The 461,373-nt window shown below is 69.9% G+C and carries 336 protein-coding genes, 33 pseudogenes and 1 other annotated feature (2 of these 370 only partly in view); of the genes and pseudogenes, 176 read left to right on the forward strand and 193 right to left on the reverse strand.

From position 1 onward, the window contains the following. A protein-coding gene (locus tag RV983_RS00755; protein ID WP_475983798.1) for a family 78 glycoside hydrolase catalytic domain crosses the window boundary here: on the reverse strand, positions 1-243 show its 5' end (the start). The gene continues 4,407 nt to the left of window position 1, outside the view; 243 of the gene's 4,650 nt are visible here — the first part of the coding sequence; the start codon lies at positions 241-243; its stop codon lies beyond the left edge, outside the window. 596 nt (positions 244-839) lie between these two features. On the opposite strand from RV983_RS00755, the gene RV983_RS00760 reads away from it, so the two are divergent. Together RV983_RS00760 and RV983_RS00765 are read left to right on the forward strand one after the other, a co-directional pair. Continuing rightward, positions 840-1,007 (forward strand): DUF5670 family protein, encoded by a 168-nt coding sequence (locus RV983_RS00760; RefSeq protein WP_475983799.1) that lies wholly within the window; start codon positions 840-842, stop codon positions 1,005-1,007. 175 nt (positions 1,008-1,182) lie between these two features. Then, positions 1,183-1,320 (forward strand): annotated as a pseudogene (locus tag RV983_RS00765) (IS630 family transposase); the annotation flags it as partial. 42 nt (positions 1,321-1,362) lie between these two features. On the opposite strand, the gene RV983_RS00770 reads toward RV983_RS00765, so the two are convergent. Continuing rightward, on the reverse strand, positions 1,363-1,824 hold the full coding sequence (locus RV983_RS00770) for a GNAT family N-acetyltransferase (RefSeq protein WP_475983800.1): 462 nt from the start codon (positions 1,822-1,824) through the stop codon (positions 1,363-1,365). A gap of 455 nt (positions 1,825-2,279) precedes the next feature. Between RV983_RS00770 and RV983_RS00775 the strand changes: the two genes are divergently transcribed. After that, entirely contained in the window at positions 2,280-3,029 is a 750-nt protein-coding gene (locus RV983_RS00775) for a glucose 1-dehydrogenase (protein ID WP_475983801.1), read from the forward strand. Between the two features lie 100 nt (positions 3,030-3,129). Here RV983_RS00775 and RV983_RS00780 read toward each other — a convergent pair. Further along, positions 3,130-3,893, reverse strand: a pseudogene (locus tag RV983_RS00780) (FAD-dependent monooxygenase); the annotation flags it as partial. 103 nt (positions 3,894-3,996) lie between these two features. On the opposite strand from RV983_RS00780, the gene RV983_RS00785 reads away from it, so the two are divergent. Both RV983_RS00785 and RV983_RS00790 read left to right on the forward strand, forming a co-directional pair. Then, positions 3,997-4,182, forward strand: coding sequence for a hypothetical protein (locus tag RV983_RS00785; protein WP_475983802.1), 186 nt, complete (start codon positions 3,997-3,999; stop codon positions 4,180-4,182). Next, positions 4,176-4,388 (forward strand): annotated as a pseudogene (locus RV983_RS00790) (IS3 family transposase); the annotation flags it as partial. The gene RV983_RS00785 and the pseudogene RV983_RS00790, both read left to right, overlap by 7 nt. Beyond that, positions 4,223-4,351, forward strand: a sequence feature (AL1L pseudoknot). (Overlaps the previous pseudogene by 129 nt.) A 24-nt stretch (positions 4,389-4,412) precedes the next feature. On the opposite strand, the gene RV983_RS00795 reads toward RV983_RS00790, so the two are convergent. Together RV983_RS00795 and RV983_RS00800 are read right to left on the reverse strand one after the other, a co-directional pair. Then, on the reverse strand, positions 4,413-4,748 hold the full coding sequence (locus RV983_RS00795) for a LacI family DNA-binding transcriptional regulator (RefSeq protein WP_475983803.1): 336 nt from the start codon (positions 4,746-4,748) through the stop codon (positions 4,413-4,415). Positions 4,749-5,069: 321 nt separating this feature from the next. After that, positions 5,070-7,760: an RICIN domain-containing protein gene (locus tag RV983_RS00800; RefSeq protein WP_475983804.1), complete on the reverse strand. Its 2,691-nt coding sequence runs from the start codon at positions 7,758-7,760 to the stop codon at positions 5,070-5,072. A 496-nt stretch (positions 7,761-8,256) separates the two neighbouring features. On the opposite strand from RV983_RS00800, the pseudogene RV983_RS00805 reads away from it, so the two are divergent. From RV983_RS00805 to RV983_RS00815, 3 genes and pseudogenes are all read left to right on the forward strand, one after another. Continuing rightward, a pseudogene (locus tag RV983_RS00805) lies at positions 8,257-8,915 on the forward strand (LacI family DNA-binding transcriptional regulator); the annotation flags it as partial. Positions 8,916-9,045: 130 nt separating this feature from the next. Further along, complete coding sequence (locus RV983_RS00810; protein ID WP_475983805.1) at positions 9,046-10,578, forward strand: ISL3 family transposase; 1,533 nt, start codon at positions 9,046-9,048, stop codon at positions 10,576-10,578. A gap of 369 nt (positions 10,579-10,947) precedes the next feature. Beyond that, a complete protein-coding gene (locus RV983_RS00815; RefSeq protein ID WP_475990182.1) occupies positions 10,948-11,298 on the forward strand; it encodes a DUF6281 family protein in 351 nt (116 codons plus the stop codon). Between the two features lie 74 nt (positions 11,299-11,372). On the opposite strand, the pseudogene RV983_RS00820 reads toward RV983_RS00815, so the two are convergent. The 4 genes and pseudogenes from RV983_RS00820 to RV983_RS00835 form a co-directional block, all read right to left on the reverse strand. Then, positions 11,373-11,612, reverse strand: a pseudogene (locus tag RV983_RS00820) (NAD(P)/FAD-dependent oxidoreductase); the annotation flags it as partial. A gap of 352 nt (positions 11,613-11,964) precedes the next feature. Continuing rightward, the gene (locus RV983_RS00825; protein WP_475983806.1) at positions 11,965-13,227 is read right to left on the reverse strand and encodes a hypothetical protein; all 1,263 of its coding nucleotides are present in this window, start codon (positions 13,225-13,227) and stop codon (positions 11,965-11,967) included. Beyond that, the gene (locus tag RV983_RS00830) at positions 13,220-14,761 is read right to left on the reverse strand and encodes an alkaline phosphatase D family protein (protein WP_475983807.1); all 1,542 of its coding nucleotides are present in this window, start codon (positions 14,759-14,761) and stop codon (positions 13,220-13,222) included. Before RV983_RS00830 ends, RV983_RS00825 begins: the two co-directional genes overlap by 8 nt. Before the next feature lie 578 nt (positions 14,762-15,339). Then, positions 15,340-15,591 carry a type B 50S ribosomal protein L31 gene (locus RV983_RS00835; RefSeq protein WP_475983808.1) on the reverse strand — a complete coding sequence of 84 codons (252 nt, stop codon included), beginning with the start codon at positions 15,589-15,591 and terminating at the stop codon, positions 15,340-15,342. A 512-nt stretch (positions 15,592-16,103) separates the two neighbouring features. Between RV983_RS00835 and RV983_RS00840 the strand changes: the two genes are divergently transcribed. Beyond that, entirely contained in the window at positions 16,104-16,631 is a 528-nt protein-coding gene (locus tag RV983_RS00840) for a hypothetical protein (RefSeq protein WP_475983809.1), read from the forward strand. A 281-nt stretch (positions 16,632-16,912) separates the two neighbouring features. Here RV983_RS00840 and larE read toward each other — a convergent pair whose 3' ends face one another. From larE to RV983_RS00880, 8 genes are read right to left on the reverse strand one after another with little or no spacing between them, the layout of a single operon-like run. Beyond that, positions 16,913-17,737 carry an ATP-dependent sacrificial sulfur transferase LarE gene (gene larE / locus RV983_RS00845; RefSeq protein ID WP_475983810.1) on the reverse strand — a complete coding sequence of 275 codons (825 nt, stop codon included), beginning with the start codon at positions 17,735-17,737 and terminating at the stop codon, positions 16,913-16,915. Continuing rightward, entirely contained in the window at positions 17,727-18,908 is a 1,182-nt protein-coding gene (larC, locus tag RV983_RS00850; protein WP_475983811.1) for a nickel pincer cofactor biosynthesis protein LarC, read from the reverse strand. The genes larE and larC overlap by 11 nt, the downstream gene beginning before the upstream one ends. Then, complete coding sequence (larB, locus tag RV983_RS00855) at positions 18,905-19,594, reverse strand: nickel pincer cofactor biosynthesis protein LarB (protein ID WP_475983812.1); 690 nt, start codon at positions 19,592-19,594, stop codon at positions 18,905-18,907. The genes larC and larB overlap by 4 nt, the downstream gene beginning before the upstream one ends. Continuing rightward, positions 19,591-20,871: a nickel-dependent lactate racemase gene (gene larA, locus RV983_RS00860; RefSeq protein WP_475983813.1), complete on the reverse strand. Its 1,281-nt coding sequence runs from the start codon at positions 20,869-20,871 to the stop codon at positions 19,591-19,593. The genes larB and larA overlap by 4 nt, the downstream gene beginning before the upstream one ends. Beyond that, positions 20,868-21,815: an amidohydrolase family protein gene (locus tag RV983_RS00865; protein ID WP_475983814.1), complete on the reverse strand. Its 948-nt coding sequence runs from the start codon at positions 21,813-21,815 to the stop codon at positions 20,868-20,870. The genes larA and RV983_RS00865 overlap by 4 nt, the downstream gene beginning before the upstream one ends. After that, positions 21,812-22,810, reverse strand: coding sequence for an aldo/keto reductase (locus tag RV983_RS00870; protein ID WP_475983815.1), 999 nt, complete (start codon positions 22,808-22,810; stop codon positions 21,812-21,814). The genes RV983_RS00865 and RV983_RS00870 overlap by 4 nt, the downstream gene beginning before the upstream one ends. Continuing rightward, a complete protein-coding gene (locus tag RV983_RS00875; protein ID WP_475983816.1) occupies positions 22,810-22,983 on the reverse strand; it encodes a hypothetical protein in 174 nt (57 codons plus the stop codon). The genes RV983_RS00870 and RV983_RS00875 overlap by 1 nt, the downstream gene beginning before the upstream one ends. Beyond that, on the reverse strand, positions 22,980-23,699 hold the full coding sequence (locus tag RV983_RS00880; protein ID WP_475983817.1) for a FadR/GntR family transcriptional regulator: 720 nt from the start codon (positions 23,697-23,699) through the stop codon (positions 22,980-22,982). The genes RV983_RS00875 and RV983_RS00880 overlap by 4 nt, the downstream gene beginning before the upstream one ends. Before the next feature lie 304 nt (positions 23,700-24,003). On the opposite strand from RV983_RS00880, the gene RV983_RS00885 reads away from it, so the two are divergent. The 7 genes from RV983_RS00885 to RV983_RS00915 all read left to right on the forward strand — a co-directional run bounded on the left by RV983_RS00885 (position 24,004) and on the right by RV983_RS00915 (position 32,535). Beyond that, entirely contained in the window at positions 24,004-25,311 is a 1,308-nt protein-coding gene (locus RV983_RS00885; RefSeq protein WP_475983818.1) for an enolase C-terminal domain-like protein, read from the forward strand. Beyond that, positions 25,308-25,697, forward strand: a complete 390-nt coding sequence (locus RV983_RS00890; RefSeq protein WP_475983819.1) for a hypothetical protein — start codon at positions 25,308-25,310, stop codon at positions 25,695-25,697. Before RV983_RS00885 ends, RV983_RS00890 begins: the two co-directional genes overlap by 4 nt. 90 nt (positions 25,698-25,787) lie before the next feature. Continuing rightward, positions 25,788-26,858 carry a sugar ABC transporter substrate-binding protein gene (locus RV983_RS00895; protein ID WP_475983820.1) on the forward strand — a complete coding sequence of 357 codons (1,071 nt, stop codon included), beginning with the start codon at positions 25,788-25,790 and terminating at the stop codon, positions 26,856-26,858. A 20-nt stretch (positions 26,859-26,878) separates the two neighbouring features. Then, complete coding sequence (locus RV983_RS00900; RefSeq protein WP_475983821.1) at positions 26,879-28,387, forward strand: sugar ABC transporter ATP-binding protein; 1,509 nt, start codon at positions 26,879-26,881, stop codon at positions 28,385-28,387. Beyond that, positions 28,380-29,441 (forward strand): ABC transporter permease, encoded by a 1,062-nt coding sequence (locus tag RV983_RS00905; protein WP_475983822.1) that lies wholly within the window; start codon positions 28,380-28,382, stop codon positions 29,439-29,441. The genes RV983_RS00900 and RV983_RS00905 overlap by 8 nt, the downstream gene beginning before the upstream one ends. A gap of 122 nt (positions 29,442-29,563) precedes the next feature. After that, positions 29,564-32,002 carry a glycoside hydrolase family 95 protein gene (locus tag RV983_RS00910; protein WP_475983823.1) on the forward strand — a complete coding sequence of 813 codons (2,439 nt, stop codon included), beginning with the start codon at positions 29,564-29,566 and terminating at the stop codon, positions 32,000-32,002. 188 nt (positions 32,003-32,190) lie between these two features. After that, complete coding sequence (locus tag RV983_RS00915; RefSeq protein WP_475983824.1) at positions 32,191-32,535, forward strand: hypothetical protein; 345 nt, start codon at positions 32,191-32,193, stop codon at positions 32,533-32,535. Positions 32,536-32,548: 13 nt separating this feature from the next. On the opposite strand, the gene RV983_RS00920 is transcribed toward RV983_RS00915, so the two are convergent. Together RV983_RS00920 and RV983_RS00925 are read right to left on the reverse strand one after the other, a co-directional pair. Then, a complete protein-coding gene (locus RV983_RS00920; protein ID WP_475983825.1) occupies positions 32,549-32,947 on the reverse strand; it encodes a YunG family protein in 399 nt (132 codons plus the stop codon). Positions 32,948-33,395: 448 nt separating this feature from the next. Beyond that, complete coding sequence (locus RV983_RS00925) at positions 33,396-34,043, reverse strand: TetR/AcrR family transcriptional regulator (RefSeq protein ID WP_475983826.1); 648 nt, start codon at positions 34,041-34,043, stop codon at positions 33,396-33,398. A 65-nt stretch (positions 34,044-34,108) separates the two neighbouring features. On the opposite strand from RV983_RS00925, the gene RV983_RS00930 reads away from it, so the two are divergent. Next, the gene (locus RV983_RS00930) at positions 34,109-35,764 is read left to right on the forward strand and encodes an FAD-binding oxidoreductase (RefSeq protein WP_475983827.1); all 1,656 of its coding nucleotides are present in this window, start codon (positions 34,109-34,111) and stop codon (positions 35,762-35,764) included. Between the two features lie 205 nt (positions 35,765-35,969). On the opposite strand, the gene RV983_RS00935 is transcribed toward RV983_RS00930, so the two are convergent. After that, complete coding sequence (locus RV983_RS00935) at positions 35,970-36,896, reverse strand: DMT family transporter (protein WP_475983828.1); 927 nt, start codon at positions 36,894-36,896, stop codon at positions 35,970-35,972. Between the two features lie 21 nt (positions 36,897-36,917). On the opposite strand from RV983_RS00935, the gene pdxR reads away from it, so the two are divergent. Further along, a complete protein-coding gene (gene pdxR, locus RV983_RS00940) occupies positions 36,918-38,486 on the forward strand; it encodes a MocR-like pyridoxine biosynthesis transcription factor PdxR (protein WP_475983829.1) in 1,569 nt (522 codons plus the stop codon). Positions 38,487-39,144: 658 nt separating this feature from the next. On the opposite strand, the gene RV983_RS00945 is transcribed toward pdxR, so the two are convergent. Together RV983_RS00945 and RV983_RS00950 are read right to left on the reverse strand one after the other, a co-directional pair. Next, positions 39,145-39,828 carry a hemerythrin domain-containing protein gene (locus RV983_RS00945; protein WP_475983830.1) on the reverse strand — a complete coding sequence of 228 codons (684 nt, stop codon included), beginning with the start codon at positions 39,826-39,828 and terminating at the stop codon, positions 39,145-39,147. Positions 39,829-40,289: 461 nt separating this feature from the next. After that, the gene (locus tag RV983_RS00950) at positions 40,290-43,262 is read right to left on the reverse strand and encodes an ATP-binding protein (protein WP_475983831.1); all 2,973 of its coding nucleotides are present in this window, start codon (positions 43,260-43,262) and stop codon (positions 40,290-40,292) included. A 446-nt stretch (positions 43,263-43,708) separates the two neighbouring features. Between RV983_RS00950 and RV983_RS00955 the strand changes: the two are divergent. Beyond that, positions 43,709-44,168, forward strand: a pseudogene (locus RV983_RS00955) (IS481 family transposase); the annotation flags it as partial. 7 nt (positions 44,169-44,175) lie between these two features. On the opposite strand, the gene RV983_RS00960 reads toward RV983_RS00955, so the two are convergent. Both RV983_RS00960 and RV983_RS00965 read right to left on the reverse strand, forming a co-directional pair. After that, entirely contained in the window at positions 44,176-44,835 is a 660-nt protein-coding gene (locus RV983_RS00960; protein WP_475983832.1) for a response regulator transcription factor, read from the reverse strand. Continuing rightward, positions 44,832-46,016 (reverse strand): sensor histidine kinase, encoded by a 1,185-nt coding sequence (locus RV983_RS00965; protein ID WP_475983833.1) that lies wholly within the window; start codon positions 46,014-46,016, stop codon positions 44,832-44,834. The genes RV983_RS00960 and RV983_RS00965 overlap by 4 nt, the downstream gene beginning before the upstream one ends. A gap of 209 nt (positions 46,017-46,225) precedes the next feature. Between RV983_RS00965 and RV983_RS00970 the strand changes: the two genes are divergently transcribed. From RV983_RS00970 to RV983_RS00980, 3 genes are all read left to right on the forward strand, one after another. Beyond that, the gene (locus RV983_RS00970; RefSeq protein ID WP_475983834.1) at positions 46,226-46,828 is read left to right on the forward strand and encodes a DUF308 domain-containing protein; all 603 of its coding nucleotides are present in this window, start codon (positions 46,226-46,228) and stop codon (positions 46,826-46,828) included. A gap of 373 nt (positions 46,829-47,201) precedes the next feature. Further along, complete coding sequence (locus RV983_RS00975; protein ID WP_475983835.1) at positions 47,202-47,636, forward strand: VOC family protein; 435 nt, start codon at positions 47,202-47,204, stop codon at positions 47,634-47,636. 45 nt (positions 47,637-47,681) lie between these two features. After that, complete coding sequence (locus RV983_RS00980; RefSeq protein ID WP_475983836.1) at positions 47,682-47,966, forward strand: carboxylesterase family protein; 285 nt, start codon at positions 47,682-47,684, stop codon at positions 47,964-47,966. Here the strand turns inward: RV983_RS00980 and RV983_RS00985 are convergent. Both RV983_RS00985 and RV983_RS00990 read right to left on the reverse strand, forming a co-directional pair. Continuing rightward, positions 47,908-48,807: a universal stress protein gene (locus tag RV983_RS00985; protein ID WP_475983837.1), complete on the reverse strand. Its 900-nt coding sequence runs from the start codon at positions 48,805-48,807 to the stop codon at positions 47,908-47,910. The two genes, RV983_RS00980 and RV983_RS00985, sit on opposite strands and share 59 nt — an antisense overlap. A 244-nt stretch (positions 48,808-49,051) precedes the next feature. Beyond that, on the reverse strand, positions 49,052-49,672 hold the full coding sequence (locus RV983_RS00990; RefSeq protein WP_475983838.1) for a hypothetical protein: 621 nt from the start codon (positions 49,670-49,672) through the stop codon (positions 49,052-49,054). A 142-nt stretch (positions 49,673-49,814) separates the two neighbouring features. Here RV983_RS00990 and RV983_RS00995 point away from each other — a divergent pair. Both RV983_RS00995 and RV983_RS01000 read left to right on the forward strand, forming a co-directional pair. After that, positions 49,815-50,300, forward strand: a pseudogene (locus RV983_RS00995) (STAS domain-containing protein); the annotation flags it as partial. Between the two features lie 220 nt (positions 50,301-50,520). Further along, positions 50,521-52,230, forward strand: a complete 1,710-nt coding sequence (locus RV983_RS01000; protein WP_475990183.1) for a sensor histidine kinase — start codon at positions 50,521-50,523, stop codon at positions 52,228-52,230. Here RV983_RS01000 and RV983_RS01005 read toward each other — a convergent pair whose 3' ends face one another. Continuing rightward, the gene (locus RV983_RS01005) at positions 52,231-53,211 is read right to left on the reverse strand and encodes an Acg family FMN-binding oxidoreductase (RefSeq protein ID WP_475983839.1); all 981 of its coding nucleotides are present in this window, start codon (positions 53,209-53,211) and stop codon (positions 52,231-52,233) included. Positions 53,212-53,312: 101 nt separating this feature from the next. Next, on the reverse strand, positions 53,313-54,014 hold the full coding sequence (locus tag RV983_RS01010) for a response regulator (RefSeq protein ID WP_475983840.1): 702 nt from the start codon (positions 54,012-54,014) through the stop codon (positions 53,313-53,315). A 202-nt stretch (positions 54,015-54,216) separates the two neighbouring features. On the opposite strand from RV983_RS01010, the gene RV983_RS01015 reads away from it, so the two are divergent. Further along, positions 54,217-54,780: an Rv1733c family protein gene (locus RV983_RS01015; RefSeq protein WP_475990184.1), complete on the forward strand. Its 564-nt coding sequence runs from the start codon at positions 54,217-54,219 to the stop codon at positions 54,778-54,780. 44 nt (positions 54,781-54,824) lie between these two features. Here RV983_RS01015 and RV983_RS01020 read toward each other — a convergent pair whose 3' ends face one another. Beyond that, the gene (locus RV983_RS01020; RefSeq protein ID WP_475983841.1) at positions 54,825-55,745 is read right to left on the reverse strand and encodes a universal stress protein; all 921 of its coding nucleotides are present in this window, start codon (positions 55,743-55,745) and stop codon (positions 54,825-54,827) included. 73 nt (positions 55,746-55,818) lie between these two features. Next, on the reverse strand, positions 55,819-56,481 hold the full coding sequence (locus RV983_RS01025; protein ID WP_475983842.1) for a helix-turn-helix domain-containing protein: 663 nt from the start codon (positions 56,479-56,481) through the stop codon (positions 55,819-55,821). 184 nt (positions 56,482-56,665) lie between these two features. Here RV983_RS01025 and RV983_RS01030 point away from each other — a divergent pair, with 184 nt between their 5' ends. Continuing rightward, positions 56,666-57,082 carry a cation transporting ATPase C-terminal domain-containing protein gene (locus RV983_RS01030; protein WP_475983843.1) on the forward strand — a complete coding sequence of 139 codons (417 nt, stop codon included), beginning with the start codon at positions 56,666-56,668 and terminating at the stop codon, positions 57,080-57,082. Positions 57,083-57,144: 62 nt separating this feature from the next. Here RV983_RS01030 and RV983_RS01035 read toward each other — a convergent pair whose 3' ends face one another. From RV983_RS01035 to RV983_RS01045, 3 genes are read right to left on the reverse strand one after another with little or no spacing between them, the layout of a single operon-like run. Continuing rightward, positions 57,145-57,912, reverse strand: a complete 768-nt coding sequence (locus RV983_RS01035) for an FAD:protein FMN transferase (RefSeq protein WP_475983844.1) — start codon at positions 57,910-57,912, stop codon at positions 57,145-57,147. Continuing rightward, a complete protein-coding gene (locus tag RV983_RS01040; RefSeq protein ID WP_475983845.1) occupies positions 57,905-58,351 on the reverse strand; it encodes an FMN-binding protein in 447 nt (148 codons plus the stop codon). Before RV983_RS01040 ends, RV983_RS01035 begins: the two co-directional genes overlap by 8 nt. Before the next feature lie 11 nt (positions 58,352-58,362). After that, the gene (locus tag RV983_RS01045) at positions 58,363-59,727 is read right to left on the reverse strand and encodes a ferredoxin reductase family protein (protein ID WP_475983846.1); all 1,365 of its coding nucleotides are present in this window, start codon (positions 59,725-59,727) and stop codon (positions 58,363-58,365) included. A gap of 157 nt (positions 59,728-59,884) precedes the next feature. Here RV983_RS01045 and RV983_RS01050 point away from each other — a divergent pair, with 157 nt between their 5' ends. Both RV983_RS01050 and RV983_RS01055 read left to right on the forward strand, forming a co-directional pair. Next, positions 59,885-60,625, forward strand: a complete 741-nt coding sequence (locus RV983_RS01050; protein WP_475983847.1) for a response regulator transcription factor — start codon at positions 59,885-59,887, stop codon at positions 60,623-60,625. Next, entirely contained in the window at positions 60,622-62,046 is a 1,425-nt protein-coding gene (locus tag RV983_RS01055; RefSeq protein WP_475983848.1) for a HAMP domain-containing sensor histidine kinase, read from the forward strand. The genes RV983_RS01050 and RV983_RS01055 overlap by 4 nt, the downstream gene beginning before the upstream one ends. Before the next feature lie 36 nt (positions 62,047-62,082). Here the strand turns inward: RV983_RS01055 and RV983_RS01060 are convergent, their stop codons facing one another. The 3 genes from RV983_RS01060 to RV983_RS01070 all read right to left on the reverse strand — a co-directional run bounded on the left by RV983_RS01060 (position 62,083) and on the right by RV983_RS01070 (position 63,760). Beyond that, the gene (locus RV983_RS01060) at positions 62,083-62,421 is read right to left on the reverse strand and encodes a TrkA C-terminal domain-containing protein (protein ID WP_475983849.1); all 339 of its coding nucleotides are present in this window, start codon (positions 62,419-62,421) and stop codon (positions 62,083-62,085) included. Further along, positions 62,310-62,603, reverse strand: coding sequence for a P-type ATPase actuator domain-containing protein (locus tag RV983_RS01065; RefSeq protein ID WP_475983850.1), 294 nt, complete (start codon positions 62,601-62,603; stop codon positions 62,310-62,312). The genes RV983_RS01060 and RV983_RS01065 overlap by 112 nt, the downstream gene beginning before the upstream one ends. A gap of 281 nt (positions 62,604-62,884) precedes the next feature. Further along, on the reverse strand, positions 62,885-63,760 hold the full coding sequence (locus RV983_RS01070) for a universal stress protein (protein WP_475983851.1): 876 nt from the start codon (positions 63,758-63,760) through the stop codon (positions 62,885-62,887). Positions 63,761-63,946: 186 nt separating this feature from the next. Between RV983_RS01070 and RV983_RS01075 the strand changes: the two genes are divergently transcribed. The 5 genes and pseudogenes from RV983_RS01075 (at position 63,947) to ppk2 (ending at position 67,611) form a co-directional block, all read left to right on the forward strand. Then, positions 63,947-64,633: a CBS domain-containing protein gene (locus RV983_RS01075; RefSeq protein ID WP_475983852.1), complete on the forward strand. Its 687-nt coding sequence runs from the start codon at positions 63,947-63,949 to the stop codon at positions 64,631-64,633. A 68-nt stretch (positions 64,634-64,701) separates the two neighbouring features. After that, on the forward strand, positions 64,702-65,364 hold the full coding sequence (locus RV983_RS01080) for a helix-turn-helix domain-containing protein (RefSeq protein WP_475983853.1): 663 nt from the start codon (positions 64,702-64,704) through the stop codon (positions 65,362-65,364). Positions 65,365-65,525: 161 nt separating this feature from the next. Next, positions 65,526-65,991: pseudogene (locus tag RV983_RS01085) on the forward strand (Crp/Fnr family transcriptional regulator). Between the two features lie 37 nt (positions 65,992-66,028). Next, entirely contained in the window at positions 66,029-66,661 is a 633-nt protein-coding gene (locus RV983_RS01090; RefSeq protein ID WP_475983854.1) for a CBS domain-containing protein, read from the forward strand. 137 nt (positions 66,662-66,798) lie between these two features. Next, positions 66,799-67,611 carry a polyphosphate kinase 2 gene (gene ppk2, locus RV983_RS01095; RefSeq protein ID WP_475983855.1) on the forward strand — a complete coding sequence of 271 codons (813 nt, stop codon included), beginning with the start codon at positions 66,799-66,801 and terminating at the stop codon, positions 67,609-67,611. A 273-nt stretch (positions 67,612-67,884) separates the two neighbouring features. Here ppk2 and RV983_RS01100 read toward each other — a convergent pair whose 3' ends face one another. From RV983_RS01100 to RV983_RS01115, 4 genes and pseudogenes are all read right to left on the reverse strand, one after another. Then, positions 67,885-68,397: a universal stress protein gene (locus RV983_RS01100; protein ID WP_475983856.1), complete on the reverse strand. Its 513-nt coding sequence runs from the start codon at positions 68,395-68,397 to the stop codon at positions 67,885-67,887. 61 nt (positions 68,398-68,458) lie between these two features. Further along, positions 68,459-69,352: a universal stress protein gene (locus RV983_RS01105; RefSeq protein ID WP_475990185.1), complete on the reverse strand. Its 894-nt coding sequence runs from the start codon at positions 69,350-69,352 to the stop codon at positions 68,459-68,461. Positions 69,353-69,632: 280 nt separating this feature from the next. Continuing rightward, entirely contained in the window at positions 69,633-70,064 is a 432-nt protein-coding gene (locus RV983_RS01110; RefSeq protein WP_475990186.1) for a universal stress protein, read from the reverse strand. Between the two features lie 38 nt (positions 70,065-70,102). Next, positions 70,103-70,555: pseudogene (locus RV983_RS01115) on the reverse strand (universal stress protein); the annotation flags it as partial. A 482-nt stretch (positions 70,556-71,037) separates the two neighbouring features. On the opposite strand from RV983_RS01115, the gene RV983_RS01120 reads away from it, so the two are divergent. From RV983_RS01120 to RV983_RS01150, 7 genes are all read left to right on the forward strand, one after another. Next, on the forward strand, positions 71,038-71,724 hold the full coding sequence (locus tag RV983_RS01120; protein ID WP_475983857.1) for a helix-turn-helix domain-containing protein: 687 nt from the start codon (positions 71,038-71,040) through the stop codon (positions 71,722-71,724). 283 nt (positions 71,725-72,007) lie between these two features. Then, positions 72,008-72,241 carry a hypothetical protein gene (locus RV983_RS01125; RefSeq protein WP_475983858.1) on the forward strand — a complete coding sequence of 78 codons (234 nt, stop codon included), beginning with the start codon at positions 72,008-72,010 and terminating at the stop codon, positions 72,239-72,241. A 177-nt stretch (positions 72,242-72,418) separates the two neighbouring features. Next, positions 72,419-72,787, forward strand: coding sequence for an ArsR/SmtB family transcription factor (locus RV983_RS01130; RefSeq protein WP_475983859.1), 369 nt, complete (start codon positions 72,419-72,421; stop codon positions 72,785-72,787). Continuing rightward, complete coding sequence (locus tag RV983_RS01135; protein ID WP_475983860.1) at positions 72,784-73,017, forward strand: DUF6126 family protein; 234 nt, start codon at positions 72,784-72,786, stop codon at positions 73,015-73,017. Before RV983_RS01130 ends, RV983_RS01135 begins: the two co-directional genes overlap by 4 nt. A gap of 473 nt (positions 73,018-73,490) precedes the next feature. Beyond that, positions 73,491-75,023 carry an ISL3 family transposase gene (locus tag RV983_RS01140; protein WP_475983861.1) on the forward strand — a complete coding sequence of 511 codons (1,533 nt, stop codon included), beginning with the start codon at positions 73,491-73,493 and terminating at the stop codon, positions 75,021-75,023. A gap of 352 nt (positions 75,024-75,375) precedes the next feature. Then, the gene (locus tag RV983_RS01145) at positions 75,376-76,038 is read left to right on the forward strand and encodes an alpha/beta hydrolase (RefSeq protein ID WP_475983862.1); all 663 of its coding nucleotides are present in this window, start codon (positions 75,376-75,378) and stop codon (positions 76,036-76,038) included. Between the two features lie 748 nt (positions 76,039-76,786). Continuing rightward, entirely contained in the window at positions 76,787-77,029 is a 243-nt protein-coding gene (locus tag RV983_RS01150; protein ID WP_475983863.1) for a DUF5302 domain-containing protein, read from the forward strand. A gap of 46 nt (positions 77,030-77,075) precedes the next feature. Here the strand turns inward: RV983_RS01150 and RV983_RS01155 are convergent, their stop codons facing one another. Then, a complete protein-coding gene (locus RV983_RS01155; RefSeq protein WP_475983864.1) occupies positions 77,076-77,825 on the reverse strand; it encodes a transposase family protein in 750 nt (249 codons plus the stop codon). 225 nt (positions 77,826-78,050) lie between these two features. Here RV983_RS01155 and RV983_RS01160 point away from each other — a divergent pair. Beyond that, positions 78,051-79,242, forward strand: a pseudogene (locus RV983_RS01160) (transposase); the annotation flags it as partial. A gap of 94 nt (positions 79,243-79,336) precedes the next feature. Further along, positions 79,337-79,495, forward strand: a pseudogene (locus RV983_RS01165) (ISL3 family transposase); the annotation flags it as partial. Between the two features lie 135 nt (positions 79,496-79,630). On the opposite strand, the gene RV983_RS01170 reads toward RV983_RS01165, so the two are convergent. Both RV983_RS01170 and RV983_RS01175 read right to left on the reverse strand, forming a co-directional pair. Then, positions 79,631-79,996, reverse strand: coding sequence for a DUF1330 domain-containing protein (locus RV983_RS01170; protein ID WP_475983865.1), 366 nt, complete (start codon positions 79,994-79,996; stop codon positions 79,631-79,633). 396 nt (positions 79,997-80,392) lie between these two features. Beyond that, a complete protein-coding gene (locus RV983_RS01175) occupies positions 80,393-82,861 on the reverse strand; it encodes an ATP-binding protein (protein ID WP_475983866.1) in 2,469 nt (822 codons plus the stop codon). Positions 82,862-83,285: 424 nt separating this feature from the next. Between RV983_RS01175 and RV983_RS01180 the strand changes: the two genes are divergently transcribed. Beyond that, positions 83,286-83,576, forward strand: coding sequence for a hypothetical protein (locus tag RV983_RS01180; protein ID WP_475983867.1), 291 nt, complete (start codon positions 83,286-83,288; stop codon positions 83,574-83,576). Positions 83,577-83,708: 132 nt separating this feature from the next. Here RV983_RS01180 and RV983_RS01185 read toward each other — a convergent pair whose 3' ends face one another. After that, on the reverse strand, positions 83,709-87,623 hold the full coding sequence (locus tag RV983_RS01185) for an ABC transporter ATP-binding protein (RefSeq protein WP_475983868.1): 3,915 nt from the start codon (positions 87,621-87,623) through the stop codon (positions 83,709-83,711). Positions 87,624-88,213: 590 nt separating this feature from the next. Here RV983_RS01185 and RV983_RS01190 point away from each other — a divergent pair. From RV983_RS01190 to RV983_RS01230, 9 genes are all read left to right on the forward strand, one after another. Next, positions 88,214-89,392, forward strand: a complete 1,179-nt coding sequence (locus RV983_RS01190) for an aminotransferase-like domain-containing protein (protein WP_475983869.1) — start codon at positions 88,214-88,216, stop codon at positions 89,390-89,392. Positions 89,393-89,490: 98 nt separating this feature from the next. After that, positions 89,491-90,630 (forward strand): 3,5-dihydroxyphenylacetyl-CoA synthase DpgA, encoded by a 1,140-nt coding sequence (dpgA, locus tag RV983_RS01195; protein ID WP_475983870.1) that lies wholly within the window; start codon positions 89,491-89,493, stop codon positions 90,628-90,630. Positions 90,631-90,661: 31 nt separating this feature from the next. Then, complete coding sequence (dpgB, locus tag RV983_RS01200; RefSeq protein ID WP_475983871.1) at positions 90,662-91,336, forward strand: enoyl-CoA-hydratase DpgB; 675 nt, start codon at positions 90,662-90,664, stop codon at positions 91,334-91,336. A 74-nt stretch (positions 91,337-91,410) separates the two neighbouring features. Further along, a complete protein-coding gene (gene dpgC, locus RV983_RS01205; protein ID WP_475990187.1) occupies positions 91,411-92,670 on the forward strand; it encodes a (3,5-dihydroxyphenyl)acetyl-CoA 1,2-dioxygenase DpgC in 1,260 nt (419 codons plus the stop codon). Further along, positions 92,667-93,485: an enoyl-CoA-hydratase DpgD gene (gene dpgD, locus RV983_RS01210; protein ID WP_475983872.1), complete on the forward strand. Its 819-nt coding sequence runs from the start codon at positions 92,667-92,669 to the stop codon at positions 93,483-93,485. Before dpgC ends, dpgD begins: the two co-directional genes overlap by 4 nt. Positions 93,486-93,682: 197 nt before the next feature. After that, positions 93,683-93,886: an MbtH family protein gene (locus tag RV983_RS01215; RefSeq protein ID WP_475983873.1), complete on the forward strand. Its 204-nt coding sequence runs from the start codon at positions 93,683-93,685 to the stop codon at positions 93,884-93,886. A gap of 404 nt (positions 93,887-94,290) precedes the next feature. Further along, a complete protein-coding gene (locus RV983_RS01220; protein ID WP_475983874.1) occupies positions 94,291-106,848 on the forward strand; it encodes an amino acid adenylation domain-containing protein in 12,558 nt (4,185 codons plus the stop codon). Then, complete coding sequence (locus tag RV983_RS01225) at positions 106,845-117,128, forward strand: amino acid adenylation domain-containing protein (RefSeq protein ID WP_475983875.1); 10,284 nt, start codon at positions 106,845-106,847, stop codon at positions 117,126-117,128. The genes RV983_RS01220 and RV983_RS01225 overlap by 4 nt, the downstream gene beginning before the upstream one ends. Before the next feature lie 130 nt (positions 117,129-117,258). After that, positions 117,259-118,056: a carbon-nitrogen family hydrolase gene (locus RV983_RS01230; RefSeq protein ID WP_475990188.1), complete on the forward strand. Its 798-nt coding sequence runs from the start codon at positions 117,259-117,261 to the stop codon at positions 118,054-118,056. Between the two features lie 222 nt (positions 118,057-118,278). Here RV983_RS01230 and RV983_RS01235 read toward each other — a convergent pair whose 3' ends face one another. The 4 genes from RV983_RS01235 to RV983_RS01250 all read right to left on the reverse strand — a co-directional run bounded on the left by RV983_RS01235 (position 118,279) and on the right by RV983_RS01250 (position 126,519). After that, on the reverse strand, positions 118,279-118,503 hold the full coding sequence (locus RV983_RS01235; protein ID WP_475983876.1) for a response regulator transcription factor: 225 nt from the start codon (positions 118,501-118,503) through the stop codon (positions 118,279-118,281). A 65-nt stretch (positions 118,504-118,568) separates the two neighbouring features. Further along, positions 118,569-118,772: a hypothetical protein gene (locus tag RV983_RS01240; RefSeq protein WP_475983877.1), complete on the reverse strand. Its 204-nt coding sequence runs from the start codon at positions 118,770-118,772 to the stop codon at positions 118,569-118,571. Between the two features lie 1,312 nt (positions 118,773-120,084). After that, a complete protein-coding gene (locus RV983_RS01245) occupies positions 120,085-121,284 on the reverse strand; it encodes a helix-turn-helix transcriptional regulator (RefSeq protein ID WP_475983878.1) in 1,200 nt (399 codons plus the stop codon). Between the two features lie 1,524 nt (positions 121,285-122,808). Further along, the gene (locus tag RV983_RS01250; RefSeq protein ID WP_475983879.1) at positions 122,809-126,519 is read right to left on the reverse strand and encodes a S8 family peptidase; all 3,711 of its coding nucleotides are present in this window, start codon (positions 126,517-126,519) and stop codon (positions 122,809-122,811) included. 1,266 nt (positions 126,520-127,785) lie between these two features. Here RV983_RS01250 and RV983_RS01255 point away from each other — a divergent pair. Together RV983_RS01255 and RV983_RS01260 are read left to right on the forward strand one after the other, a co-directional pair. Further along, a pseudogene (locus RV983_RS01255) lies at positions 127,786-127,917 on the forward strand (IS5 family transposase); the annotation flags it as partial. 258 nt (positions 127,918-128,175) lie between these two features. Then, positions 128,176-128,688 carry a winged helix-turn-helix transcriptional regulator gene (locus RV983_RS01260; protein ID WP_475983880.1) on the forward strand — a complete coding sequence of 171 codons (513 nt, stop codon included), beginning with the start codon at positions 128,176-128,178 and terminating at the stop codon, positions 128,686-128,688. Positions 128,689-129,464: 776 nt separating this feature from the next. On the opposite strand, the gene RV983_RS01265 is transcribed toward RV983_RS01260, so the two are convergent. Further along, a complete protein-coding gene (locus RV983_RS01265; RefSeq protein ID WP_475983881.1) occupies positions 129,465-130,037 on the reverse strand; it encodes a TetR/AcrR family transcriptional regulator in 573 nt (190 codons plus the stop codon). Between the two features lie 825 nt (positions 130,038-130,862). Here RV983_RS01265 and RV983_RS01270 point away from each other — a divergent pair. The 3 genes and pseudogenes from RV983_RS01270 to RV983_RS01280 all read left to right on the forward strand — a co-directional run. Beyond that, complete coding sequence (locus RV983_RS01270) at positions 130,863-131,936, forward strand: PP2C family protein-serine/threonine phosphatase (RefSeq protein WP_475983882.1); 1,074 nt, start codon at positions 130,863-130,865, stop codon at positions 131,934-131,936. Between the two features lie 62 nt (positions 131,937-131,998). Then, positions 131,999-133,597 (forward strand): SpoIIE family protein phosphatase, encoded by a 1,599-nt coding sequence (locus RV983_RS01275; protein WP_475983883.1) that lies wholly within the window; start codon positions 131,999-132,001, stop codon positions 133,595-133,597. A 330-nt stretch (positions 133,598-133,927) separates the two neighbouring features. After that, positions 133,928-134,119 (forward strand): annotated as a pseudogene (locus RV983_RS01280) (hypothetical protein); the annotation flags it as partial. A 170-nt stretch (positions 134,120-134,289) separates the two neighbouring features. Here the strand turns inward: RV983_RS01280 and RV983_RS01285 are convergent. After that, positions 134,290-136,338: a SpoIIE family protein phosphatase gene (locus RV983_RS01285; protein WP_475983884.1), complete on the reverse strand. Its 2,049-nt coding sequence runs from the start codon at positions 136,336-136,338 to the stop codon at positions 134,290-134,292. Positions 136,339-136,574: 236 nt separating this feature from the next. Here RV983_RS01285 and RV983_RS01290 point away from each other — a divergent pair, with 236 nt between their 5' ends. Next, complete coding sequence (locus RV983_RS01290; protein WP_475983885.1) at positions 136,575-136,802, forward strand: hypothetical protein; 228 nt, start codon at positions 136,575-136,577, stop codon at positions 136,800-136,802. Positions 136,803-136,835: 33 nt separating this feature from the next. On the opposite strand, the gene RV983_RS01295 is transcribed toward RV983_RS01290, so the two are convergent. After that, positions 136,836-137,747, reverse strand: coding sequence for a LysR family transcriptional regulator (locus RV983_RS01295; RefSeq protein WP_475983886.1), 912 nt, complete (start codon positions 137,745-137,747; stop codon positions 136,836-136,838). A gap of 116 nt (positions 137,748-137,863) precedes the next feature. Here RV983_RS01295 and RV983_RS01300 point away from each other — a divergent pair, with 116 nt between their 5' ends. The 3 genes and pseudogenes from RV983_RS01300 to RV983_RS01310 all read left to right on the forward strand — a co-directional run. Next, positions 137,864-138,676 carry an inositol monophosphatase family protein gene (locus tag RV983_RS01300; protein ID WP_475983887.1) on the forward strand — a complete coding sequence of 271 codons (813 nt, stop codon included), beginning with the start codon at positions 137,864-137,866 and terminating at the stop codon, positions 138,674-138,676. Beyond that, the gene (locus RV983_RS01305; protein ID WP_475990189.1) at positions 138,576-139,367 is read left to right on the forward strand and encodes an NADPH-dependent F420 reductase; all 792 of its coding nucleotides are present in this window, start codon (positions 138,576-138,578) and stop codon (positions 139,365-139,367) included. Before RV983_RS01300 ends, RV983_RS01305 begins: the two co-directional genes overlap by 101 nt. 28 nt (positions 139,368-139,395) lie before the next feature. Continuing rightward, a pseudogene (locus RV983_RS01310) lies at positions 139,396-139,794 on the forward strand (transposase); the annotation flags it as partial. 117 nt (positions 139,795-139,911) lie between these two features. Here the strand turns inward: RV983_RS01310 and RV983_RS01315 are convergent. Then, on the reverse strand, positions 139,912-140,358 hold the full coding sequence (locus RV983_RS01315) for a hypothetical protein (RefSeq protein WP_475983888.1): 447 nt from the start codon (positions 140,356-140,358) through the stop codon (positions 139,912-139,914). Between the two features lie 68 nt (positions 140,359-140,426). Then, positions 140,427-142,049, reverse strand: coding sequence for an ISAzo13 family transposase (locus tag RV983_RS01320; protein WP_475990190.1), 1,623 nt, complete (start codon positions 142,047-142,049; stop codon positions 140,427-140,429). A gap of 145 nt (positions 142,050-142,194) precedes the next feature. Here RV983_RS01320 and RV983_RS01325 point away from each other — a divergent pair. The 3 genes and pseudogenes from RV983_RS01325 to RV983_RS01335 form a co-directional block, all read left to right on the forward strand. Further along, positions 142,195-142,467 (forward strand): annotated as a pseudogene (locus tag RV983_RS01325) (hypothetical protein); the annotation flags it as partial. A 188-nt stretch (positions 142,468-142,655) separates the two neighbouring features. Further along, positions 142,656-143,606, forward strand: a complete 951-nt coding sequence (locus RV983_RS01330) for a hypothetical protein (protein WP_475983889.1) — start codon at positions 142,656-142,658, stop codon at positions 143,604-143,606. A 1,066-nt stretch (positions 143,607-144,672) separates the two neighbouring features. Then, complete coding sequence (locus RV983_RS01335) at positions 144,673-148,362, forward strand: S8 family peptidase (RefSeq protein WP_475983890.1); 3,690 nt, start codon at positions 144,673-144,675, stop codon at positions 148,360-148,362. A gap of 272 nt (positions 148,363-148,634) precedes the next feature. On the opposite strand, the gene RV983_RS01340 is transcribed toward RV983_RS01335, so the two are convergent. The 3 genes from RV983_RS01340 to RV983_RS01350 all read right to left on the reverse strand — a co-directional run bounded on the left by RV983_RS01340 (position 148,635) and on the right by RV983_RS01350 (position 152,119). Then, a complete protein-coding gene (locus tag RV983_RS01340; RefSeq protein WP_475983891.1) occupies positions 148,635-150,704 on the reverse strand; it encodes a SpoIIE family protein phosphatase in 2,070 nt (689 codons plus the stop codon). Positions 150,705-150,824: 120 nt separating this feature from the next. Further along, entirely contained in the window at positions 150,825-151,382 is a 558-nt protein-coding gene (ssuE, locus tag RV983_RS01345) for an NADPH-dependent FMN reductase (protein ID WP_475983892.1), read from the reverse strand. 155 nt (positions 151,383-151,537) lie between these two features. Then, the gene (locus RV983_RS01350) at positions 151,538-152,119 is read right to left on the reverse strand and encodes a TetR/AcrR family transcriptional regulator (RefSeq protein ID WP_475983893.1); all 582 of its coding nucleotides are present in this window, start codon (positions 152,117-152,119) and stop codon (positions 151,538-151,540) included. A 230-nt stretch (positions 152,120-152,349) separates the two neighbouring features. Between RV983_RS01350 and RV983_RS01355 the strand changes: the two genes are divergently transcribed. The 4 genes from RV983_RS01355 to RV983_RS01370 all read left to right on the forward strand — a co-directional run bounded on the left by RV983_RS01355 (position 152,350) and on the right by RV983_RS01370 (position 157,223). Continuing rightward, positions 152,350-153,108, forward strand: coding sequence for an SDR family NAD(P)-dependent oxidoreductase (locus tag RV983_RS01355; RefSeq protein ID WP_475983894.1), 759 nt, complete (start codon positions 152,350-152,352; stop codon positions 153,106-153,108). 63 nt (positions 153,109-153,171) lie between these two features. Next, positions 153,172-154,683 carry an MFS transporter gene (locus RV983_RS01360; RefSeq protein ID WP_475983895.1) on the forward strand — a complete coding sequence of 504 codons (1,512 nt, stop codon included), beginning with the start codon at positions 153,172-153,174 and terminating at the stop codon, positions 154,681-154,683. Positions 154,684-155,659: 976 nt separating this feature from the next. After that, positions 155,660-156,565 carry a helix-turn-helix transcriptional regulator gene (locus tag RV983_RS01365; protein WP_475983896.1) on the forward strand — a complete coding sequence of 302 codons (906 nt, stop codon included), beginning with the start codon at positions 155,660-155,662 and terminating at the stop codon, positions 156,563-156,565. A gap of 94 nt (positions 156,566-156,659) precedes the next feature. Further along, positions 156,660-157,223 carry a GNAT family N-acetyltransferase gene (locus tag RV983_RS01370; RefSeq protein WP_475983897.1) on the forward strand — a complete coding sequence of 188 codons (564 nt, stop codon included), beginning with the start codon at positions 156,660-156,662 and terminating at the stop codon, positions 157,221-157,223. A 398-nt stretch (positions 157,224-157,621) separates the two neighbouring features. Here RV983_RS01370 and RV983_RS01375 read toward each other — a convergent pair whose 3' ends face one another. The 10 genes from RV983_RS01375 to RV983_RS01420 form a co-directional block, all read right to left on the reverse strand. After that, on the reverse strand, positions 157,622-158,827 hold the full coding sequence (locus RV983_RS01375; protein ID WP_475983898.1) for an acyl-CoA dehydrogenase family protein: 1,206 nt from the start codon (positions 158,825-158,827) through the stop codon (positions 157,622-157,624). Between the two features lie 86 nt (positions 158,828-158,913). Beyond that, entirely contained in the window at positions 158,914-159,603 is a 690-nt protein-coding gene (locus RV983_RS01380) for a hemerythrin domain-containing protein (RefSeq protein WP_475983899.1), read from the reverse strand. 389 nt (positions 159,604-159,992) lie between these two features. Continuing rightward, the gene (locus RV983_RS01385) at positions 159,993-162,992 is read right to left on the reverse strand and encodes a helix-turn-helix transcriptional regulator (protein ID WP_475983900.1); all 3,000 of its coding nucleotides are present in this window, start codon (positions 162,990-162,992) and stop codon (positions 159,993-159,995) included. A 311-nt stretch (positions 162,993-163,303) separates the two neighbouring features. Continuing rightward, positions 163,304-165,076: an ATP-binding SpoIIE family protein phosphatase gene (locus RV983_RS01390; RefSeq protein WP_475983901.1), complete on the reverse strand. Its 1,773-nt coding sequence runs from the start codon at positions 165,074-165,076 to the stop codon at positions 163,304-163,306. 521 nt (positions 165,077-165,597) lie between these two features. Then, a complete protein-coding gene (locus tag RV983_RS01395) occupies positions 165,598-166,815 on the reverse strand; it encodes an ATP-grasp domain-containing protein (protein WP_475983902.1) in 1,218 nt (405 codons plus the stop codon). Between the two features lie 2 nt (positions 166,816-166,817). After that, complete coding sequence (locus RV983_RS01400; RefSeq protein WP_475990191.1) at positions 166,818-168,095, reverse strand: MDR family MFS transporter; 1,278 nt, start codon at positions 168,093-168,095, stop codon at positions 166,818-166,820. Positions 168,096-168,303: 208 nt separating this feature from the next. Then, the gene (locus RV983_RS01405; RefSeq protein ID WP_475983903.1) at positions 168,304-169,497 is read right to left on the reverse strand and encodes an ISAs1 family transposase; all 1,194 of its coding nucleotides are present in this window, start codon (positions 169,495-169,497) and stop codon (positions 168,304-168,306) included. Positions 169,498-170,137: 640 nt separating this feature from the next. After that, positions 170,138-171,010, reverse strand: coding sequence for an NADP-dependent oxidoreductase (locus RV983_RS01410; protein ID WP_475983904.1), 873 nt, complete (start codon positions 171,008-171,010; stop codon positions 170,138-170,140). Positions 171,011-171,179: 169 nt separating this feature from the next. Continuing rightward, positions 171,180-172,283: a Gfo/Idh/MocA family protein gene (locus tag RV983_RS01415; RefSeq protein WP_475983905.1), complete on the reverse strand. Its 1,104-nt coding sequence runs from the start codon at positions 172,281-172,283 to the stop codon at positions 171,180-171,182. A 71-nt stretch (positions 172,284-172,354) separates the two neighbouring features. Then, a complete protein-coding gene (locus tag RV983_RS01420; protein WP_475983906.1) occupies positions 172,355-172,969 on the reverse strand; it encodes a nuclear transport factor 2 family protein in 615 nt (204 codons plus the stop codon). A 190-nt stretch (positions 172,970-173,159) separates the two neighbouring features. Between RV983_RS01420 and RV983_RS01425 the strand changes: the two genes are divergently transcribed. Further along, positions 173,160-173,294 (forward strand): hypothetical protein, encoded by a 135-nt coding sequence (locus RV983_RS01425; RefSeq protein ID WP_475983907.1) that lies wholly within the window; start codon positions 173,160-173,162, stop codon positions 173,292-173,294. Positions 173,295-173,334: 40 nt separating this feature from the next. Next, positions 173,335-173,568 carry a hypothetical protein gene (locus tag RV983_RS01430; RefSeq protein ID WP_475983908.1) on the forward strand — a complete coding sequence of 78 codons (234 nt, stop codon included), beginning with the start codon at positions 173,335-173,337 and terminating at the stop codon, positions 173,566-173,568. A 50-nt stretch (positions 173,569-173,618) separates the two neighbouring features. Here the strand turns inward: RV983_RS01430 and RV983_RS01435 are convergent, their stop codons facing one another. The 6 genes from RV983_RS01435 to RV983_RS01460 form a co-directional block, all read right to left on the reverse strand. Next, a complete protein-coding gene (locus tag RV983_RS01435; protein ID WP_475983909.1) occupies positions 173,619-174,455 on the reverse strand; it encodes a GNAT family N-acetyltransferase in 837 nt (278 codons plus the stop codon). Positions 174,456-174,564: 109 nt separating this feature from the next. Beyond that, the gene (locus RV983_RS01440) at positions 174,565-175,407 is read right to left on the reverse strand and encodes a GNAT family N-acetyltransferase (protein WP_475983910.1); all 843 of its coding nucleotides are present in this window, start codon (positions 175,405-175,407) and stop codon (positions 174,565-174,567) included. 208 nt (positions 175,408-175,615) lie between these two features. Then, a complete protein-coding gene (locus RV983_RS01445) occupies positions 175,616-176,890 on the reverse strand; it encodes an FAD-binding oxidoreductase (protein ID WP_475983911.1) in 1,275 nt (424 codons plus the stop codon). Positions 176,891-177,160: 270 nt separating this feature from the next. Then, positions 177,161-177,802, reverse strand: a complete 642-nt coding sequence (locus RV983_RS01450) for an NADPH-dependent FMN reductase (RefSeq protein WP_475983912.1) — start codon at positions 177,800-177,802, stop codon at positions 177,161-177,163. Positions 177,803-178,316: 514 nt separating this feature from the next. Then, a complete protein-coding gene (locus RV983_RS01455) occupies positions 178,317-179,420 on the reverse strand; it encodes a Gfo/Idh/MocA family protein (protein WP_475983913.1) in 1,104 nt (367 codons plus the stop codon). A 333-nt stretch (positions 179,421-179,753) separates the two neighbouring features. Next, positions 179,754-180,953, reverse strand: a complete 1,200-nt coding sequence (locus RV983_RS01460; protein ID WP_475983914.1) for a cysteine desulfurase-like protein — start codon at positions 180,951-180,953, stop codon at positions 179,754-179,756. 97 nt (positions 180,954-181,050) lie between these two features. Here RV983_RS01460 and RV983_RS01465 point away from each other — a divergent pair. The 5 genes and pseudogenes from RV983_RS01465 to RV983_RS01485 all read left to right on the forward strand — a co-directional run. After that, positions 181,051-181,371, forward strand: a pseudogene (locus tag RV983_RS01465) (glycoside hydrolase family 3 C-terminal domain-containing protein); the annotation flags it as partial. An 88-nt stretch (positions 181,372-181,459) separates the two neighbouring features. Beyond that, positions 181,460-181,672, forward strand: coding sequence for an MbtH family protein (locus RV983_RS01470; RefSeq protein WP_475983915.1), 213 nt, complete (start codon positions 181,460-181,462; stop codon positions 181,670-181,672). Positions 181,673-182,107: 435 nt separating this feature from the next. Then, a complete protein-coding gene (locus RV983_RS01475; RefSeq protein WP_475983916.1) occupies positions 182,108-198,100 on the forward strand; it encodes a non-ribosomal peptide synthase/polyketide synthase in 15,993 nt (5,330 codons plus the stop codon). Positions 198,101-198,162: 62 nt separating this feature from the next. Further along, positions 198,163-203,490: pseudogene (locus RV983_RS01480) on the forward strand (amino acid adenylation domain-containing protein); the annotation flags it as partial. A gap of 116 nt (positions 203,491-203,606) precedes the next feature. Then, positions 203,607-221,342 (forward strand): non-ribosomal peptide synthase/polyketide synthase, encoded by a 17,736-nt coding sequence (locus RV983_RS01485; RefSeq protein WP_475990192.1) that lies wholly within the window; start codon positions 203,607-203,609, stop codon positions 221,340-221,342. Between the two features lie 290 nt (positions 221,343-221,632). Here the strand turns inward: RV983_RS01485 and RV983_RS01490 are convergent, their stop codons facing one another. Continuing rightward, positions 221,633-222,937 (reverse strand): MFS transporter, encoded by a 1,305-nt coding sequence (locus tag RV983_RS01490; protein WP_475983917.1) that lies wholly within the window; start codon positions 222,935-222,937, stop codon positions 221,633-221,635. Between the two features lie 149 nt (positions 222,938-223,086). Next, on the reverse strand, positions 223,087-223,299 hold the full coding sequence (locus RV983_RS01495; protein WP_475983918.1) for an MbtH family protein: 213 nt from the start codon (positions 223,297-223,299) through the stop codon (positions 223,087-223,089). A 930-nt stretch (positions 223,300-224,229) separates the two neighbouring features. Between RV983_RS01495 and RV983_RS01500 the strand changes: the two genes are divergently transcribed. Both RV983_RS01500 and RV983_RS01505 read left to right on the forward strand, forming a co-directional pair. Beyond that, on the forward strand, positions 224,230-225,018 hold the full coding sequence (locus RV983_RS01500; RefSeq protein ID WP_475983919.1) for a thioesterase II family protein: 789 nt from the start codon (positions 224,230-224,232) through the stop codon (positions 225,016-225,018). 1,242 nt (positions 225,019-226,260) lie between these two features. Then, positions 226,261-227,259, forward strand: a complete 999-nt coding sequence (locus tag RV983_RS01505; protein WP_475983920.1) for an AraC-like ligand-binding domain-containing protein — start codon at positions 226,261-226,263, stop codon at positions 227,257-227,259. On the opposite strand, the gene RV983_RS01510 is transcribed toward RV983_RS01505, so the two are convergent. The 4 genes from RV983_RS01510 to RV983_RS01525 form a co-directional block, all read right to left on the reverse strand. Next, on the reverse strand, positions 227,260-228,792 hold the full coding sequence (locus tag RV983_RS01510; RefSeq protein WP_475983921.1) for an ISKra4 family transposase: 1,533 nt from the start codon (positions 228,790-228,792) through the stop codon (positions 227,260-227,262). A 70-nt stretch (positions 228,793-228,862) separates the two neighbouring features. Continuing rightward, positions 228,863-229,405, reverse strand: a complete 543-nt coding sequence (locus tag RV983_RS01515; protein ID WP_467851131.1) for a hypothetical protein — start codon at positions 229,403-229,405, stop codon at positions 228,863-228,865. A gap of 74 nt (positions 229,406-229,479) precedes the next feature. Then, positions 229,480-229,995, reverse strand: coding sequence for a hypothetical protein (locus RV983_RS01520; protein ID WP_475983922.1), 516 nt, complete (start codon positions 229,993-229,995; stop codon positions 229,480-229,482). A gap of 817 nt (positions 229,996-230,812) precedes the next feature. Continuing rightward, the gene (locus RV983_RS01525) at positions 230,813-231,505 is read right to left on the reverse strand and encodes a TetR/AcrR family transcriptional regulator (RefSeq protein WP_475983923.1); all 693 of its coding nucleotides are present in this window, start codon (positions 231,503-231,505) and stop codon (positions 230,813-230,815) included. Between the two features lie 54 nt (positions 231,506-231,559). Between RV983_RS01525 and RV983_RS01530 the strand changes: the two genes are divergently transcribed. Next, the gene (locus RV983_RS01530; RefSeq protein WP_475983924.1) at positions 231,560-232,678 is read left to right on the forward strand and encodes an FAD-dependent oxidoreductase; all 1,119 of its coding nucleotides are present in this window, start codon (positions 231,560-231,562) and stop codon (positions 232,676-232,678) included. Between the two features lie 226 nt (positions 232,679-232,904). On the opposite strand, the gene RV983_RS01535 is transcribed toward RV983_RS01530, so the two are convergent. The 8 genes and pseudogenes from RV983_RS01535 to RV983_RS01570 form a co-directional block, all read right to left on the reverse strand. Next, complete coding sequence (locus RV983_RS01535) at positions 232,905-233,222, reverse strand: type II toxin-antitoxin system PemK/MazF family toxin (protein WP_475983925.1); 318 nt, start codon at positions 233,220-233,222, stop codon at positions 232,905-232,907. Next, positions 233,219-233,428 carry a hypothetical protein gene (locus RV983_RS01540; protein ID WP_475983926.1) on the reverse strand — a complete coding sequence of 70 codons (210 nt, stop codon included), beginning with the start codon at positions 233,426-233,428 and terminating at the stop codon, positions 233,219-233,221. Before RV983_RS01540 ends, RV983_RS01535 begins: the two co-directional genes overlap by 4 nt. Before the next feature lie 225 nt (positions 233,429-233,653). Continuing rightward, on the reverse strand, positions 233,654-234,166 hold the full coding sequence (locus tag RV983_RS01545) for a winged helix-turn-helix transcriptional regulator (RefSeq protein WP_475983927.1): 513 nt from the start codon (positions 234,164-234,166) through the stop codon (positions 233,654-233,656). Between the two features lie 701 nt (positions 234,167-234,867). Next, the gene (locus tag RV983_RS01550; protein ID WP_475983928.1) at positions 234,868-235,893 is read right to left on the reverse strand and encodes a zinc-binding alcohol dehydrogenase family protein; all 1,026 of its coding nucleotides are present in this window, start codon (positions 235,891-235,893) and stop codon (positions 234,868-234,870) included. A gap of 66 nt (positions 235,894-235,959) precedes the next feature. Next, a complete protein-coding gene (locus RV983_RS01555) occupies positions 235,960-236,328 on the reverse strand; it encodes a glycine betaine ABC transporter substrate-binding protein (protein WP_475990193.1) in 369 nt (122 codons plus the stop codon). Beyond that, complete coding sequence (locus RV983_RS01560; protein WP_475983929.1) at positions 236,238-236,753, reverse strand: glycine betaine ABC transporter substrate-binding protein; 516 nt, start codon at positions 236,751-236,753, stop codon at positions 236,238-236,240. Before RV983_RS01560 ends, RV983_RS01555 begins: the two co-directional genes overlap by 91 nt. Before the next feature lie 287 nt (positions 236,754-237,040). Continuing rightward, positions 237,041-237,278 (reverse strand): annotated as a pseudogene (locus tag RV983_RS01565) (helix-turn-helix transcriptional regulator); the annotation flags it as partial. Between the two features lie 128 nt (positions 237,279-237,406). Then, entirely contained in the window at positions 237,407-238,312 is a 906-nt protein-coding gene (locus RV983_RS01570) for a helix-turn-helix domain-containing protein (protein ID WP_475983930.1), read from the reverse strand. Positions 238,313-238,465: 153 nt separating this feature from the next. Here RV983_RS01570 and RV983_RS01575 point away from each other — a divergent pair, with 153 nt between their 5' ends. The 4 genes from RV983_RS01575 (at position 238,466) to RV983_RS01590 (ending at position 241,072) form a co-directional block, all read left to right on the forward strand. After that, entirely contained in the window at positions 238,466-239,206 is a 741-nt protein-coding gene (locus tag RV983_RS01575; RefSeq protein ID WP_475983931.1) for an SDR family oxidoreductase, read from the forward strand. A 69-nt stretch (positions 239,207-239,275) separates the two neighbouring features. Then, complete coding sequence (locus RV983_RS01580) at positions 239,276-240,103, forward strand: alpha/beta fold hydrolase (RefSeq protein ID WP_475983932.1); 828 nt, start codon at positions 239,276-239,278, stop codon at positions 240,101-240,103. Next, positions 240,096-240,707: a TetR/AcrR family transcriptional regulator gene (locus RV983_RS01585; protein ID WP_475983933.1), complete on the forward strand. Its 612-nt coding sequence runs from the start codon at positions 240,096-240,098 to the stop codon at positions 240,705-240,707. The genes RV983_RS01580 and RV983_RS01585 overlap by 8 nt, the downstream gene beginning before the upstream one ends. Then, a complete protein-coding gene (locus RV983_RS01590; protein ID WP_475983934.1) occupies positions 240,704-241,072 on the forward strand; it encodes a hypothetical protein in 369 nt (122 codons plus the stop codon). Before RV983_RS01585 ends, RV983_RS01590 begins: the two co-directional genes overlap by 4 nt. A 152-nt stretch (positions 241,073-241,224) precedes the next feature. Here RV983_RS01590 and RV983_RS01595 read toward each other — a convergent pair whose 3' ends face one another. From RV983_RS01595 to RV983_RS01630, 8 genes are all read right to left on the reverse strand, one after another. Next, the gene (locus RV983_RS01595) at positions 241,225-241,644 is read right to left on the reverse strand and encodes a DUF6368 family protein (protein WP_475983935.1); all 420 of its coding nucleotides are present in this window, start codon (positions 241,642-241,644) and stop codon (positions 241,225-241,227) included. Between the two features lie 408 nt (positions 241,645-242,052). Continuing rightward, positions 242,053-242,580: a YbhB/YbcL family Raf kinase inhibitor-like protein gene (locus RV983_RS01600; RefSeq protein ID WP_475983936.1), complete on the reverse strand. Its 528-nt coding sequence runs from the start codon at positions 242,578-242,580 to the stop codon at positions 242,053-242,055. Positions 242,581-243,555: 975 nt separating this feature from the next. Then, positions 243,556-244,722 carry an ROK family transcriptional regulator gene (locus RV983_RS01605; protein ID WP_475983937.1) on the reverse strand — a complete coding sequence of 389 codons (1,167 nt, stop codon included), beginning with the start codon at positions 244,720-244,722 and terminating at the stop codon, positions 243,556-243,558. Between the two features lie 280 nt (positions 244,723-245,002). Then, the gene (locus RV983_RS01610; RefSeq protein ID WP_475983938.1) at positions 245,003-248,299 is read right to left on the reverse strand and encodes a PQQ-dependent sugar dehydrogenase; all 3,297 of its coding nucleotides are present in this window, start codon (positions 248,297-248,299) and stop codon (positions 245,003-245,005) included. Between the two features lie 140 nt (positions 248,300-248,439). Further along, entirely contained in the window at positions 248,440-249,408 is a 969-nt protein-coding gene (locus tag RV983_RS01615; RefSeq protein WP_475983939.1) for a sugar phosphate isomerase/epimerase family protein, read from the reverse strand. Between the two features lie 87 nt (positions 249,409-249,495). Beyond that, positions 249,496-250,446, reverse strand: coding sequence for a hypothetical protein (locus tag RV983_RS01620; RefSeq protein ID WP_475983940.1), 951 nt, complete (start codon positions 250,444-250,446; stop codon positions 249,496-249,498). Positions 250,447-251,700: 1,254 nt separating this feature from the next. Beyond that, positions 251,701-251,871 (reverse strand): glycoside hydrolase family 78 protein, encoded by a 171-nt coding sequence (locus RV983_RS01625; RefSeq protein ID WP_475983941.1) that lies wholly within the window; start codon positions 251,869-251,871, stop codon positions 251,701-251,703. After that, a complete protein-coding gene (locus tag RV983_RS01630; RefSeq protein WP_475990194.1) occupies positions 251,868-252,215 on the reverse strand; it encodes a carbohydrate ABC transporter permease in 348 nt (115 codons plus the stop codon). The genes RV983_RS01625 and RV983_RS01630 overlap by 4 nt, the downstream gene beginning before the upstream one ends. Before the next feature lie 110 nt (positions 252,216-252,325). On the opposite strand from RV983_RS01630, the pseudogene RV983_RS01635 reads away from it, so the two are divergent. Beyond that, positions 252,326-252,808, forward strand: a pseudogene (locus tag RV983_RS01635) (IS5 family transposase); the annotation flags it as partial. Between the two features lie 30 nt (positions 252,809-252,838). Here RV983_RS01635 and RV983_RS01640 read toward each other — a convergent pair. After that, on the reverse strand, positions 252,839-253,282 hold the full coding sequence (locus tag RV983_RS01640) for a GNAT family N-acetyltransferase (protein WP_475983942.1): 444 nt from the start codon (positions 253,280-253,282) through the stop codon (positions 252,839-252,841). A 251-nt stretch (positions 253,283-253,533) separates the two neighbouring features. After that, a pseudogene (locus RV983_RS01645) lies at positions 253,534-254,144 on the reverse strand (ABATE domain-containing protein). Positions 254,145-254,239: 95 nt separating this feature from the next. On the opposite strand from RV983_RS01645, the gene RV983_RS01650 reads away from it, so the two are divergent. Both RV983_RS01650 and RV983_RS01655 read left to right on the forward strand, forming a co-directional pair. Next, positions 254,240-255,037, forward strand: a complete 798-nt coding sequence (locus RV983_RS01650) for an MBL fold metallo-hydrolase (RefSeq protein ID WP_475983943.1) — start codon at positions 254,240-254,242, stop codon at positions 255,035-255,037. Positions 255,038-255,583: 546 nt separating this feature from the next. After that, entirely contained in the window at positions 255,584-256,054 is a 471-nt protein-coding gene (locus RV983_RS01655; RefSeq protein WP_475983944.1) for a DUF2690 domain-containing protein, read from the forward strand. 553 nt (positions 256,055-256,607) lie between these two features. On the opposite strand, the gene mdlC is transcribed toward RV983_RS01655, so the two are convergent. Continuing rightward, complete coding sequence (gene mdlC, locus RV983_RS01660; protein ID WP_475983945.1) at positions 256,608-258,227, reverse strand: benzoylformate decarboxylase; 1,620 nt, start codon at positions 258,225-258,227, stop codon at positions 256,608-256,610. Between the two features lie 735 nt (positions 258,228-258,962). Here mdlC and RV983_RS01665 point away from each other — a divergent pair. Next, entirely contained in the window at positions 258,963-259,253 is a 291-nt protein-coding gene (locus tag RV983_RS01665) for a hypothetical protein (RefSeq protein WP_475983946.1), read from the forward strand. Positions 259,254-259,285: 32 nt separating this feature from the next. Here the strand turns inward: RV983_RS01665 and RV983_RS01670 are convergent, their stop codons facing one another. The 3 genes from RV983_RS01670 to RV983_RS01680 form a co-directional block, all read right to left on the reverse strand. Further along, entirely contained in the window at positions 259,286-260,008 is a 723-nt protein-coding gene (locus tag RV983_RS01670; RefSeq protein ID WP_475983947.1) for a hypothetical protein, read from the reverse strand. A gap of 285 nt (positions 260,009-260,293) precedes the next feature. Next, complete coding sequence (locus tag RV983_RS01675; RefSeq protein ID WP_475983948.1) at positions 260,294-261,061, reverse strand: SDR family NAD(P)-dependent oxidoreductase; 768 nt, start codon at positions 261,059-261,061, stop codon at positions 260,294-260,296. Positions 261,062-261,208: 147 nt separating this feature from the next. Further along, positions 261,209-261,823, reverse strand: a complete 615-nt coding sequence (locus RV983_RS01680) for an ester cyclase (protein ID WP_475983949.1) — start codon at positions 261,821-261,823, stop codon at positions 261,209-261,211. A gap of 342 nt (positions 261,824-262,165) precedes the next feature. Between RV983_RS01680 and RV983_RS01685 the strand changes: the two genes are divergently transcribed. After that, positions 262,166-262,846, forward strand: a complete 681-nt coding sequence (locus RV983_RS01685) for a TetR/AcrR family transcriptional regulator (protein WP_475983950.1) — start codon at positions 262,166-262,168, stop codon at positions 262,844-262,846. A 105-nt stretch (positions 262,847-262,951) separates the two neighbouring features. Here the strand turns inward: RV983_RS01685 and RV983_RS01690 are convergent, their stop codons facing one another. The 4 genes from RV983_RS01690 to RV983_RS01705 all read right to left on the reverse strand — a co-directional run bounded on the left by RV983_RS01690 (position 262,952) and on the right by RV983_RS01705 (position 266,355). After that, positions 262,952-263,320, reverse strand: coding sequence for a DoxX family protein (locus tag RV983_RS01690; RefSeq protein WP_475983951.1), 369 nt, complete (start codon positions 263,318-263,320; stop codon positions 262,952-262,954). 589 nt (positions 263,321-263,909) lie between these two features. After that, positions 263,910-264,497: an SDR family oxidoreductase gene (locus tag RV983_RS01695; protein ID WP_475990195.1), complete on the reverse strand. Its 588-nt coding sequence runs from the start codon at positions 264,495-264,497 to the stop codon at positions 263,910-263,912. A 61-nt stretch (positions 264,498-264,558) separates the two neighbouring features. Then, on the reverse strand, positions 264,559-264,984 hold the full coding sequence (locus tag RV983_RS01700) for an alpha/beta fold hydrolase (RefSeq protein WP_475983952.1): 426 nt from the start codon (positions 264,982-264,984) through the stop codon (positions 264,559-264,561). A gap of 699 nt (positions 264,985-265,683) precedes the next feature. After that, the gene (locus RV983_RS01705; RefSeq protein WP_475983953.1) at positions 265,684-266,355 is read right to left on the reverse strand and encodes an HAD family hydrolase; all 672 of its coding nucleotides are present in this window, start codon (positions 266,353-266,355) and stop codon (positions 265,684-265,686) included. A gap of 290 nt (positions 266,356-266,645) precedes the next feature. Here RV983_RS01705 and RV983_RS01710 point away from each other — a divergent pair, with 290 nt between their 5' ends. After that, the gene (locus RV983_RS01710; RefSeq protein ID WP_475983954.1) at positions 266,646-267,545 is read left to right on the forward strand and encodes a Rieske (2Fe-2S) protein; all 900 of its coding nucleotides are present in this window, start codon (positions 266,646-266,648) and stop codon (positions 267,543-267,545) included. Between the two features lie 264 nt (positions 267,546-267,809). Continuing rightward, positions 267,810-268,085, forward strand: a complete 276-nt coding sequence (locus tag RV983_RS01715) for a hypothetical protein (protein WP_475983955.1) — start codon at positions 267,810-267,812, stop codon at positions 268,083-268,085. A 51-nt stretch (positions 268,086-268,136) separates the two neighbouring features. Here the strand turns inward: RV983_RS01715 and RV983_RS01720 are convergent, their stop codons facing one another. Beyond that, entirely contained in the window at positions 268,137-268,514 is a 378-nt protein-coding gene (locus RV983_RS01720) for a hypothetical protein (protein WP_475983956.1), read from the reverse strand. Between the two features lie 185 nt (positions 268,515-268,699). On the opposite strand from RV983_RS01720, the pseudogene RV983_RS01725 reads away from it, so the two are divergent. Further along, a pseudogene (locus RV983_RS01725) lies at positions 268,700-268,997 on the forward strand (plasmid stabilization protein). 164 nt (positions 268,998-269,161) lie between these two features. On the opposite strand, the gene RV983_RS01730 reads toward RV983_RS01725, so the two are convergent. Beyond that, on the reverse strand, positions 269,162-270,352 hold the full coding sequence (locus tag RV983_RS01730) for a zinc-dependent alcohol dehydrogenase (RefSeq protein WP_475983957.1): 1,191 nt from the start codon (positions 270,350-270,352) through the stop codon (positions 269,162-269,164). A 312-nt stretch (positions 270,353-270,664) separates the two neighbouring features. On the opposite strand from RV983_RS01730, the pseudogene RV983_RS01735 reads away from it, so the two are divergent. Further along, a pseudogene (locus RV983_RS01735) lies at positions 270,665-271,063 on the forward strand (thiamine pyrophosphate-dependent enzyme); the annotation flags it as partial. A 134-nt stretch (positions 271,064-271,197) separates the two neighbouring features. Here the strand turns inward: RV983_RS01735 and RV983_RS01740 are convergent. The 3 genes from RV983_RS01740 to RV983_RS01750 form a co-directional block, all read right to left on the reverse strand. After that, a complete protein-coding gene (locus tag RV983_RS01740; protein WP_475983958.1) occupies positions 271,198-271,647 on the reverse strand; it encodes a Tn3 family transposase in 450 nt (149 codons plus the stop codon). 269 nt (positions 271,648-271,916) lie between these two features. Next, positions 271,917-272,243 (reverse strand): hypothetical protein, encoded by a 327-nt coding sequence (locus tag RV983_RS01745; RefSeq protein ID WP_475983959.1) that lies wholly within the window; start codon positions 272,241-272,243, stop codon positions 271,917-271,919. A gap of 485 nt (positions 272,244-272,728) precedes the next feature. After that, the gene (locus tag RV983_RS01750; protein ID WP_475983960.1) at positions 272,729-273,166 is read right to left on the reverse strand and encodes a glutaredoxin domain-containing protein; all 438 of its coding nucleotides are present in this window, start codon (positions 273,164-273,166) and stop codon (positions 272,729-272,731) included. 108 nt (positions 273,167-273,274) lie between these two features. Here RV983_RS01750 and RV983_RS01755 point away from each other — a divergent pair, with 108 nt between their 5' ends. Next, complete coding sequence (locus RV983_RS01755; protein ID WP_475983961.1) at positions 273,275-273,853, forward strand: transposase; 579 nt, start codon at positions 273,275-273,277, stop codon at positions 273,851-273,853. On the opposite strand, the pseudogene RV983_RS01760 reads toward RV983_RS01755, so the two are convergent. Both RV983_RS01760 and RV983_RS01765 read right to left on the reverse strand, forming a co-directional pair. Next, positions 273,796-274,164 (reverse strand): annotated as a pseudogene (locus RV983_RS01760) (ABC transporter permease); the annotation flags it as partial. The gene RV983_RS01755 and the pseudogene RV983_RS01760 sit on opposite strands and share 58 nt — an antisense overlap. 669 nt (positions 274,165-274,833) lie before the next feature. Next, positions 274,834-275,349 carry a DinB family protein gene (locus RV983_RS01765; protein WP_475983962.1) on the reverse strand — a complete coding sequence of 172 codons (516 nt, stop codon included), beginning with the start codon at positions 275,347-275,349 and terminating at the stop codon, positions 274,834-274,836. Positions 275,350-275,551: 202 nt separating this feature from the next. Here RV983_RS01765 and RV983_RS01770 point away from each other — a divergent pair, with 202 nt between their 5' ends. Continuing rightward, positions 275,552-279,082 carry a phosphodiester glycosidase family protein gene (locus RV983_RS01770; RefSeq protein ID WP_475983963.1) on the forward strand — a complete coding sequence of 1,177 codons (3,531 nt, stop codon included), beginning with the start codon at positions 275,552-275,554 and terminating at the stop codon, positions 279,080-279,082. Between the two features lie 500 nt (positions 279,083-279,582). On the opposite strand, the gene RV983_RS01775 is transcribed toward RV983_RS01770, so the two are convergent. The 4 genes from RV983_RS01775 to RV983_RS01790 all read right to left on the reverse strand — a co-directional run bounded on the left by RV983_RS01775 (position 279,583) and on the right by RV983_RS01790 (position 283,846). Beyond that, on the reverse strand, positions 279,583-280,257 hold the full coding sequence (locus RV983_RS01775; protein ID WP_475990196.1) for a flavodoxin family protein: 675 nt from the start codon (positions 280,255-280,257) through the stop codon (positions 279,583-279,585). Positions 280,258-280,525: 268 nt separating this feature from the next. After that, positions 280,526-281,179: an RraA family protein gene (locus tag RV983_RS01780; RefSeq protein WP_475983964.1), complete on the reverse strand. Its 654-nt coding sequence runs from the start codon at positions 281,177-281,179 to the stop codon at positions 280,526-280,528. Positions 281,180-282,023: 844 nt separating this feature from the next. Continuing rightward, a complete protein-coding gene (locus RV983_RS01785) occupies positions 282,024-283,310 on the reverse strand; it encodes an MFS transporter (RefSeq protein ID WP_475983965.1) in 1,287 nt (428 codons plus the stop codon). Beyond that, the gene (locus RV983_RS01790) at positions 283,307-283,846 is read right to left on the reverse strand and encodes an ArsR/SmtB family transcription factor (protein ID WP_475983966.1); all 540 of its coding nucleotides are present in this window, start codon (positions 283,844-283,846) and stop codon (positions 283,307-283,309) included. The genes RV983_RS01785 and RV983_RS01790 overlap by 4 nt, the downstream gene beginning before the upstream one ends. Positions 283,847-284,213: 367 nt before the next feature. On the opposite strand from RV983_RS01790, the gene RV983_RS01795 reads away from it, so the two are divergent. The 4 genes from RV983_RS01795 to crcB (RV983_RS01810) all read left to right on the forward strand — a co-directional run bounded on the left by RV983_RS01795 (position 284,214) and on the right by crcB (RV983_RS01810) (position 286,354). Next, positions 284,214-284,639, forward strand: coding sequence for a VOC family protein (locus tag RV983_RS01795; protein WP_475983967.1), 426 nt, complete (start codon positions 284,214-284,216; stop codon positions 284,637-284,639). Between the two features lie 511 nt (positions 284,640-285,150). Continuing rightward, positions 285,151-285,639 carry a fluoride efflux transporter CrcB gene (crcB, locus tag RV983_RS01800; RefSeq protein WP_475983968.1) on the forward strand — a complete coding sequence of 163 codons (489 nt, stop codon included), beginning with the start codon at positions 285,151-285,153 and terminating at the stop codon, positions 285,637-285,639. Further along, on the forward strand, positions 285,636-285,983 hold the full coding sequence (locus RV983_RS01805) for a DUF190 domain-containing protein (protein WP_475983969.1): 348 nt from the start codon (positions 285,636-285,638) through the stop codon (positions 285,981-285,983). The genes crcB (RV983_RS01800) and RV983_RS01805 overlap by 4 nt, the downstream gene beginning before the upstream one ends. Further along, complete coding sequence (gene crcB / locus RV983_RS01810; protein WP_475983970.1) at positions 285,980-286,354, forward strand: fluoride efflux transporter CrcB; 375 nt, start codon at positions 285,980-285,982, stop codon at positions 286,352-286,354. The genes RV983_RS01805 and crcB (RV983_RS01810) overlap by 4 nt, the downstream gene beginning before the upstream one ends. A gap of 110 nt (positions 286,355-286,464) precedes the next feature. Here crcB (RV983_RS01810) and RV983_RS01815 read toward each other — a convergent pair whose 3' ends face one another. Further along, the gene (locus tag RV983_RS01815; RefSeq protein WP_475983971.1) at positions 286,465-287,712 is read right to left on the reverse strand and encodes a COG4705 family protein; all 1,248 of its coding nucleotides are present in this window, start codon (positions 287,710-287,712) and stop codon (positions 286,465-286,467) included. A gap of 223 nt (positions 287,713-287,935) precedes the next feature. Here RV983_RS01815 and RV983_RS01820 point away from each other — a divergent pair, with 223 nt between their 5' ends. From RV983_RS01820 to RV983_RS01830, 3 genes are all read left to right on the forward strand, one after another. Next, positions 287,936-288,661, forward strand: coding sequence for a COG4705 family protein (locus tag RV983_RS01820; RefSeq protein WP_475983972.1), 726 nt, complete (start codon positions 287,936-287,938; stop codon positions 288,659-288,661). 746 nt (positions 288,662-289,407) lie between these two features. Further along, a complete protein-coding gene (locus tag RV983_RS01825) occupies positions 289,408-289,791 on the forward strand; it encodes a BlaI/MecI/CopY family transcriptional regulator (RefSeq protein WP_475983973.1) in 384 nt (127 codons plus the stop codon). Positions 289,792-289,803: 12 nt separating this feature from the next. After that, on the forward strand, positions 289,804-290,739 hold the full coding sequence (locus tag RV983_RS01830; protein WP_475983974.1) for a M56 family metallopeptidase: 936 nt from the start codon (positions 289,804-289,806) through the stop codon (positions 290,737-290,739). Between the two features lie 67 nt (positions 290,740-290,806). Here the strand turns inward: RV983_RS01830 and RV983_RS01835 are convergent, their stop codons facing one another. From RV983_RS01835 to RV983_RS01845, 3 genes and pseudogenes are all read right to left on the reverse strand, one after another. Then, the gene (locus RV983_RS01835) at positions 290,807-291,694 is read right to left on the reverse strand and encodes a COG4705 family protein (RefSeq protein WP_475983975.1); all 888 of its coding nucleotides are present in this window, start codon (positions 291,692-291,694) and stop codon (positions 290,807-290,809) included. Positions 291,695-292,397: 703 nt separating this feature from the next. Beyond that, a pseudogene (locus RV983_RS01840) lies at positions 292,398-292,514 on the reverse strand (IS5/IS1182 family transposase); the annotation flags it as partial. A gap of 189 nt (positions 292,515-292,703) precedes the next feature. Beyond that, entirely contained in the window at positions 292,704-293,144 is a 441-nt protein-coding gene (locus RV983_RS01845) for a BlaI/MecI/CopY family transcriptional regulator (RefSeq protein ID WP_475983976.1), read from the reverse strand. A 245-nt stretch (positions 293,145-293,389) separates the two neighbouring features. On the opposite strand from RV983_RS01845, the gene RV983_RS01850 reads away from it, so the two are divergent. The 4 genes from RV983_RS01850 to RV983_RS01865 all read left to right on the forward strand — a co-directional run bounded on the left by RV983_RS01850 (position 293,390) and on the right by RV983_RS01865 (position 296,882). Then, a complete protein-coding gene (locus RV983_RS01850; protein WP_475983977.1) occupies positions 293,390-294,724 on the forward strand; it encodes an MGDG synthase family glycosyltransferase in 1,335 nt (444 codons plus the stop codon). Then, positions 294,721-295,479: a polysaccharide deacetylase family protein gene (locus tag RV983_RS01855; RefSeq protein ID WP_475983978.1), complete on the forward strand. Its 759-nt coding sequence runs from the start codon at positions 294,721-294,723 to the stop codon at positions 295,477-295,479. The genes RV983_RS01850 and RV983_RS01855 overlap by 4 nt, the downstream gene beginning before the upstream one ends. A gap of 334 nt (positions 295,480-295,813) precedes the next feature. Continuing rightward, positions 295,814-296,284 carry an amidase family protein gene (locus RV983_RS01860; RefSeq protein WP_475983979.1) on the forward strand — a complete coding sequence of 157 codons (471 nt, stop codon included), beginning with the start codon at positions 295,814-295,816 and terminating at the stop codon, positions 296,282-296,284. 55 nt (positions 296,285-296,339) lie between these two features. After that, complete coding sequence (locus tag RV983_RS01865) at positions 296,340-296,882, forward strand: hypothetical protein (RefSeq protein WP_475983980.1); 543 nt, start codon at positions 296,340-296,342, stop codon at positions 296,880-296,882. 149 nt (positions 296,883-297,031) lie between these two features. On the opposite strand, the gene RV983_RS01870 is transcribed toward RV983_RS01865, so the two are convergent. Next, positions 297,032-297,274, reverse strand: coding sequence for a hypothetical protein (locus tag RV983_RS01870; protein WP_475983981.1), 243 nt, complete (start codon positions 297,272-297,274; stop codon positions 297,032-297,034). A 493-nt stretch (positions 297,275-297,767) separates the two neighbouring features. Between RV983_RS01870 and RV983_RS01875 the strand changes: the two genes are divergently transcribed. From RV983_RS01875 to RV983_RS01895, 5 genes are all read left to right on the forward strand, one after another. Further along, entirely contained in the window at positions 297,768-298,508 is a 741-nt protein-coding gene (locus RV983_RS01875) for an IPT/TIG domain-containing protein (protein ID WP_475983982.1), read from the forward strand. A 124-nt stretch (positions 298,509-298,632) separates the two neighbouring features. Then, on the forward strand, positions 298,633-299,751 hold the full coding sequence (locus RV983_RS01880) for an IPT/TIG domain-containing protein (RefSeq protein ID WP_475983983.1): 1,119 nt from the start codon (positions 298,633-298,635) through the stop codon (positions 299,749-299,751). Between the two features lie 59 nt (positions 299,752-299,810). Further along, the gene (locus RV983_RS01885; RefSeq protein ID WP_475983984.1) at positions 299,811-300,326 is read left to right on the forward strand and encodes an Ig-like domain-containing protein; all 516 of its coding nucleotides are present in this window, start codon (positions 299,811-299,813) and stop codon (positions 300,324-300,326) included. 83 nt (positions 300,327-300,409) lie between these two features. Then, on the forward strand, positions 300,410-300,802 hold the full coding sequence (locus tag RV983_RS01890; RefSeq protein WP_475983985.1) for a helix-turn-helix domain-containing protein: 393 nt from the start codon (positions 300,410-300,412) through the stop codon (positions 300,800-300,802). Between the two features lie 68 nt (positions 300,803-300,870). Continuing rightward, a complete protein-coding gene (locus RV983_RS01895) occupies positions 300,871-301,281 on the forward strand; it encodes a VOC family protein (RefSeq protein WP_475983986.1) in 411 nt (136 codons plus the stop codon). Between the two features lie 35 nt (positions 301,282-301,316). On the opposite strand, the gene RV983_RS01900 is transcribed toward RV983_RS01895, so the two are convergent. The 12 genes and pseudogenes from RV983_RS01900 to RV983_RS01955 form a co-directional block, all read right to left on the reverse strand. Then, positions 301,317-301,838 (reverse strand): DUF5959 family protein, encoded by a 522-nt coding sequence (locus tag RV983_RS01900; protein WP_475983987.1) that lies wholly within the window; start codon positions 301,836-301,838, stop codon positions 301,317-301,319. Between the two features lie 51 nt (positions 301,839-301,889). Next, a complete protein-coding gene (locus RV983_RS01905; protein ID WP_475983988.1) occupies positions 301,890-302,501 on the reverse strand; it encodes a hypothetical protein in 612 nt (203 codons plus the stop codon). Next, positions 302,498-303,076, reverse strand: coding sequence for an RNA polymerase sigma factor (locus tag RV983_RS01910; protein WP_475983989.1), 579 nt, complete (start codon positions 303,074-303,076; stop codon positions 302,498-302,500). Before RV983_RS01910 ends, RV983_RS01905 begins: the two co-directional genes overlap by 4 nt. Before the next feature lie 1,072 nt (positions 303,077-304,148). After that, positions 304,149-305,420: an MDR family MFS transporter gene (locus RV983_RS01915; protein ID WP_475983990.1), complete on the reverse strand. Its 1,272-nt coding sequence runs from the start codon at positions 305,418-305,420 to the stop codon at positions 304,149-304,151. Continuing rightward, positions 305,417-306,568 (reverse strand): PLP-dependent cysteine synthase family protein, encoded by a 1,152-nt coding sequence (locus tag RV983_RS01920; RefSeq protein WP_475983991.1) that lies wholly within the window; start codon positions 306,566-306,568, stop codon positions 305,417-305,419. Before RV983_RS01920 ends, RV983_RS01915 begins: the two co-directional genes overlap by 4 nt. 868 nt (positions 306,569-307,436) lie before the next feature. Next, the gene (locus RV983_RS01925; protein WP_475983992.1) at positions 307,437-307,631 is read right to left on the reverse strand and encodes a hypothetical protein; all 195 of its coding nucleotides are present in this window, start codon (positions 307,629-307,631) and stop codon (positions 307,437-307,439) included. Positions 307,632-307,980: 349 nt separating this feature from the next. Beyond that, a complete protein-coding gene (locus RV983_RS01930) occupies positions 307,981-308,850 on the reverse strand; it encodes a D-alanyl-D-alanine carboxypeptidase family protein (RefSeq protein WP_475983993.1) in 870 nt (289 codons plus the stop codon). Between the two features lie 615 nt (positions 308,851-309,465). Next, positions 309,466-311,190, reverse strand: coding sequence for a serine/threonine-protein kinase (locus RV983_RS01935; RefSeq protein ID WP_475983994.1), 1,725 nt, complete (start codon positions 311,188-311,190; stop codon positions 309,466-309,468). 325 nt (positions 311,191-311,515) lie between these two features. Further along, positions 311,516-311,690: pseudogene (locus tag RV983_RS01940) on the reverse strand (IS5/IS1182 family transposase); the annotation flags it as partial. Positions 311,691-312,055: 365 nt separating this feature from the next. Next, the gene (locus RV983_RS01945) at positions 312,056-312,754 is read right to left on the reverse strand and encodes an SDR family NAD(P)-dependent oxidoreductase (RefSeq protein WP_475983995.1); all 699 of its coding nucleotides are present in this window, start codon (positions 312,752-312,754) and stop codon (positions 312,056-312,058) included. Positions 312,755-313,040: 286 nt separating this feature from the next. Then, positions 313,041-314,156 carry a hypothetical protein gene (locus tag RV983_RS01950; protein ID WP_475983996.1) on the reverse strand — a complete coding sequence of 372 codons (1,116 nt, stop codon included), beginning with the start codon at positions 314,154-314,156 and terminating at the stop codon, positions 313,041-313,043. Positions 314,157-314,572: 416 nt separating this feature from the next. Beyond that, on the reverse strand, positions 314,573-315,502 hold the full coding sequence (locus RV983_RS01955; protein WP_475983997.1) for a hypothetical protein: 930 nt from the start codon (positions 315,500-315,502) through the stop codon (positions 314,573-314,575). A gap of 211 nt (positions 315,503-315,713) precedes the next feature. Here RV983_RS01955 and RV983_RS01960 point away from each other — a divergent pair, with 211 nt between their 5' ends. The 6 genes from RV983_RS01960 to RV983_RS01985 all read left to right on the forward strand — a co-directional run bounded on the left by RV983_RS01960 (position 315,714) and on the right by RV983_RS01985 (position 324,307). After that, positions 315,714-316,727: a D-cysteine desulfhydrase family protein gene (locus RV983_RS01960; protein ID WP_475983998.1), complete on the forward strand. Its 1,014-nt coding sequence runs from the start codon at positions 315,714-315,716 to the stop codon at positions 316,725-316,727. A 346-nt stretch (positions 316,728-317,073) separates the two neighbouring features. Further along, positions 317,074-317,487, forward strand: a complete 414-nt coding sequence (locus RV983_RS01965; protein ID WP_475983999.1) for a hypothetical protein — start codon at positions 317,074-317,076, stop codon at positions 317,485-317,487. 801 nt (positions 317,488-318,288) lie between these two features. Beyond that, positions 318,289-319,011, forward strand: coding sequence for a dienelactone hydrolase family protein (locus tag RV983_RS01970; protein ID WP_475984000.1), 723 nt, complete (start codon positions 318,289-318,291; stop codon positions 319,009-319,011). A 502-nt stretch (positions 319,012-319,513) separates the two neighbouring features. Further along, positions 319,514-321,067, forward strand: coding sequence for a peptidoglycan-binding protein (locus RV983_RS01975; RefSeq protein WP_475984001.1), 1,554 nt, complete (start codon positions 319,514-319,516; stop codon positions 321,065-321,067). Between the two features lie 735 nt (positions 321,068-321,802). Further along, positions 321,803-322,921, forward strand: a complete 1,119-nt coding sequence (locus RV983_RS01980; RefSeq protein WP_475984002.1) for an IS630 family transposase — start codon at positions 321,803-321,805, stop codon at positions 322,919-322,921. Positions 322,922-323,104: 183 nt separating this feature from the next. Beyond that, on the forward strand, positions 323,105-324,307 hold the full coding sequence (locus RV983_RS01985) for a PP2C family protein-serine/threonine phosphatase (protein ID WP_475984003.1): 1,203 nt from the start codon (positions 323,105-323,107) through the stop codon (positions 324,305-324,307). Positions 324,308-324,808: 501 nt separating this feature from the next. Here RV983_RS01985 and RV983_RS01990 read toward each other — a convergent pair. Next, positions 324,809-325,222, reverse strand: a pseudogene (locus RV983_RS01990) (helix-turn-helix domain-containing protein); the annotation flags it as partial. Next, positions 325,185-325,595 carry a hypothetical protein gene (locus RV983_RS01995; protein ID WP_475984004.1) on the reverse strand — a complete coding sequence of 137 codons (411 nt, stop codon included), beginning with the start codon at positions 325,593-325,595 and terminating at the stop codon, positions 325,185-325,187. The gene RV983_RS01995 and the pseudogene RV983_RS01990, both read right to left, overlap by 38 nt. 603 nt (positions 325,596-326,198) lie before the next feature. Between RV983_RS01995 and RV983_RS02000 the strand changes: the two genes are divergently transcribed. Further along, positions 326,199-327,221: an LLM class flavin-dependent oxidoreductase gene (locus RV983_RS02000; RefSeq protein WP_475990197.1), complete on the forward strand. Its 1,023-nt coding sequence runs from the start codon at positions 326,199-326,201 to the stop codon at positions 327,219-327,221. A 204-nt stretch (positions 327,222-327,425) separates the two neighbouring features. On the opposite strand, the gene RV983_RS02005 is transcribed toward RV983_RS02000, so the two are convergent. Continuing rightward, complete coding sequence (locus tag RV983_RS02005) at positions 327,426-328,298, reverse strand: tetratricopeptide repeat protein (protein WP_475984005.1); 873 nt, start codon at positions 328,296-328,298, stop codon at positions 327,426-327,428. Positions 328,299-328,670: 372 nt separating this feature from the next. On the opposite strand from RV983_RS02005, the gene RV983_RS02010 reads away from it, so the two are divergent. Together RV983_RS02010 and RV983_RS02015 are read left to right on the forward strand one after the other, a co-directional pair. After that, positions 328,671-329,732, forward strand: a complete 1,062-nt coding sequence (locus tag RV983_RS02010; protein WP_475984006.1) for an ATP-binding protein — start codon at positions 328,671-328,673, stop codon at positions 329,730-329,732. Beyond that, positions 329,729-331,564 carry a vWA domain-containing protein gene (locus RV983_RS02015; RefSeq protein ID WP_475984007.1) on the forward strand — a complete coding sequence of 612 codons (1,836 nt, stop codon included), beginning with the start codon at positions 329,729-329,731 and terminating at the stop codon, positions 331,562-331,564. Before RV983_RS02010 ends, RV983_RS02015 begins: the two co-directional genes overlap by 4 nt. A gap of 248 nt (positions 331,565-331,812) precedes the next feature. Here the strand turns inward: RV983_RS02015 and RV983_RS02020 are convergent, their stop codons facing one another. After that, entirely contained in the window at positions 331,813-332,808 is a 996-nt protein-coding gene (locus tag RV983_RS02020) for an aldo/keto reductase (RefSeq protein WP_475984008.1), read from the reverse strand. A 109-nt stretch (positions 332,809-332,917) separates the two neighbouring features. Beyond that, positions 332,918-333,625 (reverse strand): type 1 glutamine amidotransferase domain-containing protein, encoded by a 708-nt coding sequence (locus tag RV983_RS02025; RefSeq protein ID WP_475984009.1) that lies wholly within the window; start codon positions 333,623-333,625, stop codon positions 332,918-332,920. 144 nt (positions 333,626-333,769) lie between these two features. Here RV983_RS02025 and RV983_RS02030 point away from each other — a divergent pair, with 144 nt between their 5' ends. After that, positions 333,770-334,363, forward strand: coding sequence for a CGNR zinc finger domain-containing protein (locus tag RV983_RS02030; RefSeq protein WP_475984010.1), 594 nt, complete (start codon positions 333,770-333,772; stop codon positions 334,361-334,363). A 114-nt stretch (positions 334,364-334,477) separates the two neighbouring features. On the opposite strand, the gene RV983_RS02035 is transcribed toward RV983_RS02030, so the two are convergent. Further along, positions 334,478-335,482, reverse strand: coding sequence for a zinc-dependent alcohol dehydrogenase family protein (locus RV983_RS02035; protein ID WP_475984011.1), 1,005 nt, complete (start codon positions 335,480-335,482; stop codon positions 334,478-334,480). A gap of 404 nt (positions 335,483-335,886) precedes the next feature. Between RV983_RS02035 and RV983_RS02040 the strand changes: the two genes are divergently transcribed. From RV983_RS02040 to RV983_RS02060, 5 genes and pseudogenes are all read left to right on the forward strand, one after another. Continuing rightward, complete coding sequence (locus RV983_RS02040; protein ID WP_475984012.1) at positions 335,887-336,351, forward strand: hypothetical protein; 465 nt, start codon at positions 335,887-335,889, stop codon at positions 336,349-336,351. A gap of 26 nt (positions 336,352-336,377) precedes the next feature. Next, complete coding sequence (locus tag RV983_RS02045) at positions 336,378-337,091, forward strand: SDR family oxidoreductase (RefSeq protein WP_475984013.1); 714 nt, start codon at positions 336,378-336,380, stop codon at positions 337,089-337,091. A gap of 772 nt (positions 337,092-337,863) precedes the next feature. Further along, positions 337,864-338,109: pseudogene (locus RV983_RS02050) on the forward strand (hypothetical protein); the annotation flags it as partial. Positions 338,110-338,125: 16 nt separating this feature from the next. Then, entirely contained in the window at positions 338,126-338,302 is a 177-nt protein-coding gene (locus RV983_RS02055; protein WP_475984014.1) for an SRPBCC family protein, read from the forward strand. A 324-nt stretch (positions 338,303-338,626) separates the two neighbouring features. Further along, positions 338,627-339,517, forward strand: a complete 891-nt coding sequence (locus RV983_RS02060; protein WP_475984015.1) for an LLM class F420-dependent oxidoreductase — start codon at positions 338,627-338,629, stop codon at positions 339,515-339,517. 179 nt (positions 339,518-339,696) lie between these two features. Here the strand turns inward: RV983_RS02060 and RV983_RS02065 are convergent, their stop codons facing one another. Further along, complete coding sequence (locus tag RV983_RS02065; RefSeq protein ID WP_475984016.1) at positions 339,697-340,383, reverse strand: DUF2238 domain-containing protein; 687 nt, start codon at positions 340,381-340,383, stop codon at positions 339,697-339,699. 188 nt (positions 340,384-340,571) lie between these two features. Then, positions 340,572-341,030 carry a winged helix-turn-helix transcriptional regulator gene (locus RV983_RS02070; protein ID WP_475984017.1) on the reverse strand — a complete coding sequence of 153 codons (459 nt, stop codon included), beginning with the start codon at positions 341,028-341,030 and terminating at the stop codon, positions 340,572-340,574. A 131-nt stretch (positions 341,031-341,161) separates the two neighbouring features. Here RV983_RS02070 and RV983_RS02075 point away from each other — a divergent pair, with 131 nt between their 5' ends. Beyond that, entirely contained in the window at positions 341,162-341,578 is a 417-nt protein-coding gene (locus RV983_RS02075; protein ID WP_475984018.1) for a VOC family protein, read from the forward strand. 257 nt (positions 341,579-341,835) lie between these two features. Here the strand turns inward: RV983_RS02075 and RV983_RS02080 are convergent, their stop codons facing one another. Next, positions 341,836-343,290, reverse strand: a complete 1,455-nt coding sequence (locus RV983_RS02080; protein ID WP_475984019.1) for an MFS transporter — start codon at positions 343,288-343,290, stop codon at positions 341,836-341,838. A gap of 301 nt (positions 343,291-343,591) precedes the next feature. Here RV983_RS02080 and RV983_RS02085 point away from each other — a divergent pair, with 301 nt between their 5' ends. Then, positions 343,592-344,497, forward strand: coding sequence for a PIG-L deacetylase family protein (locus tag RV983_RS02085; protein WP_475984020.1), 906 nt, complete (start codon positions 343,592-343,594; stop codon positions 344,495-344,497). Here RV983_RS02085 and RV983_RS02090 read toward each other — a convergent pair. After that, positions 344,476-345,351 (reverse strand): NmrA family NAD(P)-binding protein, encoded by an 876-nt coding sequence (locus tag RV983_RS02090; RefSeq protein ID WP_475984021.1) that lies wholly within the window; start codon positions 345,349-345,351, stop codon positions 344,476-344,478. The two genes, RV983_RS02085 and RV983_RS02090, sit on opposite strands and share 22 nt — an antisense overlap. Before the next feature lie 169 nt (positions 345,352-345,520). Then, complete coding sequence (locus RV983_RS02095) at positions 345,521-346,186, reverse strand: winged helix-turn-helix transcriptional regulator (protein ID WP_475984022.1); 666 nt, start codon at positions 346,184-346,186, stop codon at positions 345,521-345,523. Positions 346,187-346,791: 605 nt separating this feature from the next. On the opposite strand from RV983_RS02095, the gene RV983_RS02100 reads away from it, so the two are divergent. Next, a complete protein-coding gene (locus RV983_RS02100; protein WP_475984023.1) occupies positions 346,792-347,826 on the forward strand; it encodes an endonuclease/exonuclease/phosphatase family protein in 1,035 nt (344 codons plus the stop codon). Between the two features lie 234 nt (positions 347,827-348,060). Here RV983_RS02100 and RV983_RS02105 read toward each other — a convergent pair whose 3' ends face one another. The 3 genes from RV983_RS02105 to RV983_RS02115 all read right to left on the reverse strand — a co-directional run bounded on the left by RV983_RS02105 (position 348,061) and on the right by RV983_RS02115 (position 350,994). Further along, entirely contained in the window at positions 348,061-348,759 is a 699-nt protein-coding gene (locus RV983_RS02105) for a CE1759 family FMN reductase (protein ID WP_475984024.1), read from the reverse strand. A 3-nt stretch (positions 348,760-348,762) separates the two neighbouring features. Continuing rightward, positions 348,763-349,947, reverse strand: a complete 1,185-nt coding sequence (locus RV983_RS02110; protein WP_475984025.1) for a CE1758 family FMN-dependent luciferase-like monooxygenase — start codon at positions 349,945-349,947, stop codon at positions 348,763-348,765. Positions 349,948-350,283: 336 nt separating this feature from the next. Further along, entirely contained in the window at positions 350,284-350,994 is a 711-nt protein-coding gene (locus tag RV983_RS02115) for a class I SAM-dependent DNA methyltransferase (protein ID WP_475984026.1), read from the reverse strand. Positions 350,995-351,050: 56 nt separating this feature from the next. Here RV983_RS02115 and RV983_RS02120 point away from each other — a divergent pair, with 56 nt between their 5' ends. From RV983_RS02120 to RV983_RS02170, 11 genes are all read left to right on the forward strand, one after another. Then, a complete protein-coding gene (locus RV983_RS02120) occupies positions 351,051-351,194 on the forward strand; it encodes a hypothetical protein (RefSeq protein ID WP_475984027.1) in 144 nt (47 codons plus the stop codon). A gap of 152 nt (positions 351,195-351,346) precedes the next feature. Next, a complete protein-coding gene (locus tag RV983_RS02125) occupies positions 351,347-351,472 on the forward strand; it encodes a hypothetical protein (RefSeq protein WP_475984028.1) in 126 nt (41 codons plus the stop codon). A gap of 562 nt (positions 351,473-352,034) precedes the next feature. Then, positions 352,035-354,962 carry a helix-turn-helix transcriptional regulator gene (locus RV983_RS02130; protein ID WP_475984029.1) on the forward strand — a complete coding sequence of 976 codons (2,928 nt, stop codon included), beginning with the start codon at positions 352,035-352,037 and terminating at the stop codon, positions 354,960-354,962. Positions 354,963-355,421: 459 nt separating this feature from the next. After that, entirely contained in the window at positions 355,422-359,084 is a 3,663-nt protein-coding gene (locus RV983_RS02135; protein ID WP_475984030.1) for a S8 family peptidase, read from the forward strand. 32 nt (positions 359,085-359,116) lie between these two features. Beyond that, positions 359,117-359,725, forward strand: coding sequence for a hypothetical protein (locus tag RV983_RS02140; protein ID WP_475984031.1), 609 nt, complete (start codon positions 359,117-359,119; stop codon positions 359,723-359,725). 272 nt (positions 359,726-359,997) lie between these two features. Further along, a complete protein-coding gene (locus RV983_RS02145) occupies positions 359,998-361,446 on the forward strand; it encodes a hypothetical protein (protein WP_475984032.1) in 1,449 nt (482 codons plus the stop codon). A gap of 902 nt (positions 361,447-362,348) precedes the next feature. Then, positions 362,349-363,269: a carbohydrate ABC transporter permease gene (locus RV983_RS02150; RefSeq protein WP_475984033.1), complete on the forward strand. Its 921-nt coding sequence runs from the start codon at positions 362,349-362,351 to the stop codon at positions 363,267-363,269. 2 nt (positions 363,270-363,271) lie between these two features. After that, on the forward strand, positions 363,272-364,210 hold the full coding sequence (locus RV983_RS02155) for a carbohydrate ABC transporter permease (RefSeq protein WP_475984034.1): 939 nt from the start codon (positions 363,272-363,274) through the stop codon (positions 364,208-364,210). Between the two features lie 112 nt (positions 364,211-364,322). Continuing rightward, a complete protein-coding gene (locus RV983_RS02160) occupies positions 364,323-365,666 on the forward strand; it encodes an ABC transporter substrate-binding protein (RefSeq protein WP_475984035.1) in 1,344 nt (447 codons plus the stop codon). 219 nt (positions 365,667-365,885) lie between these two features. Beyond that, positions 365,886-366,884 (forward strand): LacI family DNA-binding transcriptional regulator, encoded by a 999-nt coding sequence (locus RV983_RS02165; protein ID WP_475990198.1) that lies wholly within the window; start codon positions 365,886-365,888, stop codon positions 366,882-366,884. Between the two features lie 161 nt (positions 366,885-367,045). After that, the gene (locus RV983_RS02170; RefSeq protein ID WP_475984036.1) at positions 367,046-368,794 is read left to right on the forward strand and encodes a glycoside hydrolase family 35 protein; all 1,749 of its coding nucleotides are present in this window, start codon (positions 367,046-367,048) and stop codon (positions 368,792-368,794) included. A 101-nt stretch (positions 368,795-368,895) separates the two neighbouring features. Here RV983_RS02170 and RV983_RS02175 read toward each other — a convergent pair. Both RV983_RS02175 and RV983_RS02180 read right to left on the reverse strand, forming a co-directional pair. Next, a pseudogene (locus RV983_RS02175) lies at positions 368,896-369,567 on the reverse strand (sirohydrochlorin chelatase); the annotation flags it as partial. After that, positions 369,564-370,001: a winged helix-turn-helix domain-containing protein gene (locus tag RV983_RS02180; RefSeq protein WP_475984037.1), complete on the reverse strand. Its 438-nt coding sequence runs from the start codon at positions 369,999-370,001 to the stop codon at positions 369,564-369,566. The pseudogene RV983_RS02175 and the gene RV983_RS02180, both read right to left, overlap by 4 nt. Before the next feature lie 18 nt (positions 370,002-370,019). Here RV983_RS02180 and RV983_RS02185 point away from each other — a divergent pair, with 18 nt between their 5' ends. From RV983_RS02185 to RV983_RS02210, 6 genes are all read left to right on the forward strand, one after another. Beyond that, the gene (locus tag RV983_RS02185; protein WP_475984038.1) at positions 370,020-371,207 is read left to right on the forward strand and encodes an MFS transporter; all 1,188 of its coding nucleotides are present in this window, start codon (positions 370,020-370,022) and stop codon (positions 371,205-371,207) included. Between the two features lie 255 nt (positions 371,208-371,462). After that, on the forward strand, positions 371,463-372,374 hold the full coding sequence (locus tag RV983_RS02190) for a patatin-like phospholipase family protein (protein WP_475984039.1): 912 nt from the start codon (positions 371,463-371,465) through the stop codon (positions 372,372-372,374). A gap of 101 nt (positions 372,375-372,475) precedes the next feature. Then, positions 372,476-373,093, forward strand: a complete 618-nt coding sequence (locus RV983_RS02195; RefSeq protein ID WP_475984040.1) for a hypothetical protein — start codon at positions 372,476-372,478, stop codon at positions 373,091-373,093. Between the two features lie 37 nt (positions 373,094-373,130). Further along, positions 373,131-374,219, forward strand: coding sequence for a lysylphosphatidylglycerol synthase transmembrane domain-containing protein (locus tag RV983_RS02200; RefSeq protein ID WP_475984041.1), 1,089 nt, complete (start codon positions 373,131-373,133; stop codon positions 374,217-374,219). Between the two features lie 160 nt (positions 374,220-374,379). After that, positions 374,380-375,618: an ABC transporter permease gene (locus RV983_RS02205; RefSeq protein ID WP_475984042.1), complete on the forward strand. Its 1,239-nt coding sequence runs from the start codon at positions 374,380-374,382 to the stop codon at positions 375,616-375,618. Between the two features lie 467 nt (positions 375,619-376,085). Continuing rightward, complete coding sequence (locus RV983_RS02210; RefSeq protein WP_475984043.1) at positions 376,086-376,784, forward strand: sigma-70 family RNA polymerase sigma factor; 699 nt, start codon at positions 376,086-376,088, stop codon at positions 376,782-376,784. Between the two features lie 32 nt (positions 376,785-376,816). Here RV983_RS02210 and RV983_RS02215 read toward each other — a convergent pair whose 3' ends face one another. From RV983_RS02215 to RV983_RS02230, 4 genes are all read right to left on the reverse strand, one after another. Next, positions 376,817-377,038 (reverse strand): hypothetical protein, encoded by a 222-nt coding sequence (locus tag RV983_RS02215; protein WP_475984044.1) that lies wholly within the window; start codon positions 377,036-377,038, stop codon positions 376,817-376,819. Then, positions 376,998-377,882, reverse strand: coding sequence for an IS630 family transposase (locus tag RV983_RS02220; RefSeq protein ID WP_475984045.1), 885 nt, complete (start codon positions 377,880-377,882; stop codon positions 376,998-377,000). Before RV983_RS02220 ends, RV983_RS02215 begins: the two co-directional genes overlap by 41 nt. A gap of 212 nt (positions 377,883-378,094) precedes the next feature. Beyond that, on the reverse strand, positions 378,095-378,307 hold the full coding sequence (locus RV983_RS02225) for a DUF4287 domain-containing protein (protein ID WP_475984046.1): 213 nt from the start codon (positions 378,305-378,307) through the stop codon (positions 378,095-378,097). 73 nt (positions 378,308-378,380) lie between these two features. After that, positions 378,381-379,055 (reverse strand): DUF998 domain-containing protein, encoded by a 675-nt coding sequence (locus RV983_RS02230; RefSeq protein ID WP_475984047.1) that lies wholly within the window; start codon positions 379,053-379,055, stop codon positions 378,381-378,383. 102 nt (positions 379,056-379,157) lie between these two features. Between RV983_RS02230 and RV983_RS02235 the strand changes: the two genes are divergently transcribed. Beyond that, a complete protein-coding gene (locus tag RV983_RS02235; RefSeq protein ID WP_475984048.1) occupies positions 379,158-379,778 on the forward strand; it encodes a TetR/AcrR family transcriptional regulator in 621 nt (206 codons plus the stop codon). 282 nt (positions 379,779-380,060) lie between these two features. Here the strand turns inward: RV983_RS02235 and RV983_RS02240 are convergent, their stop codons facing one another. Then, positions 380,061-380,669 carry a TetR/AcrR family transcriptional regulator gene (locus tag RV983_RS02240; RefSeq protein ID WP_475984049.1) on the reverse strand — a complete coding sequence of 203 codons (609 nt, stop codon included), beginning with the start codon at positions 380,667-380,669 and terminating at the stop codon, positions 380,061-380,063. Positions 380,670-381,017: 348 nt separating this feature from the next. On the opposite strand from RV983_RS02240, the gene RV983_RS02245 reads away from it, so the two are divergent. Next, positions 381,018-381,761 carry a nitroreductase gene (locus RV983_RS02245; protein WP_475984050.1) on the forward strand — a complete coding sequence of 248 codons (744 nt, stop codon included), beginning with the start codon at positions 381,018-381,020 and terminating at the stop codon, positions 381,759-381,761. Positions 381,762-381,819: 58 nt separating this feature from the next. On the opposite strand, the gene RV983_RS02250 is transcribed toward RV983_RS02245, so the two are convergent. The 6 genes from RV983_RS02250 to RV983_RS02275 all read right to left on the reverse strand — a co-directional run bounded on the left by RV983_RS02250 (position 381,820) and on the right by RV983_RS02275 (position 387,047). Beyond that, positions 381,820-382,029 carry a hypothetical protein gene (locus RV983_RS02250; protein ID WP_475984051.1) on the reverse strand — a complete coding sequence of 70 codons (210 nt, stop codon included), beginning with the start codon at positions 382,027-382,029 and terminating at the stop codon, positions 381,820-381,822. Positions 382,030-382,134: 105 nt separating this feature from the next. After that, entirely contained in the window at positions 382,135-382,599 is a 465-nt protein-coding gene (locus tag RV983_RS02255; protein ID WP_475984052.1) for a GNAT family N-acetyltransferase, read from the reverse strand. A gap of 239 nt (positions 382,600-382,838) precedes the next feature. Then, entirely contained in the window at positions 382,839-384,065 is a 1,227-nt protein-coding gene (locus RV983_RS02260; protein ID WP_475984053.1) for a L,D-transpeptidase, read from the reverse strand. A gap of 26 nt (positions 384,066-384,091) precedes the next feature. After that, on the reverse strand, positions 384,092-384,892 hold the full coding sequence (locus tag RV983_RS02265) for a L,D-transpeptidase family protein (protein WP_475990199.1): 801 nt from the start codon (positions 384,890-384,892) through the stop codon (positions 384,092-384,094). 362 nt (positions 384,893-385,254) lie between these two features. Continuing rightward, positions 385,255-386,487 carry a CU044_5270 family protein gene (locus RV983_RS02270; protein ID WP_475984054.1) on the reverse strand — a complete coding sequence of 411 codons (1,233 nt, stop codon included), beginning with the start codon at positions 386,485-386,487 and terminating at the stop codon, positions 385,255-385,257. Next, positions 386,484-387,047 carry an RNA polymerase sigma factor gene (locus tag RV983_RS02275; protein WP_475984055.1) on the reverse strand — a complete coding sequence of 188 codons (564 nt, stop codon included), beginning with the start codon at positions 387,045-387,047 and terminating at the stop codon, positions 386,484-386,486. Before RV983_RS02275 ends, RV983_RS02270 begins: the two co-directional genes overlap by 4 nt. Here RV983_RS02275 and RV983_RS02280 point away from each other — a divergent pair. Both RV983_RS02280 and RV983_RS02285 read left to right on the forward strand, forming a co-directional pair. Further along, positions 387,039-387,437 carry an FAD-binding protein gene (locus RV983_RS02280; protein WP_475984056.1) on the forward strand — a complete coding sequence of 133 codons (399 nt, stop codon included), beginning with the start codon at positions 387,039-387,041 and terminating at the stop codon, positions 387,435-387,437. The two genes, RV983_RS02275 and RV983_RS02280, sit on opposite strands and share 9 nt — an antisense overlap. 238 nt (positions 387,438-387,675) lie before the next feature. Next, entirely contained in the window at positions 387,676-387,849 is a 174-nt protein-coding gene (locus RV983_RS02285; protein ID WP_475984057.1) for a hypothetical protein, read from the forward strand. 347 nt (positions 387,850-388,196) lie between these two features. Here the strand turns inward: RV983_RS02285 and RV983_RS02290 are convergent, their stop codons facing one another. Further along, positions 388,197-388,952, reverse strand: coding sequence for a helix-turn-helix domain-containing protein (locus RV983_RS02290; protein WP_475984058.1), 756 nt, complete (start codon positions 388,950-388,952; stop codon positions 388,197-388,199). A 238-nt stretch (positions 388,953-389,190) separates the two neighbouring features. Here RV983_RS02290 and RV983_RS02295 point away from each other — a divergent pair, with 238 nt between their 5' ends. The 4 genes from RV983_RS02295 (at position 389,191) to RV983_RS02310 (ending at position 394,316) form a co-directional block, all read left to right on the forward strand. Further along, positions 389,191-389,853: a DUF4097 family beta strand repeat-containing protein gene (locus tag RV983_RS02295; RefSeq protein ID WP_475984059.1), complete on the forward strand. Its 663-nt coding sequence runs from the start codon at positions 389,191-389,193 to the stop codon at positions 389,851-389,853. A gap of 159 nt (positions 389,854-390,012) precedes the next feature. Next, entirely contained in the window at positions 390,013-390,828 is an 816-nt protein-coding gene (locus RV983_RS02300) for an alpha/beta fold hydrolase (protein WP_475984060.1), read from the forward strand. Positions 390,829-391,109: 281 nt separating this feature from the next. Beyond that, positions 391,110-392,618 (forward strand): CoA-acylating methylmalonate-semialdehyde dehydrogenase, encoded by a 1,509-nt coding sequence (locus tag RV983_RS02305; RefSeq protein WP_475984061.1) that lies wholly within the window; start codon positions 391,110-391,112, stop codon positions 392,616-392,618. Positions 392,619-392,789: 171 nt separating this feature from the next. After that, positions 392,790-394,316, forward strand: a complete 1,527-nt coding sequence (locus RV983_RS02310; RefSeq protein WP_475984062.1) for an FAD-dependent monooxygenase — start codon at positions 392,790-392,792, stop codon at positions 394,314-394,316. Positions 394,317-394,405: 89 nt separating this feature from the next. Here the strand turns inward: RV983_RS02310 and RV983_RS02315 are convergent, their stop codons facing one another. The 5 genes from RV983_RS02315 to RV983_RS02335 form a co-directional block, all read right to left on the reverse strand. Further along, a complete protein-coding gene (locus RV983_RS02315) occupies positions 394,406-396,397 on the reverse strand; it encodes a PA domain-containing protein (RefSeq protein WP_475984063.1) in 1,992 nt (663 codons plus the stop codon). 523 nt (positions 396,398-396,920) lie between these two features. After that, positions 396,921-397,322: a tautomerase family protein gene (locus tag RV983_RS02320; RefSeq protein ID WP_475984064.1), complete on the reverse strand. Its 402-nt coding sequence runs from the start codon at positions 397,320-397,322 to the stop codon at positions 396,921-396,923. A 75-nt stretch (positions 397,323-397,397) separates the two neighbouring features. Continuing rightward, complete coding sequence (locus tag RV983_RS02325) at positions 397,398-398,111, reverse strand: flavin reductase family protein (protein WP_475984065.1); 714 nt, start codon at positions 398,109-398,111, stop codon at positions 397,398-397,400. Further along, positions 398,108-398,902, reverse strand: a complete 795-nt coding sequence (locus RV983_RS02330; protein ID WP_475984066.1) for an alpha/beta fold hydrolase — start codon at positions 398,900-398,902, stop codon at positions 398,108-398,110. The genes RV983_RS02325 and RV983_RS02330 overlap by 4 nt, the downstream gene beginning before the upstream one ends. Before the next feature lie 58 nt (positions 398,903-398,960). Continuing rightward, the gene (locus tag RV983_RS02335; RefSeq protein WP_475984067.1) at positions 398,961-399,386 is read right to left on the reverse strand and encodes a nuclear transport factor 2 family protein; all 426 of its coding nucleotides are present in this window, start codon (positions 399,384-399,386) and stop codon (positions 398,961-398,963) included. Between the two features lie 259 nt (positions 399,387-399,645). Between RV983_RS02335 and RV983_RS02340 the strand changes: the two genes are divergently transcribed. Further along, positions 399,646-400,113, forward strand: a complete 468-nt coding sequence (locus RV983_RS02340; RefSeq protein ID WP_475984068.1) for a winged helix-turn-helix transcriptional regulator — start codon at positions 399,646-399,648, stop codon at positions 400,111-400,113. 54 nt (positions 400,114-400,167) lie between these two features. Here RV983_RS02340 and RV983_RS02345 read toward each other — a convergent pair whose 3' ends face one another. Together RV983_RS02345 and RV983_RS02350 are read right to left on the reverse strand one after the other, a co-directional pair. Continuing rightward, a complete protein-coding gene (locus RV983_RS02345; RefSeq protein WP_475984069.1) occupies positions 400,168-400,947 on the reverse strand; it encodes an SDR family NAD(P)-dependent oxidoreductase in 780 nt (259 codons plus the stop codon). A 52-nt stretch (positions 400,948-400,999) separates the two neighbouring features. After that, positions 401,000-402,202, reverse strand: coding sequence for an alpha/beta hydrolase family protein (locus tag RV983_RS02350; RefSeq protein WP_475984070.1), 1,203 nt, complete (start codon positions 402,200-402,202; stop codon positions 401,000-401,002). A 209-nt stretch (positions 402,203-402,411) separates the two neighbouring features. On the opposite strand from RV983_RS02350, the gene RV983_RS02355 reads away from it, so the two are divergent. Beyond that, complete coding sequence (locus RV983_RS02355) at positions 402,412-403,110, forward strand: isochorismatase family protein (protein WP_475984071.1); 699 nt, start codon at positions 402,412-402,414, stop codon at positions 403,108-403,110. Here the strand turns inward: RV983_RS02355 and RV983_RS02360 are convergent. The 3 genes from RV983_RS02360 to RV983_RS02370 all read right to left on the reverse strand — a co-directional run bounded on the left by RV983_RS02360 (position 403,097) and on the right by RV983_RS02370 (position 404,610). Further along, positions 403,097-403,567 (reverse strand): MarR family winged helix-turn-helix transcriptional regulator, encoded by a 471-nt coding sequence (locus RV983_RS02360; protein WP_475984072.1) that lies wholly within the window; start codon positions 403,565-403,567, stop codon positions 403,097-403,099. The two genes, RV983_RS02355 and RV983_RS02360, sit on opposite strands and share 14 nt — an antisense overlap. A gap of 208 nt (positions 403,568-403,775) precedes the next feature. After that, complete coding sequence (locus RV983_RS02365) at positions 403,776-404,153, reverse strand: DUF488 domain-containing protein (RefSeq protein ID WP_475984073.1); 378 nt, start codon at positions 404,151-404,153, stop codon at positions 403,776-403,778. A 220-nt stretch (positions 404,154-404,373) separates the two neighbouring features. Continuing rightward, on the reverse strand, positions 404,374-404,610 hold the full coding sequence (locus RV983_RS02370; RefSeq protein WP_475984074.1) for a hypothetical protein: 237 nt from the start codon (positions 404,608-404,610) through the stop codon (positions 404,374-404,376). Positions 404,611-404,848: 238 nt separating this feature from the next. Here RV983_RS02370 and RV983_RS02375 point away from each other — a divergent pair. The 3 genes and pseudogenes from RV983_RS02375 to RV983_RS02385 all read left to right on the forward strand — a co-directional run. Beyond that, positions 404,849-405,196: pseudogene (locus tag RV983_RS02375) on the forward strand (class I SAM-dependent methyltransferase); the annotation flags it as partial. Between the two features lie 399 nt (positions 405,197-405,595). Next, a complete protein-coding gene (locus RV983_RS02380; RefSeq protein WP_475984075.1) occupies positions 405,596-406,009 on the forward strand; it encodes a cupin domain-containing protein in 414 nt (137 codons plus the stop codon). A 348-nt stretch (positions 406,010-406,357) separates the two neighbouring features. Then, complete coding sequence (locus RV983_RS02385; protein ID WP_475984076.1) at positions 406,358-407,203, forward strand: alpha/beta fold hydrolase; 846 nt, start codon at positions 406,358-406,360, stop codon at positions 407,201-407,203. A gap of 97 nt (positions 407,204-407,300) precedes the next feature. On the opposite strand, the pseudogene RV983_RS02390 reads toward RV983_RS02385, so the two are convergent. Beyond that, positions 407,301-407,506: pseudogene (locus tag RV983_RS02390) on the reverse strand (IS5/IS1182 family transposase); the annotation flags it as partial. A gap of 4 nt (positions 407,507-407,510) precedes the next feature. Continuing rightward, positions 407,511-407,734 (reverse strand): annotated as a pseudogene (locus tag RV983_RS02395) (RNA-guided endonuclease TnpB family protein); the annotation flags it as partial. A 528-nt stretch (positions 407,735-408,262) separates the two neighbouring features. Between RV983_RS02395 and RV983_RS02400 the strand changes: the two are divergent. The 3 genes from RV983_RS02400 to RV983_RS02410 all read left to right on the forward strand — a co-directional run bounded on the left by RV983_RS02400 (position 408,263) and on the right by RV983_RS02410 (position 411,882). Next, complete coding sequence (locus tag RV983_RS02400) at positions 408,263-409,879, forward strand: purple acid phosphatase family protein (RefSeq protein WP_475984077.1); 1,617 nt, start codon at positions 408,263-408,265, stop codon at positions 409,877-409,879. Positions 409,880-410,389: 510 nt separating this feature from the next. Further along, on the forward strand, positions 410,390-411,382 hold the full coding sequence (locus RV983_RS02405) for an IS630 family transposase (protein WP_475984078.1): 993 nt from the start codon (positions 410,390-410,392) through the stop codon (positions 411,380-411,382). Positions 411,383-411,444: 62 nt separating this feature from the next. Then, on the forward strand, positions 411,445-411,882 hold the full coding sequence (locus RV983_RS02410) for a sensor domain-containing protein (protein WP_475984079.1): 438 nt from the start codon (positions 411,445-411,447) through the stop codon (positions 411,880-411,882). 124 nt (positions 411,883-412,006) lie between these two features. Here the strand turns inward: RV983_RS02410 and RV983_RS02415 are convergent. Next, positions 412,007-413,001: pseudogene (locus RV983_RS02415) on the reverse strand (IS630 family transposase). Between the two features lie 233 nt (positions 413,002-413,234). Between RV983_RS02415 and RV983_RS02420 the strand changes: the two are divergent. The 7 genes from RV983_RS02420 to RV983_RS02450 all read left to right on the forward strand — a co-directional run bounded on the left by RV983_RS02420 (position 413,235) and on the right by RV983_RS02450 (position 420,001). Then, the gene (locus tag RV983_RS02420) at positions 413,235-414,596 is read left to right on the forward strand and encodes an FAD-dependent oxidoreductase (protein WP_475984080.1); all 1,362 of its coding nucleotides are present in this window, start codon (positions 413,235-413,237) and stop codon (positions 414,594-414,596) included. 114 nt (positions 414,597-414,710) lie between these two features. Beyond that, positions 414,711-414,896: a hypothetical protein gene (locus RV983_RS02425; protein WP_475984081.1), complete on the forward strand. Its 186-nt coding sequence runs from the start codon at positions 414,711-414,713 to the stop codon at positions 414,894-414,896. Between the two features lie 726 nt (positions 414,897-415,622). Further along, entirely contained in the window at positions 415,623-416,801 is a 1,179-nt protein-coding gene (alr, locus tag RV983_RS02430; protein WP_475984082.1) for an alanine racemase, read from the forward strand. Continuing rightward, entirely contained in the window at positions 416,798-417,832 is a 1,035-nt protein-coding gene (locus RV983_RS02435) for a D-alanine--D-alanine ligase family protein (RefSeq protein WP_475984083.1), read from the forward strand. The genes alr and RV983_RS02435 overlap by 4 nt, the downstream gene beginning before the upstream one ends. Before the next feature lie 68 nt (positions 417,833-417,900). Continuing rightward, positions 417,901-418,122 (forward strand): hypothetical protein, encoded by a 222-nt coding sequence (locus RV983_RS02440; protein WP_475984084.1) that lies wholly within the window; start codon positions 417,901-417,903, stop codon positions 418,120-418,122. 77 nt (positions 418,123-418,199) lie between these two features. Continuing rightward, complete coding sequence (locus RV983_RS02445) at positions 418,200-419,363, forward strand: sensor histidine kinase (RefSeq protein ID WP_475984085.1); 1,164 nt, start codon at positions 418,200-418,202, stop codon at positions 419,361-419,363. After that, positions 419,360-420,001: a response regulator gene (locus RV983_RS02450; protein WP_475984086.1), complete on the forward strand. Its 642-nt coding sequence runs from the start codon at positions 419,360-419,362 to the stop codon at positions 419,999-420,001. The genes RV983_RS02445 and RV983_RS02450 overlap by 4 nt, the downstream gene beginning before the upstream one ends. Before the next feature lie 757 nt (positions 420,002-420,758). On the opposite strand, the gene RV983_RS02455 is transcribed toward RV983_RS02450, so the two are convergent. Continuing rightward, a complete protein-coding gene (locus RV983_RS02455; RefSeq protein WP_475984087.1) occupies positions 420,759-423,182 on the reverse strand; it encodes a SpoIIE family protein phosphatase in 2,424 nt (807 codons plus the stop codon). Positions 423,183-423,388: 206 nt separating this feature from the next. Here RV983_RS02455 and RV983_RS02460 point away from each other — a divergent pair, with 206 nt between their 5' ends. After that, on the forward strand, positions 423,389-423,604 hold the full coding sequence (locus RV983_RS02460; RefSeq protein ID WP_475984088.1) for a hypothetical protein: 216 nt from the start codon (positions 423,389-423,391) through the stop codon (positions 423,602-423,604). A gap of 541 nt (positions 423,605-424,145) precedes the next feature. Continuing rightward, a complete protein-coding gene (locus tag RV983_RS02465; protein ID WP_475984089.1) occupies positions 424,146-424,775 on the forward strand; it encodes a hypothetical protein in 630 nt (209 codons plus the stop codon). On the opposite strand, the gene RV983_RS02470 is transcribed toward RV983_RS02465, so the two are convergent. The 5 genes from RV983_RS02470 to RV983_RS02490 all read right to left on the reverse strand — a co-directional run bounded on the left by RV983_RS02470 (position 424,772) and on the right by RV983_RS02490 (position 429,664). Next, positions 424,772-425,113, reverse strand: coding sequence for a MarR family winged helix-turn-helix transcriptional regulator (locus RV983_RS02470; protein ID WP_475984090.1), 342 nt, complete (start codon positions 425,111-425,113; stop codon positions 424,772-424,774). The genes RV983_RS02465 and RV983_RS02470 overlap by 4 nt on opposite strands. 135 nt (positions 425,114-425,248) lie before the next feature. Then, a complete protein-coding gene (locus RV983_RS02475) occupies positions 425,249-426,238 on the reverse strand; it encodes an NAD(P)H-dependent flavin oxidoreductase (protein WP_475984091.1) in 990 nt (329 codons plus the stop codon). Between the two features lie 34 nt (positions 426,239-426,272). After that, positions 426,273-427,193 (reverse strand): RNA polymerase sigma-70 factor, encoded by a 921-nt coding sequence (locus RV983_RS02480; RefSeq protein ID WP_475984092.1) that lies wholly within the window; start codon positions 427,191-427,193, stop codon positions 426,273-426,275. Then, positions 427,190-428,395, reverse strand: a complete 1,206-nt coding sequence (locus RV983_RS02485; protein ID WP_475984093.1) for an NAD(P)/FAD-dependent oxidoreductase — start codon at positions 428,393-428,395, stop codon at positions 427,190-427,192. Before RV983_RS02485 ends, RV983_RS02480 begins: the two co-directional genes overlap by 4 nt. Before the next feature lie 129 nt (positions 428,396-428,524). Further along, entirely contained in the window at positions 428,525-429,664 is a 1,140-nt protein-coding gene (locus RV983_RS02490; protein WP_475990200.1) for a TDT family transporter, read from the reverse strand. Between the two features lie 605 nt (positions 429,665-430,269). Here RV983_RS02490 and RV983_RS02495 point away from each other — a divergent pair. After that, a complete protein-coding gene (locus tag RV983_RS02495) occupies positions 430,270-433,011 on the forward strand; it encodes a multifunctional oxoglutarate decarboxylase/oxoglutarate dehydrogenase thiamine pyrophosphate-binding subunit/dihydrolipoyllysine-residue succinyltransferase subunit (RefSeq protein WP_475984094.1) in 2,742 nt (913 codons plus the stop codon). A gap of 160 nt (positions 433,012-433,171) precedes the next feature. Here the strand turns inward: RV983_RS02495 and RV983_RS02500 are convergent, their stop codons facing one another. The 3 genes from RV983_RS02500 to RV983_RS02510 form a co-directional block, all read right to left on the reverse strand. Next, on the reverse strand, positions 433,172-433,690 hold the full coding sequence (locus tag RV983_RS02500) for an NUDIX hydrolase (protein WP_475984095.1): 519 nt from the start codon (positions 433,688-433,690) through the stop codon (positions 433,172-433,174). A 95-nt stretch (positions 433,691-433,785) separates the two neighbouring features. Next, positions 433,786-435,249, reverse strand: a complete 1,464-nt coding sequence (locus RV983_RS02505; RefSeq protein WP_475984096.1) for an MFS transporter — start codon at positions 435,247-435,249, stop codon at positions 433,786-433,788. Between the two features lie 431 nt (positions 435,250-435,680). Then, positions 435,681-436,676: a GlxA family transcriptional regulator gene (locus tag RV983_RS02510; protein WP_475984097.1), complete on the reverse strand. Its 996-nt coding sequence runs from the start codon at positions 436,674-436,676 to the stop codon at positions 435,681-435,683. Between the two features lie 593 nt (positions 436,677-437,269). Between RV983_RS02510 and RV983_RS02515 the strand changes: the two genes are divergently transcribed. Further along, complete coding sequence (locus RV983_RS02515) at positions 437,270-439,918, forward strand: alpha-L-rhamnosidase-related protein (protein WP_475984098.1); 2,649 nt, start codon at positions 437,270-437,272, stop codon at positions 439,916-439,918. A gap of 161 nt (positions 439,919-440,079) precedes the next feature. Here RV983_RS02515 and RV983_RS02520 read toward each other — a convergent pair whose 3' ends face one another. From RV983_RS02520 to RV983_RS02540, 5 genes are all read right to left on the reverse strand, one after another. Continuing rightward, positions 440,080-440,883: an Lrp/AsnC family transcriptional regulator gene (locus tag RV983_RS02520; RefSeq protein WP_475984099.1), complete on the reverse strand. Its 804-nt coding sequence runs from the start codon at positions 440,881-440,883 to the stop codon at positions 440,080-440,082. Positions 440,884-440,947: 64 nt separating this feature from the next. Then, entirely contained in the window at positions 440,948-442,918 is a 1,971-nt protein-coding gene (locus tag RV983_RS02525) for a glycoside hydrolase family 99 protein (RefSeq protein WP_475984100.1), read from the reverse strand. A gap of 870 nt (positions 442,919-443,788) precedes the next feature. Further along, the gene (locus RV983_RS02530) at positions 443,789-444,625 is read right to left on the reverse strand and encodes an undecaprenyl-diphosphate phosphatase (RefSeq protein WP_475984101.1); all 837 of its coding nucleotides are present in this window, start codon (positions 444,623-444,625) and stop codon (positions 443,789-443,791) included. A 94-nt stretch (positions 444,626-444,719) separates the two neighbouring features. Further along, positions 444,720-445,370 (reverse strand): DedA family protein, encoded by a 651-nt coding sequence (locus RV983_RS02535; protein ID WP_475984102.1) that lies wholly within the window; start codon positions 445,368-445,370, stop codon positions 444,720-444,722. A 1,589-nt stretch (positions 445,371-446,959) separates the two neighbouring features. Next, positions 446,960-447,133 (reverse strand): hypothetical protein, encoded by a 174-nt coding sequence (locus tag RV983_RS02540; protein WP_475984103.1) that lies wholly within the window; start codon positions 447,131-447,133, stop codon positions 446,960-446,962. A 465-nt stretch (positions 447,134-447,598) separates the two neighbouring features. Between RV983_RS02540 and RV983_RS02545 the strand changes: the two genes are divergently transcribed. Next, positions 447,599-447,964 carry a hypothetical protein gene (locus RV983_RS02545; protein ID WP_475984104.1) on the forward strand — a complete coding sequence of 122 codons (366 nt, stop codon included), beginning with the start codon at positions 447,599-447,601 and terminating at the stop codon, positions 447,962-447,964. A gap of 105 nt (positions 447,965-448,069) precedes the next feature. Here the strand turns inward: RV983_RS02545 and RV983_RS02550 are convergent, their stop codons facing one another. After that, positions 448,070-449,521 carry an MFS transporter gene (locus tag RV983_RS02550; RefSeq protein ID WP_475984105.1) on the reverse strand — a complete coding sequence of 484 codons (1,452 nt, stop codon included), beginning with the start codon at positions 449,519-449,521 and terminating at the stop codon, positions 448,070-448,072. Between the two features lie 160 nt (positions 449,522-449,681). Between RV983_RS02550 and RV983_RS02555 the strand changes: the two genes are divergently transcribed. Beyond that, positions 449,682-450,122, forward strand: a complete 441-nt coding sequence (locus RV983_RS02555) for a MarR family winged helix-turn-helix transcriptional regulator (protein WP_475984106.1) — start codon at positions 449,682-449,684, stop codon at positions 450,120-450,122. Between the two features lie 361 nt (positions 450,123-450,483). Further along, positions 450,484-451,050, forward strand: coding sequence for a TetR/AcrR family transcriptional regulator (locus RV983_RS02560; RefSeq protein ID WP_475984107.1), 567 nt, complete (start codon positions 450,484-450,486; stop codon positions 451,048-451,050). A gap of 30 nt (positions 451,051-451,080) precedes the next feature. Here the strand turns inward: RV983_RS02560 and RV983_RS02565 are convergent. From RV983_RS02565 to RV983_RS02580, 4 genes and pseudogenes are all read right to left on the reverse strand, one after another. Further along, positions 451,081-451,194, reverse strand: a pseudogene (locus RV983_RS02565) (nitroreductase/quinone reductase family protein); the annotation flags it as partial. Between the two features lie 76 nt (positions 451,195-451,270). Further along, entirely contained in the window at positions 451,271-452,506 is a 1,236-nt protein-coding gene (locus RV983_RS02570) for an acyltransferase family protein (protein WP_475984108.1), read from the reverse strand. Continuing rightward, on the reverse strand, positions 452,503-454,671 hold the full coding sequence (locus tag RV983_RS02575; RefSeq protein WP_475984109.1) for a bifunctional polysaccharide deacetylase/glycosyltransferase family 2 protein: 2,169 nt from the start codon (positions 454,669-454,671) through the stop codon (positions 452,503-452,505). Before RV983_RS02575 ends, RV983_RS02570 begins: the two co-directional genes overlap by 4 nt. Positions 454,672-454,714: 43 nt before the next feature. Continuing rightward, positions 454,715-455,041: a hypothetical protein gene (locus RV983_RS02580; RefSeq protein WP_475984110.1), complete on the reverse strand. Its 327-nt coding sequence runs from the start codon at positions 455,039-455,041 to the stop codon at positions 454,715-454,717. Positions 455,042-455,260: 219 nt separating this feature from the next. On the opposite strand from RV983_RS02580, the gene RV983_RS02585 reads away from it, so the two are divergent. Together RV983_RS02585 and RV983_RS02590 are read left to right on the forward strand one after the other, a co-directional pair. Beyond that, complete coding sequence (locus tag RV983_RS02585) at positions 455,261-456,259, forward strand: glycoside hydrolase family 26 protein (RefSeq protein ID WP_475984111.1); 999 nt, start codon at positions 455,261-455,263, stop codon at positions 456,257-456,259. A 108-nt stretch (positions 456,260-456,367) separates the two neighbouring features. Further along, the gene (locus RV983_RS02590) at positions 456,368-458,002 is read left to right on the forward strand and encodes an outer membrane protein assembly factor BamB family protein (protein ID WP_475984112.1); all 1,635 of its coding nucleotides are present in this window, start codon (positions 456,368-456,370) and stop codon (positions 458,000-458,002) included. 82 nt (positions 458,003-458,084) lie between these two features. Here the strand turns inward: RV983_RS02590 and RV983_RS02595 are convergent, their stop codons facing one another. Next, a protein-coding gene (locus RV983_RS02595) for a S8 family peptidase (RefSeq protein WP_475984113.1) crosses the window boundary here: on the reverse strand, positions 458,085-461,373 show its 3' portion. It continues 41 nt past the right edge of the window; 3,289 of the gene's 3,330 nt are visible here — the last part of the coding sequence; its start codon lies off the right edge, out of view — the gene reads right to left on this strand; its stop codon occupies positions 458,085-458,087.

Here is a 461,373-nt window from a genome sequence, read left to right on the forward strand (position 1 = left end):
GTGTATCTCGTAGGCCCGCTGCGTGACGCCGCGGCGCTCGGAGTCGAGTTGCCAGCCGAGGGTGGGCGCCGTCAACGGGATACCGAGCGGGTCGTCAAGGGCGTTGACCGTCAAATCGCCGACGCTCGTTGCTGCGGCGGCGGGGGCGGCTGGGGCGGCTGGTGGACTCGCTGCCGTCGCCGTCGTGGGTGCCACCACGACGAGGACTGATGCAGCGACCACCGCGGCGATCTGCTGGCGCACGGGCGCTCCTCAAGAAGGGGTACTGAAACGCTTCAATGCCACCCTGGCGGTGATCACCCCTCCATGGCAACGAGTTGGACAGATTTGATGGAACAGATTCGAGAGATCAATGAAACGGTTTAAGTCGACGGGACCATCACATCCACGGGACAACGAGCCGACCCGGTGGCCCGGCCCAGGAGCCCATCGCCCACGCCGGGGCGGGTCCACGAAAGCGGGCGTTGAGCCCCGCTCGCGCCGGCTCGCGCCACATCTCCGCAGCGGTCTGCCGCGCGAGCCAAGCGGACCCTGGGATCCCGGCGCACGCTCACCACCGCGCAGCGTCATCTCGTGTGCAGGCAATGGCTGGTGCCGGCGCTGACCGCCGGGCTCGTCGTCGTCAGCGCCCTGAACGGGGAACAGCAGCGCCCCACCCAGCAGGTCCACGGCATGCGGCAGCGCGCCCGCTCCCCCGCCCAGCACACCGCCGCACTGCCCACTCACCTCACCGAACTCACGGACCGCGACCCGCGGCCGAGTCCACCCCGCCCCGCCCCGCCCCGTTCACGCGTAGTACCCGGCCTGCGGGGCAGACGCGACGTCAGGAGGTTGATGACATGGTTCCTTTGCTGCTTGTCCTGCTGCTCGCCCTGATCCTGTTCGGCGCGGGGTTCGCCCTCAAGGCACTGTGGTGGATCGCCATCATCGTGCTGGTGGTGTGGGCCCTCGGCTTCGTCTTCCGCGCGGCCGAAGGCGGCGGACGCCGCCGCTGGTACCGATGGTGACCTGACACAACCCACTCGACGGGTGGGGTTCGCGCAGCCGACAGGCCGCGAACCCCACCCTTCGCGCTTCCCCACCCCGTACGGGGGCAGACGCATCCAAGGCGGCTCGCCGGCATCGCGCCCCTGGAACCAGCGCGAACCTCCCCGGCGAGCCGCCCCTCACCGTCGGGCCGGCACCTGGGCCAACCCGATCGAGGCGCGCTTCGGGCCGCTGCGGCAGTTCACCCTCGCCAACTCGGACCATCCGAACCACACTGTCCGGACCCGGGCCCTGCACGCCTGCCCGGCCTGGCGCAACACCGACACCCGACACCCCGTGCGGACGGCCGCGTGACCGAACGTCTCGGCGGGTGTCCTACTCGTCAGGCTGCCAGGTGTAGCGGACGTCCGGCTCATGTTCCTCGTTGCGCAGTCCGTCAGTGTGCTCGACTGCGATGAAGCCGTGCCGCTCGTAGAACCGTTGGGCTGATCCGTTGACCTGGAACGTCCACAGCCCCAGTCCATCGGGCCGCTGCTGCTTGGCCAAGCCCATGAACCGGTCGCCTACACCCCGGCCGCGCCAGGACGGGTCGAGGTAAAGCTGTTCGAGTTCCTTTCCATCGAGTACCAGAAGTCCGATCACGGAGCCCTCGGCGACGGCTACCCAGGTCTCACACTGCGGCACGACCACGAAGGAAAACCAGCTCCGCACCTCGTCGTCGCCGTGCACGCGGCGCACGGTCGGCAGCGCAGCGGTGAATGAACGCAGCCACACGTCGGCAATGTCGGCCGCATCAGAGGCATCCGCACGCCGAAAAACCAGCTCAGTACTGTTCACAGCGCGCGACTATCGCAGATGAGTGATCTTGACGCATCCGGATTTCGAGAGCGCTGTCCTCCCGGCGAACCTATACGGTCAGAGCACTGGGCTTTCGCGCTGCAGCCCACTTTCCCTGATCGCCTCAGGGCACATGCCCGATTCGCCAAGGCTGCGGCATCGCCGGTCAAGGCACTTGATCATCCACGTCAGCGCCGCGACTCCACCGCTCCGACGCTGCGCAGGCCGGACGCATACCGCCGGTCCGTCCCGGCAGCGCCCCTCCTTCGCGGCACTTGGTGCGCGATCCCGACGTCGGTGAGGTGGGGCGAGTGGGCTAGGTCATAGTTTTTGACCGATCCGTCCAGCATCGAGTTTTTTACCGTACCGTCCATAACAGGCCCCGCGCGCTGGATGCGGGCCTGACACGTAGGAGCCGCGGAGGGGCAGACCTCCGCCGAACAGGAGCCTTGATCATGGGACAGCTCGACGGTAAAACAGCCATCGTCACTGGGGGTAACAGCGGAATCGGGCTGGCAGCCGCCAAGCGATTCGCGGCCGAGGGCGCACATGTGTTCATCACAGGCCGGCGACAGGAGGCGCTCGACGCCGCGCTGGCCGAGATCGGCCCGAACGCCACTGCCGTCCGGGGCGACGTCTCCGATCTTGACGACATCGACCGCCTCTATGCCGCCGTTTCCCAGCAGGGCCGTCGCGTCGACGTGCTGTTTGCCAACGCCGGCGGCGGCGAGTTCTCCGCCTTGGAAGACGTCACCGAGAAGCACTTCGACTCGACCTTCGGGATCAATGTGAGGGGCACGCTCTTCACGGTCCAAAAGGCGCTTCCTCTGCTGAACGAGGGCGCTTCGGTCATCCTCACCGGATCCACCGCCGCGAATTCCGGCGGCGAGGCCTTCGGCGTCTACGCCGCCTCCAAGGCCGCCATCCGCTCCTTCTCCCGCACGTGGGCCAACGAACTCAAGAACCGGAAAATCCGAGTGAACACCCTCGTCCCGGGCCCGATCGAGACCCCCGGCAACTCCGGGCTCGCTCCCAATGCGGCAGAGGCCGCCAAACTCTGGGACTTCTTCGCCACCCAGGTGCCTCTGGGGCGAATGGGTCGCCCTGAGGAGGCCGCCGCGGCGGCACTCTTCCTCGCCAGCGACCAGAGCAGCTTCATCACCGGAACCGAGCTCTTCGTCGACGGCGGCCTCAACCAGGTCTGACCGCCGCAAGGACTACCGACGCATCCCCCTTGCATGGCCGCGGCAGCCTTGCGCGGCCGCGGCAGCCGGACCCGCGGGCGGTATCCCTGCGACAAGCGCCTCAGCCACTCGCCTGCGGAAGGGAGGCCGCAGAACGGCCTGTGCCCTCACCACAGTGACGGGCCAGTGCCTGCCTGATCTCGTCGGCTCGCCGGTGTGCGGCCTGACCGGAGGAGACCCACGCGATGTAGGCGTCCGGTCTGACCAGTACGGACTTGCTGGTCAGACCGGATGGGGTGGTGACGCACTCCACCGCGTCGGCCCAGCCTTCGGTCACCGAAGCAGCAATCGGCGCGTCCGCCGGTGTGACCAGCACGAACCTCCGGCCGCGCAGCACCTCGTACAGACGTCGACCATCGGCAAGGCGGACATCCGGTGCCCGCTTGCCCGTGAGCGGGTGAGCGCCGGCCGGGCTCGATAGGCGATGTCGATTCCGGACATCGCCCGCCCCAGCCGCAAGGCGACCGGTGGGAGACGCAGGACGGTCCGGGCGGCGAAGTCTCGGACGCCGCGAAGCGCCCGCGGGGTGGTCAGGACACCACGCAGCAGCGCGCCACTCATGCGCAGTACTCTGCGCCCCACCGGGCGCCTCTCGGCCTCGTAGGTATCGAGCAGGGCTTCGGGGGCACGGTCGCGCAGGACGGCGGCAAGTTTCCAGCCCAAGTTGGCAGAATCCTGGATACTGGTGTTCATGCCCATGCCGCTGGCGGGGGAATGCACGTGCGCCGCGTCACCGACGAGAAAGACCCTGCCTACGCGGTAGCGCGGTGACTGCCGCTCATCGCTGTGGAACCGTGAGATCCAGCGCGGATCGTGCATGCCGAAGTGTCAAGCCCCGGGTTTGATGGAGACATCGAAGACCCGGAAGGATGCCGATCATGGCTGCTCCCCGTAAGACCCCGACGAACTGCGCGAACGTGCGACGCGGTTGGCGATCGAGGCCCGCAAGGACCCGGCCGGCCGTTCCGGTGCGATCAAGTGGATCGCCGACCAGCTCGACGTGCACCCCGAGGCCCTGCGCGGCTGGGTCAAGCGGGCCGAGACCGACGAGGGCATCGTGTCCGGCACCACCAGCACCGACGCTGCACGGATCGCGGAGTGGAGCGGGAGGTGAAGGAACTGCGGCAGGCGAACGCGATATTGAAGTCCGCCTCGGCTTTCTTCGCCGCGGAGCTGGACCGTCCACTGCGATGAAGGTCGCCTACATCGACCAGTACAAGAAGACGTTCGGCGTCCAGCCGATCTGCGACGTCCTCGCCGAGACGGACGCGCCGATCGCGCCGAGCACCTACTACGCCGCCCGAACCCGACCGCCCTCGGCCCGCAGCCTGCGAGACGAGGAGATCACCAAGGAGATCCGCCGGATCCACGAGGCCGACTACGGCGTTCGACGCCCCGGATGATCTCCACGGCCCACATGCTCTCCAGCTCGCGGAAGACCAGTTCGAGGACATTGTTGCGGTTGCACCCGGAGACCTTGCGGTGGCCGTAGCGGTCGATCAGTTCCTCGACCCGGGCGCGGGTCTCCGCCGACACCCCCGACTTGCCATTGAGCACCATCGAGACGGTCCGGACCGAGACGCCCGCCGATTCGGCGATGTACGCGATCGTGACCGGCCGGGAGGGATCGCCGCCCGGGGGACTCCCGTCCGCCGGACCTTCCGCCGCGTAGTCAGCCACAGCCGCCTTCCCCGATTGCTCAGGCCCTCGTTCCCGAAGGCCGGCAGCGGGTCCTCGGCGTCGCTCTCCCCGGGACCCCGAGCGTCGTCACCGTTCCGGCGGCCGGCCGCACGTATCCGCGGCCTTCGGCTCACCGCCATGACAGCCGTCTCCCCGCACGCGGCGGATCTCCCCCGCGCGGGGCCGGGGGCCGTCATCCGGGCCGGAGCCGGGTGACGGACGACGCAGTGGCGTCCCCTGTGTGCGCCCCCGGGGTGGCCGCAGCCCCCGGATGTGCCGCCACGGGGAGGTGGCGGCACATCCGGCAGGCGGGCCGCCGGCTCAGGACGGTGTCAGTTGCCATTGCTGGTTGGTGCCGTTGTTGGCGGTCCACTGCACGACTTGGGCACCGTCGCTGGTCGACTGGCCGTACACATCGGCCGCCAGGCCGCTGTCGTGGCTGACGATGGTGAAGTACCCGTCGCCGGTGGGCCGCAGGTACCACTGCTGGTTGGTGCCGCCGGTGGCGGTCCACTGCTGGAGCTGGAGACCTGCGGTCGAGGAGAAGCCGTTGACGTCGAGTAGCTTGCCGGTGGGGTTGTAGCGCAGGGTGAAGGCGCTGCCCGAGGCGCTGAGGGTCCAGGTCCCGCCGCCGGTCTGCTGGACGGCCTTGGCGCCGTCGGCGGTGGAGTTGCCGGCGATGGCCAGCGGCTTGCCGCTGTTGCGGTTGACGATCCGGTAGGTGCCCGGCGCGGGGCTCGTGGAGCTGCCCAGGGTGAAGTACTCGACCGCGTCGCTGAACACGGTCGTCCCGGCTTTGCTGGTGGACAAGACGAGGTAGACCCGAGAGCCGCTGGACGGCGCGGTGAACGACACGGTCTGTGTCGCCTTCGAGCCGAGCGGGACGGTGAGGGTGGTGTTCCCGGAGGCGATCACCGGGCCGGTGGCGCTGTCGAGGTGGGCGCTCCAGGCGAAGCCCACGGCAGTGCCGGTGAAGTCGTCGTTGAACACCGAGATCGTGCGGTTCACGGTGCTGTTGGCGGCGTATCCGGGGACCGCTTGCGGGAGCGGGAAGGTGCCGTTGGAGTCCGACACACCGGAGGCCGACCAGTAGGGCAGGTCGATCGCGGCCACGGGGTTGAACGCGGCTTGGATGCGCTGGATCTGCGGATTGCTCCACGGGTCGGAGAGGTTGTCGGCGCCGTAGACGGGATGGCCGCCCTCTTCGGGGGTGAAGTCGGTGGAGCGGACGCCGGGTATGACGCCCGCCCAGGCGGACAGCAGGGTGTAGGGGCGCAAGTCGCTGGCGTCCTTGGCGCGCTTGGCCACCATCGTGGTGGCGAACCACTCGAAGCCCTGCTTGGTGTTGCACTTCGGCCAGATGTACTCGCCCTCGCCGTCGGGCCGGCCGGCCACCGACACGACCTTCTCGCCGTAGGTGCCGAAACCGTCCAAGTAGTGCCCGAAGACATCGAAGTTGGCGTACGTCATGTTGGGGTAGGGGTTGGCCGGAGCGCCGACCCACGCGTCGACGCTGACCGGCCGGGTGCCGTCGTTGCCATTCATCGCCGCGTACAGGTCCTTCTCGAACTGCTCCGAGTCCATACCGCTGCTGCCGGGCTCGTTGCTCTGGCTCCATCGGATGATCGCCGGGTGGTTGCGGTCGCGCAGGGTCAGCGCGCGGGCGTGGTCGACCATGTTGTCGTGCCCGGCGACGAAGTCCTGAAGGCTGTTGGAGCCCCGGATGCCGGTCTCGTCGATGATCATCAGGCCCATCTCGTCAGCCACGTCGAGCATGTAGGGGCTGGCCGGCTCCTGATGAATGCGGACCACGTTGTAGTTCAGCCGCTGGTAGTTGTCGACCGCCTGCGGCCAGCCGCCGTTGCCCGAGGAGGGCGCGAGGAAGCCGGGCAGGGTGTCGTAGGCGTCGCCCTTGCCGCCGTTGTTGACGCGGTCGAAGTCCGCGCCCTGGAGGTTGTCGCCGCGGAAGTTCACCCGCACGCCGTTGAGGTAGTAGTACTCGCCGTTCTGGCTGCTCTCCCGGAATCCGAAGCGGTAGGTCGCGTCGCTGGTGCGGCCGTCGTCGGTCGCCGCGTGGACGGTCAGGCGGTGCAGTTGGGCGCGATACCCCTGCCGGTAGGGGACGTTGGGCCACCAGTACGAGGAGGAGCCCAGGTTCCACGCCACCGGCCCGACCGTCACCTTGACGGTCGAGTGGGCAGCTACGGTAACCGTCCTGCTCGGCAGCGCAGGGTAGGTGAACGACGTGGCGTTGTCCGAGGCGAGCGAGCCGGTCAGGGTCACCGTCCGCGCGGCGCCCGAGGTGTTGGTCACCGACGCGTCGTAGGTGAGGGTCTGGTTCGCCACCGACGTACGGACGAACGTGTCGCTGACGTACACCGCCGGATACACGCGCAGGAACGCCGAACGGAAGATGCCCTGCGGTACGGCCTCGGCCCAGTCGGCCGCGTCGGGCACCAGATACCTGCCGTTCGCGGGGTTCTTCAGGGCGCCCCTGCCCTTCACATCGACCGTGATGGTGTGCGTGGTACCCGGTGCCGCGTACGCGCTGATGTCGAAGTTCGACGGCGTGAAGGCGGTGGTCCTGGTCGCCACCGTCCGCCCGTCGACCGACAGGGTGGCCTGGTGGTTCACCGCGCCGAACTCGATCCACGTGGACTGCGGCTGCCCGGAGTCCGGCACGGTGATCGTGCGGGAGTACACCGCCTCGTTCACATCGGTGAAGCCCTGCTTGTACCAGCCGCCGCCCGGCACGGTGATCGACGTCGCCGACCGGCCCACCGGGGTGAACCCCCACGTGCCGGCCAGGTCGACCGAGGCGATCGCGGCGTTGCCCGCGGTGACGCCGTCGGTGCCGGAGGCCGGCGAGGCAACGGCCGCCGTAGACGCCGTGGGTCGCGGACCTGCCGCCGTGGCCGGGTGCATGCCCACTACAGCGGTGAGCAGCACCGCGGCGGCCGCTGTCACCGGTCTGAAGCGTCGACGGCTCCGCAGCCGAATGTGTTGTCGCATGACGCGAGCTCCTTCGTTGAAGGGTGGGGGGACCACGCTGCATTCTTCGTGCTGTTCGCGGTGCGACCTGGCCGAGGTGCGCGCCCGAGGTCGATGAGAGTGTTGTCGGAGTCCGGGACGTCGCACGGCTCGGGGCAGGCGGTCGGGGTCGAGCATTCAGGGAACCTTGACCCGCCAGGTGACCCGACCACGGGGGTGACCTGATGGCCACCGGAAGGAACGTGGTCGGCGATGGCGTTGTGCCGGCCGGGGAGCAGGGTCCGGCCGGATTCATCGAACCGGTTCGCAGGAAACTAGCACCGAGGAAATCTCGCAGCAATGCCTCTGACACAAGCGATGTCAGCGGAGCCCGTGGAGTGTTGGGGTTGTTGTGCTTTTTCGCGAGGTGTCGTTCCGGGTGTTGACAGCCGTCCGGCTTGTTCCTAACTTCGCTTCACGCGAACCGGTTCGACGACCGGGCTGGTTCGCTCGGACCGGTTCGAAGAAGGAGCTCTTCGTGAACATCGGTGAGATCGCCCGGCGGGCCGGTGTCTCACGGAGCACCGTGTCCTACGCGCTGAGTGGCAAGCGCCCGGTCTCGGACGACACCCGCCGGAAGATCCAGCAGGTCATCGACGAGTTGGGCTACCGCCCGAACGCCAGTGCCCGCGCCCTGGCGAACGGCCGGACCAGCACGATCGGCCTGGTCTTCCCGCCGGCCGGCAACCACTACACCGGCATGCAGCTGGACTTCATCGGCAGCGTGGTCGAGGCCGCCGCGGCCTACGACTACGACGTGCTGCTGTCTCCCAGCGGCGTGGACAGCGACCGTTCTTCCAGCGGCTGCTGGGGGAACGGCGCGTCGACGGCACCATCCTCATGGAGATCAGGCTCGCGGACGACCGGGCCGACCACCTGGCCGAGCTGGGCTTCCCCTCCGTCTCCATCGGCCGCACCGCCAACCCGGAGGGCGGCTGGTGGGTGGGCCTGGACCACACCGCGCTGGTGGAGGCGTGCGTCCACCACCTGGCGGACCTCGGCCACCGCAGGGTCGCCTTCGTCAACCGTCCCGAGCAACTGCTGCGGGCCGGATACGAGTCCGCACACCGTGACCTGGACGGCTTCACCAAGGCCGCGGCCGAACGCGGGCTGACCGTGCGGACGTACAACTGCGGGGTTAGGGCGCGTATTCGATTGTGATCAATGGGCGGTCCGCGTGAGGTCCTTGATCGGGAGTGTTCAATAAACGGCCCTGTCTCACATTCGGTGGTGACGGAGAGTTGTGAGGCTCGTTGACCTTCATGTGATGGATGTCAACGAGCTTGTGCAGTTGGTGTTTTCGGGTCTGTCTCCGCTGGTCATGGACGATGTGGCCGACGAGGGTGAGCGGATCGTGGTGCGGGCCCGGACGCCGCTGGACACCGCGGTCTGCCAGGTGTGCGGGGCCTCGTCGGGACGGGTGCACGGCTATCACTGGCGGACGGTCGCCGACGTTCCGGTCGACGGGCGACGGGTGGTGGTCCGCGTGCGGGTGCGGCGTCTGGTGTGTCCCACGCGAGGCTGCCGCCACACCTTCCGCGAACAGGTGCCCGGGGTGCTGGAGCGATACCAGCGACGCACCGCCCGGCTGACCGCGCAGGTCAAGGCCGTGGTCAAAGAGTTAGCGGGCCGGGCGGGATCACGCCTGCTGGCGATACTCGCGGTGGGCCTGTCCCGTCACACGGCCCTGCGCACCCTGCTGCGCATCCCGTTGCCCACCGGGCGGACGCCTCGTGTGATCGGCATCGACGATTTCGCCCTGCGCCGGCGGCACCGCTACGCCACCGTGGTGATCGACGCCGAGACCCATGAGCGGATCGACGTACTCCCGGACCGCACGGCCGACACGCTGGAAGCGTGGCTGCGCGAACATCCGGGCATCGAGGTCGTCTGCCGCGACGGCTCAGCCACCTACGCCGAGGCCATCCGCCGCGCACTGCCCGACGCGGTCCAAGTCGCCGACAGGTGGCATCTGTGGCACAACCTGTGCGAAGCCGCCCTCAGCGAGGTCAAGGCGCACAGCACCTGCTGGGCCACCGTACTGGACGCACCCATCTACGACGGGCCCCGCGCCCGCACCACCCTGGAACGCTGGCACCAGGTCCATGACCTGCTCAATCAGGGCGTTGGCCTGCTCGAATGCGCCCGCCGACTGCAACTGGCCCTGAACACCATCAAACGCTACGCACGAGCCGACCGGCCCGAGCGGATGCTCCGCGTCCCCAAATACCGCGCAAGCCTCGTCGACCCCTACCGCGAGCACCTGCGCAAACGCCGGGCCGAGGACCCCGCCGCCCCCGTCAAGCACCTCTTCGAAGAGATCAAGGCCCTCGGCTACACCGGCTGCCTCAACCTCCTGCACAAGTACATCAACCAAGGCCGCGCGGACGCCGACCGCAGCCACATCTCCCCGCGCTCGCTCGCCCGGATGCTCCTGACCAGGCCCGACAACCTCAAGACCGAACATCAGGACCTCCTGACACGCCTCACCGCAGCCTGCCCCGAAATGACCCAACTGGCCGCCCGTATTGCGGACTTCGCCCAGCTCCTGACACCCCGCGAAGGAAACGCCGACGGGCTCTCTCGCTGGATCGTGCAGGTCCGCACGACCGATCTGCCCCATCTGCACTCCTTCGCCCGAGGCCTGGACCGGGACCGGGACGCCGTGATTGCCGCGCTCACGCTTCCGTACAGCAACGGCCCCACCGAGGGCGTCAACACCAAAACCAAGCGGATCGCGCGCCAGATGCACGGACGAGCAGGCTTCACCCTACTTCGCCACCGCATCCTCCTCGGGTAGCAGCACACTCCGTCACCACCGAATGTGAGACAGGGCCGTTAATTTGACACACCCTGTTCTCCAACTACCTGCTGTTGATGATGCGGACGCGTGCCCCGATTCCTGCCGGATGGCTGATCGCCCAGGCCGTGCAGCTGGGTGGTCGGGACGCAAGAACGCGCAGCAAGGGAACCTGATCCAAGTTGCCTACGTCGAACCGCGGAACACGAGGGCCTCACCATGGGCACGGTCTCATTCCCGTGCTGAGCGATGGCGAGGTCACACTCGGCAAAGAGGAGGCACTCCTCTTCTTTGCAGCATCTGCCGAGGGGGACACGTATGAGCTGGACCAGGCGATCCGCTGGCTTGTTGGTGGCGGCGGCCATGGTGATGTCGGTAGCCGCGTGCACGGCCAGCGGCGGTGGCGGCGAGGGTGGGGCGGCCTCCTGCGCCAATCTGTACACCTACCAGGACCAATCGTATCTAGACGCGGCGAATGTGGAATTCACAGTCGGGAAGAAGCTCGGTGTCGCCACCCAGTCAACCTGCGACGACACCGGCGGGGCGGGCGAGAACAAGGAGCCGGTCGTGACGGAGACCGAGACTGCCTACGAAGTGGACGGCATCTCTCCCGAGGTCGCCATCGCCATCGGGGACACACCGAAGACGGCCACGCTCTTCACCGTTCGCTCCGGCAAAGAGCTCCCGCCCGAGGTGCAGAAACTGATCGACGGCTCCTGATCCGAAACGCGGGGTTCGGTGTGGTTCCAAAGCTGACGCCACACCGAAATCCGCGCACCCGACTGGGCAGTTACACGTACCCCGGAGCCGGTGGCGACGATCACCGTCCTCGCGCGGTGCACGATGCCGACGGAGTCGGTGAGCAGCTTGGTGTCACCGGTGAGGTCGACAAAGACAATGTCGTCGTCGATCATCTCGGCGCCGAACTGCTCGGCCTGGGCGCGCATGTTCTCCATCAGGGCTGGGCCGTCGGCCCCCTCGGGGAAGCCGGGGAAGTTCTCGGCCTCGGTAGTGGTCGTGAGTGATCCGCCGAACAGCAGGGGCTCGCGCCGCTCAGACACCGTATCCGGTCCCGCGGCCGGGCGGGACGGGCAGAGACGCTGCTGCGGAAGCCGTCGGTGACCGCGTCCGCATCTGGACGGAGATGCACTTGCGGTTCGCGGGCGTCTCGCGGCAATCCCTCGGAGCCTCGGGCCACTCCTCGATCACGTCTGGATTTCCGACGTCTTCTGCGCGTTCTCGCGGGGGCACGGCCGATTCCGGGCCGCCCCGCGGAGGTGATCCGACAGCGGTGCCGGAGGGCCGCGTTCCTGCGCGGTTCCGGAACCGACTGCCGGATCTCCCCACCCGGGGTGGCCCGGTGGACGTCCGCGGATCAACAGGACGTCACCAGTCCGAGTTGGTCGCCCCCAGACTCAGCAGGACCTGGTCGAAGGTGTTGCCGTCGTTGTCGTCGGTGTACGACATGGAGAGTGTGCCGAACGGGGAGGAAGCCAGCGAGAGCTGCTCCTGCCGACCGGTGGTGACCTGGCTGACGGACTGGGCCGGCAACCGGCCGGCGAAGGTGCCGTCGGGGTTGAGGCCCCGGGCCCAGACCGCTGGATCGGTGCCGGCGACGCTCCAGCCGACCACAGCGTCGCGCTGGTCGTCGATGCCGACGGTGGGGTTGCCCGCTCCGGCTCCGCTGGAGACCTCGACCTCGGCCGAGCCGGCGGTGCCGGTCGCGCTGAACGATCGGGCCCAGACGCCACGGGTCCCGGTGTGATCGGACTCCCACGCCACGGCGAAGTCGCCGTTGAAGTCGGCGGCCACGGCCGGGCGCTGCTGCTGCCCGTCGCCGAGGCTGTTGGCACTGCGGCGGCTGAGTGTGACCGCCCCGTTCGCCTTGGCCAGCTTCACCAGACCGATCTGATAGGCGCCGTTGTTGTCGGTGTCCTCGTCCCAGACGACGACGGCGTCGCCCGAAGCGGAGGTCGCGACGTCGGGGTTGTGGTGCGCGCCGCCGGCCGCGTTGACCGTCACCTCGTAGGCCTTGGTCGTGGTCCCGGTGAACCCGGCTGCCTTCACCGTCGCCGCCGCTGTGCCTTGGATGTCCTCCCACACCACGGAGAACGCGACCGCCGTGGTGCTGTTGGGCGCGCCGTCCGGATCGACCGCGACGCGCGGATGGATCTGCTGGCCGTCGGCGCTCGCGTTGGCTTCGCCGGAGCCGAGGAGCGCGCCGGCCGGGGAGAGCACACGGTAGGTGATGTTGTAGAACCCGTTGCCGTCCGGGTCCTCCGCCCACACGACGACGGCGTTGCCCCGGTCGTCGAGTCCCACGTCGGGCTGGAGATGCCGCCAGGCCACGCCCGCGGTCCCGCCGGCCGAGAGCTTCTTCTCGTAGGCCGAGACGCCGTTGCGGTACATCCGCACCCACACGTCGCTGTGCGCGTTGTCGCCCGGGTTGGTCGAGTCGCGGTCGTCCTCCCACACCGCCGCGACGTCGCCGAGGCGGTTGGCCGCGATCGAGGCGGTGTCCTGGTCACCGGCGGAGTCGCTGTTCGCGGTCGCCCAGGACGAGGGACCCGCCGCCGAGGCCGGGGCGACCATGGCGAGGGCGGCGACCAGGCCGGCGACGGCTGCGCCGAGTACGGAGAGCTTACGCATCGGCCAACCCCGGCTTTCCGTCGTGGATGACAAAGGTCCGGGCGGTGGTCGCCGGCGCGCCGTGTTCGGTCACCGTCGCCACCGACCGGAAGTCGGCTGTGAGCTGCGACGGCGTGATGTGCGTGCGGACGTAGCCGCGCCGGTCGGAGTAGAAGCGCAGATGCGGGTTGAGCGATCCGTTGGGGATCGCCGTGGTGGCGCTTCCGTTGCCGGTGCTGGTGATGGAGGTGCAGACGAGCTCGGAGCCGATCGTCGCCGACGACGGATTGGCATAGTCGGCCTTGAGGTCGTTGCCCCACGACGCGTGCACGTCACCGGTGAGGACGACCGGGTTGCGTACACCGCGGTCGATGATGCCCTGCTGGATCCGCGCCCGGCTGGCCCGGTACCCGTCCCAGGCATCCATGCTCATCGCACCCGCCGAGTTGACGTTGCGGGCGAAGAAGACCTGCTGGCCTATGAGGTCCCAGGTGCTCAGGTGCTGGCCCAGTCCGTCGAGCAACCATGCCTCCTGGTTCGCGCCGGTGAGTGAGCGGGCCGGCAGATCGGCGTCGGCGCAGACCTTCGTCCCGTCGCCGCAGGCCTGGTCGTCGCGGAACTGGCGGGTGTCGAGCATGTGGAACGTGGCGAGGGTGCCCCAGCGGACCCGGCGGTAGAGCTGGATGCTGTTGCCGGAGGGGGTCGCGGCGGCCCGCAGCGGCATGTTCTCGAAGTAGGCCTGGTACGCGGCGGTGCGACGCGCGGTCCACTGGGCCGCCGTGAGTGCGGGGCTGCTGTCGGCGCGGACCATGTTGGCGTAGTTGTTCTCCACCTCGTGGTCGTCCGGCACGACCAGCCACGGCGCGATCGCGTGCGCGGCCTGCAGGTCGGGGTCGCTGCGGTAGAGGGCGTAGCGGCGGCGGTAGTCGGCCAGCGACACGATCTCGCTACCGAGGTGCTGGCGCACGGCGCCGGCGGTGGCGCCGCCCTCGTAGATGTAGTCGCCCAGGTGCAGGATCAGGTCGGGGCGGTCGTCGGCCATGCGTCGGTAGGCGGTGTAGTAACCCTGCTCGTAGTGGGCGCACGAGGCAAAGGCCATGGTGAAGTCTCGCCCGACCGTGTTCGGGGCCGGCGCGGTGCGGGTCCGGCCCACCGGGGAGATGAATCCCTGGGCCCGGAACCGGTAGTAGTACTCCGAGTCCGGGGCGAGTCCACCGGCCAGCACGTGCACCGCGTGGGCCTGTGCGTAGCGCGCTGTGGACGTACCGGAGCTGACGAGGGTGGTGAAGTTCTGGTTGGTCGACACCTGCCAGTCGACGGCGACGTCGGCATTGGGCATGCCGCCCTGACCGTCCGCGTTGGTCGGTGTGGGAGCCAGACGCGTCCAGAGAACCACGCTGTTGTCGTCCGGTTCGCCGGAGGCGACACCGAGCGTGAAGGGGAAGGGAGTGGAGGCGGCGGCCGACGGCTGTGCCATCGCCCCGAGTTGGAGCGCTGCGACGCTCGCGGTGGTGAGCCCGCCTAGGATGAAGATGCGGCGACTGAGGTTGCTCATGGCCGCAGATGCTCGCGAACGCAGGTGAACTTCCCGCCCTGCGATGGGGACGGTCAAGTGACATGATCGAACGGCCGGTTGGTGGGTTTTTGTACGGCTGTCGCGGGTGCTGGAGCTGGAACTCAGCCGCTGATCAGGCGTTGCGGTTCAGCCGCACTGTTCACATCCTCGGCGTCCGTTTACCGCCCGTCCAATGACGGCCCTGACACGCAATCCGTCCTTCATCCGCTGACATGTTTCGACTAACGAGCAACCTGTCCAGACGAACCGTCATGTCGTACAACGGGGAGCCCCGGCAGGTCCCACCGATGCCTCCCGGAACGCGCGACGGCATCGTGCAGGCCGGGTCGCTCGCAGCGTCCGGCGGGAGCGCCGCCGGTACCGAAGTACCACGCGCCATCGGTGCCCACGGCGGCGCTCAGAGCCGCCGTCGGCACATGTCAGTTCGCTCACGGGGCGCTGGAGCGCATCCACTACCACCGCACCCGGGGCGTCGAGCAGTTCCTCCACCACCGCCTTGCGGGCCTGCTCGTGCAGCCCGGCGACCAGCACGACGGGCAGCCGGGGGCCGTGGGTGTTCATGGTGATCCTTTTCCGTAGCGTCGTTCGAACCGCTGAACGCGGCCCGCGGTGTCCAGGACGCGGGCGGTTCCGATGCAGAAGGGATGGCTCGCGGAGGAGACCTCCACATCGATCACCGGGTAGGTGCGGCCGCCCTCCCACGGGATGGTCCGGTCACTGGTGGCCGTCGACCGGGTCAGGAAGCCGAATCCCGGAGCGCGATCACGGAAGACGACGTGCCGGTACACGGGGTGGATGCCGGGCTTCACGGGGGTCAGCGCTCCTCTCGGAACTCGACGTGGCGACCCGCGCGTGGCGCGACGAAGAGGAGGCCCGACCGAAGACCCCACGCGACGGGGCAGATCAGGCCTCCGGCGCACGGAGGCGAGCTGTGCCTGTGCCGCGACGGCGGCCACCGAGGCGGAGTCGGGGACATCCGAGGGCAGTGCGACGGTGCCGGTGTGAGTGAAGGTGCTGGGTCGCGGACGGTGGCGTGGACCTTCTTGGCACCCCCGGACGTACAGGGACTCGGCCATGGCCCGGCCGATACCTCGGCCGCCTCCGGACGCTTCACCGTCAACGACCCACGGGCGGCGGGAGCCAGCAGTGTCCTGGCAGACCTCCAGGACACGGCGCAGGTGGTCCGGCAGGTGCGAGAACTGTAGGGGTGACCTGCGCGGGGCCCTTCGGCACAAGGAAATGGCACAGGGATCGTAGATTGCCATGGCAACGAACGGATCACGGACCGCTGAAGTGAGCGTCTGGACCGACTCCGTCCCAGATGATGATGATCATGATGTCGAGAGTGCTGATGAGCCCCGCTGTCCACAGGTGCAGGATAGGCGCCGCCCTAACTGCCGCCGCGCTGCTCGCGGTGACCGGATGCAGCAACGGCAATACCGAGAAGCCGGCCTCTACCCCGACTGCGTCATCAACACCCAAGCCTGATGTCAGCCGGGACAATCGAGCCACGCGGGAAGAGATGGCCGCGCTGGAGCGGGCGGTACGCGTCTACACCACTGCGTACTTCGCACCCGACGTCGACTCCGGATACGCGATGTGGTCAACCCGGTGCCGGGTGCCGGGCAGCAAAAGTCAACTTGCTGGGCTCATGGAACGAGCGGAGTCGATGAACTTCGATCACGTTCGGTACAGCGTCAAGCGGTTCTCCGTGGACCGCGTGTCCGGTGCGCACGCAGTCGTAACGTACGGGGTGGGCGACGACCCGAGGTTCGACCTGACCGAGCAATGGGTCCGCGAGGATGGCGGGTGGCGCTATGACCATTGCGAACCCCTCGACGACTACTGACGTTCAACTCACGATGCCGTCAATGGTCGATGCGCTGATGATCGTGCCATGCCGGTCGCAAGCCGACCTCTTTTGGCTCTCGTCGTCTCCGGCGGCACTCCTCGTACGCTCCGGCCATGTACATGAACATCTTTCTGCGGTGACCTGGGATGCCTGGGATGTCTCGCACCGCCCATTGATACGCGAGCCCAGGGAGCGGCGCCGGTGCAGGCCCGCTGTCCGCGGTGGCGGATCGCCGCGCGGGCGGCGTGCAGGATGCGGGGGCCGAGGGCCGGGGCGGGTCAGACCTCGGAGTTGAGCCGACCGGAGCGAAACGGTTCGACCTGGTGGGGCAGGTCGGCGAAGCCTGCTTCTGCGAGCGCTCGGGCGAGTCCCGGCAATGCCGCGATGCGGGCGACGAGGAGCGGGTCGACCTCTATGCGGGCGCGGTCCCCGAGGTCGCGGACGCGGAGGTCCCGCACGTCCACCCCGGCCTCGGTCGTCAGCACCCGAACGGCCCTCTCCGCGCGATCGATGCGGGCCAGGCGGTGAGAGGTGACCTCGATGCCGTAGCGGACACGGCTGGCGAGGCAGGGGGTCGCGGCTTTGTCCCAGGTGGGCAGTGACCAGTGTTTGCTGAGGCGGCGTACGTCCGCCTTCGTCAGGCCGGCGTCGAGGAGCGGTGTCCGGATGCCGCGTTCCCGCCCGGCGCGGATGCCCGGACGGTGGGGATCGGATGCGTCGTCGGCGTTGGTGCCGGTGGCCACGACGTCGACGCCGCGCTCGTGTGCGAGCGCGGTGATGGTGTCCAGCACCTCGGACTTGCAGAAGTAGCAGCGGTCGGGCCCGTTGGCCCGGTATCCGGGCCGGGTCAACTCGTGGGTGCGCGGCGCGAGATGGATGATCCCGAGGTCTTCGGCGAGTCGCCGCGCGCGGGACAGCTCGCCGTCGGCGAGGCTCTCCGAGACGGCGGTGACGGCCAGGACGCGCTCCGGCCCGAGCGCCCGTGCCGCCGCGGCCAGGACCAGGGCGGAGTCGGCGCCGCCCGAGTAGGCGACGGCGAGGGAACCGCCGAGCGCGCGCACGCCGTTCAGCAGCCGGCGTCCAAGGGTGTCGTCACTGTGCACTGTGTTCCTCCTGGCTCGTCACCGTCGCCTCTCCTCGGCTCAGGCGCAGTGCGCGCGCGGCGACGGCGCGCAGGGGCAGACCCAGCGCCGCGGCTGCGGCCACCAGGTCGTCGTGCTCGGGTTTGGCCGCGTACGGACCGTGTTTGACCCGGATGGCGTGTCCGTCGACGTCGACGGTCTCGAAGGCGCGCGGCAGCGCGGTGCGGGTCGCGCTGATCCGCCGGATGCCGAGGGCGCCGGTCTCGGCCAGGACCATGTCGCGCAGCCGTCCTTCGTGGTGCGCGGTGGTGAGGAGGTGCAGGACCTGCGCGGGCCTGCCCTTCTTCATCACCGCGGCGGTCGTCCAGGCGTCAAGGGCACCGGCGTCCAGAAGGCGGGTGATGAGGTGCCCGAGGAGTTCTCCGGTGACGTCGTCGAGGTTGGTCTCCAGGACGACGACTTCCTCGTTCGCCGTGGTCGGGACGGGGTCGCCGAGGGTGACAGAGACGAGGTTGGGCCGGTCGGGCAGGCGGCGCGACCCCACTCCGTAGCCCGTGGCGCCCAGTGTCATGGGGGGCGGCGGGCCGTAGCGGGCGCGGACGGCGCGCAGGATTGCGGCGCCCGTGGGTGTCACCGTCTCCCCGGGAAGGCCGCAGCCCCTGACGGCCGCTCCGGTCAGCAGTGCGAGGGTGGCCGGCGCCGGGCAGGGCAGGACGCCGTGCGCCGAGTTCACCTCGCCGCGGCCGAGCGGCAGGGGCGAGCTGATGACGTCCGTGACGCCGAAGGCGTGCAGGGCCGCGGCGCTGCCGACGATGTCCACGAGGGTGTCGTGCCCGCCGAGTTCGTGCAGATGGACGGTGGCGGGGTCGGCGTCGTGCAGTCTCCCCTCCACCTCGGCGATGGCTGTGAGCGCGGCGACGGCGAGGGTCGCGACGGGCCGGGGAGCGGCCCGGGAGGCCATCTCGATCACCTCGGCGGCGCGCCGCTCGGTGCACGGATCGGTGACCTCCACGCGTACGCGAGTGGCGGCCAGTCCGTGGTCGGTGACGCGTTCGGCCGTCAGGTCCCAGCCGGTCAGCCCGGTGGCGGAGACGGCGGACCGGATCCGGTCGAGCGGTGCCCCCGCGTCGATCAGGGCGCCCAGCAGCATGTCTCCGGCCAGTCCGGTGAACGGGTTGATCCAGCAGATCACTTGACGCCTCCGGGTTCCGCTGTGCCGCGGGACCGGGCGATGCGGTGGACCGCCATGGCTGCCGAGAACCCGGAGTCGATGTTGACCACGGTCACGCCGGCGGCGCAGGAGGCGTGCATGGCGAGCAGTGCGGTCACCCCGTCCAGTGAGGCGCCGTACCCGGTGGAGACCGGCACCGCCACGACGGGGGCGGCCACCAGACCGCCGACGACGCTGGCGAGGGCGCCCTCCATGCCCGCCACGACGATCACCGCGTCCGCGGACCGCAGCAGACCGCGGACCTGCAGCACGCGTTCGAGTCCCGCGACTCCCACGTCGTGCACGGCCGTCGTGTCCAGCCCGACGGCCGTGGCCACAGCGGTGGCTTCGGCGGCCACCGGCCGGTCGGACGTCCCGGCGGCGGCCACCACGAGGGAGAAGCCCGATGCGGCGGCCGGTCGCCAGAGCAGCAGCCGGGCCTCCTCGTCGTACGCCCCGGAGTCCACCCGCCCCAGGACGGCCGCCGCGGTGTCCGGGGCGACGCGGGTGACCAGGACGGGCCCGGTGTTGTGCTCCAGGAGGCCGGTGACGATGCCGCCGATCTGCTCCACGGTCTTGCCGGGGCCGTAGACGACCTCGGGCAGTCCTTGCCGTGCCTCGCGACCGATGTCGACTCGTGCGTATCCCAGGTCCAGTACTTCGTTCACGGCCGGCTCCCCTCGACGTACGGGATGGTCTGCGGACCTTCCGGCAGGACGCACAGGCGGGCCTGCGGGCCCGCGGCGGCCAGCGCTTCGGCGACGGTCGCGGAGACGTCCCGGGTCTGCCGCAGGTGGGCCGCCGCCAGCTCGTCGTCACTGAGGAAGGAGGTGTGCACGATGACCTGACTACCCGACTGGATGCGGGCCTGGATCTGCACCTGCCACTGGTCCGGAATCGTCTCGGTGCGCGCGGAGATCTCGTTCAGGAGCGCCTGCGGGGACGGAGCCGAGGCCAGGACCCGGCGGTAGGAGCCGTGGTCGGGGAAGCCGTCACGGCACTCGGCCGCGCACACGATCGTCCCTCCGGGGCGGACCACCTGGTAGGCCGCCGACATCCCCTTGACCGCCTGGTACAGGTTCTGGTCCAGCGGGAAGCCGGAGTTGGTGGTGACGACCACGTCGAACGGTGCCGGGACCGGGCGCATCGCCACGCGCGCGGCCGCGGCCGTCGCGGCGGCGTGCATCGGCAGCAGATCGCCGCCGAACGCCGCGACGACGTCCTTGTCGCGATTGAGCACCACGTCGAACGCGAAGGTGACGCCCGCGGCCTCCGCGATGGCGCGCACGTCGTCGTGAACCGGGTTTCCGCGGGTGATGCCCCAGGTGGCGCGTGGATCGCCGATCCGGGCCGCGTCGTGCAGGACGAGCACGGTCTCCAGACCCGCCAGGCCGGGGGCCACGAGCTTCGGGCCACCGGAGAACCCGGCGAAGAAGTGGGGTTCGACGAAGCCGGTGGTGATCCGGACGTCCGCCTGCACCCACTCCCGGTTGAGCCACACCGGTACGCCGTCGCCGTGCCTGCCCATCCACGTCAGCTGGGCGGCGTCGCGGGCGTCGTGGTTGACGATCCTCACCGTGTCCGCGATCTCGTCGCCGAACATCGTCCGGAGCTCGGACGCGTCGTTGCCGCGATGGGTGCCCGTCGCCACGAGGATCACGACGTCCTCCCTGCGGACGATGCCGTCCAGCTCGTCCAGCACGGCCGGGATCATCAGGTGCCGGGGCTGCGGCCGGGTGCCGTCGCAGGCCGAGATGGCCACCGTCTGCCCCGGGCGCACCCTCTCGGCCAACGGGGGCCCGGCGACCGGCTCGCGCAGGGCCTTGCGCAGGACGGCCGCCTGGTTCCCGGCCGCCGTGTGGTGGACGGGCTCCACGACGGTGGTCCTGTGCGGATCGACGTCGATGTCGAGCCCTGACTGCCCGTAGGCGAGGCGTACCTTCACCGGGCCTCCTCCACGGCCTCTCCGTCCTGGGCCCGCCCTCGACGGTGCCGCTCGTCCAGGCGGTAGGCGCGTTCCGCCGTCGCGCAGAAGACGTGGGAACGCTCGCCCTCGGTGAGGCCGTCGGTCAGTGCCTCCGCCACGCCGACGACCTCCTCGTACGAGGCAGCCAGCAGGCACACCGGCCAGTCCGAGCCGAACATCACCCGCTCGGGGCCGAAGGCGTCGAGCACCACGTCGGCGTAGGGACGCAGGGCTGCCACGCTCCCATGGTGCCGGCCGGCCTCGGTGACCATGCCCGACAGCTTGCAGAACACGTTGGGAAAGGAGGCCAGTTCGCGGACCAGCGAGGTCCAGGGCTGCAGTTCACCGGCGTCCATGGGGGGTTTTCCCAGATGGTCGAGCACAAAGGTGAGTTCCGGAAGTTCCCGGACAGCTTCGATGGCCGAAGGCAGTTGATGCGGACGGACAAGCAGGTCATAGGCGAGGTCCGCCTGCGCGACCAGGCGCAGACCCCGCTGTACGTCGGGCCGGCTCAGCCAGCGGGGGTCCCGCTCGTCCTGCACGAGGTGCCTGGTGCCCACGAGGAGCTCGCCGCCGGGCGCCGCCCGCAGGGCGTTCAGCGTGCGCGGGAGGCAGTCCGAGGTGAGGTCGACCCAGCCCACGACCCCGGCGACGGTCCCGGCCGTGGAGGCCAGGGTCAGGAAGTCCTCGGTCTCGTCGGCGTCGGGCAGTACCTGGACCAGGATCGTGCGGTCGACGCCCGCTGCCTGGGCCGGCGGCGCCAGGTCCTCCAAGGTGAAGTCCCGCCGCACCGGGGCCATGCCGGGTTCGTCGAGCCACGCGTGCACACGGCGCTGCGGACCGGGACCGGGACCGGGGCCGTGCGTGGGGGACGGGGACGGTGCAGGCCGCCAGACGTGGTGGTGCGCGTCGATCCTGCTCATCGTTCCTCCGCTTCCAGGACGTCGAGCTCCGGCCACAGTTCCTCGGGGATCGTCATCGAGGCGAGCGCGGCGCTCACGGTGATCTCCTGTGCGCTGCGCGCCCCGACGACGACACCGGTGACGGCCGGGTGGCGCAGCGGGAACCGCAGCGCGGCTGCCGCAAGCGGGACACCGTACTCGGCGCAGCGCTCACCGAGGGCCCGGGCGTGACGGAGGACCGCTTCCTGAACCGGCGCGTCGTCGTACACGGCGTCCGGGGCGTCCGGGGCGAGGTTTGCGAGGATGCCGCTGTTGAAGACACCACCGACCAGGACGCCCACGGCGCGTTCGGCGCACGCGGGCAGCAGTTCGTCGGCCGCGCTGCGGTCCAGCAGCGAGTAGCGGCCGGCCACGAGCACGCAATCGAGGTCGGCCTCGGTCACGAAGCGGGTGAGCATCGACGTCTGGTTCATACCCGCGCCTATCGCCCGGACGGCTCCCTCGTCGCGAAGCCGGGCCAGCGCCGGGTAGGCACCGCTCACGGCCTGCTCCCAGCAGTCGTCCGGGTCGTGGATGAAGACGATGTCGAAGGCGTCGAGACCGGAGCGCTCCAGGCTTTCGGCGAGTGAGCGGTAGACGCCGTCGGCACTGTAGTCGCGGACCGTGACGGGCCCGGGTGCGCCGTGGAGGGCCTCGTCTCCCGGGGCCGGCTCCCCCGGTACGGTCAGCCGGCCGACCTTGGTGGACACCGTGGTCTCCGCGCGCGGGTGCCCGGCCCCGGTGAGGAACGCGCCGAGCCGCTGCTCGGCGAGCCCGGCGCCATCGTGCGGGGCGGTGTCGAAGTACCGGATCCCGGCGGCCCAGGCGGCCTTCAGCGTCTCGGTGGCCTGCCGGCCGCCGACGGCCGAGGCGAGGCCGCCCAGCGGCGCGGTGCCGAGCCCGACGCGGCTGACGCTCACGCCGGAGCGTCCCAGAGGCACCCGTTCGGCGTACCAGGGCCGGATCGCGGAGGTCATCACGCCCGCCCGAGGACGTGCCGCTGACCGCTGAGCCGGTCGGTCTCCGCCCTGACGACGTCGCCGGCGCGCAGGAATCCCATCGGGCTGCTCCTCGTCGATGTCACATGCCCGCCGGTGGGCGGCGGGTCCTTGGGCCGGGTCACGGAGCGGACGACGCCGTGCCGGGTCACCGCCGGCCCACCGAGACGTCGCCCGTGGCGCCGGAGTTGGGTTCGAGATGCTCGCGCAGCCACTGTTCGGTGTTGCTGACGTGCAAGAGGGCGGCCGCCTGGGCCAGGGGGGCGTCACCGGCGGCCAGCGCCCGGTGGATCGCCTCGTGTTCGGCGACCGTCCGTGCCGCGGCGTCGTCATCGACCAGGCCACGCCAGACACGGGCTCGCAGTGTCCGCCCGGAGATCCCCTCCAGCAAGGTGGCGAGGGTGGCGTTGCCGGTGGCCGCGACGACGGCACGGTGGAAGGCGGCGTCGTGCTCGTTGAGGCGCTCCACGTCGTCAAGGGCCGCCCGCATCGCCTCCAGATGCCGTTCGACCTCCCGCAGCCCCGCGGCCGAGATCCGCGTGGCGGCGAGACCCGTGGCGATCGGTTCGAACAGCCGGCGCACTTCGGTGAGCTCCAGCAGAGTGTCGCCCCGCAGCAGCTCCACCGCCGAACCGATGCTGCTCAGCAGCACCTCCGGTTCCAGGCTGGTCACATACGTCCCGTCGCCCCGGCGGATCTCCAGCACCCGTGTGACGACCAGCGCTTTCACCGCTTCCCGCATGAGGTTGCGGGACAGGCCCAGCTCCGCTGCCAGTTGCTGCTCGGGCGGCAGTTTGGCGCCGGGCCGCAGCTCGCCCGAGAGGATGAGGTCCCTGATGCGGTCGATCGCCTTGTCGGTCAAAGACATCCGTCTGCTCCCTGCTCGTCGCCCAGGCGGCGGCAGCGTAGCAATACATCCCATCACTGTGGAATACATGGGATGACCCGGACCTCGCGGCCGACGTGAGCCTGTCACGTCATCACAGGTCAGCGGCGTCTCGGAATCCTTTGCCTGCCGGGGGTATGGACATCCGTGCGAGCCGACCCTATAAATCCATCCAATGTCCAACGCTGGTCGCAACGAAGAGAACGTCTCGTTGACACATGAGGACGGGTGGTTGCCATGAAGCGGGGAGTGCGCCGGAGCCTCCGAGCCGGAGGCGCAGGAAGCGATGACTGAGCTGATCACCGCGGTCGAGGCGGTCGACGTGCGGTTCCCCACGTCGCGGGAACTCGACGGTTCCGACGCCATGAATCCCGAACCCGACTACTCGGCCGCCTACGTGACGGTCCGTACGAGTGCCGGGGCGGAGGGATACGGACTCGCCTTCACCGTGGGCCGCGGCAACGAGGTGGAGGTCGCCGCCGTACGGGCCCTGGCCCCGCTGGTCGTCGGACTGCCCGTCGAGGAGGTGCTGGCCGATCTGGGAGGCTTCTCGCGTCGGCTGACCGGCGACAGCCAACTGCGCTGGCTGGGCCCCGAGAAGGGGGCCATTCACATGGCCGCCGCGGCCGTCGTCAACGCCGTCTGGGACCTGTACGGCCGCCGTACCGGCAAGCCGGTCTGGCGGCTGCTCGCCGAGCTCTCCCCGGAGCAGTTGGTCGACCTCGTCGACTTCCGCTACCTCCAGGACGCCCTCACCCGTGACGAGGCGCTGGAGATCCTGCGACGCGCCGAGCCCGGCCGCGCCGGGCGCACCGCGCATCTGCTGGAGCACGGCTACCCGGCGTACACCACGACCCCGGGATGGCTCGGGTACGACGACGAGAAGCTGGTGCGACTGTCCAAGGAAGCGGTCGCCGAGGGCTTCGGGCAGATCAAGCTGAAGGTCGGCGCCGATCGCGAGGCGGACGTACGCCGCATGCGGCTGACGCGCGAGGCGGTCGGCCCGGACGTCAGGATCGCCGTCGACGCAAACCAGGCGTGGGGCGTGCAGCAGGCGATCGACTGGATGGCGGCGCTCACGCCGTACGACCCGTACTGGATCGAGGAGCCCACTTCCCCGGACGACATCCTCGGCCACGCCGCCATCCGCAGGGCGCTGGCGCCGGTCAAGGTCGCCACCGGCGAACACACCCACAACCAGGTGATGTTCAAGCAGCTGCTCCAAGCGGGCGCGCTCGACGTGCTGCAGCTCGACGCCAGCCGCACCGCCGGAGTCACCGAGAACGTCGCCGTACTGCTGCTGGCCGCCAAGTTCGGCGTCCCGGTGTGCCCGCACGCCGGCGGGGTCGGGCTGTGCGAGATGGTGCAGCATCTGGCGATGTTCGACTACGTGGCCGTCAGCGGCACCACCGAGGACCGGGTCATCGAGTACGTCGACCATCTGCACGGGCACTTCACCGACCCGGTCCGCATCCGCGACGGCCGCTACCTGGCGCCCGCCGCTCCCGGTATCGGCGCCGAGCTGCACCCGCGGTCCCTGGAGGACCACCGCTACCCGGACGGCCCCGTGTGGGCCGGGGAGGCCGGCGGATGAGCGCCCCCACGTCCGCGGACCTGAAGGCGCTCGTGACCGGCGGCACCTGCGGCATCGGGCCGGCCGCGGCTCGTCCGCCGGCGTTCCGCGGGGCCAGGGCCGCCTGCCTCGGCCTCACCCCGAACGATGTCCCCGAACCCCTCACCGGCATCCGCGCGGATGTCGCCGCCACGCCGTGGATCGGCCGCCCTCTCGATCGCGCGCCCGACCCCGAAGCCGAACGCACTGCGCTCCGCGCCCGCCGGCCCATGCGCCGCCTCGTCTGTGCGGACGAGGTCGCCACCAACGTCGTCCACCGTCCGAGCCCGTTGTCCGGCTCGGCCACCGGCACGGCCCTCGCCGTCGACGGAGGCACGAAAGGCCTGCGTATCCGCCCGCGCGCCTGATCCCGGCCCTTCCCGGACTCCGGCACGCCCCTCCCACATCCGCCGGCGTACAACCCCGCCCCTGCGACCCACCGGCAAGGAGAACGAGCAATGAAGCTCAGATTCACCCGGCACGCATGCATAGGCGGCCTCGCCGCCCTGACCGCCTTCGCACTCACCGCCTGCGGCGACCCTGGACCCGCGTCGGGCACGGGCGGCGGTTCGGCGGTGATCGGGGTCGACTACCCGCGCTCCGACACCGACTTCTGGAACTCGTACATCAAGTACACCCCCGAGTTCGCCAAGGAACTCGGGCTGGACCTGAAGACCACCAACTCGCAGAACGACGTCGCCAAGCTCACCGCCAACGCGCAGACCTTCATCAGCCAGGGCGTCAAGGGTGTCGCGATGGCGCCTCAGGACACCGCGGCCATCGCGCCGACCCTGGCGCAGATGGAGGCCAAGAAGATCCCGGTCGTCACGGTGGACACCAGGCCCGACACCGGCAACGTCTACATGGTGGTCCGCGCCGACAACCGCGCCTACGGCGAGAAGGCCTGCCAGTTCCTCGGCACGAAGCTGAAGGGCAAAGGCACGGTCGTCATGCTCCAGGGCGACCTCGCCTCGATCAACGGCCGGGACCGCACCGAAGCCTTCAACGAGTGCATGAAGAAGAACTACCCCGCCATCAAGGTCCTCGGTGAAGCCACCAACTGGGACGGGGCGGTCGCGGCGCAGAAGCTCCAGACCGACCTGACCGCGCACCCCGACATCAGGGGTGTCTACATGCAGTCCAGCTTCGCGCTCGCCGGCACCCTTCAGGTGCTCAAGCAGAAGAACCTGCTGGTCGGCCCCGATGACGAGAAGCACGTCTTCATCGTCTCCAACGACGGAATCCCCGAGGAGCTCAAGGACATCACCGCTGGGAAGATCGATGCCACGGTCTCCCAGCCCGCCGACCTGTACGCCAAGTACGCCCTCTCCTACCTCAAGGCGGCGATCGAGGGCAAGAAATTCCAGCCCGGCAAGACCGACCACGACAGCACGATCATCCAGGTCCGCGACGGTCTGCTGGAGGATCAGCTCTCCGCCCCGCTCGTGACCGCGGACGGGGGCACCTTCGGCGGGGTTCCCAGCCTCAAGAGCGACGACCCGTCCCTGTGGGGCAACAACCTCAGCTGACCGGAAGGACGGTACACACCATGGTCACGGCTCACCCCGTCGTCCAGGCGGCAGGGCTGACGAAGCGGTTCGGTTCCACGGTCGCGCTGCACGACGCCGCGATCACGATCAAGCCCGGGGAGACGCACGCGCTCGTGGGCCGCAACGGGGCGGGCAAGTCCACGCTCGTCTCCGTCCTCACCGGCCTGCAGGCACCGGACGAGGGGACGGTGGCCTTCGACGGCGCGCCGGCTCCCCGGCTCGCCGACCGGGATGCCTGGCGCAGGCGGGTGGCATGCGTCTACCAGAAGTCCACCGTCATCCCCCAGCTCACGGTCGCGGAGAACCTCTTCCTGAACCGGCACCGCCGGGGACGGGGTGGCCTGATCAGCTGGCGCACGGTCCGTGACAGGGCACGCGAGGTCCTGCAGACCTGGTCGGTCGACGTGGACGTGCGCACCCCTGCCGGGGAACTGAGCATGGAGCAGCGGCAGTTCGTGGAGATCGCCCGGGCGCTGTCGTTCGGCGCACGCTTCATCATCCTCGACGAGCCCACCGCGCAACTGGACGGATCCGCCATCAACCGGCTGTTCGCGCGGATCCGGGACCTCCAGCGCCAGGGCATCACCTTCCTCTTCATCAGCCACCACTTGCAGGAGGTCTACGAGATCTGCGACATGGTCACGGTGCTTCGCGACGCCCGGCACATCCTCACCGCCCCCGTGGCGGAGCTGCCCCGTGCCGAACTCGTGGCCGCCATGACGGGCGACAGCGCGGACAGGGGCGGTGAAAGGCACCGCCGGCCCGTCGACACCGACTCCCCGGCCGTGCTCGCGGTGGAAGGCGCGGCTGTGCGGGGAACGTACCGCGACGTGTCCTTCCTGATCCGGGGCGGGGAGATCGTCGGTCTCGCCGGCGCTGCCGGCAGCGGCCGTACCGAGGTCGCGGAGACGGTCGTCGGACTCCGGGCCGCCGAAACGGGAACGGTCCGGATCGCGGGGGTCCGGCCGCGGCCGGGCAGCGTCCCCGCCGCGCTGGCCGCGGGTGTGGGGTTCGTCCCGCAGGACCGTCACCACCAGGGACTCGTACCGGAGATGTCCATCGCGGACAACGGGACCCTGACCATCCCTGAACGGCTCGGCCCAGGGGGCCTCATCGACAACCGCCGCCGCGACGCCTACGCCCGCTCCATGATCGACAAGCTGGAGATCAAGACACCGGGGCCGCAGCTGCCCGTCTCCGGACTCTCGGGAGGCAACCAGCAGAAGGTCGTCATGGCCCGGGCCCTGGCCAACGATCCGAAAGTTCTGGTGCTGATCAATCCGACCGCCGGCGTGGACGTGCGGTCCAAGGAGTTCCTCCTCGGCAAGGTCGAGGCGATCGCCGCGTCCGGCACCGGGGTGCTCATCGCCTCCGACGAACTCGACGACCTGCGCACGTGCGACCGGGTCCTGGTGATGTTCCGGGGCCGAGTCGTGGCCGAGAGGGCCGGAGGCTGGCACGACCACGAGCTCGTTGCCGCGATGGAAGGAGTGGACCTCGATGTCTGAGAGTACGGCCGCGGCTGCCGCGAAGGGCCCGGACGGCGGGTCGCCCGACGCCACGGGCGTGCGGCCGGCCGCGGCGACCAGGAGCGGTCACCGGATCGCTCTCGCACGACTGCGCGACCTGGCGCTCGTTCCCGCGATCATCGTGATGGCGATCGTCGGCCAGCTCGTCAACCCGGTATTCCTCCAGGCGGACAACCTGATCAACGTCCTTCAGACGATGTCCGAGACCGCCCTGCTGGTCCTGGCCCAGACCCTGGTGCTGATCGTCAAGAAGATGGACCTCTCCCTGGAGTCCACGATGGGGATCGCACCCGGGGTCGCCGCCTGGCTCACCGTCCCGGCGGGCGCGACGCACGGAATCGGCGTGCTGCCCGGCGGCTGGGCCGTGCCGGTCACCTTGGCGGTGGGTCTGCTGATCGGTGTGGTCAACGCCCTGTTCATCATCCGGTTCGGTCTCAACGGCTTCATCGTCACGCTCGGCATGCTGATCGTGCTGCGCGGTGTCCTGACCGGCATCTCCGGTGGCCAGACGTTCTTCCAGCTGCCGCCGTCGATGCTCTACCTCGGCACCGCCCAGTGGGCGGGCACGCCCGCCTCGGTGTGGATCTGTCTGCTCCTGTTCGCCGCCGGCATCGTGGTGCTCGGTTTCACCAGCTTCGGCCGCTCCCTGTACGCGATCGGCGGCAACGTCGACGCGGCGAAAGCGGCGGGCATCCGTACCGACCGTGTGCTGTGGACCGTCATCGTCGCGGCGAGCGTGCTGGCGGCACTGAGCGGCCTGCTGCTGTCCGGACGCCTCGCCTCGGTGGCCTCCGCCCAGGGCAACGGCTACATCTTCACCGTCTTCGCGGCGGCGGTCATCGGCGGCATCAGCCTCAACGGCGGCAAGGGCACCATGTTCGGAGCCTTCACGGGCATCCTGCTCCTGTTCATGATCCAGAACGTCCTCACCCTCGGTGGCGTCCCCGCGCAGTGGATCGGCGCCCTCAACGGCACGATCATCCTCATCGCCCTGGCGCTGTCCCGCATCACAGGCGGCAGGGCCCAGGAATAGGAACCCTCCGACCGGGCCGAGCCGGGCGACGGCCACCCGCGCGTGCGGACCGCGCCCGCGGTCCCGGGGTGCACTCCTCGGAACCGGCCCGGACACCCGCGACCGAAAGGCATGGCAATCCCATGGAACGAAGAGACTTTCTCGTCGCCTCCGCGGCTGCTACAGCCGCGCTGAGCGCCGGACTCCCGGCCGCCGAGGCCACCGCGGCACCGCATCCCGGTCCGGGAACCGAGCCGCACCCGGCGCCCAAGCCGTCTCCCCTTTCCCTGTGGTACGACAAGCCCGCAGCGCAATGGCTGGAGGCCCTGCCGCTCGGCAACGGCCGTCTCGGCGCGATGGTGTTCGGTGGCGTGAACACCGAGCAACTCCAGCTCAACGAGGACACGCTGTGGGCGGGAGGCCCCTACGAGCCCGCGAACCCCCAGGGCCTGGCCAACCTCGCGGAGATCCGGCGCAGGGTCTTCGCCGGGCAATGGAACTCCGCCCAGAGCCTGATCGACTCGTCCTTCATGGGCAGACCGGTAGGCGAGCTGATGTACCAGACCGTCGGAAACCTGCGCCTGACCATCGCGGGCACCGGCGACGTCACCGACTACCGACGGGAACTGGACCTCGACAGGGGCGTCGCGACCGTGACGTACAACCGCGGCGGGGTCGCGTACCGGCGCGAGGTCTTCGCCAGCCACCCCGATCAGGTGATCGTGGTCCGGCTCACCGCCGGCGGCCCCGGAGGCCCGGGCGGCGCCGGCGGGCTGTCCTTCAGCGCGGCCTTCGACACTCCCCAGCAGGCCGCGACGGACTCTCCGGACCCGCTGACGGCCGCACTGGAAGGCATCGGGCAGACCCGCGAGGGAGTCACCGGACAGGTCCGCTTCCGTGCCCTCGTCCGGGCCCACGCCGACGGCGGCACCGTGCGCAGCGAGAACGGCACGCTCACGGTGACCGGCGCCGATTCGGCGACCCTGCTGGTGTCCGTGGGCACCGGTTACCTCGACTACACGGACGCCTCGGGCGACCACCGTGCCCGCGCCGAGGGCCCGTTGAACGCCGCTGCCTCCGTCCCGTACAAGGAGCTGCGCGCACGGCACGAACGAGACCACCGCGCGCTCTTCGGCCGCGTCCGGCTCGACCTCGGTACCACCGACGCCGCCGGCGCGCCGACCGACCAGCGGGTGGCCGCCTTCGCCGGGGCGGACGACCCGCAATTGATCGCGCTGCACTACCAGTACGGCCGCTACCTGCTCATCGCCTCCTCCCGCCCGGGCACCCAGCCCGCCAACCTTCAGGGCATCTGGAACGACCAGCTCTCGCCGCCCTGGGATTCCAAGTACACGATCAACATCAATACGGAGATGAACTACTGGCCCGCTCCCACCACCAACCTCCTGGAGTGCTGGGAACCGATCTTCGCGCTCCTCGACGACCTGTCCCAGGCCGGGCAGCGGACCGCGCGGGTGCAGTACGGCGCGGACGGCTGGGTGGCGCACCACAACACGGACGCCTGGCGCGGGACCGCGCCCGTCGACGGCGCTTTCTGGGGAATGTGGCCCACCGGCGGCGCCTGGCTGGCGACTTCCGTCTGGGAGCACTACCGCTTCACCGGCGACCGCGACGCCCTGCGCCGCCGCCTGCCCGTGGTCGAGGGGGCGGTCCGCTTCTTCCTCGACTCACTCGTTCCCGACCCCGGTACGGGACACCTCGTCACCTGTCCGTCCGTGTCACCGGAGAACGCCCACCACAACGGTGTGTCGGCGTGCGCCGGGCCGACCATGGACAACCAGATCCTGCGTGACCTCTTCGACGGCTACCTGGCGGCCTGTGACACCCTCGGTGCCGCAAGCCCCTACGTGGAGCGGGTGCGTGCGGCCCGTGACCAGTTGCCTCCCATGAGAATCGGCGCGTTGGGGCAGTTGCAGGAATGGCAGGACGACTGGGACGCCGGCGCCCCGGAGCGGCAGCACCGTCATGTCTCCCACCTGTACGGCCTGCACCCCAGCAACCAGATCACCAAGCGCGGTACGCCGGACCTCTTCCAGGCCGCCCTGAAGACACTGGAGATGCGCGGCGACGCCGGCACGGGCTGGTCCCTCGCCTGGAAGATCAACTTCTGGGCGCGGGCGGAGGACGGCGCCCGCTCCTACAAACTGCTCACCGACCTCCTCACGCCGGCCCGCACCGCGCCGAACCTGTTCGACCTCCACCCGCCGTTCCAGATAGACGGCAACTTCGGTGCCACGGCGGGCGTGACCGAATGGCTGCTCCAGTCGCACACCGACGAGGTCCATCTGCTGCCCGCGCTGCCTCCCCAGCTTCCGGACGGACGCGTCACCGGCTTGCTCGCCCGCGGAGGCCTCACCGTCGATCTCGACTGGCGCGGCGGAGCGCTGTCCCACGCCCGCCTGGCGGCGCGACACGACGGCACCGTCCGGCTGCGCACCGCCGTCCCGGTCGACGTGGACGCCCCCGGTCGCCCGCCCCGCCTCCCTGTGGACCGTCCGGAGGACACCGTCGCGGTGTTCGAGGTCACGGGAGGCCGCGATTACATGATCAAGCCGCACTGACACCACGGGCCGCCGCCCGGGTCGCGGTCACGGCAACCTCGGGTACGGGTGTACTGACGTGTCCCTTGCAGGGGGTTCGGCAGCCGCGCGCACTCGAGTCGCCGTGCCGACCCGGCCGATGCGAGGGGCTCCCGGCCGCTGCGCCGGGGGCCCTCCGAGGTGCACCGCGCCGGCACGACATCCGACATGTGGCCGGGCGGTGGCCGTATTCGACGGCGAGCGGTGAGGGCATCGGCTCCGGCAAGGACGGTGCGGGCGTGGCGGAGCCGCTGCGCGGGCGCGAAAGCGCGGGCGCGATGGTGGCGGCGTACAGCGGCCGGCGAGGCGGCCGACAGGTGCGGGGTACGGTCATCGGCATGCCGCCCATCGGGCACGCCGCCGCGGAGGCGTTGTACCGCGTGATCGATGCCGCCTACGAGCGCCGGTCCGTGATCGTGACCTCGAACCTCCATCCCTCAGGATTCGATTCGATCATGCCGAAGACGCTGGCCACCAGCGGTCAGGGCGTCGTCCCGCCGGACCGGCCGGGCTGACCCCGGCCCTCCATCAGACGGGCTCCGGCAGATGACCGAGGTGCTTGATGACGCGCTCACGCAGAAGGAGGTACTCCTCCCAGCGGCGCGGCAGAGGACCCGGCGGGCGCTCGACGACACGCGCAGCGATGACGGTCTGTCCGAGCTGGAACTGCTCGCGCGTCAGGTCGAGTTCGACACCGCTGGGCAGCCGGTTCCACCAGTGGAAGCCGTGCTGGGTCCCGTCGAGGTGCACCTCACCGACTATGAGATCACCGCCGAAGACGTCGTTGACGACCAAGGCCGTGATGTCACAGTGCCCCCAGGCCGGGTTGCCAGGCTGCCAGTCGGCCTGGTCATCGGGGGAACATGTGTCGGCGGCCCAACTGGCACGCAGGGCTCCGTCGAGATCGAGCAGGTTCCAAGGGATCATGCCGCCAGGATCACAGCCACCACTGACATCGCAGATGGCACAGGAGCCGCGAGCCCCCGACGGGACAGAACTCGCGCAAGCCGCCGATCGGGCGACAAATAGTCACACCGGACAGGCAGATCAACGGTCCGCCGGCAAGGACTTGAGTCGTCCGCCCACCCGGATGTCGCACTGTCCGTGGACATCCCGTGTACCCATCCTGCGCGATAGGGGCGAGACGACGATCAAGGTGCCCAGTCCTGTCACGCAGGGCGCTATCACGGCGAGCTTCGTGAACCCCTGTCACCAGGCGACGCCAAGCCGACGGAGGCCCCTGCGACGAGCACCGTGAGACCTCGCCGCGGGATGCCGCCCCTTGGAGCTCATGTCGCGGTCATCGCCGAAGTGCTCACAGGCGCGGTTCCGCGGCCCGTTCTTCAGCTCGGCCGGGCGGACGCTTTGCCCTTGTTCAAGGCCGCCCCGCCGTGGCCGGTGCTGCGGTCTGCGGATACAGCACCGCGAAGATCCGTTCGAAGCGCGCCGTCATGTCGTCGGCGCTCTGCTCGGGGTGGTGGCGCCACCAGGCGACCGCGGCGCTCACGGTCCCGTACCACAGGTGGGTGGCGAGGTCGGTGTCGAGCGGCTCGCCCGCTTTCGGAGAGCCGAGGAACTCGGCTACGCCGACCGCGCCGAGACGGTTCAGCTCCTGACGATAGACGACAGCCGCCGCGTGGAGGGGTCCGTCGGCCGGCAGTGTCGCGTCATAGACGAGAGCCCAGTCATCGACACGGGACTCCAGCCTCCGGAAGATGGCCTCAAGGGTGCGAGCGGCACGCGTGATGTCGGACGGCCCCTCCTGCGCCGCGGCGACGGCTTCAACGAGGTGGGATCCGGCGTCCTCCAGGCACGTCAGGTAGAGGCCGTCCTTGGAACCGAAGTACTCGTAGATCATGGGCTTGCTGATTCCGGCATGCGCTGCCACCGCGGCGGTCGACCCGCGTGCGTAGCCCTTGGCGCCGAACTCGTGTGCCGCCGCGTCCAGGATCAGCCTCTCCCGGTCCGCGCGGGGCATGCCCTTGGTCCCGACCGTGCGGACGGCCTTCTCCTGCTTGTTCATGGTCCCATCCTATGCCAAAGTGACCGGCAGGTAATTTACCCAGCATTCAGATCGGTGGTGCGGCATTGGGCAGTAACACGCGATCGTGGTGGGGATGGGGAAACGTCGAGGACGCGGTGACGGGCGCGGAGCGTGCGGAGATCACCCGGCGTACCGCGGAGATGCTGCCGGGCGCCGACCTGACGGTGCACCAGGCCCCGCCGATCGCATCGTTCGGAGTGGGGGCGAGCCGCGTCCAGGCGCCGCCGGCCCTGGCCTCGATCGCGTCCGCCGATGTACGCGACCGGCTCGTGCACAGCCACGGGCAGGCGTTCCGCGATGTCGTGAGGGCGCTGCTGGGGCGCCTGCCCCACGTGCCCGACCTCGTGGTGCGCCCGACCTCCGAGGCACAGGTCGTCGATCTCCTGGACTGGTGCAGTGACGCCAACATCGCGGCCATTCCCTTCGGCGGTGGTTCCTCGGTGGTGGGAGGCGTCGAACCAAGGGTGGGCGACGCCTACGCCGGGGTGGTCAGCTTGGACATGGGCGCGATGGACCAGGTTTTGGAGATCGACCGCACCAGCCGGGCCGCCCTCGTCCAGGCAGGGGTCTTCGGCCCTCACCTGGAGGACCAGCTGCGGCCCCAGGGCTACAGCTTGAGGTTCTTCCCCCAGTCGTTCGAGTTCTCCACCCTCGGCGGCTGGCTGGCCACCCGCGCCGGCGGCCACTTCGCAACGAACCTCACCCACATCGACGACCTGACCGAATCGATGCGGGTCATCGCTCCCAGCGGGATCCTCGAGTCCCGCCGTCTCCCGGGCTCAGGGGCCGGGCCGTCCCCCGACCGGATGTTCCTCGGCTCGGAGGGATCGCTCGGCGTCATCACCCAAGCCTGGGTCCGCCTCCAGGACCGGCCACGGTGGCGTGCGGGAGCTTCGGCGGGCTTCGCCGACTACGACGCGGGCGTACGCGCGGTGCGTGCCCTGTCGCAGTCCGGCCTGAACCCCGCCAACTGCCGCCTCCTGGACCCCATGGAGGCGTTCATCAACGCCGGCGCCCCGAGCGCCGTCCTGGTACTCGGCTTCGAATCCGCCGACCACCCCGTCGACGCCTCGATGGGACGCGCGCTGGAGCTGTGCAGGGACCACGGGGGCACCCTGACCGAGGAACCGCGCTACGCCGACACCGCGGAGCAGGACGTACGGACCGGGGCCGCCGGCAGCTGGCGCAACTCCTTCTTGCGCATGCCCTACCAGCGGGACGCTCTCGCCGCTCAGGGCATGATCGTGGAGACGTTCGAGACGGCCTGCACCTGGGACCGGTTCGACACCCTGCGCGCCGCCGTCAACGCCGCTGCCCAGGACGCCATGCGCCAGGTCGGCGCGGAAGGCGTCGTGACCTGCCGCTTCACCCACGTCTACCCCGATGGTCCGGCCCCGTACTTCGGTATCTACGCCGCGGGGAAGTGGGGTAGGACGGTTGAGCAGTGGGACGAGATCAAGCAGGCGGTCTCTGAGGCACTGATCAGCGGCGGGGCGACCATCACCCATCATCACGCGGTGGGGCGCGACCACCGCCCGTGGTACGACCGCCAGCGCCCCGACCTGTTCGCCGCCGCCCTGCAGGCCGGCAAGACGGTCCTGGACCCGGCCGGAATCCTCAACCCCGGCGTTGTCATCGATCCATCGGGTTCCAGCCGCGATTCACACGGCCGACGTGTCGACAACGCGCCCGGCGGATGACCGTCGCGACGCCGCCGGTTCTGGCGGGCACCACCGGGTAAACGTCCCAGGCTGTCCCCTCCCCCGGCCGGCGTGACCCCGGCGGCCGAGGCCGGGAATGCGCAGGACCTCGGCCATGGCGCCGATGTCGCTCCGGCACGGCACCGCGTCCGGCCATGCCGTCCGGCGATGTCTGCGAGGCGCTCCCGAGAGGCCGTCCCAGCCGCTACCTGGAGCGTGCGGAGGTGGGCGGGTCCGCTCGTACGACCTCCGCGGCAGGGACGTGGTGCGGACGCAGACCCAGCACCAGGCCGAGGATCAGCACGGTGATGCCCAGCCATACCGACGGACTGGGCATGCCGCTGCCCGAGATGCTGCCGACGGCCGCCGCGGCGAGCGGCGCGATGCCGGTGAGCAGTCCGGCCCGCCCGGATCCGACGGCGCGGACCGTCGAGTACCACAGGACGAAGGCGACCGCCGTCACCATCAACGCCAGATAGCCGATGGCGGCCCACGCGGTACCGGACAACTCCCCCACCGCCGGGGGGCCTTCGCAGGCCGCGGCGAGAACGGTCAGTAGCGCGGCGGCCATCCACATCGCGTGCACGGACACCCCCCACGGGGAGTGCCGCCGCAGAACCGGTACCGCGAGAAGGGTGAAGGCGGCCTCGCAGACCAGGGCCAGCGCCGCCCAAGCCACCCCGACGGCGTCGGTGCGACCCGTTCCCTCCACCAGTACCGCTCCCGTCACGACCACCGGGGCCGCCAACAGCAGCTGCCGGCTGGGCCGGCGCCGCTCCAGCGCCGGGCCCACCACCGCGAGGACCACCGGTACGCACGCGACCGCGACGGCAACCACCGCGGGCTCGGCATGGCCGACCCCCCGGACCACGGCTACGTTGAACAGCACCAGACCGGTGACAGCGATCCCGGCGAGCCACAGCCACTCCCGCCCCCGCGGCCACACCAGCCGTGTGCCGGCGAGCCGGGCGACGACCAGAAGGATCACCGTGGCGATCGCATAGCGAACCGCCTGCGGGGTGAACAGCGGGGCGTCCACGAGGGTGTGCGAAACGGTGACGCTGCTGCCGACCAGCGCCATCCCGAGCATGCCGGGCACGAGTGGGGCGAAGGGAGCGGAAGGTGTGTGCATACCCCTCACGCTGCCCGCACAATGGACGTCATGGACAGGTCCACAGAGGCGTTGGTGGAGGGGTCCAAACAGACGGCGGATCCAGCGGACAAGGTGCCGGACCGCGGTATTTCACCGGGCTCGGACTTCCTGCAGCTGGAGATCGGCCAGGTACCCGCAGGCGGGCGCACCGCCTGGCTCACGGACCGGCTGCGGTCCGCCATCGCCGACGGCCGGCTGCGAGTCGGAGCGAGGCTGCCCGCCAGCCGGGTCCTGGCGGAGGAGCTGCACGTCACCAGGGGCGTGGTCACCGAGGCCTACCGGCGGCTCGCCGAGTCGGGGCAGATCGCCGGTCGCGGCCGACTCGGGACGGTGGTCGTCGCGGCTCCCGCCGCTCCCCCCGGACGCGCACCCGACAAGCCCGGGACCGGAGCCGGATCCGGGGCCGCGCTCTTCGACTCGGGCGACCGCGAAGGCGTCGTCGACATGCTGCGGGCCATGCCCTGCCGCATCGACCTGTCACCGGGTGTCCCCGACCTCGCCGCCTTCCCGCGCTCCGGGTGGCTGCGCGCCGAGCGTGCCATCCTCGCGGACGCCGCCCCGGCCGACTTCGGCTACGGCGATCCCAGGGGCGCGCCCGCCCTGCGCCGAGCGGTCGTGGGCTGGCTGGCGCGCAACCGTGGCATCCGCGCCGACCCCGAGGAGGTCGTGGTGGTCGCGGGTGTGGCGCAGGCTCTGAGCCTGCTCGCGCGGCTTCTGCTCGCGGACGGCATCCGCCGTATCGCCGTCGAGGACCCCGGATCCCTCGGGGCACGCCAGCAGTTGGAGTACGGAGGCCACTCGATCGTGCCCATCCGTGTGGACGCGGGTGGCCTCGACGTCGGTGCGCTGCGTGCCAGTGGCGCCCGGGCGGTACTGCTGACCCCGGCCCACCAGTTCCCGACCGGTGTCGTCCTCGACGGGGAACGCCGCCGAGAGCTGCTGGGCTGGGCCGCCGAGGGCGGGGTGGTGATCGAGGACGACTACGACGCCGAGCACCGCTACGACCGGCCGCCGGTGCCGGCGCTGCGCTCGTTGATGCCCGAGGGGGTCTGCTACGCGGGCAGCGTCTCCAAACTGCTCGCGCCCGCACTCCGCATCGGATGGCTCCTCGTACCGCCGGACCGGCTGGACGCCGTCGTGACGGCCAAGCGGTACGCCGACCTGGGCAACGGCGTCCTCACTCAGCTGGTCCTCGCCCGGCTGATGGACTCCGGCGAGCTGGAACGGCATCTGCGCCATGTCCGAGGGCGCCACCGCCGGCGCCGGGACGTGATGCTGAAGGCCATCAAGGAGCACTTCCCCGGTGCCCACGTGCACGGGACAGCCGCCGGACTGCACCTCATGGTCACCTTCAGCGACCCGCCCGACGCCGCCCGCGACCCCGACCTGTGCGACGGCGCGCTCGCGGCGGCGGCCCTCGACCGGGGTGTGAAGGTACATCCGCTCTCCTGGCACCGCATCGGCCCCGGGCCGCCCGGCCTGGTACTCGGCTACGCGGCGGGATCCGCTCACGACATCGAGCAGGGCATCGCCACCATCGGTGCCGCCCTGCGCGGGCTTGTTCCCTGACGCCTGTGCAACTCAAGGATCAGGACGGTCAGCCGGCCCCGAAACGCGGCGGGCCTGCGTGACCGGTCTTGGCGTCGACGTGTCGGCCCCGTACCCGTCGGCCTGGGTACGGGCCCGATCGGCAAGCAGCTGCCACGCCCCCTCCCCTCAGGCCGATCCACAGGAACTGAGCACTGTTCCGCTGCACTCGGCCGCCGCAGCATCGTCATCGGATCAGCTCGCTGTTCCGGTCACCGGCGCCCTGGAAGAGCAGGCCGTCCCGCCGTCCAGGGCGGCGCACCCGCCAGTGTTGTCGCCGTCGCCACCACAACACTCGTGGAACCCCTGGATCGCGTGTTCACGATGAAGACCATCCATCAAGGTGTCTCCCCCAAGCGCAGGCCCTGCGCATCGCCCCCGCCTGCCGGCCCACCCTCGTCGCCCCTACCGGGGGCACCTGCGCCGACGCCGGGCCCGGAAACCGGCCGTCCCAGTCACCCACCTCCTCGGAGAGATCCGGGAGTTGGGCGACACCGGCAGCGCGAACCTCCTGGTCCGCTACCTCAACCAGGGCTCACGAGGCAGCGCGCTTCCGGCCGAGCCCCCCGAGAAGAGCCGCGCATCTACCCGGTCCCGGCAAGGGCTGACGCACCGCCGTCCTGCGAGGCCGGCGGGCCGCTCAGGCGCCGATGCGGGGCGGTGTGGCAGTGCCGTGGACCCGCTTGGCGTGGGCCGCGTACTGGCGGCGTGCCATGGCCGGGGCGAGCAGCCGAACGGGCAGTGGGGCCGCCGCGAGGACGGCCTTGACGACCTCGGGGTCGCCCTCGTACATCGCCATTCCGAAGACGAGCGCCATGTCCTTCTTCGGGGTGACCGCCTTGCCGTGCTCGGCGAGCTGGTGCCACTCCTTCGCGGTGAGATGCTTCTCGACCAACGGCAGGATCTCCTCCTCTTCCAGCGCCATGTGCTCCACGAGAGCCCTCGTCAGCCTCTCGAACGCGTCAGCGAGCCCCTCGCCGCCCTGCCCGGTCGAGCGCCACCGGTCGAGCAGTCCGGTGACCTCCGTGTGCCCGTCCTCGATGGCCTGGTGCTGCTGCTCCATGGCCGGCACGATGGCCGCCGCCTCCGCTCGCCCGCGCTCCATGAGCTTGGGCCACAACAGCAGGTCCTCGCCCTCGTGGTGTTGGTGCAGGACGGCGCACACCAATGCGGCGTGGGCGCCGACAACCTCCGCGCGCCGGGTGTCGCCCGGCGCGACGGACCGGATGAGGCCGGGAAGCAGCAGGAATTCCCGGCGCAGCCCCGCGTGGGCCATGTACATGTCGCGCGTGTCGGCCATGGGTTCATTGACGAGTGGAGCCATTTTCTCTTCCTTGTATCGCGGCCGCGGATCCCGTCACGGGATGCGGCCGGTCTTCGATGATCGGGCACGACCTCGTGTACGACCGGACCGCCCGGTGGGCTGCGAGACGGCCGCCGTCAAGGACGGCTCGCCGAGCGGCGTTGTCCGGCAGGTCAAGCAGTGCGGAACAAGACGCCTGCTCCGCCGGAAACGGAAAGCAGGCCGCAGCCGCCAGAGGAGCATGCCAAGAGGACGCATCCCCCTGCATCGGCCAGATGACCTGACCAGGCGGCCCAGGTAGGGATAACGGAGCGGTCTCGGCTGACCGGCGCGTCGAGGACCCGCCTCCAGGACTTTGTCGTTCTCGCGGTCGGCGTAGGGGCCGGCGCCTTCGAGGCGGTCGTCATGACGGCGAGGTCCCTGGGGCGGGGGGCCAGGGCGCAGCTGCCGGGTTCAGGCCGGACGGAACCGCCGCGACGAGGTCATTGCCGGTCCAGGTCGGCCAGGGCGTCGCGTAGGGCCGCGCGGGTGGTGATTCCGAGTTTGGGGAATACCTGGTAGAGGTGGCCGCTCACGGTGCGGTGGGACAGGTGGAGCTTCTCGGCGATCTGTTTGTTGGTGAGTCCGGAAGCGGCGAGGTGGGCGACCTCCGATTCCTGTGGCGTGAGCCCGACGGAGCCAGACTCACGCCGGACTGCCCACCCCGCTGCCCTGAGTTCGCGTCCGGCCCGGTCGGCCCACGGGCGCGCGCCGAGCTCCTCGAAGATGTGCAGCGCCGTCAGCAGTGCCGTTCTGGCGGCGCTGGTCATCTTCGCTTTCCGCAACCGTTCGCCGTAGGCGAGGGTCACACGCGCCCGTTCAAAGGGCCAGTCGTCGATGCCGGGAAGCGACAGAGTCCGCTCGAACAGCGCGGTCGCCTCGTCGTCTGCCGTGGCCGCCAGGGCCGTGGCCCCGCCGACGAGCAGCGCGAGGCGTGGCGAGATGCTCGCGGTCCCGGCTTCCAGAACGGCCCGCACATGAGCGGTCGCCGCTGCCTGACGGTGGGTGCGCACGGCCGCTTCCACCAGGTCCATCACCACCCAGATCGCATGGGGGACGTAACGCGCCAGCGTGCCGGCGGGGCTGATGGCCTCCGCGTGCCGGAAGGCGCTGTCGAAGTCCCCTTCCGCGAGTGCCGTCAGCACCCTGAGGTGCGCGGCAGCGGTCATCATGTGGCCCGCGCCGCGGGGAATGGCCCAGGACGTCATCGCGTCTGCTGTCTCCGCGGCCGAACCGACGTCACCGCGTACCGCCGCGACAAGCGCCTTCTCGTACCGGAAGTACCAGGTGTAGGACGGGTAGTCGACCTGCTCCCTGAGCAGGAGACCTTCGTCGGCCAGGCGGATCGTCTCGTCCCACCGGCCGGTGTTGAACGCGTCCTGGCACAGGAGCGGAAGGACGCCGAGCTTCTTGACGGGCAGACCTGCGTCCTGTTCCTGGCGGTAGATACGGCGCGCAGCGTCGCGTGCACCGGACAGCCGGTCCACGTAGACGCCCGCGGTACCGATGCGGACGATCCTCGTCGGATCGCTCTCCTGGGCCAGCCCGGCGAACAGTTCGTCCAGGCCGCGTAGTTCGGCGGCGCCCACCCGTGCGGGATCGCCGAGTGCCGCCGCGGACACCGTCATCTCCGCAGACACGTCGGGCACGCGTCCCACGATCCTGTGGAACGCCTGCCACAGTTCCTGCCGAGCGCTGAAGTGGCAGAGCAGCATCAGCACGTAGAGGGCTTCATCGAGCGCGGGGTCGTAGGCATCGCGCCGGTGGAGCGTCTTCTCGATGGCGTTGACCATCACATGGTGGGCCATGTCGATGTCCCCTGTGCCGTTGAGCATCATGTGGACCGCGGTGGCCGCTGAGTAGAGGGAGGCGTGGTCATCGGTCCCGGCTTGCCGGGCGCCTTCGAGGAGGTGGGAGGCGTTGACCAGTTCGCCGGTCGCGTCGGCGCTGATGAAGGCCGCCTGGGCGAGCCGGCGGGCGCGGTCGGGTGCTGCGGGGCTCAGGTGTCCGGCTCGCGTGAGGGCCCGGATGGCGGCGTACGCGTCACCGCGTGTGACGACCTGGTGAGCGCTGCGTTCGAGGAGGGCCGCGACATTCTCGTCGGGTTCCACGGACGCTTCGCCCAGATGCCACGCCCGGCGTTCGAGCTGGTGGTCGTGCAGTACGTCGGCGATAGTGCGGTGTGCCGCGCGGCGCTCCGCGGTGGTGGAGGCTCCGACGATCGCCGAGCGGATCAAAGGGTGGCGGAAGCTGAGGTGGTGGTCGCCCTCATCGATCCGGATCAGGTCGTCGTGCTCGGCGGGGCCCAGGTCCACCAGCGTGGCCTCGACGGAAGGAAGCTGTCCGGCGCGTTGAAGGAGGGCCAGGTCGCCGGTCCCGTCCAGCGCGGCGATCAGGAGCAGACGGCGAGAGGCGGGAGGCAGGCCGGCTGCCCGCGCGAGGAAGAGGGCTTTCAGGCGGCGGCCCAGGGGCAGGATTTCCGGTAGGCGTTCCAGTGCGGCACGCTGGGGTCCGGTCAAGGTGGTGGGCAGTTCCAGTAGCGCGAGCGGGTTGCCTTGGGCGGCGGTGACGATCCTGTCCACCACGTTCCCGGCCAGTTCCGGATGACGGAAGCCGACGAGTCGGCGTGCTGATCGCTGGTCCAGCGGCAGGACCTCGTGCTCGGGCAGGCCCGCACCGTCGAGAAGGCTCCCAGGCCCCCCGCGGGCCGCCGCCAGCAAGGTGATGGGAGTGCCGGTGAGGCGGCGGGTGACAAAGCCGAGGATCACCGAACTGGCCCGGTCAATCCATGGAAGGTCGTCCACGATCAGCAACAACGGCTGTTGCGCGGCCGCACGACGCAGCAACGCCAGTGTGGCATTGGCGACGACAAGGCCCCGCGGTGGCGAGCCTGTACCGAAACCCAGGGCCACCCGCAGCGCCTCACGGTAGAGGTCGTCGAGCGCCTCGATCTCCTCATGGAGGGGAAGAAGCAACTGGTTGAGACCGGAATACGTCATATCGGCCTCGAATTCCGCGCCCACCACCCGCAGGATGCGGACACCGGCCGCAGAAGCGCGCTGGGCGACCGCGTTCAGCACGGCGGTCTTACCCACCCCGGGCTCGCCCGACAGCAGCAGCGCCCCCGGGGCGTCCGCCGGACGGTCGAGGAGGCCGTCGATCAGTTCGAGGTCCTGCCGACGCCCGACCAAATTCTCCGGTTCGCAGTCATGCGAACGGTGATCGCGGCTCACGAACGTCTCCCCATTACTTAGGTCACGCAGGGTGCACAGCGTCGGTCCACCCGGGTGGTGCAGTTGTTCCGCCGCCGCGGGGGAACCGCAGCGGGTCCGGAATCCGGTGGCCGCCCGCCGAGGACGGGATCCCGGACCGGACCGCGGCTCGCGCCGCCGGTGAGGCGCCCACTGTCCTCTCAACGCCCACTGCCGGCGTTTCGTGCCTCTTTATGCGATGCCACGTGCTGTCCACTGCTTGATGTTCGTTTCTCCGACCGCTCGTTCGCCCGCCCGTTTCCGGATTCACCGGTGAGCAAGCCCGTCGCCATGCAAGGCGCCGGGTACGGGTCACCACATCGCCGGCTCCCCCCGAAATCCACGTACCGGCCACAGGGGCTGCGCCGCTAGTTCCCGCGGTGTACCCGCCGTTCGCACGCGGTCGGCCGGACACCGGCACTGAATGCACGCACGTCATGAAGCCCGGTGATCACCGTGATGCCGAGCGTACGCATCGACACGTGGCCGAGCATGAGTGATTCGACCTGTTCTTCCGTAAGGCAGCCCCCGTCTCCTGCTCTGGAGGCCTGCCCGGACTGGGATCGAGCATGACCTGGGGGCCATACGCCGGCCGCGAACCGGGCTGTCTCCTGCCTGCCGAGCGGGTCGTGCTCCGGTCGGGCAACCGGGGCGTCCGCGGCCGGCAGATCTGGTTCGGCCCCGCCCTGGCCGGCACCGCGGTGACGCCGCGGATCGACGTGAACCGGCTGCATGCCCTGATCGACGGCGCCCGGCAGAAGACGCTGCCCGCCAAACTGTCCGGCCGGGCATACGGACACTGCTGGTCTGCGGCGATGCCTGGCCCGCCGGCTCGTGGACGCAGAAGCCGGGCCCGGTCACCGGCGCAGTGGTGAAGGTCTACCGCAACCCGGTCGGTCACATCGGCCTGGACGGTGACAAGGTCAACATCAGCCGGTCGTTCGCCGGACAGCGGGTCGCCCTCCGGCTCGACGGCACCGTCATGCAGGTCCTGGACGAGCACCGCACCCTGCCGCCCGCACTGCCCTCCTCCTGCCAGCGACGGCTTGCGGCCGAGTGCGCGGACGACGTGCCCGGCTCAGAGGCAGAGGCCGGCCCGGAAGGCGAACGAGACGAGCTGCGCCCGATCGCGTGCGCCGACCTTCGTCATGGCCCGTACCGCATGCGTCTTCACGGTGAACGGCGACACGGACATCTGGGCCGCGATCTCGTCGTTGCCGAGACCGCTCGCAATGAGAACGACCACGTCCCGCTCCCTGGGTGTCAGAGCGCCGAAGCGTTGCAGCAGCTCCCGGTCGATCACCGGGGGCGGGCTGTCGGTCATGTGACCGATGAGCGCGGCCGTCGCGGCGGACGACAGCGCACCGCCACCGCCGACAACCTCGGTGATTCCTGCGATGAGTTCGGCGGGGCTCACTGTCTTGCTCAGGAAACCGTTGGCGCCCGCGCGCAGGGCGGCGAGAACGATGTCGTCCTGGTCGAAAGTGGTCAGCACGATCACCCGCGTCTTCTCGGGTGGATGCTCTGCACGAATCCGGCGGGTGGCTTCGACACCATCGATGCCGGGCATCCGGATGTCCATCAGGACCAGGTCGACGGGATACTCCCGGAGGAAGGGGACGACCTGGAGTCCATCGGAGAGATCACCCACGACAACGAGACCCGGGTCGAGCCGAAGCATCGCCCGGATCCCGGCCCTGATGTCGTCCTGGTCGTCGACGATCACAATCCGCGTCATCGGACGACGGCTCCCAGGAGGCTGAACTCCGCGCGGACCCGGAATCGCCCGTCGTGACTGTCGATCGTCAGCCGCCCGCTGGAGGACTCGACACGTTCACGCATCCCCACGAGTCCGAGTCCGCTGCCCGAGTCGGAGCCGCGGGGTGAGCGACCGACACGGTTCTCCACGGTGACGCAGATCCTCCCGTCGCGCTCACGCACATCCACGGTTGCCGTCCCTTCTCCATGCCGGTAGGCATTCGTGAGTGCTTCTTGAACGACGCGGTAGACCGTCACGCCGACGCTGGGCTCCACGAAGCCCACGGGTATGTCGATGGAGGGCCGGATGTCGAGGCCGATGCTCTCGAAAGAGGCGATGAGTCCTTCCAGGCCGCTGAGCGCCGGGGTCGGCCGCAGCGCCTCGCCGTCGGCGACGTCGTCCCCGAGGCGGAGGAGCGCGAGGATGCGTTGCGTTTCGACGACGACGGTGCGGGCGCTGGCCCTGGCGGAGACAAGGGCCTGACGGGAGGACTCGGCATCTTCGGGCAGCCCGATCTCCGCTGCACCGAGGTGCAGGCTCAGCATCGCGACCTGGTGGCCGATGACGTCGTGGAGGTCCCGGGCGATGCGAAGTCGTTCCTCGGTCACTCGTCGGGTGGCTTCGATCTCGCGGGTGGCGATGGCGCTTTCGGCCCGTTCCTCCAGGGTCCACCAGTGATCTCGATGGATGCGGAGCGCGGCCCCTGTCGCCCCTCCTGCCACAGCCGAGAAGAGAGCGGCGGCTCCCACGACCGCGCCGCCACGGAATCCTCCGAACGTCATGAACGCCCCCAGGAAGAAGGCCGCCACGATGCCGGTTCCGGCCAACGGCTGCTTTCCCCTGAGGGTGACCGAGAACAGTACGAGCACCGCCATCATCCACACCGACAGGGGATCGTGGCCCACCGCTGTCACGGCGAAGGACGCCGCGCTCGTCACGACCAGTCCCGCCCACGGCTTCCGCCACGACAGGGTGACGCCACCGCCGGCGAGGAGCACGGAGAAGGCCGTCGGCCAGTCCGAACCCCTCAGGATCACCGCCACGATCTGGCTGGTGAACACCAGCGCGGCCAGCGTGTAGGCGACCCGGTGCAGCACCTCGGGGCGGCGGACCCACAGCGGCACCGCGAGCCCGTCCTGACTGTTCTGCGCCTTGACCATGAGCCGATTCTCGTTCACGTGTGCGGCGGCCGTGTACTTCGAATGATGTAGACCGCGAACCTGCGTCGGTCGACCAGGACGGCGGAACGCATGCCGTCGAAGCGGAGGGCCGAACTACTTCGTCCGAAGTACACGGCGCCTCCCGAGGCCCCTGACACTCGTCATCGAGGCGCCCGTCTCACACCGTCACGATCACCACGGGACACCCGATGACTCAGCAGACCACCGTAACCTCGGCCACTTCGACCACGGCCACGACGACGCCCTCCAGGCTCCGATCGCTCTACCTGATCCGAGTCGTCTTCTCCCTGATCTGGGTGGTAGTCCTCTTCACGACCTCCGCCTCGCTCGTGTCGACGGACATGCCCACAGTGATCGCGGCCGTACTGCTCATCGTCTACCCCCTGTGGGACGCCTTCGCCACACTCCTCGAGCGTCGCCTGGGCGGCACCGGCTCCACGAACCGCGTCCGTACCGCCAACATAGGTCTCGGCCTGGCCACCAGCGCCGGAATGATCATCGCCGTGTTCTCCACCATCGGGACGGCCCTGCTCGTGTTCGGCGTCTGGGCCCTGCTTTCCGGAGCCATCCAGCTCGCCGTAGCGATCCGGCGCCGGCGCACCGTCGGCGCCCAGTGGCCCATGGTCATCAGTGGCGGACAGTCCGTACTCGCCGGCGCCACCATCGCGGCCACGTCCGCCTCGGCGACGAGCAGCCTGTCCACCGTCGCCGGATACTCGGCCTTCGGTGCCTTCTGGTTCCTGGTCTCCGCGGTCACCCTCAGCATCCGCAACCGACGCGAAAAGCGCTGACCACCGCCCGTAGCAGCCACCGTCTCTCCCGGAGGCGTGGCGTCCTCACCAGAAGTCCGACCGACGACCCACGAGCAACCCTTCGCCGGCGACAGCAAAGCCTGCGGAAGGACGTCAGGTCCAGCAACCCCGCTCGCAGCGTGTTCATCCCGGACGACGCCGACAACCTCGCTCCCCGCACCTGCGTCGTCCACCCCGAACTCGTCCAGGAGTATCCGCCCCATCAGCATCGAGGACGCCCAGGAGACGCTGGGTATCCCGCCGGCCCACCGTGAGCCGGCCTGTGCCCACTTCCAAGGACGCAACCGTGACGGGCGGATCCGCGCGGGAAAATGAGCGGCGGGGTCTCCCTGGTACGCGGTACGGTCCGCCGATGTCAGCGACCAAGAAGTTCCAAGTCACATTTGACTGCGCAGAACCTGAGCGCCTCGCTCGCTTCTGGTGCGACGTGTTGGGGTACGTCATACCGGCGCCACCGGAGGGGTTCACCACCTGGGACGATTTCAACCGCACCCTGCCTCCCGAGAAGCAAGGATCATGGTTCGCCTGCAGTGATCCCTCAGGCGTGGGCCCGCGCCTGTACTTCCAGCGCATCCCTGAAGGCAAGATCATTAAGAATCGTGTGCATCTCGACGTCCGGGTCGGCACCGGACTCGTGGGGGACGAGCGCCTCGCCACGCTCGAAGCCGAGTGCGCACGACTGGTCGCGCTCGGCGCGACCCACGTGCAAACGCTGTACGCCGACGAGGAGAACGAGTCGTGCATCCCGATGCTGGACATCGAGGGCAACGAGTTCTGTATCGACTGAACATTCTTCGGGCCCGGAGCGGCCACGACCCCCTTCGCCTGCCTGATGGGAAGGCGTCATGGCCGTTGCCGGGTCAGGGCCGTCCGGGTCCCGGCCCGACTTTCACGCGGCGCCAGGGACGCTCGCGGCAACCGGAAGACAGGCGCGGCCGTTTTCCGTGGGATTTCGTTCGCCGAGCCCCCGGTCGGCGCGTTGCGCTTCGCGGCTCCGCGACCGGTGCCGGGCCTCAGCGGGGACGGGAGAGTCGTTATCGCAACGCGGTGGCCGACGGTCATGCGTGCGGGACCACCGCCACAGGGGCAGCGCTGTGATGCAACACGGCCTGGGTGACCGGACCGATGTGGCTGCCGACCGAGGAGCGACGGATATGGCGGCCGACCACGACCATGCAGGCGTCGGCAGAGGCGTCCACCAGGTGGTCAGCAGCTCGGCCGACGGCCTGGTAGGCCTCGACCTCCACCTCGGGATGCTTCAGCCGCCATGTCCGCAGGGCGTCAGTGAGCGCCCCGTCGAACTCCGAGGCGATCTCTCCGATCAGGTCGGGCAGCACCGTGCCGGTGCCTTGCACGTACGGGTGCAGCGTCCAACCGTAGATCACCCGCAGGCGCGCGGCCCGGCGGGCGGCCGCGTCGAACGCGAAGCCGAGCAGGTCGTCGTGCGGATGGTCCAAGTCGAGACCGAGGACGACATCCCGGTACGGCGTAGTGGCCGAGGCCGGCCCGCCGGCGTCGGGAAGGTGTTCGTCCTCGGCGGTCCTCCCGGCCCTGACCAGGACAACCGGGCGGTGCGCTGAGGCGATGACCGCGAGGGCCACGGAGCCGACGAAGAAGCCGGTGATGGCGCCGAGGCCGCGTGAACCGAGCGCCAGCACCTCCGCCTCCTCGGCGGCGGACGACAGGACAGCAGCCGGCCGTCCGGCGACGTCCTCGGAACTGATCTCCCGTTGCGGGTAGCGGCCGCGCAGGGTGTCGGCCGCCTCCCTCGGCACACTCTCGGCCCACGCACGCATGGCCACAGGCCCTCCCAGGGGCGCCTGAGCATAGGGTTGCCACTCCCAGACGTGCAGCAGCCGCAAGGGCAGCCCCCGCAAGGAGGCATCCCGGGCCGCCCAGTCGGCGGCCGACAAGCTCTCGGCCGAACCGTCCAGGCCGGCGATGACAGGACGCACCATGACGACAACCTCCTCGCGGAGAGTGGCACAGCGGGCGTGGCTGCTGTCTCCAGCGTGCTCGACGTCCCCTGCGGCCGCATGGGCCGCAGGTCCCCTCGGAGGACCGACCGGCCCATGCGGCGGGCTGGAAGACACCAGCGGCTGCGACTCGTTGCCGTACACGCCGACGGCTCACTCAACGCGGCGGCCCGGGGACGCGGGGTCCCCGGGCCCGGGCTGCTTGACGCGTGTCGTACGAACGGGCTCAGCGAAGCCAGGCGTGATCGCGGACCAGCGGCAGGCGGGCCCAGACCCGGCCCATGCCCCAGGTGGCGCCGGCGGAGACGGCGGCCAGCGCGATCAGCACGGCGGCGTAGATGACGTGATAGTCGGCGAACGGGTTGCTCGACATGCTCGGCGAGCCGTCGGCCAGGTGCTTCGCGGGAGGCCATTCGGCGATCCACATCATCGCCATCAGGGCCGTGCCGGCGATGGCGGCGAGCCGCAGTGCCACGCCGCTGACAACGGCGACACCGACGCCGAGCAGGCCGAGCATGAACAGCCAGTCCACCCAGCCGGCGCCGGCCCAACTGTGGAACGTGGACCGCAGCGGTCCCGCGGCCACACCGCTCAGGAATCCCTTGGTGGGCGATCCGCCATCGATCCAGCCCTTACCGGAGGCGGTGGCATAGCCGAAGCCGAAGGTCTTCTCGAGGAAGGCCCACAGGAAGACGAAACCGGTCAGGAAACGCAGGCCGGCGAAGACGTACGCGCGGATCGTGGCGCCCGTGGTCGCTTCCTCGCCGGATGCCTGCGCGGCCCCGGTCCTGCGCAGCGACGGAAGGCGGAGCCCGGTGTGCCGGTGGGGGTGTCCTTGGACGGCCATGATGCTGATCCCTTCGGGACGGAGCGCGAACGGTGGGTGGCAGCGTCTTTGTTGCGTGTTCACCGTCCCGCTGGACGCAGCGCACTGCCGTGGGCCGAAGGCCCATTCCGTGAGGGCCGAACAGCCCTGCTGCGAGGGCTCGGCCGTCGCGCTGTCGGTCGCCGAGATGCTGTCCCGGGTGGCCCGTCCGCACGACGCGATCGAGGGCGTGGTCCCCGGACTCGCGGGGATGCACGACGTGGACGACTATCCGCGAGCCCGCACGATTCCCGGCCTGCTGGTCTACCGCTACGACTCGCCGTTGTTCTTCGCCAACGCCGAGGACTTCCGTCGCAGGGCCCTCGACGCGGTCGACGCCCAGGACGGGCGAGTTCGCTGGTTCGTGCTCAACGCCGAGGCCAACGTCGAGGTCGACATCACCGCACTGGACGCGGTGGACGCGCTGCGTCTGGAACTGACCGGCCGTGGCATCGTCTTCGCGCTCGCCCGGGTGAAGCAGGATCTGATGGACGACCTGGACGCCTACGGTCTGGCCGAGGCGGTGGGGCGGGACCGCGTCTTCCCGACGCTGCCGACCGCCCTGTCGGCGTACGCCGCCTGGGTGCACGAGCGGCAGGACAGCGGCTGAAAGCGCGGCCGCGTTCGCGGTCCTGGGGCCGAACCGTTCGACGGGCGGGAAGCCGGTCGGCCACCCGCTGCAACGGGACCCCTTCTCGCCCCGCGAGCATCCTCGGCGACTGTCGTCACCTGCCACTACCTGGCCGGAAGAGCGTTCGATGCCTTCCCCATGGCGCTATGTTGAGAACCGGAGAGACCCCCTCCCGTGCCTGATGGAGGAATCCATGGGGATGGAGCCCGACGAGGGTCAGGAGCGCCTGCCGCGGCTGCGGCTGGACGGACTGCTGGACGAGTTGCAGATCCGGATCGATGCCGTGCGCGGGACGCGGGACCGCGTGCACAGCCTGCTGGAAGCGGTGCTGTCGGTCGGGCGCGAGCTCGATCTGTCGCAGGCGCTGCGCCGGATCGTGGAGGCCGCGGTCGTGCTCGTGGACGCGGAGTACGGCGCGCTCGGCGTGATCGGTGATGACGCGACGCTGTCGCAGTTCCTCACAGTGGGGATCCCCGGCGATCAGGTCGAGTCGATCGGCCCGCTGCCGTCCGGCCACGGCATCCTGGGCGAACTCATCCGCCATCCCGAGCCGCTGCGGCTGGAGGAACTTTCCCAGCACCCGGCCTCGTACGGCTTCCCGGCGAACCACCCGCCGATGCACTCCTTCCTCGGCGTCCCCATCCGGGTCCGCGAGGAGGTGTTCGGCAACCTCTACCTGACCGAGAAACGCGGGGGCAAGGAGTTCGACGGCGAGGACGAGGCCGTGCTGTCGACCCTGGCGGTCGCGGCCGGTGTCGCCATCGACAACGCCCGGCTGTACCAGGAGGCCCGGTCCCGGCAGCGCTGGCTGGAGGCGAACGCCGAGATCACCGCCAGCCTGCTGTCCGGCGCCGAGGAATCCCGGGTACTGGAGCTGATCGTCGAGCACGGCCGGCACATCCTGGGCGCGGACCTGGGCGCGGTGGCCCTGCCGGTCGAGGGGACCGGCAACGTCCGGATGGCCATCGCCACCGGCATCGACGCCGCCACGCACCGAGGTCTCACTCTGCCGCGTAAGGGGTCGTTCGTAGGGGCCGCGATGGCGGCAGGCGAACTGATCACCAGCTGTGATGTGGGGCGGGACCCCCGTGTCACAGTGGGGCCGCCCCGGTTCGACGGGCTGGGGCCCGCGGTGGCCGTTCCCATGAGTACCCCGCACGGTGTACGTGGGGCGCTACTGCTGGCCCGGGCGCAGGGCGAGCCGCACTTCACCGAGATCGAGACGGCTCCGCTGACGGACTTCGCGGGTTCCGCCGCGCTCGCCATGGAACTGGCCGAGCGGCGCCGCTCCGCCGAGCAACTGGCACAGTTGGAAGACCGCGACCGTATCGCCCGCGACCTGCACGACCTCGCCATCCAGCGGCTGTTCGCGACGGGCATGACGCTCCAGAGCGCGGTCCGCTTCGTCGACCACCCGCAGGCCAACGAGCGGCTGCTGCGCGCGGTGGACGACCTGGACGAGACCATCAAGATCATCCGGTCCACGATCTTCGGCCTCCGCACACACGATGCCGGTCCCGGCCGCAAAGGCCTGCGGGTACGGGTCGCCAGGGCGGTGGAGGATGCCGTGGCGGCGCTCGGGTTCACCCCGGCCCTGCGCATGGAGGGCCTGATCGACACCGACGTACCCGCTCCGGTGGCCGAGCAGGTCGTCGCCGTGCTGGGCGAGGCGCTGTCGAACGTGGCCCGGCATGCCGACGCCCGCTCCGCGGACGTGGCGCTGGTGGTGGGCTCGGGCACTCTGACCTTGACCGTGGCCGACGACGGCGTGGGCATCCCCGAGGGCGGCCGCCGCAGCGGCCTGGACAACCTGGCCCAGCGGGCCCAGGCACTGGGCGGGTCGTTCATCACCGGCACCAGTGCCGCCGGCGGCGCGCTCCTGCAGTGGCGGGTACCGCTCGGCAGGTAGTTACCCCTGCGGCACCTCCAGGACCTCCGCTGCCGGCCTGCGGGGGCTCGCCGGTCCCTCAGGACCGTAGCCGAACCTGATGAGCATCTGGACGTGAACCGGCCCGCTGTCGGTACTGCGCAGGGCCCAGCGCAGGTCAGGCCACTCCAACGCCTGGTGCATCAGCGACGCGCGCAGCTGGTGCGTCGTGGCGACCAGCAACACGTGTTCCAGCGCCTGACCGGCCCGTAGCCAGTCAGCGCGCCGGTCGGCAGCGGTGGACAGAACGGCGATGAGCGGCTGCTGCTCGAAGACGGCGGCGGGCACCTGGTTCTCCGGACGAAGCCCGGAGAAGTCCCGCACAGGAAGCCGGCCTGCGGCGTCAAGCGGGCCGAGGGCTGCGGTCGGCAGTCCGTCCTGCGCGCCATCGCGAATCCAGTGGCGGCTTTCGGTCCGGCGTCCGGTGTCGGAGGCGTCCCGTCGTTCCGCTTCCGCGGTCAGCTCAAGCAGCCTCTTCGTCTCGTCCGCCTCCGGCAGGTGCAGTGTCGCACCTTCGGCATGTGCGGCATCGATGAGCTCGGCAAGGACGGGCTCTGGAGGCCGGTGGGGCGAGAACGGGGAGCGACTGCTGTGGCGGCGCCACAGAGCTTGATACAGGTCCCTGTGGTGTTCCGTACCGGCTCGGGGTGGCCCGGCCAGGCGTACGGAGGCCAGAAGGTCCGGCTGTGCCGGCGCCGGCAGCAACCGAACGACCGGCTCCCAGCCGAAGTGGGCGCTCGCGACCCGCAGATTGAACACTGCGGCGCCGACGGACACGTGCAGGGCGCGGCCGAACGGGTCGGCCTCCCCGAGCCCCCGTTCACCTGCGGCCCGCACCAGGAGCGTGGCGGTCTCCGGCTCGAGACGGAAACGCCACGGCTGGCTGTTGTGGAACGACGGTGCGGCAACCGCAGCGGAGATCAGTTTCTCCAGGACCGCTGCGTCGAGGACCGAAGTCGTCATGGCACTCTCCCTCCAGCCGGAACCTGTATTCAGGTTCCGGCCGGGCCGTGCCGGGCGGGAGAGGCCGACCGGCCCGGAGCAAGGGGCCACGTGGCCCGATCTCAAGGACGAGCCGCGTTGCCGCCCGTGCCCTGGTACTGAGTGGCGAGGACGGCAGCCTGGATACGGCGTTCGACACCGAGCTTCCCGAGCAGCCGGGAAATGTGGTTCTTCACCGTCTTCTCCGACAGGAACAGTCGGCTGCCGATCTGCCGGTTCGTCAGTCCCTCTCCGATGAGTTCGAGAATCTCCCGCTCCCGCGGGGACAGTGCGGCCGGCGTCACGTCCTGCTGGCTCGTGTCCGGGTCTTCTTGGTGGCGCAGACTGCTCATCAAACGAGCGGTGGTGGCCGGGTCGAGCATCGACTGGCCGGCGGCCACCGTACGGACGGCGGAGATCAGGTCGGCCCCCTTGATCTGCTTGAGGACATAGCCGGCCGCACCGGCCATGATGGCGTCCAGCAGCGCGTCGTCGTCGTCGAACGAGGTCAGCATCAGACAGGCCAGGTCCGGCATGCGGGAACGAAGTTCGCGGCAGACCGCGATACCGTCCCCGTCCGGGAGGCGCACGTCGAGGACCGCTACATGGGGACGCAGGGCCGGCCCGCGGGCCAATGCGTGGTCCACCGACCCCGCCTCTCCGACCACTTCGATGTCCGGCTCCGCGTCGAGCAGGTCGTACAGACCGCGTCGCACCACTTCGTGATCGTCGACCAGGAACACCCTGATCGGCGTCTGTGGTGTGAATTCCACTGCACCTGTCATCCCGGCCCCCTGCCCTGTGTGGCGTTCCCACCTGCCGATCGTCGCCCACGAGCCGTGCGCACACCAGGGCCGAACGGACCCGGGAAGTGAAGGAATCGGCCCGCACGGCCCCTTCGGCCGGCCTCTTCGGCCCCTGCAGCGTCGTCCGACCCCGTGCGATCGTCGCACTACAGGACAAGGGGGCGTGGCCATGAACGCAACGATGGTGCTCTGGCGCCGGCGACGTCATCCGCTTCGGCGCCGATCGGACGTTCTTGCAGCGTGGACAGCTGTTGCGGCAGCCTTTCTGATAGCCGTCGGAGCGCCGGCGGTGGGCGCGGTCACCGCAGTCCGCGTGGAGCACTCTGCCCTCCGTCAGGGTCAAGGAATGCGTCAGGTCACCGCCGTGGTGCGAAAGGACGCCGCCCACACGGTGATGAACGCCTACACAGGTTCCCGCGGCAAGGTCGATGCGCCCGTGCGGTGGTCCGCTCCCGATGGTTCGGTGCACACCGGAAGCGCTCAGGTGGACTCTGGCAGCCCAGCCGGTTCGATCACCCGTGTCTGGGTCGACCGGGAGAGCCGGATCCAGCAGGTGGCCCCACCCGCTTCCGGAGAGGCACGGACCCAGGCGGTGGTGTCGGGGGTGTACGCCGCCATCGGAACGAGTGCGCTGGTTGTGGCGGGCCGTTGGGCCGTGCGGCAGCGAATCGACCGGCATCGCGCCGATGCCTGGGACCGGGAATGGGCCGAGGTCGAACCTTCCTGGGCACACCGCCAGGCGTGAACACCCCTGCATCGGCGATGCCTACAGGGCCGCTACAGGGTCGTTCAGCCGATCGGAATGAGGACGACGGGGCAATGGGCATGATGAAGCATCGCGTGCGTCACCGGGCCCATGCGCATTCCCAGCGGGTCGCCTTGCCGTCGTCGGACGCCGAGGACCACCACGTCCGCTGACCGGCTCGCTTCGACCAGAGCGGCCGCTGCCGGTCCAGAGACCGTGTGCACTCGTACCGCGACATCGGGGAAATGTTCGGCTTGCTTTGCCGTCGCGAAACGGGCGAGTGCCTCGTGCTGCCGGGCCTGGGCCGCCGCGTCCTGCCGCGGTGAGACCGGCCACTGCCCCATCCGCGCCAGCGGACGGGCCCAGGTGTGCAGCACCCGCAGTCGTGCACCACGCCGCGCGGCCTCCTCGAAGGCGAAACGGACGGCCCCGGCATCACCGTCGTCCTTGAGTCCGAGCAGCACGTTGTCGTGCCGCAGGCCGCGGCGCGCGGCGGCGTCCTCACCGCGGACCACCAGCAGGGGGCCAGCCGTGTTGGCTGCCACCCGAAGTCCGACCGAACCGAGGAGCAGCCCGGCGAATCCACCGAGACCGCGCGTACCGACGACCGTCAGCGACGCGGTGCGGCTCAGACGGGCCAAGGCCGTCGCCGCCGGTTCGGCGGACAACTCCAGCGCGATCGGCACGTCGGGGCGGCGGTCGGTCACGCGCAGGGCAGCCAGATCCAGGAGACTGCGAGCCGCCTCGACCGGCGGACGGTCGCGGTCGGCCTGCAGCCCGAAGCCGACAGTGGCCGGATCGACCCATGGCAACCCGTGGACGACGCGGAGAACCGCAGACCGTAGGCTCGCTTCGTCCGCGGCCCGGTCCAGAGCCCTGGTTGCCGAATCCGAGCCGTCGACACCGACCGCGACCTCCGCGGGCGACTGGTGACCCTCCTGGTATTCAGCGCTGGGTCCGGTCATCCTGGCCTCCCGTCAGTGGCGTTCCGGACTGCTCCCGCGCCGAACCGCGGGGCTCGCGGCCGTCTCGGTGGCCTCAGCCGTCGACGATGCGCCGTCCCGACACGGTGCCCGGGGTGATCTTGACCCACAATTTGCGGCCGCCCCCGGCCCACGGACCGGTGCGGGCATGTTCTGCCAGATGCCGCACTCCGGCCGGGTCGGTGACGGTTCGGGCGACACCGCGGATCAGCACGCTCCACCCCCGGCTCAGCATGTCGTCCACGTGGTCGACCTCGAACGCGCACCTTGTTCCAGACACCGCCGCGGGGGTGGACCTCGGGTAGGTGCGGAACGCGATGGTGCCGTCGACGACCGTGTAGTTGACCGGCAGAATCGTCAGTCCCTCGGGCATGAGCAGTCCTACCCTGCCCACCCCGTGTGTGGACAGCAACTCCCAGCACTCCTTGCGGCTCAGATCGACCAGCTCGGCGCCTGCGGTTGCCTGCCCGCGACCGAGATGGGGATCGGCGCTGCCGCTCAGCGCGGAAACGCTGGTCTCCAGCGCGTCGGCAAGATGTTGCAGCTCCGCGCCTTGCGGAGCAGCAGTGGGTTCGAGTTCCACGTACTGGAGGTGGTCGGGAGCCATCCTTGCCCGCGCCGCCGTCTCCTCCCGTGAAAGGCCAAGTTCCTGGCGACGCAGTGCGATCCGCCGCCCGATGTCACCGCTGGCCGCCGGTTGTGTGGGGGGCTCCGCCATGACAGATCACGTCCTTCCTCGGTGCCCGGTGGCCCTCAGCTCGTGACAGCCGGGGGGAATGCCGCGGGCCAACGAGCACGACCTCGAGCGCTCCCATGCGGCGGGGCGGGCCTCACCTGGCCTTCCCTTCGTTGGTGGGAGCGGTGTCCCTTCGCCAGGATCGCGAGCAGCACTGGTGCGACGCATGGGCCTACCGGGCCCGTTTACTGGGCTGTCCGGGCCCGTTCGCAACGGGGAGCGCCTTCGGTCCGCCCGCCGCCAGTGCCGTGACCTCCCCGGCCTCGCGGCATGGGCCAGTCGGGCTCGTGAACGGACCCAGCGCCCTCTCGCGCCCGACGGCCGAAACCTCGTCCTCGGCGCCACCCCACTGGGCATCGCCCTGGCCTCCCGCGCACGCCACGGCTCAATGGCCGACCCCTTCCTACTGGTGGCCGTCACCACAGCGCTCGCGCTGCAGATCGCCGGTGTCTACCTGTCCCCACTGCGTGCGTTGCTGGGTACCGAGCCCCTGTCCGCAGGGGACCTCGCCGTCGCCTGTGGCCTGTCCGCCCTCGGATACCTGGCGATGCGCCTCCGGACGCGGCTGTTCCCGGCCCGCTGAACGGACCTGGGGCCGGCCCCTGATCGGCGTCACTCGCGGGCTGTGACGAGGTGGGGAGCAGGTCACCGGGCAAACGTGTGGAAACCTGAGGTGCGCCAGGTACGGCTGTCGGGCAGGACGGCGAGTGCCTCGTATCCGGCCAGTGATTCCAGCCAGGCGCGGGAGTTTTCGCCCTGTGCGAAGGCGGCGGTCGCATAGGCATCGGTCATCGTCAGCCAGGGTCCGATGACGGTGACCGAAGCGAGTGCTGCGGCGGGAGCGCCGTCGTGGGGATTGACGATGTGCGCCCCGCGTTCCGCGGTGCCCGAGGTGGCGACGGCCAGGTCGCCGTTCGCGGTGATGACCGTGGCCAGCTCCGCGGGGCGCATCGGGTGGGCGATGCCGATGCGCCACGGCGTGCCGGGGGCGGCCTGGCCGCGGAGCTGGATGTCGCCGCCGCCGTTGACGCACGTGTGGCGTGCGCCGGCGTCGTAGAGCAGCCGGGACACGTTCTCGGTGGCCCAGCCCTTGACGATGCCGGAGGGGTCGAGGGTGCCGTCGGCGACGGCGCTGAACCAGCCGTCGGTGTCCCTGGTCGCCTGGTCGCACAGCGAGAGCACTTCGTGAACCTCGGGCGGGCAGTCGGCCGGGCGGATCTCCCCGCGGCCGAGCCTGCTGACGGCGCTGTCGCGCCGATAGGTGGAGAAGACGGCGTCCACGGTGTGCAGGTGGCGGACGGCCTCGGCAAGGGCACGGTGGATCGCGGTCGTGGGCCTGTCGCGGACGTCGAAGGAGAAGACGGTGCCCATGACGGGTTCGACGTGCCGCAGACCTTGCGCGGTGTCATGCACGGGCCTGGTCCAGAGCGCTCTGCAGGGACTGGATGTATCCCTGGCTGGTGTAGCTGGCGCCGGACACGGCGTCGATGTGGGCACTTTGGGCGCCCAGGGCTTCCTGGGCCAGGCGCGGCAGGGAGTAAGAGGCGATCTGCTGGTCCCTGCCGTTCTCGTCAGGCGCCTGAAGGACGCGGACGGCGGTGATCTTCCCGCCGCTGAGGGTGGCGGCGACCTGCACTGTCCCGTATCGCGTGTCGATGGGGGCACCCGTGAAAGTGCCACTGGTGGCGCCGGTCCCGCCCAAGGGCGCCTTTTGCCCGGCCGGCGGCGACGAAGAGGTCGGCGCGGGAGTGGCCGGGCCGTCTGCCAGAGGGGCGAGATGGTGGGGTTTGAGGGAGAGCAGCACGACGATCAAGGCACTGGTCCCGGTGGTGGCGAGGACGGCTCGGCGCATGGCGGTTCTCCTCAGAACGCGAACGACTCGTGGTGGATGCGGCGGGCGGGAACGCCTGCCTCCCGCAGGGCCCGGACAGCGGCCTGCGTCATGGGTGGGGGGCCGCAGAGGTAGACGTCGTGGTCGGCCAGGTCGGGAACGAGGCCGGTCAGCCCGTGTGCCGTCAGGGGCGAGGAGAACCGTTCCGGGGTGTCGACGACGTAGTGGACGCTCGCATGACGGCGCTCCGCTATCGCGTCGAGTTCGCCGCGCAGCGCGAGGTCTTCCGGGCGCCGTGCCCGATAGATGAGTGTCACCTGGCCGGGCAGGGTCTCGAACAGGGCCCGCAAGGGTGTGATACCGACACCGCCTGCCAATAGCAGCACCTTGGCCGCGGTGCGCCGGTTCGCGGTGAAGCCGCCATAGGGGCCTTCCGCCCAAACGCGGGTGCCGGGAGTCAGCCGGGCCAGCGCCCGGCTGTGGTCGCCGGCGGCCTTCACGGTGATGCGCAGGTGCTGAGGCTGGGCGGGGGCGGACAGAGAGTACGGGTTGGCGGTCCACCACAGCCCCCGGGTGAGGAAGCGCCAGCGCAGGAACTGCCCCGGTGCACCGCCCAGCTCGTCCAGGTGCTCACCCCTGAGGTGGACGGACACGACGCCCGGCGCCTCAGGATGGACGGCGACGACCTTGAGCCCGTGGCGCAGCCCGCGCCGGAGGGGGACGGCGAAGCGGTACCAGGCGACCAGGGCGGCGACGCCGAGGTAGAGGGCGTACCAGGCGGCCTGGGCGGCCCGGTTGCCGACGAAGTCCGCGCCGTTGGAGAGCTGGTGGCCGAAGGCGAGGAAGACCGCCAGGTAGGTGGCGAAATGCAGGTAGTGCCAGGTCTCGTAGCCCATCTTCCGGCGGGCCGCACGGGCGGAGAGGACGCCTGTGGCGAGGAACAGCAGAAAGCCGGCGGTGCCCTTGAGCAGGTCCGGATAGTCCAGGACCAGGGTCGTGGTCTGCCCCACGAGGGAGGTGTGCGAGGCCAGGGAGTAGCCCCAGATGATCAGCAGGGTGTGGGCGAGGGCCAGTGACACCGTGCAGCGTCCGCCCCAGGCGTGCCAGCGGGCGAGCCGGTCGGTCCCCACGCTGTGGTCCAGAAGGGGGATCCTGGCCATCAGGGCGAGCAGGACCGCGCACGCGTATCCGGCGAGGAGACCGCTGATGCGGCCGGCTCCGGTCAGCCAGCCCGCCGGGCCGACGACGGAGGTGGTGTCGCTCCACCAGAGGGCCAGCACCCCCGCGGCGCCCGCCCAGATCGCAAGCGGCGCGAGCACCGGGACGATACTGCGGTGCGGCCGCCGGTGCTGCAGGTGGCGGCCCTCGTAGGTGGCACTCGTGGATGTCGTGGCCATGGAGTTCCCAGAGGCTCGATCGGGTGTCGGGCGCGCCCAGCATCACAACCGAACCTCTGCGTACCTTCTGAACCGGGCACCACAGCAGGGGCTCAGAGGAAACTCAGAGGCGTCCACTGCCGACAGGGGGCCACTCGCGAGAGATGCTGGACAGACCATGGAAGAACGCAGCACTCCACCGCTCCGCGCCCTGCAACGTCCCGACGGCAACCCGGTGCGGATCCTGGTCGTCGACGACGAACCTGATGTCACCGACGTGCTGTCCGGTGCCCTGAGCGGCGAGGGCTGGGAGGTCCGCACGGCCGGCGACGGAGCGTCCGCGCTCGCCACGGCTCGGGGCTTCCGCCCCGATGCGGTGGTCCTGGACTGGATGCTCCCCGACGCCGACGGCCTGCACGTCCTGCGCGAACTGCGGCGCGACGCGCACCGTGTGTGCGTGCTGTTCCTGACCGCCCGCGATGCGATCGAGGACCGCATCGCCGGCATCACGGCCGGCGGTGACGACTACGTCACCAAGCCCTACAGCCTGGAAGAGGTCCTCGCCCGGCTGCGCGGCCTGCTGCGCCGGGCCGGCATGACCGCCGAAGCCGAGGCGCACCTCCTGGTGGTCGGCGATCTCACCATGGACGAGGAGGCCAGGGAGGTCCGCCGAGGCGGGACGGTCGTCGAGCTGTCCCGTACCGAGTTCGAACTCCTGCGGTTCCTCATGCGCAATCCCCGGCGCGTGCTGTCCAAGGCCCAGATCCTCGACCGGGTCTGGGCCTACGACTTCGGCGGCCGGGCCCATGTCGTCGAGCTCTACATCAGCTACCTGCGGAAGAAGATCGACGCCGGGCGCTCCCCGATGATCCACACCGTGCGCGGGGTCGGCTACGTCCTCAAGCCGGAGACGCCATGAGGCGGCTCCCTCCGCGTACGCTGCGTGGTCAGCTCACCGCCGGGCTCCTCGTCCTGCTTGCGGTCGCATGCCTGGCTGTCGGCGTCACCACCGTCCTCGCCCTCCAGGGGTTCCTGGTGGGGAGGCTGGACGAGCAGCTCACGGCGACCGGCGGCCGCTTCGCCGCCAGCCTGGAGCACGAGAGGGCCCCCGACGCGGACAACCGGCCGGACACCCGGGGACAGGCCGATGCCACCTTCGGCGCCCGACTGCTGGACGGTGTCGTCACCCAGGCCGCGGTGGTCGACGACGCGACAGACCGTCCCCTCACGCTCCTCCCCGGTGACCGTCATGCCCTCAACCGCATCCCGGTCGACGGGAGGGGCCACAGCATCCGCCTCTCCCCTCTGGGCCCCTACCGGGTCGTGGCGGTGCAGGGCGACGACAACGACATCCTCCTCACGGGCCTTCCCCTGCGCCCCGTGGAAGCGACCCTGCACCGCCTCGAAGCCGTCGAGGCCGGGGTGTTCGGCGCCGCCCTCCTCGCCACAGGCATCGCGGGGGCGGTGTGGGTGCGGGTCTCCCTGCGCCCCCTGCACAGGGTCACAGAACATGCGTCCGGCGTCGCGCGACTGCCCCTGGCCGACGGCGACGTCGCCATGCCCAAGCCTCTCCCGGACTCCGACCCGCGCACCGAGGTCGGGCAGGTCGCCGCCGCACTCAACCAGATGCTCGGACACGTCGAGGACGCCCTCATCCGGCGCCAGGCCGGCGAGGAACGCCTGCGGCACTTCGCCGCCGACGCCAGCCACGAACTGCGCACCCCGGTCGCCAACATCCGCGGCCACGCGGAACTCGCCCTGCGCCGACACGGCCCCGTGCCCAACGGCATACGCCATGCCCTGGAACGTATCGAGTCCGAGTCCCAACGCATGACCCGCCTCGTCGACGACCTGCTGCTCCTGGCCCGACTCGACGCCGGACGTCCCCTCGAACACGACAACGTCGACCTGACCCTGCTCGTCCTCGACGCCACGCACGACGCCCGCGCCGCAGGTCCTGGCCACCGCTGGCTCCTGGACCTTCCGGAAGAACCCGTCACCGTCACCGGCGACGCCCACCGACTGCAGCAAGCCATCGGCAATCTACTCGCCAACGCCCGCACCCACACACCACCCGGCACCCAGGTGACGGTCACCCTCACCTCGGACGAGGCCGGTGCCTGTCTGACGGTCAGTGACAACGGACCGGGCATCCCCGAGGAACTCCAGTCAGAGGTCTTCACACGTTTCGTCCGTGCCGACCAGGCGCGCTCGCGCAGTACCGGCAGTACCGGACTCGGGCTCGCCATCGTCCAAGCCGTCGTCGCCGCTCACCGAGGCACCGTTCACGTCAGCAGCCGCCCTGGACACACCGCATTCCGCGTGGTGCTCCGCAACTGAGCCGACCGGGCTCGTCAGCCGTTCACGCCCCGCGCCTCACTCAACAGCCGCACGGATTTCCCGCTCGGTGGCGGTGTGAGAGAACCCGAGGAGTTCGTCCCCGGGGCGCAGCACCATGTCTGCCTCGGGCACGGTGGGCCGGCCGTGTCGGACGACCGTGGCGATCACGGTGCCCTCCGGCACGCGCACCCCGCCCAAGGGACGCCCGGCGGCCCGCGATGCCGTGCTGATCGCGGTTTCGTCGAGGTTGTCCCCCGCCTTGCTCAGGCGCAACAGCGCAACGGTGCCGGCGGCTCCCGTCGCCTCCTCGATCCATGAGACCAGCGGTGTGGCGGCGGGCACCGCCGCGTCGATCCCCCACGCGCTGCCGAACAACCACGTGTTGTCTCTCGTGGACGCGCGCTGTTGAGGGCGACGGCACGGGCCTCGACCAACCGGCAGTCGGCGGGTACCCCGTCGCCCGCGTCCAGGACCAGTACGTCACCGGGCCCCAGTTCTCGTCCAGGCACCACCTCGCGCTCGGCGTCCCGCAGCGCGGTACAGGTGTGCGGGACCATCGCCTGCGGGGACTCCGCTGTGCGCTCCGCCGAGCACTCCTGGGCGAAGCAGATCACCGCGTGGAGCAGCACCACCCCGACGATGGCCAGGGCGAGTTGGAGCGTCCCCCGGTCGTGGGGGTCTCTGCGGTCCGTATGCCAGGAACGTGACGACCGAGGCGATGAGCAGCACGATCGCGAACAGGTCGGTGGACTGGGGCCAGCAGCCGGCGCCACAGGCGCGGCCGCTACAAGTCAGCGCGCCCCTGAGGGCCCGGCGGGAACCGCCGGGCCCTCAGATTTCAACCCTGGTCAGGGACGATGGCCACGGGGCACGATGCGTGGTGCAACGCTGCATGATTCACCGGCCCCAACTGCAGTCCGACGGGACTGTGACGGCGCCGCGCGCCCACGACCAGCAGGCCGGCGCCCCCAGCCGCGTCCAGGAGCGCCGGGCGTGCGCGTCCCTCGGGCATCACGCGTGTGACGGGCACGTCCGGGAAACCGGCCGTCGGCCGCCTCAAAGCCCGGTCCAACCGTTCCACGGCCACGGCGTGATCCTTGTGGGTGGCCGAATCCTGCCATCCCTCCCAGTCGGGGCCGACCCCGTGGGGCGTCCTCCAGGCATGGACGGCCAGGACGCCCCAGCCGCGCAGTCGTGCTTCGACGAAGGCGAACACGCAGGCAGCATCCCCTGACCCGTCGACTGGATCGATGCCCAGGGCGATCCACGGCCTGTCACCTGGCTCGGCACCGTCGTCGCGAATCACGACGACCGGGCAGGTCGCCTTCGCCGCCACGGTCAGGCCGACCGAACCCAGCAGTTGAGAGGCGAATTCGCCGCGACCGCGGCTGCCGACCACAAGGGCGGCGGCCTGGTGACTCAGGTGCAACAGCGCTTCCTCGGCCTCCTCGGCCAGGACCTCGACCGAGACCTCGACCTCGGGCCGGCGCAGCAGCGCGCGCTCCTCGGCCGACGCCAGGATGTGCCCGGCCATGATCCGCTCGGTCGGACGGCCTGCCCCGGGGGACGGCGCGGCTCCCTCGTAGCGCTCCCACAGTGAGGCATACACGATGCGCAGTTCTGAACCGTGAAGAGCCGCTTCATCGACGGCCCAGTCCACGGCGCTGAGCGCGGCATCGGAGCCGTCGGTGCCCACGATCAGGGGAAGCGACATGATCACTACCGCCTTTCTCCGGCTTTTTGCCCTCATGTCAGTTTCGTGATCGGCGGTTCCCCGAAGGCAGGGGCTGCCCGGCCCCGCCCGGGGTCCGGTCGGCCGGAGTGCGGGACCCACTGGCCCATGCGTCGCCCCAGCGGGACGAGGGACAGTGAAAGTGATGACGAGGGACGGAGACCGACGATGTGGCATCGAAACGTCAGTGACCTGATGACAACGCCAGTGGTGAGCGCGCGGCCGGACACGCCCTTCAAGGAGGTCGCGAAACTCCTCGCGGAACACGATGTCACGGCGCTCCCGGTCGTGGACCACGGCAATCGTCCCGTGGGGGTCGTCTCCGAGGCGGATCTGCTGCGCAAGGCGGCCGGGCAACCTGATCCAGCCGACATCATGCCGGCGCCGTACGCCTCGCCCGCGGACCGTGCCAAGGCGGAAGCCATCACCGCCGGCGAACTCATGACGAGCCCGGCCGTCACAGCCCGGCCCGAGTGGACGGTGGTGGAAGCCGCTCGCACGATGGAGCAGCACCGTGTGAAGCGTCTGCCCGTGGTCGACGAAGTCGGCTGCTTGGTCGGGGTGCTGAGCAGGTCAGACCTGCTGAGGGTGTTCCTCCGGCAGGACCGTGCGATCCGCGACGAGATCACCTCCGAGGTGCTCGGCCATGCCTTGCGACTGTCGCCCCTGGCGGTCACGGTGCATGTGGTCGACGGCCGGGTGGCCCTGGAGGGGACGATCGAGCGACGGAGCCTGATCCCCGTCCTGGTCGCGCTGTGCAACGGAGTCGACGGGGTCGTCGACGTCCGTGAGCACCTGCGCTACCACGAGGACGACTCCAGCCGTCCCACGACGTCGCACCGCCAGCCTGCCTGACTCACGGCTTCCCTCCGGTCGCGGCGCCACTCGGCCCTGGCGACCGTTGAGCACAGAGAGGCACGATCATGACCGGCAACACCACTTCCCACGCCCGCGGTGACATCGGCCGGCGTGTCGCCAGGCGCCGCGAGGAGCTGGGGCTGTCGCGCGACGAGGTCGCCGTCAACGCCGGCCTCTCGGCCGGCTATCTGCGTTTCCTCGAGGAGGAGGCCACGGCGGCTCCCGCGATGGGAACCCTGCGCAGCCTTGCAGCGGCGTTGAGCACCACGGTCGTCGCGCTCAACGGAGGCGAGGCAGACCTTCCCCCCGGACTGGGACAGGCCTCCGCGCATCCGCGCTTCCTGGAACTCGAACCCGACGAGTGCCGGGCGCTGCTGGGCACTCACGGCGTGGGCCGTGTCGTGACGCTCGCCGACGACGGTGTGGCGGTGCTGCCGGTCAACTACAGCATCGTGGGACAGGCCATCGTGTTCCGAACGGCGGCCGGGTCCGCACCCGCCGCCGTAGCGGGCACTGATGTCACATTCGAGGTGGACAGCGTCGACGAGGCCCTGAGTCAGGGCTGGAGCGTCCTGGCCCGCGGCCGCGCCCGGGCCGTGGCGGGCAAGCAGGCGACGGAACTGGAACGGCTGGCCTACACCGGCCCCTGGCCCGGCAGGGACGACCGCGACTTGTGGATCCGAATCGACGTGAACGACCTCACCGGGCGCCGCATCGAAGTCCCGTGACAACGGGGCCTGGTGCCTGGCGAGCCGGGCAGTGCCGTGCGGCCCGCGGACGGGGCCGGCCGGCCCCTCCTCGGGAGCGGTCGGAGCGGCGAAGGCTGGAGACCGGCACAGGAAACCGCCCGTATCGGCCGTAGTGCCACGAGAGACACTCGGAGGCAGCCATGACCACCAGCCGCACGACCGGTCTGTTCGACGCGTTGCCGCCGACCGCCCACGGCCGCCTGACCGACCTGTCCCGCGAGGTCGATTTCCCCGAGCGGACCCGCATCTTCGAGGAGCGACAGCGAGCGGACCGCTTCTGGGTCATCCGGACCGGCTCCGTCTCCCTCGATCTGCATGTACCCGGCAGGCGTGCCGCAGTCGTCGCAACCCCTGGACCGGGCGATCTGCTCGGCTGCTCGTGGCTCTTCCCCCCCGTACACCTGGCACTTGGGAGCTCAGACTCAGAGCCCCGTCCGCGCACTGGAGTTTGACGCGACGATCGTGAGGGCACTGTGCGAAGCCGACGCCGAATTCGGCCGTGACGTCTCGCGGCGCGTCGCGGAGATCGTCGCGCACCGCCTGCAGGGCGCCCGCACACGGCTCCTCGACCTCTACGCCCCCTACGGGAGTGGCCAACGCGGCTGACCGACGGGGCGCGTGCCCGCGACAGAAGGAGGACCCCGTGCACGGGAGCCCGCACATCGTGAGCGACGTCATGACACAGACGGTGGTGGCCGTCGCCCGTGGTGCTTCGTTCAAGGAGATCGTCGAGACGATGGCGAAGTGGAAGGTGAGCGCCGTCCCGGTGCTGGAAGGTGACGGCCGGGTGATCGGTGTGGTCTCGGAGGCCGACCTGCTGTCCAAGGAGGAGTACCGCGACAGCGATCCGACCCGTGCCGAGCAGATGCGCCATCTCGCCGAGATCGCCAAGGCCGGAGCGGTGACCGCCGAGGAGCTGATGAGCGCTCCAGCCGTGTGCGTGCACACCGACACCACGCTCGCCCAGGCCGCACGGGCCATGGCACAGCGCCGGGTCAAGCGCCTGCCGGTGACCGACAGCGAGGGGATCCTGTGCGGCGTGGTCAGCCGGGGCGACCTGCTGAAGGTCTTCCTGCGGCCCGACGACGACATCGCAGAGGAGGTGCGCCGTGAAGTGGTGGCCTATTTGTTTCCCGGAGAACCGTCGCCGGTGCGCGCGGACGTGAAAGAAGGCGTCGTCCGCTTCAGCGGTACGCCAGGCGACACGGCACTTGTGCCCGTCGCCGCCCGTCTGGCCCGCGCCGTGGAGGGCGTCGTGGACGTCGAGTGGGATTGAGGGTTCCCGGCCAAGGGACCCCAGCCGCGCTCGGGGGGTAGCTGTACGAGGTCGACGACGATTCCGACGTTCCGGCCCGGCCCCACTGCTCCGCCGGTCCGGTCGCGGACGGTCCAGGAAAGCGAGGGCACCGGGAGATGGGTGACAAGAAGCGGCAGGGCCGACTGCCCCTGGGCGTCTACGATCGGGAACTGTTGCGCTTGCAGATCGAGTTGGTCACGTTGCAGGAGTGGGTGCGGGTCAAGGGCCACCGGCTCGTCGTCGTCTTCGAAGGCCGTGACGCGGCGGGCAAGGGCAGCACGATCAAGCGGGTCACGGCCCATCTCAATCCGCGCATCGCGCGCATCGCCGCTCTCCCCGCGCCGACCGAACGTGAAAGCACGCAGTGGTACTTTCAGCGGTTCGTCGACCACCTGCCGGCGGCCGGGGAGATCGTGCTGTTCGACCGCAGCTGGTACAACCGTGCCGGCGTCGAGCACGTCATGGGCTTCTGCACACCCCAGGAGCACGCGCGCTTCCTCCACCAGTGCCCGATCTTCGAGCGGCTGCTGATCGAGGACGGCATCCTGCTCCGCAAGTACTGGTTCTCCGTCAGCGACGCCGTCCAGGAACAGCGCTTCAGAGCCAGGCTGGACGACCCGACCCGCCGCTGGAAGCTGTCGGGTATGGATCTGGAGTCCATCACTCGCTGGGAGGCGTACTCACGTGCCAAGGACGAGATGTTCGTGCACACCGACATCCCCGAGGCGCCCTGGTACGTCGTCGAGAGCGACGACAAACGCGCGGCCCGCATCAACATGATCGCGCACCTCCTGTCCAGCATCCCCTACGAGGAGGTTCCGCTTTCCTCTATCGAACTGCCACGGCGGCCGCCTTCGACGGGCTACCAGCGGCCGCCGCGCGACTTGCAGACGTTTGTGCCGGACCACTCGGCCGGCCTGCGCGAGTAAGTGCATGGGAGACGCGGTGATCTACCGCAGAGGCCGCAAGACGGCACACCCTTCCCTCGCCGGCACCGATCCGCTTGGCTCGCCGATGGTGACGGCTCCCGAGTCTGCCGCCGAACGAACCGCTCGGGGCCCACCACGACGATGTGCGGCATCACTGCGGCGGCTCGCCGGTCGACGATGTGGCCATGATCGCCGTCCGACGGGGTCCGACCGCGCCACCCGCCGTCCTTGGCGTCGACCGGCTCGTCGGCGGTATCCGCCGGCTGCCGTCGATCATTGGTCCCGCGCGTGCCGACGTCGGCTCGCCACCGCGGGCCCCGGCGCGGACGGCTGCTCCTGTCCCCTGACGATCACGATCGGGCACGGTGAATGCTGGGTGCAGTGCTGTCCCACCGACCCCAGCAGTGCCTCGGCGAACCCACCATGACCGCGGTTCCCGAGCACCAGCAACGACGCGCCTTCGGCCGCCGCGAGCAGCACACCGGCCGGCGTGCCGTATTCCACACGGCTGCGGACGTCCACCACCGGCTGCGCCCCGGTCACCGTGGCAATGGTGTCATCGAGGACCTGCGCCGCCGCGCCATCGAGATGCAGATCCTGACCCGCGGAAGGCATCCAGCCGAACGAGCCGTAGAACTGTGGATACTCCCAAGCGATCACGGCGTCGATCACTCCGTCCACCAGCGACGCCTGCCGTACCGCCCAGGCGAGCGCCTCCTTCGAGGACGGCGAACCGTCGACACCGACGACGATCCGTGGCCTGTTGTCCTGCCGCGAGTTCACCATGCCTCCTGTCGGCGACGCCCCCATCGGCACGCCCGCGCGGCCGTGGGTGGCGTGGGGTCGTCTAATCGTTCCTCTTCCCGTCGGTGTGCGGTACGACGACGACCGGTGATCGCGCGTGGTGGAGCGCGCCCTGGCTGACCGAGCCCATCAGCATGCCGGCGAAACCGCCGAGTCCACGTGTGCCGACGACCAGTCCCCTGCAGTGGGCCGAGGCGTCGGTGAGCGCCTGGACGGGGTGACCGCGTACGACCTCCTGGTGGAGGTCCACCTCCGGATGGTCGGCCGCCGCCTCTGTCACCGCTTGGGCCAGTGCCTGCCGTGCCTCTTCCTCCGCCGCGGCCCTGTTCAGGCCGCCGAGCAGCGCGGCGTGCCAGACGTACACGGCATGCAGGCCCACACCGTGCAGGGATGCCTCGTCGAAGGCGAAGTCCACGGCTGCCGCCGAATGGGCGCTGCCGTCCACACCGACGACCCAATGCGTCTGCGCCTGCCCCGTGGCATCCGACTCCGGTACGACTGCCACGGGACACCGGGCCTGGGCGACCACCGGAAGCGTGACCGACGCGGAGTGGAACAGATCCTGGGCGGTGGCCGGATGCCGGGAGCCGAGCACCACCAGGGCGGCGTCCTGGGCCTGCTCGCGCACGACCCAGACGGGATCGCCTTCGCCGAGCAGTGCGGAGACCTTCACGTCCGGTTGCCGGGACTCGGCGAACACCACAGCCTCGGCCAGCAGCTGCTCCCCCGCCGTGTGCAGGACCTCGTTCCACTGCTCCCAGGAGGGCAGGACCTCGTTCGTCCGGTATCCGCCAGTGGGAACTCCCTGGGCGTGCAGCAGGAGCAGGGGAAGTCGTCGCCGCGCGGCCTCGTCGGCCGCCCAGGCGAGCGCGGACCGGCGCGCTGGTTCCGGGGCGACACCGACCACGATGGGCCGGTTGCCTGGTGAGTCCGTCATCGTTGCCTCCCATGTGCACTGGTTCCATGGGACCCTCGCCGCGTCACCTCGGCCACGGGAACGGCATTCGCACGCCGCGTTCCGGGCCTCATGGTCCCGGAACAGCCGCCTGATCCAGGCGACCACGCCGCGACGGGAGTCGGACGGGCGCTCTCCCACAATTCCATTGGTCGCGCGGGATCTCCAGCCGACTCCCCCAGCACCGTGCCCGGTGGCACCGGCCACTCGGGCCGTGTCGTCCCGCCATGTCTCGATCACGGCCCAGCCGATGCCGGCGGCATCATGGCTGTCCCGGCGCCGGGACCGGAACGACGGCCACCGGGCAGTGGGCACCGCGCAGCAAGGCGCGCGTGACGGGACCCAGCCGCATGCGGGGGCCGCCCGCACGGCGCTGCGCGGCCACGACCACCACGTCCGCAGTATGTGTGGCCTCCAGCGGGACGTGAGTCGCTGCACCGTGGAGCGTTTGTACGTCAGTCGCGACTTCCGGATGCGCCTTGCCCAGCTGAGCCACTGTCCGGTCACCTCCGTGTGCCCCGTGCCGGCGTCCTGCGAGGGACTGCCCGCAGGCCTGCAGCGACGGACGCTCGGCCTGGAGGTCCCGGCGTGCAGCACTGTCAGTGGGACGTGACGACGATCGGCGTCGGCGAAGGCGAACGCCGCCGCCTCTGTGTCGGCGTGGCTCTCCAGCGCCAGAAGGACTCGGTCGTATTCGGAGGGCTGTTCCGGTTCCTCACCGCGCACGACGAGCAGTGGGCAGGCCGTGTGCGCGGCCATGCGCGGGCTTACCGAGCCCAGGAGTGTCCCCGTGACAGTGCCGTGCCCCCGGGTCCCGACCACAGCCAGACCCGCATCGCGGCCGCGGCGTTCAAGCACGCCACCGGCGTGCCGGTCGACCAACGAGGTGGTCAGTCGCAGGCCGGGGCGAAGCTCGGCGGCACGTGCGGCGGCAGACGCCACCAGCAGCGCCTGCGCGACGTGGTAGGGCCGGACCCCGTGCGCTGTCGCCTTGTGGTGCCCGCCCCAGGGCTGCCCGTGCAGGATCTCCAGCCGCACATCGCGGCGGTCGGCCTCTGCTACGGCAGCGTCCAGCGCACGTCCGGAGGCCGGCGAGCCCTCGACCCCCACGACCACGTGTCCGAACAATTCCGGGTTGGACGGCGGCTCCCACCACGTGGAGCCCAGGTCCATGTCGGCGTCCATCTGGCCTCATCCCCTCCGGCACGGCACCGGGCCGCTCGCGACACTCAGCGTGGGGGGTGCGCGACCACTGGGGGGTGGGGCCGGACGGCCCGATGTCAGGGCCGATGCGCCCCGATGCGGGGTTCGCACGGGAGGTACAGAACGCACCGGTGCGAGGTTCGGCCCGCGGGTTTCCGTACCCGGATGAACGGGTGTGGGGGTTCCCTCATCCGACCGGTGGGGTGTGCAGGGATGCGGCCGGCTTCGTCCGAGCCTGTCGGCTGGGATTTTCACTGCGCACACCAGTCCTCCTGTTGTCGGGGGCTGCGGGGCGGCAAGCGGTCAGCCAGACCCTGCGGCTGCCCAAGGGCACGCTGGGTGAAGTTGCGGCCACAGGCCGGAAAATGCGCCATCCGGCCTCAGGGCGGGCTGTCGACGAACCGTCGGCCGACAGGACCGCGACCGCCGCCGGTGACATCCTCGACGGTAGGAGGTGCAAAGCCGTGAGCGAGAACCCCACACCCTCCCACCGACCTGCCGGCGCGCCCAAACCTCAGCCGGGCGACGTGGCTCGCCGTGTGACGCAGCGTTGCGCGATGCTCGGAATCAGCCGTGAGGAGGTGGCGCGTCGGGCAGGCATGTCGCCCCATTATCTGGAACTTCTCCAAGAAGCAGGCAGCGATTTCGACCCTGCCGGCCTCCTGCGGATTGCCGCCGCCTTGCGCACTACGCCCGACGAACTGCTCGAGGGCACCGCCGCCGAACCTCCCGGACAGGGCTCCGCCGCACCCCATCCGGTTCTTCAGAAACTCAGCCCTGAGGAGTGCCGGGATCGGCTCGGCACGCACGGAGTCGGCCGCGTCGCGATGGCCACTGCGGAGGGCCCGGTGGTCCTACCGGTCAATTACACCGTGCTTGCCGGCACCATCGTCTACCGCACGGATCCTGACGCCGTGACGGCTGCTGCGCCGGGAACCGAGGTCGCCTTCGAGGTCGATCACATCGACGAGGCCGCGAGCTCGGGATGGAGCATCCTGACCGTCGGCACGATCGAGCACGTCGACGAACCTGGCGTCGTACGCCAACTGTCCGAACAGGCCGCGACGGGCCCATGGGCCGGCGGGAAACGTGACCTGTGGGTCCGCATCAATCCCACACAAGTGACTGGGCGAGTGATTCGGACCTCCTGACAGGCTCGACGCGTCGCCTCGGCGGTCGGGCATTGCCCCCTCTGTCGGGGGCGGGTGCCGGACGTCGGGCGGCTTTCCTCGACGAGTCAAACGTCGATCCACAGCACCCATACGTCGCGCCCAGGCAGCCAGTGACGATGACGCCGGCGCGCTCACGGACGGCAGCCTGGGGCCACAAGAGCGGGCTACTCGACGACGCACCCGACGTCCCACCCTCGAAACGACGTCGAGAACCGAGTAGACTTGAAGAATTCTTCAATTTCCTATCTTCCGGAGTGTGCACGTGGTGCGGGAGCGTGGGCTCGGCGTGGGCGGCGGCTTCGCAGAGGCACTGCGGCAACGGGTGTGCGAGGCGCGCGCCGCCGCCGAGGCGGCGGTGGAGGTCGAGGACCCCTATGCGGTGGCGGTGGCGCAGGACGACCTTGATGACGCACTACGGACAGCCCGCAACCACGGCGTCGATGCTGGCCGGGATCCCCACTCGGGGCGTCCGCAGGACGGGCCCCCCGGGAGCTGAGCCATGCGGGCGTTTCAGGACGACATGCGGCGTCAGGGGCGCTGACGTGGACCCTGTCCGCGACTGGGGCGAGTTCGGCGACCGGGCGGATAGCCCTGCGCCTCGGGTCACCGCACCATGGAGCCAAAATTGAAAAGTTCTTCAATTCACGTCCCCGGGAGGGCCAGAGTGGTAGCGGTGCAGGTTCCTCTCTACCAGGCCAAAGCAGAGTTCTTCCGAATGCTCGGGCACCCGGTGCGTATCCGTGTCCTGGAGCTGCTGCAGGACGGCCCGAAGCCCGTACGTGATCTGCTGGCCGCCATAGAGATCGAGCCGTCGAATCTCTCCCAGCAACTGGCGGTGCTGCGCCGCTCCGGCATCGTCACGGCCACCCGCAACGGAACCACGGTGGTGTATGCGCTGGCGGGAGGAGATGTGGCGGAGCTGCTGCGGGCCGCGCGACGGATCTTGTCGGAGTTGCTCGTCGGACAGCAGGACCTCCTTGCCGAGCTGCAGCAGACCGGTGCCGGACCCGCCGAGGCGCGGGTACCGGGACATATCACGTGAACGACGAGGCCGAAGTCCCGGCCCCCGCGCCCGCGAGCAACGGCGCGGACAGCGAAAAATACAAGCACAAGGCGGTACTCCTGCGGGTCCTGGTCTACGTCTTCGTCACACACATCATCGCCGGCTTCATCATCCTCCTCTTCTCTTTGGGGCAGCACGCCCCAAAGAGACCATCGAGGTTGATCAACACACAGTCCGGACGATCACACCCAGCACGACTGGCCGGTTGAAGATTCACGGCGTAACGGCACGGCCAAGTCCCGAATGACGGCCCGGTGACCGGCCTCAACGCCGTGGAACGGCTCCATGCAGTGGGGCGCCGAGTGGCACTGTGCGGTGGGCGGCTCACGCTCCACGTCGCCGGAAACGCGCCGGTGGCACCGGAGATCCACCCCGATCTGGACGCCGCCGTGCGCGACCTGGCAAAGCCCGCCAGCGCTACGCCGCCGGACGGGTCCCGGCGGCAGGGGTAGCTGGTTTCCCGCACAAGAATTGGCTCCCCGAGACCTGCTTCGACACCACTTCCTGCTCCGCTCATGCGGTCGAGCCGCTCCGGCTCGCTGTTCTCTTCCGACCGGCTGACGACACCACAGGCGAGTTGATGACGATCACCGGCTACGAAGATCTTGTAAGACCCGTTCTTTTGGCCCTGTCTCACATTCGGTGGTGACGGAGAGTTGTGAGGCTCGTTGACCTTCATGTGATGGATGTCAACGAGCTTGTGCAGTTGGTGTTTTCGGGTCTGTCTCCGCTGGTCATGGACGATGTGGCCGACGAGGGTGAGCGGATCGTGGTGCGGGCCCGGACGCCGCTGGACACCGCGGTCTGCCAGGTGTGCGGGGCCTCGTCGGGACGGGTGCACGGCTATCACTGGCGGACGGTCGCCGACGTTCCGGTCGACGGGCGACGGGTGGTGGTCCGTGTGCGGGTGCGGCGTCTGGTGTGTCCCACGCGAGGCTGCCGCCACACCTTCCGCGAACAGGTGCCCGGGGTGCTGGAGCGATACCAGCGACGCACCGCCCGGCTGACCGCGCAGGTCAAGGCCGTGGTCAAAGAGTTAGCGGGCCGGGCGGGATCACGCCTGCTGGCGATACTCGCGGTGGGCCTGTCCCGTCACACGGCCCTGCGCACCCTGCTGCGCATCCCGTTGCCCACCGGGCGGACGCCTCGTGTGATCGGCATCGACGATTTCGCCCTGCGCCGGCGGCACCGCTACGCCACCGTGGTGATCGACGCCGAGACCCATGAGCGGATCGACGTACTCCCGGACCGCACGGCCGACACGCTGGAAGCGTGGCTGCGCGAACATCCGGGCATCGAGGTCGTCTGCCGCGACGGCTCAGCCACCTACGCCGAGGCCATCCGCCGCGCACTGCCCGACGCGGTCCAAGTCGCCGACAGGTGGCATCTGTGGCACAACCTGTGCGAAGCCGCCCTCAGCGAGGTCAAGGCGCACAGCACCTGCTGGGCCACCGTACTGGACGCACCCATCTACGACGGGCCCCGCGCCCGCACCACCCTGGAACGCTGGCACCAGGTCCATGACCTGCTCAATCAGGGCGTTGGCCTGCTCGAATGCGCCCGCCGACTGCAACTGGCCCTGAACACCATCAAACGCTACGCACGAGCCGACCGGCCCGAGCGGATGCTCCGCGTCCCCAAATACCGCGCAAGCCTCGTCGACCCCTACCGCGAGCACCTGCGCAAACGCCGGGCCGAGGACCCCGCCGCCCCCGTCAAGCACCTCTTCGAAGAGATCAAGGCCCTCGGCTACACCGGCTGCCTCAACCTCCTGCACAAGTACATCAACCAAGGCCGCGCGGACGCCGACCGCAGCCACATCTCCCCGCGCCGGCTCGCCCGGATGCTCCTGACCAGGCCCGACAACCTCAAGACCGAACATCAGGACCTCCTGACACGCCTCACCGCAGCCTGCCCCGAAATGACCCAACTGGCCGCCCGTATTGCGGACTTCGCCCAGCTCCTGACACCCCGCGAAGGAAACGCCGACGGGCTCTCTCGCTGGATCGTGCAGGTCCGCACGACCGATCTGCCCCATCTGCACTCCTTCGCCCGAGGCCTGGACCGGGACCGGGACGCCGTGATTGCCGCGCTCACGCTTCCGTACAGCAACGGCCCCACCGAGGGCGTCAACACCAAAACCAAGCGGATCGCGCGCCAGATGCACGGACGAGCAGGCTTCACCCTACTTCGCCACCGCATCCTCCTCGGGTAGCAGCACACTCCGTCACCACCGAATGTGAGACAGGGCCGTTCTTTTTGCAGTCCCCCCACTGGGCAAGCCGTGAACCTGCCATTCGCGAGGCGACATACCGTAAGCCGGGCGCGAGGTGCGCGTCACCACTTCGTGCCAGCACTCCGCCCGATCGGAGGCGGACAGCTGCGACGTGGAAAGGGTGGACGTGGAAAGAGTGATGGACAACGAGGCTTCCCCTAGGACATCTTGATCGACCAGCGGTGGGAGCCGCGGTACGGGCCCTACCGATGTCACCACTCCGCCGCTGTACCGTCCAGGAAGAATCGGAGGAAGAATTGCGGCGCCGAACCTCCTGTTGCAACGGCTGTGAGTGTCGGATGAACGTGAAGCCGATGAGCGCAGAGCGCCACACCTGACTGACTGTGAGGTTCCCAACCGCAGCCTGCTCGGAGATGCCGAATACATCGCGTCGGTCGTACGCCAGGTACCCGGACCGGTCGTCCTGGTCGGTCATTCCTACGGGGGTGCCGTCATCACCGTGGCCGGCGCGGAGGACAATGTCCAAGCACTGGTGTACCTGGCGGGCTACGCCCTGGAAGAAGGGGAAAGCCCAGGTGAGCTGCAGGGCCGGTTCCCCGACTCTGATCTCGCCTCCGTGCTCGTGTACACGCCCTTCCCGGTCGCAGGCTCCAGCGAGCCCGGTACCGACGTCTCTGTCCGGCCCGACGCCTTCCCGGACGTCTTCGCGGCCGACGTCGACCGCGACCTCGCAACCGTCCTCGCTGTGTCCCAACGCCCGCTGGCAGCAATGGCGTTCGCGGAGAAGGCTCCGGTCTCGGCATGGCGGACGAAGCCTTCCTGGGGGTTGGTGTGTTCTTCCGACCGCACCATCAACCCCGACGTGGAGCGCTATGGCTACCGCCGGGCCGAGATGACCATTGCCGAGGTCGATTCCTCCCACCTGGTCATGCTCGCCCATCCCAAGCGTGTCGCGGAGTTCATCCACGAGGCCGTCGCAGCCGGCATCCGCTGACCACCTACCCGGCCGGTTGCAGGTTCCACCGGCGCCTGCAACCGGCCGAGCACCGTGCCCGACGAACGCGAATCGCCGGTCTTCGTCACCGCCCAACCGGGAACGGGCCGCCCACGAAGGCGCATGTGAAGGGGCTCGCCCATGCCGAAAACACCCACGTACCCGTGCTGGCTCAGGCCCTTGGGCTTGGGCTGCGGGACTGGCGGCACTTCGCCGCCCCCAGCGCCCAGGAGCCCACCGGCGTAGGGCGTGGCCTGTCGGAGCAGACCGCGTCCGCAAGCTCCGATGGCCCCCGAACCGGACTTCCCACGTCGGCGCACCCAGTCCGACGGGCGAGGGGGATCCCGGCAACGACAACGGGCCCCCGCCGGGGGCCTTTCCCGTGCCCTCGCCTCCGCCCCGTGGACAGCCCGGACGGCGCCGCACCGGCAGAGCAGGCGGCGAGACGACGGGATCGGTACGCACGCTGCCGGCCATCTCCTCCGAGGTGGCCGGGGCGTCTCCTACGCGGACGCGCAACTCTGCACATTGCAGGGTGTGGACTGCGATCGACAGGCGGCTGTTGGTGCTCGCCTTCTCCCCGGACCCCGGATTCCCGCGTGCGGCCGCGACTCTATGCCGACGGCTTCAACACCTTCGCCGCGCCCCAGAGCGAGCCGGGATTGACACGGCGCGGGTGGCGGGGCACCCCGCAAGGTGCCCCGCATGACAAGCTATGCTTCCCAATGCCCGAGTCCCGGAGGTCACCATGACTGCAGCGTCTGCATCGCAAGAAGGTTCCGAGTCGGCTAACGCCGAGAACCCTGCCCTGGCGCCTGACGAAAACGGCCAGTATGACCTGAAGGCCAAGTTTCGGGAGGCCCTGGCCCGTAAACGCGGCATGCAGGCGGAGGCCACGGCCCTCGCTGCGAACACCGACGCGTCGAGGGTGCGCGGCGCGCACGGCCCGGCTGCCAGCCAGCGGTCGTTCCGACGCAAGAGCGGCGGCTGAGAGGTCGTTTCGGTGGCGTTACGCGGCCTTCAGCCACTGAGCCTTTTCAGCGTTGCTTCTCCAGGGTGAGGATGGCTTTGGCTGCTGACGACAGGCGGTTGGGGCTGCAGCGGGCGTGACGGAAAATGCGCCAGCGTTTGAGGGTGGCCATACCGCGTTCGACGGGATAACGGAGCCGGGCGTGCGCCCGGTTCAGCGATCTTTGCCGGGTGGTGAGCTCCTTGCGGGGCGGGCGTCTGGTCTGCGTGGCGAAGGTGCCGCCGGCGCCGAGGTAGGCCAGATCCGCCAGGGCGGGGATGCCGAGGCGGACGCAGGTGGCAACGATGCGGTGGGTGCGGGCCGCGGTCAGGTCGTGGGTGCGGCCGGGCAGCGCTCGGGAGATCCACACGATCTCGCCTTGTGGGTCGGTGATGACCTGCAGGTTCACGCCGTGGCGGCGGTGCTTGCCGGAGTAGTCGGCGCGTTGGTCGCCGACCCGGTCGCACTCGGCGAGGGTCCCGTCCACCAGCACGTACTCCGCGTCCGCCTCGCGCAGGGCACTGGTCAGGCCTGGTGCGCGATGGGCCAGGAGATCGATGACCGCGTGCACGTAGGCGTGGGCGGTGCCGACGCTGATCCGGAAGCCGGCCGCGATCTGCGCGAGGGTGTCGTGCTTGCGCAGGTAGACCAGCGCGACCAGGGCCCGCTGCGAGGGCCGGAGCTTGCAACGGCGGTCACCCTCCTGGGTGACGATCAGCATCGTCACCCACTCAACCAGCGCGTGAGGCAGGTCCAGTGCGGCAGGACACGTAACCAACGGGGCTCCCCGGCAGAAGAGTTGAGACGTCAGACATCTCGCCCAACCGTCGAGGAGCCTCGTCCGTTTCGCACCGGTCTCCAACCAGTGGGCCGTCACCCGATCGGTGGCCCCGCTGAAAAGGCTCACTGGATGGTCACCATCGCGCCCACCACCTAGAAGACTCATGAAGATCTTGGGTTTTGGCCCCGTCGCGTGAGTGGTGGGGTCAGACTCGTTTTCGTGGTGATGGGGGAATGGGCCGGGGAGACGGTCGGGCTGGATGTGTGGGAGACCTGCCGGGAGTTGATCCCGGCGGGAAGTGTGTTTGCGTTTCTGGCTGAGCATCGCGGAGCGTTGTTCCCGGCGGAGATGTTCGCGGACATGTATCCGTCGGCGAACGGGCGGCCGTCCATGCCGCCGCAGATTCTGGCCGCGGCGATCACGGTGCAGGCCCTGCACGGGCTGTCGGACTTCGAGACGGTCCAGGAACTGCGGTGTGACCTGCGGTGGAAGGCCGCCTGCGGGCTCGGTCTGCACGATATGGCCTTCGATCCGTCGCTACTGGCCTACTTCCGCCGCCGTCTGGCACGCTCGGCCCGGCCGAACCGGGTCTTCGAGGCCGTGCGCGAGGTGGTGAAGGCCACCGGGGTCCTCAAAGGCAAGCGCCGGCGGGCACTGGATTCCACCGTGCTGGACGACGCCGTGGCCACCCAGGACACCGTCACCCAGATCATCGCCGCTATCCGCGCGGTGATCCGCGAGGTTCCCGGCGCCGACAAGGTCGCGACGGTGCAGTGCACCGTGCACGACTACACCGACCCGGGCAAACCAAGGATCGCCTGGAACGATCAACAGCCACGCGCTGATCTCGTGGACGCCCTGGTCGGTGACGCGCTGCGGCTGCTGGGGCATCTGCCCGAGCAGGAACTGGGCGAGAAAGCCGCCAACGCCGTCGGCATCCTGGCCCTGGTCGCCGGGCAGGACGTCGAACCCGCCCAGGACTCCGACGGCCGCGACGGACGCTGGCGCATCACCCAAGGCACCGCACCAGGCCGGCTGGTCTCCACCGTCGATCCGCAATCCCGGCACGTGCACAAGACCCGCACCCACCAGCAGGACGGCTACAAAGCTCACCTGGCCGTCGAGCCCGAGACCGGCTTTATACACCGCCGTCACCCTCACGCCCGGCGCCGGCCCCGAGCACCACGAAGCCGCCGTCGGTCTGCACCTGCTCGCGGAAGAAGACGGGCCGGTGGACGCCTTCGGCGACACCGCCTACTCCACCGGCCAGGCCCGCCAGGCCCTCGAAGCAGCAGGTCACCGGCTGTTCCTCAAGCCCGCCCCACTACGACCCGCGGTCCCCGGCGGCTTCACCCTCGACGACTTCGCCATCGACACCACCGCCGCCACGGTGACCTGCCCCGCCGGACACACCGTCCCCCTGTCCGACCCCGGCGGACGACGCCAGCAGCGCACAGCCGCCTTCAAGTCGCGACCCCAGCCCAGGCCAACAACAACAAACTCACCCGGGCCTCGAACTCGACCGCGCCGCCGTGAACGCCGGCCTCACCATGCCCCACCACAACGGCCGCACCGAAGGTGTCAACACCCACACCAAGAAGATCATGCGCCAGATGCACGGTCGAGCAGGATGCGACCTCCTTCGCCACCGCATCCTGCTCCAATGACGAACACCCACCGCTACCGCCGACTACGGAACAGAGCCGTTCTTTGTACAGTCCCGTGCTGGACAGCATGCAGTCGTCAGGACGGCCCTGACCCAATGTGGGTCAGGGCCGCCCGTCCCGGTCGGGATGGTGCCGTCACTCGGAGGCGCCGGCCGCCGCTGCGACCGCGGCGCGTACCTCCTGCGCAAACCCCTTCACGGTGTAACCCACGGGCAGGCTGTCGATCAAAACGATGTCCGAGATCGCGTTGCGCACCCGCAGCGGCAGGATCGCCTGGTACTCCGGGGAGCGGTACCAGGCCTCCGCGGCGGCGCGGTCGGGGAACTCCATCAGCACGGCCAGACCCGGCCACGCACCCTCGATCACGTCGGCTGCTCCGTTGGCCAGCCACTTCCCGCCGAACGGCTTGACAGTGGCCTCGACCTGCTCCAGGTACGCCAGTCCCTGCTCGTTCGGGACGTCGCCAGGGATACGGAGATGGTTGATCAGGTACGTACTCATCGGAGATTCCTCTCAGGCGGCTAAGCGCGGTGGGCGCGCAGCGCAGTTAGATGTCTTATGTGATCTAACCCCGCAGAGGCGATTCACGCAAGTTGAATGTCATCCATGATCTAAGAGGTCCCCGCCGGAGCGATCATCGACACTGCTCGCAGTGCGAGAGGACGGCGAGCGGCCGTGGCCAAGGACGCGACGCCGCCCACATCGCAACCGCTCGCGCATCACCAGGCCGCGGTCGGCAACGTCACTGGGACCGGCCTCGAACACCTCCCGCTGAGGTTCCCCCTGCCGGCCGGACAGCGTGATATGGGGACGGATGGTCCCAGAGGAAGCGGTCACAGGTAGTGAGTGCCAAGAGCAAACCGGTCGGCGGCCGTCGTCGACTTCGGCGGGCGGAGGTCACTCCAAGGCCAGGTTCCACCGCTTGCCGCTCATGCCCCTCGCCGGCTCGGAGCGCGGATTGCCGTACGGCTTGGCCGCGTGAGTCGCCCACGCCGCCACATGCGCGCGCGTTTTCAGGCCCAGGGTCACGCGAATGTTCTGCACGTGCGTTTCGACTGTCCGCACCGACACGAAGAGCCGTGCCGCTATCTGTCTGTTGGTCAGCCCCTGGGACAAGAGAGCGGAAATTTCCCACTGCCGTTGACTCAGTGGCCCGTGGGACCGTGATTCCACGCCTTGGGTCTCCTGTCTGCCCAGCGCGTAGTCCACCCTCTGCCTGGCTCCCAGGGCCTGCCCGTACGTGAGGGCCTGATCGGCTTTTGCCGGAGAGACTGCCGCGAACGCGTTCGACTGCGCCGTCTCCACCCGCGCCTGCCACCGGGAACCCATCCCGTGCAACGGGGGCTCTTCCGACGCTTGCGTGGCGGCCAGCAACCTGAGTGCGTGTTCGTATTTGCCCGCGTGTACAGACGTCACCGCGAGGCCTTCGATCGCCCTCCCGGCCCAGAAGAGGTTGTCCTCGGCGTCATGAAGCAGCTCGACGAAGCGTGATTCCGCTCGTTCGAAATCACCGGCGGCCAGAGCGAGTGCCCCGGCCGAGACCAGCAGCGCCCGGAGTGGGCCTGCCTGGGATTCGGCTCGCGCGACACGCAATGCCTCGGCCACCAGATCCGAGATCCCGTCCGTGCATCCGATGGTGGACACACACCGGGCAAGCGCGTACAGCACGACTCCGATGGACGCCGGATCACAAAACCGAAGACTGGATTCAAGGGATTTATCAAGTCTCCATGCCGCCGCCGCGTTCTCAGGCGTCTGACGGACCAGATCGAGAACGAGCTCAGCGCGCCATCGCGCAACAGGATGGCGCGTCGCACCAGCCGTCCCTGCTTCTTCGACGAGAGTTGCGGCATGTTGATACTCGCCTCGCCATACAGCAAGCAGCGCCTCAAGTGCGAGTGCGTTCGGCCGGTATGTCGACGCGCCGTCAACACGCCTCAAAGCCGCACTAAGTCGTCTGCATTTTTCCGGAGGGAATCCCTTCATCATGTCCAGCACGTCCAGCGCGGCAGCGAGTGGGATCCGGCGTTCATCACCACCCGCGCTCAGCGCCTCCAGAGCGTAGGACAGAGTCTCGCGCTCCCGCTCCATCACGCCCAGGCACTCAGGTGTCAGGAGTCCCGTTTCCGGGACCGGGGCGATGCCTTCCACAAGCCAGTCGACGATTCCGTCGCGAGCCTGTGTCTCATGACCGTCGGCGATAAGTTTGCCGTGCGCGTACTGGCGAACCGATTCAAGAATCCGGAAACGGGCGAACCCGCTCCGCTCCTTTCCGTAGGAGCCGATGAGCGACTTGGCTTCCAGCGCAGCGATGAGGTTCGGCACCTCAGGGGCCGGCACCGCCCCGCGTGCTGCGGCAGTCGCCGCGTCTGTTCCAAACCCGTCCGGCAGCAATGAGAGAGCCTGAAACAGCAGCTGCTCATCCGGGGTGAGCAACTCGTAACTCCAGTCGAATGCCGCACGGAGGCTCTGATGCCGTGGATCCGCCAGCCGCCACCCACCCGTCAGGAAGTCCAGCCGATCGCCGAGCCGTCGGTGGATCTCGGCCACCGGAAAGGCGCGGACGAGCTGCGCCGCCAACTCGATGGCGAGCGGGATTCCATCGAGTCGCGCGCAGATGGCGCCGACGTCCGCGGAATTCGCTTCGTCGAGCTGGAACTCAGGGCTCACCGCCCTCGCGCGCTCGGCGAACAGGCGCACCGCAGGGAACCGTATGAACTCGGCCGCGGATTCACGTACACCTGCCTCGGGGAAGGGCAGTCCGCTCATCGGGCTGACGGTCTCGCCCGGAAAGAACAGGGGTTCGCGGCTCGTTGCCAGGACGCGCAGAGCCGGGTAACGGGTATACAGAGTCGACAGAATTTCGTTGCACTCCACCAGCAGGTGTTCACAGGTGTCCAGGATCAGAAGCCGATTGGAGTCTCGCTGTGCCGGCCGGCCACCCTGCGCGCCCGAACCCTCGAATCCGGCTGTAAGCCGCTGGAGCAGATCGCGCCCGTCGGTCACCTGCGACAACTCGGCCAGGACGACTGCCGCCTGCCCGCGGCGCTGCTCCTGCATGGCCATGTGGAGTGCCAGGCGAGTCTTCCCGACTCCAGCCGGGCCGGTGAGTGTGACCAGGCGGGCGCTCTGGAGCCGTCGCTCCAACTCCACCTGCTCATCCGCCCTACCGATAAGTGGAGTCAGCTGAGCGTGCACGGCGATCGCCGACGACGCACCGAGCCCCTCCCTGTTCTTGGTGCGCTGTCGATAGGCGCGCTGACGGCAGGCGTTGGAGCAGTATCGGGGTGCCGATTTTTTGGCCTGGGACTGGACAGGGATGCCGCATCCCCCACATTCGACGGGGTGAGGCGTGATCATGTGCATACGGGTTCCCCAACACGAAGAATCACACTCGAGCCGCACTACGCTGTGATCGGCAGATAGTTCGTCAGACCGCTTGCTCGGCCGGAGGAATCATGGACGCGGCCGCACGTGCATGATCGAGCCACCAGATTTCAGACCGTCTCGCTTCGCATACATCCCGCGTCACATCATGTGTAGACAGATCGAGTACACGTCGGGGCCCGGCCCACAAGGTGTACTCCTCAGATGAATGCGCATTGAAGATCCCGATACACCCGTGATCGGCAGAATTTATCGTGGCCAACACTTTCCTCCGGCACGTAAATCTGCCACTGATGAGTGAGTGCCGTCCACAGCTTGGCCCCTCAGCATCCTGCCAGTCAGCAGAGGGGCATGGCGAAACGGGCGGCGTCGTTTCCAGCGGATTCCCGGAACCTCGGACGGCGTGGACGGCGTGGACGGCGTGGACGGCGTGCACGGCGTGACCAGCCAGGGCGAACATCAGCGCCTGGGCCGGGTGACGACCGAGAAGCGCGAGCCGTCGCACGTCAAGCCGGCCCACAGCGGCGGTCAGGCCTCATCGCCCTGCCACTCCGGGAGCGCCGTCGGCGCCAGGGTACTGCCGCGGCAAGCGACGGCAACCCGGCTCCTGGTTCTCGTGATTGTCTCATCACCGGTGGGGCGCCTGGCGGCTCTGGGCATCGGTTACATCGCCATGCCCGCTGCCAGGCACTGACTCTGATCCTCCGGCACAGGGTCCGTCGGTGACTGTGCCCCGTATGATCCGCGGGACCCGCCGGGTCCCGCGGAGCAAGGCTCCCGGCCCGGGCAACGGTGATGGGTCGCCCGGGCCGGGGGGCCGGTCACCTCAGCCTATGATTCCCGCCGGGTGTCCCTCGGCGACGAAGGCTTCCCAGAGCCGGGCGTACGGTCCGCCCGCCGTGACCAGTTCGGCGTGCGTGCCGTCCTCCACAATCCGGCCGTGGTGCAGGACCACCACCCTGTCTGCCCGCTCCGCGGTGGTGAGGCGGTGCGCGATCACCAGAGTGGTCCGGCCACCGAGCCGATTCGGGCGTCCGTCGCGCAGCCGGTCGGCAGCCTGGTTCACCACCGCCTCAGTGGCCATGTCCAGGGCGGCAGTCGCTTCGTCGAGCAGCAGGATGTCCGGGTCGACCAGTTCGGCCCGGGCGAGTGCGATCAACTGCCGCTGGCCGGCCGAGAGATTGCGTCCCCTTCCGGTCACCGGGTGTTGGTAGCCGCCGGCCAGACTCGTGATCATGGCGTGTGCGCCCACCGCGCGGGCGGCCGCCTCAACCTCGGCGTCGGTGGCATCCGGTCGCCCGTACGCGATCGTGTCCCGGACGGTGCCGGCGAAGAGGTAGGCCTCCTGCGGAACGACGCCGAGGCGATGGCGGTAGTCCGTGAGGTGGTAGCGGGTGATGTCGGTGCCGTCGACACGCACCGTGCCGCGGGTGGCGTCGTAGAACCGGGCGACCAGCTTGACCAGGGTCGACTTGCCGGCGCCGGTCTCGCCGACCAGCGCGACGGTCTGCCCGGCCGGGATGCGGAGGTTGATGTCGGTGAGCACTTCACGGCTGCCCTCGCCGCCGCTGTTGTAGGCGAAGCTGACGTTGTCGAAACGGATCTCGCCACGCAGCCGCTCCGCGCGGACCGGGTCGGCGGCAGGCGGGGTGCTGGTCGGGGTGCCCAACAGCTCGCGGATCCGGCTGAGGCCTACGGCCGCCTGCTGGTAGCCGTCGGCAATCTGCGAGAGCAGATAGACCGGCGAGAAGAAGAGCTCGATGTAGAGCAGGTAAGCGACCAGCCCGCCGACTGTGAGGGTACCGCTGTCCACCCGGGAGGCACCGGCGATCAGCACGAGAGCGACCGCGGCCTTGGAAAGGAACTCGACGAACGGGAAGTAGAGCGCACGGCAGAGCAACGCGCGCAACCGGGCGTCACGGTAGGCGAGTGAGTTGCCGACGAACCGCTCGGTGGTGGTGGCTTCGCGTCTGAATGCCTGGACGGTCCGCATTCCCGCGACGTTCTCCTGGAGGTCGGCGTTGACCGTGTCGATCAGCTCGCGGGAGATCTGATAGTGCGCCGAGGATTTCCGGCGGAACATCAGCGTGGCGATGACCAGTGCGGGCAGCACGGCGAAGACCACCAGGGCGAGGCCGACGTCGATGACAGGCAGAGCGACGAAGATCCCGGCGAACGTCAGCGCACTGACCACGGCCGTCACCATGCCGGTCTGCAGGAAGCCGGCGAGTGCATCCACGTCAGTGGTCATCCGGGTCATGATCCGGCCGGAGAGCTCACGCTCGTAGTAGTCCAGCCCGAGCCGGTTCAGGTGCGCGAATATCTTGAGGCGCAGGGTGAACAGGACGCGTTCCCCGGTGCGGCCGCTGATCCGCGTCTCGGCGCTCTGCACCAGCCAGTCGAGCAGCACCACCCCGAGGGCGACGAGGGACGCGGCCGCGACCCCGCCCAGCGCGGCCCGGGACACACCGTCGTCGATGCCGTGCCGGATCAGGATCGGGAGGACCAGTCCGACCGCCGCGTCCACGGTCAGCAGCCCGAACGCAAAGGCGAGCGGGCCGCGGAACGGCTTGAGCAGTCCGCCCAGGGTGAAGTGCGGGTTGGCGGTCGCTTCGGCCCGATCGATCGCGGGGGTGTCGAGGGCAGGGGGGAGCGTCCCGACTCCGGCCGGAGGCTTGGGATCGGCCTTCCGGTCCTCCACGCTGCGTACGGCGGCGCCCGGACCGGCCGGCGCCGTGGCGGGCGCGGTCGCATCCGGATCGGCGTCAAGACCGCCGACGCCGGCCTCCGGGTCCGTTATGAGTCGCCGGTACTGGGTGCAGCGGGCCGCCAGTTCCTCATGGGTGCCGAGGTCGACGAGTCGGCCCTGGTCCAGGACTGCGATCCGGTCGGCCAGTTGGAGGGTGGAGCGGCGGTGTGCGACGAGCAGGGTCGTGCGGCCGGCCATGACGGAGCGCAGTGTGTCGTGGATCTCGGCCTCGACCCGGGGATCGACCGCGGACGTGGCATCGTCCAGCAACAGAATTTGTGGGTCGGCGACGATCGCCCGGGCCAGCGCGATCCGCTGACGCTGGCCGCCGGAGAGGGAGAGGCCCTGCTCGCCGACATGGGTGAGGTAGCCGTCCGGCAGTGCGCGGATGAAGCCGTCCGCCTGCGCCGCGCGCGCAGCCTGTTCGATCTGCTCCGTGGTGGCGCCGGGGCAGCCGTAGGCGATGTTGGCCAGCACGGTGTCCGAGAACAGGAAGCTGTTCTCGGACACGACACCGACCATGGAGCGCACCGAGTCCAGCGTGACCTCGCGCAGATCCTGGCCGTAGAGCCGGACAGCGCCCGCCGTCGGGTCGTAGAAGCGCGGGATGAGCCGCCCCACGGTGGACTTGCCCGAGCCGGAGGCCCCGACGAGCGCGAGGGTCTCCCCATGGGCGAGACGCAGGCTGAGGCCGTGCAGCACCGGGCGGTCGAGGTGGCGGTCGTCGCCGCCGTGCTCGCCGAGGGTGCCCGGCTCGCGCGGGTCCGCGCCGTAGTGGAAGTCGACCTCGTCGAGTTCCAGCGCCGGGACGCCGTCCACGGGCCGCAACTCCGGCGCTCCCGGCGCTTCCTGGACCAGCGGTCGCTCGTCGATCAGTTCGAGGACGCGTTCGACCCCGGCACGGGCCTGCTGGCTGACGGTCAGGAAGACGGTCATCATCCGGACGGGAACGACCATTTGGGCCAGGTAGCTCGCGAAGGCGACGAAGGTGCCCAGCGTCACCTGCCCCTCGATGGCGAGCCAGCCGCCGAGGGCGAGCACACCGACCTGGGCGAGGGCGGGAATCGCCCGCATGGCCGAGCTGTAGCGGCTGTTGAGCCGGATGATGCGAAGCCGCATCGCGTAAAGGGAGCGCGAGGCGGACTCCAGTTTGCCGAGTTCCTGCTCCTCCTGCCCGAAGCCCTTGATCACCCGGACCCCGCCGACCGCGGCGTCCACCACGCCGGCGACCTTGGCCGCCTCCTGCTGGGCAGCCCAGGTTGCCGGAAAGATTCGCTTGCGGCACAGCACCGCGAGCCACCAGAGCGTGGGACCCATCACCAACGCCACCAGAGTGAGCAATGGTGACATCCAGACCATCACCAGGAACGACACCACGATGAACAACACGTCGCCGACCGTCATCGACAGCATCGCGACCATGCCCTGGATCAGTTGAAGGTCGGAGGTCGCCCGGCCGACCACCTGGCCGGTGTCCAGTCGGTCCTGCTTCTCGCCGTCCAGCCGGGTCAGCGTGCGAAAGATGTCGACGCGCATGTCGTGCTGGACGTTCATCGTGAGTCGGTCGTTGTAGTGGGCGCTCACAAACCTGCACCCGGCGAACAGGACGGCGGCGAGCACCAGGGCGATCGCCCAGGGGATGAGCGGCTGCCTGTGGGTGACGATGACGTCGTCGATGACCAGCTTGGTGATCAGTGGGACGGCTGTGAAGATCGCCATGGCGAGCAGCGAGGAGCCGAACGACAGCAGGATGTGGCGGCGGTACCGCAGGCAGTAGCCGGCGAGGCGCCGGAACCAGCTCTGCTGGAGGGTGGGGCCGGCCGCGCCGCTCGCTGTGCCCGGATCTCCCGGCGGGCTCGGGGCGCCAGGCGGAGCGATCGGGGCGATCGGGGCGTGGCGACCCCTCCTGTCCTGAGGATGCCTCCCCGGTGTGTTCCGGTTTTCGGGGCCGGCGGGAGATGTCTGTCTGGTGGAGCCGTGAGCGTTATGCATATTCAGCGCTGACCATCTCTTGAGGCGAGCCTGTCCACGACGCCGCGGTTGACCATCACCAGAACCCGCCGCCCGAATCGCCGCATGGATTGGTCCTGCTGAATTCACAGTGCCGAGCGCTTCCATGTTGCGGGCACCCGGAGTGCGCCATGTGAGGTTTCGCGATTTTTCGTCGGACCAAGCATTCAGGCGTCAGTGGTTCCGTGCATCAGTAGATTCCGCAGTTACGCTCGGAGCCGCCGTTCCTCAATGCGTACCTGCATGTTCTCTTCGGCGTGCAGGCAGAGCAAATCCCGTAACGACAGGGCCCGAACCTCAATTCCAGACATGAGTTGCCCTGGGCAGGCGGGGTGTGGCAGCCTGCTCCCGGCCGCGGTACCGAAGAGATTTGTTTCCGGTGTCGACGTGGCGTGCCCGCATATCCACAGGGCACCCGGCGTCCAGAATGGAACACAGTGAACGGTCACACCGCAGAACGGGTTGTCATGAAACTTCAAACGGTCGATCTTCATCGCTCGACGACCATGCCCGTAAGCGAATCCATGAATTTCCTCAACGAGATAGCACAGCGTTTTCCGGATGCTGTCTCGTTGGCTGCCGGGCGTCCGTTCGAGGGTTTCTTCGACCTGGACGACGTCCACCGCTACTTCGAGACCTACCGCCGGCACCTGACCGATCGTCTGGGCGGTGACGAGGTAGCCGTACGGCGGACCCTTCTGCAGTACGGGCGCACCAAGGGGATCATTCACGACCTGATCGCGGAGCATCTGCGCGTGGACGAGGGTATCGACGTCGACCCTGATGCCATCGTCGTCACGGTCGGGTGCCAGGAGGCGCTCTACCTGACGCTGCGTGCGCTGCGTCACGACGAGCGCGACGTCTTGCTCGCGGTGACGCCCAGCTATGTCGGTGTCCACGGCGCGGCCGCCTTGGCGGACATGCCGGTGCTGCCGGTCAGGGAGTCGTCCGAAGGGATCGATCTGGACGACCTGGTGGCCGTGGTCCGCGACGCGAAGGCTTCCGGGCTGCGCCCTCGGGCCTGCTACGTCATCCCCGACTTCGCCAACCCGAGCGGCGTCAGGCTGAGCCGTGCCGCACGGGAGCGGATGCTCGCCATCGCCGCCGACGAGGACATCCTCGTCCTGGAGGACAACCCTTACGGATTGTTCGGCGACCCGTCCGGCCCCCCCACGATGAAGGCCCTCGACGAACATGCGCAGGTCGTCCACTTGGGTTCGTTCGCCAAGACAGGCCTGCCCGGAGCACGGGTCGGCTTCGCGGTGGCGGACCAGCGGGTAGCCGGGGCCCAGGGCGACCAGGGCGTGCTGGCCGACCAGCTGGCGAAGATCAAGAGCATGCTGACGGTGAACACCTCCCCCATCGCGCAGGCGGTCATCGGCGGGAAGCTGCTCGAGAACGGGTACAGCCTGCGCGCCGCCAACACGCGGGAGACGGAGACCTACCGCGCCAATCTGGCCCGCGTGCTGGCCGGCCTGACGAAACGTTTCGGCGGTGTCCCGGGAGTCAGCTGGAACACGCCCAGTGGCGGCTTCTTCCTGTTGCTCACCGTGCCGTTCCCGGTCAGCGACGACCTGCTGGAGCTCAGCGCCGCCGAACACCGGGTCCTGTGGACCCCCGTGCACCACTTCTACGCCGACTCGCAGCCGCGCAACGTGATGCGGCTGTCGTTCAGCCACCTGCGGCCGGACGAGATCGAGGAGGGGCTGGACCGGCTCGCGGAGTTCGTCCGCGAGCAGTCCGCCAACTGATACCCGACGGACCACCGGAGAAAGAAAGCCGAGACCCCGATGGACGCTCACACGCCGCTCCTGCGCGGCACACCACGAAGCTGGGGATGGACCTACCGATGACCTCGATGCTGACCTACACCGACCTGACCACCGCCGAGCTCCCGACCACGGTGCTCGAGGAGTCCCTGCCGTCCCAACTCGCCCAGATCACGGGCGTCGGCACCGCCGTTCCCCCGACCTCGTACTCCCAGCAGGACATACTGGACATCTTCGATATCCAGGACCCGCGGATTCGGTCGGTCTTCCTCAACAGCGCGATCGAACGCCGGTTCCTGACGCTTCCGCCCGAGAACGCGGACGGCACCCGCGTGATGGAGGTCCAGGGCGAACTGCTCGCCAAGCACAAGGCCCAGGCCGTCGACATGGGAATCCGGGCCATCCAGGAGTGCTTGAAGGACACCGGCGCGGACGTCTCGGACATCGGCTACCTGTGCTGTGTCACGACCACCGGCTTCCTCACCCCGGGCCTGAGCGCCCTGATCATCCGCGAGCTGGGCATCGACCCCCACACCAGCCGTCTCGATGTGGTGGGCATGGGCTGCAACGCGGGACTCAACGCACTGAACGCCGTGAACGGCTGGGCCCGCGCACATCCGGGTGAACTCGCTGTCATGGTGTGCTCCGAGGCGTGCTCCGCCGCCTACGTCTTCGACGGAACCATGCGGACCTCCGTGGTCAACAGCCTCTTCGGCGACGGTGCGGCAGCCGTCTCCCTGCGAGCCGGCGAGACGGCCGGACTCGAACCCTCGGTCCCGGGGCCGCGCATCCTGAAGTTCTCCAGCTACATCATCACCGACGCCATCGACGCGATGCGCTACGACTGGGACAACGACCAGGACCGGTTCAGCTTCTTCCTCGACCCGCAGGTGCCCTATGTGGTCGGCGCGCACGCCGAACGGGTCGTCGACCGTCTGCTGGCCGGAACCGGGGTGCGCCGGAGCGACATCGCCCAGTGGCTGGTCCACTCAGGCGGCAAGAAGGTCATCGACGCGGTCGGAGTCAACCTCGGCCTGACCCGCCACGACGTCCGCAACACCACGAGCGTGCTGCGCGACTACGGCAACCTCTCCAGCGGCTCCTTCCTCTTCTCCTACCAGCGGCTGCTGGAAGAGCGCGTGGTCGAGCCGGGCGACTACATCGTGCTGATGACGATGGGCCCCGGTTCCACCATCGAAACCGCTCTTGCCCGCTGGTAACGCCCCGATCCGAACAGGAAGACAAGACATCATGACCCGTTCCGCTTCCCTCGCCGTTGACCTGTCGATGCGCGTCGACGGTGCCCAGCCCCTGTCACCCGAACTGGTTCTGGCCCTCAACGCCCTGTGCGACCAGTCCGAGGACGCCGACGCCCGCGGGCCCGTGGTCCTCGAGATCAGCGGGGCTCCCGCGACCGTGCGCGACCTGCCACTCCCCCTGGTGAACAAGTGGGAGCGCGCACTCCGCCGGCTGGAGCGCCTGGACATGCCCGTCGTCGCCGTCGTCACGGGCGACTGCGGCGGCGTCGCGCTGGAGGCCCTGCTCGCCACCGACTACCGCATCGCCGAGCCCACGGCGCGCCTGCTGCCTGCCGTCGAGGCGGACGCCGTCTGGCCCGGAATGGCCCTGTACCGGCTGGTGAATCAGATCGGTGTCGCGGCGACCCGTCGAGCGGTCCTCTTCGGCACTCCGGTGCCGGCCGACCAGGCGCTCGCGCTGCACCTGCTGGACCAGGTGGCAGACGACCCGGAGGACGCGCTCGCCGACGTCGTCGAGACCGTCATGGCCCCGGCCCATGCCAGGCCGGCCATCCGCCGCCAGCTGATGCTGGACGCGACCACCACCAGCTTCGAAGAGGCCCTCGGCCGCCACCTGGCCGCCTGCGACCGCGTGCTGCGCAACACGACCGAAGAAGCCTCGTCGTGATCGACTCGGCGCCGGCCCCGGCCGATGCCACAGGAGAGCGCGAGCTCGGCGCTGACCAGGCAACGGCCCGTCGGATCGTGACCGACACGGCCGACCGGGCAGAGCACTTGCTGGCGACACTCCCCCGACCGTCCGACCGCTCCCCCGAACAGCGCGCACTCGCCGCCGATGCCAAGAACGCCGCTCGTGCTGTGCGCGGTCGCTTCATGCGACTCCACGGCGAGGCGGTCTACCAGCGCCTCACCGACGGTCGAACGGCCGATCTGCGCCTGCCCGAACTGGTGGCCGCCGCAGCCGTCGCCTACCCCGGGCTGGTCCCCTCCGGCGACCAACTGGCGGCGGACCAGGGCCGTGCCCAGGCCGACAAAGAGGGCTGGGAGATCGACCAGGGCATCTTCCTGCGCGAGGTGCTGCGATCACCCGCATCAGGACGCCACCTGATCGATGCCATGGCCCTCCCCACAGCGCGGGCAGCGCAACTGCTGCCCGAGTTCCAGCGCACCGGCGAACTGGATCTCGGTTCGGTGCGCCTCGAGCGGCGGGGCAGCGCCGCACATCTGACGATGTGCCGCGACGACTGCCTCAACGCCGAGGACGACCGTCAGGTCGATGACATGGAGACCGCCGTCGATCTCGCCCTGCTCGACCCGGGCGTAAGTGTGGGACTGCTGCGTGGCGGCGAGATGACGCACCCCCGCTACCGCGGCAGGCGGGTGTTCAGCTCCGGCATCAACCTCAAGAGCCTGCACGCCGGTCAGATCACCCTGGTCGACTTCCTGCTGCGACGGGAACTCGGCTACATCAACAAGCTGTTGCGGGGCGTCCGGGTCGACCACAGCGGGGCGTGGCACACCTCGTCGATCGAGAAGCCCTGGGTGGCAGCAGTGGACACCTTCGCGATCGGCGGTGGCGCGCAGCTGCTCATGGTCTTCGACCGCGTCCTGGCGGCTGCCGACTCCTACCTGAGTCTCCCCGCCGCCCAGGAGGGAATCGTCCCTGGTGCCGGGAACTTCCGCCTGGGCCGGCTGGCGGGCGGCCGGGTCTCGCGTCAGATGGTGCTCTGGGGACGCCGGATCCACGCCACCGAGCCCGACGCCCGGCTCCTGCTCGACGAGGTGGTCGAGCAGGACCATCTGGATCGCGCAGTGGACCGGTCACTGGACCGTCTCGACAGTCCGGCGGTGGTCACCAACCGCCGGATGCTCAACCTGGCCGAGGAACCGCCGGAGTCGTTCCGGCACTACATGGCCGAATTCGCCGTACAGCAGGCCCTGCGGCTCTACAGCGAAGACGTCATCGGAAAGGTCGGCCGATTCTCGGCCGCCCGTTCATGACACCGATCAAGCCCAGCAGGCTCACCGCAGTCCGCTACGAGAAGCGCGACCGTGTCGCCTATGTGACGCTCGACCGACCAGAGCGCGCCAATGCGATGGATTTGCGCATGCATGAGGAACTCGGTGCCGTCTGGGACGACTTCGAGGCCGACGACGAGGTGTGGCTGGCCGTCCTCACCGGCGCGGGAGACCGGTCCTTCTCCGCCGGCCAGGATCTCAAGGAACTCGCCGCCAGGATCCAGGACGGAACCGCCACCCCCTCGACCTTCGGCAGTCGGGACAAGCCCGGCTGGCCCCGGCTCACCGATCGGTTCGGGCTCGCCAAACCGGTGATCGCCCGGGTCAACGGCCACGCGTTCGGCGGCGGCTTCGAACTCGCCCTCGCTTGCGACGTGATCGTGGCCGCGGACACCGCCAGCTTCGCGTTGCCCGAGGCGAAGCTCGGGCTGATCGCCGGCGCGGGAGGTGTGTTCCGGCTGACCCGGCAGGCACCGTACCGCGTCGCGCTCGGACACCTGATCACCGGACGCCCCATGACGGCGGCTCGTGCCTACGAACTCGGTCTGGTCAACGAGGTCGTCCCGGCTGCGGACCTGGACGCGCACGTGGAGCAGTGGGTCGCCGACATCCTCCGCAGCGCTCCCCTCTCGGTCCGCGCGATCAAGCAGGCCGCGGGGGCCGCCGCGACCATGCCTCTCGAGCAGGCCTTCGCAACCCGCTTTCGGTGGGAAGAGCGCCGCATGCACAGCGCGGATGCCCAGGAGGGTCCGCGGGCCTTCGTCGAGAAACGCGGTCCGCAATGGAGGGGGTGCTGACGCTCTGCCGATCATCTCGGCGGAGCGCCGCACGGCCCCGCACCGACGACCATCACGCACGCCGGTAACGGCGGTTATTGCGGATGTCCGAGCCCCGCAGCCAACCAGATCATGAACCTCGAAGCTGTCGCCGAGCGCCACCTGATGGACCGGCGGTCCCCACGGAGAACCAAGACTCACCGATAGGAATCAGACAAATGAATCCCTTTGATGCTTCGGACGGCCGGTTTCTGGTGCTCGTCAACGACGAGAACCAGCACTCACTGTGGCCGGCGTTCATCGAGGTTCCCGAAGGCTGGACGGTCGTCCACTCCGCCGATGCCAAGCAGCCCTGCATCGACTACATCGAGTCCCACTGGACCGACCTGCGTCCCAAGAGCCTCGTCGACCAGATGAGCTGAGGTAACGGCAGGTACGCGGATCAAGCCGTCCGACATTCATGCCGGCCGTGGATCCACCCGGTGCCCGGTCGGCGGCCCCATGGCCGGCCGGGCCCGCCTCCCGTATGCGGGGGGGGCACAGGTGTGTCCCGCGGTCGGCCCCGATCCCTGAACCTGCCGCGCGCCCGGCGTAACGCCGTAACCGCTCGCCGACCAGATGGTTCCCATGGCCGACGGAGCGGGGCCGCAGGGTGTGCCCTCTGCCCCGCCCCCGAGCCGACCTTGCTCATGGCGTCGAGCCGCGTCCGCGAGCGGTGTCTCCACCAGCCCGAACCCGCCCGACCCCACCGCGCACGAGGCTCCTGGACCGGGGCCCATTGGGCGTGCTTTTCGTACTCATCGGCACATTCACTCGAGGACTGAAGATGTCTCAGATTCCTGCATCGTCGCCCTGGTCCCTGGCTGGTCCCCCCGAGTGGTGGGTCGGTGAGGATCGGGAGGCGGCCTGGGAGAACTGGCGCGGCGTACTTTCCGGCCTGGAGGAGCCCTGCCTGGTCGCCGCGGTGGACTGCACGGGCGAATCGGTCGGGCCCGAACAGGTCGAGGTCGAACTCGGCGAGGAGTTCACCGCAGCTGTCACCGCGGCCGCGCGTGCGGCGGGCGTGTCGATGAACACGCTGGTCCAGGGTGCTTGGGCGATAGTGCTGTCACGCATGACCGGCAGGCAGGATGTGGTCTTCGGTGCCACGGCCGCCGCCCGCCCGGCGGAACTCGCCGAGGACGAGACGGCGATGGGCACCACGCTGCCGGTTCGCATCCTGCTCGAACCGACCGAGTCGCTGACCGCGCTGCTGACCCGGATCCAGGACCAGCAGTCCGTGTCGGCGGCCTATCGGGACGTCGAGCTCGCCGGCATCGAGCGCATGGCCGGGCTCGGGCCGCTCTTCGACACCTCCGTTGCCGTCAAGTCCGATCATGTCGACCACGAAGCCATCGCCGGGCGGTCCCCCGCTGTGCAGGCAACCGGTGTGGACGGCGATTTCATGGACCGCTGTTCCCTCAATCTGGCGGTGTTGCCCGGACGGCGGCTTCGTCTCGTGCTGAGCTACCGGCCCGAGGCGTTCGGGCAGGAGGAGGCCGAGAGGTGGGCCGACGGTGTGCAGCGGGTGCTCGAGACCGCCGTGGCCGGCCGCACCGCACCCGTCGGCCGAATCGGCATCCTCGGCGCGGACGAGGTGCGGCGGCTGCTGGTGGAGTGGAACGCCACCGCTCCCGAGGTGCCCGCCGCGACGCTGCCGGAGCTGTTCGCGGCACAGGCGGCGCGGATTCCGGACGCGGTCGCGGTGGTCTTCGGAGACACACGCGTCTCTTACCGGGAGTTGAACGAGCGTTCGAACCGGTTGGCGCGGCTGCTGATCGGTCGGGGTGTGGGACCTGAGTCGCTGGTCGGCGTGCTGATGGAACGCTCCCCCGACCTCGTCGTCACCCTGCTGGCCGTCCTCAAGGCGGGTGGCGCATATGTGCCGGTCGACCCGGACTACCCGGTGGAGCGGATCGCGGGCACGCTGCGGGACGCCGCCCCGGTGGCGGTTCTGACCACCGCGCAGGTCGCCGGCCGGATCATCCCGGCACTCGACGGACTCGACGGCATCGCCGGTCCGGGCTGGGTCGCGGTGGACGGACCCGGAATCCGGGCCGACTTGGCGGATCTGGACGGCGGTGCGGTCACCGACACGGACCGGCTCGCACCTCTGCTGCCCGGGCACCCGGCATACGTGATCTACACCTCCGGTTCCACCGGGCGCCCGAAGGGTGTGGCGGTGCCGCATGTGAATGTGGCGAGTCTTTTCCAGGGCACGGATGAGTGGTTCGGCTTCGGTGCCGATGACGTCTGGACGTGGTTCCACTCGTACGCGTTCGACTTCTCGGTGTGGGAGATCTGGGGCGCCCTTCTGCACGGGGGGCGCCTGGTGGTGGTTCCCTTTGACGTTTCCCGCTCCCCGCAGGACTTCCTCGAGTTGCTGGCGGGGGAACGTGTGACCGTTCTCAATCAGACTCCCTCGGCGTTCTACCAGCTGATGCAGGCCGAGAAGGAGAATCCCGATCTGGGTGCGAAGCTCGCGCTGCGCTCGGTGGTCTTCGGTGGAGAGGCCCTGGACCTCGGGCGGCTGCGCGACTGGTACGAGCGCCATCGTGATGATGCGCCGGTGCTGGTGAACATGTACGGCATCACCGAGACCACGGTTCACGTCAGTTACCTCGCCCTTGACGCGGCGACGGCCCGTGGGGGGCGCGGCGCCAGTCCGATCGGCGGAGGGATCCCGGGGCTGCGTACCTACGTGCTGGATGACGGGTTGCTGCCGGTGGCACCGGGAGTGGCGGGCGAGCTGTATGTCGCGGGTGGCCAGTTGGCCCGGGGATATCTCGGTCGCGGCGGCCTGACCGCGGAGCGGTTCGTGGCCTGTCCGTTCGGCGAGGCCGGTGAGCGGATGTACCGCACGGGTGATGTGGTGCGGTGGACCGCCGAAGGCGTGCTGGAGTTCGTCGGCCGTGCGGACGAGCAGGTCAAAATCCGCGGCTTCCGCATCGAGCTCGGTGAGATAGAGACCGTGCTGCTCGGGCACGAACACGTCGGGCAGGCGGCAGTCGTCGTCCGCGAGGACATCCCCGGTGACAAGCGCATGGTCGCCTACGTGGTCGCCGTACAGGATGCGGTGACGGAGGGCCAGGAACTGCCCGCGACCGCACGGGAGTTCTTGGCGGATCGCCTGCCGGAGTACATGGTGCCGTCGGCGGTGGTGGTGCTGGAGACGCTGCCGTTGACGGTGAACGGGAAGCTGGACCGCAGGGCTCTGCCCGCGCCGGACTATGCGGCCGGTGTGGTCGGAGGGCGTGGGCCGGAGACGCTGCGCGAGGAGATCCTATGCGCGGTGTTCGCCGACGTCCTCGGCCTGACCACGGTCGGAGTGGAGAACAACTTCTTCGATCTGGGCGGCAATTCGCTTCTGGCGGTGACGCTGGTGGAGCAGTTGCGGGCGCGGGGTGTCTCGGTGGATGTGCGGACGTTGTTCGCCGCGCCCACTCCGGCGCGGCTGGCGGCGGTCGAGGGTCGCGAAGAGGTCGTGGTCCCGCCGTGCCTGGTGCCCGAGGACGCGGAGGCGATCCTCCCGGACATGGTGCCACTGGCCGGACTGTCCGCGCAGGAACTGGCCGTGGTCGCGGCAGATGTTCCCGGTGGGGCGGCGAACGTGCAGGACGTCTACCCGCTCGCGCCGCTGCAGGAGGGCCTGTTCTTCCATCACCAATTGGAGGCCGCCGGCGGTCAGGATCCGTATGTGCTGCGGGTTGTGCTGCGGTTCGACTCGCGGGCGCGGCTGGACGCGTTCGTGGACGCGTGGCAGAAGGTCATCGACCGGCACGACGTCCTGCGGACCTCGATGGCGTGGGAGGGGTTGGACCACCCGGTGCAGGTGGTCCACCGGCGGGCGGTGATGCCGGTCACCGGGACCGGCCTCGGTACCAGGTCCACCGGGGAGGACGCGGTTCGGGAGCTGCTCGCGCAGTGCGAGACGCCCCTCGACCTGCGCCGGGCGCCGCTGATGGACGCGTCTGTCGCGGCGGACGGTGATGGCGGACGCTGGCTGATGGTGCTGCGGATGCACCACATCACGCAGGACCACACCACGCTGGACGTGGTGCTGGACGAGGTGCGGGCGTTCCTGGAAGGGCGGGGGGAGCAGTTGCCGGCCCCGCTGCCGTACCGGAACTTCGTCGGTCAGGCGCTGCTCGGCGTGTCGCGTGAGGAGCACACGGCCTACTTCGCGAAGACACTCGGTGAGGTCACCGAGCCGACCGCGCCCTTCGGCGTGCTCGACGTACGCGGCGACGGCACCGACGTGACCGATGCCCGGTTGGTCCTGGAGTCGGGGCTGGCGGCACGCGTGCGCGAGCAGGCCCGCCGGCACGGCGTCAGCCCGGCCACCGTCTTCCACGTGGTCTGGTCACGCGTCCTGGCCGCGGTCTCCGGCCGCGACGACGTCGTCTTCGGCACCGTGCTGTTCGGCCGCATGCAGGCAGGCGCCGGAGCCGACCAGGTACCAGGACTGTTCGTCAACAGCCTTCCGGTCCGGGCCCGCACCGGTGACATCGGGGTGCGGGATGCACTGCGGTCGATGCAGGCCCAGCTGGCCGAACTCATGGTCCACGAGCACGCCCCCCTGACGCTGGCGCAGCAGGCCAGCGGTGTGGCCGCACCGGCGCCTCTGGTCACCACCTTGTTCAACTACGCCCACAGCCCCATCGAGGACGACCCCCACGAGGCGGGCTTCGAGGGGATCGAGACCCTCGACTTCGCCGAGCGGACCAACTACCCGCTCGCGGTGGTGGTGGACGATTTCGGCACCGGATCGCGCGGCGGGTTCGGGTTCACCGTCCAGGCGGCCGCGCCGATCGACGCGGACCTGGTCGCCGGGCTGATGCAGGCGACGACCCAGAACCTGGTGACCGCGCTGGAAGAGACCCCGCACCACGCGCTGAATCGCATCGAGGCTCTCGACGCCGACGCACGGGAACAGGTCCTGACCAGGTGGAACGACACCGCCCGGGACGTGTCCGCCACCACCCTGCCGGAGTTGTTCGCGGCGCAGGTCGCGCGGACCCCGGACGCGGTCGCGGTCGTGTCCGAAGGCGTCGAACTGACGTACGCGGAGCTGGACGGGCGGGCGAACCGGCTGGCACGACTGCTGGCCGGGCGGGGCGTGGGCCCGGAGCAGATCGTAGCGATCGCCTTGCCCCGCTCAGCCGAACTGGTGGTCGCGCTGCTCGCGGTACTCAAGGCCGGTGGAGCCTATCTGCCGGTCGACCCGGGATACCCCGTGGAGCGGATCGCCCACATGCTCACCGACGCCGCCCCCGCAAAGGTGCTCACCACGGCGGACACCGCACCGGCACTCCCCGTTGAGGACCCGTCCTCGATCCTGGTACTGGACACCCGGGATACCGTCGCGGCACTCGGCGAACTGTCCCCGACACCGGTGGCGGACGCCGAGCGACAATCACCGCTGCTGCCGCGGCATCCGGCGTACGTCATCTACACCTCCGGCTCCACCGGCCGGCCCAAGGGTGTGGTGGTACCGCACGCGGGCGTGGGGAGCCTGGTGGCCGCGCAGGCACAGGCCTTCGCGGTCCAGGCCACGAGCCGGGTGGCGCAACTGGCCTCGTCCAGCTTCGACGCCGCCTTCTCCGAGGTGGCGGTGACGTTGCTGTCGGGCGCGGTGCTGGTGGTGCCGCCCGCGGGGCCGCTGGCGGGCGAGGCACTGGCCGAATACCTGGCAGATCAGGCAGTGACGCATGCGACGATCCCGCCGACCGTCCTCGGCTCGATGCCCGGCTCGGCCGCGCAAACCCTGACGGGTCTGGAGTCGCTGACGGTGGCCGGCGAGGCCTGCGCCCCGGAGCTGGTCAGCCGGTGGTCCGCCGGGCGGCGGATGATCAACGCCTACGGCCCCACCGAGTCCACCGTGTGCGCGACGATGAGCGACCCGCTCTCGCACGGGCTGCCGCCGTCGATCGGCCGGCCGATGGCCAACACCCGTGTCTACGTCCTGGACGACGGCCTGCGGCCGGTCCCGGTGGGAGTGGCGGGTGAGCTGTACATCGCGGGTCTCGGTCTGGCCCGCGGCTACCTCAACCGGCCCGGCCTCACCGCCGAACGCTTCATCGCCGACCCGTTCGGCGGACCCGGGACACGGATGTACCGCACGGGTGACCTGGTCCGGTGGACCACTGACGGACAGTTGGACTACATCGGCCGCGCCGACACGCAGGTCAAGATCCGCGGCTTCCGCATCGAACCCGGCGAAATCGAGACGGTGCTGGCCACACACCAGCACATCGAGCAGGCCGCAGTCATCGTCCGCGAGGACAACCCGGGCGACAAACGCCTCGTCGCCTACGTGGTCCCCGCCCCGGACACCGCGGCAGACGCGCAGGCACTGCGCGCCCACATCGCTGCTGAACTGCCCGACTACATGGTCCCCTCCGCTGTGGTGGTACTGGAGACACTCCCGCTCACCCCCAACGGGAAGCTGGACCGCAGGGCTCTGCCCGCGCCGGACTATGCGGCCGGTGTGGGTGCGGGGCGTGGGCCGGAAACGGTCCGCGAGGAGATCCTGTGCGCGGTCTTCGCCGATGTCCTCGGCCTGACCACGGTCGGCGTCGACGACAGCTTCTTCGACCTGGGCGGCCACTCCCTACTGGCGGTCACACTGGTCGAGCGACTGCGGGCCCGGGGCGTGTCCGTTGACGTGCGCACGCTGTTCGCCGCGCCCACTCCGGCGCGGCTGGCGGCGGTCGAGGGTCGCGAAGAGGTCGTGGTCCCGCCGTGCCTGGTGCCAAAGGACGCGGAGGCGATCCTCCCGGACATGGTGCCACTGGCCGGACTGTCCGAGCAGGAACTGGCCGTGGTCGCGGCAGGTGTGCCCGGTGGGGCGCCGAACGTGCAGGACGTCTACCCCCTCGCGCCGCTCCAGGAAGGCCTGTTCTTCCACCACCAACTCGAATCGGCCAACGGCCGTGACCCCTACATGCTCCGAGTCGTCCTGGGCTTCGACTCGCGGGTGCGACTCGACGCGTTCCTGCACGCCTGGCAGAAGGTCATCGACCGCCACGACATCCTGCGCACCTCCATCGCCTGGGAGAAGCTGAAGCAGCCGGTGCAGGTGGTCCACCGACGGGCGGTGTTGTCAGTCACCGAGACCGACCTCGGCACCGGAACTGCTCCAGGCTCCCCGGCAGCCGGCGAAGAGACCATTCAGGCGCTGCTCGCGCAGTGCGAGACGCCCCTCGACCTGCGCCAGGCGCCGCTGATGGACGCGTATGTCGCCACGGAAGGTGATGGCGGACGCTGGCTGATGGCGCTGCGTCTCCACCACATCACGCAGGACCACACCACGCTGGACGTGGTGCTGGGTGAGGTGCGGGCGTTCCTGGAAGGGCGGGGGGAGCGGTTGCCGGCCGCGTTGCCGTACCGGAACTTCGTCGGTCAGGCACTGCTCGGTGTGTCGCGTGAGGAGCACGCGGCCTACTTCGCGAAGACACTCGGTGAGGTCACCGAGCCGACCGCGCCCTTCGGTGTGCTCGACGTACGCGGCGACGGCACCGACGTCACCGAAACACGCGTGGTGGTGAACTCCGGGCTGGCGGCACGCGTGCGCGAACAGGCCCGCCGGCACGGCGTCAGCCCCGCCACCGTCTTCCACGTGGTCTGGTCACGCGTCCTGGCCGCGGTCTCCGGCCGCGACGACGTCGTCTTCGGCACCGTCCTGTTCGGCCGCATGCAAGCAGGCGCCGGAGCCGACCGCATCCCCGGACTGTTCATCAACAACCTCCCCGTACGAGCCCACACCCACGGAATCGGCGTACTGGACGCACTGCGCTCCATGCAGACCCAACTCGCCGAACTCATGGTCCACGAACACGCACCCCTCGCCGTCGCCCAGCAAGCCAGCGGCGTGACCGCGCCCGCCCCCCTCGTCACCACAGTGCTCAACTTCCGCCACAGCACCATCGGTGATGACCCGGGCGACGAAGCCTTCCAGGGGCTCGAGGCCCTGTCGACGGAGGGGATGGAGTTCCTGTCAGCGCAGGAGCGGACCAATTATCCCCTCATGGTGTCGGTGGACGACTTCGGTACCGGCTCGCGCGGCGGCTTCGGGTTCGAGGTGCAGGCGGCTGCGCCGATCGGCTCGAAGCTGGTCGCCGGGCTGTTGGAGACGGCGACCGAGGGCGTGGTGACCGCGCTCGAAGAATCCCCGCATCACGTACTCGGTCAGATCGAGGTTCTGAACGCCGACGCACGGCAGCAGGTCCTGACGGGGTGGAACGACACCGCCCGGGACGTGCCCACCACCACCCTGCCGGAGCTGTTCGCGGCCCAGGTCGCACGCACCCCCGACGCGGTCGCGGTCGTGTCCGAAGGCGTCGCGCTGACGTATACAGACCTGGACGCGCGCTCGAACCGGCTGGCACGGCAGCTGATCGAGCACGGTGTGGGCCCGGAGTCCCTGGTCGCAGTGCTGATGGAACGCTCCCCCGAGCTGATCGTCACGCTACTGGCCGTGGTGAAGGCAGGCGGTGCGTACCTGCCACTGGACCTGCGCGCCCCGGCCTCACGGATGCACACAGTCGTCGAACAGACCGGCACCCGACTGCTCCTGGTCGACAAGACCATGAACGAACACGAGTTCACATCCCGGGCCGCAGACCTCGGCAGTGAGACATTCCTGGTCGACGAGAGTGTGACCCTGACCGGGAACGACACCCCGCCGCCGGTGCACTGCCTGCCAGGTCACGCAGCCTATGTGATGTTCACCTCCGGCTCCACGGGTGTACCGAAGGGCATCACAGCCACCCATGCCGACGTGACAGCCCTGGTCGCCGACACCTGCTGGCAGTTCGACGGCACCCTGCGCGGACTGCTGCGCGCACCACACTCCTTCGACGCCTCCACCTACGAACTGTGGGTGCCCCTGACGTCCGGAGGACAGATAGCGATCGCACCGGAAGGACAGTTCGACGCAACCGCCCTGCGCGAACTCGTGAACCGGTACTCACTGACACACGTGCACCTCACCGCTCGGCCTGTTCCGCGTCATCGCCGAAGAAGACGCCGCCGCGTTCACCGGCCTGCACGAAATCAGCACCGGCGGCGACGTTGTCCCCGCCACAGCGGTCCGCCAGGTCCTCACCACCGTCCCCGGCATCACGGTCCGCAACACCTACGGCCCCACCGAGATGACACTGTGCGCCACACAGATCCCCATCTCGGACCCCGACACCGTCCCCCCGTCCTGCCCATCGGCCGCCCCATGGACAACACCCACGTCTACATCCTCGACAGCGGACTACGACCGGTCCCCGTCGGCGTGACAGGCGAGCTCTACCTCGCCGGAGCCGGCCTGTCCCGCGGCTACCTCAACCGACCCGGCCTCACCGCCGAACGCTTCATCGCCAACCCGTTCGGCGAACCCGGGACACGGATGTACCGCACCGGCGACCTGGTCCGATGGACCACCGACGGAACACTGGAATTCATCGGCCGCACCGACGACCAAGTCAAAATCCGCGGCTTCCGCATCGAACCCGCAGAGATCGAAACACTCCTGACCACCCACCACGGCGTCGCACAAGCCGCCGTCATCGTCCGCGAGGACAACCCCGGCGACAAACGCCTCGTCGCCTACGTGATCCCCACACAAAACACGATGGCTGAAAACCACAACCTCACCACAGCAACCCGGGAGTTCATCGCCGAACACCTCCCGGAATACATGGTCCCCTCCGCAGTAGTGACGCTCGAAACACTGCCGTTGACGGTGAACGGGAAGCTGGACCGCAGGGCTCTGCCCGCGCCGGACTATGCGGCCGGTGTGGGTGCGGGGCGTGGGCCGGAAACGGTCCGCGAGGAGATCCTGTGCGCGGTGTTCGCCGACGTCCTCGGCCTGACCACGGTCGGCGTCGACGACAGCTTCTTCGACCTGGGCGGCCACTCACTACTGGCGGTCACACTGGTCGAGCGACTGCGGACGCGGGGCGTGTCCGTTGACGTGCGCACGCTGTTCGCCGCGCCGACACCGGCCCGCCTGGCCGCCGCCGAAGGCCGCGAAGAGGTCGAGGTCCCCCTCTCCCAGATCCCCGAGGACGCGGAGGCGATCCTCCCGGACATGGTGCCACTGGCCGGACTGTCCGCGCAGGAACTGGCCGTGGTCGCGGCAGGTGTGCCCGGTGGGGCGCCGAACGTGCAGGACGTCTACCCCCTCGCGCCGCTCCAGGAAGGCATGTTCTTCCACCACCAACTCGAAGCCGCTGACGGACAGGCGCCGTATCTGCTGCGGCTGGTGCTGGGCTTCGACTCGCGGGCGCGGCTGGACGCGTTCGTGGACGCGTGGCAGAAGGTCATCGACCGCCACGACATCATGCGCACCTCCATCGCCTGGGAGGACCTCGACCACCCGGTGCAGGTGGTCCACCGCAAGGCCGTGATGCCGGTCACCGAAACCGGTCTCGGCACCAGGGTCACCGGGGAGGAAGCGGTACAGGCGCTGCTGACAGTGTGTGAAGCGCCGATGGACCTGCGTCGCGCGCCGCTGATGGAGGCGTACATCGCGGCGGATGGTGATGGCGGACGCTGGCTGCTGGGGCTGCGGATGCATCACATGACCCAGGACCACGCCGGGATGGACGTGGTGCTGGGTGAGGTGCGGGCGTTCCTGGAAGGGCGGGGGGAGCGGTTGCCGGCCGCGTTGCCGTACCGGAACTTCGTCGGTCAGGCGCTGCTCGGTGTGTCGCGTGAGGAGCACGCGGCCTACTTCGCGAAGACACTCGGTGAGGTCACCGAGCCGACCGCGCCGTTCGGCGTGCTCGACGTACGCGGCGACGGCACCGACGTCACCGAAACACGCGTGGTGGTGAACTCCGGGCTGGCGGCACGCGTGCGCGAACAGGCCCGCCGGCACGGCGTCAGCCCCGCCACCGTCTTCCACGTGGTCTGGTCACGCGTCCTGGCCGCGGTCTCCGGCCGCGACGACGTCGTGTTCGGCACCGTCCTGTTCGGCCGCATGCAAGCAGGCGCCGGAGCCGACCGCGTCCCCGGACTGTTCATCAACAACCTCCCCGTACGAGCCCACACGGGCGGTGTCGGCGTACTGGACGCACTGCGCTCCATGCAGACCCAACTCGCCGAACTCATGGTCCACGAACACGCTCAGCTCGCCGTTGCCCAGCAGGCCAGTGGTGTCGCCGCGCCCGCCCCCCTCGTCACCACGGTGTTCAACTTCCGCCACGGCAACGACAGCAACGCTCCCGACAGCGCTGAGATCGAGGGGATGGACCTGTTGTCCGCGGAGGAGCGGACCAACTACCCCCTCACGGTGTCGGTGGACGACTTCGGCAGTTCGCATGGCGGCTTCAGGTTCGACGTGCAGGCGGCTGCGCCGATCGGCTCGAAGCTGGTCGCCGGGCTGTTGGAGACGGCGACCGAGGGCGTGGTGGACGCCCTGGAGGAAGCCCCGGACCGCGCCGTGAACCGCATCGAGGTTCTGAACGCCGACGCACGGCAGCAGGTCCTGACGGGGTGGAACGACACCGCCCGGGACGTGCCCACCACCACCCTGCCGGAGCTGTTCGCGGCCCAGGTCGCACGCACCCCCGACGCGGTCGCGGTCGTGTCCGAAGGCGTCGCGCTGACGTATACAGACCTGGACGCGCGCTCGAACCGGCTGGCACGGCAGCTGATCGAGCACGGTGTGGGCCCGGAGTCCCTGGTCGCAGTGCTGATGGAACGCTCCCCCGAGCTGATCGTCACGCTACTGGCCGTGGTGAAGGCAGGCGGTGCGTACCTGCCACTGGACCTGCGCGCCCCGGCCTCACGGATGCACACAGTCGTCGAACAGACCGGCACCCGACTGCTCCTGGTCGACAAGACCATGAACGAACACGAGTTCACATCCCGGGCCGCAGACCTCGGCAGTGAGACATTCCTGGTCGACGAGAGTGTGACCCTGACCGGGAACGACACCCCGCTGCCGATGCGCTGCCTGCCAGGTCACGCAGCCTATGTGATGTTCACCTCCGGCTCCACGGGTGTACCGAAGGGCATCACAGCCACCCATGCCGACGTGACAGCCCTGGTCGCCGACACCTGCTGGCAGTTCGACGGCACCCTGCGCGGACTGCTGCGCGCACCACACTCCTTCGACGCCTCCACCTACGAACTGTGGGTGCCCCTGACGTCCGGAGGACAGATAGCGATCGCACCGGAAGGACAGTTCGACGCAACCGCCCTGCGCGAACTCGTGAACCGGTACTCACTGACACACGTGCACCTCACCGCCGGCCTGTTCCGCGTCATCGCCGAAGAAGACGCCGCCGCGTTCACCGGCCTGCACGAAATCAGCACCGGCGGCGACGTCGTCCCCGCCACAGCGGTCCGCCAGGTCCTCACCACCGTCCCCGGCATCACGGTCCGCAACACCTACGGCCCCACCGAGATGACACTGTGCGCCACACAGATCCCCATCTCGGACCCCGACACCGTCCCCCCCGTCCTGCCCATCGGCCGCCCCATGGACAACACCCACGTCTACATCCTCGACAGCGGACTACGACCGGTCCCCGTCGGCGTGACAGGCGAGCTCTACCTCGCCGGAGCCGGCCTGTCCCGCGGCTACCTCAACCGACCCGGCCTCACCGCCGAACGCTTCATCGCCAACCCGTTCGGCGAACCCGGGACACGGATGTACCGCACCGGCGACCTGGTCCGATGGACCACCGACGGAACACTGGAATTCATCGGCCGCACCGACGACCAAGTCAAAATCCGCGGCTTCCGCATCGAACCCGCAGAGATCGAAACACTCCTGACCACCCACCACGGCGTCGCACAAGCCGCCGTCATCGTCCGCGAGGACAACCCCGGCGACAAACGCCTCGTCGCCTACGTGATCCCCACACAAAACACGATGGCTGAAAACCACAACCTCACCACAGCAACCCGGGAGTTCATCGCCGAACACCTCCCGGAATACATGATCCCCTCCGCAGTAGTGACGCTCGAAACACTGCCGCTCACCCCCAACGGCAAGGTCGACCGCAAGGCCCTGCCCGCGCCCGATCGCACCGCGGCTGCGGGCACGGGCCCGCGGCGGGAGCCGGAGACGGAGCACGAGAAGGCTCTGTGCGCGGTGTTCGCCGACGTCCTCGGCCTGACCGCGGTCGGCGTCGACGACAGCTTCTTCGACCTGGGCGGCCACTCACTACAGGCGACGCGCCTGGTGAGCCGGATTCGGTCGGTCCTGGGCGTGGAGGTGCCGATCCGGGAGGTGTTCGCCGCGCCCACCGTGGCCGGTATCGCCGGCCGTCTCGACTTCACACAGCGTGTCCGCCCCACGCTTCGCCGTATGTCGCACTCCAAGGAGCTGTCGTGATCCCTGCGTCCCTCACCCAACGTGGCCTGTGGTTCCTGAACCGTGTCGAACGTGATGCCTCGTACAACCTTCCGCAGGTCATGCGGATATCCGGCGGCGTTCTGAATCAGTCGGCCCTGCGGCTGGCGCTGCACGACGTGGTCGAGCGGCACGAAACCCTGCGGACCGTCTTCCCCGAGGTCGACGGCCAGCCGTATCAGCGCATCGTCTCCGACCGGAGCGCGTATCCGCGGCTGTCGTTGGTCGAGGCCACCGCCTCGACCGTGGATGAAATCGTGGCGGCGGCCGCCGGGTACACGTTCGACCTGTCGTCGGAGTTGCCGTTGCGGGCGACCCTGCTGGTGGTGGCGCCGGACGAGTGTGTGTTGGTGCTGGTCATGCATCACATCGCGGCGGACGGCTGGTCGATGGGGCCGCTGTGGCGGGATCTGTCGGCGGCGTACGCAGCGCGCTGCGAGGGACGAGGGCCCTCGTGGGAGCCGCTCCCGGTGCAGTACGCGGACTACACGTTGTGGCAGCGAGAGCTGCTGGGCGAGGCGGACGATCCGGACAGTGTGCTGGCGCGGCAGGTGGCGTACTGGCGCGGCGCGCTGGCGGGGGCGCCGGAGGAACTGGCCCTGCCGACGGACCGGCCGCGTCCGGCGGTGGCCGGCCACCTCGGTGCTTCAGTGCAGGTCCGGGTTCCTGCCGAGGTGCACGCCCGGATGGTGGAGCTGGCCCGTGACCGGGGTGTGACGATGTTCATGCTGCTCCAGGCGGCGGTGGCGGTGCTGCTGTCACGGCTGGGGGCGGGTGACGACATCCCGATCGGAAGCCCGGTGGCCGGGCGCACGGACGACGCCCTCGAGGAACTGGTCGGGTTCTTCGTGAACACCCTCGTGCTGCGTACCGACCTGTCCGGCGATCCGACGTTCGGTGAACTGCTCGGCCGGGTGCGCGAGCGCGGTCTGGACGCGTTCGCGCACCAGGACGTCCCATTCGAGCGGCTGGTAGAGGAACTGGCCCCGACTCGGTCGACGGCCCGCCACCCGCTGTTCCAAGTCGTGCTCGCCCTGCAGAACGCCGCAGCGGCCCACGTGGAGCTGCCAGGCCTGCGGATCGCGGAGTATCCGGGCGGTGAGCCGGCGGCAAAGTTCGATCTGGACCTCCAGTTCTTCGAGCAGTTCGGCTCCGACGGGGCCCCGGCAGGTCTGGACGGCGAGATCGTCTTCGCGACGGACCTGTTCGACCGAACGACCGTGGACATGATCGGCGAACGGCTCGTACGGGTCCTGGACGCGGTCACCGCCAACCCGGCCCTGCCGGTCAGCCGGGTCGAGGTTCTGGACGCGGACGAGCTTCATCGGGTGCTGGTGGAGTGGAACGACACCGCCCGGGACGTGCCCGCCACCACCCTGCCGGAGTTGTTCGCGGCGCAGGTCGCGCGGACCCCGGACGCGGTCGCGGTCGTGTCCGAAGGCGTCGAACTGACGTACGCGGAACTGGACGGGCGGGCGAACCGGCTGGCACGACTGCTGGCCGGGCGGGGCGTGGGCCCGGAGCAGATCGTAGCGATCGCCTTGCCCCGCTCAGCCGAACTGGTGGTCGCGCTCCTCGCGGTACTCAAGGCCGGTGGAGCCTATCTGCCGGTCGACCCGGGATACCCCGTGGAGCGGATCGCCCACATGCTCACCGACGCCGCCCCCGCAATGGTGCTCACCACGGCGGTCACCGCACCGGCACTCCCCGTTGAGGACCCGTCCTCGATCCTGGTACTGGACACCCGGGATACCGTCGCGGCACTCGGCGAACTGTCCCCGACACCGGTGGCGGACGCCGAGCGACACTCACCGCTGCTGCCGCGGCATCCGGCGTACGTCATCTACACCTCCGGCTCCACCGGCCGGCCCAAGGGTGTGGTGGTACCGCACGCGGGCCTGATCAACTTCCTGACGGACATGCGCGAGCGTTTTCCGTTGACGGCAGCGGATCGCTGGGTCGCGGTGACGACCGTGTCGTTCGACATCGCGGCGCTGGAGTTGTATCTGCCGTTGACCAGCGGTGCGTGTGTGGAGTTGGCGTCGCGTGACACGGTGGTCGACCCGGCCGGGCTGTCGGAGCTTCTGACGCGTTCGGCTGCGACGGTGATGCAGGCGACGCCGTCGTTGTGGCGGGCGCTGCTGGAGCATCTCCGCGAGACCGACACCTTCCTGCCGACGTTGCGTGTGTTGGTGGGTGGTGAGGCGCTGCCGGGCCCACTGGCGGCCGCGCTGAACGATGTGGGCGAGGTGACGAACCTGTATGGCCCGACCGAGACGACGATCTGGTCAACCGCGCTGCGCCTGGAACCGGCCGCCGACGGCGCGACGCCGTCGATCGGCCGGCCGATGGCCAACACCCGTGTCTACGTCCTGGACGACGGCCTGCGGCCGGTCCCGGTGGGAGTGGCGGGTGAGCTGTACATCGCGGGTCTCGGTCTGGCCCGCGGCTACCTCAACCGGCCCGGCCTCACCGCCGAACGCTTCGTCGCCGACCCGTTCGGCGGACCCGGGACACGGATGTACCGCACGGGTGACCTGGTCCGGTGGACCACCGACGGGCAGTTGGACTACATCGGCCGCGCCGACACGCAGGTCAAGATCCGCGGCTTCCGCATCGAACCCGGCGAAATCGAGACGGTGCTGATGAGGCACGACGGCGTCGCACAGGCCGCCGTCATCGTCCGCGAGGACCAGCCAGGGGCGAAGAGTCTGGTCGCGTACGTGGTCCCGGCAGCGGGCGCCGAGAACCTGGACACAGGCCGGCTGCGTACCCACGCGGCCGGGGTGTTGCCGGATTACATGGTGCCGTCGGCGGTGGTGGTGCTGGAGGTGCTTCCACTGACTCTGAACGGGAAGCTGGACCGCAGGGCTCTGCCCGCGCCGGACTATGCGGCCGGTGTGGGTGCGGGGCGTGGGCCGGAAACGGTCCGCGAGGAGATCCTGTGCGCGGTGTTCGCCGACGTCCTGGGCCTGACCACGGTCGGCGTCGACGACAGCTTCTTCGACCTGGGCGGCCACTCACTACTGGCGGTCACACTGGTCGAGCGACTGCGGACGCGGGGCGTGTCCGTTGACGTGCGCACGCTGTTCGCCGCGCCGACACCGGCCCGCCTGGCCGCCGCCGAAGGCCGCGAAGAGGTCGAGGTCCCGCCGTGCCTGGTGCCAAAGGACGCGGAGGCGATCCTCCCGGACATGGTGCCACTGGCCGGACTGTCCGAGCAGGAACTGGCCGTGGTCGCGGCAGGTGTGCCCGGCGGGGCACCGAACGTGCAGGACGTCTACCCCCTCGCACCGCTCCAGGAAGGCCTGTTCTTCCACCACCAACTCGAATCCGCCAACGGCCGTGACCCCTACATGCTCCGAGTCGTCCTGGGCTTCGACTCGCGGGCGCGACTCGACGCGTACCTGCACGCCTGGCAGAAGGTCATCGACCGCCACGACATCCTGCGCACCTCCATCACCTGGGAGGACCTCGACCACCCGGTGCAGGTGGTCCACCGCAAGGCCGTGATGCCGATCACCGAGACCGACCTCGGCACGGGGGCCACCGGTCAGAAGGCGGCACAAGCACTGCTGGCCCTGTGCGAGAAGCCGATGGACCTGCGCCGCGCGCCGCTGATGGACGCGTATGTCGCTGCGGACGGCGACGACCGGTGGCTGATGGCGCTGCGTCTCCACCACATCACGCAGGACCACACCTCGCTGGACGTGGTGCTGGACGAGGTGCGGGCCTTCGTCGAGGAACGGGACCGGCACCTACCAGCCCCGTTGCCGTACCGGAACTTCGTCGGTCAGGCGCTGCTCGGTGTGTCGCGTGAGGAGCACGCGGCCTACTTCGCGAAGACACTCGGTGAGGTCACCGAGCCGACCGCGCCGTTCGGCGTGCTCGACGTACGCGGCGACGGCACCGACGTCACCGAAACACGCGTGCCCCTCCAGCCCGGGCTGGCGGCACGCGTGCGCGAACAGGCCCGCCGGCACGGCGTCAGCCCCGCCACCGTCTTCCACGTGGTCTGGTCACGCGTCCTGGCCGCGGTCTCCGGCCGCGACGACGTCGTCTTCGGCACCGTCCTGTTCGGCCGCATGCAAGCAGGCGCCGGAGCCGACCGCATCCCCGGACTGTTCATCAACAACCTCCCCGTACGAGCCCACACCCACGGAATCGGCGTCCTGGACGCACTGCGCTCCATGCAGACCCAACTCGCCGAACTCATGGTCCACGAACACGCACCCCTCGCCGTCGCCCAGCAAGCCAGCGGCGTGACCGCACCCGCCCCCCTCGTCACCACCCTCTTCAACTACCGGCACAGCCCGAGTGGCGATGACACGACCCGCGCCGAACCCATAGGGATGGAACTCCTGTCCGGCGAGGACCGGACCAACTATCCCCTGACGGTATCGGTGGACGATCTGGGCACCAGCTCGGACACCGGATTCGCGTTCTCGGTCCAGGCAGCAGCGCCGATCGGCTCGGAACTGGTCGCCGGGCTGCTGGGAACGGTGACCGAGGGCGTGGTGACCGCGCTCGAAGAATCCCCGCATCACGTACTCGGTCAGATCGAGGTCCTGAACGCCGACGCACGGCAGCAGGTCCTGACGGGGTGGAACGACACCGCCCGGGACGTGCCAACCACCACCCTGCCGGAGCTGTTCGCGGCCCAGGTCGCACGCACCCCCGACGCGGTGGCGGTCGTCTTCGAGGGTACCGAGCTGACGTATGCGGACCTGGACTCGCGGGTGCAGCATCTGGCCGGCGTGCTGGCCGGTCGCGGGGTCGGGGCGGAGTCGATCGTCGCGGTGGCCCTGCCGCGTTCGGCGGATCTGGTGGTGGCACTGCTCGCCGTGCACCGGGCCGGAGCCGCCTACCTGCCCCTGGACCTCGGATATCCCGCGGAACGTCTGGCGTACATGCTCACCGACGCGGACGCGGCATGTGTGGTCACCGCTCCCGGAGTGGAGCTGCCCGACTCCCGGATACCGCGGGTGTTCATGGATGAACCGACCGATGCGATACCGGGTGGACTGCCTGTGTCGTACGACCCTCGCAGCGCCGCCTATGTGATCTACACCTCCGGCTCCACCGGCCGCCCCAAGGGCGTCGCCGTTCCCCACGCCGGAATCGTCAACCGCCTGCTGTGGATGCAGGACGCCTATGGTCTGGAGGCGGACGACCGGGTACTGCAGAAGACGCCGGCGAGTTTCGACGTGTCGGTGTGGGAGTTCTTCTGGCCGCTGATCACGGGGGCGGCGCTGGTGGTGGCCCGGCCGGACGGGCACAAGGACCCGGCCTATCTCGCAGGTCTCATCCGCGAGCAGCGGGTGACCACGGTGCACTTCGTGCCGTCGATGCTCACAGCCTTCCTCCAGGAACCCGCCGCGGCGGGCTGCACCAGCCTGCGACGCGTGCTGTGCAGCGGCGAAGCCCTGCCCGCCCCCGTGGCCGAACACCTCCACGAGGTCTTGGACGTGCGGTTGGAGAACCTGTACGGGCCGACGGAAGCCTCGGTCGACGTGACGTTCGCACGGGTGGTTCCGGGGGCGCCCGTGGTGCCCATCGGCCGGCCGGTGTGGAACACCCAGGTGTACGTCCTGGACGCATGGCTGCAACCCGTACCGGCAGGCGTCCCCGGCGACCTCTACCTCGCCGGTGTCCAACTGGCCCGCGGCTACCTCAACCGCCCCGCCCTGACCGCGGAGCGGTTCGTGGCCGATCCGTACGGACCGGCCGGGACACGCATGTACCGCACGGGTGACCTGGCACGCTGGACCACCGACGGCCAACTCGAATACCTCGGCCGCACCGACGATCAGGTCAAAGTCCGCGGCTTCCGCATCGAACTCGGCGAGATCGAAGCGGCGCTGGTACGCCTGGACGGGGTCTCGGGTGCGGCGGTCATCGTCCGCGAGGGCCGGCTGGTCGGCTACGCGGTCACGGACGCGAGCGCGCAGTGGCTGCGCGACCAACTGACCGCCGGACTGCCGGAGTACATGGTGCCCGCGCACCTGGTCGTGCTCGACAGCCTGCCGCTGACCGTCAACGGCAAGCTGGATCGCAAGGCGCTGCCCGGGCCGACGCGGGAGGGCGGTGAGGCGTACGTGCAGCCACGCAACCGGGTGGAGGCGGATCTGGCCGCGATCTGGGCCGAGGTGCTCGGCCCGGAGCGGGTGGGAATCGACGACAACTACTTTGCGCTGGGCGGTGATTCGATCCGCAGTATCCGGGTCCTGGCCCTGGCTCGAGGGCGCGGGCTGCGCTTCGAGCTCGCCGACCTGCTGCGGCACGCCACGATCCGGGCCCTGGCTCCCCTCGTCAACGACGATCACAACCCCCAGGACACTCCCGCGGGTGTGGAGCCGTTCGCGTTGCTGCCCGCGCCCGGCCGTCGGGCCGTGCCGGAGGGCGTGGTGGACGCCTACCCTATGACCCGTCTGCAGGTGGGCATGGTGCTGGAGAGCCAGCGGTCGTCGGCCTACCACAACGTGGTGTCCCACCGGCTCCAGGCGGTGTTCGACGAACAAGCCTGGCACACCGCGGTGGCGGGCCTGCTGGAGGCCCACGAGATGCTGCGGACCTCGTTCGCGCTGACCGGCTTCGATCAGCCGGCCCAGTTCGTGCACCGCCAGGTGCCGGTGCCGCTGACCGTGGAGGATCTGCGGGGCCGGGACGAACAGCAGGACCTGGTCCACGCCCGTTTCGAGGCCGAACGGCGCACGCCGTTCGACGTCGGCCGGCCCCCGCTGGTGAGGTTCCACGTACAGCGGCTGTCCGAGAACTCCATGCAGCTGTTCGTCACCTTCCACCACGCCGTCCTCGACGGCTGGAGCGAGCGGTCGGTCTTCGCCGAACTCCTCAACCGCTATGCCGGTACTCACGCCGCCCCGCCGGTGGCCGCCCGCTACCGCTCGTACGTCCGGCTCGAACTCGCCGCCCTCGAAGACCGGACCGACCGCGAGTTCTGGACCGCTCAGACGGACGGCGCTTCGTACACCCCGCTGCCGCGCCGCGAGGCCGTAGCGGCCTCGGCCGGCACGCAGTCCTCGGACCCGGTGGAAGCCGCGACGGCCAAGCGCGCCCAGCCCCGGCTGGTTCCGGATGCGGTTCAGGAGGGACTGGGCAAGCTGGCCGCGTCGCTCGGTGTGCCGCTGCGCACTGTCGTGCTGGCCGCACACCTGCGGGTGATGAGCCTGGTCACCGGTAGCAAGGACGTGGTGACCGGCGCGGTCTACAACGGCCGCACGGAAGAGACGGACGGCGACCGCGTGGTGGGCCTGTTCCTCAACACCCTGCCAGTGCGAGGCCGGCTTCCCGACGGCAGCTGGACACGACTGATCCGCCATGTCGCCGAACTCGACGCGGGCATCCAGCAGCACCGCCGGTACCCCATGACCGAGATCATGCGGATCACCGGGCAGAACGCGCTGTTCGACAGCTTCTTCAACTACACCCACTTCCACGTCGAACGGGACGCGGACGCCAGTATCCGGGTGCTGGACACCACGGAATCCATGGAGAGCGATCTGCCGTTCAGCGCCGACTTCTCGGTGAACAGCGCAACCGGCGAACTGGCGCTCCTCTTGAGATATGAGAGCGCTCAGTTCAGCCACGAGCTGATCGAACGGATCCACGACTACTACCTCGCCGTGCTGACCGCCATGCAGCAAGAGCCCGACGCGAACCATCACACTGCCGCGCTGCTCTCCGGCACCGAGGCGCACCAGGTTCTGACGGGGTGGAACGACACCGCCCGGGACGTGCCCTCCACCACCCTGCCGGAGCTGTTCGCGGCGCAGGTCGCGCGCACTCCGGATGCGGTGGCGGTGGTCTTCGAGGGTGCCGAGCTGACGTATGCGGAGCTGGACACACAGGTGGAGTACCTGGCGTGGGTGCTGGCCGGTCGCGGGGTCGGGGCGGAGTCGATCGTCGCGGTGGCCCTGCCGCGTTCGGCGGATCTGGTGGTGGCACTGCTCGCCGTGCACCGGGCCGGAGCCGCCTACCTGCCCCTGGACCTCGGATATCCCGCGGAACGTCTGGCGTACATGCTCACCGACGCCAACCCCCATTGCGTCCTGACAGCCGAGGAAGTGGAGCTGCCCGACTCCCGGATACCGCGGGTGTTCATGGATGAACCGACCGATGCGATACCGGGTGGACTGCCTGTGTCGTACGACCCTCGCAGCGCCGCCTATGTGATCTACACCTCCGGCTCCACCGGCCGCCCCAAGGGCGTCGCCGTTCCCCACGCCGGAATCGTCAACCGCCTGCTGTGGATGCAGGACGCCTATGGTCTGGAGGCGGACGACCGGGTACTGCAGAAGACGCCGGCGAGTTTCGACGTGTCGGTGTGGGAGTTCTTCTGGCCGCTGATCACGGGGGCGGCGCTGGTGGTGGCCCGGCCGGACGGGCACAAGGACCCGGCCTATCTCGCAGGTCTCATCCGCGAGCAGCGGGTGACCACGGTGCACTTCGTGCCGTCGATGCTCACAGCCTTCCTCCAGGAACCCGCCGCGGCGGGCTGCACCAGCCTGCGACGCCTGCTGTGCAGCGGCGAAGCCCTGCCCGCCCCCGTGGCCGAACACCTCCACGAGGTCTTGGACGTGCGGTTGGAGAACCTGTACGGGCCGACGGAAGCCTCGGTCGACGTGACGTTCGCACGGGTGGTTCCGGGGGCGCCCGTGGTGCCCATCGGCCGGCCGGTGTGGAACACCCAGGTGTACGTCCTGGACGCATGGCTGCAACCCGTACCGGCAGGCGTCCCCGGCGACCTCTACCTCGCCGGTGTCCAACTGGCCCGCGGCTACCTCAACCGCCCCGCCCTGACCGCGGAGCGGTTCGTGGCCGATCCGTACGGACCGGCCGGGACACGCATGTACCGCACGGGTGACCTGGCACGCTGGACCACCGACGGCCAACTCGAATACCTCGGCCGCACCGACGATCAGGTCAAGGTCCGCGGCTTCCGCATCGAACTCGGCGAGATCGAAGCGGCCTTGGCCACACACCACAGCGTCGCGCAGGCCGCGGTCATCGTCCGCGAGGACATCCCCGGCGACAAACGCCTGGTCGCCTACGTCGTGCAGGTCACGGGCACGGCCCCAGAGGACCAGGACCTGGGGACGGCAGCACGGGCCCTGGTGGCCGATCGGCTGCCGGACCACATGGTTCCCTCAGCAGTGGTCGTCCTGGAGACACTGCCCCTGACCCCCAACGGCAAGCTGGACCGCAAGGCACTGCCCGCACCGACCTTCGAGACAAGCCCCGACACGGCACCGCGCACCGCCCGCGAGGAAGTGCTCGCCGGACTCTTCGCCGAGGTCCTCGGCCTGGACACCGTTGGTGTCGACCACTCCTTCTTCGATCTGGGCGGAGACTCCCTGCTCGCGGTAAGACTGCTGGGACGGATCCGCACCGTACTGGGCAAGGAACTCGGGATCGGCGAACTGTTCGCCGCACCCGACGTGGCCCGGCTGGCGCGAAGCCTGGAGCAGGGAACACGGGGCGACAGCCTGGAAGTACTGCTGCCACTGCGCGCGACAGGAGACGACCGGCCACTGTTCTGCGTCCATCCCGGCTTCGGGATCAGCTGGTCGTACCTCGGACTCGCCCGGCACCTACCCGCCGACGTACCCCTCTACGGGCTGCAGGCCCGCAGCCTGCGTCGGGCCGACGACGCACCGGCCACGGTCTCGCACATGGCCGGCGACTATGTGTCCCACATCCGGACGGTCCAGCCCGCCGGTCCCTACCGGCTCCTCGGCTGGTCCTTCGGCGGCGTAGTCGCCCACGAAATGGCCCGTCAACTGCAAGAACAGGGCGAGGAGGTCTCCCTCGTGGCCCTGCTGGACTCCTACCCAGGCCCGGCCCTGGCCCCGGCCGGTCCCGACACCAAGGCCCGGACAGCGGACGAGACCCAGGACGAAGTCGCCGACGACGAGGTGGCCGAGCTGATCCGTCAGGCGGGCCCGGACACCGTGGGCGACGACGAGCAGATACGGGCAGCCGTCGCAGACACCTTCGTCCACAACCTGCGCCTGATGCACGCCCACACACCCGGACAGGTGAACGGCGACCTGCTCTTCTTCACCGCCGCACTCGACAAGCACGAGGAGCACCCCACCAGCGATGCCTGGCGCACCCACACCACCGGCCAGGTGATCAACACCGACCTGCCATACGGACACTACGAGATCAACACTCCCACGTCTCTGGCCGAGATCGGCCGGATGATCACCCCGCACCTCCGCCCCGGCACCACCGGCTGACCCACACTCAGCAACACCAAGGCCCGGTGCCCGAGAGGAAACCCTCCCGGGCGCCGGGCCACCGGACACGCATGCATCCGGTGACGACCACAAGCCCGGCAGAACGTCCCGACTCATGAGCGGTGGTACGGTGCGCGTTTCCCTGATCCAGATCGACGTCGACCCGGCGGAACAGGTGCACGCCCGGCGCGAACGCGCCGCCGCGCTCGTCCGGGACCGGGCCGGCTCCGACCTCGTCGTGCTGCCCGAACTCTGGCCGGTCGGCGCCTTCGCCGCCGACCTCTTCGAGGCCGAGGCCGAACCGCTGGACGGGCCCACCTCCGAGGTCATGAGCGCCGCCGCGCTCGACGCGGGCGTCTGGCTGCACGCGGGCTCGATCGTCGAACGGACGACCGACGGCTCCCTCTACAACACCTCCCTGCTCTTCTCCCCGGACGGCGAACTGCGGGCGACGTACCGCAAGATCCACCGCTTCGGCTTCGACCGCGGCGAAGCCGTACTCATGAGCGGCGGCGACCGGATCGTGACCACCGAGGTCCAGGGCGTGGGCGTGGGCCTCGCCACCTGCTACGACCTGCGCTTCCCCGAGCAGTTCCGGCTGCTGGTCGACGCGGGCGCGGAACTCCTCGTGCTGCCCGCCGGCTGGCCCGCGCGGCGCCGCGAGCACTGGACCCTGCTCGCCCGGGCCCGGGCCGTGGAGTCGCAGGCCTACGTCCTGGCCTGCGGCACCGCCGGAACACACGCGGGCGTCGAACTCGCCGGACACAGCCTGGTCGTCGACCCCTGGGGCACCGTCCTCGCCGAGGCGGGCCCGGCCGAGGAAGTACTCACCGTCGACCTCGACCCCGGCCTCGTCACCAAGACCCGCGCCGACTTCCCGGTACTGCACGACCGCGTACTGGCAACTCCACGTCCCGTAACACGCTGACCGGCCGGAAGGAAGCCTGGACCGCGGCCTCAACTCACCCAGGAACAGGGGGCGCCGACGCAGCACGATGTCGTCACTGCGGGCACGCGCCACCGTCCGGCCCGCTCCGGTGCCCGGAGTGGGCGCGAGCGGGCCGAGAATAGTGAAAGGGGTCCGCCGGCATGGCCGGCTGACCCCCCATGGCCGACGGGAAGGGAAGCCGGCTGCCGGCTGCCCTTCCCGTCATCGGTCCATGCCTGCTTCTGCCGCTGTGGCCTGATAGATACCCAATTGCATCGCCAGGACCACCAGCTGAGAACGGTTGGTGACTCCAGCCTTGCGCCGGAGTCTACGAATGTGGGCGTCCACGGTGTGCGGGCTGATCCCCATCTCGCGCGCGATGGTCTGATAGGTCAGACCCTCGCACAACATCACGAGGATCTCTCGCTCTCTAGGAGTGGGGAACATGTGCGCCGGACATTTGCGGCGTCATGGACAGCCCTGATCGAACTGCCGGAAACACTCTTGTCCCGCTACCCGTTCGACCCGCTGCGCACCCGGCCGCCCCAAGAACTGTCATACGTGCAGAACTCGGAGCACGCCTGCACGGTCACGAAAGCCTCGGCGTGCCTGTGCGGCACGCCAGGACGCTCGGCGGTCGCCGACTGCCCGGACAGGCATGCGGCGGCGACCGCAGCCACGGCCACCGCGAGCCCTGCCACCTTGCGACCAGTCATGGAAGTTCCTCCTCTGCACCGGCGCGTGCCACCTCAACCCGCGCCCCCGCGACAAGAATGGCAACGCCGAAACACCGATCACCAGGGCCGCACCGCCTCATCAAACTGTTTGGCACCAGGTAGACCAGTGAACAAAACAACCTAGAAAGGATACGACGAAAGGATGCCACAAGGGATTAACCTGCTCGACCGCAAGACGATGCCTTTGGCACATACACCATTCAAGGATCGCACGGGCAGCAGAAGGCCTTGACCCTGGATCCCGAACACGGGTTATGCGACTTTGACCAGCGTAGCGCGACCGCGACCGCCTTGAACTGCGGCGGATAGTTCTTCATGACCACGAGATGTCCGTTCTCGGATCCTCGGGATCCAGCGTCTCGTGTGTCCAGGATCCGGGGTCAAGGCCCAGATTCTCGTGACTTGCACATGCCGAAAAGCCGGACGATGATCATCGGCACGCACCGTCACTGGAATCCCTCGACCCCGCCGGCCCTCGGCCTTCGAGCCGCACCGCGTCCAGTGGAGCTTTGACGTCAATCTGCGCTTTGCCATCGACATCCCGGACGGTTGCACCAGACTTTCAGCCGATGGAACAGCGGGAGCGGAAGGAAGTGAAGTGACTGTACTTCGACTGCGCCGGCAAGCGGCAAGGACGGGACCCACCGCCCCCGGCCACTCGCTGATCCGATGGACAGGCCCTGCGGCGAGGGCGACGAAAGCCATCACAAGGGCGGCGTCCCCTTCCACCGGATGACGGCGGCAGCGGCCTGCAATCGTCGCGCTGAGCACCGCGCCGGCCCGATCCGTCCACGGGGAGGCGGACCGCCGGTACGACACCCCTGCCGCCCTGTGCGCGGGGATCCAACGATGAAGGGAGTCCGGTGGAGACCACCGACCCAGCGCTGCACTGCCAGGAAGTCGCCGCGTTCGCATCGGTCTTCCTGGGCCGAGCACCCGGCGTCGTGTGGCCGGAGCACGACCACCCGGCGTGCGGTCCCCTCGCCGATGAGGCAGATCGGGAACTGCTGGCAGAAGGTCTCGCCGATCTCCTCGGAAGGCCCGTACGAACCGTCCGCAGTGAACAGGCTCCTCTGAGCGTTCGGGCCGCCCGAGCGCCCTGCGACACCCTGGTCCATCAAACCTCGGGCAGCGGACACTGGACCCTGTTGCCCGACCCCGGAGAACGCCGGCAACGGGAGGAAGCACCGCGGATCGAGGGCCCCGTCCGATTCCGGATCCGCACGACGGAGGTCCTGTACATCCCGCCGAACTACTCGTGGGTCATTCAGCCGGTCCTACAGCCCTCGACCTACCTCTTCACCTTCATCGGCGACCGTCCGTCGGTGACGGAGCCCACCGCGGAATGACACACCGGTCCGTGGCCCACTGCACTGAGCGGTGTCCCGGGAACCGGTGCCACGGCGCCGGAAACCTGGTCGCATGCCGGGCATCCGTCCAACGGCCGTGTCGGCCGGCTCTCGTCCGCGTCCCCTTGGTCGCGGTCGCCCTGGCCGGCAGCCGCGGGCTTCGCGAGTCCGTGGGTTGCCGCGGCCACGCCCGCCTGGAAGCGGCTCGTCGCCTTCAGCTGTTCCATGATGTCGGCGATGTGCCGCCGCGCGGTGCGCAGGGACATGCCAAGGCGACGGGCTATCGTCTCGTCCTTGTGCCCCTCAGCCATCAGACGGACGATCGTCTCGTGTATCTCGCGCGAGACTTGCTCAAGGCCCTGGCTCGCAGCGTCCGCGAACGGCGTGCCCCGCTCCCAGGCCTCCTCGAAGACGTTGCACAGGTAAGCCACCGTCGAGGGCTCCCTCAGGATGACCGCGCCCCAGGACTGATCCTGTACGGGAATGAATGCGGTGCCCCGGTCGAAGACGATGATACGCCCGAAGAGTTCATGAAGGGTTCGGTACTGCGCTCCCAGCGCCGACGCGGCCGCCACATAGGCCTGACTGGGCCCGTTGAACCGGGCGGTGTGGTGATAGAGCGTACGAATGGACACACCCCGGTCCAGGAGCGCGGCATCGCGCTGCATCGCCTCGGACATGGCTTCCGGCTTACGCGATCCCCCGCCCGGCTGACAGGTGATCATCTCGAACCGACACAGCGTCGCTTCGCGGTTCAGGGCAGCCCGCACCTCGTTCAGACTCCCAAGGACCTCCAGCCCTTGGGACGAACTACTTCTTTCCGCATAAAGAGGAGCGAAATGGGCCAGCTCTTCCTGAATTTCCAGGATGCGGCGCTCCTCCTCTCGCACACGCGACGCGATCGGCCCCGTCAGCTTCGCGATGGCGACAGCAGGATCCACCGCGAACCCAGTGGCCGGGTCACCGTCGGTCCGCACCACCAGGCCGGCGGCACACAGCCGTTCGAGGCTTTCCTCCAGCTCCGCATTGGCCAACTTGAGTTCCTGCTGCATTAACACCACGTCAACATGACGGTTCTTCAGGATCCATGCGTAGACAGTCAGGTTGGTTTCGGCCGCCTCGCCGTGCATCGGGAGGATCACAGTCGCCTTCCAAGAGTTGCCCTACCCATGACATCCAAAGTATTTCGTCCGATAATCGAGCAAGCCACGGTGGAACCCCTCGGGCCACCTACAAAATAGAGGATCTGATTGGCGGAAGCAACGAATACCACTCCGTAGCACATTGAATGACCGCGCCACAGCGGGTGCCGTACAACCGAATTGCGGCTTGTTGTCCCAGTTCCATGGAACCTCGACGCCAACCCGCCTCGGCTCACGTCCGCGACTCCCTTGACCCCGATCTTTCGTGAGGGTCTGTCCACGGAGTCGGCGGGCCGTTCAGGCATTCGGGGCGGGTGGTGAGCATGCGGATGGCCCGACTGTCGTGCCGGGCGAGCGCCGGGTCGAACGCAGCAACAATCGCCCTGCGTAGCGTGCCGTGCACATGTGATAGCCGACCGGGTGATCGCAGACTGTCAAATGGCAGCGTCCCGGAACCCCTTCGATGGGTCCGGGCCGCTACGCCGCTACGCTGCTGCGCCGTGGCGCGGGTCAGGCGAGGCGGAAGCCCTCGAGCCGGTTGCCGGCGCCTACACGGCCCGTGGGCCGCTCACCCGGGAACTCCTTGAGGTCGAGGCGAACAGCGGCCGCCCTTCATCGGCCGGGGGCGGGAACGGGCCGGACCGCGTGCGGTGTTGATGGCGCGGTGGACTTCTTGTATCGCCCGAGCGGCCGATTACCCGACCGCGCTGTCGTCATCGGCCGTGCGGGGTGCGGCGGTGGGGTTGGTCGCGTCGTTCCCCGAGGCGGGGCTCTCAAGGAGGACGTCGACGAAGGGAGCCACCCGGCCTGCCGCAGACTCGGCACGGTCCTGCGCCTGGGCGCGGGTCTGCCGCCGTACGAGGATCCGGTCGTTGTCCGGTCCGGTCCTCTCGCACGTGCACTGCAGGGCCTGAACGTTCCAGACAAGCCGTCATCCACCCGGGAACCAGCGGGGCGAGGGGCCGGTGGCGTGGACCTCGACGGCCGAATCGCGGGCGGCGAAGCCACACATCTCTCCGGATCGTGTTCGTGCGTGCACAACCCCCGGTAGCCGACGATGACAGCGACGCCGGACTGTCCGGACCCCGCCCGTCCGGGGTGTGCCGGCGGCCTCCAGAGGAGCCGGCCGGCCTCCCGCATGCGGACGCCGCCGTGGAGCCCCCTGGCGGCAGGCGACCTGCCGGCGATGGGCGAGGGCGGCCTCACGCGGAGTGCCCCACTCGCGCCGCTGTCGCCGCCGGTGCGGGATCTCTCCCCCGTATCCATCCACGTCGACGTCCGGCCACGGCTCGAGGCCGGCTTTCAGGGAGGTCCCTGCTGTCCAGGCCGCCGCGGACGCGTACGTCCGGAGGTGCCCGGAACGGTCGCGGACCGTCGGCACGGTGCCGCGGAAGGAGTGGGCCCTGTCGCCCGAGGTCGGAACCGGGCCGGATGCGAGGAGCAGGGCGCAGACGTCACCGGAACACAGGAAGCGGCCGGTGCCCACGCCCCTGACGGGCTGTGGGCACCGGCCGCTCGCGGGTGCTACTTCAGGCCGAAGGCCCGGGTGACGGTCTGGGTGACGCCGCCGCCGTTGTGCTGCTTGGCGGTGACACGGACGGACACGTAACCCGCCCGGGCCGGCGCGTGGAGCTGCGCCTGCCAGGTGCCCTTGTTCGCCTTCAGGTCCTGCGGCTTCCAGGAGGCACCGTCGTCATAGGACACCTCGAGCTTGACCGAGGAGACCGCGTCCTTGGCGGCGTCACTGCCGAGGACGACGGGCTTGACGGAGAAGTCCGACGTGCGCTTCGCCCGCCCCTCGAGGTCCACCGCCGTGTCGTAGTCGAGCTGGACCAGCGGGATGGCCTGGCCGTCCGCGGTGCCGGAGAAAAAACTCCATTCGGTGTGCGTGGTGCTGGAATAGGGGGTGACGTCGGCGTTCCCCTGCGTGTCGACCACGAGCCGGTAGGGGAGCTTCTGCGAGGCCAGGTCGCCCACTCCGTAGTCGGGGAACGGCCCGCCCTGCAGCAGCTGCTTGTCCCCCTGATAGAGGGCGAAGTCCCGCGACATCGCGGAGCCGCCACCGCTGTGGGCGGATCCTCCGTCACCGAAGGCCATCAACATTCCCCCGATGGCGTCGCCGAATCGGTAGGGCAGATCGAAGCTGAGCATGCGCGGCCGGATGAGGGGGCCGAACCAGTGCTCGCTCTGCACGCTGCCCGGCCGGTAGCTGACGATGTCGGTGAAGGTCGACAAGCCGTCGGCCACGCCGGCGTACTGCTGCCATTTCACGCCGTCGCCGGCGGACACCCAGTCGGTGCGGGGGCCCGGTGCGACCGGCTCCCTCGGGAACTGCGGCACGCGCGTCATCCCGGGCTGATAAGCGTAGGGGTAGGCCGCCGGCCAGTACTCGTACGCCGGGCTGTCCTCCCGGCTTTCCAGTATCCGCTTGCCGGTGGGCGAGGCGAAGACGTTGTCGATGCGGGCGAGGCTGCCGGGGTCCGTCGCCGCGGACGGGTCGTCCGGTATGCCGCCGCGGTGGTAGTCGGCCAGGTCGTACAGGTACTTCGGCGAGGGATGGGCCTCGACCTTCAGCTGGGTCTTCCCCGGGGACGTGATCTTCTTGATCAGGTCCGCGCCCTCGTCGACGGTGAGCGAGGCGACCGGGATCCGCCCGGCCGTCCAGCCGTCCGGGTCCCCGTACCAGTCGCTCAGGCGGCCGTCGCCGTTGTTGACCACCAGGAGCATCGCCGCACCGGCGGCGCGCGCCGCCGCCGCCTGGTCGCCCGGGGTCACCCAGGCGTCGGCGCGGACGACCACGGCCTTGCCGCGGGCGGACAGGCCTGCGTAGTCGGCGGCCCTGCCGGTGCCTGCGAAGGCGGCCTCGACGTGGGAGGTGCCGTCCTGGAACGGGGCGGAGCCCGGCTGCACCAGCACGGTGTCGGCGAGGCTGCGCCCACCGTAGGTGATCTTCAGCGGGGTCTGTTTGGCCCGGATCCGGGTGGTGAAGACGAAGCTGCCCTTCTTCACCTTGCCCTTGGTCGGAAGCGCCCACAGGCTGTCGTACTCGAGCGGGGTCATGATGATCTCGTGCAGCGCCTGTGCGTCACTGGCCGTGGGCTCGCTGGAGGTGAACGAGCGGTACAGGTCGATCCTGCTGGTGGTCACGGCCGTGGGCTTGGGCGTGTTCACCTTGACCTGGCGGATGCGCGACGCATCCAGTTCCACTTCCCGGTTGCCCTTGAGGTCCACCTCAGGCGCGGTCAGGACGGCGTAGCCCAGGGAGTGCGGACCGTTGCGGCCTTCGACGTCCATCGTGGAGACGACGGTGTAGGAACCGGGGGCCCAGCGGCTGGTGAGCTTGCCGTCCGGGGCCCACATGTAGGTGGTCTTCCCGTCGACGCCGGTGATCTCGACCTCGCCGCTGACGGGCTTGCCGGCCTTGTCCTTCAGACGGACCGTCAGGTCGTACTTCTCGGACTCGACGGACATTCCCACGGCCGTGTGCACCGCTCCGGCCGCGGAACGCGCGGTGACCTGGGCGGCGTACGTACCCGCCGCGAGCCTTGTCGGGGCCGCGACGAGCTCGACGGTCGAGGTTCCGCGGGCCGGGACCGTGACGCGGTCGGCGGCCAGGGTGAACGCCCCGGCGGGCGAGGCACCGCGGTCCATCGTGAGCCGCAACGTGACGGCACTGTCGCCGGTGTTGGTGTAAGTGATACTCCGCTTGACCGGATCGTGCTTCTGGTCCTTGGTCCAGCGCACGAGCCCCACGTCCACGGACCCGGTCGCGATGACCTGGTCCTTCAGGTAGGCGGCGGCGACGTCCAGGCGACCGGTGCCCGCCTGGTAGGGGGTGTAGGCGGGGGTCGGCGCGCTGGTGCTCATCAGCGCGTCCTTGATCTGCCGACCCGTCCACTTCGGGTGCTTCTGGGCCAGCAGGACCGCCGCTCCGGCAACGTGGGGCGCCGCCATGGAGGTACCGCTCTCGGTACGGTAGTAGCCCTCCGCCCCCTTCACCTGCTGGGAACTCGCCGCAAGAACGTCCACGCCCGGCGCGGTCAGGTCGGGCTTGAGGCCGTCGTCCTTCAGCCGCGGCCCGATGCTGGAGAACGGGGCGAGGACGTCGGAGGAGTCCACCGCGCCGACAGTGAGCGCGGCGTCCGCGGTGCCCGGCGCGCTGACGGTGTAAGGAGTGATACCCGAATCACCCGAATTGCCCGCGGCGATGACGAACAGCGCGCCCGTCTCGGCGGTCAGCTTGTTCACGGCCTGGCTCACCGGATCGTCCTGGGTGTGCCACGCCCCCGTGCCCAGGCTCATGTTGATCACCTTGGCGTGCTCGGTCCGCGTCGCCCACTCCATGCCGGCGATGATCCCCGAGTTGTAACCCGAGTTGTCGTCCCCGAGGACCTTGCCCACGATCAGGTCTGCGCCGGGGGCGACTCCCCGCTCCTTCCCTCCGGAGGCGGCGCCGGTACCGGCGACGGTGGAGGCCGTGTGGGTGCCGTGGCCGTTGCGGTCGATGACCTCCTGGCCCTCGACGAAACTGCGGGTCGCCACAATGCGGTTGACCAGATCCGGGTGGGTGGTGTCCACGCCGGTGTCCAGAACGGCGACTCGGACGCCGGCGCCCGTGCCACCAGCCTTCCACGCCTCAGGCGTGCCGATCTGCGCGTTGCTCTCCGCCATGGTCCCCTTCGCCTTGGCGTCGAGCCACACCTCGTCGACACCGGCGGCGAACGCGGGACCGTCCGCATCGTCGGCGCTTCCGGCGGTCCGTGCCGCCGATCGCTCGGCGTCGTGCCCAGCGGTGTCGGTGAGCGCCGACCAGAAGGCGGCGGCCTTCGACCGCTGGGCCTTGACGGCGCTTCCGTTGACGGACGGCAGGTCCAGGGTGGCCTTCGCTCCCGGCAGGGCCGTACCGGACGGCAGCGCGTCCTCGGCCGCAGCGCTCTTGCGCGCGGCCGAACCCTCGGACCGAGTGATGATCAAGGGCAACGCGCCCGTGCGCGCGTCGTCATAGCCCTGCTTCACCAGCTGCGTGATGTTGAACAGCTGCTTGTCCAGCCGGCCGGTCGCGATGTAGGGCAGGGCCTCATCGGGATACACGTAGGCGTCGCCGTTCTCGACGGTGACACGCACCGAGCCCTTGGCCCCCGGCGCGCGCTGGACGTCGTCCACCGAAACCGCACCGCCGGGCTCCTGCGTGGCCTTCACCTTGTCACCGGTGATCAGCGTGACGGCGACCGGCACGCGCTGCGCGCCGCCTTGTCCGGCCGGAGCGGCATGCAAGGGTAGGGAAGGCGTGGCGCTGGACGCTCCTGGAGAAATTATCAGACCGGCAACAACAGCCGCGGCAAGGGACACCGCACTTCTTCGGGGAAATGGAACTCGCAACAAGCCCTCCATGGTCAGTGTTCGAGCGAATCTGACCATCGACGGCAAGGATATGTAAAGTCATTGAACTTTTGGCTGACAGTCGATAGCCTACGAGGCTTTCTGGGCCCCCTCACCAAAGGGCCGACGACGGCCGCTACCGGACGGCGGTCGCGACACCCCCGACGGGTCGACTCACCGGCGCTCTGCGGCACATGGGCCTCACGGCTGTCCGAAGGAGCAGTAAGCGGAGGCCGCCCAGAAGGACGGTCCGGTCGTTCTGTGAGCCGCGAACGGAAGGTGTTGTGACTCGCTTTGGGGAGATGTGAGCATTCCGATACGTCACCATATCGGTAGCCGCTCGCATTTCCCCGACCCTTTTACACAGGCGAAACTTCACGGTGTCCTCACCGTCACGCGATACCTGTTGCATCAGGGGCTGGAAACAACGCGCAACCGCCACCGCCTCGAAGATTTCGCTCCGCTGGGGCGCCCGTTCCGTGCAGTCCCTCACCCTGCGCCAACGGTGCTTCCCCGGAGCCCGCCTGTTCGTCTGCGGCCCGTGCAGCACCAGCCGGCGGGGCGCCGCAGCCGCTTGCTGGTCCTGCGGGAAGCCCGCGACCGGACAGTTCCTGCGCACGGCCGGCGCACGGCCGGCGCCCACCGCCGCCTCCGCCAGGTCGTCACGCCCATCGACACGCGGCGGCGCCGGCTGCTTCGGCTACTTCGGCTACTTCGGCTACTTCGGCACAGGATGGCGGCCACGCGGTGACCGCCATCCACGACCCGCCCCCCGGTGCGCTCGTCGACGACGATCTCCCGCAGCAGCTGATGGCCGAGAGGAACACACAGAGGCTGCCGGAGTACCGGCCCGTCGCCGCACCGTCGACCGTCCCGATCTCCGCAGCCCACGCCGCCCGGGACCTGGCCGTGTTGAAGGACGAGGCACACCGCCGGCTGCCCTCGTCGTGCAAGCGCCTCCCGCCGCCGCCCAGCGGCCGACAACCGGTGTCGCCCGGCACAAAGCCCGGCACGGCGCTGTCGCCGTCACAGTCGCGGCCCCGATCGCGCGGTGCATCGCCACGGAGCAGCCGTTCGTCCTCAGCCGTGCCTGGCGGGTGACCTGGCGCGGCCTGCTACTGAAAAGCACGGCATGCTGTCGAGTGCGGGATCAGCCGCCTCAAGCAGCACCGCGCTGTGGCGACCCGATTCGACAAGCTCGCCTGCCGTTTCGAGGCGACTGTTCTGGTCGCCGCGATCCAGCAGTGGCCGTGAACACCGGCCCCTGGCTGGGCCGTGCCATGCTGACAGCGGATCCGGCAGCACGCGCGTGGGGAGAGCTTCGGTGGCCGCCAGGTACTACTGCGCCGACAGCGAGACCGGCGATCACGTCGACGATCCGTCCGAAGACGCCCTGCCACCCGCCGCGAGCACGACGTCAGCGTCGAGACCAGCATTGACCGCATCGCGGGCGACCTCATCAAATGGCTGGCCGCCCGCAGCTTCAAGCGCTTCAGGGATCTGCGAGCCGGGATGCCCAAGGCCAGCCAGAATGTGCTGAGCCAGCGCCTCAAGGAGCTGGAAGCGGACGGCGTCGTGCGCCGCGTGGAGCTCGGCCCGCCGGTGAGCACGCAAGCCTACGAGCTCACGGATCGGGGACGACAGCTGGAACCCGCGCTGATCGCGCTGGCCCGTTGGGGCGCGGACGTCGCCGCGGCGCCTGGTGTCGACAGGAGCACCGACTCCTTCATGCTGCTGCTCAAGGCGCTCCATCTCCCCCGGAAGGAAGACGAACCGACGCTGGTCCGTCTGCTTATCGACGCGGATTCCTTCGACGTCCAGGTGGACGCCGCGTCGGTCAGGGTTACCCGAGGAAGCCGCACACCGGTGGAGGTATCTGTCCGAGGCGATGTCCAGACATTGTGGAGCCTGATTTTCACCGAGCTGACCCTTGCCTCGGCCGTCGATGCCGGCGTTCTGGAAGTGACCGGAGACCACGCCGCAGCACAACGGTTCTTCACGCTCTTCGGCATGCCGTCATCATGACCGGCGACCGGGGCCAGGAAGCGCATCCTCCCGCGTCGCGCTCACCGGCGCCCCGGTAGCGGTGGGCAACGGCTCGTCCCGTCCAGCCCGCTGACCGTACGGCCGCCCGTCACGCCCTATGCGTCCGAGTCAGCCGCCCGGCGGGGGGACGGTGATCGCACACGGCGAGGTTGTCCGTCCGCACGCGCGACCCGGCGGGGGCCGCGCGTCTGTCAACGCGGGCCGACGTGCCGTTGCTCGCACAGCGCGACGCGGCTCAGCAGGGCCACGCGTCGCACGCGCGGCGCCGTCTGCGCTGCCCGGGGCACGTCGTGGCCCACGCGGGGAAGACGAGGATGATCAGTGAGAAGAGTTTTCCGGGCGATCCTGCTCGCTCTGCTGCGCTTCGGTGCGTCGGCCGTATGCTCCCCCAGGCTCGATGCGGCCCGTGCGCCCCGCGCCCCGGATTCCGCCCACACGACCGAGGCGATCAGGCGTCGGCCGGCCTTCGGCGGACGACCATGCGACACCGCGCACCCGCCCGGACCAGCCGGCGGCCGTCCGCGTCCCGCACCCCGACAGCCCCGTCAACGACATCACCACCACCAATCGATCACCTGGCAACAGTGGCGGTGACGGCCACAGACTGGCACCGCCGGGGCGGGTCGGCGGGCAATTCAGCCAGTCCGGTACGCCGAACGAGCGGAGCGCGAGGTCGGCGGCAAGAGGGCACCCGCCATCGCGGCGCACTGTTCGGGGCGTCAGGCGGGTCAGGACACCGAGGTGTCGCACAATCGTCAGTCGGTTGCCGGCTGACGATTGTCGGCAGTCTTCGCCACCGCTGCGTGCACGGCCTGAAGGATCTGTTCCGACAAAGGCGTGCCTGCGGTGGCGCGGGCAAGGAGGATGCCGCCGACGAGGCTGGCATAGGCTGCGAGGCCGGCGTCCCCGGGCGCGATCCACCCTGCGAGCTCCTGAACCCCCTTGGCGTAGGTTTCCCTGTGCTCGGGCTCACGCGCGACGTCGCCCGCGAAACCGGCTGCGGGGCAGCCGTTGCCAGGGTTGTCGCGATGTTCGATGGAGAAGTAGGACTCGAGCAGCGAATCCCATGCCGCCTGATGCTCCCCGGCCGCTTGGTCCAGGGCCACGAGGTCCTGCAAGTTGTCGGCGAAGGCCTTGGCGGCTGCTTCTTCGACAAGCGCAGCTTTAGACGCGAACTGCTTGTAGAACCCACCCTGGGTAAGTCCGATCGACTTCATCACATCGGCGATGCCGACCTTGGCCACACCGTTCTCACGGAACAGTCGAGAGGCCGCGGCCACCACTCTCTCTCGATTGATCTTTGCTTCTGCTTGCGAGACGCGACTCATCTTTCACCTTCCGTAATGTCGGCCAGCCCCGACACGTCGCGGGCTGTCATGACGCCCAGCGGGCCGGCACCCGGACTTCTAAGATTATGCCCGGCGTCTATCGGCTGCCGTAGATGCCCGTCGGCCTCACGTCAGTCATGCCCGCACGCTCGACGGACCCTGCACGGCGATGGTCGGAAGGGAAGTCGCGCCTGCTGTACCGGGTCGCACGGAGGGGGCAGCGGCGCTTGACGTACCGACCCGCACGTCGCACAGTGGAATCGCTTATCGGTAAAGGAATTCCACGAAGCGGAAATGTGGAGGGCAGCGGAGCCGTGATCCACACCCAGCCGCGCATATATCGACGACGTCACAGCACCGGCATGAAGCCTCACAGGGTCTCCCCGCCTCGGGGACACACGACAGTCGACCCGTTATGGCTCCGCATTCCGTGGTGACCGGCAGAAGCCCTTGAGAGTCACTGCCCGGGCCGTCTCCCAGGCCGGACGACCACCGGTTCAAGCGCTGTCCGCCGGACCGCAGGACGCCGCCCCGCCAAGAAGGCCGGTCGCTGGAGTCGCACCGCATCCGGCGGACTCATCGAGCCTCAGCTCACTCTTCCAGACCGCGATGGCACGAAAGCCGCGCATGCTGACACTACCCAGCCCTGCCAGGCGAATCCGATCACTCCCTCGACTCGTGATGCGGCGCTTCTCACTCACCCTCGTCACCAAGCGCGCGACCGGTGACGGAGCCCGCCTGCTCCCGGCGTTTGCCCTCGACGGCCCCCAGCGGCCGAGGGCCCATGGCCGTCGCGCCGGGCCCTTGGGGATGCGCGGCCAGGCTGTGCCTCCGCTCCTGCTGATCGCGGCCATCACCTTGGGCGCGTCGTTCGCCCCCCTGGCGGTTCACCTGTCCCCGCTGCTCGTGGCGGCCCCCACGTGCACGGGAACGTTCGCACGAACACGCTTCACGGCCGCCGTCGCGCTCGTAGCAGCAGCGGCCGTGCTCGTCGTGGACCGGCACGACGGCTTGTTCCACTCACCGCTGCTGCCCATTCACATCGGGGCAGTACTCACGGTGTCCGCCTTCGTCATCGCCTCCCGGGCGGTGCATGACCGCGACCTGAGAGAACTCGCCCAAGTGCGGGCTGTCTCCGCAGCAGCCCAACGCGTACTCCTGCGGCCGATCCCCCCGGATCTGGGTCCCTTCCGCGTCGCCTCGTTGTACCGCGCCGCAGCGGCACACGCAGTGGTGGGCGGTGATCTGTACGCAGCCGCCCGCACCGGCCACACCACACGCCTCCTTATCGGAGACGTCCGCGGAAAGGGCCTTCCGGCCATCGACGACGCCTCCGCCGTCCTCGGCGCTTTCCGGGAGGCAGCCCATCAGCACCGCACACTCCCGGAGCTTGCGGCCTCCCTGGAACGCAGCGTTCGCAGGCACCTGAGCGAGCTGGCCAACAGTGCCCCCGACCCCAGCGAGCGGTTCATCACGGCCCTGCTGGTCGAACTCCCCGACGACGAAGAGATCGTCAGGATGGTCAGCTGCGGCCACCCGCCGCCTCTGCTGCGCCAGGACAGTCAGGTGACCGTGCTGCCCATCGCCCGGCCTGCCCCGCCGCTGGGGCTCGCGGCAGAGAATCCCCACGCCTTCTGCCTCGACACCGTCGCCTTCGGCCCCGGAGACACGCTGCTCCTCTACACCGACGGCCTGGCAGAGGCCCGCGACCCCGCCGGCGACTTCTTCCCCGTCCTCGACCGTGCCGAGAGATGGACCTGGGACTGCCCCAGCCGCCTCGTCCAGCACGTCAGCCGCGATGTGGACGGACACACGGGCCGAAACCTCCAGGACGACCTGGCCCTTGTGGCTGTCCATCACCCAGCGCGCCCCGTCCGCGCCGGAGAAACGCCGGCGTGAACATCCACAGTCCGAAGATCCACACAACTACGCAAAGACCCCCGGCCCTTGCGTCACAAGCGATGCGCATCGTCTCGCAGGCACTGCGCACCACACCGGAAAGGACAGTGACGAGGATGGCCACGCCCAGACTCCTCCTGCTCCGGCACCCGAGTGCACTGCTCGCCGTCTATCTGGCCGCGGCCTGCGCACTGCAACTGAAGGCCTCCGCAGTGGGCCTGGTCCCCTGGTCGGACTACTCGGTGCTGGCGCCCCTGATGGCGGCAGCCCTGCTGCCCATCAGACAGACCTTGGTCGTGGGAGCCGCCACGCTGGCAGCCAGTGTGGCCATCTACGGTTTCGCGATCCCAGACGTTTCGGAGGGCGGCCGGGCGGTCGTCATCACCGCGGCCCTCCTGTCCCTTGGTATGAGCATGGTCATCAGCCGAGTCCGCCTTCGCCAGAAGGCGAGGTGCATCTTCGCCGCACCTCCCAGAAGCCGTGAGGGGATGGGCCGCCTCGCCTCTGCACCGAGTCGGGCCACCGGCGACTGCTGCGCCCCTCTGCCGGCGGGTGGGCATTCGCCCGGGCGCTTGCCGCAACCCGCCGCGGTGGAGCTCTCATACTGTCTGGCTGATGACGGAAGGCCGCAGGCGCAGTGGCTGGACGCGATCCCCCTGTCCGGAGTCCGGGTGGCGCTGGTCGCCGGCAGCGTGACCGAGGACGGAGAACCGGCCCCCACCCTGGTGCCCGAACTCCGCGCCGCGGTACGGACGCTGGCGGACATCGACGTGCAACCGGAAGAGGTGCTCACCCATCTTCAGGACATCCTCCACCGGTTGCGGCCGGACGACGGTACGCATGACGTTTCTGCAAGCTGCCTGTACGCCGTCTACGACCCCGTCACCGCAGACTGCGCCCTCGCCTGCGCCGGCCACCCCGCCCCCACCGTCGTCACCCCCGATGGCGTGATCACTGCCGTCGACCTTCCGGCTGGAGTACCGCTTGGTCGCGCGCGAGCGAATATCGAGACCGCCGACATCCGGCTCGGCAAAGGCAGCGTGCTCCTGCTGCACACGCACGCCGCTGAGCCAACCGATCGGGAGCCAAGGGCCGATGGGCTCAAGTCGCCCGGACAACATGTCGAGCCGGAGTCCTCGCTCACAGATATCTGCCGTACTGCTTTGGAGGCCCTCGCGACAGCGGGAGGGTACCGCCAACTGCACGTGCTCGCCGCCCGTACCCGCACGCTCGACGGCACCACCGTGGCGGCCTGGAGCCTCCCGGCCGACCCGGCGGCCGTCTCTGTCGCGCGAAAACATGTCACGGCCAAACTGAGGGCATGGGGCTTGGACGAGGACACCCCCACCACCGTCCTCATCGTCAGCGAGCTGGTCACCAACGCCATCCGCCATGCCCAGCCACCGGTACGTCTCCGCCTGATCCGCTGCGACGCGGGCCTGACCTGCGAAGTCACCGACGGCAGCACCACCACCCCGCACCTACGCCGCGCCCGCACCCTCGACGAGAGCGGCCGGGGACTGTTCATCGTCGCCCAGTTGACCCAGCGTTGGGGCACCCGCCATCACTCGCAGGGCAAGACCATCTGGGCCGAGCATTCCCATCAAGCCGACCACCCCGAAGGGGATGGGCAGGGCCTGCGGGCCGGGCTGCGCGCGTGATGGCCGCACTGACCGATGAAGAGCCCGACGCGAGGTGGCGTCCAGATGGGCAAAGAGACAGTTTCCGGCGTCGTCGACTGGGGCGGCCCCACCCGCGGGTGCTGCCTTCTCGGCGAAGACCTTGTGCCGGGGATGTTCTCGGCGGCGAGGGCGTCGGGCCGGCTGTCGAGTTCCTGGCCGAGGGTCGAGGGTCGAGGGTCGAGGGCCGAACGGCGCGCGGAGCCGATGCGGATGGTGGCAGTCGGGGCGTCGGGGTCGACCGGGGCCGAGGGTGGGGGGCCGGCCCGCCGCGGCTGTCCGGGGCCGCGGGCGGCCGGGGTGGGCACCGGGCTGATCGACCTGGACAGCGCACAGGCCGCCGAGGCCGCCCGGATCCTCGACGCCCGTCGTGTCGTCCCGGCTCACCACGACAGCTGGGCCCACTTCACCGAGGGCCGCCAGGACCGTGGCGACACCGCCACTCCTACAGGGCATGGCTCGTCCGGCCAGATCGGTGGTTCGTCCGTCCCCACGCACATCTGAAGCGCTCTCCGACGCAAGGCGAACAACAAACCGCCGCAGCAAGTGCTGCTTGGCTCGCGATGCTGTCGCCCGACGATGCCGTGGCAGCCCCACTGCATACGGCCACCACGGCGGGACGTCCGGGAACGCGACCAAGCGCTCCGGGAACCGACGTGTCCCGGCCTTCGCCGTCAGGCAGCCATCATCGTCTGTTCTACCCAGATCGTCTTGCCCCTGTCCTCATAACGGGTACCCCAGCGTTCGGCGAGGGAGGCGACGAGGAACACGCCGCGTCCGTCCTCGTCCTGCAGGCGGGCATGGCGAAGGTGCGGACTGGTGTCGGCGTCGTCGCTGATCTCCACGGTCAGCGCGCGGTCGCGGATGAGACGCAACCGGATGGGACCCTCGGCGTGCTGGATCACATTGGTGGCGAGTTCGCTGACGATCAGTTCGATGACTGGGGCGTACTCCTCCAACCCCCACTGCGCCAACCGCTCGCGTGCCATGCGGCGAGCCTCCCGCACGGATATCGGATCGGCGGGCAACGTGCACGATGCGACGCTCTCCGCATCGATACTCCGAGTCCGGGCCACCAGTAGCGCCGCCCCGTCCTGCGGTGTTGCCCCACGAAGTACCTTGTACGACACCCTGTCGCAGATATCCTCGGGAGCCTCCCAGGACTGGGCTACCGCGTCGCGCAGCCGGCCGGCACGCTCCCTGCCCTCCGACGGATGGCGTTCCGCGCTGCCGTCCGAGTACAGGGACAACAGACTGCCGGGCGCCACCTCGCAGCTGAACATTTCCTGTGGGTCGCCGTGGCCCAGCGCTGCACCACGCTTGACCCCAAGAGTCGTGACAACGCCCTCAGGGCTGGTCAGCAGCGGACTGTCGTGACCGGCAGAGGCCGCCGAGCAACGAAGGGTGATCGGATCGTATGTCATATACAGACAGGAAGCGGTGAACGGCGGCCGCGCATTGTGCAGCGTGACCGGATCCGCCTCCTGCTCGCGCGCCAGACGCTGGGCGACGTCGTCGAGGTGGGCGAGCAGTTCGTCCGGTGCCAGGTCCATGACGGCGAGGGTGGAAGCGGCCGTGCGCAGCCGCCCCATCGCCGCGGACGCCTGGAGGGCCTCCCCCGGCACGTACCCGATGATCAGGGCCACTCGGCAGCTGGACAGCGGCAGCACCTCGAACCAGTGCGCGCCGTAACCCCCGACGCGGTAGCAGTGGGAAGACTCCACCGCCGAGATCCGCGGCGTCTCTCGGGGTAGCAGTGTGCGCTGCAGCGTCGTCGCGACCATGTGCTCGCGGGTAAAGCGCCGGGCGTTGTCGACGCACACAGCCGTGCAGGCTGCCAGGTGCGTCGCGAGTCCCAGGTCGGCCTGGTCGAACGGCTCGCGGCGGTTCCGGTAGAAACTGACAAGACCCAGGACCAGGCCATGGACGGTCAGTGGCGCCACGATCATCGAGTGCACCTCGGAGCGGACCAGGAATTCGGTCCGTGTCCGGTCGTGGATCAACCAGGCGCTCGCATCGGGGACCGAACGGACCAGTCGCGGCCGCAGATCCCCCAAGGCTTGCGTGTAGGGCGTGTGGGACGTGAACTGGCTGGCGCTGCCGACCGGATACGCTCCGTGCTGCCCCTCGTGGGACCTGAACGCGGCGCGGCGCATCGGCAGTTGGGCGGCGCCCGGAGCTATGGGGGCATCGCCCTGGAAGACCGACTCCACCAGATCGACGGCGACAGCGTCGGCGAACACGGGAACCGCCATGTCGGTGAGCTCCTGGGCGGTGCGCAGCGCGTCCAGCGTGCTGCCGATCCTCACGCGCGCGATGTTCAGAAGGTCCAGTTCCTGCTGTCTGCGCATCTGATCTGTGACGTCGTTGATCATCGCGGCGACGGCGTGCGGAGGGTGGCCGTCCCGCTTCAGCGGGTATCCGGTGACGGAGTATTCGTGCTGGTTGCCCGGATCGGTGGCTGGGCGGGCGGAGACGGCACGATCCAGGACAGGACCTCCCGTGTCCAGCGCCTCCCGCATGATCGGGGACAGCGCGATCCGGGAATCCAGATTCCTCAGGCCGGCACCGACCACCTCCACTTCCGGCAGGCCCCGTATGGCCAGGGCCGCGGGGTTCACGCGCAGGATCCTCAAGTCCGTGTCGTAGACCTCGATACCGGCCCGCGTCTGCTCGAAGAGGTCCTTCTCGAAGCCGCTGTATTCCTCCAGGAGGGCTTCCACGGCTGCTGCCGAATCAGGTTGTCGCTGTCCACGAGGCATGGTCAACCTCATCTTTCATCGACACACGCCAGTAAACCCGCCCCCGCACCCTTGGGCCAGCCGATCATGGAGCTCTCACCGCGGTCAGCAATGCGCCACAGCTGCCCCGAGGCACCCACTCCCGGAGCTGCCACGGAACCGGAACGCCCTACCTGCCGGCGCCTCTGGTCAGCGGATGCGGTATCCCGCCCCCGGCAATGGTCTCCACGACAGCCGGCTCGCCCAGCCTGCGCCGCAGGCTCCGGATGGTGACCCGCACGATCGTCGTCGCCGTCGGATACCGCGGGCGGCGGGCAACCGTGATGGCCCTTGCGGACCGCGGCGTCGAGCCCTTCGAGGGCGGCTCCCGGCTGTTCTCCCGTTCCGTCTCTGCCATCGCCGCGAAGAACCCGAACAACTCGGCCGCGAGCGGCGTTGCTGACTGACGCCGCCGTCGGCTGGGTTGCTTGCCGTGATGATCAGACATTTGGTGGTGCGAACAGTGCCTGGACGGTTTCGGTGGCCACGTCGCGCAGCCAGGTGTGGGCGCGGTCGTCGTCGTAGCGCTGGTGCCACAGCAGGTACAGGGGCACATCAGGCAGCGGGAGTGGCTGCGGAAGCGTGATCAGGCCGAGTTGGTCCCGGGCTGTGCGGGTGACCGCGTCGGGAAGGGTGACGACCAGGTCGGTGCCGAGCGCGAGTTGCAGCGCGAAGGCGGCGGTGGGCCCGGCGGCGACGACGCGTCGTTCGAGGCCGCGGGTGGTCAGGGCGTCGTCGATCGGGTCGCGCAGGCTTCCGCGCCTCGACACGGTCAGGTGTTCGGCGGCCGCGTAACGCTCAGCGCTCAGCAGACCCTCGGTGAGCGGGTGGCCCGGTCGGACGGCGACGACCAGCCTGTCCTTGCCGACGAGGCGGTGGCGGATGTCGGGGGGTGTCGGCCGGCTGGAGCTGGATTCGATGTCGACCTCACCGCGGCGCAGCTCGGGGGTGTCCGTGCCGGGCTCGGCGGACAGGCGCAGCCGGACGCCGGGGGCCTGGTGGTGGACGGCCGCGGTCAAGGCGGTACCGCAGGCTGCGGTCAAAGCGTCGTGCCAGCGCACGGTGAACACCCGATCCAGGGTTGCCAGGTCGAGTTCCTGCTGCGCGGACAGAAGTCGGTGGGCCTGCTGTACGAGAGCGTGGACCTGGGCGCGCATGGCCAGCGCGCGGGTGGTGGGGACCATGCTGCGGCCGGTGCGGACCAGGATCTGGTCGCCGGTGGCCTTGCGGATGCGGCCCAGTGAGCGGCTCATCGCCGGTGCGGTGACGTGCAGGCGGACTGCGGCCCCGGCGACGCTGCCCTCTTCCAGTAGCGCGTCCAGGGCCGTGAGCAGGTTCAGATCCAATTGCATGGAAGTAATCCTACGAGTACAAAGCATGCACTTGTTGTTAATCGACGGTCGGCCTACCTTCGAAGTGCGGGGCGCGACGAACCGCCCCGCCCCCACCGACTCCAGGGAGCCCGCCCATGAGCACTGCCATGCCTTTCGCCGCCGACGAAACGCTTCTGTCCGATGTGACAGCCGCGGTGGGAACAGCCGGCGTCGCGCTGCGCGACCGCCACACCTCCCACGCCCGAGGTCTGAGTCTTGACGAGATCGTCGAGGAGATCCACGCCAACGACGACGCGGTGCTGGACGTGCTGCGGGAACCGCTGCTGCGGGCCCGGCAGGGATCACAGTGGGCCGAGGACGAACTGGCCGGCGGCGCGCTCCCGCCCGGGGAATGGTGGGTCCTCGACCCCGCCGAGGGCAACATCAACCACGTCCACGGCATGGAGGACTGGGCCGTGACCGCCACCCTGGTCCGCGACAACCGGCCGGTGCTCACCGTCGTCCACCTGCCGCTGACCGGCGACACGTACACCGCCGTCGCCGGCGGCGGTGCACGCCTCAACGGCCGTGCCCTGAAGGTGTCCGCCAAGACCGATCTGGGCGCCACCCTCATCGGCACCGGTCAGGCCAGGCCCGGCGAGGACGAGCGAACCTTCCGGCGGATCGGTGACTCCGTCACCGCCATGCTGGTCAACGGCCTGGTCGTGCGCGTGTCCGTTCCCGCCACGATGCAACTCATCAACGTCGCCGCCGGACGCATGGACGCGTTCTGGCAGTTCTCCGACGTCCGCTCCGGTCTGGTCGCCGGCGCCCTGCTGGTCTCCGAGGCGGGAGGCACCGTCACCGATCTGGCGGGCGAACCCTGGAACACCGGCAGCCGCGACTTCCTGGCCGCCGCCTCCGGCATCCACACCGCCGCCCTCAAGGTCCTCGCGCCGATCGCCTGACCAGACGCCCCCTCCTCCCACCCGATATCGCAAGGAGCATCACCGCATGACCAACATCGGCATCCTGGGCACCGGCCGCGTCGGCGCCAACCTCGCCGGCAAGCTCGCCGCGACCGGACACAATGTCACCCTCGGTGGCCGGAGCCCGCAAGGCACCGCCGCCCTCGCCGCCGGGGCCGCCCCGCGCATCGCCTTCGCCGACCAGCGCACCACCGCCCGCACCGCGGACATCGTGATCAACGCGACGCCCGGCGACAGCACTCTCGACCGCCTCACCGACCTGCGCACCGAGCTCTCCGGAAAAATCCTCATCGATGTCTCCAACGCCACCCGCGCCGCCGGTGACGGCCTGCCCGGCGACCTCTGCTACCCCGGCAGCAGCCTCGCCGAGAAGCTCCAGGACGCGCTCCCCGACACCCACGTGGTCAAGACCCTCAACACCATGCTGTTCATGGTCATGACCGCTCCCGACACCCTGGCCACCCCGCCGACCGCCTATGTCTCGGGCAACGACCAGAACGCGAAGAAGACCGTCGCCGGCCTGCTCGGCGACCTCGGCTGGCGGCCCGCATGGATCGAGGATCTCGGCGGCATCGCCACGGCCCGCGCCACCGAAGCCATGATCCTGATCGTGCCCCACATCATGCGTCGACACGGCTTCACACCCTTCGCCGTCTCCCTCGCCCGCTGACTCCACCTCCCGGACTGAACGAGTCGAGCTGTCGGCGGACGTGTTGGATGAGCAGTTGATCGGGCAGCTGGTCGACCGGGCCCGCGCGAGCGGACTGCAGTTGACCGGCGAGGGCGGGCTTTTGCAGCAGCTGACCAAGCGGGCGCTGGAGTCCGCCCTCGAGGGCGAGATCACCGATCACCTCGGATACGACAAGCACGACCCGGCCGGCGCCGGCAGCGGGAACTCCCGTAACGGGATCCGGTCCAAGACGGTGCTGACCGACTTTGGTCCGGTCGAGATCTCGGTCCCGCGCGACCGCGACGGCAGCTTCGAACCGCAGATCGTCAAGAAACGACAGCGGCGGCTGACCGGCGTCGACGAGATGGTCCTGTCGCTGCCCGCGCGCGGTCTGACGCACGGCGACATCTCCGCGCACCTGGCCGAGGCCGGCGAACCGAGTCGACGGGGCTGAAGGCCAGGACAGGATGGGACAAGGCCGCGCGACCAAGGTATTGCGTCACATCAACATCCAACCCGCACAGCCCCCTTCACGTCACGGCGCTCAGAAGGCGTCGAGCGCGCCCACGGCCGCAGAGATGTGGCCCGGCCCGCCCCCCGGCCGCCTTCCGGCGCACCACCAGGAGAGCAGCCCCTCCACGTCGCGCGTATGCATGCCCAGGTTGTGTTCGACGCACAGGGGCCACGCCTGCCACAGACGCTCAGCGACGGTATCCTGCGCGGCGTCGGCGACGATCGCCAAGGCATGAGCGGGGTCTTCTGCCGTCTTTGGGTACAGATGACTGCCGTGCCACTCGCCGTTGGCCAGGGCAACATAGACGTACTCCGGCTCGCCCGCCTCGTAGGAAGGCTGGGCGAGCAGTTGCAGAGGCCCCTGCTCAGGAAGAGTCACGGCCAAGTCCTGGTTGAGGACCGCGAGAGCCTCGTCCCACAAGGGGTACTCGCCTCGCGAGACCCGACGGACTTCGGGTTGATCGAAAAGAGCACGCATAGGGCCATCCTCCGCTACGGACGCCCGACCTCAATCGCGCACAACGTCGTAATAGGGCTCGCAGAGAATCAACACGCCGATTGGATGTCTGCGTGGGTGGGGTCGGTGGCTCGCGGCGTGAGGTAGTTGATCACGTCGGCAGGGGTGCGGAAGCGGGCTGTCGAAGCGGTGATGTGGTGGCCGTGGCGCTCGAGGACGGGTCGGACCTCGTTGACCGCACCAGTGATGGTGCTCCTGTCGACGGCGAAGAGTCGGCCGATGAGGTCTTGGGTGCCGACTTTGCGCTGGTAGAGCACAGTGGCCAGGATCCGGTCGGCCGCGGAGAGCTTCGGCTTGGCTCCTGCTCCGGGTGCCCGGCGGCGCTCGCCGCCGCGTTGACGATACCGGCCCAGCTCGTGCTCCGCCTGCAGGGCGGGCGTCAGCTCACTGACCAGGGAATTAAGTTGGGTTCCTGTCATGCCCGTCAGTTCCGGGTCACTCAGTTGGCCGGGAGTGACGCGCTGCGCCGTCCGTTGCGCAGTGGTTGTTGGCGCGCTGGCCTCGGGACCTTTACCGGGGACTGGCTGCGGGTGCCCGGAACGCAGTGTGTAGTTCCAGTCGCCGTGGAACCGGTGGCGGTGCATGGGCAGGGCGTCGATCTCGGCGTCGGTGACCTTGATCCCGGTGTCGTAGGTGCCGGTGTCGAGTTCGGCCTCGACGCGCAACCCGGTGCCGGTGGTGGTCGCGACGATGCTGTTCACGATCACGTCATGGCTGATCAGTGGCCTACCGCGCCAGTTCATGCTGATGTGGGAGAAGAGCCGGTGCTCCACTTTGTTCCACTTCGATGTGCCTGGCGGCATGTGGCACACGGTGATCTCCAGGCCGGTCTCCGCCGCGAATACGGCCAGTTCGGTCTTCCAGGTGCGGATGCGGTGGCCGTTGGACCCGCCGGCGTCCGCGGTGATCAGCAGTCGGCTGGCGTGCGGGTAGTCGAGCCGGCCACGCGCCTGCCACCAGCGGCGGATCGAGGCGACCGCGAACGCCGCGGTGTCATGGTCGGTGCCGATGTTCACCCAGCCGGTGTTCGCGGCGATGTCGTGGATTCCGTACGGGATCGCCTTCCCCGGGCCCTGACGGTCCAGGAAGTCGTGGGTCTTGACCTGCACCGGATCTCCCTCCGGGCGCCACTGGCGCCCGTTGTTCTTGTAGTCGCCGACCAGCTCCTTCTTCTTCGTGTCCACGCTGATCACCGGGTCGCCGCCGTCCATGTGCTGCTTGACCTGTTCGTTGACACAGCGGAACTGGGCGTCACGGTCGGGGTGTTGTGCGCCCTCGATGGTCTTGGCGCTGGCCTGGAGGCTGAACCCCTCCTCGCGCAGCAGGTCTCCCACTGTGTCCGCTCCGACTCTGTGCCCCTGGCGGGTGAGCTCGGCGGCCAGGTTCCGGGTGGACTTCGTGGTCCAGCGCAATGGCGACATCGGGTCTCCACGTTCGTCTGGCTCGACCAGCGCGAGCAGGGCCGACCTCAACCCCGGATCCACCTCGGCCGCCTTCTTCCGTCCGCCGCCGGACCTGCGGACCCGCCCCAAGGGCTCCGCCCCGGATTCCAGCTCGTTCACGCCCCCGCGGACCGTGGTCTCACTCACTCCAGCCGCTCGCGCGACGGCCCGGATCCCTCCATGCCCCAGGACCCGGGCCTCGGCACCCATCAACAGCCGCCGCTGCCGCTCGTCCAGATGTGGAAACAACACCTCGAACTTCAAAGCGAGTTGACCGCGAACCTCATCAGCGATGCCCGTACCACATCAACGAGCCACCAGCCCGGAAGCAACACCTTGATTCTCTGCGAGCCCTAAGAACGAGCCGAAGGCCTTCGGCTGGCGGAACTTCCGTGACCTCCTCGTCCGCGCCCGCATCCATCGGCGGCCCGATCGTGCTGGTCTGGGACAACATCCGTCTACCTCCACACCGGACCTGAACCCGCAGGAGGGCATCTGGGCGCTGGTCAAGCGCGACATCGGTAACCTCGCCGCAGCCGACCTGGTCCAGATCACACGGGTGAATGGACGGCTGACCGACGGTACGCATCACGTTCAGCGGCTCAGTCCGGCACGGCTTCCGGCTTCCTGAACCTGCGACCGGGACGTCGAGGCCTGCTCTGCCTGTCGGTGGGACGTTCGACGTCGTCCGAAAACCCCTTGCTCCCCGGTCCGCCTGCTTGGTGGGATGCAGGGGCTTCGAGGGCGGGAGGGGTCAGCTTGGCGGTGTTCGGGTGTGCGGGCTGCGGTGCGGTCCTGACGGCGGCGGTGTCGGAGGTGGCGTTGCCCATCCACCTGGCCGACGCTCACTGGGAGAGGCTGCACCCGCCGCTGCTGGAGGCTGGGTCCTACGCCGTCGACCCCGCGCCGTACGGGCCGCCGTGGCGGCAGTGGGACGAGGTCGGGGCGCGCGAGGCGGCGGAGCGGGGGCGCTTCGCGCCGTTCGGCGCGGTGTCCGACGGACCGTCGGACACCGTCCTCCTCGCGCCCGGCGACATGCGCGGCACCGGGCTGATCCTCGAGCGCGCCGGGGGCTACTGCATGGGGATCGACGGGAGGGACGGGCCGAACCTTGCCTGCCTGGGCTGCGACCTGCCGGTTGGAACGAGGATGGACGACTGCGGGTGCTGGCAGGTCGTCCGGCTCGTCCCGCAGGCGGTCATGCGGCTGCCCGGCCCGCCGGAGCGGCCGATCATGGGTTGGCCGGAACTGCTGGCCACCGGCGCGCTGTGGCACCGGCTGAGCGAGTACCGGGACATCCCGGCGGGCGTGGCCCTCGCCCAGGTGGCGGTGGCCGCCGTGGGCGCGCCGGTCGAGGTGGCGCCCGGGCCGGTCGCGGAGCTCCTCGGCCGGGCACTTGGCGCGCTGCTGCCCGCCGGGGAACGTGCGAAGCGGCTGGACCTGGCGGGGCCGGGGTTTGGCGAGCCGGCCACTGACCTGGTACTGGTGCCGGTCCATCCTCAGACCGGAGACATGTGGCAGCCGTGTGCCGGGGCGGTGCCGGTACCTATGGATGCCGCGCTCTGGGCCGAGCTTGCCTTCCCGCCACGCCGGACCCGGCTGCCGGTGCTCGGCGGGCTGCCAGCAGGCGTGGAGCGGGACGACCCGCTGCCGCCGCACCCGTGGTACCCGTTCCAGCCGTCCAGGGAGGCGTTCCGGTACACGCTCGCGCGGATGCCCGCCGTCAGGGAACCGTGGCTCCGGGCGATCTACGACCGAGGATGCTGACCCGTCACAGGTAGTACGGACCCAGACGTTGGGCTCGACGTAGACGGCATCGTCATGGACCGAGTCGCAGCCGGGACCAGGACGCCCCCTGATCACACATGGCTGACCGACATCACACACTCAACTTCAGTGGTTGTCACACACGCAGGCTTGCTGTCGCTGTGACCGAGGCCGCATGCGTTGGACCTGACCAGCTGAACACCAATGCCACCGGAGCCGGTTGAGGCGGCCGGGGGTCGTCAGTGGCTGGTGACACGATCGCCGGCATGGTGTTCGTACGTGCTACTCCGCCGTGCGGCCCGTGCACGTGACCGCGGTCTTTCCCGAGTTTGCGCCGTTGGCACGCCCTGCGATGCGGCTGCACCCTCGTCCCGGGTCGCCTTCGGTCGAGGACAACTCGGTCGGGGGGCCATCACAACCGTGAACACGGTGTCAGGGATGTGACGTTCGGCGAGGACGCCTTGCTCCCGGCCGATCGCGAGGACGACGAAGCCCTGCTCACGACCCGTGAGCTATGGGGCCGTCATGGTTTCGGCAGGTGAATTTCTCAAGTCTATTCGGTTACGTGTCAATTCCCACTGACAGCAAGTGAGACGGCCGCACTCCAGCCATCGAGGCTCCCATGTGGATGTACGGGAGGGCTGCGACCCGGATGCAAGGCGAGCACAACCTGCACAGCCGTGAAGAAAAGGGACGGTGTACCTGACATTACTTCCGGAACAATCCGACATGAGGAGTGACCTGCCTGTGCGCGCCACTGGTAGTGGTGTGGTGTCTCCGGTTGGGCCATGTCCCGGAAACAACGTCGACTACGTGTCAACTTGGTGTGAATCCGGCCAACTCGAGCCCAGTACATTACTCCGCGCAGGGCTGATTTCTTCAGCCGTTCATCAACTCCGGAGTTACTGTGAGGCTCTCCCATCCCCGAAGATACGCGATGTGTGTGGGCGTCGCCCTTCTCGTCGCTCTAGTGCCGCCTGTCACGGCCCACAGTGCTGCTGCTCTTACGCAATCGCCCACAGCGCCGACGGCCGCGAGTGACAGCATTCCCCACGCACCGGCCACGGTGACACTGATCACGGGCGACAAGGTGACGGTGGCTCCGGGAGCCGCCGGGACGGCTCCCGAGGTGAGCGTCAAGCGCGCACCGGGTGCGACGGGTTCGGTTCGCGTCTCCACCGAGGGCGCGAGCACCTATGTGTACCCGGACGAGGCCACGGCCTACATAGCGGCCGGTCGGCTCGACAAGGAGCTCTTCAACGTCACCCAGCTCATATCCCTGGGCTATGACGACAAGCACACCAGCGAACTTCCGCTGATCCTCACCCACACAAAGGATTCAGCCACCCTCGCGGACGGTGCCGCGAAGAGCAAGACCACCCAGGAGCCGGACGCAGCGCTTCCGGGCACCGAGACCACACTGAACCTTCCCACCCTCCACGGCGAAGCGGTCCGCACCCACCGGTCGAAGGCTGCCGCCTTCTGGTCGGCTCTCACCGGACCGGCCCGGCACCAGGCCAAGCCGTCGGCGGACCGGGACAGCGGCACGCCGGACACCGCGGTGGCGCCCCCCTTCACCGCCGGCGTCGACCAGGTCTGGCTCGACGGCAAGTCGAAGGCCACCCTCGCCGACTCCACGGCGCAGATCGGTGCCCCCGCTGCCTGGGCTGCCGGAGGCACCGGCGCCGGGGTCCGCGTCGCTGTCCTGGACACGGGCATCGACGCCGAGCACCCCGACTTCGCGAAGCGCATCGTGGCGTCCCGGAGTTTCGTTCCGGGCGAGAGCATGGCTGACGTGCAAGGGCACGGCACCCACACCGCTTCCACCGTCGCGGGCACCGGCGCCGCGTCCGGCGGCACGGAACGGGGAGTCGCCCCCGAGGCCGATCTGCTGGTGGGCAAGGTCCTCAGCAACCAGGACTACGGGCAGGACTCCTGGATCATCGCCGGCATGGAGTGGGCCGCACGGACCGAACACGCCAAGGTGATCAGCATGAGCCTCGGCGACTCGTCCCGGCACGGCCAGAACGATCCGGTCAGCCAGGCATTGAACAAGCTGACCGCCGAGACGGGCGCACTCTTCGTCGTGGCCGCGGGCAACGGAGGACCCGGCCCCTACACCCTGGGCGCGCCGGGGACCGCGGACGCCGCGCTCACCGTCGGTGCGGTGGACTACTCCGACACGATCGCCCCGTTCTCCAGCACGGGGCCGCGTCTGCTCGACGACGCTCTCAAGCCCGACATCACCGCGCCCGGTGTGGGTGTGCTGGCCGCGCGCTCGCACTACCTCAACGACGGGAGCGAGGGCTACTACAGGTACCTCGACGGCACCTCCATGGCGACGCCGCACGTCGCCGGGGCCGCTGCTCTGCTGGCGCAGAAGCATCCCGAGTGGAGCGCGCAGGACATCAAGAACACCTTGATGAGCACCAGCATGCGGACCCCCGACTACACCCCCTACCAGGCCGGCGCCGGCCGGGTGGAGTTGCCCGCCGCCTACAACGCCGAGGCCTTCGCCACCGGGTCGGTGTACGCGGGACTGGTTCCCTGGTCGCCCAAGGCGGACCTCCGGCCGATCTCACGCAAGATCACCTACACCAACGTCACGGCCAGCCCCCTCAAGCTGGATCTCTCCGTCGACGCGGGCAGCTCTCCCGCGAAGGCCTTCGCGCTGGGCGCCGCCCACGTCACCGTGCCGGCGCACGGGACCGCGCAGGCCGAGCTGGTGGTGGACCCGAAGGGGCTCGCCGCGGGTCAGTACTCCGCGCAGGTCGTGGCGAGCGGCCGCGGTCAGGCCGGCCGCGTCACCATGCACACGGTTGCGGGCGTCTCCGTCGAACCCGAGAAGCGCAACCTCACCATCAAGCTGAAGGACCGCTCCGGCCGGCCCCTGAGCGGTGCGGTTCTGATCACGGGTGACAACGGTGTCGACTCCAGTGTGTACATACCCGAGGACGGAACGCTCACCAGCCGCTGGATCCCCGGCACGTACACGCTCCGCAGCTATGCGGACGTGGAGGGCTTGAACGGGCCCCACTCGCTGGGAGAGGCCGTGCTGGTCGATCCGGAGGTGGATCTGACGTCCGACCGGACGGTGGTGCTCGACGCCTCGCAGGCCCGCCAGGTGAAGGTGGCGACACCCAAGCCGACCGCCGTCGTCCAGACCAGGGTCGACGTCTTTCGCTCCTACACCTCGACCGAGCCCGACCCGGCCGCCCAGAGCATGTTCGATGCGGTGTTCCCCCCTGTCGCCTACGACAGCCTGTGGGCCCTGCCGACCAAGGGCAAGGTGAAGAAGGGCAGTTTCGCCTTCGGCACCAGGTTCCGCGCGGTGCAGACGCCGCTGGAGGTGTCCTACGGCGGACAGCACCTCGACGACGCGGTGCTGCAACCCGGCACCAAGGCGCTGCCCGACGGCACCTCCCACCTGGACGCCGTCTTCGCCGGCGACGGTTCGCGGGCCGACTACGCCGGTCTGTCGGCACGCGGCAAGGCCGTGGTCGTGCGCCTCGGCGACGTGTTCTCCACGGACCAGGCAGCGGCGGCCGCAGAGGCCGGCGCCGCGATGCTCGTGGTCGTCAACGAGGAATCCGGCCGCCTGGGCGACATGTGGTACGGCAAGCCGGACTTCAAGACGACCGGGCCGGTCCCGGTCGCGTCGGTGACCCTGGACGAGGGCGAGGCGCTGATCAAGAAGATCTCCACGGCCGGCAAGAAGCAGGTGAAACTGGCGGTGGAGGTCCACGCCACGCCCGAGTACCTGTACGACCTGGCCGACTACCACATCGGCGCGGTGCCCGCGGATCCCTCCGCCGACACCGATCCCCGCGACCTCGCCCGGATCGACCTCGACTTCACACCGGCTCCCGGTCAGGCCGCCACCGAGAGGCGCAACGACTATCCCCCGTACCAGTTCCCGGGCGAGTCCTCGTTCCAGTGGCCGGGCGCCATGCACCTTCCGTTCCCGTCGGCGCCGGTCGTCACGGGTAAGCGCACCGACTGGGTCTCCAGCAACGGTGTCCGGTGGCAGCAGTTCGGCAGCGTGAACAGGACGACGCACACCGACACGGTGACCTACAAGGCGGGCAGCGAGCAGCAGGACCGCTGGTTCGGTCCCATCAACCGGCCACGCCTGCTCAGCGACGAAGGTCTGCACCGCCTCCCGATGGGGGCGCTGACCATCGACCTCGGCGGGGGCAGTGATGCGGGATCCGCGCACAGCGGAGGGTCCACACACATGACCTCGCTCTACCAGGGCGACCGCAAGCTCTCCGAGAGCCCCTTCCCCAACTCCGGCGCCAGCGACCTGGCGCCGGAGAGGCTTCCGTACCGGCTGGTCGTCGACACCACCGGCGACCCGGCAGCCGGCCCCTACTCCTCCAGCACCCACACCGAGTGGAGCTTCACCTCCGGCGCCGTCACCGAAACGCAGGGGATCCCCCTGGTCCAGCTGGACTACACGACGGACCTCGACCTTCAGGGCCGGGCGAAGCGCAAGACGGACATCGCCATCAAGCCCACGGTGGCCGGCGGATCCTCCGCGAAGGACCCGGCCTCCTCGGTCCTGCTCGACGTCTCCTACGACGACGGAAAGACCTGGCACGCGCAGAAACTGAAGGAGAAGAAGGGAGCGTGGCAGGCGTCGCTGTCCGCGCCGTCCGCAGCGGAGTACGTCTCGCTCCGGGTCACCGCCGGGCAGCAGGGTGGCGGCGGCGTCACGCAGACCATCACCCGGGCCTTCGGCCTCAACCCGTGAGGAAGTGAGGCTGAACTGAGGGGCCCGTCGGCTGGACCCCGGGGAGGGGCTGCATGGCCCCTCCCCACCCCCCTCCCCCCGACGCCGGGAGGCAGGCAGAGTTGGACCGACGGAGGCTGGCACAGACGTTCGGGGGGTGCTCGCTGAGTTTCCGTGCGGGCCACGCAGTGCCGTCGGCATGTGCGGGTGCGGGCCGACCGTTGATGCAGCAGGCTCAACGATCCCCGCCACCACCCGCCGAGCGCTGCCCCAGCCTGCATCGGCGCCTGACGTCAGGCCGGATCACCCGAGACGGCGAGGGTGCGTGCCAGCAGCAGGGCGATGTCGTCATCGGATGGCGTCCTGGCCACGATTGTTTCGATGACCGCCGAGCAGAGGCCTTCGAGGTCCGGTGCTGGAAGGGCGAGGGCGCGGCGCAGTCGCTCGAGTCCTTGGTCGATGTCGGTGCCGCGGCGCTCGATCAGGCCGTCGGTGTACAGAGCGATCAGACTGCCCTCCGCCAACTCCGTATCGAGCGATTCGTAATTGCCCAACCCCAGCCCGATCGGTGCTCCGGTGGGGACATCGGCAAAGGCGACAAGACCGTCGGGCGAGACGATCGCGGGCGGCGGATGTCCCGCACTGGCGATGGCGCAGCGCCGGGTGCGTGGATCGTAGACCGCGTAGATGCAGGTGGCGCCCATGACAGGTGACGAGAACCCGGTGTCGTCGGGGTGGTCCTTGGTCATGTCTACGACGAGTCGGTCCAGGCCGGCCAGTACCTCGGGAGGTGACAGTGCCCTGTCGGCGAGAGTGCGAACGACCGTCCGCAGCCGTCCCATCGTGGCCGCTGCGTTGAGGCCGTGGCCGACGACATCACCGACCACCAAGGCAACTCGGGCCCCCGTCAGCGGGATCACGTCGAACCAGTCGCCGCCGACGCCGCCGTGGGTGTCCGCCGGTAGGTAGCGAGAGGCGACCTCGACGGCGCTGCCGCCCCATAGCTGATCCGGGAGCAGCTCGCGCTGGAGGGTGAGGGCGGCCGCTCGTTCCCGGCTGTAGCGGCGCGCGTTGTCCAGGCTCAGCGAGGCCCGGTCCGCCAGCCCCTCGGCCAGGAGCAGGTCGCCCCTTGTGAAGGGGGAAGGGTTCTCCGTGCGGACGAAAACCGCGATACCCAGCATCGTTCCGCGCGCATGGAGCGGGACGATCATCAAGGTGTGCATCCGAGTCTGTCTGATGACCCGGGCTCGGTTCGGGTCGTTGTCGAGCCATGTACCCGGGGAAGCGTCGAGCCGCGGCTCGAAGTACGGCTTCCGGGAATGGAGAACAGCGGTGAACGGTGATGACGGGGGGACGAAAACGGGTGTCCCTATTTCCGCGAGAGACTCCCGGAAATCGGGGTGGATTGAAGCTGCCCCCGCTCGGCGGAAGACCGGGATGCTGGTGTCCGTGGAGCCGAGGCGTTCCAGCGGTTCCTCCCCGAGTGGAACCACGTCGGCCAGATCGACGGTCACGTAGTCGGCAATTCCTGGTACGGATGCGTCCGCCAATTCCTGAGCCGTTTTTATTACGTCAAGGGTGGTGCCTATTCGCGTTCCCGCATTGCTCAGCATGTTGAGTCGCCCGCGCGCCCTGCTCTTCGTCACATTGACAGACATGGTGCAGACGCCCACTGCGTCACCGTCCGCGTCATCGAGGCGGAATACAGAGATCGAGTAGACGCGTGCCTCCTCCTCCGCTGTCGCAGGCTTCCACAATTCGTGATCGAGCACTGGACCCCCTCTTTCCAGGACGCTGCGCATGACAGCCTGGAGGAACGTGGGGTTGTCCGTGGCGAGCAACTCGGCGACGTGGCGTCCGATTTCCGGCCCGGACCGGAAGGGGCTCTCCCGTTCTTCACTGTCGTTGAACCAGGTGCATCGCAGGTCCCGGTCCCAGATGACCATGCCGATCGGCGAACGCTCCATGAGCGCTTTCAGTGCCGATGGGTCAGGACTTGTCAGTGCCGGGGGCGCGGCTGGAGCCGCCGACCACACGAACAGGCTTTCTTCGTTGTGGGCGAGGTTCACAGGGACGGCCTGGAAATCCGCCAAGGCTGTGTGGCCGTCGCGGCACCTGATCTCCACCGTCCCGGTCCAGGGATGGCCGGATGCCGGTACGCCGAGGGGGCCGGAGTCGGCGGGAGAGGCCAGAAGCCGTCCGGCGGGATGGTTCAAGACCTCTGCTCCCCGGTAGCCCCATAGGCGTCGACCGGCCTCGGTCCACCCGATCACCGTCAGGTCGGCACTGATCACGGCCACTACGTCGACCGGTTGGCAGACCCCTTTGACGCCCGGGCGGGCCACTGACTGATGAGCGGACATGTGTCGACACCTGCCCATGGGTTTCCTGGCTCCTTCCATGCTTCCACAGCTTCCGCACGGGGGAATCCGCCATGGAGGGCCGGCCCGCATGTCAGCCTCACGTCGTGCCGTTCTGCGCGCTCACCTCGTGGGTGTCAGAGCGGTCGTCCGTCCTCCGAGCGCGGCGGAGAAGCGGTCGGTGACCTGGACCAGGGCTCCGGCTGCGGCGGGTGCGACGGTCAGGGTGCCGTCGTCGGCGACGGTGATGTCCTTGTCGAGCGTGAACCAGCCCGGCACGATGTGCGCGGCGCCCATGGAACTCAGCACCGGACGCAGCGCGTAGTCGATGGCCAGGACGTGGGCCGTGGTGCCGCCCGTGGCCAGGGGCAGCACGGTCTTGTCGGCCAGCGCGTACTGCGGGAGCAGGTCGAGCAGCGACTTGAGCAGTCCCGAGTAGGCGGCCTTGTAGACGGGGGTGCCGATCACCACGCCGTCGGACCGCTGGAACAGGGCCGCGGCCCCGGTGATGGCCGGGTGGCGGACGTCGGCGCCGAGCAGCGCCTCGGCCGGCAGGGTGCGTACCTCCAGGGAGACCACGTCATGGCCCTGGAGCCGCAGCCGGTCGTCCAGATGGCGCAGCAGTCGTGCGGTGCGGGAGGTGGCGGAGGGGCTTCCGGAGACGGAGAGAATGACGGCCATGCGGACCTTCCGGGTTCGGGGTACGGACGTACCGGGGGCGGGGCAGTTCGCCGGCGGGGCGGGAGGCCGGTCTCCACGGCGAACAGCAGTCGGCCATGTCCGCGCTGCTCAGTACGGCGTGCCAGAGGAGTGGCGCCGGCGTCCTTCTCGGGAGGTCATTCGAGAGAGGTCAGTGCCACGTCCACAATGGCCATCAGTGATCGCCGGTCGGGATTGATGGCGCCCATCACACGGATGCCCTGCATCGCCGTGATCAGGAAGCGGGCGATGGACCGTGCGGGCTGTTCGCCGGCGACCTGACCGAACTGCCGGCCGGCGGCTATGACGTCGGTGAGGGCGTCCTCGATCGACTCGATCGTTTGCCGGATCTCCCGTGCCAGCCGAATATCGTGCGCTACGCGTTCAGTGGACGCGGAGACGATCAGGCAGGCCTGCCGTGTGTCATCCATGACGATGTCGTCCACCAGGCTGATCAGGATCTCCCGTAGCAACTCCCGTGGTGGTGCGTCGCACGTCAAGGCTTCGGTGATGGGCATGGCGTAATGCTCGCGGTAGTGGGCCATCGCCGCGTGGTACAGCTTGTTCTTGCTGCCGAACGCCGCATACAGCGAGCCGCGGCCCACCCCCGTGGCATCCACCAGATCCTGCACGGATGTGCCCTCGTACCCCTTGCGGCGGAAGGCGGCCAAGGCCGCTTCCAGCGCCGTCTGCGTGTCGAACTCCCTGACGCGTCCCATGCCCGCACCTTAACGACATCCGGAACGATCAGTCAAGAATCAATGGGCCCGCCCTGCGGCCCGCAGACCTCTCGCGAGGCAGGTGATGAGCACCCCAACCGATCTGGAACGATCGGTCATTCCACATGCTAGGCTCAATCACGACTCCCGCCCCCTTCGGGTGGCCCTGCCCTCGCGGGCGGGCACGGCGGGGCGTCATTCTGTAATGATCGGTAAGGAAAGTGGGAGACATGTCAGGGCTGCAGTCGAAGGTGATCGTTGTGACCGGCGGTACGGCCGGAATGGGTGAGGCGTTCTCGCGTCACGCCGCCTCGGACGGTGCCACCGTGGTGATCGGGGCGCGTGACAAGGGCCGCGGCGAGCAGCTGGCCGCAGGCATCAGGAAGGACGGCGGGACGGCGCTTTTCATCCCCACCGACGTCACGGTCGAGGAGCAGGTGGCCCATCTGGTCAACACCGCCGTGTCTGAATTCGGGCGCCTGGACGGAGCGTTCAACAATGCCGGCGGCGGCAACGCCCTGGGGAAGGTCCGTGAGATCGACGAGGCCTTCTGGCGGGCCACCCTCGACCTGAACCTGACCAGCATCTTCTTCAGCCTCAAGTACGAGATGCCCGCGATCGCCGCGTCGGGCGGCGGCTCCATCGTCAACAACGCCTCCACGGCCGGCGTGGTCGGTGACGCGGCCATCGCCGCCTACGTGGCCGCAAAGCACGGCGTCGTAGGCCTCACCCGGGCTGCCGCACTCGACGCGGCGAGGGAGGGTGTGCGGATCAACGCCCTGGTCACCGGGCTGGTGGACACCCCGCTGTGGCGCCAGGTCGCCGCCGCCGACCCGGAGGTCGAGGAGTACTTCCTGGGGCTCCAGCCCAGCGGCAGGATCGGCAGGCAGGAGGACATCGCGGCCTTCGCCGCCTTCCTGCTCAGCGACGCTTCCACCTACATCACCGGGGCCGCACTGCCCATTGACGGTGGACTGACCGCCAAGTGAGGCTCGCCCCGCCGTCCGGCGGGGCACGTCCCACCCCCTGCTCGTTCGCGAAGAGGTAGAGCCTTGTCGTCCCACCCCCCGCAGCCGGACCCGAAACGCTGGTTCGCGCTGCTGTTCATCTCCATCGCCCAGTTGATGGTCTTCCTCGACGGCGCGATCATGAACATCGCGCTGCCCTCGGCTCAGGAATCGCTGCATTTCAGCGACGGCAACCGGCAATGGGTCATCACCGTCTACGGTCTGGCCTTCGGCGGGCTGCTGATCCTCGGAGGGCGTCTGGCCGACCTCTGGGGGCGCAGACGAATTTTCGTGATCGGTCTGATCGGTTTCGCGTTGGCCTCCGTCATCGGCGGGGTGGCGGTCGATCTGCCGATGCTGCTGACCGCGCGGGCGCTCCAGGGTGTCTTCGGGGCACTCCTGGCACCCGCCGCTCTCGCCCTGATCTCGGTGACCTTCACCGAACCGCGGGAGCGGGCCAAGGCGTTCGGCATCTACGGGGCGATCGCCACCGCGGGTGGCGCGCTCGGGCTGCTCCTCGGTGGCGTGCTCACCGAGTATGCGACGTGGCGCTGGGGACTCTTCATCAACCTGCCGATCGCGGCGGTCGGCATCGTCGGCGTCCTCGCGGTCGTCCGCGATCCGGGCAGAGCAGCCGAACGCGCCCGGCTCGACGTGCCCGGGGCGGTCCTGGCCACCGCGGGTGCCGTCGCCCTGGTGTTCGGCTTCGCCAGGGCGGAGAACGACGGCTGGGCCTCGGCCGTTCCGGTGGGGATGTTCGCAGCGTCCGCGGCACTGCTTGCGGCCTTCGTCCTGCTGGAATCACGGGTGACGTCGCCGCTGCTGCCGCTGCGGGTACTGAGGGACCGCAACCGGGCCGGCGCCTACCTGTCCTTGGGCTTGTCCGTGATGAGCATGTTCGGCATGTTCCTCTTCCTGAGCTACTACTTCCAACTGGTCAAGGGCTACTCTCCGGTGCAGAGCGGGGCTGCCTTCATACCCATGGCGATCGCCCAGGCCACGGGGTCCACCCAGATCGCCGCACGGCTGTCGCGCTTCGTCCGCCCTGGCATCCTGATGGGCGCCGGCTTCGCGGTCTCCGGCATCGGCGTCCTCATGCTGGTGGCCCTCGACCCGGGCTCCTCCTTCGCCTACGTGTCGGCCGCCGAGATGGTGATGGGTCTGGGGATCGGCACGGCTTTCATGCCCTCGTTCGGACTGGCGACCCACGAGGTGGACGCCTCCGACGTGGGTGTGGCCTCGGCGATGATCAACACCTCGCAGCAGGTCGGTGGCTCCATCGGCACGGCTCTGCTCAACACCGTCGCCGCGAGTGCGACCGCCTCCTTCGCGGCGTCCCGCTCCGGGGCGGCCGGGGTGGTGAACCACGCCCTGGTGCACGGCTTCTCCGTGGCGTATGTGTGGGCCGGCGGCTTCCTGGCCGCGGCCGCGGCCGTCGCCTTCGTGGCCATCAACGCCGGACGGCCGGGAGCGAGGGAAGACGCCGCAGGTGGTTCTCCCGGCCGGCGCACGGACGCCGGCGATCAGGATGACCGCTTGCCCGGTCTGAGCCTCTGAGGCACGGCACCCACCTCCCGATCCGGCCCTCCGACGGTCGCCGCCGGCATGGTGCGGGAGCCGAAGCCGGACCGTGCCGAGGTGGTGCGGCGGTCGGCCGGCATCCTCTCCGTGCCGCCGGAGCCCGGTCCGGTCGAGGAGATCTTCACCCGGTCCGGCGGCAACGCGTTCTTCGTCGAGGAGCCGGCGTCCTCGGTCGGACCGGGTTCCCGGTTGAGCGGCTCCCCGCGCGGGCCGCCGCCGGTACAGGACGAGGCACTGACCGACGTCGCCATGAGGGTGGCCCGCGCGGTGGCGGCCGGCGGCGGTGAGCACGGGGGCCGCTGTCCTGCTCCCTGCCACGGACGGCGACGGCTACCGGTTCCGGTATTCGCCGGTCCGCGAGGCGGCGGCCGACGATCCGCCGCCCGGCGAACGCTCGCACCTCACCCGCGATGTCGCCGAGGCGCTGGAGGCCGACCCGTCACCGCTCAGGGCTTCCAGGGCCCAGCCCTTGGGAACAGAAGGCGCTGCGGTTGATCGCCGCCCGATACGGCAACCGCAGGATTCACCTTCACGGACCGGCCCGCCCCCGGATCGTCGGGCAGGCCTGACGCCGGCGGCCTGGAGAGGGCGCAGGCGTCCCCGTGGCCGCCTGGGCGCGGTGACGCTCAACGGCGACGCGATCCCCCATGGCGGTCGGAACCCGGAACGGTCGGTCGGATGCCGGGCGGGGCAAACGCCCACCCGGGCACGAGCAGCACCCGCCGACGAGTATCCGGGACCACGATTCGAGACCGGCTGATGACGCAATGCAGTCGCCATGCGCAACCGCGTGACAAACGGGCGGGTATGTTCACCGGTGGCACAGCCGGTCGCCGGCGCCCTTCGGCCGGGTCCTCGATGGGGACGAAATCGTGCGCCCAAAGCGTTGGGGTTCGTGTACGTCGCTCCTCGGACCTTCCTGGGAAGATCGCGATGTCCACGGAGAAACACCATGCTCATGCGTGCCTCGACCATCGACACCCTCGACAGAACCGAGGGATTGCTCGCCTCGAAGTACAGGCAGGCGCAACTTGGGCCGGTCGGCATCGGTGAAGTGGTGTTTCTGTGTGATTGGACCCTGGAGTGCGAGGATGTCGGTTCCCGTTACTACGTTCATCTACCGGTCACGGGGCGATTCGACTCGTACCACGGCGGGCTCGACCTGACCGCCACACGCGAGGCCGCTCCCGTCCACCAGCCCGAGAGCGGACGGTTCCTCGGGCGGTGGACGGCCGGGTACCACGCCCTGTGCGTAAGCCTCGACAGGCCGTCCGTGAACACCACGCTGGCCCGACTGCTGGGGGGCCGAATGTCGGACCGGATCACTTTCGGACCCGCGATGAACACCGGGGACGGGTTCGGGCGCGCCTGGGCCGACCTGATGTTCTCCCTCAACCGGCAGTTGGCGAGGTCGCACAGCCTGCTGAGCCAGCCGCTGGTCGCGACACCGCTCGCCGAAAGCGTACTGAACGGGTTCCTGCTCGCGGCGACACACTCGTATTCCGCGGCGCTCGTGGCCCCGGTGGCCGCCGCGAGATCGGCCTCGGTCCGGAGAGCCATCGACCTCATCGAGGCCGATCCGCAAGCGCCGCTGACGGTCACCATGCTCGCGGCCCACTGCGAGGTCAGCGCGCGCACGCTGCAGAACGGCTTTCGGCAGCACCTGGGAATGACGCCGATGGCCTACGTGCGCGACGTGCGGCTGCGACGGGCCCACGAGGATCTGCGTGCCGCCGATCCGTTCACCGAGACCGTCGCCGCGGTGGCACGGCGCTGGGGGTTCGGTCACACAGGCCGATTCGCCGCCGCTCACGAGGCCAAGTACGGTCGGACGCCACTGAAAACGCTTCGCGGATAACTGGTTCGGCCTCCGCGTCGCACGGAGCGCCGCAAGGACACTGTCGCGGAAAAGCCGTTGAACGGCCCTGCCCGCCTCGGGCACGATCCACGGCGTGGACACCTATCTGAAGACCGAACGCCTGGCCCTGCGCCGTTTCACGGCCGACGACGCGGACCTGCTGATCGAACTGGACAGCGATCCGGCGGTGATGCGCTACCTGACCGGGGGCGAGGCGACCGCCCCGGAGATCATCCGCGAAAGCCACCTGCCGTACATCATCGCCGGCTACGAGAAGTGGGACGGCGATCTCGGCCTGTTCGCCGCGTACGAGAAGGACGGTGGTGCGTTCATCGGCTGGTTCTGCCTGCGTCCCGAGCCGGACGGCCCGCGGGAGGAGGCCGAACTCGGCTACCGGCTGCGACAGGCGTCCTGGGGCAGGGGTTACGCCACCGAAGTGTCGCAGGCTCTGCTGCACAAGGGGTTCACCGGGCTCGGAGTGCGCATGGTCTGGGCTGAGACGATGGCCGTGAACCGCGGTTCGCGCAACGTCATGGAAAAGCTCGCGATGAGGCTCGCGGGCACCCTCCCCACTCCTCCCGATATGGAGATGGTCGAGGGTTCCGAGCACGGGGGCGTGCGGTACGAGATCACCAAGGAGCAGTGGGAGCAGCGTTGACCCTCTCCCGCGCGACCGCGGGGGAACTCTCCATCAGCCGGTGGCCGCCCTCGCTGGGCGGCTGCCGGTTCCGGTCGGATTCCGGCTTCGCGACCCTGCGGACACAGCAAGGAGGTCCAGCCGGTCCCATCGCCGCCGTGCTGCTCGCCTCTGCCCTTACCGCCCCAGGATTGAGGGCAGGTGGGAAAGGACTCACGTCCTGGCTGACGGAATCGGACCTGCCAGCCGGCGCGTCGTGGGCTTCGTCCGGTCGGTGCCGGCCGGCGGATCGCGGAGCAAGCGCCGGGGTGCGCCGGGAGGTTGGCGAGGCCCGACCGGATTCCGTCCGGGCCGGAAAGCCCCGACACGACATCCGCCCGACCCCGGGACTGCCGGAGCCGGACGGATGTCGTGTCGCGTCAGATCACCGGGCTGATCCGCTCCTCCACCCCCAGGAGCGCCTTGCCGAGAACCTCGTAGCCGATGGCGGCATTGAGTCCGGCATGCCGCGCCGCGGTGTTGGCGTCACGCCAGTAGTGCTGCATCCGGCTGGCCTCGGCGAAGCTGCCGGCGCCATGGACGTTCACGAGAATGGTGATCGCCTCGAGCACCTGCTGGGCGGCGTAGCCCAGTTGCGCGCGGATCTCCGCGCGGGCGGAGTAGTCGCTCTGTTCGCCGCGGGCGGATGCGGCGTCCAGGCCGTCGGCGATGGCGTACGCGTGCAGGCGGGCGGTCTTGAGCTTCAGGGCCGCTTCGGCGATCTGGATCTGGACGCCCACCGAGTCGCTCTGCTTGGTGAAGAACGTGTGGTGCATGCCCCTGGTCGGCGCGGTCTCGACGACGAGGTCCAGAGCCGCTCGGCCCATGCCGAGCAGCGGGCCGACCAGGGGCACCGTTGCCAGCGGGACGAACGGCAGCCGGTACATCGCCTCACCGGTCGGGACAGGCATGACGCCTTCTGCCATCGCCCCCATGGAGATGACCCGGTGATCGGGTACGAAGACATCCTCGGCGACCCAGGTGTTGCTTCCTGTGCCACGCATGCCGACGGTGTGCCAGGTGTCCTCCAGCGTCACCTCCGATGCCGGCGCGATACAGAGCACGGCGTCCACCACGCCGCCGTCCTCATCCACGATCAGCGCGCCCAACGACGCCCATGTCGCGTTGTGGGAGCCGGAAGAGTAGGCCCAGCGACCGCTCACCCGCAGACCGCCCTCGACCCGGCGGGCCGGGGCCGGCGCGCTGCCGCCGGCGATCCGCGCGTCGGGGTCCGCCCCGAACACGTCGTCCTGCGCCTGGGCGGACGCCAGTCCGGTGACCCAGCCGGCCACCGACCCCACCGATATCAGCCAGGACGTCGATCCGTCCGCCTCACCGAGGGCCTCGGTGACTTCAAGGACTGTGCGCAGGCCCGCTTCGTAGCCGCCGAGCCTCTTCGGCGTCAGCAACCGGAACAGCCCTGCTTCGATCAGCGCCGTGCTCACCTCGTCGGTCAACCGTCGGCGCGCCTCGTTCTTCGCAGCGTGTTCGCGCAGCAGCGGCTGCAATGCGACCGCCCGAGCCACCAGTTCCTCCCGGGACGGGCCGTCGTTTCGGGTGGGCTCCTGCGCCCTGACCATACTCATTGCTTTCCCCTCTTCTTGATTTCATCGGGACCGGGTCCGTCCGGCGTGATGGACGGAGGCCCCTTGAGGTCGAACCGGCGCAATCCCTACAGGGCCGTACTGCGTGGCGGAGTGGAAGTTCCGTGAATACGCTCGGAATGGTCCGCGAATGCCTGCGAGGCGATCTTTTCGATCAGCGGACCGCGGTCCGGCGGCATGCTGGAAACGATGTCCATGATGAGTTCCGGGTCGGCTTCGTACATCATCATGCCGAATACCAGCGGCAGGGTCTCCGGAGGCGTGTCAGCACCTCCTTCCTTGATCATCAACTGCCACTCCGCCGCGGTGACGCACTCCTCCACAAGAGGGAGGACCCTCTCCTCTTCGAGGGCGGTGTGCCCGACGACCTGCAGAAGCATGCGGTCAAGAGCATCAGCCAGAGCGCTGCGGGAGTCGGCGTCGGCGTGCTCGCGCCAGGCGGCCATCGCGTTGGTGATGTCCGCGTCCATCCGGCCGATCTCCGCGTGTTGCTCTTCCATCACATGAACGATTTCGGTGGCCGCCGCAGGTTCGCGGGCCTGCAATTTCGGCCACAGGTGCTTGTCCTCCGCATCGTGGTGGTGATGCAGAACGGTCTCCACGAGTTCGATGTGAGCCGCAACGATCTGCACACGCCCCAGGTCCCCGACGGCGACGTCGCGAACCAGTCCGGGCATGAGAGAGAACTCGCGTCGAAACATCGCGTGCGCCATGTACATGTCGCGCGTGTCCGCATAGGGGCCACTCGCCGCTGCCATGAGAATCTCCGAGTCTGATCGGTGCTGGAATACCTGAAAAAGGAGCCTGCATGACCTCCGCCGCGCCCTGGACGTCGAAGAACGTCGGTGTCGGCGGTCGTCGAACCCGTACAGCTCCACCGAGAGGGCGGCCGTCTCCACGAACCTCGCGAGCAATATTCCATACCGACCGTTCGATATAGAATCCTGACCCGCCCGAGCGCTCACTGCGGGCGCTCGGCGCCTCGGTGTTCTCAGCGGGAGCCTCATCGCACCCGCTGGGAAGCACGGCCAAGCCTGCCCTCTGGGACGATCCGGAGCATCGGGCAGATGCCCAATATCCGCTCGGCCCGGGTACCCGTATGTGACCACCGGCCGTCCCGGCGCGGGCCGATGGTCCGCCGACGGCGTCAGTCCGGGAAGAGACGGTTGCGGTGGGCCATTGCCGCGGCTTCGGTCCGCCCCGAGACGCCCAACTTGCCGAGAATGCTCGAGACGTGCGCGCTCGCGGTCTTGGGTGAGATGTACAACTCGGCAGCGATCCGCCGATTGCTGTATCCGGCGGCGACCAGCCGCAACACCTCTTCCTCCCTGGGAGTCAGGCCCAGCGAACGCAGGTGGTCATCGACCCCGACGACCTTGGTGCGCTCGGTGGCGGTCGGGGTGGCCGGCAGACCAAGGCCCGAGTGCCCCGCGAGCAGTTCGATGTCCCCGACGAGCAGTCGTGCGCCGAGGCCTACCGCCGTGTCGTGCGCCTCAGCGATCAGTTCCGCCGCCTGCGTACGACGGGTGCGCGCGGCGAGCAGCGCCGCGGCCTGGCCGCACCGGGCCACCGCGAGTTCGTAGGGACGCTTCAGCGGTTCGAACGCTTCGGCCACCTCCGACCACTGGTCCGGGTCGGTGTTTCTCTCGGCCCGGGCCAGCTCGGCGTGGAGCAGGAGCCGGTACGCCTGCCAGACGGGGTGCAGAGGCGGTAGTCGGCGGTCGTGGTCGCGGATGGCGGCGAGGACCGCGCCGCGCCCCTCGTCCGCCTGGGGAAGTCCCCGGGCGTCCGCCTCGATCGTCGCGGCGGTGCACAGCAAAGGCAGTCCGTAGCGTTCCATGCCCAGCGGGATCCCGGACGCCGTACCCTGCGTGAATTCCCGGCGGGCCTGGGCGATGCGACCCTGCCGTGCGGCGACCGCCATGGCGATCTGGACGGGGCCCAGTCGAAGCTGCGGTTCCGGATCGTGGGTGCCGAAGGCGTCCCCGCTGAGCGTCAGAAGGTGCTGCGCGGTGTCGATGTTGCCGCGCATCAGGGCCATGTGGGCCTGCCGCAGCCGGACCAGACCGCGTGCCTTCTGCGACCGGGCCAGTCCGGACGCCGTGTCCACCGCACGGTCGGATGCTTCCCAGCGCCCCAGGGAGAACAGGGAGAGGGACTGGTTGCAGCGGACCCAGGCCTCCGTCTCCGCCAGGCCGCGGGCACGGCTGGCGGCCGCGCCGTACTCGGCGGCAGCGACGGCTTCCTCGGACCGGCCGACGCTCTCCAGCCAGGAGGGCAGCATGATGCTGACCCTGCCGATGATGCCGGCAGCCCCCAGCTTCTCTGCCCGGGTACGTACGTCGTACAGGTCTGCGAGACCATCCTCGTCGGCCGAGCACTCCGTGAGCCAACCGCGGGTGAGCAGGGCGTCCAGCTCGGTGTACTCCGAGCCGACGAGCTGGGAGAACGCGACCGCGTGGTCGGCGTCAGCCCGGCTTTCCGCACCTGGCCGATGCCGCGCACCCCACCGGGCGATGTTGACCAGGACGTCCGCGTGCACGGCGGTCGGCGGGAGCCCGTCCACCACATCCCGCGCGCGGACCAACTCCGTCCAGCCGTCGGATTGCACGAGTTCCTGCACCAGCTGGGAGCGCTGCGTCCAGAACCATGCCGTTCTCAGCGGATCATCCTGCGTCCGGAGAAGGTCTACCGCTGCCTTGGCGATCGAGAGCGCCCGCTCGTGCCGGCCGCCCAGACGGGCGGCGACGGTTGCCTCCGCCATCACGTCCAGGTATCCCAAGGGTTTTTCGGCGTCGGCGGCATCACTGGTCAGGCTGACATCCAGCTCGTCCCGCGGTCTCAGCGTGGCGAGCACCCGTTCTGGCGCGGTGGGCCACAGCTCCATGGCGCGTTCCAGAAGCCAGAGTTGTTCGGAGTAGGCGTATCGCGTGCGCGACTCCACTGAGGCGCGCAGGATCACCGGCAGTGCCTTGGCCGTGTCATTCGCCTGGTACCAGTGGCCGGCCAGCCGCGAGGCGTACTCCTCGGCTCTGACCAGTGACGGGTCGGCCTCCAACGCCTCGGCGAAATCGCGGTTGAGGTGTGAGCGTTCACCGGGCAGCAGGTCCTCGGCCACCGCCTCGCGGACCAGCGAATGCCGGAACCGGTAACCGTCGGCGTCCGCGGCAGGGAGCAGGACACCGGCCCCCACCGCCGCGCGCAGCGCCTCGATCAGGTCGTCCTCCGGCATCCGCGCGACGGCCGCCAGCAACGCGTATTCACCGCCGCCGGCCGCCGCTGCGCGGACCACCCTTCGGGCGTCGTCGGGCAGCGCTTCGACTCGCACCAGCAGCAGCCCGCGAAGGGAATCGCTCAGCCGGGAACCCGATCCCACCGAGGACGCCAGCTCCTCGACGAAGAACGCGTTGCCGTCGGACCGCGCGAAGATCTCCTCGACCAGACCGGGCTCCGGCGGCACGGAAAGAATCCCGGCCAACTGCCGCACCACCTCGGCACGGTCGAAACGGGGCAGTTCGAAGTGGCGCACCGACCGTATGCGGTCCAGTTCGCCCAGCAGCGGTCGCAGCGGATGTGATCGCGGCAGGTCGTCGGAGCGGTACGTACCGATCGCCATCAGACGGCCCCCGCTCGGCACCCGGACCAGATACTCCAGCAGATGGCGCGTCGAGGCATCGGCCCGGTGCAGGTCCTCCACGACCAGTACCACCGTGCGCTCCGCCGCCACGCGCTCCAGCAACCGGGCCGTCAGCTCGAACAGCCGAGCCGTGCCGTCCTCGCCGTACGCCCGCTCGGCGGGTCGGCCCAGCTCCGGCAGGATCCGGGCGAGTTCGTCCTCCTGCCCGTGGGCGGCAGCGGCAAGCGCCTCGGGGTGCTGCCGCTGCAGCGAGCGCAGCACCATGGAGAACGGCGCAAAGGGCAGCGCGTCGGCCCCGGCCTCGACGCAGAAGCCCACCGCCACCATGGCTCCGGCGGCCCGGGCCCGGACGATGAACTCCTCCACGAGCCTCGTCTTGCCCACTCCGGCCTCACCCCCGACGAGAATCGCCTGCGGTCGGCCCCCGTCTGCGTCGGAAAGCATCTCGGCCAGTGCCGCCAGCTCGGGACCCCGACCCACGAACTCCGGGCTGAAGGATGTGTTGTCCATGAGATCATTCGGCTTTCTCGGCCGCTTGGACGACCGGGGTACGTTCTCGCCCCAGGGGTACTTCGGGTACCGGGGCGGGAGCTCCGAGCTTCTGCGTCACGATGGCGATCTTTCAATGGCGGCCGGGGCGCATCAGGCGAGATCCCCTTCGCCTCACCCGAGGGCCTTCATCAGGTCTCTGCGGGCGGCAGCGGGCACGCAGGCCCAGACGGCTGACTCCCACCCGATGGGTCACGGCAAACCACTGAGTCCCCCCACAGATGCGCCGCCCGGAATGTGTGCGGTGGACGCTGCCGAGCCCGTGGCTCCGGTCAGTGGTGGAGGGGAGGCAGGGCGAGCTCGGCCCAGATGATCTTGCCCTCCGGCGTCCATCTGCTGCCCCAGCGGTCGCACAGATGGGTGAGGAGGAAGAGACCTCGGCCGTTCTCGTCGGTGGCTCTGGCTCGCCGCTGGCGTGGCAGGCTGCCGCTGCCGTCGGCGACTTCGCAGATGAGTACGTCGTCGTGGATGAGCCTCAGCCGGATCGGCCCGGCGCCGTGCAGGATCGCGTTGGTGACCATCTCGCTCACCACCAGCTCCGTCGCCACCTCGAGTTCGCCCAGATCCCATACGTCCAACTGGCGTCGTGCAAGGGCGCGTGCGTCACGCACGTGGGAGGGCTCGACGGCGGGGATGTCCCAGGAGGCCGTTCGGCCCGGGCTGATCACCTGGGTGCGGGCCAGCAGAAGAGCCACGTCGTCCGACTGGCTGCGGGACGGCAGTGTGCCTACAGCCTGTGAACAGAGTTGTTCGAGGGAGTAGTTCGGTTTCCCGAGAACGGTCGCCAGACGGTCCATGCCGGCGTCGATGTCCTGGTCGCGGCTTTCGACGAGGCCATCGGTGAACAGAGCGATCAGACTGCCCTCCGGAAGGGTCAGCTCTGTGGCGGCGTAAGGCACGGTGTGGATCGGACCGAGACCCAGCGGCGGTCCGGCGGGTACCTCGGGGTAGCTGACGTGGCCATCGGGGTCGACGATCGCCGGGGGTAGGTGACCGGCGCGCGCCATCGTGCAGCGGCGCGTGACCGGATCGTAGACGATGTAGAGACAGGTGGCCCCGGCACCCCCCATCACGTCGTCGCTTGCCAGCAGACGGAGGATCAAGTGGTCCAAGTGCGTGAGCAGTTCGTCGGGGGGCAGCTCCATGTCCGTGAGGCTTTGCACCGCCGTACGGAGCCGGCCCATGGTCGCCGCAGCCTGGATGCCATGGCCGACGACATCGCCCACCACCAGCGCCACCCGGGCGCCGGACAGCGGGATGACGTCGAACCAGTCCCCGCCGACCCCCGACTCGCTGTCTGCCGGCAGGTATTCCGAAGCCAGATCGACAGCGGAACCACCGGCGAGCGTCGACGGCAGCAGACTGCGCTGCAACGCCAGCGCTACCGCCCGTTCGCGCGTATAGCGACGCGCGTTGTCCAGCGACAGTGCGGCCCGCGACACGATGTTCTCAGCCAGCATCAAGTCGGACGCGTTGAACGGCGCTGGGTTCTCGGTCCGCAGGAAGATCGTGATGCCGAGCACCACGCCACGCGCGTGGATGGGCACCAGCATCAGCGAGTGCATACCGTTCTCGCGCATCTTCGCCGCCCGGCCCGGATCGTGGACGGCCCACGCCGCAACGTCCAGGACGGGCTCCAGATAGGACTGCCTGGAGAAGTAGACCTGGATGAAGGGGGAATCGGGTGGCACGAACACCGGCTCCTCCTTCAGCCAGATGCTCTCCGGGATGTGGGAGTGGATGGACGCCACGCCGGCCCGGTGGAATGTCGTCTCGTCGTCCCGGTTGCCGCCCAGCTTCAACTGTGGCTCCTCACCGAGCGGAATTGTCTTCGCCAGGTCGATGGCGGTGTAGTCAGCGATGAGCGGCACCGTGAAGTCGGCCAGTTCCTGCGCGGTGTGCAGGACGTCGAGTGTCGTCCCGATACGCGTGCCGGCTTCGGTCAGTCGAACCAGGTGACTGGTGCTCCGCCCGTTGTCACTCGGTTGTGCAGGCTCGGAACAGGTGCCGTTTTTCCGCTGTTTACGGCGGACAAGTCTCATCATTTCACCCATTACCTAGCACTGCGGGGGCTGGAGCGTGCATTCGGACCGTGAGCCGGGCGGTCCCGCCCGTCGCCCTGGCCGATTCCGGGTTGTCGATACGGGTCGGCAGGATGCCCAGCAGCGGTGGGCGGAGGCCTCCGCGGGGATCACGTCCTGGTGGGAGTCTACTTATCTTTATCGACTGTTCGTTGAAATATCCACAAAACGACGTCGCGATATCCATAAAACGACGTCGCATCCATGGGGTGGCGTAGCGTGGTGCGTGTGACAGGGTGCGGCTTTTCGATTCGATCGAAGCGGCGGAGGCGGCCTCGTCCGTCTTTCGAGGCAAAGACCTCGTGCCGCGTTCGACAGCAAGGACATCACAACCGCTGCGGCACTGCTGCGAGCTGTCCTGCTCGGCTTCGCCGAAAGGCATGACAAGGACCAGAGCAGGCAGGCATGCCTCATCGTTCTCCTTTCGGTGCAAGCAATGGGTCTACAACGCGCCGGTCGTGGTGACCCAGTCTGCCGATGTCGAGTCACGCCATGCGTACTCCGATTTTCCCTGCGGCCGAAACCGCATTGTGATAGGCGAGTTCAGCGGTGGCGCCTCGGGCGAGAAGGAAGGCGATCGCACCGCGCTGGTCCACCGTGCTGGCGATGGTCTCTCCGGGAAATCGAACGGGATACAGTTCCAGATCACCGGGATGATGGTCCAGGAGTTCTGTGCCGTCGAGCCCGGCGAAGACTCCGGCCCTGGGCGCGTAGATGCACACCTGCGCGGTTCCATGCTTGATGTCGAGCGGTTCGTCCATCAGGGAGGGACGCCTTCCCAGGGCGACGTCGAGGAGAGCCCCGTGCACGTCCACCCCGAGCGATCTTCGGATGGACTCCCCGATCAGTGCCCCACCCATGCGGGAATTGATCTCCACGATCTCGAAACCATGGGCAGTGGCGATGAACTCTGTGTGGGTGAAGCCGTCCCGGTAGCCCACGGAGGACAGGATGCTGGAGATCCACTGCGCAACCACCCTCTCGGTGACTGCTGGGAAGGCGACGGGGAAGCTCGCTCCCTGCTCCATGAAGTACGGCTCAGGTGACAACGCGCGACTGGAGATTCCCAGGACCCGGGTCCGGCCACCCCAGGTCAACGTCTCGGCGCTGTACATCGGGCCGGTGAAGTAGGGCTCGGCGACCAGTGCATCGCCGTGCATCTGCGCGGTGGTTCGGGCGGCGGCAAGAACTGCGGGCACGTCCGCGGGTGTTCTGGCGAGCCATACGTTCTGGCTTCCGCTTCCCGCCGCGTCCTTGATGACGCAGGGAAAGGGAAGCAGGCCGGCAAGGACTTCCGCGCTCGCGGTGTGCGGGTCGAAGACGACGCCTGCCGCACGCGAGAACCCGTTGTCGTGAAGGTGCTTGCGCAGGCGGCCCTTGTCGCGCAGCAGGGTCACCGCGTCGATGTCCTGGTGGGGCAGACCGAGCCTGCGTGCCGTCTCGAGTGCCTGCAAGGTCCAGCGGTCAGCCATCCGCACCACACCGGCAAGGTCCTGGATCCCGCTCAACGTCGCGATGATCTTTTCGGCGTCCGTCGTGTCGACGTCGATCACTTCGACGCCGGTACTGAGTTCGTCCGACAGCTCGTAGGTGTAGCGGGACCGGTCGGAGGTGAGCAGGAGCAGTTCGTGGCCCCGCCGGCGAGCGGCTGCGGCGAGGTGCCCAAGGCCGAAGTTGAGTGATTCGATCAGTGCGATGGCCATGGTCATCTTTCCGTGTTCGTGAGTTCGAGAGCGGGTCCGGTGGATGGCGGGCTCGCGGTACCCACCACGAGATGGGGCGCCGGGTGTCCCTGCCGTAGCAGCATCCAAAAGCCCGCGGCAGCACCGGCGCCCAGCGCGGCGCACCCGCCCCAGAGCGCAGGGGCACCCAAGGTGTCGAGCGTGAATCCGCCGACCAGTGGTGCGAGGAAGACGGCGCCCGACGATGCGAACGCGAAAACCCCCTGATAGCGCCCTTGCGCGTGACGGGGCGCGAGTTCGGCGACCGCCGCCGAGGCCGCCGGGGCGTACAACATCTCCCCCACCGTCCACACCACCACGGTCGTCGCGTACAGGCTCGCCGAACCGCCGGCGAACGCTGTCAGCCCGAAACCGCCTCCCACCAGCACGGCGCTCGACGTAAGTTGCGCGGCCTGGGAGCGGCCCTCCATCAGACGTGTCAAGGGGATCTGCAGCAGTACGACGAGCAAGCCGTTGAGTCCGACGACCAGCCCGTACGACTCGGTGCTGAGCCCGTTGTCGTGCATGACGACCGGGAGAGTGGACGAACATTGGTAGAAGATCGACCAGATGCCGAGCGCCAGGAACGTCAGGGACATGAAACGCCGGTCGCGCAACACCTCGCGCAGCCCCGTCCGGGGGGCGGGCCGGCCCCCTGACGGTGGGTCCTGGGACACCTGTGGGCGTGTCTCGGGCAGCTTGAACCACATGACCGCCCCGCACAGCAGTGTGGTCACCGCGTCGCCGACGAAGAGCCAGACATACCCCTCGCGCGCAATGAAGCCGGCGACGGCGGCGGACAGGCCGAAGCCGATGTTGATGGCCCAATAGTTGACAGCGAACGCCCGTGTCCGGTCCTCAGGGGCGATCAGGTCGGCCGTCATCGCCGCGACCGCAGGGCGCGACACACTGGCCGTCGCCCCGACCGTGAACGCCATCCCGGCGATGGCGGCGGGCTGGGTGACGAAGCCCATCGCCCCGGTGGCCAGTGCAGTGGCCAGTTGGGCTCCGGCCATTGTGGCGCGTCGCCCAACACGGTCCGTGAGATCCCCGCCCATCAGGGATCCCACGACACCGCCGCATCCGTAGAGGGACAGGACCAGGCCGGCGTCCGCTGCCGAGTAGCCGCGGTCGACCGTCAGATAAAGCGTGAGAAAGGGATAGACGAAGGTACCCAGTCGATTCACCAAGGTGCTGGTCCAGAGCCACCAGAAGCCGGGGGGAAATCCGGAGACACTGCTGCTCCATCTGCCAGGCGTCACACGGGCTCCTCGTATCGATTCGGTTCGTTCCCGGCTGTTCGAAGCCGCTGACCACGAGTGCCAGGATTCGCTTTCCGGGTGCTCCGGGACATCGGGCAATCGCCCTATTCGCGCACCTCGGATTTCCGGAGCCCGTGGTCCGAAACCCGGGTACTGCTCCGGCCTCCCGGACCAGGGCTCCGTCGTTCTCGCGATCGGCCGGGAATGATCACGTGAGTCCGAGGGTCGCCAGCGGCCGGGTCATGTTCCGTCCGTGATGGCGCAGGCCCTCGGCGATGTTGTCCCGCCCCGCCAGGCGGAGTGCGCCGATGGCCAGGTTCCGCAGGGAGGCCATCGCCCGCGGTGCGCTGCCGGTCCGCACCCGCGAGGCATCCTCCCCGAACGTCACATCCCTGACAAGGTGCTCACGATTCTCAATGGCCCAGTGCCCGCGCACGCGTTCCGCCAGGTCAGCGGCTGTCGCCTGGTGAGCTGTCAGGCTGGTGACCGCGTAGACGCGTTCGAGGGACACCTTCCCGGTGCGCACCGTGCGCCGCCGGCGGACGATCTGCAGCGCCTGGCCGGCGTGCGGGAACGGCAGCCGCGGCACGGTGACGGCCTTCAGGCGACGGATCTCGTCGCGGCCGTGGGCGGCGGTGCGGGTGCGGTCCATCAGCGGCACCTCCTTCCAGGGAAGATCCTTCACCAGCGCGTGCAGGGTCGGGTGGTTGGCCTTGAGTACGGCGATGTAGTGCGCGCCCTTCTCCTCGACCAGGAACTTCGCGTGGTCGGTCTGGGTCAGCAGTGCATCGAAGGTCACCACCGCACCGGTAAGGTCCAGCGGGTCCAGCAGCGGCCGGAACGCGGTGATCTCATTGCTCTTGGCGTCGACCTCGCGCTGGGCGAGCACGATGCCGTCGCCGCGCAGCGCGGACAGCAGGTGGATGCAGCGGCCGTCGGTGCGGATGGCGCCGCGCAGGGATTTGCCGTCCACCGCGATGGCCGCCCGCACCGGGCGGGGCGGCGGGTGCTCGTCCTTGTCGGCGGCACGGGAGGCGTCCGCACGAGCGGTGAGCCAGTCGCCGATCGCCGCGTCGAGCGCGTCGCCGTCGATGCGCTGCAGTACCCGGCGCACGGTCGCCTCGCTGGGCGCCCGGTAGGGCCGGTCCGGATCGCGCAGCGTGGCCCCGCAGTGGAAGAGGAGCTGGTCAGGGGCATCGGCGGCCCACTCGGCGATGGCGGTGAGGGACTTCGCTCCGGCCAGGACGGCGCAGGCCGCCAGGGCCAGGACGTACGACAGCGGGTGGCGCCGGCCCTTCAGGCGGCGCGGGTCGGGCAGGCGGCGCAGCCGGTCCAGCAGGTCGGGCAGTTCATCGGAGCGGGCCGGATCGGAACCGGCGAGTTGGCCCAGCCCGGCGGGCATAGGCGATGCTGACGCAGCAGGCACGGTCTTCCGTTGTGGTGATCAGCGAACTCGACACTCCATGATCACCGGGAGCCGTGCCTGCGCGCGTACCTGCCGGTCCATCACGAATCACCATCACGGCCGAGTCGGGGTATCAGGTCCATACCGGCTACGTCGGGCCAACCGCGAGAACGACGGAGCCCTGCCTCCCGGACGATGCCTCATACGACGTGACCCGCACGTCCGGGGAGCGTCGCCGCCAGGGCGCTCCGTTACGCATCAGGAAGAGTGTCTCCCCGCCGCTCCCCTGGCCGTTCAGGGCGGGCTCGGTGGTGTCCGTCGTATCAGGGCAGGCCCCGTTATGGCCGGCGCTGGGAGCGCATCGGCCTGGAAGCGGTCGCCGGGTCGGCACCTCTGGGGGCCGTGTCGCAGCGGTGGCCCAGGACTCGTTCCTTGGTCGACGGGCAGGCGCGGCCCTGAAGTGTGCAGTGCCTGCTGGGCGCAGGGCAGCGCAATGTCCATGATCGCGCTGTCGAGGAACACCGTCAGTCGAGTGCCGACGATGAGCGTAAGCGCGCCCAGTACCGCGGTGGGGGAAGCGGAGGTGGTGCAGCCATGGCCGAGGGGGTCCTCCTTCAGCGGAGATCTGCGGGGCGGCTCAGAACTCCAGGACGATCCGGCCCCGGACGCCTCCCGCCTCAATCAGGCGGTGTGCTTCAGCGGCGCGATCGGCGGGGAAGGCGCCGGCGATGCGCAGGGTGAGGCTGCCCGCCTCGACCTGGGAGCGCAGAGCATCCAGCCGGCTTCGGTCGCCCATGTATTCCGGGACGTACGCCGGAAATTTCCGCAAGGAACGACGGCGCAGTTCATCAGGACGGATCGCTCGGGAACCTTCACCGAGCAGCGTGACGATGACGCCGCCGTCGCGGACGGCCGGGGCCATCGCTGCGGATCCGATGGAAGCGGCGTCCACCAAGCCGTCCACGCCGCCCGGGACGGTTTCGAGGATCCGCTGGGCGACGCCGGACCCCCGAGGCACCACGATGTCTGCCCCCAGCGACCGCACCAGTTCCTCGTCGGCCGGCCCGGCGACGGCGACCACAGCGCAGCCGGCGGCCCGGGCCATCTGGGTGACGAAGCCGCCTACCACTCCCGCTGCGCCGGTGACCGCGAGCGTCTGTCCGGCGGACAGTCCGGCAAGGTCGAGTGCGAGTTGCGCGGTCAGGCCGTTCATGGGCAGGGTCGCCGCCTCGGCGTGGGTCGTCCCGGCAGGAGCGGGTGCGACCGCGTGCGTGGGCAGGGCCAGGTACTGCGCGTAGGCACCGCCGCCCGGCAGCGTCGGGTTCGACACTGCCATGACCCGGTCCCCGATACGCAGATCGGTGACGGTGCCCGGACCGATTTCGTCGATCACCCCTGCCGCCTCCATGCCCGGCACATACGGCGGCGCCGGCGAGGTCGGGCCGAGTGCGCCGGTGCGCAGATACCGGTCGCCCGGGTTCACCGACGCGGCGCGCACCCGGATGCGCACTTGACCGGGTCCTGCGTGCGGTACAGGCACGTCGAAGACCCGCAGGGCCTCCGGCCCGCCGAACCGGGATACCCCTACCACTCTCATACCCACTCCCAATATTGATCGATCGTTACATATTACGGACAGGGTGATGCCCCGTCAGGCACGCTGAACCGGCCCGTGCCGGTCAGCTGAGAATCTGGCCCGCCCGTTCGGCCGAGGCGCTCTCGATGGCCTGCAGGAGCCGGTGACGCGCGTGGGCGTGAGTGAAGTCCGGCACGGTACGCGTGCCGTCGCGCAGGTCGCGGGCCAGGTTGGTGTACAGGGCGGCGACGTTCCGTGCCGGGCCGGTGAGGCCTTCGGGGATATCGGCACCGTACTCGGCGGGCACCTCGACCGGGGAAACAGTCGCGTCCGTCCCGAAACCGGCCTGGAGCGCCAGGTCGGCGATCTGAATGTTGCCCCAGGGGGCGGTAAGGACGATGTCCCCGTCGGTACCGTTGATCTCCCAGCGGAAGTTGTCGCCCCGGGAGGTGCCGCCGCGGTAGAAGACCGAGGCCGCAGCTCCGCCGTCGAGCGTGCCGACCAGGGAGATCTGGTCCGCGGCCGTCACGGGTATGACCTTGTTGTCGTCGTCGGTCACCGTGACCGACGTCCGGCCCAGGACGAGGTTGGCCGACAAGTGGTCGAACTCGCCGAGCGTGACGTTGAGTGCGTCCACGGCGTGCACGGCCGCGCCGGTCAGGGGGGTGGCGCCTTGCGTCCGGTCGTACCAGTACGCGCGTGCCGCGGTGGTCTCCGGCCCCCAGACCATGCCGGAGGCGACAAGAGTGGTGCCGATGACCCGGCCGATCCGGCCGTCCGCGATCAGCTTCCGGGCGTAGCGGAGTTCGGGGTGGTAGCGGCCCTGCAGGCCGACAGCGGTGCGCACGCCTGCGGCCGCGGCACGCCGGGTCAGTTCGGTGGCTTCCGCCAGGTCCATCGCGAGGGGCCACTCGGCGTACACGGTCTTGCCGGCGTCGATGGCCGCCGAGATCAGCTCCCGGTGGTGCGGGACCTTGACCGCGATCACGACGACGTCCACCCCAGGGTGGGCGAGGAGGTCCGTGTGGTGGTCGAATGCGGCCTCGACCCCGAACTCCTCGGCGGCGGCCTCCGCCGACGCGCGGCGGGACGTGCTGACGGCACGCAGTTCGAAGTCCGGATGTGCCGCGAGGGCGGGTACGTGGCTGATGGAGGCCCAAGCTCCCTGACTGCCGCCGATGATGCCGACGCCAATGGGGTTGTTCATGTTGTCACTCCTGTGGGAGTTGCCGGCGGGAGAGAAGCCCGGTGAGGGGCGTGGGGTGGGGCGTCGGGCACCTACTTCTGCGGTGCCTCGGGTGCCGGGGTCCAGTTGGGGACGGTGTCCACCCGGAACCGGGACAGCACGGTGCTGGAGATGTACCAGTGGCCGTGGATCCGCTGATAGGTGTCGTGGTACTCGCCGTAACCGTGAAAGCCGTTCTTGTAGCTCGAGCCGGCTGGGAAACTCACGTAGTCCTCCATCGCCCAGATCCCCGTGGCACGGTCGCCGTTCACGGTGATCTCCGGCAGGAAGCCCTGGTGGGCGGTGGGGGCGTCACCGAGCAGTGCCGCCGTCTTCTCGGCGAGCTCCTTGCCGCTGTGGTATTTCACACTGACGTCGATGGTCGGGCAGGGGGTGAAGAGCGCGGCCAGTTCCGTCCATTGCTTGCTGTCGATGGAGCGGAAATAGCGCGCCTTCAGTTGGCGAATGTCCTCGATGTCGGCCAATCGCTGCACGGTGGCCGCGTTCGTCGCGGAGCGGCCGAGCGCCGGCTGGTGCTGCGCGGCAGCGGGCGGGGAGGCCCAGGCCGCGGCTCCCGCGCCGCCGCCCGCCAGCAGTGCGGCCACTGCGGCCGCGCCGGCCACGCGGGTACGCCAGAAGGATCGGGTGGATGGTGCCTGTCCGGTCATGGTGCGTTCCTTACGGTTCCGCGCCCATCAGAGGCGCGCGACGGGATGCGCTGCGAAGCGTCGGGCGAGACGTCGCCAGACTGCAGTGAACCGTATCTGGAACGATGAGTCAAAATGTTCTACGCCTCACCTTGGGGCGCACACCCTTAACTCTGTACCGTTCGTTCTTGTTCGGTGTATGCTGCCCGTCATGGCACGCGCGAGGGAGTTCGACACCGAGACGGCCGTCGAAGCCGCGATGAGCGCCTTCCGCCGCAAGGGCTACGAGGGGACATCGGTGCAGGACCCGGTCGACGCCACGGACGTGGGCCGGGGCTCGCTGTAGGCGGCCTTCGGCAGCAAGGAGCGGCTCTACCTGGCAAGCCATGGACCGCTACCGCGAGCGGTACGCCCTGCCGCTGGTCGACCGGCCGCACGGCGGCGCCCCAGCCCACGAGCTGCTGCGCGAGGCCCTGACGGCGACCGTGGACGGGGTCGTGCGGGACGGCAGCCGGCCCGGGCAGTGCAGCAGCGCCCGCAACTGCCACTACCCGCGACGGCTCCACTCGCTGGAGGGGCAGTCCGGCAGGACCGCCCCAGACCAAGCATCTCCGCCCTGACTCGGAACGGCGCCTCTCACCGGGCCGGACAGCGCGTCGCCGCTGGAGTGTCAGGCGGGGAAGGTGAAGAGGCGGTACCGCGAGACCTCGACGAAACCGAAGCGCCGGTACAGCGGCTCGCCGGCCGGGCTCGCGGCGAGTGCGGCGCTCCGCATACCGCGGTCCCGCGCCACGCGGAGCGCCGCCGCGGTCAACGCCGAGCCGACGCCGCCCCGGCGGTGCGTGTCCGCGACATGGACGAGGAAGATCCCGGCCACGCCGTGGGCCGCGATCACCACGGTCGTTCCGACCACACGGCCGTCGAGAACCGCCGCCAGGCGGACGACGTCCGCGTTGTCCCGACGTCGCGACTCGATCCGCACGATATCGGACTCGAGACCGGGTGCCAGGCCCATGGAGGCGCTGTAGGTACGCACCAGTTCCCGTAGGCGGTCGGGATCGGACACCGCCGCGATCCGCAGGCCGGCCGGTGGCTCCACCGGATCCACGGCCTGGTCGAGCGGTCCAACCATGATGGGGATCGTGGTGAACTCCTTCGCTCCGTGCCGGGCGAGGGCCGACGACGTGCCCGCGGGGCTGTCCGGGCCGACCCACCACCACCAGGGCACCCCCGCGAGCCGGTCCCGCGCGATGGTGGCGAACTGTTGGACCGCATCGAGGGAGCCGACTCGGACCACCCCGTTGAACTGCGGCGCAGCCAGTCCGCTGCGGAAGAGGTCGAGATCACCGTCACCGGTGTCCGCCACGCCCCATCCCGTCAAGTACTGGCGGAAGTTGTCGGTCACGCGGGCGATGGACGCGGGGTGCCGCAGGTCCTGCGCGGCGCGCTTGCCGGAGGGCGCACTCGCGGCGAGCGGGGCATCCGTTCCGCTTGGTGTGTTCGTCATAGGGGTCACCTCTGCCTGCAGGCCCCAGGCCTGAGCGGCCTGAGGGGGTGGTGTCTCGCGGTCCGCGCGGTCGGCTTCGCGCTGATGCCGCGGCCGACCTCCGGCGGTGTCAGGGCATCACGATGCGGAAGTCCGCGACGGGGCGGTACCCGATGCGCTGGTAGACGCTGTTGCTCGTCGGGTTCGCGAGATCGGTGAAGAGAAGTACGTGTTCCGCCCCGCCGTCCTGAGCAGCTAGGGACACGGCCGCGGTGACGGCGGAGCCGTAGCCCCGGCCGCGATGTTCGGGCGGGGTGTACACGGGAGTGACGCGGGCGGTACCGGCCACCACCGACGTCATGGCCGCCATGGCCACCGGTTCGCCCCCGACGGTCCACAACCGCCAGCCGCCCCGGCTCGTCCGTTCGTCGATGAACGCGTCCAGATCGGCACCGAGCGAGCCGGCTTCCGCGACGAAGCGGGTGCACCAGTCGTGGAGGAGAGCCCGGTCACCGTCGGTTGCCGCCCGAGGTGCCCCAGGTGGTGTGACGTCAGGGCGTACAAGCTCTTCGAGACGGTACAGGCCAAGGCGCGGTCCGTTCTGGGGCGCGCGGCCGGTGGTTGTCTGCCATGCCTCGCAGAAGGCCCGGACCGACGCGTCGTCGGACAGAAGCTGCGTGACTTCGTGGGCCTGGGTGGAGAGCAGTTCCGCCAAATCCGTCGCCGCGGCCCCGGAGAGGCGGCTCGCGTTCAGCAGATGCGGTGGCATCCACACGAAGGCGGCTGTCGTCGCGGCTGCATCCTCCTCGCGCCACCACCCCAACACGCTCGGCGGCGTCGTCCCGCCCGAGCGCAGACGCTCGATCGTGTCGAGTCCGGACAGCAGCATGGTGTGCAGGTCGGGACGGGCTGCGACGAATGCCCCCGCCTCGGATCGAAATACTTCGGGCTTGTCCGTGATGGACCAGGTCATGAGATTGCGTCTCCTGCTCACCCAACGGGCGGCACCGCGCGGAGCGGTGGGGAAGTGGTCGGGGGCCCGCCGGCCGCGGTGGACGCGGTCGGCGGGCGGTACGGGCGGTGCGGGCGTTACGGGCGGTGCGGGCGGTGCGGGCTCACGCTCCTTGCCCGACGGGACGCCATGGCCCGCTACCGGTTCCGGCCGCGAAGGCCGAACCCCGTCAGCCGGGCGGGATGTTGTGGTTCACCCGGAACATGTTCGTCGGGTCGTATGCCTTCTTCGCGGCAGTAAGACGCCGGTAGCGCTCAGCGCCGTATACCTCGCTCAGCCGCTCGGGGTCGGTGGCCTCCTCGACGGAGAGGAAGTTGACCATCCTGCGCCTGTCCGCCCAGGGCTCCATCGCGTTCATCACCTCGTCGAGTTTGCCGCTCAGGAACTCGGCCTGGTCCTGGGCGCCCACGCCGAAACCGAAAAGCACGAAGGGAAGCCCTCGGCTGGAGACGGCGTTGGGCACCGCTGGCTCACGGTCGAGTGCGCCGCCGAGCATGCGGATCTCGACGCTCGCCAGCGGGGATCCCGACCCGGGACCGAGCAGTTCGACCAGCTTGTCGGCCGCTTCTGCCGGAAACGCCCGCAACATCGTCGTGCGCTCGGTGTAGGGCATCGGCGTCGGCGGATCCATGTGGATGGCGCCCATGGCGGTGAAGGGCATCTCACCCACGGAGTCGACGAGCACCGGGGCGGCCGCGCGCAAGGGTGCGATCAGCCGCTCGCCCTCGGCCACCGGACCGAGGTGGGCGAACCGCACGTGCACCACGAACGCCCCCCGCAGCGGCTCCGGCAACTCGGGCAGCGGGGGCAGCCGTTGCACGGCCAGCGAGGAGGACATCTCCTCCGGCATGTCCGACTGCCAGGTGCGCCAGGCGTGCAGCACATCGGCGAGGTGTTCGCCGGGGAAGTGGATCCCGCCGCCGTAGAAATGAGTCAGCGGGAAGAGGTCGAACTCCAGCGCGGTCACCACGCCGAAATTGCCCTTGCCTCCCAGCAGGGACCAGAAGAGTTCGGGATCACTGTCCGCCGTGACATGCCGCAACTGGGCATCGGCGGTGACCACGTCCAGCGAGCGCACGTAATCTGCCGCGTATCCACGGCTACGCCCGAAGACCGGGCTGAGTCCACCCCCGAGGGTGTAGCCGGCCACACCCACCAGCGGGGCCGATCCGCTCATCGGGGCGAGGCCGACGGCGGCGGCCTGGTCGATCACCTCCTGCCAGACCACGCCGGCCCCGACGCGTGCGCGTCGTCTGCCGACGTCGATGGCGATGCCCTTCATGCGACGGGTACTGATCAGCACCCCGCCCCGGGCAGGCGTGACCTGCTGGTGCCCCGTGGTCTTCACCGTCACGGGCCGGCCCTGCCGGGCGGCGAAAAAGATCGCCGCCTGTACGTCGGCCGCGCCGGCGGCACCGACCGCGAGGGCCGGCTCCAGGGGCACGTTCAGATTGTAGATCCGGCATTCGGCCTCGAAGCCCTCATCGCCGGGCAACAGAACCGGACCACTCACCATCGACGCCAGTTCAGCCGCCTCCGCGGGCGACACTCGCGCGAACGGACCGTCAAGAATCATGGAGTTCCTCGTGAAATTGTGCCGTGGATGAGTGGGCAGCTGCCCATTGCATCATCCCGCGTGTGCGAACCGGTGCTGCGCCCGTGCCAGTAAGGAGCCACATGTCCGGCGCATGTATTTTTACATTACACGAATGATCTAATGCACGTGAATGCAGGGCGCCCGAGGACCGCGCCGCTGACCCACACCTGCTCGCGCCGCACCCCGGAGGCCATCGTCGCGGTGACGCCGGTCACGACATCGTCGTACCCCAGGCATCGGCCCGACGCCTGGGGCCGCTTCGGTGGCCGCCTGAACGTGGCCGGGTGTCGGCGCCCGCACCCGGCTCGGCCGGCCCGCCCGGCCGGCGCCCCCGACCGTCGAGCCGGTGTGCGCGACGCCCGTCCGGCACTTCGGCAGGACGCTTCGCCGGGCCGGCCAAGCCGACAGGACAGCCGGACGGTGGCTGATCGGGCGTAGGCCCGCAGCGGCTGCAGGGCCTTGGACCAGCCGACGACCTGGTCGAGCATGGCCTCCACGGTGGGCTGGTGATGCGGGCCCGGCTTGAAGAACGCTGTAGTTCTCGAAGTCCGCCAGAAGGGACAGCGCGACCTGCGCACGCACCGTGGCGATCTGCGACTCACTCGCGAGGAGGCGGAGGTGCTCCACGGCACGGGTGCCGCCTCTGGAGCCCTGACCCGCAAAGCCCGCGGCCTTGTCGTCCCACTCCGCGTACAGGTGGTCAAGCGCGTTCTTCAAGGCGCCCGTGGTGGAGTGGTTGTACTCCGGGGTGACGAGCACGAAGCCGTCGGACTCGGCAATCTTCGACGCCCACGCCGTGGTGTGGTCGTTCAGGTACTGCCCGAGCGACAGGGTAGCGGCCGACCGGCGCGTGCGTACGACAAAAAAAGAGCTGCCGAGTGGTGAGGGCGCAGGCCGGAAGCTGCGCCCTGCCCACGGGACGCCCGATCGCCGCCGAAGGCCGGGGCGACGTCACAGTCGTCCAAGCCGAGCCGAACGGCGCCGTCCTCGTGCCGGCTCGCGCTGACCGCCGCCGTCACGAACGCATCCAGCTACGCCGTCGCCGCAGCCGACACGATCATGGACCGCCCCTCCGCAGAACTCCTCGCCGCCGTCTTCCCCGATGGGAAACCGCCCCCCCGGGATCGGCACGCACGAGACGCTGCTCAGCGTGCGGCGGGCCCGTGCGGTGCTGGGGTACGCGCCGCGGCACTCATGGCGGGACACCGTCGAAGACCGAGGCCTCGGCCAGGGCATCGGGGCGGGCAGGAGGGGAGCCGGGCGGCCGGCGGGATCAGCGGGCCGCCCACGCCTCCACCGCGGTCGTCACCGGCGCCCCCGTACGCGCCGACTCGTCGATGGCCAATGCCAGCAGATGGTCCTGGCAGCCCTCGGCCAGCGGATAAGGTTCCGGGCCGGCGTCCCGGACCCATGCGCCCGTACGGCACAGCAGGTCCACCACGGCGAGGTCGTCCTCGGACAGGCTCGCGCCCAGATAGTCGTTGCGCCACACCACCCGTCCGTCGAACGAGATGTGATGCACCTCCGCCCCTTCGAGGTTGAGGTCGGTGCCGGTACGGCGACGCATCAGCGGGGACTCCACGGGCGTGCGCGGATCGGCCATCCGCACCACTGCGTCGTCCACGATCTCGCCGAGCGAGCCGCGCACCACGATCCGGCGCGCGCGCAGCGGATTCCACCACTGGTTGTCCGTGAAGTCGTACAGGCCCGTGCGGGCCCCGCCGAAGTCCAGGAGAGCAAGCGTGGTGACGGCGTCCTTGGGCGTGAGGTCGTCCGACCAGCCGCCGGGGGACAGCGGGTCGGCGAGCGGGGCGGTGAACGCCCGGGCCGTCACCGTCACGGGCCCGCAACCGGCGTCCAGCGTGTGCCGGATCAGCGACATCGCGTGATACATGTGGGTCGAGGACACCTGGACGGACGTGACCTCGCCGATCACGCCTTCTCGTACGAGAGCGATACGAGCGGCGTGGCCGGGCATCAGTGTGTACTGCTCCGCGACCTGGACGAGTCCGCCGCCCCCGGCGCGCGTCGCGCCTCCCACGGCGTCCCACAACTGCCGAAGCCCGTTCACGTCGGGCGCCGGCGGTGTCTCCGCGAGGACCGGCAGCTGCCGCTCGACGAGTTCCTTCACAACCCGGGGAGTGACCTCCCACGGCACCGACGGGATCACGAACTCCGGTTCGCTACGGGACAGTTCGCCAACCGTCCTGAAGGCGGGCACCCCCCACCCCGCCTCCACCTGGGCGGCGCGTTCGGCGGAGCGCGTCACCACGCCTGCCACCGCCAGCCGTTCGGGCAGCGCCCTCGCCAGCCGGGCGAAGAACTCGGCCCGCCAGCCACTGCCCACGATGCCGAACCGTATGGGTGCTGTGCTCACGTGTCCGCTCCTTCCCGCAGCCGGGCCGCGAGTCTAACCCGGCGACCTGTACCACGCGCCGCCGCGACGGCGCACCTGGCACGTCCAGGCGCCCCAGATCCACGGCGCCCCAGATCCGCGGCGGCCGTGTCCACGGCACGCCGCACCGCCTCCGCGTCGGTCATGTCCGCCCGGACGGTGACGTGTCCGTCGCCCGGAGGCGACGCAGCCGCCTGCTCGGCCTTCCGCGCAGACCTGTTGCAGTGACCGCGACCCGGTCCCCGACCTGTGCGAACGCCGCGGCGACGGCCCGGCCGATGCCCCGGGACGCGCCCGTGACCAGCACTCCGCGGTTCACTTGGCCACTTCCGCCACACCGTCGATCAGCCGCTGCACGTCCCCGCCGTCGACGTACAGGGCGAGCCCGGCACGCACCGCACCGGTGTCGCCGAGCCCCAGCAGCCGCGATGCCTCCAGCGCGTAGAAGTTGCCCGCGGGGGCGTTCACACCAAGCCGCGCCAGCCGCTCGTAGACCTCCCGGCCGGGCACTCCCGCCACGGAGAAGAACACCGTCGGCGTACGGCGTGCCGGCGCGCCGTACAACTGCACCCTGCCGATACCCGAAAGCCCCTCCAGCAACCGCCCCAGCAGCTTCTCCTCGTATGCCTCGACCGCCCGCATCGACTCCAGCACCCGGCTGCGCCGGTCGCCCGCAGATGACGCCAGTGAGGCGATGTAGTCCACGGCCGCGGTGGTGCCGGCCAGCATCTCGTACGGCAGGGTGCCCAGCTCGAAACGTTCCGGCACGTCATCGGTGGAGGGCACCAGCTTGTCCGGGTACAACGTCTCCCACAGTCCCGGATCGGCGACCACGACACCATGGTGGGGGCCGAAGAACTTGTAGGGCGAGCACGAGAAGAAGTCCGCGCCCAGGGCGGCCAGGTCGACCGGCGCGTGCGGCGTCAGGTGCACCCCGTCCACATACAGCAAGGCTCCGGCCTCGTGGACGGCCGCGGCGATCGCCGCTATGTCGGGGCGTGTGCCCAGCACGTTCGACGCCCCGGTGACCGCCACCAGCCGGGTCCGGCCGGACAGCTGTTCCCGAAGGGCGTCGACGCTCAACTCACCGCTGCCGGGATCGAACGCGGCCCACCGCACCGCCGCACCGGCGGATTCGGCCGCCTGGATCCACGGCCGGATGTTGGCATCGTGGTCCAGACGGGTGACGACCACCTCGTCACCGGCTGTCCACTGCCGCGCCAGGGCCCGGGAGACGTCGTACGCCGCCTGCGTCGCCGACCGGGTGAAGACCACGCCGCGCGGATCGCAGCCGAGCAGGTCCGCCATGGCCTGCCGCGCCTCCGTGACGACGTGCTCGGCACGGCGCTCGCCGGCTGTCACCGCGCCCCGGTTGGAGATGCCCGAGCACATCACCGCGGCCATCGCCTCGGCTACCTGGCGGGGCACCTGTGAGCCACCCGGCCCGTCGAAGTGGGCCACCTTTTCCCTCAGCGCGGGGAAGTCTTCACGGATTCGCAGGACATCGAGATGCATGCACCTATCCTGCCGGAGTCCGGCTACCGCGCAGATACCGCGCGGGTAGGCGCGGGAAGGCCGGGTCACCCGGAGCGGACGTGGCCCCGCGGCAGCCGGCAGCGCCGACGTCGCGATCGCGTGCGGACACAACCGCCGGGGCGAGTCCAGCGACCCGGCAGGCCTCGGCCTGGACGGGAACGGAGACGCACTGATCCCGGCCGTGGCCAACGCCGGCACCATCGCCGTCCTGGAAACCGGCAGCGCGGTCCTGATGCCCTGGCAGCACGAGGTCAACGGCATCCTCGACGCCCGGGCCGGAACTCGCCGCTCCGCGATCCGCTGCAGCAGCGCGATCAGGGCCTGTCCCACCCGGACGACGAAGCCGATCCACAGTCACCTGCCACCACAGGATCATCCCGGTGCTGACCAGAGGTAACTCCACGTTTGCTTGCGATCGCTACTTTCCGCTGAGTAAAGTTCGGTAAAGCACAGGTAATTTGAGCAAGCATCGGAAAGTGCCAGACATGACGAACCCGTTCGAGGACCAGGAAGCCACTTACCTGGTGCTGGTCAACGCAGAGAAGCAGCACTCTCTTTGGCCGACCTTTGTCGATGTCCCCGAGGGTTGGGAGATCGCATTCGGCGAGGCTGCACGACAGGACTGCCTGGACTACATTGAGCGCACATGGACCGACATGCGACCCCAGAGTCTGGTCGATGCCATGGGCGGCAACTGAACGCACCGACTTCTGCGGTCCGTTGAATCGCAGCGGACCGCACTCGGGGCCGAGCAGCTCCGGGCTGAGACCGCCGCACGCGCTGCACATCTTCACCGCTCCCCGGAATCCGAGACGGCTCCCCGGGCCGCCGCCCGGGGACTGAACGTGGACCACAGGTGACCTCACAGGCGCCGAACCGTTCAGCCAAGCCGCATGCAAGGCAGCCACTCGTTCTTCTGATATCAGCGAGAACGCACCACATCTTCAAAGACGGTTAAAGGGCTTCCCCGGTCCCCACCCGGGCGGTCCGGCATGACACCGCGCTCGCGGACGGACTCCGGGAGCCGAAAGTGGCTACGCCGGCTGCATCTGTCACTGACGGCTGCCGAGTCTGTGTGACACAGAACTTTGCGCTGATTTCTCGCTGGATATCAAGTACACAGGATGTTCAATATGCCGAACCATGCCAAGATGGCCCTGACCGCGGCTCAAAAGGGCATCTGGTACGCCCAGGCGCTGGATCCGGAGAGCCCGGCCCAGAACATGGTGGAGTACCTGGACATCGCCGGTCCTCTACAACTCGGCCTGCTGGAGAAGGCGTTCGGCCAGGCGCTGGCCGAGGCCGAGCTGTCGCATCGGCGATTCGGGCAGGGCGACGACGGGCCGTGGCAGGTGGCCGAACCCCTGCCTGACTACCGGTTGCCCGTGATCGACCTGCGGGAGGAGTCCGAGCCGGCGGCGGCCGCCGAGGCATGGATGCGTGCCGACGCGGCCCGTCCCGCCGATCTCGAGCACGGCCGGATCATCACCTTTGCCGCGCTCCTGGTGGGCGAGGACAGGACCGTGGTGTATCTGCGGGCCCATCACATCGCGGTGGACGCCGTCGGGTACGCGGTGTGGCTGAACCGGGTGACGGAGATCTACAGCGCCCTGGAGGAGAGGCGGGACTGCTCGTTCACCCCGTTCGCGACCCTCGAGGAGATCGTGGCGGACGACGAGTCGTACCGCGGGAGCGAGCAGTTCGCGCAGGACCGGGCGTACTGGGGGGAGCGGATGGAGGACGCGCCCGAGGTCGTGACCCTGGCCTCACGGACGGCGTCGGCGTCGGCATCGGCGTCGCCTCATGCTCACCGCCGGACCGCCGTGGTCTCGGCCGAGGTCGCGCAGTCGCTTCGGCAGGTGGCACGCGCGTCGGGCGTCGCCCTGCCCGCCCTGCTGATCGGGGCCGCCGGCCTGTACGTGCAACGGGTGGCGCAGGCGCAGGACGTCCTGCTGGGACTGACCGTCACGGCGCGCAAGGGGTCGCGTGTGCGGGGATCGGTGGCGAGCATGGCCCAAGCGCTGCCGCTGCGTCTGCGCGTCGTGGCGGGCATGAGCGTGCGTGACCTGGCTCGGGAGGCGTCCGCGGCAAGCCGGGGGGTTCTCCAGCACCAGCGTTACCGATACGCAGACCTGTATCGCGACCTGAAACTCCCCCGCACGGACAGTCGCATGTTCGGCCCCGAGATCAACTTTCTTCCCGATGACCGGACACTGCCCCGGTTCGGGCGATGCGAGACCACCGCGCGCACCTATCTGGCGAACGGTGCGGTGGACGACCTGACGATCCTCATCTACGAGCGGGAGGCAGGTCTGCGGCTGGACTTCCTGGCCAACCCCGCGCTCTACACCGAAGAAGAGAATGCCGCCCACCAGGCTCGGTTTCTTCATCTGCTCGCGGCCCTGGCCCACCTGGAGCCCGATGCGCCGATCGCCCGGCTGGATCTGGCCACCCCGGTCGAGCACCACCGCGTCCTGGTGGAGTGGAACGACACCACGCGGGACGTTCCCCTCGCGACGCTTCCCGAGCTGTTCGAGACACAGGTCGCGCGCACGCCGGACGCGACCGCGGTGGTGTTCCAGGACACCCGGTTGACGTATGCGGAGCTGAACGCCCGGGCGAACCGTCTGGCGCGGCTGCTGGTCACCAGGGGCGCGGGGCCGGAGGGCCGGGTGGCCGTGCTGATGGACCGCTCGGTCGACCTGGTGGTCGCCCTGCTGGCGGTGGTGAAGACAGGGGCGGCCTACGTGCCGGTCGATCCCGGTCATCCGGCCGATCGGATCGCCTACGTGATGGCCGACGCCCGGCCCGCGCTGGTGGTGACCACTCGTGCGGTGACGGCGGTGCTGCCCGAAGGTACGGCGCGGCTGGTCGTGGACGCCCCGGAGACCGTCGAGGCGATCTCCCGCCTTGAAGGTGGGGACCTGACCGACACCGAGCGTGGCGTGGCGCTGCTGCCCGCTCACCCCGCGTACGTGATCTACACCTCGGGCTCTACGGGCCGCCCCAAGGGCACAGTGGTCTCCCACCACGCACTCGGCAACTTCGTGACTGCCATGCGTGAACACCTGACGCTGGACGCCGACGACGCCCTCGTCGCGGTGACCACGGTCGCTTTCGACATCCACACACTGGAGGTCTACGTACCGCTGGTGTCGGGCGCCCGCGTGGTACTCGCCGACCGCGACACCACCCGGGACCCACGGGCCCTGGCCGACCTGATCCACCGCTCGGCCGCCACGGTACTGCAGGCGACCCCCGCCGTGTGGCAGGCCCTGACGGCTCAGGCACCGGACACGATCAGCGGACTGCGGGCACTGGTCGGCGGCGAGGCGCTGCCCCCCGCGCTAGCCCAGCAGTTGACGGCGACGGCAGTATCGGTGACCAACCTCTACGGCCCCACGGAAACCACCGTCTGGTCGACGCTGGCGACCCTGCACACCGGACATGACGGCCGCGTCCCAATCGGACAACCCATCTGGAACAGCCGCGCGTTCGTCCTGGACGCGGCGCTTCGGCCGGTGCCGATCGGGATCGCTGGCGAGCTGTATGTCTCCGGAGCCGGGTTGGCCCGGGGATATCTTGACCGCCCCGGCCTCACTTCGGAGCGCTTCGTCGCCGACCCTTACAGCGGGTCGGGCGAACGCATGTACCGCACCGGGGACCTGGTTCGGTGGAACGCCGAGGGTCAGCTGGAGTATCTGGGCCGTACCGACGACCAGGTCAAGATCCGCGGGTTCCGCATCGAACTCGGCGAGGTCGAGGCCGCCCTGGCCTCCCACCCGGCCGTCACCCAGGCCGCCGTCATCGTCCGCGAGGACCAGCCCGGCGACAAACGCCTCATCGGCTACGTCGTCACCACCGGGGACTCCACTGCGCAGACAGACAGTGCCGCACTGCGCGCCCACGTCGCCGGCCTGCTGCCCGACTACATGGTGCCCTCGGCCGTGGTCGTCCTGGACGCGTTGCCGCTCACGGTGAACCGCAAACTCGACCGCAAAGCCCTCCCCGCCCCCGACTACAGCGCCGCTGCCACCAGCCGCGGCCCGGCGAACGCCCAGGAAGAAATCCTGTGCGCCCTGGCCGCCGAGATACTCAACCTGCCGTCCGTCGGAGTGGATGACAACTTCTTCGACGTGGGCGGGCACTCCCTCCTCGCCACACGCCTGGCCAGCCGCATCCGGTCGGTGTTCGGCGTGGAAGTCCCGATCCGCACCCTGTTCGAGGCCCCCACGCTCCGAGAACTCGCCACCCGGCTGACCACCTCCAGCCATTCCCGGCCCCCACTGATCCCGGCGCAGCGACCGGAACTCGTGCCGCTGTCCTTCGCCCAGCAACGCCTGTGGTTCCTCAGCGAACTCGAAGGCCCCTCCCCCACCTACAACATCCCGATGGCCCTACGGCTGACCGGCACACTCGACACCGACGCCCTGCACGCCGCACTCCACGACGTCGTAGACCGCCACGAAGTCCTGCGCACCATGTTCACCACCATCGACGGCCAGCCCTACCAGCGGATCCTTCCGGCCGAAGAGGTCGGCGTCGTGTTGCCTGCCGTCCCGGTGACGGAGGGCGCCCTGGAATCGTGGGTGACCGAGGCCGCGGGGTACCGGTTCGACATGGCCAGCGACATTCCCGTGCGCATGTCGCTGGCCGCGGTCGGGGCGGATGAGCATGTCCTGGTCGTGGTCGTGCACCACATCGCGGGTGACGGATGGTCGCTTGGCCCGCTGGCACGGGATGTGTCGGCCGCCTACACCGCCCGCACCACCGGCGAATCCCCCACATGGGGGCCGTTGCCCGTGCAGTACGCCGACTACGCCCTGTGGCAGCCGGAGTTGCTGGGCGACGCCTCCGATTCCGCCAGTCTGCTGTCAGAACAGTTGACGTATTGGCGTCACGCGCTGGGTGGGATTCCCGAGGAGTTGACGTTGCCGGTCGACCGGCCGCGTCCACCGGTGGCCTCCCACCAAGGCGGCACCGTCGACCTCCACATCGACACCGAAGTCCACCAGGCAATCGTGGACCTGGCACGCGCGCACGGCGTGACCGTGTTCATGGTGATGCAGACCGCACTGGCCGTCCTGCTTAACCGCCTCGGCGCCGGGAACGACATCCCCATCGGCACCCCCATCGCCGGACGGACCGACGAAGCACTCGACGACCTCGTCGGCTTCTTCGTCAACACCCTCGTCCTGCGCTCCGACCTGTCCGGGAACCCCACCTTCCTGGACATGCTGAGCCAGGCCCGTGAGACCGCCCTTGGCGCATACGCCCACCAGGACGTCCCGTTCGAACGCCTCGTGGAAGAACTCGCCCCCACCCGCTCGATGGGCCGCCACCCCCTCTTCCAGATCATGCTCACCCTCCAGAACACCACCACACCGGAACTCGACCTGCCCGACCTGGCCGTCGAGGTGCTGGCCACCGGCGAGGTCCCGGCCAAGTTCGACCTCGACGTCCAGCTCAGCGAACACCTCACCGACGGAGGCGAACCTGCCGGGCTGCACGGTGCGATCACCTACGCTGCCGATCTGTTCGACCACCACACCGCCGCCGGTATCGGCGAACGTTTCGTCCGGGTCCTGGAAACGGTCACCGCACATCCATCTGTTCTCGTGAGCCGGATCGACATACTCAGTCCGGACGAACACCACCGCATCCTGGTGGAGTGGAACGACACCACCCGGCAGGTGCCGCAGCCCACGGTCACGGGGCTGTTCGAGAGCCAGGTCACGCGAACCCCTTCGGCGCCTGCCGTGGTGTTCGAAGGCACCGAAGTGTCCTACGCGGAACTCAACGCCCGCGCCAACCAGCTCGCCCGACTGCTGATCGAACACGGGGCACAGCCCGAGCAACTGGTCGCTGTCGCGCTCCCCCGCTCCGTCGACCTCATCGTCGCCATCCTCGCCACACTCAAGGCCGGAGCCGCCTACCTCCCGATCGATCCCGGTCATCCGGCCGATCGGATCGCCTACGTGATGGCCGACGCCCGGCCCGCGCTGGTGGTGACCACTCGTGCGGTGACGGCGGTGCTGCCCGAAGGTACGGCGCGGCTGGTCATGGACGCCCCGGAGACCGTCAAGGCGATCTCCCGCCTTGAAGGTGGGGACCTGACCGACACCGAGCGTGGCGTGGCGCTGCTGCCCGCTCACCCCGCGTACGTGATCTACACCTCGGGCTCCACGGGCCGCCCCAAGGGCACAGTGGTCTCCCACCACGCACTCGGCAACTTCATCGCCGCCATGCGTGAACACCTGACGCTGGACGCCGACGACGCCCTCGTCGCGGTGACCACGGTCGCTTTCGACATCCACACACTGGAGCTGTACGTACCGCTGGTGTCGGGCGCCCGCGTAGTACTCGCCGACCGCGACACCACCCGGGACCCACGGGCCCTGGCCGACCTGATCCACCGCTCGGCCGCCACGGTACTGCAGGCGACCCCCGCCGTGTGGCAGGCCCTGACGGCTCAGGCACCGGACACGATCAGCGGACTGCGGGCACTGGTCGGCGGCGAGGCGCTGCCCCCCGCGCTAGCCCAGCAGTTGACGGCGACGGCAGTATCGGTGACCAACCTCTACGGCCCCACGGAAACCACCGTCTGGTCGACGCTGGCGACCCTGCACACCGGACATGACGGCCGCGTCCCAATCGGCCGGCCCATCTGGAACACCCAGGTATACGTCCTCGACGCCGCACTTCGGCCGGTGCCGATCGGCGTGCCCGGGGAGCTGTATGTCTCCGGAGCCGGGCTCGCCCGCGGATACCTGAACCGCCCCGGCCTCACCGCCGAGCGCTTCGTCGCCAACCCCTACGGCACACCCGGCGAGCGGATGTACCGCACCGGCGACCTCGCCCGCTGGAACACCGACGGACAACTCGAATACCTCGGCCGCACCGACGACCAGGTCAAGATCCGCGGCTTCCGCATCGAACTCGGCGAGGTCGAGACCGCCCTGGCCTCCCACCCGGCCGTCACCCAGGCCGCCGTCATCGTTCGCGAGGACCAGCCCGGCGACAAACGCCTGGTCGGATACATCGTCCCGACGAGCGCTACGGACGGTGTGGACATCGCGGACGTCCGTGCCGGCCTGTCAGCCGTGTTGCCGGACTACATGCTGCCGACGGCGATCGTCGCACTGGACGCGCTCCCGCTCACGGTGAACCGCAAACTCGACCGCAAAGTCCTCCCCGCCCCCGACTACAGCGCCGCTGCCACCAGCCGCGGCCCGGCGAACGCCCAGGAAGAAATCCTGTGCGCCCTGGCCGCCGAGGTACTCAACCTGCCGTCGGTCGGAGTCGACGACAACTTCTTCGACGTGGGCGGGCACTCCCTCCTCGCCACACGCCTGGCCAGCCGCATCCGGTCGGTGTTCGGCGTCGAGGTCCCGATCCGCACCCTGTTCGAGGCCCCCACGCTCCGAGAACTCGCCACCCGGCTGACCACCTCCAGCCATTCCCGGCCCCCACTGATCCCGGCGCAGCGACCGGAACTCGTGCCGCTGTCCTTCGCCCAGCAACGCCTGTGGTTCCTCAGCGAACTCGAAGGCCCCTCCCCCACCTACAACATCCCGATGGCCCTACGGCTGACCGGCACACTCGACACCGACGCCCTGCACGCCGCACTCCACGACGTCGTAGACCGCCACGAAGTCCTGCGCACCATGTTCACCACCATCGACGGCCAGCCCTACCAGCGCATCGTGAACGCCGACACGATCGGTGACCTGCTCACCACCGTCGACGCCGCACAGGCCCCCCAGCCCGAACTGACCCGCCTGGTCACCGAAGCGGCGCAGCACCGCTTCAACTTGACAGACGAGATCCCGCTGCGCGCACATCTGTTCCGGACCGGCCCCGACGAGCATGTCCTGGTCGTGGTCGTGCACCACATCGCCGGTGACGGATGGTCGCTGGGCCCCCTGGCCCACGACGTGTCGACCGCCTACACCGCCCGCACCACCAGCGAATCCCCTGCTTGGCGGCCGTTGCCCGTGCAGTACGCCGACTACGCCCTGTGGCAGCGGGACCTTCTCGGTGACGAGACCGACCCCAGCGGCCTCCTGACCGAGCAACTCGCGCACTGGCGCCACGCACTGGACGGAGTGCCCGAGGAACTGGCCCTGCCGGCCGACCGGCCTCGTCCGCCAGTGGCCTCCCACCAAGGCGGCACCGTCGACCTCCACATCGACACCGAAGTCCACCAGGCAATCGTGGACCTGGCACGCGCGCACGGCGTGACCGTGTTCATGGTGATGCAGACCGCACTGGCCGTCCTGCTGAACCGCCTCGGCGCCGGGAACGACATCCCCATCGGCACCCCCATCGCCGGACGGACCGACGAAGCACTCGACGACCTCGTCGGCTTCTTCGTCAACACCCTCGTCCTGCGCTCCGACCTGTCCGGGAACCCCACCTTCACACAGCTCCTCGAACGCACTCGTGAGCGCGCACTGAACGCCTACGCCCACCAGGACGTCCCGTTCGAACGCCTCGTGGAAGAACTCGCCCCCACCCGCTCGATGGCCCGCCACCCCCTCTTCCAGATCATGCTCACCCTCCAGAACACCACACAAGCCAAACTGGACCTGCCCGGCCTGACCATCGAAGCCCTGCCCACAGGCAACGGCCCCGCCAAATTCGACCTCGACGTCCAGCTCAACGAACACCTCACCCACGACGGAACCCCCGCAGGCCTGCACGGCGCGATCACCTACGCCACCGACCTCTTCGACCACCCCACCGCCGCCGGCATCGGCGAACGATTCATCCGCGTCCTGCAAACGGTCACCGCCGATCCATCGGCGCAGGTCAACCGCGTGGACGTGCTGGACCCCGCCGAACACCACCGCATCCTGGTGGAGTGGAACGACACCACCCGGCAGGTGCCGCAGACCACGGTCACGGAGCTGTTCGAAACGCAGGTGACGCGCACTCCCACGGCGCCGGCCGTGGTGTTCGAAGGCACCGAAGTGTCCTACGCGGAACTCAACGCCCGCGCCAACCAGCTCGCCCGACTGCTGACCGACCACGGGGCACAGCCCGAGCAACTGGTCGCGCTCGCGCTCCCCCGCTCCGTCGACCTCATCGTCGCCATCCTCGCCACACTCAAGGCCGGAGCCGCCTACCTCCCGATCGATCCCGGTCACCCGGTCGATCGCATCACGTATCTGCTTTCCGACGCACGGCCCTCGGTCGTCATCGCCGACGATGCGACATGGGAGAGTCTGCGGGGCGTCGACGTGCCTCGTCTGTCACTCGGCGATCCCCTGGTCCGGCAGGACCTGTCGGGCCGCGCCGCGCATGATCTGTCCGACGTGGAACGGCGCAGCCCGCTCCTGCTCGACCACCGTGCGTACGTCGTCTACACCTCCGGCTCCACGGGGCGTCCCAAGGGCGTGGTGGTCACGCATCGTTCGCTCGCCAACAACATCGCCGCCGTCGCGCCGGAGTACGGGATCGATGAGCGTTCGCGAGTGCTGGGGGCGACGGCGTTCAGCTTCGATGTGTCGGTGCAGGACCTCTTCGTCACCCTGACCTCCGGCGCGGTTTTCGTGCTGGCTGCCGATGAGGATCGGGTCGACCTCGAGCGCCTGCAGGGTTTGATGCGTGCGCAGGGCGTGTCGGTGGCGCATGTGACACCGGGGGTGGCGCGGCCGCTGAACCCTGCGCGGTTGCCGGAGCTGCGGTTGCTCGTGGTGGGGGGTGAAGCACCGGACGCGGGTCTCGTCGACCGGTGGACCACTGCCGGTCGGGAGTTCTGCAACAGTTACGGGCCGACGGAGACGACCATCGGGGCCACGCTGATGCGGTGTGCCGCGCCGTCGTCGGGCCGCACTCCGCCGATCGGCCGTCCGATAGCGAACACCCGGGCCTTTGTGCTGGATCGGTCGTTGCGGCCGGTGCCGCCGGGGGTGGCCGGGGAGTTGTACCTGGCAGGTGTTCAGCTGGCCCGGGGGTACGTCAACCGGCCCGCGCTGACGGCGGAGCGGTTCGTCGCCAATCCGTACGGCGCACCCGGCGAGCGGATGTACCGGACCGGTGACCTGGTTCGGTGGAACGCCGAGGGTCGACTGGAGTTCCTGGGCCGTACCGACGACCAGGTCAAGATCCGCGGCTTCCGCATCGAACTCGGCGAGATCGAGACCGCCCTGCTCGCCCACCCGTCCGTCGCCCAGGCGGCGGTGGTGGTGCGGGAGGACCGGCCCGGCGACAAGCGCCTGGTCGGATACATCGTCCCGGCGAGCGCTGCGGACGGTGTGGACATCGCGGACGTCCGTGCCGGCCTGTCAGCCGTGTTGCCGGACTACATGCTGCCGGCGGCGATCGTCGCACTGGACGCGCTCCCGCTGACGGTGAACCGCAAGCTGGACCGCAGGGCCCTGCCCGCCCCCGACTACACCGCCACGAGCCCGGGCCGGGAACCACGGACCCTCCAGGAACACCTCCTCAGCCAGGCATTCGCCGACGTCCTCGGCCTCCCGCACGTCGGGGTCGACGACAACTTCTTCGACCTCGGCGGCCACTCCCTGCTGGCCACCCGCCTGGTCAGCCGCATCCGCACCACCCTCCGGGCCGAAATCCCGATCCGCGCCCTGTTCGAGACCCCCACCGTCGCCGGACTCGCCCTCCGTCTCGCCAGGAGCGGTGCCGACGCCACCCGCCTGCCGCTGACGGTCCGGCCGAGGCCCGGCGCGGTGCCGTTGTCGTACGCCCAGCAGCGCCTGTGGTTCCTGGAACAGCTGGAAGGACCGTCCGCGCTCTACAACATCCCCATCGCCCTCCGCCTCACCGGCGACCTCGACCCGGACGTCCTTCGGACCGCTCTGAACGACGTCGTCATCCGCCACGAAGTCCTCCGCACGGTCTTCGGACATGTCGACGGCGCACCTGAGCAGCGCGTCCTGGCCCCTCAGTCGATCGACCTGCCGCTCTTCCCGGAGGAGATGCCGGCGGGCGAGCTGGCGCAGGCAGTGGCCGGGGAAGCACGTCGCCCCTTCGACCTTGCCAAGGAACTCCCCCTGCGGGCACGGCTGTTCGCCAGAGCACCACGGGAACACGCTCTGGTCCTGGTGCTGCACCACATCGCCGGCGACGGCTGGTCCCTCGCACCACTCGCGCGCGACATCTCCACCGCGTACGCCGCCCGGTCGGACGGCCACGCTCCCGCCTGGGAACCGCTCCCGGTCCAGTACACGGACTACACCCTCTGGCAACGCGACCTCCTGGGCGAGCACCACGACGCGGCGAGTGTCCTCAACCACCAGCTGGACTACTGGCGCGAGGCCCTCGCCGGCCTGCCGGAGGAACTCGCCCTGCCCACCGACCGGCCCCGGCCGCCGGTGGCCACCCACCGCGGCGGCACCGTCGGCGTGCGCATCGACAGCGAGCTCCACCAGCGGATCACCGGTCTGGCCCGCGCCGAGGGCGTCACCGTGTTCATGGTGCTCCAGGCCGCCCTCGCCACCCTGCTCTTCCGTCTCGGCGCGGGTGCCGACATCCCCATCGGGACCTCGCTGGCGGGCCGCACCGACGAAAGCCTGGACGAGCTGGTCGGCTTCTTCGTCAACACCCTCGTCCTGCGCTCCGACGTCTCGGGCGAACCGTCCTTCCGCGAACTGATGCACCGCGTACGCGAACGGGGTCTGGACGCCTTCGCCCACCAGGACGTGCCGTTCGAACGACTGGTGGAAGACCTGGCCCCCGCCCGGTCCATGGCCCGCCACCCCCTCTTCCAGGTCATGCTCGCCCTGCAGAACGCCGCTCCCGCGAGCCTCGATCTGCCCGGCATCGAAGCCCACCTGCTGAACACGGGTGATCAGCCCGCCAAGTTCGACCTCGACGTCCAGCTCCGTGAGACCGACACCGGCGGCCTGGTCGGCTCCATCACCTACGCCTCCGACCTGTTCGATCACAGCACGGTGGAATCATTTGCCGAGCGGTTCGTCCGAATCCTCGACACCGCGACCACCGACCCCGCGCGGCCCGTCACCGACATCGACCTGCTCAGCGCGGACGAGCGGCACAGCGTGCTGGCGGCGTGGAACGACACCGCGCACGAGGTGCCGGTGGCGACGCTTCCTGACCTCTTCCAGGCACAGGTCGCGCGCACCCCCGACTCCACCGCCGTGGTCTTCGAAGACGTCCGGCTGTCCTACGCCGACCTCAACGCCCGTGCCAACCGGCTCGCCCGCCTGATGGCCGGACGCGGTGCCGGACCCGAAAGCCTTGTCGCCGTCCACCTGGAGCGCTCCGCCGATCTCGTCGTCACCCTGCTGGCCGTCCTCAAGACAGGCGCGGCCTACCTCCCCATCGACCCCGACCACCCTGCCGACCGCGTCACCGCTCTCCTGGCCGACGCCGGACCCGTGCTTCTGCTCACCACCCATGCCCTGAAGCCGGCGAACGGCGGGCAGGTCCCCTGCCTCGTCCTGGACGACCCGGAACTGACCACCACGCTCGGCCGGCTGTCCGCGAACGACCTCGAGGACCGCGACCGCAGCCGTGGCCTGCTCGTCGATCACCCGGCGTACGTGCTCTACACCTCAGGGTCCACCGGACGTCCCAAGGGCGTCGCGATCACCCACAGGGGCCTGGTCAACCGATTGGCGTGGATGCAGGACGCCTACCGGCTGACGTCGGACGATCGGGTGGTGCAGAAGACCCCGTTCGGGTTCGACGTGTCGGTGTGGGAGTTCTTCTGGCCGCTGATCGAAGGTGCGACGCTGGTGGCGGCCCGTCCGGGCGGTCACCGTGACCCGGGGTACCTGGCCGGGCTGATCCAGCGCGAGCAGGTCACCGTCGCCCACTTCGTCCCGTCGATGCTGCAGGTGTTCGTCGCCGAGCCCACCGCCCAGGAGTGCGCGTCCCTGCGGGCCGTGGTCTGCAGCGGCGAGGCGTTGTCAGCCTCGTTGCGCGACCAGTTCCACGCGGTGCTGCCGATCTCCCTGCACAACCTGTACGGCCCGACCGAGGCTGCCATCGATGTCACCGCCTTCACCTGTGAGCCGGGTGCCGAGGCCAGTGGCGGAGTACCGATCGGACGCCCGATCTGGAACACCCGGGTGTTCGTGCTGGACGCGGCGTTGCGGCCGGTGCCGGCCGGGGTGCCGGGCGAGCTGTACCTCGCCGGTGTGCAGCTGGCCCGGGGCTATCCGGACCGGCCGGGCCTGACCGCCGAACGGTTCGTCGCCAACCCCTACGGCACACCCGGCGAGCGGATGTACCGCACCGGCGACCTGGCCCGGTGGAGCACCGACGGGCAGCTGGAATACCTGGGTCGTACGGACGACCAGGTGAAGATCCGCGGGTTCCGCATCGAACTCGGCGAGGTCGAGGCCGCCCTGCTCACCCACCCGTCCGTCACACAGGCCGCAGTGGTGGTGCGGGAGGACCGGCCGGGCGACAGGCGCCTGGCCGGGTACGTGGTGTCGGCCGGTGACACCGACGCCGCGGAGGTCCGCGCTCACTCGGCTCAGGTGTTGCCCGAGTACATGGTCCCGGCCGTGATCGTGGTGCTCGACGCACTGCCGTCGACGGTCAACGGCAAGCTCGACCGCAGGGCGTTGCCGGCTCCGGAATACGGTGCCGGGGCTACCAGGCGTGGGCCGTCGACGGTGCAGGAGGAGATCCTGTGCGCGCTGTTCGCCGAGGTCCTCGGCCTGCCCTCCGTCGGTGTCGATGACGACTTCTTCGAGCTGGGCGGACACTCACTGCTGGCGGTGACGCTGGTGGAGCGGGCCCGGGCGGCGGGTGTCGCGGTGGATGTGCGGACGCTGTTCACCAGCCCGACCGTGGCCGGTCTGGCGGCGCTGGAGGGCGCTCCGAAGGTGGTGCTGCCGGCCAACGGCATCCCCGCCGATGCCACGACGATCACTCCGGAGATGGTGACGCTGGCCGCCCTCACGGCGGAGGAGATCGCCGCAATCACCGCGGAGGTGCCCGGCGGTGCGGCCAACATCGCCGACATCTACCCGCTGGCCCCGCTTCAGGAAGGCATCCTCTTCCACCACCTGCTGGAAGGCGACAACGGCACCGACCTGTACACGCTGCCGTACGTCCTCCGCTTCGACTCCCGGCAGCGTGTGGACGCCGTTCTCGCCGCCGTGCAGCAGGTGGTCGACCGGCACGACATCCTGCGTACGGCGTTCCTGTGGGAAGGGCTCCGGGAGCCCGTCCAGGTCGTCCAGCGCACCGCTCCCCTTTCGGTCACGACCTTCCAGCTGGAGGGCGCGGATGTCGTGGGCCGCCTGCTGGCCACGCGCACCGCGCCGATGGACGTCCGGCGCGCCCCCCTGCTGCAGGCCGGCGTCGCGCAGGACCCCGACGACCAGCGGTGGTACGTCCTGCTCGAAGTGCATCACCTCGTGCAGGACCGTACGTCCCTCGCCCTGGTCTTCAAGGAGATCCGCGCGATCCTCTCCGGAAGCGGAGACACGCTGCCGGCGCCGCTGCCGTTCCGCGAGTTCGTCGCGCGGGCACGTCTCATGATCCCGGCGCAGGAGCACGAGCGGTTCTTCGCGGAACTTCTGGGGGACGTGAGCGAGCCGACCGCGCCGTACGGGCTGCTGGACGTGCACGGCGACGGCCGCGGCGTGTCCGAGGTGCGCATGCCCCTCGACGCGGATGTGGCGCGGCGACTGAGGGAGCAGGCGCGACGCCTGGGTGTCAGCCCGGCGACGCTGTTCCACGTCGCCTGGGCGCGCGTCGTGTCGGCCACCTCCGGCCGTGACGACGTGGTGTTCGGCACCGTGCTGTTCGGCCGGATGAACGCGGGCGCCGGGGCCGACCGGGTGCCCGGCCTGTTCGTCAACACGCTGCCCGCCCGCCTCGACGTCGGCTCCTTGAGCGTGCGCGACGCCGTGCACGCCATGCGGCGCCGGCTCGCGGACCTGCTGGTGCACGAGCACGCACCTCTCATCCTGGCGCAGCGGGCCAGCGCCCTTCCTGCCCGGACACCGCTGTTCACCTCGCTGTTCAACTACCGCCACAACGAGGACACCGCCGCACCCACCCCCGACGGGGTCGAGCTGCTGCACGGGCACGAGCGCACCAACTACCCGTTGGAATTCGCCGTCAACGACCAGGACCCCCTGTTCACCTTCACCGTCCAAGCGGTGGCCCCGGTCGATCCGCGATCGTTGGGCGCCTTCATGCACACTGCGGTCGAGGATCTCGTCACGGCGCTCGAGGAGGATCCCGGACGGCCGTTGCGCGCGATCCACGTTCTGGACGAAAAGGAGCGCCGGCTTCTGGTCGAGTGGAACGACACAGCCCGTGATGTTGCTCCCGCGACGCTTCCCGAGCTGTTCCAGTCGCGGGTGGCCCGGACCCCGGACGCTGCCGCGGTGGTGTTCGAGGACCTCCAACTCACCTACGCGGAACTGAACGCGCAGGCCAACCGGCTGGCACGGTCACTGGTCGCGCGCGGGGCCGGTCCCGAACACCGGATCGCGGTCATCATGGACCGCTCCGCCGATCTCGTCATCACCCTGCTCGCCGTACTCAAAGCCGGCGCCGCCTACGTGCCGATCGACCCCGAGTACCCGGCCGAGCGCGTGGCCTACCTACTGCGGGACGCCAAGCCCACACTCGTCGTGACCACCCGCCAGGCCGAAGGTGTGCTGCCCGAAGATGCGGCACGGGTCGTACTCGACGACCCCACCACCGCGGCTCAGCTGGGGAGGTTGGCCGACGGAGACCTGTCGGACACCGACCGCGGCAGCGTCCTGCTACCCGCCCACCCCGCCTACGTCATCTACACCTCCGGCTCCACCGGACGACCCAAGGGCGTGACGGTCCCACACACCGGTGTCGCCAACCGGCTGGCCTGGATGCAAAACGCCTACCGCCTCACACCGCACGACCGCGTCGTGCAGAAAACACCGTTCGGATTCGACGTGTCCGTATGGGAGTTCTTCTGGCCCCTCCTCGAAGGCGCCACCCTCGTCATGGCCCGCCCAGGCGGACACCGCGACCCCGAATACCTCGCCGAGCTCATCCAGCGCCAACAGATCACCATCGCCCACTTCGTCCCGTCCATGCTGCAAGTCTTCATCGCGGCCGCCGAGACATCCCCGTGGACCCTGCCGTCACTGCGCGCCGTCATGGCCAGCGGCGAAGCCCTGCCCGCCGAACTACGGGACCGCTTCCTGAAATCGTTCGGCGTCCCCCTCCACAACCTCTACGGTCCGACCGAAGCATCCATCGACGTCACCGCCTTCACCTGCGAACCCGACGCCGACACCGCCGATGCCGTACCCATCGGCCGCCCTGTCTGGAACACACAGGCGTTCGTCCTCGACGCCGCACTGCAACCCGTACCACCCGGCGTCGCCGGAGAGCTGTACCTCGCCGGAATCCAACTCGCCCGCGGATACCTCGACCGACCCGCACTGACCGCCGAACGATTCATCGCCAACCCCCACGGCGAACCAGGCGAACGCATGTACCGCACCGGAGACCTCGCCCGCTGGAACACCGACGGACAACTCGAATACCTCGGCCGCACCGACCACCAGGTCAAAATCCGCGGCTTCCGCATCGAACTCGGCGAAATCGAAGCCGCACTCCACACCCACCCAGCCGTCGCCCAGGCCGCCGTCATCGTCAGAGAAGACCACCCCGGCGACCAACGCCTCACCGCCTACATCGTGCCCGCCCATGAGTTGTCCGCCGAGGACGTCAGCGCCTTCCGGGCGGCGGGCGGCGCTCTGCGGACGCATGTCGCGACCCTGCTGCCGGAGTACATGATCCCGTCCGCGATCGTCGTCCTGGACGCGCTGCCGCTGACGGTGAACGGCAAGCTGAACCGTTCCGCCCTCCCGGCGCCCGATTACGCCGGCCAAGGCGAGAGCAGGGAACCCGCATCAGCCGAGGAAGCGGCTCTCTGCGGCATCTTCGCGAAGGTGCTGGGCGTCGCCGGCATCGGAGTGGACGACAACTTCTTCGACCTCGGCGGGCATTCTCTCCTCGCCACCCAGCTCGCCGGTCACATCCGCGCCACCCTCGGCAGGGAAGTCCCGATCCGCGCGATCTTCGAAACGCCCACTCCCGCCGGACTGGCGAAGCGGCTGGGACCGGAGAAGCACAGCCGGCCCGTCCTGCGTCCCCGGCCGCGCTAGGCACTGTCGTTCCCACGCACCCTTACCCGTTCAGTCCGTCATTTGTCGTAGAGAGCACTCCGATGATTCCTCTGTCCTTTGCTCAGCAGCGGTTGTGGTTCCTCGGCGAACTGCAAGGGCCCAACGGGATGTACAACATCCCGATCACTCTGCGGCTCACCGGTGACCTGAACCAGAAGGCCCTGCACACGGCACTGGTGGACCTGATCGAGCGGCACGAGGCGCTGCGTACGCTGATCGCGACAGACGACGGCGTCCCCCAGCAGCGGATCCTCACCCCGGACGACGCCGGCCTGCGGCTTCCGGTGATCAAGGTGACGGAGGACGAGATCGCGCGGGTGGTGGCCGAGGAATCCGTCCGCCCGTTCGACCTCTCCCGCGAGATCCCCTTGCGGGCATGTCTTCTCGCGGTGGCCCCACGCGACCACGTGCTGCTCCTGGTGGCCCATCACATCGCGAGCGACGGCTGGTCCCTGGCGCCTTTGGCGCAGGACGTCTCCACCGCGTACACCGCCCGGTGCAACGGCCAGGCCCCCGCCTGGGAGCCTCTCCCGATCCAGTACGCCGACTACGCCCTCTGGCAGCGTGAACTCCTCGGGGGCGAGGACGACCCGGCGAGCTTCCTGAATCAGGAGCTGTCGTACTGGCGGGAGGCTCTGGCCGACCTGCCGGAGGAACTGCCCCTGCCGTTCGACCGTCCGCGCCCGTCGGTGCCGAGCCACCGCAACGGCAGCGCGGACCTCGACGTCCCCGCCGACCTGCATCGGCGGCTCGCCGCCCTTGCCCGGGCCGAGGGCGTCACCGTGTTCGCGGTGCTCCACGCCGCGCTCGCCACCACCCTCTCCCGTCTCGGCGCCGGCACCGACATCCCCATCGGCACTCCGGTGGCCGGGCGTACCGAAGTCGCTCTGAACGAGCTCGTCGGCTTCTTCGTGAACACCCTGGTGATCCGCGGCGACCTGTCGGGACGCCCGTCCTTCCGTGATGTGCTGGCCCGGGTGCACGAACGGAATCTGGACGCGCTCACCCATCAGGAACTGCCCTTCGAGCGGCTGGTGGAGGACCTCGCGCCCGCCCGGTCGCTGGCCCGTCAGCCGTTGTTCCAGGTCATGCTGGCGTTGCAGGACAACGTCGAACCGGCCCTCGCGCTGCCCGGCCTCGAAGTGACCGTGCTGTCGAGCAGGGAGGCACCCGCCAGGGCCGACCTGTCCGTCTCCGTCAGGGAGACCTTCGGCCCCGGCGGCGTCCCGACCGGTCTCATGGGTGGCATCGGCTTCGCGGCGGACCTGTTCGATCACGGCACCGTTCGGACGCTGGCCGAGCGGTTCGTCCGGGTACTCGACGCGGTGACCGCCGACCCGGCACAGCCCGTCGCCGACATCGACCTGCTCAGCCCGGCCGAGCGCCGGCAGGTCGTGATCGGGTGGAACGACACCGCGCACGACGTCCCGGTGGCGACGCTGCCCGAACTGTTCGAGGCACGGGTGGTTCACACCCCCGACGCGACGGCGGTGATGTCCGAGGACGTCGAAGTGTCCTACAACGACCTCAACGCCCGCGCCAACCGGCTCGCCCGCCACCTCGTCGACCATGGCGTCGGCCCGGAAACCCTCGTCGGGGTCCATCTCGAACGCTCCGACGATCTGGTCGTCACCCTCCTGGCGGTGCTCAAAGCCGGCGGTGCCTACCTCCCCGTCGACCCCGACCACCCCGCCGACCGGATCGCCCACCTGCTCGCCGACGCCCGGCCCGCCGTCGTCGTCACCACCGGCGCTCTCCACCCGAGTCTCCCCGCCGGTGGGGAGACGCGGCACCTCGTCCTCGACGCCCCGGACACGGCGCTCACCCTCGCCGGCCTGTCCTCGGCCGACCTGGACGACCATGACCGCCACGGTGTGCTGCTGCCCGCGCACCCGGCGTACGTCATCTACACGTCCGGCTCGACGGGACGGCCCAAGGGGGTCGCCGTACCGCACCAGGGCGTGGTCAACCGCCTGGAATGGATGCAGCAGCAGTACCCGATCGGAGCCTCGGACCGGGTACTGCAGAAGACCCCGTTCGGATTCGACGTCTCGGTCTGGGAGTTCTTCTGGCCCCTCCTCCAGGGCGCCGTCCTGGTCGTGGCCCGCCCCGGCGGACACCGCGACCCCGCCTATCTGGCCGACCTCATCCAGACCCGGCACGTCACCGTCAGCCATTTCGTGCCCTCCATGCTGAAGGCCTTCCTCACCGAGCCCGCGGCCTCCCACTGCACCACCCTGCGCGCCGTCCTCTGCAGCGGCGAAGCCCTCGCCCCCGAGCTCCGCGACCACTTCCTCCGCACGCTGAACACCCCCCTGCACAACCTCTACGGCCCCACCGAAGCCTCCATCGACGTCACCCACGCCTCGCATCTCACAGGCGACGACCCGACCGTCCCCATCGGCCGGCCGGTGTGGAACACCCGGACCTACGTCCTCGACGCCTCCCTGCGACCCGTTCCCCCTGGCGTCCCCGGCGAGCTCTACCTCGCCGGCGCCCAGCTCGCCCGCGGCTACCTCGAGCGCCCCGGCCTCACCGCCGAACGCTTCGTCGCCAACCCCAACGGTCGGCTCGGCGAACGCATGTACCGCACCGGCGACCTCGTCCGCTGGACCACCGACGGTCAGCTGGAGTACCTCGGCCGTACCGACGACCAGGTCAAGATCCGCGGCTTCCGCATCGAACTCGGCGAGGTCGAAGCGGCCCTCGCCTCCCATCCGGCCGTCGCCCAGGCCGCCGCCGTCGTCCGCGAGGACCAGCCCGGCGACAAACGCCTCACCGGCTACATCGTTCCCAAGACCGACATCGACGGCACCGACGTCCGCACCCACGTCGCCGGCCTGCTGCCCGACTACATGGTGCCGTCGGCCGTGGTGGTCCTGGACGCCCTCCCCGTCACGGTGAACGGCAAGCTCGACCGGGCCGCCCTGCCCGCGCCCGACTACACCACGGGACACACGAGCCGAGCGCCGCGCACCGCCCGCGAGGAAATCCTGTGCGACGCCTTCGCCGAGATCCTCGGCCTGCCGCACGTCGGGGTGGACGACAACTTCTTCGACCTCGGCGGGCACTCGCTGCTGGCGGTGACACTGGTGGAACGGCTGCGCGCCCGTGGCCTGTCGGTCGATGTACGGTCCCTGTTCAGCACGCCCACCGTGGCCGGTCTCGCGGCGAGCACCGGTCGAGCCGAGGTACAGGTTCCCGCGAACCGCATCCCGGCCGGTGCGCAGGTGATCACGCCGGACATGCTTCCCCTGGTCGACCTGAACGCCGGGCACATCGCGGAGATCACCGCTCGCGTCCCCGGCGGCGCCGCGAACGTGGCGGACGTGTACCCGCTCGCTCCGTTGCAGGAGGGCATCCTCTTCCACCACCTCATGGGCGGCGAGACCACGGATGAGGACGTGTATGTGCTGCCCACCGTGCTTCGCTTCGATTCCCGCGACAGACTCGACGAGTTCGTGACCGCCTTGCAGAAAGTGCTGGACCGACACGACAACTTGAGGACCGCGGTGCTCTGGGAAGGGCTGCCCGAACCGGTGCAGGTGGTGCTCCGGCACGCCGCGCTGCCGGTGCGGGAAGTCGTGCTGACCACAGACGCCGATGCTCCGGCGGACGACCACGAACTGGTCGCCCGGCTGCTGGCGGTGTGCCCTGCGTCCATGGCCATCGGCCGTGCCCCTCTGCTCCGTATGCACGTCGCCGCGCAGCCGGGCAGCGAACAGTGGCTGGCGCTGGTGCAGGTGCACCACTTGATCCAGGACCACACCGCGCTCGACGTCATTCTGGGCGAGGTGTACGCGTTCATCGACGGACGCGACGACGAACTGCCCGCGCCGTCGCCGTACCGCGACGTGGTCGCCCAGGCACGGGCTCAGGTGTCCCGGCAGGAACACGAGACGTACTTCGGTCGCCTGCTCGGCGACGTCACCGAGCCGACCGCCCCCTTCGGGCTGGTGGACGTCCGTGGAGACGGCACGGGGGCCACCGAGTCCACCGCCCGCATGGATCCGCGGCTCTCCGAGAGGCTTCGTGAGCAGGCACGGCACCTCGGCGTGAGCCCGGCGACGTTGTTCCACGTCATGTGGGCCCGTGTGCTGGCCGCGACCTCGGGCCGCGACGACGTGGTCTTCGGGACCATCCTGTTGGGCCGGATGGGCACGGGGGCCGAACGGGTCGTGGGTCTGTTCATCAACACCCTCCCGGTCCGCGTCAACACCCGCGGCTCCGGCACGCGGGACGCCGTACGCGCCGTACAGGCCCAACTGGCCGAGTTGCTGCTGCACGAACACGCACCGCTCGCGCTGGCACAGCGGATGAGCGGGATGCGCGGGGACGCCCCACTGTTCACCTCGCTCCTGAACTACCGTCACAGCAGGACGGATTCCGAAAGGGCGCGTGCCGGGCTTCCGGGCGTGGAGGTGCTCTTCACGCGGGAGCGGACGAACTACCCCGTCGGAATGATCGTCGACGACACCGGCGACGGGTTCCTCCTCACGGCTCAGGTGGTCGCACCCGGGTCGCCCGACGTCCTGTGCGCCATGATGGAGACGGTCGGCGAAGGGATGGTCGCCGCGCTGGAATCGGCACCGGACGGGCCCCTCGGCGACATCGAGGTGCTGGGTGCCGGTGAGCGTCGGCGTGTGCTGGTGGAGTGGAACGACACGGCGCGGGACGTGCCGGCGATGACGCTTCCCGAGCTGTTCCAGGCCCAGGCCGCCCGCACCCCGGACGCGACCGCGGTGGCCTTCGGCGACACCGAACTGTCCTACGCCGAACTCAACGGCCGCGCCAACCGGCTCGCCCGCCACCTGGTCGAGCACGGCGTCGGACCCGAACACCTGGTAGCCGTGGCACTGCCCCGGTCGATCGACCTCATCGTCGCCATCCTCGCCGTCATGAAAGCCGGAGGCGCCCACCTACCGATCGACCCCGCCTACCCCACCGACCGGATCACCTACCAACTCACCGACGCCCAACCCGCACTCCTCATCACCAGCACAGCAACCCAGGAAAAACTGACCGCAGCCGACACCACACAACTGTCCCTGGACAACCCCCAGCTACGACAGACCCTGACCGACCTCCCCGACCACGACCTGACGGACACCGAGCGACACGATCCCCTGCAGACCGCCCACCCCGCCTACGTCATCTACACCTCCGGCTCCACCGGCCGCCCCAAGGGCGTCACCGTCACCCACCACGGCCTCTCCAGCCTGATCACCGCACAAGCGGAAAAGTTCACCATCACAGCCGCAAGCCGCGTCCTCCAATTCGCCTCACCCAGCTTCGACGCCGCCATCGCAGAGATCGCCGTGACGCTGTGCAGCGGGGCCACCCTCGTCACCGCCACCCGCGATGACCTCGTCCCCGGCCCGGCGCTGACCCGCCTGGTCACCCACCAGAGCGTCACCCACGCCACCCTCCCCCGGCCGTCCTCCCCCACCTCGACCCCCGCGACCTCCCCCACCTCACCACCCTCATCACCGCGGGCGAAGCCCTCCCCGCCCACCAGGTCACCCCCTGGGCGGCCGACCGCACCCTCATCAACGCCTACGGACCGACCGAAACGACCGTCTGCGCCACCACCGCCCGGCTCGCCCCTCCCACTGACGTCCACATCGGCGCTCCCATCGCCAACTCCCAGGTATTCGTGCTGGACGCGGCGCTCCGGCCGGTGCCGATCGGCGTGCCCGGCGAGCTGTACGTCTCCGGAGCCGGGCTCGCCCGCGGCTACCTGAACCGCCCCGGCCTCACTTCGGAGCGCTTCGTCGCCAACCCTTACAGCGGGTCGGGCGAACGCATGTACCGCACCGGCGACCTCGCCCGCTGGAACACCGATGGACAACTCGAATACCTCGGCCGCACCGACGACCAGGTCAAGATCCGCGGCTTCCGCATCGAACTCGGCGAGATCGAGACCGCCCTGGCCTCCCACCCGGCCGTCACCCAGGCCGCCGCCGTCGTCCGCGAGGACCAGCCCGGCGACAAACGCCTCACCGCCTACGTCGTCACCACCACCCCGGACGTGGACAGCGCCGCGGTCCGCACCCACGTCGCCGGCCTGCTGCCCGACCACATGGTGCCCTCGGCCGTGGTCGTCCTGGACGCGCTCCCGCTGAGCGTGAACGGCAAGCTCGACCGCAAGGCCCTTCCCGCGCCGACGTATGGGACAACCGACGAGCGCCGGGAGCCGCGAACCCCGCAGGAACAGCTCCTGTGCCGGATGTTCGCCGACGTCCTCGGCCTGCCGGATGTCGGGGTGGACGACAACTTCTTCGACCTCGGCGGTCACTCGCTGCTGGCGACCCGTCTGGTCAGCCGCATCCGCACCGCCCTCGGCATGGAACTCCCGATCCGGGCCCTGTTCGAAACCCCCACCGTCGCCGGACTCGCCGACCGTCTGACCGATGCCGGGACAGCGCGCCGGAGGCTGACCACCGGGCCGCGCCCCGAGGTCGTCCCCCTGTCCTTCGCCCAGCAACGGCTGTGGTTCCTCGGCGAACTCGAAGGAGGCTCCGGGCTGTACAACATCCCCGTCGTCCTCCGGCTCACCGGCGACCTCCACGCCGAGGCTCTTCGCACCGCGATCCACGACGTCATCACCCGGCACGAAGTCCTCCGCACCGTCTTCCCGAGCGTCGACGGCTCGCCCAGCCAGCACATCCTCGGCCCGGACGCGATCGACCTCCGGCTCCAGCTGCCCGTGGTCGACATACCCGAAGGTGACATCGCCCGAGCCGTCAGGGAAGAAGCCGTACGGGCCTTCGACCTCAGCCGCGAGATCCCGCTGCGGGCACGGCTGTTCGCGGTGACGCCGCGGGACCACGTCCTGGTCGTGGTCCTCCACCACATCGCCGGTGACGGGTGGTCACTCGCACCGCTGGCGCGGGACATCTCCCTCGCGTACGCCTCCCGGGTCGACCACCGGATCCCCGCCTGGGAACCTCTTCCGGTCCAGTACGCCGACTACACCCTCTGGCAGCGTGAGCTCCTCGGGGACGAGGACGACCCCGCAAGCCTGCACGGCACACAGCTGACCTACTGGCGTGAGGCCCTCGCCGGCCTGCCGGAAGAACTCACCCTGCCCGCCGACCGCCCCCGGCCGCCGGTGGCATCCCATCGCGGCGTCACGGCCGGCATCCGCATCGACGCGGACCTGCACGCACGGCTGACCGCGCTGGCCCGCGCCGAGGGCGTCACCATGTTCATGGTGCTCAACGCCGCACTGGCGACGCTGCTCTCCCGCTTGGGGGCAGGCACCGACATCCCCATCGGCACTCCCGTCGCCGGACGTACCGACGAGAGTCAGAACGAGCTCGTCGGGTTCTTCGTCAACACCCTGGTGATCCGCACCGACGTATCGCGCACCCCTTCTTTCCGGGAGGTGCTGCGGCGCGTCCGGGAGCAGAGCCTGGGCGCCCTCGCCCACCAGGATGTGCCGTTCGAACGACTGGTGGAAGACCTGGCCCCCGCCCGGTCCATGGCCCGCCACCCCCTGTTCCAGGTCATGCTCGCCCTGCAGAACACCACCGACCCGGCACTCGACCTGCCCGGCCTGGACAGCCGCCTCCTGCCCAACGGCGACCAGCCGGCCAAATTCGACCTCGACCTCCAGCTCCGCGAGACCCACACCGACGGCCACCCCGCAGGCCTGACCGGCACCATCACCTACGCGGCCGACCTGTACGACCGCACCACCGTCGACAGGCTCGTCCAGCGGCTCGTCCGCGTGCTCGACGCCGTGACCACGGACCCCGCGCTTCCGGTCACCGGCATCGACCTCCTCAGCGACATCGAACGCCGACAGGTGCTGGTGGAGTGGAACGACACCGGCCGAGAGGTGCCGCAGGCCACGCTGGCGGAGTTGTTCGAGGCCCAGGTGGCCCGCGGGCAGGACGCCACGGCGGTCGAGTTCGACGGCGTCGAGGTGTCCTACGCGGAGCTGAACGCGCGGGCGAACCGTCTGGCACGACTCCTGGTCTCCCGCGGCGTGAAGCCGCAGGACCGGGTGGCGGTGATGATGGACCGCTCGGCCGATCTGATCGTGGCGCTGCTGGCGACGGTCAAGGCGGGGGCGGCGTATGTGCCGATCGACCCGGCCTATCCGGCGGACCGGATCGCCTTCATGCTGGCGGACGCCCGGCCGGCCCTGCTGGTCACGCAGCAGGCCCATGTCCGTGCGGACATCGCCGGGGAGCCCGTGGTGGTGGACGATCCCGCCGCGGCCGCCGCGATCGCGGATCTCGGCGGGGAGGACCTGTCGGACGCGGACCGGAGCGGGAGCCTGCTGGCCGTCCACCCGGCGTATGTGATCTACACCTCCGGGTCGACGGGACGTCCCAAGGGGGTGGTCGTACCGCAGCAGGCGGTCGTCCGCCTCGTCCGGCAGGCGAACTACGTCGCGTTGGGCACTGACGATGTCGTCGCTCAGGCGTCGTCGGTGTCGTTCGACGCGGCCACCTTCGAGATCTGGGGGGCGCTGGCCAACGGTGCGACGCTGGTGGGCGTCGACCGGGAGGTGCTGCTGTCACCCGAGCGGCTCACCGCGCAGATCGAGCGCAGCGGGATCACCACGATGTTCGTCACCACCGCGCTGTTCAACCGACTGGCGGCGGAGTCGCCTGAGGGGCTTGGACGCCTGCGGCACCTGCTGTTCGGCGGCGAGGCAGTCGACCCTCTGAGCGTTCGGCGGGTCCTGGAACTCGCCCCGCCCAAGCACCTGCTGCACGTGTACGGGCCGACGGAGACGACGACATTCGCGACCTGGCAGTCGGTGGAGCGGGTCGAGGACGGTTCCGTGCCGATCGGCAGACCGGTCTCCGGAGACCGGGTGTACGTCCTGGACAGCGCCTTGCGGCCGGTGCCGCCGGGCGTGGCCGGGGAGCTGTACGTGTCCGGGGCCGGGCTGGCCCATGGATACGTCAACCGGCCCGCGCTGACCGCGGAACGGTTCGTCGCCAACCCCTACGGCGGGCCGGGCGAACGCATGTACCGGACCGGGGACCTGGCCCGCTGGAACACCGACGGGCAGCTGGAATATCTGGGCCGCACCGACCACCAGGTCAAGATCCGCGGCTTCCGCATCGAACTCGGCGAGGTCGAGGCCGCCCTCGCCTCCCACCCGGCTGTCGCCCAGGCCGCCGTCATCGTCCGCGAGGACCAGCCGGGCGACAAGCGCCTCGTCGGCTACGTCGTCCCGGGCGACAACGCGGACGGCGTCGCCCTCGGCGGCGGGGCGTTCCGGGAGTACCTGTCCCGGCTGCTGCCCGACTACATGGTGCCCGCGGCCGTGGTCGTCCTGGACGCGCTCCCCCTCACGGTCAACGGCAAGCTGGACCGCAGGGCCCTGCCCGCCCCCGACTACACCGCCACGAGCCCGGGCCGGGAACCACGGACCTTCCAGGAACACCTCCTCAGCCAGGCATTCGCCGACGTCCTCGGCCTCCCGCACGTCGGGGTCGACGACAACTTCTTCGACCTCGGCGGCCACTCCCTGCTGGCCACCCGCCTGGTCAGCCGCATCCGCACGACCCTCGGGGCCGAAATCCCGATCCGCGCCCTGTTCGAAACCCCCACCGTCGCCGGACTCGCCCAGCGCGTGACGGATTCCGAGACGGCACGCCAGAGGCTGACCACCGGGCCGCGCCCCGCGACGGTGCCGCTGTCCTTCGCCCAGCAACGCCTGTGGTTCCTCGGCGAACTCGAAGGACCCTCCGGGCTCTACAACATCCCCATCGCCCTCCGCCTCACCGGCGACCTCGACCGCGACGCCCTGCGGACCGCCCTCACCGACGTCATCGCCCGGCACGAGGCTCTCCGCACCGTCTTCGCCAACGTCGACGGCACGCCGGAACAGCACATCCTCAGTCCCGATGCGATCGACCTCCAGCTGCCCATGACCGAGGTGCCGGAAGGCGGGCTCGAGCAGGCGGTGGCCGGTGAGTCCCACCGGTCCTTCGACCTCGCCCGCGAGATCCCGCTGCGGGCGCGGCTGTTCGCGGTGACGCCGCAGGACCACGTCCTGGTCGTGGTCCTCCACCATGTCGCCGGCGACGGCTGGTCACTCGCCCCCCTGGCGCGCGACATCTCCACCGCGTACGCCGCCAGGTCGGACGGCCACGCTCCCGCCTGGGAACCGCTCCCGGTCCAGTACGCCGACTACACCCTCTGGCAGCGCCACCTCCTCGGCGACCCCGACGACCCGGGAAGCCTGCACAACGCGCAGCTGGCCTACTGGCGGCAGGCACTCGCCGGCCTGCCGGAGGAGCTCGCCCTGCCCGGCGACCGCCTCCGGCCCCCCGTGGCCACCCACCGCGGCGGCACCGCGCACCTGCACATCGACGCCGACCTGCACCAGCGGCTCAGCGCCCTGGCCCGCGCCGAAGGCGTCACCATGTTCATGGTGCTCAACGCCGCACTGGCGACACTGCTGTCCCGCCTCGGCTCGGGAACCGACATCCCCATCGGCACCTCAGTGGCCGGCCGCACCGACGAGAGTCTGGACGAACTCGTCGGGTTCTTCGTGAACACCTTGGTGATCCGTACCGACGTGTCGGGCAACCCGTCCTTCCGGGAGGTGCTGCGCCGCGTCCGCGAGCAGAGCCTGGGCGCCCTCGCCCGCCAGGACGTGCCCTTCGAACGGCTGGTGGAAGACCTCGCCCCCGCCCGGTCCCTGGCCCGCCATCCCCTGTTCCAGGTCATGCTGGGCCTGCAGAACACCGCATCGCCCGTCCTCGACCTGCCGAGGCTTGCCACCGCCCTGCTGCCGACCGGCGACCAGCCGGCCAAGTTCGACCTCGACATCCAGCTCCAGGAGACCTTCGCTGCCCACGGCCGGCCGAGCGGCCTGACCGGCGTCATCACCTACGCGACCGATCTGTTCGACCACACCACGGTCGTCACCCTCATCGAACGGCTCGTCCGGCTCCTCGACGCCATGGCCGCCGACACCGCCCGGCCCGTCACCGGCATCGACCTGCTCAGCCCGGCCGAACGCCGCCAAGTCCTCGTGGAGTGGAACGACACATCACACGAGGTGCCGGCGTCGACGCTTCCGGAACTGTTCCAGGCGCAGGCGGCCCGCACGCCGGACGCCACCGCCATCGTGTTCGAGGACACAGAGGTGTCCTACGCCGACCTCAACGCGCGCGCCAACCGGCTCGCCCGCCTCCTGGTCACACACGGCGCCGGACCCGAACAACTCGTCGCCCTGGCGCTCCCCCGCTCGACCGACCTCATCGTCGCCCTTCTGGCCGTGCTCAAGACAGGCGCCGCCTACCTCCCCATCGACCCCGACCACCCCGCCGACCGGATCGCCCACCTGCTCTCCGATGCTCGTCCGGCGCTCCTGGTCACCACGGAAGCCGTCGATCCGGAGGGGAACGTCCGCCGGCTCGTCCTCGACGACCCGCGCACGACAGGCGTCCTCGACGGCCTGCCCGCCGGCGACCTCGACGACGCCGAACGGCACGGCCTGTTGCTGCCCGCGCACCCGGCGTACGTCATCTACACCTCCGGCTCCACCGGACAGCCGAAGGGCGTGGCCATCACCCACCAGGGCGTGGTCAACTACATCGCCCGCACCTGGCACGCCTATCCCGACCTCAGCGGAAGCACCCTGCTCCACGCGTCCATCGCCTTCGACCTCGGCGTCACGGCCCTGTACGGCGCGCTCACCAGCGGCGGACGCCTCCACATCGCCACCTGGGACGAAACCCTCCCGGCCGCCCTCGCCGGCCACGACATCACCTTCCTCAAGGCCACACCCAGCCACCTGGCGTTCCTGCAGACCCTTCCCGGCAACTGGGCACCCACCGGCCGGCTCATGCTCGGCGGAGAACCCCTGCGCACGGAGCAACTCCGGCAGTGGCACCGTGACCACCCGGACGTGCCCGTCGTCAACCACTACGGACCGACCGAGACCACCGTCGGCTGCACCGACCACCCCGTGAACGTCGCCGGCGACACCGGCCAGGGGATCACGCCCATCGGCCGCCCGATGTGGAACACCCAGACCTACGTGCTCGACCCGGCCCTGCGGCCGGTTCCCCCGGGCACCCCCGGCGAGCTGTACGTCGCCGGCGCCCAACTCGCCCGCGGATATCTCCACCGCCCCGCTCTCACCGCCGAGCGCTTCGTCGCCAACCCCTACGGCACGCCCGGACAGCGCATGTACCGCACCGGCGACCTCGCCCGCTGGACCGGCGACGGCCGGCTCGAATACCTCGGCCGGGCCGACGACCAGATCAAGATCCGCGGCTTCCGCATCGAACCCGGCGAGATCGAAGCCGCCCTCACCTCCCATCCCGCGGTCGTGCAGGCCGCCATGGTGGTCCGCGAGGACCGCCCCGGGGACAAACGCCTCATCGGCTACATCGTCGCCGGAACGGACGTTGACGGCGCCACCGTCCGCGCCCATGTCGCCGGTCTGCTGCCCGACTACATGGTGCCGTCGGCAGTAGTGGTCCTGGACGCGCTCCCGCTCACCGCCAACGGGAAGCTCGACCGCCGCGCCCTCCCCGCACCCGCGTACGAGACGACCGAGGTGAGCCGGGAGCCGCGAACCCTCCAGGAGCAATTGCTCTGCCAGGTGTTCGCCGGCATTCTCGGCCTGCCGCACGTCGGAGTGGACGACAACTTCTTCGACCTCGGCGGCCACTCGCTGCTCGCCGTACGGCTGGTCAGCCGCATCCGCACGGTGCTCGGGGTGGAGGTCCCGATCCGGGCCCTGTTCGAAAGCCCCACGGTCGCCGGACTGGCGGCTCGGCTGGGAGATGTGGACGACGAAGCACGGCCTCAGGTCACGCCCAGGCCGCGGCCGGACGTCCTGCCGCTGTCCTTCGCCCAGACCCGGCTGTGGTTCCTGCGCCAACTGGAAGGCGGAAACGCCAACTACAACATCCCGGTGGTCCTGCGCCTGACGGGCGCCCTGGACGCCGAGGCCATGGGTGCCGCCCTGCGCGATGTCCTCGTACGGCACGAAGCGCTACGGACCGTCTTCCCGGCCCCCGACGGCACACCACGGCAGTTGATCCTTCCCTCGGAGTCCGTGCCCTTCGACGTGCCGCTGATCGACGTCGCCGAGGCAGACCTGCGCGAGGAGATAGAGCGCGCCTCGCGCTCCGCGTTCGAACTGCGCACCGACATCCCGCTGCGAGCCCGGCTCTTCCGGCTGCGCCCGCAGGAGCACGTGCTGGTGATCGTGGTGCACCACATCGCCGCCGACGCATGGTCGCTGGGCCCCCTGGCCCGAGACGTGTCGGACGCCTACAGCGCCCGGTCCAGCGGCCGGCCTCCCGTCTGGGAAGCCCTGCCGGTCCAGTACGCCGACTACACCCTCTGGCAGCGTGACCTCCTCGGCGACCCCGACGACTCCGCAAGCCTGCACAACGCTCAGCTGACCTACTGGCGTGAGAGGTTGGCCGGGCTGCCGGAAGAACTCGCCCTGCCCGCCGACCGCCCCCGGCCCCGGACGGCCACCCACCGAGGCGGCACCTCCGGCGTGCACATCGACGCCGCCCTGCACCAGCGGCTGACCGCCCTGGCCCAGGCCGAAGGCGTCACCATGTTCATGGTGCTCAACGCCGCACTGGCGACGTTGTTCTCCCGCCTCGGTGCGGGCACCGACATCCCCATCGGCACCCCCATCGCGGGGCGCACCGACGAGAACCTCGACCAGCTCGTCGGCTTCTTCATCAACACCCTCGTCATCCGCACCGACCTGTCCGGCGACCCGAGCTTCCGCGACATGCTGCGTCGCGTCCGCGACGAGAGCCTGGGCGCCCTCGCCCACCAGGACCTGCCGTTCGAACGGCTGGTGGAAGACCTCGCCCCCACCCGGTCCACGGCCCGCCATCCGCTCTTCCAGACCATGCTGGTGTTGCAGAACGTCGCACCTGCCACCCTCGATGTGCCCGGACTGGGCATAGAGAGGCTCGACGTCGGCGACAATCCGGTCTTCGACTTGTCCTTCGTCGTCGGAGAGGCATTCGACGCCGAAGGCGGTGCCGCCGGTGTGAACGGAATCGTCACGTTCGCCGCCGATCTGTTCGACCACGCGACCGTCGACGGGCTCGTCGACCGACTGGTCCAGGTGCTGGATGCGGTGACGGCCGATCCTGATCTACCGGTGGGCCGCATCGAGGTGCTGGGTGCCGGTGAGCGTCGGCGTGTGCTGGTGGAGTGGAACGACACGGCGCGGGACGTGCCGGCGATGACGCTTCCCGAGCTGTTCCAGGCCCAGGCCGCCCGCACCCCGGACGCGACCGCGGTGGCCTTCGGCGACACCGAACTGTCCTACGCCGAACTCAACGGCCGCGCCAACCGGCTCGCCCGCCACCTGGTCGAGCACGGCGTCGGACCCGAACACCTGGTAGCCGTGGCACTGCCCCGGTCGATCGACCTCATCGTCGCCATCCTCGCCGTCATGAAAGCCGGAGGCGCCTACCTACCGATCGACCCCGCCTACCCCACCGACCGGATCACCTACCAACTCACCGACGCCCAACCCGCACTCCTCATCACCAGCACAGCAACCCAGGAAAAACTGACCGCAGCCGACACCACACAACTGTCCCTGGACAACCCCCAGCTACGACAGACCCTGACCGACCTCCCCGACCACGACCTGACGGACACCGAGCGACACGATCCCCTGCAGATCGCCCACCCCGCCTACGTCATCTACACCTCCGGCTCCACCGGCCGCCCCAAGGGCGTCACCGTCACCCACCACGGCCTCTCCAGCCTGATCACCGCACAAGCGGAAAAGTTCACCATCACGCCCGCAAGCCGCGTCCTCCAATTCGCCTCACCCAGCTTCGACGCCGCCATCGCAGAGATCGCCGTGACATTGTGCAGCGGGGCCTGCCTTGTCCTGGCGGCTCAGGAGGACCTGGTGGACGGAGCGGCGCTGCCCCTTCTCCTCACCGCCGGCAGGGTGACTCATGTGACCCTGCCGCCCGTCCTGTTGGCGGGGCTCGATGCGGACAGCCTGCCCGCGGTGACCACGTTGGTGACCGCCGGTGAGTCGCTGCGGCCCGATCTGGTCGGCCCCTGGGCGGCCGGGCGGCGTCTGGTCAACGCCTATGGCCCGACGGAGTCCACGGTCTGCACCACGATGGGCGTACTGACCACCGACAGCGCGACCCCGTACATCGGGGAGCCGATCGCCAATACCCGGGTGTTCGTGCTGGACGCGGCGCTTCGGCCGGTGCCGATCGGGATCGCTGGCGAGCTGTATGTCTCCGGAGCCGGGCTGGCCCGCGGATACCTGAACCGCCCCGGCCTGACCGCGCAACGGTTCGTCGCCAACCCCTACGGCGGGTCGGGCGAACGCATGTACCGGACCGGGGACCTCGCCCGCTGGAACACCGACGGGCAGCTGGAGTATCTGGGCCGTACCGACGACCAGGTCAAGATCCGCGGCTTCCGCATCGAACTCGGCGAGATCGAGACCGCCCTGGCCTCCCACCCGGCCGTCACCCAGGCCGCAGTCATCGTCCGCGAGGACCAGCCCGGCGACAAACGCCTCACCGCCTACGTCGTCACCACCACCCCGGACGTGGACAGCGCCGCGGTCCGCACCCACGTCGCCGGCCTGCTGCCCGACCACATGGTGCCCTCGGCCGTGGCCGTCCTGGACGCGCTCCCGCTCACGGTGAACCGCAAACTCGACCGCAAAGCCCTCCCCGCTCCCGACTACAGCGCCGCTGCCACCAGCCGCGGCCCGGCGAACGCCCAGGAAGAAATCCTGTGCGCCCTGGCCGCCGAGGTACTCAACCTGCCGTCGGTCGGAGTCGACGACAACTTCTTCGACGTGGGCGGGCACTCCCTCCTCGCCACACGCCTGGCCAGCCGCATCCGGTCGGTGTTCGGCGTCGAGGTCCCGATCCGCACCCTGTTCGAGGCCCCCACGCTCCGAGAACTCGCCACCCGGCTGACCACCTCCAGCCATTCCCGGCCCCCACTGATCCCGGCGCAGCGACCGGAACTCGTGCCGCTGTCCTTCGCCCAGCAACGCCTGTGGTTCCTCAGCGAACTCGAAGGCCCCTCCCCCACCTACAACATCCCGATGGCCCTACGGCTGACCGGCACACTCGACACCGACGCCCTGCACGCCGCACTCCACGACGTCGTAGACCGCCACGAAGTCCTGCGCACCATGTTCACCACCATCGACGGCCAGCCCTACCAGCGCATCGTGAACGCCGACACGATCGGTGACCTGCTCACCACCGTCGACGCCGCACAGGCCCCCCAGCCCGAACTGACCCGCCTGGTCACCGAAGCGGCGCAGCACCGCTTCAACTTGACAGACGAGATCCCGCTGCGCGCACATCTGTTCCGGACCGGCCCCGACGAGCATGTCCTGGTCGTGGTGGTGCACCACATCGCCGGTGACGGATGGTCGCTGGGCCCGCTGGCCCACGACGTGTCGACCGCCTACACCGCCCGCACCACCAGCGAATCCCCTGCTTGGCGGCCGTTGCCCGTGCAGTACGCCGACTACGCCCTGTGGCAGCGGGAGTTGCTGGGCAACGCCTCCGATTCCGCCAGTCTGCTGTCAGAACAGTTGACGTATTGGCGTCACGCGCTGGGTGGGATTCCCGAGGAGTTGGCCCTGCCGGCCGACCGGCCGCGTCCACCAGTGGCCTCCCACCAAGGCGGCACCATCGACCTCCACATCGACACCGAAGTCCACCAGGCAATCGTGGACCTGGCACGCGCGCACGGCGTGACCGTGTTCATGGTGATGCAGACCGCACTGGCCGTCCTGCTGAACCGCCTCGGCGCCGGGAACGACATCCCCATCGGCACCCCCATCGCCGGACGGACCGACGAAGCACTCGACGACCTCGTCGGCTTCTTCGTCAACACCCTCGTCCTGCGCTCCGACCTGTCCGGGAACCCCACCTTCACACAGCTCCTCGAACGCACTCGTGAGCGCGCACTGAACGCCTACGCCCACCAGGACGTCCCGTTCGAACGCCTCGTGGAAGAACTCGCCCCCACCCGCTCGATGGCCCGCCACCCCCTCTTCCAAATCATGCTCACCCTCCAGAACACCACACAAGCCAAACTGGACCTGCCCGGCCTGACCATCGAAGCCCTGCCCACAGGCAACGGCCCCGCCAAGTTCGACCTCGACGTCCAGCTCAACGAACACCTCACCCACGACGGAACCCCCGCAGGCCTGCACGGCGCGATCACCTACGCCACCGACCTCTTCGACCACCCCACCGCCGCCGGCATCGGCGAACGATTCATCCGCGTCCTGCAAACGGTCACCGCCGATCCATCGGCGCAGGTCAACCACGTGGACGTGCTGGACCCCGCCGAACACCACCGCATCCTGGCGGAGTGGAACGACACCGCCCGCGACGTTCACCTCGCAACGCTTCCCGAGCTGTTCCAGTCGCAGGTCGCCCGCACCCCGGACGCGACCGCGGTGGTGTTCGAGGACACCGAACTGTCCTACCGCGAACTCAACACCCGGGCCAACCGTCTCGCACGCCTTCTCATCGACCGCGGCATACGGCCTGAAGACGTCGTCGCTCTGGCACTGCCACGGTCGATCGACCTCATCATCGCCATCCTGGCGGTGATGAAGGCCGGGGGCGCCTACCTGCCGATCGATCCTCGCTATCCCGCGGACCGGATCGCCTACATGCTCACCGACGCCCGGCCGGCAGTGCTCATCACCGGCCAGGCGACACAAGACGAACTGCCGCCCACCGATGTGGTGCAACTGTCGCTTGAGGAGGCGCAGCTGCAAGAAACCCTGGCGGGCCACCCCGGGCACGACGTGAGCGACGCCGAACGCCACGGGCCGCTACTGATCGGCCACCCCGCCTACGTCATCTACACCTCAGGCTCCACCGGCAGCCCCAAGGGCGTCCTGGTCACCCACCGAGGCGTGCCGAACCTCGCCGCCGACCACATCGAGCGGCTCCAGATCGGACCGGAAAGCCGGCTGCTCCAGTTCGCCTCACCCAGTTTCGACGCCTCGGTGGCCGACATGTGGCCGGCGTGGCTGGCGGGTGCTGCCGTGGTGCTGGCTTCCGCGGACGAGATGTCCCCCGGTGCGCCGTTGGCGCGGCTGGCCGCCCGCCAGCGCGTCACACACGCGACCCTGCCCCCCGCGACGCTGCCGCTGCTCGCGTCCGCGGGCGGTCTCCCGGAGGCGATGACCCTCGTGGTCGCCGGTGACGTGTGCCCGCCGGAGACCGCGGAGCGGTGGTCCCGCGGCCGACTCATGCTGAACATCTACGGGCCGACGGAAGCGACGGTCGCGTCGCTGGCCAGCGCTCCTTTGTCCGGGTCCGGCGTTCCGCCCATCGGCGCACCCCTGTGGAACATGTGCGCTTACGTGCTGGACTCCGCTCTGCGGCCGGTGCCCCCCGGCGTCGCCGGGGAGTTGTACCTGGCCGGCGTGCAGCTGGCCCGGGGGTACGTCAACCGGCCGTCGCTGACCGCGGAACGGTTCGTCGCCAACCCCTATGGCGGGCCGGGCGAGCGGATGTACCGGACCGGGGACCTGGCCCGCTGGAACACCGACGGGCAGCTGGAGTATCTGGGCCGCACCGACGACCAAATCAAGATCCGCGGCTTCCGCATCGAACTCGGCGAGGTCGAGGCCGCCCTCGCCTCCCACCCGGCTGTCGCCCAGGCCGCCGTCATCGTCCGCGAGGACCAGCCGGGCGACAAGCGCCTCGTCGGCTACGTCGTCCCCACCGGGGACTCCACACCGCAGGCGGACGGCGCCGCCCTGCGCGCCCACGTCGCCGGCCTGCTGCCGGACTACATGGTGCCGGCGGCGATCGTCGCACTGGACGCGCTCCCGCTCACGGCGAACCGCAAGTTGGACCGCAGAGCCCTGCCCGCCCCCGACTACGGTGCCGGTGTCACCGGCCGGGCTCCGGCGAACGTCGAGGAGGAAATCCTGTGCGCGGTGTTCGCCGAGGTGCTCAACCTGCCCCAGGTCGGGGTGGACGACAACTTCTTCGAACTCGGCGGACACTCCCTCCTCGCAGTGACGCTGGTGGAGCGGGTGCGCGAGCGGGGCATCGCCGTGGATGTCCGCTCGCTGTTCGTCAGCCCGACGGTGGCGGAACTGGCCGCGGCCGTCGAACAGACGGCCGCGCAGGTGGCCGTCCCGGCCAACGGCATCCCGGCCGACGCCACGGCGATCACGCCGGAGATGGTGACGCTGGTCGACCTCACCGGCGAGGAGATCGACCGGATCGTCGCCGCCGTTCCGGGAGGGGCAGCCAACATCGCCGACATCTACCCGCTGGCCCCGCTGCAGGAGGGGATCTTCTTCCACTCCCTGATGGAGGGCGGGAACGTCAGCGACCCCTACGTCCTGCCGATCGTGCTGGGCTTCGATTCCCGGGCACGGGTGGAGGCGTTCCTCGCCGCGGTGCGGCGGGTCGTCGACCGGCATGACATCCTGCGGACCTCCTTCGTCTGGGAGGGCCTGCGCGCACCGGTCCAGGTGGTGGCACGCCAGGCAACGCTTGCCGTGCGGGAGGTGGACCTCCCCGCGGAGACGGACCGTGCCGGCTCGGACATGGCGGGCCGGCTCCTCGCGGCATGCCCGCCGCGCATGGACCTCACCCGGGGCCCGTTGCTGAATGTCCATGTGGCCCGGCAACCCGGCGCTGACCACTGGATGGCGGTCCTGCAGGTCCATCACCTGATCCAGGACCACACCGCGTTGGACGTGGTCATGGGCGAGGTGGCCGCCTTCCTCGACGGGAGTCAGGACACCCTGCCCGAGCCGCTGCCGTTCCGGGAGTTCGTCGGGCGGGCCAGGTCGGGAGTGTCCCCCCAGGAACAGGAAAAGTTCTTCGCGGCTCTGCTCGGCGGTGTGAGCGAGCCGACCGCGCCGTACGGCTTGCTGGACGTGTTCGGAGACGGCCGCGACGTGACCGAGGCGCGGACGCCACTGGACACGGGCCTCGCGGTGCGGCTGCGGGAGCAGGCCCGGCGCCTGGGTGTCAGCCCGGCGACGCTGTTCCACGTCGCCTGGGCGCGCGTCGTGTCGGCCACCTCGGGCCGTGACGACGTGGTGTTCGGCACCGTGCTGTTCGGCCGGATGAACGCCGGAACCGGCGCGGACCGGGTGCCGGGACTGTTCATGAACACCCTTCCCGTCCGGGTGAACACGAGTGTCGGGGGTGTGCTGGAAGCGGTGCGGGGGATGCAGCGGCAGCTCGCGGACCTGCTGGTTCACGAGCACGCCTCGTTGGCGGTGGCGCAGCAGGCCAGCGAGGTTCCCGCCCGGACACCGCTGTTCACCTCGCTGTTCAACTACCGCCACAGTGAGGCTGCCGCTGCCGGCGCCGGGCTTGACGGTGTCGATCTGCTCCAGGCGCACGAGCGCACCAACTACCCGGTCGCCGTCAGCATCGACGACACCGGTGAGGGCTTTGTCGTCAAGGCTCAGACGGTGTCCCCGATCGATCCGCGCGCCCTTGCGTCGATGGTGACCACGGCGGCCGAGGCCGTCGTGTCGGCACTGGAGACGGCACCGTCGACCGCACTCGGCCAGGTCGATGTGCTCGAAGCCGTCGAGCGCGAGCGAATCCTGGTCGAGTGGAACGACACCGCCCGTGATGTTGCTCCCGCGACGCTTCCCGAGCTGTTCCAGTCGCGGGTGGCCCGGACCCCGGACGCTGCCGCGGTGGTGTTCGAGGACCTCCAACTCACCTACGCGGAACTGAACGCGCAGGCCAACCGGCTGGCACGGGCACTGGTCGCGCGCGGGGCCGGTCCCGAACACCGGATCGCGGTCATGATGGACCGCTCCGCCGATCTCGTCATCACCCTGCTCGCCGTACTCAAGGCCGGCGCCGCCTACGTGCCGATCGACCCCGAGTACCCGGCCGAGCGCGTGGCCTACGTACTGCGGGACGCCAAGCCCACACTCGTCGTGACCACCCGCCAGGCCGAAGGTGTGCTGCCCGAAGATGCGGCACGGGTCGTACTCGACGACCCCACCACCGCGGCTCAGCTGGGAAGGTTGGCCGACGGAGACCTGTCGGACACCGACCGCGGCAGCGTCCTGCTACCCGCCCACCCCGCCTACGTCATCTACACCTCCGGCTCCACCGGACGACCCAAGGGCGTGACGGTCCCACACACCGGTGTCGCCAACCGGCTGGCCTGGATGCAAAACGCCTACCGCCTCACACCGCACGACCGCATCGTGCAGAAAACACCGTTCGGATTCGACGTGTCCGTATGGGAGTTCTTCTGGCCCCTCCTCGAAGGCGCCACCCTTGTCATAGCCCGCCCAGGCGGACACCGCGACCCCGAATACCTCGCCGAGCTCATCCAGCGCCAACAGATCACCATCGCCCACTTCGTCCCGTCCATGCTGCAAGTCTTCATCGCCGAGCCCACCGCCCGGGAGTGCGCATCGCTGCGGGCCGCCGTCTGCAGCGGCGAGGCGCTGCCGGCCTCTTTGCGCGACCAGTTCCACACAGTGCTGCCCATCCCACTCCACAACCTCTACGGTCCGACCGAAGCATCCATCGACGTCACCGCCTTCACCTGCGAACCCGACGCCGACACCGCCGATGCCGTACCCATCGGCCGCCCGGTCTGGAACACACAGGCGTTCGTCCTCGACGCCGCACTGCAACCCGTACCACCCGGCGTCGCCGGAGAGCTGTACCTCGCCGGAATCCAACTCGCCCGCGGATACCTCGACCGACCCGCACTGACCGCCGAACGATTCATCGCCAACCCCCACGGCGAACCAGGCGAACGCATGTACCGCACCGGAGACCTCGCCCGCTGGAACACCGAAGGTGCCCTGGAGTACCTCGGCCGCACCGACCACCAGGTCAAAATCCGCGGCTTCCGCATCGAACTCGGCGAAATCGAAGCCGCACTCCACACCCACCCAGCCGTCGCCCAGGCCGCCGTCATCGTCAGAGAAGACCACCCCGGCGACCAACGCCTCACCGCCTACATCGTGCCGGCGAACGGTCCGGACAGCGGTGCGGACCTCGTGGCAGTCCGTGCCGGGCTGTCAGCCGTGCTGCCGGAGTACATGGTGCCGTCCGCGATCGTCCCGCTGGCGGACGGACTGCCGTTGACGGTGAACGGCAAGCTCGACCGCACGGCACTGCCGGCCCCCGACCACGCCACCGGACACACGAGCCGGCGACCGCGAACCACCGACGAACACCTGCTTCGCGAGATTTTCGCCGACGTTCTCGGCCTACCTGTGGTCGGGGTGGATGACAACTTCTTCGACCTCGGTGGGCACTCGCTGCTCGCCGTGCGGCTGTTGGGTGAGATCCGCAACGCCACCGGCTCGCAGCTGTCACTCGTGAGCGTGTTCCAGAACCCCACCGTGACGGGCCTGGCATCGCTGCTCGGCACCGGCAGCGGCAGCGGCAGCGAGGAGGACCTCTTCCAGCCGGTGGTCGCACTACGCGGGCACGGAGACCGGCCGCCGCTGTTCTGCCTGCCCCCCGCCAGCGGTTTCGGCCTGTCCTACATCGGTCTGGTGCGGCATCTGGACGCCGACCAGCCCGTGTACGGACTCCAGGCTCCGGGCGTCACCGGTGCGCAGACAGCCCCGTCCGACCTCGACGCGCTGGTCACCTGGTACGTCGACCACATCACGAGCGTCCAGCGGAGCGGCCCCTACCACCTGCTCGGCTGGTCCATGGGCGGCAACCTCGCGCACGCCGTCGCGGTACAGCTCCAGCAGGCCGGGCATGAGGTGGCTCTGCTGGCCGTGATGGACGCCTACCCGCCGGACACCGACACCCCGCATGAGGAAGCCGGCGACCACTCCGTCATGGTTCAGCTCCTGCATGCCCTCGGGCGCACGGTGGACACGCTTGACCACCCGCTCACCGTTCCCGAGACACTGAAGATCATCAAGGAGGAGATCGCCGACCTGGAGGAGCTGACCGAGGACCACCTCCGGGGGGTCATCCAGAACACTCGGGACAACTGGCGGATGGTCCGGCGCACCCTGCCCGGACACTTCGCGGGCGACATCCTCCATTTCCCGGCGACCGACAGCGGGTTCTCACACGAGGAGGTCCTGCAGCGGTGGGCTCCCTACTTCACCGGCCGCCTGCACATCCATCCCGTCGCCGCCGCACATAACGACATGACCCGGCCTGAGCCCCTGCATCAGGTGGGGACAGTACTGGCCGCCGTCTTGGCGAGGCGTTCGTAGTGACGTGAGGGCCCACGCGCGAGATCGCGCGTGGGCCCTCACGAGTCACCAGGACGGCACGGAGCGGGGAGGACGGAGCGGCACATACGGGATCTCGGTGACCGCGGGGGCCCGGGATTTCGAGGTCAGCCCCGAGGGTCTGCCGGGCGGGGTGAAGCAGGCGGTGGTCGACCGGGGTGAGGGTCCGGCTGCGGTTCAGGTGCGCGCTTCTCCCGTGACACGACGGCAGCCCCGCCCCGGGCATCGGGACGTCGCCTCGCAGCAGGGGGTGCGTTCCCGACCGACTGTGGTCAGTGCGGATCCGGGTTCATCATCGGGGCCGGCGCCCCGGCGGTCTCTTCAACTGCGGCATCGACGCGGGAGCCGAAGAGAAAAGCGCCGGCCAGGCACAGGAGTATCGCTCCTGCAAGGAAGGAGGCCCGGGGGCCGATGCCGTAGTAGACCAGCCCTGTCAGGAGGACCCCCAAGGCGCCCGCACTCACATTGACCATCTGAAAGGTCATGGTGACCCGGCCCAGCAGACCGGCCGGAGCCTGCGTCTGGCGAAGTGAAGCCGCGGTGACGTTCCATACCAGGCTCACCGCTCCGTAACAGGCGACGAACAGCACCGCTGCCGTGGCCGACCCGGCCAGGCCGATGCCGGCGCAGACGCCTCCCATGATCAGCGAGCCGAGCCACAGGACACGGACCGGACCGATCCGGGTCCCCAGGTAGGACGCCAGCGGCACACCGGCGATCCCACCGACCGCGAACACCGCCACCAGGAGGGCATAGCCGGAACTTCCCAGTCCCAGCGTGTGCCGCGCGTACAGGACCAGGACGGACATCAGGCCGGCGACCACGAGATTGACCAGCGCTGACATGGCACACACACGGCGCAGCAGACGGTGCCGCCACAGCCAGCGGAGGCCGTGCAGGGCGTCCTCGCGCAGGGACCGCCGTGTGGAAGGAGTGTCGCCGGACGCGGCCGGACGACCGCTCGGCATCAGCAGAATGAGCCCTGCAGAGCACATGAAGGACAGAGTGTCGACTCCGAGCGGCAGTGCCGGTGTGATTTCGAAGAGGACGGCTCCGACCGGAGCACCCACCAAGCTCCCGGCGATCAACCAACTGGCCTGGAGGCGTCCGTTCGCCTTGGTCAGCGACTCGGGCGCCACCAAGGAGGGCACGAGGCCGGACCAAGCGCCGCTGTAGAGCGTGTGGCCGCAGCCCAGGAGAAAGGCGACCCCGGCCAGCATGGGGATCGACAGGGCGTGGAACACCGTGAGAAGCGCGACGCCGGCCGTGATCGCTGCCCGCGCCATGTCGACGAGCCACAGGACACGACGACGCTCAAGCCTGTCCGCGAGGACACCGGACACCAGACTGACCAGAAGCCAGGGAAGCTGTCCGGCGAAAGCCACCAGGGCGACCTGCCGGGCGTCGTCAGTGAGGCCGGCGGTGAGCAGAGGAAGGGCAACCTGCCGCATGCCGTCACCCAGACTGGAGACGGTCACCGCAGCCCAGACGCCATAGAACTGCCGCGGCAGTTGCCGAGGAGTGTTTCGCCTTGGAGAGCGCATAGATGATTTCACTGGATCAGCAGACCTGGACATGAGGGGGTCGTATAATGGGACCGCGAGTCGGCCGACGACCTACGCCGAGAGCATGGGCTCGTGCCCAGCAAGGTTTTTCAGCGGTCGACGCGGCCGAGCCCCCGATACGGTTTCCCGGTTCTCCGGCGGCATGTCGTCCCGAAGACGGCTCAGTTGCCGTCCACGGCGTCGACAAGGCTCTTCGGCCGCATGTCGGTCCACGTCTGCTCGATGTAGTCCAGGCAGTCCTGCCGAGGAGCCTTGCCGAGCGCGATCTCCCAGCCGTCGGGGATCTCCACGAATATCGGCCACAGCGAGTACTGCCTCTCCGCGTTGACCAACACAAGGTAATGGGCGTCCTGGTCCTCGAACGGGTTCGTCATGATCGCTTCCATGTTTTCTGGTATCGGGGTGTCACCGCATCTTGCCTTCCCGCAACCGCCCCCTCACGATCCGTGAGGGTTCGTCACACCACGTCGGTCTTCTGTCGAACGGGGCATCCGGGAGCGGACGGACAACTACGCCTCAGGCATTCACTTGTTCCCCTGGATACCGCTCGAGGAAGGTCGTGTTCACCGCGAAGGCCGGATCGTAAGTGAAGCTCAACGGTTCGCTCATTTTTTCACCAAATGCAACACTCCGATGAGCGCAAGATCATCGGCGGGTTTACTGTGCCCCAACCTTTGGGGTCCTCACCGGTGCTCCGGTCGCACATTGACGGAGCGTCAAGTGACACGGGGGTGGTGGGCCGGACACGTGTGCCACCTGGGCGTGGGCAGGTTATGAGCCTTCGCACGGCGGGGGTTCCGGGCCACCACCCCGGCGTCCCGCTCGGCATGCCGTGCTTGGACAACGGCACGAGCCGCAGTGACATCAGGTCCACTTGCGAGCGTGTCGGCAAGCATCAGGTCTTCGAGAGCCAACGCGCCGCCCTGGGCCATACTCAGAGCCCCGAGGCCGCACCGCACGTGGATGCCACCCGGCACGACGTGTTAGCCTGCCCCGGCTTCTGGCGTGAGACCTGGCAGGCCAACTGGTCCGCACACTGCAGGAACGGCCGGCCGAGGAGATCCTGCGCCGCACCAGCGGTCCTCGGCACCTTCACCAAACCACCGCGAGTCAACCGGTCGGTGCCGTTCGGACCGAACAAGATGGCGGATGGACCAGGACCCCCGTGCATGCACGACCTCCCGCTCATGAGGAGCGGCGAACCAGCCGACGGCATGCTCGCCGGAGCCTTCACAGGCTCGGCCCTCACTGCTTCATGACAGCCGAACCCTCAGACACTGACAACAGAGAAGAGAAGAGACGTGATGCACCGCCCGGCCAGTGGGACGTCGCTTCACCCCTGGTTCCGACAGGTGCGGAACTGCCGGGTCCCACGCCTGCGACTGATCTGCTTCCCACACGCGGGAGGGTCGGCCAGTTTCTTCCGTTCCTGGACCGGACTCGTTCCCGACGATGTCGAACTGCTGGCCGTACGATACCCGGGGCGGGAGGACCGCTTTGCCGAACCTCCGGCTCAGCGTATGGAGGAGCTCGCCGAGCCGATAGCTCAGGCATGCGCGAATCTCGCCGGCAGTCCGCTGGTGTTCTTCGGCCACAGCATGGGCGCTTCCGTGGCATTCGAAGTCGCGGCACGCCTCGCGGCGGCTCCCGACGCGGCCGGGCTCAAGGCATTGTTCGTCTCGGGTCGACCCGGGCCGGAAAAGATGCGCTCCCGGAATCTCGCCGACGCGAGCGACGATGAACTGGTCGAGGATCTGCTCTCCATGAGCGACACCAACGCGGAGGCGCTCGCCAACCCGGAGCTCAGGGAACTGTTCCTGCCACTGATTCGGGCCGACTACCGCCTCCTCGCCGCGTACGAGGCCACGGTCCCGCCGCCGAGTCTGGCCGTTCCTGTCGTCGCCTACTACGGCGACCAGGACAAGCACGTCGACGAGGACGCGGTGAACGCCTGGTCCGCAGTGACCCGTTCGAGCTTCGCCACACGCTCCTTCCCCGGCGGTCACTTCTACCTCGAACAGCACGCGGCACCCCTGGTCGCCGACCTGTTCGCCTGCCTCGACACGAACGCACCCCACCCGGACCAGGGCTGACGTGCCGAACGTGCACGAGTACAGCCGCTTGCGACGTGAAGCAGTAACGGTGAAGCCCGTCAGTGACGGACGGCCTCCCCCATCCGCCCTGCCGGCTGGACCGGACGGCAGAGGCTCGCCAGGACCTCGACGCCATGCCCGCCGACGGAAACACCTCGTCCTGGCCGCTCGCGCCGAACCGATCACCGCCGCGGACCCCTACTACCGTGGCATCGACATCGATGTCCTGCGTCGGACCGCACATCGCAGGCGCGTCGCGGGCGATGGCGGCGCGCCATGCCGACTCGGCGGCGAGAGGCTTCACTGCCTGCCTTGCCCCACCGCGTGCGCCGACGTGCGATGCCCGGGTCAGGCTGCTGTGGTGGCGTAGTCGAGTGCGAAAGCGAGCGGCTCTCGTTGAGGAAGTCCTCGACCGTCATAAGGAAATGCCCCGGCGATGCGCGGGGCGGTGCCGTCGGTGACGCCGGTCGGTCACCGGGCGGTCGCAGGTCATGACGGTGACCGTGTGAGCCCGGCAGCCGGTTCCGCAGGCCGCTCACCGACTCGGGTTCGCAGAGCCCCGCGGCCCATGCGAGCACCCACCTTCCATTTACATGTTAAGCGGCATCTATCATAGGTCACGTCAGGACCGGGCGTAAGTCGCAGCTGGCCCCGGGCGGGGCAGCGGGCGATCAGCTCAGCACACGCCCACCCAAGCGGCCGTCCTGAAGATCACGTTGCCCGCGCACACCCGTCCGCCCTGGTCCATCGAGCGATGTCGCGACGCGAAAACGATCCGGCACGTCGTCCACCGCAATGCCTGCCGGACAGGTCATGGCGACCACGGACCCGCCGACGACGGGCAGGCACGGGCGACCGTCGGCCGGCACAACGCGATCCCGCGCCACGCCTGCCGGGCCGACCGCGCACCGCCCAAGTGCAGCCGACCACCAAGCCCGGCCCGGCAACCGCATGCGGCCCGACTCCCGTCACGCCCGGCGGGTAGACCAAGCACACACAGGAGCGGACCAGGGGCGCACTCGTGACGGGGTGTGCACGCTCGGTGAAATTGGCGGGGTTGGCCTTGCATGCTTGCGGGTCTCGTTCGGTTGGCGGCCGAATAAGGCGCTCGGTACCGAACGGGCGCCATGTCGGGCGACACAAGGACTCCCATAAAAGCCATAAAGCGGACCACTGGCCGCAGTACCGTGGAGACCCGGCCCCGCAACACAGGCTCCGTGACCGGTTGAGGAGGAAGCCCGCATGGCAGATCGACTCGACGTGGCGTCACTGGCTCCCAGTGATCGTGCGGACGCGATCCGTGAATTCTCGTGGTCCGTCAACGGCCGCATAGAGGTGGACCTTCCAGCGGACCCGAATCACCTGAGGGCCGATGTGACCACCAACGCGGTGGGGTCGGTGATGGTCTCAGAAGTCGGCTGGAACGTGGCCCGCCTCTGCCGTGCCACTGCCCCGGTGGACGAGGACATGGTGCCGCACGTTCTCGTCAGCTTGCAGCAAGCGGGGGTCTCCCGGTTCCGCCAGGGGGGCAGGGAGGGCGTGATACGGGCGGGAGATCTCGTGGTGCTGCAGAACGCGAAGCCCTACGAGGTCGTTTTCGACGGCGCGGTACGCGCGGTCCTTCTGCGCGTTCCCACGTATGTCCTGGGGTTGCGCCCGTCCCTGCTCGACCAGATCACTGCCGTGCGACTCAGTGCGGAGCGCCCGGTCGTGGGTGCCGCAGTAGCGTTTTTCACCCGACTGGCCCGTAATCAGGCCGCTGTCGGCGAGGCTGAGACCGCCCTGTTCGCGGAGCCCTGCGTCGACCTGATCAGGGCTGTGGTCACCACGACCCTGGGCCGAGACGACCTGGCCAGAGCGCCTGCGAACAACACACTTCTTCAGCGTGTTCAGGAATACGTCCGCCTCCATTTGGCAGAACCCGACCTGACCGCCGCACGTATCGCCGCCGAGCATGACGTGTCCGTACGCTGGCTCTACCTGACCCTGTCCCGAGCCGGAATCACCCTCGGCGAATGGATAAGGACGCAGCGCCTCGAAGAGTGCAGGAGAGAACTGGTGTCGCCGGCGCATCAGTTCATGACGATCGAGGCCATCGCCCACCGGTGGGGGTTCGCCAGCGCACCCCACTTCAGTCGCGCTTTCAAGGCGGCGTACGGTGTGAGCCCCGGCGGAATGCGGTTGCAACATGCGGTAGCAGGAACGGACTTGGGTGCAGTTCGTTTCGAGGGACGACGTTGATCAAGCAGTGAGGGCGACTTGCTGCGGGTAGGAGTCGGGGTAGATGCGCGCGTGCTCATGGCGGGTGTGGAAGCGCCAGTAGGGTTCGAGGTCGCCGTTGGCGACGACGGCACGTAGTCGCAGGATGGCTTCGGCTCCGGGTAGGCCCCAGCGGGCGCCGGTGATGTCGAGGCGATCGGCGATCAGGTGTCGGCAGGCGCCCTCGACCGCGCCGGTGGCGATCGGCCACCCGTTGTTGAGTGCGGTGTCGTAGCGAAGCTGGTCGAGGTGCCCGGTCAAGTAGCGGTGGCAGGCGTCGACGGCCTCGCGCCGGGCGGCGGGCAGTTGTTCTTCAACGGCTTGAGCGGTCATCTCCGCGGCCGCGCGGGCGGCGTGGCCTGCCAGGATCGCCGTCAGATGGTCGGCCGCCCAGGCTTCTGCCTCGGTGGTTCCGGGTTTGTGGAAGGCGTGGGCGGCAGCCCAGGTGTACTCGGCGACGTGCACGAAGTCGAGCAGGATGTGGACCGTGACGCCGCGTCGGGCGGTCTCCGCTGCGATGAGGTCGAGCTGGTGGCGGGCGCCGTCGACGAGGACGACCCACGGTCGCAGGTGCTTCGGGTCGCGGGCTTGGGCCTGGTCGAAGACGTCGGCGATGACCTGTTCGGGCGAGCGGACGAGCGAGGCGGTGCACCACTTGTTCTCCGCCTTCGGTCCTGGGCGGGCGGGACGCTCGCCGCTGCGGCCGCCGGGTGGGTGGATCACGTCGTGCGGGCGTCTGGGCGCCGGGCGGGTGTCGAAGATGCAGGCCACGGTCGCCATCCGCTTGCGGTTCGGCTTCTCGCCGGGGGCGAGTCGGCCGCGGTGGCCGCTGGCTGCCTTCTCGGCGGCTCGTCTGGTGGCTTCGCGCAGAGCCTCGGGGCGCATGACCACGCCCTTTCCGTCCACCTGGACCACCAGCGGCATCTCTCGGCTGCACGGGACCGGGATCCTGGCCTGGTAGAAGCCGTCGATGTCGACCGCGGCGGCGACCACAAGCTCTTCCAGCCTGCGCTTGCCGAGCACGTTCCCGCATCGGCGCTCGATCGCGTCGTGTGCCTGGTCGAACGAGCCGCGGACGGCTTCGGTGAGTGCGAGTCGCCGTAAACCCGTCGAGTGCCGGCCGGCGGGCAGCGACAACGCGGTGTCGGCGGGATGGACGTTGCAGGCGCCGGGGCCGCGGTGGGCGACCCGGGTGACGCGGACCATCCCAAACACGGTGGCCAGCCAGCGCTGGTGGCCTGGTTCGCGCCAGGGGCGCACCCGGCCCTCCGGCCCTACTACGACTGGGCCGGCACCTGCGCGGACCTGCTTCTCCTCGCGCGCCGCACGCAGGTCCAGGTGGTCCTGCAGCAGCAGCCGGAGCAGGTCCCGCCCGGCCTTTTCGAGGTGTTCCTCCAGTTCGGCATGGGTCCAGGTGCTCGCATCGCCGCCTGACAGGGTGCGTATCAGCGTCTCGAAGGCACTGAGGGAGTAGGCAAAGGGGTCAGCGGTGGCATGCGTGTCGTACAGTGTCATCTCCAGGGCTCTTCCCGTCCAGCATCGATTGGGTCGCACCTTCGAATGTAGGCGCGGAAGAGCCCTGCTGTTAACGGGAGTTGGGTGAAGCGCCACCTCGGCGGCGAGCCGGAGCGAACATGCCCGGCGTGTCCTCGTCCAGCCAACCGCGCTCCACCAGCCGCTTCAGCTTCGACCGCGTGCCCTCGATCTTCCCGGCCTCGGCCGGCAGCCCGATCCTCGGCACGATCTGCTTGGCGCGGACCGGCCCCGGAGCGTCGGCCACCACTTCCAGAATGTCCCGATACACGCGTGGCAGGACCTCCGTCCCCATCCCGGGCTGCCAGTTCGGCACCGTCAGCACCCCGATCACGTGCCGCTCGGCCCCCGCATACGCCGACGCCGTGGAATCAACCGCGCTCGACCGATCGGTGTCGACCGCGTCCCCCGGTTTCTGCGGTGTCATCTCCGCCAGCACCTCGGCGACCGTCTCCCGAGCGATCCGCAGTCGCTCCAGCCCTTCCCGGGCCGCACTCAGCCGCCTGGACACCTCGGCGAGCTCGGCTTCCAGCTCCTCCACCCGCGTCCGGGCAGTCGCCTCGCGGGCTTCCAGTTCTTCGAACAGCGAGCCCATACACCGCTCCTCTCCCGCTACCACGGTAGAGACGAGCAGACCAGAGCGGGAGTGGCTGTCTCGTTCGGGGCCAGCTACGGACGGATCACGATGCTGCTGAGAGTGCCGTCACCCCACACCGTGGTCTGCATCATCATCCGACCGTCCAGGGAAGCCACCGTGAACTCCGGAACGAAACGATCAGTGAAGAGTGTCGCGAACCCGCTCCGCAGCAAGTCCACCTCGCTCCCCACCAGGTTCCACTCATCGAGCAGCTGGACCCGGAACCACACCTCGTAGGGCTCATCGTCTGGGTCTTCCCCGAGGCGTGCGCGGCCCAGCGACAGGAGGAACTCCCGCTGATCGTCGAGGAGTCCGTACTCCGTGGCCATACGGTGCCAGCTCGCGTTGACCTTGTCCGCGAAGTTCGGAGCATCCAGGTCGGCGACTTCATCCGGGTCGGAGTCGAAGCGCCCGTCTTCAGGCCGGGCGCTCGCAGGCGACACGTACTGCGGCAGCGGGGGCAGCGGAACCTCCTGCTGGACCCGTTCCACGAGTCGAAGCCCCGCGGGTCTGAGCAAGTCAGCAATTTCGGCGTCAGTCAGAATCACGGCAGCACAGTAACCCCAGGTCACACCGCCCACACCGGAATATCGGGTGCTCCAGGCGCCCAGGCACCTACGACCGGCTGGTCACGAGTTCCCTCGAAACGAGCCGCACCCAACGGACTTTCACCATCCTGAGGGCCCGGGGCCTCTCGCAAGCAAGGGGCAGGGGTGATCACCGCACGGCGCTGCACCCCGTCGCCCCATCGCGGACGCCTTCACTCAGCCCCGCCCCGGTCGTCTTCTGGACGCTGCCCAGCGACTGGGCCGCTGTCAGCGGTGGTCGGCACATGGCAGCCCACCAGCTGACCGAATGGGGCCTGGTAGATCTCCAGGACGCCACGCAACTGATCGTCAGCGCATTGGCCGCCGACGCCGTCCGCCACCGTCCCCCACAGCACAGACCCGATCGGTCTGCGATTGATCCGCCATCAGGTCCTCACCCGCGAGGTGTTCGACACTGACATGAGCTGCCCGCGCCTGCGCCGTACGCAATGGGGCGTCCGATCGGTGTCGGACGCAAGGTTGTCCGGGCCGCAACAGGCCTGGAATCCGTACCCTCGCATGCCCGGCCCCCCGGCACGCCAACCGCGCGCAAGGAGTGACCGGGAGATCTCCCTGCGCCTCGGGCAGCGGGCACTCTCCACTGAGGACGCGTTCCCTGCCGAGGAGGGGAGAAGCCTCGCGTCCGGCGGGCGGTGCCGGGGCAGGGGGCCACGCGCTTGAGAGCCGAGCCAGTGTGATGAGTCGGTGGCGGCGCAGGCCCGCACGGCCCGTGGAAACATCGACCGCGATCTCGGTCGTTTTCGGCGGGAGTTGAGCGTCACGCGGTCGGCCGGGTGAGTTTTGCGGCCACGGCGTCGAGGACCCAGTCCAGGCCGGTCGTGAAGGATGCTTCGGCGTCCACGTCGGTGCCGTCGTGGACGGCCTTGGCCAGCGCCGGGAAGCGGCCGGTGGCCAGTATGTGCGTTACATGGGGGCCGGACGCCCGCTGCCATTCGCGCTTGGACAGGCCCGTGGCACGCTCGGCCCGCAGGTTCGCGACCTCGCGTCTGATCGCGCCGATGAAGTAGGCGCTGACGGTTTCCACGGCACGCATGGCGGTGTCGACATCGGCGAGGCCGTCGAAGGCGGCCAGCGCGGCCTCGGTCACGGCAAGGCCGTTCGGGCCGAGGGACGGGCGGCCGCCGAGCAGGTCGGCCAGCCATTCGTGGCGCAGAGTGGCCTGCCTGGTCCGTTGGGCGAGGCCGCGCAATGCCTCGCGCCAGTCACCGGGTTGTCCCTCGGGGCGGATCTCGACGTGGACCTCGTCCACCATGAGGTCGAACAGTTCGTCCTTGGTGGAGATGTATCGGTACAGCCGCATGGGGCCGGCGTCCAGGTGGGCGGCGACCTTGCGCAAGGACACCGCCTCCAGCCCGCCCTCGTCTGCCAGAGCGATGGCGGCGGCCACGATCCTCTCGCGGTCGAGGGGCACGGGTTGAGTCGGCGGCTCGGGCCGGTCCCACACAGTCATAGGGACACCGTACCGGTTGCGATACAACGTAGCGGATCAATACACTGTATCGACATGAGACATCGCATCGCAGTGGTCGGGAGCGGTCCTGCCGGCCTTACCTTCGCCCGCGTCCTGCACCGACACGATCACCCCGTCACCGTCCTCGAACGCGATCCCGCCCCCGACGCCCGCCCCCCGGGCGGCACGCTGGACCTGCACAAGGGGCTGGGCCAGGTCGCACTGGACAAGGCGGGTCTCCTGGCGGAGTTCCAGGCGCTGTCCCGTCCCGAGGGGCAGGCCATGCGCATCCTGGACGTGGACGGGACCGTCCTGCGCGACTGGCGTCCCCGTCCAGATGACCGGGCCAATCCCGAGATCGACCGCGGGCAACTCCGCGACCTGCTGCTCGGCCCTGTCGACGTCCGGTGGGGGCGAGGCGTGACGCGGGTGGTGCCGGGAACCAGCGACGGCGTAATGGTCCATTTCGCGGACGGGCGGCAGGAGGCGTTCGACCTCGTGGTCGGCGCGGACGGCGCCTGGTCAAGGACCCGTCCGGCAGTCTCGTCTGTGATGCCGCACTACACCGGCGTCACCTTCGTCGAGACCTCCCTGGACGACGTCGACACCCGCCATCCCGACCTCGCCCGGTTGATCGGCGACGGTTGCGTGGCTGTGTACGGCGTGAACCGTGCTCTGGTCGCCCAGCGCAGCAGCGGCGGCCACGTCAAGGTGTACGCCCAGTTCCGCGCGCCGCTGGACTGGCACGCGAACCTGGACCTGGCCGACGTCGAGGCCGTGCGATCGAGCCTGCTGATTCTGTTCGACGGCTGGACCGCCCCCGTCCTCGACCTGCTCCGCCACAGCACCGCGTTCGTCCACCGCCCCCTGTACGTCCTGCCCGCATCCCACACGTGGACCCACGTCCCCGGGGTGACGCTGCTGGGCGACGCCGCCCACCTGATGCCCCCTTTGGGGGCAGGCGCGAACCTCGCGATGCTGGAAGGCGCCGAGCTCGCCGAGTCCATCGCCACCGGCCCTGAGGATCTGGACGAGACCGTCCGCGCCTTCGAGGAACGCATGTGGGCACGGGCCGGCAGGTGGGCGAAGATCACGATGGCGGGGCTGGAACGTCTTGTGAGCCCCGACCCCGCCGAGGCCCTCGCCCTCTTCGACCAAGTCCAGCCATCCTGAACACCCGGCGCAACAGCACCAGCAACTCGCTACCGCCGCAAGGCGGTCCCCGTCCTCCTCGTCGCGCGCACAACGAGGGAGCGAGCGGGAGCCTCCGGGGGGTGGAAGTGCGCCGGCGGCGGCGACTGCGGCAGACCTGTCACCCTGGCGGACCGCCGTCATGACCCGGACACGATCTCGCCCCGTCCGGCCTGGCCGGACGGGGCGAGATCGGAAGCAGTCGCGGCTACAGGTCCAGGACGGCGCGCACAGCGCGCTCCACCCGCTCCATGTCCTCCGTGGACAGATAGCCGATGAGTTTGCCGTCCTCGAACCTCTGCGGGCGGAAGCCCGCGATGTCGGGTGCCATGACGACTCCGCGCACGGGCGTGGTGATCGGCACGGTGACGAGGGTGTCCAGCGCGTCTTCGGCTTCCTGGATCACCACGCACACGATGCCACCCGGATGCAGACGGATGACCGCGTTGTTCTCCAGCACCAGGACGGTTCTCTCACGCCCGACAGTGGGGACGCGCCACACCGCCCCCCGCTGGATATCAGTCACGCGGCGTCCGCCTCGGCAGCGTTGAGAACATCGTCAGCCGGGTCGGCGGCACGCAGCCGGCGGTACTCGACCATGGCATCCGCAAGCAGCTTCTCCTCGAGCGCCTTGGCCGCGAAGTCGCTCAGGTTCCCGCCGCTGGCAGCTCGCGCCCGCTTCGCCAGATCAGGCGGGAGCGTGATGCTGACCTTCTCCCTGGGTGTCGTCATGACAACAATCCTACCGTCGGGAAGACGGAAACGCAGTCCTCCTGACCGACGGCCACACCACCCGTGACGACCTCTACCTCGCGGACGCCGGCCTGCACTACGAACACCTCATCGACCGAATGGTGCGGGGACTGCCCGTGACACGCGGCGGGCGCAACGTCGCCCCCCTGAAGGAGTTGCCGCAGATGCGGTAAGAGCCGTCCAGGGGCGAGGGCCCTGCGGCCGTCAGCGGGGAGGGCCGGCTCCCCTGCCCGCGGCTTCGGTCAGGCCCCGGCCCACCGTGTCCAGGACGCTGACCACCTCGGTGACGGGCACCTCGTGACCGTCGTCATCGACGTACGCCACATGGACGGGCGCACCGGAGCGCGTCCGCCGCAGCGCGGAGGGACCCGAGGGACGCGGGCGATGGAGGTCGCCCCACTGCTGGAGTGCGGACATCACCACGCGCAGGTCGCACCCCGCCTCCGTCAGGTGATAGCCCTGCCGCGGCCTGCTGCCCGGCTCCTGATAGGTCTGCGTGCACAACACGCCGCTTTCGACGAGAAGCTTGAGCCGGGCGCTGAGCAGGTTCGATGCGATGCCCAGGGCCGACTGGATCTCGGCGAACTTGTGTTTGCCGGCGAAGATCTCGCGGAGCACCAGGAAGGACCAGCGCTCGCCGAGGATCTGCAGGCTGCGCTCGATGGAGCACGCCGGTTCGTCGTCCGTGGGGCCCGACCATTGCCGTTCGGTTGACACCGTCCACCTCCCACGTGGTGTCGACTCGCGATTGCGCCGACTCCCGCATCTGCCGGCTGCGGCATGCCGACGCATGCAAGGATACCCCCTGAGTTTCATCCTGCTATTCAGACCTCCGGGCACCACCTCGGCCCGCACGCCCACAGAACGGCCATACCCCCCGGACCCGCCCCGCCACCGCAGCGGGCCGCGCCCTCGGACGGCCTCCCGGCTCCCGGGACCCGCATCCCGCAGGCTTCTACGCCTGCCCGCCCGGCGCCGGCTCGGCCCACGCACCTTGCAACTTCAGCGACCACGGCACTGGACAGCACCCGGAGCAGCGTGCGTCCGCTCCCACTCGTACGGCGTGCGCGGCCGTGCGGCCACTGCCCCTCCCGTCTCCGGCGATGGGGGCGCTGACCGTACTCCGTGCCGCGACGGACCCCAAGCGTCCAAGGAGGGGAGGTCTACGGCCCGCGTGGATTCCAGCAGAGCAGCGGCTGTCCGAAGGCCGTGCGATCGAGCGGTCGAGCGGTCGAGCGGTCAGTCCTACGACGCGTCGCTCCAGCGCAGGCTGTGGAATAGCTCCGAAGAACCGACAGCGGTTTCGTTCCCCTCGCGGTGAGTGGACGGACACGCGCGCCCCCGGAACCGAGCCGAACTCGGACCCAGGGGCGCCGTCGTGGCGCTTCGCTGCCGCCGGTTGACGCTGCGATCGCCGTTCAGAAGCCGGTGAGGGTGATCTTCCCCATGGCGGTGCCGGATTCGAGGATGCGGTGTGCCTCGCGGAGGTTGGCCGCGTTGACCGGCCCGAGGTCCTTGGTGGCCGTGGTCCGCAGGATGCCGGCGTCCGCGAGGCGAGCGACCTGGGTCAGGATGTGGTGCTGCCGGTCCTGGTCAGGAGCCTGGAAGAGGGAACGGGTGAACATGAACTCCCAGTGGAAGGCGATGCTCTTGGGCTTGAGCAGTCCGATGGGAAGGGTCTCGTGGTCGTCGATGGCGACGATACGGCCGAACGGGCGCAGAGCCTCGACGTAGTCGGGCAGGTTGCCGTCGGTGTTGATGGTACTGAACACGTGGGTCACGCCCGCCGGGGCGACCTCGGCGAGCTGAGGCGCCAGCGGCTTGTGATGGTTCACGATGTGCTGGACGCCCATGCGGGTGGCGAAGTCGCTCGTCTCCTGTCGCGAGGCGGTGCCGATCACCGTCAAGCTGGTGAGGGCGCGAGCGAGCTGGGCGACCATCGCCCCGACGCCACCGCCTGCCGCGACGACCAGCAGGGCACCCTGCTGATTCATGCCGCCGTTCTCCAGGCCCAGGTGCTCGAACAGCCCTTCCCAGGCCGTCAGCGAGGTCAGCGGCAACGCGGCGGCCTCGCTGAAGGACAGGGTGGCCGGCTTGAGCGCCGCGATGCGCTCATCGACCGCGTGGTACTCGGAGTTGGCCCCGGGCCGGTCGATCGCACCGGCGTAGTAGACATCGTCGCCGACCTCGAATCGCCGCACCTTCTCTCCGACGCCGACGACGCTGCCTGCCGCATCCCAGCCGAGAACCCTCGGCTCTCCGGCGGGATCGGAGTTCAGACGGACCTTGTAGTCAACGGGGTTGAGGGCGACCGCCTCCACCTTGACCAGCAGATCATGCGGCCCGGGCTCCGGAACGGGCAGCTCCAGGTCGATCAGGCTCTCCTCGTTGCTGACCGGCAGGTTCCTGCGGTAGCCGACAGCGCGCATGGACGTGGTGTTCATAGGGATGATTCCTTCTCGGTGCGGGCGGTGAGCGATGGGGTCGCGCTCGTGTTGCCGTGGGCCAGGTCAAAGAGTGACGTCGGGGTGATGGTCGGCGAGGTAGCGGTCGGCGGCCCGCAGTGGGCCCAACCCGGTGACGTCGATGAGGGCGCCGATCTCCTCGACACCGTCGTTGCCCGGACGCAGCGCGTCCAGTCGGGAGACGGCCTCGGGGCGTATACGTTCCAGTGCCTCCAGGTCGATGACCGGGCACGCGTCGTCCACGGTGCCCAGCAGCCCCCTGGGCTCCTCGAGTCGACGCAGGCGGTGGTGGCGGTTGAGGTACTGCGGGCGCCACAGCGGGATCACGAACCATTCGTGTGCGGAGATGCCGCGGTCCTCGCGGGCGGGGAGGGCCTCCTCCCCGGGCGTGAAGGTGTATCCGGCCCGGTCCAGCCCGCGCCCACCATGGTGGCTGAGAAGCGGCTGATACCGGCGCCCGGGTTGATGCCCTCGGTGGCCTTCGTCATGTGCTCCGCAATCCCCGATCGGGCGAGATCGGACACCTCCCCGACCTCGTCGACGGGAACATATGGCGGCACTGCCCCTACGCAGCACGGCTGACAGTGAGGCCTCAGCACCCGGGCCGGTTCGCGGTACCCGGACAGATACCTGCCGTGGCTGGACGGGAGCCACGCCGACACGAGCACATCGACCTCACCTTTGCTGAGCAGATCGAAGAGCTCTTCGTGTTCTGCTTCGATGCTCTTCACCCGGTGACCGTGGGACTCGAGGACCCGACGGGTAACGCCGGCGGCGGCCCGGTGAAAGGACAGCGCAATGTTTCCCGCGATGATCGGATCAGAAGCAGCGACGGACATGACGCCACCCTGAAAATAGCAGTCCATTTCGCTTCAGCAGGGACGACCACAACCGAGCCTGTCGCGGAATTCAACGGCGCAACGCCCACAGGAGTGAGCGCCTCACGCACCGGCCGGGTGTTCGTGAACTTCCCCCACTGGGGCGACAAGGTCGCCGTTCCCGGTCGCTCAGGTACGCAACGGAAAATCGATCCCCTACCCCAACCGCGAGATCAACACCTCCGACACGCACGATCCCGCACACCACTTCCTGGGGGTGCAGAGTGTTGTCGTCGATGCCGCCGACCGGCGGCTTGCAACCCTACGGCCAGGCCACAGCTTCGTCGCCGTGCACCAGCGGTGGCAGTGCCGCACCCGGCTCCAGCTGGTAGCCACCGTCCACCCCTCGGCTGGCGCGCACCGGATACCCAGCTCGCGGAGCCGGTCGACATCGCGGCGCAGCGTACGGATGGACACACCCAGCCGACGGGCCAGCTCCTCGCCCGGCCAATACCGGTGGGTCTGCGGCAGCGACAGCAACCGCAGGGTCCGCGAGCCGGCCCGCCCAGGCGCAGTGCGCCGGCCGTGGGCTCGCCGCGGCCTGGCCGTCGGTCAGGCCGCGGACGGTGCCGCGCTCAGTGATCAACAGCGTATTTGTCAGAGCGAGCAGGGCGTCACGGTCTACGTCGGCCCCGACTGTCCTGCGATCGGTGGCAGGCGTCGACGTCGCGGCCTGTCGGCGGGTCGACGGCCGCAGCGGGCTGCTGCCCGCCGGCAGGGGCGAGGGAGGTCAGCAGTTGCAGCTTCTCGGCGGCGTCGCTGTCCTGGTCCGGGTAGTAGAGCACGAGCAGCAGGTCTCCGACGGCGAGCTTCTCGCGGTTGAGGTGCAGTTCGCCCACGACCGGATGGTTGACGGTGCTGGCGTAGCCGAGCGCTTTGATGTCGTGCCGTGCCCACAGGGTGCGGAAGCGGTTGCTGGCCAGGGACAGCTCGCCGACGAGTTCGACTGAGCGCTGGTCGGAGACGCTGTCGTCCACCGAACGGCGAAACGCCGCGACGGAGTCGACGACCGCCCCCTCCCAGTCGTGCTGGAAGTGGCGTTCCTCGGGGTCGAGCAGCAGGGAGCGCAGCCGGTTCCCGCCAGGCCGCAGCCGCGGCGACAGCGCCATCGCGAGCTGGTTGGAGGCCAGGACGTCGAAGTACCGGTCCTCGACGAACGCCGGCACGTCCACGGCCGCCAACAGATGGTGCAACCGGGCGGGCAGGCGCGGCGTGCGCTGCTTGCGGCGGGCCGGCGGGCGGAGCACGTTGAGTCCGAGCAGGTACTCGGTTTCCAGGTCGTCGAGGTGCAGGACACGGGCGATGGCCTGGAGCACCTGCGGGGAGGGGTTGTGATCCCTGCCGCGCTCCAGCCGCAGGTAGTAGTCCGCACTGATACCGGCAAGCATCGCGACCTCCTCGCGGCGCAGCCCTGGGACGCGCCGGTTGGCGCCGCCGGGGATGCCGGCCTGCTGCGGCGTGACCAGGTCGCGGCGGGCGTGCAGGTACTCGCCCAGCCGGTTCGCGTCGTCTTGAGGCATGCCTCCCACGGTAGCCGCGGCCGACGGTCGCAGAGGGGGTCCTGGCACACCCCGGATCGGCAGGGCCTTTCCAGTTCCAAAGCATGTGAGCGAGCCTGGTTGCGGAAGACAGGTAGTTGTCGGCCGACTACCGAACGTTACAGGGAGGTTCTGGTGAAGCTCACCAATCGCACAGTGCTCATCGTCGGTGGCACCTCTGGCATCGGGCTCGAACTCGCGCACCGGTTCGCGAAGGACGGCAACACGGTCGTCGTCGGCGGGCGCCAGCCCGAGCCACGGGACGGCCTGCAGTCCGTTCGGATCGACGTCACCGACCCCGCCTCGGTCCTGCGGGCCCGCGACGATGTGCTCGCCGCGCACCCCGACCTCGACGTCGTCGTCACGATGTCCGGAGTCCTGCTCACCGAAGACCTGCGCGACCCCGCGCACATCACCGACGCCGAGAACATGGTCGCCACGAACCTGCTCGGTACCATCCGGGTGATCGACGCCTTCACGCCGCATCTGATCGGCCGCGGCGCCGGAACGATCATCACGGTGAGCTCGGGAATCGCGTTCCTGCCCTTCCCGCTCATGGCCACCTACGGCGCCACGAAGGCCGCGGTCCACTCCTACACCGAGTCGCTGCGGGCGCACCTGGCCGGGACCGGCGTGGAGGTGGCCGAGCTCGTGCCGCCGGCCGTCGCGACCCCGGCGATGGCGAAGCTCAACCCGGCGGCCGTGCCCGTCGACGATTACCTCGATGAGGTGATGGAGCTGCTGGCCGTGGAGCCTACGACCCGCGAGGTCATCGCCGAGGCCGCGCTGCCGCTGCGCTGGGCCGAGCGGGACGGCGCCTACGCCGAGCTCCTGGAGCGCCGCTCCGCGCCGCTGAACAACCTGCCCGGCCGTTGATCGGCCCGGTTCCCGGCCCGGCAACTGATTCCGCTGTCGTGGCTATCGAGATCAACTACGGAGATCGACATGACTGAGTTCCTGAACGTGGAAGGCGGCACCGTCGCCTACGAGGTGACCGGCTCCGGGCCGCTGATGGTGCTTGCGCACGGGATCGGCCAGAGCCGCGACGCCTATCGGTTCATGGTCCCAGAGCTAGTGGCCACCGGTTACCGGGTCGCGGCCGTGGACCTGCGAGGCAGCGGCGAGTCGACCGCGACGTGGCCGTCCTACACCCGCACCGACATCGCCGGCGACCTGATCGCACTGATCGAGCATCTCGGCGGTCCCGCAGTGCTGGTCGGCCACTCCGTCTCCGGCGGTGCCGCGACGATCGCCGCTGCCAAGGCGCCGGCGCTCGTGAGCGCCGTCGTCGAACTCGCGCCGTTCACCCGCAAGGTGGAATACTCGCTGAGCGCCCTGGGCGTGTCCCGCTACCGCAAGGCCGCAAAGGCGATCTCGGCCGTCGCGATGTTCGGCAGCCACAAGCAGTGGCGGAAATACCTGGAGCTCGCGACCCCGGAGCCGCGCCCGGCGGACTGGGCCGCGAGCCTCGAGCGCACCGACGCGATGCTGCACGAGCCGGGACGGATGAAGGCCCTGCAGAAGCAGATGAACAGCGCCGCCGACGCCGGTGCCCAACTCGGCAACGTGCACTGCCCGGTCCTGGTCGTCATGGGCACCCTCGATCCCGACTGGAGTGACCCGAAGGCCGAGGGCGAGGCCATCGTGGCCGCGCTGCCGGAGGGCGTCGGCCGGCTCGAGATGCTCCCGGGGGCGGGCCACTACCCGCAGGTCCAGTTCCCGTCGCCAGTGGTCGGCCTGGTGCGCTCGTTCCTGAAGACGGCCCGTGCCTAGGGCCGGACTCGACCGGGCCACGGTCATTGCGGCCGCGTCGGAACTCGCCGAGGAAGTCGGCTTCGCCGGCCTGACCATGGGCCTGCCGGCCGAGCGGGTCGGCGTGCGGACACCGTCGCTGTACCAGCACGTCGATTCGCTGGACGCCCTCCAGCGGGGCGTCGGCCTCCAGGCCGTCGGCGACATCGACGCGGTCCTGACGCGGGCCGCCGTCGGCCGGTCCGGTCCGAACGCGGTTCGCGCGATCGCCGAGGCATACCGGAAGTGGGCCCTCGACCACCCCGGCCGGTACGCCGCCAGCATCCGTGTCCCTCGCCCCGAAGACGAGGAATACCAGGCCGTGACCTACGAAGCGGTGCAGATCGTGTTCGACGCGGTCGCCGGCTTCGGGCTGACCGACGAGCGAGCCATCGACGCGGTCCGAGCCCTGCACACCGTGATCCACGGCTTCGTCGGCATCGAAAGCAACGATGCCTTCCAGATAGAGCGCGACCCCGCCGACAGCTACCGGTTCGTCGTCGACACGCCCATCAACGGCACGCGGGCCGAGGCCGCCATCGGCGGGCCCGACACGGCGCCGCTCCATGCCGGGGAGGGACCATGACCCAGGCCGCCGACTCCCCGAACCGCACCAACGCCGCCTCCGGGCTACGGTTCCTGGCCGAACTGATCGGCTGGACGGCCACCCCGTGGGCGCTGCACCAGGTCGACTGGGCGGTCGCGACCACCGCGCTGGTCCTGCTGATCGGACTTCCGGCCGTCGTCGGAACACCCGGCGACCGCCCCTTCGACCCGCCGGTGGCGATCCCCGGCGCAGCGATGCTCCTGCTCGTGCTCCTCGAAGTGGCCGCCGCAGCGGTGGCGCCGTGGTTTGCGTGGCCCACGTGGGCGGCGGTCGTCGCAACCGCGCTGGCTGCGACGTCGGTCGTGCTCGAACAGCCGCGCTGGCGTTGGCTGTTGCGCCACTAGATCATGACTCGATACGCACCCTGGCCGCTGCGCTCGTGTCGGTGGCCTGATCAGACTTGCCATGCCCTCGCTGGTCGAGCGCGATCACTCGCCATTGGGAGCCCAGCCGCTCGGCCAGCGGAGCACAATCCGCGCCCTCGCGTGCAGAGCGATCAGAACCGGGCCCGGCCCGCCAAAATCACGGGGAAATGACGCCGGCCGCTCACAGCGGCTGTCAGCAGGGCTGTGACGACGTGGTCGACTGGTCGGTTGCAGAACGCGATGACATCGACTGCGTAGGTCGGGGCAAAGCCAATGAGGGGTTCCTGGTCGACTTCGTCAGCATGTTCGGCGTCGAAGATGGCCTCGTCGCCGATACCGGGCCCCATGAGAGAGATCAGTACGGGCCGACGCCCGTCGACGCCACCGGTGTCCGTGATGCCGAGGCTCTCCGCGTGGATGTTCACGTCGTACTCGCCGACCCGCTTCTCCTCAAAACGGGCCGAGGAGCGAACCAGAAACTCGTGAAGCCGCTGGATTGCGCTGCCTGGGACCGCCTCCGCCAACTCAATCACCAACACCGGTCCGCTCATGCCTCGGAGCCTGGACAGCCAGGCCGGCCATCCCCCTCTCCTCGCCAAGCGGCAGCGTGCCGACATCGGCTGCCGTCTGGTGCCGGCCTCACGGCCCAGCGTCGGCTGCCGGTCGTTCCCTACGTCGTCCCACCGCAGCAGGATGTCGAGCGGTTTACGACCGCACCCACGGGAACGGACGCCACCGCCACCCCATCGTCGGCAGCCCGACCGTCGCGTACCAGGCCTTCACCATGCCGGGCGAGACCGATCAGACCCTGTTCCTGTGTCTCCCGGCAGAAGACCAGGCCTCGCAGGACGCCTGAAACCGCTCGCCAACCGGAGCGCCCAGCAGTCGGCCGCACCACGGCTGTCAACCGCACACCAGGACCACCACGCACATCAAGCGACCTGATCAGCCCCAGGCACTCATCGTTCGAAGGTGCCGTACAGGGTTGCCCGCGCGATGGCGTGGGTGAACAGGAGGAAGTCCATGCGGGCAGGTGTCGTCGTCTCGGACACCTCCAGCATGTCGACGCCAGCGGCGTGCACCACCAGGAAATACCGGTCCGGCCCGTTGCCTGGAGGAGGTGCGGGACCGAGGTACCTTCGGTAACCGGCGTCGTTGGACAGCGTCACCGCACCGCCGGGCAGGTCACTTCCGTCTCCCGCTCCGGCCGGCAGGTCGGTCACGGAGGCGGGAAGGTTCGCCACGGCCCAGTGCCAGAAGCCCGAGGCGGTGGGCACGTCGGGGTCGAACATCGCGACCGTGAAACTGCGCGTCTCCTCGGGAAACCCGGACCAACTCAGCTGTGGTGAGACGTCGGATCCGCCCGCTCCCAGGATGCCGCTCACCTGCTCGAGCGCCAGTGGCTCACCGTTGGCGACCGACTCCGAGGTCAGCGAGAAGGTGCTGATCGGCGGCAGGAAATCATAGGGACCATAGGGTCTGATCACGAAACTTCCCTCGCATTCAGCTTCTCCCCGTAATGGGGCCGATCGTTGCGATGGCCTTGTCTCAACGCTAGGACCCGCGATTCCCGGCAGCAATTCTGGTCACACCGTGCCGTACATGTCGGCGGCTACTGCGGAGCAGCCCGTCCTTCCGAGCACGGCGCGGGCATCTGGGCTCGTCAGCGCCGAAACGGCATTTACCTGCCGACTGCCGTACCTGGCAGTCGGGCCCCGCCGATAGCGGCGTAGTACGGCAGGTGCCCGAGGAGGAGGCCCGGTCAACGCCGGACGTCGCCCGGATGACGGCGTGCCCAGCCGCAGCGGGGGTCGCGTCACACAGTGCGCTGCGTTCTGCGGATGCGTGGCAGCGGCGTACCAAGGACCCTGGTGGTTTCCCCGGCGGAGCCGCGGCCGCGGTGACCGATGAGGCATCCGACACCCTCACGCCGCACCGGCCCGCACCGCCGCTTGCCGGCGAAAGCGAGGCACCCCTATGAGATGCGAGCAGCTCGGATGCACGGATACAAAGAACCCCTTCGCATCGAAGAGGTTCCCGTGCCCGATCCCGCGCCGAAGAGATCTTGCTGAAGGTGGCGGCGACGGGCATGTGCCGGAGCGATTGCCTCGTGGGCCTCCCGTTCATCCCCGGTCACGAGGTCACCGGCCGGGTAGCAGGCTTTGGCAGCGCCGTTCCGAAATCGGTGGGCTACACGGAAGCGACATGGCTGTGGCGAAGCCCAGTTGAGGAGACGGCACCTGTCGCCAGGGGCGCGGCGCGAAGGCAACGAACAACTGCGCAGCGGCAACGGCAAGTGGGTGAGCTTCAACCCTCTGCTCACCGAGCCACTGGGTGGACGGTGTGCCCCCGGGCCGGCGGAACCCCCTCAGCGTGGACTCACCCGCACGCCAGGGAAGATGTGACCGCACCGCTGAGGTTGGGTATCGGGGACGGGGCGGCCGGCAAAATCGTCCTGCCCGTCATAGATGTCTCCCGTAGTCGAGTTCGCTGGCCAGCAGTGCCGCGCCGGTCACTCCGGCGCGCGGGCCGAGTTCCGACAGCACGATCTGCAGGTTCCCGGTGGCAAGCGGTAGCGAGCCCCTGTACACGACGCTGCGGATCTCGGCGAGCAGCAGATGGCCGAGCCCGGAGACGCCGCCGCCGATCACGATCATCGACGGGTTGATGAAGCTGACCAGCGTGGCGAGGACCTGCCCCACCCGGTGGCCGCCGTCCCGGATCAGGTTGACGCACGTGACGTCTCCGCCGGCAGCGCACTCCCCCACGTCCACAGCGGTGAGGGTGCCCTCCGCGGCGAGGCGTTCGGCCAGCGCCGGCGACTTCCCCGAACGGGCGGCGTCGGTGGCCTCCCGGGCCAGGGCCACACCGCCGAAGAACGCCTCCAGGCAGCCGGTTTTGCCGCACGAGCAGACCGGTCCCTCAGCTTCGACCTGGATGTGGCCGATGTCGCCCGCGGACCCCTCCGACCCGCGGTAGATCTGGCCGTGGACCTGCACACCGCAGCCTATTCCGCTGCCGATCTTCACGAACAGCAGGTTGTCGACGGCCTTGGCGACCCCCCCGTACCGCTCGCCGAGGGCCATCACGTTCACGTCGTTGTCCACCACGACCGGGCAGCCGTGCGCACGGGTGAGGGTGTCCCGGACGGGGAAGCGGTCCCAACCCGGCATGATCGGCGGGGAGACCGAGATCCCCTCCTTGAAGCTGACCGGCCCCGGCAGCCCGATTCCTATGGAGTTGAACCGCGCGCACCCGGCCTGGTCCCCCATTTTGTGCAGGAGTTCGTTGACCCGGTCCAGGACTGCACGCGGACCTTTGCGGATATCGGCGGCCTCGGCATAGGAGGCAATCGGTTCCAGCCCTCCGTCGGTGATCTCGATGTCTATCGAGCTGGCCCCGAGGTCCACCGCCGCGAACCGGATTTCGGGATCGAGTTGGACAAGAGTGGAAGGGCGGCCGCCTCGTGAGGTGGCCGGCCCCGCCTCGAGCACCGTGCCTGCGGCGATCAAGCGGTCGAGTTCAGCCAGCAGCCTCGGCCTCGCCACTTCCAGCTGGTCGGACAGCTGCGCGCGCGACAACGGCCCGAGGTCGCGCAACAGGCTCAGCACGCGGTACTGGATGCTCACAGGGTCACTTCCTGGCTATCGGCCGAATGTGTGACAAAACGTTAGGGGCGTTACGTCATAAGCGTCAACGGCTTTCACACAGATCGCCGAAAGTTAAATTCGAAACGAGGAAAGCACTGGTGCATCGGCAAGTTACCCGACCGGAATCCCGGTCCGGGACTGCCGGGCACATGGACAGACTCAAGGGCGGGGCGGCCGCCGTCCCGCGACGGCCGCCGGTGAGCCCTTGAGCCGCCGGCAGGGTGCTGCCCGCCGTGACGGCCGGGCAGCACCCTCCGCATCAGCCGGCCAAGCCTCCCTTCACGGCGAGGGCATCGCGGGCGAGGGCGGTCCGCGCGGTCGCGTCGGTCACCAGTCGGGTGTCCGCGGCCAGTTGCGCGACCTGGTCCAGGACCGCGGCTGCCTGGTTGGTGCGCCCTGCGTCAGCGTGCGCCCGGGCCTGGCCGAGCCGGACCGTCAGCCGCTGCTGACCCTGCTCGGTCAGCCGGTTCTCCGCACGCAGTTGGGTGATCAGGGTGTCCAACTCGTCGAAGGAGGTGCGGGTGGTGAAGTGCACCGTGCGCGTCGTGGTGTTGCCCGCCGCGTCACGGCCCGTGACCACCAGGTCGTGGCCACCCAGCGGCAACCGCCACAGCAGCAGTGGCTGCCCCGGGGTGACGGCCGCACCGTCCAGCAGCGCGGTCGCGGTCGGCCCTCCGGAGACGGCGTCCGTGACCGTGACCACCGGCGTCGGGCGCTGGGAGTCCCCGTAGGCGGTGTCAGCCGTCACGCCGGTGACGGTTACCTCGGGTCCGGTCCGGTCGATCCGAACGGCGATGGTGCCCACCGCGGAGATGTTGTTGGCCGTGTCCGTCGCCCGGTACCGGATGGAACTCATCCCCTCCGTGGAGAGGGTGACCGCGCTGTTGGCGCTCAGCCAGGTCGTTCCGCCGTTGAGCGAGTACTCCCGGCTCCTGACGGCCCCGTTGTCGGTGGCGCTGACGGTCAGCGACACGTTGCCGGTGTACCAGCCGTTGCTGCCGGTGGGCTGCGCCGGGTTGAGGGTGGCCGTCACCGACGGCGGGGTCCTGTCGGCGATACCGGACCCCTGGAAGGTGAAGGAGTCCACTTCGACGCCGCCGGAGGACGTGACGTAGAGCTGCCCGCTGCCGGAGGGAGCCGCGCTCAGCGCCGTGTTGATCGTCTGCCAGCCGTCACCCGCGGGGACGGTGATCGTGGCGAACGGGTCGGACCTGGGTGTGCCCCAGCGCAGCGACAGGGTTCCGGCGCCGGTGGCACGGGTCTGCACCCCGGTGATGCCGGCGAAGGACACCGGGTCGTAGCCGATCCAGTCGCCGTTGTCGAAGGCGGTCAGCTTGCGCTGTCCGGACGCGGTGGCGTCATCGGTGATCACGACGCCCTGGGACGAGTCGTAGTGCTCGCCCTGCATGAGGGCGGGGTTGAGGACGACCTGCGCGTCGCTGGTCGCAGGTGGCACGGAACCGGCACCCCGGTCGGTGTAGGTGATACCGAGGACACCGAAGACGTTCTCGGTGTCACCGTGGCCCGCGTCGGCCGGGGTGGTGATCGCCCCCGAGCAGCCCGTCCCGCTGGTGACCGGGTGGCCGTGCTGGTTGTGGCCGAGGCCGAGGGTCCAGGCGGCCTTGGTGCAGTCGACGTTGGTGCCGTCCTCCGGATCGTCGATCCGGGTGGCGTACGGCACCACGTCGCCCCAGGTGAAGAAGCCACCGTTCGGCGGGGAGGTGAACGCGACCGTCGGAGCGGTGTTGCCCACGGTGATCTGCTTGCTGGTCAGACCGGTCTTGCCCTCGGGGTCGGTGACCTTGAGGCGGGCCTGGAGCTGCCCGTTGTCGGGATACGTGCGGCTGGCCGTCGGGCCGGTGGTCTCGAACGTGCCGTTGCCGTCGAGGTCCCACTGGTAGGTGAGGGCGCTGCCTTCCGGGTCGCTGGAACCCGTGGCGCTGAAGGAGACGGTCAGCGGCGCCTGACCCGAGGAGGGACTGGCGCTGATCACCGCGGTGGGGGCCTTGTTGCCCTCCGCGTAGTCGATCCGGTAGAGGCCCGCGTCGGGGTTCTGCCGGAAGAAGCCGTCACCGTAGTCGAGGACGTAGAGCGCGCCGTCGGGGCCGAACTCCAGGTCCATCGGGTTGTCCCACGGCGGGATGCCGTTGCCGGCACGTTCGCTGTTGGGCAGGAAGTTCTCCAGCTTGGTGACCGGTCCGTCCGGGCCCGCCAGGGTCAGGGCGGCGACGTAGTCCTGGGAGAACTCCCCGAGGAAGGCCTTGCCGTCCCAGTAGGCGGGGAACTTGCCCGGAGCGGGGTTCGAGGCATCGTAGTGGTAGACCGGGCCGCCCATCGGGGCCTGGCCGCCGGGGCCGCCGGGACCGCGGAAGGCGGTCAGTTCCGGCCAGGGCTGGTCGGTGTCGCGGTCGCCGTACCACAAGGTGGCCGCCCGCGCCGGGGGCAGCTCGGTGAGGCCGGTGTTCCAGCGGGAGTCGTTGACCGGCGCCGCGCAGTCGAAGGCGGGGCCGGGAGTGAGGGTGGCGAAGTCGAAGTCCCGGTAGGGACGGGTGTTGTCACCGGTGCAGAACGGCCAGCCGCTGTTCATGGCCGTGCTGGTGGTGTCCCACTCGACGTAGCCCATCGGGCCGCGGTTGGCGTCGGCGTTACCGGCGTCGGGGCCGTAGTCGCCCCACGTCACCGCGCCCGTGACCTTGTCCACCGCCATCCGGTAGGGGTTGCGCAGGCCCATCACGAAGATCTCGGGACGGGTCTTGTCCGTACCGACGGGGAACAGGTTGCCCGACGGGATGGTGTAGGACCCGTCCTCCTGCACGTGGATACGCAGGATCTTGCCGCGCAGGTCGTTGGTGTTGCCCGAACCGCGGCGCTCGTCGAGGCCGGGGTTGTAGGTGGCCGCGTCGTTGATCGGGTTGTACCCGTTGACGTTGGGGCCCGACGCGGGGGTGTTGCCGCCGGTGGCCAGGTAGAGGTTGCCCTGCGCGTCGAAGTCGACGTCGCCGGCGACGTGGCAGCACTGACCGCGGTTGGTGGTGACGCGGATGATCTCCTGGCCGGTGGACAGGTCGAGCTTGTCCCCCGTCCACTTGAAGCGGGTCAGGGCGTCGTAGCCCTCCCACTGCTTCCAGTAGGCGTCGGTCTGCCCGGACGGCAGCCGCTCGGGGGCCGAACCGGTGGGAGTGCTCAGCGGCGGCGAGTAGTAGAGGTAGACCCAGTGGTTGGTGGCGAAGTCCGGGTCGAGGGTGACGGTCTGCAGACCCATCTCTGAGTTCTGGTAGACGTCGAGGTGGTTCACGACCTTGGTGATTCCGGTGCCGGGGTCGGTCATCCGGAGATCACCGTTGCGGGCGGTGTGCAGGACGCGCAGATCGGGCAGCACGGCGAGGTCGATCGGCTCTCCGGTGGTCTTGCTGAGCGTGACCTTCTCGTAGTTCGACCAGTCCACGGCGGAGTCGGCGGCCGCGCTCGCGTGAGCGTCGTCCGGGTGCGCCTGCGCAGCCGGTGCTAAGGCGAGACCGCCCAGCATGGGCAGCGACGCCAGGAGCACCCCGGCCATGAGGCCTCTCAGGGTACGGTACACAGTGATGCGTCTCCTTGGTCTGTGCGGGTCAGGAGGTGCGCAGCCGGGCCGGCCCGCCGGTTGCGCCGTGGCAGCGGTACGCAAACGGCGGGCTGTGCCCGATGGGGTGACTGCGGTCAGGCCAGCAGCTGCTTCAGGGCGGTGAAGCTGCGCTGTGCGGCGCCGAACGAACCCGGCGGGTTGGGCTGGGTGTTGGGCGCGGTGTCCTGCTCCCAGATGCCGATGTGGCTGCCACGGGCTCCGATGTCCCGGATGAACTGCTGGTACGGCAGGACGCCGGCGCCGAACTCGACGATGGAGTAGCCGTCCGCTCCCGAGCTGGCGGAGCCGTCCTTCATGTGGAACAGCGGGTACCGGTAGGGCTGGTTGCGCACGTAGGCCGCGGGGTCGAAGCCCGGCCAGCGGTGCTGGCCCACGTAGGCCCAGTACACGTCCAGCTCCAAGTAGACGTAGCGCGGGTCGGTGTTGCGCAGGAAGACGTCGTACAGCCGGACCGACGGCTGGTCGGAGGCGAAGGCGAACTCGCCGGCGTGGTTGTGCTGGTACAACTTCAGACCGCGGGCGGCCGCCGCCTGCCCCCAGGCGTTGAACTCGTCCGCGGCGGCGAGGTAGCCCGCGACCGTGTTGCTGTTCGACGGTGCGTTGGCGGTGCCGACGTGCGGCATACCCAGGATCTCCGCCGCGTCGAGCTGGCCTTGGAGGTTGGAGCGGAAGTCCCCGATGCCGACGTGGCTGCCGATCGCCTTCAGACCGTTGTCGTCGAGCAGCTGCCGGATCTCCGGGATCGTGATCTGCCGGCCGAGGATCGAGGTGTTCTGGGTGTAGCCCGCGAACTCGATCTCCTTGTAGCCGATGCGTGCCATCTCTTCCAGGACGACCCGGAATCCGAGCGAGCTGACCTTGTCACGGACGCTGTAGAGCTGCAGGGAGATGCGGTCCTTCGGGATGGACAGGATGCTGGTCGCAGCGGAGGCGGACGGCGCCGTCGCGGCGCCGACGATCGAGGCGGCGGCGACCGCCACGGTGGTGCCCGCGGTGGCCCGCAGGAAGTCCCTGCGGTCGAAGGATTTGTCCAGGTGGCCCACGGTCACTCCTTGGTGGATGGGGCGAAGAAGAGTGGGGTGTGAGGTGCTGACGGCGTGGAGCGCATTACGCCCGTGGACGGGCTGGGATCACAGACCGGTGCCCACGGCGGCCGCTTCGGCCTCCGCCTGCGCGGTACGCGTCGCCACCTTCGCGGCGAGGTCGGCGCCGCGGTCCTGCGGGGCCGCCTTGGCGGCCCGGGCGAGCGACGCCGAGGGGGCGGTGGTCGTCGCGGCGATGCCGCCGCGAATCCGAGCCAGGTCGCCCACCTGGAGGGCGGGGCTGTTGTCGCTGGCGGTGAGCTTGCCGCGGACGATGGTGTTGTCCAGGACCGCGTTCGCGTTGTTGCCGATGACCGTGAGGTCGCCACCGAGGTAGGTGGCCTGAGCGCAGGAGCTGAGCGGGCCGTCGCCGCCGAGCTGGAGGGTGTCGGAATTGTTCTTGTACACCGTGTCGCCCTCGACCTCGCTGGCGCACAGGACACCACCGAGCGTGTTGGCGTTCACGGTGAGCGTCTTGTCGACAGTGGTGTCGTATACATCGGTGTAGAGGTTCGCGTCGCCGGAGACGGCGCCGGAGACGGTGGTGCCCGAGATGTACAGTTCGCCCGAGGAGGCTCTGACGTCTCCCTTGACCGTCGCGTCGACGCTGTACAGGAAGCCGCCGACGGCCGAGATCCCGCCGCTGGCCGCGGTGTTCTGCACATGCACGCCGAAGGCGCCCTGCTCGGTCACCGCGCCCTTGACGGTGCTGTCGGTGATGTCCAGGTAGGCGTTGTCCCCGACGGCGACAGTGCTGCTGAAGGTGACGTCCTTCGCCACGAGGTCGGCGCCGGCCTCGATCGTCACCGCGCCCTTGACCTTCGTACCGGTCAGCGTGCACGACGCGCCGGCCGGCACCACGAGGGCGCCGTTCACGGTGACGGCTCCGCCCTCTCCCACACAGGTGGTCGTCAGCGCCGCCTGGGCGGGCGCCGCGATCGCGAACAGCCCTCCCGAGGCCACCAACGAGGCTGCAACGAGGTATGAACGAATCTTCATGGAGCTTCCCTTCTGCTGCGGTTACGGCCACGGCGACATGCCGCGGCCGGGAACCCCCGCCACGGCGGGGTGCTGCGGAGTGCGGGACATCTGTCTCGACGGAAAGCCGCTGCTCGCGGCGGGCGGGACATCGGCTTCTCATCGGCGGTGAGGACGCGTCACATACGGCCCCGGCAGGCGGGATGGGTTGCAAGGCCGCACTGGCGTTACATCGACGCAACATCGCGTCGGTCGGCTGGAACGCTAACCGCGGTCCCCAGCGGTGTCCAGAGGTTTGGACGGAGTCACCGCCAACTTTTTGGCGAACCGTCAAAAGATCGCTGCTGATGGCGAATTCAAATCACGAAATGTTGGATAGCGTCTTGACAGAGATGACGCTCTGCCGCACGCTCATGACGCTTCGCCACCGAGTCAGCGGTTCCACGCACCATCGTCATCCCTGACAGGAGCGCTCATGCCGACCGGATTGTGGATCACTGGCGCCCGTGGCTCTGTCGCCACCACGGCGACCCTCGGTCCGCTCGCCTTGCGGGCCGGACTGGCCGAGCCCTCCGGATGGGTGACCGAGCTCCCCCGCTACGCCCATGCGAGCTCTCCCGGCTGGTCCGACCTGGTCGCGGGCGGCCACGATGCGGCCGAGCCGCCTCTGCGCAAGAGGGCGGGGCCGCTTGCCGGCACCGGCGTGGTCCGGGCCGACTTGTCGATGCCCTCGCTGATGAAATCCTCTCGGTGCAGGGGGAGTTCCGGCGAGCACCCCGTCCCGGCGAAGGGACCGCCCAGGCGGCGATCGCCGCGGCGATCCGATTCGGCACCGAGGACTTCACCCGGCGGCACGGCCTGGACCGTACCGCCGTGGTCAGCCTGACCGACGCCGAAGCCGCCGCGGAACACCGTGCCGCCCACCTCGAGCCGGCAGCCCCGAAACCCCCTGAACGCGCCCGACGAGGTACTGCCGCCCCGTTCGCTCCACGCCTGCGCGGCCCTGACAGTGGGCTGTCCCTCCATCGATTTCAACCCTCCCCCGGCGCCCGCCTCCCGTCGTGGCGTGCTGCATCGGGCCGATTGTTCGGTTTCGGGCGGCGGATGGTTGAGCCGTCAGGAATTCGCCGGTCGCCCTCGACATACCCGAGGTGACTCCATGCCCGCGGTGCCGTCCGGGGCGGGCTGACCGTCCTGCACCGCGGCCGGCGCGGACCTTGACCTGTGGCTCCTGCTCGGCGCGTTCACCCTCTACGTCGCACTGCTCTGGTTCCGCTACGATCGCGCACCGCGCCGCGGGGTGGCGCCCTGGGCCGCGCCACGGCGGTCGCTGCCGAGTCTCCAGGACAGCCTCGGGTGCCGCTCCCCGATGCCGAGGGGTTCGGTGCGCTGCTCTGTCTGCAGCGCGTAGGGGGTGAGGAGCGAGGAGTTCACGGTGCGGGTCATCCCCTCAGTCCTCCGGCGAAGCCGCTGATGATGCTGCGTTGCAGCGCGAAGTAGACGGCCAGGATGGGCACGATGCTGATCGCGAGCGCGGCGAAGACGAGGTTCCAGTCGGTGACGTACTGGCCGACGAATCCGGCGATCGCCACGGGCAGGGTCTGCTGGGTGCTGCCGCTGAGGTACAGCAGCGGGGTGAAGAAGTCGTTCCAGACCGCGACGGCGTTGAGGACCAGCGCGGTCACGGTGATCGGCTTGAGCATGGGCAGCACCACGTGGCGGAAGCTCTGTGCCGGTGTGCAGCCGTCGATGAGGGCCGCGTCCTCGAAGTCGCGGGGCAGCGCGCGCAGGAAGCCGGTGTAGAGGAATGTGGTGAACGGGACTTGAAGCCGGAGTAGAAGAGGATCAGCGCCGGGAGCTGCGGGTCGAGTCGCCCAGAGGCGTCTTCACCGAGCCAGCCGACCACGGGCTGGGACGCTCACGCGGTGGGCTGACCACCAAGATTCACCTGGCGGTTGAGCAGGCTCAGAAGCCGATGTCGCTCGTTATCACGGCCGGGCAGCGCGGGGACTCCCCTCAGTTCCAGGTCGTCCTCGGCCGCATCCGGGTGCCCCGGCTCGGCCCGGGACGGCCGCGTACCCGGCCGGACAAAGTCCGCGCCGACAAGGCGTACGGCTCGCGCGCGAACCGTTCCTACCTGCGCAAGCGCAAGATCGGCTGCACGATCCCGGAGAAGCGCGACCAGATCGCCAACCGCAAGAAGCGCGGCTCCCACGGCGGCCGGCCGCCGACGTTCGACAAGGACGACTACAAGGAGCGCCACGCGGTGGAGTGCGGGATCAACCGCCTCAAGCGCCACCGCGCGGTGGCCACAAGGTACGACAAGCTCGCCGTCCGCTACGAGGCCACGGTGCTGATCGCGGCCATCAACGAGTGGCTGTGACCAACACGGCTACGGCAAGCACGAGGATGCTCACTCGGTTAGCGACTTGAACATGTGCACGTCCGCGTTCCCGCCGGGAATGCCCAGGGTTTGGCCAGTCTCGACATAACCGTGGCGCTGGTAGAAGCCAGGCGCCTGGAACGTGAACGACGAGACCGCGACGCGGTCGCAGCCGCGCCTTCGCGCCTCCTCTTCGGCTGCCAGCAGGATCTTGCTGCCCCATCCGTCTTTCCGGTGGTCCTCACGGACCCACAGCATCGAGATGCCACATAGACCGCCCCACGTCCATGCGGCGAGCCCGCCCACCAGATCGCCCGCACCGTCGGCCACCTTGACCGAGAACGAGCCGTAGTCGCCTGCGCCGGTGGCGGCCGTGTTGAAGGCCGTCAGCTCCCTGTCCAACCGCTCGCTCAGCTCAGTATCGCGCTCACCCGTGGTCAGGGTCGGACCGGAGTCGTGTTGGTCGATCGTCACGGTGTGGAGTATGCAGGCCGGCCGGCCCCCGCCGCACGGGATTACCGCAACCTTGATCCACTTCTGAAACAGGCTCTAGCACGCCGAGCTGTCGAGATCCGGGAGTCGCATGACGAGTACGCCGCAGCCCTGTCTCGGCTGCTCGTGGCGAAGTTGACCGGCAGCGAGGGGGCGGAGCCCAAGGGGCCGGTGCAGGCCGTGGATCCGATGGCGGCGCCGGCGGCGAGCGGAGGGGGGCCTCGGGCCGCGCGTCAGTCCGAGGCGCCGCTGCGCCGGGCGTAGGCACGGGCGGCGCGGGCGCGGTCGCCGCAGCGGGTGGAGCACCAGTGGCGCCGGCCGTGGGTGCGCATGAGGAACCGGTCGCAGGGGGCGGAGCCGCAGGCGGCGAGGATGCCGGCGTCGGGACCGGTGAGCAGGTCGGCGGCGTCGGTGGCGAGGGTCGCCAGTGCGTGGTTGACGGCCCAGTCGGTGGGGTGTGCCTGGACGCGGCGCAGTCCCTGGGCCCTGTCCCAGGCGAGGAGGGGTGCGGTGGGTACAGCCGTGAGTGCCTCGTTCACCGCGCGCAGGGAGTCCTCGGGTGGGGTGGTGCTGTCGACGCGGGCGGCGAACAGGGCGCGTACGTGGGCGCGGAGCGTGCGCATCCGCTGTGCGCACACCTCGTACAGCTGCACGTCCGGGGCGGTCAGGTCGTGGGTGGCGAGCCAGTGCATGGCGGATCCGGGGGTGGCGAGCAGGTCGTAGCTCTGGCCGCGGCGGGAAGGGTCGCGGCGGTGTCGGCGAAGTCCAGGGAGCGGTACTGGTCGGCACCTGGAGCTGGGGGCAGAGCCGTCTGCGCTGTGTCGGTGGCCAGGGTGTCGTCCATGCCTCTCATGGTAGCGATTGCATTTTTCCGTGATGCCTGCTTAGCCTGGTGTCACGTTAAACACAGATTTTTTTCGTGAGAACGAGGGAGACGTGATGTCCCATCGCCATGCCGATCAGTTCCCGGTCCGCACGTACGGCGGCCCGACCGCCTTGTTCGAGTACGGCGGCCTGCGGTTCTTGACCGACCCGACGTTCGACGGCCCCGGCGACTACGGCCGGCCCGGCCGCCCGGTCCTGACCAAGACCGCCCCCTCCAGCGGCACCCCCGCCGATCTCGACCCCATCGACGTGGTCCTGCTCTCCCACGACGAGCACCCCGACAATCTCGACACCTCCGGCCGTGCCCTGCTCACCGACGTCCCCCTGACCCTGACCACCCCCAGCGGCGGCGAGCGCCTCGGGCAGAAGGCCAAGGGCCTGGCCGACTGGGAGACGGTCAAGCTGGAGCGCCCGGGCGGCGGCACCGTCACCGTCACCGGTGTTCCCGCCATCCACGGCCCCGGCCCGCGCGAGGAGGTCGAGCCCTTCACCGGCCAGGTCGTGGGCTTCGTCCTGACCGGAGAGGGCCTTCCGACGGTCTACGTCAGCGGCGACAACGCCTCCCTCGACGCCGTCAAGGAGATCGCCGAGCGCTTCGCCCCGGTGGACACCGCCATCCTGTTCGCCGGCGCACCTCGTTTTCCCGCGCTCTTCGACGGCAACCTGATCGTCCTGGACAGCGCGCAGGCCGCCGAGGCCGCCCGGATCCTCGACGCCCGCCGTGTCGTCCCGGCCCACCACGACAGCTGGGCCCACTTCACCGAGGGCCGCGAGGACCTGGAGGCCGCCTTCACCGCCGCGGGTCTGGCCGACCGCCTGGACCCGGACTGGACGCAGCGCTCCTCAGCCTGAACCCCCGCCCGGAACCAGGACCTCAAGGTGGAGTCAGGGCCCGAAACACGCCGGGCCCCCACCCCAGGTGGTCGGCGAGGTCGACCAGGGGCTGCAGGTCGCTGGCGGCGGCGTAGTCCCGCAGTTCGCCCCGGGACGTGAGCAGCACCAACTCGGGGGGAGAAACGCGACCCATCTTTCAGGACACGTGACGCCGCCGCCAGGGCCCGGAGTCTCTCCCCTCCCCCGGCCAGAGCGACCCTGCGGGACCGGTCGCGTGTTGCTCCGGCTATCCGGCAACCCGATGCCACGTCAGAAGCAAGTGCCTTGCGCGCAGTGCATGACCACTCCCACCTACGCGCCGCGGCCGATGCGGTCCCCGAGAATCGTCGGGTCCCACCGAGACGAGGTCTTGCACCAGACCCGGGCGGCGAACCTACCCCTTAGCCCTGTTCCGTGGCTGGAAATCGCTGAACTCCCCCTGGTACGGGGCTCTTTCGGATGGAAGCCGGCGACTGTACTGTCCCCTCCGGCAACGACAGCAGTTCCTCAACCAGGAGGTCGGAGATGAAGAGCACGATCGCGCGCATCTGGCGTACGGTCCGCATTGCCTCTGTCGTGGCGGCGGTCGCCGGCGTGGTGCCCATCGTGATGAGTCCCACTGCTCATGCCGCAGCCTATGACGGTCAGACGGCCAGCAGCACCAGCTGCTGGAACGACCGGCGGATCGTCGCCTCCAGCTACCTCTATGCGGGCTCCTACAATTCCGGCGCCATCATCGACCTCTACTACAGCCCGTCGTGCCGTACGACCTGGGCCCGTATCGAGCACGGCACGATCGCAGCCCCTGGGGACAATGTCGGCGGGATCGCTCAGATCATCCGCAACAGTGACGGACGCACTTACACGTGTCACGTCACCAGCAGCAGCGGCACGTGTTACACGGCGATGGTGAACGACGCCAACGTCACCTCGTACGCATACGGCATCGAGGACGGCGGCGCCTTCTACGCCGAGGGCCGGACGAAGAACTACTGACAGGCCGGCTGCCGTCACGAGCAGGAGGCAACACCGCTCCAACTCGGCGGCAGCCCCCGTGCCGACCGCGCTGCGCCGGCCCCGCAGGTACCGCACCTCGCCGCCGACGGACCCCGCCGCCACATCGGCGGCGGGGTCCTGGCCAATGTCGGCGACTGCCGCGAGCACGGCCGGACAGCCACCGAGCGGGCCGCCATCAAGCCGCCTGTCGCCACCGACGACAAAGGACGCAAGGGGGCCGCCGGGCGGCCGCCGCTTGGGCTCCGAGCACGACCGCTCGCAGCCCCGCGGCGGCCGTCGGCGTGCAGCGCCCGTACACCGCCACGGCCGGCCCCGTCGAAAACGCCTCGCGGTAGTGCGGCGCCCTGTTGTCCAGGACGAAAGGACGGTCATACGGGGACGACGTAGGGGAAGCGGTCGGTCCGCAGGTGCTGGGCGACTGACGGCTTGAGTCCGGCCTGCGGGCGACGGCTCCTCAGCGCGGTGGCTCAGGTTCTGGTGGAGCGTGCCCTGCGGGCGCGCGGTTCCACCGGCGACGGTGGGTCCCGACCGGTCAGGAGCGGCGGGGCGCCGCCTCGTGGACCGGCGTGGTGGAAACGTTGATGAGAGTGGGGCGGTCGCGGTCCTTGACTCCCGCCCGGAGCATCTCGGCAGCGTCATCGGAGTTGTCGGCGTCGTGGGCATCGATGCCGTAGCTCGCGGCGGTGGCGGTGATGTCCAGGCCGGGCAGGTCGAGACCGGGGACGCCGGCGGTGTTCTCGATGTCGCCGAACTGCTTGAGGATGCCGTACTCCTGGTTGGAGGCGACGACGATCGTCAGCGGGACCCTGTACCGGGCTGCGCTCCACAGGGCGGTGATGGCGTAGTGCATCGATCCGTCGCCCATGAGGGCGACCACGGGACGGTCCGGGGAGGCGAGTTGGGCGCCGACGGCCGCGGGCAGTCCGAATCCCAGCCCTCCGCCGACGGCGGAGATGTGGGAAAGCGGGGCGCTGGGTCGTACGAAGTTCGCGATGGGCACCTCGTTCGAACCTGCCTCGGTCACGAAGAGCGCGTCGGCTGGGGCGGCGCGGCCGATGGCCGTCCAGAGCTGCGATGGCTGCATCGGGGCTTCGACCCGGTCCGGGGACGGCACGTCAGAGCGCCGGGCGGGCGCGTCGCGGGGTGTGTCGACGACTTCGTCGAGGAGTGCCTCCACCGCTGCCCGGAGGTCCGCCACGTACGCGTTGCCGACAGGTGCGCGGGCGGCCTCGTCCGGGTCGCCGGTGATGTGGATGAGCGTCGCGCCCTCGGGGAGATAGGGGCCGGGGATGTGCGGGTAGTAGCGGAAGACCGGGCCGCCGAGTACGACGATGAGGTCGTGGCCCTTCAGCGCCGTCGAGATCCAGCCCGCACCGGGCGGGAGAAGGCCCTGGTAGAGGGGGTGGGCCTCCGGGAAGCCGGAAAGGCCCGGTAGGGGCGCGGTCCAGACCGCGGCCTTGCTCCGCTCCGCCAGTTTCACGACGGCTTCCCGCGCTCCGGCGTGCTCCACGTCGCCGCCCACGACGAATACGGGAGAGTGCGCGGACGAGATCTGATCGCCGATCTCCTTCGCCAGCCGTCCGGGGAACCCTCCGGCATAGGTCACCGCACGGTCCCGGATCACTGCGACCTCGGCTGCCTCGGAAGCGGTCAGCTCATAGGCCATGTCGTCCATGGGCAGGGAGACGAACACCGGTCCGGTCGGTGGCGCCAGCGCGACGTGAATGGCGTGTGCCAGGACCGCGGGCACCTCACTCGCGGTGGCCGGCTCAGCCGACCACTTGACGAAAGGACGCGGAAGCAGCACTGCATCTTCATTCGTCAGGAGTGCTTTCTGATTCTGCATGACACGGCGCTGGTTTCCCGCGGTCACGATCAATGGAGTCTTGTTCAAATGCGCGTTGTACAGGGCGCCCATGGCGTTGCCGAGGCCGGGTGCCGTGTGCACGTTGACGAATGCGGGGCGTCGCGTGACCTGGGCGAATCCGTCGGCCATGCCGACGGGCACCATTTCCTGCAATCCCAGCACGTAGCGAAAGTCGCTCGGGAAGTCCTCCAGCAGAGTCAGCTCGGAGGAACCGGGGTTACCGAACCACGTCGTCAGCCCGTGCTGCCTGAGCAGGTCGATGGTGGCTTGACGGACGGATGGCATCGCGTGTCCCTTCGTCGCACGAACTGCGTGCTGGTTCACGGAGCCGACCGGAAAAACTCACGTGTCGTGGACCGGCCGCCGCTCCAAACCCGGACGGAGCAGTCGACGTCACGCCGACCACTGGCCGCGAATTTATCAGGATGCGATGAAAGTACCTCGCATGTCGGGCTCGCGCGTCGGTCCCCTTTCCTTACCGGCCGAGATATGCCGGTACGACGTTCACCACCCGTTCCGCAGCCGTGAAAACGCGTCCCCCACCCGTCGGATAGAGCGGTCCGCCTGGGCGGAGCAGCCGCCTTGGATCGGGGCCGGCCATTCTGCTGTCGCTGCGCGCGACCACGTCGAGGCCATCGACGAAGAGGTACGTGTGAACGGCGGAACACACTGGCTGCCCGGGGCACGTGCTGATGAGCAGCGTGCTCACCCCACCGTCATATTGCCCATGGAGCGAAGTGGCCCTGAGCTTGCGCGGGGATCTACGCGGCATCCGCCTGATGTGACGTCATGGGTCGATTCTAACGGCCACGCCGCACCAGTTCGGAAGACGCCCTATGCAGATAACGGCAGACCTGGCAACTCGCTCACCTGGGTCGAAACCCGATCGGTGCCGCTGTTACCCATGAGTCCCCGCTGCGTCGCCGTCGGACCGAACACGCAACGGGCACGGCTGCCGTTGTCAGATCGCCCCTCGATGCGAACTGCGGGCACGAAGTCCGCTGTGGCAGACTCGCCGGCATGCCAGATTTCTGGGTGAGCGACCAGGGTGACAAGTACCACGGCTGGGAGGGTTGCAAGGCCCTTGAAGCCGGACAGGCTTCCGCCGACTCACAGGATGGCTACGAGCGGCGCAGCGTGACGCGGTACGACAGCGAGGATGCCGCTCGGGCTGCCGCCAAGGAGCACGCCCGGTGCGACGCTCACGCATGCTTCGCCCGAGGGCGTGGTGCAGGACTCGCCCGGCTGTCGGAGCAGGCTCTCAAGGATCTGGACGATCCGAAATGGCGAGACCTGCCAGCCGACGACTGAAATCTCAACACTAGTGCCGTGACCGGAAAGGTTCACCGTGTCGCGGCGCACGGCACGTCACTAGCTGGTCCAGGGCAGGCGAATGGCTTCGATCTCGAGGTCCCCGAGTAGCGCCTCGACAAGCGGGCGGGGGCCGCAGACCTTGGGCCCCACAGGTCGTAGTCGGTGCAGACGACCCAGGAGCGGTCTGTGGCCCACAGGTTGGATGGGGTGTACAGGATGTTCGGGTTGTCGAAGAGGGATGGGGCATCGCCCAGGCGGCCGGAGCGGACATGCCCCTTCTCGAAGTCCTGCGTGACGAGCGGGTTGTAGTACGCCAGGCAGGCGGTGTCCGCTCTTTGGAGGCTGTGCGCGGCGAGGAACCGGATCAGTTGGTCCCATGTCGGCCTATCGAGACTGCCCTCGGCAGGCCATTCGATGGAGCCGGGCCGGATGTCCGCCGCTTTCGTGGAGGGGAAGCAGCGAAAGCAGGGGTATAGGCCCTGTGGAACGACCGGATCACCGATGCGGGCGGCCAGCTCCGCCCAGCGCAGCCGCTCCCACCCCGGGCCGGGGTGCTCGTCCCTGCTCTGGCTGTCGTTGACCGAATCGCCCGCGGATTTCCCGCGCTCGTACATGCCGCCGAGCACCCAGGCGGCGTCGGGCCGCCCGGGTGCCTCGTAGCCGGTGAGGCCGTCGTCCTGGGCGAGCTCGGCGAGCCAGTCGGTCTCGGAGGCAGGCGCGAGGGGCCACAGGGCGAGGATGTCATCGGGCATCCGGCCAGGCTACGGACCCGGGCCGCAGCCAGCGCCGCGACCCGGTGAACCTTTCCGGTCACAGCACTAGTCAGCGGCTTCGACGCAGTTACCGCCCACGGCTTCGAAAACGAGCTCCTGGACCTCGGCGGACTTCGGGCGCTACCGCTGCCCCCAGATCCACAGGAAGTGGGCCGCTCACCGAGAACGCACGCCGGCGTGGCAAGGGCCACGGCGCAGCGTGACGAGTCAAGGGCGGCCCCGGTCCCACCCCGTGAAGACGGGGGTGGGACCGGGCGTGCTGTGTCACCAGGCGCTGGCACCGCCGTCGACGGCGTAGTTGGTTCCGGTGATGTACGAGGCGCGGTCGGAAGCGAGGAAGGCGGCGAGTTCCACGATCTCCTCGGGCTTGGCGAAGCGCTTGAGCAGCGTCTTGCTGGTGATCGCGTCCCGCATCACCTGGTTTTCGCCGAGGTCGCGGTCGCTGGCGGGGGTCAGGACGGGGCCGGGGCTGATCGCCACCGCGCGGATCCCGTGCGAGGCGCCTTCGAGGGCCATCTGCCGCGTCATGCCGATGACGCCGGCGTTCGCCGCGGTGTGCCCGACCATCGGGGGGTTGTGGCCGGCGATCATGCCGGCCATGGACGCGACGTTGATGATGACGCCGCCGCCACGGCGCATCAGGTGGGGCCAGGCGAACTTCGAGACGTAGAAGGGGATGTCGAGTTCGCCGGTGATGGTCGCGCGCCAGTCCTCGACGGCGAAGTCCGGCATGGGGCCGAAGCGCATGGATGCGGCGTTGTTGTAGACGACGTCGAGTCCGCCGTAGGCCGCCGCGGCGTCCTCGACCAGGTGCCGCACCTGGTCGGGGTCGGTGAGGTCGACCGGTGCGATGCCGGTCATCTCACCGCCCGCGCGGCGCACGAGCCCGACGGTCTCCTCGTTGGCGTCGGCGCGGATGTCGCCTCCGACGACCCTCGCGCCTTCTCTGGCGAACACCTGCGCCGCGACGCGGCCCATACCTACGCCGGTGCCGGTGATCAGTACGACCTTGCCCTCAAGAAGGGATGCCATGGAACGTTCTCCTGCCGAATCGATGGTGCGAATAGCCCTGCGCCCCCGTGCCTGCAGCCGGTCCCCGGGCGCACCGTGTGCACGGCACGCCCGGGGCGCGTCAGTCATCAGCCCTTGGCGGATCCCTGCGCGAAGGCCGGCGCCGGCTTACTTGGTGCTGGGGTGAGCAGTCCCGGGAGGCGTCTCGCCGCGGAGCTCGTCGAGGAACACGCCGAAGTTCCCCTCCGACCAGTGCTCCACGGACTGGCCGTGTATGACGCGGTCGATGGAGATCCCGCTGAGCTGGACCTCGCGGCCGGAGGCCGGGATGCCGAAGATCGTCCCGGTGTGGCGGCCCGCGAAGCTCCAGCGTGTGACGACCTTGTCGCCCTCGACGATCTGGTCCAGGACGGTCATCTTGAAGCCGGTCAGCCCCGCCTTGATGTTCAGATCGCCCTTGATCCAGTCCTCGCGGTTCTCCGGGCCGTTGAACCCGTGGAGGACCAGGTCCTTGGAGATGTAGCGGTCGAATCCGGCGGCCAGGTCGCCGTTGTAGCTGGCGTAGTAGGCCGAGGTGACCTGAAGGGGCGACAGGTAGTGGTGGCGCGCGTGACTGGACGAGACGGTGTGCGACCCCTGGCTCTGCGCCGCGGCGGGTACGGCCACGGCGGCCATCGCGACGGCGGCCACGCCGGCCGCGGTGCCGATCACCTTCCTGCGTCGTGCGGACACGAAGGTGGAGCCGGGGGTGGATGCGGCCTCACGGGTCTTACTGAAGAACACGGAGCACTCCTGAAAGACGTAGTAGTCGGTGCCTGATGACACCGATGTACTTGACGTGTCAAGCATGCGCCGCTGCTTGACGGCCGTCAAGCATGTAGGTCGATCGGATACGCACACCCACGCCCGGGCTGCGGACGGTGTGAAAGGCTCACGGTGAAAAGCCTCGCGACCTGCGACGGAGGAGGGCGGCAATTGCCGATGCCCCTCGGGTCGCATGCCGGACAACGGCGGACCGGGGGTGCACGGCCGGCCCGGCGGCGCACCTCAGGAAATGAGACCTTCGACGCTCGGCAGGAGCGCGATCAAGATGAGGCCGCAGGGCACGGACGGAGAGATGCCGCAGTGACGGACGGACAACCAGCACAGGACGCGAAGGCGACGGCGCGCGGGAAGTACGCCCCGGTCCGCATGGACGAGAGCGAGATCCTCCGGCGGGGCCTGGTCGCCTTCGCCGAGCTCGGATATGCCGCGACCACCATGCGGGAACTGGCCCGGCGGCTCGAGGTCAGTCACAACTTCATCAATGAACGCTACGGGTCGAAGTGGAACTTCTGGCGCGCCGTCGTGGACTTCGGGCTGCGGGACACCCAGCCCGCGCTCGACCGACTGCTTGCGGAGAGCCGCGACGACGACGAACGCCTGAGGAGGGTCGTCATCGCGCTCTACCGCGTGGCCGCGAACGCGTCGGGCATGAACCGGCTGCTCAGCGATGAGTCCACCCGCGACTCCGACCGCCTCGACTACCTCCACCAGCGATTCATCAAGCCGTTCTGGGACAGCATCGAACCGACCGTCGACCGTCTCGTGGCGGCCGGCCGCATTCCCCGTGTGCCGACGCACATCCTGTACTTCGCCGTCACCGCTCCCGCACTGGCCCTGGCACAGGACCCGATCGCCGAGCGGCTGAACCCTGGCGCCGCGCCGGTGGCCCTACGGGACAGGAACGACATGGCCGACACGCTCTCGAGTCTCGTCCTCCGGGGACTGCTCCCGCCCCCGCGCAGCGCGACCTCGAACGCCTAGCTGCACCCAGTGGCTCCGCCGCGACGGGGAAGCCTCGGCGGAGCCATTGAACCGGTGTGTGGTGGGGTTTCGCCGGCGCGGACATTCCGGCGAAGCGGCCCGCTCCTACAGTGACGCGGCCAGCGTGATGGCGGTGGCCACGACCATGAGCAGCAACACGATGGGGGCAACCGCGGCATTGCGGGTCGCGCTGTCGCCGTACTCGCCCCTCCTGGCGTGGAAGTTGATCGCGCCGATGAGCACCACCACCATGCCGATCGCAGCCGCGATGCCCAGCGGCTGCCACCAGATGCCGACGATCAGTCCGACGGCCGCGGCCGCCTCCGCGAGGCCGACGAATCGGACCAGACCGGAGCTGAGCCCCTTCTCGATGAGGCCGTCCGGCACAGCGCCCTTGAGTTGCACCTTGGGCGCGCCTGCGGCGAGGAAGACGAGAGCGAGCAGAGCACTGAGGATGACAGCGGCTATGTACACGATGGTTCCTAGTCAAAAGACGATGGTGACGGGTCGGCGCCACGACTGTTCGCGCGGCGAGCCCCGGTGAGCTTGGGCCGCCTGACGGGCGGCCCGGCAGAGGCTGTGCTGCCGATGTGCTGCCGACCCGTGCGGGCAGGACGCAAGTGATGACGACAGGCGCTTGACGAGCGTCAAGCAAATCATTGACACGACAAGTATCATCCGTGGATCGCGCGCGTCAATCCCCCCATTGACCAAGGAACGCCATCACGGTGCGCGTGCGACGAGCCCCGGGCCGTCGCACAGCCTGCTCAGGAAAGGGCCGGCGGTGGGCTGCGGCGGAGCCGCCGCGTTTGCCGCCGTTGTGCGGTATGGCCGCTCCCGCCGTCCCGTGCCCCCGCCGGTGTCGGTGTCGGGAGCAGAGAGAGCTGGGGGTACCGATGGCGACGGATACGACCTTCGCCCTGACCGTCCTCGCCCCCCGTGGGGAGCGAGGACCTTGCGGTTTACCTTGCCGCGCGCCCGCTAAGGAGCCGAGCGGACGGAGCCCGTGCCGCCCCGCCGAGCTGATATCGGCGCCGGAAGCGAGGCGGCACCTGGGGTGTGATCAGCTGGTCTGGCCAGTGGGCATGATCGTGACCTGCTGGAGGTTGACGCGTGTCGGCTGGGACGCGAGGAAGCCGACGGTGTGGGCGACGTCCTCCGCCGTGAGCCACTCCATCGTCTCCTTGGAGCCCGCGAGCCACTCCGACGCACCGGTATCAGTGACGTGGCTCTGCAGTTCCGTCCCGACGATGCCCGGCTCGATCGCGGACACACGCACCTTCTTCGGCCCCAGCTCCATGCGCAGGTGCCGGGACAGGTGCGTGACGTAGGCCTTGGTGCCGGAGTACACAGCGAAGTTCGGGAAGAGGTTCTGGGCGGTGATCGACGAGGTGTTGATCAGGTCGCCGACGCCGCGCTCAGCGGCCGCCTCGACCAGCTGGGGAACGAACGCGCCGATGGCGTTCATCAGGCCCGTGATGTTCAGGTCGATCTGGTGCTGCCACTGGTCGGTGGCCAGCTCCTCGATAGGGGCCGGGAGCATGACGCCCGCGTTGTTGAAGAGCAGGTCCGCGCCACCCAGGTCGTGCTTCACCCGGTCGGCGGCGGCACGGACGGCCTGGGCGTCGGTCACGTCGGCGGCGATCGCCAGCGCGGTCGGCCGGGTGGCGGGGCGCCGCCGCGTCTTCCACCTGCGGCATGCACGCTGTGGTTCATCTGCCGCCGGTCGCCTGGATGAATTCGCGCAAGCGCTCCAGGAGTCTCTGCGGCTGTTCCTCGGCGATCCAGTGGCCCGAAGCCTCGATCGGTCGGACCGTGACGTTTTCGGCGACCTCCAGGAGCATCTTCTCGGCTACCGGCAGAAAGAAGCTCGCGGTCCCTCCGAGCCCGAGCACGGGCATCGTGAGTTTTCCCTTTTCCGACAGGATGCGCCGATTGCCATCCGCGTCCTTCTCGAAAGCCCGAAAGAGCTCGAGTCCCGCACGCATGGCTCCGGGAGCCGTGTAGTCGGCGACATACCGAGCGCCAGCCCCCCTCGGTGCCGGCCGGCCCCCCGCGGTACCCGCCGGATTGAGCCACCATCCTGTGACGCCCGCGCAGGCTTTGCGCCCGCACCACACCGCAACATCCACGGTCACCTGGCACTGCCCACCATCCGGACGGCAAGGAGCACGGGGCCGTGAAGTCGCTCCGCTGCGGCGCGATCACCGCTCTGGAAATGGCGATCGCCCACTGGCCCGCAGTCTCAGCCGGCGGCTGGCATATGGGTCGGACGGTTCGCCTTCCTCGTACGCCGGCGTCGAACGGGCACCCCCGCGGGCGCTGGATCGGGGGTGAGGGGCGGCCCCGCCCTGAGGGGGCTGTGGTTCCGCTGGACGGGGCCGCACCATCAGGATGCGGCCGCCTCCGACAGCAGGCCACGGCAGACAGCGACAGACAGCGACAGAGCCCCTGCCGCTGCCCGGCGACGGGGGCTCAGTCATGGCCGGCGATGGGAGGGGGCCCAGCCTTGCCTGCCGTTCCCCACGATGCCCCACCTCGCCGGCAAGCGCCCGCCGATTGCCGCCTCTCGGGTGACGGGCGTCCGGCGCGGCCCTGTGCGGAGACCCGGGACTACGCCGGACCGCTCATCCGGTTGGCCCCGCCCGGGCGGCCGGCCTCCCGCCGGTTCGCCGAGGCTGCCGAAGGCTTTGCGCGCCGACGGTGACTGGTGTCGCACCACGGGTAGTCGCGGCTGCGGCGGCCTGAGGCCGGTAGACCCCGGGCAGGCGCAAGAGCCGCATAGTGCTCCGCTACCCGGGCGTCGACGATCAAACGCGCGGCTTGCTCGGGCGCGGTCAGCGCCACACAGGGCTGCTGTCGAGGGAGGCCAGCATGTGCCGCGGGTTCTGGTAGACGGCGGCGGCGCCCGCCTTCTCCAGTTCCGCCTGCCCGATGCCCCCGGAGAGCAGCGCCACACAAGGCACTCCCGCCTTGCCGGCGGCTTCGATGTCCCACACGGTGTCGCCCACGAAGATTGCCCGGCCGGCCGGCACACCGGCTCGCTTCAGTGCCTGAGTGACCAGGTCGGGGGCCGGTTTGCTCGCGGAGACGTCGTCCTTGCTGGTCGCGTCCGCGATGACGTCGTCGGCGTCGAGAGCGGCCCGCATCAGCGCGAGCTCGTTGCGGTCGGCCGACGTGGCCAAGACGACCCGGTGACCCTTGGCCGCGACCGCGCGGAGCAGGTCCGCGGCGCCGTCCAGCGGGGCGAGCGCAGGGCCGTAGGCGCCGTAGAGGGCCTTGTGGGCACCGCTGATCGCGTCGTCGCCGCGGCGGTCGCGTGCCTCGCCCAGCAGGCGGTCCAGCAGATGGTCCGAGCCCATGCCGATCGCGTGGTGGATATCCGCCATCGGCACGATGTGCCCGGCTTGCCGGAACGCCTCCCACCACGACACGGTGTGAAGGTAGTTCGTGTCCATGAGGGTGCCGTCCATGTCGAACAGTGCGGCACGCTCGGCGTGGTCGCTCATGCGCCGATTCCCCTTCCGCTCGATGAGTGGTTCACACCAGGCGACTACCCTCCGCCCGCCCGGACAGGCGCGGCCGGCATGGAGTCCTGGCTCTGGGGCATGCGCCCCGTACCCGAGCGTGGAACGCGTGAACCCGCGCTCACACCGGACGTCGTGTTCGGGGTGCGCGCCGCCGCGCTGTTTGAGGAACGCCTGCAGACCCACTTGCTCGGCGCACGGCGCATCGGACGCTCGTCGCTCCGCCAACCCTTATCGGACCCGTCCCGGACCGCAGAGAAAGGCGACAGCCCATGAGACTGACCACGCTGGCCACCACGCCGCAAAGCACCTCGGGCAGCGCTCTGACGAACGCACTGGACGCCCTCGAAAGGCTGGAGTGGCTGGACGCCCCGGCCGGAGCGGTCCGAAAGGCCGTGCGGACCCTGCCCCTGGGCAGAGCGAGGGACGCGCTGCGCGGCACGTGGCTCGGACACCCGCTCCACCCGGTACTGGTGCAGCTGCCCATCGGCGCCTGGACCTGCGCCGGAATCCTCGACCTGCTCCCCGGCCAGGGCAGGGCCGCCCGGCTGCTCGTGTCGGTCGGCCTCGTCTCGGCAGTGCCCGCAGCCGTGGCCGGTTGGGTGGACTGGGCGGAACAGCGCCCCCGGCAGGCCCGCGTGGGTCTGATTCACGCGGCAGCCAACATCACCGCCGTCACCGCGTACGCCGGTTCACTGGCGGCCCGGCTCACGGGCCGGCCCGTGCTGGGCAGGGCCCTGGGCTTCAGCGGCATGGGCGTCGCCACGGTGGGCGGTGTGCTCGGCGGCCACCTTGCGTACCGGCAGGGCGCGGGTGTCAATCACGCGGAGGCGGTGCCCGTGCTGGTCGAACCCGGCTGGCATCGCATCGGAGTGCCGGAGGAGTTCCCGGTCGGCGAGCCGGTGCGGCGCATGGCCGACGAGGTGGCGGTCGTCGTGGTCCACGCGGACGACGGACGGCTCTACGCCCTGGCCGACCGCTGCAGCCACATGGACGGCCCCCTGCACGAAGGCAAGGTCCTCGAAGGCTGCATCGAGTGCCCCTGGCACGGCAGCCAGTTCCGGATCGCGGACGGCGCGAACGTGATGGGGCCCGCAACCGCGCCACAACCGCGCTTCGACTGCCGGATCTCCCCGGAGGGCCAGGTCGAGGTCCGTATCGCCCAGACCTGAGGAAGCCACCCCGGCGCGGACGCCGCCGCACAGCACCGCGGCACTCGTGGTGGGCGAGTCACCTGGAGATGACGCCCGTCACCGCCAAACGCCGCTGCAACCCTGCCCGGCGCTAAGCCGGGCAGGGAAGTCGAGGGGGATCAGCTGGGCGGGGCGGGGTGGTGCGCAGGCTGCGGGCCAGATGGGCGGCGTTGCCCGCGACGGTCTTGGTGGTCGAGGCCACGGTGTCGGGCGTCGGTACTGGAGACCACCACCGTCAAGGCCATGGAACACCGCCTCGGCATGATCGCCGAGCCCTACAGCACAGGCCGCAGCGGGCGGCTCATGCGCGCCGCTCAGGCCCTCTCCATCGCGGGGGCGATCGGCGCAGCCCTCTTCGCGCGCCGCACCCGAACCGCCGCCGTCCTCAGCGGCGCGGCCCTGCTGGCGGCATCCGCCTGCACCCGCTTCGGTGTCTTCCATGCCGGAACGGCCTCGGCCGAGGACCCGAAGTACACCGTCGCACCGCAACGAGAGCGGCTGAACGCAGCAGCGACGTGATGCCCCTCGATCAGCACAGGGGGGTCACGGTTGTCCTGCCTGCCGCGTAGGTCACCGCCCGCGGTGCTCGGTCTCGGGGTCCTGCGCGTCGACACCGGTGAACTCCGAGGTGTCCTTGCGGCCGCTGGGTCGCCCCGACTGCCCTCGGGGCCCGGTGTCCTCCACCTGCTTCTTGCCCGACGTGCCCGCCTGGGCTTCGCCACTGCGGGAGACGTCGTTCACCGGTGTCCCGGCCAGTGACGCCTCGATGTCCTCCTGCGTCGGTTCCCGGTTCTTGCCGGACGGTGCATAGCGGTCGGGGTGGAAGGACCGGTGTGCGCTGGGGTTGCCCTCCTGATGGGTGGCGTCCACGTCGGGCGACCATCCGTGCTGGTCGTCGCCCTCATGGCGGCTGGGACCCCGGCCGTGCTCCGGCTGCTTCTTCGTCATGGTGCTCTCCCTGCGAACGAGAAACAGGGCAATTCGCCCATGTTGCTCGCGTGCCCCCTGCGGGCCGGCCCATGCGACTCCTCTCGCGGGCATCCCGCTTCCCGGTTCACCGCGCGGCCGCCGTGAGAGCCGGGTCGGACGGGTAGTCGCGGACAGGGGGACATCCGATCGAATGAGGTGGATCCGTGCCCGCGGGATCGCACCGCAGGCGTGAGCCCCAGTACGCGCACATCAAGGACGGCGCAAAGGATCGCGGCGAGAGCGACAAGCGCGCAAAGGAGATCGCCGCCCGTACCGTCAACAAGGAACGCGCCCGAGCCGGCGAGTCCACGACCGCCGGCCGCAGCTCCCCAGGACATGTCCTCCGGCGAGCGCGGCGGCAAGCGGTCGGGCCACGGTTCCCCAGGACCGACCTACGACCAGCTCTCCGCCGAGGCCAAGCGCCGTCACGTCGACGGACGTTCACCCATGGACAAGGCGTAGCTGCAGCGGGCCCTGGGCGGGAGCTGACACTCTCGCCCGGTCCGCACAACCGCACGGCCCCGGGCCGGATTTCGGCGGCCCTTCGCCGCCCACCGGTCCCGGCACCGACCTGACGTGAGGCCTTCGGAGGCGGATGACTACGCGCCGCCATCGGGGTGTTTCGGTCAGGGGCGCATCAGCACCTTGATGGCACCGTCGGCCTTCTTCTGGAACATCTCGTAGGCCTGCGGCGCCTGCTCCAGCGGCACGTGGTGCGTGGCGAAGGAGTCAACGCCCAGGGGGTCGTCGTCGTTGAGCAGTGGCAGGATCTCGTCACTCCAGCGGTGGACGTTGGCCTGTCCCATGCGCAGTTGGATCTGTTTGTCGAACATGGTCATCATCGGCATGGGATCGCTCATGCCGCCGTAGACCCCGCTCACCGAGATGGTGCCGCCGCGCCGGACCATGTCGATGGCCAGGTGGAGTGCGCCGAGGCGGTCGACGCCCGCGTACTCCATGAGCTTGGCGGCCCATGCCCGCGGGAGGAGGCCGGCGGCCTCCTGTGCCGCCTTGCCCAGGGGGCTGCCGTGGGCCTCGGTGCCGACGGCGTCGATCACCGCGTCGGGGCCGCGGCCGTCCGTGGTGTCCTTCACCGCTGCGACCAGGCTCTCTGCGTCGTCGAACTCGTCCAGGTCGTACACCTCGACCCCGTCCTGACGCGCCCGCGTCAGCCGCTCGGGCACGTGGTCGACGCCGATCACGCGTCCGGCTCCCAGGTGGCGCGACACCCGGCAGCTCATGGCGCCGATCGGTCCGAGGCCGAGGACGGCGACGGTGCCGCCGGCGGGGACGGCGGCGTACTTCACGGCCTGCCAGGCGGTGGGCAGCACGTCCGAGAGGTAGACGAACCGGTCGTCCGGCGGCCCGTCGGGCACCTTGATCGGCCCGAACTGGGCCTGGGGCACCCGCAGGTACTCGGCCTGGGCGCCGGGGACCTGGCCGTACAGTTTGGTGTAGCCGAACAGTGCCGCACCCGAGCCGAACTCGGTGACCTGGGTGGTCTCGCACTGGGTGGGCAGCCCCTCCCGGCACATGTAGCAGGTGCCGCAGGCGATCTGGAACGGCACCACGACCCGGTCACCCGGAGCCATATGGGTGATGTCAGGGCCCACCTCCTCCACCACGCCCATCGGCTCGTGCCCGAGGATGTCCCCGGGCGTCATGTACGGCGCCAGGACCTCGTACAGGTGCAGGTCGGAACCGCACAGGCCCGTCGATGTGATGCGGATGACGGCATCCGTCGGCTTCTCGATCCGCGGATCGGGAACCGTCTCGACCCTCACATCCCGCTTTCCGTGCCACACGGTCGCACGCATGATCGATCACTCCTTTCGCACGTGAATGTCCGGCAGGGCAGAAGGTTCGGCTACCCGAGGCGCGTCCCGCGAACCACCGGCCGGTCGTCGAGGCCCCGGACGTTAGGGATCACCGCGTTCGGGCAGCCGAGCCCTGTGGCCGGCTTCCGTGGCCCCGGGCCTCACCGCCGCCACGGCCACGGCGCTCGGACGGGAGCAGGACCGCAGCCCTGCACCGTCTGCGGCAACGCTGACAACAGACCCTGAGGAAGGGGAATCCACCGTGTCGATCAAGGTCTCGGACTTCGTCCTGCAGCGCCTGCGGGAATGGTCAACAACGGCGATCTCAACCAGGTCACTTGGGAAATGCGCGCCATGACCGGCGCACCGCAGTTCCTGCCCTCGCAGGCCCTGCCGGACGTAGCCTACGCGGACTTCGCGCGCTCCATCGGCCTGGGCGGACTGCGGGTGGAGAAGCCCGCAGACGTGGAGCGCGCGTGGCAGCGGGCCCTGGCCGCGGACCGTCCGTTCGTCCTGGACTTCCGTACCGACCCCGCGGTGCCCCCGATTCCGCCGCACGCCACGCTGGACCAGATCGAGGCCGCGGCCGCGTCCGTCCTGAAGGGCGACTCCGACCGGGCCGCCATGGTCCGCCAGGGCCTCAAGGCGAAGGTGCAGGAAATGCTGCCGGGGCGGAAGCAGCACGAACCCGGGAACCAGCAAGGACGATGACCTCGTCCGCCGGGACCGAACCGTGGGCGCGGAGCAAGCGTTCGCGCCGGCGCCGCAAGCAGCGGGCCCTGCACCGCGCCCCACTGGCCGCATGTCTGCCTGCCGCGACCGCGGCAGTTGCACGATTCACACCCTCAGGGGTCGCCGCTTGTGGGGGTGAACCCCACCGCACTCACTGGCCTCAGCCTCACCACCCACAGACCTGCCAGCCGGGGGACCGCCGGCCCCCGGGTCGCGCGGCAGGCGCAGGCCGCCGTCGACCGGGGTGGAGACGCGGAAGCCGTAGCGGCCGAGCACGTTGAGGTGGGCGTGCTTGAGCGGGGAGACGCGGACGACGTCTTCATCCGGGACGTCGTGCTCGCACTCCTCGGCGGGTAGGGTCCGCAACTCCGGGACTGCGGCGTCGAGATGGGCCCGGGCGCGCCGAACTGGTCCTCCTGACCCGTCTTGCGCGCCTGCATGATCTGCCCGCGCCTGCCATTGCAGATGTCCCGGGCGGGCCTGTGGCGGGACTCCTGCACGGTGAGCCGGCGGTTCGTCTGCCGCCGATAGGTGTCATCGACCGGGTCCACCACCCGTAGCAAGTGCAGGGTCTTGGCAATCGGGACCTTTTGCGCAGCGGTGAGAGCTGTGTTGGCAGGTTGACATTCGCTACCAGTGGATCTACGAGGTGATCGACTGGCGGTGGGGGCTCTGACTGAGTGGGCCTGAACCTGAGCAGGCTGGTCAGCAGGGCGACGACGCTTCCACTTATCGACGGACTGCCGGTCGGTCCGCCGTCACGGTGACGGTGAATCGTCCGGCAGCAGGGGTCGCCGGCTGATGAAGACGCGTGCCGGTTCCAGGGGTGACCTCAGGTGAGATCGAACGTGATGCTCACGGAGCCATCCCAGTCTTGCGCCTCCGTGAGGATCAGCGCTCCATCCTTTGCCTCGTCGACCCGCACCATCAGGCTGCCGCGGTCCTCGCCGGGAAATGCGAGCGAAAAGTGGGGATCCATCGCCATGAGGAAGTCCCAGCCCTCACGCTGAGTCGTGTCCAGCGCGATGGAATGCCGGCCGGACGCTTGCCACGCGCCCGCTGCATCGACCGTGACGGTGATGTCGATCTCGTACTCATCGAGGCAGGTCGATTGATTGGCCCGCCATTCAAGACGTGCCGAGCCCACGTATCGGTCCATGAGCACACTATGCAGGCAGTCCAGACCGCCGAGCACCTCGATGCCGGGCAGTGGGGTCCGGCGCCCACCCGACACGGCAACCGGGCCGACGGCCTGCCCACCATCAGCTCCGGAAAGCGAAAGGGGCCAGCCGCTGCGGCGGCCCCTCGCGCAAGATCAACGCTAAGGTACGGCCCATGTCTGATAGATCGATGTCCACGGGCCGCCTATGGGCAGTCCTGCTCGGGGTCGACGCTGTGGTTACTGCCTCGACGATCGTGGTGTGGAGGCAGACCGGAACACCGTGGACCGAAACCTTGGTCAGTTCGGGTCTGATTGCTCTTGCGGTCCCGGTAGCCGGCCCCTGGGCGATAAAGCGGACCAGGGCACGGGTCGAGGAAGCGATGCGGCAACAGCGTTGATCCAGTTCGGACGCCTCTGAGCTTGTCTTTCAACCTCTGTGCGCTTGTGTCTGCGGGTGCCTCTCGGTAGGGCACGGTTTCTGATCACGCGGAAGGGGAGAGCTGCTCGCGCACCCATTCGGGATCGGGGTTGGTGTGTGGCCGACCCGCCACGACGACGGTCGGCACGGTCTCGTTGCCGTCGTTGGCTGCTTTCACCGCCGCGGCTCCGGCCGGGTCGCGCCAGATGTTGACCCAATGCAACTGGCGGGCGCTACGGCCCAGCCGGATGCGCAGCCGTATGCAGTACTTGCAGCCCGGCCGCCAGAAGACGACCGGTCGGCCGTCGACCGCGCTGCGGCGTTGTGCCTCCTGCGCACCGATCGACCTCGGGAAGATCAGGGGTGAGTTCACGCCGGCGAGCGCTAGGAACGCCAGCAGGAGTGCTGCGGCGGTGCCGGGGCTCCCCTTGAAGATCTGCCCCGTCGCGACGGCTGAGCCGCAGACCACAAGCAGCATCGGCAGGATCCAAACGCGCATCATGGTGACGAGGCTATCGATAGGTCGAAATGCTCCTCGAACCAGGCCGCTCACCTGGGTGTTCGCCGGACGCCGAGGCGGCCTTCGTCTGCCCATGTGCTCCGACCAAGGATGCACGTGACCACGACGAAGGCCGTGAAGGTGAGTCTGCTGTCTGATCATGTTCCGGGGGAAGCGTTCGCGAAAGCGTCACGCTTCCGGGAGGATTTATTCGACTGTCTGACCGCTCGCGGGGACGAACTGTTCGACCTCACGGATGCGTTGCTGTGTGCGGACGGGCCAGCGAGGGCGCCGGTGGACCTGACACTGGTGGCTGAGCACCGGCGCGGGCACGGCGCCATGTACGACGCCCTGAACCGCCGGAACATCGACGTGCCCCGGCTGCCGCCGGTGCTGGCCGGCCTGCCCATACCGGAGGCCGCCGACGGCCGCCTGGTCCTCGCGGTCGACGTCAGCAACTGGCCCCGCCGCGCCGCTCCCATCAGCGCCGATCGCCTGTTCTGTCACGTCTACGGCCGCAGCGGCTGGTCCTCGGACCAGTTCGTGCCCGGCTGGCCGTACTTCCGGTGCCGACGCCCGCCGGCGGCGCTCCGCCGAGTCCGGTCCGCCGAGCGCCGGCCGCCGCCCGGTCGTCAGGTGGAGCTGAGCGCCTCGGTCGGCGCTGGCCTGCTGGCCCGGACGGCCGGGTAGAGCCCGGCCAGACCTCCGATGACCTGGGTGGCTGCGAAGGCCGCCGCCAGTGTCCACAAGGGGACGACCGAGGGCCAGTGCTGGGTGACGGCGAAGCCCGAGGTCACCCCCGCGCCCAGGAGGACTCCTCCGCCACCACCCAGAGCGGACAACAAAAGCGACTCGGACAGGAACTGCAGACGGATCTGCCCCTTGGTGGAGCCCAGAGCCCGGCGCAGGCCGATCTCGGAGCGCCGCTCCAGCACCGAGATGACCATGGTGTTGGCCACTCCCACCCCGCCGACGAGCAGGGGGACCGCACCGAGGGCGAGGCCCTGGTGGCACTGGCCAACGGCGGTTCAGGGCGGCCGCCGCCCGTCCGTGCCCTAGGCTGCATGCCCTGGCGCCTGGAAACCCGGTTCTCATGCAACCGCCGCATGATCCGCCGCGCCGGGCCGCGCCTCCGGCTGTCGCACGCACTCGTCAGGCACAACGCCCATACCCATGCGCCGCGTCGCGCTCTGCGGCTCGGCAAGCGCTGCGCGGGCGGCCCGGGAGCGAAGACCGGCGGCACCTGTCGCCCCTTGTTCGGGGCGGCTGCGGATGCCCAGGGTCTGTCCGACGGATCTTGTGGTCGCTCCGGTCCCGGATCGCTGGCCTGCGCATGGGGCGGGGGGATTGAACGCATGCGGAGTGTGCCCGGCTGAAGCTGCATCTGCCGACGTCCGGGACGCGCGGCGGCCGTTGGGCCGGTCACCGCGGGGTCAGGATCTTCACGGTCGTCCTGGCCGACGCCGACGCGGAAGGCCGGATCGACTGAACGACTGAACGACTGAACGACTGAACGATGGTGAGCGTCGATGCGACCTCCTGCCGGGCCGGCCCGTCAGCAAGACGCCGGGGCCCGGAAGACGGCGCCGGCGCTGCCGGGGCCCCGGCCGGCCCGGCCGGCCCGGCCGGGACCCGCGACTCCGGCTCCGCCCATGAATTCCCGGCAGAAGCTAGACCCCGGTCTGTCCGTCGACGAGTTCCCGCACGACATCGAGGTGACCGTTGTGGCGGGATATCTCTTCGATGAGGTGGAGGACCACCCAGCGCAGGTCCACGTGGCGGCCGTCGCCGATGGGACGTTCGGCCGTTGAGTCCAGGTCGCGGTCGGCCACCAGGCGGCGATAGCGGGCGCTTTGCTCCTCGTACTCGGCGAGAAGCTGAGGCAACGGGATGTCGACCGCTGTCCGCATCTCGGGGTCGGGGTCGTCATCGGTCGCCGCCGTGAGCGGCCCCTCCGGCTCCTCACCGAGAAACATCACCTGGACCCAGTGATGCTCGACCCATCGCAGGTGGCTGATCAGCCCGCAGATCGTCATCAACGGTGAATGCGGGATCGGTGCCTTGCGGGCATCCTCCTCGGACACGCCCTCACACTTGGCTCGCGCCGTGTCACGGGCGTAATCCAGGAAGGTGGCCAGTTGCGTACGTTCGTCCCACGTAGGGGGTGTATCGGTTCGTTGTGTCATCGCGGGTGAGGTTCCCACAGCTCTGGGGCCGTGTCGCGTGATTGAGAAGCCGCGAAGGATGACGGACCACGAACGTGGCGCAACGTTCATCCGGCGGATGATCTTTCCTCAGCAGGACGAGCCGCCGCATTCAGTTCCTGTGAGTTCGCTGGCGATCATGTTCAGTTTGATAACACGACGCACCGGCTCACGGGGGCGATTCGTGAGCCGTCGCGGGACAACGGCGACCGGCGTCGCCGCACTCGCACTGGCCCTGACAGGCACGTTCACGCCGGCCGCTTCCTTCGCCTCCGCCGCCGGCGACACGCCGTGGCTCCCCCAGCAGCTCGACGCCTGGTCGACGATCACCCAGCAGACCATGACCAAGCCGGCGCCGGTGACGGACGGGGTCACCTACTCGAGCGGCGCGATCGACGCGATCGACGGCCGGGTGCCGGTCAACGTCGTGTCCGCCGACACCCGGCAGAAGAACGTGCGGCTCGGCGTGGTGGTCTCGCACGACGCCGTGGTCGACCCGCAGGACGAGACGACCACGTCGATGGCGGTTCGTACCGGAGCCGTGGCCGGGATCAACGGCGGATATTTCCAGATCAACGCGTCCGGCCAGGCGAACGACGGCGAAATCGTCGGCGGTGAGATCTGGAAGAGCCCGACGTCGAACCACGAGGGCACGATCTCGGTGCTGCGGAACGGCTCCGTCGCGTACGGGGACCAGGTCTTCAGCGGCTCTGTCGCCGTCGACGGCGGCGCGAGCCGTCCGCTCACCTCCGTGAACCGGTTGTCCGACGCGACCGGCGACGGCCTCACGCAGATCACGCCGCGGTTGGGCGACGTTGCGAAGACCTGGTTCGGCGGCACCAAGGTCATCGCGCTCGGCACCTCCGACGACCACGGCGCGACGATCCGGATCACGGGCGTGACCACCGGTGACTCGATCTCGGGCAAGCAGTACGGCCTGGTCGGCGGGGACGCAGCCGACGCGAGCGGCCAGTGGATCCAGCAGCACGTCAAGGTCGGCTCGGTCGTGACCACGACGCACCGGATCAGCCCGAACAACGACATCCAGGAAATGATCCAGGGCCCGGGCCGCATCCTCAAGGACGGCGCGGTGTTCCAGGACCCCGTCAACCAGATGCCCAGCGGCCTGCACCCGGAGTCGGTGATCGGCAGCACCGCCGACGGGCACCTGGTCATGGCGACGCTCGACGGCCAGAAGGCGGCCAACGTCGCGCTCGGCGTGGGATGGCAGCAGGTGGCCTCCTACATGCAGTCGCTCGGCGTGCGGGACGCGGTCCTGCTCGACGGCGGCGGGTCGACCGCGATGGCGGTGCGCCAGCCCGGCGACACTCAGGCCACGCTGGCCAACACGCCCTCCGACCTCTCCGAGCGGCCCGTCGGCAACGGCCTGTTCGTCTACTCGACCGCGACCGCGGCCGGACCGGCGAAGAGGGCGTTCATCAACGGTGGCGCCGATCTGTCGACGGCCGAGGGCGTCGTCTCCAAGGTGAAGGCGTTCGCGACGGACAGCGACGGGAACCCCAGCACCGACCCGGTCTACGTCACGGCCGAGCCCAGCAGCCTGGGCACCTGGGCGAACGGCGTCTTCAAGGCCGGCTCGGCCGGTTCCGGCACGCTGACCGTGCACTCGGGTCGCAAGACCGACGACATCGAGCTGACGGTGGCGCCGGCGTTCGACCAGCTGAGCGTTACCCCCGCACAGCTGGGCCTGGCCAACAACGCCTCCCAGAAGTTCGCGGCGCAGGGCATGAACGCCAAGTCCGCGGCGGTCACCGTCGCACCGGAGTCGGTGACCTGGACACTCGACCGTAGCGACCTGGGCAAGATCGACCCGGCCACCGGCGTGTTCACCGCGGCCTCCACGGGCAGTGGCGAGGTCCGCCTCACCGCCGCCGCGGGCGGCCGCACGGCGACCGCAGTGCTGAGCATCGGCTCGGTCATCAAGCCGCTGCTCACGGCCGACAACGCCGCGGAGTGGCAGATGCGCGCGGACGGTGGCGCCGTCACGGTGCCCGCCGACCGCTTCGCCGAGACCACCGACGTGCCGCCGGGCTCTGGCCAGGCGCGGGCGCTGCAGGTGGCGTACTCGTTCCCGAACGACACCAAGCAGCACCGGGTACGGGTGATCCCGAACAACGGCGCCGGTGCCAAGGCCGACAAGAACGAGCTCGGCCAGGTGCCGCAGAACCTGCGCTTCCAGTTCAAGGTCGAAAGCGCCGCCCCGCAGAAGTCATGGATGGTCCTCAACGTCTCCGACGCCGAAGGACACCTGATGGGGCTCTGGCTCGAACTGGCCCCGAGCGACTACAACCGGTGGAACGAGCGAAGCGCGAAGCTGGTCTGGGGTGTCTTCACCTCCTATCCGCTGACCATCCAGGACATCAGCCTGGTGGGCCAGAACGCGACCGGCGCCAACGTCGGCAAGTTCACCTTCGCGGGGATGAAGCTCCAGTACTCGGTCGGCACGCCGGCGCAGGACACGCCCTACCAGGCGATCAACCCGAACAACCCGTCCTGGCTCGAGTACACCGAGGACCCGGCCGACTTCCGGCCCGGCGGACAGACGTTCATCATCGGCGACGACGGCCACCTGGTGGCGGCCAACCCCGACTCGACGAGCGTCAAGAACATCGCCGGCATGGTCAGCCGTACGACCGGCAAGTCGTTCCAGACCGCGTCCGGTCAGACCGTCGAACCGCTGCCGACGCAGGCCCGTCCGGACGTCGCGCTGAGCCTCGGCGACATCGCCGACACCGGCAACAAGGACGACCTCGCCTACGCGAAGGCCCAATGGCAGCAGTTCGGCCTTCCGTTGTACGACGTGGTCGGCAACCACGAGGTGAGCCAGGGCGCCATCCCACAGAACACCAACTTCTCCGACGTCTTCCAGCAGAACACGCACTTCACGTTCCAGCAGGGCCAGGCGACCTTCATCGGCCTGGACAACTCCAGCGGCTCGATCGCGGCCTCCGACAAGTTCCAGCAGCCCGCGGAGCCGCAGTACCCGTGGCTGGCGCAGCAGTTGGAGAAGGCGACCACCCCGGTGGTGTTCATCGGTGTGCACATGCCCGCCTACGACCACGCGCCGAACAAGTCGAACCAGTTCTCCAGCCGCTGGGAGGCGCAGCAGTACCTCCAGCTGATCCAGGACTACCGGCTCTCTCACCCGAAGCAGCGCGTGGTGCTGATGTACGGCCACTCGCGCGGCTTCGCCGACCAGCTCATCGACCCGCTGGGCAACCCGGCGGACGCGAAGCTGGGCATCCCGCAGTTCACGATCGCCGACATCGGCACGCGTCCGTACGTGGCCGCCGACAAGGGAGGCCTCTTCCACTTCGCGCTGTTCCACGTCAACCAGGACGGATCGGTCCAGTATTCGGTCCAGGCCATGCTCAAGTCGCTGACCATCGACCAGGGCACCGCCGGCTCCGACGCGGCCGCTCCGCGCACCGACACCATGGTGGCGGGTCAGGCGAAGCAGTACACGGCGACCGCTGTGAACGCCAACGGCAACGACATCAACGACCCGCCGACGATGCCGGTGGCCGACCCGATGTCCCACGTCTGGGCGACCTCCAACAAGAAGGTCGCCAGGATCGACCCGGTGACGGGGGCGGTGACGGCGGTCAAGCCCGGCATCACGACGATCTCGGTGACCACGGGCGGCATCACGAGCAAGGTCAACCTGCTGGTTTCCGAGGCGGACCGCGGCTGACGCCCTGAACCGCGCTCTGAATCAGGGGCGGTCGGCACTCCTCACGGAGGGCCGGCCGCCCCGCTTCATATCGCCGCCCTGCTTTTCCCGCGTGCCCGGACTCATACGACTCGAACGGCCTCATCCCGGGGGCCGTTCGTCATTTCCGGAGGTGACCATGACCACCGGACGTCCCGTCACCGGCGAAAACCGCGAGCGGGTCCGCCGGCTCCGCGCCGAAGGTAAAGCCCGCAACGACAACGCCCGCGCCATTCACGGCTCCGGCCCCATCGGCAGTCACGAACGCCCGAGTCGGACCTCCCCTTCGCCCGCGCGAGGCCGTCCTCTTCGGCCGCATCATCCACACGGCCGGTGGGGACGACGAACGCGCCGCCGACGAGATCAAGGCCCTCACGCGACGGGTCAGGGACGCGTGAAGGGAACTGTGGAGGCGCCTCCGGCAGGCGGGGGGTGGCCGGCCCCGTTCGGACCATCGCGAGTTCGCCACCAAGGGCGAGCGGTCAGCGGTGCTCGGGGTTGCTGTTCCCGCTGCGGCAGCCTGCGTCCCAGGCGGTGCGCTGGTTGCCGTAGGCGGGGATGCCGCCGAGGTCCTTCAGAGCCCTGGCCAGGTGCAGCAGGTTCCAGGTCATGAAGGTGAGGTTGCGGTTGGTGAAGTCGTTCTCCGGCCCGCCCGACCCGGCGTCGAGGTAGGAGGGCCCCGGCCCGGCCTCGCCGACCCATCCGGCGTCGGCCTGCGGGGGGATGGTGAAACCGAGGTGCTGAAGGCTGTAGAGGACGTTCATCGCGCAGTGCTTCGCCCCGTCCTCGTTGCCGGTGATCAGGCAGCCACCCACACGCCCGTAGTACGAGTACTGGCCGGCGGCGTTCAGCAGGCTGGAGCATGCGTACAGCCGCTCGATGACCCGCTTCATCACCGAGCTGTTGTCGCCCAGCCAGATGGGACCGGCCAGCACGACGATGTCCGCCCGCAGGACCCGCCTGTACAGCTCGGGCCACGCGTCACTGTCCCAGCCGTGCTCGGTCATGTCCGGCCAGGTGCCGGTGGCGATGTCGTGGTCGATCGCCCTGACGATGTCCACGTCGACGCCCTGTGCGGTCAGGATGCCCGCGCTCCGGTCGACCAGGCCCTGGCTGTTGCTGACCTCCGGCGACCGCTTCAGCGTGCAGTTGACCATCAGGGCCTTCAGGTCGCCGTAACGGGCAGGCGGGGTGTCGGCTGATTCCGGCTGACCGGTCACGTGGGCTCTCCTGGGTGTCCGTCACCGGGCCGTGCGCGGCGCCCGCCGCGTGGCCGGCGATCTCCCTGCCACAATGACGTCCGCCCTCCCGGTCCGCCGGCCGATCGCACCGCGACGCGCGGGCGGTGAGCCATTCGGCAGCGGGCCGACCGCTGCCGTCGTACGGGGCCCGGGAGCCGGCCATCTCGCTCGGCCGGCCCCTGGGCTACGTCTCGGTCGCGGTCTGCTCGCCGCTGCGCAGCCGGGCGGGGTCCTCGGTGCGGATCAGCTCGGCGGTACGGTCGTCCTCGCCTTCGATGCGGACCGCCTCCTCCAGCACATGCCGCACGCTGCCCGCGGGGATGACGACGGCGCCGGCAAAGTCGGCGTAGACGTAGTCGCCCGGCATGACGCACACGCCGCCGATCTCGACAGCGGTGTTGGCCGCGAACGGCATCACGGTGTCTCCGCCCCAGCGGGTGGCCTGCCCGCGGCACCACGTGGCGAACCCGTAGCCGGCGAGCTCGGCGAAGTCGCGGAGCCGGCCGTCGGCGAGCACCCCCGCCACGCGGTGGTTGTGCAGCCGCGACAGCTTGGTGCCGCCGGCATGGGAGGAGTGGGGGTGCCCGCCACTGGACAGCACCACGACCTTGCCCTCCGGGGAGTCGCCTACGGCCCGGTAGAACATGGTGGCGAAGCCGAGGTCCTTCTCCGGTAGATCGTCGCGGTAAGGGAGGTACGCGACCGTGACCGCCGGGCCGAACATGACCCGGGCCGGGTCGGGGCTGACGAGGTCGAAGATGTCCGCGCGGTGGCCGTGGACGCGTCCCATGGCGTCCACCAGGGATGCGCTGTCGACCCGGTCGAGCAAGGCGCGCATGTCCTCCTTCACCGGGACCACGGCTCCGTTCGGCCGCCCGCAGCGGGGGGCAGTCCTCCACGCATCAGGACCTCCCGCGGTGCACGGCCGGCCCCGCGAGGGACGGTGCCGGTCCCGGGATGTACTCCCTCGACCCGGGCGTCCATCGGACCACACGCGATCGGACCGCGCATCCGCGCCGAGCCAGGGCTCGCCGCCGGCGCGCCACGCGTGTCCGGGGTGCCGCGGTCGGGGGTGCCGCGGCCGGCGGACCGCGGCGCACCTTCTCGGGGATGTCCCCCAACGCGTCGCCGAAGGACACGGCGGACCATCCATGCCGCCTGCACACGGCTTGCCACCCGGTCGCTGGCGCGATGCGAATGCGCATGCACCTGGCCAGTCCGCCACGGCTCGCCGATCGGGCCACCATGACGACCAGCCCTACAACCAACAGCGGCTTCTTGCAGTCGATGGCCTCAATGCCACGTGAGAGCAGCCGGGTGGGTACGTTCGGGCGTACCTGACTGTGCGACCGAGCCTGTACACCGGCACCGGAGGCACCCGCCGGGCCGCCATGCCTGTTGCGGTATGGCGGCGCAGCCTCGGCCGGAGGTGAACCGGTCGTGGATCCAAGCCAGGCAACGAGGACGTCGCCCGCCTCTCCCCGCACCGCCGGCGGTCCAGGCCAAGGCCTGCGCCCCCTTCGGGATCCGGAGGCTGTCGAGGGCGACCGGGGTCGACGCCGGCGTACCCGGCTCGCTGGGCCACTCGTTGCATCGTGTGGAGGCCGGGTGCCCGAGGCTCCGGGGCCGAGGCGACGAACGCCGGGCTGGGCCCAGCACCGGCTCAACGACCCCGCGGAGCCCTAACGGGCACCCGCCTCAACGGCGTCCCGGGACTCCGGGTGATCCGGATCATCGGCCGGGGCGGCGGCACGCAGCGCCGCCTCGACCCGGCGGTTGCTGGTCATGGTCGCGGTGATGGTGGTCATGGTGAGGAGGAGGCCGGCGGCGGTGTAGAGCGGGGTGCGTACGTCGTAGGTGGTGGCCAGCCAGCCGCCGAGGAAGGCGCCGAACGGGGCGGCGCACATGGCGAGCATGCGGGAAGTGGAGGCGACCCGGCCCATCAGGTGTGCGGGGACGATCGCTTGCCGGAGGGAGGGGCCGAGCACCATCGTGGCGCCCATGCCCGCTCCGCAGACGGCAAGCGCGAGGCCGGCGACGTACGGGTTCGGGGCGACGGCAAGGCCCAGGATGGCGAGTCCCTCGACTGCGGCCGTGCAGGTGAGCGCGGCGCCGGTGCCAAGTCGTCGGCCGAGGAAGGAGGCGACGCCCGCGCCGAGCAGACCACCGGTGGCCTCCGCCGTGAGGAGCAGGCCGAAGCCGAAGGCGCCGATGCCGAGCCGGTCGTGCGCGAAGAGGGCGAGTACGGTCTCCACGGCGAGGAAGGCGATGTTCCCGACCGCCGGACGCAGCGCGAGCCCGAGCAGCAACTGATCCCGGAATACGTACGAGGCGCCGGCCCGCGCCTGCCGGAGCAGCGACTCGCGGACCTGCGGAACGGGCCGGGATGCGGCAGGCAGCGACCGTACGAGCAGTGCGGAGAGCGCGAACGACACCGCGTCGGCGAGCAGCGGAACCGCCCGCCCGAGCGCGAGCAGGGCACTGCCCGCAGGCGGGCCCGCGAAGCCGGACCCGGCGGTCTGGGTGCCGCGCAGGCGGGAGTTGGCGCGCTCCAGGAGCGCGGGGTCGCGGCCGAGCAGATCCGGCAGATAGGCCGTGGCGGCCGTGTCGAAGAAGAGGCCGCCGAGGCCGAGCAGGAAGGCGACGGCCGCGAGCAGGGGAATGCTCAGCACGTCGAGCGCGGCCGCTGCCGCCGGAATCACGAGCAGCACCGCACGCGCCGCGTCCGTGACCCACATCGTGCGCCGACGGTCCCAGCGATCCACCAGCGCACCGCCGAGCACCCCGAAGAGCAGCCACGGCAGCGTTCCGGCGGCCGTGACGACGGCGAGCGCCATCGGATCCCGCGTCAACGTCAACGCGAGCAGCGGCAACGCGGCATGCGACACCCCGTCGCCGAGCGAGGACACCGTCTGCGCAGTCCACAGCCGTCCGAACCCGGTCGGCAACTTCTTGGCTTCTGAGGTCACTTGACGTCCCCTTCGGCCTGCTCGCGCTGTGTCGGACGGAACAGTGCGAAGAGGAGTGACGCGTCCGGCAGTGACGGATCGGACAGCTCCCGGTACTCGTCCGCCAGGGCCTGCAGCCGCGACCCCAGCTCCGCGAACTGCTCCTCGGTGAGCCGCAGATGCGCCATCCGTACGTGCCGCTCGCCTCCCACCGGCGCTGCCTCCAGGTCCGCCACCGCATGCCGCATCAGCACATCCGGCCCTCCCTCGCCCGGATCCGGCAGCACGATCGCCCGTGCGGCCATCGCGTAGTACCGCTCGGTGACCCCCCGGACCTTCCGCGTCCGCACCACCTTCACCAGGCCGGCCCGCTCGAGCAGTCGTACGTGGTAGCTGGAACTCCCCTTCGCGAGGCCGACTCGCTCGGCGATCTGCGTGATCGTCGCGGGCTCGAAGCGGAGCACGGCCATGATCCGGTGTCGCGTGAGGTTGGAAACGGCGCGTAGCTGCTCGTCAGTGGTGACGTGGAACGTCTCGGGACGATCGTCGGTAGGCATGCCTCCAATGGTCAACACTTCTTGACCATTCGTCAAGGGGTTTCGTTCGGGCTTCCGGGATCGGCTGCGACGCCCTCGCTCCGGCCGCTTCGGAAGCCCACCCGCGGCGCCCAGGCAACGCCGACCCGGCGTCGTGCACCCATGGCCAGCTGCCGGTACCGCCCGCCAAATCCAGGAACAGCGCTGCACATTTGACGACAAGTTGGTCGAGGGGCTCATCCTCGGAGCACCAAGGTGATTCTTAGCAAGCCCCAAGGGCTGTCCCTCAACTGTTCAGTCGCATGAGGGTGGTTGGTCAGGACGGGATGCTGGGGGACCATGGGCTCAGCCGCCAGGTGCGGCAGAAGCCCCCTGGCAGGGTGCGCCGATGTCGGCGATCAAGAAGTTTCACGTCACCTTTGACTGCGCGGAACCTGAGCGCCTCGCTCGTTTCTGGTGCGAGGTGTTGGGGTACGTCGTACCGCCCCCACCGGCGGGGTTCGCCACTTGGGACGACTTCAAGCGCTCGCAGTCATCTGAGCAGCGGGATTCACGGTTCGCCTGCAGTGATCCCTCGGGTGTGGGCCCGCGACTGTACTTCCAGCGCGTCCCCGAAGGAAAGGCTGCCAAGAACCGGCTGCATCTCGATGTGCGGGTCGGTACCGGGCTCGTGGGCGAGGAGCGCCTTGCCGCACAGAGGCGGAATGCGCACGACTGGTCCCGCTCGGCGCGGTACACGTGCGAACGCTGTATGACGGCGATGATGTGCATCCCGATGCTCGACATCGAGGGCAACGAGTTCTGTATCGACTGAACGCGAACAGGCGGTGCCCCAAGGCCGCGGCTCCGCACCGGTCCCCGCTCAACCGCCTCCCGGCACGGTCGCCCCGTGGCCACTCGCCGCCATCCGCTTCACTGTGCGGGCCGCCTCCCACGGGGTTCCCTGCCACTCAGGCCCAGCGCCCGGCCGAGCACCGGCGCGCCAAGGTCCTGCACCACCTCGTCGGCGAGGAGTCCCAGGCCGCGTGCCTGGAACCGCGCATCGGCGTCGGCACCGCAGAGGTGACCATCGACCCGAAGGCCCTCCACACATCACCTCCTGGTGGCACCGGACGGGATCCGCGCCGTACAGCAGCCGACGGTCCCGGGACGCCCCAGCCGCGAGGCGCGCGCCGCACCGGAGTAGGCTGAAGGCAGTGGTGGTCCTCGCGACCGCCGCGCGGCGGTGGGGCCCGCCGTACCCGAACCGCGGTGAGGATGCCGCCAACGGTCCCTACTTGTGACGGTCCGCGCCCGGAAGATGGCGCCGCACGAGTAGGAGACGTATGACCTCGCCAGAACCCTTCCCGCTCATGGCCGAGCCCATAGACCCTGACAGCCGGCAGTCGTCTCCCGCGCCACAGGCCTCACAGGTCCGGGGACAAGGGCCCGTGGTGGGCGTGGTCGCGATCGGCGGGGCACTGGGGGCCTGTGCCCGCTACGGCGGCGGCTTGTTGTGGCCCACCGCGTCAGGCGCCTTCCCGTGGACCACGCTCACGGTCAACGCAGTCGGCTGCGCCGTGATCGGGATCTTCATGGTGATCATCACCGAACTGTGGTCCGCGCATCGGCTCGTGCGCCCCTTCTTCGGCACTGGGGTGCTGGGTGGCTTCACCACCTTCTCCACCTACACCGTCGACATCCACACCCTGATCCAGGACGGCCACGCCGCGACCGCACTGGCCTACCTGGCCGCAACCCCGCTCATCGCCCTCGCCGCGGTGTGGAGCGCGGCAACCGCGACACGCCACCTGATCGCAAGGAGGCAGACATGACACGGCTGCACGGCACCGCGATTCGGTTGACGATCCTGATCGGCGACAACGACACCTGGCACCACAAGCCGCTCTGCACAGAGATCGTCCACCGGGCGCACCATGCCGGCCTGGCAGGAGCCAGCGTCTTCCACGGTGTCGAAGGCTTCGGAGCCTCCTCGCTGATCCACACCGCCCGGTTGCTCTCCATGAACGAGAACCTGCCCGTGGCCATCGTCATCGTCGACCACCAAGAACGCATCCGCACGTTCCTGCCTCAGCTCGACGAACTCGTCACCGAAGGCCTGGTGACCCTCGACGAGGTCGAGGTCTTCCGATACGTCGGACGGGAGAACCCCTCGTGAACTGGGCACTGGTCATCGCAGGAGCGATGGTGGGAGCACCACTGAGATATCTCACGGACCGCGCCGTCCAGGCCCGGCACGACACCGTCTTCCCGTGGGGCACATTCACCGTCAACGTCGTCGGCTGCCTGATCCTGGGCACACTCACCGGCGCGGTCACCTACGGTGCCGCCTCCCATTCCGTACAACTGCTCGTCGGCACCGGATTCTGCGGAGCGCTCACCACCTACTCGACCTTCTCCTACGAGACGCTGCGCCTGGCCGAGACCGGGGCGAAGTTCTTCGCTGCCGCCAATGTCGTCGCCAGCGTGGTCGCCGGCCTCGGGGCCGCGTTCATAGGGGCCACCCTCGCCCAGGCGATCTGGGCCTGATCAAGGCGATCCGTCCGGCGAACCGACGACACCCGCCCGAGGCAACGGTGTTGACGGCACCCAGCCCGGGGGCCGGGTGCCGGCCCCGGGCGGTCTGCCAGTGTGCTCGGTCAGCTGAGCGAGGCGAGGAGGGTGTCGAGCGCCTTGACTTCGGTGTCGTTGTCCGGGCTCGGAGCGCGGAGCGCGGTCAGGACCTGGTCGATTTCGCTGTCGAGGAAGCCCCAAGCCTGCTCGTTCTTGGGCTCGAGGGTGGGCTGGTCGTCGTCCCACGCGGTCTCGAGGTCGGTCACCCGGGTCGTCGCGGCCGCCTGATCACCCGAGTTGAGCTTCGCCAAAGTGTCGGATGCGACCGTGCGGAATTTCGCGATCTCGGCCGACGGAAACGACGACGTCGCCTGCTTCGGGGTGAGATGGACGGTCGTGGGCGCCGGAGCGCCGTCCTCGCCGGCCGCCGCCGCGTGGGGCTGCTGGTGCGCCCAGACGAGCAGCGCCGTAGCCGCGACCGCTACGACGGCGTAGTAACCGAGCATGATCCGCTCACGCGCCGGGTTCGCCGCCTGCGGGGTCGGATCGGATGTCTCGATGACGTCGCGGCGGCTGAACGTGAGGTACAGAACGGTAGCGAGGATCGCGGCCAGGAAGATCACGCTGGTCACGGCGGTACCGAGGCCCAGTCCGCCATCGCCGCTGGGCGAGCCCAGCCAGTCACCGAGATTGGCGCCGAGCGGGCGGGTGAGGATGTAGGCCAGCCAGAAGGAGAGCACCGCGTTCGCACCGAGGCGCCAGGCGAAGACGATCGAGACGATCAACCCGAGCGGGAGCAGCACGGAGACGTCCGGGGTCCAGCCGGTCAGCTCCAGGGTCCAGTCGCCGGTCGCGGTACCGAGGGCGAAGGTGACCAGGACCGCGAGCCAGTAGAACAGTTCACGGGGACGGGTGGTGATGCTGTGGACCGACAGGGTCCGCTCGCGGGCGTACCAGATCCCGAAGACCAGAGCGAGGATGCAGGCGAACACGCTACTGCTCAGCGCGAGGGGGACGCCCTGGCTGTCGGTGAGGATGTCGGTGTAGAGAGTGCCGGTCACACTCACCACCACCACGGTGAGCCAGTACACGAACGGGATGTAGCGTTTGGTGCTGAGCTGCCAGCCCAGGACGCCGGCCAGAACGGCGGTGAAGATCAATGCGGTGTTGATCAGACCGACACCGAGGTTCATGTTGATCCAGTCGGCGAAACTCTCGCCGACGGTGGTGCAGAGAATCTTGATCACCCAGAACCAGATGGTGACCTCGGGAACTTTGTTCAGCAGCTCCCGGGCGGGCGTCCGAAGGTTCCCGGGCGTCGTCGTGGTCGTCATGGAACCCTTCACGTACAACGGTCAACGGCACGGAGGGGCGCCCCTCTCGTCCGCGGAACGCTAGACCATCTACACCCGTGTAGACAAGCGTGACCTTGATCCGTAGGCTGCCCACGTGATGTCGACAGCACGCCATGCCCATTCGGGCGGCTCCGCCGAAAACGCCTTCCAAGGCGCGGTTCGCGTTCCCGCGATCGTTACCGCTTTCTGGGTCGGAAAGGGGTTGTCCACCGCGCTGGGCGAGGGCGCCTCGGACTATCTCGTCCAGGCCATGGCGCCGGAACTCGCAGTGGTGCTCGGATTCGCCGGCTTTCTCGTCGCGCTGGTGATCCAGTTCCGCCAGGCCCGCTATCGGGCGTGGACGTACTGGTTCGCCGTCGCCATGGTCGGCATCTTCGGGACGATGGCGGCCGACGTGATGCACGTCGCCCTCGGCGTGCCCTACGCCCTCTCCAGCGTGCTGTACGGAGTGCTGCTCCTTGCCGTGTTCTGGCTGTGGCGGCGAACCGAGGGCACACTGTCGATTCACACCATCGACTCCCCCCGCCGTGAGGCGTTCTACTGGGCGACGGTCATCGCCACCTTCGCCATGGGCACCGCTCTGGGCGACTTCACCGCCTTCACCCTGCACCTGGGCTACTTCACCTCCGCGGCCGTTTTCGCGGTGCTGATCCTCGTTCCGGCCGTGGGATACCGCTGGCTGCGCTGGAATCCGGTGTTCTGCTTCTGGGCGGCCTACGTGATCACCCGTCCGCTCGGCGCATCGATCGCCGACGGCTTGGGCAAGCCCCGCTCCGTCGGAGGCCTCGGCCTCGGCGACGGGCCGGTGACTCTGGTGCTGCTCGCCCTGATCGCCCTGGTGGTCGCCTACCTGGCGGTGACCAAGACGGACGTCCAGCGTGCGCACGAGTCGGCCCCCGAACCGGAATCGGCCGCCGCGCGCGTGTAGCGGGGCAGGTGAGAGGGCGGCGTCGACTCACCCTGGTACGGCGCGGCCGCCTCCCCTCCCGGCGCGGGCGCGCCGTTGCGGGTTCGGTCCCGGCGGGCGTTGGCGATGCCGTCCCGGATGCCTGGCGGGGGCCAGGAACGGGCAGGTCGGACAGCGCACCACCGTTCACCCACGCATAGTTCACCGGACGCACACATCTGGCCAAGGGTCCGGTGGATTCACCGCTCCAAGAGCACTCAGGTGAGCCACCGGCGGGGGTTCGTGTTCCGCCATTCGGCGAACCGCCGCTCACGCATGTCCCCTTCCGCGAACCCAGGCGTGCTCCCGCACGGAAAGGGCCACAGCGGTGCAGAGGTATACACCCGATGACACGGACCGGCCCGTGTTCGTGGACCCCAGTGGACGGCGACGCCGTGCGCTGCGGGGGATCGGCTGGGTGGTCGGCGGGCTGTGGGCCGGCTACGCCGTGACGAATCACCGCTCACCACGGTCTGAAGGGCCACCGTGCCGGCCGAAACGGAGTGCGCTCCCCCGGTCCCGCGCGTGACCCCGGCCCAGCCGATCAGCGCCCTCGGCCGGCGCCCCGTTCGAAGGCAAGGAGCACCAGCAAGCCTTTCTGCCGTGCGCGGGCCAGGGGGCTGGACGGCCGGGGACGGGCGCATGGCACACTCAGGAGGCAGCGGCGTTTACACCGCCGTAGAGGTATTGCACGACTGCAGGAGATGCGAGGAGGACGAGCAAACGTCATGAGCGCCCCTATCCAGGGCCGGGGCCCCAAGCGGGCAAACGGCGAACGCGAGGCGGAAATCCTCGGTGTGCTGCAGCGCACCGACGGCGCGCTGACCCCTGGCGAGGTCTCCGAGCGCCTGGGAGGTGAGCTGGCCTACAGCAGCGTGGTGACGATCCTTACCCGCATGTATGCCAAGAACCTGCTCACTCGCACGCAGCGCGGCCGGGCCTTCGCCTACGCTCCCGTGACCGACGAGCCCGGCTTCGCCGCTCGCCGTATGCGTTCCGTCCTGGAGGAGCGGCCCGACCGCGAGGCCGTGCTCGCCCGTTTCGCCGACGGCCTGTCGACCGCCGACGCGGAGCTTCTGCGTCAGTTGCTCGGCCCCGACCAGAATCCGTAGAGGGCCGCCCGGATGCGCATCGCCGTCTACCTGCCGCTGCTCCTGTCCCTGTTCGCCCCCCTCGGGGCCCGGCCGCTGTCGGATCGCTGTGATCCGCGCCTGGCGACCTGGCTGCTCACCGCCGTCTGCGTGGTCCTGGGGGCGGCCAGCACCGTTTCGCTGGGCCTGCTGGCGATCACCGGCCTGGTCCGGATCCCCGTGCTGGCGAGCCTCGGTCACTGGTCGGTCGGCGCCGCACAGCACAACGATCCTGCCGAAGTGTCCGTGGCGCTGATCGCCGGCCTCCTGTTGGGCGCCGCCGTCGTGATGGCCGCCCGTATGCTCTGGCACCGCGCCCGATCGTTGGCCGCCGCCGTTGCGGAGGCCGCGTGCATGCCCACCCAGGACGGCCTGGTCGTGGTCGACGACGAGGTCCCCGACGCTTTCGCGATCCCCGGCCTGCCCGGCCGCGTGGTGGTCTCCACCGGCATGCTGCGGACTTTGGACGTCTCCGAGCGCGACATCCTGCTCGCTCACGAGCGTGCCCACCTGTCGGCCCATCACTACGCCTTCGTCGCACTCGCCCAGCTCGGCGCCGCCGCCAACCCCTTCCTGCGCCCTCTCGCCACTGCCGTGACCTACACGATCGAACGCTGGGCCGACGAGAACGCGGTCGCCGGCACCGGTGACCGCAGGCGGGTGGCGCACACGGTCGGCAGGGCCGCCCTGGCCGCCCACCATGCTCCCGCGCGACCCGCGTGGGCTTCTCTGGGCATCCTCGGCCGCGGCACCTCCTCGCTCGCCGGCGCCGGGCCCGTGCCCAGGCGCGTGGCCGCTCTGCTCGCCCCGCCGCTTCGCCACCATCGCGCCCTCACCGCCGCGACCGCCGCGTTCCTGACCGTCGCAGCCATGTCCACCGCCGATGCCGTTGGCGACCTCCACCTCCTGCTGGAGGCCATCGGCGCCTGACGCACGGGACGGGTCTTCCTGGAGGAGAAGCAGCCCTGCCCGCCGTCCGGCCGAGCCGGCCGCAAGGCTACACAGTCCGAGCAGGCCGCCCGCTCGAGGTCGCGGCGCCTCGACGCTCGCGAAGATACGCGTAGCCCATCAGCCCGAGCAGCATCGCGAGGAGCACCGCTGAGGAACCCACGGTGCCGAGGTCGAGGCCGCCCTTGGCGGTGGGCTTGGTCAGGAGGTCCCCCGCGGTCGCACCCAGGGGGCGGGTGAGGACGAACGCGATCCAGAACAGCAGGACGTTCGGCACGGCCGGCGCGTACATCAGGGTCAGCAGGCACGCGAGCAGGCCTGTGATGAGCAGCGCGCCTCCGGCGTAGCCGAGTCCGGAGCTGTCGGACAGGAAGTCACCCATCGAGGTGCCCAGAGTGTTGGACACGAGGATCGCCGTCCAGAACAGTGCCTCCGCGCGGAAGGTGCGGATGTCCTGGAGGGCGAACGGCAGCCGGGTCAGACGCCAGACAGCGAAGACCGCGATCAGCAGCGAGACGAGGATGCATGCGCCGGCGGGGTATCCCAGCCCCAGCCCCTGAGGTCCCCAGCCCAGTGCCGTGGTGCCGGATGAGAGGTACTCGGCGCTGGCGTCACGGTTCATGAAGTCGGACATCGTGGTGCCGGCCGTGCTGGTCGAGAGAATGACCGTCCAGTAGACGAAGGGGTTGTAGCGCCGCGACCGGAGTTGCACGGCCAGGGTGACCAGGAAGATCACGAACAGGGCGACGGTGGCGAGGAAGTAGCCGATCTTCAGGGTCTGGGCGAAGAGGTCTCCTGCCGTCTCGCCGAGGGTCGTCGCCGCGATCTTCATGATCCAGAAGGCCACGGAGACGTGCGGCAGTTTCTTGAGCGCGTATGGTCCCGCGGTCTCGCCGATGCGGGCTGGGGGTTGGTCAACGGTCTGGGGTTTCTCCATCGCTGTCCCTCCTGGGGTGCGGCCGCGGGTGCGCGAACGCCTGTCCCGGAGGGGCCGGAGGGGGTGGGGTGCTCGCCGTCCGCGCTGCCCTCCTGTACGCGGGTACGCATCCCGCGATCGGTTCAGTTCGCCATGGGGCAGGGCTCCGCGTGCGACGCGCCCCCGAGCGGCGCGGGGCCTGCGGACACGAGGTCCGTTGCTTCAGGCGGAACGGTGCATGGCTGGTGACCTTGCCGGACTGGCGGGACCGGTTGGCGGCGCCCTACCCACGTATGCCTACAGTCCTGTAGACGACGAGCTGTAGCGTAGGCCGGACCATGGCCAGGCGACGGCAGGGCACGCCGGAGCGTCCGGGATGCGGGGGCCGGGGAGGTTCCCCGTGGTGGGGCAGGAGCCGGGTGCAGGTCGTCGGGTGGACCCGGGTCGGCGTGAGCGGGCCGTCCGCGGTGGCAGCGCGCGCATCGAGCGTGAGCGTCCCTTCGTCCTCCACGTCCAAAGCGACCACTCCCCCGGGTTCCCGCACGGTCACGCGCACCGTGCCGCGTCCGTGCCGGTGGGCGTTGTCGAGCAGGACGTCCAGGGTCTGATCGCCGGTCCGGCCGGGAACGCCGAGCCGGGCGGTTCCGGGTTCCGGTGCGCGTCCAGGCGGCGGCCGTCCTGGGCCGGAGGCCCGTGCCACCGGCGCTCCGCCAACTCCAAGGGCGTGGATGTCGTCGCGTCGTTCCCATCGGACGCACAGGCGGCGGAACCCGTGGAGCCAGGCGGTCCGTTCGACCATCCAGAGATGGACGCCGATGCCGGATCCGTGCGGGACACCGCGGCGCGCGAACGTTTCCCTGGCACCGCGAGGTGACGCGCGAAGGGAACCTCACTGCCAACTACTACGTCTTGTAGGTGGAAGCTGTTTTCGTGGTTCTGCCGACGAAGGGCGCACCCCGATGAGAGAAGCCCTCGACGTCGGCTACCCCTTGACCGGCGGGCCCGCGGGACAACGCCGATCCGCCCGGGATCACCGGCCCGTTCGAGGGCGACGTGACGCAGTCCCGCCGCTCGATCCGTCGTGCACCTCGTTGGCGCCCAGAAGCCGCTGCAGCATCTGCTCGTCTTCTTGCGACAGATCCGAGACGAAGCGGGCCAGGACGGCCTCCCGGTCCGATCCCGCGTCGAGCAGGGTGCGCATGCGCTGTGCGGTGTGGGACGCCTCGTCGCGGGTGGCTTCGTAGAGGTAGCCGCGCCCTTGGCGATGGCGGAGCAGCATGCCCTTGCTGTGCAGCCGGACGAGGATGGTCAGGACGGTGGTGTAGGCCAGGTCCCCCGGCAGTCGTTCCTGTACCTGACCTGCCGTCATGGGCCCGTCGGCCGCCCAGAGCGCGGCAAGAACGTCACGCTCGAGCTCTCCTCGTGCGCGACGGGGTGTCGCGGCGGTGTCGTCGCGCCTGTCTTCGGGCAATGTGCTGGCCCCTTTCTCGGCTCGGCTCCTCAGGCTACCGCCGGAGCCACTACCGCCCGTAGAGGGCGAAGTCGCCGCGGAGGCCGGCTTGAACTACTACATGTTGTAGAGTTTCGCCGCTCCCACCAGCGCACGGAGGAAAGCCCATGTCGCACGTCGGTGAAACGGTCGGCCCGAGCACGGCGGACGCCGTTCCCGGACCGGGATGGCCGCCGCGGGGCAGGGTCGCGATCATCTCCGCCAGCATGGGAGCAGGTCATGACGGCGCTGCCGCCGAGTTGGCCCGGCGCCTTGCTCTCAGCGGCGCCGCTGTGGACCGGCTCGACCTGCTCGACCTGCTGCCGGGGCGGTTCGGCCGGGTGCTCAGCGACGGCTACCACAAGCTTCTGGTCCATGCGCCCTGGGCTTACCAGCGGATCTACCGCAGCACCGAGGATGCGGGCGGCGCCGGCGCCCCGGCCCGTGCTCTGCTTCGTGCCGCTGAGCGGCCGGTGCTGCGGGCGTTGCCTGCCGACACGCGCGTGGTCGTGTCCACTTACCCGGGTGCGAGTCGCATCCTCGGCGCCCTGCGTCTCGACGGCCGGCTGACCGCGCCCGTCTTCACGTACCTGACGGACTTCTCCGTACATCCTCTCTGGGTGGCGCCGGGCGTGGACACACATCTGGCCGCACACGCCGTTCCCGCCGGCCAGGCGCGGGCTCTGGGCGCATCCGACGTGCGGGTGTGCGGACCGGTGACCGATCCGCGGTTCGTTCCTGGCGGCGCGCTGGAGCGGCAAGAAGCGCGTGCCCGGCTGGGGTTGCCGAAGCACGCTCCGCTGGCGTTGCTGGTCGCGGGTTCCTGGGGTGTCGGGCCGGTGCGGAAGGTCGCCTCGGAGATCCACGCAAGCGGTGCCGCGATCCCGGTTGTCGTCTGCGGCCGCAACAATGCGCTGGCAGAACAGCTTCGGGCGGACGGTGCCGGGCATGTCTTCGGGTGGACGGACGACATGCCGGCGCTCATGCACGCCGCGGACGTCCTGGTGCAGAACGCGGGTGGGCTGACCTCGCTGGAGGCGTTCGCCAGCGGGCTGCCTGTCGCAAGCTACCGCTGCATACCCGGCCATGGCCTGACGAACGCGGCCGCTTTGCACGAGGCCGGGCTGGCCGCCTGGATACGCCGTCCCGACGATCTCGCCCCTGACCTCGCCGAGCTCATCCACGGCCCTCGAGGGCTGCGGCAACGCGCCGCAGGACTCGCCTTGTTCGCCGCCGGGACGGAGTCCGGCCCTGCGGCCGCGGTCCTGCGGGCCGGCGACAGCGCCAGCGCCACGGCGCCCGCCCGTACGACGGCTATGAGATCGGTTGACGCCCGCACCGCGCGGCCGCTCCGCCGTACCCCTCGGCCGACCCGTCCGCGGCCGGCCATGCAGCGGCTCGCCGCCACCGTCGTCGTGGCGTGCGCGCTGTGGGCAGGAGGCGTCGGCCTGGGCATGGCCGCCACAGCCCACGACTATCCCGGGCTGCTGCGTGCCGTCGACCACCGACTCGACCCCGACGACTTCACACCCGCCCCGACGCCCGAGGGAACCCAGCCGTGACTGCCTCCCGACTCCTGCGCGCCACCGCTCTCGTGGCGCTGCCCGCTCTCGCGGCCGCCCATGCGGTGCCCGTCGTCTCCACCTTCGGGCCGCTGCGCAATCGCGTCATGCCCCGCCTGTCCGGGCAGGGCCGCAGCAACCACGTGGCCCTCACCTTCGACGACGGCCCCGACCCGCTGTCCACGCCGTTCTTTCTGCGTCTGCTCGCCGCCCGCCAGGTCAAGGCCACCTTCTTCCTCCTGGGCACGCAGGCACGCCGCTCCCCCGGCCTGGTCCGCGACATCGCCCTGAGCGGACACGAGGTCGGCATCCACGGCTGGCAGCACCGCCCGCTGCTGCTGCGCGGCCCCCGGGCCACCTACGACGATCTGGCCCGTGCTCGCGACCTGGTCGCCGACCTCACCGGCCGGCAGCCCCGGCTGTTCCGTCCTCCGTACGGGGTCATGACCACCGCCGCACACCTTGCCGCGCGCCGCCTGGGTCTCATCCCGGTACTGTGGACCTGCTGGGGCGAGGACTGGCGGGCGCGCGCCACCCCGCAATCCGTCCACCACACGGTCACCGCCGATCTTCGCGGTGGCGGAACGATCCTGCTCCATGACTCCGACTGCACCTCCGCGCCCGGCGCCTGGCGTTCCGCCCTCGGCGCCTTGCCCCGCATCCTCGACACCTGTCACGAACGCGGTCTCGCGGTCGGTGCGCTGCGTGATCACTGGACCGGCGGGCGAGCCGGGGGTTCACCCGCGGGCGGGTGAGCGATATGCCCACGCACGTGATCGGATCGTCGCCCACGCAGACCTACCGATGGCTCATGCGCCACCGCCGCCCGGCACGCGACGGCGAAATCCTCTCTGGCACCACGAAGCCATGACCGACCCCGGGGCCCGCCGCCTCACGGGCGGGACCCGACACCACCGGACCAAGCCCGCATCACACACTCCCCCTTTTGCGACCCTTTTGCGGCGGACACGTCCAGCGCAATCCGCACCATCTGAGACGACGGGACTGCGGGCGGTGGTCCGCAGCCGGCCGACCTGGAAATATGGGACTGGTCCGAACGGAGCAGACCGGTCCAGGACAGGATCCGTCATGACCACCGATCTCATCCAGGCTGACGCGAGTGAACTCGCCGAGCTCATCGGTGCCGGGAAGGTGTCTTCCGTCGAGGTGGTGCAGGCGCACCTCGACCGCATCGAGGCCACGAATCCGAGGATCAACGCCATCGTCACGCTCGCCGACGGTGCACTGGAGGCCGCGAGGGCGGCGGACGAGGAGCTCGCGGCGGGCAGGGAAGTGGGGCCGCTTCACGGCGTGCCCTTCACGGTCAAGGACTCGTTCGACACCGCCGGAGTGCTCACCCAGCGCGGTTCGCCGATCTTCGCGGGGCGCGTCCCGGACACGGACGCCACCGCTGTCGCGCGCATCAAGCAGGCCGGAGCGATCCTCCTCGCGAAGACCAACCTCCCGGAGTTCTCGTACTGGGTCGAGTCCGACAACCTCCTGACGGGCAGGCTCGTGCACCACCTTCACGATGCCCGAAATGCTGATGTTTGTCGCTAAGGGCTGCTATGCGCTCTAAACTGGCTCCTGCAAGACAAGCCAGAAGGAGCAGGTCATGGTCCACAACACCACGACGCCGCATCCCACGGTCCGCGCACTCCCCCGTTCCGTCACGCGACTGGAGATCCCGGTCGGGTCGGACTACGAGAATTTCCGTGCCGAGTTCGAGCAAGCCGTCCCACCGCTCGACTACCAGCGCACCTTCGACCTGGTCGCCGGGCAGGCTCCGTGGAGCGCCGTGTGCGAACTCGCGGACGAGAACGCTCCACTGGAGTTCATGATCTACTGGAAGTTCGACGCCCAGCCGCTGTTCGGCGTGGCCGGTGATCACGCCCGCTGCACCGAGTACCTGATGGGCAATCACACCATCGCCGAGCGCATGTTCCGGCACGATGCCGGGGCCCTGATGTACGCGCCGCTGCGCATCACGATCCACGAATCCCCCGCGGGCGAGGCGGTGTTCGCGATCGACCGCCCCAGCGACACGGTGAGCGCGCTCGACCGGCCGGAGATCACGGAGGTGGGGCGCGAACTGGACCGCAAGGTCGGCGCGCTTCTCGCCCACCTCGGCGTTCCCGTACCCGATGAGCTGACCTGACCGGGCGGCGCGGCCTGGACCCCGGCCACCGCGGGGGCCGCCTGACGGCGTCCGCTGTCGCGGCAACGTCGCCCGGGCCAGGCACGGTCGAGGAGGCGGACGGCAAGCCGGCGAGACCGGACTGCACGGTGGTGTCAGCCCCTGGCCGGTCAGGCCCAGAAGGCGTCGGTGACCATGATCCGGGGTTCGGCGTGGCGGCGGATCAAGGTGTGGATGAGCCATCCGCGGCCGCCGGCCAGACCGGCGATGCGGGGGCTGGTGGACGCCGGGGGGCGAACGGTGGTCCAGTGCGGCAGAAAGGCATCGGCACCGATGCCGCGGTAGTAGGGGTCCGAGGCGGTGATCAGTTCCGCGCGGTCGGCCATGACGAGTTGCCGGCCGTCGGTGGGCATGGCGTCGAAGTCCTGACGTGCCTCTGCCGTCCGGTCCAGCTACCTGACCGCACGACCGCCGTACCGCACACCCCGTCCATCACGGGTGCCATGGCCGGTACATCAGCCGGGCGCTGATCATGCCGCGCATGATGGGCGGCTCGCCCGCGGCCGGGCACCGACCCATTTCCACCGCAATTGATTGGCATATGAAAAGACAATCGTAAATACGCTGGCCCGGCACCCCCTTTCACGCCGTGGCGCTCACCTGAAAGGTGAGACTTCGGGGCTGGAGCCTTGTCGTTCAATCACCCTTATGGGTTACTTCGAGTGTCCGTACCAGCGGCATTCGACTTTGCAGACGGACGTGGGCAAGCCCCTGATCAGGCGGCAACTCACACCTGACGGGCTGTTCTCCTCGGGAGCGGGCTCGCACCACCAGGTACGTGTGCGGACCGAAAGCCCTCATCGCTGCTCGGCAATGCAGCGCATTCCGAGCGAGGAGGAACACCTCATGCCCATCAGCCCGAACCAAGGATCAAGCGGTGGCGGCACCGTGGTCACCATCACCGGCGTCAACCTCGCGGGCGCCACTGCCGTGCGCTTCGGAACACGGCTCGCGACCATCACCAGCAACACGCCTACGAGCGTCACCGTCGTGTCGCCCTCCGGCAACGGGGCGGTCAATGTCACCGTCACCACCGCGGGCGGAACGAGCAACCCGCTCTCGTTCTACTACATCGGGGCACCGTTCAAGCAGAGCCTCAGCCCGACCGGCGGGTCGACGTCGGGCGGGGAGACGGTCACCATCAACGGCACGGGCCTGTACACCGCGAGCAGCGTCGCCTTCGGCGCCAACACCGCGGTGCCGACCGTGGTGTCCGACGGGCAGATCACGGTCGTCGCACCGGCCGGTTCGGCCGGATCGGTGAGCGTCAGCGTCACCACCGCCGGCGGTACCAACAACGGGTTCTCGTACACCTACTTCGACGCCCCCACGCTGACGACCATCACACCGACACAGGGTCCGACCTCGGGCGGCATCGCGGTGACCCTGGTCGGCACGGCACTGGCCAGCACCAGCGCGGTCACCTTCGACGGCAGTCCGGTGTCCTTCTCGGTGATCAACGGCAACGTGGTCTCCGCGATCGCTCCTCCGGGGACCGTCGGTGCCGTCGACGTCGCCGTGACCACCGACGGGGGCAGTGCGATCGCGACGGGCGCGTTCACCTACGTCGCGGGTCCGGGCATCTGACCCCATCCGCGCGTCCCGGGCCCCGACCCGGACAACCCGCACGGGACCGGAACGCCCGGCCCGTGCGGGCCGGAGCAGGACAACGACAGGCCTCCGGGCCGATCCGACACCGTACGGAGATCCCGTGAAAGACAAGACAAGCCCGGCGGCGGCACAGCCGACCGTCGCCGCCGCCGCTCCCGTCCTCACCTCGGCAGCCCCGAACGCCGGCCCCGCCGCGGGCAACAACAACGTCGTCCTCAACGGCAGCGGCTTCACAGGGGTCACCGCCGTCCGGTTCGGCACCACTGCGGCGCTGGGCTACACAGTCAACTCGGCCACCCAGATCACCGCCGTCGCTCCGGCCGGGACCGGGGCCGTCGCGATCACCGTCTCCACGCCGGGCGGCACCAGCAATTCGGTGACGTACACCTATACGGCGCAGCCGGTCCTCGTCTCCGTCTCGCCGAGCCAGGGGCCGGCCGCCGGCGGCACGACGGTCACCCTCACCGGATCGGGGTTCAGCGGAGCCACGGCGGTCAGGTTCGGCAGCACGGCCGCGACGTCGTACACGGTCAACTCGGCCACCCAGATCACCGCGGTCGCCCCGGCCGGAACGGGAGCCGTCCCCGTCACCGTCACCACATTCGGCGGCACCAGCAACTCCGTCTTCTTCTTCTACCTGGGCGTTCCCGCCCTCGTCTCCGTCTCGCCGAACCAGGGGCCGGCCGCCGGCGGCACCACGGTCACCCTCACCGGCACCGACCTCAGCGGAGCCACGGCGGTCAGGTTCGGCAGCACGCCCGCCACCGGCTACACCGTTGACTCCCCCACGCAGATCACCGCGGTCGCCCCGGCCGGAACGGGGACCGTCCCCGTCACCGTCACCACATCGGGCGGCACCAGCAACTCCGTCTTCTTCAGCTACGTGGGGTCCCCGGTCCTCAGTCTCCTGTCCCCCGCTCTGGGACCGACCGGCGCGGGATCCGGCGTGACCCTCACCGGCACGGGGCTGACCACGACGACCGCGGTGCACTTCGGCGCCACATCCGCGGCGTTCACCGTGCTGTCCGACACCGCCGTCGCCACGGTCGCACCAGCGGGTCCCCCCCGGCACCGTTTCCGTCAGCGTCACCACGCCCGGAGGCACGAGCAACTCACTCACCTACACACGGGTCGCGCCTCCCGTCATCTAGGCGGAGACCGAATGTCCCGGGGCGGAGCGTCGCTCGCTCCGAGTGCGGGACCTGTAGGACACACGTAACGTGATGCTCCATGACCAACTGTGACATTCGGCTCACAGTCGAACAAGGAGCCTGTTTCATGAAATCCTGGAATACACGAAAGACGTGGACGGCCGGAGCTTTCGCCGCGATAGCCGCGGTCGTGGGTGTCGCCTCGCCGGCGGCGGCGGCCGTCGACTCGACGACGACGCTCCAGGTGTCACCCGTGACCGCCGCCGTCCGGGCTCCCGTGCAGTTGACCGCGACGGTGGTCTGCGCGGGCGACCCCAGCGGCATCAACGACGTCGGCATGACCTTCTTCGACGGTGGGGACATCCTGCAGACGGTGCCGGTCGCGCCCAACGGGCTGGCCACCTACACGGCCAAGTTCCAGACCGCCGGCGTCCACACGATCACCGCCGCATACAACGGGAACGCCAACTGCTTCGCCTCCCACGCCGAGGCGACCGTCACGGTGACCGAGGCCCCGTACTGCCCCTGGGGGACCGACCCGTGCCGGGACGACCAGCCCGGCTCGCCGGACTGCCCGTCCCATACATTGACGACGCTGCTCGACCAGCCGGCCGACTCGCGGGACCAGTGCCGGTCCTGGTGAATCCGGTCTGAGTTCGGCCGTCCCGCACACCGCACGCCGTCCCCTTCCGGGGCCCGGCGGACCACTGTGGTCTGATAAGCGGCGTGAGCCGCGCCGCAGAAGAGACCAACCGCCGGATGCTCCGGGCACGGGACGCGATGGATCGCGCCTACGCACAGTCGCTGGACGTGCCGGCGCTGGCGCGGATCGCCCACGTCTCGGAGGCGCACTTCACGCGCACCTTCCGGGCAACCTTCGGCGAGACCCCGCACCGCTACCTGCAGCGCCGTCGTGTGGAGCGGGCGATGTTCCTGCTGCGGGAGACCGACCTCAGCGTCACGGACATCTGCTTCGAGGTCGGCTTCGGCAGCCCCGGAACCTTCAGCCGCACCTTCCGCGACATCGTGGGCACGTCACCGCGGGCGTACCGCAAGCAGGCGACGGCCATGGACGTGCCCACGTGCTTCACGAAGGCATGGATGCGGCCGAGGGCCTGATCGCAGCCGGAGCAGGCCGAGCAGTTTTGGATAAGTTTTCGTCGGGCCCGCCCAGTAGCGTGATGCACATGTTCAACGCCATCACGCACTCGCAGATCTACGTCCTGGACCAGGACGAGGCCCTCGACTTCTACGTCGGCAAGCTCGGCCTGGAGGTGAACGCGGACGTCGACCTGGGCTTCATGCGCTGGCTCACGGTGAACGTCCCCGGCAACCCGGAGCGCCAGATCCTGCTGGAGAAGCCGGGCCCGCCGGCGATGTCCGAGGAGACCGCGCAGCAGGTCCGCGAACTGGTCACCAAGGGCGCCGTGGGCGGTCACCTGATCTTCAGCACGGACGACTGCCGCAAGACGTACGAGACGCTCCGGGACCTCGGGGTGGAGTTCACCGAGGAGCCGACCGAGCGCCCGTACGGGATCGACTGCGGCCTGCGCGACCCCTTCGGCAACAGCATCCGCTTCACGCAGCCGAAGGCCTGAGCCGCGGGCCCCGCGGCCCACCCATGGCCGGGCGGTCACCGAAGCCGGTGACCGCCCGCCGGTTCACCGTGGACGGCTCCGGCCTCGGAGGCCAACACCGAATCCCGGCAAGCGCGTTCGCCCCCATGTACGGGTTCCGCTAGTGCCTTCGCTGGACATCGACCCGGTCGGTGGGCAGGCACCCGCACGCAAACCGAGGTGAGGGACACCGCGGTGTCCCTCACCACCACCTCGATCGTCTGGAGGGCCTCGCCGCGGGAGATGTACGGTCCCTTCGGCGTGATCCGGACCTCCGGGTTTCGACCGTCGTCCATCCAGCAGACCGGCCTGCCGTCGGCGAGCAGTTCGAGCGCTTCTGCTCCATCGGCCAGATCCTCGGGCAGCAGGCACACCTCTGCGAGGTGGCCCCTCGCGAACTCGCTGCCCACCACGATGCCGACGTCAAGGCAGCCGTCCCGCGGGACCACCTTGGTTGTCGGCCCCGCCACCCGAACGATCACGCTGTTCTCGCCACCGGACCGCGGTCGGTCATGTCGAATCCGCCGGACCGTGCGCATGTGCCGACCCCTCGTGCACACGTCCCGCAGACCAGTCCCTGTTCGGAGTTCTCAGCCGGTGTACGCCGCCTCGTAGAGGCTCCGCAATTCCTTGGTGGCTTCCGCGGTGGAGCCGCACAGGCTGACGCGGCCGTCGTTCGCGGCGACCAGGTAGCGATGACCGACGGCGAAATCCGCTCCGTTGACAAGCGGGGCCAGCTTCGCGTCGTTGGCGAGCCGGACGGTGGTGGGACCGCCGCCCTTGTACCAGTGGTCCACCCGGAGTTCGACCCGATCGCCCTTGACTGAAGTCGCCGTGCCTTCGAACGCGGTCTGCATGCCGCGCAGGAGGTCGACGGTGACTGCGGCGCATTTCGCGGCAGGCGCGTCCGGGACGGTCAGAGCCAGCGAGGGGGCGGACGGGGGCGCCGCGGCCGACGGCGAGGTGCCCTGCGAGGTCACGCCCCAGGTCACGCCTCCGACCACCACGAGCAGGGCCGCACCCACCGCGATGGGCAGGAAGCGGCGGCGGGATGCGCCCACAGCGCTTGGCGTGGTCGGGGAAACACGGGTGTCGGCAGTCATGGCGGCCTCCAGGAGACGCTTGGGATCAGGGGAAGGAGCGGCGGATGCCCGTGCCGGGTCGATGGCCCTCATCCGGGCCAGCAGTTCGTCGTCGTTCACCGTCGGCTCCCTTCTTCATCCGTCCTGTGTCCTGCCTGCTCGGGATTCTTTCGTTCGAGCCGCGCGGCGATCTTCTTCTTGGCCCGGTGCAACCGGATGCTGGCCGCGTTGGCGGTCAGCCCGGTCACTTGCGCGATCCCGCTCGGCGTCAGTCCCTCCCACGCCCAGAGCCGGACGACCTCGCGGTCCACCGCTCCCAGCATGCTCAGCGCTCGATGCAGTTCCAGGTGCTCCGCCTCCATCTCCGGCGGTGGCTCGGCTGCCTGAGTCAGCCGCTCCACCAGCCGGAGCCGGCGCCGCTCCGCCCGTCGGGCGTTGGCCAGACAGCCCCGCGCGACGCCGTAGCACCAGGGCAGCACCTCATCGGGATCAAGGGGCCCTTCCACGCCGATCCCCGGCACGTCCTCCAGCCGGCGCCACAGCACCAGCATGGCCTCCGCGAAAACGTCATCGATCGCACCGGCATCCGCACGCCGTCGCAAGTACCGGTACAACGGCTCCGCCACGACACCCAACAACGCCTCGAATCGAGCCTCCCGGACCGGGGACCGCTCGTGCACCAGCCTCAATTCCACACCTTCACCTGTCCGGCACCGTCCGCTTCCTTTCCCAGCGGCAGGACACATCCCGCCACCGCCGGGCCCAGAACCCTGCCCGACATCTCAACCGCTGAAGACCTGATCCTCGCAGGTCATCGCGGTGCCGACGGACCAGTGGGGCGAGCACACGCCGGACTGGCCGGACGCCGTCCGGGAGGACGGCCTTCCCAGCCCCCGCAGCCTCGGCGCAGGGCTGGACCGCGACCGCGACGCGTGATGGCCGGACCGGCCCTGCCCTGGAACTCGGGCGCCGCGGCCGCGGTGCCCGGGCATGGACTGACGCGCGCCGACGGCGCCCGGCGCAGACCTTCAAGGCCACCCTTTCGGAAGAGCAAGCCCGGCGACGGTTGGCCCTCTGCCGGGGCACCCGATCTCGTGGCTGACGGGAGGAGTCGGCAACGCCCGTCCGACCTCGCTGGGCGTAGCGGAGGTGAGGTGGCCGTCTCGGGAGGGTGTGGCCGCAGCGTGTGGGGCCGAAGACATGGGGGAGAACCTGGTGCGGAACCCTAACGGGACTCGACCAGCCCCTTGCCAGGCTCGTAGCGAAGAGCAACCCAGAACACTGTGGGAGTGCACTGCGGCCCGTTGGGCTGGGCCTTCTTCAACGTAACCTGGGCGGTCTCATCCACCGAAAGCTTCGAGTTCTTGGACACATCGGTCCGCTTTCCAGTGAGGTGCACAGTCGTCCGACGGGCACCTACCGAGTCAGGAAGCTGCACCAGTATGTCCCGGGCCCCGGGCTTGCTCGTCGTGCAGGTCGCGCCCGCGCAGAGCCGGTATTGCGTCCCGGGCACAGGGTCAAGCATGACCGAGACACCCGACAGCGCCCCCATCGCGGCACAGGAACGTTCATTCGCCCGCGGATCTCCGCAGCCGGCTATCGCTATGAGCGGCAGTACGGCCGCGGCTCTTACCAGAAATTTCCTTCGCATGCCCATTGGACGTGAGCGAGGCCGGCCGGTTCCCTGGGGCCGACGCCGACCTGGCCTTCCTCGCCCCGACGGCCCTGGCCGGATGCCAGGGCCGTTCCCTCTGCGCGGAAGGTCCCTCAGGCGAGGGCGGGTTCGCGTTTGACGGGGGCGAGTCCTCCGGCACGGGACAGCAGGTGGACGCAGGCGGCGCACAGCAGGCCGGTCGCTGTCAGGGTCAGCCAGGGGAGCCACGCTTTCTGGCTGTTGCCGGCGACGTCCCAGACGGCCCCGGTGGCGAGGTTGCCCAGGGTGATACCGAGACCGGAGACGGTGTTGTACCAGCCGTAGTGGGTGGCGACGAGGCGCTCTCCGGACAGGGTGACGATGGTGTCCATCTCGAAGGGGTAGACCACCGCGGTGCCCACCGCCAGGACCACGACGGCGATCACCAGGAGGCCTACCCCGATCACCGTGCTGAAGACCCCACCGGACGGGGTGGGGCTCATGGCCAGGGGTGCGAAGGCCAGACCCATCAGGAGGATTCCCCCGATGATGGCCTCGGGCCCGGTCCAGCGGGCGCGGACCCAGCCGGTGATGCGGAGCTGGCCGAGGACCGCGACGACGGCCGAGACGATGAACAGGCCGCTGGTGACGGCCTGTCCCCCGGCGCCCAGCAGTCTGTGGGCCTGCAGGGGCAGCGCCAGGTAGACCTGGAAGGACAGCACGTACGAGCCGATCATGGCCAGCGAGAACAGCATGAACGGCCGGTTGCCCAGTACCTCCCGCCACGATCCGAGGACACCGATTGCCGCGCCCGTGCCGTCGGCGCGCTCTGGCCGGCGGTCGGGCAGCGCCCGGTACTGCAGCACCGTCAGCACCGCGAAGACGGCTGCGGCGGTCAGGCACACGGCGCGGAAGTCCAGCGCGAGCAGGGCCAGTCCGACCAGCGGCCCGATCAGGACTCCTGCCTGGTAGAACACGTTGAACAGGGCGAAACCCTCCACGCGCCGCTCGCCGGTCTCGACGGCCAGGTAGGCACGGACCGCCGGGTTGAACAGGGCGCCGGCGAAACCGGTGGCCGCCGAGGCGGCGATCAGCGCCGGCAGGGAATCGACGAATCCCAGCAGCCCGAAGCCGAAGGTCCGAAGGGTGCAGCCGATGACGATGGGGGTCTTGTAGCCGAACCGGTCGGCGATGGTGCCGCCGAGGACGAACATGCCCTGCTGGGAGAAGTTCCTCACCCCGAGGACCAGGCCGACGGCCCACGCGGCCAGGCCCAGACCGCCTGCCAAGTGGTCGGCGAGGTAGGGCATGAGCATGTAGAAGCCGAGGTTGATGGCGAACTGGTTGGCCATCAACAGCCGGGCCGGAGTGTCGAAGGAGCGGACCTGCCGCCACAACCCCTTCATTGGGCGGCCTCGAAGGACGGGCCGTCGTGGTCACCGCGGTGCGCCTGCGCCAAAGGGTCCTGGACGGTGGTGCAGCGGGTCCAGCGGTCGACCACGGTCTCGGCCGGGTGGGCGATCTCCTGCGGATCGCATGACGGTTCGTGGTGCAGCAGTCCGTGGTGCTTGCAGTAGGTGTCGTCGAAGACGGTGCCGAGATAGCGCTGCGGGCCGTCGGGGAAGATCGTCACGATCCGGGTCTCGGCAGGCAGCGTGCGGGCCAGCCAGCGGGAGACCAGGGCGACCGCGCCGACGCTCCAGCCTCCGGTGGCGTAGTGGGTGCGGGCGAGGCGCCGGCAGGCCCACACCGCCTCTCCGGCGGCGACCCAGTGCACTTCGTCGAAGGCCGGATAGTCGACGTTGCGCGGGTGGATGCTGCTGCCCAGGCCGCGCATGAGCCGCGTTGCGGGTGGCTGTCCGAAGATCGTGGAGCCGGTGGTGTCGACGCCGACCAGCCGCAAGTGCGGGAAGAACTGCCGGAGCGGGCCGCTGATGCCGGCGGAGTGTCCCCCGGTGCCGACACTGGCCACCAGGACGTCGATACGGCCGAGCTGGGCGACGAGCTCGTGCGCGAGGGGGGCGTACGCGGCCACGTTGTCGGGGTTGTGGTACTGGTCCGGGCACCAGGCGGTGGGGTCCGTGGCGAGGAGCTCCCGGACCCGGTCGCGCCGGGCCTGCTGCCAGCCGCCGACCGGGTGCGGATCGGTGACGACGTCGACGGTCGCGCCGTAGGCGGTGAGCAGGGCGACCATGGGCGGCTCCATGCCGGGGTCGGTGACGACGGTGACGGCGTGCCCGTGCACGGCACCCGCGAGGGCGAGCCCGAGGCCGAGCGTGCCGCTGGTGGACTCCACGATCCTGGCGCCGGGAACGAGTTCACCGCGTGCTCGGGCGGCCTCGATCATGTACAGGGCGGAGCGGTCCTTGATCCCGCCCGGGTTGAAGCCCTCGAGTTTGGCCCAGAAGCCGCGGCCGTCGGGGACGAAGGGTGATCCCACCCACAGGACGGGAGTGTTGCCGACCAGCCCGGCCGGTGTGCGGCGGGGCGGTGCCGTGCCGGCCGGAAGTTCGGCCGGGGACATGGGTGCGCCGGGATGAGGAAGTGTGCTCATGCGTGTTTCTCCTGCGGCCGTCGCCATGGCGGGGCCGTTGCTCGTGCGGATCCGGGGTCCGTTCAGCCGCACCTGTCGCGCGGGGCGGCGCGGGGCGGGCTGGGTCCCTGTCAGGTCCGGGAGACGCAGAGCAAGTTCAATGTGCCGGTGCCTGAACCGGCGGGTTCACAGTGGTGAGCAGCGACCCCTGGCCGAGTCGGCCGTTCATGCACCGTGGGCACCGCGCCGGAAGGTGCCGCTGGGACACCCGACGGCATGGGGGCGTGGGCGAGGCGGGGACGGGGGTCGGGGAGCCGGTCGAGTGCGACGCCGCACAGCCCGTGGTGGCTCTCAGGTGACCCGTCGCCGCGGGCGATCTCCTGATCCGGCGGTGCGAGGGCGCTCCTGGGCTGGCACAGCGCGGAGACGACGGGGGCGGAGGTGAGGGTGTCCCCGCCCGCCCGGTTCGGCCCGTGTGCGCAGGCGACCAGGTGCATGCTCGTGAATACGAGCATGCCCAGGAGCAGGAGCACTCCGCGCGAGGAGATCCGCTGCCCTGTCCACCACGTCACGCTACTCACTGTAGTCGATTATGGACTCTCCGCAGTCGTCTTCGTGCGTCCGGCGTCCCCCACTCCGGCAAGCTCCGCTCGGCAGCGAAGGTCACGCCCCGTCACGGGCCGCCCGAGATCGACCCCGGCGCGGTCGGCGGCACGCCTGCCGCCCAGAGCGCCGTCACCGAGGTCCACGGCCCGCACATCTCGGCCACCACGCCACTGCGGGCACTTCTCGTGCCGGCCCGCACCGAAGTCGTCCGCGACGAGCGATCTCGGGAGCGGGCAACTGCCCGTAGCAACACGAGTACGGGAACGCCGACTCACGCCGGCATTCACTTGGCCGAGAAGGTGACCGGGTCCACTTCCACTACCGCTTCGACGGCGCCGACGAGAGAACCGGCCCCGCAGTGGACGCCTGCGCGGTCGACAAGGAGCGCGTGGCGTCGGGATGTCAGACGATCCATTCGTCCCAGGCGTTCGGGCCGAACGGTGACCTCACGGGCGACGACCAGCTCGCCGTCGAGCACCCTGACCAGGCTGCCGGAGTGCTACTGATACCCAATGACCGTTCCCACAACGGACGGACCTGGGAGCAGGACATCAAAGACGGCCGCGTCCTCGGGAGCCGGCCGGCACGGGGGACCATCTGTAATCCGCCGTCCAACTCCGGGTGGAGCCGGCCGACGGTCGCAAAGGGCGATCCGACATGGCCCGGAAGAACAAGGGGAGCTGTCGGACAGCACGGTGCGTCGCCGGATGCACATTGCCGGGGGGCCGGTCCGCGGTGCACTGCGGAAGGAAAGACCGACGGTGAACGGCGAAGGGCCTGCCCACGACCGAACGGTCGTGGGCAGACCCTACGTCATGCCGGCGTGACTACTTCTTGAAGGCGTAGTTCATCAGCTTCGTCGCGTCCGCCGTACGGTTGGTCACCGAAGAGGAAGCGAGAACCGTACCGATGACCGTCTTGCCGTTCCGGGTCGCGGCGAAGACCAGGCAGTACTTGGCAACCGCGCCGGACCCGGTCTTGACCCCGATGGTTCCGGCGTAGCTTCCCAGCAGCGTGTTGGTGTTGGTCCACGTCATGTAGCGGTAGCCGCCACTCTTCGTGGTCACCTTCTGCTTGGTCGACTTCGTCTTCACGACGGCACGGAAGGTCGAGTACTTCATCGCGCTGCTGGCGAGCTTGGTCAGGTCGCGCGGCGTGGAGTAGTTCCCCCCGCTCCCGATGCCGTCGAACGAGTCGAAGTGGGTGTTCTTCAGACCCAGGGTCTTGGCCGTCGAGTTCATCTTGCCGATGAACGACTTGACCCGTGCCGCCCGCGAACTGCCGGTGCCGAACTTGTCGGCGAGGGCGTAGGCCGCGTCGCAGCCGGACGGGAGCATCAGCCCGTACAGCAGCTGACGGACGGTCACCTTGTCGCCGACGATCAGGTGTGCCGAGGAGGCACCCTTGGCGACGATGTAGTCGCTGTACGCCTTCTGGACCGTGACCTTGGCGTCGAGATTCAGATGCGACTGGGCGAGCACAACACGCGCAGTCATGATCTTCGTCGTCGAGCCGGTGGAACGACGGGTGTCGGCGGACTTCGTATAGAGAGTCTTGCCTGTCCCGTTGTTCATCACGAAGCCGCCCTTGGCGGTGATCGTGGGCACCGGAAGAGTCGCAGCCTGAGCCGGGGCGGTGAGCGCTCCGGCGGATATCACCGCTCCCGCGGTGATCGTCACCGCGGAAACGCGGGACATGTTCTTTATGCCGTTTTTCAAAGCGTATACCTCAAATGCTCCAATGGACTGACGGCATGACGCTGCCGTCACGCTTAAGACTCCCGAAGAAGGCAAAAGGATGCCCATCCGACCGCAAGGAATTTCTCAGTTCTCCCGCGCGACGCACGCGGCCGAAATGCCGATTCACCCCGACAAAAGGGACTTGCGGCTCATGGGGTGTGAAGTCCATCGCCGCCTCAGGTACGCCGCAGCGACAACACGGAAGGCCCCGGTCCGCCGGGTGGCAGGCCCGTGTTCTGCGGGGAGCCCGCCGCCCGACGTGGGCCAGTAACCTGCGGCGACGGGCGAGGGATTTCCGGGGACACAAGAGAAGAGCTCGCACGGACTCCCGCATCCCGCAATTGCGTCACAAACAGGCACGTATCCCCCTCATGCCAAGCCGAAGCCACCTCTTCGGCGAGGAGTGGCATGAATTTCGTCCCGCCCCCCGCCTGTCCGGAGTTCGGGCAGACGCCTTCGAAGCCGAGCATGGCGTGGAACTCCCACCGGCTTACCGTGACTTCCTGACGAGCATGAGCAGCAGCGGTGCGCCCCCGCAGTACGGCCTGATCCCGCTGGAAGGCTGCGCCCTCTCTACAATTGATATGCCGTGGGTCGCGCTACATCACCGAAGAGTCCGCGCAGCAGACGAATCACGGCCGCCACCGCCATGAACGGCGCCGCCGGCATGGTGGCCAAGAGAACCCACCATGTACCACTCACGGTGTGAAGGAACCATTCACCCGCCAGCTCCTCCTCGGCACCGTCGCCCACCCCCATGACCCAGAACCAGGTCAGCGGCACCATGACCGACCACAGGAGCCAGAAGCCGCCGACGACTGCGGTCCAGGTCCGGGTTCCTGGCACGGGATAGCGCTCGAGCCGTGCACGGAAGTACTGCAGCCCTACCAGGACGACGACGAGGAGTACCGTCAACGGCACCCTCCACCCGTCCTCGTCCATCGCCCAGTGGGTCAGGCTCTGCCACCAAGCACTGTCCTGCTGTCTCGCCGGGTGCTCGCGGGCATGCGCCTTGAGGTCGGCCCCCGCAACCAAGAGGACGAGCATGGGAAGCAGGCCGAGCAGGCTCAGAAGCGGGTGGCCCAGCACGGACCTGCGCACCCAGGGCGCTATCCGGACCCGCTCTCCAGGACCGTCGGCCGACGCCATACGTCTCGATACCCTTGCCTCCCCCGCCGGCGGTCCGGAGGACAGCGGCTGCAGGGGTGGCGGCGGGACGGAGCGCGGCGGGGTGGTGAAGCCCTGCCGACTGCCGAAGGCCGCCGCTGGGGTGACGGGTGCTGGTGGAACCGTGATCGTTGACGGATCGGCCTTCGAGGCGGCGACCGGGGGGGGACGGCCTTCGAGGGGGGGAGCAGTCACAGCACGCGGTGGTACCGGGCCTCGATCGTGTCCAGGACCCGTGTCCCGATCGATGGCCGTCAGATTGAGGAGTTGCTCGCCTCTCAGTGCGATGTCCGAAGCTATGGACACCGGCGGCCAGCGTGCGGAGTCGGCGCGGTGCTCCCCCGCACAGACACGCAGTTCCTCTGGGGAAGGGCGGTAACCGGGCTCCTTGGCCAGGCACTTGCGCACCACCGCCATCAAGTCGTCCGGTACATCGCTCAGGTCCGGCTCCTCGTGCACGATCCGGTATCCCAGATTCACGGCCGCGCCCGTCCCGTACGGATTGCGCCCCGTGGCTGCGAATGCCAGGACCACGCCGAGCGAGAAGACGTCGCTGGCGCCGTGTACGTCCCTCCCCTGCGTCTGCTCCGGTGACATATAGCCGGGCGAACCGACAGTGGAACCCGTTCTCGTGAGGGCCGTGTCTTCGGCGGCGCGGGCGATCCCGAAGTCGATCAGCAGCGGTCCGGCGGGAGACAGCAGCACGTTCGCCGGTTTGAGGTCGCGGTGAACCAGCCCACACGCGTGCACCGAGCCCAGTGCCTCGGCAAGCCCCGACAGCAGCCGCCACAAGGCGGGTACGGGCAGCGGACCATGCCCGTGCACAGCCTCGCCGAGGGAGGGTCCCGGGACGTAGGCCGTGGCCAGCCAGGGCACGGGCGCGTCCGGGTCGCTGGCAATCACCGGCACCGTCCCCGGCCCGGAGACCGCCAGCGACGCACGGACCTCGCGCGCGAACCGCTGCCTGAAGCCCGGAGCGTTGGCCATCTCCGCTTGCACCATCTTGACCGCGAGAATCCGACCGGTTGGCGACTGCCCGAGGTACACACGGCCCATGCCGCCCTCACCCAGGCGGCGTAACAACCGGTACTCGCCGACCTGCCGCGGATCGTCATCGGCCAACCCCTGCACTTTTCAACACCCCCGGCACAAAGCACATGCGGACAAGTTCGCATCGTGACACCGCCGTGTCACCAGCGCCACCGCTCAGCCCGGATTCAGCGGCTTGACGCCTGCGTACAGGCATTCCAGAGACAAAGAAGTGCCTTGTTGCCTCGAGGACGGGGTGCGGGCGACGGCGGCCCTGACGGAGGCGGTCATTCCGCACGGCGACGGTGAAGCGGCCACTCAGGGCCCGGCAGGCGTTATGACGTCGCCGCCGCAGTACACGGAGTCCGCCCGAACCACCAGCAGGGCGCTTGCACCGCGGGCGCGAGCGGTGCGGGCGGTCTCGGCGGAATCCGGACGCGATCTGCGCGAGGGTGTCGTTGCCTGCACAGATACACCAGAGCGACCAGGACAGGGTGCGAGGACCGGATCTTGCAGCGGCGATCATCCTCCCGGGTGATCACCACCGTCACCCGCTCAACCAGCGCGCGAGGCGGGTCCAATGCGACAGGATCGGTGACCAACGACGCTTCCCGGCAGCAGAGTTGAGACGTCAGACATTCGCTCGACCGCCGGGGAGCCTCGTCCGTTCTGCACCGATTTCCGACCGGGCGACCGTCACCCGATCGGTGGCCCCGCTGAAAAGGCGCACTGAGTCCCAAAGCTGCCGGCACCGGTTCGAGCGTGAGTGTCACCCGCCCCCTGCCGGACGCATGCCCATCGGCAACACCGGCGGCTCCGGGGCCCGAACGGCTCCTCACCCCGGGACTTTCTCGTGAGCGCCAGGACTCACCGCACACCGGCCCACAGCTCCGCCCCATCATCGGTACCCTCAGCCGGAAGCCTCCGCGAGGCCGCCGTGCGACCACGGTCCGCCACGTCGTTCGCGTCAGGCGAGACCGCCGTTCAGCGTGAGGTCGATGCCGTTGGCTATCGGATTCTCGAGCAGGAACAGACAACCGTCCACGATGTCGTCCATGGTGGCGAGGCGCCCTGCGAGCGTCATTTTCCGTGCCATGTCCTGCAGTTGTTCATTGTCCACAACAAAGGGGCTGTCGACGATGGCCCACGGGTGCAGTGAGTTCACCCGTATCGGGGCCAGTTCCACACTGAGGGTGCGCACCAGCCCCTGGACGGCCGCGTTGACCGCCGTGAGTGTCGTCGAGCCGGGGTACGGGAAGTCCTTGGCCATGCCGCCGAACAGCAGCACCGAGGCGTCCGCGGACATCCGCGGACGCAATGACGCGACCACTGCCGTGTAACCGACGATCTTTGTCGTGGCCAAGGTCGTCGCCGTGACCACGTCGTAGGCGCCGGACGTGTTCATGTCGCGGACCATCCCGACCAGGACCACCCGGTCGACATGCCGCACCGTCTCGAGCGCGGCAGCGATCTCCGCCGGACGGCTCAGGTCCAGCGCCAGCCCGGTGACCGTGCCGCCCGTCTCCGCCCCCAGCTCCTCCGCCACCGACGTGGCGCGCTCCTGGGTGCGGCCGGTGATGAGGACGTCAGCGCCTCGCCGCGCGTACTCCGCGGCCAGTGCCCGTCCCGTGCCCTGCGTGGCTCCAACGATGAGTACCGTGCTCATGTCCGCTTCCCTCGGGTGTGCGACACGCTGCTTGCTCGAGCGGTCGACCGGTCTCTTACCGCCGGGGTGATCTGTGGCCCGCTCCACGGCATCGCCGCCGCCGATGGTAGCGGGACCGGCCTGCTTGACGACACGTCACATCCGTTGCCGTACGCGTCAAACGCCCGGCAACGCCGTCCCTGCGAGTCTCCGATGGACAGGCCCCCGTCCCTCATGCCGTGACGGGGACCTGCCGATGTGATGAGCTCGCCGAAGGACGTGTCCGCCGGTGTCCGGGGCCCGGGCGTCAGGCCGTTTCGGCGTAGCGCTCTCCCGCGTACGCCCGGATGACCGGGACCACCTCTTCCGGGCCCCCGGGCAGGCGGTCCAGCCGGACCAGGGCGTACGCCTGGTGACCGTCGACCATGTAGCTGGGCGGCAGGTCCATGGTGCCCGGCAGCGGCCACACCACGACCCAGGGCCGCGTGTCCTTGGCACCCGTCTGCTGGGGGCCGACCGTGACGGCCGCGATCTGGTCCCAGGGGAAGAACTGCTCTTCCTCGGTGGCCTCGCGCATGCCGATCCCGGAGGGGCCGATCCGCAGCCGCAGCGGCCGGTGCCATCGGAAGAGGGACCGGCCGGCGAGGGGCAAGCAGGCAACGGCGCCGCCCAGTGCACAGAGCGCGATGAGGGTCTCGGGGCCCGTAGTGGGTTTGCTGATCAACTCCCAGAAGGAGTAGGCCAGAACGACGGCCGCCGCAGCCCAGATCAGCGTCCAGGTGCCCGCCTGGCGGGCATCGACGAAGACCCGCTCACCGCCCGGCACGTTCCGTTCGGGCCCCGACACTGTCACCGGGATCGGCGGGCGTACTGAGCGCGGCGCCGTCTCGAAGCGGGCACCGGCGTGCGTGGCGAGCGCGGCGGTCAGCTCCGTGGCGCTCTGGTCCAGGTCCTTGGAGTGCACGAGGGTGTAGCGGCGGCTCCGGTCGCGGTCACCCATGGGGTCGGCCTTCCGGGGGAGCGTCACGCCCGGTGCGGTCCACAGGGTCAGCCGCCATTTCGCCGCCGCGGGGAGCTCGTCGACGCTCTCGCTGTTATTGGGGGCGTGCCACAGGGAGACGGTGTCGATCTGCTCCCAGGAGAGTTCGGCATCGTGCAGCGTGATGCCGAACCCGTCGACCCGCAGCCGGAAGGGCCGCCCCGCCTTGCGCAGGTCGCGCCACCCCCGGAGGACCGCCACCACGGACATGAACAGGACGAACAGCGCGGGCACCCTGAGGTCGCCGCCGCCGTTGTCGGATGTCTCCCAGCCGTTCGCCTTGATGTGGGACAGCCACGCCAGGGCGCCCGCCGTCACGACGATCCCCCCGACGAAGAGCTGTCGGCCGCGCCGTCTCAGCGTCCGCTCAACTGTGAATTCCACTGCCCCTGTACCCCCCTTGTCACCCCGCTCAGCACCCATGATGCGGCCTCGCATGCCCGACTCCTGTCACCGGCGACGCTGTGGTTGCCCAACCGTGACGCCCGCGAGACAACGCCCCCAGGCGGTCGCTCCGACAGCCCCGGCCGTTCATCCCCGCGCCGCGAAGAAGGAGCCCGGGCCATCATCGAGGTCGCCCTGGGCGAGCGGACCGCGGGCGGCCCGGGCGGCTGCGGCTGCGGCTGCGGCTGCGGCTGCGGCTGCGGCGAACGGGCTCGGTCCAGGTACCGGCGGCATGCTCGGAGCCCCTCGCGCAGGCGGCAGCACGAGGGCCGTGCGATTCCATGGGCCCGGCCGGACCTCGGCCCGGCCCATGGAAGCCGGCCGGGGGCACGACCCGCCCCCGGTCCAGGGACGACCTACGGTGTGATGCGCAGGGCGTCCACCATCCCCACCGAGGTGCTGCGGTTGACGATGCGGAGGGTGTGCGTCCCCTGGGTCAGTCCGCTGCGTTGCCAGACGGTCTGCTGCACCTGCCGCGCGCCGGAGACCCGCAGGTCCACCGTCGCCTGGAAGGCGCCGTCGAGGTAGACGTCGACCGTCCCCATGTCACCGTTGCGTTCGGAGAGGCAGGCGATTCCCGTACCGGTGAAGGTGTACTGGGCCACGGCGTTCACCGTCGTGCTGTGGTGGGTGTCGTCGTTGTAGTCGCCGTACCCTCGCCCGCTGGTCGCGTACCAGTTGCTGTCGTAGGTCAACTGGGTGTTGTTGACCATGGGGTTGGGGGTCCGGGCCAGGCCCAGTGTGGAGGTGGTGCCGCTGAGGGCCTTCTCCCCCTGGTTCGCGGATCCGGTGAGCCGCACGGGGGTGTAGGAGGACAGCGGCTTGGCGGTGCGCTCCACCACGTAGACCCTTCCGGCCACCGTGGGGAGGTCGAACTCGGCGGCGCTCGTGGTGAGGACGGTCGTCCCGCCCGAGACGTCGCGTACCCGCAGCTGCTGGCTCCCCCAAGGGTTCACGATCCGCGTCGTGTTGCCGTACAGACTCTTGACGCCGATGTACTTCACCTCCCCGGCCTCGCGCTCGGAACTGACCGTGAAGCCGCCCTTGGCCAGCAGAGTGAATCGTCCCGCGAACGAGGAGTCGCTCGGCGCCGCGGGGAAGACCCGGATCTTGTCGTTGTAGGACTGGAGCAGCGACTCGTTGAGGGCGGCGAGGTGCACCCCGAGGTATTCGAAGACGCCGTTGGTGTTGTCGGTCATGCCGTTGGGATAGGTCTGGTACTTGCGGAGCATCGTCTTCATGCCCTGGTAGGCCTGGTCGCCGAGCCCCAGCCGGGCGGCCTGCACCGAGTCGTTGGCCCAGACGTTGCCGTACGGGAAGGGACGGGCGTTGCCGTGTGACCACAGCGGTCACACCGGCGCCCGAGCGGCTCCCACCGCCACAACGGAACGGGACAGGGCCCAGAGCGCCCGGCGACTCGGTGCGCGATGGCACTATGGCGGGGAGCTGATCACAACGGCGGTCCTACGCAAGGGCCGCGAGAGGACGGGGACGGCGATGAGCCCGGAAAGTCGGCCTGCGCGGCGGTGCGTCCTCGGGGCGTGGCCCACTCCACTGGAGCCGATGCCGCGGCTCGCAGCCGCACTCGGCCTGGGCACTGACGACCTGTGGGTGAAACGGGACGACCTCACCGGGCTGGGCGGCGGTGGGAACAAGGTGCGCAAACTCGAGTGGACCTGCGGTGAAGCACTCGCCCAGGGCGCCGACGTCCTGGTCACCACGGGGGCGCCGCAGAGCAACCACGCGCGCCTGACCGCTGCCGCGGGGGCGCGGCTGGGACTCGACGTCGTCCTGGTGCTGGCCGGTGCACCCGGCTCCCCGGCGTCCGGCAACCTCGCGCTCGACAGCCTGTTCGGCGCCACGGTCGTGTGGGCCGGCGAGGTCGACGACCGGGAACTGGCCTCCGTCGCCGAGGACGTGGTCGGACATCTGCGACGCAGGGGCGCCGTGCCGTCGTTGATCCCCTTCGGGGGTTCGAGTGTTTCCGGTGCCCGAGGATATGAGGAGTGCGGACGGGAACTGCTCGTCCAAGCACCCGATCTGGCGACGGTCGTCGTCGCGGTCGGCTCCGGAGGCACGATGGCGGGCCTTGTCGGTGCGCTGGGTGCGGCACGCGTGATGGGAGTCCATTGCGGAGCCGTCCCCGACCCCGCACGTGCGGTGGCCGACCTGGCAGCCGGCCCGTCCAGCGGGGACCGTACGGACGAGACGCTGCGGCTCAGGCTCGACCAGGTCGGAGAGGGCTACGCGGCCCTGACCGAGGCGACCTTGGCGGCCCTCACCGTGACCGCCCGCACGGAGGGCATCGTGCTGGACCCGATCTACACAGGGCGTGCCATGGCCGGGCTCTTCGCGGCGATCGAGGAGGGCGAGGTGCGCGCCGGGCAGCGCACGATCTTCCTGCACTCGGGAGGAATGGCCGGCCTCTTCGGTCACGGGGCGACGCTCGCGAAGCTGGCGGAGACACTGGCGGTCTCGACGCCGCAGACCGCACGGCCCTCGACGCGGTAGCCCGGCTCCCCCGCGGTACCGAGGCCCGGCGCGGGCGCTCGACGGGCCCGGTGGGCATCGTGACCGGTGCGACGGACACCACTCGGCCGGTCTGTCAGGCTCACCCGGCATGACAAGGCACTGCCCGTTTGTTGAGGTCCTCGAAGGGCTCACACGACATCCCGTGGGAGACCCCGTCCACCGGACCGACACAACGGGAGACACCATGCCTGTCTGCGGGGAATGCAAGCACCCCGTATACGCCCATGCCAACGCGGCACAGGGCGGGACCGCCACCCCCTCGCGCCCTGGCTGCCACGACAGCTGCGGCACCTGCCGAGGTCAGGAACTCTCGCGGTCAGCAGACGTGTTCGAGACGGTCCTGACGGCTCCCACCCACGCACGGATGGTCCTGCTCACGCCGCACGGCGTCTCCACAGTCGAGTGCACCGTGGAGCCTTCGGTCGGTCTGCGATGCACCGCGGACGAAGGCACCGCCGCCCTGGCCCTGGGCTCGTGGCTGTTCACGACGGATCACGCCAGGTACGACGAGCTGCAGATCCCGCTGCTGCAGTTCGCCTGCAACCCCGGTCAGGAGTCCTTCACGGCCGACGAGATCCTGGCCCTCCACGCCCTTCTTGCCGAACAGCAGGAGACCGCACGATGGAACGACGACCTGGCCGTCCTGCTGGCCAGGCTCAGCGCCACCGGGGCGGCGCTGCGCCACACCGCCGACCGGGCATCGATGGGCGCGGCGCCCGATGCGCCGACCCCGCCATAGGGGCCTGACCCGGTGGGGAAGGCGAAAGCGACGCGGGACGGTTGGGCGGCGAACTGACTGGCAGTCAGACATCCACGGCCGGGACCGCACGGGATCTCCCTGTATCGCGGGCTCACGGCCGCCGGCCGACACCGTTCGGTGGGCCACCGACCCGGCGGCGGTGGCAGGCCCCCACCGAGGACCGCGCCATCGAGTACGTGGACCATCTCCACGAGCCCACCCGTGCGGTGTAGTGGCCGTGCCGGATGACGACCGGGGTCCCGCGTACCGGCGCCACGCGCCGGCTGTCGCACTGGCAAGGGGGCAGGGCCGCCCACGGCGGACCTGCCCCCGGTGCTGTTCGGCGCGTTTTCCGTTGAGTGTCCCGGGCGCTGGTGCGCACTTCGCGGCTCCGACCCAGGCACGCATTCCTCCCAGGCCCGAAGGCCCAAGCCTCCTGGGAGAAAACAGGTGATCGCGTGTGCCGAGGCGGTCCGGATACGAAGCCGCCTTTCCCGGAGACGTCTGTCGCCGACGGGTGCGCCCGCCCCACCGACTCCTGATGAAATCGAAGATCGCGGTCCGGGCGGCAGCACAGGTGTGTGGGGATCTCACCTACACGGCAGCAGCCGGTCACAGAGCCTCCGCGACAACCGGTTGGCGGACCACGGCGACCGTTGCTAACCTCTCGGAAGCCGTGCGAGAGAACGAGGAGGTGGTACCCGTGAACGCAGTATCGACATGGGTGCTCTCCTCCGGGGTCACGGTCGGGCGATAGGTCGTCCGGGAGCGCCGTTCAGAGCCCTCCCGAAAGGCACGACCGTGCACTTCACTTCCGAACAGCGCCTCGACGACGGTGTCCTCGAGCGCGAATTCACCCTCGGCGAGATCCCCGGCACCCTGTGGACGTCTGGATCCGCGCCGGCCCCGCTGGTCCTGATGGCCCACAACAACGGCCTGCCCAAGGCGGATCCCCGGCTGGTGGCCCGGGCCCGGTACACCGCGACCCGCGGCTACGCGGTGGCCACCATCGACGCCGCCGGGTGCGGTGACCGTCCCCGTTCCGCCGGCGACGAGCAGGCCCGTGCCGACCTCCGGCGGGCGATGCAGGCCGGCGAGCCGGTCGACGAGATCTTCGAGTCCTTCATCGGCCCCCTGGTCGAAAACGCGGTCCCGGAATGGCGGACCACCTTGGACGCCCTCCTTGAGCTGCCCGGGATCGAAGGCCCGGTCGGGTACTCCGGGGGGTGGACCGCCCTCGGCATCCGGCTGGCGGTGGCCGAGCCCCGCATCGCGGCCGCGGGCTTCTTCGCCGGGGGGTACGTACCCCGCGCGCAGCGCGAGGAGGCCCGGCAGGTCACCATTCCGCTGCTGTTCCTGCTGCAGTGGGACGACGAAGGGAACCCGCGGCAGGGGGCCTTGGACCTGTTCGAGGCCTTCGGCAGCAAGGAGAAGACGCTGCACGCCAATCTGGGAGGGCACACCGGCACCCCTCGGTTCGAGCTGGAGGACGGCTGCCGGTTCTTGGACCGACACCTGAAGTGAGGCCGAGCCGTCCGGCGGACGTCGGACGGCTCCGGCCAGGATGCCGTCATCGAGGACAGGTCCCGGCCCTCCTCGATGACGGTGGCCGGCAGCGGCTCAACCGCCCCGATCGCGCCGGTCCCGGCCATCGCCGGTACCGGGCCGGTCGGGGCGGCGCCCGGCCGCCGGGACCTCCATCAGTCGCGCCCGTGCCGTGAGGCGCTCGCTCGGCTGGACGCGGCTCGGCCCGCACGTCTCCCCGCCGGCGCGCCGGGAAGGCCGCGACCGGCCCGTCCGATGGCAGAAGGCCGAGCCCACCTCCCGGACACGGCGGCGGAATCCGGCCAGTTGTTCGCAACGGATTGCCCGCTCGGGCGGCAGCTGTCAGCGTCGTGCGCGGCCGCCCGGCGGCCACTCGACCCGGTCGCTCGTCAGATGATCCGTCGAAGGAGACCCCACCGTCATGAGAAACGCCTTACCCCTCCCTGCCCCGGGTGCCAGACCCGGTTGGCGCGCCAGGATCGTGAGTCTCGCGGCGATAGCGGCGATGCTCACCACGGTCACCCTGATCGGCGCCGGCCCGGCGATGGCCGCGCCCGCTCCCCTCAAGCTCACCTCGTCGTCCTGCCCGGCTGACATCGTTCAGGGCCAGGTGAGCGGCTGCGTCACCGAGCTGCAGAACCTGCTCAACGCGCACGGCGCGGGTCTCCTGGTGGACGGTGAGTTCGGGGCGAACACGCTCTACGCCGTACGGGAGTTCCAGGCCGCCACCGCGATCGCCGTGGACGGCCGGGTGGGGCCTCAGACGAAGAGCAAGCTGTACGCGACCGGGGGCACGGCGCCCGCACCGGTGAATCTCACGTCCTCGTCGTGCCCGGCGAACATCGTCCAGGGCGCCAAGAGCGGCTGCGTCACCGAACTCCAGCGGCTGCTGCGCCACTTCGGTTACGCGGTGAGCGTGGACGGCGAGTTCGGGCCGGAGACGTACAGCGCGGTCCGCGGTTTCCAGTCCTCGCACGGCCTGTCGGTCGACGGCGAGGTCGGCACGAACACCAAGCGGGAGCTGTACGACACCGACGAGGCGCCGTCGACGGGCCTGGACCTGCGGTCCTCGTCGTGCCCGGCGAACATCGTGGAGGGCCAGACCGGCGGCTGCGTCGCCACCCTGCAAGCACTGCTCAACGGCAAGGGCCAGCACCTGGACGTGGACGGTGAGTTCGGTCCCGCGACCCTGGCCGCCGTGAGGTCGTTCCAGTCCTCGCACGGCCTGTCGGTCGACGGCGAGGTCGGCACGAACACCAAGAACGCCCTGTACTCCAACATCGGCGGTGGCGGCGGCAACGGCGCCCCCGCGCCGGTCAACCTGAACTCCGGCTCGTGCCCCACCGACATCGTGCAGGGCCAGCGCAGCGGCTGCGTCACCGAACTGCAGAGCCTCCTCAACCACCACGGCGCCGATCTCGCCGTCGACGGCGACTTCGGGCCGATGACCGACAGCGCGGTCCGGGACTTCCAGGCCGAGAAGGGGCTCTCGGTCGACGGAAGGGTGGGCCCGAACACCAAGGCCGCCCTGTACGGCGCGGTCACCCCGCCCTCGTCGCCGCCGCCCGGCGGCGGGTACGCCAAGCTCCTCGATGTCGCCGCCGACGAGGTCGGCACGGTCGAGGGCAGCGCCCGGGCGAACAGCTACGGCGCGGCCGTAGGCCTGTCCCTGTCCACGAACAACTACGCCTGGTGCGCGACGTTCGTGAGCTGGGTGGCCAAGCAGACGGGTGCCACCTCCTACCGCAACAGCTACGTCTCGGGCTGGGTGAAGCAGGCACGCGCCGGCAACTACCACCTGTCGGTGACGACCAATCCGCAGCCCGGCGACATCGTGGCCTTCGACTGGAACGGCGGAAGCAACTTCAACGACGGCCAGGAGCACATCGGCATCGTGCGCACGGTGAGCGGCGGTTCCTCCTTCACCACCGTCGAGGGCAACACCGGGAACCCCAACGGCGGCAAGGACGGCGTCTACATCAAGAACCGCGGCACGAACCTGGGTTACGACGTGGTGTTCATCCGCGTCCGCTGACCGGAAGGGCCGTTCCGCCGTAACGGCCGCCGAGCGGCTGATGCGCCGTGCTCGCGTGGTCGCGCCGCCGCCGGCATGGCTGCCGGAGGCCGAGCCTTCCGGTGACCCGTCAGCGAATTGCGGGGCTGTACGGATGTCTCACCGAGCGGGCAGACCTCCTCCGGCGTGGAGGGGGTCTGCCCGCTCCGGCGCTGGAACGTGCGGCCGAAGCGGGACACCACTGCGGCGCTGGACGCGTGCAGGGCAATGACCACCCCGAAGCGGTCCCGATCCGCCGGACCGGCGCCCCGGCCCGCCGTGCGGTCCGACCGGACCCCGCGTCGCAGGTCCGTGGAGTGGTAGCCTCCATTTAGTATGAAACACTGACTTTCATGTATTTGTACTACCTGAAACGGTCCACTCAGGAAGCGTGAGAGGACGATGACGTATGAGGTGCACAGGCCGCACAAGCTCCCAGGCAACCGGTCGCCAGGCGAGTGAACCGCTCGTCCGCATAGACGCCGCCTTCAAGGCGGACGCGGCCAACCGCTACGAGGCGCTGCGACGGCAGGGTCCCATACACCGGGCAAAGCTGTACCCGGGGCTGTACGGCTGGCTGATCGTCGACTACGACCTAGTGCGTTGTCCACGAACGTTGCTGGGGTGCTGAGGACCCGCCGGTCGGTGCTCGCGGTGCTGGGGTTGTAGGCGTCATCCTCGTTATCGGCGGGATCGCTGTTGAGGGCGAGGGCGAAGATGACAGAGCCGGTCAGGGCACGGCGATTGACCGATGAGGAAGGGCAGAGGCTGCTGCGGATTGTCCGACGGGGCCGCCACGAGTCGGTGCGGGTCCGCCGGGCACTGATCATCATGGCGTCGGCGTCGGGCACCACGGCGACGGCGATCGCCAGGCTGGTCGCCGCGCACGAGGACACCGTCCGGGACGTGATCCACGCCTTCAACGAGAAGGGTCTGGCCGCGCTGGACCCTCAGTGGGCGGGAGGCCGTCCCCGCCTGATCAGCGATGACGACCGTGAGTTCATCATCGCGACGGCCAAAACCCGCCCGATCACACTGGGGCGCCCGTTCACGCACTGGAGCTTTCGCAAGCTCACCGACTACATGGCCCGCAACCGGGACCGCCGGGTGCACATAGGCCGCGAACGGCTGCGGCAGATCCTGCACCAGTACGGGATCTCCTTCCAGCGCACCCGCACCTGGAAGGAGTCCAAGGACCCGGAAAAGGACATCAAACTCGACCGCATCGAGCACGTGACCAGCCGCTTCCCGGACCGGTGCTTCGCTTTCGATCAGTTCGGCCCGCTGTCGATCCGGCCCTGTCACGGCACCTGCTGGGCACCGGGGAAGAAGCCGGGCCGGTTGCCAGCCACCTACCACCGCACTCACGGGATCCGGTACTTCCACGGCTGCTATTCCCTCGGCGACGACCGGCTGTGGGGTGTGACCCGCCGCCGCAAGGGCGGCGACCACAGCCTGGCGGCGCTGAAGACGATCCGTGCGGCCCGGCCCGACGGCGCCCCCATCTACGTGATCATGGACAACCTCTCGGCGAACAAGACCCCCGCGATTCGGGCCTGGGCGAAGAAGCACAAGGTCGAGCTTTGCCTCACGCCGACGAGCGCATCGTGGGCCAACCCGATCGAGGCCCAGTTCGGACCCTTACGCAACTTCGTCATGGGCGGCTCCGACCACCCCAACCACACCGTGCTCGCCCGCAGACTCCAGGACTACCTGAGGTGGCGCAACGCCAACGCCCGCCACCCCGACGTACTCGCCGCCCAACGCCGCGAACGAGCCAAGATCCGTAGCGAGCGCCAACAACGCTGGGGCCGCCCACGACCCAAAGCCGCCTAACCAACCCCGGCAACGTTCGTGGTCAACGCACTAGTCCGGTCCGCGTCGCGGCAGGCGACCCCTGATCGCGCCGACGGGCGTCCGTCCCGGCCGGCGCCGACGGGCGGCCACGGCAGCCGGACAGCATACTGAGGTGAGGGGCCCCACCAGCGCGTCCGACAGTAGGCCTGTCCGGGAAACACCATGGGAGAACCGGGGATCGACTACCACGCCATCTTCGAGGCGTCACCCAGCGCGACGCTCGTGCTCTCTCCTGAGTTCGTCATCATGGACGCCAACCCGGCCTACCAGAAACTCGTGGGCCGCGCCCTTGAAGAAATCACCGGCATAAACCTCTTCGACGCGTTCCCGCAGGAAAACGCGTCCGAACCGGCCGTCCTCCAGGCGTCCCTGCACCGGGTGCTGGAGAACCGCGCCCAGGACGTCGCGGGCTTCGTCCGCCACGACATCGAGGAGCCCGACCGCCCGGGCGTCTTCACCGAGCGCTACTGGAGCCTCGTCAACTCCCCCGTCCTGGACTCCGACGGACGGGTCGCGCTGGTCGTCCACCGGCTCGAGGAGATCACCGACCTCGTCCTCGCCAGCGGCCCCGACGTCGACCACCGGCACCGCCAGATGCAACTGGAGCTGTACGCGCGGTCCCGTGAGCTGCAGCGCGTGAACGAGCGGCTGCGCGAGGCCAACGCCCGCGAACGACAGGTGGCTCTGGCCCTGCAGGAGGCGATGCTGCCCGCCCCGCAGCCCCTGGCACACCACGAGGCGGCGGTCCGCTACCGCCCTGCGGTCAATACGCTCAACGTGTGCGGGGACTGGTACGACGTCGCCCAACTGCCCAGCCACGAGTATGCGGTGGCTGTGGGTGACGTCGTCGGGCACGGCCTGGGCGCGGCAGGTGTGATGGGTCAACTGCGCAGCGCCCTGAGCGCGGCGATCCGCGTCGTGGACGGCCCGGCGACGGCTCTCGACGCGCTCGACCTGTACGCCCGCTCGATCGAGGGGGCGCTGTCGACCACGGCGGTGCAGACCGTCGTCGACCCGGACCGTCGCCGTATCACCTACAGCAGCGCCGGCCATCCGCCCCCGGCCCTGGCCGATCCCGACGGCACCGTGCGTTTCCTGGACGGCGCCACCGACCCCCCCTTGGCCGCCACCCCCGACCACACTGCGCGCCCCCAGACCACCGCCGGCTACAGCGTGGGCGCCACGCTCGTCCTGTACACCGATGGCCTGGTCGAACGCCGTGGGGAGGACATCGACCGGGGTCTGCGGCGCCTCGCCGACCGGCTCGCCGAGCACCGCTCGCTGGACGCCGAGGACCTGGCCGACAGCCTGATGGGCCTCGGGCTGGCCACGGACGACATGGCCTTGGAAGTCGTCCGGCTGTGACCCGCAGGCCGTACCCGCCGTCCGCCGACGGGCGTGGGCGTTCCGCTCCCCCGCACCTCGGGTGACCGCTGTCACACCGGCGGGTGCTGCCCGGTCAGCAAGTGGACGGCTCAACTTCTTCTCGCGGCCCTTCCGGGCACGCCTGATGTGTGAGGAGGCGCTCCATGCTGCACGTCGCCAGGGCCGGGTCAGCGCCCGGTCGGCCGGCCGGCCGGCCGGGGAGACTGTGGGCCCCGTTGGTCTTACCAGCCGCCAGGCCGACATCGTCGATTGATCGTCGACTCCGTGGCCCGGCGTGGGTATCCGCCGTCGATGCGGGAGACCGGCCAGGCAGGGCCGGATCGACAGCGGGCCGAACTGATCGAAAGCGAAGCACCGGTCCGGGAAGCGGCTGGTCACGTGCTCGATGCGGTCGAGTTTGATGTCCTTTTCCGGGTCCTTGGACTCCTTCCAGGTGCGGGTGCGCTGGAAGGAGATCCCGTACTGGTGCAGGATCTGCCGCAGCCGTTCGCGGCCTATGTGCACCCGGCGGTCCCGGTTGCGGGCCATGTAGTCGGTGAGCTTGCGAAAGCTCCAGTGCGTGAACGGGCGCCCCAGTGTGATCGGGCGGGTTTTGGCCGTCGCGATGATGAACTCACGGTCGTCATCGCTGATCAGGCGGGGACGGCCTCCCGCCCACTGAGGGTCCAGCGCGGCCAGACCCTTCTCGTTGAAGGCGTGGATCACGTCCCGGACGGTGTCCTCGTGCGCGGCGACCAGCCTGGCGATCGCCGTCGCCGTGGTGCCCGACGCCGACGCCATGATGATCAGTGCCCGGCGGACCCGCACCGACTCGTGGCGGCCCCGTCGGACAATCCGCAGCAGCCTCTGCCCTTCCTCATCGGTCAATCGCCGTGCCCTGACCGGCTCTGTCATCTTCGCCCTCGCCCTCAACAGCGATCCCGCCGATAACGAGGATGACGCCTACAACCCCAGCACCGCGAGCACCGACCGGCGGGTCCTCAGCACCCCAGCAACGTTCGTGGACAACGCAATCCCCGGCCGGCACCGCCCCGACTTCCGGCTCTGGAGCAGCAACGCACTCAATCCCAGCGCCGACGACCACCGTGACTCCGTGGCCGACCTGCACCGCCTGATGGGTCGGCTCATCGGCGAAAAGCGGGCACACCCGCAGGACGACCTGATCTCGGCGCTGGTCGCCGCCCGCGACGAGGACGACGGACGCCTGACCGACGAGGAACTCGTCGGCACCTGCCTGCTCCTGGTCATTCGCGGGCCACGACACCACGGTCCACCTCCTGGGCAACGCACTCCTCGCGCTCCTGCGGCACCCGGCGCAGATGAGACTGCTCGGCGGGACTCCCGACCTCGTACCGGGAGCCGTGGAGGAGTCCTGCGCTACGACAGCTCCGTCGAGTTGGGATCCCACCGCTATGCCGCCCGTGACCTCGAGCTGGGAGGCGCCTTCATCCCCCGGGGAAGCGTCGTAGGCGTCGCGCTGTGGTGCACGAACCGCGACGCACCCATGAGCGCGGGCGAGGACCCCGCCGTCCTCGACGTGTCACGTCCTGACGCCCGGCACCTGGCCTTCGGCCACGGCATTCACCACCGCCTGGGCGCCCCCTTGGCCCGGCTCGGCCACAGGCCTCGAGGTGCTGCTGAGGCGCATCACCGATCTCGAGGCGACAGTCCCTCTCGACGAGATCGGCTTGATCCCTTCCGGCATGATCCGCGGCCCGCTCAGACTGCCGGTTCACTACGGGCCCGTCCTTCCACGTGGCGGACGCTCCACAGCCATCATTCGATGATCGCTTCGAACGGCGACGCGCACCGGGCACGGTCCGTGGCCTGGGACGGGAATCAAACCTGGCCCCTGGACGCTGGGCACGGGGTGAAGAAGATCGGATTCCTCTCCTTCGGTCACTGGTCGCCCGGCGAGCATTCCCGGGCCCGGTCGGCCCAGGATGTCCTGCACCAGTCCATCGACCTCGCGGTCGCCGCCGAGGAGCTCGGCGTGGACGGCGCGTACTTCCGGGTGCACCACTTCGCCCGGCAGGCGGCCAGCCCGTTCCCGCTGCTCGCGGCGATCGGTGCGCGGACCTCGAAGATCGAGATCGGCACCGGCGTGATCGACATGCGCTACGAGAACCCGCTGTACATGGCCGAGGACGCGGGCTCCGCCGACCTCATCTCGGCCGGTCGGCTGCAACTGGGCATCAGCCGCGGCTCACCGGAACAGGTGATCGAGGGCTGGCGCCTGTTCGGCTACAACCCCGCGCCGGGCGAGACGGACGCCGACATGGCCCGCCGCCACACCGAGGCGTTCCTCACGGTCCTCGGCGGCGAGGGCTTCGCCCCGCCCAACCCGCGGCCGATGTTCCCCAACCCGCCTGGGCTGCTGCGGATCGAACCGCACTCCGAGGGACTGCGCGACAGGATCTGGTGGGGCTCCGCGTCCAACGCAACCGCCGTCTGGGCCGCCGAGCTGGGGATGAATCTGCAGAGCTCGACGCTGAAGAACGACGAGACGGGCGAGCCGCTGCACGTCCAGCAGCGCAAGCAGATCGAGGTGTACCGCGAGGCGTACCGGAATGCGGGCCACACCCGGGAGCCTCGGGTGTCGGTCAGCCGCAGCATCTTCGCCCTGACCAACGACCTCGACCGGGCCTACTTCGGCCGCGACCGCAGTTCCCGGGACCAGGTCGGCATGCTCGACGACACGACCCGGGCCGTCTTCGGGCGCTCCTACGCCGCCGAGCCGGAGGAACTGGTGAAGCTGCTGCGGGACGACGAGGCGATCCAGGCCGCGGACACCCTGCTGCTGACCATCCCGAACCAGCTCGGGGTCGAATACAACGCGCATGTGCTGGACAGCATCCTCACCCACGTGGCACCGGAACTCGGCTGGCGCTGAGCACCGGTCGACGGACGGGCTGCCCGAAGGGCCGCCCGTCCGCGCGGTGCCGCCGGCAGCCGGCGGGTCGCGTTTCCGTGGCGACATGCCGGTCAACGGTCATGTGGGGGTGTCGGCCCGGCGCGGTCGACCGGCGTATGCCCGGCGCTGGCCCTCTTGGCGAGAGCCTGGGACATGCCGTTCACCCGTGAGCCTGGCCGATCGCTACGAGGGTCCGGCGCCCGCGTCCGGGGGTTCGGGCGGAGGGTCCCCGGCGGTGATGCGGACCAGCAGTTCCCGCGCTTCGCGGATGCGTGGATGGGCGGGATGAAAGAACCGCTCACACTCGGCCAATGCCTGACGGGCGGCGGCTTCGGCTTCGTCGCGGCGGCCCAGACCGTGCAGAGCCGCGGCGATGGCCATGGCCGACTGCCCGCTCCCGGCGCGGGACGCGGGCGGCGTCGGCTGCTGGGACTCGGCCAGCGCCTCCTCGTACCGGCCCTGCCCGTTCAAGCTGTGTACCAGCAGGGACCGCAAGGAAGCGGCTCTGTTCCCCGTCGCGCGGGGCAGATTGCCACGCGCGACGGCTTCCGCCTCCTTGAACCGGCCCTGTCCGCACAGGGCTTCCGCCAGGCATGCCAGAGCGAACAGTTCGGTGTCGGCCACTTGGGTGAGATACGCCAGCCGGGTCACCTCACTCAGAACTCCCGCGGCCTCGGACTCCGCCTCCGCGTACCGCTCCTCGCCGAGGAGAACGACCGCGTAACCGACCCGCACCACCAGCAGAATGGTGCGATTCGCTCCGGTGGTGTGCTGCAACTCCCTCGTCAGCGCCTGCATTTCGGGCCGGACATGTGTCCTGCGCCCGTGCTGCACCGCGGCCGTGAGGGCGAACGTCCTCGCCAGCCACGCCGGCTCGGGACTCCGGTCCCAGATGCGCCGTGGCCGGCCCGCGAGAGCCTGTGCCCGGGCCTCGACCTCTTCGTACTCGCCCCTCGCCAACTGCTCCGCGAAACGCTCGAAGACTGCCGTGTGAGCAGGGGAAATCCCGCCCGTAGCCCGCCCGAACCAGCCGACGTTCCTCTGTATGTACCCCACGCGTTGGGACCTTACGGGTTCGCATCCGTCCGTGCCTTCCGGCCCCAGCCCGCTCGGTTCGCGGAGGCATCGTCCGTGGCCGGGCCGACACGGCGGCGTCCCGGCTCTCCAGCACCGGCTGCACGGGCATCGTCACAGGTTCACCGACGAAGGGTGAGATAACTGTCGGCACACCAGGGAACCTCCCGCCGACGCCGCGCAGGGTCCGGCGAATGGACCGATCGATGCGGCCCGGCGGCCCCCACAGCCCCGGTGACGTGAAAAGCAGATGCGCCCGGGCACCGGCCAAGGTGACACTGAGCGCCGTCCCGTGCTCCGCGCGCGGCCGCCCGTCCTCCTCATCCCCTCCCCGACCAGCCAAGGAGCCAACACTTGCAGGGTGTTGTCACTGTTTCGCCTTCCCAGGTGCCCGAACTGCTGCTCAATCTCGCCACCGTCCGCCCGGTATTCCTGTGGGGCGCGCCCGGCATCGGGAAGTCGTCGCTGGTCAGGGAGTTCGCCGACTCGCTGGGGCTGGACTGCGTGAGCCTCATCGGGACCCAGCTGGCTCCCGAGGACCTCATCGGCGTCCCTCAGATCGTCGACGGCCGCTCGCGGTTCTGCCCTCCCGAGGCGATCGCCCGCGACGAGCCCTACTGCCTTTTCCTGGACGAGCTGAACGCCGCCACCCCCGATGTGCAGAAGGCCTTCTACTCCCTGATCCTCGACCGCCGGATCGGCTCCTACGAGTTGCCGCCCGGCAGCATCGTCATCGGCGCGGGCAACCGGGCCACCGACAACGCCCTGGCGCGGCCCATGGCCTCCGCCCTGGTCAACCGCCTCGCCCACGTCCACCTCCGGGCCTCGGCCTCGGACTGGCTGGTCTGGGCGTCGGCCGCCGGAATCCATCCGTGGATCACCGACCACCTCACCGACCGGCCGGACCACCTGTGGTCTCCTCCGCCCAAGACCGAGGAGCCGTTCTCCACCCCGCGGGCCTGGCACATGCTCTCGGACGCGCTGCATTCCTTCGGACCCGCCGTGGACGAGGAGACGCTCAAGGTCCTGGCCCACGGCATGCTCACCCCCGCGCACGCCGTGGCCTTCTGCGGCTACGTCAAGATCGTCCGTCACTCCTACGGCCTGGAGGCCATCCTCAAGGGCGACGCGTCCTGGCCGCACCGCGTCGGGGACCGCGACCTGCTCTACTACCTCGCCGACTCCTTCCGGGGCCGCCTCATCAAGGAACTGCCCGCGAGCAAGGAGCACGCTTCCCCGGCCGTCCGGCAGACCGCCTACCGGGCCAAGTCGTTGCTCGTCCAGCTGGCCGAGATCTCCGTGGAGGTCGCCCAGACCGTCATCGCGGACGGCGACGACGACAACCCGGTGCTGCCCTCCTGGTTCCTTCTCGAGGCCGCCCGCGACATGCCGCGGCTGGTCGAGGCGCGCCGGTGAGCGGGGTGCGCGGCTCCGCGTCGAGGGCTCGCCCCGAGGCCAAGGACGACCCGGCCGGCAAGGCGTTCGCCGCCGGGGTGGACCTGCTGCGCCGCAACACCGCGCTGGCCGCCCTGTCCGCCGTCAACGGCACGCTGTGCCGCAGCAAGGAGTGCACGGAGCACCCCCGGGGCGGCGGATGGGCCGCGGTGACCTCCAACGGCGTCGTGCACGCCGACCCGCTGCGCCGCGCGGAACCGGAGGAGTGGGCCTGGGTGCTGGCCCACTGCCTGCTGCACCTGGGCTTCGGTCACGTACCGGCCGCCCATGGCGCGCGGGAGCAGCCCGACCGGTTCGATCTGGCCGCCCGCTGCACGGTCGTCAACCGCTTCCTGGCCACCTTCCTCGTGGGCCGGGCGCCCGTGGCACTCCCCGATGCGTTCCCGGGCGGCGACGAGGACGAACTGGCCGCGCGCTGGCGACGCGACGGGATCCCGCCCGAGTACGCCGCATGCGGCGCGGCAGGTTCCCACCCCGACCAGCTGCTGCGTCCCTGGCACCAGCCCTGGCACGCCCTCGAGGACTGGACCACCGCCTTCGCGAGCGCCCTCACCCGCACGATGTCGGCGGCCATGGACGTCGCCGGCGGGCGCCGGGAGGAGCTCACCGGGGCGCGCCGGCCCCAGCGGCCCTGGGAGCGGGCGTTGAGCTGGTTCGTCTCCTCGTACCCGTTGCTGGGCGGCATCGCCGCAGGGATGACGCTGGTGGCCGACGCCGAACTCGCGCGCGCCCAGCGGATCTCGGTCGCGGCCGTCCACGCCGAGGCGGGCGAGATCTACCTCAACCCCCTGTGCCGGTACACCGACGAGGAATGGCGGTTCATCCTCGCCCACGAGCTGCTGCACGCCGCACTCCGCCACGGCGAGCGCCTCGGCGGACGCGACCCGTACCTGTTCAACGTCGCCGCCGATTACGTGATCAACGGCTGGCTGGTCGAGATGGACGTCGGGCAGATGCCGGAGGGACTGCTCCACGACCCGGCACTTGCCGGACTGTCCACCGAGGAGGTCTACGACCGCGTCTCCCGGGACCAGCGCAGGCTGCGCCGCCTCGCCACGCTGCGCGGCAAGGGGCTCGGGGACGTCCTGGGTGCGCCGCTGCCGCGCGCCGGCGAGGCCGCTCCCGCCTGGGTGGACCTGGACGAGTTCTACCGGCGTGGACTGCTCCAAGGCTTCGACCTGCACCGGCGCGAACGCGGCTTCCTGCCGGCCGGACTCGTCGAGGAGATCCAGGCGCTCTCCCACCCGCCGCTCCCCTGGGACGCCAGACTCGCGCGCTGGTTCGACGAGTACGTGCCGCGGCCCGAAGCCGTGCGCAGCTACGCCCGTCCCGCACGCCGCCAGGCCTCCACGCCGGACATCCCCCGGGCGGGCCGGAGCTTCCCGCCCGAGGAAGTGGCACGCTGCACCTTCGGAGTGGTGCTGGACACCTCGCTGTCCATGGACAGGACGCTGCTGGGCAAAGCGCTCGGCGCGATCGCCTCCTACGCCGCCGCCCGGGACGTGACGGGGGCGCGCGTGGTCTTCTGCGACGCCGCCCCCTTCGACGCCGGCTATCTGCCCGTCGCCGAGATCGCCCACCGGGTGCGCGTCCGGGGCCGCGGCGGCACGCTCCTGCAACCGGCCGTCGACCTCCTGCAGCGGGCCGACGACTTCCCTCCCACGGCCCCCGTCCTGGTCATCACCGACGGCGAGTGCGACGTCCTTTGCATACGACGCGAGCACGCCTTCCTCCTACCGCAGGGCGCGGTACTGCCGTTCACAGCGCGCGGCCCGGTCTTCCGGATGCGCTGACGTTCTGCTGTCGTGCGTGCGGGACAGGCCCTCCCGGAACCCGGACGGGAACATCGCGACTTGCCCTGGGACCGTCCCGGAGCCAGTAGTACGGCGAGCCCTCGGCCGGGGCGGCCAGGGTCTCCAGCAGGTCGTCGCCGCGTGGGTCGTCGCACTCGCGACCGGCCACACGGTGCACGACACCTGTCCCGCCGGCTTCGCCACGGCGGTGCGCCGAGCCGTCACATGATCGGCCAGGCAATTACTGGCTAGTAGCCGTCCAGCAGATCGAGCAGCGCTCGCATGTAGCGGTCGCCGGCGGGTGAGCCGGGCGGTATGGCCTGTTCGGCAGCGGTCAGGGTGGCCGGTGCGGGGCGGAGGGCGGTTGCGGTCAGCGTCTCGGTGAGCTGGGTCCTGGTACGGGCCCCGACGAGGGGGACGATGTCGGGGCCCTGGGCGGCCACCCAGGCGATGGCCAGCTGGGCCACGGTCATCTCGTGTTCGGCGGCCACCCGGCGCAGTGCCTCCACCAGCGCCAGGTTGTGCGTCAGGTTGGTGCCCTGGAACCGGGGCAGGCCGTTGCGGAAGTCCTCGGGTGGCAGCTGCCGTTGCCGCGAAGGGGACCAGTGGCCGGAGAGCAGTCCGCGGGACAGGGTGCCGTAGGCAGTCACGGAGATGCCCAGCTCGCGGGCGGTCGGCAGGAGGACGCGCTCCGGGCCGCGGGAGAAGAGGGAGTACTCGACCTGCACGTCGGCGATCGGATGGGTGGCGTGGGCCCGCCGCAGGGTGTCGGGGCCGACGTCCGTCAGTCCGATGCCGCGGATGTGTCCGCTGCGGACCATCTCGCCCAGGGCGCCGACCGTCTCCTCGATCGGGACGTCCGGGTCGGGACGCCCGGGCCGGTACAGATCGATGTAGTCCGTTCCGAGGCGGCGCAACGAGTAGGCAAGGGAGTTCTTGACGGCGACCGGCCTGCTGTCCGATCCCGTCCAGCCGCCGCCGGGCTCGCGCAGCGCGCCGAACCGGACGCTGACGCGGACCTCGTCCCGGCGGCGTCCGCGCAACGCTTCCCGCAGCAGCAGTTCGCCGTGGCCCATGCCGTAGGCGTCGCCGGTCTCCAGCAGCCGGACTCCCTGGTCGAGGGCCGCCCGGATAGTGGACAGCGACTCCGTGTCGTCGGCCGGGCCGTACAGCTCGGACATGCCCATCAGGCCGAGCCCCACCTCCCGTTCCGGAGGGGTGCGGTTCATCGTCGGGGTGGTCATGCGACTCCTCTTTCGGACGGGCGCGGGCGCGCGGCCCGGGGTTTCAGTGATGGGGGCGGTCCGGTGCCGTCAAGGGTGGGAGGGCACCGGACCGCCCGGCCGGGGTGGCTCAGGAAGCCAGCACCCGGAGCAGTGCCTCGGCGGCCGGCCCGGACGAGGCAGGGTTCTGGCCGGTGACGAAGTTCCGGTCGACGACGACGTGGGGAGCGAACGCCTCGCCCTCCTGGAAGTCGATGCCGAGCTGCACCAAGCGGTCCTGGAGGAGCCACTCGGCGCGCTCGGCGAAGCCCGCGTGGGTCTCCTCGACGTTGGTGAACCCGGTCGCCCGGTACCCGGCGAACGGGGAAGTGCCGTCCTGCGCGGCGGTGGCGAGCAGTGCGGCCGGGCCGTGGCAGACGATGCCGAGCGGCTTGCCGGAGGCGAGGACGGCGTTCAGGAGCCGGCCGGACGCGGCGTGCGTGGCCAGGTCCTCCATGGGGCCGTGTCCGCCGGTGTAGAACACGGCGTCGTAGGCGTCCGTGTCGGTGGGGTCGATGTCCTCCAGCCGCTTGGGGTGGTTCAGTTCGCCGATGGCGGCCAGCTCGGCCGCGATGCGGTCGGCGTTCTCCTGCCCGCCGTTCACCTCGGGGGTCAGGCTCACGGCGTCCAGCGGCGGTACGACGCCCGCCGGTGTGGCGATGGCGATCTCGTGACCGGCCGCCCGGAAGATCGCGTACGGGGCGGTCAGCTCCTCCGCCCAGAAGCCGGTCGGGTGCTTGGTGCCGTCGGCCAGCGTCCAGTGGTCTGCGCCGGTCACCACGATGAGAATCTTGGACATGTCAGTGGTCTCCTGTTGAATTGCAGAGTCGAGCGGGTAGGGCATTGCCTGTAATGGTCATTTATGCTGTTGGCCATGTCGCCCCGGTAGTGGGCGCCCCGGACGGTGGGAAGTGGACCTATGACGGGAAACGGAAGCGAGCGCGTGACGCGGGTTCCGGGCGCCGCAGGAGCGCTGGTGACCCTGCTCAACTCGCGTCCGCACGCCGTACCGGTGCTGCCGGACAAGCTGGCGGATCCCCGGCAGGCCGCCGAGATCCTCGGGGCCTTCGCTCCGCCGGACCTGGGCGACGCGCCGGACCCGGCCGGTACGTCGCCTGCGCAGGAGCCGGCCGTCGAACGGCTCGAACGCGTCCGCGCGCTGCGCTCCGACCTGATGGCCGTGGTGGAGGCGGCGGACGCGGAGGAGACGGCCCGGCGCTGGGAGGCCCTGACGGCTCGCACGTCGGACCACACCTTCGTGCTCACCTTCGCCGGACCGACTCCCGGGGTGCGCCAGGTTTCAGGTGACCCGCTGATCGGCCGGATCCTGGCTTCCGTCGCCGAACTGGTCCGCGACGGCAGTTGGTCACGTATCCGGGTCTGCGGCAGCGACGTGTGCCGGGGAGTGTTCTACGACACGACCCGCAACCGCACACAGCGCTGGCACTCGTACGAACTGTGCGGCAACCGCACGAATGTCGCCGCCTTCCGCGCCCGCAAGAGCACGGCCCCCACTGCCGCCGCGCGTCCGTCCTGACAGCCCGACGCCAGGGCGGGCATACGTTCCCTGTCTGCCGCCGGGGCCGTTCCCGGTCCGTCGCCCGCCCAGGAGGCGGACCGGGAGCGGTGTTTCGGGGGGCGGGTCGGCGCGTCAGGCGGCGGGGTGCTCCGGAACGAAGACCACCTTGCCGGAACGCTCCGGGCTGGCGGCATGGGTGAGCGCGTCGCGGTACCGCGCGAGCGGGTACGTCCCCGCGACCGTCGTCTCGAGGACGCCGTCCACGATGAGGTCGGCCAATTCGTTGTAGACGCGCTCCAGTTCTGCCCTGGGGGTCTCGCGCAGCCAGGTCAGGATGAAGAAGGAGCGCAGCGAGATCCCCCGGTAGATGAGGTCGCCCAGCGGCAGCACAGGCGGCTGGGCGGTCGCGGCGGAGAAGGCGACGACACTGCCGCCCCCCTCAACCGAGCCTACCAGCCGCCCAAGTTGGTCGGCACCGCCGGTGCCTTCGAGAAGCAGGCGCAGCTGCTTGCCGTCGAGCGCCCGGGCGACCTGCTCGGCGAGGTCCTCGCCGTCGATCACCACGGCGTCCGCGCCGCGTTCGCGCACCTGCTGGGCGGCTTCCTCGCGCCGGACCACGGCGAGGGTCCGCAGCCCCGCCCGCTTGGCGAGGGCGATGACATGCTGCCCGACCGCGGAGTTGGCCAGGGTGACGCCCACCCAGTCACCCGGCTTCAGCTCCACATAGTCGTGCAGCAGGGCCCAGGCGGTGGCGGGGTTGACCGGAAGCATCGCGAGCTGGGCGGCGTCGGCCCGTTCGGTGACCGCGATGACGGCGGTGGCCGGGACCACGACCTGGTCGGCCCAGGTGCCGAACTCGAAGGTCGGCAGGATGATCACGCGCTTGCCGACGAGCGCGGGGTCGACCCCGTCGCCGACCCGGGTGACCCGGCCGGCGCCCTCGGCGCCCATCGCGGCGGGGACCTGCGGGTAGACGCCGAACCACCCCGCCGCGTAGAGGAAGTCGGCGGGGTTCACCGGCGCGGCGTCGACCGCTACCAGCACCTCGTCGGGACCGGGCGTCGATGCCGCGCCCTCGGTGAGCGAGACGGTCTCGCCGAGATCGCCGCCGACGGTGGAGAGGGTGAGGTTGGACATGGTGTTCGTACTCCTTGCACGACGATACCAACGGCCCGTAAGGGCCAACGCGAGTTTCACGATTACTTTCTAACAGACCTTCCGGGATCTTGTAAAGGTCTACTTGAGATAGACCATGTCGCGATGATCGAGGTGGGGTCGAGCGGCGTCCAGGCAACGGACATGCCGATGCCCCCGTGCGGGAGGCACGGGGGCATCGGCGGGGAAGGGGGTCGGCCGGCTCTTGATGGTGTACGAGTCGGCGTAGGTCTTCTCTTCGACACGGCGGCCGGCGTTGCGCTGTGTGTGGGGGGGGCCTACGCGGTCGGGGTCGGGGAGGCAGTCGGCACACCGCACCCGGCCACCGGCACCACCGAGATCAGCCAGGACATCGAGCCGTCCGCCTCGCCGAGAGCCTCGGTGACATGCCCACAGTGATCGCGGCCGTACTGCTCATCGTCTACCCCCTGTGGGACGCCATCGCCACACTCCTCGAGCGTCGCCTGGCCGGCACAGGCTCCACGAACCGCGTCAGTACCGCCACCACAGGTCTCGACCTGGCCACCACCGCCGGAATGATCATCGCCGTGTTCTCCACCATCGGGACGGCCCTGCTCGTGTTCGGCGTCTGGGCCCTGCTTTCCGGAGCCATCCAACTCGCCGTAGCGATCCGGCGCCGGCGCACCGCCGGCGTCCAGGTGTGCAGAACTCGCCGCATCGGCCGCTGGGCACGGTGGCGTCGTACGTCGATCATGCAGCCTTTGGGATTTCGTACTCCACGTCTCGACCTCTCACGCGCAGTAACCGCGTTTCGGCATCCGACCGACGCCCAGCGGCGTCCCTTCGCGCTGGATCGCGTCTCGGCACCCGTGGCCCTACGTTGGAAATAGGGATACTCCTTCGGAACGAGGGGTCCATGGAAATCAAGAACGCAGTGGCAGTCGTGACCGGCGCGAACCGCGGCCTTGGCCGGCATCTCGCCGCCCAGCTGCTGGAGCGCGGCGCCGCGAAGGTCTACGCGGGCGCGCGCAAGGCCTCATCGGTCGATCTGCCCGGTGTCGTACCCATCGAGGTGGACATCACCGACCCGCATTCCGTGGCCCGGGCTGCCGCGGCGGCCCCGGACGCCACATTGCTCGTCAACAACGCCGGCGTCAGCACGCACACGGAGCTGGTGGCCGGTGACATGGGGAACATCCGACTGGAGATGGAGACGGCATTCTTCGGCTCACTCGGCATGATCCGGGCCTTTGCGCCGGTGATCACCGCCAACGGCGGCGGCGCCGTTCTCAATGTGCTTTCGGTACTGAGCTGGGTGCACTACCCGAAGTACGGTGCCTACTGCGCATCCAAGGCCGCCGAGTGGGCCATGACCAACGTGGTGCGGCAGGAACTCGCCTCCTCCGGCATCGACGTCACCGCCCTGCACGTGGGCTACATGGACACTGACATGTCAGACTATGTTCCCGCTTCGGACAAGGTCGACCCCACGGCCGTCGCCCGGCTCGCCCTGGACGGGATCCAGGAACGCGCCCTCGAGGTCCTGGCCGATGACAAAAGCCGAAACACGCGCGCCGCCCTCTGCGGCGATCTCTCCCTGCTCTACCCTGACCTGCCCGCCCCACGCTGACCTGCGAGCCCGCCGAAGACGTGGTGCGGGATACCCGGCTCGACGAGTCCTCCGCTCCCTTGCCCGACCGCGGTCGGGCAAGGGAGCGGTCAGTGGCGAAGTCCGGATCCCAGAGCGCCGCGAGCGCCGCCCTTCTTCGTGGTTTCCCGTCCCATCGGGCACGGATGGGGCACACGCCGAAGGACCTGTGGACCGAGACCATGCGGGGACCTGACCCAACAACATCGCGAGGCACCGCACGGTTGCACCTGGGAGGGTCGGGTCATGCCGAAGAAGCGTCCGAACAGCACAACACTGGCCGAGATCGTGGCCTCGTTGCCGCCGGCCCCGGGCGCCCCGTGAGTCAGATCGCCCCTCGATGCGAACTACAGGCACGAAGTCCGCTGTGGCAGACTCCCCGGCACGCCAGATTTCTGGGTGAGCGACCAGGGTGACAAGTACCACGGCTGGGAGGGTTGCAGGGCTCTCGAAGCCGGACAGGCTTCCGCCGACTCACAGGATGGCTACGAGCGGCGCAGCGTGACGCGGTACGACAGCGAGGATGCCGCTCGGGCTGCTGCCAAGAAGCACGCCCGGTGCGACGCTCACGCATGCTTCGCTTGGGGGCGTGGTGCAGGACTCGCCCGGCTGGCCGATCCGAACTGGCCAGCGCCACATGACCTGCCAGCCGACGACTGAAAAGACTGAAGTGTCGGTGCGGTCGGACGTGCCGCGCGCCCGGCGGAGCGTGAACGACGCCGGGTGCCTTGATGGGGTAGAGAACCCGTACCCGCTGATGCTGGACGCCGGCATCGACGACTGGGGCGGCGTCTCCCCGCTGACCCCGGACCACGTCAACCCCGAGCGGCCCTGGCCCCAGATCGACGACCTGGCCGCACGCACCGCCGAGGCGGGCTTCGCCCTGCGGGAACGACTGACCATCCATCCCGAGTACGTCCGCCAGGGCGAGCCGTGGCTGGACCCGCGGCTGCTGCCGCACGTCACCGCACTGGCCGATCCGGCAGTACCGCTTCGACGACCCCGGCCCGGTTCCGGTGCGCGACTTCCACGCCTCGATCGCGGTCGTCGAGGACGGACCCGACCGGTCCGTGATCGAGTGGACGGGGTCCTTCGAGCCTGTGCCCGGAGTCCCCGCCGACGATGCGGCGGCCGCGGTGGGCGGCTTCTACCAGGCGTGCCTGGACCGCATCGCCACCGTGCTCGGCACCTGACCCGCCGCAGGCGCGACCCACCGGCCACGATCCCGGTCGGTGCTTTCATGATCGCCTGGATCCCCCGGCGACGCGGGTGGGCGCAGCCGTGGAGGACCTCCCGGTCACCCGGGCCGGCGAACAACTGGGCCGCCCGGGTGTCCTCCCTCATGTTCTGCCGTGACACCGTCCGCGCGGTACTGGACTTGCCGCCGGAATGGGATCCGATGGGTGCCGTCACCATCGGCCACCCCGCCCGCCCCGCCACGACCGCCGCGCGACCCGAGCAGTTCCTCACCCACCCGCCGACCCCCGGCACCAGACCGTCCCGGCAAGGAGCAGACGATGCAGACCCCCTACCCCACCGCGCTCAAGGACGCCGTCGGCTCCTTCGGCATCTTCACCCACGAACTGCGCACCGAGGAGCCCGGGCTGCAGGACGAGATCCGTCAGGCGGCCGCCGAGGTCGAGGAACTGGGCTTCGGCGCCATCTGGCTCGGCGGCAGCAGCAGCGTGCGCCACGCGGCGCATCTGGCCACATCCACCGACCACGTCCTACTGGCCACGGGAATCCTCAACATCTGGTTCGAGGACGCCGTCAGCGTCGCACGGCAACGCGCCGAACTCGAACGCAGCCATCCCGGCCGTTTCCTCCTCGGCCTGGGCGCGAGCCACGCCGCACTGGCGCAGAACTACCAACGCCCCTACTCCACGATGGTGGAGTACCTCGACGCCCTCGACGCCGCCGCCCCGCCCGTCCCGGCCGACCGCCGCGTCCTGGCGGCTCTCGGCCCCAAGATGCTGGGCCTCGCCCGCGACCGGGCCGCCGGCGCCCACCCCTACCTGGTCGCCCCCGAACACATCGAACAAGCCCGCACCATCCTAGGCACCGCACCGCTCCTGGCCCCCGAAGTCACCGTCGTCCTGGACAGCGACCCCACGACGGCACGCGCCACCGCACGCGGCTTCCTCCACTACTACCTGCAACTCCCGAACTACGCCGTCAACCTCAAGCGCCTGGGCTTCACCGACGACGACCTCATCGACTCAGGAAGCAACCGCCTTGTCGACGCCCTCGTCGTCTGGGGCACCGACCAGACCATCCACCACCGCCTCCAGCAGTTCCTCACCGCCGGCGCCGACCATCTCGCCCTCCAGATCATCACCGGCGACGACCGCCCCACCCCGCCGCTCCCCCAATGGCGCCACCTCGCCACCCTCACCACCGGCCGATGACCTCCAGGCCCTCGCGGACACCATGCGGTTCCGGGCGCATTCGCCTTCGCAGCCATCGCCGGACGGTTGACTGACGTGCGGTGGGCGCGGGTCGAGCCGCTGCTCCCGGACCGGCAACGAAACGGGTGATCGATGCGATCGCCCTCACGGATTGCCACTCCGCCGGCAGCGTCGTCCGGCTACGAAGCCGCAGTATCGGGGCACGGACCGCCCGAGCCCCCGGACCCGCGCGCCGCGAGGCCGTCCAGCTGACGATCGTGGACCCTGCTGAGCAGCAGCAGCGACAGGACGGCGCCGACGAGGGCGCAGAACATGTCCCATTGGGTGTCCCAGACGTCCCCCTGGGTGGCGAGGAACGCGTCGGCCGCGTCGCCCCCGATCAAGGAGGCCCACCACTCCAGTAGTTCGAAGAACGCGCTGAACGCCATGCACGCGCAGACGGTCAGCGGGGCGAGCCACCGGCTGCCACGGAGGGGAGAGGTACGAACGAGGATCTCGCGGACCAGCACGGCCGGCACGAAGCCCTGCGCCAGATGGCCGATCCGGTCGTACGGGTTGCGCGACAGGTCCAGGGTGTCACGCAGCCACTCCCCCAACGGAACCTGGGCGTAGGTGTAGTGACCGCCCGCCGACAGGACCAGGGCGTGCAGACCCAGCAGGGCGCACAGCAGTCCGGTCAGCGGGAAACGGCGCCGCAGGACAACGGCCAGCGGCAGCCCGATCATGATCCAGAAGGTCTCCAGAACCCACGTGCCGCGCTCACGAGGATGAATCCCGGAGACCACCAGCGCCAAGAGCGCAAGCGTGAAGGCGGCGGCCGGTACGGCCAGTCGGGCTCGCCGGACGGAAGCGGTGACGTCTGTCATGCGCCCCAGACTCGCAAGGCCGGCACACGAGCGCATGAGTACGACTACTCAACCGCTGTGCGCGGTTCTCGTCAGGCAGTACGCACACGGAGGCGCGGACGGCCATCAGACCCGCCCGACCTCGGGCCGGGGAGGCCGAGCCTCACACGGTTTCGTCTTTCACCATGCCCGCTGTCACATGCGGAGGGCTACGCTTCGGGACCCGCCATCGACCAGCCCGGCGTATGGGACGTCCAGTGCAGGTCCCGGCCGTCGATCGCCTCCCCGCACACGCCACACATGGTGGTCGCCTGGACCTGATGGCCGTGGTGTTCCACGATCATGGGCGGCTCGTCGACGGCCCAGCGGTCGCCCCACGCCAGGAAGCCGATGAGCAGGGGAGCGAGTTCCTTGCCCGCCTCGGTGAGGTGGTACTCGAACCGGGTGACCTGATACTCGCGCTTCTCGAGGATGCCGTTGGACACGAGCGACTTCAGCCGTGCGGCAAGCCGGTCACGAGGGGCGCCGGTGTTGCGGGCGATCTGGCTGAACCGCCGGTTGCCGAACACGATCTCGCGGACGATCAGCAACGACCAGCGGTCGCCGACCAGTTCCAACGTCGCTGCGACCGCGCAAGGCCTTCCGGGGATCACTGGGGATTCGGGCATATTGAAGTGTATCACGTTACGGTTTGTGTATCAAACCGATCGACGCCGGTGCGCGTGAGCGGCCGGAGCCCTTGAAGGCACACGACTCACACTGTTACGGTTTGAGAAACAAACCATACGGAAGGACGGCCATGCCCGCTCGAGTCACTCCCTATCTCACCTTCGGCGGCAACGCGCGCGAAGCGATGGAGTTCTACCGGTCCATCTTCGGCGGCACCCTGGAGGTCACCACGTTCGCCGATCTCCACAAAGTCCGGTCCGCGGAGCAGGAGCACCTGATCGCGCACTCGATGCTGAAGGGAAGCGCCGGGGTCGTCCTCATGGGGTCGGACGCCCCGACTCCGGAGGAGTACACACCCGGCGGCTCCTTCTCGGTGGCGCTCGGCGGAGACGAGGCGGACCTCGCCGAGTACTGGGGCAGGCTTTCCGAGGGCGGGACGGTCACGGTGCCGTTCGCCACGTCCGCGTGGGGCACCCTGCACGGACAGTGCGTCGACACATTCGGCACCGCCTGGCAGCTCAACGTGACGTCGCACTCGGCTGCCTGAGCCTCACGCACTCTCGTCCACGCAACCAATCGGCCGGCTGCCCCTTCGAAGGGCGCCCAGGTTCGTCGTCACACACGAACCGGCGGGCGCCCTTCGCCATGTCGCGGACGGTAAGGACAGCGGACCCGTTCACCGGGCATGAGGGTGAGCGGGGCGATATACCGAGTGACTCGACGCAGCGGCATTCGCGCTGCGTCGAGTCACTCGGCGTGGAAATCAGACGTGGACCCGCTCAATGACGAGGGACGGCGGGAGCGTCAAATCCCGGAGCGGCCGACGCCCGCTCCCAGACGGGGCAACGCCTGAACGAGACCCGCGGCAAGTCCCAGCGCGGCGAAGACCCACCAGATGTGATGGAAGTTGTCCACGCCCGGTCCCCGTCCGGAAGTTCCCAGGAGCGCGACGAAAATGCTCACGCCCAGAACGGCGCCAAGTTGCCTGAAACTGGAATTGATTGCGGAACCAATGGCGAACTGCGCCGGGGAGAGCTTCGCCACTGCCGCGCCGGACTGTACAGGCAGCGTCAGACCGATGCCCACGCCGGTGAGAAGAGTCCAGGGCAGCCAGTGAGTGACCCAGTGCGGCGAGGCGTCCACGAACAGTGCGAAACCGAGGCAGCCGAGGGCCCAGACGACAGCGCCCGCGAGGAGCACGCGCCGGTGACCGATGACGGTGGCGAGTTTGGTGGTGGAGCGAGCAATGACCGTGACAACAAGAGGGCCCGCGGAGCTCGCGAGCGCGGCACGCAGTACCGAGTAGTGCCATTCCGTCTGAAGAAATATCAAGTTGGCGAGCAATAGGCCGAAGAAAGCCGTGGAGAACAGAAGCGTTGCGACGTTGACGTCCCGGAACTGGCGCTCCTTGAACAGATTGAGGTCCATGACCGGCCGTGCGGCCTTCGAGGTGCGCCACAGGAAGACCGGAAGCGCGACGGCCGCTCCGACGAAACCGCCCACCACCCAGGTGTCGGACCAACCACGGGCGGGGCCCTCGATGAGGGAGAAGCTGAGAAGTGCCGGAACCACAGCGACGAGGAGCGCACCGAGGAGATCGGGCACGCCGGAAGCCTGAGGGTCGCGGGACTCATGGAGCAAGCGCTTGCCGAGTGTCACGATCACCGCGGCGATCGGGACGTTGACCAGGAAGATCCAGCGCCACGAAGCGTACTCGGTGAGAAGCGCGCCGAGCGTGGGGCCGACCGCCGCCGCGGCGGCGGCCATCGCTCCCCAGACACCTATCGCGACGTGCCGGCGGGCCACGTGGAACTCGTGAAGGACGAGCGCCAGTGAGGACGGTACGACGAGCGCGGCGAAGACCGCCTGCAGAGCACGAGCGGTGATCAGCACCCCCGCGCTCGGCGCGAGCCCACACAGAGCGCTCATCAGCGCGAATCCGGTAATGCCCACGATGAATACGTTCTTGCGCCCGTACCGGTCGGCGACTCGCCCCGCGGGGATGAGCATGGCCGCGAATACCAGACTGTAGGCGTTGAGGACCCATGCCAGGTGTCCGGCCGTGGTGTTGAAACTGTGGCTGATGGTCTCGAAGGCGATGTTCACAATCGTGGTGTCCAGGAATACCACGAAGGCGCCGAGGCTTCCCAGGGCCAACGCCCACCGAGCCGCTGGATTGTCAGTGGGCGTCACATCTTGAGGGCCGCCTCGGGGCCGGCTGGGACTCTCCTCGGCGGGCGCTCGCTCTGCATTGATCATCGTGCACCACTCCTCGTGCGTTGTGAAGTTGCGGCGTGCTCGGGTAACGTAACAACGTACGGTTTGAAAGTCCAACCGCGACATCGCGTCCCCGGACGCACCTGGAGGAGGCCGGCAGTGTCCCGAGTCGCCTTGCACATTCACCGTTCCGGCCGCGGCGGGCGAACTCCGGCGGTCAGGGCGCGATTCGGGGTGATTTCCTCACATGGGAGGACGCAGTGATGGCGTACGTCTCCTGGCTGTTGCCGTGTCCTATGGTCCTTATTCCACTCTCTTTCGTTTGGCAGAAAGGTCCGAGTCATTGAACACACCTGAGATCCGGCCGACGCTGATGGTCATTCACGCGCACCCGGACGACGAAGCGAGCCAGACCGGCGGCACCCTTGCGCGATACGCGGACGAGGGGTTTCGCACGGTTCTCGTCACCTGCACCGACGGCGGGCAGGGTGACGACGCCCACGGTCGCAAACCGGGTCACCGTGACCATCAGGCGGAGCAAGTGGCCGCTCGGCGCTCCGACGAGCTGGCGATGTCCAAGCTGGCGCTGGGCATCAGCGATCTCGTCCCACTGGACTACCCCGACTCCGGCATGCACGGGTCCGCGGACGACATCGATCCTCGCGCGTTCAGCAGGCTCGATGGCGCGCCGATCATCCGGCGGCTGGAAACGCTGATGAACGAGTACCAGCCGGACGTGATCGTGACCTATCCGCCCAACGGGCTCTCCCACCACCCGGATCATGTCCGTACCCACGAACTGACCGTCGCCGCGGTCGGGCGTGTCCGGGACGCCGGCGGATTTCCGCCTCGGCACGAGAGCGGCGCGCCTTCCCACCGACGCATCCCGAAGCTGTACTACATCGCCCTGTCCTACTCCCGCCTCAAAGCGGTGCGAGCCCGCGCGGAGACGGTCCTCGGAGCCGATGCCTGGAAGCCGCCCCTGGAGATCGGCGTCGACGACGACAGCGTCACCACAGTCGTGGATGTCTCCGGCTCCTGGGATCGCAAACTGCGCGCCCTGGCGGCACACGCCAGCCAGGCGGATGCCGCCGCCCTGCTACGGGTGTTGAGCGTCACCGGACACGAGAATCCCGTCGAGGAGTACATCCTCGCGAACCCGCCTTGGAGCGGCGGCACCAGGGAGAGCGACCTCTTCGAAGGCGTTGACGGCGTACGGAGCGGCACTCAGGCCGAGCGGTCGTCGTAGAAGGCGCGGTTCAAGGCGACGAAGGTCTCGACGTCGAGCGGGGCGTCGCCGCCGATCTTCTTGACCACGTCGTTCATGCCGGAGAAGACGCCGTCGCGATAGTCGATCGCGACGGCGAGAAGGTGCTGGATGAGATGGGGTGAGGCGCCGCGCTTCTCCATGATGGCGGTGAACTCCTCCAGGCCGATCGGCACATACGTGACCTGGCGGCCCAGCGCGCGTGTCATCGCCTCGGCGATCTCATGGTGGTCGAGTTCGACGGCGCCGTAGAGCGGGTAGATCCTGCCGGCGTGCGGGGCGGGATCCCCGAGGACGGCCGCGATCACCTTCGCCTGGTCGACGGCGGCGATCGGGGCATGCCGGCCGTACGCGAAGGGGAAGCGCAGCTCACCGCTACCGTCCCACATGTTGATCAGCCATTCGGCGAAGAATGTGGGACGCAGGTGGGTCACCGCGATGCCGGAGCGGTCCAGCAGGCGTTCGGCGACCCAGTGCTGTCGTGCGGCGTTGCTTGCGGCCTCGCGGCGGGCGGAGATCTGGGACATGTTCACGATCGCCTCCACCCCGTTCTCCTCCGCGGCTTGGGCCAGGTTCGCCGTGGCGTCCATGAGACCGGGCAGGATCGGATAGGTGAAGTAGGCGGCGTTGATCCCGTCGGTCGCCCGTGCCAGAGAGTCGAGGTCGTGGACGTCCCCGACCACGACCTCCGCGCCGAGCCCGGCGAGCGCTTCGGAGCGCCCGTCGACGCGACGGACCAATGCGCGTACACGGTGTCCGCGCCGGAGCAGCAGCTCGGTGGTGTGCCGGCCGGTCTGGCCGGTCGCGCCGATCACCAGAAGGTTGCGGGTCGTCATGAGGGTTTCCTTTGTTCGACGTGCTCCGCTTCCCCGGCTTCAGGGGCGGAAGATGAGGATGCGTCTGGTCGACGGGCGCGGTATGCGCCAACCGTGGTCGGAGCGAGTTGTCGCGGTGCGTCCGTCCGGGCACGCGAGCGGGGCGTCGTCCTCGCCGCCACGCACACGATCATCGAGAAGTGGCGCGGTGGCCGTCGGGCAGGCTGAACAGCTCGAAGAACAGCCGTGCGGTGTCGGCATCGCCCTCGATGACGAGGTCTCCCGAAGTCACGGCGTCATCGACACCGACCTGTCCGTTGGCGAGGGCGTAGAACGTGGCTTTGTCACACGTCAGCCGCATCCCCGGTGTCAGCGGCGCAGGCCCGGTCTCGGCCCGGACCCGCTCACCGTCGCCCTGCAGCCACAACGTCTCCTCGCCCACGACCAGCTCGGTGAGCGTGGTGAAACCGGCTGCTTCCCCAGGAGCCGTCAGTCGCATGGCCACCAGACTCCAGGCGGCACGGTCGACGTAACCGGGCGGCGGAGCCCCGAGACCTCCGCCCCAGGAGGCCAGCGACGCCAGGAGCGGCATGAGGGCCTCACCACGGGCACCGAGTCGGTAGGCGGCGGTGCGCCCGGGGCCGGGCAGTGTCGTGCGGCGCACTACGTCGTATTCACCCAGGTGCTTCAGGCGTGCGGCGAGAAGGCTGGTGCCCATGCCCGGCAAGGCGTCGAGCAGGTCGCTGTAGCGGCGAGGTCCCAGGGTGAGCTCACGCACGATGAGCAGGGTCCATCTCTCGCCGAGCACGTCCAGCGCACGGGCGATGTGGCAGATCTGTTCGTAGGAGCGGCTCATGACACCTCCCGGGCGAACAAGAACGCCGGCGGGGGATCGACGACGCGCCGCACCCCCGTCCACCACGGTGTGTCGTGTGCGGCGCCGTGCCCACGGCGAGGGGCAGCCGTCCCCGCGTCGGAGTGGTGGACTCCCGGCTTCCGCCTGTCTTCGCTGTTCACGAGCCTCTCCTTGCCTGACGCCTGGCACAAGATCCGAAGACGTGGTCAAGAACTTCAGAAACTTTGAGTTGATGCTACCTATTTTTAAACCACAAGCGGCTTCCGAACCTTCCCGTTCGGCCTGCCCGGTTTGTGGTGCCCCAGGCGTGACCGCCGCGGGCCCGGCCGCGCCGCCGCCGGGCGACGGGGTGCCGCGCCCCGGGTACCCGAGAGACGTTTCCCTTTCGTGACAATCCGGGCTCAGGGGCATCATGTGGCGCGGCGAGGATCAACCCTCATGCGCACGATGTGGGTGGGAGTGGACCTCCTCCAACCGGTAGCCGTGGAAACTCAGGGCCACCGCTCCCGGGCGCTGACACCGTGGCGCCGGGACCGACCGGTGAGCGCACCCCCGGGGCACCAGAAGAACTGTGCGCGGGAACGAGCGGACGGCAAGGCGACTCGATGACTCAGAACGACAGGTCCGCCCCGGGACCGGGTGAAGCGGCTGCGCGGCGGTCGGCCCCGCTCCGACGGCGATGCACGGCGTACCTGCGCGGCTGGCGGCCGGACCGCCGGCGGCGGGGTGTCGCGGCCGCCGCCGTGGCCGTCACCGTCGGGTTGCTGATGTTGCTGCACTCCGCCGTCCCGAACGGGCACAGGGCCTTCGGCCGCCACCTCGGCAGCCTTCTCGAGACGCTGCTGCCCTGGCTCGGCCTGGTCGTCCCGCTCGCCCTGGTCCTCGCCCTGGTCCGGCGGTCCACGACGGCACTGATCGCCACGGTGCTGCCCGCCGTCGTGTGGGTGGGCATGTTCGGCGGCCTCCTCCTCGACAAGGAGGCGGGCGGCGGGAATCTGATGGTCGCGGCCCACAACGTCGCCGACTTCAACCCCGACCCGGCGGGCACCGCCCGGCAGCTGGCCGCGTCGGGCGCCGACGTCCTCGCGCTGGAGGAGATGACCGACGACGCGGCGCGCGAGTACGCGACCCACCTCGCCGGCACGTACAAGCACCACGCGGTCCAGGGGAGCGTGGGGCTGTGGAGCAAGTACCCGATCGAGGACGCGAAGCCGCTCGACGCCTACGGCTCCGGCCGGACCCTGCGCGCGGTGGTGGACACCCCGCACGGCGATCTCGCCGTGTACGTGGTGCACCTCTGGTCAGTCCGCGTCACCCCGCGCTCGGGCTTCACCACCTACCAACGCAACCTGGGCGCCGACGCGGTCGGCAGAGCCGTCGCGTCCGACCCCGTACACCGGATCGTCCTCCTCGGCGACTTCAACGGCAGCACCGACGACCGGTCCCTCTCACCCATCACCTCACTGATGCGCTCCGCCCAGACCACGGCGGGCCGGGGATTCGGCTTCACGTGGCCGTCGTCGTTCCCGGTGACGCGCATCGACCAGATCATGGTGCGGGGCGTCCGGGCGACGTCATCGTGGACCCTGCCGCGGACGGGGAGCGATCACCTGCCGGTCGCGGCACGGCTGGAGCTGTAGGTTCCGCCGGCGTTGAAGGGTCCGGCCGGGCCATGGCGACTTGGGGGTGGGAGACGAGCCCGCCTCGCGTTCCGGCGGCGGGCCGGGGTGGGCTCGCCGCCGGTCGGGGACCGGCAGCGGTCGTGCGGGAACACGTCCGGGCGGAGGCCCACTGCCGGGGTCAGGTCGCTGAAGGGCCTCGCCGCGTCGCACACCCGCTCCGAGCCGCACCGGCACCGGGGGCGCGCTCCCCTGTCAGGGTGTGCCGCCCGCCGCGAGCCGCATCAACGGGGTGTCGAAGTCGATGTCGCCGGCGGAGCGCTGGGCCCGGGTGGCGTTGCCGCCGAAGCGGTGCTGGTACGCGGACCATGCCTGGTCGGCGATCACCTCGCCGACCCCGCTGGCCATGAGGGCCGCCAGTTCGGTGGCCGCGCGGCCGATGCGTTCGCCGAGGAGCGGCGAGCTCCAGTCCTCGGGGGCGGCGAAGACCGACGTCGGAGCGGTCAGGGCGCGCAGGTAGGCGAACATGGGCCGCGCTTGGTCCTCGACGACCAGTGCGTGGCGGGAACTGCCGGCGGTGGCACCCAGCAGGACCGGCTTCGCGACGATGAGGTCGGTGTCGAGAACGTCGAAGAACGACTTGAACAGTCCGCTGACTCCGGCGGTGTAGACCGGGGTGACGGTGATCACGCCGTCCGCGGCGGACAGTTCGCCTATCGCGGCCTGCAGGCGCTCACCGGGGATACCGGAGACGATCGCTTGGGCGATCTCGACGGCGAGCGGGGCGAGTTCGATCACCTGGCCGACGGCGGCACGCCCGCGTCCCCGCAGCGCGTCGAGGGTCTTCTGCGTGACGCGGTCGGCCAGCAGCCGGGAGGAGGAAGGGTCCCCGGTGCCTGCGCTGACGACGACGAGGGTGAGCGGTCCGGCGTCCTTGCGTGTGCTGTCATTCATGGCTCAGCCGATCAGGGGGAGGCGGGCGGCGGCGCTGTCGCTGTCCTGGTAGGGCGAACCACCGGTGACGTTGTCACCGCGGTTGGGATGGGGACGCGGCTGCCGGGGCGTGGCGTCGCCGTACTTGGCCTTGACCCGGTGCGTGTGGGTGGGGGTCTCCGGCACACCGGGCGAGCGCAGGGCCGCCATCTCCTTGCGGAGGACGGGGACGACCTCGGTGCCCAGGAGTTCGATCTGCTCCAGAGCGGCTTCGACGGGAAGGCCCATGCCGTCGACGTTCCACAACTGCCGCTGGTAGTCGCCGAATCGCTCCCTGAACTCCATGGTCTTGTCGATGATCTGCTGGGGGCTGCCCACCGAGAGAGGGGTGGTGCTCATGTAGTCCTCCAATCGCTGGCCGGAGAACATGGGGAAGCCGTTGAAATACGGGCGGAACGCCTCGACCGCGTCCTGCGACCTCTTGGCGATGTGCGCCTGGCCGCCGAGCCCGACGATCGCCTGTTCCGCGGTGCCGTGTCCGTAATGGGCGTAGCGCTGCCGGTAGAAGGCCACGAGGCGCTCGAAGTGCCCGTACGGGGCGAGGATGTTGTTGGCGAAGAAGCCGTTGCCGTAGTAGGCGGCCTGTTCGGCGATCTCGGGGGTGCGGATCGACCCGTGCCAGACGAAGGGCGGGACGTCGTCGAGCGGGCGCGGCGTCGAGGTGAACCCCTGCAGGGCGGTGCGGAAGTTCCCCTCCCAGTCGACCACGTCCTCCCGCCACAGCCGGTGCAGCAGGTTGTAGCTCTCCAGCGCGATCTCCAGCCCCTTGCGGATGTCCTGCCCGAACCAGGGATAGACCGGGACGGTGTTGCCGCGGCCGAGCACCAGGTCGACCCGGCCCTTGGCGACGTGCTGGAGCATCGCGTACTCCTCGGCGATGCGCACGGGGTCGTTGGTCGTGATGAGGGTGACCGACGTGCTCAGCGTGATCCGCTTCGTGAGGGCCGCGATGTGCCCCAGCAGCGTGGTGGGCGAGGAGGGGATGAACGGCGGATTGTGGTGCTCGCCGATGGCGAAGACGTCGAGGCCGACCTCGTCCGCGCGCACTGCGGTCCGCACGACGCCGTCGATGCGTTCCGCCTCGCTGGGCGTGCGCCCGGTCGTCGGGTCGCGGGTGACGTCACCGACGCCGAAGATGCCGAATTCCATGATGCTCTGCCTGCCTGGTGCTGCCGAGGGCGATGCCGATCCCTCCATATGTCGCAATTCCTCCGCATATGCGAGCAGGGGTGATCGAACCTTTGGGTTGAAGCTTCAAATGAACTATAGCCGATTGAGTTGAAGCTTCAAGCCGTCCGGCAGTCCACCCCACTCGAAGGGCGGGCTTGAGGTCGGAGCCCGCCCGCGCCGCCTGCCTGCCCGCCCGCTCGCCCGCTCGCCCGCCGACGTGGACCACGGGATCGGCGGCGACCGGTTCGGCGTCATCCCCCTGCCCGGTGCCCGGGTGGCCGTCGTCGGTGCGACGCGGTCGGGAACGCCCCGCTGTCACACCTTGCGGGCCAGGACCAGTCGGGAGTTCGGGGCACCGTCCGGGCGGCGGCCGAAGTCGGGCAGCACAGCGGTCTCGACGGTGAAGCCCGCCGCGGTCAGCTCGGCGCGCACCGCGCGGAGCGGGAAAGTGCGGTAGTACATGACGAAGGGCGGACGCCAGACCGTGTTCCGTATCCGCATCGCCGCGTCGAACCCGGCCGGCACCCAGTAGCGCCGGGAGGCCATGCGGGGTGGCGCGAAGACCGGGAACGCGAAGAGCCCTCCGGGCCGCAGGGCGCGGCGCACCCCCTCGAAGAGCCCCGGACGCTCAGCGGCCAGGAAGTGCCCGAAGGCACCGAAGCTGACGGCCAGGTCGAACTCGGCGGCGAAGGGCGGTTTCCGCGCGTCCGCACGTATCCATTCCGCGTCCGGGTGAGCGCGGCGCGCTTCCGCGAGCATGCCCGCGCTGAAGTCCACTCCCGCGACCCGGCCCTGGCACAGCGGTCGCAGGACACGCAGGCCCGCTCCCGTGCCGCAGCACACGTCCAGCCCGTCACCGAAGGGGCCGAACGGGCGCAGGGCGTTGACGGTCGCGTCGAGGATGCGGTCGGAGGTGCGGAACGGCGTGTGGTCGAACCTCGGGGCCAACAGGTCGTAACCGCGCTCGACGGAGGAGAAAGCCTGCACGGCCAGCTCGCGCAGCGAGGGCCCCTCGGGTGAGAACACCGGTCCAGAATAAGGCCGTTACGCCCACGCGACGAGCGCCTTCGTCGGCTGCGTCGGTGCTGGCAGCCCCGCCCGACCTGCCGCCGACCGGGACCCGTGGCCGCCGCAACAGCGCGCTGACCGCGCCGGCCCTCGGAGTGCCGCTGGTGGTGGGCTCGCTCACCGTTTTCCAGGTGCTGTCCGGGCCCGGGACGACCTAGCCCGCACGCCCGGACCCGATGCACCTGTTCCTGCAGTTCGCGCCCCTTGTGCTGGCCTTCCCGACGGCCGTCGCCCTCGCCCGCTGCCGGTACGGAGCGGCCTCGCGTCGGCACTGGTCACCGCCTCGTTCGCGGCCCTGTACCAGTACAACGTGCCGGCCGGTGCCCTGTACGCCTCAGGAACGCTGATCGCGCGGATCGCGAGCCTGACCGGCGCGCCCGCTCTCGCCACCCGGCTCGGCCTGCATCCGTCGCGGCAGCGCCGTCGCACGTCCTGAGCGCGCGACGTCCTGCCACCGGTCACCCGCCGGGCGGGACACGTATGAATGGCGGGGGAAGGCGGGGAGCGGGGCGGTGGCGGCGCCAGTACGGAGCCGCCACCACCGGCTCCGCCGGAGCCGACGCACCAGCCCATGCGTGCGGCATGCTCGTCGGAGAGAGCGGGCTCGGGCGAGCGCCGGTCGGGACCGGGCGGCCCACCAGGGTCTTGTGCAGTACTGCCGGCTCCAGGACGCCGCCCGACGGCCGTCGACGAACCGCCGATGGGTGGGCTTGCGTTCGTCGCCGCTGCTGAGGCGGCTCGCATGGCGGTCCAGGGGAAGGTCCGCTCGCCCGCGCAGTGTTGGGGCTGGACGGGGAAGCCTCGTCGTGCGGGGCACGTGCGGACGATGTCCAGCTCGCCCCGCGTGGACGCCCACGGACCCGCCGGTCCAGGCCATCGGCCGGCCCGCGACCGATCACTTGCTGGGTCAACTATCTCGGCCGAACCGCTCCCCACGTGATCGTTCACGGCTAAAGTCAGCCCAGTCGCAAGGTGATCGACCGAGGGGACGGGCGTTGGTGAGACGGACCCACAGCGATGCCGATCGGCTCCCGGCGCTCTCCGTGCCGCGCTTCGTCGGGCGCGACCGTGAGCTCACCGCGCTCGGGGCGGCGCTCGGACGACCCCCCGCCGTGGTCCTGCTCGACGGTGAGGCGGGCATCGGCAAGACCCGGCTGCTGCGCGAGTTCCTGGCGTCCCAGGCCGAGCGTGGGCATCACGCCCTGGTGGGTGCCTGCCCGGAGTTGCGCGTGCCGTACACGCTCGGCGCGGTCGTGGACGCGGTGCGCGACGGCGTCGACAACGTTGCCGGTCTGCGGCTCAGCGGACTGGCCGGCGCGCTGCGGCCGTTGTTCCCCGAGTGGGCGGACGACCTGCCTCCGGCGCCGGAACCGCTGGAGGACGCGACCGCGGCCCGGCACCGGTTGTTCCGCGCCTTCGTCGAGGTGCTCAGCCGACTCGACGTGGCCGTGCTCGTCGTGGAGGACGTGCACTGGGCGGACGAGGCGACCTTGGAGTTCCTGCTGTTCCTCGTCTCGCGCCGGCCCCAGCCGGTGAGCGTGGTGGTGACGTACCGGCGGGAGGATGTGCCGCCCGATTCCCTGCTGTTGCGGCTGTCCTCACGGCTGCCGGCCGACGCGCATCTGGTCAGGATGACGCTGGAGCCACTGGGGATCGACGAGACCGCCGCGGTCGTCTCGTCGATGCTGGTCGGCGAGCACGTGTCGGCCGAGTTCGCGTCCTTCCTGCACGAACGAACGGAGGGCGTGCCGCTGGCGGTGGAGGAGTCGGTGCGGTTGATGCACGACCGGGCCGACCTGATCCGCCAGGACGGCGGCTGGGCGCGCCGCCGGCTGGACCGCATCGACGTGCCGCCCACCATTCGCGACGCCATGCTGGAACGGGTGGGGCGCCTCCTCCCCGGTACCCGGACCGTCCTCTACGCGGTGTCGGTGCTCTCCCGCCCGGCCGACTACGCGACCCTGCGGGCGGTGACCGGCCTGGCCGATGACCAGTTCACCGCGCAGGCCGCCACCGCACTGGAGTGCGGCCTGCTGCGCGAAGCCGGGCCCGGGCAGTGGTCGTTCCGTCATTCCCTGGCGCGCGACGCCGTGTACGAGGCCATCCCGGCCGAGGAGCGGCGTGCCATGCATCTGCGGGCCGGGCGGGCGCTGGAGAACTGGCCGCTCCCGCCGGTGGCGCAGCTGGCCCGGCACTTCCGGCTGGCCGGCGACGTCGAGGCGTCGTGCCGGTACACCGAGCGGGCGGCCGACCTGTCGACGCAGTCCGGTGACGTGGCCACCTCGGCGCTGCTGCTCCACAGCCTGGTCACCAGCGTGGCCCTGCCGGTGGAGCCGCTGGTCGGGCTGGTGGCGAAGATCCAGTTCCAGTCGCTGCCCGGCTCCGACCCCCACTCGAAGATCATCGAGTCGTTGCGGTCGGCCCTGCGGACGCAGGCCCTGACGCCGGGACAGGAGTCCCTGGTCCGCTTCCAGATCGGCCGGGTGCTCATGGTGGCGGGCGAAATCGAGGCGGGCCGGCTGGAGATACTGCGAGCCCTGCCCCACCTGCCGCCGGACTCGCTGGAAGCGGCGCGGACCCGCATTCTCCTCGCGCTCCCCCTCGGCAACGCGCGGCCGGTCTCGGAGCATCTGCGCTGGCTGCACGAGGCACCCGCGCCGGCGCTGTCGATCGCGCCGCACGAGCGCATGCGCCTTGCCGTGGAACGTGCCTTCGCGCTGCTCATGCTCGGTGAGGAGAGCGGGTGGGACGAGGCCCGGCGGATCCCGGACGACGTCGCCAATTCGCGCGAGGCGGCGATGGTCGCCGTGGGCCACACGAACGTCGGCGAAGAGGCGATGCGGTGGGGACGGTACGAGGAGGCCACGTCACGGCTGGCCAAGGCCTCGGCGATCGCCGAGCGCCACGAGTTCCTGGAGTACCTCGCCAGCATCGCCTCGTCCCGCGCCCACCTCGACTGGTTCACGGGTGCCTGGACGGGACTCGCCGACCGGTCGGCGCGGCTGGTCGATGACGACGACGGGGTGCGGTTGAAGGACCGGTGCGAGGCCGCCCTCGTGGCCGGCCTGATCCAGCACGCCGCCGGGGACCGCGCGGTGGCGGAGGAACGTCTGCGCTTCGCCGGACGCGACGACCAGCAACGGATCGAGGCCACGGCCGCGCTGGCACAGATGTATCTGCGCGACGGCGACGCCGGGGAGGCGCTCCGTCTCACCGACGAGGTGACCGAGATCGCCGTCGGCAGCGGGATCTGGACCAGGGCCGTCGAGTTCGCCCCGGTACGGGTCGCGGCTCTGGCCGCCGCCGGCCGGTTCGGCCACGCCATCGACCTGGTGAGCGCCTTCGAGAGCGCGCTGGGCGGCAAGGACGCCCCGGCGCCTAAGGCGTCCCTGGTGCTGTGCCACGCGATGCTGGCCGAAGCCGACGGCCGGCCGGATGACGCAGCGGTGCTGTTCGCCCGGGCGGCGGACGCCTGGCAGGAACTGCCGCGCCCCTATGACGCCCTGCTCGCCAGGGAACACCATGCCCGCTGTCTGCTCGCCGCGGGCCGGCACGACACCGCTCTGCCGGTGCTCTCCGACGTACGGCAAGCGTTCTCGGAGCTCGGCGCCCGCAACGACGCCGACCGGGTGGCACGGTCCCTGAACGAACACGGTGCGGACAGCCGGGAGACGCGCGGCCGGGGGCGGCCCAGTTACGGCAACCAGCTCTCCCCGCGCGAGCTGGAGGTTGCCCGTCTGCTGCTGGACGGCCTGACGAACCGTCAGATAGCGGACGAACTGGTGGTGGCGACGCAGACCGTGGCCAGCCAGGTGAAGTCGGCCATGCGCAAAATGCAGGTGACGACGCGGACCGGGCTCGCGCTCAGAGTCGTGGAGCTGGGACTCGTCGGCGAGCAGGGTCAAACCCTGCCGGGCGACGAGTGAATTCGCCGCCGTCGCCCGGGACGAAAAAAAGACGCGCGGGCGAACGGCGAGTTAAATCCCACATCTGACCAATCGAGCCCGGGCCGGGCCCGGTTGCACACTCGTCCGCATGTCAACCGCAGAACCGCCGACGACGGAGCCGACGGACACCCCGTTCGAGCCAGGGCTCCGTAGCGAGGACGAACCGGCGCCGGCAGCAGTGCCGGCCGACCCGCCAGGAACTCCGGCCGGCCGGAGTGCGAGCGGTGCCGACGGCGTCGGCGAGTACGAACCGCTCTAGCGCGAAGGTCCAGGGCCGCATCGCGATCGCCCGTGGTGCGAGGCGCCGTCCCGCCGGGTCCGCCGGTGAGAGCGCGGAGTCCTCGCGCGCTCCGGGAGTCCGATCGCCTGCGTCCTGCATGCCTCCACGCCGTATGTCCCCCGGTATTCCCCGTCATTCCTCTCATAGGAGACCCATAGATGAGGCGAAGCGCAAGCAAACGTCTCGGCAGACGCCTGGGCGCGGTGACCGCCTGTCTGACCGTCTTCGGGATGGTCGTGTCGACCACGGCGACGCAGGCCGCCGAGCCGACCCGGCAGGCACCGCTTCCCGCTGCCGTCCGGACGAACAGCCCGACGCTGACCGCCAACGGCGACCTGGCGAAGATCGTGTCCGCGTCCGGCGGGTCCGTACCGGTGACACTGATCACCGGCGACAAGGTGCACGTCGGCGTCGACGACGACGGCAAGCCCGTCGTACGCGACACCGACAGCGCGGCGCGGCCCGACGGTCCCCCGGTCGTGTTCCACACCATCACCCGCCAGGGCAGGGTGTACGTCGTGCCGGACGACGCCCTCGCGCTGGTGGGCAAGGGACTGCTCGACTGGGGGCTCTTCGACCTGAGTCAGTTGGTCACGCTCGCCGCGGCGGGCAAGGGCGGTGCGGTGCCGGTGCTCGTCACCTACACCGGCACGGCCGGCGCCGACGCGACGCGCAAGGTCGCCGGCGCGTCCGGCGGCAGGGCGCTCCCGAGCATCAACGGCCGCTCGATGAAGATCGCCGACGGCGGACGGTGGTGGCAGGAGGTACGGGGCAAGACGGCCTCCACCTCCGCCTCCGCCCGGTCCGCCGGTTCCCTCGCTGGGGTCAAGAAGGTCTGGCTCAACGGCCTGGCCCACGTCGACCTGGAGCAGTCGGTACCGCAGATCGGTGCGCCCGTCGCCTGGGAGCGCGGCTACGACGGCACCGGCGTGACCGTGGCGGTGCTGGACACGGGCATCGACGCCACCCACCCGGACGTGTCCGGAAGCATCGCCGGGCAGGTCGACTTCACCGGCAGCCCCACGGGCGCCAAGGACGGACACGGACACGGCACCCATGTCGCGTCCACGGTCCTCGGCAGCGGCGCCGCCTCCAAGGGGCTGCGCAAGGGCGTCGCCCCCGGCGCCAAGCTGCTGGTCGGAAAGGTCTGTGACGACAACGGGCAGTGCCCCGACGACGGCATCATCGCGGCCATGGACTGGGCGGCCCACTCGGGGGCCAAGGTCGTCAACATGAGCCTGGGCGGCGACCCCACCGACGGCACCGACCCGATGAGCCAGGCGCTCAACGAGCTCAGCCGCTCCACCGGGACCCTGTTCGTGGTCGCGGCCGGCAACTCCGGCTTCGTCGCCCAGAAGGTCGTCTCCCCCGGCTCCGCCGACGACGCCCTGACCGTGGCGGCCGTCGACAAGAACGGCGCCATGGCCAGTTTCTCCAACCGCGGACCGCGGATCGGGGACGGCGCCGCCAAGCCCGACATCGCGGCTCCGGGCGTCGGCATCGTCGCGGCACGCGCCGCCGGCACGGCCATGGGCACGCCGGTGGACCAGTACTACACCGCGTCCGACGGGACCTCGATGGCCACGCCCCATGTGGCCGGCGCCGCGGCCATCGTCGCCGAGCAGCACCCGGAGCTGACCGGTCAGCAGATCAAGGCGCTGCTGATGGACACCGCGAGCGACCTGGGGCACGACATGTACGCCCAGGGCACCGGCCTGGTGGACCTGGCGACCGCGACCAACCCGCAGATCGTTCCGAAGGGGAACCTGAACTTCGGCCGCCTGGCCTACCCGCACTCGGCGGTGACGAAGAAGCTCACGTACACCAACCGCGGTGACGAGGCGACCACGTTGCATCTCACGATGCCGGTCTCCTTCGCCGACGGAAAGCCGGCCGCGGCAGGCCTGTTCACCCTCAGCACGGACAAGGTCGTCGTCCCCGCGGGCGGATCCGCCGAGGTGTCGGTGACGCTCGACGGCCGGGTACTGGGCACCGACGGTGCCTACGGCGGCTACAACGGGCTGCTGAGCGCCCGTGACGACGCGGGCGCGATACGGCTGAGCTCGGGGATCCACAGCTTCGTCGAGGCCCAGAAGTTCCCGCTGACGCTGAACGTCGTCCCTCCGGCGGGCGCCACAGACGTCCGTTACGGCGCCACCACCTTCATGCCCGTCGACGCCCAAGTACACCTGCACACGGGCCCGGTCTACGCGACCGGCGCGGACACCGTGAGCGCGCAGCTCTTCCGCGGCACCTATGCGGCCCAGTTGTCGGTCAGCTGGCGGGACGCGGCCGGTGAGTGGCAGCAGGCCAACCCGATCGCACCGGAGGTCGGCCTCACCAAGCCGACCACGGTCACTCTGGACCTGCGCAAGGCCAAGCCGCTGAGCGTCCAGTACCCGGAGTCCACCGAGACCTACCAGGCATTGAGCAGCACCAACCGGACCTCTGCCACCGGGGTGTGGGCGATGGCGGCGACTTTCTCGGCCGACTACAAGGCCGACGAACCGAACTGGTGGGTGCTGCCCACCGGCAAGGTGAGCATGGGCACCTTGACCCACGACTTCTCCAGCTCGCGATCGACTCCCGTCGTCACGATGCGGGCCACCGGGAGCGGCGCCGCCTCCGACCTGTCCGCCCGCTATGTGACCCCGGACGCCACGCTGACCGAGACGCAGATGTGGCTGAACGCCGACGGGGACCCGAGCTTCCGCGAGGCCGCGATGCCGGTTCCCCGACTGCCGGTCAAGGGACACCTGCCGGTGGTGTACGCCGGCACCGGGTCCGCCGCCGAACTCGCCGACGTCGACGCCCGTGGCAAGCTCGTACTCCTGACACCGACCGACATCTGTCAGGGCAGCTGCGACTACGTCAAGCTCCGTGACGAGCGGGTGGCGGCCGCCGCTGCCGCCGGTGCCGTCGGTGTGCTGGTCGCGGCGCCGGGCCTCACCTCGCTCGGCCTCCCCTCGACGCTCGACCAGTGCGTGGACGGGCCGCAGAGCTGCCCGGCGGTCCAGTCGTACGCCGCGCTGCCCATCGTGAGCGTGTCCTACGCCGAGGCCGAAGGCCTCATCACGCGCATCAAGGCCCCCCGGTCGCATGTCGGGATCAGTCTCGGCGGCAGCGTCGTGCCGAGGGTCTACGTCGCCGGGTACCACGAGGACGGGCGGCTCGGGTCGAACACGTACCGGGTCGCGAAGGACGATCTCGACCGCGTCGACCTCCATTTCCACGGGGCACGGCCCGGAGAGGTCCACCAGCTGAGCTGGAATCAGTTTGTCCAGGCCTCACCCGTCCCGGGCGCGGCAGCTCTGCCGCACCCGTCCACGCAGCGGACCCTGACCACCTTCGTCAGGCGGCAGGACAACGCGATCAACCAGTTCATCGCTTCATGGGCCGAACCCGGGGCGGACTTCTTCCTGGCGCACAACCGCTCCGAGACGCACGACATGGTCCTCACCGGCAAGGACGAGATCCACTGGAACGCCGGGCCTGCCGTACCGGGGGCCGTGCCGCAGGTGCGGACCACGTCCGGCTTCACGATCGGGGCCGCACCGTGCTCCGGCTGCCGGCAGGGCGACACCTTCTACCCCACCGTCTACCTGACGGGCAGCGGCGGCGGCCGCCAGGCGCTGATCGGCATCGTCGACGACGAGCTCATCTCGCACGACTTCGTCGGTCTCGCGGCCTGCGGGCCGGTGGCCTCGCCCACCTTGCCGAACCTCGACTCCACCTGCGACTTCAAGCTGCTGAACGCGTCCGGTGACGAGATCGAGCGTCGCACGGAACCCCTCCCCGACGTCAGCTACGCGACCCTGTGATGGCACCCGCAACCGCAAAGGAGACCAACGCGATGAACAGCAGTGTGCCGTCGGCACGGCGCCGCAGAGGGGCCCTCATGGTGCTCGCAGCCGCGGCGATACTGGCGCTCTCCAGCTGCAAGGGCGGCGACCTCGTCTCCTACGACCTGCCGGCGAAGTCGGCCCGGTACACGTTCGAGGCGCAGACCAACGACGTCAAGACGGTGTGGGAGTACAGCTCGGCCAAGGCGACGAAGGACGACGCCCCGGAGCTGAGCCCCTGCATGGGTGACGTGCTCGGCAGCAACCAGGCGGCCTGCCGCCCGGAGCCGCTGATCTTCCTGCGCTACGACCTCGGTCTGGCCCTGGACAACACCGCCAAGGCCGGGAAGACCCACGAGATCACCGTCGTCGGCTACTACCAGGAACGCCTCACCGCCCTGCCCAAGGTGACGTCCCTGAAGGCGGAGACCACCTTCGACGGGGGCAGGACCTGGCGCCCGGCGGCCACCAGGGCCACCGGGAAGAACACCTTCACCACGACGATCAAGAACCCTCGGCGGGACCAGGCCGCCCAGGGCGTCGGGCTGCGGATCAGCGCGACCGACAGCCAGGGCAACACCGTCCGGCAGACCCTCCCCTCGGCGTACACCCTGCGCTGAGACCACGGGCACCGCGAACGGTGGACCGACCGGGCGTTCACCGGCCGGGGCGAGACCGATGTCTCGCCCCGGCCGTCCGCGGTCCCTCGACACATGCCCGGCGCATCCCGGCGGTGCCCCGCAACGTGTGAACCGACCTGACGGACGGCTCCGCAGCGGTTCTGTCGGTGCCACCGCGTAGCCTTCCGGTCGATCCAATCGCCCGACGTCCCAGTCGACTTGTGTCCTCGGTTCGAGCGGGCACACACGTACCGGGAAGAAAGAAGCTCTCCATGCGGGAACCGCGCAACCCCCTCCAAACATGGCGCCGCCGCAGATGGCTCGCCCTGGCGGCCGTGAGCGGTGTCGTACTCGCCGCGGCTGCCGGCCCGGCCCTCGCCGCCGACACGGACCCGACCGACCATCTCGACATCGCCGCACCATGGGATCTCCAACTCCCGGCCGCGAGCGCCGAATCCGGCACCTCTGTACCGCGAACACTCCAGCTCGGTATCGGCCACGACAACGCCGACAACAACGTGACGAGCGGCCGCCTCAGCGTCGACGCCTCCGGGCTCGCGGATGTCGCCGTGGTGAGCTGGCCGGCCGCGTGCGTCCCTGACGACACGACACCGCTCACCGCCACCTGTGACTTCGGGCCCATCAGCGCCGGGCCCTACACCACCGTCGCCGCCCTCGTCCTGCACGCCCAGGCCGGCGCTCCCGCGGGTGCCTCGGGCCTCCTGCACATATCCGCCGACGCCGACAGCGACTTCGGCCCGTTGGACGCCGAACCGATGGACGTGTCCGTCACCATCGGCAGCGGCCCGGACCTTTCCCTCAGCCAGTTGCCCAACCTCAAGGGTGTCAGCCCCGGCACGGACGTCGACCAGCATCTGCGGCTGAGCAACCTGGGCAACCAGACCGTCGACCGCACACTGCTGACCTTTTTCGCCTCGCACGGCCTCGCCTTCGAGAACCGGTACGGCAACTGCGCTTACGCCGACGATGACGACACCGCCAACCCCACGGGTACCAGCGTGGTGTGCGTCGTGGACCAGCCTGCCGAACCGGGCATGACCTACGACCTGTCCGGGGCCGCGGCGCTGCACGCCGGCCCGGCCGCCCTGTACGAACGCTTCGACTACTCAGCCGATCCGTACACCGATGAGGCCTACCAGCAGGCCCTGAACGGCAAGGAGTTCTCCCCCGGCTCGGGCGGCCGGCTCACCCTGGAGCCCGAAGCGGCACTCCGATCAGCCGGGACCTCGGACCTGGATCCGGACCTCAACCAGGGCGACAACTACCGCGTCACCACCATCCAGGCCGCCAACAGCGCCGACCTCAAGGCGGTCGGTGCCAAGGTGACCGGACTTCCCGGTGACATCGTCACCACTACCGTCGCCGTCGAGAACGACGGGCCGGCCTGGGTGGCCTCGCTCCTCGCCGGGGAGCCGGCCGCACTGGTCGACGTGACCCTCCCGGAGGGCACCACCGCTGTCGCCGCACCGCACAGCTGCCAGGGGGGCTCGCGTTCCTTCCGCTGCCGTACGCCGATATTCCTCTGGGAACAGCATCGCAGCGACTTCACCTTCACTCTGCGCATCGACAGCATGGTGCCGGCCAACGCTCCCGGGTCCGTGTCCCTCGTCAACAGCCACTACGAACCGCCGGTCATGGACTTCGACCCGGACCTGAGCAACAACACCGCCCCCATCACCGTCGGCGCCGCCGCCGAGTGACGCCCGGGGCCCGGGAGCGTCCGTCATGCCTTCCGGACTCCCGGGCCCAGGCTCCACACTCGGCCCGTCGGCTCGGCCCGTCGGCACGGCCCGTCGGCACGGTCCACCACACCGGACTCCGAAACGGTCGTCACGCCCACCGGCACCGGCCGGCCCGATCCCGGCGGACCGCGGCCGCGCCGGAGTCCTCCCGTCGGCAGGCCGGGTGGTCCCCGTGGTGTCGAGCGCCCGGGCAAGGCCGCAATGCGGCTGTTCCGGCATTTCGGACATAACACCCCATAATCTCTCCATCCTGGCAGGGCTGTTGCCGAGGCGGGCAGAAATGTCCCACATCGGACGGGCAGGGACCCGCCGGATCGCGATCAGCCGCGGCCGGCGGTGAAGTGATATGTGCCACCATTGCGGGCGCCCGGCCGCAGCAACCCTGAACCGCCCAGGGCAAAGAGGTTGGGCACCTGGGGGCCACCCGCTCGGGGCCGCTCCCGCCCGCCCGCGACGCCCCTACCCGAATTCGGCAGCCCTCCGCCCCCACCGTCGCATCGGGCACCATGACGCCCGACCGGCCCGGTGACACCTGGGTTTTGCCGCCCTCGCCGGACAGCGCCGCGATCGCATCACGACGCACCCCCGCACCCGGCGTTCACCGGGAAGCCGCGGGCGCTTCGGCCCTGCCACCCGCACCCGGGGGCCAGTCCCCCCGCCGGCCCGCGCGACAGGATCGTGACCGCGCGCCGGAGAAGAACCCCTGAACACCTCTTGACGCTTCCCGAACAGCGGTGCCAACATCGCGTCATCCAAATGTTTGCGCAAACGTGCGACCGGACGGTCGGCGATGTTTACGCAACCATCCGGGGCTTCGTCCAGACGACGGGGCCCCGCACGACGACGTGAGGGATGGGATCATGGCAGCCATATCGCCGCCTTCCAGTACCGGCAGGGCGGCGCCACCTCGGGGACGCCGGGGCCGGCGCTGGCTGGGATGGGGCTTCGTCGCGCCATTCATGATCTTCTTCGCGTTGGTCTTCCTGGCGCCGATCGGCTACTCGATCTATCTGAGCCTGTTCCGCGACCAGCTCATCGGCGGCACCTCGTTCGTCGGCCTGGACAACTACACCCAGGCCTTCCACGACAGCCAGTTCTGGTCGGGGCTCGGCCGCGTCGCGCTGTTCCTGGCGGTCCAGGTGCCGATCATGCTGGGCATCGCCCTGTTCATCGCCCTCGCGCTGGACAGCGGACGGCTCCACGGCCGGAACTTCTTCCGCATCACGATCTTCCTGCCCTACGCGGTCCCGGCCGTCGTGGCCACCTTGATGTGGGGCTTCATGTACGGCGACCGCTTCGGCCTGGTCGCCAACATCAACGACACCTTCGGGACCTCCCTGCCGAACCCGCTCTCGCCCGGCCTAGTGCTGGCGAGCATCGGCAACATCGTGACCTGGGAGTTCGTCGGCTACAACATGCTGATCTTCTACTCGGCGCTGCATGTGATCCCGCACTCCCTCTACGAGGCGGCCGAGATCGACGGCGCGAGCCAGATGCGGATCGTCAGGTCCATCAAGATCCCCGCGATCCGGGGGGCGCTGGTGATCGCGACGATCTTCTCGGTCATCGGCAGCTTCCAGCTGTTCAACGAGCCGAGCATCCTCAAGCCCCTGGCGCCCAACGCCATCACGACGTACTTCACGCCGAACCTGTACACCTACTCGCTGTCCTTCTCCGGCCAGCAGCACAACTACGCCGCGACGGTCGCGATCGTCATGGGAGTGGTCACGATGATCGTCGCCTACGTCGTGCAGCTGCGCGGCATGCGGAAGGAGGCGTGACGATGGCCCAGTCCAGCACCAGCACCCTCGCGCCCAAGCGGCAGTACTCCGGCTCCGCGTCGTCCGGGCGGACCGCGCGCCGGCGCCGCTCCTCCGACCGGCCCAAGCGCAACGTCCTGCTCACGATTCTGACCGCGCTCGTCGCGGTCTACGCCCTGATCCCGCTGGCCTGGCTGCTGATCAGCGCCAGCAAGACCCAGAAGAATCTGCTCGACTCCTTCGGGCTGTGGTTCAGCGGCGACTTCGCGCTGTGGGACAACATCCAGCAGACCCTCACCTACAACGACCACATCTTCGTACGGTGGCTGCTGAACACCCTGCTGTACGTGGTGGTGGGCGCCGGCGGCGCGACCTTCCTCGCCGTGCTGGGCGGCTACGGCCTGGCGAAGTTCAACTTCCCGGGCAAGCGGTCGGTGTTCGCGGTGGTGATCGGCGCGGTCGCCGTACCGGGTGCCGCGCTGGCCGTGCCCACGTTCCTGATGTTCAGCAAGATGGGCCTGACGAACACACCGTGGGCGGTCATCGTCCCCTCGCTGATCTCTCCGTTCGGCCTCTACCTGATGTGGGTCTTCGCCTCCGAGGCGATCCCGGACGAGCTGCTGGAAGCGGCCCGGGTGGACGGTTCGGGCGAGATCCGCACCTTCTTCAAGATCAGCCTGCCACTGCTGGGGCCGGGCATCGTCACCGTCCTGCTCTTCACCGTGGTCGCGACCTGGAACAACTACTTCCTGCCGCTGATCATGATCAAGGATCCCGACTGGTATCCCCTCACGCTGGGGCTCAACGCGTGGAACGCCCAGGCCGCGACGGCCGGTGGGCAGCCCGTCTTCAATCTCGTGATCACCGGGTCGCTGCTGACCATCGTCCCGCTGATCGCGGCCTTCCTCTTCCTCCAGCGCTACTGGCAGACCGGACTCAGCGCCGGCAGCGTCAAGGAATGATCACCGGCGCCCCGGAGGCGCCGTGTCCACCTCTGCAGGCCCCTCCCCGGCACACCCATGCGGTGGGCGACGGGCGGCGCCGCAGTACATCACCACAACGAAGTGAGATGCGATGACGAACAAGCCACTTCGCCGTTCGGCGCAGGCGTTCGCGGTGCTCTGCGCGGGGGCCCTGGCCCTGACCGCCTGCGGTTCCTCCGGCGACTCCGGTTCCGGGGCCAAGGCCGCGGACGCGGGCAGCGTCGAGGCGGCGCTGAACAAGGGCGGCAACCTGACGGTGTGGGCGTGGGAGCCGACGCTGAAGCAGGTGGTCACCGACTTCCAGGCCAAGTACCCCAAGGTCAAGGTGAAGCTGGTCAACGCCGGTACGGGCAACGACCAGTACACCGCCCTGCAGAACGCGGTCCAGGCCGGCTCGGGCGCCCCCGACGTGGCGCAGGTCGAGTACTACGCGCTGAGCCAGTTCGCGCTGGGCAAGTCCGTCGCCGACCTCAGCCCGTACGGTGCCAAGGACCTGTCCAAGGCCTACTCCCCCGGCCCGTGGAACGCCGTCTCCATCAACAACGGCGTGTACGCCCTGCCCATGGACTCCGGGCCGATGGCGATGTTCTACAACAAGAAGGTCCTCGACCAGTACAAGATCAAGGTGCCCACCACCTGGGACGAGTACCTCGACGCGGCCCGCGCGCTCCACAAGGCCAACCCCAAGGCGTACATCACCAACGACACCGGTGACGCCGGCTTCGTGACCAGCATGATCTGGCAGGCCGGCGGCCACCCGTACTCGGTGGACGGCACCAAGGTGAAGGTGAACTTCACGGACCCCGGCACGAAGCAGTTCACCGCCGTCTGGCAGAAGCTCATCTCCGAGAAGCTGCTCGCCCCGATCAGCTCCTGGAGCGACCAGTGGTACAAGGGACTGGCCGACGGCACCATCGCCACCCTCAACACGGGTGCGTGGATGCCCGCGAACTTCGTCTCCGGCGTCCCCTCGGCCTCCGGTAACTGGCGCGCCGCACCGCTGCCGCAGTGGCAGGCCGGGAAGACCGCCAGCGCCGAGAACGGCGGCAGCTCGCTGGCGGTGACGGAGGCCAGCAAGGACAAGGCCCTCGCCTACGCCTTCGTCAAGTACGCGGACAAGGACGCGGGTGTCCAGGCCCGCATCAAGGGCGGCGCCTTCCCCGCCACGACCGCGGACCTCAACTCCAACGCGTTCCTGAACACCGAGTTCCCCTACTTCGGCGGCCAGAAGGCGAACGAGGTCTTCGCCGAGTCGGCGAAGAACGTGGCGCCCGGCTGGTCCTACCTGCCCTACCAGGTGTACGCGAACTCGATCTTCAACGACACCGTCGGCAAGGCCTATGTGTCCTCCACCTCGCTGCCCGACGCCCTCGCCGGCTGGCAGGACGCGTCGGTGAAGTACGGCAAGGACCAGGGCTTCTCCGTCGGCAACTGACGCACCGGCACCACCCCTCGCCGGCCCGGCGGTTCCCAGGCACGGAACCGCCGGCGCCGGCCCACCCCGGGCTTACGGACCGCCGATCCACGGCTTTCCGCGCCCCCATAGACTTCCTACATTCAGCGGCTGCGATGCGTGACGAAGGGTACGACGGACGTGGACGGGACCGGTCAGAACTCGGTGGCCGCCGCGCAGCGACGGCGGCGCGGTGCGTCGATGGCCGATGTCGCCAAGCTGGCGGGCGTCTCGGCGCAGACCGTCTCCCGGGTCTCCAACGGCTTCCCCGGCGTACTGGACGACACCCGGCAGCAGGTGCTCGCCGCGATGAAGCAGCTCGGCTACCGCCCCAACAGCGCGGCGCGCGCCCTGAAGAGCGGTGAGTTCCGCACGATAGGCGTCATCCTCTTCACCCTGTCCAGCACCGGCAACATGCGCACCTTGGAGGCGGTCTCGTCCTCCGCCGCGCGCGCGGGCTACGCGACCACCCTGCTGCCGGTCACCGCGCCCACGCAGGACGGGGTGCGCGGTGCCTTCACGCGGCTCGGCGAACTCGCGGTGGACGGCATCGTCATGATCATGGAAGTCCACCTGCTGGACGCGATGACGGTGGCGCTGCCGCCGGCGGCCCCCTTGGTCGTCGTCGACTCCGACGCCGGCGACCAGTACTGCGTCGTCGACACCGACCAGGCCAGCGGTGCCCGCGCTGCCGTCGAGCATCTGCTGGGCCTCGGGCACGGCACGGTGCGGCACATCGCGGGCCCCGAGGAGTCCTTCGCGTCCGAGCGCCGGGTCGGCGCCTGGCGGGAGGCCCTGGAATCCGCCGGCCGTGACGTGCCGGAACTGCTGCGCGGCGACTGGTCGGCGCAGTCCGGCTACGAGGCCGGGCTGCGGATCGCGGCGGATCCGGCCTGCACCGCGGTCTTCGTCGCCAACGACCAGATGGCCCTCGGTGTGCTGCGCGCGCTGAACGAGCACGGCAGGCGGGTGCCGGAGGACGTGAGTGTTGTCGGGTTCGACGACATCCCGGAGGCCGCCTCCTTCATGCCGCCCCTGACGACGATCCACCAGGACTTCGCCGAGGTCGGCAGGCGCTGCGTCGACGGCGTGCTGCGGCAGATCCGGGACGACGCCGCGGAGCAGGGCACCACGCTGGTGCCCACCAGGCTCGTGGTCCGCGGCAGTACCGCCCCGCCCCCGGCAGACCGGCGACCGTGAACCGTTGAACCGATGAATCACCGCATCCGCACCTCCGTCGTCACGCTTCGTGATGGCAACGCAAACATCGCGTCCCGGGCACCTCGCGCCGACACCTCCGCGAACACCCCGTGACAGCACCACCCGCACGTGATCCCGACTCCACTGGAGGAGCACCCGCCATGCCCGTACTGCGGACAGAAGGGAACGAATTCCGCCTCGACGGCGAGCCGTTCCGCATCATCTCCGGTGGCCTGCACTACTTCCGCGTCCACCCCGAACAGTGGCGGGACCGGCTGCACAAGGCGCGCCTCCTCGGGCTGAACACCATCGACACCTATGTGCCGTGGAACCTCCACCAGCCCCGGCCTGACGAGTTCCACGCCGACGGCGGACTGGATCTGCCCGCCTTCCTGGCACTCGCCCAGGCCGAGGGGCTGCACGTCCTGCTGCGCCCCGGGCCGTACATCTGCGCCGAGTGGGAGGGCGGCGGCCTGCCGTCCTGGCTGCTCGCCACACCCGGCATCGCGCTGCGCACCGCCGACCCGGGCTACCTGGAGGCCGTCGACGCCTTCCTCGACCGGCTCCTGCCGCTCGTCACGCCGTACCTGGCCACCAACGGCGGCCCCATCCTGGCCGTGCAGGTCGAGAACGAGTACGGCGCCTACGGCGACGACCCCGCCTACCTCGGGCACCTGGAGGCGAAGCTGCGCCAAGGCGGTGTCGACGTACCGCTGTTCACCTGCGACCAGCCCGCCGACCTCGCCCGCGGCAGCATCCCGGGCGTCCTGAGCACCGTCAACTTCGGCAGCCGTCCCGCGCAGAACCTCGCCGCGCTGCGCGAGCACCAGCCCGAGGGCCCGCTGATGTGCACCGAGTTCTGGAACGGCTGGTTCGACCGCTGGGGCGGCGTGCACGTCGTCCGCGACGCCGCGAGTGCCGCCGCGGACCTCGACGAACTGCTGTCCGCCGGTGCCAGCGTGAACCTGTACATGTTCCACGGCGGCACCAACTTCGGCTTCACCAACGGCGCCAACGACAAGCACACGTACCGGCCGACCATCACCTCCTACGACTACGACGCGCCGCTGGACGAGGCCGGGGACATCACCCCCAAGTACCTCGCGTTCCGCGAAGTCCTCGCCCGGCACACCACCGTGCCCGACAGCCCCCTGCCCGAGCCGTCGAAGAAGCTCAACCTCCTCGGCGTCGGACTCACCGGGACCGCGTCACTGCTCGGCTCCGCCGACCGGCTGGGTGAGGCGGTGGCCGGTCCGCGCCCGCTGACCATGGAGGAACTGGGCCAGGACTTCGGCTTTGTCCTGTACGAGACCGAGCTGACCGGGCCGGGCCCCACCCTGCTCCACTTCACCCAGGTCAAGGACCGCGCCCAGGTCTTCCTCGACGGGGCCCCCGTCGGGGTCCTCGAGCGTGAGCAGCACGAGAGCGCGCTGGCCCTCACCGTCCCCGCGCAGGGCGCGACCCTGACGGTGCTGGTCGAGAACCAGGGCCGGGTCAACTACGGCCAGGGCATCCACGACCGCAAGGGACTGACCGGCCCGGTCACCGCCAACGGCACCGAACTGACCGGCTGGCGCAGCAGGCCGCTGCCCCTGGACGACCTGTCGGGACTCGCCTTCACCACCGGCGGCCCGCAGCCCGTGGGTCCCGCGTTCCACCGCGGCGTCTTCGCGGTGGAGAGCCCCGCGGACACCTTCCTGGACCTGACCGGCTGGACCAAGGGCAACGCCTGGGTCAACGGCTTCGCGCTGGGCCGCTACTGGTCCCGCGGCCCTCAGCAGCGCCTCTACGTCCCCGCCCCGGTCCTGCGTCCCGGAGCCAACGAGCTGGTGGTCCTGGAACTGCACGCCACCACCCGTACCGCCGTCGACCTGTGCGACACCCCGGACCTCGGACCGCTCGAGGAGTAGCGGCGCGGGCACGGCGGCCGGTTTCCCGTCGGACCGGCCGCTCGGGCCTCGGGGGCTTCCCCGGCCAGGGCCTCCTGGTAGCGGAGTACGACGAGTTCGACGAGGGCGTCGTGCGTGCCGAGCGGCGCGGAGGTGACGCAGCCTCCGGAGCGGGCGGCGCGGCGGGCGAACCAGCCCGGGGCCAGAAGGTATCCGGCGACGTGGACGCGGGCGTGTCCGGCCGCGCGCAGGGCGGCGACGGCCCCTGCCGGGTCCGGAGCGGCGGCGCAGAGGTAGGCGGGCACGACCTCCCGCGCACCGGGGAGCCTGTCGCGCAGCAGCGCGGCCATGGCCGCGGCGTCGGCGTTGGCGGCCGGATCGGTCGATCCGGCCGCCGCGAGGACGACCGGTCCGTCGCCGGCGCGCCACCCGGCTTCGGCGAGACGGTCGGCGAGGACGTCTGCCAGCCGTGGGTCGGGCCCGAGCGCGGAGGCGACCCGGGCGCGCAGATGGGGCGCCCCGGCGAGGGCCGCGGGGATGTCGACGCGAAGGTGGTAGCCCGCGCCGAGCAGCAGCGGCACCAGGACCACTTCGCCGCTCAGCCGGGCCAGGGCCTCCGGCAGCGACGGCGTCACCAGGCCGAGGAAGCAGAGCTCCACGCGCAGGCCGGGACAGCACGCGCGCACCCGGGCGACGAGTGCCTCGGTCACCGCCACACCCTCCGCGTCCCGCGTGCCGTGGGCCATGGCGAGGAGGGTCGGCCCGGGCCGGGTGGCAGGGGCAGCGCTCGTCATACCGCCGCCAGGCAGTAGCCGCGCTTGGGGACGGTTCTGACCAGGCGGCCGTACGGGCCGAGCGAGGAGCGCAGCCGGGCGACGGCCGCCTCCACGGCGTGCTCGTCCGCATCGGAGTCCGCCCAGAGGCGGCGCAGCAGTTCGGCGCGGCTGAGCACCCAGCCCGGCTTCTCGGCCAGTGCGCGCAGGAGGGCGGCGCTCTTCGGCGAGAGCCAGTGGCACTCCCCGTCGACCAGCAGCGCGTTACCCTGGAGCACCAGGGCCCGGTCGGCGAGCCGCACTTCCCGGCGGCCGCGTGCGGGCAGCGTTTCCGTGAGTGTGCGGACCAGCGCACCGAGACGCCCGCGTTCGGGCCAGACCACGGGCAGCCCGGCGTCCAGCAGGGGTCGCGCGCAGACCGGGCCGACGCAGACCGGGAGGACGTCGCCGGACATCGCCTCCAGCACCCGCCCGTGTGCGCCGTCGGTCAGCGCGGTCCCCAGGAAAGCGGTGATCGCGGGCGCGCTGGCAAGTTCACGCTGACCGCGCTGCCGACGGCGCTCGGCGCGGCGCTGCGCCTGCCCTACACCTTCGCGGTGGCCAGGTTCGGGGGCCGCAACTGGACGGTGTTCAGCGCGCTGTTGCTGCTGGTCCCGACCGTGCTGGCCGGAGTCGTGCTGCGGCCGGGGGTCGTGGGCGGCACCCTGCCGGCCGTGGCCTGCGTGGCCGGCGTCGGGGGCGGCAACTTCGCCTCCTCGATGGCGAACATCAACGCGTTCTACCCCCAGCGGCTCAAGGGCTGGGCGCTCGGCGTCAACGCGGGCGGCGGCAACCTCGGAGTGCCCGTGGTGCAGTTGGTCGGCCTGACGGTGATCGCCACGGCGGGTGCGGCGCAGCCGCGGCTGGTCCCGCTGGTCTACCTGCCGCTGATCGTGCTGGCCGCGCTGGGCGCGGCCCTGAGGATGGACAACCTCGCGTCGCCGAGGAACGACGGGCGGGCCCTGCGGGAGGTGGCGAAGGAGCCGCACAGCTGGGTGATGTCCCTTCTCTACATCGGCACGTTCGGCTCGTTCATCGGTTTCGGCTTCGCCTTCGGGCTCGTCCTGCAGGTCCAGTTCCACGGGCAGTTCGACACTCCCGTGAAGGCGGCGTACCTGACCTTCCTCGGCCCCCTGCTGGGGTCACTGGTGCGGCCGTTCGGCGGGCGGCCGGCGGACCGCTGGGGTGGTGCCAGGGTGACGCTGTGGACCTTCGTCGCGATGGCGGCGGCCGTGGGCGTCGTGCTGGCCGCATCGCGGCGGGAGTCGCTGCCGATGTTCCTGGTGGGCTTCGTCGCCCTGTTCGTGCTGAGCGGGATCGGCAACGGCTCGACGTACCGCATGATCCCGGCGATCTTTCACGCCAAGGCGCGCCTCGCGGTCGCGGCGGGCGCGGACACGCAGACCGCGGAGCGGGACTCGCGCCGGCGGGCGTCGGCGCTCATCGGGCCGGTCGGCGCGTCAATGGGAGTCCTGGTGAACCTCGCGTTCCGGCAGTCGTTCCTGCACGGCGCGAGCGGCGAACCGGCCTACTGGGCCTTCCTGGCGGCGTACGCGGTGTGCTCGATCGTGACGTGGGCGGTCTATCTGCGGCCCCGGGTCGGACCGATGCACGGGGTCTGAGGTCCGAGGTCGGTGCGGCATCCGCCCCGCGTTCGGCACGGCCCCGGTCACACCCGTGTGATCGGGGCCGCATTCGCGAGGCACGTTCTGCCGGCTTCTCCCGAAAGTCCGCAGGTCATCGCTGCCGCGGGAGCTTCGGGCCCGAGTCCGGGAGATCAAAGAAAACGAATATTCGTCTTGACTCACCCTTCACCCGAGGCGCAGGATAGGCAGCGCTCGAACGGAATGGCCGTTCCCGGAAGGGGAGGAGGCGACATGGGTGCCGTGCAGACCGGCGGGTCGGGAGTGACTCCATGTCAGGTTCCGGGGGACGACGGACCGCGGGCAGCACCCGCCGAGGCCGAGCGGGCTCCGTCCGGCACCGTGGCGTTCGTGCTGCAAGGCGGGGGCAGCCTGTGCGCGGCGCAGGTAGGTGCGCTGCGGGCCCTCACGCAGGCGGGAGTCACTCCCGATCTCGTCGTGGGATCCTCCGCCGGCGCTCTCAACGCCGCCGCCTTCGCAGCCGACCCGGGCATCGAGGGCATCGACCGGCTGGAGGCGTTGTGGCTGGGCCTCAAGCGCCGCCATGTCGCGCCGATATCACCGAGGACCCTGATCAGGGCCGCCCTCGGATGGGGCGAGGCGGCGGTCTCGAGCGCGGCGCTGCGGCGATTGCTGCGGGACGGGGTCGGCGTGAACCGCCTTGAGGACACCGCCGTACCGGTGCACATTGTGACGACCGACGCCGAGACCGGCGCTGCCGTCGTTCTGTCCCGAGGCGACGCCGTTCCGGCGCTGCTCGCCTCGGCGGCCTTTCCGGGGCTCTATCCCCCGGTGTGCGTCGGCGGGCACCGCCTCATCGACGGGGGCGTGTCGGCGGACACGCCCGTCCTCCAGGCGGAAGCACTCGGCGCGACCACGATCTACGTACTGCCCGCTGCCGTCACCCAGCAGACGGACCATCACGCACACGCGGCGCTGCTCGCCGCCTACCGGGCGGTGGGCCAGATCCTGGTGGAACGTGAGAGACGGGACCTCGCAGCCGTCCGCGGATCGGTTCTCCGCCTGCCCGCGGCCACCACCCCCGTCGTCAGCCTCGTCGACTTCCGCGACACACCGCGCCTGGTCCGGGCCGGCTACTCACTCACCCAGGACTGGCTCGTCGAGCAGCCCGCGGCCATGGCGTGAGGATGCTCCATGGCGCACTTGGCCTCCTTCGGACGGGGACGCTTGCCCCGGCTCGGGCCGCGAACCCGTCTCATCTCCCTACGCGCACCCGGGTAACCACCATGATCGATTCTTCCCCGCCCCCGCCCCCGTCCCCGAACGACGGGACCGACCACTCGACCGTCGAGCCCACGTCGCCGAAGGGCGAGGACGGCGGCAGCAGCGGCAGTCGCGCGGCCGGCAGCTGGCTGCGCAGCCGGCGGTCCGGCCAGATGTCCTCATATCTGCCACTCCACCTGGACGAGACATTCCTCGTCCATGGTGGTGTCCGCGACACGGCGGGAGGACTGGTGCGCTTCCGGATACCCGGCGTCGACGAAGCCGGGCCCTCGCGGCGCTCCAGGTGGCGACGGACCGACCTGGGTCACCAACTCGCGGGATCAGAAGGTGAATTGCGGCTGATCCGCAGCCGCCCGCGGACCGAGAGCGCGATACAGCGGGCTCCCATCGCCATGCTCACGCTCAACGGCATCACCGACGCCGCGCCCCCGATCCGGCTCGACATCGCCGGCCCCTCCCCGGCCGTCGCCGGCGAGCAACGGGGCCGTACCGCGGGTCTCGGCGTCGACGTGCACTTCTTCGCGGGTCTGTGGGACCTGGCCCTCCCCGAGCACACGCGGCGCCGCCTGCACCTCGAAGGTCCCGTCCGTGTGCTGCCCGACTGGCCGACGGCGCGATGAGGAGCAGCACAGGACAGCCCTGGCGCAAGGACGTGGCGTGACTCCGCAGCGTTCACGCCGGCGTACCGTGCTGACCGCGTGCGCCACGCTGAGCGTGGTGGGCACCGAGTTGGTGTGGGTGGCACCCTACGCGCGCCAGGCCGCGGGACAGCTCGCCGACGCCGATCTCCGGTGGTTTCTGCCGGCGCTCGCGGCCGAAACGGTGTCCATGATGGCGTTCGCGCGCCTTCAGCGGTTCGCGCTCGGCGCCGGAGGGCTGCGGGTCACCATCGGTTCCACCGCCGCCACGGTGTTCGCCGGCAACGCCCTGAGCGCGAGCCTGCCCGGCGGGAGCCTGGTCTCCCTCACCTACCGGACACGCCGGATGCGGGCCTGGGGCGCCAGCGCACCTCAGATCGGATTCGCGCATGCGGCCACCGGCGTTCTGAGCACGATCGCTCTCGCCCTGCTCGCGGGCGTCGGACACACTCTGGCGGGGGACAACTCCCGACTCCTCCCGCTCGCCATTCAGGCCCTCGCGACCTGCGCTCTCGCCGGCGCCGCACTGGCACTGGTCCACCACCCCGCCGTACTGCGCCGGCCCGTGGGCGTTCTTCATCGCCTGTGGCACAGGCTGCGCCGCAGCGTCGCGGAGCCGCGCTCGCCCGAAGGGCTGCTCGACGAACTGGCCGCCATGGACCCGCCGGCCCGCTTCTGGGCACGGGGGCTCGGCCTGGCCCTGGCCAACTGGGGCGCGGATCTCACGTGTCTGCTCGCCGTGTGCCACGCCGTCGGAGCCTCGCCCTCGCTCGGCACGGTGCTGCTGGCCTACGTCGCCGCGATGACGGCCGCGTCAGCCATGCCCCTGCTGCCCGCAGGGCTCGGCACTCTCGACGCGGCCCTGATCCTCACCCTGCACCACGGCGGGGTACCGACCATCGCCGCCACCGCCGCAGATCTCCTGTACCGGCTGATCACCCCCGGGCTGGTCAGCGTCGCCGGATGGACCCTGCTGTTCCGGCAACGCTCACAGTCCACCACCGGGCCGCAGGCACAGCCGCAGGCCCCACCGGACGCGACAGCAGTCGGCAACACACCGGCGATCCCCACGGCACGCCCCTCGCGCCCGCATCTGCACATTCCTTGACCTGCACGTCAGCGTCAGCCGATACCGCACCCCTCCCCACCCAACGGCTGCGGTCGGGACGCGGGTACACTGCGAAAGAAAACGAATGTTCGTCTTGACGATTCTCGGCAAACGCACCAAACTGAAGCTAAACAAAATGATCATTCATCTTATGAGAGGCGTGACCATGAAGAACCCGCTGGTGAGGGTCCTGTCCTGGCGCCGGATTGTCCTCATGATCGTGGGATTGCCCCTGGTGATCTCGCTCGCCGCGCTGGCATTCGCCGGACCCGCGTCGCGCATCGCCCCGCGAGATCTGCCCGTGGGAATCGTGGGCACGAGCACGGCCAGCCAGAAGGCGGTCGAAAGCATGACGCACAACGCGCCGGGCGGATTCGATTTCCACCTCTACCCCGACCAGGCCTCGGCACGCTCCGCCATCATGAAGCGGGAGGTCTACGGCGCCTTCGTCATAGCTCCCGGCAGAGTCACCGTGCTGGAGGCCACGGCCGCCAGCATGCCCGTGGCCCAGCTCCTGGGGGCGTCCGGGGAGCAACTTGCCGCCCACGCACCCAAGTTGCCGCAACGGCACGTTGCCCTTGATGCCCACGACAAGTCTCACGCGTCCGACAGCCGCAAGAACGTCCCCAAGGCGGCGGCCAAAGTCACCGTGAAGACCGTGGACGTCGTCCCGACCTCCGCGGACGACCCCCGGGGAGTGGTCTTCACCGCGGCACTCCTCCCGCTCACCATTTGCGGAATCCTCATCGCAGCCCTGATCACGCTGTCGGCTCTCCATCTGCCGGGGTGGCGTCGCGTCATCGACCTGATCGCCGTGTGCGCCGTGTGCGGCCTCGCCGCCTACCTGGTCACCCAGGGCATCCTGGGTGCGCTGCCGCACGAGCACCTGGCCACCTACGCCTCCCTGTCCCTCACCCTGCTCGCCATCAGTGCGACCAGCGCCGGCCTGATCAGGCTCATCGGCCATCCGGGCCTGGGTGTCAGCGCCGTACTCATGGTCTTCGTGGGAAATCCGTTCTCCGGCAGCACCTCCGCACCCGAGCTGCTGCCCAAGGCGGTCGACGACATCGGCCAATGGCTGCCCCCGGGCGCCGGAGCAAGCCTTCTGCGCAGCACGGCCTACTTCGACGGCAATGGATCCGGAAGCCACATCGCCGTCCTCGTCCTGTGGAGCGTGCTCGGACTGACGTCCGTCGTCTTCGCCCGTCGAACCCTCACCGTCCTGGGCGACACCATCGAAGAGGACTCCTATGAGCACCGCGATGCGAGCGCCGGGGACAAAGCGGCCGACGAACGCGCCGATGCCCTCGTCATGGCAACGTCCGACGCACCCGTCCCTTCTCCCTCGCAGGCACTGGACGGGCGTCACGCGCACGCCCGCCACGCGCTCCACGACTGACGCAGACCACGACGAGTGCCCCTCGCTCTCCAGCGACACGGACCGGCCTCCCGACGGGTGCGGCCGGTCTCCCGCGAGTGCGGGGCGCCACGTGCGAGAGGCGCCCCGCAACACCGAACCGGGAAACACCGCCCGTTCGTTGACCGAGCCCCGGAAACGCGCGCGGGACTCACGACCCGCCGGGGCGCGACGACCGGGCCAGGGCGCCCAAGGAGAAACGGGGCAGGGCAGGGCGCTCCCGCTCTGCCCTTCCTCGCGCGGTTCTCACATCCCGAATCGACGTCGCCCCCCGCAGAGATCTGCCGGATGCCACGGCGGCCCATGTCCGCCGCCGCGTCCGGCCCTCACGGGCAGCCCGGACGGCCGCATCACTCGAACCGCCGCACCGGATCAGGGCACGAGGGCCATCCCTCCGGCGTCGGTGGGTGGCGGTGACCGACCGAAGCACCAAAGCAAGGAAAAGCACCATGCCCACGACGGACAGGCCCGCTCAGGACGCCAGGGACAGTCTCGAGTCGGAGGCCGTGTTCCACCACGCCCATGGCGTGATGTTCCGTATCGCCTACCGAATGCTGCACAACGTCAGCGAAACCGAGGACGTACTCCAAGAAGCCTGGATCCGTTGGCAGACATGCGACCGATCCCAGGTGCAGAATCCGGAGGCCTTTCTCACCACAATGGTGACGAGGCTTGCCATCAATGTGCTGCAATCAGCGAGATTCCGCCGTGAGAGGTCCGTCGGCATGTCGCTGCCGGAGTCCGTCGACACGATGAGCGACCCCGAGGTGGACGCCATCAACCGGGAGACGCTCGCCATCGCGGTGCTGCTGCTCCTCGAACGACTGACGCCCGTGGAACGAGCCGCTTACGTGCTCCGGGAGGCCTTCGAATACCCGTACGGGCGAATAGCCGAGGTCATCGGCCATTCCCAGGTCAACACTCGTCAACTGGTCAGCCGGGCCCGCAAGCGCCTCGCTGCGAAGAAACGATCCTGCGTGGCCGCGGAAGACCACCAGCGGTTCCTGACCGCATTTGTGGCGGCCGCCCGGACGGGGGACGTGACCGTGCTGGAGCGACTCTTCGCCGAGGAAGCCGCGTACTCCGACGGCGGCGCCGTATGCCCCTCGGGATTCCCCACCATCCTGGGCCGCAACCGCGTGGCCTAAGTGGTCGAGCTTCGAAGTCCTTCGAGGGTTGATCACGTTGGCGGGTTGATGGAGGATTTTCCCTGGTGGTCGGTTGTGTGCCGGTCCAGTCTGGCAAGCAGATCGTCCAGGTCGGAGGTGGTGAACTTCCACTGGAACGGCTGTGCTGTGGCGTTGTAGCGGTCTTCGAATGCTCGAAGCCGGTCCCGGACCTCGTTGAGGTCGGTGAAGTCGTTAGGCGAGACGACCTTGCGCTGAACGATGGAGAAGAACACCTCGATCTGGTTGACCCATGAAGCGTGAACGGGTGTGTGGACCATGACCGCGTTCGGAAACCTGCTGGTCAGGCCGTCGACGGCTGTCTTGCCGCGATGGGAGGAGCCATTGTCGACTCCAGAAGACGCGTCTGGCGCTGGCATATGGCTCGCTGGTCATGACCTGCTCGACCAGCGCCATGAACGGCACGATGCCCGTGGTGGGTTCGCAGCGGCCCATGACGCGGGCCTGGTGGACGTCATAGGCGGCCAGGTAGGCGAGCGCACCGCCGCGTTCGTACTCGTGGTTGACGCGCGACGCCCGGTCTCGTCCCGGGGGCAGGGTGGGATGGCAGCGGCAGCGGGCCTGGATGGAGGTTTTCTCATCCGCGGAGATGACGTACTCGTTCTCGCCCAGGGGTTCGCCCTGCCACAGGCCGGCGTAGAGGTCCATGATGCGGGCGGCTTTGGTACGGAAGCCGGGGTCGCGAATGAAAATCCATGAGCGGTACTGCCAGGGCTTGAGCGCATCCCGCTTCAGCCAGCGGCGCACCGTGGAGGCCGAGACCGCCTCCACGATGCCCCGGTCGACAGCCTCACGTGCCAGTTCCGGGCAGGACCAGCAGGACAGCGGAATGCCGGTCTCGGCAAGTAACTGGCAGGCCAGTGCCTTCACTTCGGCAGTCTGCAGCGGGGTGAAACGCGGCGGCCTCCCGGAACGCTTACGGTCCTCAAGGGCCGGACGACCGCCGGTGGCGAACCGGCCCCGCCAGGTGCGCACCGTGTCCACGTGCAGGCCCGTCTCACCGGCGATCCGCGCGTTGGAGCGTCCACGTGCCGCACGCAGCACCAGTTCCGCGCGCATCCGGGCCTGGTGGGGAGTCTTGTGGCCATAGGCCATCTTCTTCAGCCGCTGCCTCTGCGAGGCTGTCAGCGATATCGGGCAGGCGGACGCAACAGGCAAGGCAGGCAGACCGATCAGCAGAAGTGGATCTCACCGGCCGCCCCTTTCCGCAGCACCCACAGTCGCGACCGTCTTTGCGGGCTTGAGCAGGTCCGCCGGTGCGGATGCTCGGGTTACTTACCGCTGCGTTCGGCGAGGGTGTATGCGACAAGCGCGTTAGCGTGGCCGTGGCCAAGTCCATGCTCGGTCTTGAGCCAGGAGACGAGTTCCATATGCTTGGTCAGGGGCGAGGAGTGGATGAGGTCCTTCCAGTCCGTGATCGGGCGGCCGTACTTTTTCTCGATCGAAGGGAAGTAGCTGGCGGGGCCCTTCACCGGTCCGGTCATTGCGGTGTCCTGTCTGTTGTAGTGAATTGTGATTGTTGACTTGGTTGCGCCCGCGATTCGTGGGCGGGTGCTGCTACTTCTGTGCGGCGGGGAGGGTCGTTATCAGCCGGGCGGTGATGGCCGTGAGCCACAGGAGGCCGAGTCCGGCTCCGGCGGTGAAGGCCAGCACGGTGGCGGAGGAGCAGGCGAATCCGGCGAGGATCCCCAGCGGTACCAGGCGTGAGCTCACGGCCCATCCGCGCTGCTGGTGCGTGGCGAAGTGCCGGGCCAGGACAAGGAACGCTGCGGACAGCGCGAGGAAGCCCACCATGGCGCTGAGCATGTGGGCGGCGCCGTGCCAGCTCAGGGAGGCGGCGGGGGCATGTGGGGCACCGGCGGGGAAGCCCGCCCCCGGGTCCGCGGTGAACACTGCGGCGAGGGCGAAGGATGCGCCGAACACACGGATCAGGCGCGGCGCCCAGGTGCCGGCGGGTGCGCCGTCCAGGGCGCGGCGGATCCCGGCCGCACCTGCGGCGGCCAGCATGCCGGTCAGTAGGAAGCTGGTCACTTGGATCCAGCCGAGATCGCCCAGGCTGAGCTGGCTGATCGCGTTGCGGGTGAAGCCGAAGCCGTCGCGTGTGAGCCCCTGGACGGCGCCGAGGCCCAGGAACAGCGGACCTGCCGTGACGCCACCCGCCAGCAGAACCCGCGTTGTCGGCCATGCCGACGCGGAGCGGGCCGTGACCGGGGCGGCAATGGTCTGGGTCATGCGATTCCCCCACATGTAGAACTAGACGGTGTGGTACTCATCGGAGCCGGGCGCTAGATTAGTCACGCACGAACTGGACTGTCCAGTACCGAAAGGTGGGCGATGGAAGCGAGCGAGCAAGGCCGGTCCGCACGCAAGCACAAGGCGATCCTGGACGCCGCGACCCAGGCGTTCATGGCCAAGGGGTACTCCGGGACCAGCATGGACGACATCGCGAAGCAGGCCGCAGTCTCCAAGCAGACCGTCTACAAGCACTTCGCGGACAAGGAGAAGCTGTTCGCCGAGATCGTCCTGGCCACGACGGACCGGGTCGACGCCATGGTCGATCTGGTGGCCGACATCCCGGCCGACGCCGAGGCACTGGAGGAGAACCTGACCCGTCTGGCCCGCCAGTTCCTGGCCGCCCTCACCCAGCCCCAGGTACTCCAGCTGCGACGCCTGATCATCGCCAACGCCGACACCTTCCCCGAACTCGGCGCCACTTGGTACGAGCAGGGCTTCGAACGCGTCCTCGCCACTCTGGCAGCCACCTTCCAACGCCTCGCCGACCACGGTCTCCTCCGCGTTACGGACGTGCATCTGGCCGCCAACCACTTCACCGGCCTGCTCCTGTGGATCCCGGTGAACAAGGCCATGTTCCACGGCAGTCCCCAGCACTCGCAGAGCGAACTCGACCACTACGCGGACGCCGGCGTCCGGGCCTTCACCGCTGCCTACCGCTAACCCCAGCTACACGCACCAAGTCTCCCCCGGGCACGCTGGAAGAAGACGCAGAACCAGCCCGGCTCTCCGCGAACCGGTTCAACACCAGGTGGACCCAGGAACTTACATAAGGTCACCGACACGTCCACCCCCGAAGGACTTCCGGAGCCGACCACTTAGTGACACCGAGGTGTCGTCATGGCCGGCTGGTGAACGCGTCGTCCGTGTCCGTAGCCCCGCGACGCAGGGAAGGGCCGGTGCAGCAGGCCGTACGCCACCACTGCCGCACCGGCATCGCCACGCTCAATTGGCGGACTCGACCGAATTCGGCCAGAGTGCGCGCAACGCGCCGGGAACCTCGTCCATGATCTTGGCGTCGCCCATGGCCAATTGGAGAATGTAACCGGGCAGGATGCACATGAGTGCGGCGGCGATCGCGTCGGGAGACGCCTCGCGGGTGAGGGTGCCGCTCCGCTGGTGCTCGCGGACGACATCCGCGAGAGCGGACCGCATCTGCGTCATCAGGTCGTCGAACTGCCTGGCCAGTGAGGGGTTACGGAGGGATTCCGACCACGCCAGCACCGATAGTCCGGCGATACCCTGCTCAGCGGTTTTGGCTTTCACGATATCGAGGACGTCCGCCATCAGGGTGCCGACAGAATTGCTGGGGCGGCTCTTGGCGGCACTGTGCACCGTGGCGAGTACATCGCGTATGTTCTCCTCGACGATCGCCGTGATCATCTCGTTCTTGCTCGCGAAGTGCCGATAGACCGCGCCCGCCGAAAGGCCCGATTCCGCGAACAGGTCCTGCATGGATGTCGAGTGGAATCCGTCGCGCAGGAAGCAGCGCCGAGCCGCGTCCAAGATCTGCCTGCGGCGGGCCTCCATGTACTCCTGAGTGACCTTCGGCATCGTCCCGCCCTCAGTGAAAAAAACGAATCTTCGTGTTAACTTAACACGCTGAGTGCCCACCAGACCCTGAGCCGACGCGATTTCCTCGATCGCCCTCCGACGCGGAGACGGCCACGCGGGTCGCGCACCAGGCCTCATTCCGCGGCGAAAGGTCCGCCCGCGAATCGGACGCCTGCCGCCCGGCCCTCAGGGCGGCCGATCACCGAATTCACGACACTCGCCGCGTGACTCTCCGTGCCGTCGGCACTCCAGAGAGGACACAGCGCGGGGCATATCGGCTCTTGTCACATTTCACGTGCTTGAACTGTCAATAAGGCAGAACACCACTCATCTGGGAGGTGGGCGACTGTGGACGTCTATGAAGCGGTCACGAGCCGGCACGCAGTACGCGGATTCACCGACCGCTGCGTCCCGAGGGAGGTGCTGGAGCGCGTCATGTGCGCTGCGGCCTGGGCGCCTTCCGCGTCGAACCTGCAGCCATGGCACATCTACGTGGTCACCGGCGGCCCGCTGGCCGAGCTCAGGAAGCGCGCCGGCGAGCGCCTGGACTCGGGCGAGGCCTGGGACGAGCCGGAATTCGAGCAGTACCCGCCGGCCCTGAAGGCCCCGTACCGCGAACGCCGATCCGCTTTCGGTGAGCAGCGGTACGGCGCACTCGGCATTGCCCGCGGGGATCTGGAAGCCCGCCAGAGGGCCGCTGCTGCGAACTGGGACTTCTTCGGCGCTCCCGCCGCCCTGTTCTGCTACATCGACCGGGATCTGGGGCTGGCCCAGTGGTCCGACATCGGCATGTATCTGCAGACGGTCATGCTGCTCCTCCGCGCCGAGGGGCTGCACAGTTGCACGCAGATGGCCTGGGCGAAGTACCGCAAAACCGTTGCGGAGATCCTCTCCCCGCCGGATGGCCTGATCCTCTTCTGCGGTATGTCGATCGGCTTCGAGGACGTCACCGTGGACTGCACCCGCACGGGCCGGGCGCCGCTCGACGAGACGGTCACATTCGTCGACGATCAGCGGGGCAGTCCGGCCTTGGACGTCCCCGCGGCGGATCGGCTGGTCAGGACCGGCACGCCGTCCATCGCCCACACGTGACCCGTGCCCGTCCTGCGCCGGCACATCCCGGCACGCCCCTGGGGACGGGCGGATCCCGTCAGGGCGAGGAGCCCACGCCGCTGCCCCGGACACGGAAGGGCGCAAGCTTCCGCTCGGTCCCCGTCGGCTCCACGTCGCCCTGCGCGTCGTCCAGATCCGCCCGGGCGATGAAGCCCGGCCCGCTGTCGGCGATGAACCCCTCGACGACCGGGGCGAGATCCCCACAAGCCGGATAGGCAGCGGCGAACGGCAGAGCGTCCGGGGTCACAGAGGCGGTCGGGCACCGGAGCCGCCCGGCCTGCTCGTCATGCCACACGCAGAACGAGGCGTGGCGGTAGCGGGCCCATCGCCGTACGGCGGGACCACACGGTGATCAGCGGGGACGGGACTGATAGTCGAGGCTTCCGAGGGGCCAGTTCGCGGACAGCCAGGCCGTCACGGCCGCCTGCAAGGGCGCGTCCAGCCCGGCTCTGTCGGCACGCACCCAGGAGCGGACGTCGGTGTCGTGGTCGTCGCTGCGGGAGGGGTAGATGTAGACGCAACCGATCACCTCACCCGTGGCGCTCTCGATGACGGTGTAGGTGAATCCGCGGCGCTGAGCGAAGTCGTCCGCGTGACGCCGCAGGTCGGCGAGGTTCGCCTCCAGGGTCATCCCGTCGGCAGGAGGCCAGCCCCGGCCCTGGAAGCCCGGGGTCGCGCGGATGTGCTCGATGCTGCCGGTCCAGGCGGCGTGGTCGGCGGCATTGTGCTGGGGTCCCAGAGGTTCCAGACGGAACTGCGGGGTGATCAGGTCCGCGGGGACGACGAAGTCGTCGGGGACGAGGGCGTGGTCGGTCATGGGGCCGAGGCTACGAGGCAGGGCTATCGGATCGCACCTGGTGTGATGGGTCACGCCGCTCCCGCTGCGGGGCGAATGATCGTCCCCCGGGAGGGTGATCGCCGCCGAGCGCACGCACCACTCCGCCGTCCCGTCGAACGCGGCATGACCACCCTCCAGCGCCGGCGCGTCATCCCTGAAAGGCTCCCTGGACGGGATGTCCGCCCCCGTCCCACAGGCCCCGGCCTCGACGCGGAGCGCTATGCGAGGGCCGAGCCGGCCTTCCACTCCTGCCAGGTCATGTTCCAGCCGTTGAGGCCGTTGTCGGGGGCGATCGTGTGGTCGTGGGAGTGCTGGACGACGACCACGTCGCCGATGAGGGAGTGGTCGTAGAACCACGCCGCGTTCTGCCCCGGGTCGCCGCCGCCTTGGACGTCGTTCAGACCCACGCAGCCGTGGCTCACGTTGGAGTGACCGAAGACGGAGTCCTGGGCCCAGTAGTTGCCGTGGATGAAGGTGCCGGAGGTGGACAGGCGCATCGCGTGCGGGACGTCGGGGATGTCGTACTCGCCGGCGTATCCCACGGTGGCGCCGTCCATGCGCGTGGAGATGAGCTTCTGGGAGATCACCATCTGCCCGTTGTAGGTGGTGCTGCCGGGCGCGCCGGAGGTGATCGGGATCGTGCGGACCGTCTGGCCGTCGCGGACGACGCGCATGGTGTGGGCGCCGGCGTCGACGGTCGAGACCTGGCTGCGGCCGACCGTGAAGCGGACAGTCCTGTCCTGGGTCCCGTAGGCGTTTGCCGCGCCCTTCACGCCGTCCAGGCGCAGGCTCAGCGTGACATGGGCGTGGGCCTTCCAGTACGTCTGCGGGCGCAGGTCCAGGCGCTGGTCGCCGAACCAGTGGCCCACGACCTCCTGGCCGCTGTCGCTGGTGACGCGTATGCCGCGTTCGACGGCCTTCTTGTCGGTGACCGGCTTGTTGAACGTCAGCGACACGGGCATGCCGACGCCCACGGTCGAGCCGTCCTCGGGGGTGAACGTGCCGGTCAGGCGCTCGTCCTTGGCGAGTGTGGTGAAGGACAGCCGGCGCGTCTGCGCCCGGCCCGCTTCGTCGGAGGCGTCGACCACGAGGTGGTAGGAGGTGCCGTAGGCCAGGGCGTCGTCCGGGGACCAGCGGCGGCGGTCGCCGGCAGCGGTCCCCCGGACCGGTTGCCCGCCCGCGGTGGTGAGGGTGACGGACGAGATCTTCCCTCCGGAGACCTCGACATCGCCCGCGCCGCCGACGGAGGCGTGCCGTTCGCCGTCCGCGGCGCCCGTGGTGAGGCGGAAGCCGGTCGCGGCCCGCGGCCCGGACGAGGAGGCCCGGGACGGCGTTGCGCCTTGAGCGGCGGGATCGGAGCCGGGGTGTGAACCCGCGCAGGCGGTGAGGACCGACGCGCCGACGACGGCGAGGGCGATCACGGTGACGTGGGGAAGGGAGGACACGCTTGCTCCTGTGGACCGCGGAATGGTCATCGGGCGAGAGAGGCCGCGTCGCCCATGACGACGACGGGGTGGTCTGCGGGGTCGAGGGCCCGCAGCAACTGCTGCATGTGCGTCTTGGAGAGGCTGACGCAGGCGTGGGTGGGACCGCCGTGGTCGACGTGGATCCATATGCCGCCGCCTCGGCTCGCGCCCATCGGCTGGGCACCGTCCATCGGTGATGTGCCGGGCTGCCGGTTGTAGTTGATGGCGATGACGTAGTCGAAGGAACCCGCGAGCGGTTCCCCCTCGAACCCGGCGCCGCTGATGCTGAAGGCGCCGGAGCGGTGGTACGGCAGCCTGGTCCCGGGGTCGGCCAGCCGTCCGCCGGCGTCGGTGAGGCCGAAGACTCCTATGGGGCTGTGCAGGTCGCCCGCGTAGTGCTCGTCGGTCCAGCCCTTGTAGCCGTTGTGCGCGGCCCACACCGCGCCGGGTCGCCAGCCGCCGTCGACGCGCTCGTAGAGCACGACCCTGGAGGTCGCCGACGTCTTGCCGGTTCCCGTCACCAGGAGGACCTGCCGGGCGCCGGCCGGGATGCGCGCCAGGGTCCTGGGGCCGAGCCCCGGCAGCCGGGCGGGGTAATGCGGTTTCGGCGGAACGGTCGACTGTGGCTCCGCGGGGGCGGCCACCGGCTGCTGGTCCGCGGGACCGGCGGCGTCCTGGGCGACCGATGCCGTCTCGGGTGCCGGGCTGGGGTGGTTCCCCTCGGGTGCGTGCTGGTACGCGGCGATTCCCAGTGAGGAGGCGATGACGGCGGCGGTGGTGGATATGTAGGGCCGGTGGAAGCGCATCGGTGCGGGCTTTCTCAAGAGGAGGGCATGGAGGCATGGCCCCGTGGCGGGGCTCGGAAGTTTGGAGGACCGGATGAGCACCGTGGGCGGTACGGCACGCCCGGCGCCGCCGCACACGGGGTGGGCGCGCTCCGGGGCCGCGGGGGCGGTTTCACAACCCTTCAACCAGGCGGACTCCGGTTCGGGTTGCCTGGATGCCGGGGGCCTTGGCACGGCGCTGGTCCTCGGGCGTCGCCCGGAGATCCGCCGCGTCGGCATGGCGGCGGATCTCCGGGCGCGCGGTCGCGCGCCGGGGCGGGCTCCCTGCGTACGCTCCTCGCGGCGTACGCGGCGTACGCGGCGTACCCGGTCCGGCGGCCGGCTCAGCTACGGGCGTTCTTCGGCACGGTGATCTGGTGCTCGCCCCAGCTCATCCGCGTGGTCGCCGAGTAGTTCACCGTCGTGCCGGCGCCGAGCCCCGCCGCCTTCGCCCGGGCGGACGGTTCGACCAGCACGACCTCGTCGCTGAGCATCTCGCCGGTGGACGGGTCCACGACCAGCCGCTCCCGCGTGGTGCCCAGCGACGTCGGGTAGGCGACGGGGAAATCGACGCCGACGCCCTGGCGCCCCAGGGGATCGGTGGTCCTCCCGACGACCCGCACTCCGGGCAGATCGGCCATCAACCGGTAGGCGGCCGCCCGGACACCGGGCTTCACGGGCATGGTGACGAGGTTGGCCGCCTGGCGCAGCATCCAGCCGCTGCGGTCCGAGGTGCCGGACTCGGCGCCGTTGTCCTGTGCGTACAGTCGCCCCAGATGCCGGCGCAACTCACCGTCGGCGGACGGAAGTGCGCGCAGGTCCTTGTAGGAGACGTTGCGCGGGCCGAGGGCGTAGATCTTGTCGTCGGTGTTCGTCCGCATGACCATGGGCCGCCCGGTGCCCATCCTGAAGGCGATCTTGGCGGTCCCGTTCACCTTCGCCGACTCGGCCCGCACCGTACGGGGTGAGCCCGCGGCGTGCCAGCGTGCCTCGTCCGCGGCGGTGAGGGGCTCGGTCAGGGAATCCAGGCCGGAGACCATCAGGCTCGCGGTCCCGGGACGTACGCCCACCGACCACTCGTCGGTCGCCGTGCTGCGCACGGCGAAGAGCCGCCCCTCCTCGCCGGCGACGTCCACGTTCTGCGAGCGTGTGGTGGTCTGCCAGTACGTTCCCTCGGCGAGGGTGGTCTCCGCCTTCTTCGCCGCGCTGAGCAGTTCGAAGTGACCGTCGGCGCGGACGTCCTGGCCCGCGCGCGGCTCCTGCGTGCCGGCGGAGGGACGCGGCTGCGCGGACGGCCGGTCGGCCGGCCCGTGGAAGTCGAGCGTGCTCACGGCCACCACGGACGCCGCCACTGCCGCGAGGGCGGCGACGCCCAGCGGCCGGAACGCGGCCCTGCGGGGCCGCGGTGCCAGGAACCGTGCCGCGCGGCCGTCCGTCGCACCGGCGACGATGCGCGCGACATCCTCCCGCTGCCTCGCGGTGTCCACCATCCGCGACGGATCCAGCTCGTCGGGCCGTGCGTCCGTGAGCACCTTCATGACGTCGGGCCGCTCGGACCTCTTGCGGGTGTTCTTCACGCAGGTGCTCCTTCGTGATGGGCGGGGTACGCCTCGACGGGAAACGCGGACGCCGCCTCTGGCACGGGTGCCGCCTCCAAGGCCTTCTCCAGACGGCGCCGGGCCCGGTACAGCCGGACCGTCAGCGTCGCGGTGCTGCAATCCAGCACCTGAGCGGCCTCCTTGGCGCTCAGGCCGTGCCAGGCGAGCAGCGTCAGCAGTTCCCGGTCGGCCTCCGACAGGCTCGCGAGAGCCTGCAGGGCGTTGTGCCGCTCCGTGACCTCCGCCGCGACGTCACCGGCGTCGCTCCGGGCGCCGCTGCTGATGCGCTGTGCCTCCTCGGCCGCGAGGAGGTACTGGTGAGCGTCCCGGCGACGCAGTTCGCGCACCAGGTTGCGGGCGACGCCCAGCAGCCAGGGCAGCGCCGGACGGGGAATGTCCCGCACCCGCCGCCAGGCGACGGTGAACGTCTCGCTGGCGATGTCCTCCCCTACCTGCCGTCCCACCAGGCTGGTGGCGTAGGCAAGGACGCGCGGATAGCACTCCTCGTAGACATCCCGGAAGCGTTCGGCATGGGTCACGCGCCGTCCCCTCATCTTGGCTCTCTCACCAAGCAATGCGCGCGGCGGCCGGTTTCTTACATCCCGAACCCGGAATCACGCGGATGTGGCCCTCATCACGTCCTCTCCGGCGAGCAGGCCGCAGCGGCGGCGGAGTACGCGCCGGCGCCTCTGGCCGGATCGTCACCAGGGGTCGGAATCGTCGGGTACACCCTGAGCGGTGGCGCCGGCCTGACCATGGGACGCATGTACGGATGGGCCGCCGATCACGTGCTCTCCATGGAAGTCGTCACAGCGGACGGCGAACTCCGTCGCGAGGGCGCTGCTCGGCCCCCTGCGCGCTTCAGCACCCCGGCTCGCCGACTCGGTCGGGCCGATCAGCCCGGAGCACTTCGCCTCGATCGGCAATGACCCCACGGACCCTGCCGCTGCCGTCGAACACTTCGCGCTGCTACGGGACTTCGACTCGCACACGACAGACGCACTGCTGGAGGTCGCCGGCAACGACAGCGGAACCTCGATCAACATCGTCGACATCCGTCACTTGGGAGGCGCCTTCGCGAACCCGCCCCGGACGAGAAATGCCGTCGGCGCCAGGGACGCCGCGTTCGCGATGTTCGCGCTGACGATAATTCCCCCGGGCCGGCCGGTGAACGCATACGCGGACTCCGGACGGGATGTCCTGGAACGTCTCGCCCCCTGGCTCGGCCCGGGCAAGCACCCGAGCTTCCTGTCACGGGCGTACGACGCGGCCACGCTCCAGTGGCTGCGGCAACTGACGTCGGTGTACGACCCCCAGAACACGCGCGGCGACGCGGTGTGACCGTACCCGCACCGCACCCCGCCGGCACCGCGTGGACGCACCGGGCCCGCGGGCAGGGGTCAGGCGCGCGGGGCGGGCAGCCCGACGCGCATGGTGACGGCGCCTCGCTTGCCCCAGCGGTGACAGGGCACCGGCCGCGAACCGGGCGAGCGGACGAACGCGGCTGGGCCGCACGGCCGCCCAGCACCTGTTCGCCGCCATCGACGGTCAGGCCGGCTCGGGAGTGCATCGCATGCCGTGCATGCCTGACGATCCGCGACTCGACCATGCCCCCATAGCGCGGCTCGACGCGGCACTCCGCCCGGGCCGTCGAGGGCCGAGCCCGCCGGGACCGCCAAGGCCGCCGCCTACGCGTGGTCCGGACGCGGTCGAGCGGTGTCCTCCGAGGTTGCCCCGGGCCTGGTGTGGAGGACCTCGCGGGCCTGCTCGGCGGCGCGGGTGACGCTTTCGCTGATGAAGTCGAGGAAGCGGGCGATGTTCTCCAGGCGAGCGGCGGCCGGGGTGTGGGGCCCGAGGACGGCGACACCCTGGCGTGCGGTCGCGACGAGTTGGTCGTTGGCCCGGGCGCTGGCGATCGTCGCCTGGTAGAAGAGTTCGTCGTCGACGACGTAGCGGTCGCGGCGGCGTTCGTCGCGTTCCCGGCGCACCAGACTCTGGCTCTCCAGGAAGGCGATCGCCTTGGAGATGGACGCCGGGCTGACCTGGAGGCGCTGGGCGAGCTCGGACGCGGTGAGGCTGCCCGCGTCGGCGGTGAACAGGCACGTCAGCACCCGGGCCCCCATCTTGGACAGACCCGAGGCCATGAGAACGGTGGTGAACGTCTCCTCGTACTCGGCCACGGCCGCGGCGTCGCGTCCGTGCGGCAGGGGGACCGACTGCGCGCCCCCCGAGGCCGCGGGCTTGCGCCGGTGGGCGCGGTGTTCGGTGGCACGGTGGGCCAGGTCGGCGCGGTAGGCGGTGGGACCGCCGTTGCGCATCACCTCACGGGTGATCGTCGACGTCGGACGGTCCAGGCGCCGGGCGATCTCGGCGTAGGGGAGGCTGTCGGCCAGCCCCAGCGCGATCTGCTGGCGTTCGGACTGCGTGAGCCTGCCTCCCGGCATCGCGTTCTCCTCGGTGATCCCTCGTGGTGGTCCCTGACATCCCCACCATAGCGTTCACTTCTCGCCCATTGCAATGCACAGAGCAACCGACGTTGCGTTATCTTTCAGACCGTTGCAACGGTTTCACCACTCTGACCTGCAAATTCATCGGCCAAGCGCAACAAGACTGTTGTCAGAATATGGAAAGCAACGTAGCGTTTCACCTGTCAGAAACAAGGAACGAGCACAGGAGAGCACGATGCAGAAGTTCGACACTCCGGCCCCGATCTCCGCCGTCCTGCACATCCCCGCCGGCCGCATCCAGGTCATCGCCGCGGACCGCGCCGACACCACCGTCGAGGTCCTGGCCGCCGACCCCTCCAAGAGCCGCGACACCAAGATCGCCGAGCAGACCACCGTCACCTGCACCGACGGCATCCTGCGGATCACCGCACCGGACGCCGCCAAGCTCATCGGTCCTTCGGGATCCGTGGAGGTCACCATCCAGGTGCCCGCCGGCTCCCGCATCGAGGCCAAGGCCGCCAGTGCCGAACTCCGCTGTGTCGGACGCCTCGGCGAGGTCGTCTTCGACGGCGCCTACCGCCAGATCAAGATCGACGAGGCCGCGAGCGTCCGCCTCACCGCCATCGACGGAGACGTCGAGATCGGCCGGCTCGACGGCCCCTCGGAGATCAGCACCGCACGGGGCGACATCCGGATCGCCGAGGCCGTGCGCGGCGCGGTCGTGCTCCGCACCCAGTCCGGCGACATCTCGGTCGGTGCCGCCGCCGGCGTCTCGGCCGCCCTGGACGCGGGAACCGCCTACGGCCGGGTCACCAACGCCCTCAAGAACGACGGCACCGTCGGACTCGACATCCGTGCCACCACCGCCCACGGCGACATCAGCGCCCGCAGCCTCTGAAAAGCCAGGACCAGCACCGCCGGCCCACCCGGGCAGACCCACCGCGACCGAGATCCATACGGCCGCGGTGGGCGGGACCGGCCGCCTTCGACAGGCCCGCGATCCCGATCAGGTCCCGCACACGCCGTACAGGACATCTCACGCGAGCAGGGGAAACACATGACGAACAACAGCACTTCCTCGACCGCTCCGAAGTGGTCCGGCATGGTGCCGGTCGACGACACGGCGCTGGCCGTCACCGACACCGGCGGCCCCGGCATCCCCGTGGTCTACCTCAACGGCCAGTTCGCCACCCAGGGGTACTGGCGGCGGGTCCTCGCCGAACTCGGCCCGCAGTGGCGGCACATCACCTACGACGAGCGCGCCCGCGGCAAGTCCGGGCGCTCGGCGGACTACTCCTTCGAGGTGGCCGTCCGGGACGTCGACGCCGTCCTCGCCGCCAGGAACGTCGACCGGGCCCTGGTGATCGGCTGGTCCTACGGGGCGGTCGTCGCGGCACACTGGGCCGAGCGCAACCCGCAGCGCGCCCTGGGCGCGGTCCTGGTCGACGGCGCGTTCCCCCACGACTGGCTCGACGAAGCCATGGAACGGCGGATCCGGAAGCTCTTCCGGCGCATGAGCTGGTTCCTGCCCCTGCTGCGCCCGACCGGCCTGGCCCCGCGGATGACCGCCGCACAGCAGGCCGACAGCAACATCGAACTCGGCAGACTCTCCCGCGAGAGCGAACTCGGCCCCGTACTGGACGGCATCACCGTCCCCGTCCGCTACGTCGTCGCCTCCGGAACCTCCTTCGGAAGCCGCGGCGACGAACAGGAGCGCATACGCACCAGCCTCGACGCGGTGACCGCCGGCAACCCGAACATCCGGATCGCCGCGAAGGTCGCCAGCAGCCACGGGGCGATTCTCAAGAAGGACTACCCGGCCGTCGCCCAGGCCCTGCGCGACATCGCCGCGCACGACCACGAGACCCACTGAGCACTCCCCCGACGAACGCGGCGGTGGCGCCCGGCCGGTGAGTGACCGGCGCCACCACACTACGAGACCGGTCGCGGGCACATCGGGCCCCGGGACTCCCATCCGCCTCTGTGCGGGTATCTGAGCAGTAGATTCCAACTCAGCGGTGCCGGCCACGCGGACGTGGTGGCACATGCTCGCGGCCGGCGCCGCGGCCCCGTCCGGCCGCGGTCGAGGCGAGTGAGGCGCAGCGACAGGAGCCTCGCGGCCCGCCGCCGACACCCTTGGAGGAGTTCCGCCCGATGAAGACCATTACCCACTGGATCGATGGCAAGCCGTTCACGGACGCCCCGGATGCCCGCAACACCTGGGGCCCCGTGACCGACCCCGCGACGGGAGAGGTCACCGCACAGGTGGCGATGGCCGGCGCAGCCGAGGCCGGCGCCGCGGTCGCCGCGGCGAAGGAGGCCTACGCCACCTGGCGCACGACCCCGCTCGCGCAACGGACCGCGATCCTCTTCCGCTACCGCGCCCTGCTGGACGCGCGCCGCGACGACATCGCCGCGCTGATCACCGCCGAACAGGGCAAGGTGCACGCGGACGCCCTGGCGGAAGTGGCCCGGGGCCTGGAGATCGTCGAGCTCGCCTGCGGGATCGGCACGGCGCTCAAGGGCGACACGTCCACGGAGGTGTCCGGCCGTGTCGACGTGGCGTCGATCCGCCAGCCGCTCGGTGTGGTCGTCGGCATCTCCCCGTTCAACTTTCCCGCGATGATCGGCATGTGGATGTTCCCCATGGCGATCGCCTGCGGGAACACCTTCGTCCACAAACCGAGCGGGAAGGCCCCCTCCGCGTCCATGCTGCTCGCCGAGCTCGCGGCCGAGGCCGGGATACCCGACGGCGTGCTCAACATCCTGCACGGCGACAAGGTCGCGGTGGACGCGCTGCTCGACCACCCTGACGTGGCGGCGGTGTCGTTCGTGGGCTCCACGCCGGTCGCACGCCACGTCTACGGCAGGGCGTCCGCCGGGGGCAAGCGCGTCCAGGCCCTCGGAGGAGCGAAGAACCACATGCTGGTGCTGCCCGACGCCGACCTCGACGCGGCGGCCGACGCCGCCGTGAACGCCGCCTACGGCTCCGCCGGCCAGCGCTGCATGGCCGTCTCCGTGGTGGTGGCGGTCGGCCCGGCGGGCGACGCGCTCGTCCCGCGGATCGCCGAACGGGCCACGAGGATCACGATAGGACCGGGCAACGACCCGGCGTCCGAGATGGGCCCGCTGGTCACCAGGGCACACCGCGACGACGTCGCGGCCTATGTCGCGGGTGCGGCCGCCCAGGGGGCCGACGTGGTGCTCGACGGCAGGGACTTCACCGTCGAGGGCCTGGAGAACGGGCACTGGATGGGCATCTCGCTCCTCGACAAGGTCAGCACGGAATCGGATGCCTACCACAACGAGATCTTCGGTCCGGTCCTGTGCGTGGTCCGCGCGGAGACCTACGAGGAGGCCCTGGCCGTCATCAACGGCTCCCGGTACGGCAACGCGAGTTCGATCTTCACCCGCGACGGCGGCGCGGCCCGCCGGTTCCAGCTGGAGGTCGAGGCCGGGATGGTCGGCGTGAACGTGCCGATGCCGGTGCCGGTGGGCTACCACTCCTTCGGCGGCTGGAAGGACTCGGCCTTCGGCGACCACCGCATGTACGGCAGTGAGGCCGTGCACTTCTACACGCAGGGCAAGGTCATCACGAGCCTGTGGCCGGACCCCGCCGAGACGGCGGAAGGTACGGGCCCAGGCCTTTCCGCCTCCCGCTGAACCCCCGAAGGCGGCTCCAGGCCCAGGGGGCAACTCCCGCTCTGTAAAGCCGTGTTGACGCCGCACAAGCGGTCGGCCCGGCCCGACTTCTCTGTTACTGTCCCCGCCGACAGGCCACTGCGGGGGCGCGAGCGACCGCGCCCGTGGAACGACTCATCGGCGGAGGAACGCATGGGAGAAGCCGTTGTCGTCGGTGCCGGGCCGACCGGCCTGTGGCTGGCTGCGGAACTGCGCCTGGCGGGCGTCGGCGTGACGGTCGTCGAGCGCCGCGAGGAGCGCTTCCCCCACTCGAAGGGGTTCACGATCCATCCGCGGACGATGGAGATCTGGGCGTCGCGCGGTATCGGCCACCTCTTCCTCGACGAGGGCCGGAAGATCCCGAACTCCCATTTCGGCCTGCTCGACCAACGCGTCGACTTCAGCACGCTGGACACCCCCTTCCCCCACATCCTCGTTCTGGGACAGCCGCGGGTGGAGGAACTGCTCGAGCACCACGCCCTGAGCCTGGGCGTGGACATCAGGCGTGGGCACCGCTTCGCCGGACTGACGCAGGATGCCGATTCCGTGGCGGCCCGCGTGGAGACCGCGACCGGGCAGTACGCACTGGAGGCCGACTACCTGGTCGGCTGCGACGGCGCCGCGAGCGAGGTCCGCAAGGCCGTCGGCATCGGCTTCCCGGGAACGGACTCCACCGCGTACACCTGGATCGCCGACGTCACCCTCGACGACCCGCCCGAGGTTCCGTACTTCCAGCGGAACAGCGTCGCGGGCCAGGCGCTCGTCGTGCCCATGGGCAACGGCATCCACCGCGTCGGCGGGGTCAACGCCGCCGGGGACGGCGACGACGACTGGACGGAGCGTGCCGGGGCGGAGGAGCTCCGCGTCCGTCTGGCGGCCGTGGCCGGCTCGGACTTCGGTCTCCGCGATCCCCTCTGGGTGTCGAGGACGGGGTCCGCCAACCGGCTTGCGGAGCACTACCGTTGCGGGCGCGTCCTCCTGGCCGGGGACGCCGCTCATCGCATCTTCCCGGTCGGCGGCCTGGGCCTGAACGTCGGCCTCCAGGACGCCTGGAACCTGGGGTGGAAGCTTGCGGCCACCCTGCGGGGCTGGGCCCCCGACGGTCTGCTGGACAGCTACCACGACGAACGCCACGCCGCCGGCGCCGACCTGATGGAGTTGGTCCGCGCGCAGACGTCGCTCATGACCGACTTCAGGCCGGATCTGCTGTCCCTGCGCGCGGTGTTGAACCGGGCCATCACCGACGTGCCCGCGTTCTCCTCGTTGCTGGCGAAGGAGCTGTCCGGGCTCGCCGTCGCCTATCCGCAGGGCGGCGACGCCCATCCGCTCGCCGGTCACCGGGCTCCGGACCTGCGGCTTGCCGACGGCAGGGGGCTCTTCACGGTTCTCGCCCCCGACCGGTACGTGCTGCTCATGGCCTCGAAGGCGGACGCGGAGGCCGTGTCCCTCCGCGCGGAGACCGGGCGTGAGCCTCACGTGCTGACCGTGGTCGCGGACGAACCCGATGGCTCACGCCCGGAGTGGGACCGGCTCCGCGCCGCGCTGATCCGTCCGGACGGCCATGTCGCCTGGGCCGCGCGGACATCCGGCACCACGACGCTCACGGCCGCCGCGGCGGATGCGATCGCCGCCGTCCGGCGGCGGCCGCAGGCCTCCGGCACGCCGGGCCCCGAAGCCTGAGCACCGCTCTCCCCCGGGCCGGCGATCCCGCGGAGCGGCCGGTGCCCGACGCCCGCCGAGGCGGGGCGGGGCGCCGGCCGCGCGCGGGGTCACTTCAGGCCGAAGGCCCGGGTGACGGTCTGGGTGACGCCGCCGCCGTTGCGCTGCTTGGCGGTGACCCGGATGGACACGTACCCGGCCCGGGCCGGCGCGTGGAGCTGCGCCTGCCAGGTGCCCTTGTTCTCCTTCAGGTCCTGCCGCCGCCAGGACGCACCGTCGTCGTAGGACACCTCCAGCGCGACCGACGCGACCGCGTCCTTGGCCGCGTCACTGCCGACGACGGCCGGTGTGACGGAGAACGCCGAGGTGCGCTTCGCGCGTCCGGCGAGGTCCAGGTCCGCCGCGTAGTCGAGTTGGGCCAGCGGGAGGGCCTGGTCGTCGACGTTGCCCGACAGGAAGGTCCACTCGGTGTGCGTGGCGGCCGAGTAGGGAGTGAAGTCGGCATTCCCCTTCGTGTCGGCGACAAGCCGGTACCGGAGCCTCTCCGGTGCCAGGTCGCCCACACCGAAGTCGGGCCGCGGCCCGTTCTGCGTCAGCAGCCGGTCTCCCTGGTAGAGCGCGAAGCTCCGCGACATCATGCCGGTGTCGCCGCTGTGGGCGGAGCCTCCGTCGCCGAATCCCGCGATCATTCCGCCCATGGCGTTGCCGACGCGGTGCGGGACCTCGAAGCCGAGCATGCGCGGCCGGATGATGGGGCCGAACCAGCGTTCGCTGTGCACGCTGCGCGGCCGGTACCCCACGATGTCGGTGAAGGTCGACCAGCCGTCAAGGGTCGCGTACTGCTGCCATGTGACGCCGTGCCCGGCCGAGACCCAGTCGGTACGGTGCCCCGGGGCGACCGGCTCCCTGGGGAACGCCGGGACCCGCACCGACCCGAACACCGCGTACGGATAGGCGACCGGCCAGTACTCGTACGGCGGGCTGTCCTCCCGGCTCTCCAGGACCTGCTTGCCCGCGGGCGGGGCGAAGTCGTTCTCGACGCGCGCGAGGCTGCCGGGATCCGTCGCGGCCGAGGGGTCCTGCGGTATGCCCCCTTGGTGGTAGTCGGCGAGGTCGTACAGGTACTTCGGCGAGGGGTGGGCCTCGACCGTCAGCTTCGTCCTGGCCTTCCCCGCAGAGGTGATCTTCTTGATCAGTGCTTCGCCCTCGTCCATGGTGAGCGAGGCGACCGGGACCGGGCCGGTGCTCGCGCCGTCCGGGTCGCCGTACCAGTCGCTCCCCCGGCCGTCGCCGTCATTGACCACCAGCAGCATCGCCGCACCCGCTTGGCGCGCCGCGGCCGCCTGCTCCGCGGGGGCCGGCGCGGCGCTGCGGCGGACGACCACGGCCCTGCCGCGCGCGGACAGTCCGGCGTACTCGGCCGTCGTGCCGCTGCCGGCGAAGACGGCGTCCACGTGCGCGGTGCCGTCGCGGAACTGAGGGGATCCCGGCTGCACCAGCAGGGTGTCGTCGAGGCTGCGCCCGCCGCAGGTGATCTTGAGCGGGGTCTGCTTGGCGCGGATCCGGGTGGTGAAGACGAAGCTGCCCTTCTTCACCTTGTCCTTGGTCGGGAGGGCCCACAGGCTGTCGTAGCCGGCGGAGGGAAGCAGGATCTCGTGCAGGGCCTGCGGGTCGCCCGGGGTGGGCTTGGCCGAGGTGAAGGAGCGGAAGAGGTCGATCCTGCTGGTGGTGACGGTGGTCGGCTCGGGGGTGGCCACCTTGACCTGGCGTATGCGCGAGGCGTCGAGCTCGACTGTCCGGTCGGACCTCAGATCGAGTTCGGGAACGGTCAGTACGGCGTACCCGAGGGAGTGCGGGCCGTGGCGGCCCACGACGTCCAGCGTGGAGACGACGGTGTAGGAGCCGGGGGCCCAGCGGCTGGTGAGCGTGCCGTCCGGGACCCACATGACGGTGGTCCGCCCGTCCGTGCCGGTGATCTCGACCTCGCCGCTGACGGGCTTGCCGGCCCGGTCCTTCAGATGGACGGTCAGTGCGTACTTCTCGGACTCGACGGAGATTCCCACGGCCGTGTGCACGGCGCCGGCCGACGAGCGCGCGGTCACCTGGGCGGCGTACTGGCCGGGAGCCAGTGGCTACTGAACTTGATCGGGCGATGTCGGACCGGCAGCGGGCTCTAGGCACAGGTATTCGTTGCCCGCGATGATGGGCGACATGTTCGGAAGGTTGCGCAACAAGCGCGGTGAGCGCGGCGGTCGGCGGACTCCGGTACCGCCCCCGGATGCCGTTGGGTTCGTCGAACAGCCCTCCGGGGTGGTCGGAGGTTCCTGCCCGCAGCAGGTCGAGGTCTGGTACGTCGCACTGCGTGACGCGCCGCGTCGGCGTCGGGACGACTTCGAGCCGTATCTCGTCGCCCGCTGTGCGTGCGAATGGCTCGGGACCGCGTATGACGCGCAGAATGCGGGCGCGCTGGAGGCCGCGTCAGCGGAGGCCCTTCGGCCACGGTCGAGCGGTCGTGTCGCATGTGGTGCGGATGCTGGACTAGCTGTTCTGTCCCTGCGGCCATGGCGCTCGCGGCGAGGGACCTCGCGGCCCCGGGTGGTGCGGCACCGGCGCCGAGGTCCGGGATCACCAGCGCGGGGTCGCGTCCGCGAGCTGGAGCTCGCCCCTGCCGAAGGAGAAGCTCTCGTTCGGCACGGGGACCAGCGCGATGAAGATGTCGTCCGGCGAGACCCCGACCGCCTCGACCACCAGCCTGTTGATGGCGGCGGCGACCGCCCGCTTGTCCTCCAGGGGCCGGTGCGCCCCGAGGAGGACCGTGATGATCATGGCGTCGCTGCTGCGCTGCATCCCCATGAAGGTCGGGTCAAGGAACAGTTCGCTGTCGCCGTGCTCGCTGATCACGATGAAGCGGTCGCCCTCGGGAATGCCGAGCCCCTGCACGAGCGACTGGTTGAGCGCGTCGGCGAGGTCGCGCTTCTGCTGCGGGGAGAAGCGGCCGGCGGGGACGTGGGCGTTGAAGACGGGCATGGGATGCTCCTTCGGTAGTGGGGGGGCTTGGGGGGGCCGGAATACACGGGCCGCCGGGTCGACGGCGCGGTCCGGTCAGGCCTTGGTCGATCCCGAGGGCGACCAGTCGGGGCTGTCCACCGGGGACCAGCCGTCCGGGCGCTCGTCGATGCGGATCATGCGCCTGCCGGCCCGCGCGCTCAGCACGTCCGCCCCGAGAGGGGTCACGAAGGCATTGTCAGCGAGGGTGTACTCCGCCGCGAGGCGCCCGACGGTCGGGATGGCGCCGATGTCGATCCGTCCGTTCGCGGCGTAGAGGTCGTCCCTGACGTGGAACCGGACGACCCGGCCCCAGACGACGTGGTCGTGCACGTCACCGACCGGCATGATGCGGTCGAGGATGCACTCCAAAGCGATCGGCGCGTCCTTCACGCGGGGTGCCCGGACGACTTCGCAGTTCTCCTTCACCAGGCCCACCTCGTCGAACTCGTCCAGGCCGCTGTCGAATTCCACGGCACTGCGGTGCATGTTGTGGGCGTGGGGAAGCGTGACGAGGTTGGTGGCGAACTCACCGGTGTCCCGGATGTTGACGAGCGTGTCCTTCAGGGTCCTGCCGTCCGAGCGGGGCTGGATGGTCAGGGACACCATCGGCGGCTTGCGGCTCACGACGGTGAAGAACGAGATCGGTGCCAGATTGGCGACTCCGGACGACGACAGGGTGCTCACCCAGCCGATCGCCCGTGGGCTGACGGCCCCGATGAGGAGCTTGTACGCGGCCCGAGCGTCCAGTTCGTCGGCATTGATGATCATGTCAGCTGCCTCTCGGAGGTGCGTGCGGCGCTCTCGAGGACGTGCTCCTCGATCAAAGCCAGGGTGCGAGCGGGTGTTTCCATGGGCGGCAGGTGGGCCGCGCCGTCGATGACGGCACCGCGTACGTCGCTGTACTGCGGGAGGATCCGCTCCTTCGCCACGGCCTCGGTCAGCACGGGATCGTGCCGGCCCGTGAGCACGAGGACAGGCCCCTGATAACCCCCGGCCTCGCCGGACACGTCGTCCCCGGTCCAGGTCCGCAGGTAGGCGCGCATCGTCGCGGGATCGGAGGTCCGTCGGGACCATTCGTTCACGTGACGGACGAACCCCGCTCCCAGGCGGCCGCCGGTCACGGCGGAGATCACCGCGGCCCGGGCCTCCAGGTCGCCGGCGGCCGCCCCGAACAGTTCCGAACCGTCGGCGTCGAGGGGCAATCCGCGGCTGGGTACGGCGCACAGCAGGACCAGACCGGCGAGCCGCGACCGGACCTCCGGCCGTCCGGCGACCCACTGCGCGGCCTGGCCGCCCATGGAGTGCCCGACCAGGTGGAACTCGTCCCATCCGAGTGCGTCGGCGAGGTCGATGAGATCCTGTCCCATCTCCGCGACCGAGAAGTCGCCCGCCCGCTCGGCTGACAGCCCGTATCCGCGGAAGTCCGGGAAGACCCATGTGTACCGCTCGGTGTCGAGGAGGGGCAGCATGCCGTCGTAGCCCTCGTGCCCGGCCAGCCAGGAGTGCGCCCACAGGACTCCGACCGGTCCTTCGCCCGCGGTGTGGTATCCCAAAGTCATGCGGATTTCCTTCGGTTGGTGAGGTACGGCGACTGGTGGAGTCCGGCGATGCGGAGCCTCAGGACGCCGCGGAGGGGAAGACCTCGAGTCCTTCGATCACGTCGCGGCCCTTGGCGGTGTCCGCGTACAGCCGCGCCTCGGTGATCAGGCCGTCGGCCACGGTGAACAGCAGGCAGTGCTCGTTCTCCATGGTCCGGCCGTTCTTCGCCTTGGCCCTGGCCGTGACGGGGACCACCACATGGGTCCCGGCGTCGAGCACCGCGTGCGCGTCGTAGTCGAAGTACTCGTAGTAGTGGTCGAACAGGTCCCGGTAGAAGGCCGTGAACCCGTCCCGGCCGCGGAAGGTCCCGCCGTACGGCAGGGACGTCGGGAAGTGGAAGACGACCTCGGGCGACATCAGGGCCACCAGATCCGACGCGTCGTTCTTCTCGAATCCGGAATAGGCACGACGGCAGGCATCCAGGATCGCCTGATTGCGCGACATGTTCCCTCCATGGTCTGAGCAGAAGTGGTCACGAGGCGGAGTCCGCGGCGGACTGTGCGCGATCCGACCCGCGAGGGGCACGGCGGGCGGCGCGGCGCCCCGGGCGGCCTCGCACCGCGAGGGGCCGGTCGCGCCGACGATCGCGCCTCCGGGGGTGGGGAGAGGTCCGCGACGCGAGCCCGACACCAAAGTCTTCATCTGGAACCCAGGTGACGTCAAGGCTGAGTTCCATTCGGGAACTCTGCGGTACGCTTGCCTCATGGAGTGGCGAGAACTTGATCTGGGCAACTGCAGCGTCGCCGCGACCCTGAGCCTGGTCGGCGATCGATGGACCCTGCTCATCCTCCGCGAGGTCTTCGCGGGACTGCACCGCTTCGACGAGATCACCGACCATCTCGGCGTGTCCCGCCGGGCACTCGCCGAACGCCTCAAGCAGCTGGTCGAGGCCGGGCTGCTGGAACGCCGCAGCTACCAGGAGGCCGGACAGCGCTCCCACTACGAGTACCACCTGACGCCGAGCGCCCATGACCTGCAGTGGGTGCTGACCGCACTGCTCCAGTACGGCGACACCCATCTCGGAGACCCGGAGAACGCGCCCGTGGTGCTGCGCCATGCCGACTGCGGCGGCCAAGTGCACGTCGAGCTGCGCTGCTCCCACGGCCACGACGTGCCCGCCTCCGCCGTACAGCCGACGCTGGGCCCGGGTGCGGTCCGGACACCGTCCTGAAAGAAGTCCGCCGCGCGGCTCTCAGGGCCGCGGACGATCCACGGGCTCCGGGGCCTACAAGCGCGCGGTCATCCCGCCGTCTATCGCGAGCGCGGCTCCGGTGATGAATCCGGCCTCGTCGCTGAGCAGGAACGCCGCGAACGCCGCGATCTCGTCCGGATCAGCCATCCGCCCGAGCGGGTGCATCGCTTCGGCCGCGCGCCAGGACTCCTCCGGTGACGCGCCCGGCACGCCCTCCGCCAACCCTCGCGAGAGGGGGGTGTCCACGCCGCCGGTGATCAGGGCGTTGACCCTGATGCCGGCCGGGGCCACGTCCAGCGCCGCCGACCGCGTGAGCCCGATCACGCCGTGCTTCGCGGCGTTGTAGGAGGCCATGTTCGGGTACGCGGCGACGCCGCAGGTGGAGGCGTTGTTCAGGATGGCGCCGCCGCCGCTTGCCCGGAGCGCGGGAATCTGGTGCTTCAGGCCGTAGAAGACACTGCTGAGGTTCAACTCCAGCTCCGCGCGCCAGGCCGCACCGTCGATCCCGGTGACCGGTCCGACGGCCGTGGGAGCGCCCACGTTGTTGAACGCGCCGTCCAGCCGGCCGTACCGGCTCAGCGCCTGCCGGACGAGGTCCGCCACCTCGGCCTCGACGGTCACATCGGCAGGGACGAACGTGGCCTGCGCACCGGCCGCGAGAAGGCCGGCCACCAGCTCGTGGCCCGCCTCCTCGCCGCGGGCCGCCAGGACGACCTTGGCGCCCTCGCCCGCGATCCGCTCGGCGGTCGCGCGGCCCACACCGGAGGTGGCACCGGTGATCAGGACGACCTTCTCTGCGAAACGTGCGGACATGATGTCTCCCACGATCAGTCGGGCGGGGGCACGGGCTCGGCGGGTGACGCGTTCACGATCTGCCGGGTGTCACGGGGGTGTGCTCGCCGTCCGCTGCCGCCAGTCGCTGTTCCACCCACGCCCGCGCCACGCTCCACGCATGTCCCTCCGGGTCCAGGACGTCGAAGTGGCCGGCACCGGGTGAGGCGACGAAGGTGACCTCCGCGCCCCCGGCCGCCGCCACCTCGGCATACGTCCGGCTGTACGCGAACGGGATGATGTCGTCGGCCGTGCCATGGATCGCGAGTACCGGCACACCTCCGTTCTTCAGCAGCACGGGAGAGGTCGCCGCGTACCGCTCCCCGTACTCGGCGGCTCGCCCACCGAGCAGAAGCGGCATGATCCCGTCGTGCGCCCTCGACGCGAGGCCCAGCCACGGGTCCGGCCCCGGCGACGGCGCTCCGGCCGGCGACTCGGCGTCCGCCTGCGCGAGATCCGCCCCGAGCCGGGCGTCGTCGGCCGCCACCAGGTCGAGCACCCCGGCCAGGGTCACGGCACCCAGCGGCTGCACCTTCGGATGGGCGCCCGGGACACCGTCGGGCCGCGCGGACCGGTGTGCGGCCCACGTGGCGAGCTGGCCGCCGGCCGAGTGGCCGACGACCACGACCCGGCCGGCATCGATGAGGGGGTCGAGATCCGGCACCGCGTCCACGGCAGCCGCAACGTCGTCGAAGGTCCCCGGCCAGCCGCCGCCGGTCTCGCCGACGCGCCGGTACTCGATGTTCCACACGGCGAACCCCCGCGAGACCAGGTCCTCCACGAGGGGAGTCGTCTGCCTGCGGTCGTCGAACATCGCCGCCCACCAACCACCGTGGATCGTCACGACGGTGGGGAACGGGCCGTCCCCTTCCGGCAGGTACAGCTCTCCGACCTGCGACGGCTCCGGACCGTACGCGATGGTTCGCACCGCGCGCCGCCCGTCCTCCGCGTCGTCGTACCGCACGCCGCTCCTGGCGCTCACCAGTGCGTCGATGGTGGCGAAGAAGGCGGCGATACCCGGCAGGTTGCCGCCCTTCGCGCTTGATTCGTCGTACGCCGACGCGTCCGCCCACTCGACGATGTCCAGCCACGTGTGGTCCGCCACCCGGACCAGCCGTGCACCCGTGAACCCCCGCCGGTCCATGCGGAAGTCGGCGAGCATCTCGCTCCGGGCGGCCAGCATCGCGGACGTTCGCCCTGGCGCGACGGTGAAGGTGGTCAACTCGATCACAGACATGGAAGAGCTCCCGGCGGCGCGGCGTCATGGGACAGGAAGCAGCAGTAACTTTTAATGACTGTCACGATTACTTACTAAACACCCTAAGGACTCGTTCGCGCGCTGCGCAACCGGAGCAGCTCCCACCCCGCGCAGACGCGGCTTGCACCCACCGAAAAGGCGCGTTATGTCCCATTAGTCACTAATTCCGACTGTCACCAACAGTGTCCATGCGGGCATCGGAAATGGGTGAGTACGTCATGATCGACACCGCGTTCCGCGAGTTCCTGACCGCCGACAACGCAGCGCTCGTCCTGGTCGACCACCAGGTGGGCCTCTACAGCGGGGTCCGGGACACCGACCTGCTGGAGCTGAAACACAACGTGGTAGCCCTGGCAAGGGCTGCCCAGGTGCTCGACCTGCCGATCGTGGTCACCACCACGGCGGCGGACAGCATGTGGGGCCCGCTCGTCTCCGAGCTCGCCGATGTCCTGCCGGACGACACGGATGTCATCGACCGGGGCACGGTCAACGCCTGGCACGACAGCCGGGTGCGGAACCGGATCAAGGCGACCGGCCGGGCGAAGCTGATCTTCACCGGCATCTCGCTCGAGGTGTGCGCCACCCTGCCCGCCATCGCCGCGGCCTCCGAAGGCTTCGTCACCTACGTCGCGCTCGACGCCTCCGGCACCTTCTCCGACGCCAAACGGGAGGCCGGGCTCGTCCGGCTCCAGCAGGCAGGGGTCATCGTCAGTGACTACGCCACGCTGATGGTCGAGATCCTCGCCGACAACGCCTCACCCATGGCCGGCGAAGTGTACGGAGCGCTCGACATGCCCTCTCCGTACTCGTCGGACAGCTCTCGGCGGCGTACACCAAACAGGGATGACCGCCCGGGTTCGTGCGCCGGCCGTGTCAGTCGACGGTAACCGTGCTCGCGTCGCGTCGCTGCTGCTCGACGATATCCACGAACAGGCGCTTGAAGTCGGCGTAGACGTTCACCCCGAGGCGCTGCGCGTGACGCGCCTGCATCTCCGACATGATCTTGTCCGCGGCGGCCATCTGGGCACGGCCGCGCTGGGTGGGGCAGACCAGTTTGGCCCTCCGGTCCGCGGGGTCGTTCTGCCGCTCCACGTAGCCCAGCGCGGTGAGTTCGTCGACCAGCGTTCCGATCACCTGCTTGTGCTGACCGGACACCCGGGCCAGCTCGGTCGCACGGATGCCCTGCGCCTGCAGGTAGGCGAGGACCGCGCCGTGACGGGGCTTCAGGTCGTCGAAACCGAGGCCGTGGAGACGGGAGAACAACTCGGCCTGGACGGCGAACAGCAGGCGCCCGGCCAACACCCCGAGATCCGGGTCAGCAACGTTGCGCACCGTGCGGCTCACACCCCTTCTCCGTTGCCTCACCCGTGAGGTGACGCCCCGTATCCCGATCGGGCGATTGTAACGGCGCGGCGGCCAGCCGCACGGGCAGCATGACCGCCCGTCGCTTCTCTTGTCTCCGGACGCCTCACACGGGGCCGGCGCTCCTTTTCCGTCATCCGGGGCCTGGAGCGGGTTCTCGCAGGGATGTGGGTGCGGCGGTCCCGCCGCGCTAGCGGCTCGCCGTGCCGGCGGCGTCGCCCAGCCACTGGGCGAGCACGGCGGCCTCACTGTGGTCGAGGTCCTTGCTGGCCGTGAGCAAGGTGACCTTGTCGTGGGTGGCGAGGTCACGCAGGTGCTGCACGGCGGGCCCGTGATCGGCGTCCTCCAGTTCGCCGATATAGCGGTCCCGGAACTCGGGGAAGCGCTCCCGATCGTGGTGGTACCAGTGGCGCAGGTCCGTCGAGGGCGCCACATCGCGGAGCCATTCGTCGAGGTGGGCCCGCTCCTTGCTCATTCCACGGGGCCACAGGCGGTCCACGAGCACCCGCTTCCCGTCCCGCGACGAGGTGTCCTCATAGATCCTCTGGCAGCTGAATCGTCCGGCCATGGCCGTCGCCACCTTCCCGATGGGCCTGCCCGGCGTCCGGCCCGAAGCCGGCGACGCCGGGGCGAGAGCGTCTGACGATCACCCTATCGGCGGCATGGCGCATCGGCGTGTCGAGCCGGGCGACGGTGCCCGCCCGCGCCCGGGGACGCCGCGTGGGCGGGGCCACAGGCCGCGGTCCCGCCCACGCGGTGCTGTCCCGGGCGATCTCCCGGGGGTGACGTCAGCGCAGGCCGAAGGCCCGGGTGACCGTCTGCGAGACGGTGTTGCCCGCGTCGTCCCGGGCGCCGGCCCGGAGGGTGACGAAGCCGGCCGACCGCGGCGCGCTCAGGTTCGTCCGCCATCCGTCACCGCACCGGCTCAGGGCGGTCCGCTGCCAGGTGCCACCGTCGTCGTACGGCACCTCGAGAGACGGCTTCCCGATGGCGGCGGTGGTGCCCGGCAGGTGCGAGGCGCTCACCGTCAGCCCGGCGCGCCTGCGTGCTGCTGCCCTACTCGATCCCGCACCTACTGGCGGAGCCTCCAAGAGAACGCGACCGACTCGCGGCATCCTCCATGAGTATCAACATGCCGCCTGAGCTGCTCGGATGAAGTTTCCGGCAGGGACAACGTCGATAATCTCGCGTCATGGCCCGGGGGATTCCAGTGGCACGGCGGCGGTGATGGTGGCCAGGGCCCGGTCGCGGGCCTGGGCGAAGACCTCCTCGGGCATTCTGGCCTTCTACTCGACTCATCACACGCCTCCGGGGCTTCTGCCGGTGATCTTCGCCGAGTTTCACCGCACCCTGGCTCCCGGGGGACGTCTCCTGCTCGTCAGCCACGTGGGCACTGGTGAGCACCGCCGTCCGACGCGTGCCTACGGGGGCCACGCCGTGTCCTACGAGTCCTATCGACTGCCGGCGGATCAGCTCGCCGAACTACTCCGCCACGCCGGATTCGCCGTCACCTCTCAACTGGTGCAGGAGCCCGACGAAGCTCTGCGGTGGAGGTTCGCCGGCTTCATGGCCCTCAAGCCCGGTCACCAAGACGCCGGCTCGACTTCATAGCTCCGAACTCGTCCAAGGCCGGGCGGTGCAGCTGCCCCGCCTTCGGGCTCTCCCCCGCTCGGTGAAGCGGCGGTGCGCGGTCGGCCCTGACAGGGCGCAGCCCGGCAGCAGTTGAGGTCCCGGCCCGTCGGCCGGGGTGCGGACCATGCGAAGGCGTTCACCAGCTCTCCTCGATGCAGAGCAGTGTGCAGCCGCCCGCGGAGACCAACTCGTCGCGGCCGGCGCCAATGAGGCCGGGCAGGACCCGGCTCTTCCAGGCAGGACCGCACGACACCCTTCCTCCTCCACTGATGGGCCACGGCCCGCGTCGCTCCGGGCGGGTTCACCGTCACTCAGGGCTGTCACAAATGAGGAGGGCGTCTTGTCGTCACTGCGGACAGTCCCTGTTTGGAGGAACAGATGAGCGCTGAGCACACGCACATGCCCCCAGGTATTGAGGTGATCACGACCCTGCCGGACGCGGCGGCCCGGATTCCGGACGGCGCCGAGGCACGGACCATTCGCGTCACCTTGTCGCCCGGTGACCCCGGCGCTCCCCCGCACCGGCACCCCGGGCCGATCTTCGGCTATGTGACTCAGGGTGAGATCCTCTTCGAGCTCGAGGGGCAGCCGCCTCGGGTGCTGAAGGCCGGCGACGCACTGTTCGAGCCCGGCGGCGACGTGATCCACTACCTGGGCGCCAACAACCTCCAGGACACGCAGTCGCAACTGGTGGTCACCATGTTCTCGCCGCCCGGTACCCCGATTCTGACCGTGGTCGGCGCGGAGGAACTGGCCGAACGGCGACACCTGCGGTTCGCCGCCCAGTCCTGATGACCGCCAGGGGTCCGGGCCCGTCCGGATCTCTCTCCCCGCCCTGGCCGGGCAGCGTCCGCTGCTCGCGGTGGACCGGGCCCCGGTGCTGATGAGGTCGGGCAGGGATGGAGGCGTGGGCGGTCTCGAAGTCCTCATCCCTGCCCGGCCGCACGGTGTGCGTGAGGGTCAGCTCACCCGTTCCGCGCCCCGATGCCTCGGCCCGCGGACGCGACAGCGACAGCGACAGCGACACCGACAGCGACTTACCGGACTCCCCGGGACACGCGGCAGTCCCCTCGCGCCCGCTGCGGGTCCTCGCCGCCCGGACCCGGCCGAACACCCATCACCTGCCTCGAAAGGGCTTTCATGCAGCGCCATTCCCCGTTCCGGAACCTCCTGACGCCGCTCTCCCTCATGGCCACGGTGACCGCCGCCGCCGGCCTCCTCGCGGTGGCCATGGCTCCGGCGGGCGCCACCAAGGGCAGGAACTCCTCAGGCGACCGCAAGCCCACCGTGGTCCTCGTCCACGGCGCGTTCGCCGACTCCTCCGCCTGGAACGACGTCATCAAGAATCTGAAGCGGCACGACTACCCCGTGGTCGCCGCCGCCAACCCGCTGCGCGGGCTGGCCGACGACGCCGCCTACCTCAAGAGCCTCCTGGCGAACATCGACGGACCGGTGGTCCTCGTCGCCCACTCCTACGGCGGGTCGGTGATCACCAATGCCGCCTACGGTGCCGACAACGTCAAGGCCCTCGTGTACATCGCCGCCTTCATGCCGGACAAGGGCGAGAGTGCCGTGGAACTGTCGGCCAGGTTCCCGGGCAGTTCGCTCGGCAGCGCACTGCTTCAGGTGCCGTTCACCCTGCCCGACGGCTCCCAGGGCGTCGACCTCTACATCGACCAGGAGAAGTTCCACCACCAGTTCGCCGCAGACGTGCACCCGTACACCACGCACCTCATGGCGGCCACACAGCGCCCCGTGGCCGCCGCCGCCCTGGAGGAGACCTCCGGCGAGCCCGCCTGGAAGTCGATTCCGTCCTGGGCCCTGGTGACCGGTGAGGACCTCACCATCCCTCGTACGGCCCAGCTGTTCATGGCCGAGCGCGCCCGGGCACACGTGGTCGAGATCCACTCCTCGCACGCCGCGAGTGTGTCGCACCCGGACGACGTCGCCGACATCATCGAAAAGGCGGCGCGGGCCGTCCGCTGACCGGCCCTCGCGGCCGGTGCCCGGGGCCCCGCGCCTTCCTTCCGGACGCGGACAACGACGTCCACGTCCGGAAGGGACCGGGTCCTTGGACGTCGTCTCATTTGGTGTGCCTGCGATAGCAGATGAGGCTGCAGGCGACAGCGGTGAAGGCCAGGCAGTTGCTCGGCCTTGCGTTCGTAGCGGCGGTACAGACGGCGGCAGCCGCCCAGCCAGGACATCGTGCGCCCGATCGTCCAGCGGTGCCGGCCGAGCCGGGTGGAGGACTCGAGCCTTGCGGGCGATGCGGTGCGGGATGCCTCTTGCGCAGCTCGCGTTTGCGCTTGATGCGGGGCATCCCGGCGCGCCGCCGCATCGGCAGCCGCGCCGCGATGTCCTTCAACGCCTTGGCGCGGGACGTCGCGAAGCCCCGGACGGTCTGCTGCTGCGGCACCGAACTGCCGTCACGCAGCCACGCCATCGACCGCCGAGCCTCAGCATCCTGTCCAACTGCGCCGGACCGCACGTGACCTTCTGCCCGGCGGTCCGGTTCAGGCCGTGGACCTAGCGGGACACAGCCACGCACTCGTTCCGCACCCGCCGGCAACACGCCCACTCCGCCTCCAGACCGGCACGCGCCGAGGACGACACCCGCAGCCGGAAGGTGTATCCGGGCATCCCCGGACCCCTGCTCCGCCGTCGCAGGCCCCTTCATGCCCCGGAACCCAACAGCTCCCACTGGCAACGAAGGAGAGCACAGGTCAGAACAGATACGCAGACAACTCCGCCGCTTCACGGCTCCGACTCGAGGACCCACTCCTCCCGGGCCCGAAGGCCCGGGCCTTAAGCGTGAGCAAAGCACGAGCAAAGCACGAGCAAAAACAGGGCCAGGCCGCCGGGAATGGCCGTCCGTTGTGGTGACCGCCATCTGCCGTTCATACCTGCCCCACCGCTCCGGTCGACCGTGCTTCCTAGCGTCCGTGAGTGCGCGCAACGCTGACCTGCCGCAGCCCGCTGTCAGGTTCGGAGCGCTGCTGTCCGTTCGGTGTGCGACTGCACCCGACGACGCGAAAGGCCCCTGGAATGTCGGAAGAACCCAAGCACACCAGAATCTCTCGTCGCAACGCGCTCGGCTTGTTCGGCGCGACAGTGTCAGGCGCCGCCGCCGGGCCACTGATCCTCGGCGCCGGAACCGCCGAGGCAGCCCCGGCGAGCTCGGAGGTCACCGGTCTCACCACCGGCTCGCCCACCACCCCCGTCCAGGGCCTGCACCTGACCTTCGGCGCCGACCCGCGCAGCCAGATGGTCGTCTCGTGGGTCACCGACGCGGCCGTCAAGCACCCGCGGGTCGTCTACGGCACACTGAGTGGCGGCTTCGGCTGCACAGTGCACGCGAAGACGAAGACCTACGTGGACGGCACCTCCGGGCGGACCGTCTGGGTCCATCACGCGCTGATCAGCAAGCTCAAGGCCGACACCGACTACCTGTACGCGGCCCAGCACGACGGCTCCACCCCCGACGCCGGCACCTTCCACACGGCGCCGTCCGGCAGAGCTCCGTTCACCTTCACCAGCTTCGGCGACCAGGGTGCGCCGAGTGTGACGTGGAAGACGGGAGCGAACCCGGCCGACGCCTCGGGCCGGGACTTCGAGCCCAACGCCACGCCCGCAGCTGCCGACATCGTCACCGGCGTCGAGAAGGTCGGCCCGCTGTTCCACCTCCTCAACGGTGACCTCTGCTACGCCAACACCGGGCCCGACCGCGTCCGCGTCTGGCACGACTTCCTCGCCAACAACAGCCGCTCGGCGCGATTCCGTCCGTGGATGCCGTGCGCGGGCAACCATGAGATCGAGCTGGCCAACGGCAAGCTCGGCCTCGACGCGTACCAGACCTACTTCGAGCTGCCCTCGACCGAGACCCAGCCCGAGCTGGACAACCTCTGGTACTCCTTCACGGTCGGCGGGGTGAGGGTGATCGCCCTGCAGAACGACGACATCGCCCTGCAGGAGGGCGGCGACATCTACATCAACGGCTACTCCGGCGGCCGGCAGCTCGCCTGGCTGGAGAAGGAGCTCAAGTCGGCGCGGGCTTCGAAGGACATCGACTGGATCGTCGTCTGCATGCACCAGGTGATGATCAGCTCTGCGACCGCCGCGAACGGCCCCGATGTCGCGCTGCGTGCGGCGTACGGCCCGCTGTTCGACAAGTACGGGGTCGACCTGGTGGTCTGCGGCCACGAGCACGACTACGAGCGCTCGTTGGCGGTGCGTGGCGTCGTCCCCGGCAGCGTCACCCTCACACCCAACCCGAGTCAGACCGCGCTGGACGTGGTCGACAGCGCGCACGGCACGACGCACATGGTCCTCGGCGGTGGCGGCGTGTCCGGCATCACCAACAACAGCTTCACCACCGACGACGCCGACGGTCACGGGCATCACTCGGCATACGTCCAGATGAAGCGCGTCGGCAAGTACAACTCGGTCAAGGAGCAGGAGACGGCGGTCTGGATCGGCGTCCGCGACGCGGAGCATCCGTACGGCTTCGCCGAGTTCAACGTCGACCCGGGCCGTCACCCCGGCGACATGACCCGCATCCACGTCACCTACTACAACATCATCACGCCCACAGGTGAGCTGTCGGTCTTCGAGAAGTTCACGCTCCAGCGCCCCCGTAGTGACGGCGGCCACGGCCAGCACTGACCCACCGCGATCAGCGGCAGTAGTCGGCAACGCCTGGGGCCGGGACGTCGTCCCGGCCCCAGGCGTTGCCGGCCAGGAGCCCGGACGAACCGACCCGCGATACGGCCCGTCAGGGCCTCGAACACTTCCTGCCAGCGGGCAGGATCTATGCTGTGACCTGCGGCTACCGTCTGATCTTCTGTCTTCACTCACCGATGATCACCGGTGGCCGCTCCCGTTCCCGGACTGGCCTCCGACCAGCAAGATCGCGATCTACAGCTGGAGCACTGCTTGCCCCGTCCCCCACGAGAGAAAGTCTTGAAATGTCCACCTCTGTTTCAGGGTCCAGACGCATCGGGTTGCTGAGCGCGCCCTTCCGGCCACGAACCTGGCGCCATGTGCTGTACGCGCTAGTGTTGCGTGTTTGAAGTAGCTTTACGTTTGCGGTTTCGGGACAATGGGGCTGTGTATCTGGCCGCTGCGTTGCAGCTCCGTGAGGGTGACCGGTCGCGCTTGGAGGCGTTGACGCGGATGTCGACGGCCCCAGCGGGGTTGGTGCAGCGGGCGCGGATCCTGCTGCTGGCGGCGGAGGGTGTGTCCAACACGGACATTGCCGCCCGGTTGGGGACTTCACGTCCGACCGTGCTGAAGTGGCGTGACCGGTACGGGGCTTCGGGAATCGCCGCGCTCGGGGACCTGCCGCGTCCAGGCCGGCCGGGAACGGTGGATGAGGTGGCGGTGCTGGTGGCGACGCTGGCCGAGAGCGGTCGGCCGCCGGCCCGTCTGGGGGTGACGCACTGGTCGTCGCGGCTGTTGGCCGCGGAGCTGGGACTGTCGTTCTCCGCGGTGGCCAAGATCTGGCGCAAGTGGGGCCTGCAGCCGCACCGGGTGGAGACGTTCAAGTTCTCCACCGATCCCGAGCTGGAGCCGAAGATCCGTGACGTCGTCGGGCTGTATCTTGCTCCGCCGGAGAAGGCGGTCGTGGTCTGCGTGGACGAGAAAACCCAGATCCAGGCGCTGGACCGGACCGCCCCGATGCTGCCGCTTCGGCCGGGTCTGCCCGAGCGGCAGACGCACGACTACAAGCGCAACGGCACGACCTCGCTGTTCGCCGCCCTGGAGGTCGCCACCGGAAAGATCAGCGCCGATGCCTGCTTCGAGCGGCACAGCAACAAGGAGTTCCTGGCCTTCCTCAAGCAGGTCGCCAAGGCCCACCCCCGGGTGAAACTGCACGTCGTCGTCGACAACTACGCCACACACAAGCATCCCAACGTCATGGCGTGGCTGGCGAAGAACCCCCGGATCACCCTGCACTTCACCCCAACCTCCTGCTCTTGGCTGAACATGGTCGAGATCTTCTTCGGGATCATCACCCGGCAGGCCATACGGCGCGGCACCTTCGAGTCCGTCCCCGACCTCAAGGCCGCCATCCGCACCTTCATCGACGGCTACAACAGCCGCTGCAAGCCCTTCACGTGGACCAAGACCGCCGACCAGATCCTCGACAAGATCAAGCGTAAATAGACTTCAAGCACGCGACACTAGCGGCCCTCGGTCCGCTGCTGTTGTTCGTCCTTCCGTATGCCATGAAGTACACCCAAGGCCACGGCGAGCAGCAGATCGGCGTGCTGCTCCTGCTGGTCATGCTGGTGGTCGTCGCGTTCATCGGACCCGTGGCCGAGCGGCTGCGCTCTCAGCTGTTCCTGGGTGAGGAGATCGGGCGTCGCTCCGGTGCCGGCCGACTGGGACGCGGGCTCCTCTTCATGGTGGTCAACCTTGTGCTCGGCTCGGTCTCGTTCGGCCTCGCCGTGGGCTGGCTCATCGTGTCCGCACGCAACCTGTCCTATCCGATCTGGGGATGGGCGCCCTACCCCGACCCCGCCTGGGGTGGTCCGAGCCCGGCTGGTGCGGTAGCGCTGCACTTCGCAGCCGGGGTTGTGGCCTTCTTCTTCGGCCCTTGGGCCATCATCGGGATGACGAACTGGCAAGTGCGGGTGGCCCGCAACATCGTTGGCACCGGCTGACCGAGCTCTCCGTGTCACGGACGCACGCTGCCCCGGGCCCGCGCCCCAGTATCAGCGGCGGACCGCCCAACAGCCGTGAAGATCATGATCTACGGCTGGAGTCCTAGTGTCGCGTGCTTGAAGTCTATTTACGCTTGATCTTGTCGAGGATCTGGTCGGCGGTCTTGGTCCACGTGAAGGGCTTGCAGCGGCTGTTGTAGCCGTCGATGAAGGTGCGGATGGCGGCCTTGAGGTCGGGGACGGACTCGAAGGTGCCGCGCCGTATGGCCTGCCGGGTGATGATCCCGAAGAAGATCTCGACCATGTTCAGCCAAGAGCAGGAGGTTGGGGTGAAGTGCAGGGTGATCCGGGGGTTCTTCGCCAGCCACGCCATGACGTTGGGATGCTTGTGTGTGGCGTAGTTGTCGACGACGACGTGCAGTTTCACCCGGGGGTGGGCCTTGGCGACCTGCTTGAGGAAGGCCAGGAACTCCTTGTTGCTGTGCCGCTCGAAGCAGGCATCGGCGCTGATCTTTCCGGTGGCGACCTCCAGGGCGGCGAACAGCGAGGTCGTGCCGTTGCGCTTGTAGTCGTGCGTCTGCCGCTCGGGCAGACCCGGCCGAAGCGGCAGCATCGGGGCGGTCCGGTCCAGCGCCTGGATCTGGGTTTTCTCGTCCACGCAGACCACGACCGCCTTCTCCGGCGGAGCAAGATACAGCCCGACGACGTCACGGATCTTCGGCTCCAGCTCGGGATCGGTGGAGAACTTGAACGTCTCCACCCGGTGCGGCTGCAGGCCCCACTTGCGCCAGATCTTGGCCACCGCGGAGAACGACAGTCCCAGCTCCGCGGCCAACAGCCGCGACGACCAGTGCGTCACCCCCAGACGGGTAGAAGCGGCCGACCGCTCTCGGCCAGCGTCGCCACCAGCACCGCCACCTCATCCACCGTTCCCGGCCGGCCTGGACGCGGCAGGTCCCCGAGCGCGGCGATTCCCGAAGCCCCGTACCGGTCACGCCACTTCAGCACGGTCGGACGTGAAGTCCCCAACCGGGCGGCAATGTCCGTGTTGGACACACCCTCCGCCGCCAGCAGCAGGATCCGCGCCCGCTGCACCAACCCCGCTGGGGCCGTCGACATCCGCGTCAACGCCTCCAAGCGCGACCGGTCACCCTCACGGAGCTGCAACGCAGCGGCCAGATACACAGCCCCATTGTCCCGAAACCGCAAACGTAAAGCTACTTCAAACACGCAACACTAGGACCATGAGCCGGTTCCGGGACGCGAAGAGTGATCGGATAGGGTCGCTCTCGCCGCGGAAGAGCCGCTATTGCCCCATTCCGCGGTGCCGCAATTCGGGAGGAGCCGGTTTCATGTCACGTCCGATCCGTATAGCCATCGTTGGTGCAGGTCCTGCCGGAATCTATGCGGCGGACGCGCTGCTGAAATCCGATGCCGCGCGGGAACCGGGCGTGTCCATCGACCTGTTCGAGCGCATGCCCGCGCCCTTCGGCCTCATACGTTACGGAGTGGCCCCCGACCACCCCCGTATCAAGGGCATTGTCGAGGCTTTGCACCAAATCCTCGACAAACCGCAATTGCGCTTGTTCGGCAATGTCGACTATCCCGGTGACATCGATCTCGACGATCTGCGCTCCCTCTACGACGCGGTGATCTTCTCGACGGGGGCGCGCACCGACCGCGCACTGGACATTCCCGGGATCGGCCTGACCGATTCCCACGGCGCCGCGGACTTCGTCTCCTGGTACGACGGGCACCCCGACGCGCCGCGCGGCTGGCCGCTCACGGCGGAGAAGGTGGCAGTCCTCGGCGTCGGCAACGTCGCCCTGGACGTGGCCCGCATCCTTGCCAAGACGGCGGACGAGCTGCTGCCGACCGAGATCCCGCCGAACGTGCACGACGGACTCAAGGCCAACAAGGCGCTGGAGATCCACGTGTTCGGTCGCCGCGGCCCGGCACAGGCCAAGTTCACGCCCATGGAGCTGCGGGAACTGGACCACTCCCCGAACATCGAGGTCGTCGTCGCCCCCGAGGACATCGACTACGACGACGGCTCGATCGCCGCCCGCCGCGCGAGCAAGCAGACGGACATGGTCGCCAAGACCCTGGAGAACTGGGCGATCCGCGACGTCGGCGACCGGCCGCACAAGCTGTTCCTGCACTTCTTCGAGTCCCCGGTGGAGGTGCTCGGCGAAGAGGGCCGCGTCGCCGGTCTGCGGACGGAGCGGACCGAACTCGACGGCACCGGGAACGTCCGCGGTACCGGCCGCTTCACGGACTGGGACGTGCGCAGCGTGTACCGCGCGGTGGGGTACTACTCGGACGAGCTGCCGAAGCTGCCCTTCGACGTGGTCTCCGGGACGGTCCCGCACGCGGCCGGGCGCGTGCTCAACGGCGACGAGCCCATGACCTCGGTCTACGTGACGGGGTGGATCAAGCGCGGACCGGTGGGCCTGATCGGCCACACCAAGGGCGATGCCAACGAGACGGTCGCCTGCCTCCTGGAGGACCACGCGGCGGGCCGGCTGCCCGCTGCGGCCGTGCCGGATCCCGACGCCGTCGTGGACCTCCTGGAACAGCGCGGTGTCCGCTACACGACGCGCGAGGGCTGGCACCGGCTGGACGCCCACGAGCGGCAGCTCGGCCGGCCCCAGGGGCGCGAGCGCGTCAAGGTCGTGGACCGCGAGGCCATGCTGGACAACTCCGGCGCCTGACAGCGCTCGCTCGCCGCACGCCGCCTGTACCGCCCCACGTCTTCGTGGGGCGGTACAGGCGCACCGCGGGCGGTCCGGAAGAGCCCGGGCCCCGGTGGCATGTGCGGGTGCACGGTGCACGCCGCACCGGGAGACCGATTCGCCCCTGTTCCGGGAAGCAACAGCGTCGGCCGCATCAACGAGCGCCCGGGAAAGCCCTCCCATGAGCGTGCGATCGACGGTGTCCTGGACACCGCGGACGCGAGCCGCCCCCGGGCGCTCGACGGGGTGTCCCGCGTCGCCGCGGTGACGACGACCTGACTGGTGACGGCGCTCCTCCGCCTCGGCCTGCTCGGCCCCATCGCCCCCGGGCGCGGCGGCGAGGCCGTACGCCTGGTCCCCGGCCGCGTCGCCCGGGGCGCCCCGCGTCACCTGACCGATCCGCGCGACCGCGTGGCGGACGCGGTCCGCGAACAGGCGGGGGGCCCGCCTCCACCGGGCACCGGACCACCTCGCATTGGGCCGCGCCGTCATCGAGGGAACGGGCCACGCCTCCCGCGGACGTGCTGGAACCGGTCATCCTGCCTCCCACCGCCGGCCCGTCGGGACCGGGCGGTACGGCGTCGAGCCCTCGTCGCGCGGGTGTCCCGTGCCCTGGGAGACGCCGTCGCCCATCGCGGCGCCCGCGGCATCCGGGGAGCGGAGGTCATGGGCGGCGAGAGCGCGGTGGGCATCTGCCGGCGTGACGGGGGCGTGCCGCGGCCGCCCCCGCGCCCCGCTCGAGGCCGGGGCCCGCACAGTCGGTAGCCGGCTCGCACCGCACGCGGCCGGATCGACGGCGCTCACCGAAAGGCCGCGTCCGCAGTCGGCCGAAAGTCGTAGTGCCCCCTGACAGGTCCGACTTCTGCCCGAAGCCAAGGTATGCACGGCGTTCATAGTCTGCTGGTCATGAGCTCCATGTCGTGGACTCGGCACTCCGGACGGCCGACGGCCCTCAGTGCCCCTTCGGGCACGGGCCCGCTCGTCAGACCTCAGGAAAGGCGCCGCATGCACTGCGCACCATCGATCGCTTCCGGCGTCCGCGTCGCCGAGCCGCCGCGGCGGATGGCCCGCGGGGACCGTCCGGAGCTGACGCTCGACCCGGCGGCGATCGCCGCCAACACCCGGTTCCTCGCCGCGCGGGCGACCCGCCTGATGGCGGTGGTCAAGGCCGACGGCTTCGGGCACGGGGCCCGCGAGGCCGCCGCGGCCTCGCTCGGCGCAGGGGCGACGTCGCTCGGCGTCACCTCGGTGGAGGAGGCGCTGGCCCTGCGCGCCGCCGGCTTCCGGGTGCCGATCCTGAGCTGGCTCAACCCCGTGGACGCCGCGTTCGACGAGGCGCTGCGGGCCGATGTCTCCCTGGCCGTTCCCGGGAGCGGGCATCTGGCAGCCGTGGTGCGTGCCGCTTCCCGCACCCGCCGAGCGGCGCGGATCCACCTGCAACTGGACACCGGGATGGGCCGCGAGGGCGCCGAGCCCGCGGCATGGCCGGAGCTGTGCCGGCGGGCGCGGGCGGCGGAGGCGGAGGGCCTGCTCGATGTCGTGGGCGTGATGAGCCACCTCGGATGCGCGGACACCCCCTTCGACCCGTGCACCGACCGCGCCCTCGATCTCTTCCGGGCCGCGCTCTCCACCGCCGCGGAGGCCGGGCTGCGTCCCCGCCGGAGGCATCTGGCGGCCACGTCGGCGACCCTCACCGACCCGCGGACCCGGTTCGACCTCGCCCGCGTCGGCGCGGGCCTCTACGGCATCGACCCGACCGGAACGACCCGGCTGCACCCCGCCCTCACCCTGACCGCACCCGTGGTGTCGGTCCGCGCGGTGCCGGCCGGTGCTCCGGCCGGTTACGGCCATGCCTGGACCGCGGCACGGCGCACGCATCTGGCCCTGCTGCCCGTGGGGTACGCGGACGGTCTCCCCCGCGCCGCGTCCGACCGGGCCGAAGTCCTCCTCGGCGGCCGCCGGTGCCGCGTGGCCGGCCGGATCTCCATGGATCAGGTCATCGTCGACACCGGCGACCGGCCCCCGGTGGCCGGCGAGATCGCCACCGTCTTCGGTCCGGGCGACCACGGCGAGCCCACCGTGAGGGAATGGGCCCGGTGGTCCGGGGCCCTGGAGCACGAGATCGTGACCGGTCTGGGCGCACGCCTGGACCGCACCGTGCGCCGTCAGGCGGTGGCCGCATGACCGGCACCACGCCGTCACAGGCCGGCCGCGTCCGCGTCGCGGTGATCGGCGGCGGCCGCAACTGCGAGCACGAGGTCTCCCTGGCGACCGCCGCGTCCGTGCGTTCCGCGCTCGACCCCGCCGTCTACGACGTCCTCGCCCTCACCATCGGCCGGGACGGACTCTGGCAGGACGGCGAAGGGCGGCCGCTGGCCGGCACCGCCGCGCGGAGCCTGTCGGCCGCACTCACGCTGCTGGCCGGCTGCGATGTGGCCTTCCCCGCGGTCCACGGCCCCTACGGCGAGGACGGCACCCTGGCCGCGCTGCTGGACCTGGCGGACGTGCCGTATGTCGGATCCGGGGTCCGGGGCGGCGCGCTGGCCATGGACAAGTGGGCGACCAAGCTGGTGGCCGAGGCGGTCGGCGTCGCGGTGGCCCCGGGCCTCCTGGTCACGGCGGACGACGCGGAACAGGTGGCCTTCGACGGGCCGGTCGTGGTGAAGCCCGTCGCCGCCGGATCCAGCCACGGGGTCTCCCTCGTCATGGAGGCCCCGGAGCTCGCCCCGGCACTCGCCGAGGCGCTCCGCCTCGACGACCGCGTCCTGGTCGAGCATCTGGTCGTCGGGCGCGAGGTGGATCTCGCCGTGCTGCGGCGGGCGGACGGCAGTCTGACCGTGGGCCCGCCGCTGGAGATCGTCCTGGACGACGGGCGGCTCTTCGACACCGAGCAGAAGTACGACGGCGGGGCCCGGTTCCTGATCCCCGCGCCGCTGTCCGCCGATGAGCACGAGCAGCTGGTCGAGGCGTCCCTGGCGGTGTTCACCGCCCTTGGCTGCCGCGGAGTCGCCCGGTGCGACTTCTTCCTCACCGCCTCCGGCCCCGTCCTGAACGAGGTCAACACCATGCCGGGCATGACCGCGCAGTCGCAGGTCCCGAAGATGTTCGCCCAGCAGGGCCTGAGCTATCCCGCGCTGCTGGACGAACTCGTGCGCGGCGCACTGCGCCCGGATTCCCGCCCCCTGGGAGCGGCCACGGAGCGGAGCCTCGCGTGACCGTGCCGCTGAACTCAGCCCTTCCCGGCTCCGGCCGGGCCCCCGTCCACCACCACAGGAGGCTTCCCGTGTCCCTCTCCCTGCACCGGCTGCTGAACTCGGCCCGGGTCTACACGCTGACCGCCCTCGAAGTGGCCGTCCTCGGCGCCGGCAGCGACCTCGTGTCCGCGGACCCGGCCGCCTCCCGGAGCGCGGACGCAGACGAGGGCCCACCGGCCGCGACCGGGCGCCACCGGGCGGCCGTTCCCGAGGTGATCGGTGTCTCAGGGACATCTGAGGCGCGTCGGTGACACTGGAGGGGATCGCGGAGGGCCAACCGCTCGTGCGGCGAGCCGGAGCGCGGAACGACAGCAGGGAAGACGAAGGCGTGGACAACAGCACGAACCGCCTCCTGGAACGGCTGGTGCGCGGTGTGGTGGGAGCGGCGGGCCTCGCGGTCCTGCTGGGCCTCGGCATCGTGGACCTGACCACGGAAACGGTCCGCGCGCCCATCGTTCTGCTGGCGGCCGCCGTCGCCATGGTGACGTGGCGGCTGTCCGGCCGGGCGCTGGGCACCTGTGCGCTGGGGCTGGGCGTGGTCATGGTGGCGGCGACGAGGGTTGTCGATCCCGCGGCCATCGACGCCCTGCCGTTCGGGCTCACCATGACCACCGTCATCCTGCTGGTCATCGGTCTGGCCGCCTGGCGGGCGGAGCCGGTCCGCGCCGCGCTCGCGGTCCCGCTGCTGCTGGCGAGCCTGGTGCTCCAGCCGTTGCAGATGCTGGGGTCGGGGTCCGTCTCGAGGACCACGCCCGTGGTCTCTCTCACCATGGCGCTGGCCGGTGTCATCGCCGGCGCCACCGGACTGTGGGCGCGCATGCTCCAGACCGGCCGCCGGCGCCAGGCGATCGCCGAGCAACTGGCGCAGCGCACGAGCATCGCGTCCGACCTGCACGACTACGTGGCCCACCACGTCACCGGCATCGTGGTGCTCGCCCAGGCCGCGCAGAGCGTGGCGGCCAAGCAGCCGCAGGCGGTGCTGCCCGCCCTGGAGCGCATCGAGGCGGCGGGGGACGAGGCGATGACCGCCATCCGGCGCATGGTCGCCCTGCTGCACGAACCCGGCTCGCAGGCCCGGCTGGCGCCGATGGGAACGATCGCCGACATCGCTCCCCTCGCCGACCACTTCACCTCCGATGACGACGTGCAGGTGCGGCTGAGGATCGGCGGGCAATTCGACGACGTGCCGATCGACGTCCAGTCGGCCGTGCACCGGGTGGTGATGGAGGCCCTGACCAACGTCCGCAGGCATGCCGAGGGTGTGCGGACCCTGGACATACTGGTGGGACGTGACGACTGGCCCGACGTGGTGACGGTCGAGGTGTCCAACGACGGCCGCGGCCGCGCCGGCCACTCCTCGGGGGGCGGCGGCTACGGTCTGACCGGTCTGCGCGACCGGGCCGCGGCGCTCGGCGGCTCCTTCACCTCCGGTCCGAGGGACCCGGAGGGCTGGACCGTCCAGGCCCGTCTCCCGGCGGGAGGCGCACGATGACCATCCGTGTCCTGCTCGCCGACGACCAGGCCATGGTCCGCACCGGCTTCTCCCTGATCCTCGGTGCCGAGGACGACATCGAGGTGGTGGGCGAGGCGAAGGACGGCGTCCAGGCCCTGGAGATGAACCGCCTGCTCAACCCCGACGTCGTCCTCATGGACATCCGCATGCCGCGGATGGACGGGCTCCAGGCGCTGCGCGAACTGAACCGCACCGCGGCCGCCCCCAAGGTCGTGGTCGTCACGACCTTCGACGACGACGCCTATGTCTACGAGGCGCTCAACAGCGGTGCCTGCGGTTTCCTCCTCAAGGACTCGGGTCCGGTGCTGCTCACCGAGGCGGTGCGCGCGGCCCATTCCGGCGAGGCCCTGGTGAGTCCGGCGATCACGGTCCGGCTGCTGAGGGGCATCCAGCCGCCGCGTACCGCGTCCCCCGCCTCGTCGGACCTGTCATCGCGCGAGACCGAGGTGGTGCGGCTGGTGGCCGACGGCATGACGAACGCCGAGATCGCCACGGCGCTCTTCGTGTCCCTCGGCACGGTCAAGACCCACCTGGGGAACATCCAGACCAAGCTCGACGCGCGCAACCGCGTGGAGATAGCGCTGTGGGCATGGCGCTCGGGCCTGGTGGACGGGTAGTGCGCGCAGGTCACGCGGCCTGCCGCGGGTCCCGGAGTACGAGGGGCACCAGCAGGTAACAAGGGTGGTCCGGCTCGGAAGCGGTGTCGTGGTCCCGCCGAACACCTCGGCCGGACGGTCCTCGGGGCCGCTGCGCAGGAAGATGCCGTGCCCCCCTTCATCGGTACGCCGTGGACCTGGGGCCAGCGGCCGGCTCCGGCAGCTCGACATCCCGGCCGGTGACGGGTCAGGGCGGGGCCGTAGCCGGCGGGCACCACCACGGAGGTGGGCCAGATCTCGATGTCCAGCGGGACGACGGCCCCCGGCATGAGCGGCTCGACGCGTCGTGAGGGTGCCAGGGACGGTACCGGAGGCTGCGTCCGGGGTCGGTCGCACGGTGGGACGGCCTCAGCCGGCCCCTACCGATCACCCCGGCCGGGTCGAGGCCGCTGACAAAGAGCACAGGGCCACGCCGTCGTCGGTGCAGAGCTCCGCGCCCGTGCACCTCGAGCCCCGCCGACCGGGCCGTCGCCGCCGGTATCGGCCTGACCGCACTGGCTGTCCTGAACCTGCGGAGGACCCCCCACCATCACTGCCTCGAACATGGCCGCAGTCGAGACGGCGGCAGAGCCGGCCGGCGACCGCGGCCTCTGCCCCGTCTCCCACCGCCCGAGCGGATCCGGCCCGGTGACCCCGGCGCCCGGCACGGCCCGTGTGCCACGATGTGCGGCCCCCGCGATCCCGGGGGGGGCACATCGGCGTGCCCGGGCACCGTCCCTCAGGACGCCACCGGATCCAGCACCTGTTCGGCCCAGATGGTCTTTCCGACGGGCAGGTACCGGGTTCCCCAGCGATGGGAGCACTGCGCGACGAGGAAGAGCCCGCGCCCTCCCTCGTCGGTGGTGGCCGCCCTGCGAATGTGCGGGAAGGTGCTTGCCGTGTCGCTGACCTCGCAGATCAGCGTCCGGTCGAGCACCAGCCGGAGCCGTATCGGATCATGGCCGTGGCGGATGGCGTTGGTGATCAGCTCGCTGACGATGAGTTCCATGTCGAAGGCCAGGTACTCAAGGCTCCACTGCTCGAGTTGCCGTCGCGCGAGCGCGCGCATGCTGCCCACAGCCCCCGGGACGGGAGGCACGGTCCATGTCGCCACCTTCTCCGGATCCAGGGTGCGCGTCCGGGCGAGAAGAACGGCCAGACCGTTGTCCGTCGTGAGGTGGGGGGCGATGAGGTCGGCGATGACGCCGCACGTGTCGTCGAGCGGACGGCTCCGGCCGGCGATGACCGTGCCGAGCCGGGAAGCGAGAGCGTCGGATTCGTCCGGGCAGTGCAGAAGGCCGTGGCTGCAGAGCACCAGCGTGCTGCCTTCGCCGAGTTCCACGTCCAGTGGCTCGAACACCGGGTCCCCCAGGCCGAGCGGATTGTTGACCGGCAGATCGGGAAAGTCCACATCCCCCGACTGACCGACGACGGCGGGCGGGGGATGACCGGCGCTCGCCATGACACAGCGTCGCGAGATGGGGTCGTAGACGGCGTACAGGCAGGTGGCCCCCTTCAACGCCTCCACCACGGGTGCGGATCCCGATGCGTGTTCGCGCTCCAGGAGACGCGGCACCATCTCGTCGATCTGGCCGAGCAACTCGTCCGGGGTGAGGTCCAGTTGTGCCAGCGTGCGGATCGCGGAGCAGAGGTGTCCCATGCACGCGGCCGCCTGGAACCCCTCACCCGGCACCGCGCCCACGACCAGGGCCACCCGCGCCCCCGAGAGGGGGATCACGTCGAACCAGTCGCCGCCGACTCCCGCGTGCACGCGGGACGGCCGGTAGTGGTGCGCCACCTCGACCGCGCTCTGGTCCGCGACACTGCGGGGCAGCATGCTCGCGTGGAGGGTGAGGGCGGCCGTGTGCTCGTTCGTGTAGCGGCGGGCGTTGTCCACACAGACCGCGGCGCGCGCGACGACGTCCTGGGCGAGAACGAGGTCGTCCGCCTCGAAGGGCTTCGGGTGCTTCCGGTACAGATGCACGAAGCCCAGGGTCGTTCCCCTGGCGCGCACGGGTACGAGGATCAACGAGCCGATGCCGTAGTTGTGCATGGCCCGGATCCGCTCGTCGTCCGAATGCCTCAGCCATGCGGAATGGAGGTCGAGGTGGGGAATGAGCCTCGGCTGCCCGTCGGCGAGGCTTTGCACATGAGGCGAGTCGGAGGAATAGCTGCGCAACTGGCCCGGCTCCGCAAGGCCCTCGAAGACGCCCGGGTCCCCGGCCTTCCGGGCGACGAGACGTACCACCGCCGGGCCGGTGCCCGCCGGCTCCGGCTCCGTCCCCGCCATGACGCTGTCCAGGAGGTCCACCACCGCGACGTCCGCGAATCGCGGTACCAGCACGTCCACGAGCTCCTCCGACGTGCGCTGCACGTCGAGTGTCGTTCCGATCCTGACCGCGGCCTCGCCGATGAGCGACAGCCGCTCGCGCGTCTGGTGCTGGTCCGTGATGTCGATGATCAGGTCTGTGACGCCGAGGACAGCGCCGTCCGGTCCGGTCAGGACCACGGACGACACGTTCCACACGTGGTCCCTGTCCGGATCGGCGGGGGTGCGCCCGCCGTGGACGGCGTTGACGATCGGCTGTCCGGTCTCCAGGACCTTTCTGATCCTGCATTCGATGGCCGTGGCGTCGAGCCCCGGAAGGAGATCGGAGATCGGACGGCCGAGGGCCTGCTCCTCGGGGAAGCCGTGGATACGTTCCAAGGCGGTGTTGACCCGCACGACGCGCAGGTCCCGGTCGTAGACCGCGATGCCGATGGGCGCCTGTGTGAACAGCGCCTCCAGGATCGCCGGCCCCTCGGCGACCGCGCAGGGGGCGACGGGGACCGCGATGACCATGCGGCCCTCCCCCCGCCTGCCTCCGGGCTCCCGCAGTCGCGACGTGTGCAGGACGACTTCGGCGGGTGGGCCGTCCCTGCGGGCGAGCACGGCACGGTGACCGGGAGGGTCCGCCCGCGCCGGCTCCTCGGCGCTTCCGCCCTGCGGGAAGGCCTCCGGCCACAGCTCGGCCACCGAGCGCCCGACGACCTCGGACGGGCTGTAGCCGAAGAGCTCCTCAGCCGCGGCGCTCCACGCGGAGACAACACCGTGGCGATCGAGTACAAAGCCGGCGACCTTCTCGTCGCCGGGCGGAGGACGGCTCGCAGCGGAATTGCCCATGCCCGGTCCTGTCGCGCGAGTGACGCCTGCGGGCCGGCGTCGACTGCGGGTCGGCTGTCGTCAGTGGTTCCGCGTCGAGGACCACCGACAGATAGGTGTCGTATTCAGCCTAATCAGACCGCTTGCTGCGCGCCCGGCTGCCGCCGGACAGGTCACGCATGCACGCCCTCACCCGACCTCGCATCGCGAGGCACACTGTGTGCAGCATGTCATCGCGCGACGACGACGCGTGCGCGCGTGACGACAGCCACACCGTCGACGCCTACGAGGCACTCGGAAACACCGGGCCGGAGATGGCTTGGGCGGCGTTCACGGACGGTTTCCACCGGGCGGCGGCGCTGCCTGACGCCGATCCGGCCGAGGACGATCCGCAGGGCGTCCCCCTGCCCGTCCCGCCGACGGCGGTCATGTGCTCTCGATGACCTGGCGTCTGACGGCGGCCGCGCGGGAGGCGCGCTGGATCGCGTTGCCGGCCCAGGCGGGAGGCGCACCCTGGTCTTCGCCGTACGCCGCCCGACCGGCGTCCTCGCCGGCGACGACGCCTCGTTCCGGGTGCGCGACCTGTTCGTGCCGACGGGCATGACGAGCTCCCCCGAGGCACCGCGCTGAACGGCCGGAACACGGCGTACGTGTGGTGCGCGGCCTCGGGCATGGCGTTCGGCTCCGGACGGCTCCTGCCGGCGGAACCCGACGGCCGACCCGGTCATCGGCAGGGAACGGCGGCAGCCCACCTGGCGGCGCGCGTGCGCCAGAGTTGCCCGAATCGCGCTCTCTCCAGGGGTCGTGCGCGGTGCCACTATCCCGGCACGAGAGCACAACGTCATCGACAGCAAGCACATGAGTTGCTTGCGTGCGCGCATATCGCTGGATTCTGCCGCACGACGCGTCACCCGTGCGGGGACCGCCCCGCCCTGGCGGTACAGTCTCACCCCCGGCCTTTTGGGCCTTGGGCCTGCCGTGCGAATGGAGCCGGACATTCCATCACACATCCTGGTACCGGAAGACCCCGTCTTCGCTTCCACGTTCCGTAGCGTCGAAGAGCCGCTGCTGCATTCACTGCACTTCTGGTACCGAGGCGAGATTTCCGGCCACCAGATCGACGCGGTGGACACCGCGTACTCCAGTTACGGGGCAATCCTGCGATCGTTCCCCGCGCGGCTCCGCAGGTTGATCTGGGAGTGCCACTCCGGGCAGAGCGACCACGAGAACCACGAAGACCCCGACGGCTCGGGCGACCCGCCGCTGCCCCGCCTCCATCCCGTCGGCATCAGGCGGGCGGACCTGGATTCCCTGGACCGATGCTGCCGGATGCTGCGCCAGGCGCGCCAGGAAGGCTCCGCGAACCCGCTCGGGGAGATCCTTGAAGAGGTTGGTGAGGGGATCGACCTCGTGGACACCTTCACCCGCGTGCTCCGGGTGCTGGAACTCCCGGCCCCCCGAGGGCTGCTCGCGGATTCCTTGGGCGGCCGGACGAACAGGCGGGAGCACGTCCTTTACTGCGCCGAGGTGATCCGGGCGCTGAGCGGCGGTGACGAATTCCAGTCCCTCGCCCATCAGGCTTTGTACCGGACCTTCGACTCGGCGACGAATTAGATCGCGTTCCTCCCGGCGAGGGCCGATCCCCCGGGCGGATCGGTCGAGTCGGGCGGCGATGGTTTCGATCTGCTCGACGAAGCCGGCGAGCGCGGCCGCGTCCAGGTGATCGATGACGCGCTTGCGGGCACTCGCCAGATTCGTCGGATACGCGGACTGCAGCGCCGCGAGCCTTCGGCTGTCAGGCTCGCCACGCTCCCGCGGGCATCGTTGGCATCGCGCTGCTTCACCACCCAGCCCCGTGTCTGCATCGCGTCCGCGACGCGCGAGATCCGGCTGACGGACAGGGCGGTCGCGGCGGCCAGATCGGTCATCGACTCCACGCGGTGGAAGGCCACCCAAGATCCTCACACTCCTCATCGACGGCGCCACGGAGAAGGCGGCTGCCAGGCTGATGACCCTCACGGGTGCCTCGAGCCGCATGCAACTGGCGTGGCAGGCGGCCCGCAGGGGATGGCTCCGCCGCACCGTGTTCAGGACTCGGTCCCGCTGCCGGGCCGAAGCCTTCCGGCCCTGGTCAGCGCGGCCTCGGCCTGAGCGGCCAGCGTGGTGACGAGGTCGGCCGCGGACGGCAGGTCGGTGATGAGGTCGACCGCCTCGCCCGCCCAGACCGGCAGGGGAGGAATCGCCCCTCGTGCCACGTCGTCCCGGTAGTCCTGACGGGCCCGGCGGTCGTCGGCCAGTTCGGCCTCCCGGCCGCGCCATCGGTCGAGGTAGGGGTGGCCGAGCGTACGGGCGGTGTACTTCCCGGTCGGCCAGCCCGCGCCGCGGGCGATGTCCAGCACGCTGTTGCGTTCGGTGTCCTGTCCGCGTCCTTCGATGATGGCCTGGCTGACGGAGGGATCGACCAGCGCTTCGGTCGTCGCCTGGAAGCGGGTGCCGATGAGAGCCCCGGCGGCCCCCAGGGCCAGGGCCGCGGCGACACCCCGGCCGTCGGCGATCCCGCCGGCCGCCAGGACCGGTACCGGAGCCGCGAGGTCCACCACGAGCGGTACGAACGGCAGTGTGGACCGCCCGCGGCGGGCACCGTGGCCGCCGCTCTCGGTTCCCTGCGCCACGATGACGTCGGCACCCACGTCCACTGCCCGCCGGGCCTCGTCCAGATCCGTGACCTGGACGATCAGAACGGCGCCCGACCTTCGGATCCGGTCGGCGAACGGGCCCGGGTCGCCGAAGGACAACATCACCGCCGCGGGGCCGAACTCAAGGGCCCGCTCCACCGCGCCGGCATCCACCGCCCAGGCCAGAAAGCCGACACCCCACGGCCGGCCGGTGCCCGCCGCGACGATCGGCAGTTCCCGCTCCAGCCAGGCCCGGTCCCCGAACGCACCGCCCAGCAGGCCGAGACCGCCCGCCCCGGAGACGGCCGCCGCCAGCGCGCCCCCGGCCGAACCGCCCATCGGCGCCAGCACGATGGGGTGCCGCACGCCCAGCAAGTCCGTCAGCTCCGTCGACAGCGCCATGCGCACATCATCGCTCCCCTACCGGCCGGCGGGCTCATCGCACCCCGATCCCGTGAGCCGTGCCGCCGGCGACGGCCCGGAGCTTGTCCGGGTTGGCCACGTTGTGGATGGCGGTGACGCGGCCTTCGGCGTCGAAGTCGAAGGTGACGGTGGCGATCACGCGGCCCGGTCCGCTGAACAGCATGCCCGGTCCGCCGTTGATCTCGACGAGCTCGGCCTTCATGTCCGCGGGCTCGATGCCCTGGTAGCTGACGGTGCCCATGGCCGCGAACCAGGCGGCGACCGTCGGCGCGCCCACGACCGGGCGCAGGGCCTGGCGGACCTTGCCGCCTCCGTCGGTCCACAAGGTCACGTCCGGGGACAGCAGTTCCATCAGGGCGTTGACGTCACCACCGGTCGCGGCGGTGAAGAACCGCTCGGTGACCTCGCGCTGCCGTGACCGGTCGGCGGTGAAGCGCGGCCGCCGGGCCCGCACATGTTCACGAGCACGGTGCGTGGCCTGCCGCACCGCGGTCTCGGAGCGCTCCACCGCCTCCGCGATGTCGGCATGGCTGAAGTCGAAGACCTCCTTCAGCACGAACACCGCGCGCTCGAGCGGGCTCAGCGTCTCCAGCACCACCAGCATCGCCATCGACACCGACTCGGCGTCCGCGACGACTTCGGCGGTGTCGCGGCTGGTGAGGATGGGCTCCGGAAGCCACGGGCCGACATAGGTCTCCCGCTTGTGCCGCGTGGAGCGCAGCCGTTCCAGTGCCAGGTTCGACACGATCCGCGTCAGATACGCCTTGGGGTCGGCCACCTGCGTACGGTCGGCGGCAGACCACTTGATCCAGGCGTCCTGGACCGCGTCCTCGGCATCGGCCGCGGTGCCGAGGAAACGGTAGGCCACAGAGAACAGCAGGTTGCGATGGCGGTGGAACACCTGCTGATCGACGTCCGCGGGCACGTGGTTCACCGCGCCTGCCGTATCCGGGTGAAACGCCCTCCACGGGGCCAGAACGCGCCCGAGGCGGGCATCTTCTTCATGCGGCCGTAGGTCGGCCAGGGCGAGGCGGTCACCCACTCCTTGTACCAGGTGGCCGTTGGGCCCGTCAGATGAATGCGTCGCGGGCTGTCGTCGGGGCGGGTGAACTGCACGACCGCGTCGTGCCGTCCCAGGCTCACCGGTGTGTGGTAGTAGCCGAAGCGGAACGGCTTGGGCCGCTTGCCCCGCAAGGCGCGAACGATCGAGACCGCGGCGTGCACACCGGTCGGCATGCCGCCCTGGCAGGTGCCGTGCATGACGCCGTAGCCCTGGCGGATCGCGGCCGCGTCACCCACCGCGTACACGTCCGGGTGCGACAGCGAGCGCAGTGCGGCGTCGGTGACGATACGGCCGCGCTCGTCGACGGTCAGTCCGGCGGCGGCCGCCAGCGGCGACACCCGGGTACCACTGGCCCAGACGACCGCGTCGGCGGCGACGGACTCACCACCCGTCAGCTCGACCACGCCGGGCAGGACCTTCGCCACCTCGACCCCGCTGCGCACCTGGACGCCCAGCCGGTCGAGCGCGGACCGCAGATATGCCCCGGCCTTCGGCCCCAGGGACGCGCCGGGCTCGGCCCGCCCCAGCAGAACGACCTTCAGCCCGGGGTGCCGCTCGGCGATCTCCGCGGCCGACTCGACGCCGGTCAGCCCGGTGCCGGCGACGACCACCGTGCCGTGGCCGAGCCGCGCCAGCCGGCCGGCCAGCGCCTCGGCGTCCATCGAGCTGTTCAGGGTGTACGCGTGGTCCGCGACCCCCGGCACCGACGCCGTGTCGGCCACGCTGCCCAGTCCGTAGACGAGCGTGTCGTAGTGCAGGTCCCGGTCGTCGTCGATCCGCACCGTCCTCGCGTCCGCGTCCACCGCCGTCACCCAGCCGCGCACGAACCGCGCGCCCGTGCCGGCCAGCAGTTGCGGGACGCTCCATTCGGCGACCTGCTGCCCGGTGCCCGTCATGTGCAGCCGCATGCGCTCGGTGAACCGCTCCTGCGCGTTGACGAGGGTCACCTGGACGTCCTCGCGCCGGCCGACCCGGGCCGCGAGCTGGACGGCCGCGGCCAAGCCCGCGTAACCCGCCCCCAGGATCAGGACCCGGTGGACACCCGCTCTGCCGGTCTCCTGCTGTGCGCTCATCGCTCCGCCTTCCTCCGCCTGCTGTTGACGAGCACCAGATGGAGGCAGCCGCCCGATCCGTGACATGAGGACGATGTGATGCGCGCCACAGCCGGGACCGCCCGCCGGAGCGAGGGCCTACCGCCTGCCTCACGGCCTGGCCGCGTACCCCGCGGCGTGGTGCAGGGAGCGCCAGGCCACCACGGCCCAGGCGGCGACGAGCAGTGCGTAGAAGCCGACGGCGGCCCAGACGAACAGCTGGGAGCCGGTGCGGACGGCGAGGGCGCCGGTCCCGGTGACGCAGGCGCCGAGGGGGAAGATGAAGGACCACCAGGTGGGCGCGAAAGGCAGCCCCGCCCGGACCTCCCGTACGGTCAGGGCCGCCGCGAGCACCAGCCACAGCATGGCGAAGCCCCACACCCCGAGGCCGCCGAACAGCGCGAAGACGGCGGCACCCCGCGCGTAGGGTGCGGGCAGCGCGCTCGGTGCCGCCGTGGCCAGCGCGCCCAGTGCCGTCACCGACTGTCCCAGCGCTCCCACGCCGATCCACACCGTGGGAACCACCGCGCCGGTGGGGGCCTCATGGTGCACCAGGCGGCTGTACACCATGGCGAGCACCAGCAGTATCGCCACCAGGCCGAGCCCGAACATCGCGTAGCAGGCCAGCAGGAGGGCCAGCCGTGGCTGGCCCGCCGGCGCGTGCGGCACGAGCAGTGCCCCCGTCGCGGCCGACACCATCGGCGGCACGACCGGCATGAGCCAGCCGCCGAACGCGGCGTCCGGTCCGTACCGGTGCCGGGTGACCATCAGGTACGGCAGGGCGCAGGCCGTCACGAGGCCGAGCGCGGTACCGGCCGACCACAGGACCCAGTCCACGTCCAGCGCCGCCCGCGCCCCGATGATCCGCCTGCCGAGCAGCAGCGTTCCGGCGCCCACGATCAGCAGGGCCATGGGCGGCGCGCCGAAGAACGGGGACAGCGCCGGGTCGGTGACGTGGTGGCGCAACGCCCGCTGCCGGAGGTATCCGGCGGTGAGTACGACGAGCAGCAGCGCGGCCCCCGCCCAGACCACCGTCGCGGCGCCCCGCAGTCCGGGGAAGCCCCGCGGCAGGGTCACCGCCGCGTTGGCGACGATCCCGGTGCCCATGACGGCCGCGAACCAGCCGGGGACGAGCAGCGGCCGCCCCGGCCTTGCGGCCCTGGGCGGCCGGGGACGGGCATGTACGGGACGTCTCGGGCCCGCGTCGTCCGTGGTCGGGATGGCTCGGGCACTGCTCGGGTGGGGCGGCACGGCGTAGAACGCCTCTTTCCTCGTCGTGGGGGCACCGTCGGTGGTCTGCCGGCGGCGTGGGCCCACGCACAACGGCTCGCGGGTCGCGGCCGAGTCCGTCGGCCCGTTGGCTCGCTGGCCCAAGGAGGCTATGGCGGTTTTCCGAGCGCGGCGTATAACAGCGTGTGCCACGACGGCCTCACTTCAGGACACGACGGGTGGTGCCGCCCACGCTCCCGCTGGACGTCGCGTCCGCCGCGCTGCCCGCCGGGTCCGGGGGCAGGCGGCGGCGTGCCGCCGGGAGGCCGTCCTCCTGGCCAGCGGACCTCACTCTGCGCGACCGGGTTCATCACACCGTCTCCGGACTGGACCATGCCCTCCCCCGCAGGCGCCCCCGGGTGACCGCCCGCCGGATGCGATGTCCGGATGTGCCGCCGTTGTGGCACGTCCGGCTCTCCCTGCCGGTCCCCGCACCGTCGTAGCGTCGATCGTGCGACACGGCGGATGGGTTCGCCTCAACGACGAGCAGTGGAACCGAGGTCCTTGGACGCCATGGGGTAACGGCCAAGGGGACCGGCCGCGTCCACCATCCATCGCTCCGAGTGAGGAAAGAAGGCGACCACCCAATGGTGTCGCAGTCACACGCCGGGGAGCCGGTGCTCCACGGACTGGAATTCGGTCTCAACGAATGGCTCGTGGACGAGCAGTACAAACGCTACTTGGAGGACCCGGGGTCGGTCGACCAGACCTGGCGGGACTTCTTCGCCGTCCCGGCGTCCGCGATCGTCCGGCAGGCGCGGCCCGCGGCGACCGCCGCGCCGGACGGCGCGGGCGACGCGGCGCTCAAGGCGGTCCGCGTCGCGGCGCTGATCGACGCGTACCGGGTGCGCGGGCACCTGGTGGCCGACACCGACCCGCTCGCGGCGAAGCACGCCGTCGCGCACCCGGAGCTCGACCTCGCGGCGTTCGGGCTCGGGGACGAGGACCTGGACAGGGACTTCGTCGTCGACGGGTTCGCCGGGCGCGACTCGATGACTCTTCGCCAGGTGCTGGACACGTTGCGGGACGCGTACTGCCGCTCCGTCGGTGCCGAGTACATGCACATCAAGGCTTCCGGGGAACGCCGGTGGATCCAGCAGCGCGTCGAATCGGCGCAGCCCCGGCCGGACCGCGCCGAACAGCTGCAGATCCTCTACCGGTTGGGCGCTGCCGAGGCCTTCGAGACGTTCCTGCAGACCAAGTACGTGGGTCAGAAGCGGTATTCGCTGGAGGGCGGGGAATCGGCGATCGTGCTCCTCGACGCCCTGCTGCTCCGCTCCATCAGGCACGGTGTGGGTGAAGCCGTCATCGGGATGGCGCACCGGGGCCGGCTCAATGTCCTGGCCAACATCATCGGCAAGTCCTACGCGGAGATCTTCCACGAGTTCGAGGACGCGGTGGACATCCGGTCGGTCCAGGGATCCGGCGACGTGAAGTACCACCTCGGCGCGGAGGGCATCTACCGTGCCCTGGACGGCAGCGAGATCGCCGTCTCCGTCGTGGCGAACCCCTCGCATCTGGAGATCGTGGGGCCGGTCGCCCAGGGAGTCGTACGCGCCAGGCAGGACCTCGCCGCGGACGGCGGCGAAGCCCTTGCCGTACTGCCGGTCGTCGTCCACGGCGATGCCGCGTTCGCCGGTCAGGGCGTGGTCGCCGAGACGCTGAACATGTCACAGCTGCCGGGGTACCGCACCGGCGGAACGGTTCACGTCGTCATCAACAACCAGGTCGGCTTCACGACATCGCCCGCCAGCGGTCGTTCGAGCACCTACGCCACCGATGTGGCCAGGACGGTCGAGGCCCCGGTCCTCCACGTCAACGGGGACGACCCCGAGGCCGTCGTCAGGGCCGCGCGCATGGCCTTCGACTACCGCCAGACGTTCGGCAAGGACGTCGTCATCGACCTGATCTGCTACCGGCGCAACGGGCACAGCGAGGTCGACGACCCGTCCATCACGCTGCCGGCGATGTACGACCGCATCGACGCCAGGCCTTCAGTGCGCAAGCTCTACGCCGAGGCGCTGGTCCGTCGCGGGGACATCGGGGAACGGCAGGTGGAGGGCGCGCTGCGGGACTACCAGGCGCATCTCGAGCAGGCCTTCGTCGAGACCCACGCGGCGTCGGAGCCCGCCGGACCCGGCACCTCCCCGGCCGCCGGGGACGAGCCCGCGCCGCGGGCGGCGACCGCCATCACGGAGTCGACGGCCCGTCAGGTCATCGCGTCCCAGACAGGGATGCCGCAGGGCTTCACCGTGCACCCGCGCGTTCTGCCGCAGCTCCAGCGGCGAACCGCGATGCTGGACGCGGGAACGGTCGACTGGGCCACCGCGGAGACCCTGGCCCTCGGCTCCCTGCTGCTCGACGGGGTTCCGGTACGGCTGTCGGGACAGGACTCCCGCCGCGGCACCTTCGGCCAGCGCCATGCGGTGCTCACCGACCGGCGCACCGGCGTGGAGCACACGCCGCTGAGCTCCCTCGGCGCGCAGGCGGCGGACTTCACGCCCTACGACTCGATGCTGTCCGAACTGGCCGCGCTGGCCTTCGAGTACGGCTACTCGGTGGCCCGGCCCGAGACCCTGGTGCTGTGGGAGGCGCAGTTCGGCGACTTCGTCAACGGCGCCCAGACCGTCGTCGACGAGTACATCGCGTCGTCCGAGCAGAAGTGGGGACAGCGCTCCGGGGTGACGCTGCTGCTGCCGCACGGCCTGGAGGGACAGGGGCCGGACCACTCCTCCGCCAGGATCGAGCGCTTCCTCCAGCTGTGCGCGCGGGGGAACATGACCGTCGCCATGCCCTCGCTGCCGGGCAACTACTTCCATCTGCTGCGGCAGCAGGCCCTCGATGCGCGCAAGAGGCCGCTGGTCGTCTTCACCCCCAAGTCGATGCTGCGGCTGAAGGCGGCCACCTCCGGCCTGTCGGAGTTCACCACGGGGGCGTTCCGTGCGGTCGTCCCGGACGCGACCACCGACACCGCCGGGATCAGGCGGGTGCTGGTGTGCTCGGGCAAGGTCTTCTACGACCTGGACGCCCGCCGGCGGGACTCGGGGCTGTCGGACACCGCGATCGTCCGCCTGGAGCGTCTCTACCCGTTCCCTGAGGAGGAGCTCGGCGCGGAGCTCGCCCGCTTCCCTGCGGATGCCGAGGTGCGGTGGGTGCAGGAGGAGCCGGAGAACCAGGGGGCGCGGTCCTTCGTGGCGCCGCACCTGGACCGGGTGGCGGGCCGTCCCGTGACCTGGGTCAGCAGGCCGGAGGCCCCGGCCCCCGCCGTGGGCTCCGCCCGGCGCCATGCCGGCGAGCAGAAGGATCTGGTGGATTCCGCCTTCCGCTGACCGGACCGTCGGCACGGACACCCCTCGGACCCGCGTCCGAGGGGTGTCCTGCTGTCTGTCGGCGCCCTGCCCGGCCGCCGGCGGTTCCAGGGACGCACACGATCAGGGGCGGTCCCCACGGGGACCGCCCCTGACGTCGGGCACGTGACCGGACGGCCGGTCAGAGGTGGTGGACGGCGGTGCGCGAGACGACGGCCTGCGCGAACAGCCTGCGGTAGAAGGGGCCCAGGCCGTCGGGTATGGCCAGGGACCGGAACGCCTCTCCCACGGGCAGGAGCCGGCGATGCGCCGTCCCGCGGCGCGGGTTCCACGGAGCCAGTCGCACTTCCGCCCGCCACATGGACCGGATCAGTACCAGCCCCTTCTGCGGGCCCCGGACGCAGACGCCCCTGCTGAACCCGAGGAGCCGGTACTCCGTCACCGTGGCGCAGGCTTCCTCACGGACCTCCCGGCGCACCGTGTCGCGGCACCTCTCGCGCGGCTCGGGGCGACTGCTGGGCAGGCGCCATCGCCGGCCGTCCTCGCTGACCACGAGGACCCGGTCCCCGACGACACAGACCACTTCCGCGCCGTACGGGGTACCCGGCGGCGGTTCGGAGGGAGGGCAGTATGCGACGCGCCAGTCCCGGCCGTTGCCGGGCGCGGTGAAGTCGGCGCCGTCTGCGGCGATGTTGTTCATGGTTCCCTTCCAACGGTCAGGTGGGGGGCGGTGTCGGGTCCGTGAACCCCCGGCATCCCGGGCCGGGGGCTCACGTTCCCGCCGTCGCGGGCGGATCAGGCCACGGGCTGCCGGGACGTGCGCGGGACCGCCGGGGCCTCGGCCACCGTGCGGTGGATGCCGAAGAAGCCCAGCACCGCGCCGAAGGCCGTCAGGCAGGCGGCGATGGCGAAACTGAGGGCGTAGCCGCGTACGGTGGCGGTCATCGGGTCGAGGCCCGCGTGCCGCAGGACGGTGGCGTGACTGGTGCCGATCGAGACCAGGGCGGCCAGGCCGAGGGCGCTGCCGATCTGCATGGACGCGTTGTTCATGCTGGTGGCGATGCCCGCGTCCTCACCCGTGGCGCCGTCCACCCCGGCGACGGTGGACCCGACCAGGACCAGGCCGCCTCCGAGGGGCACGAGAATCAGGCCGGGCAGTACATCGGCCGCATATGTGCCGTGTGCGCTCAGACCGGCGAGGAGCAGGTAGCCGGCCGTGGAGATCGCCAGTCCTCCCCCGTTGAGCATCCGCAGCCCGAACCGGCGCAGGAGGCGTGGTGCCAGCACCGTCGCGCTGAAGAGGATCACCAACCCGAAGGGGATGAAGGCGAATCCGGTCGCCAGCGGGGAGAACCGCAGAGTGTGCTGCACGTACAGGCTCAGCGAGAAGAAGAAGGTGGCGAAGCCCACGTAGTAGCAGATGCGCACCACGTTGGCGATGCTCCGGTTGCGCGAGCGCAGGAACGACAGGGGCACCAGGGGCGCGGACACCCGGGCCTCGACCAGTACGAAGCCGATCAGGAGGAGCACGCCGACCCCGACCGAGCCGAGGACGGGGAGCGAGACCCACGCGTGGCCGGCCTTCTCCAGCAGGCCGAACACCAGCAGGAGCAGGCCGAGGGTGACCAGGACGGCGCCGAGGACGTCGGGCCGGCCGCGCTTGGCGGCTGCCCGGCTCTCGGAGACGAGCCTGGGCGTGGCGAGGAACGCGAAGGCGGCGACGGGAAGGTTGATGAAGAAGATCCACCGCCACGAGGCGATGTCGGTCAGGATGCCTGACAGCACGACACCCAGCGCCACGCCGACTCCCGCCAGGCCGCTCCAGATGGCCATCGCGCGCGCCCGTTCCTGCCGCTGGGTGAACATCAGCGTCACCAGGGACAGGGCCGCCGGGCTCACGAGTGCCGCGCCGATGCCCTGCGCGAACCGGCTGGCGACCAGTACACCGGCCTGCTGGGCCACACCGGCGCTCGCCGACGAGAGCGCGAAGACCGCCAGTCCCACGAGGAAGAGGCGCCTGCGGCCGAGCAGGTCACCCAGTCGGCCGCCCAGCATCAGCAGTCCGCCGTAGGTGACGGTGTAACCGTTGACGACCCATGCCAGGCCGGTGGTCGTGAGGCCGAGGTCCCGCTGGATGGGTGGAAGGGCGACATTGACCACGGTCACGTCGAGCAGCAGCATCACCTGCACCAGACAGATCACCGCAAGCGCCCGCCATCTGCGCGGATCGGGTACGGGACTCGGACTGATCGAAGCCATCGTTGATCGCCTTCTGCTCGGTCGGGCCACCGCCCTGCGCCTCTGACGCCTCTGTGCGAGGCGACGCTTCTGGCCGGTCCCGGTCCTCGGGTGCTTTCCTCTGCGTTCAACTCCCGAGGCGCCGTGTGTGCTGGCCGCAGATACGGACAGCAAGGGCGCACATTCGGCCCGCTGACCGGCAGGACCCCCTGAGGCGCAGTCGCCGTTCCGGTGGGCCATGGACCCTCGGGTCACGCGGCAAGGCGCCCCTCCAGAGGGCGAGCGTCCACGGATCGCCACCGTGATGTGCCGTCATACGGGCGCGGGACAGCGGGCCGGTCACTCGTGCCGGCTCGGGGGCGTGGCGGCCCGGTTCTGCGACGGTCGTCGCGTACGTCCTGATGGGGGCCGGCCCACGCGACGGGGCCCCGGTGGCGGGGCCGGCCGTCGTGTCAGTCCTTCGTGCCCTCGCCGGTCGTCCGGAAGCGGGCCCGGTACGCGCCGGGTGTCACACCCAGGTGTCGCGCGAACGCTCTGCGCAGCGACTCGGGTGAGCCGAACCCCGTGCGCCGCGCCACGACCGCCATGGAGTCGTCGCTCCGCTCCAGCAGCCCCTGGGCGGCTTCCAGCCTGACCTGTTCCACATAGCGGGCCGGGGTGGTTCCCACCTCTTCGTAGAAGAGCCGGGTCACATGGCGGACGCTGACGCCCGCCCTGCGGGCCATCGCGGTCAGCGTGTGGTTGCCCCCGGGTTCCTGGGCGACCGCGTCCAGGACACGGCGGAGTGTGTCCTGCTGGGTGTGGGGGGCCTGGCAGCGGGCGCTGAACTGGGACTGGCCGCCCGGGCGCTGCATGAACACGACCATGTCCTTGGCAGCCGACCGGGCGATGTCCGCGCCGTAGTGTTCCTCGACGACGGCCAGGGCCAGGTCGATCCCTGCTGTGACGCCCGCCGATGTCATCAACTGCCCGTCCCGGACGAAGATGGCGTCGGGTACCACCTGCACGGAGGGGAAGCGCAGGGCCAGTTGCTGCGACCAGCGCCAGTGCGTCGCGGCACGACGGCCGTCCAGGAGGCCGGCCGCGGCGAGGAGGAACGCCCCCGTGCACACCGATGCCGTGCAGCGGCTCTTCTCGTTCAGCCGCCGGACGGCGTTCAGGAAACCGTCGTCCTTGATCAGCGTCTCCCACTCGGGACCGCCCGGGATCACCAGCACGTCGCTGGGCTCACGCACGTCGTCGACGGACAGGTCGGCGCCGAGCCGGGTCCCGGCGGAGGTGATCACCTCCGCGCCGTCCTCGGAGACGATCTGCACCCGGTAGCGCGCGCCGAAGTCGTTCGCGGTCGCGAAGACCTCGATGGGACCGGTCACATCGAGCAGCCGCACGCCCGGGAAGACGAACACGGTCACGGTGAGCGGGCCCGTTCCAGGGCGCTTGCGGTTCATCGGATGCCTCCGGGCCGTGCGCGGTGTGGACACTGGATCCGGCAGGGCCCGTACACACCGGGAATGTGCGGTGGGACGCGCCCGCACACTGCCGGTTCCGGCCGAGCGGGCTGTCTCCCTGTCGGGTGCCGGCCGCGCCGGCAAAAAGCCGTGCCGCAGACGTCACCGGTCCCGAAGCACTGGTCGAGGGCTCCGGGGCAGATCAGGAAGCGGATCACGGTCGGTGCCGGACCGCCGTTCCCGGATTTCCCACACAAAGTGTACGCCTGTGAACTGCACCGACCCCGCGACGGGCGCTCCGCGGGGTGCCGTCCGCCGGCGCCGTCGAGGCAACGGCAGGGGGTTCCGGCGCACGGCCCCGCCGCCCGCGACCACGGCCGTCACGGCTGATCCGATTGAATCGTTCTCCGTTCGCGAGGGTTCGGCGCACACCCGGCTGCACCGCCGCGGGGCGCGACGCCACGCCCACAATTCGCTCATGAGGGGCTTGAATCGGGCATGACGCCGACCTTGCCGCACCTCTGGACGGCTTCGCGGGCGCCCTTGTAACCTCATCCCGCAATCAGGGATTGAATCGTTACAAGGAGCCGCAGATGCCGAGCAACCCCAGACGAGACACCCCTCAGGCTTCCGGACCGCAACGCCGTGCCGTCCTCCAGGCGGGCATCGGCGGCGCCGCCCTTGCCGCGGCGGGCCTCACGGCCGTCTCCGCCGTTCCGGCCGCCGCGCGCGAGGCGGAGACCGGCGCCGCCGCCCGCACCGGGCAGCCCGGCCCGCACAGTTGGCACCAGTACGTGCAGGCGCCCGCCGATCGCACCGTCCGCCCGGTCCGCGTGCTGCGCACCACGGGTGACGTCACCGAGCCGGAGGCGCTGCTGCGCCCCCACGGCAAGCCCACCGTGCTCAAGCGCCCGGAACCCACCGCGCCCCGGCGATGGCCCGAGGGCACCACCGCGACCGCCTCCTCCGCCCACGCCCCGAACAACGGCAACGACGGCAATACGCGAACCTACGACGCGTCCAACGCCGTCGACGGCAACCCCGACACCTTCTGGAACGACGACACGATCGCCGCCTATCCGGACGTCCTCACGATCACCACTCCCGCCCCCGTGACCCTGGCGGGCATCACCGTGCTGTCCAACCCCGACGGCGTGCCCAGTGACTTCACCGTCGAGACCTGGGACGGCAGTGCATGGCGGACCGCCGCGACCGTCACCGGGAACTCCGCCGTGCAGATCCCGGTGCGGTTCGACGCCGCGGCCTCCACCAGCCGCGTCCGGATCACCGTCACCGCGGACCAGGACACCCCCAAGGGAAACTTCACCCGGGTCAACGAGGTCTGGCCCGCGGTCGTGCCGGTGGAGCAGATCCCCAGTGTCGTCCTGGACTTCGGCAAGGTCGTGGTCGGCTACCCGCACGTCCGCTTCGCCTGGGCCTCCGCGAACAGCCCCGGCGTACGGCTGGCCTTCTCCGAGACCCTCCAATACCTCAGCGACCGCAGTGACTTCACCCGGTCCGACCAGTCGGGAGCCCCCGGCCACGGCACCGACCAGTTCGCCGTGCCGGCCTCCGGCGCCCACTGGACGGACAGCGGGGGCTACCAGAAGGACGGCAAGGTCTACGCGGACGGACTGCACGGCTTCCGCTATCTGAGGATCAGTCTCGACGCGCTCCCCGCGGACGCCCCCGTGGCGCTGCCCTGGGGGCAGGTGGCCGTCGACTCGGTCTGGCTGGACTTCAGCGCTTACCTGGGCACCCCCGACACCTACAGCGGCTGGTTCCTGAGCTCCGACGACGAGCTCAACCGCTACTGGTACGGGGCCGCGTACACCAATGAACTGGTCACCGACACCTTCCGCGCCGGTGACGTGGACCCGCGCGGCGCCGACACGCCCTCGCTGCGCGGCAAACTCGTCCTGCACGACGGCGCAAAGCGCGACCGGGACCCCTACATCGGCGACCTCGCCGTCTCCGCGCGCACCATGTACCTCACCCACGACGACACACCTGAGGCCGCCCGCAACGTCCTGGCCGACCTCGCGGACCACCAACGCGCCGACGGGTGGATACCCCCGGCCTCCATCAACGGCTACACGCTGCCGCTCTTCGACTATCCGCTGTGGTGGGTCACCTGCAGCTGGGACTACGTCCTCTACACCGGGGACCGCGGCTACGCCGCCGCCTACTACCCGCACCTGGTGAAGGTGCTCGACACCTGGTACCCGTCCGTCACCGACGCCGAAGGCCTGCTCAGCAAGGGCCTCAACAACACCTCGGGCTACGGGGACTACGCCTTCCTGCCGCGCTCCGGCCGGATCACCTACTACAACGTCAACTACGTGCAGGCGCTCGACGACGCGGCGGCGATCGCGCGGCTGCTGGGGCACGACGCGGACGCCGCGCGCTGGTCGGCGCGGGCCCGCACCGTCGCCGACGCGGTCAACGCCCACCTGTGGGACGCGGACGCCGGCGCCTACCTCGACTCCGGCACCGGCCCGGTCCGCCACGCGCAGGACGGCAACGCGATCGCCGTCACCTCCGGCGTGGCCGGCCCCGAGCGCGCGGCCTTTGCCCTCGCCCATCTGGACGGCACGACCAAGCTGCCCTACGGCAATGCCTTCATGGACAACGACACGATCTTCGCCGGGGCCTCGCAGCGGGTCTACGCCTTCACCTCCTATCCCGAACTCGTGGCACGCTTCGAGACCGGCCGGGCGGACTCCGCGATCGACCAGATCAGGCGCACCTACGGGTGGATGCACACCCACGACCCCGGCATCACGAACTGGGAGGGCATCGGCCCGAACGGCTCACCGTACGAGGACGCCTACACGAGCATGGCCCACGGCTGGTCGACGGGCGTCCTGCCGGCCCTGACCAACCAGCTGCTCGGCCTGCGGCCGACCTCCCCCGGCTTCGCGACGTGGTCGCTCGTGCCGCACCCCGGCTCCGTGGCCTGGGCGCGCGGCCGGGTGCCCACCCCGCACGGCCCGCTCGACGCCGACTGGCAGCGCACCGGGCCCGCGCACTTCAGGCTGAACTGCGAGAGCCCCCGGGGTACCCGCGGCACCGTCGCCGTGCCCACCGACGGCCTGGCGGTCAGCGTCCGCCTCGACCACCGCCCGGTCTGGAACGGCACCAAGGCCAAGGCCCGCGGTGTCCGGCTCGTCGGCGACTACGTGTACCTGGACGACATCGCGCCGGGCAGCCACACGGTCGTGGTGCGCCCGGCGGGATGACCGGTCCCCGCGGCCCGCTCCGGTTCCCTGCACGGGAGCCGGAGCGGGCCGCCTGCGGGCAAGAGCCGCTCGCCGGCACCGAGGACCGTGGGGAACATCGGGGGCCGGTACTCGTCGGCTGACGTGGGCGCGGAGGCGCCGGCCGACGTCACCCGGCCCGTTCAGGGCGTCCCTGTGGCATTCGCCTGAGCAAGTGGAGCCGCAACGCGCCTCAGTTCCCGACCGATCAGGACGGTGTCCACGTCCTCGACGTCGAGGTCGGCCAGGTCGCGGGTGATGAACGCATAGAGGTGATCGAGATCCTCGAGCCAGACGGCCACGCTGACGTTGCCGAGGCCGGTGGTGGCCACCGCTCCATGGACGGCCGGATGAGCGGCAAGTCGGGTGCCCGTCTCGTGGAGGCGGGAGGCGGGCACCTTCATGCGCAGGTCGGCGTCGACACCGAAGCCGAGGCGTCGACGATCGACCATCACCTGCGTGTGGAGGTGTCCGCGGGCGAACAGGGCCGTCAGATGCCGGCGGACCGTGGACTCCGCGTACCCGAGGCTTCGGGCCAGGACCGAGGCGGGCACCCGGGCGTCCACCGCAAGCACCGCGGTGATCTCCCGGCCCAATGCGTCCAACGGAGCGTCGTCTGCGGGTCTGCTCGGTGCGGTGACGGTCAGCCGGGCCCGTTCGGCGTCCGAGAGTGCGTCCAGCCGCCAGTCCGCGGCGTCGGCATCGACGTGCAGCACCGTTTCGCTCTCGACCGAGGCGACCGCGGACGTGGCGGGCAGCTGCCGGAAGACCAGTACCCCGACACCTGTGCAGACCTGGGACGGCTCGGAGTGGGTCACCCGGGCCACGGTGACCGGCAACGCGTCGGTGTACCGCCGGATCCCGTTCGCGTCCGAGGTGACCACGGACCGGGTCCGGGCGGTGGTGACGGCGACGCAGGACCAGTTCGCCCGGATCGCGGAGCTCACGCCCTGAAGAGGCGTCAGCCGGACCGGCCCGGGGTCGATGTCCGTCCCGGGCCGGCCGGGTGGGTCAGGCGCCGAAGATCTGGAGCCCCGAGCACTGGCCTGCCGGCCAGCCGGTGTTGCCGGTGAAGTTCAGCCGCACGTGGCGGGTGGTGACCGGGCCGGACAGGGTGAGGGTCGCGGTGTTCCCCGTCGCCGGATTGAAGGTGCAACCGGTCGAGGACAGCAGGGTCGTGAAGGTGTTGCCGTCGGTGCTGCCCAGCACCGACAGGGTCTGGGTGCGGGTGCCCCAGGCCGTGGACGGCGGCAGGTTCAGGACCAGACGGCGAATCGCGGTGGCCGCTTGCAGGTCCACCTGGAGCCACTGCGGGAAGGCGCTGTTCGCGCTCTCCCAGTAGCTGTTGGGGTCGCCGTCAGTGGCGTTCCCCGATCCGTAGACCTGGGTGTGGCTGCTCTCCGACGTGGGTCTGTGCAGCGCCAGGTCGGTGGTGCCCGAGCCGGCGTCGGTGGTGACGGAGACCTGGTTCGAGGGCCGGGAGAGGTTCCCGGCCGCGTCGGCCGCCACCACGTCGAAGGTGCAGGCGGTGGACGGGCTCAGCCCCGTGACGGTGAAGGAGGTCCCGGTGGCGGTACCGGCCTGGGTTCTGGTAGAGCCGTCGGCCCGCATGATCCGGTAGCCGGTGACCCCGACGTTGTCGGCGGCGGCGCTCCAGGACAGCGCGACCGTGGTGTCGCTGTGGCCGGTGACCTGGAGCGACCCCGGCGCGGAGGGCGGGGTGGTGTCGCCGCCGGCCACGGGCGGGGTGGGCCGGACCGGGGTCAGGGCGATCTGGCCCTTGAGCATCCGGCCGCCGTCGCCGGTGAGCCGCAGGTAGTAGTCCGAGGAGCAGAAGGTGCCGTCCTCGTCGAGGGCGAGGAACCCGGAGTCGGCCGGCACCGAGGCCTGGGTCTCGGCGGTCTTCGCGATCTGGTTGCCCTCGTTGTACTCGTCGAACATCGAGATGTAGATGCCCTGCACCCCGGCCCGGCACATGTTGTAGAACTGCCGCCACATGAAGTCGCCGTGCGCCCGCTGTCGGCCCGAGACGTCGCCGGGCAGCACGCACGGCTGGTAGTCGATGCCGTGCGCGACGCAGTCCGCCTCGTCACCGACCGTGTAGGCGGTGTAGGCGTTGTCGGATTCCGCGGCACTGCCGATCGCGCCGACCATCCACGGCGAGATCATGTTGAAGGCGTGGTACACGTCCGTGTAACCGGTCTTGGTGCCCGCCCCGCCGGTCCGCCACTCGCGCGGCACCCCGCCGATGACATAACAGCCCTGCGCCTTGAACCAGTTGATCACGTCCAGGCAGGCGTCGGCCGGGAACGGGTGGTTGTCGTCGTTGAAGCCGAAGCCCCAGATGCACACGACCGGCTTGCCGTTCTGGCGCGCGTACGCCGGTGACGCCGTGTGCGCCGCCATCTTCGTGGTCCAGTCCGTCTTGATCTCGGACTGCATGTTCCACCAGTTGGAGACGTCGTACATGACGTAGAACTTCACGCCGTGCGACTCGGCGGAGCCGCGCACCTTCGCCGCCATCGCGTCGCGGGTGGCCCCCTCACCGCCGTTCGGGTTGAAGCGCTGGAGAGCCGCGGTGTCGATGGCGTTCTGCTGCATCCAGGAGAAGTGCAGGTCGACGGTCTGCTGGTCGTACGAGGAGAACAGCGTGGCCGGCTGGCCGTTGCCCAGGTTCCCGTACGCCGTCTGGTACGTGTGGGCGTACTCACGCATGTCGGGCCAGCAGGTGATGGCGGTGTTGGTCCGGGACGGCGGCCGGCCCCAGTCGCGGCTCCAGTGCCACCACCCGTTGATCGGTGCGCTGTCGCCGGTACCCGCGAACCAGCCCTGGTAGCCGACGGTGATCTTGCCGACCACGTCGCCCGGCGGGCTGCCGGCCGCTCCGGCCGGCGAGGCCAGCACCGTCTGTGCGGCCCCGATCCCGCCCGCGGCGGTGGCCGCGATCGCGGCCTGCAGGAAGACCCTGCGCGTGACACCCATCTGGACTCCTCCGGTCGGCTGTCGACTCCCCCCGCTCCGCGCCCGATCGACCAGGGGCGGCGACGGGAGGCCTGGCGCCGGGGAGCGTAACGACGCGATGACGCATCCGCAATACATCACTCACCGAATGAAATAATCGGCTGGAAACACGCAAGAAGCCATCCGCGCGGGGCACTTGAGGGCGACGTCATGAGCTGTGGCGGGCGGACGGCTGCCCGTCCGCCTCAAGGTCGCGCAACGGGCCGACGCCCAGGTCGCGTTCCTCTGCCGGTGTCGGGAGCCGAGTGCGGACCGCCGGGCCCCGGGGGCGGATGTGCCGTCAGGCACCAAGCGCCGATGGAGGCGATGGGAGGCCGAGTTCACGTGCCCATGCTGCGGCGAGGGCTGGGCTCGAGACAAGCTGCAAGAGGCTCTGCATCTGCTACCGCCAAGGGCCGCCGCCGAACTCCGAGTGCAGGTCGAGCACCTGGACGCGGCCCTACTCAGACGAACGCGCCACGAACCCATGGCGGATCCGGATTTGGATTGCTGGCATCGTAGGTGCTGACCGATTCCATGCCATGGACTGGTCACCTGGACAGGCCCTGAGTCGTTGCCGAGTGCACCCACCGTCGAGCGAGGTCAGTTGAGCTGCCTCCCGGCACCACCGAAATCGCTCGGGCCGTCTTCGGGCTTCGGGGGTTACGTGTGCCAGGATCCGGTGGGGCAGCCCCTCCCCACACGTGGCCAGATCGCACCGGGCACCTGTCCTCTCCCTGGATCGCCCGCAGTGGTACCCCCTCCATTGCCGAAGGGGGGCACACCGGCGAACGACCCTTCCCACCGCCCGCACCGCGGGCCGTGCAGCGGTCGCACGGTCACCCGGTCACGTCACGCGCTCAGCACTCCCGTGCCCAGAAGCGCGAGGAGCAGGACGCCGACGACAAGCCGGTAGAACACGAACGCGTTGAAGGAGTGCCGGGCGACGAACTTCAGCAGCCACGCGATCGATGCGTAGGCGACAACGAAGGAGACGACGGTCCCGACGACCAGGGGCGCGGTGCCGACGCCGGCCCCGAGCGCGTCCTTCAGTTCGTACAGGCCGGCACCGGTCAGCGCGGGAATCCCCAGGAAGAAGGACAGCCGGGTGGCGGCGACCCGGTCCAGGTCCAGGACGAGCGCGGTGGACATCGTCGCGCCGGACCGCGAGAAGCCCGGGAAGAGCAGCGCGAGGATCTGCGAAGATCCCACGAGCATCGCGTCCTTGAACGTGGTGTCGCCCTCACCGCGCTTGTGGCGGCCCATCTGGTCGGCCGCCCACATCACGCCGCTGCCGACGATCAGCGAACCGGCGACGACCCAGAGCGAGGCGAGGGTGCCCTCGATGAGCGGCTTGGCCGCCAGGCCGACGACCACGATCGGGACGGTCGCGAAGATCACCCACCAGCCGAACCTGTAGTCGTGGTGGTATCGCTCCTCGCGGTTGACCAGGCCGGTGAACCACGCCCTGCAGATCCGGACGATGTCCCTGAAGAAGTACACGAGGACCGCGGCGATCGCCCCGACCTGGATGACGGCGGTGAAGCCGACCACGGAGGTGTCGTCGACCGTGATGCCCATCAGGCCCTCGGTGATCTTCAGATGGCCGGTCGAGGAGACGGGCAGGAATTCGGTGACTCCCTCCACGACTCCGAGGACAGCCGCCTGTCCGACGCTGATGGCACTCATTGGGGTCCCTTTCTGTGCGGGCCGGCCAGGTGATGGGCATGCGGTCGTTGCGGGCGGGGTCGTGGCGGCGGGGCCGCGGTCAGGGCGGTGATCCTCACCCGGTGGTCTCCCGCTTCGGCTCAGTCGTACGACGGCGGCGTGCCCGCAGCACCTCCAGGGCCAGCGGCAGGAGGGAGACGGCGACGATCAGGCCGACCAGCGGCAGCAGGTAGCGGTCGACGTCCGGAACGCTCGACCCCAGGGCGTATCCGCCGAGCACCAGCCCGGCCGTCCACAGCACACCCCCGGCGACCTGCCACAGGGTGAAGGTGCGTGCGGGCACCCCGACCGCCCCGGCGAGGGGGTTGAGCACCGTGCGCACCACCGGGATGAAGCGGGCGAGCACGATGGCCTTGCCGTGGCCGTAGCGGGCCAGCAGTTCCTCGGCCCGCTGCGCCCCGTCCAGCAGGTGCCGGTTGCTGGTGCGGCCGAGCAGGGCCCGGCCGGCGCGACGGCCGATCAGGTAGCCGGCCTGGGCACCGAGCAGCGCCCCCGCCAGGGCGGCGGCGAGCACGCCGGGCAAGGACAGGTGCACTCCACCGGCTCCGGTGGTGCACAGCAGTCCGGCGGTGAAGAGCAGCGAGTCGCCGGGCAGGAAGAAGCCGATCAGGAGGCCCGTCTCGGCGAACAGCACCAGGAACACCCCAGCGGCGCCGAGAGCCGTCAGCAGCGAGGTCGCATCCAGCGGATTGAGGGCCTGGAGCACGCACGGGTCCTTTCCTGCCCTGCGGGTCCCGGGAGCACGGGCGCATGGCACACTCGGATCACGACGGTTTTACACCACCGTAGAAGGTCTACGTGACTGTAGAAGACGAGCGTGGAAACGCCAAACCCGTGGACGCGGACACCCAAGGGTCCTGCCCTGCTGCAGTGGGCACAGGGCGCGCTGGCCCCGGGCGAGGTCGCCACACGTCTCAGCGGCGCCTGACCTGCAGCACCGTGGTGACGATCCTCACCCGCACCTGACCGCCTCCGCACGCCCGCGCGGCCCGGGCGCCGCCCTCGGCGTCCTCGGCCGCCGTGACCCGCTCGTGGCCTGATCACGGTGAGACCCTCGACGCCGGTGCGGGTCACGGTGCGCAACACGACCGGCCGTACGCTCACCTCCCCCCGCGTCGACCTCGCCCTGCCGTAGGGCTGGTCGGCCGAGGCGGCCGGGCATCGCGTCGCCGCGATCCGGCCCGGCAGGTCCGCGGCATGGAGCTACGTCCTCAACACCACCCGCCGGCGCCGAACCGGCGAGCACCGCCGCCCTGACCGCGACGGCGTCGTACCGCCTCGCGGGCCAGGGGACGCGGCCGACCCACCGCCTGCAGAACCTGCGCATCGCGTACGGCGCGGCCGCCAGTCCGGGTCACCGGGCGCCGAAGGGGGGAGACGACCTGTTCGAACCGGGTGGGCTCGCCGAAGATCTCGACGGCCTCGTCCCGGCCTGGATAGTCCTCACCGGCGCGCGCCGTCTCCTCTTGGGCGTGCCTCTCCCAGCTCCCGCCCAGAATCTCGTCCGCTGTCTCCTGCACGGCCCGTCCCCCAGCTCTCTCGGTCTGCAAGTCGCCGGGAGGCTATCAGCGGCCTCCGACAGTGCCGGCGAGGCAGCCCGACCGGGACACCCCGGACATCCGGCGGTTCCTGCTCGGGCGCGCTGTCCGGAGTCGGGCCCCCTCAGCCGGACAGCGCCTCGGTCAGCTTCTTGAGCTGGGCATCGACGATCCGCCGTGGCACGTCGGTGGGTCTGTTCGTGACACCTGCGAGGTTCGAGGCGAACGTTGTGCAACCGCGTCGAGCGGTTCGGCCTGCCGCTTCCCACGCCGAGCGGCTTCACCGTAAGGTCCCCCCGCGAAACACGCTGCTCGGCGCTGCGATCGGCGTCGGCTCCACACTCCTCGCTCCTCACTCCTCGCCGACCGGCTTGGGGGGCGTTGACGGAGGTGTACATGCACTTGGCGGCGGCCCATGAGGTGTCCGCGTCCAGCACCGTGCACCCGCTGCGCTACGGGCTCGCGCTCATCGCTCCGTGGGAAGTCACGGGCCCGGCCAATCATGCCTTCCGGAAGGTCCGTTCGCTCCGTGACGTGGTGGCCGGCAGGACCGGAACGGACACCCGCACTTCGGCCGGCACGTTCACGACCGTCTCGCGGCGGCCGAGGAGGCGCGGGAGGCCATGCGCCGGGATCTCGGTACTTCGTTGCCCCGACGCGATCCGGACCCCGGCAGGGCCGTGCCCGGCGCCCGAGCGGCCACCGCCGGATCAGGACGGATGCGGTGCGCACACCGCACACTGTCGTCATCACACGGTCAGTGCCTGAACGTGTCCTTGGTCCGCTCCTTCGTGCCCCGCATCCTGCCCCGTGCCTCGAGGGCCGCGCCCTTTGATGCGAGCGTTTCCTTGTGCATCGCGTGCGCCCCCTTCCGCACGATCTTCCCGACGACCTGTTCGGCCTGGGCCTTGACTTTCTCACCCGTGCTCATCTCGGCACCTCCGCGGACTCTCACTGGGCCCGTGCCCGTGAAGCAGGCGGTAAAACCAACCCTCCGGCGATCATCCGGGACCGAAGGGGCCCGCGACGGCACCGCACACCCCTGCGTGAAGAACGGCACCCCCCCTCAGTGCGACACTCTGCAGGCCAGGCGGCCCAGGAGGGTTGGACAGCAGAGGGGGACCCGTTGAGACTCGTGCCGTTGGCGACTGCCGCGGCGGCCGTCACGCTGCTTGCTTCCTGTACCACGCAGGGGCAGGTACGCCCCCGCTCGACGGCGGTGCGGAGCCACTCCCCGGCACCAGCGAGCACCTCCAGGTGCGCGCCCGACGCGTACACGTGGTCAAGGATCACCTACGAGCGCGTCCTGGCAGGTGTGTCGGAGGCCCAGGAAGTCGAGCTTCCCGCCCACGGATCTGCGAGGCTCCGGTTCGACACGCGGCCGGTGGGTGACCTCGTGGCCAGGATGACGGCGGGGGCCCTGGAGGCGGGGGCGAATCCCGGTGACGCGGTCGACTCGCTCGAGGAGAAGACCGGTGAGGACATGGTTCGCGTCGGGAACCGGTTCGCCCTCACGGACCGAACGCACATCAGCGTCCGGCTCCTGAACGAGACCGCCGCCGCCGGCCGAGGCCGCTACCTGCGCGCGCTCGTGGCAGAACAGCTGACAGCCCGCTTCTCCGCCGTCTGCGCCGGAGGAACCGTGCGGGCTACCCTCACGACCTGGTCGAAGGTCCCCATGGGCGTCAACCTCAAGTGCGGGCTCACCGAACATCTCGACGGGGCGGCCAGAGAGGCCGAGCACCGGGCCTGCGCCGCCTGACCAGCGGCGCCCGGCCCCGCACCCGTCGCGCAACCACGGTGGTTCCGCCCGCCCGGGCGTTGGACGCCGCATGGCGGGCGGAACCGTGCCGTGCCGCAGGGCGGTTCAGGACTCCAGGGCGGCCTGAGATGCGAGGGCCGGAGCGGTGTCCGTGCCGGCGGATGCGGTGCGGGCCGCCGGAATGGCGACGGCAATGAGAGCGGAGACGAGGGCGATGCCGCAGCCGATCACCAGTCCGGTGCGGAAGCCGCTCTCGGAGGTGAAGGTGTAGCCGCCCGCGGTCGTGGTCAGGTGGGAGAGGACCACGCCGATCACGGCGGCGCCCACCGAGGTGCCAAGCGAGCGCATCAGGGCGTTGAAGCCATTGGCGGACGCGGTCTCCGAGACCGGGACCGAGCTCATGATCAGGGCGGGCATCGATCCGTAGGCCAGGCCCACACCGCTGTTGACGACCATGATGGCGAGCATGAGTCCCCACGCGGTGCCCGTCAGCACCAGAGCCAGCCCGTAACCGGCGGCGAGCACCAACGCCCCGCTGATCAACGTGAACTTGGGGCCGCGGGCATTGGTCAGCTTGCCGCCGAGCGGCGAGACGATCATCATCATGATGCCGCCGGGCAGCAGCCACAGACCGGCCGCGAGCATCGACTGGCCGAGACCGTAGCCGGTCGCCTTGGGGAACTGGAGCAGCTGCGGGACGACCAGCATGCCGGCGTACATACCGAAGCCGACGAAGACCGAGGCGACATTGGTCAGCAGCACGCGGGGGCGCGCCGTGGTCCGCAGATCGACCAGGGGGTCGCGGGTGCGCAGCTCCCACCAGCCCCAGCCGACGAGCGCGACGACGGCGGCGGCGAGCAGGCCGAGGGTGGTGGCCGAACCCCAGCCCCAGTCGGCACCCTTGGAGACCGCCAGCAGCAGGCAGACCAGGCCCGCGCCGAGCCCGATGGCACCGGGGAGGTCGAAGCGCTGGCCCTTGGCGCCGGCGGGGACGTCCGGGATGAAGAACCAGATCAGCACGGCGACGGCGGCGGCCAGGCCCGCGGAGCCCCAGAAGAGCACGCGCCAGTCCGCGTACTGAGCGATCGCCGCGGCGATCGGCAGGCCGAGGCCACCGCCGATGCCCATGGAGGCGCTGACCAGGGCGATGGACGAGCTGAGCTTCTCCGCGGGGACGACGTCGCGGAGCAGGGCGATGCCCAGCGGCACCATGCCCATGCCCATGCCCTGCAGGCCGCGCCCGACGATCATGGGAACGACGGAGGAGGAGAGGGCGCAGACCACCGACCCCGCCACCAGCGGCACCGAGCACACCAGCAGCATGCGCCGCTTGCCGACCAGGTCGCCGAGGCGACCGAAGATCGGCACGCAGACGGCGGCCACGAGCAGGGTGGCGGTGATCACCCAGGCGGCGTTCGAGCCCGAGGTGTGCAGGATCTGCGGCAGCTCGGCAAGGAGTGGGGTGACCAGAGTCTGCATGATCGCGGCCGTGATACCGGCCAGTGCCAGCGTGGCGACCACGCCGCCCGCGCGGGCTGTGGGTTGGGGGGCATTCATGGCGGCACTCCTCGCACGACGGTCGGACGCTCTCGGCATGCATCGTACATAGGAAGTGCATCGCGCACATGATGTGGCTGGTGCATGCACTGTGAGACAATGGCTCCGGGTCACGAACAGGCACGTCGGTGGCCCGGCGAACGGCAGGAGGCTGAAGCACATGGGCAGGCCCACCCACGAGGTCGAGTACGAGCAGATGCTGCTCAGCCGGCACGAACTCCTGCGTCACAGGGACAGCTCACTGGAGCGCAGCGCCTACATCCTGCTCAGCCGGATCCGCGTCCAGGGGCCCATGTCGATCGGCGAACTGAGCGACGCCTTCGCGCTCGACGCGTCCACCCTCAACCGGCAGACGGCCGCCGCGATGCGCGCCGGCCTCGTGGAGCGCATCCCCGACCCCGAGGGCGGGATGGCCCGGAAGTTCCGCATCACCGACCAGGGCTCTCGCATGCTCGACGAGGAACGTGACAGCATCATCGGCGGCCTGGGCAAAGTCATGGCCGACTGGCCGGACGAGGACATCGCCGCCTTCGCCTCCTATCTGAGGCGCTTCAACACCGACATCGAACGCCTCGACGGACGGACCTGGCCGCGGCCGTGAGCCGGGCCGGGGCATCACGACCCTGAGGACCGCCGGGAATCGGCGCACCCCGGCGGCGCGGTGTGCCGCAGGGACACGCCTCCGTATCAAGGCCGCGACGCCCAGCCGGTCCCGCACGCGCGCGGAGCAACCGATCCCGTCCGCGCGGGCGTCGCCATGTCGTCGATCGCGGCGCAGCCCGGATCCCACCCTGCCGCGACCTCACCGGTTCCGATCTGCCCCGCTGACCGACCGGGCCCGGGCCCTCGCGGAGCGTATCTGCCTGTGCGAAAATCAAGCGGAGGAGCCTCCGGTTGCCGTCCCCCGGCCCTGGGCGGAAGGCCCCGCCGAGCGACCCGCACAGAACGGACCTCCCCCCGCCGTGTCTCCGAGACAGACCCGCTCCGACGCCGTCGCGAACCGGGACCGCATCCTCACCGTCGCGCGGGAGGCCTTCGCCGACGCGCACGACACCTCGCTCACGGCGATCGCCAAGCGGGCCGGGATCGGCATCGGCACGCTCTACCGGCACTTCCCGGCCCGGGAAGCGCTCATCATCGAGCTGTACCGCCGCGACATCCAGCAGGTCATCGACCGGGCCCCCGCGCTGCTCGCGACCCGCCCGCCGCTGGAAGCGCTGCGCGCCTGGTGCGAAGAGGTCGCCCACTACGGCCGGCTGAAGTACGGAATCGCCGAAGTCATCCACGCCGTGACGGACGGGGGCCCGGAGGACCCCTTCTACGACCCCTTCGTCCGCGCCATCGGCATCCTGCTCGACGCCGGGGCGGCCGAGGGCACCCTCAAGTCGGGTCTCGACCCGGAAGACGTGCTCTTCCAGCTCAGCGTGCTGTGGAAGATCAGCCCCGCCAAGAACACCGAAGCACGAGCGTCCCGCATCCTCGACCTCATCGTCGACGGCCTGCGCACCCCGGCCGCCGGCTCCCGCTGACAACCGGAGGTCCACCGCCGGTGACGACCGTCAGCCGGAGCGGGGCGTCAGCCGGATGACCGGCATCTCGCGATCGGTCCTGCTCGCGTACCGGGCGTACTGCGCCTGCGCGGCGACGATCCGCTGCCACGCCGCCTCGCGTTCCGCGCCGCAGACGACCGCATCGGGGGCTCGACCCGATTCCGGGCCGCCCCTGCCCGGCGGCCCTCGCGCGCGGCCTCTATCCCCGTCGCCGCCGGCCCCTGGCCTTGCGCGGGTAGGGGAACAGGCGCGGGCTGCGCCGGGCGGCGACGTCCTCGATCCAGCCGAAGAGAACGATCGCCAGGGCGATCAGCGGGACGGCGACGATCAGCGGGAACCACTGGCTCCTCAGCAGCCACTGCATATGGGCGTAGAAGAAGCCGTTGCTCCACAGCGGATCGATCAGCGGCTCGCAGAGCACCAACGCCACGCAGTGCCACAGGTAGACGGTGACGGCCCGCGAGTTGAGCAGGCTGATCACCCCGTTGAAGCGCTCCAGGGGCTTCGGCCACTGGTCCCAGGAGGGGCTGAGGTGGAGCAGCAGCAGCACGCAGCCGAAGGACCAGATCGCCTGCGCCAGCGGTACGGCTTCCAGGTCGGCGCCGATACGGGGGTTGTCGACCGGTTGCTGCTGCAGCCACCAGTATCCGGCGACGAGGACGAACGGTGCGAGCGAGGGGACGACGTACTGCGGGATGCGGCGGAGGAGGCCCTCGTGGTGGGCCATGCCGAGCAGCCAGCACGCGCCGAAGGTGGTGAAGTCGGTGGCGGTCTCCATGATGCGGCCGGACTGGTCGACCAGGCCGGAGTTGAGGAGGGCCGACAGCGCCAGCGGTGTCAGCAGGGTGACCCAGGGCAGCCGGCGCATCGCCTTGAGCATGAGCGGGGACAGCAGCACGAACCAGAGGTAGGCGCGCAGGTACCAGAGCGGGACGGTGATCTGCTCGGCCCAGGTGGCGGGCAGGTGGCCGCCGAAGCCGTGCAGGGAGTCCGCGAAGGGCGGGGTGCTCAGCGGCAGGATCCAGAAGGCCAGTTCGCCCCACCACCGGTTGGGGTGGCCGGTCGCGTGCGGGCCCCAGCCGTCGATGATCATGGCGGTCAGCACGACCGCGCCGAACAGCCACATCGGGGGCAGCAGTCGCCGCACCCTGCTCCGGATCACGCTCAGCGCCGGACGGCTGAGCGACCGCGCCATCAGCGAGCCCGCGAGCGCGAACATCACGCCCATGGAGGGGAAGACCAGGGGCAGCCAGGTCCAGCTGAAGTTGTGGTAGATCACGACGCGGACCAGGGCCAGCGCGCGCAGCAGGTCCAGGTAGCGGTCCCGGCCCGGCTTCGGGGGCGACTTCGCGAGCTCGGGAAGGTGGGGGACGCGGAGCGTCAGGGTCTTGGAGGAGTCTCCGACGTCCGGGGCGCCGAGGTTGACCGCGCTCATGCCGGTATCTCCGAGGTGGTGACGTCAAGGCCGACCTCGCCGGTGCGCCGCAGCTTCTGCCAGCGCAGCCGGCCGCCGGTCAGGGCGGTGATCCAGGATTGGAGCAGGACCATGTACATCAGCACGCGGTAGACCACCTGCTGTACGGGCAGGGTGATCAGGTGCCATGACTTCTCGCGGTCCAGGCGGAAGGACCACCAGGCGCAGAAGCCCTGGAGGGCCAGTACCGCGAGCCAGGCGCCCAGGCTCTTGTACGGGTCGACGAAGAACACCCCGTACACCATCGCGATGTCGATGGCCGGCGCGAGCAGGGGGGTGAGCACCATGAACAGGGCGACGAAGGGAAGCCCGACGCGTCCGAAGCGTCCGGCGGCGCCGCGTTCCAGGACCGCGTGGCGGTGCTTCCACATCGCCTGCATGGTGCCGTAGCTCCAGCGGTAGCGCTGGGACCACAGCTGGCTCATGCTGCCGGGCGCCTCGGTCCAGGCCCGGGCGTTCTCGACGTAGACGATCTTCCATCCGCCCCGGTGGAGGGCCATGGTCACATCGGTGTCCTCGGCGAGCGTGTCGTCGCTCATGCCGCCGACCTCCTCCAGGGCGCTGCCGCGGAAGGCGCCGACCGCTCCGGGGATGGTCGGCATGCAGCCGAGCACGTCGTACATGCGGCGGTCGAGGTTGAAGCCCATGACGTACTCGATGTGCTGCCAGGCCCCGATCAGGGTGTCCCGGTTGCCGACCTTGGCGTTGCCCGCCACCGCGCCGATGCCGGGGTCGGCGAAGGGCTGCACCAGTTCGCGGACGGTCCCGGATTCGAAGACGGTGTCGCCGTCCATCATCACGACGAGGTCGTTCGACGCCGCGGCCACCCCCGTGTTGAGGGCCGCGGGCTTGCCGCTGTTCGGCTGGCGGATCAGCCGGACCATCGGCAGGTCCATGCTTTCCACGATGGCCGCCGTGTCGTCGGTGGACCCGTCGTCGACGACGATGACCTCGAGGGGATGGTCGCTTCTGGCCAGCGAGAGCAGGGTGTTGGTGATGCACTCCTGCTCGTTGTACGCGGGCACGATCACGGTCACTCGCTCGGTCACCGCGGGCCCCCAGGAGAACCCGGGCTTCCGGGTCCGTCGCACGTGGATGAGCGAGAGCACCAGCATCAGCGCGAAGCGGGCGAAGACCAGGACGCCGACGACCGCGAGCAGGACGACCAGGAAGGGCATCACCCGCATCGAGAAGGCGGTGCACCACAGGAACGCCTTGCCCGCCCACAGGTCGTAGCCGGTGACAGGGGTGTTCGCGGGAGCCGTGCCGAGCGCCTCGCTGATGGTCGTGAACCGGTAGCCCTCGGCCTTGAGTTTGTCGATGATGATCGGGAGCGCGGCCAGCGTCTGCGACCGGTCGCCGCCGGCGTCGTGCAGCAGGATCATTTCGCCCTGCCCGGCCAGATCGGGCAGGGCCGCCTTGACGATGGCGTTCACACCGGGACGCTTCCAGTCGTCGGTGTCCTTGTCGATGAAGGCGGTCAGATACCCGTGCGCGCCGACGTCCTTGGTCACCGGCCAGGACCAGTCGTCGAGGGCGTCGGCGGTGGACGAGTAGGGCGGGCGGAAGAGGCTGGAATGGATGCCCGCGACGCCCGCCAGGGCGAGCTGGGTCTCACCGAGCTCCCAGGTGAGCCGTGTCCCGGAGTGGAGCGCGAGATCGGGGTGGGTGAAGGTGTGCAGGCCGATCTCGTGGCCGCCGGCGACGATCTTGCGGATCAGTGCGGGGTTGTGGGTGGTCATCGACCCGGTGACGAAGAAGTCCGCGCGGACGTCGTGCTCCTTGAGCACGGCGAGGATTTTCGGCGTCCACTGGGTGGACGGGCCGTCGTCGAAACTGAGCACGACGGTCTTGTCGGGGATCGAGTAGCTGACCGGCTTGTCGTTCCTGGCACCGCGCGCGTCCACGAGCGGGCCGCCCGTCAGCACACCGCGGGGCACCGCGTCCTTGTTCACGGAGACGGCGATGCTCTCGTCGTGGAAGACCTCGTTGCCGGCCATACCGCGCAGCACCAGCAGTGCCAGCAGGGTCGCCAGGACGGTCACCGGCAGGAAGAAGCGCAGCGGGGGGGCGGCAAGTCGGCGTGGCCGCAGAACGGACTGCCGTTGGCGCTGGTGGCGTGACATGGTTTTCCTGGTGTGTCGCGTGCTGCGGTCGGACGTCGGGCTGTCACGGGGTCGAGGCGGGGGCCCCGGTGGGAGCGACCGCCTCACCGTCGGCGGCGGTCGGGACGCCGCTCGTGGGCGCGGTTCCCAGCGGTGCCGACGGGAGCGGTGCGTTGACGTACTGTCCCGGTTCCGCGGTGTCCGCGGTGGACGGGATCGAGAAGGCCGGCGCGTGCGACTGGGTTCCGATCAGACCGGAGATCATGGCCAGGACGAAGCCGACGAGGACCAGGCCCAGCAGCCAGCCGAGGCCGCGCAGTCGCCGGCCACGGCGCCCCGTCCGGTCCACGAAGACGGGCGAGGTCTCGGCCTTGGTGAGCGTGCTGGTCAACGACAGACCTCGGACTTTCCGTGAACGCGTCGCCGCGCGATGGGTCGGAAGCCGAACCTAGTCCAACCCACGGGCGAATAGCGGACCATATGTTCGGTTTGCCGGATCCCCCGCCCAACTATGTGATCTTACTGAAATGAAAGTATGTAGATCTTCTTTTGGTCTCCTAGACTCCCGGAGGTCAAGCCCTTTGCCGCCTGCCGGATCGGAACGCCTCGTATGCCCAGCCCCCACCGCTTCGGCCGTCTCACGGCCGCCGTGGCGCTCGCGGCGGGAGTCGCGGTCCTCGCGTGCGCGTGCGACGGCCAGGCCGCCGGCGGAGCCTCCTCCAGCGCTCCGGCAACGCCCTTCGACGTCTCGTCCCTGCGGCACCCGGCCGGCCGCATGCTGGGCGTCGTCGACGACAAGTCTCCCTGGCAGTACGGCATCGTCACCACCTTCACCCAGCAGGCGGGACGCTCCCCCGACATCCGCGAGTACTACGGCTCCTGGGGCGAGGACTTCGACACGGAGGGCAACGCCTTCCTGTGGAAGCACGGACAGCTCCCGATGCTGGAGTTGACGCCCTCCGACACCTCGCTGGCCGACATCGCCCAGGGCATGGACGACGCCTGGATCCGCCGGTTCGCACGCCAGATCGCCGCCTACCACGGCCCGCTCGCCCTGTCCTTCGCCGGTGAGATGAACAGCCCCTGGAACTCGTGGGGGCCCGGCCACGCCACACCCGCCGACTTCGTCGCGGCCTGGCGGCACATCCACGATGTCGTCCGCGACGCCGGTGCGGACAACGTGGTCTGGGTGTGGAGCCCGCATGTGGTGGACTCCGGCTCCCGGGCGCGGCTTCGCCCCTACTACCCGGGCGACGCCTACGTCGACTGGGTCGGCGTCATCGGCTACTACGGGCCCGTCGACGGCGCCGCCTTCGCCGGCCTGTTCACGCCGACGCTCCGCGAGATCGCGCGCTTCGCGGACCGTCCGGTGCTGATCACGGAGACCGGTGTCGCGGAGAGCGGCCGCAAGGAGGCGCAGATCCGCGACCTGTTCGTGGGGGCCGCGAAAGCGGACGTCATCGGACTGGTCTGGTACGACCAGCGCAAGAACTGGCCGGGCAGTTCCCTGCCGATGGACTGGCGGATCGACACCTCGGTGGGCGCGCAGGCGGCCTTCCGCGTGGAGTCCGAGCGGGCCGGCTTCGGCCACCCGCTCAAGGACGACTGAGCCCAGGAGGCGGACCGGCCGGGCCAGCCCGCGTCCGGTGTGCCTCCGCGATGACTGTCGGGCAGCCCAGGCCACGACACGAGGACCGAGCAGAGCGGAAGTACGCGGATGACGACGGAAGGACCGCCGGGACGGGGTGTTCCGCGGGAGTACCCGGGTCAGGGTTCCCGGCCGCCCGGGCAGCGCGAGCCGGAGCCGTGGCAGGCGTGGCCGGCACCGCCCGCCGAACCGCAGTCCCGCAACTCCCGCCGCCTGCCCGGGGATGCGTACGCCCGGGGCGCGGACACCTCCGTCCCGCCCTTCCCCGAGCACCCCTGGCCCGACCCGGAGCCCGCCCCGGAGGCCGGCGAACCGCCGCGCGCGTGGGCGGGCTCCGGGGAACGCGCGGACGACTGGGCGCTGCCGCCCGAGTGGGCGGAGCCCTCCCCCGGCGCCGTCGCTCCCCGGTCCGAGGCCGCCGCGGTCCCGGCCGTCCCGCAGGCCGCGCCGCTGCCCGTTCCGGTTCGCACCAGGCCGGCGCGCGGACCCCGCAAGGGCAGGCGCGCGACCGGAGTCGCCCTCACACTCGCCGTCCTCGTGGCGGGCGGCGCCACCGCTGTCGCTCTGGATCGCAACGACGCCCTGCCCGTCGCGTCCCAGCACCTCACCCAGGTATGGCGGGTGCCCGCGCCGGCCGCCGACGACACCCTGATCGGGAGCTGGGTGACCCGGGAGCTGCTGATCCGGGCGAGCACCCGCGGCGGCATCAGGGGCTACCACCTGTCCGACGGCACCGAGGCGTGGAAGGCCGCCCTACCCCGGTCGGCGGCCACCGTGCCCTGCGCGATGTCACCGACGCTCTCCGTGGACGGGATCGGGACGATCGCGCTCGGCACGGACGGCAACTCGTGCACATCGCTGGCGGGCGTCGACGCGGCCACCGGCCGGATCCTGTGGACCAGTCCCCTGGTCGACCACAAGCACCGCACGGCGACAGCCGCCCGGACGTACCTCCAGGGCGAGGTCGCCACGATCGTGAGCGGCAACTTCCTCGGCGGTCTCGACGTCCGCACCGGTCGCACCGTGTGGGGCTATCGCGCCCGGGGCCACTACTGCAACGTCCGCGCCTCGGGCAGCGCGGGCGTCGTGCTCGTGGACGACTACTGCGCCGACCACGCCGACAAGTTCACCCTCCGCGCCTACGACGGCGCGACCGGAAAACTGCTCTGGGCACTCCCGCAGCGCATGCACACCGATGTGCTCCACGCGTTCTCCGGCTCCCCCCTCATCGCGTCCCTGCACACGCCGGACGAGGACAGCACCCGGGTCTTCAGCGCGTCGGGAGGCAGTCGCAAGCTGGCCGTGGGCGACTCCCAGACCCTCTCCGGGAACGACACGGACGCCGACCACTCCGCCCGGCTCGTCGGAGACGTCCTGATCACCCCGGCACTGGGCGCGGAGCACCTGGAGGTCGACGCGTTCGACGTCACCACCGGCGCCAAGCTCTGGACCCTGCACTCGGCCGCGCTCGCCACAGCGGTGGCGGGGGACGACTCCGTGTACGCGGTGTCCTCCTCCGGATCGGCTCAACTGGTCCGGCTGGACCCGCGTACCGGCCGCCTCGCACCCGTCGCGGTCCTGCCGTCCGGGGTCATCGGCTCCGACGCCCTGCACACGGGCACCGTGTACGTGATGCCGGACGACGGCGGAGTGCTGGAACTCGGCGCCCAGGGGAAGAACGGCGGGGCGCGGATGTACCGGTGACCCCGCAGCGCACGACCCGTGCAACGGGCAGGCCCCGGGCCGGCGGCCCGGGGCTTGCCCGTGAAGCGGGTTTCCAGCGTGCCTACTTGGTGGTGCGGTAGGCGCGGTAGATCGTCTGCTTCGCCGTGTTGCCCGCGGCGTCCGTGAGCGTGACGCGCAGCGAGACGGTGCCGGGGCGGGCAGGGTGGCGCAGTTCGAGTCGCCTGCCGTCGACGGCCCTGGCCGGCTTCCACGTCCTGCCGTCGTCGTAGGACACCGCGAACCGCAGGGTGCGCGGGGTGCGTGCGGTGGCCGCGCCCTCGATCGTGAACGGGACGGCGAAGAGCGCGCCCGCCCTGGCCGTACCGGCCGTCCCCAGCCGCGGCGTGAAGCGCACCGCCGACAGCGGCAGCCACTTCTCGGTGCCCCCCGCCACGTGGGCGGAGCGGAAGGTCCACTCGGCGGTCACCCGGGGGCTGACCGCGGAGAGGGATGCGGGGCGGGAGACGTCGGTGGTGAGGCGGTAGGTCCGTCCCGCGGCGGGGAGGGTGTGCGGCGCACCGTCCAGGGGGGTGTCCGAGGTGAAGACCGGCTTGCCGTCGGCGTACAGCGCGCTCCTGGCCTTGGTGTACCCCGATTCGCCCGCGTGGCCCGCTCCGTCGGAGAAGAGCGGCACGTTGGCGGCGAAGGTGTCACCGCGACGGATCGCGCCCGCCGCGTGCTCTCCCGAGGTGGTGAGGTGCGGACCGAAGACCCCGAAGTTGAACCGCTGTGTGTACTCCTTGCCCGCGGCGTAGGACCTGGCCCGGGTGTCGGTCTGGCTGCCGTCCCACCGCGGTTCCCCCGAGGCGTCCGGGGCACCGTACTGGTAGGCGGTGTACTGCCACTTCACGCCCGGCGAGACGTATTCGGTACCGGCGCGCGGCAGGGAGCCCGATTCCACTGACGCGGCGTACCAGGACCCGCTCGGCATCACGGGCGCGGCGACGAGGCTCACGGACTTGCCCGCGGCGGGTTCGCCGACGGTCAGCGCGATCCTGGCGAAGTCCTGGCGCCGCAGGTCCGCGGTGAACCCGGCCAGATCGCCGGTACGGTTCCAGGCCGGCCGGTAGTCCACCGCACCGTGGCTCCAGGTGCCGTTGTACTGCGCGAACGCCTCGCCGGCCGGCAGCCGGGCGCCGAGCTGCCCGACGCGCAGCCTGGCGAAGCTGCCGATGTCGTACGTGGACATGTAGCCGGCTCCGCCGTTGTCGACGCCGAAGTCGAACACGGCCCCGGTGTGCACGGCCGCACGGTCGGGCACGGTGATGCGCACGGGCTTGGCCTTGCGGGCGTCCATCACCAGCGTCGTGTCGCGGGTCAGCACGAACTTCGGTTGGACCAGCAGGGCCAGCCGGCCGCCGCTGGGATCGGCCTCGGGGTAGATCCGGCCCTCCAGGACGTAGCGCCCCGCCGGCAACCGCACGGTGAACTCACCGTCCGCCTCGTCGGCGTAGTCCTGCCAGATGTCGCCGTCGAGGCCGTACACGCCGGTCGAGGAGTAGCCGGTGGGCTTGCCGTGCAGATCCAGGTGCCTGACCGTGAGGTTGTACGACTCGGGCTCGCGGTTGACGCCGATGGCGGTCCGGACGGTGGTGCCCGCGGCGGTCGCGGTCACGGCGCCGCCGAACACGCCGTCCGCCGTGCCCGCGCGGGTGTCCGCGGTCACGGCGGCGGTCGCGGTGCCGCCGGCCGGGACGGTGAGCTGCTGCGGCGTGACCGCGAACATGCCCTCGGGGGCGGCCTTTCCGTCGTCCCCGAGCGCGTCGGCGGTCAGGTCGAGGGTGACCGGCCGGTCGCCGTCGTTGCGGTAGGTGATCTCCTTGGTGACGGGCCGGTCGTCCGCGTGCGGCCACTGCGCCGTGCCGAAGCCCAGCGCGGGGCCGGCGGTCACCTGCTGGACGATGGCGCGGCCGAGGTCGGTGCGGCCGGTGCCCTGCGCGAAGGCGGAGAAGCCCGGCGCCGGTTCGGCGGAACCGGTCAGGACGGCCTTGATCCGCCCGCCGGTCCAGTCCGGGTGCTGCTGGGCGATGATCGCGGCGGCGCCCGCCACGTGCGGGGTGGCCATCGACGTACCGCTCATCGACACGTAGCCGTCGGCCGCCGGGTCGCCCTCCACGCCCTCGGCCGCCTTCGCGGCGACGATGTCCACGCCGGGGGCGGTGAGGTCCGGCTTGAGGGCGCCGTCGGCGGCGGGACCCCGGCTGGAGAAGTCGGCGACGACGTCCTGCCGGTCCACCGCGCCGACGGTGAGCGCTGCCGCGGCGCTGCCCGGGGTGCCGATGGTGGCCGCACCGGGGCCGCTGTTGCCCGCGGCGATGACGAAGAGTGCGCCGGATTCGGCGGACAGCTCGTTCACGGCCAGCTCGACCGGATCGGTCTCCGGGGTGTCCTGGCCGCCGAGGCTGAGGTTGACCACCTTCGCGCCCTGGGTGACGGCCCACTGCATGCCGGCGATGATGTCGGAGTCGTAGCCCTCGCCGGTGTCGTCGAGCACCTTGCCGATGACGAGGCGGGCGCCGGGTGCGACGCCCTTGTACTTCCCGCCCGACCGGGCACCGGATCCCGCGACGATCGAGGCCACATGGGTGCCGTGACCGACGCGGTCCACGGTGTCCGGGGTGCCGGAGAAGTTCTTCTGGGCGTCGATCCGGTCCTTCAGGTCCGGGTGCGTGGCGTCCACCCCGGTGTCGAGCACCGCGACGGTGACGCCCTTGCCGTCGTAGCCCGCCGCCCAGGCCTCGGGGGCGCCGATCTGCGCCGTGCTGCGGTCCAGGCTCGCCTTCACCTTGCCGTCGAGCCAGATCTTCTCGGCCTTCGCCGGGGTGGCGGCCGCCGAACGCGCCGAAGCGGCAGTACCGGTGAGGGTCTGCCACAGGGTCGCGGCCTCGGACTTGCGGGCCCGCAGGGCGTCGCCGTTGACACTCGGGAGGCCCCGGCTGACCCTCGCACCGGAGTCGGACAGCGAACGCGCCGCGACGGAGCGGCCCTTGGGATAGGTGACGATGAGCGGCAGATCGGACCGCGAGGCATCGTCGTACCCGAGAGTCACCAGCCGCGTCACGTCGAACAGCCGCCGGTCGACGGTGCCGTCAGCGACCAGCCGCTCGGCATCGCCCGGTATGGCGTAGGTGTCTCCGTCGGAGGCTCGGGATATGCGGAATCCCATGCCTTCGCGGCCCTTGGCGGCCCTCACGCCGACGACCTTTCCGGCGGCGTCCAGGAACGCCCTGTCGCCGGTGACGAGGGTGACCGTCCTGCCGGTGCCGGTGCCGATGCCGGTGCTGGTGCCGGTGCCGGTGCCCGATCCGGCATCGGCGGGGGCGGGGGCGGCGGCTTGAACGACCGCGGGC

The sequence above is a fragment of the Streptomyces sp. RLA123 genome (assembly GCF_056270165.1).

What these genes read in the sequence shown, in the direction of transcription:
- RV983_RS02335 (WP_475984067.1), bottom strand. Translation starts at nt 399,386, where the DNA reads ATGTCGCGCAATCAGGCGATCCTGGATGCCTGCCGTCGTGCCTATTCC.
- RV983_RS01590 (WP_475983934.1), top strand. Translation starts at nt 240,704, where the DNA reads ATGACCCAGGCCGCCGACTCCCCGAACCGCACCAACGCCGCCTCCGGG.
- RV983_RS01850 (WP_475983977.1), top strand. Translation starts at nt 293,390, where the DNA reads ATGGGAGCAGGTCATGACGGCGCTGCCGCCGAGTTGGCCCGGCGCCTT.
- RV983_RS01510 (WP_475983921.1), bottom strand. Translation starts at nt 228,792, where the DNA reads ATGACACTGTACGACACGCATGCCACCGCTGACCCCTTTGCCTACTCC.
- RV983_RS02510 (WP_475984097.1), bottom strand. Translation starts at nt 436,676, where the DNA reads ATGAACCGCAAGCGCCCTGGAACGGGCCCGCTCACCGTGACCGTGTTC.
- RV983_RS02020 (WP_475984008.1), bottom strand. Translation starts at nt 332,808, where the DNA reads ATGACCACCCCGACGATGAACCGCACCCCTCCGGAACGGGAGGTGGGG.
- RV983_RS01550 (WP_475983928.1), bottom strand. Translation starts at nt 235,893, where the DNA reads ATGAACACCACGTCCATGCGCGCTGTCGGCTACCGCAGGAACCTGCCG.
- RV983_RS02075 (WP_475984018.1), top strand. Translation starts at nt 341,162, where the DNA reads ATGCCCGCTCGAGTCACTCCCTATCTCACCTTCGGCGGCAACGCGCGC.
- RV983_RS01380 (WP_475983899.1), bottom strand. Translation starts at nt 159,603, where the DNA reads ATGGCAGCGGCGAGTGGCCCCTATGCGGACACGCGCGACATGTACATG.
- RV983_RS00985 (WP_475983837.1), bottom strand. Translation starts at nt 48,807, where the DNA reads ATGGTGCGTCCTGTCATCGCCGGCCTGGACGGTTCGGCCGAGAGCTTG.
- RV983_RS02455 (WP_475984087.1), bottom strand. Translation starts at nt 423,182, where the DNA reads ATGGGCAATTCCGCTGCGAGCCGTCCTCCGCCCGGCGACGAGAAGGTC.
- RV983_RS01805 (WP_475983969.1), top strand. Translation starts at nt 285,636, where the DNA reads ATGACACGGCTGCACGGCACCGCGATTCGGTTGACGATCCTGATCGGC.
- RV983_RS01290 (WP_475983885.1), top strand. Translation starts at nt 136,575, where the DNA reads ATGGTCTCCACGACAGCCGGCTCGCCCAGCCTGCGCCGCAGGCTCCGG.
- RV983_RS02385 (WP_475984076.1), top strand. Translation starts at nt 406,358, where the DNA reads ATGCAGCGCCATTCCCCGTTCCGGAACCTCCTGACGCCGCTCTCCCTC.
- RV983_RS01005 (WP_475983839.1), bottom strand. Translation starts at nt 53,211, where the DNA reads ATGACGACTTCGGTCCTCGACGCAGCGGTCCTGGAGAAACTGATCTCC.
- RV983_RS01260 (WP_475983880.1), top strand. Translation starts at nt 128,176, where the DNA reads ATGCCCAAGGCCAGCCAGAATGTGCTGAGCCAGCGCCTCAAGGAGCTG.
- RV983_RS01500 (WP_475983919.1), top strand. Translation starts at nt 224,230, where the DNA reads ATGCACCGCCCGGCCAGTGGGACGTCGCTTCACCCCTGGTTCCGACAG.
- RV983_RS02575 (WP_475984109.1), bottom strand. Translation starts at nt 454,671, where the DNA reads ATGTCACGCCACCAGCGCCAACGGCAGTCCGTTCTGCGGCCACGCCGA.
- RV983_RS02155 (WP_475984034.1), top strand. Translation starts at nt 363,272, where the DNA reads ATGGCCCAGTCCAGCACCAGCACCCTCGCGCCCAAGCGGCAGTACTCC.
- RV983_RS01745 (WP_475983959.1), bottom strand. Translation starts at nt 272,243, where the DNA reads ATGGACCGATACGTGGGCTCGGCACGTCTTGAATGGCGGGCCAATCAA.
- ppk2 (WP_475983855.1), top strand. Translation starts at nt 66,799, where the DNA reads ATGGGTGACAAGAAGCGGCAGGGCCGACTGCCCCTGGGCGTCTACGAT.
- RV983_RS01790 (WP_475983966.1), bottom strand. Translation starts at nt 283,846, where the DNA reads ATGCCTACCGACGATCGTCCCGAGACGTTCCACGTCACCACTGACGAG.
- RV983_RS01505 (WP_475983920.1), top strand. Translation starts at nt 226,261, where the DNA reads ATGGCAGATCGACTCGACGTGGCGTCACTGGCTCCCAGTGATCGTGCG.
- RV983_RS01655 (WP_475983944.1), top strand. Translation starts at nt 255,584, where the DNA reads ATGAAGAGCACGATCGCGCGCATCTGGCGTACGGTCCGCATTGCCTCT.
- RV983_RS00965 (WP_475983833.1), bottom strand. Translation starts at nt 46,016, where the DNA reads ATGGTCAAGGCGCAGAACAGTCAGGACGGGCTCGCGGTGCCGCTGTGG.
- RV983_RS01650 (WP_475983943.1), top strand. Translation starts at nt 254,240, where the DNA reads ATGTCCCATCGCCATGCCGATCAGTTCCCGGTCCGCACGTACGGCGGC.
- RV983_RS02555 (WP_475984106.1), top strand. Translation starts at nt 449,682, where the DNA reads ATGGGCAGGCCCACCCACGAGGTCGAGTACGAGCAGATGCTGCTCAGC.
- RV983_RS01000 (WP_475990183.1), top strand. Translation starts at nt 50,521, where the DNA reads ATGGAGCCCGACGAGGGTCAGGAGCGCCTGCCGCGGCTGCGGCTGGAC.
- RV983_RS02090 (WP_475984021.1), bottom strand. Translation starts at nt 345,351, where the DNA reads ATGACGACCCGCAACCTTCTGGTGATCGGCGCGACCGGCCAGACCGGC.
- RV983_RS02100 (WP_475984023.1), top strand. Translation starts at nt 346,792, where the DNA reads ATGACTCAGAACGACAGGTCCGCCCCGGGACCGGGTGAAGCGGCTGCG.
- RV983_RS02070 (WP_475984017.1), bottom strand. Translation starts at nt 341,030, where the DNA reads ATGCCCGAATCCCCAGTGATCCCCGGAAGGCCTTGCGCGGTCGCAGCG.
- RV983_RS00815 (WP_475990182.1), top strand. Translation starts at nt 10,948, where the DNA reads ATGTCGGTAGCCGCGTGCACGGCCAGCGGCGGTGGCGGCGAGGGTGGG.
- RV983_RS01440 (WP_475983910.1), bottom strand. Translation starts at nt 175,407, where the DNA reads ATGACCTGGTCCATCACGGACAAGCCCGAAGTATTTCGATCCGAGGCG.
- ssuE (WP_475983892.1), bottom strand. Translation starts at nt 151,382, where the DNA reads ATGGCCGTCATTCTCTCCGTCTCCGGAAGCCCCTCCGCCACCTCCCGC.
- RV983_RS01320 (WP_475990190.1), bottom strand. Translation starts at nt 142,049, where the DNA reads ATGGGTGCCGAGGCCCGGGTCCTGGGGCATGGAGGGATCCGGGCCGTC.
- RV983_RS01495 (WP_475983918.1), bottom strand. Translation starts at nt 223,299, where the DNA reads ATGACGAACCCGTTCGAGGACCAGGACGCCCATTACCTTGTGTTGGTC.
- RV983_RS01340 (WP_475983891.1), bottom strand. Translation starts at nt 150,704, where the DNA reads ATGTCCGCTCATCAGTCAGTGGCCCGCCCGGGCGTCAAAGGGGTCTGC.
- RV983_RS00960 (WP_475983832.1), bottom strand. Translation starts at nt 44,835, where the DNA reads ATGACGCGGATTGTGATCGTCGACGACCAGGACGACATCAGGGCCGGG.
- RV983_RS01355 (WP_475983894.1), top strand. Translation starts at nt 152,350, where the DNA reads ATGTCAGGGCTGCAGTCGAAGGTGATCGTTGTGACCGGCGGTACGGCC.
- RV983_RS02170 (WP_475984036.1), top strand. Translation starts at nt 367,046, where the DNA reads ATGCCCGTACTGCGGACAGAAGGGAACGAATTCCGCCTCGACGGCGAG.
- RV983_RS02190 (WP_475984039.1), top strand. Translation starts at nt 371,463, where the DNA reads ATGGGTGCCGTGCAGACCGGCGGGTCGGGAGTGACTCCATGTCAGGTT.
- RV983_RS01475 (WP_475983916.1), top strand. Translation starts at nt 182,108, where the DNA reads ATGCCGAACCATGCCAAGATGGCCCTGACCGCGGCTCAAAAGGGCATC.
- RV983_RS01025 (WP_475983842.1), bottom strand. Translation starts at nt 56,481, where the DNA reads ATGGCGGAGCCCCCCACACAACCGGCGGCCAGCGGTGACATCGGGCGG.
- RV983_RS02230 (WP_475984047.1), bottom strand. Translation starts at nt 379,055, where the DNA reads ATGACCCAGACCATTGCCGCCCCGGTCACGGCCCGCTCCGCGTCGGCA.
- RV983_RS02110 (WP_475984025.1), bottom strand. Translation starts at nt 349,947, where the DNA reads ATGGAATTCGGCATCTTCGGCGTCGGTGACGTCACCCGCGACCCGACG.
- RV983_RS02320 (WP_475984064.1), bottom strand. Translation starts at nt 397,322, where the DNA reads ATGCCCGTCTTCAACGCCCACGTCCCCGCCGGCCGCTTCTCCCCGCAG.
- RV983_RS01365 (WP_475983896.1), top strand. Translation starts at nt 155,660, where the DNA reads ATGCTCATGCGTGCCTCGACCATCGACACCCTCGACAGAACCGAGGGA.
- RV983_RS02355 (WP_475984071.1), top strand. Translation starts at nt 402,412, where the DNA reads ATGCGGGCATCGGAAATGGGTGAGTACGTCATGATCGACACCGCGTTC.
- RV983_RS00935 (WP_475983828.1), bottom strand. Translation starts at nt 36,896, where the DNA reads ATGCACACACCTTCCGCTCCCTTCGCCCCACTCGTGCCCGGCATGCTC.
- RV983_RS00885 (WP_475983818.1), top strand. Translation starts at nt 24,004, where the DNA reads ATGACTGAGCTGATCACCGCGGTCGAGGCGGTCGACGTGCGGTTCCCC.
- RV983_RS02220 (WP_475984045.1), bottom strand. Translation starts at nt 377,882, where the DNA reads ATGCGCGCGGAACTGGTGCTGCGTGCGGCACGTGGACGCTCCAACGCG.
- RV983_RS01755 (WP_475983961.1), top strand. Translation starts at nt 273,275, where the DNA reads ATGCACGTGACCACGACGAAGGCCGTGAAGGTGAGTCTGCTGTCTGAT.
- RV983_RS01715 (WP_475983955.1), top strand. Translation starts at nt 267,810, where the DNA reads ATGGAACACCGCCTCGGCATGATCGCCGAGCCCTACAGCACAGGCCGC.
- RV983_RS02150 (WP_475984033.1), top strand. Translation starts at nt 362,349, where the DNA reads ATGGCAGCCATATCGCCGCCTTCCAGTACCGGCAGGGCGGCGCCACCT.
- RV983_RS01385 (WP_475983900.1), bottom strand. Translation starts at nt 162,992, where the DNA reads ATGGACAACACATCCTTCAGCCCGGAGTTCGTGGGTCGGGGTCCCGAG.
- RV983_RS00980 (WP_475983836.1), top strand. Translation starts at nt 47,682, where the DNA reads ATGGGAAGGCGTCATGGCCGTTGCCGGGTCAGGGCCGTCCGGGTCCCG.
- RV983_RS02025 (WP_475984009.1), bottom strand. Translation starts at nt 333,625, where the DNA reads ATGTCCAAGATTCTCATCGTGGTGACCGGCGCAGACCACTGGACGCTG.
- RV983_RS00910 (WP_475983823.1), top strand. Translation starts at nt 29,564, where the DNA reads ATGGAACGAAGAGACTTTCTCGTCGCCTCCGCGGCTGCTACAGCCGCG.
- RV983_RS01830 (WP_475983974.1), top strand. Translation starts at nt 289,804, where the DNA reads ATGCGCATCGCCGTCTACCTGCCGCTGCTCCTGTCCCTGTTCGCCCCC.
- RV983_RS00870 (WP_475983815.1), bottom strand. Translation starts at nt 22,810, where the DNA reads ATGACCTCCGCGATCCGGCCCTGGTACGCCGAACGGGTGCCTCTGGGA.
- RV983_RS01105 (WP_475990185.1), bottom strand. Translation starts at nt 69,352, where the DNA reads ATGACGGACTCACCAGGCAACCGGCCCATCGTGGTCGGTGTCGCCCCG.
- RV983_RS00975 (WP_475983835.1), top strand. Translation starts at nt 47,202, where the DNA reads ATGTCAGCGACCAAGAAGTTCCAAGTCACATTTGACTGCGCAGAACCT.
- RV983_RS02495 (WP_475984094.1), top strand. Translation starts at nt 430,270, where the DNA reads ATGGTGTCGCAGTCACACGCCGGGGAGCCGGTGCTCCACGGACTGGAA.
- RV983_RS02240 (WP_475984049.1), bottom strand. Translation starts at nt 380,669, where the DNA reads ATGCCGAAGGTCACTCAGGAGTACATGGAGGCCCGCCGCAGGCAGATC.
- RV983_RS01825 (WP_475983973.1), top strand. Translation starts at nt 289,408, where the DNA reads ATGAGCGCCCCTATCCAGGGCCGGGGCCCCAAGCGGGCAAACGGCGAA.
- RV983_RS01420 (WP_475983906.1), bottom strand. Translation starts at nt 172,969, where the DNA reads ATGACCGGACAGGCACCATCCACCCGATCCTTCTGGCGTACCCGCGTG.
- RV983_RS01430 (WP_475983908.1), top strand. Translation starts at nt 173,335, where the DNA reads ATGGACCGCTACCGCGAGCGGTACGCCCTGCCGCTGGTCGACCGGCCG.
- RV983_RS00945 (WP_475983830.1), bottom strand. Translation starts at nt 39,828, where the DNA reads ATGGCTCCACTCGTCAATGAACCCATGGCCGACACGCGCGACATGTAC.
- RV983_RS01350 (WP_475983893.1), bottom strand. Translation starts at nt 152,119, where the DNA reads ATGGGACGCGTCAGGGAGTTCGACACGCAGACGGCGCTGGAAGCGGCC.
- RV983_RS02380 (WP_475984075.1), top strand. Translation starts at nt 405,596, where the DNA reads ATGAGCGCTGAGCACACGCACATGCCCCCAGGTATTGAGGTGATCACG.
- RV983_RS01235 (WP_475983876.1), bottom strand. Translation starts at nt 118,503, where the DNA reads ATGTTCCCCACTCCTAGAGAGCGAGAGATCCTCGTGATGTTGTGCGAG.
- RV983_RS01775 (WP_475990196.1), bottom strand. Translation starts at nt 280,257, where the DNA reads ATGGTCAACTGCACGCTGAAGCGGTCGCCGGAGGTCAGCAACAGCCAG.
- RV983_RS01610 (WP_475983938.1), bottom strand. Translation starts at nt 248,299, where the DNA reads ATGGCCGGGGTGCTCCTGGCGTCGCTGCCCATGCTGGGCGGTCTCGCC.
- RV983_RS01275 (WP_475983883.1), top strand. Translation starts at nt 131,999, where the DNA reads ATGCGCATCGTCTCGCAGGCACTGCGCACCACACCGGAAAGGACAGTG.
- RV983_RS01065 (WP_475983850.1), bottom strand. Translation starts at nt 62,603, where the DNA reads ATGGTCCCGCACACCTGTACCGCGCTGCGGGACGCCGAGCGCGAGGTG.
- RV983_RS02065 (WP_475984016.1), bottom strand. Translation starts at nt 340,383, where the DNA reads ATGACAGACGTCACCGCTTCCGTCCGGCGAGCCCGACTGGCCGTACCG.
- RV983_RS01670 (WP_475983947.1), bottom strand. Translation starts at nt 260,008, where the DNA reads ATGCCCGATGACATCCTCGCCCTGTGGCCCCTCGCGCCTGCCTCCGAG.
- pdxR (WP_475983829.1), top strand. Translation starts at nt 36,918, where the DNA reads ATGGACGTCATGGACAGGTCCACAGAGGCGTTGGTGGAGGGGTCCAAA.
- RV983_RS00830 (WP_475983807.1), bottom strand. Translation starts at nt 14,761, where the DNA reads ATGAGCAACCTCAGTCGCCGCATCTTCATCCTAGGCGGGCTCACCACC.
- RV983_RS00900 (WP_475983821.1), top strand. Translation starts at nt 26,879, where the DNA reads ATGGTCACGGCTCACCCCGTCGTCCAGGCGGCAGGGCTGACGAAGCGG.
- RV983_RS01055 (WP_475983848.1), top strand. Translation starts at nt 60,622, where the DNA reads ATGAGGCGGCTCCCTCCGCGTACGCTGCGTGGTCAGCTCACCGCCGGG.
- RV983_RS01960 (WP_475983998.1), top strand. Translation starts at nt 315,714, where the DNA reads ATGAGCCCGGAAAGTCGGCCTGCGCGGCGGTGCGTCCTCGGGGCGTGG.
- RV983_RS01405 (WP_475983903.1), bottom strand. Translation starts at nt 169,497, where the DNA reads ATGCCCGCCGGGCTGGGCCAACTCGCCGGTTCCGATCCGGCCCGCTCC.
- RV983_RS01885 (WP_475983984.1), top strand. Translation starts at nt 299,811, where the DNA reads ATGAAATCCTGGAATACACGAAAGACGTGGACGGCCGGAGCTTTCGCC.
- RV983_RS02400 (WP_475984077.1), top strand. Translation starts at nt 408,263, where the DNA reads ATGTCGGAAGAACCCAAGCACACCAGAATCTCTCGTCGCAACGCGCTC.
- RV983_RS01920 (WP_475983991.1), bottom strand. Translation starts at nt 306,568, where the DNA reads ATGAGCACACTTCCTCATCCCGGCGCACCCATGTCCCCGGCCGAACTT.
- RV983_RS01780 (WP_475983964.1), bottom strand. Translation starts at nt 281,179, where the DNA reads ATGCGCGCCTTGCTCGACCGGGTCGACAGCGCATCCCTGGTGGACGCC.
- RV983_RS01540 (WP_475983926.1), bottom strand. Translation starts at nt 233,428, where the DNA reads ATGACGACACCCAGGGAGAAGGTCAGCATCACGCTCCCGCCTGATCTG.
- RV983_RS02255 (WP_475984052.1), bottom strand. Translation starts at nt 382,599, where the DNA reads ATGACCGACCACGCCCTCGTCCCCGACGACTTCGTCGTCCCCGCGGAC.
- RV983_RS02505 (WP_475984096.1), bottom strand. Translation starts at nt 435,249, where the DNA reads ATGGCTTCGATCAGTCCGAGTCCCGTACCCGATCCGCGCAGATGGCGG.
- RV983_RS01170 (WP_475983865.1), bottom strand. Translation starts at nt 79,996, where the DNA reads ATGAGTACGTACCTGATCAACCATCTCCGTATCCCTGGCGACGTCCCG.
- RV983_RS00890 (WP_475983819.1), top strand. Translation starts at nt 25,308, where the DNA reads ATGAGCGCCCCCACGTCCGCGGACCTGAAGGCGCTCGTGACCGGCGGC.
- RV983_RS01570 (WP_475983930.1), bottom strand. Translation starts at nt 238,312, where the DNA reads ATGCCTCAAGACGACGCGAACCGGCTGGGCGAGTACCTGCACGCCCGC.
- RV983_RS02305 (WP_475984061.1), top strand. Translation starts at nt 391,110, where the DNA reads ATGAAGACCATTACCCACTGGATCGATGGCAAGCCGTTCACGGACGCC.
- RV983_RS01515 (WP_467851131.1), bottom strand. Translation starts at nt 229,405, where the DNA reads ATGGGCTCGCTGTTCGAAGAACTGGAAGCCCGCGAGGCGACTGCCCGG.
- RV983_RS01625 (WP_475983941.1), bottom strand. Translation starts at nt 251,871, where the DNA reads ATGACCCGCACCGTGAACTCCTCGCTCCTCACCCCCTACGCGCTGCAG.
- RV983_RS02080 (WP_475984019.1), bottom strand. Translation starts at nt 343,290, where the DNA reads ATGATCAATGCAGAGCGAGCGCCCGCCGAGGAGAGTCCCAGCCGGCCC.
- RV983_RS01435 (WP_475983909.1), bottom strand. Translation starts at nt 174,455, where the DNA reads ATGACGAACACACCAAGCGGAACGGATGCCCCGCTCGCCGCGAGTGCG.
- RV983_RS02105 (WP_475984024.1), bottom strand. Translation starts at nt 348,759, where the DNA reads ATGAATGACAGCACACGCAAGGACGCCGGACCGCTCACCCTCGTCGTC.
- RV983_RS01425 (WP_475983907.1), top strand. Translation starts at nt 173,160, where the DNA reads ATGGCACGCGCGAGGGAGTTCGACACCGAGACGGCCGTCGAAGCCGCG.
- RV983_RS02095 (WP_475984022.1), bottom strand. Translation starts at nt 346,186, where the DNA reads ATGAGCCGCTCCTACGAACAGATCTGCCACATCGCCCGTGCGCTGGAC.
- RV983_RS01490 (WP_475983917.1), bottom strand. Translation starts at nt 222,937, where the DNA reads ATGTCCAGGTCTGCTGATCCAGTGAAATCATCTATGCGCTCTCCAAGG.
- RV983_RS02060 (WP_475984015.1), top strand. Translation starts at nt 338,627, where the DNA reads ATGCAGACCCCCTACCCCACCGCGCTCAAGGACGCCGTCGGCTCCTTC.
- RV983_RS02365 (WP_475984073.1), bottom strand. Translation starts at nt 404,153, where the DNA reads ATGGCCGGACGATTCAGCTGCCAGAGGATCTATGAGGACACCTCGTCG.
- RV983_RS02435 (WP_475984083.1), top strand. Translation starts at nt 416,798, where the DNA reads ATGACCGGCACCACGCCGTCACAGGCCGGCCGCGTCCGCGTCGCGGTG.
- RV983_RS02485 (WP_475984093.1), bottom strand. Translation starts at nt 428,395, where the DNA reads ATGAGCGCACAGCAGGAGACCGGCAGAGCGGGTGTCCACCGGGTCCTG.
- RV983_RS01870 (WP_475983981.1), bottom strand. Translation starts at nt 297,274, where the DNA reads ATGCCCACCGACGGCCGGCAACTCGTCATGGCCGACCGCGCGGAACTG.
- RV983_RS02475 (WP_475984091.1), bottom strand. Translation starts at nt 426,238, where the DNA reads ATGGCGCTGTCGACGGAGCTGACGGACTTGCTGGGCGTGCGGCACCCC.
- RV983_RS01140 (WP_475983861.1), top strand. Translation starts at nt 73,491, where the DNA reads ATGGATGTCAACGAGCTTGTGCAGTTGGTGTTTTCGGGTCTGTCTCCG.
- RV983_RS02295 (WP_475984059.1), top strand. Translation starts at nt 389,191, where the DNA reads ATGCAGAAGTTCGACACTCCGGCCCCGATCTCCGCCGTCCTGCACATC.
- RV983_RS02530 (WP_475984101.1), bottom strand. Translation starts at nt 444,625, where the DNA reads ATGAGTGCCATCAGCGTCGGACAGGCGGCTGTCCTCGGAGTCGTGGAG.
- RV983_RS00840 (WP_475983809.1), top strand. Translation starts at nt 16,104, where the DNA reads ATGATGATGATCATGATGTCGAGAGTGCTGATGAGCCCCGCTGTCCAC.
- RV983_RS01265 (WP_475983881.1), bottom strand. Translation starts at nt 130,037, where the DNA reads ATGAGTCGCGTCTCGCAAGCAGAAGCAAAGATCAATCGAGAGAGAGTG.
- RV983_RS02570 (WP_475984108.1), bottom strand. Translation starts at nt 452,506, where the DNA reads ATGAGCGCGGTCAACCTCGGCGCCCCGGACGTCGGAGACTCCTCCAAG.
- RV983_RS01240 (WP_475983877.1), bottom strand. Translation starts at nt 118,772, where the DNA reads ATGACTGGTCGCAAGGTGGCAGGGCTCGCGGTGGCCGTGGCTGCGGTC.
- RV983_RS01040 (WP_475983845.1), bottom strand. Translation starts at nt 58,351, where the DNA reads ATGCGCCGAGCCGTCCTCGCCACCACCGGGACCAGTGCCTTGATCGTC.
- RV983_RS01945 (WP_475983995.1), bottom strand. Translation starts at nt 312,754, where the DNA reads ATGAGCACGGTACTCATCGTTGGAGCCACGCAGGGCACGGGACGGGCA.
- RV983_RS01375 (WP_475983898.1), bottom strand. Translation starts at nt 158,827, where the DNA reads ATGAGTATGGTCAGGGCGCAGGAGCCCACCCGAAACGACGGCCCGTCC.
- RV983_RS02265 (WP_475990199.1), bottom strand. Translation starts at nt 384,892, where the DNA reads ATGCGCTTCCACCGGCCCTACATATCCACCACCGCCGCCGTCATCGCC.
- RV983_RS00825 (WP_475983806.1), bottom strand. Translation starts at nt 13,227, where the DNA reads ATGCGTAAGCTCTCCGTACTCGGCGCAGCCGTCGCCGGCCTGGTCGCC.
- RV983_RS01595 (WP_475983935.1), bottom strand. Translation starts at nt 241,644, where the DNA reads ATGAGCGGACCGGTGTTGGTGATTGAGTTGGCGGAGGCGGTCCCAGGC.
- alr (WP_475984082.1), top strand. Translation starts at nt 415,623, where the DNA reads ATGCACTGCGCACCATCGATCGCTTCCGGCGTCCGCGTCGCCGAGCCG.
- RV983_RS01710 (WP_475983954.1), top strand. Translation starts at nt 266,646, where the DNA reads ATGAGACTGACCACGCTGGCCACCACGCCGCAAAGCACCTCGGGCAGC.
- RV983_RS01175 (WP_475983866.1), bottom strand. Translation starts at nt 82,861, where the DNA reads ATGCACATGATCACGCCTCACCCCGTCGAATGTGGGGGATGCGGCATC.
- RV983_RS01470 (WP_475983915.1), top strand. Translation starts at nt 181,460, where the DNA reads ATGACGAACCCGTTCGAGGACCAGGAAGCCACTTACCTGGTGCTGGTC.
- RV983_RS01835 (WP_475983975.1), bottom strand. Translation starts at nt 291,694, where the DNA reads ATGGAGAAACCCCAGACCGTTGACCAACCCCCAGCCCGCATCGGCGAG.
- RV983_RS02500 (WP_475984095.1), bottom strand. Translation starts at nt 433,690, where the DNA reads ATGAACAACATCGCCGCAGACGGCGCCGACTTCACCGCGCCCGGCAAC.
- RV983_RS01665 (WP_475983946.1), top strand. Translation starts at nt 258,963, where the DNA reads ATGCCAGATTTCTGGGTGAGCGACCAGGGTGACAAGTACCACGGCTGG.
- RV983_RS02465 (WP_475984089.1), top strand. Translation starts at nt 424,146, where the DNA reads ATGGAGCCGGACATTCCATCACACATCCTGGTACCGGAAGACCCCGTC.
- RV983_RS01900 (WP_475983987.1), bottom strand. Translation starts at nt 301,838, where the DNA reads ATGCGCACGGTCCGGCGGATTCGACATGACCGACCGCGGTCCGGTGGC.
- RV983_RS01620 (WP_475983940.1), bottom strand. Translation starts at nt 250,446, where the DNA reads ATGAAGATTCGTTCATACCTCGTTGCAGCCTCGTTGGTGGCCTCGGGA.
- RV983_RS01315 (WP_475983888.1), bottom strand. Translation starts at nt 140,358, where the DNA reads ATGCGTGCTCTTTTCGATCAACCCGAAGTCCGTCGGGTCTCGCGAGGC.
- RV983_RS01730 (WP_475983957.1), bottom strand. Translation starts at nt 270,352, where the DNA reads ATGCGTGCGACCGTGTGGCACGGAAAGCGGGATGTGAGGGTCGAGACG.
- RV983_RS01460 (WP_475983914.1), bottom strand. Translation starts at nt 180,953, where the DNA reads ATGCATCTCGATGTCCTGCGAATCCGTGAAGACTTCCCCGCGCTGAGG.
- RV983_RS01865 (WP_475983980.1), top strand. Translation starts at nt 296,340, where the DNA reads ATGGTCCACAACACCACGACGCCGCATCCCACGGTCCGCGCACTCCCC.
- mdlC (WP_475983945.1), bottom strand. Translation starts at nt 258,227, where the DNA reads ATGCCATCCGTCCGTCAAGCCACCATCGACCTGCTCAGGCAGCACGGG.
- RV983_RS01985 (WP_475984003.1), top strand. Translation starts at nt 323,105, where the DNA reads ATGGGAGAACCGGGGATCGACTACCACGCCATCTTCGAGGCGTCACCC.
- RV983_RS00810 (WP_475983805.1), top strand. Translation starts at nt 9,046, where the DNA reads ATGGATGTCAACGAGCTTGTGCAGTTGGTGTTTTCGGGTCTGTCTCCG.
- RV983_RS01080 (WP_475983853.1), top strand. Translation starts at nt 64,702, where the DNA reads ATGACCGGCAACACCACTTCCCACGCCCGCGGTGACATCGGCCGGCGT.
- RV983_RS01980 (WP_475984002.1), top strand. Translation starts at nt 321,803, where the DNA reads ATGACAGAGCCGGTCAGGGCACGGCGATTGACCGATGAGGAAGGGCAG.
- RV983_RS01215 (WP_475983873.1), top strand. Translation starts at nt 93,683, where the DNA reads ATGAATCCCTTTGATGCTTCGGACGGCCGGTTTCTGGTGCTCGTCAAC.
- RV983_RS00880 (WP_475983817.1), bottom strand. Translation starts at nt 23,699, where the DNA reads ATGTCTTTGACCGACAAGGCGATCGACCGCATCAGGGACCTCATCCTC.
- RV983_RS02540 (WP_475984103.1), bottom strand. Translation starts at nt 447,133, where the DNA reads ATGAGCACGGGTGAGAAAGTCAAGGCCCAGGCCGAACAGGTCGTCGGG.
- RV983_RS01580 (WP_475983932.1), top strand. Translation starts at nt 239,276, where the DNA reads ATGACTGAGTTCCTGAACGTGGAAGGCGGCACCGTCGCCTACGAGGTG.
- RV983_RS01930 (WP_475983993.1), bottom strand. Translation starts at nt 308,850, where the DNA reads ATGTCCCGCGTTTCCGCGGTGACGATCACCGCGGGAGCGGTGATATCC.
- RV983_RS01075 (WP_475983852.1), top strand. Translation starts at nt 63,947, where the DNA reads ATGTGGCATCGAAACGTCAGTGACCTGATGACAACGCCAGTGGTGAGC.
- RV983_RS02280 (WP_475984056.1), top strand. Translation starts at nt 387,039, where the DNA reads ATGGGTCACGCGCCGTCCCCTCATCTTGGCTCTCTCACCAAGCAATGC.
- RV983_RS02350 (WP_475984070.1), bottom strand. Translation starts at nt 402,202, where the DNA reads ATGTCTGTGATCGAGTTGACCACCTTCACCGTCGCGCCAGGGCGAACG.
- RV983_RS01300 (WP_475983887.1), top strand. Translation starts at nt 137,864, where the DNA reads ATGAGCACTGCCATGCCTTTCGCCGCCGACGAAACGCTTCTGTCCGAT.
- crcB (WP_475983968.1), top strand. Translation starts at nt 285,151, where the DNA reads ATGACCTCGCCAGAACCCTTCCCGCTCATGGCCGAGCCCATAGACCCT.
- RV983_RS02195 (WP_475984040.1), top strand. Translation starts at nt 372,476, where the DNA reads ATGATCGATTCTTCCCCGCCCCCGCCCCCGTCCCCGAACGACGGGACC.
- RV983_RS02225 (WP_475984046.1), bottom strand. Translation starts at nt 378,307, where the DNA reads ATGACCGGACCGGTGAAGGGCCCCGCCAGCTACTTCCCTTCGATCGAG.
- RV983_RS01705 (WP_475983953.1), bottom strand. Translation starts at nt 266,355, where the DNA reads ATGAGCGACCACGCCGAGCGTGCCGCACTGTTCGACATGGACGGCACC.
- RV983_RS00905 (WP_475983822.1), top strand. Translation starts at nt 28,380, where the DNA reads ATGTCTGAGAGTACGGCCGCGGCTGCCGCGAAGGGCCCGGACGGCGGG.
- RV983_RS01560 (WP_475983929.1), bottom strand. Translation starts at nt 236,753, where the DNA reads ATGTCCGTCGCTGCTTCTGATCCGATCATCGCGGGAAACATTGCGCTG.
- RV983_RS02420 (WP_475984080.1), top strand. Translation starts at nt 413,235, where the DNA reads ATGTCACGTCCGATCCGTATAGCCATCGTTGGTGCAGGTCCTGCCGGA.
- RV983_RS02045 (WP_475984013.1), top strand. Translation starts at nt 336,378, where the DNA reads ATGGAAATCAAGAACGCAGTGGCAGTCGTGACCGGCGCGAACCGCGGC.
- RV983_RS01185 (WP_475983868.1), bottom strand. Translation starts at nt 87,623, where the DNA reads ATGCATAACGCTCACGGCTCCACCAGACAGACATCTCCCGCCGGCCCC.
- RV983_RS02165 (WP_475990198.1), top strand. Translation starts at nt 365,886, where the DNA reads ATGGCCGATGTCGCCAAGCTGGCGGGCGTCTCGGCGCAGACCGTCTCC.
- RV983_RS01675 (WP_475983948.1), bottom strand. Translation starts at nt 261,061, where the DNA reads ATGGCATCCCTTCTTGAGGGCAAGGTCGTACTGATCACCGGCACCGGC.
- RV983_RS02590 (WP_475984112.1), top strand. Translation starts at nt 456,368, where the DNA reads ATGACGACGGAAGGACCGCCGGGACGGGGTGTTCCGCGGGAGTACCCG.
- RV983_RS01045 (WP_475983846.1), bottom strand. Translation starts at nt 59,727, where the DNA reads ATGGCCACGACATCCACGAGTGCCACCTACGAGGGCCGCCACCTGCAG.
- RV983_RS00925 (WP_475983826.1), bottom strand. Translation starts at nt 34,043, where the DNA reads ATGAACAAGCAGGAGAAGGCCGTCCGCACGGTCGGGACCAAGGGCATG.
- dpgA (WP_475983870.1), top strand. Translation starts at nt 89,491, where the DNA reads ATGACCTCGATGCTGACCTACACCGACCTGACCACCGCCGAGCTCCCG.
- RV983_RS02310 (WP_475984062.1), top strand. Translation starts at nt 392,790, where the DNA reads ATGGGAGAAGCCGTTGTCGTCGGTGCCGGGCCGACCGGCCTGTGGCTG.
- RV983_RS01720 (WP_475983956.1), bottom strand. Translation starts at nt 268,514, where the DNA reads ATGACGAAGAAGCAGCCGGAGCACGGCCGGGGTCCCAGCCGCCATGAG.
- RV983_RS02210 (WP_475984043.1), top strand. Translation starts at nt 376,086, where the DNA reads ATGCCCACGACGGACAGGCCCGCTCAGGACGCCAGGGACAGTCTCGAG.
- RV983_RS01895 (WP_475983986.1), top strand. Translation starts at nt 300,871, where the DNA reads ATGTTCAACGCCATCACGCACTCGCAGATCTACGTCCTGGACCAGGAC.
- RV983_RS00760 (WP_475983799.1), top strand. Translation starts at nt 840, where the DNA reads ATGGTTCCTTTGCTGCTTGTCCTGCTGCTCGCCCTGATCCTGTTCGGC.
- RV983_RS02515 (WP_475984098.1), top strand. Translation starts at nt 437,270, where the DNA reads ATGCCGAGCAACCCCAGACGAGACACCCCTCAGGCTTCCGGACCGCAA.
- RV983_RS01795 (WP_475983967.1), top strand. Translation starts at nt 284,214, where the DNA reads ATGTCGGCGATCAAGAAGTTTCACGTCACCTTTGACTGCGCGGAACCT.
- RV983_RS02460 (WP_475984088.1), top strand. Translation starts at nt 423,389, where the DNA reads ATGTCATCGCGCGACGACGACGCGTGCGCGCGTGACGACAGCCACACC.
- RV983_RS00970 (WP_475983834.1), top strand. Translation starts at nt 46,226, where the DNA reads ATGACTCAGCAGACCACCGTAACCTCGGCCACTTCGACCACGGCCACG.
- dpgB (WP_475983871.1), top strand. Translation starts at nt 90,662, where the DNA reads ATGACCCGTTCCGCTTCCCTCGCCGTTGACCTGTCGATGCGCGTCGAC.
- RV983_RS02550 (WP_475984105.1), bottom strand. Translation starts at nt 449,521, where the DNA reads ATGAATGCCCCCCAACCCACAGCCCGCGCGGGCGGCGTGGTCGCCACG.
- RV983_RS00990 (WP_475983838.1), bottom strand. Translation starts at nt 49,672, where the DNA reads ATGGCCGTCCAAGGACACCCCCACCGGCACACCGGGCTCCGCCTTCCG.
- RV983_RS02160 (WP_475984035.1), top strand. Translation starts at nt 364,323, where the DNA reads ATGACGAACAAGCCACTTCGCCGTTCGGCGCAGGCGTTCGCGGTGCTC.
- RV983_RS01875 (WP_475983982.1), top strand. Translation starts at nt 297,768, where the DNA reads ATGCCCATCAGCCCGAACCAAGGATCAAGCGGTGGCGGCACCGTGGTC.
- RV983_RS01295 (WP_475983886.1), bottom strand. Translation starts at nt 137,747, where the DNA reads ATGCAATTGGATCTGAACCTGCTCACGGCCCTGGACGCGCTACTGGAA.
- RV983_RS01100 (WP_475983856.1), bottom strand. Translation starts at nt 68,397, where the DNA reads ATGGTGAACTCGCGGCAGGACAACAGGCCACGGATCGTCGTCGGTGTC.
- dpgD (WP_475983872.1), top strand. Translation starts at nt 92,667, where the DNA reads ATGACACCGATCAAGCCCAGCAGGCTCACCGCAGTCCGCTACGAGAAG.
- RV983_RS01530 (WP_475983924.1), top strand. Translation starts at nt 231,560, where the DNA reads ATGAGACATCGCATCGCAGTGGTCGGGAGCGGTCCTGCCGGCCTTACC.
- RV983_RS02525 (WP_475984100.1), bottom strand. Translation starts at nt 442,918, where the DNA reads ATGGGTGTCACGCGCAGGGTCTTCCTGCAGGCCGCGATCGCGGCCACC.
- RV983_RS01525 (WP_475983923.1), bottom strand. Translation starts at nt 231,505, where the DNA reads ATGACTGTGTGGGACCGGCCCGAGCCGCCGACTCAACCCGTGCCCCTC.
- RV983_RS01220 (WP_475983874.1), top strand. Translation starts at nt 94,291, where the DNA reads ATGTCTCAGATTCCTGCATCGTCGCCCTGGTCCCTGGCTGGTCCCCCC.
- RV983_RS02135 (WP_475984030.1), top strand. Translation starts at nt 355,422, where the DNA reads ATGAGGCGAAGCGCAAGCAAACGTCTCGGCAGACGCCTGGGCGCGGTG.
- RV983_RS01020 (WP_475983841.1), bottom strand. Translation starts at nt 55,745, where the DNA reads ATGACCGGACCCAGCGCTGAATACCAGGAGGGTCACCAGTCGCCCGCG.
- RV983_RS00800 (WP_475983804.1), bottom strand. Translation starts at nt 7,760, where the DNA reads ATGCGACAACACATTCGGCTGCGGAGCCGTCGACGCTTCAGACCGGTG.
- RV983_RS00775 (WP_475983801.1), top strand. Translation starts at nt 2,280, where the DNA reads ATGGGACAGCTCGACGGTAAAACAGCCATCGTCACTGGGGGTAACAGC.
- RV983_RS00920 (WP_475983825.1), bottom strand. Translation starts at nt 32,947, where the DNA reads ATGATCCCTTGGAACCTGCTCGATCTCGACGGAGCCCTGCGTGCCAGT.
- RV983_RS02235 (WP_475984048.1), top strand. Translation starts at nt 379,158, where the DNA reads ATGGAAGCGAGCGAGCAAGGCCGGTCCGCACGCAAGCACAAGGCGATC.
- RV983_RS01390 (WP_475983901.1), bottom strand. Translation starts at nt 165,076, where the DNA reads ATGATGAGACTTGTCCGCCGTAAACAGCGGAAAAACGGCACCTGTTCC.
- RV983_RS02040 (WP_475984012.1), top strand. Translation starts at nt 335,887, where the DNA reads ATGCCCACAGTGATCGCGGCCGTACTGCTCATCGTCTACCCCCTGTGG.
- RV983_RS01050 (WP_475983847.1), top strand. Translation starts at nt 59,885, where the DNA reads ATGGAAGAACGCAGCACTCCACCGCTCCGCGCCCTGCAACGTCCCGAC.
- RV983_RS02180 (WP_475984037.1), bottom strand. Translation starts at nt 370,001, where the DNA reads ATGTCCGGCGACGTCCTCCCGGTCTGCGTCGGCCCGGTCTGCGCGCGA.
- RV983_RS02140 (WP_475984031.1), top strand. Translation starts at nt 359,117, where the DNA reads ATGAACAGCAGTGTGCCGTCGGCACGGCGCCGCAGAGGGGCCCTCATG.
- RV983_RS01915 (WP_475983990.1), bottom strand. Translation starts at nt 305,420, where the DNA reads ATGAAGGGGTTGTGGCGGCAGGTCCGCTCCTTCGACACTCCGGCCCGG.
- RV983_RS02330 (WP_475984066.1), bottom strand. Translation starts at nt 398,902, where the DNA reads ATGACTTTGGGATACCACACCGCGGGCGAAGGACCGGTCGGAGTCCTG.
- RV983_RS02325 (WP_475984065.1), bottom strand. Translation starts at nt 398,111, where the DNA reads ATGATCATCAATGCCGACGAACTGGACGCTCGGGCCGCGTACAAGCTC.
- RV983_RS01765 (WP_475983962.1), bottom strand. Translation starts at nt 275,349, where the DNA reads ATGACACAACGAACCGATACACCCCCTACGTGGGACGAACGTACGCAA.
- RV983_RS02145 (WP_475984032.1), top strand. Translation starts at nt 359,998, where the DNA reads ATGCGGGAACCGCGCAACCCCCTCCAAACATGGCGCCGCCGCAGATGG.
- RV983_RS02405 (WP_475984078.1), top strand. Translation starts at nt 410,390, where the DNA reads ATGTCGACGGCCCCAGCGGGGTTGGTGCAGCGGGCGCGGATCCTGCTG.
- RV983_RS01860 (WP_475983979.1), top strand. Translation starts at nt 295,814, where the DNA reads ATGACCACCGATCTCATCCAGGCTGACGCGAGTGAACTCGCCGAGCTC.
- RV983_RS02300 (WP_475984060.1), top strand. Translation starts at nt 390,013, where the DNA reads ATGACGAACAACAGCACTTCCTCGACCGCTCCGAAGTGGTCCGGCATG.
- RV983_RS01010 (WP_475983840.1), bottom strand. Translation starts at nt 54,014, where the DNA reads ATGACAGGTGCAGTGGAATTCACACCACAGACGCCGATCAGGGTGTTC.
- RV983_RS02585 (WP_475984111.1), top strand. Translation starts at nt 455,261, where the DNA reads ATGCCCAGCCCCCACCGCTTCGGCCGTCTCACGGCCGCCGTGGCGCTC.
- RV983_RS00865 (WP_475983814.1), bottom strand. Translation starts at nt 21,815, where the DNA reads ATGAGCAGGATCGACGCGCACCACCACGTCTGGCGGCCTGCACCGTCC.
- RV983_RS01415 (WP_475983905.1), bottom strand. Translation starts at nt 172,283, where the DNA reads ATGAACAACCCCATTGGCGTCGGCATCATCGGCGGCAGTCAGGGAGCT.
- RV983_RS01070 (WP_475983851.1), bottom strand. Translation starts at nt 63,760, where the DNA reads ATGTCGCTTCCCCTGATCGTGGGCACCGACGGCTCCGATGCCGCGCTC.
- RV983_RS02290 (WP_475984058.1), bottom strand. Translation starts at nt 388,952, where the DNA reads ATGCCGGGAGGCAGGCTCACGCAGTCCGAACGCCAGCAGATCGCGCTG.
- RV983_RS00895 (WP_475983820.1), top strand. Translation starts at nt 25,788, where the DNA reads ATGAAGCTCAGATTCACCCGGCACGCATGCATAGGCGGCCTCGCCGCC.
- RV983_RS01015 (WP_475990184.1), top strand. Translation starts at nt 54,217, where the DNA reads ATGGTGCTCTGGCGCCGGCGACGTCATCCGCTTCGGCGCCGATCGGAC.
- RV983_RS02410 (WP_475984079.1), top strand. Translation starts at nt 411,445, where the DNA reads ATGAAGTACACCCAAGGCCACGGCGAGCAGCAGATCGGCGTGCTGCTC.
- RV983_RS01150 (WP_475983863.1), top strand. Translation starts at nt 76,787, where the DNA reads ATGACTGCAGCGTCTGCATCGCAAGAAGGTTCCGAGTCGGCTAACGCC.
- RV983_RS01815 (WP_475983971.1), bottom strand. Translation starts at nt 287,712, where the DNA reads ATGACGACCACGACGACGCCCGGGAACCTTCGGACGCCCGCCCGGGAG.
- RV983_RS02450 (WP_475984086.1), top strand. Translation starts at nt 419,360, where the DNA reads ATGACCATCCGTGTCCTGCTCGCCGACGACCAGGCCATGGTCCGCACC.
- RV983_RS01030 (WP_475983843.1), top strand. Translation starts at nt 56,666, where the DNA reads ATGGGCCTACCGGGCCCGTTTACTGGGCTGTCCGGGCCCGTTCGCAAC.
- RV983_RS02035 (WP_475984011.1), bottom strand. Translation starts at nt 335,482, where the DNA reads ATGTCCAACCTCACCCTCTCCACCGTCGGCGGCGATCTCGGCGAGACC.
- RV983_RS01395 (WP_475983902.1), bottom strand. Translation starts at nt 166,815, where the DNA reads ATGGCCATCGCACTGATCGAATCACTCAACTTCGGCCTTGGGCACCTC.
- RV983_RS02340 (WP_475984068.1), top strand. Translation starts at nt 399,646, where the DNA reads ATGGAGTGGCGAGAACTTGATCTGGGCAACTGCAGCGTCGCCGCGACC.
- RV983_RS01750 (WP_475983960.1), bottom strand. Translation starts at nt 273,166, where the DNA reads ATGATGCGCGTTTGGATCCTGCCGATGCTGCTTGTGGTCTGCGGCTCA.
- RV983_RS02345 (WP_475984069.1), bottom strand. Translation starts at nt 400,947, where the DNA reads ATGTCCGCACGTTTCGCAGAGAAGGTCGTCCTGATCACCGGTGCCACC.